This is a genomic window from Paenibacillus sp. NN59 (assembly GCF_057597225.1).
Window position 1 is genome coordinate 1153428 of record NZ_CP199678.1, and the last position, 461373, is coordinate 1614800.

The 461373-nt window shown below is 45.8% G+C and carries 415 protein-coding genes, 1 tRNA gene, 1 pseudogene and 1 other annotated feature (2 of these 418 running past the window's edge); of the genes and pseudogenes, 316 read left to right on the forward strand and 101 right to left on the reverse strand.

Annotated elements, in window-relative coordinates; translation table 11 throughout:
• From ACT89M_RS04930 to ACT89M_RS04945, 4 genes are all read left to right on the forward strand, one after another.
• Nucleotides 1–235: the 3' portion of an HpcH/HpaI aldolase family protein gene (locus ACT89M_RS04930; protein WP_487345009.1), read on the forward strand. 542 nt of this gene lie to the left of the window's left edge; 235 of the gene's 777 nt are visible here — the last part of the coding sequence; the start codon falls outside the window, past its left edge; it ends in the stop codon at nt 233–235.
• On the forward strand, nt 232–1494 hold the full coding sequence (locus tag ACT89M_RS04935) for a type III PLP-dependent enzyme (RefSeq protein ID WP_487345010.1): 1263 nt from the start codon (nt 232–234) through the stop codon (nt 1492–1494). Before ACT89M_RS04930 ends, ACT89M_RS04935 begins: the two co-directional genes overlap by 4 nt.
• Complete coding sequence (locus tag ACT89M_RS04940; protein WP_487345011.1) at nt 1454–3445, forward strand: IucA/IucC family protein; 1992 nt, start codon at nt 1454–1456, stop codon at nt 3443–3445. Before ACT89M_RS04935 ends, ACT89M_RS04940 begins: the two co-directional genes overlap by 41 nt.
• A 655-nt stretch (nt 3446–4100) precedes the next feature.
• On the forward strand, nt 4101–7730 hold the full coding sequence (locus ACT89M_RS04945) for a glycoside hydrolase family 2 TIM barrel-domain containing protein (RefSeq protein WP_487345012.1): 3630 nt from the start codon (nt 4101–4103) through the stop codon (nt 7728–7730).
• A 238-nt stretch (nt 7731–7968) separates the two neighbouring features.
• On the opposite strand, the gene ACT89M_RS04950 is transcribed toward ACT89M_RS04945, so the two are convergent.
• On the reverse strand, nt 7969–9588 hold the full coding sequence (locus ACT89M_RS04950; RefSeq protein ID WP_487345013.1) for a stalk domain-containing protein: 1620 nt from the start codon (nt 9586–9588) through the stop codon (nt 7969–7971).
• Between the two features lie 196 nt (nt 9589–9784).
• On the opposite strand from ACT89M_RS04950, the gene ACT89M_RS04955 reads away from it, so the two are divergent.
• From ACT89M_RS04955 to ACT89M_RS04985, 7 genes are all read left to right on the forward strand, one after another.
• A complete protein-coding gene (locus ACT89M_RS04955; RefSeq protein WP_487345014.1) occupies nt 9785–10279 on the forward strand; it encodes a DUF4362 domain-containing protein in 495 nt (164 codons plus the stop codon).
• A 174-nt stretch (nt 10280–10453) separates the two neighbouring features.
• The gene (locus ACT89M_RS04960; RefSeq protein ID WP_487345015.1) at nt 10454–11908 is read left to right on the forward strand and encodes a DUF2207 family protein; all 1455 of its coding nucleotides are present in this window, start codon (nt 10454–10456) and stop codon (nt 11906–11908) included.
• Nucleotides 11909–12131: 223 nt separating this feature from the next.
• Nucleotides 12132–13322 carry a WXG100 family type VII secretion target gene (locus ACT89M_RS04965; protein WP_487345016.1) on the forward strand — a complete coding sequence of 397 codons (1191 nt, stop codon included), beginning with the start codon at nt 12132–12134 and terminating at the stop codon, nt 13320–13322.
• Between the two features lie 18 nt (nt 13323–13340).
• Nucleotides 13341–13811: a hypothetical protein gene (locus ACT89M_RS04970; RefSeq protein ID WP_308722316.1), complete on the forward strand. Its 471-nt coding sequence runs from the start codon at nt 13341–13343 to the stop codon at nt 13809–13811.
• A gap of 511 nt (nt 13812–14322) precedes the next feature.
• On the forward strand, nt 14323–14871 hold the full coding sequence (locus tag ACT89M_RS04975; protein WP_487345017.1) for a hypothetical protein: 549 nt from the start codon (nt 14323–14325) through the stop codon (nt 14869–14871).
• A 400-nt stretch (nt 14872–15271) separates the two neighbouring features.
• Complete coding sequence (locus tag ACT89M_RS04980; RefSeq protein ID WP_487345018.1) at nt 15272–16084, forward strand: DUF4183 domain-containing protein; 813 nt, start codon at nt 15272–15274, stop codon at nt 16082–16084.
• A gap of 82 nt (nt 16085–16166) precedes the next feature.
• Nucleotides 16167–16451, forward strand: a complete 285-nt coding sequence (locus ACT89M_RS04985) for a DUF4183 domain-containing protein (protein ID WP_487345019.1) — start codon at nt 16167–16169, stop codon at nt 16449–16451.
• Nucleotides 16452–16591: 140 nt separating this feature from the next.
• Here the strand turns inward: ACT89M_RS04985 and ACT89M_RS04990 are convergent, their stop codons facing one another.
• The gene (locus ACT89M_RS04990; RefSeq protein WP_487345020.1) at nt 16592–16972 is read right to left on the reverse strand and encodes a hypothetical protein; all 381 of its coding nucleotides are present in this window, start codon (nt 16970–16972) and stop codon (nt 16592–16594) included.
• 239 nt (nt 16973–17211) lie between these two features.
• Between ACT89M_RS04990 and ACT89M_RS04995 the strand changes: the two genes are divergently transcribed.
• From ACT89M_RS04995 to ACT89M_RS05005, 3 genes are read left to right on the forward strand one after another with little or no spacing between them, the layout of a single operon-like run.
• Nucleotides 17212–20349 (forward strand): DEAD/DEAH box helicase, encoded by a 3138-nt coding sequence (locus ACT89M_RS04995; RefSeq protein ID WP_487345021.1) that lies wholly within the window; start codon nt 17212–17214, stop codon nt 20347–20349.
• Between the two features lie 30 nt (nt 20350–20379).
• The gene (locus ACT89M_RS05000) at nt 20380–21348 is read left to right on the forward strand and encodes a hypothetical protein (RefSeq protein ID WP_487345022.1); all 969 of its coding nucleotides are present in this window, start codon (nt 20380–20382) and stop codon (nt 21346–21348) included.
• A 14-nt stretch (nt 21349–21362) separates the two neighbouring features.
• Complete coding sequence (locus tag ACT89M_RS05005) at nt 21363–23222, forward strand: DUF2075 domain-containing protein (protein WP_487345023.1); 1860 nt, start codon at nt 21363–21365, stop codon at nt 23220–23222.
• A gap of 58 nt (nt 23223–23280) precedes the next feature.
• Here the strand turns inward: ACT89M_RS05005 and ACT89M_RS05010 are convergent, their stop codons facing one another.
• Nucleotides 23281–23622 (reverse strand): helix-turn-helix domain-containing protein, encoded by a 342-nt coding sequence (locus tag ACT89M_RS05010; protein WP_154959738.1) that lies wholly within the window; start codon nt 23620–23622, stop codon nt 23281–23283.
• Nucleotides 23623–23763: 141 nt separating this feature from the next.
• On the opposite strand from ACT89M_RS05010, the gene ACT89M_RS05015 reads away from it, so the two are divergent.
• From ACT89M_RS05015 to ACT89M_RS05050, 8 genes are all read left to right on the forward strand, one after another.
• On the forward strand, nt 23764–24282 hold the full coding sequence (locus tag ACT89M_RS05015) for a hypothetical protein (protein WP_251507744.1): 519 nt from the start codon (nt 23764–23766) through the stop codon (nt 24280–24282).
• 167 nt (nt 24283–24449) lie between these two features.
• Complete coding sequence (locus ACT89M_RS05020; protein ID WP_487345024.1) at nt 24450–25682, forward strand: WXG100 family type VII secretion target; 1233 nt, start codon at nt 24450–24452, stop codon at nt 25680–25682.
• Nucleotides 25682–26167 carry a hypothetical protein gene (locus tag ACT89M_RS05025; RefSeq protein ID WP_251507748.1) on the forward strand — a complete coding sequence of 162 codons (486 nt, stop codon included), beginning with the start codon at nt 25682–25684 and terminating at the stop codon, nt 26165–26167. Before ACT89M_RS05020 ends, ACT89M_RS05025 begins: the two co-directional genes overlap by 1 nt.
• 192 nt (nt 26168–26359) lie before the next feature.
• Nucleotides 26360–26686, forward strand: a complete 327-nt coding sequence (locus ACT89M_RS05030) for a nucleoside triphosphate pyrophosphohydrolase (protein WP_339835879.1) — start codon at nt 26360–26362, stop codon at nt 26684–26686.
• Nucleotides 26670–29126 carry a DEAD/DEAH box helicase family protein gene (locus ACT89M_RS05035; RefSeq protein ID WP_487345025.1) on the forward strand — a complete coding sequence of 819 codons (2457 nt, stop codon included), beginning with the start codon at nt 26670–26672 and terminating at the stop codon, nt 29124–29126. Before ACT89M_RS05030 ends, ACT89M_RS05035 begins: the two co-directional genes overlap by 17 nt.
• Before the next feature lie 387 nt (nt 29127–29513).
• Nucleotides 29514–30113: a hypothetical protein gene (locus ACT89M_RS05040; RefSeq protein WP_487345026.1), complete on the forward strand. Its 600-nt coding sequence runs from the start codon at nt 29514–29516 to the stop codon at nt 30111–30113.
• Nucleotides 30114–30887: 774 nt separating this feature from the next.
• Nucleotides 30888–31316, forward strand: coding sequence for a hypothetical protein (locus ACT89M_RS05045; protein ID WP_487345027.1), 429 nt, complete (start codon nt 30888–30890; stop codon nt 31314–31316).
• Nucleotides 31317–31429: 113 nt separating this feature from the next.
• Entirely contained in the window at nt 31430–31591 is a 162-nt protein-coding gene (locus ACT89M_RS05050) for a hypothetical protein (protein WP_487345028.1), read from the forward strand.
• A 128-nt stretch (nt 31592–31719) separates the two neighbouring features.
• On the opposite strand, the gene ACT89M_RS05055 is transcribed toward ACT89M_RS05050, so the two are convergent.
• Nucleotides 31720–32163: a hypothetical protein gene (locus ACT89M_RS05055; protein ID WP_221789214.1), complete on the reverse strand. Its 444-nt coding sequence runs from the start codon at nt 32161–32163 to the stop codon at nt 31720–31722.
• 269 nt (nt 32164–32432) lie between these two features.
• On the opposite strand from ACT89M_RS05055, the gene ACT89M_RS05060 reads away from it, so the two are divergent.
• The 3 genes from ACT89M_RS05060 to ACT89M_RS05070 all read left to right on the forward strand — a co-directional run bounded on the left by ACT89M_RS05060 (nt 32433) and on the right by ACT89M_RS05070 (nt 36843).
• Nucleotides 32433–34355 (forward strand): 3'-5' exonuclease, encoded by a 1923-nt coding sequence (locus ACT89M_RS05060; protein ID WP_487345029.1) that lies wholly within the window; start codon nt 32433–32435, stop codon nt 34353–34355.
• A 216-nt stretch (nt 34356–34571) separates the two neighbouring features.
• A complete protein-coding gene (locus ACT89M_RS05065; protein ID WP_253496901.1) occupies nt 34572–35060 on the forward strand; it encodes a copper amine oxidase N-terminal domain-containing protein in 489 nt (162 codons plus the stop codon).
• A gap of 493 nt (nt 35061–35553) precedes the next feature.
• Nucleotides 35554–36843, forward strand: coding sequence for a galactokinase (locus ACT89M_RS05070; protein ID WP_487345030.1), 1290 nt, complete (start codon nt 35554–35556; stop codon nt 36841–36843).
• 193 nt (nt 36844–37036) lie between these two features.
• Here ACT89M_RS05070 and ACT89M_RS05075 read toward each other — a convergent pair whose 3' ends face one another.
• Nucleotides 37037–38290 carry an MFS transporter gene (locus ACT89M_RS05075; protein ID WP_253496895.1) on the reverse strand — a complete coding sequence of 418 codons (1254 nt, stop codon included), beginning with the start codon at nt 38288–38290 and terminating at the stop codon, nt 37037–37039.
• A gap of 437 nt (nt 38291–38727) precedes the next feature.
• Between ACT89M_RS05075 and ACT89M_RS05080 the strand changes: the two genes are divergently transcribed.
• From ACT89M_RS05080 to ACT89M_RS05150, 15 genes are all read left to right on the forward strand, one after another.
• Nucleotides 38728–39174: a tellurite resistance TerB family protein gene (locus tag ACT89M_RS05080; RefSeq protein WP_336121017.1), complete on the forward strand. Its 447-nt coding sequence runs from the start codon at nt 38728–38730 to the stop codon at nt 39172–39174.
• Nucleotides 39175–39213: 39 nt separating this feature from the next.
• The gene (locus ACT89M_RS05085) at nt 39214–39807 is read left to right on the forward strand and encodes a TerD family protein (RefSeq protein ID WP_154891224.1); all 594 of its coding nucleotides are present in this window, start codon (nt 39214–39216) and stop codon (nt 39805–39807) included.
• 63 nt (nt 39808–39870) lie between these two features.
• Nucleotides 39871–40446 (forward strand): TerD family protein, encoded by a 576-nt coding sequence (locus ACT89M_RS05090; RefSeq protein ID WP_154891225.1) that lies wholly within the window; start codon nt 39871–39873, stop codon nt 40444–40446.
• A 120-nt stretch (nt 40447–40566) separates the two neighbouring features.
• Nucleotides 40567–41148, forward strand: coding sequence for a TerD family protein (locus tag ACT89M_RS05095; protein WP_154891226.1), 582 nt, complete (start codon nt 40567–40569; stop codon nt 41146–41148).
• A gap of 22 nt (nt 41149–41170) precedes the next feature.
• A complete protein-coding gene (locus tag ACT89M_RS05100; protein WP_154891227.1) occupies nt 41171–42415 on the forward strand; it encodes a TerD family protein in 1245 nt (414 codons plus the stop codon).
• 29 nt (nt 42416–42444) lie between these two features.
• On the forward strand, nt 42445–43179 hold the full coding sequence (locus tag ACT89M_RS05105; protein ID WP_090917599.1) for a TerC family protein: 735 nt from the start codon (nt 42445–42447) through the stop codon (nt 43177–43179).
• Between the two features lie 145 nt (nt 43180–43324).
• On the forward strand, nt 43325–44521 hold the full coding sequence (locus tag ACT89M_RS05110; protein ID WP_487345031.1) for an HpcH/HpaI aldolase/citrate lyase family protein: 1197 nt from the start codon (nt 43325–43327) through the stop codon (nt 44519–44521).
• Complete coding sequence (locus ACT89M_RS05115; RefSeq protein WP_336121016.1) at nt 44457–45857, forward strand: phosphoribosyltransferase family protein; 1401 nt, start codon at nt 44457–44459, stop codon at nt 45855–45857. The genes ACT89M_RS05110 and ACT89M_RS05115 overlap by 65 nt, the downstream gene beginning before the upstream one ends.
• A gap of 11 nt (nt 45858–45868) precedes the next feature.
• Complete coding sequence (locus ACT89M_RS05120; protein WP_487345032.1) at nt 45869–47020, forward strand: cysteine protease StiP family protein; 1152 nt, start codon at nt 45869–45871, stop codon at nt 47018–47020.
• Nucleotides 47017–47844, forward strand: coding sequence for an HAD family hydrolase (locus ACT89M_RS05125; protein ID WP_487345033.1), 828 nt, complete (start codon nt 47017–47019; stop codon nt 47842–47844). Before ACT89M_RS05120 ends, ACT89M_RS05125 begins: the two co-directional genes overlap by 4 nt.
• A complete protein-coding gene (locus ACT89M_RS05130) occupies nt 47841–48881 on the forward strand; it encodes an ATP-grasp domain-containing protein (RefSeq protein WP_154891232.1) in 1041 nt (346 codons plus the stop codon). Before ACT89M_RS05125 ends, ACT89M_RS05130 begins: the two co-directional genes overlap by 4 nt.
• A gap of 154 nt (nt 48882–49035) precedes the next feature.
• The gene (locus ACT89M_RS05135; RefSeq protein ID WP_154891233.1) at nt 49036–49773 is read left to right on the forward strand and encodes a hypothetical protein; all 738 of its coding nucleotides are present in this window, start codon (nt 49036–49038) and stop codon (nt 49771–49773) included.
• A 13-nt stretch (nt 49774–49786) separates the two neighbouring features.
• Nucleotides 49787–50890: a toxic anion resistance protein gene (locus ACT89M_RS05140; RefSeq protein WP_090917612.1), complete on the forward strand. Its 1104-nt coding sequence runs from the start codon at nt 49787–49789 to the stop codon at nt 50888–50890.
• Between the two features lie 594 nt (nt 50891–51484).
• Entirely contained in the window at nt 51485–52051 is a 567-nt protein-coding gene (locus ACT89M_RS05145) for a hypothetical protein (RefSeq protein WP_154891234.1), read from the forward strand.
• A 205-nt stretch (nt 52052–52256) separates the two neighbouring features.
• Nucleotides 52257–52544, forward strand: a complete 288-nt coding sequence (locus tag ACT89M_RS05150; protein WP_154891235.1) for a hypothetical protein — start codon at nt 52257–52259, stop codon at nt 52542–52544.
• A 301-nt stretch (nt 52545–52845) separates the two neighbouring features.
• Here ACT89M_RS05150 and ACT89M_RS05155 read toward each other — a convergent pair whose 3' ends face one another.
• Complete coding sequence (locus ACT89M_RS05155) at nt 52846–53094, reverse strand: DUF1433 domain-containing protein (protein ID WP_154891236.1); 249 nt, start codon at nt 53092–53094, stop codon at nt 52846–52848.
• Nucleotides 53095–53269: 175 nt separating this feature from the next.
• On the opposite strand from ACT89M_RS05155, the gene ACT89M_RS05160 reads away from it, so the two are divergent.
• Nucleotides 53270–54610: a lipase family protein gene (locus tag ACT89M_RS05160; RefSeq protein WP_154959762.1), complete on the forward strand. Its 1341-nt coding sequence runs from the start codon at nt 53270–53272 to the stop codon at nt 54608–54610.
• A gap of 39 nt (nt 54611–54649) precedes the next feature.
• Nucleotides 54650–54946 (forward strand): WXG100 family type VII secretion target, encoded by a 297-nt coding sequence (locus tag ACT89M_RS05165; protein ID WP_336121011.1) that lies wholly within the window; start codon nt 54650–54652, stop codon nt 54944–54946.
• Between the two features lie 108 nt (nt 54947–55054).
• Here ACT89M_RS05165 and ACT89M_RS05170 read toward each other — a convergent pair whose 3' ends face one another.
• Entirely contained in the window at nt 55055–55582 is a 528-nt protein-coding gene (locus tag ACT89M_RS05170) for a hypothetical protein (protein WP_308722339.1), read from the reverse strand.
• Nucleotides 55583–55740: 158 nt separating this feature from the next.
• On the opposite strand from ACT89M_RS05170, the gene ACT89M_RS05175 reads away from it, so the two are divergent.
• Entirely contained in the window at nt 55741–56103 is a 363-nt protein-coding gene (locus tag ACT89M_RS05175) for a hypothetical protein (RefSeq protein WP_154959764.1), read from the forward strand.
• A gap of 26 nt (nt 56104–56129) precedes the next feature.
• The gene (locus ACT89M_RS05180; RefSeq protein WP_154959765.1) at nt 56130–56633 is read left to right on the forward strand and encodes a hypothetical protein; all 504 of its coding nucleotides are present in this window, start codon (nt 56130–56132) and stop codon (nt 56631–56633) included.
• 86 nt (nt 56634–56719) lie between these two features.
• Here ACT89M_RS05180 and ACT89M_RS05185 read toward each other — a convergent pair whose 3' ends face one another.
• Genes ACT89M_RS05185 through ACT89M_RS05195 form a run of 3 tightly spaced genes read right to left on the reverse strand, consistent with a single transcriptional unit; the run spans nt 56720 to nt 60490 of the window.
• Nucleotides 56720–57895, reverse strand: a complete 1176-nt coding sequence (locus ACT89M_RS05185) for a Ger(x)C family spore germination protein (protein ID WP_487345034.1) — start codon at nt 57893–57895, stop codon at nt 56720–56722.
• Entirely contained in the window at nt 57892–59397 is a 1506-nt protein-coding gene (locus ACT89M_RS05190; RefSeq protein WP_308722341.1) for a spore germination protein, read from the reverse strand. Before ACT89M_RS05190 ends, ACT89M_RS05185 begins: the two co-directional genes overlap by 4 nt.
• A complete protein-coding gene (locus ACT89M_RS05195; RefSeq protein WP_186809784.1) occupies nt 59354–60490 on the reverse strand; it encodes an endospore germination permease in 1137 nt (378 codons plus the stop codon). The genes ACT89M_RS05190 and ACT89M_RS05195 overlap by 44 nt, the downstream gene beginning before the upstream one ends.
• Nucleotides 60491–61058: 568 nt before the next feature.
• Here ACT89M_RS05195 and ACT89M_RS05200 point away from each other — a divergent pair.
• Entirely contained in the window at nt 61059–61985 is a 927-nt protein-coding gene (locus tag ACT89M_RS05200; RefSeq protein WP_487345035.1) for an NAD(P)-dependent oxidoreductase, read from the forward strand.
• A gap of 359 nt (nt 61986–62344) precedes the next feature.
• Complete coding sequence (locus ACT89M_RS05205) at nt 62345–63085, forward strand: nuclease-related domain-containing protein (RefSeq protein ID WP_487345036.1); 741 nt, start codon at nt 62345–62347, stop codon at nt 63083–63085.
• Between the two features lie 140 nt (nt 63086–63225).
• Here ACT89M_RS05205 and ACT89M_RS05210 read toward each other — a convergent pair whose 3' ends face one another.
• The 4 genes from ACT89M_RS05210 to ACT89M_RS05225 are packed head-to-tail and all read right to left on the reverse strand — an operon-like array spanning nt 63226 to nt 66266.
• The gene (locus ACT89M_RS05210) at nt 63226–63894 is read right to left on the reverse strand and encodes a DUF2642 domain-containing protein (protein ID WP_336121006.1); all 669 of its coding nucleotides are present in this window, start codon (nt 63892–63894) and stop codon (nt 63226–63228) included.
• Nucleotides 63895–63907: 13 nt separating this feature from the next.
• Nucleotides 63908–65269 carry an arsenic transporter gene (locus ACT89M_RS05215; RefSeq protein ID WP_336121005.1) on the reverse strand — a complete coding sequence of 454 codons (1362 nt, stop codon included), beginning with the start codon at nt 65267–65269 and terminating at the stop codon, nt 63908–63910.
• Nucleotides 65270–65407, reverse strand: coding sequence for a hypothetical protein (locus ACT89M_RS05220; RefSeq protein ID WP_167375667.1), 138 nt, complete (start codon nt 65405–65407; stop codon nt 65270–65272).
• 52 nt (nt 65408–65459) lie between these two features.
• Nucleotides 65460–66266: a DUF6897 domain-containing protein gene (locus tag ACT89M_RS05225; RefSeq protein ID WP_487345037.1), complete on the reverse strand. Its 807-nt coding sequence runs from the start codon at nt 66264–66266 to the stop codon at nt 65460–65462.
• Between the two features lie 269 nt (nt 66267–66535).
• Between ACT89M_RS05225 and ACT89M_RS05230 the strand changes: the two genes are divergently transcribed.
• From ACT89M_RS05230 to ACT89M_RS05255, 6 genes are all read left to right on the forward strand, one after another.
• Complete coding sequence (locus ACT89M_RS05230) at nt 66536–67561, forward strand: CotH kinase family protein (protein WP_487345038.1); 1026 nt, start codon at nt 66536–66538, stop codon at nt 67559–67561.
• 260 nt (nt 67562–67821) lie between these two features.
• Nucleotides 67822–69642 carry an ABC transporter ATP-binding protein gene (locus tag ACT89M_RS05235; protein ID WP_341181942.1) on the forward strand — a complete coding sequence of 607 codons (1821 nt, stop codon included), beginning with the start codon at nt 67822–67824 and terminating at the stop codon, nt 69640–69642.
• Nucleotides 69623–71464, forward strand: a complete 1842-nt coding sequence (locus ACT89M_RS05240; protein ID WP_487345039.1) for an ABC transporter ATP-binding protein — start codon at nt 69623–69625, stop codon at nt 71462–71464. The genes ACT89M_RS05235 and ACT89M_RS05240 overlap by 20 nt, the downstream gene beginning before the upstream one ends.
• Nucleotides 71465–71805: 341 nt before the next feature.
• A complete protein-coding gene (locus ACT89M_RS05245; protein WP_308722348.1) occupies nt 71806–72228 on the forward strand; it encodes a MarR family winged helix-turn-helix transcriptional regulator in 423 nt (140 codons plus the stop codon).
• Nucleotides 72229–72486: 258 nt separating this feature from the next.
• Nucleotides 72487–73848, forward strand: coding sequence for an MATE family efflux transporter (locus tag ACT89M_RS05250; RefSeq protein WP_154890676.1), 1362 nt, complete (start codon nt 72487–72489; stop codon nt 73846–73848).
• A 119-nt stretch (nt 73849–73967) separates the two neighbouring features.
• Nucleotides 73968–74282, forward strand: a complete 315-nt coding sequence (locus ACT89M_RS05255) for a hypothetical protein (protein WP_154890677.1) — start codon at nt 73968–73970, stop codon at nt 74280–74282.
• Between the two features lie 149 nt (nt 74283–74431).
• Here ACT89M_RS05255 and ACT89M_RS05260 read toward each other — a convergent pair whose 3' ends face one another.
• Nucleotides 74432–76054 carry a bifunctional metallophosphatase/5'-nucleotidase gene (locus tag ACT89M_RS05260; protein ID WP_154890678.1) on the reverse strand — a complete coding sequence of 541 codons (1623 nt, stop codon included), beginning with the start codon at nt 76052–76054 and terminating at the stop codon, nt 74432–74434.
• A gap of 276 nt (nt 76055–76330) precedes the next feature.
• Between ACT89M_RS05260 and ACT89M_RS05265 the strand changes: the two genes are divergently transcribed.
• From ACT89M_RS05265 to ACT89M_RS05290, 6 genes are all read left to right on the forward strand, one after another.
• Nucleotides 76331–77317, forward strand: coding sequence for a phosphate/phosphite/phosphonate ABC transporter substrate-binding protein (locus ACT89M_RS05265; RefSeq protein ID WP_154890679.1), 987 nt, complete (start codon nt 76331–76333; stop codon nt 77315–77317).
• Nucleotides 77318–77663: 346 nt separating this feature from the next.
• A complete protein-coding gene (gene phnC, locus ACT89M_RS05270; RefSeq protein ID WP_090917664.1) occupies nt 77664–78461 on the forward strand; it encodes a phosphonate ABC transporter ATP-binding protein in 798 nt (265 codons plus the stop codon).
• Nucleotides 78458–79315 carry a phosphonate ABC transporter, permease protein PhnE gene (phnE, locus tag ACT89M_RS05275; protein ID WP_487345040.1) on the forward strand — a complete coding sequence of 286 codons (858 nt, stop codon included), beginning with the start codon at nt 78458–78460 and terminating at the stop codon, nt 79313–79315. Before phnC ends, phnE (ACT89M_RS05275) begins: the two co-directional genes overlap by 4 nt.
• Nucleotides 79312–80124 carry a phosphonate ABC transporter, permease protein PhnE gene (gene phnE / locus ACT89M_RS05280; protein WP_154890680.1) on the forward strand — a complete coding sequence of 271 codons (813 nt, stop codon included), beginning with the start codon at nt 79312–79314 and terminating at the stop codon, nt 80122–80124. The genes phnE (ACT89M_RS05275) and phnE (ACT89M_RS05280) overlap by 4 nt, the downstream gene beginning before the upstream one ends.
• A 233-nt stretch (nt 80125–80357) precedes the next feature.
• Nucleotides 80358–80978 carry a hypothetical protein gene (locus ACT89M_RS05285; protein ID WP_487345041.1) on the forward strand — a complete coding sequence of 207 codons (621 nt, stop codon included), beginning with the start codon at nt 80358–80360 and terminating at the stop codon, nt 80976–80978.
• A gap of 460 nt (nt 80979–81438) precedes the next feature.
• Entirely contained in the window at nt 81439–81699 is a 261-nt protein-coding gene (locus tag ACT89M_RS05290) for a hypothetical protein (RefSeq protein ID WP_251507805.1), read from the forward strand.
• Between the two features lie 790 nt (nt 81700–82489).
• Here the strand turns inward: ACT89M_RS05290 and ACT89M_RS05295 are convergent.
• On the reverse strand, nt 82490–85288 hold the full coding sequence (locus ACT89M_RS05295; RefSeq protein WP_221789343.1) for a chitinase N-terminal domain-containing protein: 2799 nt from the start codon (nt 85286–85288) through the stop codon (nt 82490–82492).
• Between the two features lie 229 nt (nt 85289–85517).
• Nucleotides 85518–85994, reverse strand: a complete 477-nt coding sequence (locus ACT89M_RS05300; RefSeq protein WP_090917672.1) for an RNA polymerase sigma factor — start codon at nt 85992–85994, stop codon at nt 85518–85520.
• Between the two features lie 211 nt (nt 85995–86205).
• Here ACT89M_RS05300 and ACT89M_RS05305 point away from each other — a divergent pair, with 211 nt between their 5' ends.
• From ACT89M_RS05305 to ACT89M_RS05340, 8 genes are all read left to right on the forward strand, one after another.
• Nucleotides 86206–86919 (forward strand): response regulator transcription factor, encoded by a 714-nt coding sequence (locus tag ACT89M_RS05305; protein ID WP_145333083.1) that lies wholly within the window; start codon nt 86206–86208, stop codon nt 86917–86919.
• Nucleotides 86916–88382 carry a sensor histidine kinase gene (locus ACT89M_RS05310; RefSeq protein ID WP_154890683.1) on the forward strand — a complete coding sequence of 489 codons (1467 nt, stop codon included), beginning with the start codon at nt 86916–86918 and terminating at the stop codon, nt 88380–88382. The genes ACT89M_RS05305 and ACT89M_RS05310 overlap by 4 nt, the downstream gene beginning before the upstream one ends.
• A complete protein-coding gene (locus ACT89M_RS05315; protein ID WP_154890684.1) occupies nt 88379–89536 on the forward strand; it encodes a hypothetical protein in 1158 nt (385 codons plus the stop codon). Before ACT89M_RS05310 ends, ACT89M_RS05315 begins: the two co-directional genes overlap by 4 nt.
• A gap of 257 nt (nt 89537–89793) precedes the next feature.
• Nucleotides 89794–90489, forward strand: a complete 696-nt coding sequence (locus ACT89M_RS05320; RefSeq protein WP_090917679.1) for an ABC transporter ATP-binding protein — start codon at nt 89794–89796, stop codon at nt 90487–90489.
• Between the two features lie 25 nt (nt 90490–90514).
• Nucleotides 90515–91885 (forward strand): ABC transporter permease, encoded by a 1371-nt coding sequence (locus tag ACT89M_RS05325; protein WP_253496810.1) that lies wholly within the window; start codon nt 90515–90517, stop codon nt 91883–91885.
• 91 nt (nt 91886–91976) lie between these two features.
• A complete protein-coding gene (locus ACT89M_RS05330) occupies nt 91977–93053 on the forward strand; it encodes an efflux RND transporter periplasmic adaptor subunit (protein WP_186809737.1) in 1077 nt (358 codons plus the stop codon).
• A 519-nt stretch (nt 93054–93572) separates the two neighbouring features.
• Entirely contained in the window at nt 93573–96014 is a 2442-nt protein-coding gene (locus tag ACT89M_RS05335) for a glycoside hydrolase family 6 protein (protein WP_186809738.1), read from the forward strand.
• 590 nt (nt 96015–96604) lie between these two features.
• A complete protein-coding gene (locus tag ACT89M_RS05340) occupies nt 96605–99040 on the forward strand; it encodes a rhamnogalacturonan lyase (RefSeq protein ID WP_487345042.1) in 2436 nt (811 codons plus the stop codon).
• A gap of 115 nt (nt 99041–99155) precedes the next feature.
• Here ACT89M_RS05340 and ACT89M_RS05345 read toward each other — a convergent pair whose 3' ends face one another.
• Nucleotides 99156–99779 (reverse strand): histidine phosphatase family protein, encoded by a 624-nt coding sequence (locus ACT89M_RS05345; protein WP_090917686.1) that lies wholly within the window; start codon nt 99777–99779, stop codon nt 99156–99158.
• 116 nt (nt 99780–99895) lie between these two features.
• Here ACT89M_RS05345 and ACT89M_RS05350 point away from each other — a divergent pair, with 116 nt between their 5' ends.
• The 13 genes from ACT89M_RS05350 (at nt 99896) to ACT89M_RS05410 (ending at nt 112885) form a co-directional block, all read left to right on the forward strand.
• Nucleotides 99896–100510: a Type 1 glutamine amidotransferase-like domain-containing protein gene (locus ACT89M_RS05350; RefSeq protein WP_154890687.1), complete on the forward strand. Its 615-nt coding sequence runs from the start codon at nt 99896–99898 to the stop codon at nt 100508–100510.
• A gap of 80 nt (nt 100511–100590) precedes the next feature.
• The gene (locus ACT89M_RS05355; protein ID WP_308722354.1) at nt 100591–101676 is read left to right on the forward strand and encodes an AraC family transcriptional regulator; all 1086 of its coding nucleotides are present in this window, start codon (nt 100591–100593) and stop codon (nt 101674–101676) included.
• Nucleotides 101677–101965: 289 nt separating this feature from the next.
• Nucleotides 101966–102817, forward strand: a complete 852-nt coding sequence (gene licT / locus ACT89M_RS05360; RefSeq protein ID WP_308722355.1) for a BglG family transcription antiterminator LicT — start codon at nt 101966–101968, stop codon at nt 102815–102817.
• Nucleotides 102818–103013: 196 nt separating this feature from the next.
• Nucleotides 103014–104930, forward strand: a complete 1917-nt coding sequence (locus ACT89M_RS05365; protein ID WP_308722356.1) for a beta-glucoside-specific PTS transporter subunit IIABC — start codon at nt 103014–103016, stop codon at nt 104928–104930.
• Between the two features lie 26 nt (nt 104931–104956).
• Nucleotides 104957–105727, forward strand: a complete 771-nt coding sequence (locus ACT89M_RS05370; RefSeq protein WP_154890691.1) for a carbohydrate deacetylase — start codon at nt 104957–104959, stop codon at nt 105725–105727.
• Between the two features lie 182 nt (nt 105728–105909).
• Complete coding sequence (melA, locus tag ACT89M_RS05375; RefSeq protein WP_154890692.1) at nt 105910–107415, forward strand: alpha-galactosidase; 1506 nt, start codon at nt 105910–105912, stop codon at nt 107413–107415.
• A 262-nt stretch (nt 107416–107677) separates the two neighbouring features.
• Nucleotides 107678–108031 (forward strand): PadR family transcriptional regulator, encoded by a 354-nt coding sequence (locus ACT89M_RS05380; protein WP_154890693.1) that lies wholly within the window; start codon nt 107678–107680, stop codon nt 108029–108031.
• 2 nt (nt 108032–108033) lie between these two features.
• Entirely contained in the window at nt 108034–108735 is a 702-nt protein-coding gene (locus ACT89M_RS05385) for a permease prefix domain 1-containing protein (RefSeq protein ID WP_221789182.1), read from the forward strand.
• The gene (locus ACT89M_RS05390) at nt 108732–109292 is read left to right on the forward strand and encodes a DUF4825 domain-containing protein (RefSeq protein ID WP_154890695.1); all 561 of its coding nucleotides are present in this window, start codon (nt 108732–108734) and stop codon (nt 109290–109292) included. The genes ACT89M_RS05385 and ACT89M_RS05390 overlap by 4 nt, the downstream gene beginning before the upstream one ends.
• A gap of 128 nt (nt 109293–109420) precedes the next feature.
• Complete coding sequence (locus tag ACT89M_RS05395) at nt 109421–110191, forward strand: amino acid ABC transporter substrate-binding protein (RefSeq protein WP_090917704.1); 771 nt, start codon at nt 109421–109423, stop codon at nt 110189–110191.
• A gap of 186 nt (nt 110192–110377) precedes the next feature.
• A complete protein-coding gene (locus ACT89M_RS05400; protein ID WP_090917706.1) occupies nt 110378–111037 on the forward strand; it encodes an amino acid ABC transporter permease in 660 nt (219 codons plus the stop codon).
• A 33-nt stretch (nt 111038–111070) separates the two neighbouring features.
• Nucleotides 111071–111826 carry an amino acid ABC transporter ATP-binding protein gene (locus ACT89M_RS05405; protein WP_154890696.1) on the forward strand — a complete coding sequence of 252 codons (756 nt, stop codon included), beginning with the start codon at nt 111071–111073 and terminating at the stop codon, nt 111824–111826.
• Between the two features lie 687 nt (nt 111827–112513).
• Nucleotides 112514–112885, forward strand: coding sequence for a hypothetical protein (locus tag ACT89M_RS05410; protein WP_154890697.1), 372 nt, complete (start codon nt 112514–112516; stop codon nt 112883–112885).
• Between the two features lie 219 nt (nt 112886–113104).
• On the opposite strand, the gene ACT89M_RS05415 is transcribed toward ACT89M_RS05410, so the two are convergent.
• Nucleotides 113105–115291, reverse strand: coding sequence for a YhgE/Pip family protein (locus tag ACT89M_RS05415; RefSeq protein WP_308722358.1), 2187 nt, complete (start codon nt 115289–115291; stop codon nt 113105–113107).
• 76 nt (nt 115292–115367) lie between these two features.
• Nucleotides 115368–115946 (reverse strand): TetR/AcrR family transcriptional regulator, encoded by a 579-nt coding sequence (locus ACT89M_RS05420; RefSeq protein ID WP_154890699.1) that lies wholly within the window; start codon nt 115944–115946, stop codon nt 115368–115370.
• A 530-nt stretch (nt 115947–116476) separates the two neighbouring features.
• Here ACT89M_RS05420 and ACT89M_RS05425 point away from each other — a divergent pair.
• From ACT89M_RS05425 to ACT89M_RS05435, 3 genes are all read left to right on the forward strand, one after another.
• Nucleotides 116477–118057: a hypothetical protein gene (locus ACT89M_RS05425; protein ID WP_487345043.1), complete on the forward strand. Its 1581-nt coding sequence runs from the start codon at nt 116477–116479 to the stop codon at nt 118055–118057.
• 183 nt (nt 118058–118240) lie between these two features.
• Entirely contained in the window at nt 118241–118324 is an 84-nt protein-coding gene (locus ACT89M_RS05430) for a putative holin-like toxin (RefSeq protein ID WP_353056751.1), read from the forward strand.
• Between the two features lie 249 nt (nt 118325–118573).
• Complete coding sequence (locus tag ACT89M_RS05435; protein ID WP_487345044.1) at nt 118574–119146, forward strand: hypothetical protein; 573 nt, start codon at nt 118574–118576, stop codon at nt 119144–119146.
• A 433-nt stretch (nt 119147–119579) separates the two neighbouring features.
• Here the strand turns inward: ACT89M_RS05435 and ACT89M_RS05440 are convergent, their stop codons facing one another.
• A complete protein-coding gene (locus ACT89M_RS05440) occupies nt 119580–121349 on the reverse strand; it encodes a methyl-accepting chemotaxis protein (protein ID WP_487345045.1) in 1770 nt (589 codons plus the stop codon).
• Between the two features lie 555 nt (nt 121350–121904).
• Here ACT89M_RS05440 and ACT89M_RS05445 point away from each other — a divergent pair.
• The 4 genes from ACT89M_RS05445 to ACT89M_RS05460 all read left to right on the forward strand — a co-directional run bounded on the left by ACT89M_RS05445 (nt 121905) and on the right by ACT89M_RS05460 (nt 126258).
• A complete protein-coding gene (locus ACT89M_RS05445; RefSeq protein ID WP_487345046.1) occupies nt 121905–123584 on the forward strand; it encodes a methyl-accepting chemotaxis protein in 1680 nt (559 codons plus the stop codon).
• Between the two features lie 174 nt (nt 123585–123758).
• Nucleotides 123759–124205: a hypothetical protein gene (locus ACT89M_RS05450; protein WP_339836046.1), complete on the forward strand. Its 447-nt coding sequence runs from the start codon at nt 123759–123761 to the stop codon at nt 124203–124205.
• 92 nt (nt 124206–124297) lie between these two features.
• The gene (locus ACT89M_RS05455; protein ID WP_253496746.1) at nt 124298–125542 is read left to right on the forward strand and encodes a sensor histidine kinase; all 1245 of its coding nucleotides are present in this window, start codon (nt 124298–124300) and stop codon (nt 125540–125542) included.
• The gene (locus ACT89M_RS05460) at nt 125539–126258 is read left to right on the forward strand and encodes a response regulator (RefSeq protein ID WP_487345047.1); all 720 of its coding nucleotides are present in this window, start codon (nt 125539–125541) and stop codon (nt 126256–126258) included. The genes ACT89M_RS05455 and ACT89M_RS05460 overlap by 4 nt, the downstream gene beginning before the upstream one ends.
• A 380-nt stretch (nt 126259–126638) precedes the next feature.
• Here the strand turns inward: ACT89M_RS05460 and ACT89M_RS05465 are convergent, their stop codons facing one another.
• On the reverse strand, nt 126639–126839 hold the full coding sequence (locus ACT89M_RS05465; protein WP_090917732.1) for a cold-shock protein: 201 nt from the start codon (nt 126837–126839) through the stop codon (nt 126639–126641).
• A 369-nt stretch (nt 126840–127208) separates the two neighbouring features.
• Here ACT89M_RS05465 and ACT89M_RS05470 point away from each other — a divergent pair, with 369 nt between their 5' ends.
• The 7 genes from ACT89M_RS05470 (at nt 127209) to ACT89M_RS05500 (ending at nt 137799) form a co-directional block, all read left to right on the forward strand.
• Nucleotides 127209–128819 (forward strand): response regulator, encoded by a 1611-nt coding sequence (locus tag ACT89M_RS05470; RefSeq protein WP_154890707.1) that lies wholly within the window; start codon nt 127209–127211, stop codon nt 128817–128819.
• Nucleotides 128816–130639, forward strand: a complete 1824-nt coding sequence (locus ACT89M_RS05475; protein WP_373323218.1) for a cache domain-containing sensor histidine kinase — start codon at nt 128816–128818, stop codon at nt 130637–130639. The genes ACT89M_RS05470 and ACT89M_RS05475 overlap by 4 nt, the downstream gene beginning before the upstream one ends.
• Nucleotides 130626–131831, forward strand: a complete 1206-nt coding sequence (locus ACT89M_RS05480; RefSeq protein ID WP_154890708.1) for a substrate-binding domain-containing protein — start codon at nt 130626–130628, stop codon at nt 131829–131831. The genes ACT89M_RS05475 and ACT89M_RS05480 overlap by 14 nt, the downstream gene beginning before the upstream one ends.
• A 388-nt stretch (nt 131832–132219) precedes the next feature.
• Nucleotides 132220–133296 (forward strand): galactose ABC transporter substrate-binding protein, encoded by a 1077-nt coding sequence (locus ACT89M_RS05485; protein WP_154890709.1) that lies wholly within the window; start codon nt 132220–132222, stop codon nt 133294–133296.
• A 75-nt stretch (nt 133297–133371) separates the two neighbouring features.
• Nucleotides 133372–134895, forward strand: coding sequence for a sugar ABC transporter ATP-binding protein (locus ACT89M_RS05490; RefSeq protein ID WP_154959806.1), 1524 nt, complete (start codon nt 133372–133374; stop codon nt 134893–134895).
• Complete coding sequence (mglC, locus tag ACT89M_RS05495) at nt 134892–135911, forward strand: galactose/methyl galactoside ABC transporter permease MglC (RefSeq protein WP_154890711.1); 1020 nt, start codon at nt 134892–134894, stop codon at nt 135909–135911. The genes ACT89M_RS05490 and mglC overlap by 4 nt, the downstream gene beginning before the upstream one ends.
• Nucleotides 135912–136236: 325 nt before the next feature.
• Nucleotides 136237–137799, forward strand: a complete 1563-nt coding sequence (locus ACT89M_RS05500) for an ATP-binding protein (RefSeq protein WP_253496730.1) — start codon at nt 136237–136239, stop codon at nt 137797–137799.
• A gap of 161 nt (nt 137800–137960) precedes the next feature.
• Here the strand turns inward: ACT89M_RS05500 and ACT89M_RS05505 are convergent, their stop codons facing one another.
• Complete coding sequence (locus tag ACT89M_RS05505; RefSeq protein ID WP_221790733.1) at nt 137961–139115, reverse strand: DUF418 domain-containing protein; 1155 nt, start codon at nt 139113–139115, stop codon at nt 137961–137963.
• Nucleotides 139116–139383: 268 nt separating this feature from the next.
• Between ACT89M_RS05505 and ACT89M_RS05510 the strand changes: the two genes are divergently transcribed.
• The 5 genes from ACT89M_RS05510 to ACT89M_RS05530 all read left to right on the forward strand — a co-directional run bounded on the left by ACT89M_RS05510 (nt 139384) and on the right by ACT89M_RS05530 (nt 143467).
• On the forward strand, nt 139384–140358 hold the full coding sequence (locus ACT89M_RS05510; protein ID WP_154890927.1) for a helveticin J family class III bacteriocin: 975 nt from the start codon (nt 139384–139386) through the stop codon (nt 140356–140358).
• 217 nt (nt 140359–140575) lie between these two features.
• Nucleotides 140576–141484: an NUDIX hydrolase gene (locus tag ACT89M_RS05515; RefSeq protein ID WP_154890713.1), complete on the forward strand. Its 909-nt coding sequence runs from the start codon at nt 140576–140578 to the stop codon at nt 141482–141484.
• Nucleotides 141485–141568: 84 nt separating this feature from the next.
• Nucleotides 141569–142054 (forward strand): riboflavin biosynthesis intermediates N-glycosidase, encoded by a 486-nt coding sequence (gene ybiA / locus ACT89M_RS05520; protein WP_154959808.1) that lies wholly within the window; start codon nt 141569–141571, stop codon nt 142052–142054.
• On the forward strand, nt 142047–142985 hold the full coding sequence (locus ACT89M_RS05525; protein WP_154890715.1) for a TIGR02452 family protein: 939 nt from the start codon (nt 142047–142049) through the stop codon (nt 142983–142985). The genes ybiA and ACT89M_RS05525 overlap by 8 nt, the downstream gene beginning before the upstream one ends.
• Nucleotides 142986–143044: 59 nt before the next feature.
• Nucleotides 143045–143467, forward strand: a complete 423-nt coding sequence (locus ACT89M_RS05530; protein WP_154890716.1) for a macro domain-containing protein — start codon at nt 143045–143047, stop codon at nt 143465–143467.
• A gap of 208 nt (nt 143468–143675) precedes the next feature.
• Here ACT89M_RS05530 and ACT89M_RS05535 read toward each other — a convergent pair whose 3' ends face one another.
• From ACT89M_RS05535 to ACT89M_RS05550, 4 genes are all read right to left on the reverse strand, one after another.
• Nucleotides 143676–144638 (reverse strand): iron-hydroxamate ABC transporter substrate-binding protein, encoded by a 963-nt coding sequence (locus tag ACT89M_RS05535; protein WP_154890928.1) that lies wholly within the window; start codon nt 144636–144638, stop codon nt 143676–143678.
• Nucleotides 144639–144700: 62 nt separating this feature from the next.
• A complete protein-coding gene (locus ACT89M_RS05540; RefSeq protein WP_154890929.1) occupies nt 144701–145744 on the reverse strand; it encodes a FecCD family ABC transporter permease in 1044 nt (347 codons plus the stop codon).
• Between the two features lie 14 nt (nt 145745–145758).
• Nucleotides 145759–146730 (reverse strand): FecCD family ABC transporter permease, encoded by a 972-nt coding sequence (locus ACT89M_RS05545; protein WP_253500309.1) that lies wholly within the window; start codon nt 146728–146730, stop codon nt 145759–145761.
• A 201-nt stretch (nt 146731–146931) separates the two neighbouring features.
• Nucleotides 146932–148686 (reverse strand): helix-turn-helix domain-containing protein, encoded by a 1755-nt coding sequence (locus tag ACT89M_RS05550; RefSeq protein ID WP_308722364.1) that lies wholly within the window; start codon nt 148684–148686, stop codon nt 146932–146934.
• Nucleotides 148687–148916: 230 nt separating this feature from the next.
• Between ACT89M_RS05550 and ACT89M_RS05555 the strand changes: the two genes are divergently transcribed.
• Nucleotides 148917–149918, forward strand: coding sequence for a Gfo/Idh/MocA family protein (locus tag ACT89M_RS05555; RefSeq protein WP_154890718.1), 1002 nt, complete (start codon nt 148917–148919; stop codon nt 149916–149918).
• Nucleotides 149919–150242: 324 nt separating this feature from the next.
• A complete protein-coding gene (locus ACT89M_RS05560; protein ID WP_253500307.1) occupies nt 150243–150875 on the forward strand; it encodes a pyroglutamyl-peptidase I in 633 nt (210 codons plus the stop codon).
• A 178-nt stretch (nt 150876–151053) separates the two neighbouring features.
• Here the strand turns inward: ACT89M_RS05560 and ACT89M_RS05565 are convergent, their stop codons facing one another.
• A complete protein-coding gene (locus ACT89M_RS05565; protein WP_154890719.1) occupies nt 151054–151896 on the reverse strand; it encodes a 1,4-dihydroxy-6-naphtoate synthase in 843 nt (280 codons plus the stop codon).
• Entirely contained in the window at nt 151893–152705 is an 813-nt protein-coding gene (locus ACT89M_RS05570; RefSeq protein ID WP_154890720.1) for a futalosine hydrolase, read from the reverse strand. Before ACT89M_RS05570 ends, ACT89M_RS05565 begins: the two co-directional genes overlap by 4 nt.
• 966 nt (nt 152706–153671) lie before the next feature.
• Between ACT89M_RS05570 and ACT89M_RS05575 the strand changes: the two genes are divergently transcribed.
• From ACT89M_RS05575 to ACT89M_RS05595, 5 genes are all read left to right on the forward strand, one after another.
• The gene (locus tag ACT89M_RS05575; protein ID WP_090917764.1) at nt 153672–154061 is read left to right on the forward strand and encodes a GntR family transcriptional regulator; all 390 of its coding nucleotides are present in this window, start codon (nt 153672–153674) and stop codon (nt 154059–154061) included.
• The gene (locus ACT89M_RS05580) at nt 154054–154956 is read left to right on the forward strand and encodes an ABC transporter ATP-binding protein (RefSeq protein ID WP_154890721.1); all 903 of its coding nucleotides are present in this window, start codon (nt 154054–154056) and stop codon (nt 154954–154956) included. Before ACT89M_RS05575 ends, ACT89M_RS05580 begins: the two co-directional genes overlap by 8 nt.
• Nucleotides 154910–156970 (forward strand): hypothetical protein, encoded by a 2061-nt coding sequence (locus ACT89M_RS05585; protein ID WP_487345048.1) that lies wholly within the window; start codon nt 154910–154912, stop codon nt 156968–156970. The genes ACT89M_RS05580 and ACT89M_RS05585 overlap by 47 nt, the downstream gene beginning before the upstream one ends.
• A 306-nt stretch (nt 156971–157276) precedes the next feature.
• Nucleotides 157277–158230, forward strand: a complete 954-nt coding sequence (locus ACT89M_RS05590; protein ID WP_487345049.1) for a hypothetical protein — start codon at nt 157277–157279, stop codon at nt 158228–158230.
• A gap of 131 nt (nt 158231–158361) precedes the next feature.
• On the forward strand, nt 158362–159351 hold the full coding sequence (locus ACT89M_RS05595) for an alpha/beta hydrolase (RefSeq protein ID WP_487345050.1): 990 nt from the start codon (nt 158362–158364) through the stop codon (nt 159349–159351).
• Between the two features lie 102 nt (nt 159352–159453).
• Here the strand turns inward: ACT89M_RS05595 and ACT89M_RS05600 are convergent, their stop codons facing one another.
• Entirely contained in the window at nt 159454–160632 is a 1179-nt protein-coding gene (locus tag ACT89M_RS05600; RefSeq protein WP_487345051.1) for a MalY/PatB family protein, read from the reverse strand.
• A gap of 318 nt (nt 160633–160950) precedes the next feature.
• On the opposite strand from ACT89M_RS05600, the gene ACT89M_RS05605 reads away from it, so the two are divergent.
• Nucleotides 160951–161640, forward strand: a complete 690-nt coding sequence (locus ACT89M_RS05605) for a stalk domain-containing protein (RefSeq protein ID WP_154959816.1) — start codon at nt 160951–160953, stop codon at nt 161638–161640.
• Between the two features lie 155 nt (nt 161641–161795).
• Here the strand turns inward: ACT89M_RS05605 and ACT89M_RS05610 are convergent, their stop codons facing one another.
• Entirely contained in the window at nt 161796–163817 is a 2022-nt protein-coding gene (locus ACT89M_RS05610) for a prolyl oligopeptidase family serine peptidase (RefSeq protein WP_487345052.1), read from the reverse strand.
• A 234-nt stretch (nt 163818–164051) separates the two neighbouring features.
• Here ACT89M_RS05610 and ACT89M_RS05615 point away from each other — a divergent pair, with 234 nt between their 5' ends.
• The 5 genes from ACT89M_RS05615 (at nt 164052) to ACT89M_RS05635 (ending at nt 167277) form a co-directional block, all read left to right on the forward strand.
• Nucleotides 164052–164609 carry an STM3941 family protein gene (locus ACT89M_RS05615; protein ID WP_339836114.1) on the forward strand — a complete coding sequence of 186 codons (558 nt, stop codon included), beginning with the start codon at nt 164052–164054 and terminating at the stop codon, nt 164607–164609.
• A 139-nt stretch (nt 164610–164748) separates the two neighbouring features.
• On the forward strand, nt 164749–165144 hold the full coding sequence (locus ACT89M_RS05620) for a GntR family transcriptional regulator (RefSeq protein ID WP_090917783.1): 396 nt from the start codon (nt 164749–164751) through the stop codon (nt 165142–165144).
• On the forward strand, nt 165137–165835 hold the full coding sequence (locus tag ACT89M_RS05625; RefSeq protein WP_487345053.1) for an ABC transporter ATP-binding protein: 699 nt from the start codon (nt 165137–165139) through the stop codon (nt 165833–165835). The genes ACT89M_RS05620 and ACT89M_RS05625 overlap by 8 nt, the downstream gene beginning before the upstream one ends.
• Complete coding sequence (locus ACT89M_RS05630; protein WP_090917787.1) at nt 165832–166572, forward strand: hypothetical protein; 741 nt, start codon at nt 165832–165834, stop codon at nt 166570–166572. Before ACT89M_RS05625 ends, ACT89M_RS05630 begins: the two co-directional genes overlap by 4 nt.
• A 207-nt stretch (nt 166573–166779) precedes the next feature.
• Nucleotides 166780–167277 carry an LURP-one-related/scramblase family protein gene (locus tag ACT89M_RS05635; RefSeq protein ID WP_154890729.1) on the forward strand — a complete coding sequence of 166 codons (498 nt, stop codon included), beginning with the start codon at nt 166780–166782 and terminating at the stop codon, nt 167275–167277.
• A 212-nt stretch (nt 167278–167489) separates the two neighbouring features.
• On the opposite strand, the gene ACT89M_RS05640 is transcribed toward ACT89M_RS05635, so the two are convergent.
• Complete coding sequence (locus ACT89M_RS05640; protein WP_341181680.1) at nt 167490–168314, reverse strand: WYL domain-containing protein; 825 nt, start codon at nt 168312–168314, stop codon at nt 167490–167492.
• Nucleotides 168280–169635 (reverse strand): helix-turn-helix transcriptional regulator, encoded by a 1356-nt coding sequence (locus ACT89M_RS05645; protein WP_487345054.1) that lies wholly within the window; start codon nt 169633–169635, stop codon nt 168280–168282. The genes ACT89M_RS05640 and ACT89M_RS05645 overlap by 35 nt, the downstream gene beginning before the upstream one ends.
• Nucleotides 169636–169861: 226 nt before the next feature.
• On the opposite strand from ACT89M_RS05645, the gene ACT89M_RS05650 reads away from it, so the two are divergent.
• From ACT89M_RS05650 to ACT89M_RS05690, 9 genes are all read left to right on the forward strand, one after another.
• Nucleotides 169862–169960, forward strand: a tRNA-Asn gene (locus ACT89M_RS05650).
• Between the two features lie 153 nt (nt 169961–170113).
• Nucleotides 170114–171607 carry a TROVE domain-containing protein gene (locus ACT89M_RS05655; RefSeq protein WP_154890732.1) on the forward strand — a complete coding sequence of 498 codons (1494 nt, stop codon included), beginning with the start codon at nt 170114–170116 and terminating at the stop codon, nt 171605–171607.
• Between the two features lie 31 nt (nt 171608–171638).
• Complete coding sequence (locus tag ACT89M_RS05660; RefSeq protein ID WP_090917797.1) at nt 171639–172433, forward strand: nucleotidyltransferase domain-containing protein; 795 nt, start codon at nt 171639–171641, stop codon at nt 172431–172433.
• Nucleotides 172434–172494: 61 nt separating this feature from the next.
• Nucleotides 172495–174003, forward strand: coding sequence for a methyltransferase domain-containing protein (locus tag ACT89M_RS05665; protein ID WP_154890733.1), 1509 nt, complete (start codon nt 172495–172497; stop codon nt 174001–174003).
• A 59-nt stretch (nt 174004–174062) separates the two neighbouring features.
• Nucleotides 174063–176696: a polynucleotide kinase-phosphatase gene (locus ACT89M_RS05670; RefSeq protein WP_487345301.1), complete on the forward strand. Its 2634-nt coding sequence runs from the start codon at nt 174063–174065 to the stop codon at nt 176694–176696.
• Nucleotides 176697–176926: 230 nt separating this feature from the next.
• Complete coding sequence (locus tag ACT89M_RS05675) at nt 176927–177481, forward strand: GNAT family N-acetyltransferase (RefSeq protein ID WP_090917803.1); 555 nt, start codon at nt 176927–176929, stop codon at nt 177479–177481.
• Between the two features lie 229 nt (nt 177482–177710).
• The gene (locus tag ACT89M_RS05680) at nt 177711–178466 is read left to right on the forward strand and encodes a pentapeptide repeat-containing protein (RefSeq protein WP_308722373.1); all 756 of its coding nucleotides are present in this window, start codon (nt 177711–177713) and stop codon (nt 178464–178466) included.
• 175 nt (nt 178467–178641) lie between these two features.
• Nucleotides 178642–178893, forward strand: coding sequence for an RNA-binding protein (locus ACT89M_RS05685; RefSeq protein WP_090917806.1), 252 nt, complete (start codon nt 178642–178644; stop codon nt 178891–178893).
• A 1181-nt stretch (nt 178894–180074) separates the two neighbouring features.
• Nucleotides 180075–180629 (forward strand): hypothetical protein, encoded by a 555-nt coding sequence (locus ACT89M_RS05690; RefSeq protein WP_154959822.1) that lies wholly within the window; start codon nt 180075–180077, stop codon nt 180627–180629.
• 582 nt (nt 180630–181211) lie between these two features.
• Here the strand turns inward: ACT89M_RS05690 and ACT89M_RS05695 are convergent.
• Complete coding sequence (locus tag ACT89M_RS05695; protein ID WP_221787721.1) at nt 181212–181397, reverse strand: hypothetical protein; 186 nt, start codon at nt 181395–181397, stop codon at nt 181212–181214.
• 202 nt (nt 181398–181599) lie between these two features.
• Nucleotides 181600–182520 (reverse strand): AEC family transporter, encoded by a 921-nt coding sequence (locus tag ACT89M_RS05700; RefSeq protein ID WP_308722426.1) that lies wholly within the window; start codon nt 182518–182520, stop codon nt 181600–181602.
• 120 nt (nt 182521–182640) lie between these two features.
• Between ACT89M_RS05700 and ACT89M_RS05705 the strand changes: the two genes are divergently transcribed.
• The 3 genes from ACT89M_RS05705 to ACT89M_RS05715 all read left to right on the forward strand — a co-directional run bounded on the left by ACT89M_RS05705 (nt 182641) and on the right by ACT89M_RS05715 (nt 185514).
• The gene (locus tag ACT89M_RS05705) at nt 182641–183156 is read left to right on the forward strand and encodes a mismatch-specific DNA-glycosylase (protein ID WP_253496644.1); all 516 of its coding nucleotides are present in this window, start codon (nt 182641–182643) and stop codon (nt 183154–183156) included.
• Nucleotides 183157–183326: 170 nt separating this feature from the next.
• Nucleotides 183327–183896: an RNA polymerase sigma factor gene (locus tag ACT89M_RS05710; protein WP_308722374.1), complete on the forward strand. Its 570-nt coding sequence runs from the start codon at nt 183327–183329 to the stop codon at nt 183894–183896.
• On the forward strand, nt 183877–185514 hold the full coding sequence (locus ACT89M_RS05715) for a hypothetical protein (RefSeq protein WP_308722375.1): 1638 nt from the start codon (nt 183877–183879) through the stop codon (nt 185512–185514). The genes ACT89M_RS05710 and ACT89M_RS05715 overlap by 20 nt, the downstream gene beginning before the upstream one ends.
• Nucleotides 185515–185595: 81 nt before the next feature.
• Here ACT89M_RS05715 and ACT89M_RS05720 read toward each other — a convergent pair whose 3' ends face one another.
• Entirely contained in the window at nt 185596–186657 is a 1062-nt protein-coding gene (locus ACT89M_RS05720) for a LacI family DNA-binding transcriptional regulator (protein WP_308722376.1), read from the reverse strand.
• Between the two features lie 267 nt (nt 186658–186924).
• Between ACT89M_RS05720 and ACT89M_RS05725 the strand changes: the two genes are divergently transcribed.
• Nucleotides 186925–188244, forward strand: a complete 1320-nt coding sequence (locus ACT89M_RS05725; RefSeq protein ID WP_308722377.1) for a glycoside hydrolase family 125 protein — start codon at nt 186925–186927, stop codon at nt 188242–188244.
• Between the two features lie 63 nt (nt 188245–188307).
• Here the strand turns inward: ACT89M_RS05725 and ACT89M_RS05730 are convergent, their stop codons facing one another.
• The 3 genes from ACT89M_RS05730 to ACT89M_RS05740 form a co-directional block, all read right to left on the reverse strand.
• Complete coding sequence (locus tag ACT89M_RS05730) at nt 188308–188853, reverse strand: GNAT family N-acetyltransferase (RefSeq protein ID WP_308722378.1); 546 nt, start codon at nt 188851–188853, stop codon at nt 188308–188310.
• Nucleotides 188854–188875: 22 nt separating this feature from the next.
• Complete coding sequence (locus ACT89M_RS05735) at nt 188876–189943, reverse strand: Gfo/Idh/MocA family protein (RefSeq protein ID WP_308722379.1); 1068 nt, start codon at nt 189941–189943, stop codon at nt 188876–188878.
• Nucleotides 189944–190094: 151 nt separating this feature from the next.
• Complete coding sequence (locus ACT89M_RS05740) at nt 190095–190982, reverse strand: sugar phosphate isomerase/epimerase family protein (RefSeq protein WP_154890742.1); 888 nt, start codon at nt 190980–190982, stop codon at nt 190095–190097.
• 130 nt (nt 190983–191112) lie between these two features.
• Here ACT89M_RS05740 and ACT89M_RS05745 point away from each other — a divergent pair, with 130 nt between their 5' ends.
• Nucleotides 191113–192009, forward strand: a complete 897-nt coding sequence (locus tag ACT89M_RS05745; RefSeq protein WP_154890743.1) for an AraC family transcriptional regulator — start codon at nt 191113–191115, stop codon at nt 192007–192009.
• A gap of 147 nt (nt 192010–192156) precedes the next feature.
• Here the strand turns inward: ACT89M_RS05745 and ACT89M_RS05750 are convergent, their stop codons facing one another.
• The gene (locus tag ACT89M_RS05750; RefSeq protein WP_154890744.1) at nt 192157–192840 is read right to left on the reverse strand and encodes a protein kinase family protein; all 684 of its coding nucleotides are present in this window, start codon (nt 192838–192840) and stop codon (nt 192157–192159) included.
• Nucleotides 192841–193441: 601 nt separating this feature from the next.
• On the opposite strand from ACT89M_RS05750, the gene ACT89M_RS05755 reads away from it, so the two are divergent.
• Nucleotides 193442–194359: a RecB family exonuclease gene (locus tag ACT89M_RS05755; protein ID WP_090917829.1), complete on the forward strand. Its 918-nt coding sequence runs from the start codon at nt 193442–193444 to the stop codon at nt 194357–194359.
• A gap of 157 nt (nt 194360–194516) precedes the next feature.
• On the opposite strand, the gene ald is transcribed toward ACT89M_RS05755, so the two are convergent.
• Nucleotides 194517–195650 (reverse strand): alanine dehydrogenase, encoded by a 1134-nt coding sequence (gene ald / locus ACT89M_RS05760; RefSeq protein ID WP_154960574.1) that lies wholly within the window; start codon nt 195648–195650, stop codon nt 194517–194519.
• A 189-nt stretch (nt 195651–195839) separates the two neighbouring features.
• Here ald and ACT89M_RS05765 point away from each other — a divergent pair, with 189 nt between their 5' ends.
• Entirely contained in the window at nt 195840–197510 is a 1671-nt protein-coding gene (locus tag ACT89M_RS05765; RefSeq protein ID WP_308722382.1) for a PucR family transcriptional regulator, read from the forward strand.
• A 56-nt stretch (nt 197511–197566) separates the two neighbouring features.
• Here ACT89M_RS05765 and ACT89M_RS05770 read toward each other — a convergent pair whose 3' ends face one another.
• Nucleotides 197567–197854: a hypothetical protein gene (locus ACT89M_RS05770; protein ID WP_221787737.1), complete on the reverse strand. Its 288-nt coding sequence runs from the start codon at nt 197852–197854 to the stop codon at nt 197567–197569.
• A 302-nt stretch (nt 197855–198156) separates the two neighbouring features.
• On the opposite strand from ACT89M_RS05770, the gene ACT89M_RS05775 reads away from it, so the two are divergent.
• Nucleotides 198157–200229, forward strand: a complete 2073-nt coding sequence (locus ACT89M_RS05775) for an nSTAND1 domain-containing NTPase (protein WP_308722383.1) — start codon at nt 198157–198159, stop codon at nt 200227–200229.
• A gap of 567 nt (nt 200230–200796) precedes the next feature.
• Here the strand turns inward: ACT89M_RS05775 and ACT89M_RS05780 are convergent.
• Both ACT89M_RS05780 and ACT89M_RS05785 read right to left on the reverse strand, forming a co-directional pair.
• Nucleotides 200797–202737, reverse strand: coding sequence for a sigma-54 interaction domain-containing protein (locus ACT89M_RS05780; protein ID WP_487345055.1), 1941 nt, complete (start codon nt 202735–202737; stop codon nt 200797–200799).
• A 511-nt stretch (nt 202738–203248) separates the two neighbouring features.
• A complete protein-coding gene (locus ACT89M_RS05785) occupies nt 203249–204172 on the reverse strand; it encodes a proline dehydrogenase family protein (RefSeq protein ID WP_154960569.1) in 924 nt (307 codons plus the stop codon).
• Between the two features lie 446 nt (nt 204173–204618).
• Between ACT89M_RS05785 and pruA the strand changes: the two genes are divergently transcribed.
• A complete protein-coding gene (gene pruA / locus ACT89M_RS05790) occupies nt 204619–206166 on the forward strand; it encodes an L-glutamate gamma-semialdehyde dehydrogenase (protein ID WP_154960568.1) in 1548 nt (515 codons plus the stop codon).
• A gap of 122 nt (nt 206167–206288) precedes the next feature.
• Nucleotides 206289–207593: an RNA polymerase factor sigma-54 gene (rpoN, locus tag ACT89M_RS05795; RefSeq protein ID WP_154960567.1), complete on the forward strand. Its 1305-nt coding sequence runs from the start codon at nt 206289–206291 to the stop codon at nt 207591–207593.
• A 155-nt stretch (nt 207594–207748) separates the two neighbouring features.
• Here rpoN and ACT89M_RS05800 read toward each other — a convergent pair whose 3' ends face one another.
• Complete coding sequence (locus ACT89M_RS05800; protein ID WP_154960566.1) at nt 207749–209182, reverse strand: aspartate ammonia-lyase; 1434 nt, start codon at nt 209180–209182, stop codon at nt 207749–207751.
• Nucleotides 209183–209516: 334 nt separating this feature from the next.
• Between ACT89M_RS05800 and ACT89M_RS05805 the strand changes: the two genes are divergently transcribed.
• The 3 genes from ACT89M_RS05805 (at nt 209517) to ACT89M_RS05815 (ending at nt 212814) form a co-directional block, all read left to right on the forward strand.
• Nucleotides 209517–210794, forward strand: coding sequence for a methyl-accepting chemotaxis protein (locus ACT89M_RS05805; RefSeq protein ID WP_090917850.1), 1278 nt, complete (start codon nt 209517–209519; stop codon nt 210792–210794).
• Between the two features lie 223 nt (nt 210795–211017).
• Entirely contained in the window at nt 211018–211863 is an 846-nt protein-coding gene (locus ACT89M_RS05810; protein WP_090917852.1) for a hypothetical protein, read from the forward strand.
• 243 nt (nt 211864–212106) lie between these two features.
• Nucleotides 212107–212814 (forward strand): stalk domain-containing protein, encoded by a 708-nt coding sequence (locus ACT89M_RS05815; RefSeq protein WP_154960564.1) that lies wholly within the window; start codon nt 212107–212109, stop codon nt 212812–212814.
• Nucleotides 212815–212962: 148 nt separating this feature from the next.
• Here the strand turns inward: ACT89M_RS05815 and ACT89M_RS05820 are convergent, their stop codons facing one another.
• A complete protein-coding gene (locus ACT89M_RS05820; protein WP_253496602.1) occupies nt 212963–213937 on the reverse strand; it encodes a ring-cleaving dioxygenase in 975 nt (324 codons plus the stop codon).
• A 309-nt stretch (nt 213938–214246) separates the two neighbouring features.
• Here ACT89M_RS05820 and ACT89M_RS05825 point away from each other — a divergent pair, with 309 nt between their 5' ends.
• Nucleotides 214247–215023, forward strand: coding sequence for a YwaF family protein (locus ACT89M_RS05825; RefSeq protein ID WP_487345056.1), 777 nt, complete (start codon nt 214247–214249; stop codon nt 215021–215023).
• A 111-nt stretch (nt 215024–215134) separates the two neighbouring features.
• Here ACT89M_RS05825 and ACT89M_RS05830 read toward each other — a convergent pair whose 3' ends face one another.
• The 3 genes from ACT89M_RS05830 to ACT89M_RS05840 all read right to left on the reverse strand — a co-directional run bounded on the left by ACT89M_RS05830 (nt 215135) and on the right by ACT89M_RS05840 (nt 217530).
• Complete coding sequence (locus tag ACT89M_RS05830; protein ID WP_487345057.1) at nt 215135–215929, reverse strand: SDR family oxidoreductase; 795 nt, start codon at nt 215927–215929, stop codon at nt 215135–215137.
• Nucleotides 215930–216166: 237 nt separating this feature from the next.
• Nucleotides 216167–216433, reverse strand: a complete 267-nt coding sequence (locus ACT89M_RS05835; RefSeq protein WP_090917861.1) for a YqkE family protein — start codon at nt 216431–216433, stop codon at nt 216167–216169.
• Between the two features lie 434 nt (nt 216434–216867).
• On the reverse strand, nt 216868–217530 hold the full coding sequence (locus tag ACT89M_RS05840; protein WP_154960560.1) for a peptidylprolyl isomerase: 663 nt from the start codon (nt 217528–217530) through the stop codon (nt 216868–216870).
• A 176-nt stretch (nt 217531–217706) separates the two neighbouring features.
• Between ACT89M_RS05840 and ACT89M_RS05845 the strand changes: the two genes are divergently transcribed.
• A complete protein-coding gene (locus ACT89M_RS05845) occupies nt 217707–218999 on the forward strand; it encodes an MFS transporter (protein ID WP_487345302.1) in 1293 nt (430 codons plus the stop codon).
• Nucleotides 219000–219256: 257 nt separating this feature from the next.
• Here the strand turns inward: ACT89M_RS05845 and ACT89M_RS05850 are convergent, their stop codons facing one another.
• The 3 genes from ACT89M_RS05850 to ACT89M_RS05860 form a co-directional block, all read right to left on the reverse strand.
• Nucleotides 219257–219433 (reverse strand): hypothetical protein, encoded by a 177-nt coding sequence (locus ACT89M_RS05850; protein ID WP_186809741.1) that lies wholly within the window; start codon nt 219431–219433, stop codon nt 219257–219259.
• A 43-nt stretch (nt 219434–219476) separates the two neighbouring features.
• Entirely contained in the window at nt 219477–219851 is a 375-nt protein-coding gene (locus ACT89M_RS05855; protein ID WP_154960558.1) for a hypothetical protein, read from the reverse strand.
• 131 nt (nt 219852–219982) lie between these two features.
• Nucleotides 219983–220147 (reverse strand): hypothetical protein, encoded by a 165-nt coding sequence (locus ACT89M_RS05860; protein ID WP_167433721.1) that lies wholly within the window; start codon nt 220145–220147, stop codon nt 219983–219985.
• A gap of 143 nt (nt 220148–220290) precedes the next feature.
• On the opposite strand from ACT89M_RS05860, the gene ACT89M_RS05865 reads away from it, so the two are divergent.
• Both ACT89M_RS05865 and ACT89M_RS05870 read left to right on the forward strand, forming a co-directional pair.
• Nucleotides 220291–220572: a hypothetical protein gene (locus tag ACT89M_RS05865; RefSeq protein WP_090917871.1), complete on the forward strand. Its 282-nt coding sequence runs from the start codon at nt 220291–220293 to the stop codon at nt 220570–220572.
• A 153-nt stretch (nt 220573–220725) separates the two neighbouring features.
• Nucleotides 220726–222627, forward strand: a complete 1902-nt coding sequence (locus ACT89M_RS05870; RefSeq protein ID WP_154890760.1) for a sensor histidine kinase — start codon at nt 220726–220728, stop codon at nt 222625–222627.
• A 60-nt stretch (nt 222628–222687) separates the two neighbouring features.
• Here the strand turns inward: ACT89M_RS05870 and ACT89M_RS05875 are convergent, their stop codons facing one another.
• Nucleotides 222688–222933 carry an NHLP leader peptide family RiPP precursor gene (locus ACT89M_RS05875; protein ID WP_123063138.1) on the reverse strand — a complete coding sequence of 82 codons (246 nt, stop codon included), beginning with the start codon at nt 222931–222933 and terminating at the stop codon, nt 222688–222690.
• Between the two features lie 25 nt (nt 222934–222958).
• Nucleotides 222959–223936, reverse strand: a complete 978-nt coding sequence (locus ACT89M_RS05880) for a hypothetical protein (RefSeq protein ID WP_487345058.1) — start codon at nt 223934–223936, stop codon at nt 222959–222961.
• Nucleotides 223937–224152: 216 nt separating this feature from the next.
• Between ACT89M_RS05880 and ACT89M_RS05885 the strand changes: the two genes are divergently transcribed.
• The gene (locus ACT89M_RS05885) at nt 224153–224887 is read left to right on the forward strand and encodes a hypothetical protein (RefSeq protein ID WP_487345059.1); all 735 of its coding nucleotides are present in this window, start codon (nt 224153–224155) and stop codon (nt 224885–224887) included.
• Nucleotides 224888–224980: 93 nt separating this feature from the next.
• On the opposite strand, the gene ACT89M_RS05890 is transcribed toward ACT89M_RS05885, so the two are convergent.
• Nucleotides 224981–226222: an acyltransferase gene (locus ACT89M_RS05890; RefSeq protein WP_487345060.1), complete on the reverse strand. Its 1242-nt coding sequence runs from the start codon at nt 226220–226222 to the stop codon at nt 224981–224983.
• 116 nt (nt 226223–226338) lie between these two features.
• On the reverse strand, nt 226339–227364 hold the full coding sequence (locus ACT89M_RS05895; RefSeq protein WP_487345061.1) for an LCP family protein: 1026 nt from the start codon (nt 227362–227364) through the stop codon (nt 226339–226341).
• A gap of 368 nt (nt 227365–227732) precedes the next feature.
• Here ACT89M_RS05895 and ACT89M_RS05900 point away from each other — a divergent pair, with 368 nt between their 5' ends.
• The 4 genes from ACT89M_RS05900 (at nt 227733) to ACT89M_RS05915 (ending at nt 237469) form a co-directional block, all read left to right on the forward strand.
• The gene (locus ACT89M_RS05900) at nt 227733–229469 is read left to right on the forward strand and encodes a methyl-accepting chemotaxis protein (protein ID WP_308722398.1); all 1737 of its coding nucleotides are present in this window, start codon (nt 227733–227735) and stop codon (nt 229467–229469) included.
• Between the two features lie 336 nt (nt 229470–229805).
• Nucleotides 229806–232727 carry a glycoside hydrolase family 9 protein gene (locus tag ACT89M_RS05905; protein WP_308722399.1) on the forward strand — a complete coding sequence of 974 codons (2922 nt, stop codon included), beginning with the start codon at nt 229806–229808 and terminating at the stop codon, nt 232725–232727.
• Nucleotides 232728–232823: 96 nt separating this feature from the next.
• Nucleotides 232824–236099, forward strand: coding sequence for a glycoside hydrolase family 48 protein (locus ACT89M_RS05910; RefSeq protein WP_308722400.1), 3276 nt, complete (start codon nt 232824–232826; stop codon nt 236097–236099).
• 542 nt (nt 236100–236641) lie between these two features.
• Nucleotides 236642–237469 carry a C40 family peptidase gene (locus ACT89M_RS05915; protein ID WP_251508087.1) on the forward strand — a complete coding sequence of 276 codons (828 nt, stop codon included), beginning with the start codon at nt 236642–236644 and terminating at the stop codon, nt 237467–237469.
• Nucleotides 237470–237546: 77 nt separating this feature from the next.
• On the opposite strand, the gene ACT89M_RS05920 is transcribed toward ACT89M_RS05915, so the two are convergent.
• The gene (locus ACT89M_RS05920; protein ID WP_373323223.1) at nt 237547–238467 is read right to left on the reverse strand and encodes an ArsR/SmtB family transcription factor; all 921 of its coding nucleotides are present in this window, start codon (nt 238465–238467) and stop codon (nt 237547–237549) included.
• 181 nt (nt 238468–238648) lie between these two features.
• Here ACT89M_RS05920 and arfA point away from each other — a divergent pair, with 181 nt between their 5' ends.
• Nucleotides 238649–240154, forward strand: a complete 1506-nt coding sequence (gene arfA / locus ACT89M_RS05925; RefSeq protein WP_487345062.1) for an arabinosylfuranosidase ArfA — start codon at nt 238649–238651, stop codon at nt 240152–240154.
• Between the two features lie 544 nt (nt 240155–240698).
• Here arfA and ACT89M_RS05930 read toward each other — a convergent pair.
• On the reverse strand, nt 240699–241451 hold the full coding sequence (locus ACT89M_RS05930) for an MBL fold metallo-hydrolase (RefSeq protein ID WP_487345063.1): 753 nt from the start codon (nt 241449–241451) through the stop codon (nt 240699–240701).
• Between the two features lie 131 nt (nt 241452–241582).
• On the opposite strand from ACT89M_RS05930, the gene ACT89M_RS05935 reads away from it, so the two are divergent.
• A complete protein-coding gene (locus ACT89M_RS05935) occupies nt 241583–242017 on the forward strand; it encodes an Lrp/AsnC family transcriptional regulator (RefSeq protein WP_154890770.1) in 435 nt (144 codons plus the stop codon).
• Nucleotides 242018–242037: 20 nt separating this feature from the next.
• Here the strand turns inward: ACT89M_RS05935 and ACT89M_RS05940 are convergent, their stop codons facing one another.
• The 3 genes from ACT89M_RS05940 to ACT89M_RS05950 all read right to left on the reverse strand — a co-directional run bounded on the left by ACT89M_RS05940 (nt 242038) and on the right by ACT89M_RS05950 (nt 246309).
• The gene (locus ACT89M_RS05940; protein ID WP_487345064.1) at nt 242038–242547 is read right to left on the reverse strand and encodes a hypothetical protein; all 510 of its coding nucleotides are present in this window, start codon (nt 242545–242547) and stop codon (nt 242038–242040) included.
• A 170-nt stretch (nt 242548–242717) separates the two neighbouring features.
• On the reverse strand, nt 242718–244574 hold the full coding sequence (locus ACT89M_RS05945; protein ID WP_487345065.1) for an ABC transporter ATP-binding protein: 1857 nt from the start codon (nt 244572–244574) through the stop codon (nt 242718–242720).
• Complete coding sequence (locus tag ACT89M_RS05950) at nt 244567–246309, reverse strand: ABC transporter ATP-binding protein (protein WP_154890772.1); 1743 nt, start codon at nt 246307–246309, stop codon at nt 244567–244569. The genes ACT89M_RS05945 and ACT89M_RS05950 overlap by 8 nt, the downstream gene beginning before the upstream one ends.
• A gap of 329 nt (nt 246310–246638) precedes the next feature.
• Between ACT89M_RS05950 and ACT89M_RS05955 the strand changes: the two genes are divergently transcribed.
• Together ACT89M_RS05955 and ACT89M_RS05960 are read left to right on the forward strand one after the other, a co-directional pair.
• Nucleotides 246639–247562, forward strand: a complete 924-nt coding sequence (locus ACT89M_RS05955; RefSeq protein ID WP_308722404.1) for an S-layer homology domain-containing protein — start codon at nt 246639–246641, stop codon at nt 247560–247562.
• Between the two features lie 450 nt (nt 247563–248012).
• Nucleotides 248013–248183, forward strand: a complete 171-nt coding sequence (locus ACT89M_RS05960; RefSeq protein ID WP_186809743.1) for a hypothetical protein — start codon at nt 248013–248015, stop codon at nt 248181–248183.
• On the opposite strand, the gene ACT89M_RS05965 is transcribed toward ACT89M_RS05960, so the two are convergent.
• The 4 genes from ACT89M_RS05965 to ACT89M_RS05980 all read right to left on the reverse strand — a co-directional run bounded on the left by ACT89M_RS05965 (nt 248180) and on the right by ACT89M_RS05980 (nt 251433).
• Nucleotides 248180–248758 (reverse strand): YdeI/OmpD-associated family protein, encoded by a 579-nt coding sequence (locus tag ACT89M_RS05965; RefSeq protein ID WP_487345303.1) that lies wholly within the window; start codon nt 248756–248758, stop codon nt 248180–248182. The two genes, ACT89M_RS05960 and ACT89M_RS05965, sit on opposite strands and share 4 nt — an antisense overlap.
• Before the next feature lie 52 nt (nt 248759–248810).
• Entirely contained in the window at nt 248811–249323 is a 513-nt protein-coding gene (locus ACT89M_RS05970) for a DinB family protein (RefSeq protein WP_154890774.1), read from the reverse strand.
• 141 nt (nt 249324–249464) lie between these two features.
• Nucleotides 249465–250388 carry a helix-turn-helix transcriptional regulator gene (locus ACT89M_RS05975; RefSeq protein ID WP_154890938.1) on the reverse strand — a complete coding sequence of 308 codons (924 nt, stop codon included), beginning with the start codon at nt 250386–250388 and terminating at the stop codon, nt 249465–249467.
• A 127-nt stretch (nt 250389–250515) separates the two neighbouring features.
• Nucleotides 250516–251433: an ArsR/SmtB family transcription factor gene (locus tag ACT89M_RS05980; protein ID WP_090918400.1), complete on the reverse strand. Its 918-nt coding sequence runs from the start codon at nt 251431–251433 to the stop codon at nt 250516–250518.
• A gap of 513 nt (nt 251434–251946) precedes the next feature.
• On the opposite strand from ACT89M_RS05980, the gene abnA reads away from it, so the two are divergent.
• From abnA to ACT89M_RS06020, 8 genes are all read left to right on the forward strand, one after another.
• Nucleotides 251947–252858 (forward strand): arabinan endo-1,5-alpha-L-arabinosidase AbnA, encoded by a 912-nt coding sequence (abnA, locus tag ACT89M_RS05985; protein WP_253500298.1) that lies wholly within the window; start codon nt 251947–251949, stop codon nt 252856–252858.
• A 139-nt stretch (nt 252859–252997) separates the two neighbouring features.
• Nucleotides 252998–254344, forward strand: a complete 1347-nt coding sequence (locus ACT89M_RS05990; RefSeq protein WP_090918398.1) for an ABC transporter substrate-binding protein — start codon at nt 252998–253000, stop codon at nt 254342–254344.
• Between the two features lie 243 nt (nt 254345–254587).
• Nucleotides 254588–255478, forward strand: coding sequence for a carbohydrate ABC transporter permease (locus tag ACT89M_RS05995; RefSeq protein ID WP_090918396.1), 891 nt, complete (start codon nt 254588–254590; stop codon nt 255476–255478).
• A 27-nt stretch (nt 255479–255505) separates the two neighbouring features.
• On the forward strand, nt 255506–256348 hold the full coding sequence (locus ACT89M_RS06000) for a carbohydrate ABC transporter permease (protein ID WP_090918394.1): 843 nt from the start codon (nt 255506–255508) through the stop codon (nt 256346–256348).
• A gap of 107 nt (nt 256349–256455) precedes the next feature.
• Nucleotides 256456–257871 (forward strand): family 43 glycosylhydrolase, encoded by a 1416-nt coding sequence (locus ACT89M_RS06005; RefSeq protein ID WP_487345304.1) that lies wholly within the window; start codon nt 256456–256458, stop codon nt 257869–257871.
• Between the two features lie 410 nt (nt 257872–258281).
• Nucleotides 258282–258437: a hypothetical protein gene (locus ACT89M_RS06010; protein ID WP_487345066.1), complete on the forward strand. Its 156-nt coding sequence runs from the start codon at nt 258282–258284 to the stop codon at nt 258435–258437.
• Between the two features lie 262 nt (nt 258438–258699).
• Nucleotides 258700–259680 (forward strand): glycoside hydrolase family 43 protein, encoded by a 981-nt coding sequence (locus ACT89M_RS06015; protein ID WP_487345067.1) that lies wholly within the window; start codon nt 258700–258702, stop codon nt 259678–259680.
• A gap of 638 nt (nt 259681–260318) precedes the next feature.
• On the forward strand, nt 260319–261167 hold the full coding sequence (locus tag ACT89M_RS06020) for an EcsC family protein (protein ID WP_154890776.1): 849 nt from the start codon (nt 260319–260321) through the stop codon (nt 261165–261167).
• 217 nt (nt 261168–261384) lie between these two features.
• On the opposite strand, the gene ACT89M_RS06025 is transcribed toward ACT89M_RS06020, so the two are convergent.
• The 8 genes from ACT89M_RS06025 to ACT89M_RS06060 form a co-directional block, all read right to left on the reverse strand.
• Nucleotides 261385–262659, reverse strand: a complete 1275-nt coding sequence (locus ACT89M_RS06025) for an MFS transporter (protein ID WP_090918386.1) — start codon at nt 262657–262659, stop codon at nt 261385–261387.
• 303 nt (nt 262660–262962) lie between these two features.
• Nucleotides 262963–263079 (reverse strand): putative holin-like toxin, encoded by a 117-nt coding sequence (locus tag ACT89M_RS06030; RefSeq protein ID WP_221787759.1) that lies wholly within the window; start codon nt 263077–263079, stop codon nt 262963–262965.
• Between the two features lie 129 nt (nt 263080–263208).
• On the reverse strand, nt 263209–263700 hold the full coding sequence (gene queF / locus ACT89M_RS06035; protein ID WP_110897191.1) for a preQ(1) synthase: 492 nt from the start codon (nt 263698–263700) through the stop codon (nt 263209–263211).
• 61 nt (nt 263701–263761) lie between these two features.
• Nucleotides 263762–264499, reverse strand: a complete 738-nt coding sequence (gene queE / locus ACT89M_RS06040; RefSeq protein WP_308722408.1) for a 7-carboxy-7-deazaguanine synthase QueE — start codon at nt 264497–264499, stop codon at nt 263762–263764.
• On the reverse strand, nt 264492–264983 hold the full coding sequence (gene queD, locus ACT89M_RS06045) for a 6-carboxytetrahydropterin synthase QueD (RefSeq protein ID WP_090918382.1): 492 nt from the start codon (nt 264981–264983) through the stop codon (nt 264492–264494). The genes queE and queD overlap by 8 nt, the downstream gene beginning before the upstream one ends.
• Nucleotides 264980–265672, reverse strand: coding sequence for a 7-cyano-7-deazaguanine synthase QueC (gene queC / locus ACT89M_RS06050; RefSeq protein WP_154890941.1), 693 nt, complete (start codon nt 265670–265672; stop codon nt 264980–264982). Before queC ends, queD begins: the two co-directional genes overlap by 4 nt.
• A gap of 397 nt (nt 265673–266069) precedes the next feature.
• Nucleotides 266070–266774 carry an AIM24 family protein gene (locus ACT89M_RS06055; protein WP_090918381.1) on the reverse strand — a complete coding sequence of 235 codons (705 nt, stop codon included), beginning with the start codon at nt 266772–266774 and terminating at the stop codon, nt 266070–266072.
• Between the two features lie 18 nt (nt 266775–266792).
• Nucleotides 266793–267248, reverse strand: coding sequence for a hypothetical protein (locus tag ACT89M_RS06060; protein WP_090918378.1), 456 nt, complete (start codon nt 267246–267248; stop codon nt 266793–266795).
• 330 nt (nt 267249–267578) lie between these two features.
• Between ACT89M_RS06060 and ACT89M_RS06065 the strand changes: the two genes are divergently transcribed.
• The 3 genes from ACT89M_RS06065 (at nt 267579) to ACT89M_RS06075 (ending at nt 269786) form a co-directional block, all read left to right on the forward strand.
• Nucleotides 267579–267746, forward strand: coding sequence for a hypothetical protein (locus ACT89M_RS06065; protein WP_167375691.1), 168 nt, complete (start codon nt 267579–267581; stop codon nt 267744–267746).
• A gap of 207 nt (nt 267747–267953) precedes the next feature.
• Nucleotides 267954–268649 (forward strand): hypothetical protein, encoded by a 696-nt coding sequence (locus tag ACT89M_RS06070; protein WP_154890781.1) that lies wholly within the window; start codon nt 267954–267956, stop codon nt 268647–268649.
• 165 nt (nt 268650–268814) lie between these two features.
• A complete protein-coding gene (locus tag ACT89M_RS06075; RefSeq protein ID WP_154890782.1) occupies nt 268815–269786 on the forward strand; it encodes a helix-turn-helix transcriptional regulator in 972 nt (323 codons plus the stop codon).
• A 35-nt stretch (nt 269787–269821) separates the two neighbouring features.
• Here ACT89M_RS06075 and ACT89M_RS06080 read toward each other — a convergent pair whose 3' ends face one another.
• The gene (locus ACT89M_RS06080) at nt 269822–270496 is read right to left on the reverse strand and encodes a 3'-5' exonuclease (protein ID WP_154890783.1); all 675 of its coding nucleotides are present in this window, start codon (nt 270494–270496) and stop codon (nt 269822–269824) included.
• Nucleotides 270497–271047: 551 nt separating this feature from the next.
• Here ACT89M_RS06080 and ACT89M_RS06085 point away from each other — a divergent pair.
• Nucleotides 271048–272784, forward strand: coding sequence for a proline--tRNA ligase (locus ACT89M_RS06085; protein ID WP_154890784.1), 1737 nt, complete (start codon nt 271048–271050; stop codon nt 272782–272784).
• Between the two features lie 499 nt (nt 272785–273283).
• On the opposite strand, the gene ACT89M_RS06090 is transcribed toward ACT89M_RS06085, so the two are convergent.
• The 3 genes from ACT89M_RS06090 to ACT89M_RS06100 all read right to left on the reverse strand — a co-directional run bounded on the left by ACT89M_RS06090 (nt 273284) and on the right by ACT89M_RS06100 (nt 276163).
• Nucleotides 273284–275107: a 5'-nucleotidase C-terminal domain-containing protein gene (locus ACT89M_RS06090; RefSeq protein WP_308722410.1), complete on the reverse strand. Its 1824-nt coding sequence runs from the start codon at nt 275105–275107 to the stop codon at nt 273284–273286.
• A gap of 176 nt (nt 275108–275283) precedes the next feature.
• Complete coding sequence (locus ACT89M_RS06095) at nt 275284–275700, reverse strand: ImmA/IrrE family metallo-endopeptidase (RefSeq protein WP_090918365.1); 417 nt, start codon at nt 275698–275700, stop codon at nt 275284–275286.
• 46 nt (nt 275701–275746) lie between these two features.
• Nucleotides 275747–276163 (reverse strand): helix-turn-helix domain-containing protein, encoded by a 417-nt coding sequence (locus tag ACT89M_RS06100; protein WP_090918477.1) that lies wholly within the window; start codon nt 276161–276163, stop codon nt 275747–275749.
• Between the two features lie 714 nt (nt 276164–276877).
• Between ACT89M_RS06100 and ACT89M_RS06105 the strand changes: the two genes are divergently transcribed.
• The 8 genes from ACT89M_RS06105 (at nt 276878) to ACT89M_RS06140 (ending at nt 285175) form a co-directional block, all read left to right on the forward strand.
• Nucleotides 276878–277360 (forward strand): ArpU family phage packaging/lysis transcriptional regulator, encoded by a 483-nt coding sequence (locus ACT89M_RS06105; protein ID WP_090918475.1) that lies wholly within the window; start codon nt 276878–276880, stop codon nt 277358–277360.
• Between the two features lie 95 nt (nt 277361–277455).
• Nucleotides 277456–279129: a GAF domain-containing sensor histidine kinase gene (locus tag ACT89M_RS06110; protein WP_308722412.1), complete on the forward strand. Its 1674-nt coding sequence runs from the start codon at nt 277456–277458 to the stop codon at nt 279127–279129.
• A 19-nt stretch (nt 279130–279148) separates the two neighbouring features.
• Complete coding sequence (locus tag ACT89M_RS06115; RefSeq protein WP_308722413.1) at nt 279149–279985, forward strand: response regulator transcription factor; 837 nt, start codon at nt 279149–279151, stop codon at nt 279983–279985.
• A gap of 211 nt (nt 279986–280196) precedes the next feature.
• A complete protein-coding gene (locus ACT89M_RS06120; RefSeq protein ID WP_308722414.1) occupies nt 280197–280763 on the forward strand; it encodes an NADPH-dependent FMN reductase in 567 nt (188 codons plus the stop codon).
• 38 nt (nt 280764–280801) lie between these two features.
• The gene (locus ACT89M_RS06125; protein ID WP_154890789.1) at nt 280802–281260 is read left to right on the forward strand and encodes a VOC family protein; all 459 of its coding nucleotides are present in this window, start codon (nt 280802–280804) and stop codon (nt 281258–281260) included.
• Nucleotides 281257–281967: a VOC family protein gene (locus ACT89M_RS06130; RefSeq protein WP_154890790.1), complete on the forward strand. Its 711-nt coding sequence runs from the start codon at nt 281257–281259 to the stop codon at nt 281965–281967. The genes ACT89M_RS06125 and ACT89M_RS06130 overlap by 4 nt, the downstream gene beginning before the upstream one ends.
• A 144-nt stretch (nt 281968–282111) precedes the next feature.
• Nucleotides 282112–283062: a hypothetical protein gene (locus ACT89M_RS06135; RefSeq protein ID WP_308722415.1), complete on the forward strand. Its 951-nt coding sequence runs from the start codon at nt 282112–282114 to the stop codon at nt 283060–283062.
• 409 nt (nt 283063–283471) lie between these two features.
• Nucleotides 283472–285175 (forward strand): DUF4127 family protein, encoded by a 1704-nt coding sequence (locus ACT89M_RS06140; protein WP_154890792.1) that lies wholly within the window; start codon nt 283472–283474, stop codon nt 285173–285175.
• A gap of 95 nt (nt 285176–285270) precedes the next feature.
• On the opposite strand, the gene ACT89M_RS06145 is transcribed toward ACT89M_RS06140, so the two are convergent.
• Nucleotides 285271–285747 (reverse strand): hypothetical protein, encoded by a 477-nt coding sequence (locus ACT89M_RS06145; RefSeq protein ID WP_308722416.1) that lies wholly within the window; start codon nt 285745–285747, stop codon nt 285271–285273.
• Nucleotides 285748–286152: 405 nt separating this feature from the next.
• Between ACT89M_RS06145 and ACT89M_RS06150 the strand changes: the two genes are divergently transcribed.
• From ACT89M_RS06150 to ACT89M_RS06225, 16 genes and pseudogenes are all read left to right on the forward strand, one after another.
• Entirely contained in the window at nt 286153–287061 is a 909-nt protein-coding gene (locus ACT89M_RS06150; protein WP_308722417.1) for a hypothetical protein, read from the forward strand.
• A gap of 183 nt (nt 287062–287244) precedes the next feature.
• The gene (locus ACT89M_RS06155; protein ID WP_154958572.1) at nt 287245–287445 is read left to right on the forward strand and encodes a YqzN/YkzM domain-containing protein; all 201 of its coding nucleotides are present in this window, start codon (nt 287245–287247) and stop codon (nt 287443–287445) included.
• Nucleotides 287445–288908: a phage tail sheath subtilisin-like domain-containing protein gene (locus ACT89M_RS06160; protein WP_487345068.1), complete on the forward strand. Its 1464-nt coding sequence runs from the start codon at nt 287445–287447 to the stop codon at nt 288906–288908. Before ACT89M_RS06155 ends, ACT89M_RS06160 begins: the two co-directional genes overlap by 1 nt.
• A 198-nt stretch (nt 288909–289106) precedes the next feature.
• Complete coding sequence (locus tag ACT89M_RS06165; protein WP_123063182.1) at nt 289107–289514, forward strand: phage tail tube protein; 408 nt, start codon at nt 289107–289109, stop codon at nt 289512–289514.
• A 155-nt stretch (nt 289515–289669) separates the two neighbouring features.
• Entirely contained in the window at nt 289670–290104 is a 435-nt protein-coding gene (locus ACT89M_RS06170) for a phage tail assembly chaperone (protein ID WP_090918338.1), read from the forward strand.
• 14 nt (nt 290105–290118) lie between these two features.
• Nucleotides 290119–290262: a hypothetical protein gene (locus tag ACT89M_RS06175; RefSeq protein ID WP_186811683.1), complete on the forward strand. Its 144-nt coding sequence runs from the start codon at nt 290119–290121 to the stop codon at nt 290260–290262.
• A 25-nt stretch (nt 290263–290287) separates the two neighbouring features.
• Entirely contained in the window at nt 290288–292036 is a 1749-nt protein-coding gene (locus tag ACT89M_RS06180; RefSeq protein ID WP_487345069.1) for a hypothetical protein, read from the forward strand.
• Nucleotides 292037–292092: 56 nt separating this feature from the next.
• Nucleotides 292093–292722, forward strand: coding sequence for a LysM peptidoglycan-binding domain-containing protein (locus ACT89M_RS06185; protein WP_154890943.1), 630 nt, complete (start codon nt 292093–292095; stop codon nt 292720–292722).
• Complete coding sequence (locus ACT89M_RS06190; RefSeq protein WP_308722429.1) at nt 292719–293708, forward strand: XkdQ/YqbQ family protein; 990 nt, start codon at nt 292719–292721, stop codon at nt 293706–293708. Before ACT89M_RS06185 ends, ACT89M_RS06190 begins: the two co-directional genes overlap by 4 nt.
• Nucleotides 293701–294111: a hypothetical protein gene (locus ACT89M_RS06195; RefSeq protein ID WP_308722430.1), complete on the forward strand. Its 411-nt coding sequence runs from the start codon at nt 293701–293703 to the stop codon at nt 294109–294111. The genes ACT89M_RS06190 and ACT89M_RS06195 overlap by 8 nt, the downstream gene beginning before the upstream one ends.
• Nucleotides 294104–294559 carry a DUF2634 domain-containing protein gene (locus tag ACT89M_RS06200; RefSeq protein WP_308722431.1) on the forward strand — a complete coding sequence of 152 codons (456 nt, stop codon included), beginning with the start codon at nt 294104–294106 and terminating at the stop codon, nt 294557–294559. The genes ACT89M_RS06195 and ACT89M_RS06200 overlap by 8 nt, the downstream gene beginning before the upstream one ends.
• Nucleotides 294560–294563: 4 nt before the next feature.
• The gene (locus ACT89M_RS06205) at nt 294564–295703 is read left to right on the forward strand and encodes a baseplate J/gp47 family protein (RefSeq protein ID WP_308722432.1); all 1140 of its coding nucleotides are present in this window, start codon (nt 294564–294566) and stop codon (nt 295701–295703) included.
• Complete coding sequence (locus ACT89M_RS06210; RefSeq protein ID WP_154958566.1) at nt 295696–296301, forward strand: YmfQ family protein; 606 nt, start codon at nt 295696–295698, stop codon at nt 296299–296301. The genes ACT89M_RS06205 and ACT89M_RS06210 overlap by 8 nt, the downstream gene beginning before the upstream one ends.
• Entirely contained in the window at nt 296301–298070 is a 1770-nt protein-coding gene (locus ACT89M_RS06215; RefSeq protein ID WP_261771609.1) for a phage tail protein, read from the forward strand. Before ACT89M_RS06210 ends, ACT89M_RS06215 begins: the two co-directional genes overlap by 1 nt.
• Nucleotides 298071–298447: 377 nt before the next feature.
• A pseudogene (locus ACT89M_RS06220) lies at nt 298448–298849 on the forward strand (phage holin family protein); the annotation flags it as partial.
• A gap of 447 nt (nt 298850–299296) precedes the next feature.
• Nucleotides 299297–300313 (forward strand): glycoside hydrolase family 25 protein, encoded by a 1017-nt coding sequence (locus ACT89M_RS06225; RefSeq protein WP_487345305.1) that lies wholly within the window; start codon nt 299297–299299, stop codon nt 300311–300313.
• A gap of 143 nt (nt 300314–300456) precedes the next feature.
• Here ACT89M_RS06225 and ACT89M_RS06230 read toward each other — a convergent pair whose 3' ends face one another.
• Together ACT89M_RS06230 and ACT89M_RS06235 are read right to left on the reverse strand one after the other, a co-directional pair.
• Nucleotides 300457–300936: a YbaK/EbsC family protein gene (locus tag ACT89M_RS06230; protein WP_308722434.1), complete on the reverse strand. Its 480-nt coding sequence runs from the start codon at nt 300934–300936 to the stop codon at nt 300457–300459.
• 30 nt (nt 300937–300966) lie between these two features.
• Nucleotides 300967–301524: a helix-turn-helix domain-containing protein gene (locus ACT89M_RS06235; RefSeq protein ID WP_261771607.1), complete on the reverse strand. Its 558-nt coding sequence runs from the start codon at nt 301522–301524 to the stop codon at nt 300967–300969.
• Between the two features lie 1067 nt (nt 301525–302591).
• Between ACT89M_RS06235 and ACT89M_RS06240 the strand changes: the two genes are divergently transcribed.
• The 9 genes from ACT89M_RS06240 (at nt 302592) to ACT89M_RS06280 (ending at nt 314622) form a co-directional block, all read left to right on the forward strand.
• Nucleotides 302592–304241, forward strand: a complete 1650-nt coding sequence (locus ACT89M_RS06240) for an ABC transporter substrate-binding protein (protein WP_308722554.1) — start codon at nt 302592–302594, stop codon at nt 304239–304241.
• Between the two features lie 64 nt (nt 304242–304305).
• Nucleotides 304306–304434 (forward strand): hypothetical protein, encoded by a 129-nt coding sequence (locus ACT89M_RS06245; RefSeq protein ID WP_261769367.1) that lies wholly within the window; start codon nt 304306–304308, stop codon nt 304432–304434.
• Nucleotides 304431–305435: an ABC transporter permease gene (locus tag ACT89M_RS06250; protein WP_308722435.1), complete on the forward strand. Its 1005-nt coding sequence runs from the start codon at nt 304431–304433 to the stop codon at nt 305433–305435. Before ACT89M_RS06245 ends, ACT89M_RS06250 begins: the two co-directional genes overlap by 4 nt.
• Nucleotides 305436–305562: 127 nt before the next feature.
• Nucleotides 305563–306462, forward strand: coding sequence for a nickel transporter permease (gene nikC / locus ACT89M_RS06255; RefSeq protein ID WP_154982713.1), 900 nt, complete (start codon nt 305563–305565; stop codon nt 306460–306462).
• Between the two features lie 339 nt (nt 306463–306801).
• Nucleotides 306802–308685, forward strand: coding sequence for a molecular chaperone HtpG (gene htpG, locus ACT89M_RS06260; RefSeq protein WP_154890806.1), 1884 nt, complete (start codon nt 306802–306804; stop codon nt 308683–308685).
• Nucleotides 308686–308971: 286 nt separating this feature from the next.
• Nucleotides 308972–310387, forward strand: coding sequence for a deoxyguanosinetriphosphate triphosphohydrolase family protein (locus tag ACT89M_RS06265; RefSeq protein ID WP_154982714.1), 1416 nt, complete (start codon nt 308972–308974; stop codon nt 310385–310387).
• A gap of 44 nt (nt 310388–310431) precedes the next feature.
• Entirely contained in the window at nt 310432–311490 is a 1059-nt protein-coding gene (locus ACT89M_RS06270; RefSeq protein ID WP_154982715.1) for an MsnO8 family LLM class oxidoreductase, read from the forward strand.
• Between the two features lie 290 nt (nt 311491–311780).
• Nucleotides 311781–313493 carry a HAMP domain-containing methyl-accepting chemotaxis protein gene (locus ACT89M_RS06275; RefSeq protein ID WP_154982716.1) on the forward strand — a complete coding sequence of 571 codons (1713 nt, stop codon included), beginning with the start codon at nt 311781–311783 and terminating at the stop codon, nt 313491–313493.
• A gap of 178 nt (nt 313494–313671) precedes the next feature.
• Nucleotides 313672–314622: a TRM11 family SAM-dependent methyltransferase gene (locus ACT89M_RS06280; protein ID WP_253496449.1), complete on the forward strand. Its 951-nt coding sequence runs from the start codon at nt 313672–313674 to the stop codon at nt 314620–314622.
• A 150-nt stretch (nt 314623–314772) separates the two neighbouring features.
• Here the strand turns inward: ACT89M_RS06280 and ACT89M_RS06285 are convergent, their stop codons facing one another.
• On the reverse strand, nt 314773–315729 hold the full coding sequence (locus ACT89M_RS06285) for a D-2-hydroxyacid dehydrogenase (protein WP_154890811.1): 957 nt from the start codon (nt 315727–315729) through the stop codon (nt 314773–314775).
• Between the two features lie 199 nt (nt 315730–315928).
• Between ACT89M_RS06285 and thpR the strand changes: the two genes are divergently transcribed.
• Entirely contained in the window at nt 315929–316531 is a 603-nt protein-coding gene (gene thpR, locus ACT89M_RS06290; protein WP_154890812.1) for an RNA 2',3'-cyclic phosphodiesterase, read from the forward strand.
• A gap of 130 nt (nt 316532–316661) precedes the next feature.
• Entirely contained in the window at nt 316662–317519 is an 858-nt protein-coding gene (locus ACT89M_RS06295) for a cell wall hydrolase (RefSeq protein WP_090918302.1), read from the forward strand.
• A gap of 289 nt (nt 317520–317808) precedes the next feature.
• Here ACT89M_RS06295 and ACT89M_RS06300 read toward each other — a convergent pair whose 3' ends face one another.
• Nucleotides 317809–319026 (reverse strand): MGDG synthase family glycosyltransferase, encoded by a 1218-nt coding sequence (locus tag ACT89M_RS06300; protein ID WP_154890813.1) that lies wholly within the window; start codon nt 319024–319026, stop codon nt 317809–317811.
• 409 nt (nt 319027–319435) lie between these two features.
• On the opposite strand from ACT89M_RS06300, the gene ACT89M_RS06305 reads away from it, so the two are divergent.
• From ACT89M_RS06305 to ACT89M_RS06320, 4 genes are all read left to right on the forward strand, one after another.
• The gene (locus tag ACT89M_RS06305; RefSeq protein WP_090918298.1) at nt 319436–320026 is read left to right on the forward strand and encodes a TetR/AcrR family transcriptional regulator; all 591 of its coding nucleotides are present in this window, start codon (nt 319436–319438) and stop codon (nt 320024–320026) included.
• Between the two features lie 158 nt (nt 320027–320184).
• On the forward strand, nt 320185–322467 hold the full coding sequence (locus ACT89M_RS06310) for a YhgE/Pip family protein (protein WP_308722437.1): 2283 nt from the start codon (nt 320185–320187) through the stop codon (nt 322465–322467).
• Nucleotides 322468–323146: 679 nt separating this feature from the next.
• Nucleotides 323147–327745, forward strand: coding sequence for a glutamate synthase large subunit (gltB, locus tag ACT89M_RS06315; RefSeq protein WP_154890815.1), 4599 nt, complete (start codon nt 323147–323149; stop codon nt 327743–327745).
• Nucleotides 327746–327972: 227 nt separating this feature from the next.
• Complete coding sequence (locus tag ACT89M_RS06320; protein ID WP_487345070.1) at nt 327973–328119, forward strand: hypothetical protein; 147 nt, start codon at nt 327973–327975, stop codon at nt 328117–328119.
• Nucleotides 328120–328225: 106 nt separating this feature from the next.
• Here ACT89M_RS06320 and ACT89M_RS06325 read toward each other — a convergent pair whose 3' ends face one another.
• A complete protein-coding gene (locus tag ACT89M_RS06325) occupies nt 328226–328594 on the reverse strand; it encodes a helix-turn-helix domain-containing protein (protein WP_090918292.1) in 369 nt (122 codons plus the stop codon).
• 338 nt (nt 328595–328932) lie between these two features.
• Between ACT89M_RS06325 and ACT89M_RS06330 the strand changes: the two genes are divergently transcribed.
• From ACT89M_RS06330 to ACT89M_RS06440, 23 genes are all read left to right on the forward strand, one after another.
• Nucleotides 328933–329370 (forward strand): hypothetical protein, encoded by a 438-nt coding sequence (locus ACT89M_RS06330; protein WP_154890816.1) that lies wholly within the window; start codon nt 328933–328935, stop codon nt 329368–329370.
• Nucleotides 329371–329524: 154 nt separating this feature from the next.
• Nucleotides 329525–330283 (forward strand): tyrosine-protein phosphatase, encoded by a 759-nt coding sequence (locus tag ACT89M_RS06335; protein WP_154958551.1) that lies wholly within the window; start codon nt 329525–329527, stop codon nt 330281–330283.
• 65 nt (nt 330284–330348) lie between these two features.
• Nucleotides 330349–331101, forward strand: coding sequence for a YveK family protein (locus ACT89M_RS06340; protein ID WP_090918286.1), 753 nt, complete (start codon nt 330349–330351; stop codon nt 331099–331101).
• Nucleotides 331082–331762, forward strand: a complete 681-nt coding sequence (locus tag ACT89M_RS06345) for a CpsD/CapB family tyrosine-protein kinase (protein ID WP_090918284.1) — start codon at nt 331082–331084, stop codon at nt 331760–331762. Before ACT89M_RS06340 ends, ACT89M_RS06345 begins: the two co-directional genes overlap by 20 nt.
• A gap of 224 nt (nt 331763–331986) precedes the next feature.
• Nucleotides 331987–332895 (forward strand): UTP--glucose-1-phosphate uridylyltransferase GalU, encoded by a 909-nt coding sequence (gene galU / locus ACT89M_RS06350; protein WP_090918282.1) that lies wholly within the window; start codon nt 331987–331989, stop codon nt 332893–332895.
• On the forward strand, nt 332892–333560 hold the full coding sequence (locus tag ACT89M_RS06355; protein WP_208606761.1) for a sugar transferase: 669 nt from the start codon (nt 332892–332894) through the stop codon (nt 333558–333560). Before galU ends, ACT89M_RS06355 begins: the two co-directional genes overlap by 4 nt.
• 32 nt (nt 333561–333592) lie before the next feature.
• Entirely contained in the window at nt 333593–334558 is a 966-nt protein-coding gene (locus tag ACT89M_RS06360; protein WP_221787823.1) for a UDP-glucuronic acid decarboxylase family protein, read from the forward strand.
• A gap of 19 nt (nt 334559–334577) precedes the next feature.
• A complete protein-coding gene (locus tag ACT89M_RS06365; RefSeq protein WP_487345071.1) occupies nt 334578–335801 on the forward strand; it encodes a glycosyltransferase in 1224 nt (407 codons plus the stop codon).
• 1 nt (nt 335802) lies between these two features.
• Nucleotides 335803–337116, forward strand: coding sequence for an O-antigen ligase family protein (locus ACT89M_RS06370; protein WP_487345072.1), 1314 nt, complete (start codon nt 335803–335805; stop codon nt 337114–337116).
• Entirely contained in the window at nt 337113–338291 is a 1179-nt protein-coding gene (locus ACT89M_RS06375) for a glycosyltransferase (protein ID WP_487345073.1), read from the forward strand. The genes ACT89M_RS06370 and ACT89M_RS06375 overlap by 4 nt, the downstream gene beginning before the upstream one ends.
• Nucleotide 338292: 1 nt before the next feature.
• On the forward strand, nt 338293–339375 hold the full coding sequence (locus ACT89M_RS06380; RefSeq protein WP_167375686.1) for a glycosyltransferase family 4 protein: 1083 nt from the start codon (nt 338293–338295) through the stop codon (nt 339373–339375).
• 36 nt (nt 339376–339411) lie between these two features.
• Nucleotides 339412–340557: a glycosyltransferase family 4 protein gene (locus ACT89M_RS06385; RefSeq protein WP_186811681.1), complete on the forward strand. Its 1146-nt coding sequence runs from the start codon at nt 339412–339414 to the stop codon at nt 340555–340557.
• A gap of 25 nt (nt 340558–340582) precedes the next feature.
• A complete protein-coding gene (locus tag ACT89M_RS06390) occupies nt 340583–341479 on the forward strand; it encodes a glycosyltransferase (protein WP_154890823.1) in 897 nt (298 codons plus the stop codon).
• Between the two features lie 5 nt (nt 341480–341484).
• Nucleotides 341485–342864, forward strand: a complete 1380-nt coding sequence (locus ACT89M_RS06395; RefSeq protein WP_487345074.1) for a lipopolysaccharide biosynthesis protein — start codon at nt 341485–341487, stop codon at nt 342862–342864.
• The gene (locus ACT89M_RS06400; protein WP_339836393.1) at nt 342830–343831 is read left to right on the forward strand and encodes a polysaccharide pyruvyl transferase family protein; all 1002 of its coding nucleotides are present in this window, start codon (nt 342830–342832) and stop codon (nt 343829–343831) included. Before ACT89M_RS06395 ends, ACT89M_RS06400 begins: the two co-directional genes overlap by 35 nt.
• 55 nt (nt 343832–343886) lie before the next feature.
• Nucleotides 343887–345275, forward strand: coding sequence for a sugar phosphate nucleotidyltransferase (locus ACT89M_RS06405; protein WP_154890826.1), 1389 nt, complete (start codon nt 343887–343889; stop codon nt 345273–345275).
• Nucleotides 345272–346603, forward strand: coding sequence for a UDP-glucose dehydrogenase family protein (locus tag ACT89M_RS06410; RefSeq protein WP_154958544.1), 1332 nt, complete (start codon nt 345272–345274; stop codon nt 346601–346603). Before ACT89M_RS06405 ends, ACT89M_RS06410 begins: the two co-directional genes overlap by 4 nt.
• 41 nt (nt 346604–346644) lie before the next feature.
• Nucleotides 346645–347562: an LCP family glycopolymer transferase gene (locus ACT89M_RS06415; protein WP_154958543.1), complete on the forward strand. Its 918-nt coding sequence runs from the start codon at nt 346645–346647 to the stop codon at nt 347560–347562.
• A gap of 28 nt (nt 347563–347590) precedes the next feature.
• Complete coding sequence (locus ACT89M_RS06420) at nt 347591–348148, forward strand: VanZ family protein (protein WP_487345075.1); 558 nt, start codon at nt 347591–347593, stop codon at nt 348146–348148.
• Nucleotides 348149–348239: 91 nt separating this feature from the next.
• Nucleotides 348240–348755 carry a hypothetical protein gene (locus ACT89M_RS06425; RefSeq protein WP_154958542.1) on the forward strand — a complete coding sequence of 172 codons (516 nt, stop codon included), beginning with the start codon at nt 348240–348242 and terminating at the stop codon, nt 348753–348755.
• A gap of 574 nt (nt 348756–349329) precedes the next feature.
• Nucleotides 349330–350241, forward strand: a complete 912-nt coding sequence (locus ACT89M_RS06430; protein ID WP_154890831.1) for an ABC transporter ATP-binding protein — start codon at nt 349330–349332, stop codon at nt 350239–350241.
• Nucleotides 350225–351025 carry an ABC transporter permease gene (locus ACT89M_RS06435; RefSeq protein ID WP_373323226.1) on the forward strand — a complete coding sequence of 267 codons (801 nt, stop codon included), beginning with the start codon at nt 350225–350227 and terminating at the stop codon, nt 351023–351025. The genes ACT89M_RS06430 and ACT89M_RS06435 overlap by 17 nt, the downstream gene beginning before the upstream one ends.
• A 128-nt stretch (nt 351026–351153) precedes the next feature.
• A complete protein-coding gene (locus ACT89M_RS06440) occupies nt 351154–352230 on the forward strand; it encodes an AI-2E family transporter (protein WP_154958541.1) in 1077 nt (358 codons plus the stop codon).
• 80 nt (nt 352231–352310) lie between these two features.
• Here the strand turns inward: ACT89M_RS06440 and ACT89M_RS06445 are convergent, their stop codons facing one another.
• Entirely contained in the window at nt 352311–353663 is a 1353-nt protein-coding gene (locus tag ACT89M_RS06445; protein ID WP_090918245.1) for a hemolysin family protein, read from the reverse strand.
• Between the two features lie 321 nt (nt 353664–353984).
• Between ACT89M_RS06445 and cls the strand changes: the two genes are divergently transcribed.
• Together cls and ACT89M_RS06455 are read left to right on the forward strand one after the other, a co-directional pair.
• Entirely contained in the window at nt 353985–355424 is a 1440-nt protein-coding gene (cls, locus tag ACT89M_RS06450) for a cardiolipin synthase (protein ID WP_308722443.1), read from the forward strand.
• A 355-nt stretch (nt 355425–355779) separates the two neighbouring features.
• Nucleotides 355780–356691 carry a YitT family protein gene (locus ACT89M_RS06455; RefSeq protein WP_145333276.1) on the forward strand — a complete coding sequence of 304 codons (912 nt, stop codon included), beginning with the start codon at nt 355780–355782 and terminating at the stop codon, nt 356689–356691.
• A 66-nt stretch (nt 356692–356757) separates the two neighbouring features.
• Here the strand turns inward: ACT89M_RS06455 and ligD are convergent, their stop codons facing one another.
• From ligD to ku, 5 genes are all read right to left on the reverse strand, one after another.
• Nucleotides 356758–357648, reverse strand: coding sequence for a non-homologous end-joining DNA ligase (ligD, locus tag ACT89M_RS06460; RefSeq protein ID WP_308722444.1), 891 nt, complete (start codon nt 357646–357648; stop codon nt 356758–356760).
• A 14-nt stretch (nt 357649–357662) separates the two neighbouring features.
• Nucleotides 357663–358622 (reverse strand): ATP-dependent DNA ligase, encoded by a 960-nt coding sequence (locus ACT89M_RS06465; protein WP_154890837.1) that lies wholly within the window; start codon nt 358620–358622, stop codon nt 357663–357665.
• A 64-nt stretch (nt 358623–358686) separates the two neighbouring features.
• Nucleotides 358687–359784, reverse strand: a complete 1098-nt coding sequence (locus ACT89M_RS06470; protein WP_487345076.1) for a GerAB/ArcD/ProY family transporter — start codon at nt 359782–359784, stop codon at nt 358687–358689.
• A gap of 235 nt (nt 359785–360019) precedes the next feature.
• Nucleotides 360020–360889, reverse strand: a complete 870-nt coding sequence (locus ACT89M_RS06475) for a VOC family protein (protein ID WP_154890839.1) — start codon at nt 360887–360889, stop codon at nt 360020–360022.
• Between the two features lie 414 nt (nt 360890–361303).
• On the reverse strand, nt 361304–362218 hold the full coding sequence (ku, locus tag ACT89M_RS06480) for a non-homologous end joining protein Ku (protein ID WP_154890840.1): 915 nt from the start codon (nt 362216–362218) through the stop codon (nt 361304–361306).
• Between the two features lie 176 nt (nt 362219–362394).
• Between ku and ACT89M_RS06485 the strand changes: the two genes are divergently transcribed.
• The 7 genes from ACT89M_RS06485 (at nt 362395) to ACT89M_RS06515 (ending at nt 368768) form a co-directional block, all read left to right on the forward strand.
• Nucleotides 362395–362694, forward strand: coding sequence for a hypothetical protein (locus tag ACT89M_RS06485; RefSeq protein WP_154890841.1), 300 nt, complete (start codon nt 362395–362397; stop codon nt 362692–362694).
• A 4-nt stretch (nt 362695–362698) separates the two neighbouring features.
• A complete protein-coding gene (locus ACT89M_RS06490; RefSeq protein ID WP_090918464.1) occupies nt 362699–362875 on the forward strand; it encodes an H-type small acid-soluble spore protein in 177 nt (58 codons plus the stop codon).
• 244 nt (nt 362876–363119) lie between these two features.
• Nucleotides 363120–363605, forward strand: coding sequence for a tRNA (adenosine(37)-N6)-threonylcarbamoyltransferase complex ATPase subunit type 1 TsaE (tsaE, locus tag ACT89M_RS06495; RefSeq protein WP_154890842.1), 486 nt, complete (start codon nt 363120–363122; stop codon nt 363603–363605).
• On the forward strand, nt 363602–364531 hold the full coding sequence (gene tsaB / locus ACT89M_RS06500; RefSeq protein ID WP_260510768.1) for a tRNA (adenosine(37)-N6)-threonylcarbamoyltransferase complex dimerization subunit type 1 TsaB: 930 nt from the start codon (nt 363602–363604) through the stop codon (nt 364529–364531). The genes tsaE and tsaB overlap by 4 nt, the downstream gene beginning before the upstream one ends.
• Nucleotides 364532–364548: 17 nt before the next feature.
• Nucleotides 364549–365070, forward strand: a complete 522-nt coding sequence (rimI, locus tag ACT89M_RS06505; protein WP_090918224.1) for a ribosomal protein S18-alanine N-acetyltransferase — start codon at nt 364549–364551, stop codon at nt 365068–365070.
• On the forward strand, nt 365067–366125 hold the full coding sequence (gene tsaD / locus ACT89M_RS06510; protein WP_154890843.1) for a tRNA (adenosine(37)-N6)-threonylcarbamoyltransferase complex transferase subunit TsaD: 1059 nt from the start codon (nt 365067–365069) through the stop codon (nt 366123–366125). Before rimI ends, tsaD begins: the two co-directional genes overlap by 4 nt.
• Before the next feature lie 521 nt (nt 366126–366646).
• Nucleotides 366647–366993: a binding site (T-box leader), on the forward strand.
• 215 nt (nt 366994–367208) lie between these two features.
• Entirely contained in the window at nt 367209–368768 is a 1560-nt protein-coding gene (locus ACT89M_RS06515) for a 2-isopropylmalate synthase (protein WP_308722445.1), read from the forward strand.
• Nucleotides 368769–369434: 666 nt separating this feature from the next.
• Here ACT89M_RS06515 and ACT89M_RS06520 read toward each other — a convergent pair.
• Nucleotides 369435–371396, reverse strand: a complete 1962-nt coding sequence (locus ACT89M_RS06520; RefSeq protein ID WP_253496403.1) for an ABC-F family ATP-binding cassette domain-containing protein — start codon at nt 371394–371396, stop codon at nt 369435–369437.
• Between the two features lie 279 nt (nt 371397–371675).
• Between ACT89M_RS06520 and ACT89M_RS06525 the strand changes: the two genes are divergently transcribed.
• The 7 genes from ACT89M_RS06525 (at nt 371676) to groL (ending at nt 377099) form a co-directional block, all read left to right on the forward strand.
• The gene (locus ACT89M_RS06525) at nt 371676–372314 is read left to right on the forward strand and encodes a 5-formyltetrahydrofolate cyclo-ligase (protein ID WP_154890846.1); all 639 of its coding nucleotides are present in this window, start codon (nt 371676–371678) and stop codon (nt 372312–372314) included.
• 15 nt (nt 372315–372329) lie between these two features.
• Nucleotides 372330–372833: a cyclic pyranopterin monophosphate synthase MoaC gene (gene moaC / locus ACT89M_RS06530; RefSeq protein WP_276539741.1), complete on the forward strand. Its 504-nt coding sequence runs from the start codon at nt 372330–372332 to the stop codon at nt 372831–372833.
• A 37-nt stretch (nt 372834–372870) separates the two neighbouring features.
• Nucleotides 372871–373356, forward strand: coding sequence for a MogA/MoaB family molybdenum cofactor biosynthesis protein (locus ACT89M_RS06535; RefSeq protein WP_017690080.1), 486 nt, complete (start codon nt 372871–372873; stop codon nt 373354–373356).
• Between the two features lie 151 nt (nt 373357–373507).
• Entirely contained in the window at nt 373508–373756 is a 249-nt protein-coding gene (gene tatA, locus ACT89M_RS06540) for a twin-arginine translocase TatA/TatE family subunit (protein ID WP_308722446.1), read from the forward strand.
• A 78-nt stretch (nt 373757–373834) separates the two neighbouring features.
• Nucleotides 373835–374617: a twin-arginine translocase subunit TatC gene (gene tatC / locus ACT89M_RS06545; RefSeq protein ID WP_253496395.1), complete on the forward strand. Its 783-nt coding sequence runs from the start codon at nt 373835–373837 to the stop codon at nt 374615–374617.
• Between the two features lie 494 nt (nt 374618–375111).
• Nucleotides 375112–375393 carry a co-chaperone GroES gene (groES, locus tag ACT89M_RS06550; protein WP_090918205.1) on the forward strand — a complete coding sequence of 94 codons (282 nt, stop codon included), beginning with the start codon at nt 375112–375114 and terminating at the stop codon, nt 375391–375393.
• A gap of 74 nt (nt 375394–375467) precedes the next feature.
• Complete coding sequence (gene groL, locus ACT89M_RS06555) at nt 375468–377099, forward strand: chaperonin GroEL (protein WP_090918203.1); 1632 nt, start codon at nt 375468–375470, stop codon at nt 377097–377099.
• A gap of 80 nt (nt 377100–377179) precedes the next feature.
• Here groL and ACT89M_RS06560 read toward each other — a convergent pair whose 3' ends face one another.
• The 4 genes from ACT89M_RS06560 to ACT89M_RS06575 all read right to left on the reverse strand — a co-directional run bounded on the left by ACT89M_RS06560 (nt 377180) and on the right by ACT89M_RS06575 (nt 380268).
• Nucleotides 377180–378415 (reverse strand): tyrosine-type recombinase/integrase, encoded by a 1236-nt coding sequence (locus tag ACT89M_RS06560; RefSeq protein ID WP_487345077.1) that lies wholly within the window; start codon nt 378413–378415, stop codon nt 377180–377182.
• Between the two features lie 14 nt (nt 378416–378429).
• Nucleotides 378430–379050 (reverse strand): ImmA/IrrE family metallo-endopeptidase, encoded by a 621-nt coding sequence (locus ACT89M_RS06565; RefSeq protein ID WP_487345078.1) that lies wholly within the window; start codon nt 379048–379050, stop codon nt 378430–378432.
• Nucleotides 379051–379118: 68 nt separating this feature from the next.
• On the reverse strand, nt 379119–379853 hold the full coding sequence (locus tag ACT89M_RS06570) for a hypothetical protein (RefSeq protein WP_487345079.1): 735 nt from the start codon (nt 379851–379853) through the stop codon (nt 379119–379121).
• A gap of 58 nt (nt 379854–379911) precedes the next feature.
• A complete protein-coding gene (locus ACT89M_RS06575; protein WP_487345306.1) occupies nt 379912–380268 on the reverse strand; it encodes a helix-turn-helix domain-containing protein in 357 nt (118 codons plus the stop codon).
• 161 nt (nt 380269–380429) lie between these two features.
• Here ACT89M_RS06575 and ACT89M_RS06580 point away from each other — a divergent pair, with 161 nt between their 5' ends.
• The 22 genes from ACT89M_RS06580 (at nt 380430) to ACT89M_RS06685 (ending at nt 391724) form a co-directional block, all read left to right on the forward strand.
• Complete coding sequence (locus tag ACT89M_RS06580; protein ID WP_487345080.1) at nt 380430–380672, forward strand: helix-turn-helix transcriptional regulator; 243 nt, start codon at nt 380430–380432, stop codon at nt 380670–380672.
• 42 nt (nt 380673–380714) lie between these two features.
• Nucleotides 380715–381032, forward strand: a complete 318-nt coding sequence (locus ACT89M_RS06585) for a DNA-binding protein (protein ID WP_487345081.1) — start codon at nt 380715–380717, stop codon at nt 381030–381032.
• Nucleotides 381025–381279, forward strand: a complete 255-nt coding sequence (locus ACT89M_RS06590; protein ID WP_487345082.1) for a hypothetical protein — start codon at nt 381025–381027, stop codon at nt 381277–381279. The genes ACT89M_RS06585 and ACT89M_RS06590 overlap by 8 nt, the downstream gene beginning before the upstream one ends.
• A 107-nt stretch (nt 381280–381386) precedes the next feature.
• A complete protein-coding gene (locus tag ACT89M_RS06595) occupies nt 381387–381626 on the forward strand; it encodes a helix-turn-helix domain-containing protein (RefSeq protein ID WP_487345307.1) in 240 nt (79 codons plus the stop codon).
• A gap of 4 nt (nt 381627–381630) precedes the next feature.
• Nucleotides 381631–381894 carry a hypothetical protein gene (locus tag ACT89M_RS06600; protein ID WP_487345083.1) on the forward strand — a complete coding sequence of 88 codons (264 nt, stop codon included), beginning with the start codon at nt 381631–381633 and terminating at the stop codon, nt 381892–381894.
• A gap of 5 nt (nt 381895–381899) precedes the next feature.
• Complete coding sequence (locus tag ACT89M_RS06605; protein ID WP_487345084.1) at nt 381900–382130, forward strand: hypothetical protein; 231 nt, start codon at nt 381900–381902, stop codon at nt 382128–382130.
• Between the two features lie 78 nt (nt 382131–382208).
• Nucleotides 382209–382469, forward strand: coding sequence for a hypothetical protein (locus ACT89M_RS06610; protein WP_308722453.1), 261 nt, complete (start codon nt 382209–382211; stop codon nt 382467–382469).
• A 92-nt stretch (nt 382470–382561) separates the two neighbouring features.
• Nucleotides 382562–382765, forward strand: a complete 204-nt coding sequence (locus ACT89M_RS06615; protein WP_487345085.1) for a hypothetical protein — start codon at nt 382562–382564, stop codon at nt 382763–382765.
• Entirely contained in the window at nt 382762–384753 is a 1992-nt protein-coding gene (locus ACT89M_RS06620) for an ATP-binding protein (protein WP_487345086.1), read from the forward strand. The genes ACT89M_RS06615 and ACT89M_RS06620 overlap by 4 nt, the downstream gene beginning before the upstream one ends.
• On the forward strand, nt 384754–385791 hold the full coding sequence (locus ACT89M_RS06625) for a recombinase family protein (protein ID WP_487345087.1): 1038 nt from the start codon (nt 384754–384756) through the stop codon (nt 385789–385791).
• On the forward strand, nt 385791–386498 hold the full coding sequence (locus tag ACT89M_RS06630; protein ID WP_487345088.1) for an MBL fold metallo-hydrolase: 708 nt from the start codon (nt 385791–385793) through the stop codon (nt 386496–386498). The genes ACT89M_RS06625 and ACT89M_RS06630 overlap by 1 nt, the downstream gene beginning before the upstream one ends.
• Before the next feature lie 4 nt (nt 386499–386502).
• A complete protein-coding gene (locus ACT89M_RS06635) occupies nt 386503–386697 on the forward strand; it encodes a hypothetical protein (RefSeq protein ID WP_487345089.1) in 195 nt (64 codons plus the stop codon).
• Nucleotides 386694–386909, forward strand: coding sequence for a hypothetical protein (locus ACT89M_RS06640; protein ID WP_487345090.1), 216 nt, complete (start codon nt 386694–386696; stop codon nt 386907–386909). Before ACT89M_RS06635 ends, ACT89M_RS06640 begins: the two co-directional genes overlap by 4 nt.
• Nucleotides 386906–387190, forward strand: coding sequence for a hypothetical protein (locus ACT89M_RS06645; protein ID WP_487345091.1), 285 nt, complete (start codon nt 386906–386908; stop codon nt 387188–387190). The genes ACT89M_RS06640 and ACT89M_RS06645 overlap by 4 nt, the downstream gene beginning before the upstream one ends.
• Nucleotides 387191–387203: 13 nt before the next feature.
• Nucleotides 387204–388160, forward strand: a complete 957-nt coding sequence (locus ACT89M_RS06650) for a hypothetical protein (protein ID WP_487345092.1) — start codon at nt 387204–387206, stop codon at nt 388158–388160.
• The gene (locus tag ACT89M_RS06655; RefSeq protein ID WP_487345093.1) at nt 388147–388482 is read left to right on the forward strand and encodes a replicative helicase loader/inhibitor; all 336 of its coding nucleotides are present in this window, start codon (nt 388147–388149) and stop codon (nt 388480–388482) included. The genes ACT89M_RS06650 and ACT89M_RS06655 overlap by 14 nt, the downstream gene beginning before the upstream one ends.
• A 13-nt stretch (nt 388483–388495) precedes the next feature.
• A complete protein-coding gene (gene dnaB / locus ACT89M_RS06660; RefSeq protein ID WP_487345094.1) occupies nt 388496–389881 on the forward strand; it encodes a replicative DNA helicase in 1386 nt (461 codons plus the stop codon).
• Between the two features lie 12 nt (nt 389882–389893).
• On the forward strand, nt 389894–390052 hold the full coding sequence (locus ACT89M_RS06665; RefSeq protein ID WP_487345095.1) for a DUF6906 family protein: 159 nt from the start codon (nt 389894–389896) through the stop codon (nt 390050–390052).
• 53 nt (nt 390053–390105) lie between these two features.
• Nucleotides 390106–390246 (forward strand): hypothetical protein, encoded by a 141-nt coding sequence (locus tag ACT89M_RS06670; RefSeq protein ID WP_487345096.1) that lies wholly within the window; start codon nt 390106–390108, stop codon nt 390244–390246.
• Nucleotides 390230–390376, forward strand: a complete 147-nt coding sequence (locus ACT89M_RS06675; RefSeq protein ID WP_487345097.1) for a hypothetical protein — start codon at nt 390230–390232, stop codon at nt 390374–390376. Before ACT89M_RS06670 ends, ACT89M_RS06675 begins: the two co-directional genes overlap by 17 nt.
• Complete coding sequence (locus ACT89M_RS06680) at nt 390373–390906, forward strand: crossover junction endodeoxyribonuclease RuvC (RefSeq protein WP_487345098.1); 534 nt, start codon at nt 390373–390375, stop codon at nt 390904–390906. The genes ACT89M_RS06675 and ACT89M_RS06680 overlap by 4 nt, the downstream gene beginning before the upstream one ends.
• Nucleotides 390907–390908: 2 nt before the next feature.
• Nucleotides 390909–391724, forward strand: a complete 816-nt coding sequence (locus ACT89M_RS06685; protein WP_487345099.1) for a hypothetical protein — start codon at nt 390909–390911, stop codon at nt 391722–391724.
• Between the two features lie 122 nt (nt 391725–391846).
• Here ACT89M_RS06685 and ACT89M_RS06690 read toward each other — a convergent pair whose 3' ends face one another.
• Nucleotides 391847–391990: a glycine zipper domain-containing protein gene (locus ACT89M_RS06690; RefSeq protein ID WP_487345100.1), complete on the reverse strand. Its 144-nt coding sequence runs from the start codon at nt 391988–391990 to the stop codon at nt 391847–391849.
• Nucleotides 391991–392200: 210 nt separating this feature from the next.
• Between ACT89M_RS06690 and ACT89M_RS06695 the strand changes: the two genes are divergently transcribed.
• Both ACT89M_RS06695 and ACT89M_RS06700 read left to right on the forward strand, forming a co-directional pair.
• Complete coding sequence (locus ACT89M_RS06695) at nt 392201–394240, forward strand: DNA cytosine methyltransferase (protein ID WP_487345101.1); 2040 nt, start codon at nt 392201–392203, stop codon at nt 394238–394240.
• 128 nt (nt 394241–394368) lie between these two features.
• Complete coding sequence (locus ACT89M_RS06700) at nt 394369–394653, forward strand: hypothetical protein (RefSeq protein WP_487345102.1); 285 nt, start codon at nt 394369–394371, stop codon at nt 394651–394653.
• Between the two features lie 51 nt (nt 394654–394704).
• Here the strand turns inward: ACT89M_RS06700 and ACT89M_RS06705 are convergent, their stop codons facing one another.
• A complete protein-coding gene (locus tag ACT89M_RS06705) occupies nt 394705–395034 on the reverse strand; it encodes a hypothetical protein (RefSeq protein WP_308722474.1) in 330 nt (109 codons plus the stop codon).
• Nucleotides 395035–395440: 406 nt separating this feature from the next.
• Between ACT89M_RS06705 and ACT89M_RS06710 the strand changes: the two genes are divergently transcribed.
• Nucleotides 395441–395932 carry a hypothetical protein gene (locus tag ACT89M_RS06710; RefSeq protein ID WP_487345103.1) on the forward strand — a complete coding sequence of 164 codons (492 nt, stop codon included), beginning with the start codon at nt 395441–395443 and terminating at the stop codon, nt 395930–395932.
• 44 nt (nt 395933–395976) lie between these two features.
• Here ACT89M_RS06710 and ACT89M_RS06715 read toward each other — a convergent pair whose 3' ends face one another.
• The gene (locus tag ACT89M_RS06715) at nt 395977–397686 is read right to left on the reverse strand and encodes an ATP-dependent nuclease (RefSeq protein ID WP_487345104.1); all 1710 of its coding nucleotides are present in this window, start codon (nt 397684–397686) and stop codon (nt 395977–395979) included.
• A gap of 314 nt (nt 397687–398000) precedes the next feature.
• Between ACT89M_RS06715 and ACT89M_RS06720 the strand changes: the two genes are divergently transcribed.
• From ACT89M_RS06720 to ACT89M_RS06745, 6 genes are all read left to right on the forward strand, one after another.
• The gene (locus ACT89M_RS06720) at nt 398001–398612 is read left to right on the forward strand and encodes a restriction endonuclease (RefSeq protein WP_487345105.1); all 612 of its coding nucleotides are present in this window, start codon (nt 398001–398003) and stop codon (nt 398610–398612) included.
• 461 nt (nt 398613–399073) lie between these two features.
• The gene (locus ACT89M_RS06725) at nt 399074–399325 is read left to right on the forward strand and encodes a hypothetical protein (protein WP_487345106.1); all 252 of its coding nucleotides are present in this window, start codon (nt 399074–399076) and stop codon (nt 399323–399325) included.
• Between the two features lie 241 nt (nt 399326–399566).
• On the forward strand, nt 399567–399785 hold the full coding sequence (locus ACT89M_RS06730) for a hypothetical protein (RefSeq protein ID WP_487345107.1): 219 nt from the start codon (nt 399567–399569) through the stop codon (nt 399783–399785).
• A gap of 75 nt (nt 399786–399860) precedes the next feature.
• Nucleotides 399861–400376, forward strand: a complete 516-nt coding sequence (locus ACT89M_RS06735) for a ParB N-terminal domain-containing protein (RefSeq protein WP_487345108.1) — start codon at nt 399861–399863, stop codon at nt 400374–400376.
• Nucleotides 400369–400977, forward strand: a complete 609-nt coding sequence (locus ACT89M_RS06740) for a Mom family adenine methylcarbamoylation protein (RefSeq protein ID WP_487345109.1) — start codon at nt 400369–400371, stop codon at nt 400975–400977. Before ACT89M_RS06735 ends, ACT89M_RS06740 begins: the two co-directional genes overlap by 8 nt.
• Nucleotides 400978–401110: 133 nt before the next feature.
• Nucleotides 401111–401317 (forward strand): hypothetical protein, encoded by a 207-nt coding sequence (locus ACT89M_RS06745; protein WP_487345110.1) that lies wholly within the window; start codon nt 401111–401113, stop codon nt 401315–401317.
• A gap of 26 nt (nt 401318–401343) precedes the next feature.
• Here the strand turns inward: ACT89M_RS06745 and ACT89M_RS06750 are convergent, their stop codons facing one another.
• Nucleotides 401344–401874, reverse strand: a complete 531-nt coding sequence (locus tag ACT89M_RS06750; RefSeq protein WP_487345111.1) for a hypothetical protein — start codon at nt 401872–401874, stop codon at nt 401344–401346.
• Between the two features lie 81 nt (nt 401875–401955).
• Between ACT89M_RS06750 and ACT89M_RS06755 the strand changes: the two genes are divergently transcribed.
• The 27 genes from ACT89M_RS06755 (at nt 401956) to ACT89M_RS06885 (ending at nt 424747) form a co-directional block, all read left to right on the forward strand.
• Nucleotides 401956–402225, forward strand: a complete 270-nt coding sequence (locus ACT89M_RS06755; RefSeq protein ID WP_487345112.1) for a hypothetical protein — start codon at nt 401956–401958, stop codon at nt 402223–402225.
• A 57-nt stretch (nt 402226–402282) separates the two neighbouring features.
• The gene (locus ACT89M_RS06760; RefSeq protein WP_487345113.1) at nt 402283–403170 is read left to right on the forward strand and encodes a phage terminase small subunit-related protein; all 888 of its coding nucleotides are present in this window, start codon (nt 402283–402285) and stop codon (nt 403168–403170) included.
• Complete coding sequence (locus tag ACT89M_RS06765) at nt 403151–404485, forward strand: PBSX family phage terminase large subunit (protein WP_487345114.1); 1335 nt, start codon at nt 403151–403153, stop codon at nt 404483–404485. The genes ACT89M_RS06760 and ACT89M_RS06765 overlap by 20 nt, the downstream gene beginning before the upstream one ends.
• Before the next feature lie 12 nt (nt 404486–404497).
• Nucleotides 404498–405997, forward strand: a complete 1500-nt coding sequence (locus tag ACT89M_RS06770) for a phage portal protein (protein WP_487345115.1) — start codon at nt 404498–404500, stop codon at nt 405995–405997.
• Nucleotides 405984–406880, forward strand: a complete 897-nt coding sequence (locus tag ACT89M_RS06775; RefSeq protein ID WP_487345116.1) for a phage minor head protein — start codon at nt 405984–405986, stop codon at nt 406878–406880. Before ACT89M_RS06770 ends, ACT89M_RS06775 begins: the two co-directional genes overlap by 14 nt.
• A gap of 136 nt (nt 406881–407016) precedes the next feature.
• Nucleotides 407017–408249 carry an XkdF-like putative serine protease domain-containing protein gene (locus ACT89M_RS06780; RefSeq protein ID WP_487345117.1) on the forward strand — a complete coding sequence of 411 codons (1233 nt, stop codon included), beginning with the start codon at nt 407017–407019 and terminating at the stop codon, nt 408247–408249.
• 42 nt (nt 408250–408291) lie between these two features.
• A complete protein-coding gene (locus ACT89M_RS06785) occupies nt 408292–409233 on the forward strand; it encodes a phage major capsid protein (RefSeq protein WP_487345118.1) in 942 nt (313 codons plus the stop codon).
• Between the two features lie 40 nt (nt 409234–409273).
• The gene (locus ACT89M_RS06790; protein ID WP_487345119.1) at nt 409274–409579 is read left to right on the forward strand and encodes a hypothetical protein; all 306 of its coding nucleotides are present in this window, start codon (nt 409274–409276) and stop codon (nt 409577–409579) included.
• A gap of 3 nt (nt 409580–409582) precedes the next feature.
• Nucleotides 409583–409969 (forward strand): protein YqbG, encoded by a 387-nt coding sequence (yqbG, locus tag ACT89M_RS06795; protein WP_487345120.1) that lies wholly within the window; start codon nt 409583–409585, stop codon nt 409967–409969.
• The gene (locus ACT89M_RS06800; protein WP_487345121.1) at nt 409966–410310 is read left to right on the forward strand and encodes a DUF3599 family protein; all 345 of its coding nucleotides are present in this window, start codon (nt 409966–409968) and stop codon (nt 410308–410310) included. The genes yqbG and ACT89M_RS06800 overlap by 4 nt, the downstream gene beginning before the upstream one ends.
• Nucleotides 410307–410855, forward strand: coding sequence for an HK97 gp10 family phage protein (locus ACT89M_RS06805; protein WP_487345122.1), 549 nt, complete (start codon nt 410307–410309; stop codon nt 410853–410855). The genes ACT89M_RS06800 and ACT89M_RS06805 overlap by 4 nt, the downstream gene beginning before the upstream one ends.
• Nucleotides 410852–411295 carry a phage tail terminator family protein gene (locus tag ACT89M_RS06810; RefSeq protein WP_487345123.1) on the forward strand — a complete coding sequence of 148 codons (444 nt, stop codon included), beginning with the start codon at nt 410852–410854 and terminating at the stop codon, nt 411293–411295. Before ACT89M_RS06805 ends, ACT89M_RS06810 begins: the two co-directional genes overlap by 4 nt.
• A gap of 4 nt (nt 411296–411299) precedes the next feature.
• The gene (locus tag ACT89M_RS06815; protein ID WP_487345124.1) at nt 411300–411509 is read left to right on the forward strand and encodes a hypothetical protein; all 210 of its coding nucleotides are present in this window, start codon (nt 411300–411302) and stop codon (nt 411507–411509) included.
• Between the two features lie 2 nt (nt 411510–411511).
• Nucleotides 411512–412837, forward strand: a complete 1326-nt coding sequence (locus ACT89M_RS06820; protein ID WP_487345125.1) for a phage tail sheath family protein — start codon at nt 411512–411514, stop codon at nt 412835–412837.
• A gap of 3 nt (nt 412838–412840) precedes the next feature.
• Complete coding sequence (locus ACT89M_RS06825) at nt 412841–413308, forward strand: phage tail tube protein (RefSeq protein WP_487345126.1); 468 nt, start codon at nt 412841–412843, stop codon at nt 413306–413308.
• A gap of 33 nt (nt 413309–413341) precedes the next feature.
• Entirely contained in the window at nt 413342–413770 is a 429-nt protein-coding gene (locus ACT89M_RS06830; RefSeq protein WP_487345127.1) for a phage tail assembly chaperone, read from the forward strand.
• Between the two features lie 211 nt (nt 413771–413981).
• Nucleotides 413982–417041, forward strand: a complete 3060-nt coding sequence (locus ACT89M_RS06835; protein WP_487345128.1) for a phage tail tape measure protein — start codon at nt 413982–413984, stop codon at nt 417039–417041.
• Entirely contained in the window at nt 417038–417685 is a 648-nt protein-coding gene (locus tag ACT89M_RS06840) for a LysM peptidoglycan-binding domain-containing protein (protein ID WP_487345129.1), read from the forward strand. Before ACT89M_RS06835 ends, ACT89M_RS06840 begins: the two co-directional genes overlap by 4 nt.
• Entirely contained in the window at nt 417682–418845 is a 1164-nt protein-coding gene (locus tag ACT89M_RS06845; RefSeq protein ID WP_487345130.1) for an XkdQ/YqbQ family protein, read from the forward strand. The genes ACT89M_RS06840 and ACT89M_RS06845 overlap by 4 nt, the downstream gene beginning before the upstream one ends.
• A gap of 6 nt (nt 418846–418851) precedes the next feature.
• Complete coding sequence (locus ACT89M_RS06850) at nt 418852–419250, forward strand: DUF2577 family protein (protein WP_487345131.1); 399 nt, start codon at nt 418852–418854, stop codon at nt 419248–419250.
• Nucleotides 419234–419650, forward strand: a complete 417-nt coding sequence (locus ACT89M_RS06855) for a DUF2634 domain-containing protein (RefSeq protein ID WP_487345132.1) — start codon at nt 419234–419236, stop codon at nt 419648–419650. The genes ACT89M_RS06850 and ACT89M_RS06855 overlap by 17 nt, the downstream gene beginning before the upstream one ends.
• Entirely contained in the window at nt 419643–420728 is a 1086-nt protein-coding gene (locus ACT89M_RS06860; RefSeq protein WP_487345133.1) for a baseplate J/gp47 family protein, read from the forward strand. The genes ACT89M_RS06855 and ACT89M_RS06860 overlap by 8 nt, the downstream gene beginning before the upstream one ends.
• Complete coding sequence (locus ACT89M_RS06865) at nt 420721–421302, forward strand: putative phage tail protein (protein WP_487345134.1); 582 nt, start codon at nt 420721–420723, stop codon at nt 421300–421302. The genes ACT89M_RS06860 and ACT89M_RS06865 overlap by 8 nt, the downstream gene beginning before the upstream one ends.
• Nucleotides 421302–421583: a ketopantoate hydroxymethyltransferase gene (locus tag ACT89M_RS06870; protein WP_487345135.1), complete on the forward strand. Its 282-nt coding sequence runs from the start codon at nt 421302–421304 to the stop codon at nt 421581–421583. Before ACT89M_RS06865 ends, ACT89M_RS06870 begins: the two co-directional genes overlap by 1 nt.
• Complete coding sequence (locus ACT89M_RS06875) at nt 421583–423400, forward strand: pyocin knob domain-containing protein (protein ID WP_487345136.1); 1818 nt, start codon at nt 421583–421585, stop codon at nt 423398–423400. Before ACT89M_RS06870 ends, ACT89M_RS06875 begins: the two co-directional genes overlap by 1 nt.
• 236 nt (nt 423401–423636) lie before the next feature.
• The gene (locus tag ACT89M_RS06880; protein ID WP_487345308.1) at nt 423637–424023 is read left to right on the forward strand and encodes a phage holin family protein; all 387 of its coding nucleotides are present in this window, start codon (nt 423637–423639) and stop codon (nt 424021–424023) included.
• The gene (locus ACT89M_RS06885; protein ID WP_487345137.1) at nt 424010–424747 is read left to right on the forward strand and encodes an N-acetylmuramoyl-L-alanine amidase; all 738 of its coding nucleotides are present in this window, start codon (nt 424010–424012) and stop codon (nt 424745–424747) included. Before ACT89M_RS06880 ends, ACT89M_RS06885 begins: the two co-directional genes overlap by 14 nt.
• A gap of 305 nt (nt 424748–425052) precedes the next feature.
• Here ACT89M_RS06885 and ACT89M_RS06890 read toward each other — a convergent pair whose 3' ends face one another.
• Nucleotides 425053–426093, reverse strand: a complete 1041-nt coding sequence (locus ACT89M_RS06890) for a hypothetical protein (protein WP_308722520.1) — start codon at nt 426091–426093, stop codon at nt 425053–425055.
• Nucleotides 426094–426401: 308 nt separating this feature from the next.
• Between ACT89M_RS06890 and ACT89M_RS06895 the strand changes: the two genes are divergently transcribed.
• A complete protein-coding gene (locus tag ACT89M_RS06895; RefSeq protein ID WP_308722521.1) occupies nt 426402–427073 on the forward strand; it encodes a DUF3800 domain-containing protein in 672 nt (223 codons plus the stop codon).
• A gap of 719 nt (nt 427074–427792) precedes the next feature.
• Here ACT89M_RS06895 and ACT89M_RS06900 read toward each other — a convergent pair.
• Nucleotides 427793–427930: a hypothetical protein gene (locus ACT89M_RS06900; RefSeq protein ID WP_487345138.1), complete on the reverse strand. Its 138-nt coding sequence runs from the start codon at nt 427928–427930 to the stop codon at nt 427793–427795.
• Nucleotides 427931–428042: 112 nt separating this feature from the next.
• On the opposite strand from ACT89M_RS06900, the gene ACT89M_RS06905 reads away from it, so the two are divergent.
• From ACT89M_RS06905 to ACT89M_RS06955, 11 genes are all read left to right on the forward strand, one after another.
• Nucleotides 428043–428258, forward strand: coding sequence for a helix-turn-helix domain-containing protein (locus tag ACT89M_RS06905; RefSeq protein WP_487345139.1), 216 nt, complete (start codon nt 428043–428045; stop codon nt 428256–428258).
• A 146-nt stretch (nt 428259–428404) separates the two neighbouring features.
• Complete coding sequence (locus ACT89M_RS06910; RefSeq protein WP_487345140.1) at nt 428405–429073, forward strand: hypothetical protein; 669 nt, start codon at nt 428405–428407, stop codon at nt 429071–429073.
• Between the two features lie 30 nt (nt 429074–429103).
• Nucleotides 429104–429370 carry a hypothetical protein gene (locus ACT89M_RS06915; RefSeq protein ID WP_487345141.1) on the forward strand — a complete coding sequence of 89 codons (267 nt, stop codon included), beginning with the start codon at nt 429104–429106 and terminating at the stop codon, nt 429368–429370.
• 112 nt (nt 429371–429482) lie between these two features.
• The gene (locus ACT89M_RS06920; protein ID WP_429351733.1) at nt 429483–429683 is read left to right on the forward strand and encodes a hypothetical protein; all 201 of its coding nucleotides are present in this window, start codon (nt 429483–429485) and stop codon (nt 429681–429683) included.
• Between the two features lie 5 nt (nt 429684–429688).
• Complete coding sequence (locus ACT89M_RS06925) at nt 429689–429979, forward strand: hypothetical protein (protein ID WP_487345142.1); 291 nt, start codon at nt 429689–429691, stop codon at nt 429977–429979.
• Nucleotides 429980–429992: 13 nt separating this feature from the next.
• Nucleotides 429993–430328, forward strand: a complete 336-nt coding sequence (locus ACT89M_RS06930; protein ID WP_487345143.1) for a YolD-like family protein — start codon at nt 429993–429995, stop codon at nt 430326–430328.
• 639 nt (nt 430329–430967) lie between these two features.
• Entirely contained in the window at nt 430968–432713 is a 1746-nt protein-coding gene (locus tag ACT89M_RS06935; RefSeq protein ID WP_308722528.1) for a clostripain-related cysteine peptidase, read from the forward strand.
• Nucleotides 432714–433053: 340 nt separating this feature from the next.
• Entirely contained in the window at nt 433054–439872 is a 6819-nt protein-coding gene (locus ACT89M_RS06940) for a hypothetical protein (protein WP_308722529.1), read from the forward strand.
• A gap of 3 nt (nt 439873–439875) precedes the next feature.
• Entirely contained in the window at nt 439876–445566 is a 5691-nt protein-coding gene (locus ACT89M_RS06945) for a dockerin type I repeat-containing protein (protein ID WP_154890852.1), read from the forward strand.
• A complete protein-coding gene (locus ACT89M_RS06950; protein WP_154890853.1) occupies nt 445563–447209 on the forward strand; it encodes an S-layer homology domain-containing protein in 1647 nt (548 codons plus the stop codon). The genes ACT89M_RS06945 and ACT89M_RS06950 overlap by 4 nt, the downstream gene beginning before the upstream one ends.
• 360 nt (nt 447210–447569) lie before the next feature.
• Complete coding sequence (locus ACT89M_RS06955; protein WP_090918193.1) at nt 447570–447806, forward strand: hypothetical protein; 237 nt, start codon at nt 447570–447572, stop codon at nt 447804–447806.
• Between the two features lie 222 nt (nt 447807–448028).
• On the opposite strand, the gene lacZ is transcribed toward ACT89M_RS06955, so the two are convergent.
• On the reverse strand, nt 448029–451169 hold the full coding sequence (gene lacZ / locus ACT89M_RS06960; protein WP_154890854.1) for a beta-galactosidase, LacZ type: 3141 nt from the start codon (nt 451167–451169) through the stop codon (nt 448029–448031).
• A gap of 95 nt (nt 451170–451264) precedes the next feature.
• Between lacZ and ACT89M_RS06965 the strand changes: the two genes are divergently transcribed.
• From ACT89M_RS06965 to ACT89M_RS07010, 10 genes are all read left to right on the forward strand, one after another.
• Complete coding sequence (locus tag ACT89M_RS06965; RefSeq protein ID WP_253496378.1) at nt 451265–452134, forward strand: AraC family transcriptional regulator; 870 nt, start codon at nt 451265–451267, stop codon at nt 452132–452134.
• A 348-nt stretch (nt 452135–452482) separates the two neighbouring features.
• Nucleotides 452483–453445 carry a helix-turn-helix domain-containing protein gene (locus ACT89M_RS06970; RefSeq protein WP_154890855.1) on the forward strand — a complete coding sequence of 321 codons (963 nt, stop codon included), beginning with the start codon at nt 452483–452485 and terminating at the stop codon, nt 453443–453445.
• A 32-nt stretch (nt 453446–453477) separates the two neighbouring features.
• Nucleotides 453478–453966 carry a DinB family protein gene (locus ACT89M_RS06975; RefSeq protein ID WP_154890856.1) on the forward strand — a complete coding sequence of 163 codons (489 nt, stop codon included), beginning with the start codon at nt 453478–453480 and terminating at the stop codon, nt 453964–453966.
• A gap of 197 nt (nt 453967–454163) precedes the next feature.
• A complete protein-coding gene (locus tag ACT89M_RS06980; RefSeq protein ID WP_090918184.1) occupies nt 454164–454445 on the forward strand; it encodes a hypothetical protein in 282 nt (93 codons plus the stop codon).
• A 211-nt stretch (nt 454446–454656) separates the two neighbouring features.
• A complete protein-coding gene (locus tag ACT89M_RS06985) occupies nt 454657–455196 on the forward strand; it encodes a GNAT family N-acetyltransferase (RefSeq protein WP_154890857.1) in 540 nt (179 codons plus the stop codon).
• A 333-nt stretch (nt 455197–455529) separates the two neighbouring features.
• A complete protein-coding gene (gene rhaD, locus ACT89M_RS06990) occupies nt 455530–456399 on the forward strand; it encodes a rhamnulose-1-phosphate aldolase (RefSeq protein ID WP_154958524.1) in 870 nt (289 codons plus the stop codon).
• Between the two features lie 238 nt (nt 456400–456637).
• Complete coding sequence (locus ACT89M_RS06995) at nt 456638–457639, forward strand: hypothetical protein (RefSeq protein ID WP_487345144.1); 1002 nt, start codon at nt 456638–456640, stop codon at nt 457637–457639.
• A 356-nt stretch (nt 457640–457995) separates the two neighbouring features.
• Complete coding sequence (locus tag ACT89M_RS07000; protein ID WP_090918178.1) at nt 457996–459813, forward strand: APC family permease; 1818 nt, start codon at nt 457996–457998, stop codon at nt 459811–459813.
• Nucleotides 459814–460256: 443 nt separating this feature from the next.
• Complete coding sequence (locus tag ACT89M_RS07005; protein WP_090918458.1) at nt 460257–461123, forward strand: carbohydrate ABC transporter permease; 867 nt, start codon at nt 460257–460259, stop codon at nt 461121–461123.
• Nucleotides 461120–461373 carry the beginning of a carbohydrate ABC transporter permease gene (locus tag ACT89M_RS07010; protein ID WP_341181734.1) on the forward strand. The gene runs 568 nt beyond the window's last position, so only the first 254 of its 822 coding nucleotides appear in the window; its start codon is at nt 461120–461122; the stop codon falls past the right edge of the window. Before ACT89M_RS07005 ends, ACT89M_RS07010 begins: the two co-directional genes overlap by 4 nt.

Sequence of the window (461373 nt, forward strand, 5' to 3'; positions counted from 1 at the left end):
TGGTGTGCCTTGGCAGACCAACCACCCGGATGTGAGAGAAGCATTAGGCGTATTGTACGAGAACGCGCAACAATTCGGCGTACCTTATGCAACAGTCACAAGAAGCATCGAAGATATGGCGGTATGGCGTGAGCGTGGTGTGCACATCTATGTGCTTGGAGATGATCGGAATACGGCATTTCGGGCCTACGCCCAAAAGCGGAATGACTATGGAAGTGCAGGTGGACAGTTATGAAAACCAGTGTACAGCAAGCCTTAGATGCGATTCAACGCGAAAAGAATGAGCCGATCTGTGCGTACATTTACGATCTGGCAGGTATTCAGGAGCAGGTACGCGGTATGTTGCAAACGATGCCATGGAATACGAAGTTATTTTATGCTATCAAAGCCAATCCCGATCCACGCATTATTGAAGCGCTACTTCCATTGATGAAGGGTTTCGAGGTGGCATCTATTGGCGAGCTGCTCAAGGTTCGGGCGGTGAGCCAGGAAGTTCCAATCCTGTTTGGCGGCCCGGGTAAGAAGGAGAGCGAGCTGAAGCTGGCGATCGAGCATAACGTGAGTTATATCCATGTAGAGAGCCTGCTGGAGTTGCGCCGTATCATTGCGATTGCCAAAGAGAGGGGGCAACAGAAGCCCGAGGTGCGTGTGTTGCTCCGCATCAACTTGCGAAGTAACACCTTGCCACAGACCAAAATTGTCATGGGCGGTGGCCCTAGTCCTTTTGGTATTGATGAAGATTCGGTGGACGAAGCGATTGAACTGATTCGTGTGGAAGGCGCGGGTTCAGTTCGGTTATGCGGATTCCATTTCCACTCCCTGTCGAACAATATGGACGCCAGACTGCATGCCGAGATGATCGAGCTATATTTGCAAAAGGTGGAGCGTTGGCAACAGCAATATAACTTGCAGGTGGACGTGGTCAATGCAGGCGGAGGCTTTGGTGTGACATATGACGGGAGTCCGGGCTTTGACTGGTCGTTGTTTACCACGCTTTTGCAGCAGAGTGAAGCTAGAAATCGTCTGGCTACCCGAGGTGGAGAGTTGTTTTTTGAATCAGGTCGCTTGTTAGTGGCAGATCACGGTTATTATGCAACCGAGGTAACGGATATTAAACGTTCGCACGGACAGATGTTTGTCATTTTAAGGGGAGGTACACATCATCATCGGCTGCCTGCGTCATGGGGACATAATCATCCCTTCCACATTGTATATACGGATCGATGGAAGCATGAGTTTACAAGACCCGAGGTGCGGAGAGAGCGAGCCCATATTGTAGGTGAATTATGTACGCCGAAGGATCGGATGCACTCCGATGCAGAGATTGACTGTTTAAGAGTCGGCGATGTGATTGTGTTCGAAAAATCCGGTGCGTACGCCTGGACGATCTCGCATCATGATTTTCTGGGGCATCCGCACCCGGCATTCCACTATTTGATGGAGGGTGATGAACATGTCAACGTTAATGCAACGTTCCAGTCGGCAAACTGCTGAACAGCAGGTGATGTCCGATCTGATGAATAGCCTGCTCGCTGAGCAGTTACTTCCACTGCAAGGTCACCGTTTTGTTGATTTTGCTACTGCACCTGCACAGCTTCGACAGTTATATCAGCGGTTTGCTCAATGGGAAAAGGGTAGCGCGAAGAAACATGTACATGGTCACATTGTCGATGAGCAGAACAAGAGTGGGTATAACTCCAATGAGTATAACTTTACGCTGGATAATTTCAGTGAGAGTAACTCTACTGAGGATCACGCTAGTGCTCAGGATATGTCCGTTGTTACGCCGCCTTTCAGTCTGGGTTTGCATACCGCAGGAGTACTTTGTCTGGTTGAAAACGGAGTAAGGCAAGGCATTCAGTGGGTTCAGGGAACACCGATCTATCAGCAACATTCGGATGGAAGCTGGACGATGCTGGGTACTCCGGCGGCCGTGGGGCGTGCGGTGTTGAAACGGGCGTTATCCGAAGATGAATTTAAGCAGCCGGGTGTGGCAGATTTTCTGGCAAGTTTGGACCTAGCTGTAGAACAGTACGAACTTGGCTGGGATCAGGTTCAGACGTTGTCTGCTTACCGTCCGAAGTCTGCATATGAATGGTTTGTGAAAAGTGAGCGCATTGCTGCGCTCCGGGATCGCCCGTTCCATCCGACTTCCAAAGCAAAGATTGGATTCAGCGCCGAGGATGTTAAGACATACGCAGCTGAGTTCGGGAAAGTAATCCGGCTGCGCTGGGTAGCGATCAAGCGGGATGCTGTGCAACAGGGTTGTGAAGACGGCTTGTCGATTCTGGATATGTTGTATGATGCTCAGCGAGAGGAAGTGCAGGCTGAATGCTCTCGCAGAGGTTTGTCGCTGGATGAGTACTTGCCTATGCCCGTGCATCCTTGGCAGCTGGAACACATCATTTTGCCGCGATTTACGAAAGAAATCGTAGAAGGCAGCATTGTGGTGCTGGATGTGCAGATCGGAGATGTATTTGCTACGTCATCTCTGCGGTCTATGGCTCAAACGGCTGAGTCTGCACTTATGCTCAAGTTGCCCGTTAGTGTGCTGTCGCTCGGTGCCGCGCGATATCTTCCGGTTGTTAAGCTGCTGAATGGACTTGTGGGAGAGAAGATGTTAAGGCAGGCAGTGGCTTGTGACGAGACATTGAAAGAGAAAGTGTACATGTGTGAGGAACAGAACTGGTGGGGTTTCATGCCGGAGTCCATGGGATTGTTCGACGATCACCCGCGGCATCTGGCAGCACAGATTCGTGTCTATCCCGCCGAACTGCTGGATGATGCCTACAAAATTGTGCCGATGGCTGCACTCGGCGTAAATCTGGATGGGCACCATCTGCTCACCGAAATCATGGGCAGGAATCTGAGTGTAGAAGATGTTCTGGAGTTCTACAATCGAATTGCGACTACATTCTATGATATCGTGATGCGTTTGTTCAAGGTGGGGGTTGTACCGGAGATTCATGGTCAGAACTGCTGTCTGGTGTTAGAGCATAATCAGGTGAAGGGACTATTATTCCGGGATCATGACTCTGTGCGTTTGCATCAACTGTATCTGGACAAGCACGGAATTGCCGATCCGGGATATCATATTCGTCCGGGTTATTCGAACAGTCTCTATAATGAGACGATCCAGAAGCTGGTTTTTTATGTGCAGTCCCTTGGGACGCAGGTGAATCTGGCTGCGATCATGGAGGCGATGAGCGAAGTGTACAACATCCCGGAAACGAAGTTTTGGGAGATCACGGAGCAAGCCTGGCGGGAAGCGTTGCACGAGGTGCAGCTTCCCGAGACGGATCGGTCCACGCTGGAGCGCGTGATCTTCGAGAGCGAGGCGTGGCCTGTGAAGTTAGTTGTCCGTCCGCTGCTTGAGGCGGACGGTGTGCCAGGTGCGATGCCATCGGGCAAAGGCCAAGGGTGGAACCCTTTTTACAAGGCATAGGATGGGGTGGGGAGTGTTTCTCCGATACCTTAACAACGCTAACGATCTCAGATGAGCTTATTGGAGTGATATAGGGTCCTCTGGAATTCTAACGATCACCAGGGAGCTTATTTCGCAAAAAACATAGGTTTATCGCCTGTTTTCGCTTCCTTTTCTCAAAATAGGGTTCCCTGTGATCGTTAGAAAATAAAACGGTGTGATTCTGCCCAAATAGCGTCTCTGGTGATCGTTAGAAAAAGGGACAGGTGGTAAGGGGATTGATTTAAGTTAGTGAGGCTTAATTAGAGAGATAATACGGGGAGTGTAAAACAGAATTTTAACTGATATCAGCCATTTAGAGGTGGCCCGTGCGCGGGTTGCCTTCTTTTTTTGCCTTTTTTTGATGTTGTTTTCGTCGTAGATCGTGAGATTATATTAGGGTAGCATGCGATAAAAGATCGACGTAAAGAATGAAGGCGAGTTATGAAAACGTTCACTTTTTGTTTGATTATTTAGATTAAATTACGTTACAAAGATGAGAGAAATGGTATAATTGTTGCATTGTTAACTAGCAAAAAGTATTTTTTATCATTTCACGAAAAGGTTTTCGATTATAAAGCGGAATTAGGCTGTTTAACGTAATAAACTATTCAACCAGAAGAGAGTGAGAGATGGCATGAATGCGAAGAGACTTTTTAATAACGGATGGCAATTTGCCAAAAGTGATTTAAGCGTTACAAAGCGGACGGAGTCTAATACAGATACTGATCTTACTAAAGATGCGGATTCTACTGAGCAAACTAATCTCAATGAGCCAACGGATCGGTTTGACCCTATTGATCTGACTGAGCTTTCCTTCGAGGCGGTTGAGCTCCCTCACGATTGGCTGATCTACAATACGCTGGATTTATATGAGAACAGTATTGGGTGGTATCGCAAGACGTTTGAATATACGAAGGATGAGCAACAGGTGATTCTGTGTTTCGACGGGGTATACATGGATTCATCCATATATGTGAATGGGCAGTTTGTTGGGGAGTGGAAGTATGGTTACTCTGCGTTTGAGCACGAAATTACGAATGCGTTGTTGGACGGGGTTAACGAAATTTTGGTCAAAGTTGTGCATCAGAGTCCGAACAGCAGATGGTATTCCGGGGCGGGTATCTATCGTAATGTGTGGCTGAAAACGAGGAGTCGCAATCACATCGTAACGGACGGCATCTATGTTTCCATAGAGCAGCAACCCGATGGCTGGAAGGTGGAGGTAGATACAGAGCTGTGTCTGGAACAGAATCAGCGTGCGCAGTTGGTGCATACGATTCTGTACAACGGTGAAGTCATTGCATCCTCTCAGGCGGAGATGGTGGCGAGCGCTATAGATGAAGGTGTTGAAGCACATGAACATCCAATTCAGTTTACAAACAGCCAGCAGCTTAACGTCCTTAATCCCAACTTATGGAGCCCGGATAAACCCCATTTATATGATCTCGTAACAGAACTACGTCTGATCTCGGGAGAGCAACATGAGGAGCTTATCGAGTCTGTTCCACAGCGGATCGGGTTCAAACAGGTCAGACTGGATGCCAGCGAAGGATTCTATCTCAACGCTGTCAAAATGAAATTGAACGGTGTCTGCGAACACCATGATCTCGGTGCATTAGGGTCTGCGTTTAATGTGACAGCGCTGAGAAGAAGGTTTGTTTTGCTGAAAAAGATGGGAGTCAACGCGATTCGAACCGCGCATAACATGCCGGCGAAAGAGTTCATGGAACTGGCTGATGAGATGGGCATGCTGGTGGTGTCCGAAGCATTTGATATGTGGGAACGGGCGAAGACGCCGTATGACTATGCCAGGTTTTTCAAGGAGTGGGCACATGGCGACGTAAGAAGTTGGGTGAGACGTGATCGGAATCACGTCAGTCTGATCATGTGGAGCATCGGGAACGAAATCTATGATACCCATGCGGATGAGCGTGGGCAGGAAGTGACGCGCATGCTGATGGAGTATGTGCAGGAATTTGATCCGAAAGGAAACGCACGGGTGACGATTGGTTCGAACTACATGCCTTGGGAAAATGCCCAGAAATGTGCGGATATCGTGAAGCTCGCTGGCTATAACTATGCGGAAAAATATTATGACCAGCATCATGCCGAACATCCGGACTGGATTATCTATGGTAGTGAGACCTCTTCAGTTGTGCAAAGTCGGGGCATTTATCACTTCCCATATGAACAACCTGTTCTGGACGATGATGACGAGCAGTGCTCGGCACTTGGAAACAGCACGACCAGCTGGGGAGCGAAATCGCCGGAGTATTGCATCATCGCTGAGCGCGATCATCCGTTTTCCTTGGGGCAATTCCTTTGGACAGGATTCGATTACATTGGCGAACCGACGCCGTATCATACGAAAAATTCGTATTTTGGACAGCTGGACACAGCCACGTTCCGGAAAGACTCGTATTACATCTATCAAGCTGCCTGGACGGATTATAAAAAAAGTCCAATGGTGCATATCTTCCCTTACTGGGATTTTAGCCCTGGTCAGATCATTGATGTACGTGTATGCAGCAACGCACCCAAAATTGAGCTGCAGCTCAACGGTGAAACCATCGGCACGTATGATATCGACCATGCTCATGGAACCCAGTTGTCCGGCTGGTGGAAAGTGCCGTTTGAAGAAGGTGAGCTGAAAGCTATCGCATACGATGAGCATGGTACGGTGATTGCTACCGATGTACAGCGTTCTTTTACCGATGCGAAGAAAGTGTGCCTGTCGACAGATCGACAGGAGTTGCAGGCTAACGGAAAAGACCTCGTTTATGTAGAGATTACAGTGGAAGACGAATCAGGCCATCCGGTGCACAATGCCAATAATCGTGTGCAGGTGAAGGTGTCCGGTGCGGGACGTTTGCTCGGTCTGGATAACGGGGATAGCACGGACTATGACCCGTATAAAGGTATTAGTAGAAGACTTTTCAGTGGTAAGCTGATGGCGATTATTGGATCGACGAATGAGGCAGGAACAATCCAGGTCGAAGTGTCTTCGGAAGGATTAGAAGGAGCAACAACTACAATCGAATCTATAGTAGCGGATGAGGGGCGAGAACCCATAACAGCGGATGCGAAACCTGTCTTCATGAAAAATGAAGAGCATCCTGTACTGACGGGCAACGCTCAGGAGATCCCTTTGCGGAAAATTGAAATCATCAGTGAATCAGGACAGATCCTTGATGCCTCTAACCCGGAAGTGATGGTTACAGCCAAACTGTACCCGGAGAATACTTCCTATCGGGGTGTGCAATGGTCTGTTGTAAACGATGCTGGCATCGTGTCCAATATTGCCAAGGTGGAAGTGATTACTTCTGGAATGGGCGACGAGCCAGGTTCACAGAGTATAGACGTAGACGAGAAAAGGCACAGGGTCAGAGTATCAGCTATGGGCGACGGGGCGTTCCGCCTGCGTGCAACCAGCAACAATGGTACAGACAAACCCAAGCTCATCTCCCAACTGGAGTTCAAGGCAGAAGGTTTGGGTACAGCCTACAAAGATCCGTATGGATTTATCTCAGGTGGCCTGTATGACTGTACCAAAGGTGATGTGGGCAACGGTAATGAACGTGGCGTAGCTACCAGCAGGGACAGCGAAACTCATGTGGGCTTCCGCAATATCGACTTCGGCCCATACGGCTCGGATACGATCACCATTCCCATTTTTGCGCTGTCGAGTGAAACGTATTTCCTTCAAATCTGGGAAGGCATGCCGGGTGAAGAGGGCAGTGTGATGATTGCCGATGTCGTGTACGACAAGGAATCGATATGGAATGTATACCAGGAGGAGACGTACCGTCTATCCAAACGGCTCAGCGGTATTACGTCGATCTGCTTTGTGCTGAAACAGAAGATTCATATTAAGGGCTTCTCGTTTGAACGCCAAAGCAGGGCTTTTGAAACCAATGCAGCTGCGTCTTGCGATCATCTGTACGGAGATACGTTCACGATTGAGGACGACCGTGTGGCAGGCATCGGGAATAACGTTTCGCTGGAGTTTGATCAGATGAATTTCACAACTGAAGGTACGTCAAAACTAGTGATCTATGGCGCTTCAGCGATAGATAAAAATACGATTCATATTCGCTTCTCGGGTGCAGACGGGCAGAATAACCAACTGGTGGAGTTTACTCAATCCAAAGGGTACGAGGAACGGACATTTGAATTAGAACCGGTATACGGGGAGCAAAAGGTAACTTTTATTTTTCTGCCCGGAAGTCAATTTGACTTTGGCTGGTTCCGGTTCGAGAAGTAAATAAGGAAGAGCAAACATACACCTAAGTACACATGCACAAGGAAACGTAAGAAAAATAAAAGTATATAACAGAAACCGTCTCTTGCATAAATAGTTACAAAAATCCTCCTGAAATCTTAGATACTGCTTCCTAACAGCCACTGATTTCAGGAGGATTTTTTCAGTTTGTGTATGCGTAGCTTTCTAAGCGTTTTACAAGTGTTAACTTATGTGCCCAATGAGCAGGAATTCCCCTATCCTATTTCACTTCATCAATCGTTACTTTGGCGGTGTTGCTATCCCAGGTTACGTTCAGCCCAAGCCCCTGCAACATGTCATAAGGTGCTGTGGTAGCTCCAGAGTAGTTACCAATGGGTTCACGTAGCGATATAACCTGTTCTTCCTGCGGGTCAAGCTTACTTAAGGTGGATACCGTGTATTGCAGTTCATTGGGTTTAATCGTAATGATCCGATCGTTATATTTTAATGTATAGTGACTTATTAATCCTTCTGCGGTATGCACCTCAAATGTTGCTCCAAGTGTTAACGCAATCGTTTTGATCGGAAGTTGAAGTGTTTCGCTTGTTTCTACTGCAGGATATACGGATTGTAGTAACTTGCCGTTCACATAGATATCTGTACCTAACTTAGCTTGAACAGGGATGTACACCATGCCTCCCGAAGATGTGGCCGGCGCACCTGCCTCCTGATATTTGTCACCACCCCATCCCCAGACGTTTCCATCGGAGGAAAGTGCAAGACTATGGTAGTACCCGGCAGACACACCTTTGATATCTGATAACTGCTTTATTTTCCCTTGTTTGCCCGTTACGGTGTTTCCGAAGCTGTATACCTCGCCTTTTGTAGTCACCAGAAGTACATAATTGGAGCTTGCATCCAACGTTTTCACTTTAAGTTCGTGGTGGTATGGAATCCGTTTTCCTTGCACATCCATTCTCCAGACTCTACCTTTCGAATCGAGCGCCATCAGTTGCCCGCCTTTACTCGTGATGAACGTGATATTGGTGAGGCCTTTGACTGGCTTTGCTTTGGAAGGGGGACTGCCCGCTTTATCCGCTTCTTTCCATGTCCAGACAGAACCGTCTTTTTTTAGCGCATATCCATCGTAACCAGATAGCGTGGTTTGCACGACATTTTTCAAACCGCTGATTCGGTGCAGGGTAGGCTTCTTCCCAGCCTCCTCGTTCATCGTGTTAGGAAGCTTCTGAGGTGGGGTCTGCCAGGATTGAACGGTACCATCCCGAAGGAGGGCTACACTCATGAAAGATCCTGCGGTAACATGTCTAGCATCGGTGATGCCAGGAACTTGACTGGGGGGTCTGCCATCTCCCCACTGCCACACGGTTCCGTCTGCTTGAACAGCTAAACTGTATCCCCCACCGGAGTTAGAGATTGCGGTGACAGTGGATAACTGCGGAATACGGACAGGGCTGAATGTATGGCGATACCTCACCGTGTCGCTGATTCCCAGCTCTCCTAACAGGTTTCGTCCCCATGTCCAGACAGAACCGTCACTTCTTAACGCCACCGTGTAATAGTACCCCCCTGCTACTTGAGTGTAGTGGAGCTCCTGAGCTGTATTGGAAGTTACAGAGGATTCGGGAGAGGAGCCTGAAGAGAAGGCCGAGACTGCTCGATCCGGAGCGCTCCCTGTGAAAGCCTGCTGGTCATTGGCTGCGTACGTAGTAGACACCGAAGGCAACGTAGCTATGAGCAAAGTAGAGACAACACCAGCTGAAACCAGAATTTTACCGAAGTGGCGAAGGGATGTACTTTGTTGCTTGCGGGCCGGATTGGCCAGCGAGGAAGAGGATGCTTTTTCTGTTGTTACATGATTAGCTTGATTATCGGAATACATAGGATCGCCTCTTTTGGAAGGATAATGGTAAAAATGGAAGTGCTGTTAAATAGACGTAAGAACTAGCATGAAGGTTACACGAATTGAAGAGATTTCACTAAAAAAGTTGCAGGGGATGTTGCAGAGTTTGGACACTCATTTTCAAAAAATGTAACCTATCCAGTCTTGGTCACGTTGTACATATGAGGTGATTGCAATGGGAAAATATTTTATTATGTTATGTTTGGCAGCTGTACTCGCAACAGGATGTAGTCCGGATGATCCGCAGCAGACTGTCGATCCGGTAGAGAAGAGAAGTCCTTTTCCTGCCATCGTCGAGCCGCATAACGGGGAGCAAGCAGAAGAAAGTGGAGATGTTGTCATTCTTTCGGGGGAGATGCGAAACCGAGATAAGTGGGAGTCTTTTATGCAAAATGTGAAAAAGAATCAACCGGATCATGTCCGGGTCACCATGTATACGATTGAAGGCGATCCCATCATCCATGAGCTAATCTATGACGGTACGCTGTTTCAATCCACCTATGATGCCACAAGAGATAAGTATGGCTCCAGAGAAGAGATCATGACGAATACTTGCAAGGGATTGGAACTGACCAAAATTGAGCGTGGAGAATCAGTGTACGTTTTAACCGATTGTGAGAAGCAAAATGCTTTCTACCTTCCAAACATGCAGGAGGAAGAGAAGAGTTAAGAATTATGAAACATGAAGCATGAAGCATGAATGATGAATGTTTAAGAATGAACACTGAAAGGCGCAGCAATGAAAAAAGGGTGCTCTGGTGGGATTCTTTTGGGATATGAACAGGTTTATATAGAGTAGGGTAGATCGTCAAACTTTTATTTTTCCTATGAAAGGGGTCATCACATGAGAGATGTACTAACAGATTGGCAAGCTTCGTCTCAGTTCTATCATTCGGTTCTTGTCCAGAGACAGCTGGCCCCGATCTTGCAGGAGGTATGGTTGAAGCAGCTTATGGAAGGGATCATGTGGGTGCTTCTGGGTATCATTGTTGTTCAGTTACTGCTCTGGGTGAGGGCGCGCCTTAGCAAGGGATCTTTCACAGACGAAGAAGTGGAGCAAGCAGACCCACTGTTTCTGGCCTATTTGCGGAGCAAGGGGCAACTGAAGTTGAAGGACACGCAGGCGACCATGTTCCAGTTAATTCGTAAAGGCATATTGTCGATGCGAGTTGTGAAGACCAAAGGACGATATCGGAATGACCCGGGGGAAAGCAATCCTCAACTTAGACCCACAACAACATTGGAGTACAGTGTGGAATCCTCGGTTGCTAACAGTTCGCCGGATGAACAGGGTCTGCTGCAATGGCTATTCTCTACCTATGGTTTCGGTAAACAACGGCTGAGACTCGATGCTTTGGCTGGACCAAGCGAAGGGGAAAGTAAGCGGAGAGAAGCCATGAAGTACTACCAGCTTAAAGAAAAGGCGCTGAGCGAAGGCGTTCAGTCGTGGAAGAAACAAGTCGTAGAGACGAGAGACTGGGGACAGCTGATTCGAACACCGTTGCTTTTGCGATTGCTTGTCTATGTCATGTTTCCTATTCTGATGCTTCTGACAGGTATCGTGTGTTTTGTAGAGCGTGTGTCTGTGCCGGGCGTGATAGGTCTGGCAGTTACAATGGTGATCTGGTTCTTGGTTATTCGGAAAATTCATGTGCGTTTGCTCTATCAAGCGGCTTGTGTAGGATTAATGATCACCCTCACTGTGGCGATCAACGGCAATTCAGCGTTTACTTCATCGCTGTACAGTATGATTTTTCTGTCTATTTTTGTTCGTCTGTTCTTGCCTGCTAGAGAAGTGGCTCCGTCTGCGAGAGATTGGGAGGCCTCTATGCGTCACTGGCGTAAACGATACAGAAAGGGCATTCCAGTCGAGCGCCTGAGTGAGTCGCCAGAAGTGTTGGAACAGATCATTCAGACCGCTCTGGTGCTGGGCATTGGATCACGATGTGTACGCAAAACAGATTGGTCTGTGTTACAGCAACACCATGATCCGGAGCTCAGACGCCTTGCGGATCGTGAACCTGCATCAGATAACAGTGTACCTGGATCAACAACATTAAAACATACACCTCTATTGGTGCTAGCTTTGCATCTGCGAGGCATATTCAGGGCGATGTTTGCGGCAGAATTTCCGTTTGATCGCACCAATTATGTCTTCGCCACGATATTCCCTGATTCGGGTGGAAGCAGCGATCACACTTCGGTCAATACGGATAGCTACAGCGGGGGAGGTCATCATCACGGATCAGACAGCGGAGATTCTGGCGGAGGCGGGGACTCGGGCGGTGGTGGAGATTAATTATCATGGATTGAAATGATGATTGGAATGATTCCTCCGCTGGGGGCCTGATCTTCACGTGGATGAACCGGAATAATACAATAAATTAGATAGGATATACGTATATGCGCAAACTTGGCTGTGTAGAGCAGTTACCTAATTACTGAATCTTTCAGGGAGAGAATGATCCTTCTGTTCAATTCCAAAGAGAATTTACATTTGTTAAAATTTAGGTGTAAATACTATGAACAGGTTTGGTGGTGATAACGGCATGTTGCGGATTCAGGTACACCCCGATGAATTGGATGCCAAGGCACGTTATGTTCAGCAATGTAAATTGGATTTGGACCGAATGGTTCGTGAACTGGATAAATCGCTTAATATGCTACAATCCGAATGGTCCGGGGTTACACAAGAAAAGTTCTTCTGGGATTTCATGGAGGTCAAGCATGTTTTCCCGTCAACACTCGGCATGCTGGATAATATTCAGAAGGAGTTTACCTTCATTGCGAATAATTTCAGGACGACAGACGGCACAGGTGAGGTGGCTCTGTACATCCCCAATGAGTTGAAACCAAGTTTTTTCACTGGAGCAGTGGACAAAGCCATTGGTGACACCGTTACAGGTCTGGGCGAGACAGCCGAAGCACTCATCTATAATCCGTTAAGCACATTAGGCAGTTTGGCTTATGCGATGACTCTAGGTAAGGTAGTTGACGCTGGACGTGGACTCGCCTTTGCTTGGGATGCGGCCTGGGGCAACGGAACGGCAAGGTCTGATATCGAGCAGTTTGTCGATGAAAAGAAGAAGCAACTCGACGAAGACGAGTCAGGTTATGTTAAAGGTGCGATGGTCGGCCAGGCCCTCTCTTATTTTATCTTCGGTAAGGCTTTACACCCGAAGGAACGCCATGAATCGGGTGGAGGTGGGGGAGGTAAGAAGGAGACGGGAAATGAAAAAAACAATGCAAAATCTGATGTGATTAAGCCAAGTGGACTACCTAATCCGGAAGCTGTGCCAAATGGAACCAGAACAAGAATCCCCAATAATGCTGATAAGGCAACTAAACAGTCCTTAGAACTTGAAAATGATGCTGCTGATGTATTAGCGAGAAATGGTTATCAAATTGAACAAAACCCAAAAGTTCGCGAAAGCGATGGTATTGATATTAATAGAGACCCAGATTTTCGAATTGAAGATCGTATATTTGATTGCTACTCACCAACTGAGAATAAAGGTATCCGAGGTATTTGGAGTGAAGTAGAAGAAAAAGTCGTAGCCAAAAAACAAACTAAGAATGTGGTAATTAACTTGTCAAAGTGGGCTGGAGATGACGCTTCTTTGCTGAAACAATTCCGAGATTGGAAAATTGAAGGTTTAGAAGAAGTTATTGCAATAAAAAAGGACGGTAAGATAATTTCTGTATATCCATAAAGTAGGGGAGACAAGTCTATGGAGTATTCACTTAAACTAAACGGAAAACAGGATGCCTTACGGATGAAGAATCTATTAATAAGTAAAAATCTTAAGGTGAGTTATAAAAAAAATGAAAACAATGATGAGTTTGATCTGGGCAACGGTTTGAAAATAACTTTATATAATAATCATTTTCCGCCAAATCATCCAGCCGCTTCTTATGAAACGATGTTCCAAGAAGAGGATTTTATATATGAACAGACTATATCTTACGAATTAAAAAACAATCAACATTATGAAGTCTGTTATAAAATGATGTACGAAATCTCATTTGCAATTCTAGAATCGCTCCATGTAAGTGGAATATTCTACCACACATCCGGAGAGGAAATATTTTCTTATGCAGAAGGAACATATACGTTCAACATAACTTACCTTGAAATGCTTCAGACGAATTATGGAGAGCTTCTTGAGCATATTAAATATGAGAACTTTATGGAACGTTAAAGTTAGATTTAAAGGCACTTCTGCCATGTAAATGTAAGAGGGACTTCTTGTGTTGAATGCCTATACGTTGTATTTATAGAAGAAGCGCTAATAAAGAAATTATTTTAAAGCGATAGTTTCTGACGATTTCGATGGTAACGAGGATTTATTATTTCAATTCCTATTTGCTCTTTTACACGAGTATTTTGATGCAAAAGTATGGATTGAGGAAGATTGGTTCTACACTTTACCTGATCTTGAAAGGATAAAGGATTCATATAATAACAGTTGGTGTTACATTGATCCGATAATCATCTAGATAAAATTTCACAACTAAAACGATGAGAGACTTAAGGCACTTCTACCACATAAACGTAGAGGTGCTTCTTACTATAAAATCCAAGGAGAATATCTCGCTATGATCCTTAAAAAACGGATTTTCAAGATCGGTTGCTGCCTTGCGTTTGTGATCTTGCTTGTTCTAACCTACAGTTTCTACAGAGAAAAAAGAATGTATGAACAGTACCTGACTATGAATATCCGCCAAGATATCGTTGACATGAAAAGTGCGATCATCACGAATGATCTTATTTTTAACCGCATACTGGAGGATGGCAAAATCATAAACGAGATGGTTGAGGACGGAGAGCAGGCAAGGCAAGTCTATTACGGTCTAATAGATATAATGCAGATCATCGATAAATATAACTTCATGAATCTCACTTTAAGTCAGGAAGCGAATTGGCTGGCTCAACCTGTGCCGTTATTTATCAATCATATAGAAGTAGGAGACATATGGCCGCAGGCACTTCGCCGGATGCAGATGACATTCGAAAGGCTGGATATCAGCAATTATCTTGTATCCGCTGAATTAAAAGCCAGAATACAGCAGTACCAAGAGTTAAATCAGCGGTGGTTGAATATCGTCGGAGATTTTGAAACGACAGTGATCGAAGAGAAGGACTGGCCTCAAATCTTAAATGATCTGGAGCAAGAGACACGATCTTATTTTAAGGAGAAAAATGTTGATTTCGTGGAAGATGACGTTTGGAGAGATGCGTTGAATCCCAGGTACGATTAAGAAAATAATGGTGTAACAGGTAAGAGGGAGGACTATAGCAGAAGCTGTAGTTCTTTTTTATTGGGCTGTGGTCATAGTTATTCGCACACTCTCCGCATGTGCAGAAGACATAGTATAGGGCATATATACTGTGTTTACTGGCCTAAGGAGGGTGGCGAATTTGAAGCATACGAACAAGGTGAAAACGACTCTTCACTCAGTAAGAAAGAGACATCCTTCAACGAAACGCTGTAACAAGATTCCGAGAAAACGTAAGAAACGGTATGTGATACGTAAAGCTGTGGGAAGAAAAAGATGTGCTTGCAAGCAACGCGTGAGACAAAAGAAAGTATCCCGCAGATACAGAAATAGCATATTCTCTGGAAGAAGAAATATTCCTCTCGCCTGTCCTGAGCCCACTTTGGATTTTACCCCCGCTAAAATGGAGGAAATAAAAACAGTCAGTTTTCCTGAAACGCAGGGACTGATCGCACAACAAGGTTCCCAAGGCTTGGCAGGCCCAAGGGGTGAGCAGGGTGAAGCAGGCAGTTCAGGAGTGCAAGGTGTCGCTGGACCTCGCGGCGAACCGGGAAGTTCGGGAGCCCAAGGTCCGATTGGCCCTCCGGGTGTAGCAGGTGAGCAGGGACCTCCCGGAGTGCAGGGACCTGCTGGTTCTCGTGGTGAACAAGGCGAATGGGGAAGTCCGGGAGCGCAAGGTCTGGTTGGTCCACAAGGTGTAGCAGGTGAGCAGGGCCCCCCTGGAGTGCAGGGACTTGCTGGTCCTCGCGGCGAACAAGGCGAACCGGGAAGTCCGGGAGCGCAAGGTCCAGTTGGTCCTCAAGGTGTCGCAGGTGAGCAGGGGCCTCCCGGAGTGCAAGGAGCAACGGGTCCTCCGGGTGAGCAAGGCCCGCCGGGCAGTGTCCCTGGAATTCAGATCATTCCTACATCAGATCGCTACTTTTATTTCCCTGACACAGATTTGGATTTGTCGAACTCGGTTACGGTTGCTGCTGGTGAATTTGTTAATGATGAGGGAGGCAGTATATCTCAATTTGCAGGGATCGGCATGACGAGTTACTACAATCTTTATATTAATGGGATCGTACAACCGGGCAATTCGTATGTGTTAACTGCAGATGATTTATTTATTCCATCGCAAAGCGGTGTCCTGTTTGCTGAAACACCAGTTATCATTGAGATCGTTCAATTAACAGCGGTAATCCTAAATAATTGAAAATGGTTATATCATCTCATCCCTCTGCCTGCACTACTCTCAAATCTACTACATATACTATGTCAGGTAGGAGGTGAGAAACATGCCACTTGTTACACCATTTCAGAACAGTTTAAGATTCGCTGCGACTATAGGGGATGGGACAGGAACCGGAGCAACGTTTGCAATCGCTGCGACAACTTTTACCGACGATGCAGGTACAGCCGCAACAGCTTTTCCAGGCTCATTCAATTACTACAATCTCTACATTAATGGCCTTATGCAAACAGCAGACACATCCTCGGTTACCACCACTACACTTACCATCCCCGGTGGAGATGCATTAAATGATGGTACTCCAATTGTCGTACAATTTGTAGTGTCATAAGGATTGCTTGAAGTGATTTAACAAAGCATTGTACGGCTTCTATCTGTGATAGGAGCCGTTTTTTATACTGTACGAATTCAACGTGCAATTGTGCATACTTCATTGCATGATCAAAGGTCCACAAATCCAACAAATTTGGACTAACCTTCAGGAACAGACTGATACATTGTATATCCGTTTTTTTTACTGGAATATACATACTCAGGATGTTCTATTGAACGATACAATTTTGTGCCTGGAGGCAACACAGAAGCCATACCGGATTGAAACTTTTTATTTTTTTTATAGTTCATAGATATTTGACCGTATGGAGTAGTGTTTACAGATTTAAATTCTGTTTCGTTAACGGTTTTGACCTTTTTATAGAGAATCGACTCGATTAAAAATAGATCACTATTTTTGTCCTCTTTCATTAAAGTTTGAGCCATTTCTTGAGTTGCGCTAGTTTCTGTTGTACAGCCAACTATGCTAAACAATATGACAGTAGATAATATAAATGAATAAATAACTTTGGTTACCATTTCAATCCTCCTTGTATCGTTTTTCCGTGATGCTTGGTTTAACTTCTGAATAAATAGTAATATACATATGTTACCATACCACAAGTAGAGGTGCTGTTTGCTATTCCATCCAAAATACTAATGAAATTTCTCACGTGCTGGACGATAATAGAGTAGAGACCATATTTACCAATACCAAGCAATATCAATGGAACACAACTACATATCCACAACCATTCTAACCTTCGCGAGGTACATTCATGAAACAAGGTATATATGAACAGCTTATCAACACAATCACCAGACAGGAGATTTCGGCGCTCGACCCGGATGTGTATCACATTGGGACTGAGAAATTGGATGCAGAGGAAGCTCGTAAATTGCTGTCCACGTATCTGGCGGCGGTGACACGGCGAGCGCTTAAGATTGTACGGGAACAGACGGAAGACAAGATGGCCGTATTAGAGCAGATTCGAACCTGCAATGAGATTATTGCAACCCTGAAAGGCACGTTGGGGGAAGAGGAGTATAACGACTTGCAACTGGATGAGCAGGGGGAAGTGCTGACCCATGTGTATTCCAAGCTGAACAGCATCCGTGCCATTCGGGATAGCAAGATCATTCGCCCGGATACGCCGATCGCCCAAAGCTCGTTATTCACAGGTGCCAAGTCTGAACCAAGTATGCTGCTGGAGTTGCAAAAAGAGATCGTGACCGCCGACCGGATCGATTGGCTGGTGTCTTTTATCAAATTCAGTGGGCTTCGCCTGCTGCTGGAACAGCTCCAGCAATTCACATCAGGTGGAGGCAAACTTCGGATCATTACAACCACTTATATGGAGGCAACCGACCTCAAGGCGATTACCGAGCTCAGCAAATTACCGAACACTGAAATCCAGATTTCGTATGATACCAAAGTCACGCGGATGCACGCCAAAACATATATCTTCCATCGCGATACGGGATTCACGACTGCTTATGTCGGCTCTTCGAATTTGTCCAACCCCGCCCTGACCAGTGGCATGGAGTGGAATCTCAAGGTGACCGAGAAGGATTCCCTGGATGTGCTGCGTAAGATCGAAGCGACATTCGAGAGTTACTGGAATGATCGCGAATTTACGAGATACATACCTGAGGATCAGGAGCATGAGGCACAATTGAGAGCGGCTCTGAACCGCAAAAAAGACCAAACCGGACACTTCCACCTCGACATCCAGCCCTACGATTATCAAAAGGAAGTGCTCGAACAGCTGAGCGCCGAGCGCACGCTGTATGGAAGAAACCGTAACCTGATCGTCGCCGCCACAGGCGTTGGCAAAACGGTCATATCTGCCTTCGATTACAAGCGATTCCGCGCAAACCACGCGGGAGCGAAGCTTCTTTTTGTCGCCCATCGGGAAGAGATTCTGAAGCAAAGCCGCGACACGTTCCGGTATATCCTGAAGGATATGAACTTTGGCGAGCTACATGTCGGGAGTCACCGCGCGGAGGCCTTGGAGCATTTGTTTGTCAGCATACAGAGCCTGAATTCAATGAAGTTAACGGATATCACCAGTCCAGATTATTACGACTATATCATTGTGGATGAATTTCACCATGCTGCCGCACCTTCCTACCAGAAACTGCTGTCTCACTACGAGCCACAGATTTTGCTAGGACTCACAGCAACACCTGAACGGATGGATGGCAAAGACATAACCGCGTACTTCGATCATACGATTGCCGCCGAGATCCGTCTGACGGATGCTATCGACCGGAAGCTGCTTAGCCCATTTCAATATTTCGGTGTCACCGATACCGTTGATCTGTCTCAGGTGAAGTGGTCACGTAAAGGCTATGACCTGAACGAACTGGAGAAGCTCTACACCCATAACAAAATCCGTGCCAATCAGATCATGCAAAGTCTGAACCGATACGTCACCGATCTGGATGATGTGAAGGGACTTGGTTTCTGCGTAGGGGTAGATCATGCGCTGTATATGGCTAAAGTTTTCAACGAAGCCGGCATTCCATCTATTGCGCTGCATGGTGGATCAAGTGAACAGGAGCGTCATTCTGCAAAAGGAAAACTGGTGAACGGGGAACTGCGCCTGATCTTTGTTGTCGATCTGTACAATGAGGGTGTGGATATCCCTGAGGTGAATACGATTTTGTTCCTGCGTCCGACCGAAAGTTTAACCGTATTCCTGCAACAACTCGGTCGTGGACTACGGATGGCAGAAGGCAAAGAGTGCCTGACCGTGCTCGACTTCATCGGGCAAGCGCATCAGGAATACAGGTACCAGGATAAATTCCGCGCCCTGATCGGTGCGACCAAACATTCCATCTCGTATTATGTCGAGAACGGCTTTTCGAACCTGCCTCGTGGCACGTTTATTCAGTTGGAAAAACAGGCCAAGGATTACGTTATGCGTAATCTGAAGCAGATGAGCCGCAATCGCAGAGCGCTGATCCAGAAACTGCAAACGTTCCAGCAGGACACTGGACTGCCGCTGACGCTGGCTCATTTTGTAGAGCATCATGGAATAACACTATATGAATTGTATGGTGGACGTACAGGTAAAAGATATTTCCGCGGTCTGTTGGCCGAAGCGGGACTAACCGAGCCAGTAGAGGATGAGCAAGTGGAATATATCCGTAGATTGCCGTCGGTGCTGACGATTAATTCCCGAAGCTGGTTGAAGTTCCTGATCGACTATATTGAAAATGGTAAAGAGCCTACCACTGCCGATGAACAGCGCATGTTGATCATGTTCTACTACACCTTCCACCGGGCTGCACCGGAGAAGTTGGGGCTAAGCAGCATTCAAGAAGGGATTACACGTGTTCTGTCTTGCGCAGCATTCCGGGCCGAGCTTGTGGATATTTTCAAATATAACCTCACTCATCTGCGATTTGTGGATAAAAGCAACGCGTTCCCGTACACTTGTCCACTGGATATCCACTGTATGTACTCCATCGACCAAGTGCTCGCCGCTTTCGGCTACTGGAATGCCGAGCAATCGCCAACCTTCCGCGAAGGGGTGAAATATTTTTCCGATGAACAGACGGATATCTTCTTCATTACACTGAACAAATCGGATAAAGACTTTTCGCCCTCCACGCTGTATGAGGATTATGCGATCAACGAGCGCTTGTTCCACTGGCAGACTCAAAGCAGGGTGTCGGAGCATACCGCAACTGCACAGCGTTATATTCATCATCGGGAGACGGGGAATCGGATCGCACTTTTCGTGCGGGAGTATAAGGAGGAGCATGGTTATACGTCTCCATTTGTCTTCCTGGGTGAAGCGGATTACGTGAGTCATGAAGGGAACAAACCCATGAGCTTTGTATGGCGACTGCGGGAAGAGATGCCAGCGAAGATGGTGGCGGTGGCGAATAAGTGTATTGTTTGAGGAATTAAATAAATAAGGGGATATAATAAAATGAAAAGTAGTAATATAACTTATTTTATAATGTTATATATTCCACATATATTTAATTTTCTGATATTTTTGTTTTCAAAAGACATAAATATGAAAGTCATAGTTATTTGGTCAACAATCATACTATTAGCTTTTCAATTTCACAAGAAGATTAAAAAATCTTGGATTGCATATTGTTTCTTAGGGGCAATTTCATTAGTGCTTATCCATTTATGGACCGTAGAATTCTTTTTTGTTTTGAGCACGGTGACGATACTATTTATACCTGTTTATATTCTTGTTGTGTTACATCATGTTATAAATGATAAATTGAAATTAGGCATTTATATTTCCGTTGTTATTATGCTTATGTTAAGTTTAGTTATGTTTTTGGTTCTATTTTTTGTTTATTATGCTTTCCTTATAAAAGTATTTGAACAATATTCGAGCAATAATATGTTAGTTTATATAGCAGGATACCTAACATGGGATATGTTGAAAACCCTTCTGGTAGCATTGTTTACATTAATAATTGCTTTCTATATTTTCGAATCTCTTTTTAAGCTTGTAAAGACTAAAGTATTGAACAATAAATCTCGATATCAAATCATATTTATATTTCTATTTTCTTTGTTTGCCTTAATATTTCCTGATATGGTATTTTCATATCTCTACCTATCTTTCGCTGAGACAAGTGAGTCATTAGAGTTTCTTAATTATGCAGATAACTTTGATATAGGAAGTATGATTGTTTTTTATAGCAAAGCTTTTTATTACACTTTTTGCTTACATTTTGCTGTTCCTATGCCTACAACTGAATTTTATTTTAATATGCAAAATTCAATTATGAGTAACTCTTATATGAAAATAATTCAATTCCTTCATTACATACAAAACAAATTGTTGGAATTACACTTATTTGCAGCGGGGATAGCTACCCTTATGTCGAATGCTTTAGGATTACAGAAAAAAGAAGTTAAAGAAAATTAATTCAGGGGTGCATCATGATTATCTACAGCAGTAACGCATTAGCTTTCCGGGAATCAGTTGATAATAATCAGATTACACTTCAAATTGAGGAAGCCTATATTAAAGGTATGGGGAAGAGACCAAACAAAGGTGAGGTAAGAGCTTGGAATAATTCGATGCAGTTTATGGAGAAAATTATTCGCAATTCTAAGGTTGCAGATGACTGCGGTATATTGATTGAATATAATATTCCTTCTACAAGTAAGCGAATAGATTTTATCATTGCAGGTCAGGATGAACAGAAAAATGACAACTTTGTGATTGTGGAGTTAAAACAGTGGGATGCAGTCGAGGCTATGGATCGTGAAGATATTGTGAGGGCATTTATTGGAGGAAGAACAAGGGAGACACCACACCCTTCGTATCAGGCTTGGTCATATAAACAATATTTAAGTGATATGAATGAGGCTGTTTATTCCAAGGATATTAATGGATACTCATGTGCATATCTACATAATTACAGAACGGTTCATCCTGATCCCCTCCAATATGATCAATATCAAGATATTATACGAGAAGCTCCCTTGTTTTTAGCTGATGATACATCTAAACTTCAAAATTTCCTAAAACGGCACGTAGGTCAAGGGCAGGGTGTTAACTTACTTTATTTAATTGAAAATGGTAGGATTCGTCCCTCTAGAAAGCTAATTGATCATATTGATGGATTATTTCAGGGAAACTCTGATTTTGTATTGCTTGATGAGCAGAAGGTTGCATATGAAGCTATAATGAGTCTCGCCAAGCAAACAGATGTTAAACGAACCATTATTGTGGAAGGTGGTCCTGGAACAGGCAAATCCGTAATATCCATGAATGCTCTTGGTGGATTACTCCGAAACAAGTTAAATGTTAAATTTATTGCCCCCAATTCATCATTTCGAACAGTTATGGTAGAAACTTTGACAAAACGACAGGCTAAAAACAAGACACGGACAAAGATGTTATTTTCGGGATCGAGTCAATTATACAAAGAACCAGCTAACATGTATGACGTGCTTGTTGTGGATGAAGCACACCGATTGAAGGGCAAAGGAGCATATCAATACTTTGGGGAGAATCAGATCGAGGATATCATTAAAGCTTCTAAAGTGAATGTATTTTTCATAGATGATTTTCAACGCATTCGACCTGAAGATATAGGTTCCATTGCAGAGATTAAACGTTTAGCAAAAGTTTATAATTCGGAAGTGCATGAATACTCACTAGCAGCACAGTTTCGTTGCTCCGGAGCAGAGGGTTTTCTAAATTGGGTTGATAATGCATTGCAAATTCGCCCTACTGCTAATTTCGATGGGTGGGATCAAGATTCTTTTGAGTATAAATTAATGGACTCACCAAATGAATTATACGATCTTATCAAAAGTAAAAACGATCAGGGGTATAAAGCAAGAATGCTAGCGGGATTTGCTTGGAATTGGACTGCTGATAAGGACGGTAATCGCAATGGAGAAATTCCTGATGTGAACATTGAAGAACATCAATTTGCTATGCCTTGGAATGCTCGTTCCATATCAAGCACTTGGGCTATAGATGAGAGTGGTATAGATCAAATTGGATGTGTTCATACGTCTCAGGGTCTTGAATTTGATTATGTGGGCGTAATTATAGGAAATGATCTAAAGTTTGATTCAGAAAAAATGAAGCTTTATTCAGAATATGATGAGTACAAGGATAGAATGGGGAAAAAAGGGCTTAAGTTTAAAAACGAGGAGTTAACTAAGCTGGTGAAAAACATTTATAAAATTTTGATGTCTCGGGGGATGAAAGGTTGTTATGTTTACTGCCGGGATAAAGAATTGATGAGTTACTTACAAAGTAGAACTAAAATACAATGAATTATTGATTGCACGTAATGAATAAACCCTATCATTCTGATAAGATGGTAGGGTTTATTTACATTAGTATTCCTTTTACAACATTTTTAGCTGTGCGTATATGTTCTGAATTAGAGTCTCTTAACAGTTGTACAATTTCCTTGATTTGTTTCTCATCTTCGGTTACTTCAAATTCTTCCTCCACATACGCAAATAATTGAATTAAGTTCACTTCAAGGGACTCAGCTATCTTTGCTAAGTTCACCAAAGAAACGTTCTTTTCACCACGTTCAATCTGACCTATGTATGAAAAATGAAATCCGCCTTTTTCTCCGAGGGATTCTTGTGAATACCCTCTTTCTTTGCGTAGTGCACGAATTCTGGCTCCGACCAATTTTAAAACTTCTCTATCCTCATTCATGGTATTCACCTCTCTATGTTCAAAAGTGTAGTCAAGTTTCCTAAAGGTAAACACCAAACGAAGAATACAAAATATAAATTTGATTACTATGAGTATCATTTTGTTGTATAATATTGGTATTAACTCATTGGAGGGATGACAATGGCAAGAAATTGGTCCATTACCGAAGCACATTGTAATCACCAAGAAGATTCTACTCCACGTTTTCAAGGATCTTATGACTCTATAGAATCTGTGTCCAGACGTAGTCCAGATGACTATATAGTGCGTAATACCATAATGGACTATCACCAGCATACAAAATATCACATCAAACTTGCCAACATCATGCATAGTCACAATCAGTTCCAGGCTTGTCTGATCCTCTGCGATTGTGCGCTAGCTTCTATGGTCAAGGCGTTATATATCCAAAAGTATCATGTAGTACATCCATCGAAGGAGCTTACCATGAATGAGATTTTGAATATAGTGCATACGGATACTGTGCCCGGACTGGATATCGCTTTGTTTATCGGTACGATTCAACATATGTCTTCCATAGAAGAGTTTAACCAGGATCGGACGCTAAAACCAAACAACATCAAGAAGCTGCTTCAACGAACAGAAGAAATACTAGAGGAGTTAGAGAACCGACTGATAAATGATATAGAATTGAAATAAACTATTAATTGAATGTAGTGGTCAGCTTTATTAAAAATAGGACTTCAAGAGTACAGGTACTTAGCGAAAGTTTTTTATAATAAGGAAAAATCAGGATATTGGACGGATGTATGTGTCTTATACTTCTGCTAACATAGTTAAATCATATTTATTTCGGAGAGAACCTTATGAGTACAATTAAAGTAACACCAGAGCAACTACTACATGTATCTAAACAGATTGAGCAGGGAAGACGGCAGCTGGAATCAATACGAAGTGACCTGAGCGCACGGATCGGTTTCATCGAGTCACAGTGGGAGGGTGCCACACAGGAACGGTTTTTCTATGATTTTCAGCAATCTCGTCCTGTACTGGATCGTGCACTGGAGAGTATGGTGAAGTCCTCTCAAGATCTCAAGGCTATTGCTGTGAGATTCCAACAAGCGGATCAGGAACAGGTTAGCGTGGGGGCAGTTGCTGGTTCGATCGCATTGCAGAAATTGGTGTCTGATTCAAACCACAATTCGGATAAAACAGAGTACACGATGGTATATAATACTCAATTCCGTAAAATGATGCCAACGGATAAAGACGGTAATGTAACACCAGAAACACTTCGTGCGTATGAAAGAGATACCGGGTCACTGGACATGAAATCTGCACCTGATGTTGGGCCTGAGGGTGAGGATATCATGCAGTATCAGGTCGATGAATTGAAGAACGGGGTATACCCATTCTCAGGAGAACCCGTTTCCGAGAATAGGGCTAGACTGCTAATAACCAGTCTGCAAGCCAGTAATATGTTGATGGCTTTTGCGGGAATGTATAATAGGGGGTACAAGGTTCCGAAAAGTGGGTTAAAGCTATCAAAAGATATAGCAGCGAAGCCCGGTCACGTTCCCAACAAAACATTGCATGATAATCCGATACTCAGCAAAACGAACAAAGGATTAGAAGTACAATATACTAACCATGCTGGCAACAGAATTGTATGGATCGAGCAAAATCCTAAAAATATACCTCATGCTATAGATGCTGCAAAAAATAGCCGTGATACAGGTAAAGTTGTTGAGGGGAAAGTCGGTGAATTTGTAGAAAGTCATGTTGGGGTAACTGGATTTGGAGTGGAAGTTAAAAATGTGGACAATAAATTAAGAGTTACGGATCTGGATGTTGTTACAAACTCGCAAATTATTGAAGTGAAAAAATCAGCGGGAGCAGTGAAAATAGACCAAATCGATAGACTCGTGGATATAAATCATAAAGAGTTTTTTAATCATAATAAGAAGGAAGTTGTTTTATATATTGACGCACCGCTGGAAAATACGGGTCCAATTGCATCTGGGAAAATCGATTATGCAAAAAGTAAGGGCGTAAAAGTAGTTAACTCGTTGGATGAATTAAGGGAGGTACTGAAGTAATGGCATCGGCTTTTGTATTGGTAGAAGAGAACAGTAATATATCCATAGATCGTTTGGTGAGAGATATACGACAAGTTTGTCTGGAATCAAACCTACATTTAACTGATGGAATTCAAGATGTAGATTCAGAGCAGAACATGAAACATTGTGCCTTGGGTATTTCATGTCCAAACCAAGAAGAGTCAGACCATGGCAAGGTAAATAATACGATCAGAGTCGATGTGTACGATGAACCTGCTCTACATCAATACAGAGAGCTGGAATGGAGAGAGGATGGGCAGGTATACTTTAACACACTTATTATTGATGAGGTTTATCAAAATGAAGAGGTCACGCTGACCTTTCTGTATAATTTTCTTACGAGACACCCACAGATGATAGTTTGGATAGAGGAAGATTGGGTGTATACATTGTCTGATCTGGATAAAGCTTTGAAAACTTCTAATCTCTCTGATTGGTGTTATGTGAACCCGAATTCCTTATAGGTAACACGAATTTCGAAGTAGGCCCATCTCAACTCCTAAACGAGTAGTTATGGGCTTTTTTTTACCTCTTATTTGCTCCCGCCACTTTACAAAATCAACCGTTCACCATTCATGGCAAATGGTATAATGGCAAAAAGGGAGATTCTGGCGCGGTGCTGGAAAGCTGCCACAGTAGAGAGGATGATATACCACATGCCTACATACAACAAATTGGTGCGAGACAAGATTCCGCATATTATTACATCCAGCGGTAAGGAGTGTCGGACGCGCATTCTGGACCCGGAGGAATATAAGCAAGAATTGAGAACAAAGCTGAGTGAAGAGTCGGAAGAATACATGAGCGCTGGAAGTGATCAGGAAGCGCTGGAGGAACTGGCGGATATGCTCGAAGTGATCCGGGCGCTGGCAGAGGTGCATGGAGCCAACGTCGCGCAACTGGACAAGCTGCGTGCGGATAAAGCCGAGGCGCGCGGAGGATTTCAGGAGAGAGTGTATCTGATCGATGTCGACGAAGCTTAATGTAAAACTGATTACCGACAATCTGGCCGATGAACTTATTACCCGGATGCAGCATGCGTCCGGGATTTATATTATGACGTCCTTTATGATGCAATCTGGAGTGAAGCTGCTTGCTCCACATCTCAAGCGGGCGGCAGAACGCGGAGCAGAAGTGCGGATGCTCGCGGGAGATTATTTATACATCACACAGCCAGAAGGGTTACGGGCGCTATGTGAAGTTGATTCACGAATCGAAGCAAGACTTTGGCGAAGCATGGGGACTTCTTTTCACCCGAAAGCGTATCTGTTTGATCATGAACATGGAGAAGGCATGTTGATTGTCGGCTCATCGAACTTTTCATTCACGGCACTCAAGACGGGGTATGAATGGAATCTGGCCATGAATGCGGAGGCAGAGCCGTATACGTTTCAGTCGGCTTTGGAGAAGTTCATGCAGAGTTTCTATCACGAGACAACCTTGCCAGTGAACCCGGATTCCATCGCACAATATGAAGAAGAGTACCAGCAGTATCACCAGAAGAACCCGGAGATGATCCAGCGGATCATGGAGATGGAGGAAGCGGAGTTCGGTACAAGGCTGCCAGATGAGGAGACCGAACAAGAGCCTGCTGTTTTGTCTCTTTTGCCTATTCAGCCGCGATTTGCCCAGTTAGATGCGCTCGAAGCATTGAACGCCACCATGGAGGAGCAGTATGAAAGAGCTATGGTGGTGATGGCTACTGGACTTGGTAAAACTTATCTGGCGGGTTTTTTCGCCCAAAGGTTTAATCGGGTTTTGTTCATAGCGCACCGGGAAGAGATTTTGAATCAGGCGAAAAAATCGTTCCATCAGATCATGCCAGAACGTAGTCATGGGATATTTAATGGCAAGCATAAGGATGGAGAGGCAGACTGTGTGTACGCTTCAATCTATACACTGAGTTTGCAACGACATCGGGATGTGTTTGCGGCTGATGCCTTTGATCTGATCGTGGTGGATGAGTTCCATCATGCGGCGGCGAAGACGTATATGAAGGTCATTGAATATTTCCGTCCACAGTTTCTACTCGGCATTACGGCAACCCCGGATCGACTGGATGGTAAGGATGTATATGCGCTGTGTGACGGGAATGTCGCGTACCAGATGCATTTTATCGAAGCGATTCGGCGTGGATGGCTTGCGCCATTTCAGTATTACGGTGTATTCGACGATACGGATTATTCGCAGATTCGCTGGATCGGCACCAAGTATGATGAGGAACAGCTTATGTCCGTTCAGCTGCAAGAGGAGCATGTGGAAACGATCTATGCGGCATGGATGCGGCACAAGCAGACAAGAACCATCGGATTCTGCTCATCTATTCGTCAAGCGGACTACTTGGCTGCGTATTTCCGCAGTCAGGGGGTAAAGGTGCTTAGTTTGCATTCGCGTACATCGGAGATGTCGCGAGAGGAAGCCATCCGGCGACTGGATATGGGTGAACTCGAAGTTGTGCTGACCGTCGATTTGTTTAATGAAGGAACGGATATTCCAAGCGTAGATACACTACTTTTCGTTCGTCCAACCGAGTCACTTACCGTATTTACTCAGCAGGTAGGTCGCGGGTTGAGATTAGCGGAAGGGAAGTCACACTGTGTTATCATCGACCTGATCGGGAATTACCGCAATGCGGATGTGAAGCTTAGCCTGTTTGATGTACGAGGAGAAGAGGAACGCGGTGGAAAAGCGCTGAACGTAGCTATACCGGAGATTCCGGATAACTGCGGCATTCATTTGGAGACTCGAGTAGTGAATCTGCTTCAGGAGCTAAGCCGCAAACGGATGCCACGCCGCGAGAAATTGCATCAGGATTTTCTGAATGTAAAACGAGAGCTTGGTCGCATCCCGACTTATCTGGAGCTCCATCTTATGGGTCAGTCTAAAAGCATCGGATACCGGAGCGAATTTGGATCATATGTTGGTTTCCTGTACTTGGCGGAATTATTATCCCCGACTGAGGGGGAAATCTATGTTCGGCACGAGGCATGGCTGCGAGATGTAGAGAAGACGCTCATGAACAAAAGCTACAAAATGGTCGTGCTGCTCTATATGCTGGAGCGAGGTGAGATGCACTGGATGGAACCGATCACACCGGGTGAAATGGCTGAATTTTTCTATACGTATCTGACAGAAAAGGAGTATCGGAAAAGAAAGGACTTTTCGGACGAAGGTAAGGCTTCACTCGTGGAATGGAATGAGAAGACGGCAAGGGGGGTTGAGAAGCTAATCATTGACATGCCCATGTCTAAGTGGAGCGGAGCAAAGGGAAGCATGACTCGGTTCGAAAATGGCGTGTTTTCGCTGAATGTAGAAGTGCAGGATGCCGAAGAAAAGGAAGTATTATATCGCTGGACACGGGAAATATGTCTGTATCGGTTGCATGAGTATTTTGAACGAGGGAGAAAAATCAGAGGAACTTAAAGGTACAAGGTATTTTATATAGATATACTTGCTTTTAGAACTTATCCATCAATAACCCTTTCAAGGTGAACAAGGGTATTGATGGATTTTTAATTAACATACTATGTTGAAGTTATAAGAATGAATAAAACATATATTCACAATTGTTTTGTAGGAAAATAAAATTATAAAGAGGATTAAATGGATAATTATATAATATATAGTATTATATGGGAGGAGGTTTATTTGTAGGAGGTGATAAATTTAAGACTTTTTCTTACTATAATAAATTATTCCGAAGATTAATACTCCTAAACCTATAGGACCAAGAATGAAGAATATTATATTGCTCCAAACAATATCCATGTCTAAACCCCTTTCATAAAATAAATCTCAGGAGGAAGTGCAATGAAGAAGATTAGTATATTCTTAATTATACTTTTTGTTTCTACATCTATTTCTACTATTTTTACAAATTCAGCATATGCAAGTGTCGGAGAAGAAGATATTACATCTAAAATACAAAATATTTTGGACAAGTATGATATAAACGAACCTTTCTCTGAGGAGGACACACAATTTTTAATAAAGTATTCATCTTTAAACAATAATATAACATATAAACAAAATAAAGGTGGAGTTTCAATTTTATCTACATCAAAGAAATATTTCACAGGAAGTGATAGAACATTAGCTTTGACGGGATATGTGGAGTATGATACAAGCTTCGGTAAAAATAGTTGGAAACTATACATGGATGCATGGGACACTAGTGCAATAAAAAGAAATATTCGAGCAGAAATCAAGATTGATTGTGTAGGTATTGTCAACTTTGAAAATGGTTCAATGGGGAAAATTTATAATAATACAGTGAGCCAGGCTTCATCTGGTAAGGTAAGTTATCTGACGTTGAATAAGACTGATTCATTCACTGGGTTACCTATTCTTGTGTTTTACTATCCTAAAGCTACATTCGATGGAGTTGATTTAGCTGGTGAGTTCAGATAACTACTAAAATTAGAGCGTGTAGTTATGGGGAAATCACTGAAGTATTTGTTTAATGTACAGCTAATTTTGTTTTTTGAGAGATTCATATTTTTTAATTACAATAAAATGTAGATATAATTGGACTGATTAAAATAGGCCTTTAAGAAAGCTTATCTGTGCTTCATCATTAACGAAGCAGATAAGCTTTTTTTGCAATAGGGCTATGACACATAATTATGAGCTACAAGGCTTGTAATTAGACTGGGGATCATAACGTATGCTGTGAAACAAAACAGCTACGACTCACGTCTGAAACATAAATCCCAAACCGAGGATAAGCGAGAAAGGAGCACCCATTTGTGAAAAAATGGATACTGTTGCTGCACTATATGCTTCAGCCACCAAAGTCAGCGCAGCAGCGTCCACACCAGCCCTGTAATCGGCATGTATATATCCGCAGTTTTTCAACTAAAATTATGTTTAAGGTATTGAGGTATTGTTTGTGAATTCATGGATTCGTTATAACAGTTGTTCATTGTATATACAAATTGTGCACATATATAACATGGAATATAAGTTTATTTTTACATATAATTCGGTGTATCTTGATCGTAGTACTGTATCCATACCCCATATAAGTCTTAAAAGAGATCACATATGGAGACTAACTACATATCTACAACCATCTTATCCTTCGCGAGGTAAATTCATGAAACAAGGCATATATGAACAGCTTATCAACACAATCACCAGACAGGAGATTTATAACATTGGTTTGTAGTGGGAGGATTTTTTATGAGAAGGGCTTTGGTATTCATTCTGACTTCCATGTTGTTACTTGTGGCATGCTCAAACTCAGGGCATAATGAACTTCAAAGTTGGGCATTTGATGTCGTAACTTGGGAAAAGGGAGTTTACAAGGTGACAACTGACACAGTTCCTACAACCGATGTGGAAATCGAAATTGGAACAATTAAAAAACACTCTACAAATGAGAGCGATAAATTACCCAATCTGTTCTCCAACAAGTATAAAAAAGGGACGAAATTATTTAAAGTAAAAAATGTAGAGACAAATGATTATATTGCAGTGGAAGATAATGAGATTTACTATAGAGCAGTAAAGATGGATGGAATGAATACAGCGGCTAATCTCCAGCATAGTAAGAAGCATAAGCAGTTCCAAGCCACTGACAAGCTTGTGAATTTTTTTATACGTACCTGACGGCAAAGGAGTATCGGAAACGAAAGGACTTTTCGGATAAAGGTAAGGTCGCGCTCACGGAATGGAATGAGAAAACGGAAAGTGAGATCAAGAATCTGATTATCGATATGCCCATGTCCAAGTGGAGCGGGGCAAAGGGAAGTATGACGCGGTTCGAAGATGGCGTGTTCTCACTGAATGTAGAAGTGCAGAACTCAGAGGAACGAGCAGTGTTATATCGCTGGACACGGGAAATATGTCTGTATCGGTTGCATGCGTATTTTGAGCGGGGATAGTTTCTATTCACTTCGAAATCATAGTATGGCTTTATCTTCAGATGGGATTAAAATCACCAATAGAAACTACAATAGACCATTTAAATAAAAACCAGACCACACACCGTTTAGTGTATGTAGTCTGGTTTCTATTTTTCATATCTTGTTTTCCATAACCGATAAATATAAAGGGCGACGAGTATGAAGACAGGTACAATTATAGGTTGGATTAAATTACCAATAGGCATAGAGCTCATAAGTGAAATGACATAACTAACGACTGCAATTCCAACAAACAGTGCTGCATTCCCAATGAAAAATTGGTTTGTGGGCTTCTTTTGATAGCGAAGCATGACAACAATCATTGCGATCACAAATATTACGAGGAACATCGATTCTGAGAGCGTTGTCCATCTTCCAAGCTGGCTAATGGAGTCAACACCGTTTTGTGTAATGTTCGTCTCAGAAAGCCACTGTTGAGCATGGCTTAACCGTGTATTCTCCCAAATAACATACATACTGTAACTGATAAGTAATAGAACCATGTATATAAGTAAAAAGAGTGAGGGGAGCCTTTCATTTTTGGTTTGCATGTAGTAGTGTCACCTCTTACTTTCATAGTGCTTCTATCTGTCTAAGGCTGTGATCTGATGGATGGATTGGTAAACCTTAACATAAATATAGTTATTAAGAAACCTAATAAGCGATTATGAGATACATTACTACAAAAGATTCAGGAAAAAAGAATGAATTTAATCTGTACCTTTGCACAACTGCGAATTTTAAATGTGGAAAATTGTGGTCGACTAGTAGATAATGAAATTATAGCAAGTTTAGATCATTAGAATTAGGAGCGATTGGCATGGCGAATACAGTACCAGAAGTAATTCCGAAGAAGGCGACAGCAGGAGAACGACTATTATTTGAGACGTTAAAGAAACATCTGCCTGAAGAATATATCATTTATTATGAACCTGAAATTCGTGGGAGAAGACCGGATTTTGTCATTATCGGACCTGATTTAGGATTGCTGGTACTGGAAGTGAAGGATTATACCAAAGGCACGTTGCATCAAGTGAATCGGGATGAATGGACACTTCGTAATACAGCAGGTGAGTTGGTCACTGCCCGAAGCCCTTTGAAGCAAGCGAGGGATTATGCTTTTTCGATTGCAGACCAGTTGAAGAAGGATAAGAATCTGATCAAAGAGGGAACACCAGGATATTTAAAATTCAATTACGGCTACGGTGTGGTATTCAGTCGTTTGAAGCAGCAAGATTTTCTACACATGGACCTATACAGTGTAATCGATCCCTTGTTTGTACTGACTAGAGAAGAAATGGACCCAGATGATGAAGATTTCTCGGCAGAGATATTGATTGAGAAATTACTACATATGTTCACGGTTCCTACTCGGAATCATTATAGCTTGACACATGAAGATATACAGGCGATCCGCTACCATCTGTTTCCTGAAGTGCGAATCAGTGCGGAGCGCAAAGAAGTTGTGCCTCATCAGGATCAGCTCCTGTTATCCTTGCATAATATTAAGACGATGGACCTACATCAGGAGAAGATGTCGAAGCAGGTTGGGGATAAGCATCGTTTGATTCGCGGTGTTGCCGGTAGTGGTAAAACGCTCGTTCTTGTCAGTCGTGCAAGCATGCTCGCTAAGGAGCATCCAGACTGGAATATCCTTGTACTTTGCTATGGTTCAACCTTGTCACAGTATCTAAAACAGGCCATTGTACAGAAGTTGGCGGAGCCTGAGGATTTATTTGATTTTGCAGCACAGACTACGTCTTCCGAGCTCCAATCTAATATTCAGGTGAAAACGTTCCACTCGTGGCTTGGACAGCAGTTTCGAATCATAGACAGGAAACTGCCCGATTTGCTGGAAAAGGTGGAACAGGGGCAACAAGAATTACCGAAGTATGATGCCATTCTGATTGATGAGGGACAGGACTTTGATGCAGATTGGCTGAGGCTGGTGAGCTTATGCCTTAATGATGAGACGCAGTCGTTGTTACTCGTAGAGGACCGGGCACAAACCATCTTCAAACGTAAAAATAGCCTGGCGCAGGATACAGGATTAGACTTCCGTGGCCGTTCCAAGATTTTAACGATTAATTACCGGAATACGGCACAGATTGTGCAGTTTGCCTGGGATTTCTATAAAGATCAGTCCAAGTTACAGCAGAAAGTTATTCATACCGGTGCTGATGCGATTGAGATTATTCCTCCTCAGTTCACGAAACGCAGAGGTCCTGAACCTCTGATCTATCGAAGTAAGAGTACAAAACTTGAAATGGAGTTTGTTTCTAAATCCATAGACTATTTACGTCGTGAAAAATCATTTGCTCTGAAGGATATTGCCATTTTGTACAGGGTACAGGAATCCAATCAAGTAAATATTATTGAAGAATTGGGAAAAACTCTGGACGATAACAGTCTGACGTATAATTGGGTAACGCGGGATGATCAGTCCAAGAAGAATTTTAATCGCGAAGAGGACAGTATCAAAGTATTAACGATTGACAGTGCAAAGGGACTGGATTTCAGAGCCGTGTTTATCATCTCGATTGAGACAATGCCTCGCAAAGCGGGGAAAGAAGATGAAGTCGATGAACGTGAAGTGTCTCGTTTCTATATCGGAATGACACGAGCGTTGGAATGGTTATTTCTAAGCTACTCTGGAGAATCCCGATTCACCCAATATCTTGATGAGGTTAAACGGCAGAAAGCGAATAATCCTACATCTGGTTCTGCATCCCTTGTGAAATAGGTGGTAAAGCTAAAATAAACAAAGAAAAGCTTATCATTACTTCATCTTATTGAAGCGGATAAGCTTTTCTTGCGATATGGATCTTGAATCTGATGAGTAGTCCAGTATCCTGGCTGTTCTGGATCATTAGATATTTTTCTATGAAACTAAACCTGTTTTGATCACGTTTACCACGATAGACAGGTTATCAATTGAAACAGAAGGGATGAGATTGCTATGAAAAAATGGATACTGTTTGCTACCGCACTATGCGTTGTCACCGTAGCCGGTGCGCTGTATGCTTCAGCTACCAAAGCTAGTGCAGCGGCATCCGCACCGGCCTACACCTTAACCGTGAACGGCAAAGAGATACAGACCAGTAAGCCCGAACTGATGCCTTTCGAGCAAAAGGGGACGGTTTTGGTGCCTTTGCGCGCTACGGCAGAGTCTTTGGGATACAAGGTTAGCTGGATCGCAGCGGATAAAGCGACTCGTGTAGAAGACAGCATTCAATCCGTTATCGTGAAGGAAGGTAACACGCTAGCCAAGTTTACAGGGAAGTTGAAAGTCATCAATCTGACTCACGATGTAGAATTGCCTGTACCCGTTCAATCCAGAAAAGGCATAACGTACGTGCCTGCTTCATTCTTTGAACCTTTTTTCAACGAGGTTATTGTAAAAGAGGGGAACGTGTCCATCTCAGCGCAAATGTCGAGCATCCAATAGCTTCATGTCCACAACGATGTTTGCAGACTGTTCATGGAAGGAAGTCCGATCCATCCGAACCTTACCTTTAAAGACATGCTCCCACAACGGAGCATAGTCTTAAAGGTTTTTTCTTATTTCAGGCGGGCGAACAAATCAACAAAACAAAATAAGATCAGACCAGATATGCAACCCAAAAGACTAAAGCACATCAGTATGTATATTACTCAAATAAATTCCTGTAGTCAGTACGTATATTACCACTCCTTTTCAACAAAAATATGGAAGAAAATACACCATCAAGATTCATATTCCATAATCTCGTTCAAGTTGGGGATTACGCATTTTTACAAATGGACACATGTTTCAAAAAACGCTTCCAAAATTTCAATTCTGCCCTACCTTTTCGGCTCAGAAGCTGAGATAATGGGGATGGCTAATCCGATGAAGGATTTTAGACGACACAAGGGATAGCGGTTACATACCGCTTGCATATGAAATGGGAGGAATAGAGATGACCACACAGGTAACAGAACTCATTCAATCAGCACAGGGACAGGCTTTGCTTGCGCAAATGTACGGACCACAGCATGTAGAGGAGCAGGGTGCCCGTTACGAGAAGCTGGATGCTTCGTTCCGCGAGCATTTCGGTGAGCAGGAGAAAATGCATCTATTCAGTTCCCCGGGCCGCAGTGAGATCGGCGGTAACCATACGGACCATAACCATGGTAAAGTGCTCGCGGGAAGCATTACGCTGGACACGATTGCCGTGGCTGTACCGACAGGGGACAACGTAATTACGTTCTACTCCGAGGGATACGACAAAAAGTATGTCATCAACCTTGCGGACTTGAAACCTAACGCAGAAGATGATGGTACTACCGGATTGATTCGTGGTATGGCGGCTGGCTTTGTAGAGCTTGGATTCAACATTGGTGGATTCAAAGCGGATATCTCCAGTAACGTATTTGCGGCTTCGGGTGTCAGTTCTTCTGCATCCTTCGAAATGTTGATCTGTACGATCCTGAACCATTTCTATAACGATGGCAAGCTGGATGTCGTGACACTGGCAAAAATCGGACAATATGCGGAAAATCATTACTGGAACAAACCGTCCGGCCTACTGGATCAGATGGCCTGTGCATATGGCGGTTTGATCTCGATTGATTTTGCTAATCCGGCTGAACCTGTGATTGAGCCTGTGGAGTGGAATTTCCAAGAGAACGGATATTCCCTGGTCATCGTGAATACAGGTGGCAACCATGCTGACCTGACAGAAGATTATGCATCTGTACCTAACGAGATGAAAGCCGTTGCGAAAGCACTTGGCGCTGAATACGTGCGTGAAATTTCAGAAGAAGATATTTATGCCAAATTGCCTGCAATTCGTGAAGCAGCCGGAGACCGTGCGGTGTTACGTGCATTGCACTTCCTGGCTGAGAACAAACGTGTGGATGGACAGGTATCCGCATTGCGTGAAGGACGTTTTGCTGACTTCTTGTCACTGATCACTGCATCGGGTAACTCTTCATGGAAATGGTTGCAGAACGTGTATCAAGGCGGGGCTTCCCGTGAACAAGAGATCTCTGTGGCACTCGCCTTGACCGAGAACTACCTGAGCAACCTTGGCGATGGCGCATGTCGTGTGCATGGTGGTGGATTCGCAGGTGTTATTCTGGCGATTGTTCCAAACGAGAAGGCAGAAGAGTATATGAACTGGATGCGCGGTATGCTGGATACACCAGTCATTGTCGTTAACGTGCGTCAGCATGGTTCGATCTGCTTGAATGCAGAACTGAATTAATCCGGCTTGATTATAGCTATATAAAGACAGAATGAATTCAAAAGCGGACTCGGGTAGGATATTCCTTCCAAGTCCGCTTTTTTGTTTTAAAATGGAGATCCACCGATAGCCTCATGCTGAAACGATAGTTAAGATTGTCACTGTTTTTAAAGCAGACGAATCAACGATATGTGTATATTGACGATTGCTACTGTCACTGTTCAGCTACATTTCGCATTTTGGAAGCAAACAGGAAGCAGGCCAGGATGTAAACTACGCTAAGTAACAGATAAGGCAATTGCAATGAGAACAGACGGTCGAAAAAGGTTTCGCTCACGCGAACGAGCAATCCGCCCAGCAAGGTGCCGATGGCGCTTATGCCAAACGACAGAAAACGGAACACACTGCCTACACGTCCGAGCAGTTCATTTGGAACGGAGCGTTGCAGGATCGACGAACGGACCACGTTGTAGACAACAATGAAGAAGGCTGCGCAGAAGTATAGACCACCGACCACATATGCATTGGACGTTAGACCAACAGCTCCATAGAGTAGCCCCATCGACAGGATGGAGAGCAGAATGAGTTGTTTGGAACTCCAGCGTTTCCGCATATAAGCCACAGCCTGACTCCCCAGAATACTGCCGATGGTTGCAATAGAGATCAGAATACCGAAGGCATACGCTTCCAGCTGTAATACTTCACGTACAAAGAAAATCTGAGTGACCAGAATCATCGAGAACATTAGCGTAATCGTTACCGACAAGATGGCCAGGCCGCGAAGAAAGCGGTCTTGAAACACATACTGAATGCCGGACCACATCTCGCGTTTCCAATTTTTCATCGGGCGAGTTTCCTTCTCCGCCTGTTCCTGAACTTGGGATTCTTTTGATTTCGCGGGATGAAAGCTGCCGCGCAGACCACTAATAAGTAACAACGAGAGTATAGCCGTCACGGTGTCAATGGCAAAAGGGTAGACGATATGCATCGTAATAATGAATCCGCCAAGCGCTACGCCCAGAATATCACTGGTGATCAGTTGCCCGGCAGTAAATTGGCCGTTGGCTTTTTCCAGTTTTTTCTCCTCTACAACCTGAGGAATGATCGTCTGCACGGTGCTGTCAAAGACAACGCGGCTTAGACCAATCCCGAACATAAACAAGGCAAGCAGAGGTATGCTGATCCAGCCTCCCCAGATACAGATCGTCAGGAACAATAGAAATATCATCCGGGTAAAGCTGGCTCCAACCAGCATATGTTTGCGTGAATATCGGTCGATTAATACGCCAACCGGCAGGCTAAAAATCAGCCAAGGTAATCGCAGGGCAGTCATCGTAATGGATGCATATAACGTGTCCGTTGTTAGAGTGGAGACAAGCCAGGGGACGGCAGCGAGCGTTAATCCATCTCCTAGAAACGTAAGGGAAAAGGCACCGAACAGCTTGGAGTAGTTTGATTTTGATTTCATATATTCCTCCGTTCGTAGATATGGGACTGGTATGTAGCGTGTAGATCGGATTCTCATGTAATAGATTAAATTAAAGATTTTCTCTAGTACTAATTTATGTTATTTGGTAGAAATCCGCAAATTTTGGAGATTATATGATTCCTGTTTTCTTCAAAAGATATTGTTCATATGCGCATTTATTGTCGAATTATGATGTCGAATATTGTAATAAATTGTAGATAAAATGAATAAATTACGAATTATATTAGAAAAAAGTATGAAGTGGTATAAAAGATTGGTTTTTGTTTTTTATTGTAGAAAATTGGCACAGAAAAGAGTATAGTTGAGGAAGAATTTAACTGTTCATTTCTGACATTTAGGTTGTAAACAATATACTGGATTTTACAGTATATTGACCAAAATAAATACATTAATTATGAATTTAACGGAGGGTACATATGAGTTCTTTCAAGAATTGGCTCAATTCAACCAAGCAAGGTTTAGAGGATCAAGTCAAGCGATTCAAGAACAAAGATTTCATGGATGCTGTAGTAGCTGGTTGTGCCCTGGTTGCTTTTGCAGATGGGTCCGTCGATGCTTCAGAGAAGAACAAGATGGCAGGTTATATTAACCTGAGTCAGGAATTGAAGGTTTTTGATATGACAACCGTGATTGAAAGATTCAATCATTATGTGAATAATTTCGAATTTTCCCCTGAGATCGGGAAGCAGGAAGCTTTGAAGGCGATTGCCAAGTTCAAGTCCAAACCTGAAGTAGGGCGTGTCATTGTAGGTGTATGCAGTGCTATTGGTGCTGCTGATGGTAACTTTGATGATCAAGAGCGCAGAGTAGTGGCGGAAATTTGTACAGTTCTGGGCCTGAATCCAGGTGAGTTTAGTCTCTAGAGTCTATTAGATAGAGAAGTTGAAAGGAGGTGAATATTAGTGGCCGGTATTAACTTGGTAAAGGGACAGAAAATTGATTTAACCAAAGGTAAAGCTGGATTAACCCAGGTGATCGCCGGTTTGGGTTGGGACCCTGTAGCCTCGAAAGGGTTTTTCGGGAGAAAAAAACAAGCCAATATCGATTGTGATGCCTCAGCTTTGCTATTAGGTGAAAATGGAAAGTTAACCAAAGAAACAAATCTGGTTTGTTTTCATAACAAAACGAGTTTATGTAGATCTGTCGTTCACTCCGGAGATAATTTGACGGGCGAAGGTGAAGGGGACGATGAGCAAATCAAAATTAACCTCTCCGTCGTACCTGCTGATGTTCATAAAATTCTGATCGTCGTGAACATATATGATTGTGTTAATCGTAAACAGGATTTTGGAATGATTGAACGTGCTTATATTCGTATCCTGGATGGTAGCAATTCGCAAGAATTGGTTCGTTTTAACCTGTCGGATAGCTATGCGGGTATGACAGCCCTCATCTGTGGAGAACTGTACCGACATGGTGGCGAATGGAAATTCTCAGCTATTGGTGAAGGTGCTCATGCTGTACATATCGATGAGCTTGCTCGTCGTTATACGTAAAAATGAGGATTACCTGAAATGAATTCAGTAACTAAAATTATAGTGAGCGGAGATGAATCTTGAATGGCTATTAATCTGTCTAAAGGTCAAAAGATTGACTTAACAAAAACAAACCCGGGATTGGCTAAAATCACTGTAGGTTTGGGTTGGGATACGAACAAATATGACGGCGGTAAAGATTTTGACCTCGATGTCTCCGTATTCTGCGCTAACGCTGACGGTAAAGTGAACGGGGAGAAAAACTTTATTTTCTTCAATAATCCTCAAAATGAGAACGGTTCTGTCGTGCATACAGGTGACAACCGCACTGGAGAAGGCGATGGCGATGATGAGCAAATTAAAATCGACCTGCCTAACGTTCCGGCTGACGTTGAGAAAATCGCGTTTACCATTACGATCTATGAAGCTCAGGAGCGTAGCCAGAACTTTGGACAAGTATCCCGCGCTTACGTGCGTATTGTAAATGAAGCGAATTCCGAAGAATTGATCCGTTTTGACTTGGGCGAAGATTTCTCTATTGAGACAGGTGTTGTCGTTGGAGAGTTGTACCGTCATAGCGGTGAGTGGAAATTCAGCGCAATCGGTAGCGGTTACCAAGACGGTCTGGTTGGACTGACTCGGGATTATGGCTTGCAATAGAATTGTTAATCAAGCTGTGCATGTATAGCAATACCGGAAAGCCGTCGATCTGACGGTTTTCCTTTTCATTACATTAAGATCTTTTAAAATCTTTTGCTGAAAAGAAGGGCGGACGAATAGATGACGATTAGCTTGGCTAAAGGACAGCGGATTGACCTTACGAAAACAAACCCTGGTCTGACTAAAGTTGTAGTGGGCCTGGGATGGGATACCAACAAATATAGTGGCGGAGTCGATTTCGACTTGGATGCTTCCGCTTTCCTGCTTCATGAGGATGGCAAAGCCAAAGGAACAGATGATTTTGTCTTTTACAACAATCCAACAGGCGGCGCAGGATCATTGACTCACACAGGAGATAACCGGACAGGTGAGGGAGAGGGCGATGATGAGCAGATCATCGTAGATTTCAGCAAAGTCCCTGCAAACATCACGAGAATCGGCATTACAGTAACGATCTACGATTATGAAGCACGCGCACAAAATTTTGGTCAGGTATCCAACGCTTTTGTTCGTGTTGTCGATGCTTCTAGTGACCGTGAAGTTTTACGTTATGACCTGGGCGAAGACTTCTCTACCGAGACGGCTGTTGTGTTCTGCGAATTTTATCGTTCCGGTGCAGACTGGAAGTTCCAGGCGATCGGCAGTGGTTTTGCAGGCGGGCTCGCCGCGTTATGCCAGAATTATGGACTAGACGCGAAATAAGAGAAGGATAGGTGAATCTGTTATGGCTGTAACAGTCGTCAAAGGGCAAAAAACGGACCTCACTAAAACGAATCCCGGGCTTACCCGGCTGACGGTGGGCATTGGCTGGGATTCTTCTCCTGCGCTTGAACTAGACACATCTGCTTTTCTTCTTGGTGCTAGCGGAAAGGTATCTGGTGATGAAGATTTTATCTTCTATAACCAGCCCACAGGCGGTTTTATTACCTACAAAGACACACCGCAGCAATCAGATAAAAAGCAGTTCGATATCGATCTGAGCCAAATTCCTGCCCGTATTGAAAAGATTGCGTTCAGTCTGACGATTTATGAAGGGGAGTCCAAAAACCAGAGTTTTAGCCAGGTTCAGAACACCTATATTCGTTTTGGTCATGCGAATAGCGGACAGGAAGCGTTGCGGTATGATTTAGCGAGTGGTTTTACCGTGGAAACGGCGATCGTTATTGGCGAGTTATACCGACATAACGGAGAATGGAAATTCAACGCTGTAGGGGCTGGTTTTTCCGGTGGACTGGATGCACTGTGCAGTAACTTTGGCGTGAGTGTGGAGAACGACACGACCTCCTCACAGCCCGTCCCTCCAGTGCCTCAGCCACCTGCGCCTAAACCTCCTGCTCCACCAGTTCCACCGCCTCAACCCAAGATTGAGTTGAACCTGAGCAAGATTGAGCTGAAGAAAAAGGGCGATACCATCAACCTGAAGAAAAATGCAGGTGGACTTGGTGAGATTCTAATTAATCTGAACTGGAATCAACAGACGAGCAAGGGATTGTTTGGGCGAAACAAGAGCGTGGATCTGGATCTGGGTTGCCTTTTCGAAATGAAGGATGGTAGCAAAGGAGTAATCCAGGCGTTAGGTGAATCGTTTGGTTCTTTGAATCGGTATCCTTATATTGCTTTGGATGGGGATGACCGGACAGGTTCAGTGAAAACGGGAGAGAATCTGCGTATTAATGGTGCACGTATTTCCGAAATCAAACGACTCCTCGTATTCACCTACATTTATGAAGGGGTTACGAATTGGTCGCAAGCGGACGGTGTCGTTACCATTAACCAGAAGGACGGCCCGGACATTATCGTGCGAATGAATGAATATGGAAGTTCCTTAGGAATGTGCGGAATCGCTATGTTCAGCAACGTGAATGATGAAACATTTAGTATTGAGAGGATCGTTCAGTTCTACAATGGACACCGCGCTCTGGATGAAGCCCATGGATGGGGTATGCGCTGGACTGCCGGCAGTAAATAACAATTTGAGTTAGCGGAGGCTCTCTGTTCATGTTTAGTGATTTCTTTAGAAGTATTAGTGAGAATTACGGTCATTTTTTCTCTTGGACCGAGATTGTGGCTACTCTCTCCGACCCCGTAAGTTGGGGAATCATCGGCAGTTTGATCTTGCTGGAAGGTCTTTTGTCCGCAGATAACGCTCTGGTGCTTGCCGTAATGGTTAAACACCTACCTAAGGAGCAACAGAAACGGGCATTGTTCTATGGTATTTTAGGTGCATATATTTTCAGGTTTATTGCTATTGGGCTTGGAACATTCCTTGTCAAGATTACCTTGATCAAGGTACTTGGAGCGTTATACCTCCTCTACATTGCTTACAAGGGACTATTCAAGTCTCAGGAAGAGGAGAATCAGGAAGGCAAGCAATACTCGTTCTGGAAAACCGTACTTATGGTCGAACTGATGGACATTGCTTTCAGTATCGATAGTGTTATTGCTGCATTTGGTATCAGTGAGCAGATTTGGGTGTTGTTCCTCGGAGGGATTATCGGGGTACTCATGATGCGTGGAGTTGCACAAGTGTTCCTCAAACTCATTGACAAATTTCCTGAATTGGAAAAAGCGGCATTTATTCTTATCGCGATCATTTCCGTAAAAATGATGTTGAGTGCTTTTGGCTTCCATATCCCTAACGTACTCTTCTTCTCGTTACTGATTGTTGTATTTGTTGGAGCTATGCTGATAAGTTCCGCAAGAAAGAAAAAAGAAAATCAAGGTCAGGCTTAGTTTTAAAAATCGCAACACCTACTACCAATCCCTCCGCATCTTGGAGGGATTGGTTTTTATACCCCGACAGCATTCATTTTATGATGCAGAACTGACTTCAAGTCAGAAGTGCAAGGAGGAGAATAACCTGAAATATTTTAGTTTTTTGAATGCAGAGGAAGAAGAAGCTTTATTTTTTTCTTCGCCCATATCGTTTAGTCATCGAACCTCCAAAGAAATGCTGGCATACGCTGTTGGGGCTGCTTTGTACATGCCAGCCACACGTCCGCATATAGCAGACGATATTCTACAACGTAAACATGAAGGACTTACAACCATCGTTATTGATCTGGAAGATGCGGTAGGCGACGAGCAAGTCGAATTTGCGGAACAATGTCTGTCTCAGCAACTTGGACTTATTACCGACTACATGGAGGCAGGAAAATTGCACACCAATGACATGCCTTTATTATTCGTCCGGATGAGATCCCCTGAACAGTTGGAACACCTTATAGAAATGTTGGGAGAACGAATCTCTTTATTAACAGGTGTTGTACTGCCGAAGTTTAGCTGTGAGAATGGACGTGCTTATCTGCAGCTTGTTCACCAGTATAATCAGCAGAAAGATCATTCACATCCACTCTTATATGCGATGCCCATTATGGAGACGGCGGAAGTTATTTACCGAGAGTCACGTTGGCAGACATTAATGGATCTGAAACAGATTGTGGATGAGTATGCACCATATGTATTGAATGTCCGAATCGGAGCCACAGATTTCTCAAGTCTGTTCGGTCTGCGGAGAAGCCCGGAGCTTACGATTTACGACATTGCAACGATACGTGATTGCATAGCTGATATTGTCAATTTATTCGGGCGTGCAGATCAGGGATATGTGATATCCGGGCCGGTCTGGGAGTATTTTAGCCAGCGTGAACGTGTATTCAAACCCCAATTAAGGCAGACGCCATTTGAGGAATCTCTGGGCAAGACAGGTCGGAACCTCAGAATGAAATATATTACGAACTCCATGGACGGGCTCATGCGTGAAGTGATGATGGATAAGGAGAACGGCATTGTAGGTAAAACGATCATCCATCCGACACAGATCAAACCTGTTCAGGCGATGTATGTGGTTACGCATGAGGAATTCATGGACGCACAGGGGATTATCGCTCGAAATGATGGGAGCCTGGGTGTTTTTAAAAGCACGTATACCAATAAAATGAACGAAATTAAACCGCATTTAAGCTGGGCTAAACGAATCTTGATCCGATCACAAATATATGGGGTGTTACATGAACAGCAGCATTTTGTCGGGCTCTTGCCCAAACACGAACAGACTTACGTTTCCTATTCTTGATCAGTTTGAAGTCACCGTCGAGGCTACACATAATCCGCTTGCAATCCCATTGGAGAATCTGTTCTCTATGGCGGCACGCCTGAATAAAAAGAGATCTTTTCTCTTTGTCAGCAAGCTGCTGGGCAAGCATATTGCCGTCAATCCATATACTTCACTCCTAAGCGGCGCTGCTCTGGCCGTTCTATTGTATGAGGATGTAACGCACGGAGAAGACAAGCGTACTATAGAGTGGAAGCAACAAATGGTCCGTGGACTAATCGATCCAGAACAGGCACGTGAGGCTTATGAATATCTAATGGGTGTGCAGATGAGTTTGCCTGAAGAGGTTCGCTTTGTTGGTTTTGCCGAGACGGCCACAGCTTTGGGACACAGCATGTACGAGCTATTTGCTAACCGTGCAACGTACATTCATTCTACGAGAGAATTCCTTCCCGAGATTGAGCCGGATATCCAGTTCGAGGAGGAGCATTCCCATGCGATGTCTCATCGCTGCTATGCAGTGGACTCTGCCTCCCTTGCTGAGGGTGGGCCGCTAGTCCTCGTGGATGATGAGATTACGACAGGCAACACCACGTTAAACATCATTCGGGATATCCAGCGTAATTATCCGCGTAAACATTATTATATTGCGTCATTACTGGATTGGCGTACGGATGCAGATGAGCAAAAATTTTCTTCATTAGAAGATGAACTTGGAATAACTATCACCCCTCTCTCTTTGTTAAAAGGAAAAATTCAGGTCACGGGTGAGCCAGCCATTGATATCTCGGGGGAAAAGAAAATCTCTGAATCCACATCTCTGTTAAGTGTTATATCTGTAGCAGGTGAACTGGAGCCTTGGGCTATAGTGTCCGCAGATTCAGAGGGGAATCGCTGTTCACTTCCCTACCTGAAATATTCAGGACGATTCGGAATTCATTCCGGCCTTAATTCAATGCTGAGTGCAGGCATTACAAGGATTGCATCCATCTTACGTGAAAAAAGAAAAGGACAACGAACCCTTGTCATGGGAACGGGTGAGTTTATGCATATCCCGATGCGGATTGCAGCTGAGATGGGCGACGGTGTTCTCTATCAGTCTACGACTCGAAGTCCGATCTATACGGTCAATCGCCCGGGATATGCTGTTGTTGCAGGTGAAGGATATGCTTCTCCAGAAGATCCGGCTGTCCGAAATTATATCTACAATATATTGCCTGGGCAATATGATGAGATCTTTGTTTTGATGGAAAGACATATGTCAGAGGAACGCATGCGGCCTATGCTTGATGTGTTGTTACAACTCGGATGTAAGCAAATACATGTGGTGTACTGCGGTGCTCCACAGGAAGGCTGAGAAGACAAGCGATGAACTTACCTGCTATGGAAAGCATAATCAAGAAACAGATTAAACCTCCTGAACCCATGGGGAGTTATGACCCGTCCGATGTTATATTTTTGTTGAAGGATCTAAGTAACATTTCATTAGAAAAAGAGACCGGAGAACGTGAACATGCAATTCAGTCGGGCGTGCATTATTCAGAGATGCTACCTGTCGAGTATCACCCTTCGGATGAATATATTGAGCTATTTCACGAGACTTTAGCACAAGCCGCTGAAAAAGTAGCCAGAGCCGCCGCAACGGTAGCGGAGATTATTGTACGCAAGCGGGGATTGAACACCGTTCTTGTCTCGCTGGCTCGTGCAGGAACGCCCATTGGCATTCTGGTGAAACGTTATATTTCCATGAAATATAACGTGGACTTGCCTCATTACAGCATTTCGATTATCCGTGGCAAAGGAATAGATGAGAATGCCATTTTATATATTTGGCAACAGCATGGGGTTGATATGCCAATCCAATTCATCGATGGCTGGACAGGCAAAGGAGCCATTCGCAAGGTGCTGGTCGATGCCTGCGACAGCCTGGATCAACGTTATGGTATTCGGTTGAATGATAATCTGGCCGTACTCGCTGACCCCGGTCATTGCTCAGATACCTATGGCACCCGAGAAGATTATTTGATTCCAAGTGCCTGTCTTAACTCGACCGTATCGGGCTTGATGAGTCGGACTGTGCTACGGGATGATCTTATTGGACCGAATGACTTCCATGGAGCCAAATGGTACAAGGAGTGGGCTTCTTCTGATCTGTCGACGATGTATGTAGACAAGATTTCAGAATATTTTACCAAAGTTGAAACGGAGGCCTCACTTCAAGCAGAGGATGCGCTAGCCGATCCTCCAGAAGTCACATGGCAGGGAATGAAGGATATTCAATCCATTCAACAGGCGTTTGATATCCAGGATGTAAATCTGATCAAGCCAGGGATTGGAGAGACGACGCGGGTACTGCTGCGCCGTGTGCCTTGGAAAATACTGATTGACCGTCCGAACAATCCTAACCTGAAACATATCATGCTACTTGCTCAAGATCGTGGAGTTCCCGTTGAGGTATTCCCTGGGCTAAGTTATTCATGTTGTGGCATTATTCGATCTGTAAAGGAGGGCGGCGAATGATCTATGCAAGTGATTTGGATCAGACACTGGTCTATTCTCGCCGTTCTATGGGCGTTGGTGAGGATGCGCCCGGGTTGGTTCCTGCAGAATGGATTCGTGGTGAGTTGTCTGCCTTTATGTCAGCCGAGACGTTGAATCAACTGATGACACTCCCCAAAGATATCCTGTTCATTCCAGTAACGACACGGACAGTGGCACAGTATCAGCGGATACAGATCTTTCAGCAAGAGGTTATTCCGTCCTATGCGATAACTAGCAATGGTGGCAACATTCTGATGAATGGCAAGGTCGATCCCTCTTGGAACGAACATGTTCGTTCCAAGCTTCAAGAGCATTCAGCAACGGCTGCCGAGGTGCGTCAGATCTTTGACGATGTACTGAACAAGGAATGGGTTGTAGGAGAGCGACTATGTGATGAGTTGTTTTTCGCTTTTGTCATCCATCGTGATCTCATGCCGGTAGAAGAAGTTACAGAGAAGATTAAGCGTGTGGAATCCCTGGGCTGGGAGGCTTCCATACAAGGCCGTAAGTTATATCTGGTTCCCTCAGCGGTGAATAAACGAGCTGCGGTAGAGCATATTCGCCATCAGATTGGCGATGTACCCGTTGTTGCGTCCGGTGATTCTTTACTGGATCGTTGTCTGCTCGATTTTGCAGATTATGCGATTGCTCCACGGCATGGAGAGTTATACCGCGAGAAACAGCGGAATCCTGAAACGGTTCACTACCAGTTCACCAAACAATCCGGTATTTTTGCCGCAGACGAGATATTGAAATATGTTCGCTCTATACACCACGCTGCGATAGGAGATGTTGTCTCATGACCAAGACTCGTATATATTTTAATCGCTGGTTTTCGGTGGCATATCACTATATGAATATGATTCGGAACAACGAAGATGGGATGCAGTTCGAAATCTATGGCACACATTCTGATCCGAACAACATGGCGCTTCAGGCATGTGATCATGCAGAACTGGAGCCGAAGGTGACAGGAAAAGAGTATATTGATTTCTGTGTTGATTTTTGCCGCAGACATCAGATTGATCTATTTATTCCACGTCTCCACATGCTGGATATCAGTCGGAATATACATCTCTTTGAAAAGGTAGGAACCAAGGTTTTGGTTTGCAGAGATACAGAATTGATGGAAAAGTTGATGGAGAAGCATCACTTCTACGAATCAGTTCGTGAACTTGGAATCATGAGCATTCCCGATTATTATACCGTCAGTAATGCCTCTCAATTCAAACATGCTTATGAAGCACTCACTAACGCAGGACATGAAGTATGCTTCAAGCCTTGCAACGGTGAGGGCGGAATGGGATTCAGGGTGATTGACAATAGTCGTAATCCGCTGGAAGAACTGTCTGGACATACGCAGAATCGTATATCATTTGAAGACGCATTTCGAGCCTTCTCCTCTGTAGAATCTTTTCCGAATCTTATGGTTATGGAGAGACTTCAGGGATATGAGTACAGTATCGATTGTCTGGCTGACAGTGAAGGGAATCTGCTGGCAGCTGTGCCTCGCCGCAAAGCAGGTGGACGATTAAGAAAACTTGAGGAAAATGCAGACCTGTTGAACATTGCGAGTGAGGTGGCTAGCGCGTATCGCATTCCATATAACTTTAATATTCAGATGAAGTATCAGAATGAAACGCCCAAACTGCTAGAGATTAATCCAAGGATGTCCGGAGGGTTACATGTGTCTTGTCTTTCAGGAATCAATTTTCCATATCTGGCTGTAAAACTGGCTTTGGGTCATGAGGTTGGACCGCTACACCCGCAGTATGGCATATTGGGTAGTCATGTGGAGCAGCCACTCATTATGGATGAGCAGAAGGTTAGGAATCATTAAAGAACCGTTGCCAAACATTGACACCTTCTGACTGATTTTTTTACAATACGATTATATAGATGATCTTGAGAAGTACACCGCAGCGAAGTGATCAAGTGTAGTCTTCATTTGTTCATTGTATACGGTAGTGTTGTTACAGGCAGGAGGAAAATAGATGTTACGCAAAACAAAAATTGGATTAGGTGCACTGATCGGGTATGGACTTGCCGCTGTAAGCAGCTTTTTTGTCCCTGAATTTGTAACCTGGGCTATCCCGGCTGTGGCTACAATGGTTGGTGCCTTGATTCCATCCAGGCCGCATGAGCCCGTAGTGAAGACATTGGATTCAAATCGGTACCCTGAACCTTCGGCGTTGAATAGTGCATCCGGTGAGCAGGGGACAGTTGAACGTGTTGAACGTTCGGCTAATCAGCGAATCCATCCAACAACTGGACAAGCAGAGATGACTAGCGCTTCCGAAGTCAGTTCAAAGCATAAACACACGGATATGGACCCTGTTTTTGGGCCGGTCATCGAGTATCTTGAAGTGCTGGAGGATATGGTGATCTCCGAAGGGCAAAAAAATGAACTGGACAATGAAATCGTGGAGAAGTCGTTAGCTCTGTTTGCCAGATTGCAGCGAGTGATCCCGGCGTTGAAAGAGTTAAACAATGGTGATATTAACCATACGATGCGAAGATTGATTTTGAAAGATCTCAATGGATTCATTAATCCCTTTCTTCGTTTGAGTGGAGAAGCAAAGCGCACAAATCGCCGGATGTTATTAAACGGTTTGAAGGATGTGGATTCCAAAGTTTCAGAGATTGTATCTACCATTGAGCACAAGGATTTAATGGAGCTTCAGAATAAAGCAGAGCTTATTCATCAAAGGTATAGTAGCTCTGAATTATAGGAGGAGGTTTACGATGGCCACGGAATATATTCAACTGAAGCAGGATGATCAGCAGCGAATTAACCAGGAAGCAAGCCAATTAATCCAGAAAGTATCGCAGACGGATGTTGTTCAGCTAGATCTGTTAATGGATGATATCGGCAAACTGGGTGTCAAAACGCAAGAAAAAGCGGGTCAAACGCTAAAAATGCTGGACCGACCTGTTAATGATCTGATGTCTGGTAATCGGGCAGAAGTGTCAACGATGATCTTGAAGCTACGTGATGAGTGCGAAAGCTTGCAACAGAGCAAAAATGTGAGTTTTGTAGGACGATTACTGCGCAAAAGTCCACTGAAAAACTATGTCTATCGCTACCAGTCTGTCAGAACAAACATTGATAGTATCATTAATGGGTTGAGAGATGGTAAGGACAATCTGGAAGAAAGCATTGTAAGCATGCGTCAATTAAAACGCTCTTCGATTCAGGAAATCTATAACTTGCAAACCAAAATTGCTTTTGGTAATCAGTTGAAGGAACTATTCGAGGCGGAGATTGCCAAGCCGGAAAATGAGAACCGCAAGGCTCACTTGGAGCGCGGATTGCGAAAGGTCGTTACGCGTACACAATCCATGACCGAGATGATTATGCTCTATAATCAGGCGATTGCGGCTACCGATATTATTAATGATAACAATGATAAACTGATTGATTCCGTAAACAATGCGATTGATAAAACGGCAAATCTGATCACGGTATCCGCCATGATTGCAATGGCATTGAATGATCAGGAGAAGGTTATCTCGGCTGTGGAAGCCACCAATAGAACGATTGAAGAACAGTTCAAGGAGAATGCAAGATTGCTGCGAACCACGACCGAAAAGACGAATGATCTGTTAGCCAAACCGGCGATGTCGATGGAATCGGTTAATCAGGCTATTGGAGATTTGATGTCAGCTCTGGATCTCTCGGAGCAGTCGAATCGCCGTATTATTGAAAGTTGCAATGATTATACAGCCAAGATGACTGCACTCAATGCTGGCATGAGTGAACGGTTAGGCCTGGAAGCTCCCAAAGCCGGCAGTATCCAGACTAAAAAGCAACCGGATGCGAATGCGTTAAGCTCTTATCTGGATTAGTTCGGTGCCTATATAAGTTGAACTAGAGAGTTTACACAGTCCACTCCGATGACAGAAGAACCTGGAGAGTAGCGGTTATCCCCAGATTTTTTGGATTTCCTTTCACAAAGGTAAAAATCCGGTGATAAAGGCGAGCGCTTCGCTTTTCCAGGTTTTTTCTGTCCTCTCCGTTAATGTATAAAAGAATAGTTCAATTTATATAGCTTCTAGTAAGTCAGTTCATATATTAATCATAATATAAGCAAAAAGAGAGGCGCCGTGGCGTCTCTTTTTGTTTTTCTGTAGTTGCATCGATGAGAAGAAACTCTCAAGTCCGAAATTGGCACAGGTTTATTCCAATCTCATGCGGACGATACTGGGCATACATTGAAGTTTGTTGGCATACACTGTGAACATGTACATCTTCATCGTGAAGGGGGCAGGGCATGTTATCTCTCATTATTGCCGGTATCGTGGGTGTTCTGATCGTCGTAGCTAGCAGTGAAAAAGCAGAGTCTATTGCGGAATTAAATGAACGTTAATATGCTGTATTTTCCGGGGAGTCTTTGATAAAATTAAGGCAAACCTTGGAAGTCGAAGAAGGAGCCGCCTAACATGCTGGAGTTTACTTTCGAAATCATTGATGAGGCCAAAATTAACATTCAATACAAGTATGGTAGTCAGTTTTTCAACTTTAATCTGTTCTGTTCCAATGGAGAATGGAAGCTGCATCCGTTTGATGGCATTCTGATTGAGAACCGGGAGATGTGTCGTCTGGTCGTTTCGGATCTGTTACAAAACAAGGATTTTCATGTGATGCTTGCCAAAGAAAAAATCGTATTATCGCGTCTGCGAACCACGGTTAATCTACAATCAGATGATTCGGAAGAGTTCGAGAGGGATCATCGGTGGGATGATCGGTCATCACAGAACGATGAGTTAATGGATTACATAGAGAATCATAGTTTTGAAGAGGTGCTTGAACTGGAGAAACAGCAACTGGGTGCAAGGGTGGACTTTTTTCAACAGATCATTCAGAGAATGTTTATGGAGGGAATCGGGCCTGAAGATCCTGACTTTCGCAAGGTTCAGTCTCTCATTAAAATTTATAAAGATACCATAGAAAGTCTGGGTGATATTAACGGTCATCAATCTGGAGATCATCCGCGTAAGAGATGGTAGAACCCGATGTTAATTAACTTGGATTCGCTAAAATTTCAATATGCCTGAAAAGAAGTTAACAAGCCCAGGAACACTTGGGCTTTTTTCTATTATTAAAATGTTGAACGTATTGTCATCGACTTGTCTTTTTTATGAAATGGACCAAACTTTAGGGTGGGTTCGTTTGTTGAGTAGGTATAGGGATCATGATATGGGAGGTTAGAAGATGAGTAATCCACATCTAGAAGAAACAAGTCTGGAAGAGGCGCATTTATATGAGGAGCTTCGTCGTGCACTGGAAGACGTGCCGCAAGGGAAAGAACGGGAGCAAGTGATGCAGCGAATGATTCGTCAGTTAAAGTCCGCCAACTGGCGCAATGGACGTTTGAATGGGGTCAAAAAGTATTGGAGAGACGCTAGACCGGTTAAGTTATGGATATGGATTGCTGCCGGAGCGCTGGCTCCCGTTGTATTTTTCTGCTTATTTATCTGGGCATCCCTTTGGGTGGAGTGAAGCGCAAGATGTGGTCGATGAAGAAGTGTTGATAGAGCACGTGTAAAGATGCAATATGATATTAATATTCTGGTAACAACGTCCTATGAATAAATCAAATAAACTAGGTTTAGATTAGGATGTGCATAATGACCTTTTACTCATTTATGAGCGATGTTATACACGATATGTATTAGATGATCTATAATGATTCTACTTCTTTGGAAAATGCAGGATAGATTCAATCCTATACGTTTATACCAAAAAAGAGCCTGATGGAGTATCAGGCTCTTACGCAGGGTCAAGCTGGTGACATTATATTCTATTTAGAGGATTTGATCGCATCAGGTACTGAACCGGTTTTTACCGTATACGTATCATAATCAACCATTGCAAAAATTTCCTGATCTTTGTGTCCTTGTACATACCCTGTCAGTGAAACCGTATGAGATAGATCCGCGGGGATGAACTTATGATCTGTAAACACAACGTCAATGCCGTAGGTTTCTTTGAAATAAGCCAAGCTTACTTCCTCGGCCTTTTGGATAATCTCCTTTTTTTCGCTGGACATACAACCTAATAAAGTAAGTGCAACCGTGCCTAGTATTAGAAAAAGAAATAATGACTTTTTCAATATTTCACCTCATATTCCTAATGTTGTCGTTAGATATTGTGCATTATACAACTTCTTCTAAATTGAGAAAAGGGTGATTTGATTGAATTCTTACAAGCCGGACGAATTATATATGAAAATATCAGAACTTGCTTATACGAATGTCCCTGCTGGAAGAAGTAATGTTTTAGATAAGGATGAATATAAAGATTGGACTACAGTCGAACCTGATGGTGCAGAATTGCATAGAAAGTATTCAGGATTTGATGCAGTTGTACTTGAGAATCCAAAAACGAATCAAGTAATTATAGGTTATCGTGGTACAGAACCAGGAGGTAATGTTACTGATATGGCTGCGGATTGGGAAACAGATGCCTTCGATGTTTTAGGTGGCAGAACTAGAAGACTCGAAGATGCAGTAACTGACCCGGAACGCCATAACATTTTTAAAAATAGTCCCTTCAAACTTCTTATGGATAAAATGTCTTGGGAGAACAATCAGTTTCACCAAGCTGAGGAACTATATGAGGTGGTACAGAAGACATATCCTGACTCAGATATTACGGTGACAGGTCATTCTCTTGGTGGTGGCTTAGCTCAATATGTTGCCGCTCGGAATGATGTATCCGGGATGACCTACAGTGCCCCAAGTGTGATGAATCTGCTGGATGATGCCAGCATTGCCAAGGTTAACGAAGGATACTTCGATAACAAAATACTTAATGTTGTTCATCCTAATGACTCTGTAGGTGCGGGCGGATTAGTCGAATATGACAGACATGTCGGTGTTACCGTATATAAAGGGCAAGATTTCGAGTCGGCCAATGCGATGTATCAGGATTGGAAATTTCAGTTACAGCTGAAAATCCCGTTTCAACCTCTGGGGGCGGGATCACCGATGCTGGTGCATGATTTAAAACTCGGTTTTGATCTGGATAAACTGCAAATGGGCAACATTGTCAGACTCATGGATTCCTTTTCCAAGGATGAGGGGAAAGGATATCACTCCATGAAACAATATAGTTTTGATGAACAAGGGAATTTGATTGGTCCATTAATTGATCGGAAAACAGGTGCTACCCTGGATATCTCTCCAAGATGGACTGCACACCAAGAGGCTCTTGCTGCCTTCTCTAAAATTACCTCAGGAGCAGTAGGCACACTGATAACAGCTATTGCTGGGAATCAAGGGGGACTAGGCGGAGGAAAGATACAATTAACACCGGAAGAGTTAGCACAGTCTGCTCGTGAAATGAGAATGAGTCTAACTGGGTTTTCCAGTGATGCGCAAGCTTCGATTCAGATGTTTCAGACGCATATTTCCACAAGCGAAAGTCAGTCTTTTACCCCAATTGCGTATAACGCGACAGCGACTCTGCAACGGATCAATCGTTGGTACCAGGAATCGATTAGTGAGATTGCAGATTACATTGAGCGTAAGCGAGAAGATTTTGTCATTGCAGACCAGCAGTAAAGCACAAGGCATCTTATTCAGACTAACAGGAGGAAGGACATGGGCAGAATTTCCGTATCCTTATCAGACTTAAGAAGAGCAGTTCAGCAATGTGAACAGTTACAACAACGGCTTATGCAACAGGAACAGAAAATGCGAACGATCCATGGAAGATTAAAGCAGGATTGGGTAGGGGTATCGGCAACCGAATTAACCTCCAAAATGCAGTCTTTTGTAGAAGGAGCCTCCACTAAACTTGCCGAACTTGAAGCCCATAAAGAGGAACTCAAACGATATATTCGTAAGATGGAGGAAGCAGATCGGGAAGATCGCAGAGCAAGACGAATGCCTCAATAACTATAGATATGACGATAACGAAGAAATAGTTAGAATCGGCAGATCAAAGGCTCCGAGTCTAACTATTTATAATATATGTGGCTGGCCTGAGATAAAGGAGGCTTGTTATTACTTATTCATCACCTTGACCTGACCTTGTACATATTCATGGTAGTCACGAAAACTGTTGATGTGTTGCAGGGCATCTGTCTTCGCAGACTGGATTTTAATTTTTCCGGACGGAGGATTGTTTTTCATTTCGGTGACTGCATTTTTGGAGCCCTCAATATCTCCTGACATTTCCTGAATTCGTTGTAACAAAGCAGGGTGGCCTTCATATTGGAGCATCTCGGCGAGTGGTCTCATCTCTTCAAGTTTTTGACTTGAACGCTCCAGCGTTGTCATGACCTGATCGCCATCCGTGTTGACGCTCAGAGAAACCATGCGATGGATATGATCTTTCTCCATTCTTTCCAGAGCTTCCAGGTGAGAAGCTTCTAACCGTTTGGGATCTCCCCAGCTTCGGGTTTGTTGTTCGTTCGTGTTCGTTTGCTCGGCAGTAGGCATGTTATTGCTGTTGTTGCCGTTACCGCATCCCCAAACTAGAGATGTACATGCCAGAATTGCTCCAATAGCAACGATGCGTTTTAAACTCATGTTGTCACTCCTTCAATATTTTCCTGAAGGTAGTATGAGCTATTTTTTCCAAAAACATGCCTGACTTTTAAGGATACATCCCTATTCGGAATGATTAGGACGTAACAATGCTAGGCATCGATTTTCAAGCACAGGTTAAACAAGGAGGAAGGTCAAATATGAGGATTTATAAAAATCCAATCTGGAGATGGACGACTATTCTTCTGTATCCCGCCATTATTTTCATTTTTCAGAGCTGGGGTCCTATCTTAAACTCATGGACGATTCCAATCTTATTTGCGGCTATATTTTGCTTTCTCTGGAGTGATGTGAAGGACATGCTGGCTTCGACAACATTAACATGGGTCGTGGCTATTCCAATATGGTGGTACTTTGTGGAGCGACCAAAGCCATCGTTTGGTGCTGAACATTTTGCCGCTCATCTGTGGTTAATTATTCTGGTGTATATTGTCTTTGTGTTTATCCCACAACTTATGATTCTTGTTACTCGATTACGAGTGATGGACTATTATTGGAAGTGAGCCGGGATAGGAGAGGAGAGGGTAAAATGAAGGTGATCAAACGCATTAACAAGCCGTATCTGATCTTCCTGATATGGAATGTGCTCATGGTTTTTGCCGTAGATGGAATGACGATCAAGCATGAAATGGGTAAAGGTGTATCTGGGAATGGCAATTTGGGCATTCTTGCTTTATTTCCATCCGTGCTTACTTTTCTGATCTTATGTTTCTGGACGGCATATGTCACGAAATGGTGGTTCTATGACCAACGCGAGTACTGGGGCAAATGGGGCAATGCGGCGGTCAGTATTGTTGCTGCAGCGTTGTGTGTATTATCTGTCTTCTGGGAAATCTACATCTTTGAAGACCTGCGTGTGCAGCTAAACGGTTATACACATGACCCAGAATCGGCAGTGTATCGTTTTGGCTGGCTGAACCAATATACGAATACGCTATACTACAACTTTCCGATTTTACTGTTTGGCGTATCCTTTGCAGTCATCATCGGTTGGGTGCTGGAGCTAGTGCAGCGTTTACGCTCGAAGTCTTGATGGCAACATTTTTTACGATGAAAAAAATGATGTCTAAAAGCCCTGCTGCTGAACATGTTTTGTTATCAGCAGCAGGGTTTCTTCCTTTACACTTTCCTCTTATATTTCCCGGTATACGGAATCGTCAGGTGGATATTTAAAGTTTCAATGGAATCCTCCGTGAGAATGAGGTTTTCCCCATCCCCGGATAACTTGTGCCACAGTTTCGGGTTTTTGCGATACAGTTTTTCTTGTAGTCCGTATACATCGACTCCCCGTTTTAATCCATTTCGATAGGTTTCCATGATCTGCTCTTTAAGCGTATCCACGCTTACTTGGGTCATTTCGTCATATGTCATGGGGACGAGATATTCATACAGTGCAGTCAGATATTTGGCATCAATCCGAAAGGTAACTTTCTCTTCTCGGATGATCGGTTCTATTTTTATTGTGGGCAGTCCAACACTGAGTGCCCCATAGATTACACCGTTTTTTTGAACCAATAGAGGAGCCCGGCGCATACCTTTAATCAACCAGTGATAGCCAGACAATTCGTCTCGCGACAAAAAATTGAACTTTTCACCCATCCTTTCAAAATAAGCTCCTTCAATTAGAAACAAGTCATGTTCCTTTTTATTTTGCAGCCATAAGTCCTTGTTTAAGGCAATGACAGGCAGATACGTCGTGGTTGCGGGATCATTGTGCTTGGCAATCAGTTCGAAGCTGAGTACAGGTGCAAACAGTGAATTTTCCATGTAGCTGGGCAACGGATTGTGCAGGATGCTGTCCAGTGGAGACAAGTTGTAGATTGAAGCGGTGCTCAGTATGTCCAGCAAAGGCTCTCGCGTACCGTATACCCATGTCGTATATCGTGCTTCCGGAAATCGTCCGAGCATGTCAAAAACGTCCTTGATGTGTTGGTTATTCAGCACGCTCTCTGCCATGACGATGGCTGTCACATGCCCCCAAGCAATGTGGAGCTGAGATGCACGCCATAACTCGTTCATGGCAAGACTCATCGTTTTCCCTTGAGCATGTCCGACCCAGATCGGAGGGGATTCGGATGATTTCCCTGAATTATCCGTTTTGGCTATACTTGAAAAATCAAGAGTTTGCACGTAGATATGATACATGCCGTCCTTATATTCAATGCCAATGGCCTTGGCATAATCCACCTGCTGAATCTCATATGCACTCCAACATCCGGTGGTCATGATGCAAAGCAAAAGACTCAACAAACTTAATAACCAGCGTTGTAACCAGCACGGTAGTAAGTTGCTCATCGACCTTTGCCATCCTTACGCGGTTTTTGTGTCTCCAGGTAGACAGGTCTACGTTTTCCCAAACCCGTCGGGACTTTGAACAGAGAGGCAATGGCTTGTTTGAAATTCAGCGGTGTTAAGGGTGTAAGATATGGGATTCCAAACGATTTTAAGTCCGTCAGATAGATTAGAAAAAGGATCATGGACAGAATGAACCCGTAAATTCCCAGTGTCGCTCCCAAGATAAAGCAAAGGAAGCGCAAAATGAGTATAGAACTGGTCATGACTTGATTGACAATGGTTGCTCCAGCTACAACGGTAACGGCGATGACGACAATCATGAGCGGAGAGACCATACCGGCCCGAATGGCTGCATCTCCGATAATCAGACCACCGACGACGGTTAGCGTCTGTCCAATGGCGCTGGGCAAACGGACGCCGGCTTCCCGGAACAGCTCCATAAGCAGCATAATGAGAAACATCTCAATGCCAGACTCCATAGGAAGCCCCATGCGACCGACAGATATCGTTGCGACGAGGGGAAACGGAATTTGATCCATATGGAAAGAAGTCAGCGCGATATAGAAACCGGGCAAAAATATAGTGACAAATAGACCGATGAATCGGAGCAAGCGCCCCATATTCACCGGAAGGAAGGGGAAGCTGGCATCCTCTGGTGATTTGAGCAACAGAAACAGGTTTACAGGCCCGATAATTACACTGGGATTACCGTCTACAATCAGAACGAAGCGGCCACTCATCAAGCATTCCGATGCAAAATCAGGTCGACCCGTGTAATGCGTTAAGGGAAACAAGGTGATCTTGGCAGGTGAGAGCAACTCTTCCAGATCATTCGCTGTCATAAGACGTTCGGTTTGAATGGTATGGAGACGATGTTTTATATCCTTGATCAACGCTGGATTGGCGATGTTTTTCATATACATCAGAGCCACTTTGGTTGCTGAACGTGATCCGATGAGTTCGATACTGCATGCAAGTTCGGCCGTACGCAACCGGCTGCGAATCAAGGATACATTTACAGCAAGTGGTTCAATAAAACCATCCCTTGCTCCGCGGATCGAGACTTCTGTCGTCGACTCTTCTGGTGTCCGTGTAGCCATATTGGAGATATCGATGCTCCACATGGTCTGCAGGGAGGGGAGGCCTAGGAGCAGATGCCCTTCAAAAACACGAAGGGAGATCAGTTCCGTTCCATACTGCGCATCATCAAGGTCAACGCTGTTCCATTGCAGGTTAATATTTTTTTCAATGTCAGACTTGCGTATGAAATGTGTGATCTCGTAGGTTCGCTTCATTTCCGGCAAGATGATGTCATGGATAATTTGTGTATCGACCATGCCGCTGCAATAAGCGACAATCAGCTTCATCTGTCCGTCACCAAGCCGGTGGCTGTCGATAATAACATCATCGGAGCCTGCAAAAAAAGTTTCCAGATGATGCTGATCGATACGGAACGGTTTAGTCCCTGGACGGGTTGGTTTCGTTCGCGGCGTTTGAGCCATGAGCAGGAGCCTCCTTGTCCTTTTTATGAATAAGAGCGGCCAGTGTCAAAAGAGTGGTGATGATTGCCACGTAAGAGAGCATGGCTGGAAATTGAATGTGATCGACATAATAATCAACGTAATCAATGCGCCACCACTGAATGGCCAAAGCGCACATGATCAGCGTGAGACAGAGGATGGTAATGTAGCGTTTCTTAGGTCTGCGGATATCCAGCAGATCAACAATCAGGTACATGGAGATGGCAACACGTGCAAATGAACCACTGAGCCATTGGTAGATCGAGAGAAAATCAACGTGCTGAAACAGTTTGCCGATATTGACGAGTTTCCATTGTTCGTATGGACTATTCCGCTGTTTCGCCGCTTCTTCTGGCCCGAATTCAACAATGGCTCCGAGTGTAGGCCCCAGCGCCATGCTGATCATGAAGAGGCCAAGCAACAACACATGCCACCAGCGTAGTTTGCCTTTAATGTCATGTTGAAAGAGCATCAACACCCAGATCTCCATGAGTCCCGCTAGAGAGTAGATCATTCCTCGGATGACGGGAGTCCAGCCATGTTCCATAATGGGGAAGAGCTGACTGTAATCTTTGTATTTCATATTGGCTGACATAACAAAGTAGCCAAGCAGAATGACCAGAGGTAATAAAATACTGGATGTCATTGCAATCGAACGAATGCCTTTGGCTGCTGACCAGGCAGCAACCAGAGCACCTCCACCAGCCAGCACATAGGTCGGTGTAAAAGGGAGATAGGTGGATACCGTCCAGTTGGTGGTTTCATATAAGGTGTGTGTCCCTAGCGAGAAGAGCAACAAGACCGCAGTAATGCGAAAGATCCAGGAGGGAACGACGCCAAACTCACGCGTGATCCAATCGGTCAAGCGCTGTCCGCGAATACGGCGGATAATGATGTACATCATACCCAGGAACAGCATGAACAATGGCGCTGCAGCGAGAACAGAGAGCCAGCCATCTCTTCCGGCCACATCCAGAATGGCGGGGACAGACAAGACGTGACAGACCAGCCCGGCACTGAGCAAAATAATGGAGATGGATAACCAGATGGTGATCTGCCCTTTTTCCTGATCCATGTCCATCCCCTCCCATTTCGATGTGTTTTCGTTAGATTGTACAGTCTATGAGAAAATGATTCGTTTTTCAGATTTTTTCACAGAAAAATCAGCCCGAGATGGACGGAGGGGAAAGAAAGCTATAACATATACGATATAAGGAATAGGTCAAGGTACGAGGTATAAGCTGTAAGAAGTGAGCTCTCGCTCACCACTTTAATATTCTAACGATCTCAGATGAGCTTATTTAAGCGAAATGGGGAGTTCTCGAATTCTAACGATCACCAGAAGCCTTATTTTGCTGAAAAGACAAGATTAACGCCCATTTTTGAACCAATTCTCCGAAATAAGGTCTCCTGAGATCGTTAGAATATAAAAAGGTGTGATATTGCTCAAATAGCGTTCCTGGTGATCGTTAGAGAATGATAGCATCAGTATCCACTTACTCACTCGCATCGGTGTCCCTGTCCGCATCCTCTTCAACAGAGTATGGACAAGCAATTGCATCACCCAAAATCGCTATGTAGCACTCATATGAACTATGAAGCACTCAATATCACTATCGATCAATCACTCAATCAAATTCACTATGGATCACTCAAGAACAGGGAGGAAACTTGCGATGACACAATCAACTAAATCACCTGAAGAGATTAAAGTAGGCTTTATTGGAACAGGCGTTATGGGAAAAAGCATGGCTGGTCACATTCAGCGTGCAGGCTATCCGCTTCATGTATACACGCGCACTGCCGCTAAGGCAGAAGCGCTCGTGAAGGAAGGAGCTGTTTGGCATGGAACGCCGGCAGAACTGGCTGCTGCTTGTGATGTAATCATCACCATGGTCGGTTATCCCAAGGATGTCGAGGAGATTTATCTCGGGGAAGGCGGGCTTGTTGCTCATGCCCAATCAGGTTCAACCCTGATTGACATGACCACTTCCAGCCCGCTGCTGGCTGCACGCATCGCCGAAGCTGCGGAGGCTAAAGGTTTGCATGCCCTGGACGCGCCTGTATCCGGCGGCGACATCGGCGCACGGGACGGCAGGCTGTCCATTATGGTGGGTGGTGACGCGCAAGCTTTCGAAGCGGTGCGTCCAATCTTTGAGCAGATGGGCACCAATATTGTGCTGCAAGGCAAGCCCGGCGCCGGACAGCATACCAAAATGTGCAACCAGATTGCCATCGCCTCTGGCATGCTCGGCGTATGCGAAGCACTCGCCTATGCCAAGACGTCGGGACTGGACGCGGAGAATGTGCTGAAGAGTATTGCGACCGGTGCAGCCGGAAGCTGGTCCCTCAGCAACCTGGGTCCGCGCATGATCGCAGGCGATTATGAGCCTGGATTCTATGTGAAACATTTTATCAAAGACATGGGTATTGCACTGGAGTCTGCTCAAGCGATGGGCATGAACACACCGGGACTGGCTCTGGCGGAATCGCTCTATCAGGAAATATCGAAGAATGGCTTGGATGAGAAAGGTACACAAGTGCTGTACACGTACTATCTCCAGGCGTAGAAGACGAACATGGGAAGACAGCAGCGGACTCTTTTGCTTAGGGAAAAGGGGATGCTGCTTTTTCTTTATATTTTGGAATTGAAGGGAACTTCATATGGATTTGAAATGAACTTGATAGGGATTTGATATGGACTATTGTGGATTTGATGTGCGTCTAAAGTCGCAGGTTTGGGTATATACTGTCGTGCGCATTTAACGAAACAATGAATTTGGCCAATGTCTCTTTATTTTTGTTCGACTTTATCCGACATAAGGTATAGAAGTTTTCATGTAAAAGGTACTAAGCATCTACATAAACCATAAACCATAATTCATAAGCCATATTTCATTAACCATTCCAAATAGAACGGAGCTTGCCCATGTTCAAGAAAATTTGGTCTCTGTTCAAGACGCAGCCAGAGCTTGTGAGCCCGCTTACCGATTCTGTTGCAGCTTCGGCTCTGCCGCCAGTTACAGCAATTCCTCCCCGTCTGGCTCGTAGTCGGCGCAAAAAGAAGAAGTCTGAACCCGATTGGATCAGTACACCGCAAGAACCAACAACCGCTGAATTACTGCTTGGTTTGCCCAGTGAATATAAAGTGTTGAACGATCTGCTGGTTACCAATCCAAAGTCACGTTCGGGATATTCCCAGATTGATCATGTCGTGATTGGCCCGCGGGCGATCTTTGTCATCGAAACCCGGAATCTGACAACTGGAGAGATTCGTGGGGGACGCCGCGAAGCGAATTGGTCCGTGAGCAGCAGCAGGGTCAAAATGTATAATCCGCTCATGCAACACCGCGCCCATGTTGAAGCGATTCAGGCACATCTCGGGGATTACAAGCGTGTTCGGCTGGTTTCCATGGTGACGTTCACGAATCGCTGTCGGATCAGTGTTGATCCAGCCGTAAGGTATGTCAATTCCGATGAAATGATTATTTATGATCATGAAATTGTGGAGACCATTCAGCGCAAAACAGAACGACTGGAGACAGAACTTCCGGAGACCTTGTATCAAGAACAGGACACTCAGGCGATCTGGAACATGCTGAACACAGTGAATTCAACGGATCATCAGATTCGGGCTGAGCACATGGCGAAGGCTAAAGGAATTAAATAAGCAATTATATAGACAATTAAATCGCCAGCACACAGATTAACGATTAACAAGTAAAGGTTCGCAAAAAAACATGAAACAGGGGTATTCCAGGCCATAGTGCCATTCTCCGGAATATCCCTGTTTGTGTTCTATTTTAACCATTAAGGTAAATGAAGCGTTTGAACATGGCTGGTGTGCATGAACCGCGCACTACCTTCAGCATCAATGAATTCAAGCAACTTGTCGTTGATACTTTTGAGCAATCCAGTCTGTTCGGGTTTGTAACCCAGATTTAAGATGACGAGTTCTCCGGCCATTTTTTGCAGCTGTTGATCGAGTGTGCGAGAGAGTGAGATGGATGATGGCTGTATGGGGAAATGTTGATGTTCCATCGCGAACGGTCTGCTATTGGAGGGAGACGGAATAATATATTTCAGATGATGGATGGAAACGTAGACCGAATGGTGCAAAGGAGAATAGAAGATGAAATAATCGTTCATGATGCTGGTGATATAACCATGCAGCGTTCGCCCACCAATGGAAATCTCACTAAATCTTCCGCGAGCATTCATTAGTACTTTTCGATAAGAGATGTTGTCATGGTCCATTTCGGGATCAGGTGCAGGTACGTTCAGGCTAGTTGAAGTTTCCTCTGATTTTGTAAAATGTAACGTTTGAATATGATGAAGCGGCACATAAATGTAGCGCTGATTCCCATAGACAACGATGATATCTTCTCCTGCATCAATGACCTCGCCCTGAATAGGCAACTTGCAGCCGGACAATTCAAACTCTATCGTTTTACCTAACCACGTTGTTGCAGATTTCACAGTATACCTCCTCTCAATACAGCATAGCCACCCAGATATATAAGGAAAATAGGCTGATAATTAAACTGATGGGTATCACAATGAAGGTTACTTTCATATACTGTTTCCATGAGACCCGAATATGGTGGGTCCGTAATATATACATCCAGATTAAGGTGGCAAGTGTGCCTATGGGTGTTAATAATGCTCCGATGTCACTGCCTAGTATATTAGCGAGATATGCTAGATGAAGTTGAGTATCGCTCAAATGAAGGTCTGTAACAGCGAATGTTCCAATCATGACCGAGGGCAAGTTGTTGAACAAATTAGACAGCACGGTTAATAGTAACCCGGATACAGCAATCAGACTGGCATTGCCTCTTTCGGCAATCGGGCCTGTGAATTCGGTAATCCATGTTGTCATTCCGGCTCGGTGAAGACTGTCCACAATAATATAAATGCTGAAGGCAAAGAGAAGAATATGCCACGGCGTCTGTGTGACGACATCTTTCAGTCCGGATCGTGTACGATACCACCTTACAGCGAGCATCAGGACCACACCGGTGATGGCGACGATCTCCATGTGTACACCGAATTGTTCAGCGAGAAAGTATCCTGCCCGGATCAATACAACAATCCCGATACAGACACGGAACAACCACCAGTCTACATTCGTTTTGGAGTTATCCGATTCGGATTCTGTTGTCTGCAGTGGGTGATAGCCTGATCCAGATGAACTTTGCATGGATACGGGGAACTGATGAATAACTTTGGGTATGCTTCTGCGAAAATAATAGAGTAACAGCAAAGTCATAGCAATAATTCCGAGCATGGATGGTACAAACATCATCTGAGTGTAGGTGTTCAGGTTTAATCCAACCATCTTTAAAGCAATCAGGTTAGCGAGATTACTGAGTCCGATCGGAGCGCTGGAAGCTGTGGCGATGAGTGCACCGGAGATGAGGTAGGGCAACTGCTGATGAATTTTGAGACGTAACATGGAACAGATTCGAATGATGATGGGGGTAGTGATCAGAATGCTACCGTCGTTGTTGAAGAAGATGGTCATGAGAAAACAAAGTAATAGAATCAGCCAGAACAATCGGAAGCCGGAACCTCGTGCCTTTTCAATCATGTTCACAGCGATCCAGCGAAAGAAGCCGATGCTATCCAGAATAATGGACATGACAATGGTGGAAAGAATCGTAATCGCTGCGCCAGATACAATTTCGAAAATGCCCAGGATATGCCCCAAACTGCTTACACCGGTCAGGATAAGAAGCAGCGCCCCAAGCGAAGTGGGAATAGATTCATTTAATCCGCCAGGCCGCCACATCAGGAAAATGACAGTGATGATAAATACCCCGAAGGTTAACCACAACTGGTAATCAGGCATTTACTGTGATTCACCTCCCAGGGGGAGAAGTCCTTGTGAAGACTGTTTCAGATGCTCATGAGTCGAAGTGGGCCTTCCCGGCATAACAATCCAATACAAAGGCACACCTGTCAAGACGATTGCGATAAAGATCAGCATGATCATTCCCCCCTTTAAACTGGTAGTAACTTAGCTCCTTGTTCTTCTCTAATTACCGTTTGCCACCAGACTTATTTCCGCGAGATTGATTTCCCCGTGATTTGTTACCACCAGACTTGTTACCACCCGATTTATTCCCGTGAGACTGATTGCCACGCGACTTGTTGTTGCCTGATTTATTTCCCTGTGATTTGTTTCCGCACGCTTGGTTGCCTGCACTGCGATTCCCTTGGGAACGATTGCCGCCAGACTGCGTATTTTGTGTTTTATTCCCTTGGCTTGTGTTTTTACCGTTGTTGCCGCTGTTATTGCTATTGTTGTTGTTGTTGCTACTTCCACGAACCAGGGAGACGGATTTCACATGTTGTAAAGGAATGCGGATGATCTCCTGATTTTTCATCGTCAGAATTAATTGACTCTGGTTGGCATCGGCCAGGATGCCTTCCACTTTTTCCGGGCCTCCGCGGTTGATCTGCACAGGACGGAAGCGAAGTGCCTGCATAACGCCAAGGAATGTGTTCGCCGGAATCGCATTCCCCATAGGTCCTCTGGCTCCGCCGGAACGACCTGTGTCTGTAATACTTTTGACATGAGCATCATTCACATACACCATACCTTCTTTGCAGCTAACAGCCATGTAGTCCCAGCGTACATCCATTAATGTGCCTTGGATTGAATCGGGTCCACCACGATTAATCTTGACTTCTCTTCCAACCAAACCTCTCATTCCCTGACCATTCATAGACATTGTATTTTGCCCCTTCCCAGATATAAGTTCAGATAGGCCGCTGACGGTTGTTCGTTGATGTTTGTTGAATCCCTGCCACTCGTCATTGGAGTCTGTCTGTAGTTTAATCATATGTGTACCTAGCATCTCAGGAACCAGCAGACAACCATTTGTATAGCAAATTGGCAGTAATCTATGAGAAAAATGGTAATTTATAGATTGGTGTGATATGTTTTCAGCAAATTTACATTGTGACTTCGCGGATGGTTCCATAAATGGGCTGTGCATTCGCCCTTACGGTCTGCTGTGCTTGTGCATAGGATGATGTAATAGCCTACGGGCTTAACTCACAGGTGACCGAAAGGCGGATGGAAATGACTCTACCTGTCTACCACATCCATGTGTCGACGAATGAATACCAGCGATTAACATCGAACATATGGTCAGAAACGTTTGTGAACGGCACGATGCAGATGGACGGCAAGCAGCTTCCCATTCGAATTCGGTACCGGGGTGGGCATACACGCGCTTATGAGAAAAAATCATTTGAGATTCGCACGGCAAGCCGTACGTTCCACTTCAATGCGGAATATGATGACCCTTCACTGTTACGGAACGCACTTTCATTTCAGTTCTTTGAGTCCATTCGAGTTCCGGCACCTGCTACGCGCCACTGTGTGCTGTATCTCAATGATCAACTCGCAGGGGTGTATGTAAGAATTGAAGGCGTGAAATCTTCTTATTTTCGCCAGCGGAGAATGCCTGTCCGGAGTATTTTCTATGCCGTCAACGACAACGCCAATTTTGCATTATCAACCGGATCAACTCATTCAGAAAACAGCCAGTTATCTGGATACAGCCTGATCCGCGGCAATACAGAGGACCGCCGAAGGCTACGCAGGTTTATTCAACAATTGAATATGAAGTCCAAGATGGATCTGTTTCGTTTTTTACAATCGCGGGTGGATATTGACAACTATTTGCGATGGTTGAGCGGGGCTGTGCTGACAGGCAACTTTGACGGATTCCATCAGAACTATACATGGTACGAAAAAGTGAAAAGTGGAAAATACGGTATCCTTCCTTGGGATTACGAAGGGACTTGGGGGAGAAATTGTTACGGCGCCAAGGTCAATCCGAATCTGGTTCGCATTCAGGGGTACAATAAACTTACGGGGCGTTTGCTCGCATTTCGCACGTTCCGTGAGCAGTATAAGAAGCTGATGAAACAGCATTTGGAGGTTGCTTTTACGGAGAAAAAAATCATGCCGTTAGTGTATCGATTACACGATGGAATTCGGGAAGATGTAGGGAACGACCCTTATATGAAGTGGCCCATGAATGTCTTTCTGAATGAACCGGAGAAGATTCGCACGTATGTGAGAGAGCGCCGTGATTACGTGGGTACCGCGTTAAAACAGCTGTAAAAGGATGCCCAGGCAACGGGCGACGCTGCCTCGGGTATTTTATTTTGATAAGCCACCATGTTTTTGAGCAGTCGATTGCAGCTTGAAATTTGAGGTTAATATTAAGAATGAGAAGAACATAACGGTGTGCAGATGGAAAATGCGATATAATAGTCGTATTGGTTACGTGAAATTTTACATAGCTTTAAAGAAAGAGAATAACGGAGCTGATGGTGTGATTGTAATGCGGTATCGCCAGTAACGTGCTCCGGGCCGGAGGAATGGGAATGCTCAAGCTGTTCGTTCACTTGAAAAAATACCGGGTCGCCGCCATTGCAGCGTTAGTTATGATGCTGATTGAATTAACGGTGGAGCTGGCTCAGCCTTATCTGATCTCGAAAATCATTGATAATGGCATCCAGCAGGGAGACCTGGCCGTCGTATGGATGTGGGGGGGCGTGCTGGTTGGCAGTGCGGTCATCGCATTTGCCGCCGGGATTGCAAGTTCATTTTTTGCCTCGCATGCGAGTCTTGGATTCGGGTATGATCTGCGAGAGAAGTTGTATGACAAGATGCAAACGTTTTCCTATGCCGTGTTCAACCGTTTTGCGACATCATCGCTCATCACACGATTAACCGGGGATGTGACCCAGGTTCAGGATACCATCTTTATGAGTCTTCGCTTCATGACCCGTGTTCCGCTTGTAGTGATTGGGAGCATGATTATGGCAGTGGTGGTCAGTCCGAGGCTGGGATTGTTGCTTGTTGTTATGGTGCCGGTGTTGCTTGTTGTTGTGATCTGGATGATTAAAAAGGCAGCGCTGCTGTTCCGCAATGTGCAGCGCAGACTGGATGCCGTGAACGGTGTCATCCAGGAGAATCTGACAGGCATCCGGCTGATCCGTGTTTTTGTACGGATGGGCCACGAGATTGAACGCTTTGCCAGCTTCAGCGGCAAGCTGATGAAAGGCACGATCTCCGCGCTTCGCCTGACGGAGACCACGATGCCATTCATGCTGCTGATGATGAACGGTTGTATTATCGCCGTGCTTTGGTTTGGACGGAAGGATATCGTATCAGGTTCGGCAACCGTGGGTGAAGTCGTTGCGGTTATTAACTATTTGCTACGTACCATTGGAGCGATGTCGGCACTGTCATGGATTTTGGTGACCTTTTCACGGGCGAGCGCTTCAGCACAGCGTCTGAATGAAGTGTTTGAAACCGAGGATACGTCAGAGACGGAGCGTACGGGTCAACGGGAACAGGCCGGACACACGGATACCCAAAGTTCATTGAATCATGTGCATAGCTATGGCTCCGATCAGCATAAGCAGGAGCAGCGAGCCGTACAAGGTGAAGTTGAGTTCCGCGGAGTTGGTTTCAGTTATCCCAATAGTGAGATTAAAGTGCTGGAAGATATTACGTTCTCTGCAAAAGCAGGTGAGCGGATTGCGATTATGGGAGCTACCGGATCAGGAAAATCCTCTCTGGTGCAACTCATTCCACGCTTGTATACGGAAGAACAAGGTAAGGTACGTATTGATGCTGTGGATGCATCCGAGCTGGATTTGCCTACCCTTCGTAAAGCCATTGGTTATGTTCCTCAGGAAGTCGTACTGTTCACGGGTTCTGTGCGTGAAAACATTGCTTGGGGACGAGAAGATGCCACGATGGATGAAATTGTGGAAGCGGCAAAGCGGGCTCAGATTCATGAGACCATCGAGCAGTTGCCGAACGGATATGATACGTTGCTCGGTCAAAGGGGTGTTAACCTTTCGGGTGGACAAAAGCAGCGCCTCTCCATTGCGAGAGCTTTGGTACGCCGTCCGAGCATACTTATTCTGGATGACAGCACAAGTGCACTCGATGTAGCTACTGAAGGCAGGCTTCTAGGTGCACTGGAAGACCTCTCCTGTACGACGTTTCTTATTACGCAGAAGATCAGTTCAACCACTTCGGCTGACCTGATTCTGCTCCTGGATGATGGACGCCTGATTGGACAGGGAAAACACGAAGACTTGATGAAGTCGTCGGAGTTATACCGCCGAATTCATGAATCACAATATGGGGAGGGCGCACAGTATGTTCAAAGCACTCATTGAGCCTTTCCGTCAGCCACAGCCTGTTCTGGATTCCGAGTCACTCCGTTCAGGGGGGCGGCGTAAACCAAAAGTGAGAGCCAAAAACTGGTCAGGCACGCTTGGTCGGATCTGGAGTTACCTCTCACGCCGTAAAGTCAAGCTTTCACTTGTGTTACTGATGGTATTTGCCAGCTCTGCGCTGGCTCTGCTTGGGCCTTATATGGTCGGTGTAGCAGTGGACCAATTTATCTCTCGAGAGGTGACCAGTTCAAGTTGGACTTGGTTTCTACTCGGACTGGTAGCGGTGTATGTGCTCTTTTCACTCACATCCTGGCTCCAGAATATTTGGATGATTGAAATTGCGCAGGAGACCGTATTCCGTATGCGTTATGATCTGTTTGCTCATCTGCATAAGCTGCCGATTCCGTTCTTTGGGAAGCGCCAGCAAGGTGAGATTATGAGCCGGGTCACCAACGATATTGAGAACGTCAGCAGTACGCTGAACAGCTCAGCGATTCAGATTTTTTCGAGTGTGTTAACGCTAATCGGCACATTAGGTGTGATGTTGTGGCTCAGCCCGTTGCTCACGTTACTCACATTTATTGTTGTACCTCTAATGGCTCTGGGGATGCGCTGGATAACGCGCAGAACGGGTCCGCTTTTCAAAGAGCGGCAGCGAAATCTGGGGGAACTCAACGGTTATATTGAGGAAACGTTATCCGGACAGCGGATCATCAAGGCCTTTTCTCAGGAAGAACGGGTCATTCGCGGCTTTGAGGAGCGTAATATGCGCATCCGTATTTCCGCATTCTGGGCACAGACGATTTCAGGTTTTATTCCCAAACTGATGAACGGACTCAACAACCTAAGCTTTGCAATCGTTGCGGGGATTGGCGGTATTTTGGCGATACAGGGTTCCGTTACGGTAGGGGTCATCATTATTTTTGTAGAGTACGCTCGTCAGTTTACACGTCCGTTGAATGATCTGGCGAATCAGTGGAACACGCTGTTGTCTGCGATCGCGGGGGCGGAGCGGGTATTCGAGGTGCTGGATGAGGATGAGGAATCCAAGGATGAAGGGGCTGCCATTGCCTTGGATAACATTCAGGGCAACGTTCGGTTCGATAAGGTGTCCTTTGGATATGATGAGGGTCGTGATATTCTGCGTGACATCAGTTTTGAAGCGAAGCCGGGCGAGATGATTGCGCTGGTTGGTCCAACAGGAGCAGGCAAAACAACGCTGATTCAACTTCTGTCCCGCTTTTATGATCCGACAAGTGGAACGATTACCGTCGATGGGCACAAGATGACAACCATTCGGCGGGAAAACCTGCGGTCGCACATGGCGTTTGTATTGCAGGATTCATTTTTATTCCAGGGAACGATTCGTGAAAATATCCGGTTCGGACGTCTGGATGCAACCGATGAAGAAGTGGAGATTGCCTCCAAGCTGGCGAATGCACATTCCTTTATTATGCGAATGAAGAACGGGTATGACCGGGTGCTTCAAGCGGATGGGAGCGGTATTAGCCAAGGACAAAAGCAATTGCTTGCTATTGCCCGGGCCATCCTGGCTGATCCGTCCATTCTGGTATTGGACGAGGCGACCAGCAGCATTGATACGGTGACTGAGATCAAAATTCAGGAGGGATTGGAACGTCTGATGCATGGCCGCACCAGCTTTGTCATTGCCCACAGGCTGAATACGATTCGTCAGGCCGACCGGATTCTGGTACTTAAGGACGGGAAACTACTAGAGCAGGGATCACATAATGAACTGCTGAAACAGGGTGGATTTTATAGTGAGCTGTATAACAGCCAATTGCGAAAGAAAGCACAATAGAGTGCGGATACCTTGAGGCAATCAGGAGAGTCGAAGGAAGCGAGGAGGGGGACTGTTCCTTCCGGTGTAAAGACAGTAATGCAGACTTTGGCTAGCCATGTAACAGCAGAAGGATTGGGGCCCGGAAGGGGGCTTCAATCCTTCTTTGATATGTTGGATATGTGCAGTAAAGAAAAAGATATTGATCCTTGACAGAGAGGAAGTCATAGTTGTATATTTAGTTCGCGAACAGTTAGATATCTAACATTTAGATTTTGAGTCTGAGCGAGTGATTGAGCAAGTGAGTATGAGAACAGTGGGGAAACAAATTAAAGAGGAAGCAGAACAGGAGGGGAAGAATCATGCGCGAAAATACGCCGTATTCGGATCTGTTTCAAACGATTGGAATCAAGATCAAACGCAAAGCCGATGAGCAGGTCAACGAACTGGGATTGAACGCTCAACAAGGAAGAGTTATTGGATATATCTACGAGCATCAGGACGAAGGATTAATTCAGAAAAATCTGGCTGACGCATTCAATCGCAGAGATGCAACGATTACAAGTATGTTAAAAGGACTGGAGAAGAACGGTTATATCGTTCGAAAAATTCCTGCTGACAATGAACGGCAAAAGAATCTGTATGTGCTGCCGAAGGGCGAGCAGGTGATTCAAGATATAGAGCAGATGTTTGCGACCGTGGAGAACGAGATCGTGAAAAGTTTGACGGATGAAGAGCAGGCAACATTGATGCGTTTGCTGACCAAGGTTAATCAGAATTTATAAGTTTGATTACGGTAACTGGGGATGTATAGAGCAGATGAACTGCTCTTGGGCGGAAACTTAGATTTTGAACTATTAGTGTTCTATTAATCAAGTTGTAAATGTAGCTGTCATTGTGACTGAAGCTGTAAATGTAATTATGAACGTAAATGCATCAAGCTGTATATTTCTTTTCAGAATATTATGAACTTCGATTCGTATTTTTTTAAACAAATACTTAGAACTCTAATTGTTAAAGGGTTAAGAAAGGTGGAAGTTACCATGAAAGAAAAACATTCAAACTCCTATTATCTGGACAAAGCGCCTGTCCACAAATCGATTATGCATCTGTCCATTCCGATGATGCTTGGTATGTCTGCGGGGACATTGTACAACCTCATCAACGCGTTTTTTATCGGTCTGGTTCATGATACGGGCATGTTTAGCGCCATTACGCTGGGACTGCCGATCTTTACGGTATTAATGGCTTTTGGCAATATGTTCGGGGTCGGAGGTGGCACATTCATTACACGTTTAGCGGCAACAGGGGAGCAGGAAAAAGCGAAACGAGTTGCAGGGTATTCCTTTTATTCCAGCTTGGGTATTGGTTTGCTCATTGCCCTGATTGCCTGGTTATTCACCTCACCCATTGTTCAGGGACTGGGAGCGGATCAGGCTGTATATGAATACACCAGTCAATATGCCATTACACTTTTGGCAGGCGGGGCTATCGTTATTCTCAATTTTACACTGGAACAGCTGGTTCGCTCGGAAGGCGCATCCAAAGAATCTATGATCGGTATGTTTATCAGTATTGCAGCCAGCATCGTTCTGGATGTGCTGTTGATTCTGATATTGAATTGGCATGTGATTGGAGCCGCCTTATCCATTGTATTAGCCAATGCATGTTCCGCGGCCTATTATGTTTGGTTTTTGTCCCGCCGCAGCGAGAATTTGAGAGGGTTTCTGGGACATTGGAAACTTCAGGTCAAAGACCAGATGGAAGTATTCAAAATCGGAGTTTCCGAGTTGCTACAGACCTCTTTTCTAATTGTATCTACACTACTACTGAACCATTATGCCATGATCTATGGAGAAAACGTAGTCGCGGGATTCGGTATTGCTTTACGGGTTGTACAGCTTCCCGAGTTTCTTGCAATGGGGATCTTTATGGGGATTATCCCACTGGTGGCACACAGTTTCGCGAGTAAGAAGTTTGGTCGTTTAAAAGCCACGTATAAACAGGCCTCGCTATATATCGTCGGTATTGGTGTTCTGTTTATAGGCGTTGTATATATGTTCAAGGAACCTGTCATTCGGTTGTTCTCTTCGGATGTAGCCGTACTGGAGGCGGGAAGTTCAATTCTGGTAGCGATGTTGATCTCTGCTCTGTTCACTGGATTAACAGGACTGTTTACAGGCATTTTCAAAGCGGCAGGAGAAGGCATACCAACCAATGTCATGGCGATATGCCAGGGTACACTGTTTATTCCGGTAATTATCGTATTCCATAAATTCTATGGCCTTACAGGTATCATCTGGTCTATGACAGTAACGGAGATCATTACAAGTGCGCTGGGACTCATCCTGTTTGCTTACCACTACAGACGCGTGAATAGAATGCACAAACAGGTTGCTGTTTGAAAGGAGATGTATATGGATATACACTAATACTTTTAATGGCAAAATATACCATGACGTGATAGAAACAGGTGGATATACTGAAATGAGTTCATTGTTCACAAGGAGGTTGTCCATCTGTTTTGAAAAATCCCAAACTTGCATATCGGCTTATATTCTTCAATATTATTTATGGATTAACGCTTGTAGCCTATCCGTATGCACTGATGATTAGTTTGTTTTTTTATGGCTATCGGGAGTCTGGTGACCACCCATTGTTAGATACGATAGCAGCAATCCTTATGGCTACGTATCCCATGGGTGTATTATTTTCCTTCGTATGCTGGGCGTTCTATCATTCGGGCAAAAGCAAGTGGGCTGTCGCAACTGCAAATTTGTTTCTGGTCTGGTTAGGGGCTTTTCTCATTGTACTGCTTCTCTCGGATTCATTGTTTTAATAGAACAATGTTGATCCTACCAGTGATTCCATAGTCTTCGTTCCATAAAAAGTAAAAAGGGCGAAACCGGATAAAGCCGGCTCCGTCCTTTTTCACGTACTCGTTTAATTCATGTACTTGTTCATTTTTCGTTTTCCACAATCCAAACTTCAGTTGGTGACCTTCCAGTTATGCACTTCCCGAACTTGTAATGGCTGATTCCTGCGAATGAAATCTTCTACTAGTGCAGCCATGTCCGTGGCGCCTTCGTGTAGCACCTTTTTGCCTGGATACATCGCATAATCTCCACCGCCTGCCGCGCGGTAACTGTTCATCACGACGGAGTATGTACCATCCATCTCCAGCTGTTTTCCATCACGTTCCAGTTTCACGACACGGCTGCCTACAGGCTTGGAGATGTTCAGTTCGTATTCGATGCCAGCCCACATGTCGTAATTGTAGTGTTGAGGTTTGGGCTGCATATACGCCGGATTTACGATGACTTCCCCCGATACGTTCAGTTCGAAGTAACGTGCAGTCTGCTCCAGAGCATCCCGAATATCCTTGCCGCTCAGTTCGAGCACAGTCAGGGTATTAGGGTAAATGAAGTTGGACAAGACATCACGCACTGTAATCTGGTGGCCGAATCCGCGGGCTTCTTCACTAAGCATTGCGGTATTGGAGAGCTGTGCCCCTGTCGCTTCCATCTGAACCTGGTGTACAAAATCAATAAAAGGATGCGCCTGAAGCCGCAACTGTGTGGCACTGGATATCGATAAATCCCCGTCCCCGTCTACTTCGCCAATCGGCTGATCGAGCCAAGTTTGTGCCGAAGCTTCCAGCTCATTAGTTAGCTTCATTACAGCAGGATCAGGCCTTAGATCAGGGTAATCCTCAAGCAACAGCAACTTCGCTTTTTTCTCCGTTACCACCCATTTGCCCGTGTCCGGCGATTGCTGAAGTTGCACAGACACTTGACCTAATCCACTGCCATTAAACCCTGGTTGAATTACAGTTACTCCATGGATTTCGCCGGTCAATTGGCGATGCTGATGACCCGTCAGTAGTATGTCAATGCCATCAATCTCTCGGCAGATGGCATATGCCTGATTTTCCCCCGTTAAGCGCTCCGCGGGTTCACCCGTCTCCAGATCACACTCGAATCCCCCATGATAACTGACCACCAGTACGTCGGGTTGTTCATGTTCCCGAATGTACTTCACCCAAGTACGAATCGTATCCATCGCATTCATGAAATGCAGCCCTTCAATATTTTTCGGATGCTCCCAGTTGGGGATGTAATGGGTGGTTGCACCGAGCAAGGCGATTTTTACACCAGTCGAGAGCGTCTTGATCAGATACGGTTCGCCAAAAGCCGGAATACCTGCTCCTTCAGGAGCAAGCGGCAGTTCTGCAATATTGGCAGACAGCCAAGGAAAGGAGGAACCTTCCACCGCACTGCGTAACAATTCCTGGCCATAGTTAAACTCATGGTTTCCCATCACTGCGGCATCGTATCCAAGCTCATTTAAGACGTGAATAAAAGGATGTGCCTGCGCTTTGGGTGCATGAGAAGCTGCATAAGAAGCCAGAGGGGAGCCTTGCAGCAAGTCTCCGTTATCGATTAACAGTAATTCAGGCGAACGTTCACGTTCCTGCCGAATCAGGGAAGCCAGCAAAGCAAGACCGGCATGACGATATGCGTTGGTATTGTAATGGACCGGGCGAATCGCCCCGTGAAGGTCACTTGTGAACAAGATATCGAAGTTTGTCGTAGGGGGAATGCGTGTCATTTTACAATCTCCTCTAATATATAAGTTTAGATATATGGCATAAACCGTAGAAAGAAGCAGAAAAACTAGCCTGAATAACGGATGTTAAGCCTTAATCCAAGCGTAATTTCTCCGAATTCATCGACGATAATGAGCCTATTTTAACAGAAGAATGTCACGTTGACAGCCTGCCAAGAAACTTTACAAAACTCCAAATTTCGTTTCACATCACGCAAATATTTGCCAATTATAGTAGACAAGTATTGAAAATCAGAAAAACTTTTGGAGGGTGTTCGATTGAAGAAGTCTGCTTTATTTTTACCATTGTTGATTTTGGTACTGTTCCTGAGTGCATGTGGGTCTAATGCTACATCCAATTCGTCAAATGGCGCTGAAGCCAATTCAAGCGCGTCCGGCACATCAACCGAAACAGCAGAGAAAGACAAAACCGCTGAAGGTTATGTACCTACGGAACTGACAGTGCAATTCGTTCCTTCACAGAATGCAGACACCCTTGAAGCAAAAGCAAAACCGCTGGAAAAACTGCTTGGCGACAAGCTGGGTATCCCGGTGAAAGTCAGCGTATCCACGGACTACAACACGATTATCGAAGCGATGGCTTCCAAAAAAGTAGATGTAGGTTTCCTGCCTCCGACGGCTTATGTACTTGCGAAAGAAAAAGGAGCAGCACAAGTCATTTTGCAAGCACAGCGTTTTGGTGTGAATGATGAGACTGGCGCTCCGACAGAGCAACTGGCAGATTCGTATAAATCGATGATTATTGTCAAAAAAGACTCTCCGATCCAATCGGTTGAGGATCTGAAAGGTAAGAAAATGGCTTATCAGAACGTAACGTCTTCCGCTGGTTATGTATGGCCTGCAGCCTTGTTGCTGGATCGCGGCATTGATCCGCTCAAAGATGTACAGCCTGTAACCGTTAAAGGCCATGACCAAGCTGTTCTTGCCGTATTGAACGGTGACGTAGATGCAGCAGCTATTTTCCAGGATGCCCGTAACACGGTTTCCAAAGACTACCCGAATGTGTTCAAAGATACACGAGTACTTGCTTTCACTGAGCCTATTCCTAACGATACGATCGCCGTTCGTACCGACATGAACGCAGATTGGACAGCGAAGATCAAACAAGCCTTCATCGATATCGGTAAAGATACAGAAGGCCACAAGATCATCAAAGAAATCTACACGCACGAAGGTTATGTGGAGTCCGATGACAGCAAGTTCGATATCGTTCGCCAGTATAACGAGAAAGTGAAAACCGAGTAGTTTTTCGTTCCAACAAGCCATTCGTGACTTTGCACAGTGAACAGGCCAGTTCAGCGTAATTGACGCTGTTCTGGCTTGTGCCGTTATTATAAGTTTCTGCTAGGGAACAGCGGAAACGATATATGTTGAACTTTTAATTTACACAACAACGGAGAGGGCAGAAAAAACCTGGAAAAGCGGAGCGTTCGCCTTTATCACCGGATTTTACCCTTTTAGAAAAGGGGATCAAAAAAATCTGGGGATAACAGCGATTGTAAGGTTATTCTGTCATCGAAGTGCCTGTGTAAATCATCCTTTAGTTCAACTTATATCGATAAATATTATGGATGAAAGAAGGATTAACGCGATGATTGAGCTTCACAACGTGACCAAAACGTATGCGAACGGCACGAAAGGCCTCAATAACATAAATTTGAAATTTAAGCAGGGAGAATTCATCGCGGTGGTCGGTTTGTCTGGTGCAGGCAAATCCACGTTGCTGCGGTCGATCAACCGGCTGCATGATATTAGTGAAGGTGAGATTTTGATTAACGGTAGCTCCATTACCAAGGCACAAGGCAAACGCCTGCGTCTGATCCGCCGGGATATCGGCATGATCTTCCAGAGCTTCAATCTGGTGAAACGATCCAGCGTGTTGCGCAATGTACTGGCTGGTCGGGTGGGGTACCATTCCACACTTCGTACCATTTTGGGTCGTTTTCCGAAAGAGGATGTAGAACTGGCCTTTGATGCATTGGATCGGGTGAATATCTCGGAGAAGGCTTACTCTCGTGCAGATCAGTTGTCTGGTGGACAACAGCAGCGTGTGGCGATTGCCCGTGTACTCGCTCAGGAAGCCAAAATTATTTTGGCCGATGAACCGGTGGCTTCACTCGATCCGTTGACAACGAAACAGGTCATGGATGACCTCAAACGGATTAATCAGGATCTCGGCATTACCACGATTGTTAATTTGCACTTTATTGATCTGGCGAGAGAATATGCGACACGTATTGTTGGTTTGCGGGCAGGAGAGGTTGTATTTGATGGTCCGGTGGAAGAAGCGACGGATGAGCGTTTTGCTGAAATTTACGGCAGACCGATTCTGGCGGATGAGTTGTTGGACAAGCAGGCTGTGCATGAGCAGGGAGAAGTGCTGGTATGAAAGGACAATCCAACGTTTCACTTGAACATGAAGGGCGCTCAGGTGCAGGCAAGGAACCTGGCTCAAGCCCGAAGCAGATCGTGAATCGCCCCAAACCACCGGGGAAGACCAAACATCTACTGACGCTAGTCATCATTGTGCTACTCTTGTGGGCGAGCGCAAAGCAGACGGATGCGAGCTTTGCAGAACTGTTCACGGGTGGCCCGGAGATGTGGAAGCTGCTGAAAGAGATGTTTCCGCCGCGCTGGAGTTATTTTGACAATATCGTACAGGGCATGCTGGAGACGATTCGTATGGCTTTGCTCGGGACAACCATCGGTGCAATCATTGCTATTCCTATTTCCATCATCTGTGCAGGTAATTTGGCGTCGAGCCGCTGGATCTATTATCCGGCACGTTTTCTATTAAATCTGATTCGAACCGTTCCGGACTTGTTGCTGGCGGCGTTGTTCGTTGCTGTATTCGGACTAGGGCCGGTTCCGGGTATTCTTGCACTGGCTGTATTCTCGGTAGGTCTGATCGCCAAGCTCACCTATGAAACGCTGGAGACGATTGACAAAGGACCGCTTGAAGCGATGACCGCTGTGGGCATGAACCGAATTCAGCTTATTGTCTATGGTGTCGTGCCGCAACTGGCAGCCCAGTTCACATCTTATGTGCTGTATGCCTTCGAAATTAACGTACGTGCCGCCGCCATCCTTGGACTCGTCGGAGCGGGTGGTATCGGACTTTATTACGAAGCTACACTTGGATTCCTGGAGTATGACAAGACCAATACCATTATTATTTTCACACTAGCCATCGTTCTGATTATCGACTATGTGAGCACTAAGCTACGGGAGAAATTGTTATGATGAAAAACGAAGCGAGCCGTATTCGGCCAAGACCCAAGCCACGGAAAAATCCGCTGCGCTGGCTTATCATTCTGCTGTTAATTCTGGTCTATGCGTGGGCGCTTGCGGGCGTACCTTTTACCGGGTTCAAAGAAACCGCCGGACAGATCATGAAGGCTATTATCGCGGGTATTTTCTCGCCCGACTGGAATTTCGTATATTTGCCGGAAGGCGAGGATTTGCTGCGCGGACTGCTGGATACGCTGGCGATTTCTGTGCTAGGTACGGTGATTTCCGCTGTGCTTTGTATCCCGTTTGCCTTCTGGTCTGCACGGAACATGAGTGGCCATCGGGCGATCTCTGGGGCGGGTAAAATGATGCTTAGTTTCATCCGTACATTTCCCGAGATTATTATGGCTTTGCTTTTTATCAAGGCTGTAGGTCCCGGATCATTCGCAGGAGTGTTAGCCCTCGGACTTCACTCGATCGGGATGCTGGGTAAACTGTACGCGGATGAGGTTGAAAATATTGACTACGGCCCGTCCGAAGCGTTACTGGCTTCCGGAGCGACCCGGATGCAACAGCTCTGGTTTGCCATCTTGCCGCAGGTTATCCCGGGGTTCCTGAACTATACATTGTATCGGTTCGAAATTAATGTCCGTTCTGCCACGATCCTCGGTGTGATCGGCGCAGGCGGGATCGGAACACCGCTGATCTTTGCACTCAGCACACGCAACTGGCCGCGTGTCGGCATTATCCTGCTCGGCATTATCGTGATGATCACGATCATTGACCTGATCTCGGGTTATATTCGGAAGAAACTGGTGTAGCTAACGGAATGAAGTGGTGGAGAGAAGGACTATCTTTTGCTGGATGATGCGGCATTAGGTAGTCTTTTTTGTTGGTTTAAAATAAACAGGCTCTAAATCTAGTGATATGTTGGTAGTTGCCTAATTTTTCACTTGAAATAATTTGTGAAAATAGTTGTACAATTTGCTTAATTATCTATTCAATAATTTGTAAGTTATTCCGATTTTAATATGAGAAGGAGGTGAATTTCATTTTGAGAATTATTTTACCTATTATTGCATCGATATTGAGTATTGGAGGAGGATGGCTTTTTGCCTATTTAATAGTGCTATTGATGTTATCCGGAGACGGAGGCCTCATTATCTTTGACGTTCCTCCAGCAAGTCATACTCTCTTGTATCTTGTGTTAACACTTCTCCCGTTTGTTGTCGCGGTGTATGTACTTAACAAGAAGGAGAAGTCAGGAATAATTGGAACCATTATCGTTTCTTTTATAGCATCTGTTGTAATGTATTTTATAGTAGTTCCAAACCAAAGCGCAATTCTCGACTTCTTTAGAACGCCTTCGAAACATGTCCAATCGGAGATTCAGAGTCAAGTGCAGCACATTATTGATGAACAACAGTTGCCTTATGTCATAGACCAGAAGGAGAGTGAGAGCCGGACCGATCACGAAGTCATACGAACCGTTGTTTATATGAGAAAGATACAAGAAGGAGATATAGAAAAAAACGAGGTAAAGCCATTTGTTAATACAACATTTGAGACGGATGTTAAGCTAACTTTTAGGGGCCGATCGGAAGATAATTATGTCACAGTTTTCATTGACAAGGGCAAAGAAGTCGATTGTACAAATGATTCCTATTGTAGGTAGCTGAATTTAAAAACAGAATTAACTATACATATTTTTTCTCGATCGCTGGAATTTATAGTTTATCCGTACAAGATACCGATGCTCTAATTAAAGGGGGCGTGGGTTATTATACGGATTATTTGTTGATTCTAACGGGCATTCTGAGTATTGCTGAAGAACTCGTCTTATACTGAACATGGCGCTAACCCTGTTCCCATTTGTTGTTGTGGTGTGTTTCCTTAAGCGAAAGAAGAATATGTGTTCATCAAAATTATTGTGTATCTGTTTATCACATCCTGGATACTTGGGTTTATGTGGTTTATTAATTCTTAGAAATTAGATATATTGGTAAAATTAGATTGTTGCCTGATGAATATAGCTGCTGGAAAAGTTGGAACGTACATAATGATGTTGAATATGTGGCTCGAAACGTTAACTTTTAACGTTAAAGTTGGCCTTTTTGCAAGGAGGTAACTATGCTATGGAAAAATTTTATTTGATATGGATCGTGTTTATGGTGCTTATATTGCTGTACCGAATGATCTTTCAGAAGTTTAAAAAGCATAACAGGGAAAATATCGGACTCAGTGCAATTCTTATTATTTTTATGGGTAGCGGCGCTTCATTTACGCAGATGAACCTTATTTTTGTCATTGGGTTCCTGGCCTTTGCGGCTTATTGTGCGGTGTGGAACAGTATTCTTTATGTAAGGGACGGTTATGAGAAACCTCGACTGAGATGAGCTGATTTACGTTATGTGTAGGGAAAGTGTAGAGATATGTGTACATGTAGGTGAGTTAACTCTTATGGATTGAGGGGGCAAGGTCCTGTTGAACCTAGCTTGAATCGCTAACGATCACCAGAAGCCTTATTTAGCCTAAAAAGTCTGCATTAAAATTCTAACGATCCGCACAGACGCTATTTGTTGCAAATTGCCCGATTTATCCCTCAAAATATTGAAAAATAGCCAAATAGCGTCGCTGGTGATCGTTAGAATTTTAAATGTGGAAAAAGGGGGCAAATAAGCTCTCTCAGGATCGTTAGCGCTGAGGGAGTAGAGGTTCAACGGTTTAATGGTACGCCAGAAATGAAAACACAATGCAACCATAATAAAACCACAATAGAACATTCCAAAAACTACAAAGATCTAAAAATGACCTAAAAAAGACTACAAAAGACTACAAAAAAACCGAAATCACCGCAGCTTCTTTCTTGGCCGTTGGGTTGGTTTCGGTTTTTCGTTATGGTTTACGTTGCTACTTTTGTGGCTGTTTCATCACTGCTCTCATTACTGCTTTCGTTACTACTTAGGCTCTGCTCTTCATTAATTTCCGTTTTTCATTTCTACTTACTACGGTATTACTTACTTCCGGTCCTGCATTCGTTTCTATCGGTGGTTACTATATTCGGTTTGATCTACGTTATGCCTAAGTTTCTGTTCACTTTCGGTGTGTTTATTTCTACTTATATTGCTACTTCGGTTCGGCACTTGCCTACTCTATTCCTACATCTAATCCTAATCTTAATTTAAACTAGCTCGCCAATGGCAAAGCAGCTTTGCTGACTTGTACCGTGACGGTTTCCGTGTTAGTTACGCCAGCGGCATTCACAAGCTCGGCACGATACGTGTATGTTCCGTTCGCACGACCGTTCAGGTCGGTTTTTGCCGTTTGAGTAGATGGTGTAGCAGCGTTCAATGCTTGCGTATCGATCAGTACGTCATTTTCATAGAGGCGATACTCGGTTGCGTTGGTTCCCCACCAGAGGTTCATCGTTACGGTGTAGTTGCCATCGCCGTCCCAGTTGTTTTGAGACAAAACGGCTTTACCTGGAGCCGCGTTCGCAATGAGAACCGTTAACTCGTCACTGCGAGTAGCACCTTTGTCGTTGATCAGCTCGGCAACATACGTATAGGTTCCGTTCGCTTTGTCTTTAATCGCCGTTTTAGCAAACTGTGAAGAAGGAGAAGTTGCTGTTAACTTTTGCGTATCCACAAGGACACCGTTCTCATACAGCTTGTACTCGGTGGCATTTTCACCCCACCACAGATTCATGCTAACGTTGAATGAACCATCAGACAGCCCGGTGGTATGTCCGTTATCGGAAGAAAGCACCGGTTTGCCCGGCGCTCCTTCGGCTGGAGTAGAAGGATTTTCGCCTCCACCTTGTTCTTCCGAAGCTACAATGTCATCCAAGCTTCTTGGTTTCAATTGATAGACATCTTTGAAAATGGCAGACACACCTGTGATATCAATCTTGTCACCAGCAACATAAGGGAAAGTCGTTTCGCTCACACCAGTACGTGTATCCACACGCACATGTGTGCTTGTCCCGTCCGCAGCTACCGCATCGAATTCAAATGAACCGGCAGGTGTAGCGCTGATGATGTTCTGAACTGTTACATTTTCCAATTGAACGAGTTGACCTTGATTCGCATCATTGATGGCTGTAACCAGCGCTGGAGCTGGAACAGAAGCGGTTCCAGTTTTCTCAATCGCAACCACATCGGTTAATTCGAACTCGCTGTTGTAGATCGTTGTGGGCGCAGTCACTTTCACTTTGTCACCTACATCGAATCCGCTCGTGTGCTGGAACACGTAGATTCCCGCTGTATCATCCTGAAGATAGAAGGCTTGTCCACCGAAAGAACCCGGTTTCGTTGTGACAACACCTTCAACGGTAACTGTAGTGCCAACCGCTTTGGTGCGTGCTTCGGCTACGCTAATGGTTGCTGGAATTGGACCTTGTTCTTCAGGCAGTGGCTCTGCAGGTACGTTAGCAATGCTTACCGCACTGGTAATCAGGTTGCTACCGTTCTGACGCAGACGTAAGCTGGCGTTACCATTCGTACCTGGCTTGATGCGTACATTCAGATCTTTGATCCCGCGTCCGTTGCTATCTGATGTTACACTAAACGCCGAGCTGTATCCGTATGAAGTTGGCCATGTTCCACTGTCATTCTGGATCATAGCTACCTGTGTTCCACCTGTCAGATAAATACCGGCACTGTAACCGGAAACGGTAGTGTTTGGAGCCATATTTTCTACAACCACACGAATCTGGAAGTCTTCGGCATTCGGCAATGTATCTTGCTTCACGAAGCTGTACGCTGCGTTAGCACTGGATGCAGGGCCACCATAAGAGCCTGGCTTGAACGTTGAACGATCATACCACTTGTATCCGGCCGCAGGCGCAGCCCAAGGTTCAGCTTGCGGTTCAGTGGAAGCCGCTGGCTCCTCGAATGGTAACAGCGCTGTAGCTGTATCCAATGTAAGGCCGTTTACTTCGGACAGCTTAGTATAGTTTTCTTGTGTCGCCAGCCAGTTTACCGTATTCACGAGTAATACAGCATCATCGACTTCTTTGAAGCCGTCATATGTTGTTTTGCGTGTGCCTGTTTCTTCGCGCAAATATTTCGGGGATGCATCTTCCACCGGGGAAGAGTCACCGATGAAGGCCGCTTTACCTGCACCCAGTTTGGATACAGCGACATAAGGACCTTCTTCGATCCCGCCACCGTTATATACACCTTGGTCAACGGCGTTATTCCATTTGGCATTGGTTTTTGGCAAGTACACAATACCTTTGGCTTTCTCCGGATCTGTGATCGCCAGCGTGGAGCCTGCGTGCATCGCTACCGCAGATACGCCTTCGGTAATGCCGAATGCTTGATTCGCAGGTACGATGATATTGGCGTTAATATCCCCGAGTGCGTTATACCGGAAACGTACGCCGAAGTTATCGGACAACCAGTCCGTGCTGGTTACATCTTGCATGGCTGCTGAATTGCGCTCATCTGTGCTCATGCCTTTGGTTGGGTCTTCATATGCACCGCGGCGATAGCCGTTAATGACTTCAGAGCCATCCCAGCGGTTTTTGTTACGGTCGGCATTGTAGTGATCTCCAATGAAGAAGATGCTGCCGCCGGATTCAACATATTGTTTCAATGCCGCCTGTTCAGACGTTTTGAAAGGAATTTGAGGTTCTGCAATGACAAATACGTTGTATTCTTTCAGATCATCATAGGTAAAAGGTGTCGTTTTGCGCAGTTCTTTCACATAATAACCGTCGTTCGCCAGAGCATTACCGAAATCCGAGAAGCCACCATCTATAACCCAATCGGCTGCTCCGGCAGTCTGACCGTGCGAATTGTCGAACAGCACTTTCTTACCAGCGTTCTGGTTAACGACCTTGGCTTGAATGAATGGTGCCGGGTCTGTCGGTCCTTCCGCATGAACCGAAGCATCTCCGTTCCATAATCCGATCTGAAGTGGCAAAGCCATGGATAATGCCAGGAGTGATTTTAACCAAACTCCCCGCAAACGTTTCATTTTACCCAACCAAATCCCTCCCAAATATTAGTTGATTCATGAGTTCGTCCATATTCTACCACATGAAAATCTCACATAGTCATAACAAATTGTAAAAATTAGATCGAACTTTGTAAAATTAGGCATTTTGGCATATGAATAGGTCGTTTGGATTATTGGTTGTTACAAGAATGGAAATAATAATGTGGTGGATAACGGAGTAGGGGAACACAACGTAAAAAAGCCATCTCTACGAGATGACTTTGGCACGAATACGATTGACGGCGTGGAAAACGGAAGATTTGATCATGCCTTCACTGCGGTTCACCATCTGGGCTGTTTCTTTAATGGAATACCCGTGGATCAGGCGCAGCTCCAAAATTTTGCGATGTTCGGTATTGTGGATATGGGAGACAATTTCGTTAACTCCTTCATTAATCTCCATCTGAGGAGTATCAACATGGTGAGCAGGGGTTTCCAGCCGGCTGTCTCGGCGTAAGGTCCGGGTACGTCTGCGAAAGCTGTCCATAGCCAGGTTACGGGCGATGCGTTTAAGATAATAGAGAATGCGGTCTTCAGGGATATGGACAGTGACGTTCATGAGACGGATAAAACAATCCTGCGCCAAGTCTTCCGCATCCTGCGGCTGTTTGACGATTTGGGATAGATACCTGGTGATTTCTGATTTATAGTTAATGTAAGCATCATTAATCTGTGTGTGGTTCATAAGATGTGAATCCCCCTTGGATATGGATCAAACCTTGGTTCCGGTCCGTTTGGCGTTCTATTAATGCCAGTATAGCGGGAGGTTGTTTCCAAAAGGTTCAGAGTTGTATCGGAGTTGTAACATTTCTTGATTTCCTCTGTTCAAGCAGTCGGCTTGGGATACAGAATATAGACAGATGAAATTCATAGAGCAGGGAGATTACGAATGTATTATGAGACCAAAAGAGATATTAATCATCGAAGATGAAGAGTCCATTCGCGATATATTGTCCTATTCGCTTCGCAAGGAAGGATTCGAGATCAAGGAGGCGGCTTCGGGCAGGGAAGGATTGAATTTGCTGCGGGAGTCGAAGCCCGATCTGATTCTACTGGATCTGATGTTGCCCGATATGAGCGGCTTCGATGTGTGCAGACAGTTGTCTGTGAATTCCAAAATCCCGGTAATCATGATTACGGCAAAGTCCGATATGCTGGACAAGGTGCTTGGCATGGAGCTAGGGGCTGACGATTACATTACAAAGCCTTTTGATATCCGCGAAGTGGTTGCCCGCATCCGGGCTATTTTCCGCCGGATCGATCTCATCAGCGAAACGCTGGAGAACCAGTCTTACGAAGTCGTTAGGTTAGGCAAACATATCGAGATCCGTAAGGATGAGCGCGAGGTGTGGAAGGATGGGGAACGAGCAGGGCTCACCAACAAGGAGTATGATCTGCTACTCTTCCTCGTGAACCACCACCGCAAAGTACATACACGTTCAGAGCTGCTGGACAAGGTGTGGGGATTTGATTTTGCAGGAGATACGCGTACCGTGGACATCCATGTGCAGCGCATTCGCAAAAAGCTGGACAGCGGTGATCAAGGCATATCGATGATTGAAACGGTATTTGGCGTAGGGTACAAGCTGAATATTCAGGTGCAGACATGAAATGGACGATTCAGTTCAAGATGGTTGTGCTGTTCTCGGTGATCGTTTTTATCGGTTTCTCGGCTCTGCTGATTCTGTCCAACAAGGTCGCTCAAGAGAATATGTATCGTGAAGTGCGAGAGGATATGGTGCAATCCAAAAAAAATCTGGATATCGCCTTGAATCAGTACTTTCTCATCCATAACAAACGGATCAGCAAAGATTCGCTGGAAGCAGGCAGCCGGGAATTAAAAGAGCAGATCGGATCTGCTGTGGGTGGAAGCATTACGCTCTATCGTCCCGATGCCTCCATGTATGGCTCCAGCACCAGTGAAGGGAAGCTGGTCAAACATACAGAGATAGAGGATTTGAGAGAAGCGATGCAATCTCGCATTGCCTATACGACAAAAGTGGATCAAGGACGAGTTGTCGCAAGCCTTTCTTTTCCGATTCAGAGTGACCAGCAACTTGTCGGCATTGTGCAACTCGAAAAGGATTATACGGATCTTTACCGGCGCAATATGCGCTTTCAGGATACAATTAAGCTGTTCGCAGCGACGATATTTGTGTTCGTTTTCATTGCTTCGATTTTTATTTCCCGGAAAATTACACAGCCGATTCGTGTGCTGACGAAGCGTTCTGCCGAAGTGGCCCAAGGTAGCCTGAATGCGGATATTCAAATTGCCACGAAGGATGAGATTGGGGAACTGGCGGCGAGCTTCACGGTCATGATTGACCGGGTAAGAGAGCAGATCGATGTGATTGAGCGAGAACGGGACGAAGTGAAACAAGTACAGGCACGAAGCAAAGTTTTTTTTGACAATGTGACACATGAATTAAAAACACCGCTGACGACTATTCTGGGCTATGCGCAGATTTTGCGGGATAATGGATTCACCGACCCGGATTTCTTCGACAAGGGCATGAATTATATCATCAAGGAAAGCCGTCGTCTGAATACGATGGTTGCGGATATTTTGGAAGTGTCCGTGTCTTCGGCAGTGATTGAGAACTACCGTTTTGCACGGGTTGACGTCTCGGAAGTTATCCGGGAAGCGTGTGAGGACATGTCGATCAAGGCAGGCAAGTACAATATCGGCATTCATTATGAACTTGAAGAAGAGCTATATGTACGGGGGGATCGGGACAAGCTGAAAGAGGTATTCCTGAACGTACTGGATAACTCCGTCAAGTATAGTGATGTGAATTCGATCATTGAAGTGCAGTCCTCGCGGGAAGAACAGTCTATTGCCATTATGATTCGAGATCAGGGTGAAGGCATTGGTGCAGAAGCCCTGAATCATGTGTTTGAACCCTTTTACCAGGATAAGGGCATGAACCGTGTCGAAAAAGGCAGCGCCGGCCTGGGGCTGTCGATTGTGAAAAACATTGTGGAGCGTCATGGAGGAACAGTGGAGATGAAAAGCATCATGCGGGAAGGGACGCAAGTCCATATCCGCCTGCCGGGGGATCGAAACACATGAAATATACCGGCTTTTGGCGTAAACATCGCGATAAGCTGATGCTGTCCGGGCTACTCATTGCCTTTGTCGGGGGGATATTCGGGATTGGCAGCCTGTTCAGCATGAGTCACCTTAAACCACGTACTGTGATATTGCCTGGTGAGCAATTCAACAGTCGTCTCGCGCCCCCATCGAGCAGTACAATCCAAATCGAGTCAGCGACTAAAATTCCGAATGATTTTGTTATTTACGATTTTGATATGGGGGATCGGAATACGATTGTTGTTAACAGTACCGAACGTTCGTATACAGGACTGCGGCTGCTCAAGTTGCATCTGGATGATAACCAGGTGAAAGAGATCAGTGGCAACACGGATTTTGGCGTTGTACTGAGCCCGGATCGAACCAAGCTGATGTATGCTCAGTATCGTTCGGGACAAGCCCAACGCACGGCTTTTATATACGATATGAAAAGTGGTGAACGAACCAAACTAGGCAAGGAACATTCCTATTTCAGGGAGTTTCTCAGTAACGACACATCCATCAGTCATGATGATCGTGGTTTCATTCAGACCGATCTGAGAACGGGCAAAGAAGAGATCCTGTTTTCCGATGAGGTCATGATGAAGAAAGTCGGAGTAGAGACACATGAGGATAAGTCGGGCAAGAATTACATCGTTATTGACAGTTTTGAGATTAGTCAGGATATGAAGCAGGCTTATGTTCTGGTCATGCACAAGGATGATTTTGCCGTCTATCGTGTGTCGCTGGAGAAAAATCCGGACGTGTCCTTATACCTGAGATCGAAGGATATCCAGCAATACCATCTGTTGAAAAATGGGGATATGATCTTTCAGGGTGAAGTGAATCAGGTGCAGGGACTATATCGATATCAGGCGGAAAAAAATAAGCTGAACTTGCTGGCCAAGGGCACATTCTGGAATTTTGATCTGAGCGCGGACGAATCCCGAATTGCTTATCTGAATACATTGGAAAATCAGAAAAATGAGCTTCATATTGCCTTCCTCAATGATCAGAACTTGTCCTCTGATACGGTGATCTACCGGAATATCAACAATTTTATCAAGCTGAAATGGTTTGAGGAAGAACTGTTCATGGCAAGCAGCACCGCCAGCAAGAGTGAGTTGTATCGTTTTAGCTTTAAGGCATGGTAGGTTTATGACAGGAGCACTACCCAGCGAGAGGTCGATTCATGTAGAGAATTTGCTGCCACAGCCTTAGTTTTATTCAGATATTAGAAAGAACATATATCCCTGCGGGCAAGCATTGTACGCTCTGCCGCAGGGCTTTTTGTGTTGACATGTTACAAGTTGGATACAACTGCGTCCTGCCCCGATACATCTGCGCACTATAATAAAGTGAGATACACAGAAATACATAATCAGGAAATGGAAAGGAAGACAAGCCACGAATGCTTCAAGTTGAACAGGTATCCCATGCCTTCCGCAATGCACAGGGCGATGTTCCCGTGCTGCAAGATATTAATCTGACGATTCAAGAGGGGCAGATGGTTGCGCTGCTGGGTAGTTCAGGTTCAGGGAAGTCCACACTGCTGAATCTGATGGCTGGTTTGATGAAGCCAACACAAGGCAAGATTTGGATCGCAGGACAGGATATTGTGCGTTTCAGTGAGAATCGTCTGGCGGAGTTTCGGCGTAGTCACATTGGATTTATATTTCAATCCTACGAGCTGTTGTCCAATCTGACGATCCGGGAAAATGTAGAGTTGCCTCTGGTATTTATGGGAATAAGACCATCCAAACGTAAAGAAAAGGCGCTTCGTCTACTAGAACAAGTGGGGCTCGGCGATAAGACGAATCTCTTTCCGTCGCAGTTATCAGGCGGTCAGCAGCAACGGGTCAGTATCGCCCGCTCGCTCATCACGGAGCCTTCGGTTATCTTCGCAGATGAACCGACGGGTAATCTGGATACAGAGACCGAGGAAGAGATTCTTTCCATTTTGCAGCAACTGAACAGAGAGATGAAAACAACCTTTGTCATTGTGACACACGAAGCCGAGGTGGCCGAACAGATGCAGGTTGTACTGACGTTACAGCAGGGGAGATTGGTCGAACAGCAACAGGTTGCCCAGTTGCAGCATGTATGAGAGTTCATGTAAAAGGAGAGGAACAGTGAGAATACGGGACGTAGTGCGCATGGCCTGGGGACAGATCATTCGGCGCAAAGTGGTCACATTACTCTGTATGACCGGTCTGTCAATCGGTTCGGCAGCGATGATTATTGCACTGAGTGTGGGGCAGTCGGTACAGACATACAGCGAGAAAACGTTGAATGATAACTACAAGATGGACGAGATTACGATCAGCCCGAACGAGGGAATCAAAACGGGAAATGGAAGCGGCGGAGGCACGAAGAGTAAGTTTGAACGCGGCGCGCTGACGATGGAGAAAATTCGGATTATTCAGCGCCTTCCTCACGTTGTCGCTGTGGCTCCTATGCTGAAACTGGATGCGCTCGATATGGTGCTTCCGGATGGGCGCAGCTCCTACGTGGAAGTGATTGGAACCGAGATGCAGACGTTGAGCGGGTTCGGATACAAATATGCACAGGGCAGCGGAACTGGCAATGGCCGAGTTGCAATTGTGAATTATGGAGCGACCTACGGCTTTATCGATTCCAAAGTGACTCAGAAGCTCTTTGAGCAGTTGAATTCCGATCCCTATAACAATGATCTTTTGCAACAGTACAATGAGATGATGATGAAGCAGGATCAACTGATGCAGCAACGTATACAATTTCGGTATGAGGATTTTACGAATGGCAGAAAGACCAAGATGAGTGGAACGATACGTGTATCGGGTGAACTAGCCAAACCGTCCAATATGGATGATATGAGCGCTCAGAATGACAAAAAAGTATATGTTCCGCTGGATACAGCACGTGCTCTGCAGGATGAGCTGGGATTGCAACAAACGGACAGCCCGGCACTCAAACGTCTCAATTCCGCATTGGTGAAGGTAGATAACAAGCGGCATGTAGCTCAGGTGGAAGAGCAGATCAAAAAGCTGACGTTAAACACGCAAAGTAATCTTTTTCAGGAAGAGGCCATGGCAGGACAGCTTGCGATGTACCAGAAAGCAGCCATCGGTATTGGCGGTTTTATTATGGTGCTGGCTTCACTGTCTATTATTGTGGCGATGATCATGTCCACGCATCAGCGGCGTAAGCAGATCGGGGTTATGAAGGTGCTTGGCGCCAACCTGTGGCAGATCCGTCAGATGTTTATTGCGGAGGCAGCCATGCTGGGGTTCATTGGTGGTGTGGCTGGGGTGGGGATTGCCTTTGCCGCGCTCGGCGGGGTGAACCAGCTACTTGCAAGTCAGATGGCGGATCAGGCGGGCGGACCGATGACAGTAATCATTCAGCAATCGGCATTGCCGCTGGGGATTGTTTTTGCCGTACTTGTCGGTGTGGTATCGGGTATCTATCCAGCCATCAGCGCATCGCGAACCAATGCGCTAAGTGTGATTAAATCGATGTGATGGATCTACGGAAAGGCTAACGTGCATGGCTGAACGTGGAACATTTGGAGATATGAACAGACTCAAACTTTTCAGTGGAAGGGAACTAAGCATGAAGAAATGGATCAGCATCATCACTACGATTGTACTTATGGCAGGTGCAGGGTATTGGGTATATGAGAAATACAAACCCCAGCCGGAAGCGCCCGTTGAGACTCCTCCGCCTATCACTTTTGATGTGACACAGGAGACGATGACACAGACCATCCAAGTGAAAGGGAAATCGGTCTATACCGAGCAGACGGACGTGTTTGCACCGTATGCTTCCAATATTAAACAGTGGCATGTCAAGAACGGGGAACAAGTGAAAAAAGGGGATGTTTTGTTCACGCTCGATACGTCGGCATTACAGACAGAAGTCAGTCAGATGCAGAGTGACCTGGACAAAGCACGGTTAGATGTGGAGATGAATCAGATCAGCATCGACCAGGCCGGCATGACTGAAACATTAGGTGTGACGGAAGAGGAACGTAAAAAAGCATTCGCGGACCGGGAGAGCAAACGTCTGGCGAACGAGCTTAGCCAAAAGGCTTTGGTTCTCAAAGAGCAGGAGATCCGCAAGAAGCAGGATGTTATGAGCAAGGCAGTGGTGCATGCTACGACCACAGGGATCTTTCAGTTGAATGAGCAGGATAACAAAACACGGGCCGTTACGGAAGGGCAGTTAATCGGCTCAATCACGAACACGGGCAAAATGAAATTCAATACTATTGTCGGTGAGGAAGAGATGTTCAAGCTGAAGGAGGGCATGCCGGTACAGGTGCGCATGAGTGCGCAGAAGGATCTGAAATTTACCGGAAAAGTAAGCAAGGTATCCAAATTTGCCCGGAAAAGTACGGATACCGATCTGAAGCAGGCCTCTCAGTTTGATGTTGTCATCGATCTGAAGCCAGATGCTCGCATGTATGGAGGTGTCAGTCTGGAAGGAGACATTGAAACGATGCGCAAGGACAAGGTGACTGCCGTATCGAGTCTCGCCATTATGCGTGATCAGCCCGAACCTTACGTGCTACTGGATAAAGGGAACGGACAGACGGAGCAGCAAGCGGTTAAGACAGGCATGGAATCCGGAGATAAAACCGAGGTTGTTAGTGGATTGAAGCCAGGGGATGTTGTTGTTATTCCATAGAAGGAGGTAAAAGCTTATTGCGGTTTTGTGCCGTAATGAGCTTTTTCTATTGCGACAGAGAGGAGCAAATTCCTTCTTTTTATGTGGAAAAAAATATAATTTAATTTATATAATTCAATTTACAGTAATATTTACATGTCGTATAATCACACTATAAGGAGGTGAACAAGCAGTCATACGCGAGATCACATTTTTTTTCAAGTTTTAATGGAAAGCGCTTACGCAAAGTTAGTTCGCATTCAACGTTCTCTTCACACTTCAATTCCAAGATGATGATTTAACTACTCCACCACGGTTTACTCTCAAGATTCAACCCCCACACAAGCTCACACACAGCAATTCTACTGAAAACACCCGACGTTTATTTTTATTTGCTCTTTGACTTCAGCCCTTTTAATGATGGAGGTGACCGAAACACCACACATTTTTTCATGCACTTTGTGCCATGCATCCTGCTTCTACACAGAGGAACAGCAGACATGAGTCGAGACCAATCTTATCTAAGGGAAAGGTGGAACTATGAAGAAAACATTGAAAACCAAATCAAGAGGCCAGAAGCTGCTGCGTAAAGGTGTAAAACAAATGATGGCAGCTGCGCTGCTTGCAGCAGGGATCTTCCCTGGCATGTCTCCAGGTGTGACACAGGCAGCGGAGGCGCATGTGAACAATCCGTTTGTGGGCGCCACGGCTTATCTCAATGAGGACTACTCTGCACTTGTGGACACCTCTATTGCAATTACCAGTGATGCTTCGCTGAAAGCGAAGATGGAAACGGTGAAATCTTACCCTACTGCGGTATGGATTGACCGTATTGCAGCCATCTATGGCGGGGCCGAGAATGCTGGTCGCAAGAGCGTGGAAGAGCATCTGGATGCGGTTCTCGCTCAGAAGAAGCCAGGCGTACCTATTACGGCTTCCTTTGTCATCTATAACTTGCCGGGTCGGGACTGCCATGCCCTCGCTTCTAACGGGGAGCTTCCTTTAACCCAGGCAGCATTGCAAACGTATAAAACGGATTACATTGACGTGATTGCAGATATTTTTGCTGATCCTAAATATCAAGACATCCGCATTATCGCTGTTATTGAGCCAGATAGTTTGCCTAACCTGGTAACCAATCTGAGCACACCGGCTTGTGGTCAAGCGGCTTCAACGGGGATTTATGAAGCTGGGATTAAATATACGCTCGACAAGCTCCATGCGATTCCAAACGTATACAACTATCTCGATATAGGTCACTCCGGCTGGCTCGGATGGGATAACAACCGTTCTGGAGCGGTCGCGCTCTATACCGATGTAGTCGGGGATACGCTGGGTGGACTGAGCAGTGCGGATGGATTCATTACGAATACTGCCAATACTACACCGCTGGCTGAACCAAACCTAACCAACCCGGATCTCAACATCGGTGGACAACCGATTCGTTCAGCGAAGTTCTATGAATGGAATCCGTACTTTGACGAAACCGATTTCACAGCGAAGTTGTATGCCGATTTCGTACAGGCAGGATGGCCAGCGAGCACGGGTTTCCTTATTGATACCAGCCGTAACGGATGGGGCGGTGTGAATCGTCCAGCTACAGCTACAGGCAGCAATATCAATGACTATGTAAATTCAGGTCGTGTGGATCGCCGTGAGCACCGGGGGAACTGGTGTAATGCAAGCGGAGCAGGTATCGGAGAAGCACCGAAGGCAGCTCCGGGACCAGCGCATCTGGATGCCTATGTATGGGTGAAACCTCCAGGTGAATCCGATGGCTCCAGTTCCGAAATTCCGAACAATGAGGGTAAAGGCTTCGACCGGATGTGTGATCCAACGTATACAACGAAAGATGGGGTGCTGACTGGTGCATTGCCTAACGCGCCGGTATCAGGTCACTGGTTCCATGATCAGTTCGTACAACTGGTGAAGAACTCCTTCCCTGTACTCTCTGAGAATGGTGGAGGCAACCCTCCAGGTGGAAACACAGCACCGGCAGCTCCTGCTACACTAACAGCTGCGGCCGGTAATGCTCAAGTGACGTTGACATGGGCGGCATCGACAGGTGCGACGAGTTATACGGTGAAACGTGCGCTGACGGCATCCGGTCCATTTGTAACGGTTGCTGCCAATGTCAGCGGAACAACTTACACCAACACGGGCTTGACGAATGGGACAACGTACTATTATGTCGTGACAGCAAGTAATGCAGCAGGTGAGAGTGTGAACTCTGCATCGGCCATGGCAACACCGGCAGCCGTTGCAACGGCTCCGGCGGCACCAACAGCGTTGACAGCAACAGCTGGCAATGCACAGGTGAGCCTGTCATGGACAGCTTCGGCAGGTGCGACAAGCTATAACGTAAAACGTGCCCTGACGGCATCGGGTCCATTCACGACGGTTGCATCGAATGTAACTGCAACGTCGTATATTAACACTTCGCTGACCAATGGCACAACCTACTATTATGTGGTGAGTGCGGTGAATGCAGCTGGGCAAAGTGCTAATTCTACTGTAGCCTCTGCGACACCAGCGGGTGTGGTTGTACCAACAAGTGATCTGGTGGTGCAATATCGTGCAGGGGATACCAATGCAACGGATAACCAGATCAGACCGTTGTTCAACATCAAAAACCTGGGCAGCACTGCAGTGGATCTGAGTGATTTGAAACTTCGTTATTATTTCACCAAAGAAGGTTCGGCGGCGATGGATTCTGCCATTGACTGGGCAGTGGTTGGCGCAGCCAACATCGACCGTACCTTTGGAGATGGATATGTTGAGCTGAGCTTTAAGTCCGGCGCAGGAAGCATTGCTGCGGGCGGACAATCCGGAGACATTCAGCTTCGTATGTTCAAAACGGACTGGTCCAACTTTGACGAGAGTGATGACTATTCCTATGACCCAACGAAAACATCCTATCAGGATTGGGATAAAGTCACACTCTATCAAGACGGTAGTCTTGTATGGGGAATTGAGCCTTAAAGGTCATACATTTGGTGATTTAGTGCTAATGTACGTGTGAGTGTACGCACAACTTATCAAAACAGAGCTGTTTTCTGGTCATTCATTGACCGGGGGCAGCTCTGTTTTTGTCTAACGATCTCAGGAGCTTGGGATGAATGAGCTTGGAGCGCTATCCGACGGTTTGGAAGAATGAGCTATAATGATAAGCCTTTGAAGATTGTTCATTTTTCATTATTCACCGTTGTACACTCTGACCGAGATACACTGAATATTGATCGTTTTGCACGGATATTTGCCTATGGTTAGGCGGTAAGGATGTCTATAATAGTACCCGATGGATGGTAACTCTTGCTACGAAGGAAGTAAAGAGAGTGGAAGGGGGATCGGAGGAACTGGAGAAGGAAGTACGTCAGGCCAACTAAATTCTTTCGTGAATTTCATTTCGCCTCACAATGTAAGCGCAACCATTTTTCCTTTGATGTATGAAAATGAACCTGACCTAACATGAGCATGAATCTGATCTTCGTATGAACACGAAACTGACCAGACCATTAACATGTTCAGGTAGAAGTATCATTACCCATTCTAACCAGGGAGAGTGAAGGTTGATGAACTTAAGATCAGTAGAAGATAATCGAATTAAACATAGTAACAGCACCGTCGATAGAACCCATGTCAGTACGTATGTCAGCCAAAAGAAGAGCGCTAGCACTCATAGGGCAAAACGATCGCGCATACCTCTCGGGGCCAAAGTGCTCTCATCTGCACTCAGCTTGGCTTTAATTCTTAGTGGAACTGTGGGGATCAGTGGAGCGGATGCTTCACAATCCCAACCCCAATCGCAGGGGAAAAGCATTCAACTAGAGAAGCTGGATCGCGGGCTGGTAGCGGCTTCGACGTCCGAAGGTGTTTTTCTAAGCTGGAGATTGCTTGGGGACGAGGCAACAGGGTACAGTGACAAGGGGCTGACCGGGACGGATTTCAACGTTTATCGGGATGGCAAAAGAATTGCAAAGGTCACAGACAGCACGAACTATGTAGACAGCACAGGTACGACATCTTCACGTTATGAAGTTGCCGCCGTGAATAACAAAGGTAAAGAAAGCAAACGAAGCGCATCCGTCAAACCTTGGGCGAACGGGTATATGGATATTCCTTTGCAAAAGCCGGCTGACGGTGTGACACCTGCGGGTGAAGCTTACACCTACAGTGCCAATGACATGAGTGTTGGTGATGTGGACGGGGATGGTCAGTACGAGTTTTTTGTGAAATGGGACCCATCCAATGCTAAGGACGTATCGCAAAAAGGATATACCGGTAATACCTACGTTGATTGTTATACGCTGGACGGTCAGCTGTTGTACCGGATCGATCTCGGGGTTAACATTCGTGCGGGAGCGCATTATACGCAGATGCTTGTCTATGATTTTGATGGAGATGGCAAGGCTGAACTGATGTTCAAGACCGCTCCGGGCACACAAATTATGAAGTACAACAAAAAGGGCAAACCAACCTCACAAAAGTACATCACACTGCCGAAGGAAGATCGCAAAGCCGGGGTGACACACGAGGACGATTATCGCCTCAGTGCGGAAGGGTACTATGACCATGTGGTCGATATGTTCCGGAACTGGCATAAACACGAAGAGGTTGTGAAAGGAAACTGGCCTGCGACACTGGAAGAGGCGTTTGGAATCGAGAAAAAATACAACTATCCGTTATCCCAGCAGGATGCGGAAAGTCTGGCTGACTATTTTATAGATGTATACGCACCGCAGCGGAGCGCCCGCAATGAATTGCGCAAGTTCGAAGGGTTTATTGTGGACGGGCCGGAGTATATTACCGTGTTTGAAGGCAAGTCGGGAAAAGAATTACAGACCGTCCCGTATGAACCCGAACGTCATGATGACGGCCTGATGTGGGGCGATTATGCGATGGCACGCATTGAACCGGCAAACCGGGTAGACCGTTTCCTGGCTGGGGTTGCGTACCTGGATGGCAAGAAACCGTCTGCGATTTTTGCACGCGGATATTATACTCGCTCCACCATGGCTGCCTACAACTGGGATGGCAAGAAACTGAAAAAAGAGTGGATGGTAGACAGTGGCTGGACACCGATGAAAAATCCGTTCAATGACGGGCCACATGGTGTAGATGGCACAGACCCGCAGTACGGTTCGATTACAACACAGGGAGCACACTATTTCAGTGTGGCGGATGTAGACGGTGACGGCAAACAGGAGATTATCTATGGTTCGGCTACGATTGACCACGATGGTAGTGTGTTATATAGTTCCACCGATGTGATGCCGCCCGAGAGTGCTGCACCGGGAACGATTGCCCGTCTAGGACACGGAGATGCACTGCATGTGGCAGATATCGACCCGGATCGCCCGGGACTGGAGATCTTTATGGTACATGAGGGCGGACCTTGGGCGCCGTACGGATATTCCCTGCGTGATGCGAAGACCGGAGAAGTCATTTATGGCGGATATACAGGCAAAGATACCGGACGCGGTATGGTCGGAGATGTCGATCCAACCCGGCGCGGGCTGGAGACATGGGCTGTCGGATTATGGACGGCACAGGGGGAAAAAATAAGTGATCAGGCGCCCGGAACCAATATGAGCATTCGCTGGGCCGCCGACATGACCACCCAAATCGTAGACGGTGCCATCGATGTCACTCCTACAATCAAAGACTGGACACGCGGCACAGTGCTGACCGCGACAGGAACCTTAACCAATAACCACACGAAAGGTACACCGTCGCTGGTTGCCGATGTATTCGGAGACTGGCGTGAGGAGATGCTGGTGCGTACAGCCGACAGTTCAGCGATCCGCATCTATTTGAGCACCGAGAAAACAGATCGCAAGCTCTATACGCTCATGCATGATGCGATGTATCGTGTAGGTATTGCTGGACAGAACAGCGGATATAACCAGCCTTCGTATCCTTCCTTCTACATGGCATCGGATATCGATTGGTCGAAGGTGACGTTGCCGAACTTCTATACTCCGGGGAAAGGCAAAGGGGATAAATAAGACTGTCCGCTCAGATTAGAAAGAGAAATGATGTAAGCTAACCGCAAATAGCTCTGGAATTCGCTTCTGTGTAATGATCACGCAGAGAGATTCCAGAGCTTTTTTGTACATCCAACTACTTCTCGATGTCTTCAGTCAAGTGTGTTGCGGAAGCAAAGGATTCCAGCGTATATTGACCGTCCTGAATCAGTAACTTGGTGATGGAACACTCGGGAACGAGACGTTTCTGCTCAACCAGGAAATTCGGATGCCATCTGTTCAGTTCTTGTTCGGAAAACGTTTGCACCAGGAAATCGGTAATCAGACCGCCATGGGTAGCCAATACAATATGACTGCCGGTTGGCGCCTGTGTTGCCAGTTCGCCGAGCAAAGAGGCCAGCCGTGTGCCTGCCTGTTTGGCAGAGTCACCAACATGTGGAATGAACTCCGGGTCTGCGGTACACTGGTCCCACAAAGCTACAAATTGTTCGAAAGTCTGCTCGGGATCATCACCCCAATTCGCTCGCTCACGCAAGCGTGCATCTTCCGAGACGTCAGACCCGGTAAGGGAAGCAATGGCTTCGGCGGTTTCTTGTGCTCTCCGGAGTGGACTCGCTACGATCCGGTGGATGGGATACGGAGCTTTCGAGAAATGCCGGGCGGTCAATTGAGCCTGACGGCTACCTTCGGCAGTAAGTGGCACGTCTCCAATATCACTTTTTTTGACACCATGTCTGACCAGATAAAAGGTTGTACTCATCGCATGAAATCTCCTTCAACATTGGATTTAGAAATGGCAGATCATGATATAATGATTTTATACTAAGCTTATAGGAACTGAACGTTTCGATCCATTACAATTTGGAGGATATTAATATGAAAAAATTGTTTTTGTCATCTTCTTTTGTTGACACAGCAAGCTTGTTGAACACACTGGAAGAAACGTTAACCGGAAGAACCGTTACCTTTATTCCGACAGCTGCGGTTCCTGAGCCATATGATGCATATGTACATGCGGGCAGGAAGGAGCTTGAGAAGTGGGGACTTATCGTACAAGAGTTGGAAGTATCCACGGCATCTTCTGAAGAAGTAGCAACCAAGTTGCAACAAAGTGACCTGATCTACGTGTCGGGTGGCAACACCTTTTTTCTATTACAGGAGCTTCGCAGAAGTGGAGCAGAGAAATACATACAGGCTCACATCCAAGAAGGGAAAATATACATCGGAGAGTCGGCGGGTTCCATCATTCTCGCCCCTGATATTGCCTATGTGAAAGCTATGGATGATTGCGCGGTAGCACCGGACTTGTCCAGTTACGAAGGGCTGAATGCGGTTGATTTTTATCCCGTGCCGCATGTGGGTTGTCCCCCATTTGTAGAGTCGGCAGCTCAGGTTATGGAAGAGTATCAGTCCGCACTGCCTCTCGTGCCGATAACGAACTCCCAGGTTATTATCATGGATGGGGAGCAGTACCGGATTAGTAGCATCTAACGTCAATTTTAACGATGTTTATTCAAAAATAGAGCGAATACATCTGTACGCCATATCGCGCTTGGAGGGAGGTTGTAGAGATGGGGACAGGATCAGTAACGAATCATACACCATCCTTTTCAGGCAGTCTTTTTCAGGAACGCCTTCGCACCGAAGATTGGGGTCCGCGTTTTTTCGCTTATTATTACAAACAATGGGATGATTATCAGATGTCCTACCACACTCATGACTCCACGGAAATTATGTACATCATTACGGGTATGTGCCGAGTGGATGTGAGGATGGCAGACGGAAGCTCGGAACAGGCGGTGTTGAAAAAAGGACAGTTCATCCTGCTGGATGCAGGGGTTCCCCATCGGCTGTTGGTGCAGGACGGCGTGCCGTGCCGAATGCTCAATGTAGAATTCGGTTTTGCGCGTACTGCATCTGGACAACTTACCATAAAGCAACTTGCGCAGGAAGAGGATACGGTTCATGCTTTTCTAACTCGATCTACTCCTTATCTTGTTTTGCCTGACCCGGAAGAGGTGTATTACACGATGAAAAGCCTGGTGCTTGAGCTGGATCAGCGTGGTCTGATGGAACAGAGGCTGAGACAAGAGCAGGCACCGGAACAATCGCAAGAGCAAACGAAGTCTGAACTTTCTCCAGTACACATGGGAGTGATTCCTGCCGAAGAGCGCACGCTTCATCGTGAAGCCCGAAACCTGACATCCCCGGAGCAGGGAACGTTGGTAAGAACTCTTTTTATCCAACTGCTCGTTCGGATTGCAAGACTGCGAGGCGAGATGGAACGAAGTGCACTGGATCAGACAGAGATATATATAAAACGTACGATTGAATTCATGCATCACAATATGGATCGCAGTATTCAGATGAAGGATATCGCGGCAGCAGTCAATTTACATCCAGGGTATTTGCACCGCATTTTCCGTAATTATATGCAATGGACTCCGACCGATTATTTGACGATGCTACGGATGGAGAAGGCCAAGATGTTGCTCCAGCAGACCAATATTCCGATCTCCGAAATTTCAGACTATGTGGGTGTGGGCAGTCGGCAGTATTTTCATATGCTTTTCAAAAAATATACAGGCATGACGCCTGTTCAATACCGGGATTCCATGGAGCGAATTCAGTGGAGTTACCCGGAGGAATTGGAGTAGAAGCAGGGCCGCCGTGCTGGAACAGGCGGGTAGAAACTAAATGTTGAACTGAAAGGGTATTCATGATATCCTTTGTTCAGAAGTAACCCATTGGTTGATAATGTAGTAGTAATTTAATATATTCAGGATTGTGACTGTTCGGCAGGCGATACCTAAATTGTTCGTAGTAAACATGAGTTGTGCATGTTACTGCTTCAATTTAGGTTTTTTTTATAGGAGATTTTGATTTTTCGAAGAATTTTATGGAATATTAACGGGACGAGCATGTGATGAGTTGGGGGTGATGCAGATGAAGATTAGGAAAATTTTTAATAACAATGTAATTTTACTGACGGATGATAACGGGCACGAAATGATCGTGATGGGAAAAGGGATCGGGTATAACAAACATAACAGTGATGTTATCGACTTTTCACAAGTAGAGAAAAAGTTCGTCGTTGAAAAAGCAACGTCTGACAAACTGATGGGGCTGATTGGTGAGATTCCAACCGAACATCTGGAGTTGTCGAATGAAATTATTGAATTTGCCGAACAACAGCTTGCCCTCAAATTCAGTGACAACATCTACATCACCCTAACGGATCATATCAGTTTTGCACTGAGAAGGTTTCCTGAGGGCATCATTGTAAAGAATGCTTTGCTGTGGGAGATCAAAAAATTCTATGCAGCCGAATATGAAGTTGCCTTTAAAGCGCTCCGCATTATTGAGCAGAAAACAGGCGTGAAGCTGCCAGAGGATGAGGCTGGTTCCATTGCTCTTCATTTTGTGAATGCACAGCAGCGTGGGCAGGATATGAAACAAACCTATCAGATGACGAAGATTGTTAACGATCTAGCGAACATTGTGAAATACCATTTTGGAATCAAACTGGACGAAAACTCGATTAATTACAGCCGTTTCCTCACACATTTGCGATATTTTGCGTACCGAATTCTTCATGATGAGTTGATTCCGGAGGATCGGGATTCTTTATACGATCATGTAAAGGACAAGTACCCCGAATCGTACGCGTGCGCGAAAAAGATTAGAAACTATCTGGAGATTAACTACGAGAAGAAAACAACGAATGAGGAAATGGTTTATTTCATGATCCACATTCACCGGGTCACGAACCGTGAGCATGATCTGGCGGAAGAATGAAGAAATACGTATACAAATTATACATTAGGGATTGTGACTGTTCGGCAGGCGAAACCTGAACTGAGGCTTGTGTATTGACTAAGGTCAGTAGACGAGCTTCAGTTCAGGTTTTTATTTTGTCATCGTAGTACGTCATCCGAAATGATGAAGTGAAGATCTGAATTGTAGGGATTATACAAAGTATGGGGGGAACAACATGGATTATCTCAAATTAGCTCAAAACATTGTTGACCGCGTTGGAGGAAGGGAGAACATTCAATCGCTGACTCACTGCGCTACCCGTTTGCGATTTGTCTTGAACGATAACCGGAAGGCCGATGCAGACACACTCGAAAACACAGCAGGCATCCTGAAGGTGGTTGAAAGCGGCGGACAATTTCAGGTTGTTGTAGGCAATGACGTGTCAGAGGTGTACAAACATATCGTTGCGGAAGGGGAATTCGATGGAGCAGGTTCCGGTGCAAGCTCTGAAAAAGAAAAGAAGAGCATTCGTTCAGCCATCTTTGGCTTGATATCGGGCAGTCTAACGCCATTAATCCCGGTATTTGCCGGAGCGGGCCTGGTCAAGGCGCTGTTAATCGTTCTTGAGAGAGCGGGATGGATTGCTGTGGATAGTGGAACGTATGCCATATTAGCTGCGGCAGGGAATTCTATCTTCTATTTCTTGCCGATTCTACTTGGGATTACGATTGCTAAAGTTCTGAACGTGAACTCCTATGTGGCAGCGGCGATCGGCGCCGCATTAATGGAGCCGAATTTTACGGCTTTGACAGCAGCGGGAACTACAACTCATTTTCTAGGCATTCCGGTATCGTTAATGAACTACGCTTCGTCGGTCTTTCCGATGTTTATCGCCGTTAGCATCTACGCGGTTCTGGAGAAGTTTTTGAAGAAAATCATGCACAAAAATGTGCAGTTGTTCGCAGTTCCGTTCTTCTCCCTTGTCATTATGGTACCGCTCACGGCCATGTTGATTGGTCCATTCGGGCAGTATGTAGGTCAATGGATCGGGGATATCGTTAATTTCCTGATTAACAGCAACTCGGTCATCGCCGGAATTATTCTGGGGGGAACGTGGTCCTTCCTTGTATTGCTTGGACTACACTGGGCAACGGTGCCTATTATTATGGGTAATCTGAGCGCTGGGGGCGATCTCATTGCACCTCTTGCGGCAACATCCGTTGCGGCTTCGATGGGGATTGGTCTCGGGGTATTCCTGAAAACAAAGGATAAAGATCTTAAGGCTTTGAGCGGTTCATCTTTCCTTTCTGCAATCCTGTCCGGGGTTACTGAACCGATTCTGTACGGTATCATTCTGCGTTATCGCAAAACACTTATTTATCTGGTAGCCGCTGGAGCCATTGCCGGTGGATTGATGGGATATCTCGGTGTGAAGTTGATTGTATTCAATTTCTTCCTTAATGTGTTCACACTGCCGGCCCAGAGTCCAATGTTGTATTACATTATTGGCGTGTTGACTGCGATTGCGGGCGGAGCCCTGTGTGTGGTGCTGTTTGGTTACGAGAGCAAGAAAAATAATCAGGTTGCTGAAGGTCCGAAGGTACAGAAAGACGAGAATAACCAGCACCCAACACCTGAATCGTCCACGGCGAAAATGGAACAAAACGCTGCCGGGATCGACGCGAACGTTGCGATGGAATGCTTGATTACAAGTCCACTCGAAGGAACGGTCATTCCGCTTCATGACGTGGAGGATGTCGTATTTTCCTCGGAGTCGATGGGGAAGGGCGTAGCCATCATTCCGTCCAAAGGTCAGCTCGTATCCCCGGTAGACGGCGTCGTGTCGGTCACGATGAAAAGTGCACATGCCATCGCAGTCACCTCGGACGAAGGTGTCGAAATTCTCATGCATATCGGCATAGATACGGTGAGATTAAAAGGGAAGTATTTTACTCAGAAGGTTCAGCAAGGGAACCGAATCCGTAAGGGAGGGGTACTGATTGAATTTGATATGGATCAGATTCGGAACGAAGGCTTTAAGCTGACCACGCCAATTGTGGTGACGAACTCCGATCAATTCCGCGATATTACGCCGTTGCTGTCAGAAGGAACGGTTGCTGTCACAGAGGAACTGTTATCTGTTCGATCCTAAATCAGATCAGAGAGGAGTAGAGCGAGATGAAGCTGATTGTTAATGCAGATGATTATGGCATCACGATGAGAGTGAGCGAAGGCATCATTCATGGAATGAAACAGGGTCTGATTACAGATACCTCGGCGTTGGTGAATTCGGTACATTTTGAAAAGAGTAGCATTATGGCCCTTGAAGCGGGCATTACGTCTATGGGGGTTCATCTGAACCTGACGTTCATGACCCCTGTGCTGGAAGCTTCGGCTGTTCAGAGTATCGTGGACGAGTCGGGCCGTTTCTATCGAAAACCTGGACTTATTCCTTCGACCTATGATCCTGGGGAAGTACGCGCGGAGTTGAAGGCACAGATCGAGAAGTTTCTCGCTTCCGGGTTAACGTTAAATCATCTGGATACCCATCATGGGGTGAGTGTGAAAGATGCACAAATGTTGGACTTGGTCATGGAACTGGCTCGGGAATATAACGTTCCTATGAGAAGAGATGATATCTTATCTCCGGAGTTGAACGGCAAGCTTGTGGATGCGGGGATTCGGTCTACGGATATATTGTGTGGTGATCCGGCTATGCCTACTCTGCAGGAATCATGGTTGCGCGGGGTACTGGATCAGTATAAGGATACGGATACGGAAAATATCGTTGAGATTGCTGGACATCCAGGTTATGCGGATGATGAACTGCGAAGTATCTCTTCTCTGGTAGAGGAGCGTGAGCATGATCTTGCGGTGTTGCTCAATCCGGCACTACGGGAATATGTGGAGGAACAAGGGATTCAACTCATTAGCTATAGTCAACTGTAGTTGAGGATATGAGAAGAATTGAGAATAATAAGAAAAGATAAGATAAGTTAGGATTTTTGACACTCTGCCTCCGAACAGGTCATGATTTTGATAACGCTCTCCGTCTTACTGTTGCTACAATGAACCCATGAAGCAAGTCATTAACCGAAGCCGGAAGGTTCGGATTACGGGAGGACATGTACATGTCGTTCAAAGTAGCGTTTATCGGGGCGGGTAGCATTGGTTTTACAAGAGGATTATTGCGTGATCTGCTCACCGTACCGGAATTTAATAACATCGAGATCGCATTCTGCGATATTAATCAGCACAATCTCGACATGGTCACCGAGCTGTGCCAGCGGGATATCCGAGAGAATGGATTGAATATTCAGATTCAGCCGACAACCAATCGGAGAGAAGCGTTGAAAGACGCCAAGTATGTTCTGTGTACGATTCGTGTAGGGGGACTGGAAGCTTTTGCAACCGATGTCGATATTCCGCTCAAATACGGGGTGGATCAATGTGTCGGGGATACGCTGTGTGCAGGCGGCATTATGTATGGACAGCGCGGGATTGCCGAGATGCTTGAGATCTGCAAAGATATTCGCGAACAGAGTGCGCCGGATGTGCTGCTCCTGAATTACTCCAATCCGATGGCGATGCTGACCTGGGCGTGCAACAAGTACGGTGGTGTGCGGACGATCGGACTATGTCACGGCGTTCAGCATGGACATCATCAGATTGCGGAAGTGTACGGGCTAGAAAAGAGTGAAGTGGATATTATCTGTGCAGGTATCAATCATCAGACATGGTATATTCAGGCGTCCCACAAAGGTAAGGATCTTACGGGGGAATTGCTGGAAGCTTTTGAGAAGCATCCCGAGTACAGTCGTACGGAGAAAGTTCGGATCGATATGTTACGCCGTTTTGGTTATTACAGTACTGAATCCAATGGTCACTTAAGTGAATATGTGCCATGGTATCGCAAACGTCCTGAAGAGATTAATGACTGGATTGACATGGGAAGCTGGATTAACGGTGAAACGGGTGGATATCTGCGCGTGTGTACCGAGGGGCGTAACTGGTTCGAAACGGATTTCCCAAACTGGATGAAGGATGATCCGATGCAGTATTTACCGGAGAAACGCGGCGAAGAGCACGGCTCCTATATCATAGAGAGCCTGGAGACGGGACGTGTGTATCGGGGTCATTTTAACACTGTGAACAACGGGGTGATCTCCAACTTGCCGGATGATGCCATCATTGAAGCACCGGGTTATGTGGATCGTAACGGCATCTCGATGCCGCATATCGGCGAACTGCCTCTGGGCCCAGCGGCGGTGTGCAATGTGAGTATTTCCGTGCAGCGCCTTGCGGTGGAGGCAGCAGTGCATGGGGACGATAAGCTGCTACGACAGGCATTTATGATGGACCCGCTGGTAGGCGCGGTTTGTAATCCGAAGGAAATCTGGCAGATGGTCGATGAGATGCTGGTTGCACAGGCGAAGTGGTTGCCACAGTACAGTGATGCGATTACAGCTGCAGAAGAGAGACTTGCTACGGGTGATCTTATTCCAACCAAGGCATACGAAGGCGCAGCACGTCTGAAGGTCAAAACGGTAGAAGAGATGCAACAAGATCGGGATGCCGCGAATAAAAATGCAGGTGAGTCCGATAAAGGCAAGGACCGCGAGAAGGTACAGAGGTAGAGAGTGCAGAAACAAAAGTCATTATAGCAGGATAACAATAACCAGCGCAAAAGCATAAAAACAGCATGATAATGAGGCATAGATAACAGCGTGAATGAAGCGGAAAAGAAGAGAAACGAGGACGGAGCAGCATTAGAACTGCTTCGTCTTTTTGTTGTGGGCACATAAAACCAATTACAATGCACAACATATTACCTTTACAGACATAGTAATATGTCTTATAGTATACTCAGAGTAAGAGGGAGAGCGGTGAGACGCACAGATGGATGTTCAAGTGATTAACAGTGACCTGATTCGGGGAAATATTGACCCCATTATTTTGAGTGTGCTTATTCCAGCAGACAACTACGGATATGGCATTATTAAGGAAATATATCGTAAAAGCGGGGAGCAGTTTGAACTTAAGGAGCCAACGCTGTATTCCAGTCTGAAACGGCTGGAGAAGAGTGGGTACGTGGAGTCTTATTGGGGTGAGGAGACGCAGGGTGGAAGGCGGAAATACTACCGGATTTCCAGCCAGGGACGTGAAGTTTATCAATTGCAGGTTCAAGCTTGGCATGCAGCCAAAACGTTAATCGATTGCATGATTGCCACCGGTGAAGAAGGAGATGAGTAAGGATGACGCTCGAAAGACGGATGAATCGGCATTTGGAGAGTTTATTTGCAGGTGCACAGGATACACTGGAGCATCGGGAGTTGAAAGAAGAAATTCGTAGCAACCTCGCCGCACGAATAGATGATTATCTGGCTGAAGGCATGAGCGAGGAGCAAGCTTTCCAGACAGCGATACAGCATATGGATGGTATGGAACAATTCATGAGTGATTACCGACATGTGAAACGTGTTCCTTATTGGACAGCGCTGTGGCAATCGACCCTTATCTACAGCCTGGTTGCCTGGATTATCACGATTCCTACACGAGTGATGTTAGGCGGTGCTGCTCTGAACAATCTGCTTTTGATCATTAGCCTGATTGTGGGAGCCGCTTATGTAGTTTACTCGATGAGCAACAGAGAGAATGGCAGTGGATCTTCCGATACAGAAAAGACCACACGGGTTCGTGTGTTAGTGTTGAAGCAGTGGCAACGTAGAGCATGGTGGCTGTGGGCAGCCGTTGTGCTTGTGCTTTGGGGTACGCAGGCAGCATTGCGATTTGGAAGCAATATTTGGTTTGACCGACCCATTCAGGTGAATGGACCCTACCAGCTCGCTGTCATTTTGTTTGCTTTTGCATTACCGCTACTTAGTATCCTCATTCCTCTGGTCGTTCACCGGGCATACCGGATCGTTAGCAAATACGAAGTGAGTGATAACATATGAACGGAAAGAATCGGTGGATTGTTTCCTTATTTATTATCGGGTTATTGGGTCTTGTCGTGGTGGAAGGGTTCGTTAATCCTAAAATTGCGGCAGATCAGAGTCGATATGAAGCCGAGCAGAATAGTCCGCTGACGCATGATTTTACGGCCTTGGCCAAATATCAAAATGCGTACATGGGGAATTTCTCGAATCTAAGTCATCTGAATCAGAATCTGCCGTTACATGAGCAATTGGATGGTTATCAGCTGTTTCCCGAGAAATTGACCGCTCAGATTAATTACAGTCTGAATACAGATGAGATGGATGCGGTGCAACTTGATCGAATCCTCGTGTATAACGCTCTTGCAAACTTTGTACTGATCGATAATCTGGAGCAGATTGTCTACCAGTTCAAAGACACACGGGTTGTGTTCGACCGCAAGCTCGCGCAGCAATGGGCTGGAACAGAGCTTAAAGCGCTACAAAAGCCGGAGCTCTGGGATTCTATCGTTCGCGAGAAGCTGGTGGAACCGGCTGACGTGCGGGCTTTATTTTCACAAATTGTTGACAATTCTTAGGGTTGAATTCGCTGGAAATGGGCAAGGTGCTCGACTCTTCTCTCATGCTATGTTATTATAAGTCTCTGATAACGTGGTAACGAACTAAAGCGTTTGAGCTTGGTCATAGACATGGAGGGGTACGAGAGATGAGAAAGAAAGCAATTCTACTATTATTTATTAGCATATGTATGATCATTATGGCGGGCTGTTCCAGCTCGGCAAGTAAAGACGAGAATACGATTATTGTAGGGATCGACGATAAGTTTGCTCCAATGGGATTCCGGGATGAGAAGAATGAAATTGTTGGATTTGACATTGATTATGCCCGTGCAGCTGCGGAGAAAATGGGTAAAAAGGTGACTTTCCAGCCGATTGATTGGTCTTCCAAAGAGTCGGAGCTGAACAGCGGCCGGATCGATATGATCTGGAACGGATATACAATTACAGACGAGCGCAAAGAGAAAGTGCTTTTCACCAAGCCTTATCTGGAGAACAGTCAGGTGGCGATTACTCTGGCAGACTCCCCGATTACGAAGCTGGACGAACTGGACGGCAAAAATGTAGGTTTGCAGGCATTGTCCTCAGCGGCAGATGCGCTGGCGGCAAGTCCTCTGAAGGATAAAGTCAAAGCTTCAGAATTCAAAGACAATGTACTGGCACTGACTGATCTGAAAACGAAACGTCTGGACGCAGTCATCATTGATGAAGTGGTCGCAAGATATTATATGTCGAAGGAAGAAGGCACTTTCAAATTGCTGGATGAATCACTTGCGCCAGAGCAATATGGCATCGGGATCAAAAAAGGCAATGAAGAACTTCTCAATCAGCTGCAAAATGCGCTGGATGAGCTGAACACGGACGGCCAAGCCGCTGAAATCTCTAAGAAATGGCTTGGTGAGGATAAGGTTCTGAAGTAAGAAGAATCATTTAGAATTGAATTTGCGAATTTGAAAGTAGCCAGGTGAAACACACCTGACAAATAATGATGTGAGCTTTTCCCAGTTGGGGAAACTGTACTCACGAAAACGATGACCCCGTATTCCATGATGGAGCGATATGCTTCCAAGGAGTGCGGGGTTAACAGATTAGAGGAGAACTAATTCATGAATTGGGACTATATTTCAACGATTATAAAACCGATGCTGGAAGGTGCACAAACGACGATTTTCTTATTTTTACTTGCGATTGTGCTATCGGTACCCCTAGGATTCGCGGTAACGTTGGCGATGCGGAGCCAGTTCAAACCGCTGGCGTGGATTGCACACACATACGTCTATGTGATGCGTGGGACACCGTTACTTTTGCAAGTATTATTTTTCTGTTTCGGCCTTCCATTACTTCCTGTCATCGGAGAGTATCTGGTCTTTGATCGTTTCATTGCAGCGGCTATCGCATTTATTCTGAACTACGCAGCTTACTTTGCAGAAATCTTTCGGGGCGGATTGTTGTCCATTGATAAAGGTCAGCATGAGGCGGCCAAAGTGCTTGGACTCACGAAGTGGCAGACCATGACGAAAGTTATCATTCCACAGATGGTTCGGGTGGTGCTTCCAGCCACAGCGAACGAGGCCATTACGCTGGTTAAAGATACGGCATTGCTCTACGCTGTAGCTGTACCCGAGTTGCTCTATTATGCGCAAGCCGCAGTGAATCGGGATTTGCAACTCATTCCATTTTTCGTAGCGGCGATTATGTATTTGCTTATGACTCTGGTGCTTACCTTGCTATTCAAGGTTCTGGAGAAGCGCTTTTCGTATGAATAAATCAAATCTGTTCAATCAAAGGACTGTCTGCATATGACCTATAGTATAGAAGTAAATCAGTTGAAAAAATCATTTGGCACACTGGATGTGCTGAAACAGGTATCTTTTAACGTGGCGCCAGGGGAAGTCATTGCGGTCATCGGGCCTTCGGGTTCGGGGAAGAGCACGATGCTGCGCAGCCTGATCCACTTGGAGGATATTACAGGCGGAACGATTCGAATTCAGAATCAGACACTGGCGGATGACGGAAGGTACGTAGGTGCTGCAGAGATTCGGAAGATTACCGATCGTATGGGCATGGTGTTTCAGCATTTTAACTTGTTCCCGCATCTGACTGTACAGGCTAACCTGGAACTCGCACCGAAGACGTTGAAAAAGGAAAGTACCAAAGTCATTCGTAGCCGCAGTGCGGAATTACTTGCCAAAGTCGGATTGTCGGACAAGGCCGATGCTTATCCGGCGAATCTGTCCGGTGGACAGAAGCAGCGCGTAGCGATTGCCCGTGCCCTGATGATGCAACCGGACATCCTGCTCTTTGATGAGCCAACCTCAGCACTCGACCCGGAACTGACGGGAGAAGTGCTTCGCGTCATCAAGCAATTGGCACAGGAAAACATGACGATGATGATTGTCACGCACGAGATGAGCTTTGCTCGTGATGTTGCGGATCGTGTCTTCTTCATGGACAATGGCGAAATTGCCGAGCAAGGCCCACCCGATCAACTGTTCGGTGCACCCAAGCTCGCACGTACCCAGACGTTTTTAAAGAGAGTAGATATGGAAGAGTAACGGTGGAGCGTGATTTAAAACAGGTGCGAATGCCAAGCTCCCATGAAATCCCTGGGGGATTCGCACCTGAGAATAGGCTGATTTGAACCCTTTTGGCATATTACCTTGAATATTTTAAGGGCTTTATATTAAGATGAAACTAATTAGTAGAAGAATTAAACGAGAACACGTAATAAAGTATACAATCTATGCTTTTATTACGTGTTTTTTCGCTGTCGCACTCCGTATGGAGTGCGTGGATTGAAATCTGATTTTCTCGGCTTCGCTTACAACCAACACGCTAACGATCACAGAGAAGCTTATTTTGTCGTTTCGGCGACCTTTGGAATTCTAACGATCACCACAAGCGTTATTTGGGCTGAAACCCTCAAAATGTAGCGTAGATCACTGTACATCAAGTAAATAAGCTTTCTTGTGATCGTTAGATTTTATAAATGCCTAAAATAGGCTGAATAGTGTCGCTGGTGATCGTTAGAATCTGGAAACCGGAGATCGCCCACACTAGTGTGCATTTAAAACGAAACTTTCCCCATAGATAATATAGGTGAGAGAAACCTCGAGTTCATACGATCTTTCCAAGAGACACGCACCACTATTTTTGATAAAACTATGCCAGTTGGTTGATGCAGTCTTTAGTGTTATAGTTTTGACTGCGGGTGTATTTTACATATTAGGAGTACGATCAATATGCTACTTATTACTAGAAAATTAATAAATCGACTAAGCGAACCTTACAAAGAAGCAGATATGCTGGCCTGTTATGTTACGTCACAAGCGATTTCCTCAACGACATCTCGAGCTATATTGCTGATCAATCATGACGTGCTTAAAATTTTGTTCCTCAATTTATTTTCTTCCAAAGTTGTTCAAATGGTTCGAATACCACTTTCAGATCTGGAGCAACAGCGACTCAAATCCGGGGTTTCGTTGGCGTCGATATGGTCATTTCAGTCTCATGGTATTCATTATCGGTTTAGCATCATCAAAAAAATGCTTACTCTCGGCTCCTTGCAAGCAGAGTTTCTAGCGTTTGTTGAAGAACATGTTGTGAGAGCCTGACGATAAGTATAGAATCTTTTTGCTTATAACATGAAGCCGGCAAAGGTTATTTTATTATAAAAACAAATTCAAAAAGGCATATCCATTGTCCCAACTCGCTGCATCACAGCTAGTCTGACATAAAGGATATGCCTTTTACATTTCTATAACCGTTTGTGTTGATATTTATATTAAATCCAACATGATAGCTAAGTTTTATACCAAAGCTGAATATCTTATCTAAGCTTGAAGCACAGCTTCACTACCAAGACTTTCGTTTTCTACCGTGCGATGTTTCAGGAAATACGTCAATGTACCGACCAGACCGAGAACAGCGAAGATGCACAGAATGCCGATCTGATCCCAGGCAACGCCGAATTGTCCGCTGGAGATGACCGCTTTGTATCCCGTTACGGAGTACGTCATTGGTAACCATGGGTTGAACACTTTCAGCCAGTTTGGAATGAGTTCCAGTGGGAACGTTCCCGCGCTGGTGGTGAGTTGGAAGATGAGCAGCAGGATGGCAATGAATCGTCCCGGATTTTCCAGCCAAGTGACCAATGCCTGAATGATGTACATAAAGCTCAGACTCGTCACAAAGCTGAACAGAAGGAATAACGGCACACTCTGTACCTTCAGGCCAAGCCCGTACAATACCAGTCCGGAAGCGAGCAAAGATTGAACGCCACTCATAATGGTGAAGGCAAGGGTTTTGCTGACAAATCGATTCCAGCCACTTGCGTCACTTACACTGCTGCCACGTGTTGGCACAACCAGCGTTGCAATCAACGCACCGACAAATAATCCGAGTGATAGAAAATAGGGCGAAAAACCTGTGCCGTAGTTGGGCACTTCGTTTAATTTGTGTTCATCGACATGAACAGGTTCGGCATACATCGTGACCAGTTCATCGGTCTTTTTGACACTGCTCGTTTGTTGCGCAGCGTCGTTTAATTTGGTGGCGAGTTCACCGGAACCGTCCGTTAATTTGATCGTGCCTTCTTGTAGCTTACCAGCACCATCAGCCAGCTTATGAGAACCGTCCGTAAGGGTGGAAACTCCGCCCTCCAGCTGGCTTACGCCAGACAACAGCTTACTTGCGCCAGTATTCAGTTGCTCTGATCCTGTTGCCAATTTGGCACTGCCAGCTGCGGCTTCGTTTAATTTGGCATTGAATTGGTTGAGTCCGGCACTGAGCTTTTCTTGTCCGCCGGATAACTGTGCAGCGCCTTGTACCAGCTGTTCTTCACCTTGAACCAACTGGCTACTGCCTTGATGCAATTGTTGCTGTGCAGCTTGCAGTTGCTGACTTCCGGCAACGAGTTGCTGTCCGCCTTGATATACCTGCTCACTGCCAGCGGCAACGGCCTGACTAGCCGCGAGTAACTGTTGAACAGCGGGGCTGGCTGCCAGTTCGGGACTGGCCTTTGCTAATTGAGCCAGACCTTGGGCGACCGCTTTTGCGCCTTCGCTGACTTTGCCGCTACCTTCCACGGAAGTTTGCAGTCCGGCGGTCAGCTTGGCACTGCCTTGTTCGGTAGCTGCGAGTCCGGCGTCCAGTTTGGACGCGCCTTCTTGCGCAGCTTGGATACCGGCATGCAGCTGTTTACTGCCAGCTGCAGCCTGCGTTGCGCCGTCACCCAGCTTGGTGCCGGCGGCAGCTAATTGTGCGAGACCACTGGATAATGTGCTCGCGCCGGAGTTAAGATCACCTGTGCCTTTGGCGAGGGTGGCTGTGCCTTCTTTTAACGAAACGGCGCCGGTTTGCAGCTTGCCTGCCCCGTCAGCCAGTTTCGCCAGGTTTTCTTTTAACGTAGCCGCCCCTTCGTCCAGTTTGCTTGCTCCATCATGGATTTTACCTGCGCCATCTCCGGCATCCGCCAAACCGTCCGAGATTTTCTCGACCTTATCCAGCAGGGTTTCGGTATATGATTCTGTGACTTTGGCAGAGACTTTGGAGCGAATCTGTTTCACCGCCGTACCACCGATCTGACCCGCAAGGAAGTTGTACCCTTCGTTGGGCTCGTAGATCAGCTCAGCCGGAGCCGGATGCTCATCCATCAGCGTGGTTGCTTTGGCAGAAAAATCTTCTGGAATGACAATGGTCATGTAATATTTGTTATCCTTCATGCCTTGTTCTGCCTGGTCGCGGGTGACGAACTGCCAGTTGAAATCATCGCTTTTTTTCAGCTCATCGACCAGATTCTGACCGACTTCAAGCGATTTGTCATTGTAAACTGCACCCCGATCCGTGTTGACCACGGCGACAGGTAATTCATTCATTTTGCCATATGGGTCCCAGAAGGCGTTCAGGAACAGTCCGCTATATAACACGGGAATGAACAGCACCACGAGAATTGGAATAAATACTTTTGGTTTCTTAAAGGCGGATTTCAGATCCTGCCCAAATACACGAAATGATTTCATGATGTTCTCTCCCTATCTTACGCTTATCCCTTGTTTCTCTATTTAGTATGGTATGTGTGCGTCTGCGGGCGTCTCTCTAGTTGGGGGATAATCCATTTTTGAGAAAAAGACCTACAAACGCTTTGATCTGATCCTTGTGCAAGGTAGGATGCGCTTTATTCCAATCGGATGTTAGGCTGACGTATAACTTCAGTAGCACAAACGAGACCAGCTTTGGATCGTCGCTCCGAATCTGCTGTAACTCCATGGCCCGACTAACCTGACGCTCGAGATATTCGAGAATGGCCTTCTCTACTTTTTGCAGACCCTCTCTCGCTTGGGGTGTTCCGAAATCGTTGACCTCTTGGAAAAGCTTGATCAGCAGCTCGTGCTCCTCCCGATATTCCAGCAACGAGTCCATACTCTGATGCACGTTATCCAGAAAAGAGTTTTCTTCCTTCACCGTCTGCTCCGTAATCCGTTTCATGTCTGCAATAATCGAGCGCAGGATCTCATCAAACAATTCTTCTTTGTTCTCGAAAAAGGTATAGATCGTTCCTTTGCCCACATTGGCCAGTCTCGCCACTTGCTCCATCGTTGTGGCTTTGTAGCCAAACAGGGCAAAGGATTTCTCGGCAGAGTCCATCACCTGTTGCCTTCGATCTATCGTTTTCACGGCTATGCACCTCCTTGGGGTCTGACGTGTGTAATCGGTGAAGCGGGTAAAACACAAATTACAATTGACCAGTTTACTGTTTTGGTCAGTTGGTCGTTATCTAATGTAGCACTTGTGTATGAGGTTGGATGTGATCTATGTCATAGTTTGGAAAGTGAACGTTGTGATGGTGGGGTGGGGAGAAGTTGGGAGAGTAGAGTAAGGTGCGAATGTGAAGCTCACATGAAAACCCCGGGGGATTCGCACCTTGAAAGTAGTGAAAATAGGGCATTTTGATGCCTTTTGGCAACAATATGCTGGAAAAAGATTGAATTCGCAGGCGGGAACACATAGAATAGTAGTGAAAAAACGTAGTTTTGTGATGTGTACGAACGTACTATACGTGTTTTTCGCTGTCTCACTCCGTATGGAGTGTGTGGATTGAAATCATAGGGGGGGAGTCGGTATCAAAATGAGCAATCGGCTACTCACTCGAGATTAGAAGTTTTGAAGATGTTATCCATATATCAACCGATGAGGAGTGTCAGGACATGTCCATACATCACATAGGTCAAAAGGTTACTTTTGCCGATATCAAAACGAGGTTACCTCACGAAAGCTGGATGTATACACAGAATGATGCACATGATGGTGAATTTGATGCCGAGGAAGTATGGCTGCATTCAGGTGATCTTCATATCAGTAAGCTGTTGCTGGATGAGGGGCCTTTTTTAATTATGGTGGAGGGAAATCTGATCGTTGATTGTTATATTGGAAACACCGAATCCGACGCGGCCTCTTCTAATCTGTTTGTGCTTGGTGATCTTACAACGCCTTATATGCTCGTGGGAGGGCAGGAAATATATATTACAGGTAATCTTTATGTGGAGGATATGTTCTGGGGAGATTACAACCATGGAGAATTGACGGTGAGAGGCAACGTAGAAGGTGGGCTGCTAGTAAGTACAGAGCAATATGGAATTCAGGTTCAAGGACAGCGGAAAGTGAAGCGTCAGCTTGAAGAGTGGGAGGATCTCGGACCATGGCAAGGCTTTGACATGCTGGAGTTATTTGTTCCTGAGTGTGTAATTGACGAAGATACAGAAGAGCCGTTTCCATGGCGAGAAGAGATGATAAAGAGGTTACAGCAGGGACAGCCTATCATTAAACGAGAGTATATTTATGCCGCAGAACTAGCGCCAGATGTACCGGATTGGTTCGAAAATCATAAGTTCACCGCTGAGAACATTGAGCGTCTTACTCACCCTTCATTATTACCTGTAAGAGAGCAGGGTGAGTTGCTGAACAGCTATGAGTTTTGGGTGGATGGACAGTTTTGCCGAGGTTCTGTCTACGGGGATGAGTATACGGAAGGCTATTTCCGGAGTCTGTATTTTCAAGACGACCAAGGCTGTGCATTGTTGCTCAAAATAGAGCCAGCAGGCCAAGCTTCAGGCTCTCTTAATGAACTTGCTGAGCAAGCGGGCACTCCTGTCTGGATGATCTCAGGCGCATATCGTTATGTGAACAGTGAGAACTCCGAATGGAGCGTATTTACGGAAGACTCACCTTCGGATATTCAGCAGTTAAGCAACCGTGGATGGGATACTTTGCTGCAGTCCGTATCGAATTACCAGTATGTCCGCACCTTGATTTCGCCGCAACGTATTCGTGAATTATTAGCGTTGCCTATCGCGGAGCCGTATGACGATTATTATGATGATGACCGGCATGGGTTGTGGATTGAAGACTTCTATTTTGCATTTCGACAAGCAGGTCAAATGTATAATGATGTTCCCCAGCCAGCTATGCTGCGTATTGGTAGAGAGTATACGGATACACAAGGGGAGACGAAGGTCGAGAAATACTTCTATACGCTACACCGGCATGCGGACGGCACGGAAATTGTGTTAATTGAATACTCGGCTCAGGAGCAAGAGGATGAGGAAGAGCCATTGTTGCTTGAACTTCATTATGTAGGTGGTCCTAAATTACTACATGCCGTTCAATTGCTGGAACGAGGACGCAAAGAGCTGATGCAAGCGAATCAGGATTTGCTGGATGGGGAATTGCCCTATGCTGTTGAATCCTTTGCGAAGCGATATTGGAAGTCCAAAGGATACCTGAAATAAAAGAGCTACACCATAAAACAAGGCGCCTAGACAGGATATTGCACCTGACCGAGCGTCTCTGTTTGGAGTTCGTCGATTGAAATATGTGAACTTAAGTAAGTTGTTAAAAAATAAAAAAAAGATGCTCGTCTGAGCACCTACACACTGGGATAATTTAAAATGTACAGCCAATTTGTGGTGTCTATGAATTTCTCTTTTTCAGATGTAATCATGTTCGCAACGTTAATTATTGCGCTCCTGACATACATTGATCGAAAAAAGAAATAACCCGCCATAGGTTGGAGGCCTAGCGGGTTATTTCTTCACCTTACGAAACACACTTGGAGGATTATCCATCGCAAATGCTGTACAGGAGTAGCCATTGGCCTGGCTACTCTTATTTTTCCTTACTTTCATTTTATTAAACATTCATGCGACATACAACCGATGTATACATATTTTTATTCTTTAACTTTAACAACGAAGCGCAATAGTACAATATTGATAGAGACTCGGAAAGGTGCTGACGAACAAACGATGAATAGCGAGCAAACCAAGTCACTTATCGGCGCGACCTCTTTGGAAGAGTATGTGCAAAAGGGAAAGTTGCCGCAGTGTTTACCAGCAGATGTTCAGATCACATTGGAGAAGGTTAGAGCACAGGCGGATGAAGTGTGGAGTGTGGAAGCGGAAAAACTCGAAGTAATTAGCTTTGATTACGAAGGATACACGGTGAATATGACATTCCAGATGGACGGGACGTACTTGTTTGATAGTGTGGATGTTTGGGCCGAAGTAGGGAACGGCGTAGGAGTAGCGACAGAAATAGATGTAGAGTCAGATTCAGGTTCAGTAGAGTCTACTTTAGTTACTTCTAAATTAGCTGCAATGGAGACAGTAGAACGTATTCAACAATTTGCGGCAAATTTGGGAATGCAGCTGGAATGGTTCGAAATGGGTGATGAGCGAGTATGCCTGATGCCAAGCGCGGTGACGTTACACTATTTGAAGCAGCAAAATAGATGGAAGCTGGTTAAAATTGCGGGAGCTTACCGAAGCGTGGACGAAGTTAGGGCCGGCCTGAGCCGCATAGCTGATGCGGTGAATTAGTCTCGGACGAGTGCTAACGATCACAGGAGAGCTTATTTGGTCAGTTTATGACCTTTTCCAATTCTAACGATCACCACAGATGTTATTTGGAAGAAATACAGCAGAAAACGTCGGAAAACAAGGTGTTTGGAACAAATAAGGTTTCTGGTGATCGTTAGAGTTCTATGAAGCAAAAAATCAGGCAAATAGCGTCTCCTGAGATCGTTAGAATTAACATCAATCAGAGCAAGCTAAAAAACCAAGGCATGAGTGCACAAACACTCATGCCTTGGTTGATGGTACTTCTATGGCGCATACCGCCTATGATCAGTATTTGGTGATTGCCTGCAATTCCTCACAATTTCTGCGGGTTCTTATGCAATACAATTCACAACGACCGCATAATCTGTACTTCTCTCCTCCGCGGTATGCCTGCCAAGCCAAACTTCTCAGCTTACGCTTCTTTTACCTTAAAGAACGAGATGAGTTCTTGCAATTGCTCGGATACTTCAGCTAATTCGTCGGATGCGCTGACGATGGCAGCCATGGAAGTTTCCTGTTCGGCGATGGAGTTCTCGATGAGTTTGCTGCTGCTTGCTGCTTTGCTGACACTTGCAGACAGTTCGTCTGCCGTTGCGGACATTTCTTGTGTGCTTGCCGAGATTTCCTCGGTGGAGCTGGAGATATCCTGAATCTGGTTCGCTACTTTGTTGGTAGCGGTCAAGATATCTTCGAAGAAAACTCCCGTTTTCCGTGTAACGTTGAGGCCTTTTTGTACTTCTTCCGAACCCCGTTCCATTGCGTCTGCCGATTGTCCGATATCTCGCTGAATCTCATCGATCAACGCACGAATCTGGGTTGCAGATTCTTGGGACTGCTCAGCCAGTTTACGTACTTCTCCAGCCACGACTGCGAAGCCTCGGCCTTCCTCCCCAACGCGTGCCGCTTCGATGGAAGCATTCAGGGCGAGCAGGTTGGTCTGTCCAGCGATATCCGTAATGATTCCGACAATGCTACTGATCTCATTGGAACGGTTCTCTAGAGATTGAATCGACGCATAAGTGTTCTGGACCGCACTTGAGATCAGGCCCATCTGGTCGATAACCTGTTGCATAATTTCATGTCCGTTGTTCGAGCGTTGCTCCATGCTGAGCGCTTCATCGGCAACTTCAGCCGAGCTTCCGGCAATGTTCTGCACTACGGTAGACATCTCGGTCATAGCGCGTGCACTTTCCACAGTTGCTTTGTCCTGAGAGACGAGACCTGTTGAGATTTCACGGATGTTGGTGCTGATCGATTGAATATTATCGTTGTTTTTCGCCGAAATATCCAGTAGTTCTTTCGACGAATTCGAGAGATGACGAGATGTATTTTTTACCTTGAACAGAGTCGTGTTGAAACGCTCGATCATCTCATTGAACTTGTCGTTAATGACTCCGAGATCATCTCGTCCTGTCCGAATCGTAACGTTTAGATTACCTGTGCTTACTTCCTCAATGCCTTTCATGAGGTCACGAATCGGGCGCATGGTTTTCTTCAGCATAATAAATTGCAGTACCATGAACAGAATCAGGAAACCGACCAGATACATCAAGCCGTACAACAGTAATTTATTCAGCCCATTAGGAACGGCACTTGCATCAACATCAAAGTACAGCGCTGCGTAGATGGAGCCATCTGCCTTTTTGATTGGATACATCAGTGTTGTCCATGTTCCGAAATCATCGGTATAAAAATCACTAAACGCAGGTGCGCCGGTTGCATTCATATCATCGAGACCATGCTCAATCTGAGGAGATAACGGATAGTTTGTACCGGGCAGATACTTATCTTTCTCAAACGGTTCAACCAGACTGGTTGGAATCGCATAAATCGGAGCACTCTTTTCTTGATCCAGCTGTGAACCGAAAATGTAAGCTTGCGCGATATTGGGATTAAAGGTGTGGATGGAATCTAGATATTCCTTAAGCTTACTCTGATATGTATCGGAATAACTCTTCTCGGATGTGGCCTGTTCAACCTGACTTGTGTCCAGATCCTGAGACCATTTCAAGGTCGTAATCTCGGCTTGATCTTGCAATTGCTTGATTAATATACTTTTTTGCAACTGATAAGCTGCGGTGATCAGAATAATTCCAATCAGAGCGATGCTCCCGAATGAAATGATCAGATTTTTGGCGAAAAATGGAATGGTGCTCCAGCGAAGCTTTTTAAACAAGGTCATTCACTCCTCCTGTAAAATTAAAAAGGACTTCACCTGGACGTCGTATACGCTAGTGTTGCATTGCTTTCATGATGGATAGACATCTCCAATTACGATGAGATTTTCAATGTCGTTACAGATAAGAAGACTATAGTTGCTAATTATATTGTGTTTGTTCTTCACGTATATGAACTCCAGGTAAGTTCTACTCCTCAGTTATATCGTTATTTCGACATATTAATGTTAGATTTTTCAAACAAAATAGGACTTATGGACTGGAACTTTTGGATTATCTTCGTATTTTACGTAAGAAGTGTCATATTGTTATGAGTGTTCTCTCCTGATTCGAATTACGAAAATGTTATTTTCTAAACAAAGAGTTATCTGCACTTTTAGGACATGTGGCATGGAATGGTTAATATTTCAGAAAAAATGTGATAAAGGTCACAGTCAGGTTATAAAAAATGTGTATGTCACCGCCGATAAGTCTATATGTGAAATCTCTAAGCAGAACCCAATCTGTCAGAGATCAAGACAATTTAATCGTGAAAAGGGTGGCTCACACACATGCGTAGCATGAGTATTGGTACTAAAATCAGTTTGATCGTGATTGGTATTTTCATTTTGTTTTCCTCGGCCGTAGCGGTCAGCGTTGTGATGGAGATGCGAAATGGCATTAAGACCTTCGCTACCGAAAAGGCGAAACGGGACCTCGAGATGGCGAATCACATTTTGTCATACAAATACCCGGGAGACTGGGCCATTAAAGATGGACAGTTGTACAAAGGCGGTGCATTGCTGGAAGAAAATTTTGATCTGGTGGACGAAATCGGCAATGCGTCAGGGGATACCGTGACCCTTTTTCGCGGAGATGAACGAATCGCTACGAATGTAATGGTTGACGGGAAACGCGCCATAGGTACGAAGGTGTCCGAACAGGTGGCACAGACTGTTTTGCAGAAGGGTGAAAAGTATTTCGGGGAAGCTGTTGTTGTCGGACAGAAGACTCAAACTGCTTATGAACCCATTAAAAACGCATCAGGAGAGATCATCGGTATTTTCTATGTGGGTGCTTCCCAATCATTAATTGATGTGATTATCTCTTCGTTTCTTCGAACCTTTCTGATCGTCGTTGGTATTGCGATGTTGATTGCCATTGTGTTGATCGTTTGGTACGTCCGCAGGGTGAGAGCCAGAATTAACCGGGTATCTCTTGCCATTAAACGTGCAGGAACGGGAGACTTCACACATCCAGTGGTCGATCATGTTAGAGATGAGATTGGCATGCTAAGTGCCGGTTACAATGAAATGAGAAGTAGCTTGCAGGGCATTATTCAAGGCGGTCTGGACGCAGCGGATAAAGCAGGTCATTCCACGGGATTGCTGCTACAGATTGCGGAGCAGACCGCAAGTGTGTCAGAACAGATTGCTGTCTCTGTGGAACAGGTCGCGCGAGGGGCCGTAAGTCAGACTGTAAGTACGGACGAGAATCTGCAAGCGATGGAAGAGGTGGCTATCGGCGTACAGCGTATAGCAGATAGAGCTTCCAGCATTGCAGATGCAGCAGTGTACTCACGGGAGCAAGCGGACACTGGAGGACAAGCGGTACAGCTAACGGTGGAACAGATGGCAGCCATTGAAGCTTCCGTCAGTGCGACGGATGAAGTGATTCGTATGCTGGAGGAGAAGTCTGCTCAGATCGGTCAGATGGTATCTGCTATTCATGACATTGCAGGCCAGACGAATCTGCTCGCGCTTAATGCTTCCATCGAGGCTGCAAGAGCGGGAGAGCAAGGTAGAGGTTTTGCCGTTGTATCTACCGAAGTGCGGAAGCTGGCTGAACAGGCTGGACAATCGTCGAGCCAGATTGAAGCGCTTGTCGGAGCGATGGAACAGGACATGTTGCATTCCTTGGCAGCGATGGCCAAAGTGAAGCAAGAAGTAAGCGAGGGTTTGCGACTTACAAAAGAAACCGAACAGAGCTTTACCCAGATTCGGGATACGAACCTGCGCATTGCAACAGAGATCGAAGATATGGCGGCGACCAGTGAAGAGATGTCGGCAGGTGTAGAGCAGATTGTGGCATCGGTGAACGAGATTGCACGTCATGCACAGACGGCCAGCACCAATTCTCAACATGCCGCCGGGTCTGCACAAGAACAACTCAAATCTGTGGAGCAGATCAAGGAGTCCGCAGCGATGCTGTCTGATGTTTCGGCAGAACTGCAAGCATCCCTGAAACCTTTTAAGATATAACATGTGGCCTAGGCTGCTTCTCTATAATCTTTCAACACGATCCACCTACAGATTGAAGTGAAATTGCATCAAGTCCACCTGCGGGTGGACTTTTATTTACTTTGGGCTGGTTATACTGTTCCTAGATGGAGCGGTAAGAAGAGACGTAATATGAAAGAAAGTGAGGAATGTTAGATGTTGAATATGGTGATTACAGGTTTGATTATTGTATTGTTATCGATGAGGGAAAAAGAGGTTAAGCTTGATCGCATGTGGATACTACCTGTGATTGTTGCGGTTGCCATCTTTTTCAATATATCTCAAGTACCTCTTACAGGGCTGACGTTGCTTTTTTATATTATGTTTCTGGTCATTGGTTGCGGTATAGGCTTGTGGCGTGCCTGGATGGAACGGTTGCGGGTGGATGCGTTGACTGGCAAAGTGATGTCTAAAGGTTCCATGGGCACAGCTATTGTACTTATCATCATTATGCTGGTTAAGCATTACATCAGTACACTGGATGTACATCACAGTGTGGTTGCTCTGAGCAGTGCATTGCTATTTATACCGCTCGGGAGTATTGCTGCTCGTCGGTTTATCATTTATTATCGGGTTCGTCACATGCAAGCTGTCAAGGTATAGTTTTCAACGTATAGTCGAAATTAAACTGGAATCCTTACGAGGAGTCATCTGATCAGGCTCGCTGGATTCAAGGTGATGCGAAAGGGAAACTTATGCAGAATCAAATGGTCACGTTGAATAACATACGAAAATTTATAGCTGATCACACAGGGGATATGATTCTCAGTCTGTTGCTACTGTATAATCTGGTCAGTCCAATGGAACCATTCACCTGGCCCGGTTTGTGTGCAGGTCTCGTTATCCGTTTACCTTACTTTGTACTGGTCTGGACACCGAACTGGCTAAAAAAAGATCGGATTCGTACGATCATGATTGGTTTAACCTGGGCGGCTACGCTTCTCTATGCGGCATTGTTCCATGCAGAGTATCGTATTTTTGAGCTTACCTTTTATCTCATCGGATATGCTGCGTTGAATCTGCCCGTATTCCGTTCCTGGTGGCTGGGGTTAATCATTCTCGTGGGTAACGGGCTATTATTGTATGCTGCCGGAGTGGAGTTACATCTGATTTGGTTATATACGATGGCTTATATTGTTACGTACATTTTCTGCTGGGGAGCACGGATCAAGCGGGAGAGCAGGCGAGAGAGCGAGCGTCATTATGCCGAATTACAGGCTGTACATGACGAATTGAGCCAGGCACATGATGAGCTTCAGCATACGCATGAAGAACTGGAGCGGGCAACCGTGCGTTTAATGCACTATGCGGTGATTGAAGAGCGGGGACGAATATCGATGGATTTGCACGATAGTATCGGGAATCGTCTGACATCGGCTATTGTGCAACTTCAAGCTATTCCATATATGATGAAGGTGGACGCTACTGAAGCGGATAAAGCCATTGGCACCGTGCTGGATGTGGTGCGGCAAAGCTTGCAGGAAGTGCGGACGGTTGCTCATCAGATGGGGAGCAGTGAAGCTGGGCTTGGACTGGTTGCGCTGAACAGTCTGGTCAGTGAAGTACAGAAGCTAACCGGTTGTTCCATTGAACTGCGCTATGCTGGTCAAAAGGAAGCATGGTCACAGGAGACGTCCGAACTACTGTACCGGATTCTACAGGAGGCGTTATCGAACATTATTCGTCATGCACAAGCTACCCAAGTAAGCGTACATATCAAGGAACAGGAAGAGGATCTGTTCATGCAGGTAGAGGATAACGGCGTATTCATCCAGCAACAACCGCTTGTACCTGGTTTTGGTTTATCCAGTATGAAAGCAAGGTGTGAGAGGGTTGGAGGATCCATGACCATCGAAGCGATCCATCCGCATGGGATGAAGCTGACTGTCTGCATTCCGCATGGTGGCATAAAATCGACTTCAGGAGGTGGTGAGCTATGACAGAGAAATCAACGATTCGTGTGCTTCTAGTGGATGACCAGCATCTGGTCAGGCATGGGTTGCGTTTTATTATTAATGCCCAGCAAGATATGGAAGTGGTTGGTGAGGCAGGGAGCGGACATGAGGCGGTGAGGCTTGCGGCAGAGTTAAACCCCCACGTCGTGTTTATGGATGTGCAGATGGAGGACGGGGACGGACTGGAAGCCACACAGGCTTTACTGGATTTGCAGCCCGAATGCAAGGTCGTCATATTAACGACGTTTGATCAAGAAGATTATGTATATCAGGGAATACGTGCCGGGGCCGTAGGTTATCTGTTGAAGGACGCCGCGCCGGAAGAACTGATTGATGCGGTCAGGGCGGCTTATCGCGGTGAAGCGATCTACAGAACCGCAGTTGCCGCGAAGGTGATCGGAATAGCAGTACGGTCGCCCGGAACATCAGCCCAGGATGAAAAAAAAGCCAAAGAAGCCGTGAATTCAACCTTCGGACAGGAAACGAGAGAGCTCGCATCGCTCGCAGATGCCTTCACGGGACGTGAACTTGAAGTGTTACAACAGATGGCTTACGGTCTAAGGAATGAAGAGATTGCCCGAAAGTTGTTCATTGGCGAGAGCACCGTAAAGACGCATGTGCATCGCATTTTGCAGAAAATTCAGGTGGAGGATCGCACGCAGGCAGTGGTTTTTGCCATTCGAAACGGTTATGTAAAATAAGCATACAGATGTAGGACTACAAATAAAATAGAAATAGGCCCTGTACCGTTCAAGCGGTTCAGGGCCTTCTGCTTTTGTCGGATAGGTTGCTGTCTTTTCGTGGTTAACGTTCGGCCTTGTAATTCGTGTGATCCGTATGTTTGGCTGGATCAGCCGCACGCGCAGGACGTGAGTGAGCTTCGGTACGTTCAGTGCTCGTTTGCTGAGGCGAGTAGAAGTTAATGATGTCGTCAACCGTGGAAAATACAACGTGTTCACTTGCTTTATAATGATCTGTTGGAATAAAAACCTCTTTTCTGTGATGGATATAGATAAAATAAAAACAAAGTAAGTGTCGGTGGGCATAAATAAAGGGCTGCCGGAGGCAGCCCTCGTATCAATTACAGTTTAGTAACGTTCTCCGCTTGTGGACCACGGTTACCTTGAGTTACTTCGAACTCTACACGTTGACCTTCGTCCAACGTTTTGTAACCATCACCTTGAATGGCGCTGAAGTGAACGAATACGTCTGTTCCTTCTTCAGTTTCGATGAAGCCAAATCCTTTGTCTGCGTTGAACCATTTTACTGTACCTGTTTGCATGTGATTCCTCCAAAAATAATAAGTTTTGTACGACCATTGGTATGAGCTGCATTCAATAATTAATGCTCATTCGGTGGTTAGACCGTAGACGTTCTGTCCACTAATGTATCGACCTATATCATCATAACACGCGTACCAATATAAGTCAATTTTTGAATGTATTTTCTAAAAAAAAGAGCGCCCATAGAAGCGAAATCCCTTGCCAGACGGGATAAAATGATTCATCGGTAGATCATATTTTCTCACCAAAAAGAAAGCGATTACATGAATTGAATTTTATTGTATATTATGTTGGAAACCTTGCGCTTTATGATATCGGTTAAAGACCGTGCATATTCGTTCGTTAGAGAAAAAGGGAGGAAGCATATCATGTACCGGGTTCTGCTCGTGGATGATGAGGAAGATGTTCGTGAAGGGTTGGTTGTCGAGGTGGATTGGGAGGCACTGGATCTACGCATTGTGGGTCTGGCCGAGAATGGCCGTGAGGCTCTGGAGATGGCAGAGAGGATAGAACCCGACATCGTGATTACTGACATCAGCATGCCGTTTATGGATGGATTGGAGCTGGCACGAAGATTAAGAGAGCGAAATCCACTAGTGAAGGTCGTTATTTTAACGGGATATGATGAATTTGATTACGCTCGGCAGGCGGTATCGCTTAGTGTGGATGAATATTTGTTGAAGCCCTTCTCGGCTGGACATCTTACCGAACTGCTCACCAGATTGCGCGCCCAGATGGAGGCAGAGATTGCGGAACGTGAAGACGTACAGCAGCTACGAGAACACTATCGCACCAGTTTGCCTTTATTACAGGCAGATTTGATTGCAACGTTGTTACATCGCCAGAAATCATCAGCATATATATTAAGTCGGGCAAGCCAGTGCGGACTGGAACTGGGAGGTAAACGTTATGGCGTATCGATCCTTACATTGCATCCGACCGAAGATCCAGAATTGAAGCTGTTTGCAGCGCTGAATATTGCGGCAGAGGTGTGGGCAGATCACAAGGCAGGCTATGCCTTTATGCACCAAGAGACGGTTGTATTGCTCTACGTGGAACCGCTGGACGGAATAGAAGGGAAGGCGGGAAACCCGCAACAGCATGCACTGGAAAATGTAGTACGAAGCATCCGTCACTATTTGCGTATGCCTGTAACGATTGGATCGAGCAGGCTTGTGAACACCCTTCCCGATGTGAAACATGCCTATGAGGATGCCTTGCTGGCGCTGGATTACCGACTTGTGCCAGGGACGGATTCCTTGATCTACATTGGGGACGTGGAGCGGCAGGCCGCAGGCAAGCTACGTTTTGATGAATTGAAACAACAGACATTGACCCGCTGTTTGAAGGCGGGAACGCAGGCAGAGCTGGAGCAAGGGCTACAGCTCATTTTCCGGGAAATTACGGTGGACCACGGGCGCAGTGATATTCAGTTGTATTTGATCGAAGTATTAACTACCGTTTGGAAGGCCGCACAGGCTTCGGGTGAAGAGATGGAGGATATATTCGGTGCCGGATTCCAGCTGTATACGGATCTGTTCCGACTTCCGGGTCTGTCCGAGGCACAGCATAAGGTGAGTGAAGTCTGTCTGCTTGTACAACAGCGGATATCCAGCGGGCGTCAGCATGTATACAAAGATATTGTGGAGCAGGCGCTCACGTTTACGAAGAAACATTATGCCGATCCGGATCTGTCCATTCAGAAGGTATGCGCACATCTACATATCAGCTCCGGTTATTTTTGCAGCATTTTCAAAAAAGAAGTACAGCTTACCTTCCTGCAATATCTGATGCAGATTCGAATGGATGAAGCCAGGGAACTGCTTCGCTCTACGGAGCTGAAGTCGTTTCAGATTGCCGAGAAGGTGGGCTTTGCCGAGCCGAATTATTTCAGCTTTTGTTTTAAAAAGCATACTGGCGTCTCGCCCAAAGAGTATCGGAAACAGGCCATTACGACCCCAGAAGGTTCCCTTCAATGAACTGGAGCGCGTTAACCGCACGAATCGAGTCTATTGTGATGAAGCTCCGCTTGGTCGTTCGTTCGTCCAAGGTCAGCAGCATTCGTTCCATTATTACGTGGTCTTTCTCCATCTTCATTGTGCTGGTACTCACCATTATGGCGATATTACTGCATGACAAATTCACCCAGGCTGCGGAGCGCAGTGCAGAACTGTCGACCAGACAGATTGTGGATCAGGTCAGTTATAACCTGGAGGATTACGTGCGCAGCATGTCCCATCTGTATCGTGCCATTGAGGAACATATGCTACGGGACGGTACATGGGAAGGGGAACAGGTGGACAAACAGCTGGATACATTGCTCAGCAGCCGGGAAGATATCATTTCCATTACACTGCTCGATGCCGACGGACAGTTGCTCAAGAACAGGCCGGCTGCCGAACTGAAGCGCAGTGCTCACGTCACTCAACAAGGATGGTTTCAATCGGCCCTACGTGTACCTAATCATCTAAGCTTTTCCTTGCCTCATATTCAAAATATGTATGCCGGACCCTATCAATGGGTCGTTTCCATGAGTAAGGGCATTACCATCCAACAACAGGGTCAGAAGAAGCAAGTCATCCTGCTGGTCGATATCAATTTCAAACAAATGGACGAACTGAGCAGCCGGGTCAGCCTGGGGCAACGGGGTTACGTCTATATTATTGATGAGAGTGCTGGCAATATTGTGTATCATCCACAGCAGCAACTCATGTATATGGGACTGAAAAAAGAAAACATTGAGCAGGCTCTCGTGGCTACGGGGAGTTACGAAGATGAGGCGGATGGGCAGAAAAGGCTGAATACCGTCAAATCGGTGGCCAATATCGGTTGGAAAATTGTCGGTGTGGCGTATCTGGATGAAATCATGACAACACGTCAGGAAGTGAACGGATACCTGATTCGTGTGCTGGTTGTTGTGCTGGTGCTTGTCATTGTGGTATCCCTGTTTCTCTCTTCGAGTCTGACACGTCCAATCCGGCGGATGGAACGGAAGATGAAGGCGGTGGAACGAGGGGATTTCAACGTGGAGCTGCCCATAACGGGACCGCTTGAGGTCGAGCGCCTGGCGCGTAGGTTCAACCTGATGGTGAACAAAATCCGTAACCTCATGGATGAGATCATTCATGAACAGGAGCAGAAACGCCGTCTGGAGCTGGAGGCGCTGCAAGCTCAGATTAATCCGCATTTTCTGTATAATACGCTGAATTCGGTTGTACGCATGGTGGGCATGAGCCGTAATGATGAAGTAATCACGATGATTACGTCACTCTCCCGATTATTTCGCATCAGTCTCAGCCAAGGTAAAACGATCATTACCGTCCGCGAAGAATTGGAGCACGCCCGTCATTACCTGACCATTCAGCAGATGCGTTTCAAACACAAGTTTACTTTCAATATTCATGCGGATGAGCAGGTGCTGGACTGCCTGACACTGAAGCTCATTCTACAGCCGCTCATTGAAAACGCCATCGTGCACGGTATCGAGTATCACATGGACGAGGGAAGTATCGAGGTGCATGTGCAACGTGAAGAGCAGATTCTGGTATTTCGCATTACAGATAACGGTGTAGGCATGTCGGAGGAACAGATGGCGGGATTGCTCAACGGCCGTCCGGTAGTGAAGAGCGGAGCGGGTTCCGGTGTCGCTGTACGCAATGTGCATGATCGCATCAGGCACTACTATGGTGAGGGATATGGTCTGGAATTTGCAAGTGAGCTGGAGGAAGGCACTACGGTATGGATTCGGATTCCTGTTCAGGAGGAACAGAAGGAGGACGGGATGAATGATGGACGATAGCCTAATCAGTAGCAAAACCACTGGTGAAACCAGCAGCAAAATGAATAACCAGAACAAGAGCACATGCCGTGTATTGGCCAAAAAAAGCCAGGCCACTCTTCCCGGTTCCCCGGGATTGTGGCTATTCAAAGCCTTGTGCCAGGCAGCTGCAGCCTGCTGCCTGTTCATCTGTGCCGCCTGCGGCATGGCAGGAGCGGATCAACCGGCGTCGCCACAGCGCATAGCGCTGATTACGCCTGCGGGCACGGGGGAGCTCGCCGAAGCGATCCGCCTGGGAGCTGAGGCAGCCGCCAAAGAGCGCGGCGCACAGCTCATCACCGTTGAAGCGTATCCCGTGGACTCCGCTTCACACACCTCAACTAATGCGGACTATGCAATAAGTCCGCCACCTGTGGCAACACCAGCCACGGCAAATCGGGATTATACCCGCAGTGAGCGTGAACAAGCCCAGGTCCAGGCAGCTGAACTCGCATTGAAACAAGGGGCAACCGCACTGCTGGTTGATCCGTTAAGTAAAGATGTTCTTGGCGAAATCATTCGGGAGGCAGAGACGGTGAGAACAGATGGAGGTATCGTACCTGTTATTGTGTTGAACGATGAGTTCCCCGTCAAAGGCATCACCAGTGTCATCTCCATGGATAATCTTGAGGCAGGACGTCAAGCCGGGCAGGCCATGGCCGAATTACTGGAAGGCCATGGCCTTATTGCTTTAGTAGGCCCGGACCCGCTAAGCGCAGGCCTGGTTCTGAGGGAACAAGGGATTGAGGAAGCGTTGCAGCAATACCCGGGCATCGACCTCATTCCCAAATCAGTATGCAACAACAGGGATGCGTGCTGGCAAACAGTCAAGCAACTACTGGATCAGCATGAGCTGACCGGAATCATTGCCCTGCAAGAGCCGGCATCGCTCGGGGCGGCAGATGAATTGCATCGTCGCAAGGATGGAAGGCAGATCAGCATTGTTGGGTTCGGTAGCGAACAACAGCAGTTAGAGCAGTTGCAGGAAGGCGTTTTTCAACGATTGATTGTGCAGAATGGGTACAGTGCTGGTTACCTGGGGCTTAATCAGGCACTTGCCAAACTGAAGCGGGAGCATGTTCAGACAAGGGTCATCCTGGAAACCAAGGTCGTTAGCACAGACAATATGTTCTGGATGGATAATCAAAAGCTCTTATTTCCGTTTGTTCAATGAATATAATTCTCCTGATTCATGTGAATTTGCTATATAAGTTGAACTGTTTATTTTACACATTAACGGAGAGGACAGAAAAAAACTGGAAAAGCGAAGCGCTCGCCTAAAAGCTTTCTGAAAGAAAGCTACATCGGAAGCATATGCTTATCACCTGATTTTTCCCTATGAAAAAGGGAATCGAAAAAATCTGGGGATAACCGCTACTCTCCAGTTTATTCTGTCATCGGAGTGGACCGTGTAAAAAACTTTTAGTTCAACTTATATAGAATAGATGAACTGATGAGGATTTCGATAGAACAGATGAAGATATTGTATTCGAAAACAATGTAAACCCTTTCATAATAAAGACATCGGTAAAGCCGAATGAACTTGGGGGAGGTCATGAAGAATGAAAAAGAAAACGTGGATGACATTATTGCTTACGGTGTGCATGGCTGTGGCGGCAGGGTGCAGCAACGGAGGAGACAGCGCTGGTGGGAACGGAAGCGCGGGAACAGACAGTGGCACGAAGGCGGAAGCCGGAACGCAAACGGAAAACCCGAAAATTGGCGTTGCCATCTATAAGTTTGACGATACGTTTATGACAGGAGTAAGGAACGCAATGACTGCAGCGGCGGAGGGCGTAGCTACCCTTGATATTGTAGACAGTCAGAATGCGCAGCCGACACAGAACGAGAAGGTCGACCTGTTTGTATCCAAGAAATACAATGCCATGGCGGTGAATCCGGTAGACCGGACCGCAGCAGGTGTCATTATCGACAAGGCGAAAGCGGCTAATATTCCGGTAGTATTCCTGAACCGTGAGCCTGTAGCAGAGGACATGAACAAGTGGGATAAAGTGTATTATGTCGGTGCGAAAGCGGAAGAGTCCGGTACAATTTCTGGTCAGTTGATCGTGGATTACTGGAAAGCACATCCGGAAGCTGATAAAAACGGCGATGGCAAGCTGCAATATGTCATGCTAAAAGGTGAACCGGGTCATCAGGATGCCGAGCTACGCACCAAATATTCGGTTCAAGCCATACAGGATGCGGGCATTGAAGTTGAAGCACTGGCCGAAGATACGGCGATGTGGGATCGGGTAAAAGGCCAAGAGAAAATGCAGGCATTCCTTGCTTCGCATGGCGACAAAATCGAAGCGGTACTGGCGAACAATGATGACATGGCACTTGGTGCGATTGAAGCATTGAAAGCAGCGGGTTACTTCAAGGATGGCAAAACGATGCCTGTCGTAGGTGTGGATGCTACAGCTCCAGCAATTCAGGCGTTGCAGGATGGTACCATGCTGGGCACCGTGCTGAATGATGCCAAAAATCAGGGAGCGGCAACGGTTGCGCTGGCGGCTGTTCTTGCCAAAGGCGAGACACCAACCAAAGAAAATACCAAATTTGATATTACAGACGGGAAATATGTCTGGATTGCTTACAAAAAAATTACGAAAGACAACATTGCCGACGCCCAATAATAGTAGCAGAGAGGGACGTATGTCATCTTGGCAGCGTCCTTTTTTTGCCGGTCAGATGAAAGGGGAAGATAGAAGATGCAGTCACCTTATCTGCTGGAGATGAACGGGATTTCCAAAGCATTCCCCGGCGTGCAGGCGCTCAGTGAAGTCACACTGAAGGTGAAGCCGGGAACCGTTCATGCGTTGATGGGCGAGAACGGGGCGGGAAAGTCAACCTTGATGAAATGTTTGTTTGGGATGTATCGTCCCGATGCAGGCACAGTGCGCATCGAAGGCAAGGATGTAGAAATACCGAATTCGAAGGCCGCATTACAGCAGGGTATATCCATGATTCATCAGGAGTTGAATCCGGTTCCGCACCGTCCGGTGATGGAAAATATATGGTTGGGACGTTTCCCGATGAAGGGGCTTCTGGTGGATGAGAAACGGATGTATGCCGATACGCTGGCACTGTTTCAGGATTTGAATCTGGATATTGATCCGAAGGCACTTGCTGGAACGTTGTCTGTGTCCAAAATTCAATCCATGGAAATTGCCAAAGCGGTATCGTTTCACTCCAAAGTGATTGTGATGGATGAACCGACCTCATCCCTTACGGGTAAAGAAGTGGAGCAATTGTTTACGATCATCAATAAGTTGCGAAGCCGCGGCGTGTCCATCATCTACATCTCACACAAGATGGAGGAAATTTTAACGATCTCGGATGAAGTGACTATTATGCGAGATGGAGTTGTTGTAGGCACTTGGGATGCTGCGGATCTGACGACAGACCTGATCATTACACGTATGGTTGGACGTGATTTAAGTGAACGATTCCCGGAAAGGCTTAATGTCCCTGGTGAAGTCATTCTTCAAGCAGAGGGTCTGACGTCGAATCAGCCGAATTCGTTCCGGGATGTTTCGTTTCATCTGCGCAAAGGCGAGGTACTTGGCATTGGCGGTTTGGTAGGTGCGCAGCGGACGGAACTGATGGAATCCTTATTTGGACTGCGAGGACTGGCTTCCGGTACGATTACCATTCATGGTCGCAAGGTGAAGATTAACTCGCCCGCTGCCGCCAAGCGTCATAACATAGCACTATTAACCGAAGAGCGACGAGTGACCGGGATATTCCCCGTGTTATCCGTTTATGAGAATACGATTATCGCAAGCCTTGGTCGTTACCGAAATCGTCTGGGTTTGCTGGACGAGAAGAAGGGACGGGAAGAGGCACGGGAACAGACGCAAAAGTTCAGAACTAAAACGCCTTCAGTTAACACGCTCATTCGGAACTTGTCTGGAGGCAATCAGCAGAAGGTACTGCTGGCTCGCTGGCTCTTGACTGACCCTGAGATTCTGTTGCTGGATGAGCCCACACGCGGAATTGATGTTGGAGCCAAGTTCGAAATCTATACGATCATTACGGAACTGGCTCGGCAAGGCAAAAGCATTATCATGATCAGCTCCGAGATGCCTGAATTGTTAGGGATGTCAGATCGCATTATGGTCATGAGCGAAGGACGCCTCACCGGTATTGTGGACGGAGCCGAGGCGACAGAACAGCACATTATGAGGCTGGCCGCGCAGCAGCGGATGGCTGGTCAGGAGGAACACAAATGAATACAACCCTTGTTCATCAAGTGAAGCAATATGTGGCTCAGCGTGCGATTTTTATTGTACTGATCCTGCTTGTTATCGGTATCGCCATTGCCGATCCGAACTTTCTCGCATTTTCCACCCTGCGAGATATTTTACAACAATCTTCCACTCGCGCGATTATCGCACTGGGTGCGGCGTTCATCCTGGTGACGGGAGGCGTCGATCTGTCGGCTGGACGCGTAGTTGGTCTGACAGCAGTGGTATCGGCATCGATGTTACAGATTGATACGTATGCCAATCGCTTTTTCCCGGATCTGCCGCAATTATGGGTGGGCTTGCCGATCGTAATCGGCATCATAGCAGGGTTGCTCGTTGGTTTAGTAAATGGCCTTATCGTTGCCAAGCTACATGTCCCCCCTTTTATTGCCACATTGGGTACGATGGTCGCTGTCTATGGTCTGAACTCGATCTATTTCGATACAGAACCAAACCAGTCGCAACCCATCGGAGGGCTTAGACCGGATTTCACGACAATAGGATCAGGTTATATTGATCTGGGTGGAGGCTATTCGATCCCCTACATCGTGCTCATCGCCATTGGAGTAGCACTGATCTGCTGGGTTGTTTTCAACAAAACCCGTCTGGGTAAAAATATGTATGCCATCGGCGGAAACATTCAGGCCGCTCACGTATCCGGTATTCACGTCGCACGAAACCTGATTGCGTTGTACGCGATTGCTGGGGCGCTTTATGGACTGGGCGGAGTACTGGAAGCGGCTCGTACCGGCGGAGCAACGAACAACTACGGTAATATGTACGAACTGGATGCCATTGCTGCATGTGTTGTTGGCGGGGTGTCTACGGCTGGAGGAATCGGAACTGTACCCGGTGTGATGGCAGGCGTGCTGATCTTTGGCGTCATTAACTACGGTCTCACCTTCATCGGGGTAAGTCCTTACTGGCAACTGATTATTAAAGGGTTGATTATTGTTGCAGCTGTAGCGTTTGATATTCGAAAATATATGGCTAAAAAATAATAGGAGATCCGCTTATTCTTCCAGAACAAGTTACCTAATATGGAAAAACAACAAAGAAGCCAGCCCTCATCCCTCGAGAGCTGGCTTTGAATAGTTTATGATGAATTTTGCGTTGCGAGATACGTACGGAAATATTAATGTGCACATTTTTACATTTCAATGCATTCATATGTCCTGTTCTTTGTGAAAATTATATATTCTTGCGAATTTTAACATCTTCCAATAATCGACAACATCGGCTAATCATAATCGATATAATATTTGTGTATATGTTTGAAAGTGTGACTTTTGTCTAAGGGGGCGAGGCTATTTGCTAAGTTACACAATGAAGATGGTAATTTTCCCAATAGGTTGTCTGCTTGTCATGGTATCCTCTACTGTACTGGGACAAGCATCGCATCCAACCTTGATGATCGTCACAGGCATTCTGCTAATTATCAGCATATGGGCGGAACGGCGTTATCCATTTTTAACATGGATTCAATGGTTAATCCTTGGTGCATTTCATTATTTCAGTCAATTAAACTGGTGTAATCTGCTCTATTATATGCTCATCATTTCAATGATTCAGGACAAGCAGAGAATGGTACAGACCTTGCCGATTTCGCTGCTGCTTATGCTCCAGTATACGATCATCAGGTTGTCATATGTTCCGATAGAACCATACAGTTTGCTGGTGTCATTATTTGATTTGCTGACCGCGGTAGTGGTTATTTGGCTATATCATACTTTAATGAACAGTGAGTCTGAACAACGGAAACTTCGGGAAAAAAATCGGTTTCTTACCCTTCATGATCCGCTTACGGGATTGTTAAATTATGAAGGATACATGCAGGTGCTTCATAAGACGTTGGAGGAAGAACGATCCTTCCTCTTGATTCTTTTGAATGTCAATAATTTCAGCGGTTACAAAAAAGGATCAGATGATCCCTGGTGTGCAGTCATTACGGGTATCGGAAAAAAGATCACGAACCAGTTCCCCGAAGCTTATGGCATATCGAGGTATGCTGGTGACAGGTTTGCCATTGTGTTGCCGCAAATACCTTATATCGAAGAACGGATATCTTCCTTGTTGTCTAATCAGCTACAGGGATTGCAAGTAAGTTATAGCATATCGCGTTATCCGAGGTTATCACAGACCTTGCAACAATTCATGACCATTGCGGAAGATCAACTGATCGAGCAACAGCGTAGTCAATGGATTAAAAATGAAGAGGAAGTGTTCCGTTCCGAAAGACTGCGTGCTGTAGGTGAGCTTGCTGCAGGGATGGCCCATGAGATCCGTAATCCACTCACCGCCATCCGAGGATTTTTGCAACTGTCACGTGGGCAATCCTTTAATATCGCACCGTGGTATGAAGTTATTATGAGTGAGGTCACCAGAGTCACCGATTTAACGGGAGAATTTTTACAATTTTCCAAACCTCAAGCCCATCATATGAAACCGGAGAAGCTGGCACATTGTCTGGAGCGTGTTATGTCTTTGACCGAATCGGATGCGGCTTCCAGAGGACATCGGATTACCCTTCATGTGCGGGATGAGTCGGTTTGTGTGAACATGGATCGGGATAAAATTGTACAAGTTCTAATCAATCTGATTCGTAATGCTTTTGAAGCGATGTCAGACCCCGGAGAGGTACATATCGATATGATACAGGAAGGGGATAACGTGTTGATCTCCATAGCGGATACGGGGAGCGGGATTCCCGAGCGTTCGTTAACCGCGATTTTCAACCCGTTTTTCACAACAAAAGAGGAGGGAACGGGATTGGGGCTAGCACTTTGCCAAAAAATTGTTCAGGACCATAACGGTAGTATTACCGTTTCCAGTGAAATGGGGGAAGGTTCCACGTTCACCTTGTGTTTGCCTGTGGAATCGGGCGAATAGTTAGTGTTGTGTGTCAGACCAGCGCAAAAAGGGGGGATAAGGCGTGCTGGGTTGTTTAGCAGTATGGAATAAACAAGGGCTATCCTACGAACTCCATCGGTCATTGATTACGATCAATCATCGATGGAGTTCCGGGATGCCCTTATTTGCGCGAAACGCATTTATACAGATGTGTCTTGAGACGTACTTCCGGGTTTGGGAGAAGGGGAGATCGACAACCTGCGCCACAACCATTCGATTGGACCTAGTGGATATTTGCGTAGCCAGAGGTGTGAGAATAGCATTAATAACACACAAATGCCAAGCCATATCAGCAAAATAAATAGAGAAGATGGGCGTCCGCCCAGACCGAGTCCCCATCCATAGAAGAGCACAGAGGCGATGATATTCTGTACGATATAACAACTCAGCGCCATCTTGCCAATTTCACCGAAACGCTCGAACAGCTTGGGGAAAAGACCTTTTTCCAATCCATAAGCAATAATTCCGAGATAACCGAGGGTCAGTACTGGCGCGCTGATATAGCGTACCCAAACATCCATAATTCCACCGGGAACAAGCAACAGCAGATTTAGAGGAATACCTGCCGCAAGCCCGATCATCATCAGTTTACGGCGCTTACGGCGTCCGGACTCGTCGTTAGAAAATACTCCCGTTCTCATAAGCAGTGCTCCTAGTAGAAAGAGAAAAACATTCAGTGGGATAATAGCTATCGATTCTGCACGGAAAAAACCAAAGTTATGCAACCGGAACAGCACTTGTTCCCACCACGTTCCAGAAGCGTACAGTTGTGTAAGAGTATCCATACCGTTGAAGGATGAACCGGATTCAAATGCCAGCAAGGCTGTAATTCCCGTAACGCCGATCACATGTATGCCTCCTGCAATCACCATCATCGTTAGCATAAAGCGCCTGGAGCGGTGAATAATCAGCGAAACAATCATGCCAGTAATGGCATAACTCATCAATACGTCATATTCCATTACCAAAATATAGTGCAATAGTCCGTCCAGCAGCAGAAGTGCACATGACCAGATATAGACACCGGGCCATGCGTAGCCTTCACGAGCTGCTTTTTGGCGTTTCAATTCCATGCCGGCTCCGAATAGCAAAGTGAGCATACCAAGAAATTTTCCATTCACCAAGATGAGCATGATCGTCTGCATCAGGCGATCTCCTGAACTCCACCACGGCTCAAGCACGTTACCGAATACCAGGTTCAGATCACCAAGGTAAGCAAAAATCCAGATGTTGGTTCCCAAGGTGCCAATAATTGCAAAACCCCTAAGAATATCGAGTAGGGCAATTCGTTTCATGAAGTCCTCCTTTTTTTGGTACATATGAATTAAAAACAATATAACACAAATGTACTAAAAAGAATTATTCAATTTTAAAGGAAATTAGGTTCTTGGAGAAGTAGTAGTTTCGTGATGTGCAATTTATGATTCGTAATTTGGAAAATATGGTACTATCTATTGAATGCGGTATCGTCTCAGAGACCACCTAACATATCCGATGTATTCCATACTTAATGAAAAAGGAGGCACCTGTGTGATTAAAAAACAATCTCTCAACCTTGCAACAATGAAGTGGAAAACGATCGTAGCCGCTTTTCTGGCAGTAATGCTATTTATGATGTCTGTGGTCCCGGCTATTGCAGCTTCTCCAGGAAAAACCGTAAATGCTTCAGCAAAACTGGCTTATAACCTCAAAGGACTCAAATTTAACCGGGTGGTGCAGAAGGCTTATATAGCAGACAAATACGTATACGTAACGCAGCGGGTGAATACGACATGTCAACTATCCAGACTACTAATCAAAGGCAATAATGCCGAATACGTGGATCATATGACGATTACGAACAGCGGGCATTGCCAGACGCTGGATATGTATACGTACAACGGAGCGAACTATTTTTATTTTAGCTCCAAAGCGGATTCATCATCTGATAACGTCTGGTCACTTCAAGTAGCTAGACTTCAATATGCTGCTGGCAAAACTGTAGATTATACCGACCTTCATCGGTTTACTTATATGAACTATGCGAATAAAAAGGGTACGAAACAGGGAACGACATACCGAGTGGATGGCGGTGGCAACAGCAACTACACCGTGTTCAGAATTCAAACGAGGGAAGGCGGAAAGTCCAACACGGATAAGGTAGTCTGGTCTGTGTATGATACGGCTGCATTAAACAGGTTGCTTGATCAAAACAAGCAGGTTCGCATGGACAGCCCTGCGGCAATTAAGGCGGCTGTTTCCAGTTTCACGCAGTCGGGCAGCGGAATAATTCGGCCAAATGGGTCATTCCAAGGAGTAGACTTGCTCGGTAAGACTCAAATATTTACATCCGGCGGGGCCGAAGGAGATACACCTCAGATTGCTAAAATTTCCAGTTCAGGCGTGTATCAGTCTCTTGTAAAAATAACGAATGTCGGAAAACACGAAATCGAGGGTGTACAAAACAAGAACGGGAACGTCTACTTTCTGATTGTTGCCGATCCAGGAAATAAATCCAGTGGGCAGAAAATATACTACGTTCCGGATAGCGTGTTTTAAGAAAGATTAGGTGGGTCTCTGAGACTGCACCGCGTTATAAATTCTATGGAATATTAAACGGGTGTGTTAACCGCCACCTTTGCTATGAAAGTGTAGAGCAAAGGTGGCGGCTTTTTGGCTTTATGGAAGATTTGACCTGCTCCCTACGAGTATGCTACATTGTTATTAACGAATTGTTAATAACATATTGTTAATAACAGGATGAGGTGTATGAACCATGTCTCATGGAGACAAAGCGTTTGATCCAGTCAACATTAGCGAGGAAGAGTTTTTAAAAACCTATGATGCCGGAGAATACGAACGTCCCTCGGTTACTGTGGATATGCTCGTATTTACGATTCGAAGCGGAGAACAGGAAAATTACCGTAAGCTGGCGGAACCGGAGCTTGGTTTACTGCTGATTCGCAGGGGAGGTCACCCCTACCTGGGGCAATGGGCACTGCCAGGGGGATTTGTCTCCATGGATGAATCACTGGAGGATGCTGCCCGTCGGGAATTGCATACGGAGACAGGACTGGACGGTATCTATCTGGAACAGCTGTATACATGGGGAGATGTAGGCCGCGATCCGCGCACACGGGTCATTAGTTGCTCTTATATGGCTCTGGTGGACAGCAGTGAACTGGAGCTTCAGGCGGGTGATGATGCCAGCGACGCAAGCTGGTTCCGGGTAGAGCAGAAACTCATTGAAGAGAAACGTCATATTCATGAACGCGGCCGGGTAACAGGGCGCAGATTGCAGCTTATTTTGAGCAATGAAACAGAACAGTTGTCAGCCACTGTGGAGACCACAGAGCAGGTAGAAGGGCGAGTGCGGAACAGCAAGTTGAGTTTGGTGGATGTTCAAGGGATCGCATTCGACCATGCCCAAATTATTCATTACGCGCTGGAGCGGCTACGTTCCAAGATTGAATATACGGATATCGCGTTTAATCTGATGCCGGAGAAATTCACGTTAACGGCGTTGCAGAAAGTGTATGAGATTATTAGCGGCAGAAAACTGTTGGCAGCTGCATTTCGGCGCAAAATGGCAGACTGGGTGATTGAAACGGGGGAATATACAAGCAGTGCGGGTCATCGGCCATCCCGGCTGTACCGATTAAATCCGGAGAGAGAAGTACTGTAGTTGGAGTTAGTCATGAGTAGAAATAGTTCAATCCGAAGGATGTAAGCAATCGTTTGGAATGGAACGAAGTAAGAGGTGATATGTATGGAAAAGTTTACGTTTTTCTGGCAGACAGCATCGCCGTTCTCCCAGTGGTTTAAGGCTGATTTTACGGTGGACGGGGTTCAGTATACAAGTGCAGAGCAATATATGATGCATCAGAAAGCACTGCTCTTTGGCGATCAACAGATTGCGGATAAAATCATGAAGACCCGTTCGGCTTCGGTACAAAAAAAGCTGGGGCGCCAGGTCACAGGTTTCGACCAGACCATATGGGAAAGCGAGTGCCAGCGCATTGTCTATGAAGGCAATCAGGCAAAATTTACACAGAACGAGGATTTACTGGCGGCTTTGCTCGCCACCCAAGGCACAACACTTGTAGAGGCAAGCCCGGATGATCGGATCTGGGGTGTGGGGCTGGCGGAGGAAGATCCGCGTATTCGTAACCGAAAAACATGGCGAGGAACGAACTGGCTAGGTGAGATTCTTACTCGTCTGAGAGAAGAGATAGGAAGGGATCGACATGAGTAACTTCGATAAACAAAACAAACACAGCAACATCAGTAATTCAAATAATACGACCACCGGGTCTCGTAATTCTAACGCATCAACAGATAAGACTGGCGTTAGCTCTCGTTCCGGACGCTCACGTATAGCACATCAGACGCTGGAGATTCTGGAGGAAGGCGTGTATGTAAACGGTTATGATCGTGCTGTTCATATCAAGAAAGACATGGAGCAAGCCATTCAAAATTCAGTTCTCTATAGGCCCTCGGAGCTTTCTCAACTAGGGGAGAAATTGCGCAAAGGAGGAAACCCGGCCCGGATGGAAGTAACCGGTGAAACGACGCTGGCAGCAGCAGCGCGTCTAACCTTAGAGGAAGGCAGAACGGATGTAGTTTGTCTGAATTTTGCATCGGCCAAAAATCCGGGTGGTGGTTTCCTTGGTGGAAGTCAGGCTCAGGAGGAAAGCTTGGCACGGGCAACAGGGCTATATCCATGTATTGCCCAGATGACAGAGATGTATGAGTACAATCGCAAGCAACGTACGTGCCTCTATTCAGACCATATGATCTATTCTCCAGATGTTCCCGTGATCCGTGACGACTACGACCGATTGCTGGATCAATATTACACAACGGCCTTTATCACCGCTCCAGCGGTAAATACAGGTGTAGTCAAAGAGCGGAAGGAAGCAACAGATGCAGAGATCAAGTCGGTCATGAAGCAACGCATTCGATATATATTGGAGGTTGCCGCTGTACAAGGTCATAGAACTATCGTACTTGGGGCCTTTGGCTGTGGTGTGTTCCGGAATGAACCGGCACAGGTGGCATCGTATATTGCCGAGGTTTTGGATGAAGAAGGATACAGGGACTACTTTGATCACATCGTATTTGCCATATATGACCGGAGTGCAGGACAGCGAACGTTGGAGACCTTCAAGCGTCTGCTAGCATGAGTGTGAGCAGGTGAAGTAGGAGAAAGCACGGACGTCATGTCATAGAAAGGGGAACTAACATGCAATTTCATGAACGACAGCAGGATTTGTTTGAACTAGAGCATCACTATGCGCTGGCACACTGCATATCCGCCGATGCGAGAATGGGTAAAGGAATCGCGGTGCAATTCAGAGAGCGGTTTGATCTACGGACTCTTCAGGAGCAAGCGAAGCTGGAGCCGCTGGAGATTGGGCGATGTTATCCGGTTGGAAGGACGCTGAATCTTGTGACCAAAGCCAAATTTTCGAATAAACCTACGTATGCATCATTAACCCAGGCGGTTGAGTCTATGCGGGATGTCTGCTTAGAACAGGGAATTACTGGGCTGGCTATGCCTCGAATCGGTTGCGGGTTGGACAGATTGAAGTGGGAGAAGGTCAGCGTAATTATTCAGAATACGTTTGCGGAGATGGATATTGAGATCGTTGTATGCACAGTATGATCGAGTACAATCGGTATGTTGTATCTAAAAGAAAAAACCTCAGCTGGGTAAGGAAGCGTGCGAGGTACAGGGAGTAAGACTATTACGAAGTCTGATCCCTGTATTCATTAAGCTCGGAGCATGAATCATATGCCCTGTGCTCTCGCAATCGCACTTCCGTTACTGAAGCGAGGTTTTTTGTTGTTTTTATGAATAGGCGAAGCTTGGTTTATTTTTTGGAAAACATCTCTTTTGCTTCATCCATAGCCATTTTGTTCCCGATGGAAGAGTAATCAAGCCAAGGCTGTGCCCCGATCGGGTACACGTGGCCTGCTTTGACCGCTTTCAGCCCTTGCCAGATTGGATTGCTTTGCAGCTCTTTGAACATCGTTTGGGCTTCATCATCTGAGTTAACCACGACAAAGATCGCATCGGCATCATAGTCTGGCAACACTTCACGGGATACGACCTGATATGGCTTGGAGGTATCCATGTCTTTGATGCCTTTGGCTGGAGTCAGTCCGAGATCATCGTACAAAATAGGGCCCATAGGACGGCGTGTGCTGAATACGCGTAATTCCTTGGCTGTGACACGAATAGCCATGACAGTGCCGTCACCGATCTGATCATGAATCAGTGATTGGACTTCTTTTGTTTCTGTCTCATAGTCCTGAATATACTGCTCCGCTTCTTTCTCGCGATTTACCAGTTTGCCAATCTCTTTCAGGTGATCCCGCCATGTGCCGTTGTCCAGATTGAACACATGTACAGGTGCAATTTTTTCGAATTTGGCCACATCGTCACCGGAGAATTCCTCATCCAGATAGATGACATCCGGTTTAAGTGCAAGCAGTGCTTCCATATCAGGGTCCTTGACCGGGCCAAGTGGCGTTGTATCTTTCAGGCGATCAGCCACATGGGACAGGAAACCTTTCGCTTCCCCGCCGATGACAGAACCGACAGGCGTGATCCCGAGGGACAGCAAATCATTGGTCAGGTGGATGGACATGGAAGCGATACGTGGTGCACCTGAAGCAGCAGTGCTATTTGAATCGTCTGCGGAGGTGTTTGTGTTAGCATTGGTGTTTGAATCGTTCGCGCCCGATGTGGACGTTTTGGCCGTTCCGCAGGCTGCAAGTACCAGCACCAAACTGATCGTTAGCATAAGCATAAGCATAAGATTTTTCTTCAACATAAACATAATTCGCGTTCTCCTTAAACATCTCATGGATGAAATTCATATTTTGGATAGCTTTATTTCGTTCGTACCAGCAGGTATAAAAAATAGGGCGCGCCAATCGCGGCTACAACAACACCCGCTGGTATGGCATTTGGTGCAAATATTGTCCGGCCGACCGTATCGGCCGTTACCAGAATCACCATGCCGATCAGTCCTGCGGCGGGAATCAAGTGCCGGTGCAGTGGCCCGACCAGTCTGCGGGCCAGATGCGGGGCGGCGAGTCCAATGAAGCCAATACCTCCAGCGACAGATACGCTGACCGCAGATAAGGCAACGGCACAGAGCAGAAGCAGGATGCGCCGCGAGCGCACAGGTGTGCCGATGCTGGTCGCAGCGGCATCGCCTAGATGGAAGGCGTCCAACGTTTTGGAACGGCTCCAGATATAGGCGATGCAGATTACGGTCCAAGGTAACAAAGCCTGGACATGAATCCAGTCTCGACCCCATACACTGCCTGCAAGCCAGCGTGCAGCGAAGGAATACGTGTCCTCGTCGAGACGTAGCGACAGATAGAGCGTAAGCGCATGAAATCCAGCAGCAACAGCAATGCCGACCAGAATCAGTTTAATTGGTGATACGCCGCTGTTTCGATCATAGGACAGTAGCATAATAATCAGCGCTGCAGCTACACTGCCGGCAAAAGCAAAGAGTGGGATCAACAGTGCTACTGAGGTATCCATGCTGAACGACAGGCTGACAAAAATCATTAGCCCAAAAGCCGCCCCGGCATGCAAGCCCAGAATCCCCGGATCGGCAAGTGCATTACGTGTAATGCCTTGCAGCGCAGCACCTGCAATACCCAATCCAGCTCCGGCAAGAACGGTAACCAGAATGCGGGGCAATCGGTAGTCAAACAGGATGATCTGATCCTGTTCGCTCCCTTGTCCCAGCAAGGTCTGCACCACGGCCAGTGGGGATACGCGAACTGTGCCTGTATTCAGACTGATGAGAATCACCAATGTTGCGAGACACAGCAGAACAGAGCTGATAAGTACGGCTCTTTTGCCCCGAGAGGTCTGATTAAACTTCTCTAAAGGGGATCTGAAGAGGAGTTTCATTCCCTGTTTCTTCACTACAAAGCCCTCCTTTCTTTACGGGCTAGATAGAGGAAGAACGGTACACCGACAAAAGCGACCATAATACCTACCGCCAGTTCCTGAGGCGGATTCACGATGCGTGCCCCGAGATCAGCGAGCACAAGTAGAATCGCCCCGAGCAGGGAAGACATCGGAATGATGAGCCTATAGTCTACGCCAACCAGTTTACGGGAGATATGAGGGATAACCAACCCTACAAATCCAATCGAACCTACAGCGGAGACGGACACCCCTGCGAGCACAACGACAGCGGCAAGAGCAAGAAAGCGAGTCCAGCGCAGGTTCATCCCGAGATTAATGGCGACCTCTTCCCCCAGAGACATCAGCGAAACACGACGTGCGATCGGCATGGTTAATAGTAGTGTGAGCAGCAACACCGGAAGAATCAGTTTCAGATGGCGCCATTCAATACCTCCAAAACCTCCCGCATACCAGAAGGCCAGATCCTGGCTCAGATCAAAATAAATGGCTACTCCTGTGCTCAGAGAACCGAGCATTGCGGCAATCACTGCACCAGCCACCGTGAGCCTAATGGAGCTCAAGCCCCCTGGGGCAGCCATGCCCAGCAGAAAGATGAGCAATGTACCGAGCACGGCTCCTATAAACGATAAAAGCATAATCCATCCATAAGATAATCCCGGCCAGAACGCAAAGCTTAATGCGACGACAAACGTTGCTCCAGCGTTAATGCCAAGGATGCCGGTGTCGGCCAGTGGATTACGGGTAATGCCTTGCATCAAGGCTCCGGCTACAGCAAAAGCTGCTCCAATCACAGCGGCAGCAAGCACGCGTGGCAGTCTCAATTCATGAATGATCTGATGCGGTGTCAGAGCCGGGTTGTACTGGAAAATGGCTGTCCACACGGTTTCCAGTGTTAAGCCTTTGGCTCCTAATGAGATGGCAACAAACATGCTGATCAGCAGGATCGCGATGGCAGACAGAAACATCAGCCCAACGGTGACTGCAGATCGTTGAGTCATGGACGGGCGATGAGGCAGTCCCGGATGTTGGATACGGGTCACTCCTTTATAACAAATAACATCTTTCGTTGTTATTGATTATCATTATCAATTAGTGAATATTATAAAATCTTAATCCAGGCCCGTACATGGCATAAATTAAGATTTGGGAAATGGACATTTTTTAGATTACAAAAGTGCGGGCCTGTTCGTCAACATCGAGAGCGCTTCCTCAAGCTGGATGTTAATGGAATATGGAGCGTACACAACCCAAGCGTTCCAATCTACAAGATGCACACGGCCGCTGCGAACGGCGGGATGGCTGTTCCATAGCGGATCATTCTTTAATTTTTGCAATAATGTTGCCGGGTGATGCAGGTTGTCTGTCGCAAGTACAAGCACATCGGCTTCCAGACCGTCCCATTCTCCCGGTGTGAAAGGCATCCAGTTGAAGCCGATTCCGGGAGCCTTGCCGTTCAGTTCCGTCTGAATACGCTGAGGTGCATTGAGTTGTAGCGTTCGGTAAAACACATGACCGAAGTTACGGTGGCTGTACATCCGCGGCCCTTTGGAAGTTAATGTACCTACAGCTACAGTGAGGCTGCCAGCCTTTTCTTTGATCTTCTTGCGCGCACGCTCTGCTTTGCGCTCATGCTTGTCCAGCCATTCTTTGGCCGCCTGAGTCCGGTCTACAATCGAAGCGATCTGTTCCAAATGGCCGAACATGTCGGTCTGGTTCCATGGAATGGTTATGATGGGTGCAACATCACCAATATGTTCCATCGCTTTAGCCGTAGCGTTATCTTTGGTCAGAATCAGGTCGGGATTCGCATCGAGAAATGCCTGCCGTCCTTGTTCCCACGGTTCATAGGCATGAAAAGGCATGGTAAGCGAACGGGGCAGATGTGGCAGAAGGCCTTGAATCTGTGCTGCACAGGGTGTGATGCCAAGTGTCATCAGATGATCGGTATAGGGATAAGAGAGTGACACTATGTTGCGATGAACTTGCTTGGCATAAGCCGTTGGAGCATAACCGGCATAGTTACGAAACCGTCTGCTGAAATAAAACTCGTCACGGTAACCGACCTCACGGGCGACATCACGAATACGCAGATCGGAGGTCAGTAACATTTCCTTCGCCCGGTTCATACGCAAATGAGTAATGTATTCGATCGGATTTTTGTGCATTCGGCTTTTGAACAGTTGAGAATAATACGACGGATGCATGCCGGCCAGTTCGGCTAAGGTATCCAGCTTAATCTCATGCATATAATGCTGCTGTATATATTGCAATGTGGATTTTAACCAGGACTCCGGATCATCCTGCTCCGATTCATCCGTAGGGCTTGCATGTTCTTCAGGCCAGAGTAGATAGAGTAGCTCGGCTAATAGTAATTGTGCTTTGATTTCACGGGATGCTGTTTCGTTATCGGGATGTGTAAGTTCGATCAGTTGGGTAGCGATCCGTTGAATGCCGTAAAAGGGACCTCGAATCCATCCGGCAACAGGTGAATGAAGTTCACGTTCATAGATGCGCTTCGCTTCTGTTTTCTCCGTCACTCGAAACAGGTCAAATTCAAGAATATACAGCTCGGCATCTTGATCGACATCCGACACAAGTTCCAAACGGGTTCCGGGTGGGTACAAACAGGCCGCTTTGCGAACAACACGGGATGGCTCTGCATCCACAATCTGTGTTCCCGTGAAGCGATGTATATAGATGAAGGTATGATTCGGGAGTTCGTCCGTCTGCCACCGGAAACGTTGCTGTGTGTTAACATGCTCTGCCCGGCGAAGTTCAACCAAGGCATGATCCAGGAACTGGTGAAGTTCATTGCGAGCCGTTGCACGTGTATTTATATGATTTAAATTGCCGCTAGGGCGTACAGTCAGTTCGTCATCTGAAGGTATGCGGTTATGGCCTTGATTTGGCTCAGAGATCATAGCGTACCTTCCTTTCATTGGGATCATTGTGTTCTTCAACAGGGTACATGTGCTCATTATGTGTCTCCAAGTTATCTTAGCAAATCTGTTGCGGAATTGAAATGTGATAAAGGGAAGCAAGCTTTTCTGACGAAAACGTTTCTTTTTGGTAAAATAAGAGAGATACCATGTTGGCTGGTCTGAATCATGAACCTTGTAATACGCAAATTGGTAGTAGGGAGGATGTACGTATGACACAGACAGCGGGACAGGATAAGGTACGATGGGGCATTATGGGCACGGGATGGATTGCATCCCAGTTTGCCAAGGATTTGGCACATGCGGGAAATGCGGTGAAAGCAGCGGTTGGTTCACGAACTGCAGGTAGTGCGGAGAAATTTGCAACCGAATACGGTTTTGAACGCGCTTACGCTTCATATGATGAATTGCTGCGAGACCCTGAGGTGGATATCATCTATGTGGCAACGCCGCATCCGGTACATAAGGAAAATGTGATGGCCTGCCTCGAAGCGGGCAAAGCGGTACTTTGTGAGAAACCGTTTACGATGAACTCACGTCAACTGGAGCCGCTCGTGGAAACGGCGCGAGAACGGAAACTTTTCCTGATGGAGGGCATGTGGACACGCTTCCTGCCGCCGATTGTACAGGCACGGGCATGGATTGCGGAAGGTCGTATTGGTGAAGTACGGATGGTGCAGGCAGACTTTGGATTCCGCATCGGCTGGGAGCCGGAGGGGCGGCTGCTTAATCCCGATCTGGGCGGTGGTGCGCTACTGGATGCCGGAGTTTACCCGATCTCTTTCGCGTCGATGATCTTCGGTGAACAACCTCAACATGTATGGAGCACAGCACACATTGGGGAAACGGGTGTGGACGAGCAATTCTCTATATTGTTGTCTTATTCCGAGGGGCGTTCGGCGTCACTAAGCGGTGCCATTCGTTTGAATCTGAACAATGAGGCCGTCATTTATGGTACGGAGGGCCGAATTCGTCTGCCTTTTTTCCTCGCAGGCAAAGAAGCTTATTTACATGTGAACGGACAGGACGAGCCAGAGAAGTTTGTGGATGATCGGACTTGTCTCGGGTACGCATTTGAAGCAGAAGAGGCGGGACGTTGCATTCTGCAAGGTCGAACAGAGAGTCATACCATGAAACTGGACGAATCCCTGGAGATCATGAAGCTGATGGACACGGTTCGGCGGCAGTGGGGATTGCGCTACAGATCGGAGTAAGTGTCGCTGGCTAGTGATGGGAAAGGCCTTATTTATAGTGACTTAGATACACGCAAGCTGGATGGAACGCTGGAAATGCCGGGCGTGTGAGAAGTCCCACGCTTATGGCGAGTGTTTTCTTTAAGTGATGTAGTCCAGTTAGTTTATTGTGATGGCATCTGTTGTTATATCCGCAGAAATAAACAAAGGGTTGGCGGGTTGATTAAAAAGGGGCGCTGGAGTTGTACAAGCCTTGCAGTTGTATAACGGAAGAGTAGCGTTACTAATTAGGCGAAGCAGGTTGTAGCATTTGGATTAGTCCATCAGGAGGGAGTGCAGCAGTTGATGAAGTTTCTGATTTCGGGGTTTGAACCTTTTGGCGGTGATGCTGTCAATCCGACGGGAGCGTTAATGGAAGCATTAGCGCATGATGTGATCGAGGGAGCAGTATTAAAAACCGTGTTGCTACCTGTGAATTTTGATGAGTGTGCAGACATGCTGATTGCAGAGATGCAGGCCTTTCAGCCGGATGTTGTTGTTGCCTGCGGGTTGGCAAAAGGTAGAACGGCAATTACGCCAGAGCGCATCGCCATTAATGTGAAGGACATTCCGCCCGGATCTTATGCGGACAATCAGGGGCAGCGCCCTGTGGATGAGCCGATTGCAGCCGGAAGTCCCGATGGTTTATTTTCCACCTTGCCTATCCGGGCGATGGTCAATGATATGTCAGCTATAGGCATACCAGCAACAGTCTCCAATACGGCAGGAACGTATATATGTAATAACACGATGTACCGGATACTCGATTACATTCGGTTGCAACAGTTGTCTGTGCGAGCAGGCTTTGTTCATTTTCCGGCTTCGACAGAAATGGCTGTTCAGGCACCTTCTGTCCCATCTCTGCCACTCCCAGTGATGCTGGATGCACTGCGATCGATGATTCGCACGGTTATGTCGGAGACGGAAACAAGTAATTAAACTGCTGATATATTGATAACCAGGCAAGCAACAACTAGCCAATCGAAAACCAATCCAACGAATATAAAGGGCAACTCCAATACGTCACAAAGGTGGCGAGAGGCGTTGCCCTATTCATATGTGTGGTTATTTTAATTGTACATATATCTCCCAATACAGAGAGAGCGTAACGTGAAGGTTAGATTTTTAGCAAGTTCAAGTCAAACTCGGGAACCAGTTTTTCTTGCATGGCACGACCAAGCAGGGCCGTAATCGCAGCATAGCCGTCTTGACCCAAGTTAGCACTGAATTCGTTAACGTACAGGTCGATATGTTGAGCGGCTACTTTGGGATCCATCTCTTGTGCATGCTCCATGACATATGTCTGCGATTCTTCAGGATGAGCCCAAGCGTACTCCACAGAGGCACGTGCCCAGCCCGCCAATGCGTGAGCATCCAGATCGCGGCGGGCAATAATTGCACCGAGCGGAATCGGCAAGCCTGTGTCATTTTCCCACCAGTTACCGAGGTCAGTCATCAGCTGCAAGTTATAGTTTTGGTACGTAAAACGTGCTTCATGAATAACCAGCCCGGCATCGATTTGACCATCACGGACAGCAGGCATAATTTTATCAAAAGGCATGACAACAATTTCACCTACACCGCCGGGAACATTTTGCGCGGCCCATAGACGGAATAACAGATAGGCTGTCGAGCGCTCGCTTGGTACGGCAACACGTCGTCCAGACAGGTATGACGGGTCAGTTGTTCCATCAGCTGTTAAAACCAAAGGGCCGCAGCCTCTGCCCAGAGCACCGCCAGCAGGTAATAAAGCATAGTTTTCCAATACATAAGGTAGCGCCGCATAAGAGATTTTCATCACTTCCGGAATGTCTGGTCCAATTGGACTTGCAGCAAGACCGTTCGTTATATCGATATCCGCATAGCGAACGTCAAGCTCAGGTGCACCAGGAATCAGACCGTGTACCCAAGCGTGAAAGATAAAAGTATCGTTAGGACAAGGGGAAAAAGCAATATTCATGATGTGATAACCTCCCGTAAAATAGAACTTGCTGCCTGGAGCGCATCCAGGGCATCCTTGATGCGCCAAGCGTCGCGGTCGCGTGGACCGACCGCGTTAGAAATACCGCGCAGTTCGAGCACCGGCAGGCCGAACTGCTGCGCAGCTGTTGCTACGCCGAAGCCTTCCATGCCTTCGGCGGCAGCATCCGGCACGCGGCGCAACAGCTCCGCGGCCGTCTGCGCGGTTCCGGTCGCCGTGGACACGGTGACCGCAGTGCCTCCGCTGACAGCGAGCCCTGCCAGCTGCAGCTCATGGCGCAGGCGCGCGGCAAGCACCGCGTCCGCAGCCACACGGGACGAGCCGAATCCGAGCTCGTCCACAGAGAGGAAGCCGTCTGGCGTCTGCGAGCCCAGATCGGCTGCAACCATGGCGTCGGCTACCACGAGGGAGCCGACGTCTGCCCGGCCGGGGAACCCGCCGCCGATGCCGGCACTGATCACCAGCCCATAGGCTGATGATCTGGCGCCGGTCCCGGCAACGGGCCCCGGCCCTGAAGATGCGGCTGTGCCTTGCGCAGCATCAAGTTCCTCTGGCGCGGCCGTGCCGTGCGCCAGTTCACGTGCCGCTGCTGAAGCAAAAGCTAGGGCAGCGGCAGTTCCGGCAGCGGCCGAGGCAGGGCCAACGCCCGCTGCAATAACATCAAACTGTGTTGCGGCATCATCACCCAAGCCGCGAAGGATGGCGTCTTTTTCCGCGTCCACAGCCGTTACAATCAGTATGCGTGAAGAAGCGGCCTTATTTGAAAATGCACCTTTTGTTGTGTTCATGGTTATTTACCTCGATTTTAATTGTAGTCGTTGAGAGATTTCTGTATATATAAATGTCCACTGTATGGAAACAAATCCATTCTTTTTGTCTTTCAAAGAGTGGACAGTACTCTCCAAAAGACCATATATAGATGGGAAAATCAAAATTGTTATTTTTGATCTATATGTAGGTTGGTAGGTGAAGTGTGTTCTTTTAAGAAAAGTGTCCACCTTTTGATAAACAAAATCCTCAAATGTACACGACAAGTGGACAAGGTATAAACACGATCATGTCCTATCCAAAAGCCGGAACAGCGAATAGCGAATAGCAAAATGAAAATTTTCCACCATACTGTTACTCACACTCACTCATCACACTCACACTCACACTGACTCTAACTCATCCCATCTTAGCTCTTCCCACCTCACACTAACCCACCCTGACTCATCCTAACTCATTCTATCATTTTAACTCATCGCATCTCTAACTCATAACTACCTCTCTATCTCACCCTCACTGATCTTACTCATATCTCGTCATACCTTGTTATACCTCATCTTAATTCATCCTAACTCATACTAAGCCGTTGTAACTCATCATAACGAAGGAGCAGGTGCAAAACAATCTTTCGAGCTTATTCGCACCAAGTCCAGTTTCGAGCATATTCGCACCAGCTCAATAAGGAGGAACGATATTTATAGAAGTGATCAGATGCTCCCTCGCTAAACTATATTCGAAAGGAATATCCCTCTGATCTTTTAGAAAATAACATGATCGTTTTCTTGTTTCCTTTTTATATGTCAACTATACCATATGGATTGGTTTTATATACATTTTACTGTTCCCTAATTCAGGCATGGAGTTAAAGTTAAAGATTGACAAACTGTATTAACTGTATTATTAATAGTAGTACAGATGGTACACCGAGAGTGCACTATCAGCAAAACAAGCAAGGCGACATACTAAGTTAAGAAAGGAGGTGCGGGATGTTCGAATTGGATGTACGTAGCCGGAAGGCGATCTATGAGCAACTGGTGGATAAAGTCAAAGAAATGATCGTATACGGTATTCTGAAACCCGATGAGCAGCTTCCTTCCGTTCGGTCATTATCAACACAGCTCACCGTGAACCCGAATACAATTCAGAAGGCATACCGTGAGCTTGAGCGAGAAGGTTATATATATTCCGTGCAGGGTAAAGGAAGTTTCGTATCACCATCTGTGGAACATCCGAAGGAGGCTATGAAAGACGAGATCAGAGAATCCTTGGTGAAACTGATTGCCGAAGCTTCGTTTTCCGGTTTATCCAAGGCGGAGATGACTCTTTTATTCGAAGAAGCGATGGCCCGTATAGAGAAGGAGGTGCCCCATGATTGAGCTGAATCAAGTCGTCAAAGCTTTTGAACAGGAAAAGGCTGTCGATGGCGTAACTATGTACATAAATAAGGGGTCGATCTATGGTTTGCTCGGTTCCAACGGGGCAGGCAAAACATCGTTGCTCAAAATCATTGCCGGTATTTATCGTCAAGACCGTGGAACAGTGCGCATTAACGGAGCCGAGGTATACGAAAATTTAGACCTGAAAGGCCGCACTATTTTCATGGCAGATTCACCAAACTTTTTCCCGCAATCTTCGATTACGCATATGGCTGCATTCTACCGCTCAATCTATCCAAGCTGGAGTGAGGAACGTTTCAACCAACTCGGGGCTGTCTTCAAATTAGATGTAAAACGCAAGCTTCATCGCATGTCCAAAGGCATGCGCCGTCAGGCTGCGGTATGGCTGGGACTCAGCTGTATGCCTGAGGTGTTGCTTATGGATGAACCGATTGATGGACTCGACCCTGTCATGCGCCAGCAGATCAAAAACCTCTTGTTCCAGGAAGCGGCGGAGCGTCAGGTGACGATTATCATCTCCTCCCACAATTTGCGGGAGATTGAAGATCTCTGTGATCATGTAGCCATTATGCACAAAGGCCAAATTATCGTGCAGAAGGATCTGGATGACCTTAAGGCTGATACACACAAGATTCAGGTTGCCTTCCGCCACCCGGATCATGCTGATTTATTGAAAGAACAGGTTCATATTATGCATGAAGAAAAAAGAGGAAGTGTCTCTTTGTATATTGTTAAAGGTCATCGTGAAGATGTTACGGCGCAATTTCGTTTGCATGATCCGTATCTGCTGGATGTGTTGCCGCTGACACTGGAGGAGATTTTTATCTATGAAATGGAGGGTGCCGGGTATGACATTCAACCGATTATACTTTAACCGCGGTATCCTGTACCAAAATTTCAGGCAGCACGGATGGCTTGGTATTGTTTATCTCTTGTTATTATTAACGCTTCCGCTATTTATCGGCACAGAGTATCGAGATTATACGGAGGACATTAGTACTCTATTTAAAGTAAACGGGGAGTTTCATTGGTTTCTTGCAATTACGGTGCCGGTTGTGATGGCTTTGTTCCTGTTCCGTTACATTCAAGCAGGGGGGCCTGCGGATGTATATCACAGCCTGCCGCTGAAGCGTAGACATTTGCTCACGATGAACCTGATGACCGGATATGTAATGATTCTGGTCCCCATCTGGATTACGGCTGGAGTTACCAAGTGGGTGTCCGTAGCTCTGAATGAACCCGCTTATGTTTTTAACGACAGTGCAATCTGGATGTGGGGAGTAACCATAAGCATTGTCTCTCTCTTCATGTTTACGCTGACAGTTGCGGTAGGGATGTGTATCGGGCAATCTATTCTACAGGGTCTGACTGTATATGGCATCAGCCTGATTCCTTTGATTTTCTGGGGAGTCTTTGGACTGCATCTGAAGCATTATCTGTTTGGTTATCCGGAAAACATTTTCCGATTCAAAATCGAGACGATTTCTCCAATTTCCCGCGTCAGCAGCCTCAGTTATGCGATTCCTGGATGGGGCGAACTGAGTATTTACGCTGGGATGACTGTACTTATGATCGTTCTATCGTATCTCTTTTACCGTAAGCGCCATGTAGAATCGGCAACCCAAGCCATTGCATTTCGCATTGTCAAACCAATCTTCCGTTTTGGATTTATGTTCACGGTTGTGTTGCTTAGTGGTGCATATTTCTCAATGATTTCCCCGGGCGATTCCGGGATATGGGGCGTTGCAGGGTATATTATCGGAGGCGTTGCGGGCTATATTGGAGCTGAGATGATCATTCGCAAAACCTGGCTGATCTGGAACAGTAGCTTATTACCACAGTTTGCTGTATATGGAATTGCAACTGCACTTATTCTTTACGTGCCTGTGGCAGACTGGAATGGTTATGCGACAAATGTGCCATCGAAAGACAACGTCGAGAAGGTTCGAATTGGCGGGGACCATACGATCTATGTAGATAATCAGATTGTAAAGCTGGATGATGAACAATTCTACTCTAATGACATGGGATATATTGATGCTGTTCTTGTACTTCATCAGAAAATTGTAGATTCCCGTCAGACGTTGAATGAGAAGGGACAAAGCCGGATTATACCTGACCAAGAGAGCGTCAGGGTTGACTACAAATTGAAGAATGGAAAGACAATATCGCGGCAATATACCGTTCAAGAGAGCCGTTTTCAACAAGAGTTTGAGCATATGAAAAACTTCGAAGATTATAAAGCAGTCAGTTATGGAACCTATGCACTCGACGATGACGTTCGCAGCGTTGGGATCCGGTCAAGATTGACTAGTGATCGCGCTGTATACATCAGTAACCCGCAGCTCATTCGTGAATTCAAGGCACTCTTGAAAGCAGAAATTTTAGATCAAACGTATGAAGATCAAAAATCTCATTGGGAGTCGTATGCATCAGCTGAGGTTTATCAAGATTACCGGGATGGATTATCGTCCAAGCAGATTTTGGATCAACCTAATCTTAGCTCCACATATGAGATTAAACCAACCTACACCCGTTTAATTGCATGGCTCAAAGAGAACAAATTGTATGATCAGTTGCAGGTCTCTGTAGATGAAGTTGCTTCTGCCCAGTTTATTAAACAAGAGATTAACAGCACGGGTAAAGCTATATATGTCTATCCTGACCCGCAATTCATAGATGAAAATCTAAAAGGAAACAAGAAGGTAGCCACCAAGAACAAAGAAATTATCAGCCAGTTGCTCCAGCGGCAAAGATCAGGTTACTACACCGATCAGGGTATCTTCTATCAGATCAAGCTTAATTTTAATAAAGGCCAGAACGTCTATATGATGTTAGAAGAGGATGATCTTACCGAGGATATGAGAGCCATTCTAATCGATCTTTAAATTTTTCTTTACTTCAGCTTGACCAAATGAAATATATGGAATATATTTGAAAAAGTGAAGATCCAAGCGATTCGTTGAATCACTGAATCTAATATGGAACGGCTCAAGAGGGAAGCACCCGTAAGAGCAGGCATAGGCCTGACTTGCGGGTGCTTTTTTGTCGTTCGCCGAACGATCGCTGACGTTGAATCTCGAACTGCAAGGGAACTTTACTCTGGACGCTGAACGGAACGATTATTGGATATATACAGGGTGAACAGTGTCGCGGACTTCCATACTAATTTTGAGAAAAAGGGGTGCAGAAGGATGATGTATTTAAGACCGGAGAAGAAACGATTGATAGAGCAATTTACGTTGCCTCGACAACCAATGGAAACGTGGAAGAGGCAGTCAATGTGGGTGCAGTTTTTTCATTTTTGGTTAAAGCTACTGGTCGGCCATTCGGTTTTAAGAAGAATGTTTGTTGCAACGTACGGCATTGGAATGATATGTAGTGCAACAACAGTTCACGGTGAAGGGATTGAGCTGAATGTTACTGCGCAGAAAGCCTGGAATACAGTAGTGAATAAGGCAGATGCGCAAACGGAACGTTCCTTACTACAGACATACGAAAGTGCCGGGAAATGGATTTCCCAAAAAGAGATGTGGGAACAAAAGATCAAGCAATTACATACAGCGAACGCTACTGAGTTGGTGCAGCTTCGAAAGGCAATCAGTAATACCGATGCAGCGAAGCTGGCTGCTCTTCAGAAGTCAGTGGAACTTACGCAGGCACGTTATGAACCTTTATTCAAACTTTATAGCTCACTGAACAAACAATTGTCTGCTTCCAAGGCTCTCCAGAGCAAAGAGTGGAGTTCGGCCATTCGTACACAGGCTGACACGCTAAAACCCTTGGTGCAATTGGCACGTGAGGATATTCGTGCGAAGAAATTGAGCCTTGCTGAAGCACGGAAGCGGAAAAATAAGGAGGTGAAGCGGCTACGAGCGATGTTAAATGGCACAAATGCTGTAAAAAAGCAGATACAAACGGCCAAGAAACAAGTCAGTTTGTCCAGAGAACGGTATTCGGATGCGCTTCGTAACTTTAAACAAACCCTAAAAAAAGGTGAGCCTTCACGTGTGCTGAGTAGCCTGAATTCCCTGGTTTCTTCTGCTGAGAGATGGACGGTTGCGAGCCAACATATTCACACGTTAGAGCAAAAGGTGTCTACGATCTACGTTACAGTAAGCCAAGAAATCCACAACAGATCCAAATGAATGAGCCTGATCCTGCAAGAAAATTGCATGGGAGAAACTAGATTTTTTCTGGTGCGTACACCTCTATAACAGAACCATTCATTGAACATGGAGCGAGGTGCAGGCTGGTGCATATAGAGAGCAGAACGGGTTTGAAACGAAAGCGTTACTGGATTCCCATCAGTTTATTGCTCCTGATTATCGGTGTTGTAGGAGTAGGCTCACATTTCACACCCAGAATAACAGTACTTTTGCTAAAGACAGGGATTGCATTGTTTAATACAAATGAAAGCAACAAGGCATCGTTTATTTCGGAAGGGATAACCCGTGTTACCGATGTGGCCTATGCAGATGGAGGTCGTAACAACAGTACGCTGGACATTTATTATCCTTCCGCAGCAACTAAACCCTTGCCAGTCATATTGTGGGTTCATGGCGGCGGCTGGGTTATGGGTGATAAAAAAGACATAGCCGATTATGCGGTGCAGTTAAGCAAACGTGGTCATGTGGTGGTCAGCATGAATTATGCACTTGCGCCGAATACGACATACCCTGTGCCCGTAATGCAAACCAATCAGGCTTTAACATATATCAGAGATCATGTGAGTGAATATCAAGGTGATCCGAGCAACCTGTTTCTTGCCGGTAATTCGGCTGGTGCCCAGATTGCAAGTCAGACTGCGGCGCTGCTTACCAATCCCAATCTGGCAAAACAAATGAATATAACGCCATCAGTGAAGCCTGAACAGTTAAGAGGTACACTTTTGTTCTGTGGGCCATATCAATTGCGTACTGTCGAGAGTACAGGCTTTCCGTTTATGCGAACGTTTCTCTGGTCATATACGGGAAGCAAGGCATACGAGAATGATCCACATCTGGACGAAATGTCAACGGTCCTTCAGGCCACAGCCGCCTTTCCACCATCATTTATTACTTCTGGTAATGATGATCCTTTGACCGTACAATCGATTGAACTTGCAGAAGTGTTAGAGCGTCAAGGTGTCACGACAGAAACGTTATTTTTTCAATCATCTTCGGAGAAGCTGGGACATGATTACCAGTTCGATCTGGGGAGTGAAGCAGCGCAGCAGGCGCTACAGGCATCCGTGCAATTTATTCAGGCTCATAAAAAAGAAAACTAAAGATACAAAGAATTCAAGTTAAATCGCCATTTTAAAAAAGGGTGTCACAGCGGTTCACCATGAAAAAAACATGACATGACGACCGGGACACCCTTTATTTATTTATTTATTGGCCAGAACTAATAATCTGCGCATAGCTTCTTCAACTGTTGCACGTGGACAGGCTACGTTGATGCGCATGAATCCGGCATATTCTTTGCCGAATACAACCCCGTTATTGAATGCGAGTCCTGCTTCATGAAGAAGTTTCTTGCTTAATTGCGCATGAGTCAATCCTAATTCCCGGAAATCGACCCATAACAAATAGGTGGCTTCAGGAAGGTACAGACGGATACCAGGCAGATGCTCCGCAATAAATTGCTGCACGTATTCCATATTGTCCCGAATGTAGGCAAGACACTGATCAAGCCAGTCTTCGCCACCGTTATAAGCCGCCTCGGTTGCTACGGCTCCTAGTGTGCTGATACTGGACAAACCCATGGTACGCACGCCTTTGGCGAACTGTTCCCGCAATTGGGCATTAGGAATGATAATGTTTGATGAACTTAATCCGGGGATATTAAACGTTTTGCTTGGTGCTGTGCAGATGATGCTGCGAGCTGCGATCGCTTCCGAGATCAGACTTAGCGGTGTATGTGTTCCACGTTCATACACCAGATCAGCATGGATTTCATCCGATACGATGAGCACATTATATTTCAGACACAGTGATGCAAGAGCCTCCAGTTCCTCACGGCTCCATACTCGTCCAACCGGATTGTGAGGACTGCACAGGATCAGCATTTTGACCTTTCCATTCTGGAAACTTCTCTCCAGATGATTCAGATCCATGCTGTATTTCCCATGTTCTTCGATCAGTGGATTCGTAATGAGTTCCCGTCCCTGATCTCTCACGACATCATAGAACGGAGGATATACGGGTGTCTGGATGACTACAGCATCCCCTGGTGAAGTAAATTGTTGTACCGCTATACTGAGCGCAGGTACGATCCCTGGCGTGAATACGATCCAGTCCGCATGGATTTTCCAGTTGTGGCGGCGTTGCATCCAGTCTGTGACGGCTGCATGGTAGGCCTCGGTTCGCAGAGTGTAACCAAAGATGCCGTGTCCCATCCGGGCCTGTAAAGCTTCAATAACAGATGGAGGAGCAGCAAAATCCATATCGGCTACCCACATAGGAAGTGCATCTGCTACACCGAATAATGCCTCAAGCCCGTCCCATTTCTCGGAAGCGGTAGATATTCGGTCAATCGGTGTATCAAACAAATATTGATCTATCATAACAAAGAAGTCCTCCTTGGTTCATTGATTCGTTGTTACGTCCTACAAACAAGACATCATTATCTAATACATCTTGTATTTTCGCAACTTCTAAACCATTTTTATATGACCCAAGTCCTGATTTAGCGAGATATCGTTTACAACCTGCCATCAAGTACTTATGATATGGCTAACATGAGGTGGGAGTTGAAGGATTATCGATACAGTTCATTGTTATATGAACTAAATTCATCTGCACTATACCTTTCATAACCTCATGATTCGATTCAATATGTAATATTCATCTTTTATTATACTGAACTTTGGAGGCGAAGGAACATGAAAAACAAAAAGTGGTTGATTGCAGCAGGCGTATTTGGGATGGTGTTAACGGGATCAGCAGGTGTCTATGCAGGTACGCAACTGGAAACGATCAAAGCCTATCTGAATCACGGACTTGCCATTGAAGTAAACGGACAAAAATTCACACCGACAGGTGATCAGGGCAAAAAACTTGCGCCTATTACGTATCAAGGCAGTACATACCTTCCGGCTCGCTCCATTGCTGAAGCTTTAAATACAGAAGTGAAATATGACGCCAAAAATAATAAGGTAAGCATCGGTGCTTCAAGCTCATCAGGCGGGTCTGCATCCACTGGAGGCGGTCAATCCACATCTCCATCGACAGGTACGAACACACAAGCTCCAGGCGTAAAATCCAAGTACTTGCCAGCAGATTTCCCATTGCCTAAGGATGCAAAAGCGACCAGCTTGATTGAGAATGTTGTAGATGGAAACAAAAAAGTAGTGCTGATCTATACATCCAAGGAGAGTCTGAGCACTCTCGCTTCATCTTACAAAAACTATTATCAGAATAAAAACCTGACTCAAAACAGTGAGGATATTCAAGCTGACGAATTCAGCATTTTAGGTCGTGAGGAAGGCAAGTACGCTGTAACGATTACAGGTAACGCATCTTCAAGCGATAAGGATTTGAATGAAGTTACGGTCATCTGGGGAGAAGAATAAGCAAGTTCATATGTTGTCTAATTCTTAAAATAAAGCAAGCCGATATGCCTGTAATGATTCGTGATTACAGGCATAACGGCTTTTTGCGTTCAAAGTGCAGGGTATCCATGTAACAGTCTTTGGGTCAATCTTTTCGTTCATCTTCCATGGGAGGTTTACAGATATTCGTTAAACCACCCGACAATATGCTCTAAACGTCGCACCCTCAGATGTGGATTGCCGGAGCGAGATAGTTCATGGTTGGCTCCAGGGAAACGAACGAGTCGGGTCGTTTGCTTGCGGCGTTTCAGTGCAACATACAATTGCTCGGCTTGCTCAATGGGACAGCGGAGATCCTGTTCGCCATGAAGGATAAGCAGTGGTGTCTGCATATTGCCCACATAAGCCAGCGGAGAATGTTTCCACAGTTTTTCCGTGTCATCCCATGCATTACCGCCAATCTGATCTTCCGTAAAGAAATATCCAATATCACTGACGCCATAGAATGACAACCAGTTGCAGATGGAACGCTGGGTAACAGCGGCTTTGAAGCGGTTCGTATGTCCCACGATCCAGTTCGTCATGAACCCGCCATAGCTACCGCCGGTTACGCCCAGTCTGGATGGGTCAATGAAGGCATAGTGGGACAAAGCATAGTCCACAGACTCCATCAGGTCTCGGTAATCGCCTCCGCCGTAATCTTCACGACAGGCATTCACGAATTGTTGCCCATATCCTAGCCCTCCACGCGGATTGATATATACCACAGCATAGCCCTGAGCAACAAGGAGCTGGAACTCATGCATAAAAGTAAAACCATACATCATATGCGGGCCGCCATGAATCTCAAGAATGGTCGGAACTTTGACACCTTCAACGATGCCATGAGGTTTCATGATCCACCCTTGAAGCTGTAGCCCATCCGACGAGTCAAACCAGAAGGTTTCTGGCGTACTAAGCCAAATGTCCTGTTCTAACTGCGGGTTACTGTTCGTGAGACGGACAGATTTGATTTCGGGGTTCCACGGTTGTTCATACAGATACAATTCACCGGGATGTTGTGTATTCGCAACAGCCACGACGATCTGGCCCTGTGCCAGCTCTGCAAACTGATAGATCTCGCATTCATCTGGCAAAATGTAATCGGCACCACTTCCATCTAATGCAAATCTAGCGATACGCACGCTGCCATGTATCGTAGCAAGACACAGAATGGAAGATCCATCCCGGGAATATAGCGGACCTGTCGTGACGAGGTGAGAGCGCATATCACCAACAAGGCTATGGTTCATCTGTACATCCCAATCTGCACTTAGGCATTCAGGTGTTCCACCCGATATCGGGAGTGTATACAACTTCGCCAAGGTAGCATTGCCATAAGAGCGGTCACTGGCGAGAAGGGCCAGGGATTGCGCGTCAGGTGCATAACTAAGCCGATAGAAGGTATATCCTTCCGGGGTTAGTTGCTGTAGATCTGATCCATCAGGTCTGGATGTATACACATGATTGGTCAATTTAAAGTCGCTATGATCCGCGCCCTCTTCAGGCATTTCAGTAATCCAGGCGATGCGTTTTCCATCCGGAGACCAAGCATAGTCCCCGATATCATAGTGACCCGTCGTAACAGGAATAGCCTCTGCGCTGATTGGCGCGATAACAAAGAGATGGGAACGTCGTCCATTCCATAACCCTCCGCTGTCGGATTTCATGCGAATTCGGTCCACGATGATTTCTTGAGGCAGTGAGTTTCCCTTATGATCTGTGTTGTAGCCTTCCGCGGACATTGAATCTGGTTTTTTATCTATCATTTCCACAGAAGACTTTACAAGCAGAGTCCCGCCATCTGGCGCCCATAAGAAGGAACTGACGCCATGCTGCAGGTGACTGATCTGCTGAGCTTCTCCGCCATCTGAAGCCATGAGCCATACCTGGGATTTTCCCTGCACTTCGCGTATAAAAGCAAGCTGTGCCCCATCCGGCGACCAAGCTGGGGAATGATCATTTTCTCCAGAAGTGAAAGGTCTGTCCTTTTGACTATCCAGATGAAGTAGTCTCAGGTGTGAGCGATAACCATCGTGTTTTTCATTTACTTGCCGGCTAACATACACCAGATGTCCGCCTTGAGGAGAAGGGACCGGATCATTAACCCATGTAAGCTGGTACAAATCTTCCGATGTCATGCCACGTTGCTCGTTCATCGCTTGTCCTCCCACTAGTATTCAGATTGGATAATTTCCTAAGCTTTCCATTTATATTAACGGAAAGACAAGTACAGGACAACAACTTGCCGAATGGAATGACGTTAAGTTTTTTTTACAAGGAAGGAATAGACGCACAGGAAATGTTTAGGCCTAGCCCGAATGGTTTAATGTACAATGCAATTCCTGTTTTGAACTGCACATGATTTAGTCACAAGAAGGAGGAAGTTATGCTTGAATACATCTTATGAACAGCATGTGGAATATCCGAGCAGGAAACGAATGGCTTTGATTACGGCAGGGGCAGCGCTTTTTGTGAGTGCCGGATTCTTTCTGATGTTTGACCGATCTTCAGGTGCAGGTACTTCCATCATATCCAGTGTTCTTGGTCTGTTGTCTGTCCTCTTTTTTGGCACATGTTTCTTCTACAGCCTGGTAAAGATGATCCGAAAAGAACCTTCCTTTGTCATTAATGAACAGGGGTTTGTTGATTCTTCCTCTTATACCTCAGGCGGGGCAGTGGCCTGGAGGGAAATTGAACATATGTTTATGTATGAGCTGATGGGGCAAAAAATGATTGGGGTTAAACTGCAGGATGAGAAAGCATTTATGGAGCGTCATAACGGGATGAAGCGCAAGCTGATGGCGGCGAATAGCCATATGGTGGATGCAACCATCAGTATTGCGCAAAGTAGTATCACTTTGCCAATCGACGAACTGTATCTTATGATGATGAATCATTGGCAGCATGGTAAAGGCGGCAGGATTTACGTTTTGAACGGGAGGAAATAATACATATGGCTTAGAACGGCAGGTCTTTGAGACCTGTTTTTTTGTGTGCTCAAATAACAACTGAAAATAGGCTTTACAATACTAACTACCTAGTGTACTATGTAACTAACACACCAATACAGAAAGGAGCGAGAACATCGTGCCTATCGAATTTGATAACAATTTACCGATCTATCTGCAGATCATGCAATATATCAAACGACAGATTGTAACCGGCGCCCTCAAGGCAGGAGATAAAATTCCTTCGGTTCGTGAACTGGCTGCCGAACTGCAGATTAATCCAAATACAGTACAGCGTACGTTCCAGGAGCTGGAGCGTGAAGAAGTGGTTGAGACGAAGCGGGGTTTGGGCAGATATGTGACAAGTGAGGAGAGGAAAATCATGATGATCAAGAAAGAAATGGCCGGCGAATTGCTGGATCGTTTCCTGACCGGAATGCAAGAGCTTGGAATCGAAGAACAGGATATTGTGTCCATCGTGACGGATGCTTTGGCAGAAGGTAGTCAGGGGAAAGGAGAGAAGACACATGAGTAACATTCTTGAACTTAATCAGGTCAACAAGACATATGGACGTAAACAGGCGTTACACAATGTCTCCCTGAATATTGCTCCAGGACGAATTGTAGGTCTCCTAGGTAGCAATGGAAGTGGAAAGAGTACACTAATGAAACTGGTCGCAGGTTTGCTACATCCCGCTAGCGGTAGCATTCAGGTTACAGGTAAGGCGATTGGACTGGAGACGAAGTCACTCGTTTCATTCATGCCGGATCGTCCGTTAACCGAGAAGTGGATGAAGGTTCGTGATGCGATCGCGTACTACCGTGATTTTTATGCCGATTTTGATGAAGAAAAGGCACGGGAGATGTTGGAGTTTATGAATCTTTCAGCGGATGAGCGTGTTAGTCATTTGTCCAAAGGCATGAATGAACGACTGCAGTTAACACTGGCATTGTCTCGTAAGGCGCGGCTCTATTTGCTGGATGAGCCGATCGGCGGCGTGGACCCGGTAGCCAGAGGTAAGATTCTGGACGCGATCGTTAAATTTTACGATGAAGACAGCAGCCTGATCATTTCCACACATCTGGTGAATGATATTGAACGCATTTTCGATGAAGTGGTCTTTATTCGGGAAGGCAAGGTAGTTATGCATGAGGAAGTCGAGACAATCAGGCTGAAGCATGGAAAAAGTGTGGATGAGATGTTCAAGGAGGTCTATGCAGAATGATGACATTGTTGAAGTATGATTTTAGAAGAAGCTGGAACACCCTGCTGGCAGGGCTAGTCATCCTCATTATTGTTCAACTGGGACTGATGATATTTGTGTCGTCAGGTGTCACTGCAAATGTGCTTGGTATCATGGCATACGTCGGGGCAGGAGTAGCCATCTATGTGAAGACGATAAAAACCTACGCTGCGAATATCCGCTCCTATAATCGTCGTCTGATCCCGGTCACGGGTCTATCTCATGTGTTATCACCTATCATTTTTGGTACAATTTGCGGACTGGGCTTGCTGCTGATAGGTTTCCTCCACGCTTACCTCTACATTACGATGAAACTGGGGCTTGATCTGTCTGCTTATATTGGTGTCAACATAAGTGTAGCTGAGATATGGAGTACTTTGTTTTTTGCAGGTTGGATTGTTCTGTTTATGACGATCATGATCTTTTTCTCCATTAGTGTAGCGGGAACGTTCCGCTGGAAAACAGGCCCATGGATCGGGATTGTCACGTTCATTGTTCTGATTAACCTGCTTAGCTGGTTGGAAAATGTTATTTTTTCAGGAAAGTTCAGTCCGAATGATCTGTTTCAGTTCACCGAAGAAAGCACGGGCATCTCATTTTCAGCCAACGGTGTTATATGGGCGGATGGACGGTGGGGGACCACGGTGTTTGAAATGGCACTTGCCGCGCTTCTCGTATGGGGTATTATTTATATGAACACCAAAAAAGTGGAAGTCTGATCCCTGCTTTAGCAAAAGAATACAGAATGGATACAACGGGTGGCAGAGCTGCTCGTTTTTTCTTTTGGCAGAAATGAACGGATATATGCACCCTATTCCAGTTTGAATACGTAAATATATGTATAATAACCGCGAATAGGGTAATTAAAGATGGATTCGCATGATGAGCATCATTAGACATTACAACATCGGGAAGGGGAGAGGGATATGCAATTGTACTTCAGAGATAACTTTTTCAACGCCGGATATACCGAAATTTTGAATGCCGACCAGGAACGGGCAGGGCACCTGGATTTGAAAAGTGTATTTGGATCATCACTCGATGTATCGGATGAAAATGGCCTTGTCTGTAGCGGCAAATTCCGTATGTTGACGAATCGCTGGGACGTGACCGCAGCAGATGGCACACATCTGGGGGTACTAAGAGCGAGATTCAGCTTTTTTAGCAAAAAGTATGAGTACGATGCGGGCTCACGTGGCATATATGATGTATCTGCTCCGGCATTTTCGCAGGAATATGATGTGACTGATAGATCGGGCCGTGTTGTAGTAAGCTTCCGTCGTACCAGCGGTTGGTTTAGTTCAGGGGCGTTTGTGCTGGATAATCAATCCGAATACTTAGACACTTATGAATTGGTTGCTGTGGTCATGGGCGTGCACGCGATTAACAAAAGACGGAACGCAGCCAGTAGCAGTAGTTCGTAGACCTGGAATGTATAGGGATGTATCTCTCAAAATTACGTTCATCTACAAGGACGAAGTTGAGGCGATTGATCTGTTCTAGGCCGATGGAGTAGCGGTCAGGTCAGATGCACGCCTGCATCATTTTGTCCTTTTTTACTGTGTATCGTGCATCCAACAGAGAAGATGAGATCGAGGAGTTTGCTAAGTGATAGCTCTTAAAGCGCTGGTTTGTGCTAATCCCCTTGCGCAGCCGTTTCACCACCCGGCTGTATGGACTCGGATTCCGCATATCGTGCCAGCACCTTGGCAGCAGTCTCGGACATACGCTCCTGCAGAGCCGAATGATCGATGATGCGAACACGTTTACCGAGAAAACGCATCTTGGACAACACGTAATCGACCTCGTTTCGCGGAACCGTCAGCAGAATCCGGTATATATGACTCGCTTCGTTATATGTAACCTCTCTCTCAAAGCAGGAGAAGGCATACAGTATTCGGGACAACTCCGCATTGAACTCAGGCAATACCTCGATGGTGATCGACGTTTTACGTTTTTCCGTGATCAGGGCGATGCTAGCTTTGTATCGTGATGCGGCCTCCGGTTTAATGGATCTGGCCTCAAGCTTGGTGATGCTATGCAGCTTGGTAGACATTAATCTGGCAAAGTGCGGGGCATACCAGAGCACATACCATTCCTTTTTGACCATGGAATATTCCAGCTTATACGGGAACCCGAACTGCTCCTGGCTTGTGCGTCCGCTACGGATACGACCTGTCATTTGAAACCCTTCGCCGTTTAGGATCATCTGCCGTAACGGCCTCAGCAGGGGATGAGAGACACTGCTTTCTTCACTTTTGGCTTTTTCCGTCAGGTAATCTTGCAGATTCAAGTGCTTTTCCCCGTCCAGCATGTTGTTTAGTTTGGTCAAGGTTGCGGGGGTTAAGGCTTCTTGTGCAGCCGGATGCTCCATCATCATACGGAGCCAGGCTCGCTCCTGCGAAGTCCAGGTGAACAGTCCGGTTTCATTCAGTCTCGTCATGATCTGGTAGTTGAACATCTTCTCGAACAGGTTCATAATACGCCGCAATCTCCTTCCATTCTTCGATCATTTCCTCACGCAGCTTACGCGGAGCCAGAATCTCACAGCTTGAGCCAAAACTGCGTAGCCAAGGTTTAATCTCTGTTGTACCGTTTACTTGAATTTCATACAAAAAGCTATGATCCGTTTCGGGTGTAATGATTCCCCATTGTCCTTGCAGCCGGACGCGATCCAGAATAAAGTTACGCTGACCATCTCCCGGGTGGAAAAAGCGTGCTTGCACCGTCACGGTGCGGCCTGTATCGACAAGCCAGCTGTACCGGCTGATGTCAGCCCATTCTTTTTTCAATGCAAGCATATGCTCTTCTTCAATAGGCTGAAGCTCCTCCAGCTGGGTGATGCCCTCCATCCGAAACTTCACGAATCTCCGCCGACTCTGATAACCGATGACATACCAGCGCCCATACTGGTGATCATAAACGACTTCAATCGGGATGATCCGATTGGAGCTTCCGCCAGCCTCGCGTTCAAACTTTGGATTCGTATTTTGCGAGCTATAGCTGGATGGTTTCTTCGGTGAAAAATACTGAAACTGCACACGTCTTCGCTGACGGATCGCTCCAAGCAGGGTGTACAGATGGGCTTCGTCCAGAATGCGTGAGTAATAATGATACTTATAAATATATGGCTCCGTCGCTTCTTCTTGCGGATAACTGGCTTTAATTACTTTTTTCATACTATCCCGCAATAGATATCCTTGCACCGATGGAACCTGTGTGTTCGCCATCATATCAACGAAGTCGTATAACTCCAGCTGTTCTTCCGGGGTAAGCCGTGTCAGTACATCCTGCTGTAACGAATAACGATAAGGACGTCCGCCCGGCTCTTTACGAATAACACCGACTTCCTCCAGATACTTGAGATCCGAACGGATCGTTTTCTCATCCGGCAAGGCCAGTTCTTCCGGCAAATCGGCACAGCAGGCATCCAGTAATTCCATCGCGGTCAGCGCGGAGTCTTGAAGGGTATGTAAAATGACGGACAAGCGCTCCACTTCGGTTTCTTTCATGGATTTGGCACGGAAAAGAAATAGTAGCAGAGGCTCGGCAGACTCGCCGTACTGGAAACGAACAAGGTCGGTCATCTCTGAGCCCAACTCACTGTCTGTGCGTTGATTGGTCAAGCTCTGACGAATATCTCGCAGCTTGCGCTGTGTTTTATCAAAGGTATTTACAGAGATGCCAAGCCGTTTGGCATACTGCTGACGGTTATATGCGCCGCTGGTCAGAGACAGCATACGCAGGAACTGAATTTCTTTATCAAAGCTTTCTTTAGCCATGTGTCTCACTCCCGATTGGACTATGTATTTTTCATTGTATCAAGATAAACGCCTGTTTTCATGGCAAAGTTGCTAGACCTCGGTTAAATTCATGTCATTTGAATTCAACTTACTGCAATTCACTTCACGCCAAGTTACTGCAACTCACTCTAATTCACGCCAAGTCGCCATACTTTCACCATGTTCGTGGTTGATGGTTTCCATGCATAATAAGGATGTGAAGCGGGGCAGTGAATTAGCTCGGCTGATCTGTTTCCGAGGCGCCTGGGAGGGTTACTTCGACTGTTAATCGACCAGGTCGTTGGTTCGAATCCAATCGCCGCCGGTTATGGCGGTGTAGCTCAGCGGTAGAGCAGGTAAAACCTTCCCCCTTTTTCCTCGGAAACCTTTTATTAGAAACGAAGAAACGTTAAACAACAACTTTAGATGTTCCACATAGATGAAGCACAGCATTTTACGCGTAGGGAGGTTATGTGCGATGAGTAGAGCCAAATCATTATTTAATACACCTCAATCTGTAGTACATAATCATGATGGATATGCAACTTATGAGCGATTGGTCGAGGAACAATATGTACAGATGTTGACGACGAATACGCTTAACAATACGTTTTATGCGGATGAACAACAGCTGATGCAAGAAGCGTGGAGCAGCCATCAGGAGATGGCGGAACTGGATGCAAACTTCATGGCGAAGGCTTTGGTATATGCTCGAAATGAAGGTTTCATGCGGCTTCAGCCTTTGTATGGGCTCGCCGTATTGTCCAAGATTAATCCGGAGCAGTTCGCAAAAGTGTTTGCTCATGTCGTGAAGACGCCAGCGGATCTGGCCGATTTTCTGACCATCCTCAGAGGAAGCGGGCGGGGAGAGGGAGGGCGTGCAGTGAAGCGTCAAGTCAATCGGTTTCTGAACGAAATCAGCGAATACTGGGCCATAAAATACAATGGACGTGGGCGTGGGTACAGTCTGGGAGATATGATCGTCACTGCACATCCCAAGCCGAAGGATGAGAAGCAACAAGCCTTATTCCGTTATTTGCGGGGGCATGAGACCAGTCTGGTGGACCTTCCGCAACTTCAGGCACTGGAGAAACTGAAAACGACACGTAACCCTGCCAGTCAGCTTCATCAGATTGAAAAAGGGAAACTACCTTATTCGGTCGTGACCTCGATCCTTCAGCCGACGCGTCCGATTTGGGAAGCTTTGATGCTCCAGATGCCGATGTTTGCGCTCCTGCGTCATTTAAATACGATGGATCGTGCCGGAGTTTTTGCCAAAAAGAAAAATATCGCTTACGTCACACGTCGTCTGACGGATGCCGAGGCATTGCGTCAATCGCGGATATTACCTTTTCGCTTCGTCAAAGCTTATGAGATGGTTGAGCGGTCAGAACTCCGGGAAGCGTTGCAACAGGCCGTGGAGCTATCCGTGCACAATCTGCCACGGTTGCCGGGAAGAACGGCTATTTTCCTCGATCGCTCAGGCTCCATGCAGGGAGACTACTTACGTATCGGTTCCGTGCTCGCACTGGCGCTATACAAACAAACTCAGGGCAACTCCTTGTTCTGGTTGTTCGATCAACAGGTCGAAGATGCCCGCCCGAAGCTGGACGAGGGTATTCTGGCGCAGGCATATCGAATTCGTGCACAAGGCGGAACCGATACAGGAAGACCTGTACGAGAGCTAAGAGAGTCTCAAGAGACGGTGGATCGCATCATTATGATTACGGATGAGCAACAGAATGAGGGGAGTCCAATGTATGCCGAGTTAGAACGATACCGACGCGCCATGAATCCGGGGCTGCAGGCATTCATTGTAGATATTACCCCTTACCGGCAGGCTATGGTTCCGCCGCGGGATGGTCAGACTTTTTACATCTATGGCTGGAGCGAAGCCGTACTGACATATATTGCAGAGACAGCAACAGGGTATGAGACGATTGCCGAGCGTGTACGGAAAAGTCAATTTTAAATGAAGGAAGAGAAGGAGGAGGGGGACAGATATGAGTGAGGTGGAACAAACAATGAGAGACATCATCGCGAAGCAGCTTGCACAGATTGAGCAGGAGGAGCAAGTTCGCATTATTTATGCCTGTGAGTCAGGCAGCAGGGCGTGGGGGTTTCCTTCCCAAGACAGTGACTACGATGTGCGTTTTATTTATGTCAGACCGTTAGAGTGGTATCTGTCGATTGAAGAGCAACGGGATGTGATTGAACGTCCGATCAGCGACCAGTTGGATATTAACGGATGGGATATACGCAAAGCGTTGAAGCTGTTCCGCAAGTCCAACCCGCCGCTGCTGGAGTGGTTACAGTCCCCGATTCAATACGATGAGCAATATAGCGTAGCAGGGCAGATTCGGAGTCTGTCGCCGCTAACGTTTTCACCGAAATCATGCTTGTACCATTACCTGAACATGGCTAAGGGAAACTTCCGTGATTACTTGCAGGGCGAGCAGGTGAAGATCAAAAAATACTTTTATGTGTTGCGCCCTTTGCTGGCCTGTGGCTGGATTGAACGTTATGAAACCATGCCGCCGATGGCTTTTGACAAACTCGTTGAGACCTTGGTTCCAGCGGGCACACCTCTGTATACGGAAATTCATGATCTGTTACGCCGGAAAAAAGCCGGAGACGAACTGGATATGGAGCCGCAGCTTCCGGCCATTCAAGCGTATATTACGGCTCAAATTGCACATGTAGAGCAACTGGCTACCGAGATTCAAGGACAAGCGACTGTGGAGATTGAGGTCTTAAATCGGATATTTCAATCAGCTGTACAAGAAGTTTGGGCATAAATGAATGGATGGAATTAGAACTCACAAAATGGGTTGAAGATCAACGAAAGGAGGAGAAGGTATGCATTTGATTGTAAAAGCATGTGGAGTGAACGCAGGGGTTGTATCCCACCTGCTCGCCAAAAATCCGAATAATGTGTATGACCGGACAGATAAAGGTGTGCGTGTTCGGATGGTCTACACCAAAGCGAGTGAGCAAGAGACGGAGGTGTTGATTCATGCCGAGCCTGATCCGGTCGATCTCGTTAGAGGCACACCGGATGGATATGATATCACACAATACATCAATGACCGTGAGTTTGTGACCAGCAGTTTATTCTGCTCTTACATACGGAATGCGCTGGGCACAGCTCTGAATGGCAAACCGAAGGAAGACTATGTGCGATGGGTGGATCATGCCTTTGAACTGGAGCTGAAGTTTGGCCCGGTTGCCTCTGATCTGCCTGACCGTGTGGTGGAGGAGTTGTTCTCCTGTTTGGGATATGACATTACTGTGGAACGGGGAGAGTCGGCGTATTCGTTTGACCTGAAAAATCGAAGTACAGTTCGTCACATCACCCTGCGAGGTAAACAAACGATACAACAGGCTTTACGTCAGCTATTTCTGCTCATTCCGGTGCTGGATAACTACAAGCATTATTTCATCAGTGAGGATGAGATTGATAAAATCAACCGTTACGGTGAGGGTTGGTTAGATACCCATCCGCTTAAGGGACTTATCGTTAGGCGTACGCTTCATCTTGCCGAACTGATTCGGACGTATGAACGTCTGCATGGCGCGTTGGATGATGGGCCTTCACGATTAGAACAACAAGCTGAGGAAGCAGAAGGTGATCTGAAAAAAACATTAAAATCGGAGTCGGCAATATCCAGGCATGAGGATAAGAATCCGAATGCAGACACAGTTCAGGCCACAAGTGCAGATCGAGCTGATGACTCGTCCGAAATACCTGTACGATTAAATGATCTACGTTACCGCGCGATCACGGACATTGTGGATTCTTTGCCTGAAAAACGCCGTATTGTGGACATGGGGGCAGGTGAGGGGAAGCTGTCTGCACGTCTCGCTTATATTCCGGGAGTGGAATCAATCCTTGCTGTTGAGCCATCGGGTCAATCACGTTTGCGGGCGATGGAACGTTTCGCCAAGATGCAGGATCGGGCAGGGGTTCAAGCTATGCCGGAACCGACGCTTGGTTCTCTGTTTTATTTTGACGAGCAATTACAGCATCAGGATGTCATGATCTTGTGTGAAGTGATTGAGCATATTGAGGCATATCGTCTGAATGGCATTATGGAAACGATTCTGAAGGAGTATCGGCCGCAAGTGCTACTGGTTACTACTCCGAATAAGGAATATAACGAAGTGTATGCGATGGAGCAAGAACAGTTCCGTCACCATGATCACCGCTTCGAATGGACACGGGAGGAATTCAATGGCCGATGTGCGGAGTGGGCAGAGAAAGGCAATTATGCTTACGAGATCAGGGGTATTGGTGAGGAAAAGGAAGGCTACGGGCAGCCGACACAATTGGCGATGTTCACACGGGGAAAGGAGGAGCATGTATGAGAAACGAAAGGCAGACAGGCGCGGGTGATCACAATCGTTCGCACAACGGAACAGATGGAATGCAGCGACAAATCGCAAGCCATACGCAGGATAGACAGCGAGAGATCCAACTGCCGCATGCAGGCATCGTAGTGCTGATTGGTCCATCGAACAGTGGAAAGAGTACACTGCTTGCAGAACTTGTGGAAAAGGATGTCATCCGCGCTACCGAGGTCGTCTCGTCCGATCAGTTCCGCATGTTGGTAGGCGACGACGAGTATGTGGAATGGAGGCAACGGCCTCGTAGTGAAGCGGATGTGCTGTATGCAGATTACCAGCAAGTATCTGCCAAAGCATTTGAAGCAATGGAAGCCATACTCGCCACACGTTGTCGTCTGAACAAGCTGACCTGGGTGGATGCGACTCATCTGTATCCCGAGGATCGCGGACGGTTAATCGAGCTGGCACGCAAATCCCATGTCCCCGTTATCGCGGTAGTACTGGATGTACCGGAGCATGTATTACTTGAACGTGATGATCAGCGTAAACATCCGCGTGGCCGTCAACGCGTAAAACAACAGGCACAGCAATTCAAGCGTACGCTGCGTGCGATCCGTGATGAAGGATTCGATGCCAGTTATGTGCTGAAACATCCATATCCTGTGACCTTTGTACGCACAACGAATCCGTTCATGTTAGACATGGGAGCGGGGATGGATATCATTGGCGATATCCACGGTTGTTATGATGAAATGATAGAAGTCATGCAACGTCTGGGATACGTCGCTGAACAGGAAGATGGCCTGATGCGCCATCCCGAAGGGCGGAAACTCGTTTCTGTCGGGGATGTAAGCAGTCGCGGGCCGGAATCGTTAAAATGTTTGCTTTTCTGGCAACAACACTGTGCCGCTGGTCTTGCTTATATGGTTGACAGTAACCATGGATGGAAAATTGCACGTTATCTGGACGGCCGTGATGTCACCTTAAGTCATGGGGATGAACGGGTGAAAGCTGAATTGCTCCAGCTTGAACAGAAGCAAGGCAGTGAAGAGGCGAAAAGGGTACGGGATTCGTTGAAGCATTTTCTGCTGAATGCACCTGCTCATTTGGTGTTTACGCGGAATGGGGTAAGACAAGTGGTTGTCGCCCATGCCGGGATACGGGACCATTTTATCGGCAAACAGTCCAAACGCATTCAGGATTACTGTCGATATGGCGATGTGGAAGGAACGGATGATAAGGGGCGGCCCGTACGTAAAGACTGGTACGTGGATCATACGTCCGGTGAATGCATTGTCTGGGGACATGATCCAAGGCCATACCCTACGATTGTGAATGATACGGTGAATATCGATCAGGGTGTTGTGTTTGGCGGTATGCTCACGGCGTGGAGAATGCCGGAACGGGAGAGTGTTAGTGTACCGGCGAAGCAAGACTATGCCCAAGATCCAGACAGTCCGTTGAAACGCTGGAATCAGCAACGGTTTGCACCGCCCAACATCCGCAAGTTCAAGGACGGTTTTACCGTTCAGACGGGTTCGCGGTTGAATGTCGCTGTGCAGGGAGAAGTGGCGCAGACGGCACTGGATATCTTTTCTCATTTTACGGTGCCACTGGAGGAACTCGTCTATATCCCGCCAACGATGAGTCCACCGCCGGGTGAATGTTCGGTAGAAGGTTTTATGGAGCATCCGCGAGATGCATTCCGTTATTATCGTTCTCAGGGCGTGACCCGTATGGTAGCAGAGAAAAAACATATGGGTAGCCGAGCGATACTGCTTCTGTTCCGCGACGAACAGGTTGCATCGCAGCGAGTAGGCAGACCGATGTTGGGGAGCATCGTGACACGTACAGGCCGATCCTTTTTTGATCCCGATAGAGAACAGAAGGTGCTCACCAGATTACATGCAGACTTGACCGTAAGTGGTTATTTTGAACGGTATTCCACCGAATTTGTATTGCTGGATGCAGAGATTGTACCTTGGAACCTGAAAGCGCGGGAGCTTATTGCATCTCAATATGCGCATGTCGCTGAGGCAGCGCAGATGGATCGCAGCATTGTGATGGACAAAATTCGCGAGGCTATGAGCGCGGGCCGCCACGTTGCGGACTGGTTACAGGAAACAGAGGTTAAACTGGCGAATGCGCAGACATTCCGGGATGTGTTCCAATATTATTGCTGGGATGTGCAGGATATTGCTGACATTCGCATTGCACCGTTTCATACGCTGGCTCACAGTACGGGAACCTTCTGGGAGCGTACACATGAGTGGCACATGCTACAAAACCGTGAGCTGGCTCGGTTGTCGTCGCTGATGATGGAGACGGAATACCGGATTATTGCGGATGAAACGGATGAGGAAGAGGTCATTCGCTGGTGGGAGGAAATGACGGCTGAGGGACATGAGGGGATCGTCATCAAACCGGAGACATTCCGCAGCTGGAATGGTAACAAAATGATGCAGCCTGCGCTCAAAGTTAGAGGACGTGCCTATTTGCATCTCATCTACGGCATGGATTATTTGGCTCCTGAGCATGTGTCCCGTCTTCGCAAACGTAAAACGTCCAAAAAGGAGCGACATGCTCTACTTGAAAGTGCTTTGGGCATGGAAGGGATCGAACGTTTTGTGCGAGGAGAGTCCGTAGAACGAATTCATGAATGTGTGCTCGCCACATTATCGCTGGAATCGGAACGCGTAGATCCACGTTTATAGGTCGTGGTTCATGAACGAACTTGAAAAGGAATGTAATTGGATGATTTTCCATCCAGTTCCATTCCTTTTTTGCGTTGTACAGTTTTATCGGTATATACCGTTTGTACTTCGCTTTCTTTCTTTGTTTGGTGAAGCCTGGTGTTGGTGTTTTTGTATACATAGCAACTTTACATGCACCGATAGTAATGGTGAGTTTTCCAATAAAAGGACTCAGAAAGGAAGCGAAGACCATGTTTAAACGGGTAGAAAATGAATTGGAGTTTGCCATGTTCAATGGGATATGGACAACGGTATGGAATGAGAAAGGATTTGAGTTTGAGTTCTCAGAGGTGTTTCTGGAAAGATATGTGGTGGTTACGGAGGAAGGCCATTATGTAGGTTCGATTGAAATCAAACCTTACGCCGAAGATAGTTCCATGAACGAAATCGGTCCCTTTCTGGAGCATCCATTGATTCAGGCAGAGATGGGGCATATTGCAGAAATCGATAAACTTGCTATTTTATCTACCTTTCGGGGGCGATATGTTACTGATTTATTATCTGCGATCGTTCATTATGCAGAGAAGCACCAGATTAGTTATTATGCCATGTTACTTGAACCGGTGCTGATGAGAGCTTTGCGCATCTCTTACCATGTGCCGATTCAGAAAGTCGGGGGAAGAGTATTCTATAAGGGGGAGGATGTGATCCCATCTATTGTGAATGCTCGGGAAGTATATATGAATAAGGAACGGTTTACATGGCTCATTGATCCCAGACATAATGTGATAAAAAAATACAAATAAATTCATATAACAACATTAATTCGACATTATTTTTGTTGTGTTTAGTGTATATTTTCATTAAAGTCGCTATTTCAGCGACTTTTTTTCGTTCCCAGACAACAGTGCTTATCTCAATATATAAATTGCTTTATGGTATAATAACGAGTTAAGAACAGGAATTTTTTGGTCAAGACGTTTTTTTTCTAAAAGTGACGGGTTAAACTCTGGATGAAATGATAGGGTGATCGGGATGAGAAGACTTGAGTCTGGTATGTCAGTGGACAACGAATGTTTTTCTGATATTTTAAGGTATGAAAACGAAACGATAAGCGGAACGACCGTAACAAACTCGAATGTTGGTTCGCCTATATTCTGGAACTGCACGCTGCATCAGCTTGTATTTGATACCTGTGATCTTACGAATGCGAGATTTTTTGAAGGTAGCACAGTGGATCAATGTACATTTATTCGGTCCGACTTGCGCTCTGTTGGCATTGGCAAGAACGAAGCCGTGTTCACCAATTGTGAATTTACCTCCTGTGATCTGAGGGGCATGACATTGGAGAATGCTACGTTTATCGACTGTACCTTTGTTAAATGTAGATTCAATGATCGGATTTTACAAGTAGCAAATATCGTCAATTGTTCCTTTACCGGCAAGTTAGTGGATATTACGTTTGAGGGAAATGGCAAACAGAAGTTAATCGTCAATTTAGAAAACTGCATCCTTGACGGTGTTCGTTTTGTAGGCTGTGACCTGACGCAATGTATTCCGCCGAAGTCCAAAAACCATCTGTATATGGAACAGGTATCTGCACGTGTGAAAAATGCTTTAATGAAGATTGATGATGACCTTGATCTATCTGATGATGATCGGAAAATACTGGTACGCAGTCTGCGCAAGCTTGACGGTATGGAACAATATATTTTTAACACGGCACATATGAAGAAAAAATATGGTGATGTTTTTGTTGAGCGATTTTTCAGTAGTCTGGAATCAAATTAGTTGCATGGTATGATGAAAATGGAGGCCTAAGGGCCTCTTTTTTTGTAGCAAAGATGGGATTATGGAATCAGTCTAATAAACCAAAGCCCTATATCTAATCTTTCTATTCTAGGTAATAATTATAAGAGGATTGAATAGCATTGGAATCTCACTACGTAACGAGGGGGTAACCTGTATGGCGTCATTGATTTTGCTGGTGAAACAGACGGAGGACGATGAAAAGGTTATTTATCGATTCGGACCGAATGAGCGGAAGATGGGACTCATTGAGATGAACAAGATCAAGGAAAGTGTGAAGGAACTAGAGCCTGTGCAAGTGGATGGAATCAGTCCCAGCTTTTTTTTCAATAAGGCAGCTCAGTGGCTGGTAAGATGTTTGTTCAGAGAAGGCGGCAAGTTTCCAGACCGAACCACGGTTGAATCATAGTCTTTCGTAAGTCTTCTCATAAGAAGGCCGACAGACCATTGGGATAGTATCAGGCGATAACTGAATTGGCGTATCATAGAAGAAGTTCAAGTGCAACGACTCATCGCTGCGCTTGGACTTCTTTGTATTAGATATACTTTAATGATGAGAGACAGGGGATGCAAAGCGATCGATCCAAGTCCGCAATTTATGACGAAAGGATGGTTTGGAAATGCTTTAAATTGTTTAAAGAAATGAGGCAATCAGCTAAAGATGATGATCTTGATAGATTCACCGGATGGAAGCTCGTGGCTGATCGGATTACCGAAAAGGCATATTTGGAAGAGATGAACATTAGGAATGGATCCTATCACGGGTGGCTCACCAGTGATTTATGGTAAATGGAACGAGAGTGTGTACCGAAGAATCACTAACGTTATGTGAGTTTTTTGCTGTAAGAACTTACTTTGGGAAGTAATTGGAGATAGTGTATACATAAAATTGGAGGGGATAATTTGTTGAAAAGAAAGTCAATTAAATCATTTTTTCGTATTAAAGCTCTAACCATGGGTCTGGAAATTATCAGAGAAGATGATTCTATAACAACTGACATGAGTGCTAACCCAACCAAACTATATTTTACATTTATATAATAATATATAATATTATATAAATTATAAATTTGATTATTTAAATAAGAGCAGCTAATCCTATTGATCAGCTGCCTTTATATTTCTTGTCGAGCTAACTTTCCCGTTAGCTCAATAGGGCCACGAAAGAGTTATTTTTATATTGAACTTTTTTGTTGTGATTGGTGAAACTCTTGTTTATCTGGAACATTTTTGTATGGACAGACTAAAAACTACTTTTGGAAATTGCGGGATTTTTTCTCCCTTATGCTTAAGAACAGTTGAGTAAGCACCAGTAAAACACCAATAATCAATAGAGTTACAGGGAAAAGGGTGTATTTAAAGGCGAAATAATTTAAACTTTCTTCTCCACCAGCCCCCAAAATACCAATAGGATAAATATTAGAGAGTAACCTCAATATAAAAAACATAGAGACAGAAAAAGAAATACATACAAATCCAGAAATAAGAAACAAATTATCAATTCCTTTCTTTTACACTATTGTAATTATTAAGGAGCAATGTTATGGTTATATATGTATAATGACATATAATAATGTGAGGAGCAAGCAAATGAAGAAAAAAATGACTGTAATTGCTTTAACAGCTGTATTCTCTCTCTCATTAGGAACTTCTGTTTTTGCTCAAGAGGTACCTAGTCAAGATGCAACGTCAGAATCAATTAATTTACAAAACATTCCTACGAGAGAGGGAGGAGAGATTACAACTCTCGCTCTTTGGAATGTCGTGACCAATCAAGGATACCAAGGTTTATCATATGGTGCATGGGTTGATGGAGTTTCCGGCCCCGGACCAGGAACATTAACACTCTCAAAAACTGTCTCAGTGAGCAATACTTACTCCGGAACACTGACTGCAAAAGTTGATGATATTACTGCTGCAGTAGGTTTTAGTATCTCAGCAACCAATAGCACAACGGCTTCTTACTCTATTAAAGTACCTAATGGTAAAAAGTATAAAATTAGATATCGACCAGTATATCAGATGTACAAAGCTACTCAATATACTTACAGCACTGATGTCGGAAGCTCAGTATTACTCAGTACGGACGTTATTTACCCTAAGAAGTATGCTTATTTAGAATATGATTATGTTGAAATTAAATAATCTATAAAATAATGAAAATGAGAGTAGGGCTATCGAGCAAAAAACGCTAGCCTTACTCTCACTTATTTTTTCAAATATTACATATGTTTAATAGTGTAAAATGTTCAGAAAAAGTGATGAAAATTGTGTTGAATGTGATATGCTTCGTATTTGACTATCCTTGTAAAAAAATAGACTGTTATTAATGGGACAGAATAGTTTAAATTGTTTTTCTAAGATATTTGTTCTGTCTACTCTTCACATACTTAGAGTATACATAAAATCATAAGAATCAATGACACGTTGGTATAAGGTAGGCCATTTACCTCGAAACTCATATACTAACGATTACTCAATAACGAATACTTCTGTTGTCATCAGTCAGATTAGATATTAAAATCTGATGATTACCTCCCTTATTTTCACTCATTTTTATATATGGATAACCTTTATGAACTTGAAACTGTTCAAATCCATTGATCTACAGTTCCTTTCCATAAATTCCAATAAGTTTCATTTCTTTGTATCTGAAAGTAACCTCCTGAATCATAAATGGTATACTGACAACCTCTTTCACCCAATCCTGCGATGAAAACCTAATATTCAATTTAACCTATAACCCATCAATCTTTTGGCCATTTCTTTAGGTGGGAGATCCGGAAGTTCTTCAACGTACTGCAGCAAAGCTTTTTTCCTGCTTAATCGATTTAATTCATCCAACATTAAGTAATCTCTACAGCTCACTTTGTCCTGTTTATCCTTGCCAGTTTCAGTTAGAGGGTTATTCATATCAATAGTTCCTCCCCAAAGAAAAAAATCAGAGGTGAAACGGGATTTCACAACGAATAGTAACCTTTTGACGCGCGAAACAGTTCTAAGGTTGGATCAGAAATGATATGGCCTTAAGACTTTATGTCTATAACCGGGACGAATGAAGCTAAATGAAAAAAGCCCACTAACTCTAATAAGGATGTGAGCTTAGGTTAATTATTTAGAACGTTTTGGCATACGAAATCAGTGCCGTAATCGTAATAATATTAAGTAGAGTGGAGATCAGCACCGTCTGGGCAGCAAAATCAGGCTCGTTGTCATATTCCTCGGCAAGAATGGAAGAGTTCACTCCGGTAGGCATGCCCGATGCGATAATGAGTGCCTGAGCCGCTATGCCTTCCAGTCCGAGTAGCAGCACAATGCTGATGCCGATTGCCGGACCAATCAGCAGGCGCAAAAATGTGCTAATATACACATCAAGACGATATAAACGAATCGGGTATTTCACGATTTGTGCCCCGAGAGTCAGTAGTGCAACGGAAACCATACTTTGCTGTGCATAGGTGAGTGGCATGGACAGAAATGTAGGTAAAGGCAGCTTCCACGCCTGAAACAAAATGCCTAATAGTAGCGCATAAGGTACTGGCATTTTCAGAAAGCCGATAATTACCGCACGGTAGTTGCCCTTTAGCTTCGCGCCTTGGATCGACAAAACACCATAAGTGAAGGTGAGCAGAGCCTGCAAGGACATGACCAGTGCCTGAATGGAAGAGGCGAGCGGGTCACCCCGGAATACCAGTGCGTTAATCGGTAGACCATAGTTGCCTGCGTTATCCAGCATGATACTATTGTTGAAGGCGGCTTTCATGCCTTTGTTCATACGGAACGAGCGGGATACCACAGAGCCTATAATATAGAGAATGAGTACATAGATCGCGTAAAAAAGCGTAACCGTGCCAAGCAGCTCACCGGACATATTTGAGTGATACATGCTCATAAAGACGGCTGCGGGGGTAATACAATAGAAATTGATTTTGGCGAGGGTGTACAAGTCCAGCTTGAACACCTTTTGCATCCAGGACCCGACAGCAATCAGGAGAAAGACGGGCAGGACGACTTCTAACATGATGTCTGCAATCATTGGTTCAACTTCCTTTTTCATGAAAATTTCAGTTCTTTACGGAAAACACTTCGATCATTATATCATTTTATACAAAGCTGCAATGGCATTTGGTCAAAAAAGTTCAGGAGGTGTTTCCTTATGATCCCGGATCATCTGGATACTGGCTTATCGATTTTGTTTATTGGATTCAATCCCAGCATTACCTCGGGAGAGACTGGCCATCATTATGCGTATAAAGGCAATCGTTTCTGGCGCATTCTGGAGCGTTCCGGGTTAACCCCGCGTTTATATGATGCAACAGAGGATGGTGAACTATTGAAGCTGGGATATGGTTTCACCAATATCGTAGCCCGTCCAACGAAAGGCATTGAGGATATTACGAAGGAAGAGTATGCGGAAGGGCGCGAGATTTTGCGGAAAAAGCTGGAAACATACCGGCCGGATATCGCTTGTTTTGTCGGCAAAGGTGTATACACCCAGTACAGCAAACGCTCCAAAGTAGAATGGGGATTCCAGGATGACCCGGTTGTGAAAGAGATTCAGGAGTTTGTTGCGCCTTCCTCCAGTGGACTTGTACGCATGTCGATGGACGAAATTGTGGCAATCTATGCCCAGCTTGCGGATTTTGTGGCGGGGAAGAACGGTGGAGAATAGGAAAAATCGGCGTACTTCACGATATCATTCGTAGATTTGAGTTCACCCCGTTCGGCGATGGCCGGAGAGGGTGGATTCTTTTTTTTGACGATAAAGTGAGAGATTTAGGGAACAGCTTCCGTCTATATAGTACAGAACCATGCATGGACGCTGTAGAGAAGGGGGATTACATGACACATCTGATACCAGAGGAGGAACTGATTCAGCGCATTATAGATGGGGATAAACAGCTGTTCAGCGTGCTCGTGGATCGATATAAAAATAAAGTCTACGGCATCATACGCGGAATGGGCGCAAGTCACCCGGATGCGCAGGATCTCGCACAGGACACATTTATTCGGATCTATCGATATATGCCGACCCGTAGAGAAGGCAGCAGTTTCTCGGCTTGGGTGTATACCATAGCAGTGAACATCATGAGGGATCATATGCGGAAAAAGAAACCGATGATGACCGCCGATCAGGAGATCGAATCCGTCAGTGAAGACACACCAGAGAAAAGCTTGCTACACAAGGAGATGAAGCGGGAAATCCATCTTCAGCTTGAACAGTTGCCGGAAACGTACAAGCTTGTACTGCTCTTGAAATACACCAATGAGTTGACCTATGAAGAGATCGCCACAATTACAGATATGAGTGACGCACAAGTGCGTAATGCACTCTATCGAGGGAAGAAAATGCTGAGAAAGCAGATGGAACGTAAAGGAGGTTTATCGACCTATGAAGCCTATTTCAAGTGAGCAGGACAAGAAGCAGGATCGCAAGTGGGAAGAGGAGCTGTTTCGCGAGGGGCCGGATGTAGATTTTACATTACAAGTGATGCAGAAGCTGGATCATGTGTCTATGGAAGAACCTGATGTGCAGGTACCATGGGAAACCAAAAAGTCGCATAAGAGGAAATGGATTTATCGAACGGGAATCGCCGCCGCGGTTGCGGTACTGATTGCAGGAGGAGCTTGGGCTGCTTGGGATCAAACAACGGAAAAGCCAGTTCAGCCGCCTGTAAACGCCGTAAATATTCCTCCTTTGCCCAACATTCCCGTCCCGAAAGTTCTGAGATATGCCAACTTGTCAGACGACTACAAACGGCTTCAACCGCTTGGGCTTGTCGTGAACCCGAACATTGATATCGATGATCAGGGGTACCAACTCAAGATTGAAGATGTGCTTGTAGACGGTTCCCAACTTATACTTATGTTACAGCAAACGGCACCTGATGGCACAGGAATGTATCTGCTGGGCTCGAAAGTAGAGGATATCCACATTACAGATGAAAAGGGGAATAATGTTGCTGAGCTTGCGCGTGATACAAGGCAAGGGAATGGTTCTTTGAATAAACTGGTGTTTCAGTTAGATCGAGACATCCCTGATGAAATCACGGTTCGTGGAGATTTCGGGCATTTAGATGTAGGAGATGGCTATGGCTATGATGTGAATACCAAAACCTATACGGACAAAAAGGTCTCCGTAGACTGGAGCTTTCAGTTCAAACTGGATATGACCCAAGCAAAAGTGATGTCCAAAGAAACCCCGATGAATGCGTCCTATACAACACCGGAAGGGCTGGAACTGGCTATGACGCAATTGGTGCAGACGCCAAACGGAACCCGGCTTGATCTGGAAGTGAATCTGAACGACGAGCTTCGCGCTAAAGCAGGAGAAGATTGGGCAAGGGACATGGATATTCTGTATCATATTGAAGTGAAGGACACGGGGGAGTATCGTATTTTCAACGGGGGCAGACCCAATGCGCGACAGGCCAAATTCCGTTATCGAGATTTAAGTCAAGTGAGTTCAGGAGGCCCACTTAAGATATCGGAGACGTGGGACCCGTCTTTGGTGACACTGAATGCAGACAATATTCGCTTTGTCCTGGACGGTTACACGATACCTGTGAAAGAGGGACAGACGATGGACGTTGATCTGGATAAGGCCAAGAAAGACGTCAACTTCCATACGTTTGCTTCATTTAATCACCTTGGGGATCAAATCGAATTGTACCGGTTTAATTATCAGCGTGGACTGTCATCGAATGGCCAAACAACGGGTGGATCGGGGAATGAAACTTCTCTTGTGCTGGAAGGAAGCGCTTTGTTCCAAAATGAGTTTTATGGTGATGAGTGGGTCGCAACGGACTCAACAGGGAAGGAGTATCCCGTTGAGATCATGGGGACTAGAAACCCAGCCAATCTGAATGAACAGTATGTTATCGATGAAGTGAAGCTGATTGTTATTGGTTTTAACAAGGATAAGGGGACGAAATTGACGTTGAAACGAACCGTGGTGCATCGTGATTTCGGGGATGTGGACTGGAAAGTAAAACTTGCGAGTGATTCAAGTATGCCTTGGGATCAATAAACATCTTCAATTATGAATTATAAAGAAAAGAGCCTTGCATCATTAATAATGCGAGGCTCTTTTTTTGACGTAGATAGAAAATTAAGCCGAATCCCTTGGAATCAATGTGGTTGATAACATAACCGTCTCTTTCGGTGTACCTAGGCGTTCGATTCGACGCTTCAAAGCCTCGACGGCTCGTTGCCCAAGTTCCTCTTTGCACAAATGTACCGTAGTCAGCGGGGGAGATGAGGTGGCAGCGGTGTACACATTGTCAATTCCGATGACCAAGCAATCCTTAGGCGTGGATAATCCCATATGCTGAAGTTTGTGCATCCATTGTAAGGCGATATCGTCATTCGCGCCAATCCACGCATCGGGGCGTTCTTCAGCAGGAAGTCGCTCGATGGTGTCAGCGAGCTTGTTCACCCATTCTCCGTTTTCATAGGCTACATTCCAAGCTTGAAAGTCCACTTCTTCCCTTGCCTCGGTATAAAAATGATTCAAAGCCAGCTCGATTCCAATCTTACGCTGTGCAAAACTTGCGGCACGTCCGTCATCGGTAATCAGACCGATGCGTCTGCATTGCTTCGACAGGAGATATCTGGCCGCAGTAATGCCAGCTTCCAGATTATCATGACTGATCGTATCACAGTTCAGCAAAGGCTCCTGATGATCGACCAAAATCATGGGGTGGCCTGTCTGTACCAGCGTTTGCAGCACGGTATGCGGAAAAGCGCCCATAACGATAATTCCGGCACAACGTGTCCAGTCGAGATGAGGTGCGATGGCTTTTTCAGGTGAAATCTCCTTGCCCGGTAAGTCCAGTGAAGGTGACACAATGACGTGATGCCAGCCTTGCTCGTTACAGCCAGAGATGATGCCTGACAGCACACGCTGCCAATAGTGCGGCTCACCCCGGTTAAGCTGATTCATACATATTAGGACAAATGGAGGTTCGATTGCATGAGCCTTATTGGTATTGGCAGTATGGCTCGCCGAGCCGGGTATATTCTGGCGATACCCGAGTGCACGGGCAAGTTCCAGAACCCGTGCACGCGTAGATTCGCTGACACCGGTTTTACCGCTGAGTGCGCGGGACACGGCATATTTGGATAACCCCAGCTGGTCAGCTAGCGTCTGGATCGATACTTTTCGAGACATATGATTACTCCTTTTATGTACAGATGGATAAACCTGATTTTATCAGTAGGTAAATGACTTGTGTCATATGGGTAGCCGATTGAATAGGAAACTGATTAATTGTGAATTGACGTGCTTACATGGAACAGGTAAACTTACAGGATAATAACGTTATTATAAATTATAATAACAAAAATAACAATAGTCCTATTGAAAGGTTATTCTGTCATTGGAGTGCAGATGTAAACTCTTTAGTTGGGCTAACTTATAAAAAAGGAGAGGACTCCCATGGATCAGTTCAGATTACCTAAAATTCCGATGCCCGAGTTGGAATTACCCCAAGCTGTTCGTGATGTTTTGGCTGAAGCGAATGAGCATTTGAAGCACAGACCGAAGCTGCTGGCTCAGTTCCATAATTGTTTTCCGAATACGCTCGAAACGACCACTAAGCTGTTAGATGACGGTACAACCTTTGTTATTACGGGAGATATCCCCGCCATGTGGCTCCGGGATTCGGTGGAGCAAGTGACCCATTACGTTCCGCTGGCGAAGCATGACGCGCAGTTGCAACGGATTATCGGAGGGCTGATTAAACGGCATACGTTCTATGCAGATATAGACATCTATGCGAACGCTTTTAACGAAACGGCCAATGGCTGGCACTGGGACGCGAATGATGAGACAGAAATGTCACCTTGGGTATGGGAACGGAAGTTTGAACTGGATTCGTTGTGTTTCTCCATGAAGCTGGCCTATACATACTGGCGTGAGACTGAACTTACAGACATCTTTGATGAACGTTTTAAAAAGGTCATGGAGCAGATCGTGCACCTGTGGGAGACGGAACAGCGTCATGTAGAGCAATCTCCGTATCGTTTCATGCGGCGTAACTGCCCGGCGCACGATACACTGCGTAACGAGGGAATGGGGATGCCAGTAAACTATACGGGCATGATCTGGTCGGGCTTTCGCCCAAGCGACGATGCCTGTGATTTTCACTACAATATTCCGTCCAATATGTTCGCCGCGGTGACGCTGAGCCAGATGGGGGAGATTGCAAAATGGGTGTTCCGTGACGAACAGCTGGTGAGCCGTATGGCGCGCCTGGAGGAGGAGATCCGGCACGGCATTGCCCTGTATGGTACCTACCGTCATCCGGTGTATGGTCAGATTTACGCTTATGAAACGGACGGATATGGCAACGTCTGTCTAATGGATGATGCGGGCACACCAGGACTGATGTCGATTCCGTATATCGGATATGTTTCCGTGGATGATGTGGTGTATCAGAATACACGGCGTTTTATTTTGAGTAAAGAAAATCCGTATTACTATGAAGGAACAGCGGCCAAGGGCATCGGTAGCCCGCACACGCCTCCAGGGTATATCTGGCATATGGCATTATCCATGCAAGGACTAACGGCAGACAATGACGCGGAGATGCTCGCCATGATTGATTTGCTGGAGAACACCGACGCGGGAACGGGGTATATGCACGAAGGTTTTCATGTCGATGATCCGGATACGTATACGCGTCCATGGTTCGCATGGTCCAACAGTTTGTTTGCGCAATTGGTGTACAAAGCGATGAAGAAGCGTATTTTGTAGGTGAATAAAAACAGCCGTTCCAATGTTGGAACGGCTGTTTTCCTTATGCTGCTGGAGCCTTCGTTACTTGAATAACTTATACCAGTATAAAGTGGTATCGATATTAGGGGTATAGGACTGTTTGAGTGTGTCGGCTCCACCTAGTACGAAGCCCTGTTTTACATAAAATCGGCATGCACCCAGATTGTCATCTTGTGCTTCGAGGGACATTCCAATAAGATTTTTTTGTTTTGCCCATTCTTCTGCTTTATGGAGGAGCAGCCTTCCAACTCCGCTACCTCTATACTCTTTTTTGGTCGCAATGTTCTCAATATAACAGAAGCGATTCCAATCCTTAATGATTCTAATCTGTCCTATACAAACCTGATTCATATACGCTAAAAACAACATTTTATCGTCCTGGTTGATATATTCGTCCCAATCCAGGTTGTCATCCGGAAAACGCGTTTCTTTCGGTTCATCAAAAAGAACTTCTTCATAGGACCATTGTCCAGATTGTAAACTGGGGATGATTTTACCGAATAACGTAAAATCCTCGTTTGTCGTATGGATATCATCTACTAAGTCCGCATTTAATGGAGAAATAATAATTTCACTTTCGCTATCCAATAAGTCTCACTTCCTTTCTCATTCAAGATGGCTCACCTGTTGTTTTCAATAAATCTGCAATCCGTACCTTTTGTCCGGTACGTGCGCTTTCAAGGGAGGCGAGCACCATAGCCATGCTGAACTGGTTGTCACTGCAGTCCGTTTCGGGCAGTCGATTTTCTTCAAGTGCAGCAAACATCTCTTCAAGACAGCCGTGGTGTCCGGTTTTGTCCATTACAGGCAGCTCCGCTTCGATTCGTTCAGCGCGCTGGAGGAAAGATGGCTTGCCATCAGCCTCCAGTGCGAGTGTGTTGACCACTTCAGCATAGATGTTGTCATGACCATCCCAGATGGCGGTTCCTTTTTCACCTGTCACGCGCCAGTTTGCTTCCCAGGATGTAGGCACGCCCTCGGTACACCAAGACCCCCGATAATCGAAGACAGATCCGTCGGACATCTCGAAAATACATATTGCCATCGCATTGCCCTTATACCAGGAACCTGGAGGGTTGAATTCATGACAGTACACCGACACCGGATCTGCACCAAGGATATAACGAGCCTGATCAAAGGTATGTATCGCCATATCCAGCAAAAGCGGGCTGTCCATGAGGTCGCGGAAACCACCAAAGTGTGCCCCGATAAAGAAGTCCGCTCCTGCATATCCCGGCTGTCCAATCGTTCCGCTGGAAATGAGCTGCCGATAGGCACGGATGCGAGGATCGAACCTGCGGTTCTGCATCACCGCTTGAATACGTCCTGTACTGCGGGCGGTTTGCACAATGTCCGTACAGTCCGAGAAGGATTCTGCCAGCGGTTTTTCGCCAAAGACGTGACAACCTGCCTGTAGCGCGGTCATCGCAATATGATAATGGCTGGAAGGGATGGTCACATCAAATACGATGTTGGCATCGACAGCTTCAAGGGCATCACCAATATTAGTAAAGGTTGGACAGGATAAATTGTGTCGCTTGGCAAAAGATGATGAAGCTTCCTCGTAGAGATCAACGAGTCCCACGATTTCCGTATCTGGTCGTTCTTTGGCATAGTCCGCCCAAGTGTTTGCCATTGCCCCGCAACCTGCGATGATAACCCGATAAGGGTAGGTCATGTGCTCAACTCCCTCATATAGATGCATAGATGTTATTGATCCATGTTATAAGTTATTGTTCCATGCGAGAAGTGCATGTGATTGTGACGAGCATTTGTATTTTATGGGCACATGAGTAACTGAGTCTTTCAGTCTTCATGCCGTTATGTCTTTACACCGGATTGGGCACAAAGCTGCCCCCGCGGCAATGTTTTAAGTAATTCAATGCATGCACTTGCCCGGTCATCTCAAGTTCGTCCCGATACACCGGATCATGCCAGCCTTCAATATCGATCGTGCCCTGGTAGCCGTTCTGGCGTAAAATGGTGATGATATCTGCCCAATTGCTGTCCCCAAAGCCGGGGGTGCGATGCCAGACAAATTCATGCGGTCCATGCACACCATGTTCTTTGACAATATCCCAGGCGATGGTTGCGTCTTTGCCATGGACATGGAACACTTTCGGAGCCCATTTGCGAAGCTGTGGAATCGGGTCAATCAAGCTGACCATCTGGTGACAGGGTTCCCATTCCAGCCCCACATTTTCATCAGGAACGGCATTAAACATCATTTCCCAAGCGGTCGGGTTGTGAGCGATATTCCAGTCGCCGGTCTGCCACGTTCCACCCATATCACAATTTTCAAAAGCAATGCGTACACCTCGGTCTGCCGCCCGTCGTGCCAGTTCACCGAACACTTCCTTGAACCGTGGAATCGATTCGTCAATCGGTTGATTGGTCAGACGTCCGGTAAAGCCGGAGACGATATCTGCCCCAAAAAGCTGTGCGTGGTCAATGACTCGCTCCCAGCTTGCCAAGGTGTCAGCGTTATCCCCTGTGCCGGTGAGCGGATTACCAAATACACTTACAGCTGAAATGGTGATGCCTTGTTCGTCAACGATATCGCGTACACGCTTGGCGGTTTCTGCCAGGTCCAGGTTGCCCGTACTTTGCCAGAACGTCAGGTTAAAGGATTCGAAGCCGTGTTGCATAATCTGCGGAATGACCCGAACGGCATCATGGCCGCCTACAAGGGTTCCGATACGAATGGATGGATTCATGGTTGTAATTCACTCCAATATTGGCTTATAGTACTTCGTGACACACTCATTATAGCCTTGGATCTATGGGAAGGCTCTAAACAATTTTGTGCTTTATTAGTCGGATTTTGTGGTGAGGGGGAAGAAAGCCATGCTAGACTTGAAAGCGCTTCATGAAGACACGCGAATTGATCATAAATCCCATCCGTTTCAGTTGTTCCAAAATCGGTGTTCTGCGAAAAAAACGGAAGAATGTATATTATATCTGCACTGGCATGAGCACTTTGAGTGGATCATCATGCGTAAGGGTAGAGCCGTATTTCATATCGATAGCCGCCCTTATGAAATTGAAGCAGGAGAGGTAATTATCATTCCGGGTGGCGCTCTGCATGTTGGATACGCATTGGATGAGGGAGATGTGCATTATGACTCGGTTGTGGTCAATCGAGCATTGTTTCACGATTTTGCGAGCGATCCAGTGCATGAGCAGTATGTTGCGCCTTATCTGGAAGGCAGTGTGCGGTTTCCGGTCAAACCAGCCGCAGAGAATGCGGCCTGTGCCGGGTATTATTCTTTATTAAATGAAGCGGTGGAAGAGATGGCGACGCAACCTCCGGCGTATCAGCTTGTAGTGAAGTCCAAGCTGCACGCGTTGTTTACGCTGATGGCCCGGACGTTTATGCCGCATCAGTTGCGGGATCGAGCGAATGCAGTGTATTTTCCTAACCGCGAGCGGTTCAAACAGTTGATTGCACAGATTGAGGCTGATCCCCAGGAGAAATTGTCGGTTGGTGAAGCGGCAAGCCAAGTGGGGGTGAACGTATATCATTTCTGCAAAATGTTCAAAAAGCTGACCGGACGTACGCTCGTAGAATACGTAAACGGATGCAGAATGAGTGAGGCTGAGCGCCTACTGCAAGGTAGCAACCTCACAGTTACGGAAATAGCCGCTCAGGTGGGATGTGACAATGCGAACTATTTTACAAAATTATTCAAGCAGTACAAAGGCATGACGCCTTCGCAGGCACGGGGAATGAAGGAAGGGTGAGTGGGAAGGGGAGGAAGATACTGTTGAAAGGGGAGAAGGCTTGAAGAAAAGGAATGTGAAGTCAAAAACCACCCTGATCTAGCCCATTATCGGCTAAATCCGGGTGGTTGGGGGAAGGGTTGGATTCATCGCTCGCTGCAGTGCGGTCTATTTCAGAAACCTGGAGAACAGTCGATTAGCTTTCTTTGAGAGATCTTCCATTTTGAGATTGGCCTGATCGAGCTGGTTATAAGCCCATTTGATCGTTTGCAGCATCCGTGGGGAGATGGGCGTACCTTTAATACGTGGATAGATGTTGTGATAGGCCCATACGAGATGCTCCCAGCGATGATCGTCTCCCTCTTGAATATACTCCGATACGTCGAGCACTTTGCCGCGTCCATTCTGGAGAAGCACATTTTTGAGATGGATGTCGCGTGGATTCAGTCCAAGGCGACGAACCGCTTCTCGCGCTGCGTCTACATCGAGCATGACCTGCTCGGGGACGGGGATTCCTTTTTCCAAACATTCAAGTAAAGTGTCTCCAGGTTCGTAACTGATGACCAGTATATTTCGGCCGCTGCCATAATACGTTGGGAAGTAAGATAGGCCCTGAAGCTGGGCGTAGACCTGTTTTTCATTATTTAATTTATTTAAAGCATGATCCGAATACACTTTGAAGGCATACTGTGGCAGCTGGTCATACGTAAATACAGCCGCATCCGTACCAATACCAATGCAGTTCACTCCTGCTGCCTCGCCGATGATATTCACCAGCTCATTCCGATCGCTTCCGATGACTTGAATTTGTTGTAATGCTACTTCTGCTTGGAACCAATCCGGCTGCTTCATGGGTGGCGCCTCCTTTTGGATATGCCCGTACATATTTTCCGTAGTTATTTACGTAATAGGTTAATACCGTTCGTGCTCAAATTCAACTTTTTCTAACGATCACGAGAAAGCTTATTTCGCCCCAAACAGCCACGTTCAAATTCTAACGATCCGTAGGAACGCTATTTTGCGAAATTCGTCTGTTTTAACCCGTTTTCAGGTGAAATTCATGTAAATAGCGCCGCTGGAGATCGTTAGATTTTTAAAAGCCGTCAAAATGGGCAAATAAGGTCTGTGGTGATCGTTAGCCTCGGATGGAGAACGTGCAGATGATAAGTGAAATGGACTTCTCTTCATCCTGATGTAACTATATAAACGATACGTATCGTTCCTCAAACGGTTGCGTACACAAGAAAATAACGGAAGCCGGGTTGCGGCATGACGGCCAGGGCTTTATACTGTGAGCAATAAAAGGATTGTTCAGCCAGATGTATGCTAAAGGTAGATATATAGAGTGAGTTCGGATGTTATGTTTTACAGATCAGTCCTACGATACGTCCCTACAGTACGGCACGCAGCATTGGTATGAGTAGATCCGATATACAGAAAGGCAGATTATCATATGGCACAATACCCGCAGTGGTCTTATTCGCAGTCGCGGGCGAGTATGTTCGATGAGTGCCTGCGCAAATATTATTATCATTATTATGGTGCCCACAACGGCTGGAAAACAGAATCAGCGGATGAGATGCAGGTACGCTTGTATCGTCTGAAGCAACTGAGTAATCTTTATCTGGTATTTGGTGATCTTGCACACCGGATGTGTGAGTCGGCAGTACGAAGCAGAGAAGAGGGAAAACCGAAGCCACGTGAAGTTTTTTTGGAGAAGACGATACGTGATCTGCTGAATCAGGCATACAAAGAGTCGATGAATCCGGAGCAATGGCGACTCAATCCGAAAAATCATACGATGTTGTCGGAAATTTATTATGGCGATGATACACTGAACGACCGGGTCGCAACGATAAAAGAACGCGCAGGAGCCTGTGTAGGCAACTTGTATCAGACGCTGACGTGGGAAGATTTGTCCCGTGCAAGTACAACGATTCTGGAGATTGAGAAATGGGATACGATGCAGCTACATGATACGCGTGTGTATGTGAAAATGGACTTATTATATCGACGCAGCAACGGCAATATTGTCATTGTGGACTGGAAGACGGGCAAGGAGGATGACTTCTCCGATCAGTTAATTTTATACGCTTCCTATGTAAGAGAGCATTACCAGGTTCCACTGGAGCAGATTGAGATTCGGGTGGAGTATCTGTTGACTGGCAAACACAAAGAGTTTGCTGCAACCGAAGAGGACATTCGCAAAGTAGAGGAGAACGTCGGGCGTTACATCGAGGAGATGCGCTCCTGTGTGGCCGATGAGTATTACAACCGTCCAAAGGACATGTCCTATTTCACCCCAATGCCTTCGCACCGTGCATGCCGGGATTGCAACTTTCGTGAGGTATGTAGTGAACGAGTGGTTTAATGAACTCGGCGCGTAACCTGTACTATAATCCATCCTAATATGCGTCCTATATGTCAAAAAAAGAAGCGCAGTGCCCGGAGGAATCCTCCATGGGCACTGCGCTTGTGTGCGTTCCACAGGCTGGACAATTTGCTTCCAGGTGGAACGGCCAGAAGATTTATTGGACAGCGGCGGCATCTTCCAGCGCCTGTCCTGCAGGTACGTAGGCGTGCCCGAGGTCACGGGCAACCGCCTCATACGTGATATGTCCATTCAGCGCATTCACCGCGCTGCGAATGGACGAACTACCGCGAATCGCGGTGGCTGCACCATGGTTCGCCAGTTGCAGCGCATAAGGCATGGTGGCATTGGTCAGCGCCACCGTGGACGTGCGCGGTACGGCGCCAGGCATGTTCGCCACCGCATAATGCACGACACCATGTTTCACATAGGTGGGTTCATCGTGGGTGGTGATATGATCAATGGTCTCGACGATCCCGCCTTGATCAATCGCCACATCCACAATGACCGACCCGGGTGCCATAGTCTTCACAACCTGCTCGCTGACAAGTGTTGGCGCTTTGGCGCCCGGAATCAGCACCGCACAGATCAGCAGGTCCGCCCCGGTGACGGCGGACGCAATATTGGAAGGGCTGGATACCAGCGTCTGGATCTGATTGCCAAAAATATCGTCCAGCTGGCGCAACCGATTCAGATTCAGATCCAGAATCGTGACATCCGCCCCCAGACCAAGTGCAATTTTGGCCGCATTGGTACCTACCGTACCGCCGCCAATAATGACAACCTTGCCGCGGCTTACGCCAGGCACGCCGGATAACAGAATGCCTTTGCCGCCTTCTGTTTTCTCCAGAAGCTGCGCACCGATCTGCGCAGCCATCCGACCTGCCACCTCACTCATAGGTGTGAGCAGCGGGAGAGAGCCGCCGACTTCCAAGGTTTCATACGCAAGGGCAGTCACCTGTTTTTCGACCAGTGCTTTGGCGAGAGCCGGCTCTGCGGCGAGGTGCAGGTAGGTGAACAAAATCAGCCCGGGGCGAAAATAACCATATTCACTGGCAAGAGGTTCTTTCACTTTAAGGATGAGCTCGGCATCCTGCCATACCTGAGCGGCTTCTTCAACAATCAGGGCGCCAGCTTTAACATACTCTTTATCCGTAAACCCACTGCCAAGTCCCGCACCTTGTTCGATAAAGACCTGATGCCCGGCTGTCACAAAATCAGCTGTCCCGGCAGGAGTCATCGCTACACGATTTTCATTGTTTTTGATTTCTTTGGGAATCCCGATTCTCATAGCCATGCACCTCGTCCATTTTTTGGTTGTTAGCTTATACTACAAGTTTATGACTCCATGCGTCGTTTTGCACCTTACACAATGTCTAATTTTTAGGATCAAGACTCAACAATTCGTCGAAATAGACTGTTCAGGACACATGTCTTTGGATTATAATGTAAGAAAAAATAACACTAAGAGGGATCGACTTTGCGAAATGACCGTGTGTTTACTGTCAGAGATATCCTGCAACGTCCGGTATTTAGTCAAGCACGGCTCGCGGCAGGGAGAGAAGGGTTGGAACGTCAGGTAGGCTGGGTTCATGTGCTGGAAATTACCAATGTGTCCCCTTTTGTAAGCCCACATGATCTTATTTTATCCACGGGTCTATGGCTTCAGTCTGAAGAAGGGCGTGAAGCTTATCTGATGCAGCTGATCAACCGTGATGCAGCTGGATTATGTGTCGAGTTTGGCACCAGCATACATGCGATACCAGAGTCATTGATCGAACTGGCAAACCAGTATCAGTTTCCACTCATCGTATTTGAACAACCCGTGCGTTTTGTTGAGATTACGCAAGATATCCATTCTCTACTTATTAACCACCAACACCAGCTATTAAAGAGCCTGGAGACGTATTCCCGTGAGCTTCAGCAACGCACATTGCAGCGTACAGATATGTCGGCGGTTCTCGACCTGCTACATGCCTATGCGGCAAAACCTGTGGTATACATCTCGTCGATGGAGGCCGGGAGTTTTGTGCCAGAACTCGCTCCAGACATGGAGCAGGCCATCTATAGCTGGTACAGCCAGGAAGTGGAACGGCTAAATCTGAACGACTCCGATACGGAGCTGTGGTTTCATATGGATGAGGAGAGGGCTTTGCTCTGTTATCCCGTGGTTTGTTTTGGCCAAGTATTTTCAGCCATAGGTATGATTGTGCACCCGTCGGCAACGGTAGAATATCTCAAGCTGTTGCTTGATTACACAGCCAAAGCTGCAGCTACGCTTACGCTTCGTTCACAATTTCTTGAAGAGAAGATGGTACGCAACCAGAATGAATTGATTCAGGATTTGATGAATGGCCACATTCAGCAGGAGGAACAGGCCAGAACACGTATGGGGCTTCGCTTGTTAGTGAAGGGACAATATTGGTTCGCGGGAGGTCTATTGCAGATTGAACATCGCATGAAGGGGACGGGCCGGGAGCGAATGGAGGCGAATCATCAGGACATTCTCGTATTGCTTCGCTCACTTCTGAAGAAAAATCATCTAACCAGCCTCATCATGCTGAAAAATAATCAAATCTACCTCTGTTGTGCCAAGGAAGAAACACAAACTGTCTCTGAACAGCCACTGATCCAAATGTTAGAGAGCATCACTCAGGATATGAAACGGTTCGCTCGCTCGAATCTGAAACAAGTCGAAATTCATGCGGGCTTCGGCAAACTTCGAAATCAACTAACTCTTCTGAAGGATAGCCTTCAGGAAGCGGTCCAGGTTATTGAAGTGGCGAGGTCTGTCAAATTAATGAAACATGTTCACTTTTACGATCGTATGGGTATATATCAAATGTTAAAAGCCATGCCGCTTTCTTTCCTGCAATCCTTTGCGAGCGATCATCTGGGTGTGCTTATAGAGCATGATCGAAGCCATCAGTTGCGTTTGGTCGAAACATTGGATGCCTATCTGGCGAATTTCGGGTGCAAAAGGGATGCGGCCGCCCAGCTGTTCGTTCATCGGCAGACTTTGTATAACCGACTGGAGAAACTGGAAGAACTGCTGGGACCAGGTTATATGCAACAGGGAAAACGTGTGTGCTTGGAGATGGCATTGTTAGCTAATGCCATGATTGAAGGTGGAGATGGACAATTGTCATGACAGCAACGTTTTTGGATATGGGCACTGCTTGAATAGAAGGTGTTTTTTTTGCTCATTTACAGCTTGTTGATCCGTCGTATACCTCGTAAGGCACGAGACCGGCGACGGGACCCTGTATTGGAGAAACGGCTCCGATAGCGTTCGAATGCACGGGAAGAGGTAGCCTGAAGTGGTGAGGTAGGTGTTACAAGGCGATATGGAAATGTCATACGCTCAGACCTTCGTTCCCGTCTGTCTTGTGGATCTGCAACAGTTAAACCGGTAAGGTTTAACCATGCCTGAAGCTTACTGGAATGGATGCCAAGTTGTCCGCTCAAATGAGAAATGTCGAGATGTTTTTTCACACAAATCCGCCTTTCCTGAATTATCGGGCTGGAGTAGGATACGAAAGGAAAGCATGAAACCAAGTCGGTAAAATCGTGTGTGCAGGCTTGCTCAGGGTGATTGGCGGAGTGTTGCGTTTTGTGATATCCATAAACGGCGTGGTTCGATAAATGTAGAAGAGGCACAGATTTGCCTTTTTCTATAAATTGGCTTTTATCAAGATTCTAACATTTCGGAAGCGATTGCGCGTCTCAATATAGTCTCATTTTTATATAAAAGTAAGCTACAGTAAAAGTACCAGTATCTAGTACGGAGGATATATATGGGGAACGGAAGTGAATCTCGAAAGCAGAAGGTTGTCAGGGACGAAAAGCGTTTCGTTGGTCGAGCCAGAGAGCTGATGATCCTGGAGCAGTGGTTTGAAAATGATGAAGCGCCTATGACTATATTTTCAGTTACGGGTATGGGGGGTATTGGGAAGTCTTCGTTACTTTCAGAAATGCTGTCCATCGCTAGAGAGCAGGAAGCAACCGCTATATGGATGGATGGACGGGCATGTGGCACAACGCCCTCCGTGTTTATGGATTATTTTAGTTCAACCCTGGGACTGGAACTTGGGCTGTTGAATAGCCAGGGCAACATTCTGCTATCGTTGTTGAAAAGCATGCCCAGAGAGAAACGGCTCGTTATTGCAGTAGATAACTACGAGGAACTTGCATTGCTCGAGAGCTGGTTTATGGAAGTTTTCATAGCGAAACTTCATCTAAGTGGGATACTTATCATACTTGCATCTCGTTCAGAGCTTTCAGCAACATGGCGAACGCATCCCCGGCTGTATCAGCATCTGGTTCAATTGCAGCTGCAACATTTTACCGCGGATGAGATTACGGAGTATATTGCAACCGCAGGTTCATTAAAGCCGAGTATGGCTGGAGTCATTACGAGAATGACGGATGGACATCCGCTGGGACTTGCTCTTGCAGTGGAAGCGGCTGATCAGGAGCGGAATCTTCCTCATGCCGAGTGGGCTGAACTGTCACATATGATCAGTGCCCGGCTGTTACTTGAACTCACCACGCCACGTCTGCATCCGATGGTGGAGGTGTTAACCTTGCTGGAGACAGCAAACCAGGAACTCTTATCTAAGGTACTGAATGTACCCGTTAAACAAGAAGAATATCACATGCTGAGACGGATGTCTTTCATTCGTTCCGCGCCGGACGGTCTGGCCTTGCACGATATGGCCCGGGTACATTTGATGCGGGATTTCCGGCAACGCGAGCCGCATCGTATGCAGTCCATGCGGATTCGGATTGCAGAGTTGCTGAAACCACTCCATGAACAGGCATGTGCACTTGGGAAGCGTCAAATTGCGAGAAAGATGCTGTTACTCTGTCAGGAATCTATGCTCCAGTTTCGCAAGTATGCTGACGTCTCACGCGATTCTTTGTTCTCGCCGCTTGAACCAATGAAGCAGGCTGACCTACCCTCTCTTCACAAGTTGCTCGAGCAATGGTGTGAATACAGTATTGAGCCCTGGCAGGCCGTGAACTATGGCCCCTTCCTGGATGAACTGGCTCTCCGATATCCTGAAGGTATTGTAATAAAGCGGGATATGAAAGGCGAAACGATTGCGATGTTTATTACCGTGCTGGTGCATCGGGAGATCAGTGATTTACTTTTGAAATATTTTCCGAATGAGATGAAAGAGTGCTTTACGCCAGAGGAATTACAGAATGATCCGGATGAGAGTGATACACACTTCGCATTGCTGGCTGCGGCGAGAGATGATGTGCCTGGATATACACGTGAGGAACTTGTCGGATATATGACACTGGATCGTTTGTCGCTCCTGGGAGATGGGGCGAGAGCCATTCTTGTTGCGACCAATCCACATCTGAAGTTGTTTCTGCGGAGTATCGGCTTTCAGATGCGGAGAACGTCCACACGTGCGTGTGATCGATATGCAGATCAGGCGGATGTGCTGGAACTTGATCTGCGTAGCGGACAATTCGGTGCCTGGGTGATGTCCCTTTTGCATCCAGACCCCCCGGCTAATGCAATAAAGCCCCAGATAACGGGATCCAATAACAGGGTTTGGTCTGAACAGGAAGTTCGTAAAATGCTCGGACACCTTCGCTCACCGGGAGAGTTACAAGAGTACGCAGACAGAATTACAGGTGTGAGGGACGGCATTCAGTTACAATTATATGTTCTGGATCTGTTGGAAGGCAGAATACATGGAGTGTCTCCCCAGGATCAGAAACTGTTACATGCGGCTTACTGGACCCATGCTGGCAATCCGACTGCCGCAGCGCAGGTGTGTTCGATGAGCAGGGCTACTTTTTATCGTCATATTAGGACTGCACTGATTCGTTTATCGAGAATATTGTAAAGGGTGAAGAAAGATGGTCGCACAGAAATAGCAGAAGCCATCGGTTGAAATAACAAGAACAAGGCAAAAATGAAAACCAAAACAAAAATGAAAAGCAACAACCAATAAACCCGCAGTAAAACGGGAAAGATCCGTAACTGCGGGTTTTTCTAGCTGATTCATCTAGCTGTTCATAAGTAGCATCCCCGCAAACTCTAACGATCCGGAGAAATCTTATTTTGCCCAAAGTCGCCATGTTGAAATTCTAACGATCCGTACGGACGCTATTTCGAGCAATTTGCCCATTTCATCCCATTTTCAGCAGGACATTAGCTGAATAGCGTCACTGGAGATCGTTAGATTTTGAAACCACGCCTAAATGGGCAAATAAGGCTTGTGGTGATCGTTAGAGTCGCCAGAAACCTTATTTGCTGGTTTCTGCTCTCGGCGCTGAGCTTTCTCTGATTTTTCCTCAAATTCTCTGTATTCTATCGCCTGCAACGGCAAGGGTGGAATGTTCTTCGTTTGCTAGCCGTGCATTTTGGTTAACTGTAAAAAGCAAGCGGTAATCACCGCGGGAGTTACGGGTTATATACCAAGCCGATTCATACGGTTGTAGAGTGTAGCTCTGGAGATGCCAAGTTGTTTGGCGAGTGTTCGTTTGTTGCCGCCTGCGGCCTTCAGGTATTGAAGCAAAAGCCGAGCCTCATACGCATCCATCTGTTGCTGATAAGAGGAGCCCGAACTTTGTTCGGGGAATGTAACACTTGGGTTAGCCGCTTCCCGAGCAACCCCTGCAAGATGGTCAGGTCTGTGACCCTCTTGTTGGGAGTCTGTCACATTGGGGTCATGCGCTACTTCTTTTTCCGCAGACTTGAGGTTGGCTACTGTCTGTTCCGGCTCAGAAGGTACGTTTACTTTCGCTGATGTCAGCGAATCAGGCAAGTATTCCGGCTTGATCTCACCATCCATCGTTAGAATGGTCAGGCGCTCAATCACGTTGCGCAGTTCCCGGACATTCCCCGGCCAATCGTACTCGAATAAACGTTTGAACAATTCTGGAGGAATCACTTCAATATGACGATTGTAGAGTAGCGAGAATTCTTGCAGAAAAGTCTGGGTGAGCTCATAGATATCTTCTTTACGCAGCCGGAGTGGCGGAATAATCAGATTGATGACATTCAGTCGATAGTAGAGATCCTCCCGGAATTGATTACGCGTAATCATGGCAGGAAGGTCTTGATTGGTTGCAGCAATGATTCGGCAGTTAGCTTGTTTGGTGCGGGTACCCCCAACCGGAAAATAACTTCGTTCCTGCAACACACGAAGCAGCTTGACTTGCAGTTCAAAAGGCATCTCCCCAATCTCATCCAGAAAAAGAGTGCCACCCTCAGCCAGCTCGATTTTCCCCTTTTTCCCCTTAGGGTCTGCCCCGGAGAAAGCGCCTTTCTCGTAGCCAAACAACTCGCTCTCAAACAATGAAGCGGGAATGGCCCCGCAGTTAATCGCGATAAAAGGAGCAGTCTCTGGTTCACGAAGATCATGGATGGCTTTTGCGAAGAGTTCCTTGCCCGTGCCACTTTCCCCCATAATGAGTACCGTAGCAGGAGTGGTGCTGATCTTGCGAATAGTCTCCAGACATTGCCGGATAATTGGACTGCTACCTTTGATACGCGCAAAAGGATCGGTCTCGGGATGAAGCCGGGCAACGGCTTTTTCCAAATGCTGAATTTTGGAGGACATATGCAATAATTCCTGGTGCAGACGAATTTCAGTTGTGATATCGACCTCCGCAGCGACTGCACCAACAATACGACCATCCAACCTGACAGGGCGGGCATTGATTAGAGCGAACAGATCAGACCTGGGTTGATGCTGTTTGCGGTAGACCGATTCACCGGTATACAACGTTTTGAGTGATTGAAGTCTTTCGGGTGGGAAAAAGTTGGCGGCAGGCTGACCGATAATATCGGTTTTGCGAATAGAAAATATATTCTCCGCACCGGATGTCCAGTACGCCACCTTGGCTTCTTCATCGATTAAAGATAGTGCGGAACCGGCTGTCTCAAGCGTAGTTTCCAGATATGCTTCCATCAGTCGGTAGGATTGATGAAGTGAGTTCATGACATCAGATGCCGTGATATAGCCGGTCCATTCGTCACGATCATTTATGATGATGAGAATAGAGCTCTTGGCAAACAAAGGAATCACTTGTGCCAGTTCCATAGAAAGTGAGATCAAAGGGACAGGGACAAAGAACGATGGGGTAACCGGAAAAGGGTCGGGTTCTGTTGATTTAGCAGAAGATGTGGAAGGCAGGCCTTTCTCATCAGGCAAGTTTGGTTGATCCAGGAAGGAGCAATAGAGATAAGCGCTCCCTGTACCAGAACGTACAAAAACAGGTCGAGTTACGTTGATATCTGAATCCGTATACGGGCGTGGAAGAAGCTTTTCCTGAACGGAGGATTCATCGTAAATGTGCATGTCTGTTCGTATCAGTTCTTTTAGAGTAGGTAGTAAATGTCTCATCAGGATCACCTCGATTACAACATACGGATTAAAGTGATTGGAATTAGTACTATTATATCGCTCCAACAGAGTTGTGTATATATTTTTTGACATCTCTTGTTCGATTGTTTTGTTTTAATAACGCTCACCCGTTTTGTGGTTTTTATGTATACGTTTTCTTTAATTGAAGATATGAAAAAATGTTGATTTAGCTACAGTTTTTAACTTATTTCAGGTTTTTTTATTTATTTTTGTGTCAATTTATATCACGCTCATTATTTGTCAAAATGTATAAGTATAAGAAAATATGTAAAGATGGAGATCGATATGAGGGTAAGATACAAGATTATTAGTGTAGAATTTGTCTAAAATTTTGTACATTAAATTTTGTGTATTCTTATTTTTTAGACATATATTCTTGTTTAGAGTGAACGTTTAAGTTTGGCAGTGCTGCATCATTGGAAAAAGGAAAAACCATGCACTCCAGAATGACTGGGTTGCATGGCGTGAAGGGCTATCTCTTACATCAATTCTAGCGAAACATGTTCTTCACAACCATCCAGAGATTCGCAGGTTTCTCTGCCAGACGGCGGGTATAGTACGGGTACCACATCGTGCCATAAGGGACATAACAACGGATGCGATAACCTTCTTGTGCCAGACGCTCCTGTTCACTCATACGCAGACCGTATAACATCTGGAATTCAAAGGCTTCAGGAGAGATATTCCGATCCTTCGCGTATTGTTTCGTCCAGTTAATGATGTGATCATCATGGGAGGCCACAGCGGTATAAACACCTTGATCCAGATGATGACGAATCATCGTTTTGAACTGGTGAATGACCTCGGACGTATTTTGATATGCGACGCTTGCAGGTTCTTTATACGCTCCTTTGACCAAACGCAGCCGAATACCTTCCCGAATCATATCGCGGGTATCCTCTTCCGTTCGATGCAGATAAGCCTGCAATACGGTACCTGAGTTATCCAGCCCTTCCGCATGCAGTCTACGTACGATATCAATGGTTGCTTGGGTGAACGGACTGTCCTCCATATCAATCCGGACGAACAATTCATGTTCCTTCGCTCGGGCGGCGACCGCACGAATATTCTGGTACCCTTCTTCCGGATCAAGTGCCAGCCCCATCTGGGTCGGTTTCAGTGAAACATTGGAGTCCACACCGCTATGCGCTATACCTTCAACTAACCTCACGTATTCATCCCTGTAAAGTGCCGCCTCGCGCAGATGGGTGATGCCCTCTCCCAGATGATCCAGTGTTGCCATAATGCCTTTGCTATTTAAAACGCGAATTTCTTCCAGCGCCTCTTCCAGCGTATTACCAGCTATGAACTTGCCAGCCAGCTTTTTGCCGTATTTGAGAGACAGGTTCTCTACGGCTTTATTGCCAGCTACGGTTAACAACGTTTTGCGATATAGTTCCGTTCCGACACTCATCGTGGTTCCTCCCTAAACATTCATGATTGTATATTTACATATCTAGCAAAAATCGTGCCAAAATCTGTTGAATGCGATTGCTGATACCCTAATTATTTTTATGAACATTTTTATCTCCGTGAAACAAAAAAATATTTCATTCTCAAGCGGAGTTGGCACGCTTCTTGCTTCATATATTTGAATGAGACGTAAGTGCTGCGTGAATCCGAGCAGCGATCGATATAAGTTGAACATTTTTTTACACAAATAACGGAGAGGACAGAAAAAACCTGGAAAAGCGAAGCGGTCGCATTTATCACCGGATTTTTCCCTTAGGAGAAGGGAATCCAAAAAATCTGGAGATAACAGCGAATGGAAGGTTATTCTGTCCTCGGAGTGCTCGTGTAAATTATCTTTGTGAGACTTATAAAGTGAGTAGAAACCACATCCTGAAGGAGGAATCATTGATGAATATCCCTTTTGTTAACGAACCATTTACAGCTTTTACGGTGCAAGCGAACCGGGAAGCCTTTGAGGAAGCGCTCCATAAGGTGAAATCCGAACTGGGACAGGAATATCCGATGATTATCGGTGGAAAAAAAATAACCGGCAACCGCACGTTAACCTCCGTGAACCCGGCTGCTAAGGACCAGGTGATTGGAACGATTCATCAAGCGGATCGGGAGCTGGCCGAGAAGGCCATCCAAACGGCTGCGGAAACGTTCCATACCTGGAAACATACGGACCCGAATGAACGGGCCCGTTATCTCTACAAAGCAGCGGCAATCATGCGCCGCCGCAAGCATGAGTTCTCCGCCTGGATGGTCTATGAGGCGGGCAAAACCTGGCCTGAAGCAGATGCAGATACGGCTGAAGCGATTGATTTTATGGAGTTCTATGCAAGGGAAATGCAGCGTCTTAGTGAGCCGCAGCCACTTGTACGGATTGCTGGTGAAGATAATGAACTGACTTACATTCCGCTTGGTGTTGGTGTGGTGATTCCGCCGTGGAATTTCCCGCTGGCGATTATGGCAGGCATGACCTCGGCTGCGCTAGTTTCAGGCAACACGGTGGTGCTAAAACCGGCAAGCACTACACCGGTCATCGCTGCAAAGTTCGTGGAACTGCTGGAAGAAGTGGGTCTGCCAGATGGAGTAGTCAACTTCTTGCCAGGGCCAGGCAGTGAGGTGGGTGATTATCTTGTCGATCATGCACTGACACGTTTTATCAGTTTCACAGGTTCCCGCGATGTCGGTCTGCGGATCAATGAACGTGCTGCACGCACCGCTCCGGGTCAGAAGTGGATCAAACGTGTGATCGCCGAGATGGGTGGCAAGGATTCCATTGTGGTTGACAGTGACAGTGATCTGGAACTGGCAGCCGAGTCGATCACAGCTTCGGCTTTTGGTTTCTCGGGACAAAAATGTTCAGCGTGTTCCCGTGCCATTATCCATAAGGATGTATATGATGAAGTATTACAAAAGGTGCTGGAGCGTACGAAGAAGCTGACGGTGGGCAGTCCGCTTGAAGTGGGAAATTATATGGGCCCTGTCATTGACGATAAGGCTTATGCAAAGATCACCGAATATATCGAGATTGGCAAAGGGGAAGGACGTCTGGTTCATGGGGGAGGTACCGGAGATCCGGCAGGATTCTTCATCGAGCCGACCATTATTGCGGATGTGGAACCGCATGCCCGGATTTCGCAAGAGGAGATTTTTGGCCCGGTGCTGGCTTTCATCAAAGCCGATTCATTCCAGGATGCGCTGGAGATTGCCAACAATACAGATTATGGTCTGACAGGTGCGGTTATCTCGCGCAATCGGGCACATCTGGAGCAGGCAAGACATGAGTATTTTGCAGGTAATCTGTATTTCAACCGCAAGTGTACGGGAGCTTTGGTAGGGACACATCCATTTGGTGGATTTAATATGTCGGGTACCGATTCCAAAGCAGGAGGCAGGGATTATCTGTTGCTGTTTACCCAAGCGAAGCTGGTGTCTGAAAAATATTAAATGACGTTTGAGACCGCATGTATGTATTGACATGCTGACAAGGGCTGAACTGTATGGTATTATTCCTGCAAATCCCAGTGTTGCAATGAATAGTATCCAGCTTGACATAAGGAGGGCATCGGATGTTAGGTGTTCAGTTGGTGCAGGAACAGCGCTTCCGGCTGTCCATCACGCCGGAAATGAAGCAGTCCTTTCATTTGCTGACCTTGTCCGGTCAGGAACTGATTCGTTATTTGCAGGATGTCGCAGCGGATAATCCGCTTCTTGAACTGGAAGAGCAGTCCGTTTATTCTTTTAAGCCATCAAGAAGAAACAATCAGCAGGTGTATCCTTCCTATGACCCTCTGCTTCAAGCCAAAGGAACAGCGCCTACGCTGGAACAAATCCTTGCTTCGCAAATTCGCACGATGAAAATTCCGCATAGGCTGGAGAAAGTGGCGGTCTATTTGGCTGGATGTGTGAATGCTGATGGTTACTTGAAGGTTGAGCTATCTGAAGTACAGGTTGAGCTCGGATTGTCCATGAGCGAACTGAACGCAGGAATTGATTTGTTGCAGTCCCTGGACCCTCCGGGTGTAGGGGCGCGAAATCTGCAAGAATGTTTGCTGTTGCAGATTCAGCGTGACCCAGCAGCGATTCCTTATGCCGAGCGTATTGTGCGGGCAGGGCTGGAGGCGTTGGTTCCTTTTCATCCCGGGCGGACAGCAGGCAAGTATGGTATAACTTCGCGGGAAGCACAAGCAGCATACGAGTATATTACTCGTCTTGACCCTAAGCCTTGTCGATCGATAGGCTGTAATGAACGTGCACATTATATCGTCCCCGATGCTACTGTGGATATGGTTCATGGGGAAATGGTGCTCAAGCTGCTTGCAACAGGCAATCCGCGCGTAACCGTAAATGAAGCTTGCAACAACTGGATACAGGAGTCGTCTCCCGGTGAGATCTGGGTGACTCGGGCAGCTGAGGCGAGAGCCGTTATACGCGGTGTGCAACAGCGGCGCAGGACATTGTTACGTGTGATGACGGCCATTATGGAAGAGCAAAAGCGCTTTTTAAGTGAGGGCCCCGCTGCACTGGTGCCGCTTAATCTGGTTGCGATTGCTGAGAAAGTACAGATGCATGAATCAACAGTTAGTCGGGCCGTGAACGGAAAATATATATACACTCCGTATGGGGTTTACGAGGTTAAGGCTTTTTTCGATTCCGGTATTACGACCGTGTCTGGAGAGCAGACGTCTGCATCGGCTGTCAAACGGCGGCTGAAGGAAATCATTCGAACCGAGCAACTAAACAAGCCGTACTCAGATAGCCAATTATCTGCTCTCCTTGAAGGCGAGGGCATCATCATTTCTCGAAGAACCGTTGCGAAATACAGGGAGGAGCTTCGAATTCTGTCATCCCTGGAACGAAAACGCTGGGCTTGAAGTGTATACGTCTTATCACGTTAAGTCTGAACGACTCTTTATAAGTCTGAAATTTATCGCATCGAATTATACTTCAAATAGCCCCGTTATCCGTTGACTAACGGATAACGGGGCTTCTTTAGAATTTTCAATCTGAACTCATAAGATGAGTGTGTTTACATGCGCTCCATGTTACGCAGGAAATGTTCTCCGGCAATCCCCGGCGTGGTCATCTGTTCTGGATGTAGAATCTCTTCCAATTCTTCTGGAGTCAGCAAACCTCGCTCCAAGATGATTTCCTGCAGGGTCATGCCAGTTTTCAATGCTTCTTTTACAATTGAAGCCGCTACGTTATAACCAAGATGCGGGTTCAGAGCAGTCACGACACTGAAGCTTTGTTTCATAATCAACTCGCAGCGCTCACGATTGGCCTCCATCTCTTCCACAGCATACCGTGTGAAGACATCAATACCATTATTCATGATTTTCAGTGATTGTAACAGGTTGAATGCAATAACCGGTCCCATCACATTCAGCTCGAATTGTCCGGCTTCACAAGCCATGCAAATCGTGTGATCATTTCCCATGACCTGGAAGGAAACCTGATTGATTACCTCTGCCATGACCGGATTGACTTTCCCTGGCATAATGGAAGATCCAGGCTGACGTGGCGGCAGAAGCAGTTCATTAAGTCCGGCACGCGGGCCTGAAGCCATCATGCGGATGTCATTACAGATTTTGGACAGGCTGACAGCGCATACTTTCAGTGCAGCTGAGAGTTCCAGGTACGCGTCTGTATTCTGTGTCGCGTCAACCAAATCATCTGCGGTCTGTAGCGGCAGGCCAGTCACCTCAGACAGATACTCGGTAACCTTGACGATATATTCCGGTTTGGCATTGAGTCCTGTACCTACAGCTGTTGCACCCATGTTGATCATAAGCATACGTTTATTGGCGAATTGAAGACGTTCAATATCCCGTCCAATCACGCGCGCATAAGCACCGAACTCTTGTCCAAGTCGGATAGGCACGGCGTCCTGTAGATGTGTACGTCCTACTTTGACAACATCGTTGAACTCAATCTCTTTTTTGTGAAAGGCTTCCTGTAGTTTTTTCATCGTGCCTAGCAGGGTCTCGGAGAGCTGATAAGCCGCAATGCGTAAGGCTGTTGGCACAACGTCATTGGTAGACTGAGACATGTTTACGTGGTTGTTCGGATTACAGTGGAAGTAGTCTCCCTTGTTTTTCGTTAACAGTTCAAGTCCGCGATTGGCCAAAATTTCGTTGATATTCATATTCATGGAGGTGCCTGCACCACCCTGAATGGAGTCTACAATAAAATGATCGAGATGATGGCCTTTCATCATTTCATCCGCTGCCATGATGATGACTTCCCCAATCTTGTTTGGGAGCATTTTCAGTTCCATGTTCGCCATCGCTGCCGCTTTTTTAACAGCAGCCAGTGCTGTAATCAGTTCGCGGTGAACCGGAACACCGGTAATCGGGAAGTTCTCTACAGCCCGCACCGTCTGAATTCCATAATACGCATAAGCTGGAATTTCTTTTTCGCCGATAAAATCTTTCTCCGTCCGTGTGGACATAGTAGACATCTCGTTCGCCTCCAGTGGCATCATAAAAATAGTTCGGCTCCAGCGTTGCTGAAGCGCACTCAGTATATCATTTAAGCAAAATAGATGCCAAGCTAAATGATTCTTTCATTGAAACCGATAATAATTTTAATTGGGGAATTTAAAATTTCATATCATGAATTACAGCTACAAGGGAGGGGTACCTAAGCTTGTCTTATTCATTATGAGCTTTATGGTATGAAAGTCATGCATGAACGATATGCAAAAGGTGAATAGAGCGTTTTCAGTGATATATGTCACATGAAATTTGGTACAAGATTGGTAAAATAGGAAAAAAGAACTACGGGGTGCGAACATGAAATGGACTTTAGGGGCGAAGACTGTCGCAGGACTGGTACTAATTTCAATTATTACGTACGGAACTAGCGGCTTTTTTATTTTCTTTGTAAAAGATTGGATTTCACTTGATATGCCAAACTGGCTGTACATATCTATCATTTTGCTTATGGGAGTATGTTGGAACGGGATTCTCGGCTGGATTGCTTCCCGTTATCTGACTCGTCCGATTGTTCAGCTGTCTCGTGCAGCGCAGCAGGTATCTTCCGGTGATCTCACCACGGAGATTCCGCAGCGCCGTACACAAGATGAGCTTACCGTATTATATGATGCGTTCAACGTAATGGTTTCTAATCTGAGAAGTATCGTGAACGATATTGCGGATAGTACACGGACAACCTCTCAGAACGCACAGTCATTGAGTGAAGCCATTACGCAGGCTGCAGAACAGATCGAGATGATGTCTGAGGCCGTGGATCATATTGCGGTTGGCGTAGAGGATCAGAAAGTGACTTCCCAGCATTCCCTAATTACCGCCGATGAGATGTTGAATGATTTTCAGAAAATGCAACATCAGTCTTTAGGTATGACCGAATTGTCTGGTAAGATGGAACGTTCGGTGGATCATACCAAAGAAACCTTCTCATCTTTGATGAAAGGCATGGATGAACTGGCCGAGTCTCATAATCGTTCCCGTGATATTATGTTGCTCTTGGAGAAGGAAGCTTCCGATATTGAAGCGATTACGCAATCGGTCAAAAATATTGCTGAAGAAACAGGGTTACTCGCATTGAATGCTTCTATTGAAGCGGCGCGTGCAGGAGAAGAGGGCGCAGGATTTGCCGTTGTAGCGCAGCAGATTCGCAAACTTGCTGATGAGAGTAAAGATTCCGTTCATCGCATTAATGAACTGATCAGTCGTGTACAACAACGAATTCGGGAAACCGTGGAGCTGAGCCATGAACAGCATGGACTTGTTGTGAACGAATCAGAACGAACGGTTTCCGTTGATCAGACGTTGCTTGAATTGACAGGTACGGTTGAAGTGTTTATGCAAGGCGCTCATGATATTGGTTCCAAAATTGCTGAGCAGACAGGGCGTGTGGAGCAAACGCATGGTCATGTGAAGAAGATCCAGGGGAAAGCAGGATCCTTCTCTGATGAAGCGAAGCGCATCATGGATGCCGCGCATGAGGAGACCGCAATCATGGAGGAGATATCCTCTTCTGCAGAAGAGTTGAGACAGTTAACAGATCGATTACTCGATAAAACTAAAGCATTCCGGATGCAGCCTTGAGCTGCTTCCGGAATGTTTTTTATTTTCCGGGAAATTGGGGCGTATCTTGAAAGCTAATCAGTTTTTCAGACATGCCCTAGCTTATTATGGTAAAAGACGAACGTTTTTTCGTGTGATTGAAGATTTGTAAAGAATTTTTAAGAAAGATTAACAAAATTGCAACGCGCGGGCGATAAATGAAGATATAATAGGATTATCACAACAGAAGAAGGAGCCCAGTATATTGAAAACTTGGACAGGTATCCTGCTGATGATTATTTTGGCGGTGGCCACACTTTCAGTAACTTCAACTGCCAAAACGACAAATGAGTCGCAACAACAGCTTAATATAGATGAATCATCCAGCCAGGCCACAGCGGTCGAGGCTTCCCATATAGATCGAATGAATGATGCACTGAACAGCAACAAAGATATGATGCCGGTGAAAGCAGATGATGTTTCCGTGGCTCCAGAGAATAATGATGTTCGAGTGTACCCAATGAGTATTGGGGGCTCGGGATATATATATAATGGCCTTGTGGTTGAGGCAAACGGCAAAAAACGTGAATTTAGTGATTGGAGAGCAGAGGGGGGATCGTACAAACCTGAAGTACATGAACTGGATTTAAACGGTGATGGTAAAAAAGAGATTGTGGTGTTGTATTCAGAGGGACACGGCACCGGAATTTATCTGGGTCAGGCACACATTCTTGATCCGGTTTCACTGGATGTAATGAAGATGCAGACTCTGGATGAGATTGTGAAAGAACATGTGGATTCCAAAGTTACGGTAACCTCCGACCAGATCGAGATTGGGGTGACTTTAAATGGGGTTCCAGCCGAGCCCTCCAATGTGGAGAAGGGAGCAGGAGATGTTCTGTATCATGAAAAGTTACAATTTGGTCGTGTAACTTATTATAGCGTGGAGGATAACAAGCTTGTTGTCTCTACATCGGGTGCATATGGCGAAGGGGTTTATGCGGGCGATTTAACGTTTTCTTATGTGTTTCAGAATGGGGAATGGAAGGCGAACGACTTGAAATATAGTATGGAAGTGTATGAAGAGGAATACTACGAATCATTTGATTGAGCAAAGGGTGATCTTGTGCTGCAGCACGAGGTCTTAGATGTAAATACCTAATTAAATATAGGACATGCCATGGCAAGCGTGACCATTGGATGGGGCTGAAAAAAAAGGAGTGACTACAGCCTCATTTTGTGCTGTCTGGAAATAAAAAAAGTTGCGGAAAAATGCTGAAAACAATTGACATTCACGCTTTAGTCGTTTAAATGTATAAAGGACAACTCATTTAAACGTCTGGGAGGGAATTTGATGAAGAAAAAGGTCGTACTTGGTTTGATGGTGGGCACATTGACACTCGGTATTGGTACAGGTGCACTGGCAGCTACAGGTTTGGAGCAAATCAAAGCATATCTCAACAGCAAAATCACCCTGAAATTAAATGGTGAGACAGTGACAGCCAAGGATGCCAATGGCAAGACGGTACTTCCGATCACATATAACGGAACCACATATCTGCCGGTTCGTGCAGTAGGTACGTTGCTTGGAACAGAGATCAATTATGACGGTGCAACTTCATCCGTCCTCATCGGTGGAACGAATGGATCTGCGCCCGTAACCAACGGAAAAGTAACGCTGAGTGCACTTGGAACATCCGTACTGGGTTCTACCGCTTGGCACACCAAAGATCCTAAGGATACCACATACAAAGGCAAGGATTACAAGGATGTCTATCTGCATAATGACCCTGCGAAGCAGGGAAAAGATATCCAGATCAATACGGGTAAAAAGTATTCTTCTCTGCACTTGGAACTTGCCGCGCTCAAAGGAAATCAGGAGATTCATATTTATGATCAGGATCTCGCAACGCTTAAAAAATTTAACATCACTCCGGAAAGCGGTATGATGAGTCTTGATGTGGATGTTAAAGGCACAGACGCTGTATATGTCGAGATTGTATCCGAAGATCCAGGTTCAGCCTTGTTTGTACCACTTACAACATCGTATCTGACCAAATAAGACAGACTACGTTAAACTGGCTAATAAAAAACGATGATTCACCAGGCATCCTCTGACTCAAGTTTTGAATACAGAGTTGTGTGGTGATCATCGTTTTATTTTCATTTCATTGAAAATTCAATGCTGACTTACCCGATAGTCACGAATATTAGCGGATCATGGTATCCAGCGGTTTCAGGTTTGCTTCGATCTCAGCACGGCGTCCTTCCAGGAATGGAGGTAACGCCAGTGATTCTCCAAGTGTGGCGAAGTCCTCGTCCGTATCAAATCCCGGGCCATCTGTCGCAAGCTCAAACAGAATGCCGTTAGCTTCACGGAAGTACAGGGAACGGAAGTAGAAGCGATCTACAAAACCGGAGCTTGGGAATCGGAACTGATGTACTCGGTCAACCCATTGTCTTAATTCTTCCTCATTGTCTACACGGAAGGCCACGTGGTGAACACTGCCGCGTCCTGGCCGTTCTTGCTCCAGATCATTGCGTTCCTCCAAATGAACTTCTGAACCGCTACCACCTTCACCAGATTCAAACACAAGTACATCAGGTTGACCTGGAGTAAACGCGGGGTAGCTGCCTTTTGCTCTAAACCCAAGCAATTCGGTGAGAACAGGTGTAGTGAGTGACGCATCCCGCACAGTCAGATGAATTGGGCCGAGTCCAATGATGCCATACTCCGCTGGCACAGGGCTTCGATCCCAAGGTTTACCCCCGGCGACACCCGAGTTATGTTCATCAGAAACGAGAATCAGCCGCATACCTTCAAAGTCTGTAAATGCCAGTGTTGCACGGCCTCCACGTTGCACAATCTCGCCGTGAGTTACTTCATATTCATCGAAGCGCTGTGCCCAATACGCAAGAGCTGCATCACTTGGCACACGAAGTGAGGTGGCAGAGATGCTGTTTACACCTTCACGTGTGCGTCCAGCCATTGGAATTTCGAAGAAGGTGAGCTCTGTGCCGGGATTTCCTTTCTCATCTCCATAGAACAGGTGATAGACCGAAACGTCATCCTGATTGACCGTTTTTTTGATCAGACGAAGGCCCATGATGTCCGTATAGAAACGGTAGTTTTGATCGGCATGCGCGGTAAGCGCGGATACGTGGTGAAGTCCTTTGATTAACATAATATGTTCCTCCTAGATAGAGATAAAGTTGAAGTCTTATGAACGTTCCTTAAATGTACTAGATCGCTAATGTTTTAAATAACAAGTCAGGGTAAGGAGTTAAGTTCGACTAGTATCAATTCAATATTAAAGTTACTAACTTTTTGTATGTTTATTTCTTGGTTTTATCTTAACATAAAGATATTTAAAATACAATACTTATTTGAATGAAGCTGGACAGGTATAGTGATCAGTGGCAGAATGAAAAAAGTTACCAATCGCGTTATAAGAAGTTACCTCTGTTAACCGGAAAAGGAGAGAAGAAAAGGCATGGCCTATCCACCTTGGCTTGACCCGTATGATGCAGAGCCTTTTGCGGCATTCTCGACTTCACATATTGCATCGATGATCATTATTTTTGTACTTGTTATTCTGTTATTTCTTTTTAGGCATCGTCTTCGTTTCATGTCTGAACGTTCAGGCATGACCGTACGCATCGGTTTGGCAGGATTCATGGTAAGTTGTGAGATTGTACTGCAAATCTGGTATGTGTATGGAGGAATTTGGAGTCTGCAGACATCGCTACCGCTGGAGCTGTGCAGTCTGTCGTTATTATTATCAGCGTTGTTATTACTGACACGCCAAAAATGGTTATTTTCTGCCTTGCTTTTTTCAGGTATTGCAGGTGCTCTGATGGCTATAATTACGCCGAATCTTGGTTATGCTTTTGCTCATTTCCGCTTCATTCAATTCTTTGTTGCACATGCGATGATCATTCTTGCTCTTCTCTATATGACTTGGGTGGAACAACTTCGTCCTGGATGGAGATCTGTTGCAGGCTCCATGATATTTGTAAACATTGCTGCGCTCATGGTATACGGTTTGGATGTGTTGCTCGATGCGAATTATATGTTCCTGAGACATAAACCGGGCACACCGTCTGTGTTAGATATGCTTGGGCCTTATCCGGTCTACATTCTCGGAGAAGAGATTCTGGCTCTGGTGTTATTCTCCTTGTTGTACCTTATGCTCTTTGCGATTCCTGAGTGGCTGAAACGTATCAGTGGCAAAAAGGAAAAGCAGCCGCAGACGTATTCCAAAAACTAAGTTTCCTGAATCCGAGTTTTAATTAAGATAACCCGCAAACATTCTGATCATCCAGAAAATTTGCGGGTTTGTTATATTTCTGTCATCGGAGTGGGCGTGTAAATAAATAGCTCATCCACGCAGAAGGGATTCGGCACCATCCACGTAGATTCGTGTGCCTGTTACATGTGAGGCTTCATCTGAAGCGAGGAACAGTACCAGATTGGCGACTTGCTCCGATGTTCCTGGTTCGCCTTTGAGTGGGTGCTCATGCCCCTCAGGAAACTCCACTGGAATCTGAACATCTTTCAGATCATCTGATGTATACGTATTGTCATCAATATTGGTATCAATCGCTCCTGGACAAACGGCGTTGACACGAATCTTGTAACGAGCTAGCTCCAGTGCCGCCATTTTGGTGAAAGCCGTTTGACCTGCTTTGCTGGAAGCGTATGCAGAAAATCCGATGCCGGAGAATACCCGGTTGCCATTAATGGAACTCGTAATGATAATACTGCCGCCGCGCTCTTTCAGATGAGGGATGGCATACTTCACGGTTGCAAACGTGCCACGCATGTTAATCTCCATCGTCTGATCCCAATCTTCGATTTTCATCGTTTCAATTGGAGCCATGGCGCCATTAATTCCTGCATTAGCAAAAACGATATCCAGCTTGCCTGCTTCGGTTGCCGCCTGGTTGATGGCTTTCTCTACATGTTCCGGCTTGGAGATATCACATTCAATCACATAAACTTCGCCACCGGCTTTTTCGATGATCTGTTTCGTTTCCTCTGCGTTCTCGGGTGTACGATCTAACATGTATACTTTGGCCCCTTGCTCGGCGAATCGAATGGCAGAGGCCTGACCAATACCGGAGCCGCCTCCAGTAACAATTGCTACTTTACCTTCCAAACGTTGTTCAGCCATTCATTGATCCCTCCATGTATGAATTGTCCTTGAACACTCTACTTCTAAATACCCGACATGGGGGAGGTGAATCATATGTGCTCATATTAAAAACAGGGCCCCATCTGGGCCCTGCTTTGTTCAGAAATTATAGTATGAAAATAATCTCATGAAGTAAGATTAGCTTCATACGTTTCATTCGTATAACTTGTATCATAGGATGTATGGACAGCTTGGTGTGACCACTTCATCTCTTGGTTACTTATGTTTCTTCCAGTCCATGGAGCTATTGTTCAGCAGATACTCAAAGTCATTGTCCCGGCGCTTCTGTTCCGCCTTACGAGCTTCCTCTGCCTGTAAACGCTCCTGCTCTTTGCGCTGTGCTTCAGCAGCTTTGGCTTCGTCAGCTTGCGCTTTCAGTTTCTCGAGCACATCACTGCTCAGTAAATCTTTCAGCGTGGTCGGTTGGTCCTGATTTTGATTCTGAGCCTTGGGTGCTGGAGTACGTCTTTTAGATTTAGCCACTTGGAAAATCTCCTTTCAAAAACATGAATCATCATCCATATCATTATTGTAGTCATAGTATATCAGGTTCGTGTTGCGCATTCCATGAAGTTGCAGAGCACATGCAGGAAAAAGGGCAGGTCACGGCGAATGAAGACAGGTATAAAACCATATAATGGTACCGATACTACGACTATTCCCTGAAGAAAGGAGTCGTTGTTCATGGAGGCAAACCGTAGTTTGTTGAAAGGGCTTGCATGGGGGATGGCTTTTAGTTTCCCACTGTGGATTGCGGTTATCGGGTGGCTGAATTTATTGGGATGGATACATTGAGTTGTTATCCGAGACCGAAAAAGAGTTTTTGATCCAGTTACTTATGTAAACGTTATCATTAAATAAGCTCTGCTCTGCGCCAAATGCACAGAACAGAGCTTTTGTTTGTTCTTAGAAGAGGGTTACTTCTTCTCCTCTGTAATCTTCACAGGTTCTGGATATTCCAGTCCGTGTGTATCAACGGTTACTTTCTTCATGACTTGGTCCGTAACCGGCTTGTCACCTTCGCCAATTTGCTGTGCTGCAATTCCATCAACTACGTCCATTCCTTCGGTCACTTTACCAAAAGTCGCATAAGAGTTATCCAAATAATCAGCATCAGCCAGCATAATGAAGAACTGAGATCCGGCAGAATCGAGATTGTCAGATTTGCGTGCCATGGAGAGTATCCCACGGGTATGCTTCAGATGGTTTTTATGACCGTTAGAGGTGAATTCACCTTTGATCGCATAACCTGGTCCGCCTGAACCATTGCCGTTCGGATCACCGCCTTGAATCATAAAGCCCGGAATAACCCGATGGAAGATCAGGCCATCATAAAAGCCTTTGTTCGCCAGGGAGATGAAATTGTACACCGTATTGGGGGCAATCTCAGGATACAACTCAATGACGATCTTCTGTCCGTTCTGCATCTCAATCGTGGCTACAGGATTAGCACCCTCTGGTGGTGCTGGAACCGGAGTTTGCGTAGCATTGCTTGCCGGGCGTACGCATCCGCTCATAACGATCAACAGCATCGCAAACACAAGCGAGACTGCGGTTGTTTTTTTCCACCGTAAAGACATGAATATGTTCCTCCTTGGTTCGTTGTTATAACGAGTTTCATCCAATATAGTTTGGTGAATTCTTCAACTATCATACCGTTTCTTGGCTCAGAATGGCAATGCAAGCCATGTTAATTCGGTGAACTGGGGATGGTCATCATGAGAGCATGGGTGTAAAATAAGGAAAATGCTTCCGCATCAGGGGGACGTACGGGTCTGATCCGTCCGCTCCAAACACGGCAGTCCCGGCGTCAGTTACGGAAAGGACGGGCGGGTATATGAACTTCTCGTGGAAGCGTAATCTGATCATTTTATGGATCGGTGTCTTTTTTTGCAGTACGGCGTATTCCATTTCGATTCCGTTTCTTCCCTTATTTCTAAGCAGTGATCTGGGTGTTCGCAATCATCTGGAATTCTGGTCAGGACTTTCTTTTGGTATTACTTTTCTTGCAAGCGCTCTTGTATCACCCTTCTGGGGATCATTAGCCGATAAATATGGGCGCAAGCCGATGTTAATTCGTTCAGGGTACAGCTTGGCTGTCCTGTATCTGATTAATTTTTTTGTACAAGATCCGTATTCACTGATTGTGGTTCGACTGCTCCAAGGATTGCTTGCCGGATTTGTTCCTGCGGCGATTGCTCTTGTGGGCACGAACACACCTGAAGAGAAGACTGGATATGCTTTGGGGATTATGTCCACTGCTGGAGCTACAGGGGGGATTATCGGTCCACTGATCGGCGGGTTTGTCAGCCACTATTATGGCAACCGCAGTGCGTTTCTATTTTCGGCGATAGTCGTGCTGGTGTCCGCAATCATTGCAACCTTCTGGGTCAAGGAAGAGAATTTTAATCGTAACAAGGCACGTTCGCATGTTATGGATGATATCCGTGAAGCGAGAGCGAATCGTGTGTTTGTCACCGTGCTTGGTATGATGGGCATCTGTACTTTTTCTGTCATGATTCTGGAGCCGCTATTAACGGTATATGTCATGGAGATGGGAGTTCAGCCTGATCGGGCTTCCTTAAGCTCAGGGATTATTTTCTCGGCGGTAGGGGTTGCGACGGTCATTATGGCTCCGCGCTGGGGCAAGCTTGGATCAAGGATCGGTTTTGGAAAAGTGCTGGTAATCGGACTCATTGGCGGCGCGGTGGGCAATCTGTTGCAGTTTTTTACAACAGGTTACGTTGCATTTGGCATCTTGAGATTTGTCTACGGACTCTTTTTTGCGGCCGTGTTTCCTGCGATCAATGCGATGATTGTACAGGTGACTGAACCGGCATTTCGGGGACGTGCATTTAGTCTGAACCAGTCCGCAGCCCAGATCGGAACGATGGCAGGGCCGATTATCGGCGGTGTCCTTGGCGGTTGGCTGCCGATTCGCTGGATATTTATCATTAATGGCCTTGCGCTTCTGGCTACTGCTATTGTGGTCAAGTGGTCCAGATTGGAGCACAAGCTCCCCGGAGTGGCTAAGCCAGTGGAGAAGTGACCCTTGCAATGGCAATGGTGAACTGGAGAGAACTGCGTTTAGCTATAGATTTTGGATTCAGGTTTTTGAAGGAAACGTTATAAATATGGGAAGAAGATGACGCTGGAAATGCAATTGTCATCTTCTTTTCTGTGTAAGCTAGAGCAAGCTTTGAAGAGAAAATAAAAGAAACCCCTTGTTGAGGGGGTTTCCAGCATCACTTTATTACATTCAGCGCAACGTTTACGCATGCCGATCTGCAAATCAGTTCATGAGGTTTACTCGGAGGTCTGTTCGTCGGGAATGGCATGTTTGACCGCATCGCGCTGATCTTCATCTTCCAGTGCATCAGGGAAAGAATCTTCTGTAAAGAGGCCAAAATCAGGATCGATATCCCGCTCGGTAACAAGGTTCTTATTTTCTTTAACCTGTTCTTCCTCATTGTTTTTGGTCATGTCAGCACCTCCTATTATCAGAATAAGCAAAATAAGACATCTACTAACGCGGAGGCAAGATATTCTGCTGTGGTTTAGCGTCAGCTCCAGCTCCGTTTAACAGATCTGTACCATGCAGGGCATCGGGGTCGGGTGCGGCAGGATCAACCGGGCTGCCCGGTTGCACCAGATCTGCATCGGGTACGGATTCCAGTGGAGTTTCCGCCAAGCGGGATTCCAAACCTTCTTCGTCTACAGCAGATGCAGGTGGAAGCTCCGAATCTTCCATCTCTATTTCAATGCGGCGTCCAGAAACTTCATCAAAGGTATCCATGTCGCCTTCGGGTACTTCGGTTTCAGGCGGAATATCACGGGACCTCTGGTAACGGTCATAATAGCGTTCACTTTCCACGTTGCTAATGGGTTTATCAGACATCATCAGCACTTCCTTTCATAACTTTTTTATAGTACAACGAATTCAAACAAAGTAATGCCATCATTTCAGCATTTTATCGTCATTCCAAGCATGATATTGTCCCCGTAAACAGACCAGATTATGTCAGGAATTCATTAAAATTTCGGGAATACATATTTCACAAGGAAGTAGAGAAATCCGAAAAAGATAATGATATATGCGGCATATTTAATAAATGTAGAGGCGACCATACTTGAATCCGATTTGTGTTGTACATCCTTATGTTCAACTTCTACCGTGCGATGAGGCTCATTCATCATAATCATCTCCTTGTTTAAGTGAGTTTTGCTTTGAAAAACCATTACACATGATCCACTGGATTGAATCGTGCCAGCCGTTTTTCCAGCATTTCTTGTTTTTCCTATGTTATGATGAAGCATGACTACTCAAGGAGGGGTGCAACGTGGACTGGTACACATTAGGCAATATGATCACACGTATTCGGATCGGACAGAAAGCGTCCACACCCGGATTTTCTCGTACAGTCATTCGTCGTCCGGATGGATTGTTCTGGGTTGGCGGTATATGGTCTGGACAGGTTGTTCAGTTACGTGATTTTTTGTTCTCTGATATATGGACCATTTACGATGATGAAGAAACGGAGCAGTGGTTGGAGTTTCGTACGAAAGTGGAACAGAAGGAACGTGAAATGATCGAAAACCAGTTTGAGGACTTGCGAAATTAACGGCTTTTATAACAATAAAATGGAAAAAAGACTATAAATCTACTTATATGTGAATTTTAAATTTGTGTAAGAAGGTGACATGATAAACGGTGGCGAATTGATAGGGTGAGGGAGAAATGAAGAAGCGAAAATAAAAACTTTGAGGTGCTGTGAATGAGAAATGTGCCCAAAGCTATTATCATCTTGTGGATGACGATATGCACGATTCTGTGTATGCCGCATGGACTCGTGCTTGCCGCACCAGAAGAGATTCGGCAGCCTGTAGCCATTACAGGATGGGAAGTGAAATGGGGGAACGCTGGAGATCAGGGCTTCATTAGTGAGGTTATGGGCCAGGATGAAATATGGGAGAAACGTAGTGTTGAGCGAATTGTAGACAGTACGAAAGAACCATCAGGTTCTTTGTGGACACGTTTGACAATTCCCCGTTTGCATGACGGAAGTTCAGCGATTCGTTTCGAAAATATTAAAGGCACTCATATTGTGATCTATCTTGAAGATCGGAAAGTATATGAGAATTACCATTATAATTACGACAATAATGCCGTTTTTTTACCGCTATCTGCAGAAAATTCGGGTAATACACTCTATGTTTGGGCGCAAAATGAGAGAGGATGGTTGGGCATTCAAGGTGATGTCCAGGTCGGGCCATATGCCATGTTGCAGGAGAAGTATCTCCATAATGGGTTAATGGATATCATTTTGGGTTCAACTTTTGTATTTACCTCGCTTATTATGCTGAGTTGCACATTTTTTCTGGGTCAGTTTCATAAAGGACTATGGATATCACTGTGTGTCGTGATGGGTTCCATCGGGACAATGGTGATCACTTATTCTCAATTCTTGTACACTTTCTATCAAGTGTATGGGGACCTGTATTCTATTCTGTTTGATTTGGCCATGTTACTCGGCATGCCAGCACTTTGTTATTTCTTTGAACAAGTTATTGGCCCCGGTGTACACGGGATATTCACCAAATTAAGGAAGGCTCAATGGGCCTATTCCATCGTTTCTGTGTTTTCATTGTTTGTATATGTAGTATCGGGTGGGCAATGGGATCTATTGTACAGTCTTCTTGTACAGCATGTGGTGGGCTTTATACTGGTTATTGTGCTGACCATCCTGCTGGTTGGTACGATAGCCCGGGCGCTACAACGTAACCGTGAAGCGATCCTGTTAGCAGTTGGTTTCGGCACCTTTTCGTTGATTAGTGTCATGGAACTTCTTTGGTACTATCAGCGAAGCGGGGCATATCACCTGCTCTGGTGGAAGTGGTCGATGGTTGCATTTGTCATCTCATTGATTGCTATTCTTGGTAGCCGGTTTGCTGAAAAACATAACAAAGTGTTAGAGTACTCCAAGGAACTGGAACTATTCAACAACGAGTTGCAGCGATCTGAAAAAATGGAAATAATTAGCGAACTTGCCGCTTCAGTTGCTCACGAGGTGCGTAACCCGCTTCAGGTGACGAGAGGGTTTCTTCAACTTATGACAGAGCAGGAAGATAACAAGAACAAAGGATATGTACGTATTGCATTGGAAGAACTCGACCGGGCTTCCGGTATTATTACGGATTTTCTGACTTTTGCAAAACCGGAATTTGATCACATTATTTCATTGAATATTTCAGATGAATTTGATCATATCGAAGGTATACTGGTACCGATGGCCAATCTGGAAGGTGGAAAAATTACAACGGATATCCCGCCTAATATTTATATTCGTGGAAATTCTTCGAAGTTCAAGCAGGCCTTTATCAACATTATTAAAAATAGTATTGAGGCGTTTCAGGGAGGACAAGGTCAGATTGATATCTGGGCATACTCACAGGATGGCAAAGTTAAAGTGCATGTCAGAGATAATGGTGAAGGGATGAGTGAGGAAGCCTTGTCCCGACTGGGAGAACCGTATTTCTCTAATAAAATCAAAGGCACTGGGCTAGGTATGATGGTTACCTTCCGCATCGTGGAAGCGATGAATGGACAGATCAGTTTTACAAGTACAAAAGGGGTAGGAACAGAAGCTGTTGTATCTTTTCCCGAGTTCGTTAAATGATGGACTCGGGGAGGATATCCAGTTTAATGTTCTACCCCTGATTTTTTTATTTAGCTAAGATTAAAACGATCTCCACGGTCCGCAATTGACGTCATAATTGACTTTGGAAGGGTTAGGTGGAATGACCAGAACATAATCATTTTGTTGCTCCTCGACTGTGCGAATCTTGATATGATCAGGAATCGTAATACCAAACGCCTCGCGAAGTGCCTGCTTAGGATTAGAATGGAGTTGTTGTCTGAAGTGTTCATCTGTCCAAGCTTTCTCAATAATATCCTCATGCAACGTTTTTTCTGACACCATCATCGTCAACATTCCCTTCATATTTAAATTAAACTGAATCGGCTTGTCCCGTATTAGAAGGCCCGGATTGTGGTTCGCTGATCCAGTAGTGAAACCCACCTCGGTAAAGTCTTTTTTTACGTTGTTCTATTTCCTGAATTGCTTGTACCAATGAGTTGCACAGATAAGAATTCAGGGCAATGAATTGTGGAAACTCCAAGTTAGAAGATGTAATGATGTCATTGAAGTGTTGAGCTACGTCTGCATAACTGTTCATCAGTTGTGAGTTATAGACATTGTGGTGTATAGATTCGTTAAGTACATGACTCGTCGGATATTCCTGTTGGAGAGCTGTGGATAGGTGAGAGAGGTAGCTATTGTAGTTGCCGTTTACAGCATCCATTTTCGTGTCTGTAAAGTCATCTGTCATCTGTAGAGTCATGAGAACGATATTCAGTGCACCGCAGACCGAAGAGATTCGAGCCGGTTGCTCTAGTAAAATCAAGGAACCAATGACTCCTAATTGCGTTGGTGAAGCTTTCTGGGCGATGAGAAGTGGGTTATGCTGAAAATAATCCACACGTAATTCACCATTTACGCTTACTGCCCAGTCCTGAATAACGTGTCTGAAATGGTTCCAGAAGACAGAAGAGGGTTCAAATAATGCGTTATAGACTTGAAGGGCATCCACATAGCAAAGATTCCCCAGAGATAACTTCAGCACCGCATCCTCAGTTGGCTCATCCATGACATCATCCAGATTAAGAAAATACATCATGTGTAACAGGCAAGCTGTGCTAAGCTGATGAGCTTGATCGGAGGGGAGTCCCTCTGTGTACTGCATCCATAGCGGAGTGATGTAACCGATGCAACTGTGTCCCGGATCTCCCCTGAAGGGGTTGAGCAAACGGAGTTGTTCAAGCGCATGCCCTGCCAGTGAATCAGGGTATTGCCGAAGACGCTCTTTAACGGAATCAAACACGGCCTTCACGTCAAGCATATACGGATCTAGCCATTCTCGATGCATGATATGAAAACGTCCCTCCTGCATTAAATGTTGGAATATGCAGTAAGATCAAGAAGTTAAATACAGTATAGCTTAAGTTAGTTGAAAAAAATAGGATTTTTTGTGATCATTTGTGAGAAATTTGAAGACATTTTGGATTTTATAGCATAAAAAGTTGCAATTTGGGTTCAGACTAAGAAGGCAGAGGATATCGAGACAAAGAAAGGTGGATAAAGAATGAAGATAAATTGGAAATCATGGCTGGCTGCCAGCGCGGCTGTTATCATTTTTGCTGTTGCACCAGGCCAGATGGCTTTAGCTGATCCCGCTTCTCCTGCGGAGCAGCAAGATGAAAACCTGGCTGAATCTGCCGGTGGAAACCAAAAGCCTTGTATGCAGGCAGGCCATGGTCTGTTTATGATCGGAGAAACAGCCGATTTACTCGGAATTGGACTCCGTGATTTGAAGCAGCAGATGCAACTTGGCAAGACCTTAACCCAGATCGCGAAGGAACGCAAAGGATTCAGTGAGGAACAGTTACTGCAAAAATTAAAGCCCACGCTGTCAGAGCGCTTGGATTTGGCCGTGAAAGAAGGTTGTCTCACCAAGGAACAAGCTGCAGCAGCGAAAGCAAATATGGATGTGAAGTTAAAAAAAGTAGTGAATACCCCGCTTGCCGAATTACGACGTGAATTTACGCACCATGGAAAACATACGATGGTAGATAAAGGGGCAATAGCGAAATATATCGGGATTACACCTGAACAATTGCAAGAACAACTGCATGCGGGTAAGTCTTTGGTTGAAATTGCGCAAGCGAAGGGCATCAGTGAAACACAGCTGGTGAATCAGTTAAAAGAACAATTAACAGGTGATCTGCAAAGGTTCGTTCATCAAAAACGGCACAGTCATTCCATTCCAGTTCATCCGGGACACGTGCCTGGCCGATCCACCTCAACCGAAGTGAAATGATCAACTTCATAGAACAAGATGACTGATCTACTGAGCAAGATGAGGAAAAAATTCAAGAGCGTCCTCCGCAGGAGAGCACGCTCTTTGTTTGTTTTACACGTCTGAGGGCCTAAGGGGCGAATTTTGATTCGGGGTGCGTCTTCCAGAACCCGCTAATGGATCACTAAAAGCAGAAGCTTGCCGAGCCTTGCTACGTGTCAATCCAACCATGAATCGAGAGCCTGGCAATTTAGACAGTGTCCAGCTAATGCCAAGAGCGGTCACAACGGTGACTATGAATGAGATTATCGTTACAGGCAGATGCCACCCGCTAAGGTGTAATGGTCTGGTAACATATGCGATGGCATAAATCACCAAGGCATGGACTAGATAACCGCCGAAGGAGTAGCGTCCAATCCAAGTGAGAAGACGCTGAAACCATAGGTTTTTACCATGTAGCAGAACAAGGAAACCGTAGAGCATTAACATCTGAGCCATAATACTGATGAACGTACTAGGTTTTAGGTACGTAGAGATATTGAGGTTCATCGTATCTTCTGACCCGCGCAGTACAGCGTACCCCATCCAGATATACATCGCGACAAAGACCGCAATCATGCAAGGGAGCATTCTCATCGTCCAATTCCTCCAGCTTTCCACCGTCCAGGCGCATACCGCGCCAAGGAAAAAGTAGAACCAATACATGAGCCATGAATATGAACGATATTCCAGCATGCTAGACCAGGGCTCTGGCCACCATTGTGTCCAGTCAGCCATATCATAATAAGACCATTTCATAAGCCAGAGATAAAATAGTGCTGCAACGAGTATGATGGTTAACGTCACCTGTTTCGGCGTAAAACGCTTGAGGTTATCGAGCCTTTTACGAACAGCATGAGCCCCCGCGAGAAATAAAGGAAACAGGATATAAAATTGGAACACCATCAGCACAAACCACAGGTGATATCCTGTCTGCGGTATAAATAACTCATGTACAAAACTTCCCGGATCCGGCATACCGGAAGTCCAGAACGTAGGAGTAAACACACGTACAGCTAACCAGTAAATGAGCGTCCATATGAAGAAAGGCATATAAATATCACCAAATCGCTTCCCGATGAAGCGGGGATAATCCGGCTTCGTATGGCGATGGTGATAGAACAACAACACACCCGACAGAAATACAAAAGTAGGTGTGCCAAACCTTGTCAAATGATAAATCATAGTCAGCATCACGGAATCAGGTTGCTCAATATCTGGCCGATAGATGTATTCAGCAATGTTATGCTGCATGACGATAGCCAGAAAAGCTAATCCGCGAAGTTCGGTCCATTCAGCTATTTTCGGCTTTTTCATTTCCATTCCTCCCTTATGTAGCCAGGGTCATCATATAAGACTACCCTCCAAACATTAAGGCTGCATTAAATGGCGAAAAAAGGAATCAAAAAAAGACGGCCTAAGCCGTCCTTTTACTAGTTATGATGTGTTAGTTCCTCATTTGATTCTCCAGTTACTGAGCTATCAGAGGAAGACTGGTTATCTTCTTCAAATAACTTCTGAATGTAAGCTTGAAGCTTGGGCACATTCACACCTAATACCTGAGCAGATCCAGCCCGCTCATTTGTAAGCAACTTGTTCGGTGGAATCTGCTGCTGGTCGATCTCGTTCACACGAATATCAAAGCCGAGTGAAGCGAGCTTCAGCATTTGGGTCGGGCTCAGATCTGTTTTGATATAAGGAGCAATGGCTTCCAGCATCTCAGGGATTTTAAAGAGCGAAGTGGTGCTCTGCATCTTCTTGGCAAGTTCGGTCATAAAGATGCGCTGCCGCTCTGTACGTGTGAAATCGGAGGTTGCATCATGCCGGAAACGGACATACTGGAGGGCTGTCTTGCCATCCATATGTTGCAGCCCTTTTTTCAAATCAATATCATACATGTGTTTATCCGCTTTGCTTGTGTAATACATATCTTTTTCCACATCAATATCAATCCCATCCAGCGCATCAACGAGAGCCATGAAGCCTGTGAAGTCTGTGTAGACATAATGCTGAATCGGTATACCGAGCAGATTGCTAACCGTCTGTTTGGTTAATTCGGCTCCTCCATAGGAGAAGGCAGCGTTAAGACGGCTTTTCCCATGGCCTGGAATCGCAACATAAGTGTCACGAAGCACAGAGAATAAGTGAGCTTTCTTCGAAACCGGGTCAATTGAAGCGACCATCACCGAGTCCGAACGCCCTGCGTCATCCCCTCTCGAGTCACCGCCAATTAATAAGATATTTACTCTCTCTTTGCCGTCCCACTTCGGAATGACCACTTTGGGTGTATCGGAGCTTTCCGTACTGTTCGAGGCATTACTAGAATTAGGCGAATCGCTAGATGCGGCAGTCGAAATGCTATTGGCAAAATGAACGATTGAATATCCGTAGTAGACAATGACTCCTGTTACAACAAGTGCCAAGGTCAGGGCTGTACTCCATAACCATTTTTTAAACATAATCTCACCTTTCTTATGTAGAACTGATAGATCCCCCAAACTAGTTTAACAAAAAGAAAGTAAATTGTCCTACTTGATTCCGAAAATATATTAAATTTCGATATTGTTTTACGAATAGTTCGTTTGTTGAGGTTGGAACACTCATTAAGAAGTTTCGCCAGTTTTTTTGAAAAATTTACGACCTTACACAGGCAATGGATATCGACTTCCATCAACTAATTGAAATTATGGTTTGTTAAATATACTTATTTCATTGTTAAGAGAAATTTCCTTAAAACTAAGATTTCATATATTCACTCGAAGAATATCTATGTCGATATATTATATAGATGTACTAGTTTATTGGGGGAAGTTGGAGGAGTGGGAACATGGGAAAAATGCGAAGGAACGCATCGGGGAAAGTGAAATTTTCAATTCGTGGCAAATTATTAACCGGTTTCTTGATTGTTTTGGCTTTGCTTATCTTTGTTAGCGTGTACACGCTAACGCAAGTGTTTACGATGGCTGACAAATCAAGACAGATTGATAAGACTTGGATGCCAAGTGTAACCTTGCTTGGAATTATGAACGGTGATATATCCGATGTCGAAAGACTGGGACTAGCCATCATTGTAGAACAGAACCCAAGTGAAACGGAGAAACTGAATGAAGCTTTAAAAGTACTGCTTGCTAAAATGGAAGATGAGCGCAAACAATTGCTTACTTTAATAAAGGGTAATCCTGAAGCAGAGCAACTGTACGAACAGTTTTCTACGAATTATGATTCTTATTTGCAAAAAATGCCTGAATTCATCGAATATGGTCTCAAAAATGATTATGAAACGTCTAGCAAGCTACATACGGCAGCCTATCCATTGTGGTATACAGCTAACGATAATATTATGAAATTAATTGACCTTGGCAATGTGGGGGCGAAAGAAATTTCTGCGGGATCTGTTAAACTTGCTGAGAACGCATTTACAATCATTTTAGTTGTAGCGATTGTTGCAACATTGTTATCCTTATTCATTGCACTTTTCATCGCAAGTATGATCTCTCGTCCGGTTAAAAAGATGAGTGAAGCTGCCGCAGCGATTGCTGAAGGTGACCTGACAGGTGAGGCAATTACATTGAAGAACCGGGATGAGCTAGGTGTTCTGGCAGAATCCTTCAATACAATGAGTCAAAATCTGCGTTCGATGATTCAATCCGTATCGGAAACATCGGAGCAAGTTGCGGCTTCATCCGAAGAACTTCTCGCGAGTGCAGAGCAAAACGCAAAAGCTTCGGAGCAAATTACTGAAACGGTGGAAGAATTGTCTGTAGGAACATCGAATCAGGTGGATATCGTGAAGCGTTCTTCGCAGGCAATGAATGAGATGGCATTGGGTTCAGAACAGATTGCCGAACTGGCTCAAAGTGTATCCGTATCCGCTGTGGATGCGGCGAATCAATCATCGGAAGGAAACAAAATCATTCAGCAAGCGGTTGAACAGATGGGATCGGTTCGTAACTCCATCGCTTCCTTGAGAGAACTGGTTACAGGACTCGGCGAACGTTCTGCCGAGATTGGCACGATCACTGAAGTGATCAATAACATCGCCCGTCAAACCAATTTGCTCGCTTTGAATGCAGCGATTGAAGCCGCAAGAGCAGGGGAGCACGGTAGAGGCTTTGCTGTCGTTGCAGGAGAGGTGCGCAAGCTGGCGGAAGAATCCTCCGCTTCTGCACAGCAGATCACACAGATTGTACAACTGATTCAGCAAGATACGGATCATGCGGTACAAGCTGTAAAAGTAAACAGTAATGAAACAGAAACCGGCATTGAACTGGTTGCTGCAGCGGGTCAAGCCTTCGAACAGATTTCGGACGCTGCCAACAAGGTTGCTGGTGAGATTCAAGAAGTATCTGCCGGTTCTGAGGAGATGTCAGCTAGCACCAATGAGGTTGTAAGTTACGTGGGTCAAATCTCCAATATTGCTTCGGAAGCTGCGGGTTCTGTACACAACGTATCTGCTGCAACCGAGGAGCAATTAGCTTCCATGGAAGAGATTGCTTCCTCGGCCGGATTGTTATCCAAAATGGCGGAGGAATTGCAGGGACAAGTGAACAAATTCAAAGTATAGATGCAAAAGCAGATCGTCAAAAAGGCTGTTTCTTCCCGGCATGTCCGGTGTAGAAACAGCTTTTTTGTCATATCACGCTGATCAAGTCACAACAATGTTATTTCAGAAGTCACCAATGTTGATATTTCAAGTCAAACAAACGACTATAATGGTAATTAATGGTGGAAATTACATCGAGTTACCACCATGGAGAGGAGCGAGGTCACTCAGAATATTGGGAAGCATTCATCTGGAACTTTCGAGAAAAGGAGATGAACATGATTTATGAAAGGGCGCTGGTGGAGACGCGTTGCTATGGTAACGTTATCGGCAGGACTTCTCGCAGGGAGCTTTTCTATGAATACAGGATTACGTCAGGCGGATGCGGCCGCCGGAGATCATAACTATGCCGAAGCACTACAGAAGGCTATTTATTTCTATGAAGCGCAACGCTCAGGCCCGTTGCCTGCCAATAATCGGGTTGAATGGCGGGGCGACTCGGGACTGCAGGATGGCGCCGATGTCGGTGTCGATCTGACCGGCGGCTGGTATGATGCTGGAGATCATGTGAAATTTGGATTTCCAATGGCTGCTTCGGCAACCATGCTAGCCTGGTCTGTCGTTGAGTATGCCGACGGCTATGAGCAAGCCGGACAACTGGAGGAAATCAAAGATAATATCCGGTGGGCAACCGACTATTTTATGAAAGCGCATACTAAGCCAAATGAATTATGGGGACAAGTCGGAGGTGGCAATATCGATCATGCTTGGTGGGGACCTGCAGAGGTGATGCAGATGAACCGGCCTTCGTTCAAGATCGATGCTTCCTGTCCGGGAAGTGATCTGGCGGCAGAAACGGCTGCTGCACTGGCGGCGGCATCCATCGTGTTTGCAGATGATGATCCAACCTACTCGGCGAAGATGCTTCAGCATGCGAAAGAACTGTACAACTTTGCAGATACATATCGGGGAAAATACACCGATTGTATTACTGACGCTGCTGCATTTTATAATTCGTGGACGGGATATGAAGATGAGCTCGCGTGGGGCGGAGCATGGCTTTATTTAGCTACCAATGATAACGCTTACTTGTCCAAGGCGATGGCAGCTGCAGATCGGTGGTCTACAAGTGGAGGTTCCGCGAACTGGCCCTATACCTGGACACAGGGCTGGGATAGTAAACATTACGGCGCCCAGATTCTGCTTGCCCGAATCACCTCCAGTTTGAATATGCCGGAGGCAACAAAGTTCATCCAATCAACCGAGCGCAATCTCGATTACTGGACGGTTGGCACGAATGGAGGGCGTGTGACTTACACCCCGGGCGGATTGGCGTGGCTGGATCAGTGGGGTTCACTCCGATATACAGCCAATGCAGCATTCATTGCATTCGTGTACTCCGATTGGGTTAGTGACCCTGTGAAAAAATCCAGATATCAAAATTTTGCGACTTCACAGATGAATTACATTTTAGGTGATAATCCTCGTCAGAGCAGTTATGTTGTGGGGTACGGAAAAAATCCGCCACAGCATCCGCATCATCGTACCGCTCATAGTTCATGGATGAACAACGAAGATATTCCGGCAAATCATCGTCATATTTTATACGGCGCCATGGTGGGAGGACCAAATGCGTCAGATCAATATACGGACGATATCTCGGACTATGTGAGCAATGAGGTGGCGACGGATTATAATGCGGGCTTCACGGGTGCACTCGCCAAGATGAATCTGCTCTATGGACAGAATCATCAGCCTCTGGCGAATTTCCCTGCTCCTGAAGTCAAAGGTGACGAGTACTTTGTAGAAGCTGCCGTGCGGTCATCAGGTTCCAATTATACGGAAATCCGTGCATTGCTTAACAACCGCTCAGGCTGGCCTGCACGGATGGGAGATAAGCTTTCCTTCAAATATTTCCTCGATTTGAGTGAAGTGTATGCTGCGGGACGCACCGTATCCGATGTTCAAGTCACAGTATCCTCTGCTGAAGGTGCAACCGTTTCTCAACCTGTCGTCGTGGATGCCGCCAAGCGGATCTATGCCGTTACAGCAGACTTCAGTAATACCAAAATTTATCCAGGCGGAGAGGGGAATTATCGCAAGGAAGTTCAGTTCCGGATTACCGGACCGCAAGGGGCATGGAATCCAGCGAATGATCCTTCCTACCAGAACCTGACGACAGGAACTCCGGTAAAAAGTGCACACATTCCTGTATATGATGCTGGAGTGAAGGTATATGGACAGGAGCCGGGTGTTACACCCGTGACCGTGCCAGTCGCTCCTACTGGAGTGCAAGCTTCGCCTGGCAACAATCAGGTGACGCTGAGCTGGACTGCCTCCGCTGGGGCTGTATCATACACGGTGAAGCGTGCCGAGGTTAGTGGTGGCCCGTACACAACCGTTGCGACAGGTGTGAATGGATTGACTTACACCAACACAGGATTGACGAATGGCAAGGCGTATTATTACGTGGTGACCGCTGTAAACGCAGCCGGCGAATCGCCAGCTTCTGTTCAAGTGCTCGGGACGCCGCAGGCCGGTTCAACTGTGCCAGGAGCTCTTACTTTAAGTGGAACAGCTGGCAACAATCAAACGGTGTTGTCATGGACAGCAGCATCTGGAGCTGCCAGCTATAAGGTACAACGTGCCGCTGCCAATGGTACGTTTGCGGATGTAGCGACCGGGCTGACTGTGTTGACCTACACGGACACGACAGCGCTTAATGGAACTTCGTATAATTACCGGGTTGTTGCCGTAAACGCAAGTGGGCAATCGTTATCTAACGTGGTTGTACTGACACCTTCGGGACCGCCTGTGTCAACGGGTACGCTGGAAGTGCAGTATCGAAGCGGAGGGTCCGGGAATTCCAGCAATGCGGTAACCCCCCAGTTTAATGTGAAGAACACAGGCACACAGCCTATTGATTTGAGCACGGTGAAAATCCGGTACTACTTTACCAAAGATGGCACAGAGGATCTGACCTTCTGGTGTGATTACGCCGTGGTGGGTACAGCCAATGTGCAAGGAAAGTTTGTGAACGTGAATCCGGCAAAAGGAACGGCGGATACGTACCTGGAGATCAGTTTTACCTCTGGAGCGGGAAGTTTGACAGCCGGAGCAGAAACGGGCGTGATTCAGGGACGTTTTTCAAAAAATAACTGGAGTAACTTCGATCAGAGCAATGATTACTCCTATGATGGTTCCAAGACTGCTTTTGCTGCATGGAACAAAGTGACCGCGTATCAAGGCAGTACCCAAGTATGGGGGCTAGAGCCGTAAATCAAAGAACTTTGACAAGCAAGAGGCCAAAGAACAGCATGGGCAGACCAGCAGCATCGATATTAAATTTCCACTATTCCAGGGAGGTATATATTCATGTTGAAAACAGCTGCAAAAAAGAGTTTAACTGCCATGCTGGCAGGAACCGTCATGCTGACGGGATACACGGGACTCTGGGCTGGTCCTGAAACGGCACATGCTGCCGATCAGGCGATTGAAATTCAGGCCGATGGAGTGAATGAAGCTCGCTTTTTGCAATTATACGGTCAATTAAAAGACCCGGCGAACGGATACTTTTCTCCAGAAGGGATTCCTTATCACTCCATTGAAACGTTGCTGAGTGAGGCACCGGATTATGGACATATGTCTACGTCGGAGGCGTACAGTTATTGGTTGTGGCTAGAAACGATGTATGGTCACTACACGGGCGATTGGAGCAAACTGGAAGCAGCCTGGGATAACATGGAGAAGTATATTATTCCGGTGAATGAAGGGGACGGCAAGGAAGAGCAACCAACGATGAGTTTCTATAATCCAAACAGTCCTGCAACATATGCAGCGGAAAAACCATTCCCTGACCAGTATCCTTCCAATCTGAATGGTCAGTATGCAGCAGGTAAGGACCCACTCGATGCCGAACTCAAGGCAACCTATGGTAATAATCAGACGTATCTGATGCACTGGCTGATCGACGTGGATGACTGGTATGGATACGGAAATCTGCTGAATCCTTCTCATACAACAACGTATGTGAATACGTTCCAGCGTGGGGAGCAGGAGTCCGTGTGGGAGGCAGTTCCTCATCCATCCCAGGATGATAAATCATTTGGTAAAGCAGGCGAAGGGTTCATGAGTCTGTTTACGAAGGAAAATCAGGCTCCATCGGCACAGTGGCGTTATACCAATGCAACGGATGCGGATGCGCGTGCAGTACAGGTACTGTACTGGGCGAAAGAGATGGGCTATAACAATACGGAGTATCTTGATAAAGCCAAAAAGATGGGTGACTATCTGCGGTACGGGATGTACGACAAGTATTTCCAGAAGGTTGGAAGTGCGAAGAACGGTACACCAACCCCAGGTACAGGTAAAGACTCCAACATGTATCTCATGGCTTGGTATACGTCATGGGGCGGTGGATTGGGTCAAGGCGGGGATTGGGCATGGCGTATTGGGGCAAGTCACACGCACCAAGCCTATCAAAACCCGGTTGCAGCATATGCCCTGTCTGATCCGGCAGGCGGCTTGATTCCAGAGTCACCTACAGCCAAAGCGGACTGGAATGCGACGTTAAAACGTCAGCTCGAATTCTACACTTGGTTGCAATCCCATGAAGGTGCAGTTGGCGGCGGGGCAACCAACAGCATTGGTGGTTCCTACGCATCTTACCCGGCAGGTGTGAGCACGTTCTATGATATGGCTTATCAGGAAGCACCAGTATATCGCGACCCGGATTCCAACACGTGGTTCGGATTCCAGGCATGGCCGCTGGAGCGTGTGGCGGAGATGTATTACATCCTGGCAGAGAGCGGTGACTTGACCTCTGAGAACTTCAAAATGGCTAAACAGGTCATTACAAAATGGGTGGACTGGACCAAAGATTATGTGTTTGCTGGTGAGCGCCCTGTAACGGATGCTCAAGGCTACTATTTGAATGCTGCAGGACAGCGTATTCTCGGTGGAAAAAATGTTCAGGTAGCAACAACTCCGGCTCCAGGCGAGTTCTGGATTCCAGGTGGTCAGGAATGGCAAGGACAGCCGGATAAATGGAATGGATTCAGCACCTATACGAATAATCCAAACTTCCATGCCATTACTAAAGATCCAGTACAGGATACAGGGGTACTGGGAAGTTATATCAAAGCATTGACGTTCTTCGCAGCTGGAACTGAGGCAGAGAACGGTACGCTCAGTGTGAAAGGTCAGGAAGCCAAAGACTTGGCTCAGACGTTGCTCGATACAGCTTGGGATTACAATGATGGTGTAGGTATTGTTACAGAGGAAGAGCGTAAAGATTACTTCCGTTACTTCGCGAAAGAGATCTATCTCCCGGCGAACTGGACGGGTACGTTCGGTCAAGGTAATACGATTCCAGGCACCGCAGGTGTACCTTCCGATCCGGCAAAAGGCGGGAATGGCGTGTACATCGGATACTCCGATCTGCGTCCTGCAATCAAGCAAGATCCGGCTTGGGCTTATCTGGAGAACAAGTACAAAACATCTTACAACCCGACCACGAAGCAGTGGGAAAATGGTGCACCGACCTTTACGTATCACCGTTTCTGGTCACAGGTTGATATGGCTACCGCTTATGGAGAGTTCGACCGTCTCCTTGGTGACAGCGAAACACCAGGCGTGGAAGCACCTGCCGCTCCTGCAGGCGTAACTGCTGCAGGCGGTGACAAACAAGTGGTCTTGAACTGGAATGCTGCGGCGAGAGCAACTTCCTATACCGTAAAACGTGCCGAAGTGAACGGTGGCCCGTATACTTCTGTAGCAACTGGCGTTAGCGGTTCTACGTTTACAGACACCGGACTGACGAATGGAAAAGCATACTATTATGTCATTGCCGCTGTAAATAGTGCTGGTGAGTCCGCGCCATCTGCGCAGGTTACGGCAACACCGCAGGCCGGAGTAGCTATACCAGGAGCCTTTACCCTGAGTGGAACAGCAGGGGATGCAAAAGCTGTGCTGAACTGGACGGCTTCAACCGGAGCGGCAACCTATAACGTGCAGCGTTCGACAGGTACAGGTGCTTATGCCATTCTTGCGACAGGGCTGACGGCACTGACGTATACCGATGCAACAGCAGTGAATGGTACGGCCTATAACTACAGAGTGGTTGCCATCAATGCCGATGGACAGACGAACTCGAATGTGGTTGTGTTGACACCAATGGCTGCTCCGATTTCAACAGGAACACTTGAAGTGCAGTATCGCAATGGAGGCTCGGGTGCTTCAGGCAACTCTCTTACACCACAATTCAATGTGAAGAATACAGGTACAACGGCCGTCGATCTGAGCAAAGTGAAACTTCGTTATTACTTTACGAAAGATAGTGCCGCTGATCTGAGCTTCTGGTGTGACTATGCACAGGTTGGCAGTGCCAATGTGCAGGGCAAATTTGTAGCTGTGGAGCCGGCAAAAGGTACGGCAGATACGTATCTGGAGATCAGCTTCACTGCCGGAGCAGGTAGTCTGGCTGCTGGTGCTGAGACAGGAATCATTCAAACACGCTCGTCCAAAAACAACTGGACGAATTTTGATCAAGCGAATGATTACTCTTTCGACGCTACACAAACCGCATTTGGTGCATGGACAAAAGTAACAGCATACCAGGATGGCGTGAAGGTATGGGGAATGGAGCCATAATTGAATCAGCAAGCGGAGCATGGAATGAAGGGAAAGGGTTAGTTTCAGGAATTGGGGCCGGGAACGGAAAGTCTGATCTTTTATTCCAATCTGCTGGTGAGTATACTTCCGATGAAAGGCCGGGGAGAAATCCCCGGTTTTTTCTCGTGTTCAACGATTTAAATCCATTTATTTTCATTTGTGAAAGAGGGATTCCAGATTGAAGCGAAATGAAACGTAGTAATGTTTTCCAGTTAGATGAGGAGAAATATTAAAATCTAGTGCATAGGTTGCATGCGCGTGCAGCAAAGGTCTGCCTGACCAAAACGTGGAAATCTAAGGTGTATCAATTAGTTACAAAAAATTAACCGTTCATTCCGTGTAGGGTATGCTCTATTTTTCCAGTCGAAGAACGTTTTCCCTGATCCTTAGTGCTCACACTTGTCTAAACCCTTGCAGGACTTTGGGCTGATGAACGTTAGAGAATGCCCGTTTACAATAAGGCGAGCCGGGAAGATGGCTTCTTGGTTAAAATTTTGTAATATCCGGAGGGACACGACATCATGAACTGGAAGAATACCATTGTTACGGCAAGTGTAACAGCAGCAATGCTGATGGGAAGTCTAACAACGGCAGCGCTCACAGGACAGGTATCCGCAGCAGCGGCAGATCAATCGAAAGTAGAAGTCATCTGGGGTGTAAACCTTCGAACCTCACCAGCGTCATCTGGTAAAGTCATTCGTATGGTTTCCAAAGGAGAAACATTAACTGTGCTTGAGCAATCCGGATCGGATTGGTATAAAATCAAAGATGCTTCTAATCGGACAGGTTATATCTCGTCTTCATCCAAATACACACAAGCGATAAGCGGTGGATCAACAACAGGCAATACGGGCACGACTAGCGGTTCAAGTGGCTCGGGTTCTAGTCAGGGCTCAACAAGTCAGGGAAGTGTTGCAGTAGAGAAGGTTATTGCGGCCGGAATGAAATACATGGGGACACCCTATAAATATGCATCGGATCGCGACAGTACGGCAACGTTTGACTGTTCCAGCTTTGTAAGGCGAGCTTTTATTGACGGACTTGGCATTACACTTCCGGCAGACTCACGCCAACAAGGAGATTATGTGAAGAAGAAAGGTACGGTCACAACGAATTGGAAGAACCTGAAACGTGGTGATCTCATGTACTTTATGTCTTACAAAGGCACTTCTGCATCAGCCTACAGTGGCGTGAACAAATCTCGGGCGACGATTACACATACGGGTATTTATTTGGGGAATGGTAAAATATTGCATACATACTCCAACGCTGGCGGCGGTGTGACAGTAAGTGATATTGCCGGCAAGCACTGGGAATCCCGCTTCCTGTTCGGAGGCAGTGCGTTGTAGGACAGTGACATAAAATTAAAACACCTTTCATTTGACCGTTATTTTGGCAAATGAAAGGTGTTTTTTTGTGCTTTAGTTTACAAAGGTGCTATTCCATCGTGATAGAACAATCGGAACAAAATGTCTTGATTGTAGTTACCAAATCCTTCACCATACAGGGTCATCCCGCCTACATGCCGAGCATCTTCCTCTACAGAGAGACGTAGCGTCCACTGATTGCGTTCCACTGGAATGTCAGCGAGTGTGATACTCGACAGATGCTGTCCATCGATGAACGTGCCTTCATGGGTTATACGTAGCACTTTGAGCATGCCATATTGATTGACGATATCACTCCACCAGTCAGGTGTAAATATGCCGCGACCATTGCCGGAGTCACCCGGGCTGGTCCATTCCCCTAAACGAATGCCGTTTAGTGTGAACGTAATATCTGAAGGCCAGTTTGGATTAACGGAAGGGGCTTCTGATCCGATCTCCAGTGACAGCTCAATGGCGTCAATCTGCTGCCCGGTTAACACGTAGTTTGGAATTTTATACTCGACAAATCCGCGTCCCATCCACAAGATATGAGCATGCATCCGGTCCGGGTCCAAAAAATAACGAGGATCATCATATTGTCCAATGACATGGTCAGATGTCGCTAAACCGCAGGTAGGATATACGTCAAAATGCGTGTAGTGCCCGACAGGGATGGAAACCTCGTGAAACTTGCGGGATGTTCCGGTTTCTTGAGGCATGGAGATGCCAATCCAATCGACAGCCAGGCTGTTCATTTTATGTGTGCCGCCATCCTTGCGTACCATTTTGGACTGAATAATGCCGACATCTTGAAGTTTGCGGACATGCATGGTAACAATTGCGCTACTCAGTCCGAGGGATGCCGCTATATCTTTCACATTCATTGGTGTCTCAGCCACAAGGCGGATAATCTGTAGCCGAACTTCACTGGCAAGTGCTTCATATAAAGGGAGCCATTCGGCATCGGTATTTGCTCTGATCACAGATGTTCCTCCAATTTCGTTTATAGAATTAAGTTAAACATAAATTCAATGAAAAGAATAATATTTTTCGAATTTCGGGTTGAAATATGTCTTGTTATCGATTTTAATATAAATATGAACGTTGATCCATAGAATATCAATTAATTTTTATATTAATCTTAGGGAGATGAGATCATTCATGGAAAAAGCGAAAATGACGGTGGATAAAGATTTTACAATTGGTGAAGTGGATAAACGTTTGTATGGCTCATTCATTGAGCATCTGGGACGTGCTGTATATGGCGGAATTTATGAGCCAGGGCATGCTTCAGCCAATGAGAAGGGTTTCCGTACAGATGTACTGGAAATGGTGAAGGAGCTTCATGTGCCGATTGTACGTTATCCAGGTGGTAATTTTGTATCCGGTTACAATTGGGAGGATAGTGTTGGGCCTGTATCTGAGCGGAAGCGCAGGCTGGATCTGGCATGGAGAACGATTGAAACCAATGAATTTGGTTTTAACGAATTTGTGGATTGGGCTAAACAGGCTAACTCCGAAGTGATGATGGCGGTTAACCTTGGAACACGCGGTGCGGATGCAGCCCGTAATATCGTGGAGTACAGCAACCATCCGGAAGGTTCGTATTACAGCGATCTTCGGATTCAACATGGATACAAGCAGCCTCACGGGATCAAAACATGGTGTCTGGGCAACGAAATGGACGGACCTTGGCAGATTGGGCATAAGACTGCTGAAGAATATGGACGTACTGCCGTGGAGGCAGCCAAAGTTATGAAGTGGACGGACCCAACGATTGAACTCGTCGCTTGTGGAAGCTCGAACCTGGGCATGCCTTCTTTCCCAGACTGGGAAGCAACAGTACTGGATCATACGTATGATCATGTAGAGTATCTGTCTCTGCACCAGTATTATGGTAATCCGGAGGATGATACGCCAACCTTCCTTGCACGCTCGTTGGAGATGGATCGGTTCATTGATACGGTGAAAGCGACATGTGATTATATCAAAGCGAAGAAACGTAGCAAAAAGACGATGTATCTGTCCTTTGACGAGTGGAACGTCTGGTATCACTCCCATGAGAATGATTCCAAAATGGATGCATGGCAGATAGCTCCGCCGCAGCTGGAGGATATTTATAATCACGAGGATGCACTCTTGGTGGGTTGTATGCTGATCAGTATGCTTAAACATGCGGATCGGGTTAAAATGGCGTGTCTGGCTCAACTCGTTAACGTAATTGCTCCGATTATGACCGAAACGGGCGGAGCATCATGGAGACAGACCATCTTCTATCCGTTCATGCATGCATCTGTATATGGCCGTGGCACAGCGCTTGTGCCTCTGATTCAATCACCGAAATACGATACGAAAGAAATTACAGATGTTCCTTATCTGGAAGGCATTGCGGTGCATAACGAAGAGCAGGGAGAAGTAACTGTGTTTGCGGTCAATCGTCACTTGAAAGAGTCTCTGCCGCTTGAAGTGGACCTGCGCAGTTTTGGCAAATGCACTCTGATCGAGCACATCGTTCTGGAAGCAGATGACCTCAAAGCGGTCAATACCGCTACACAGCCTAACAATGTTGTTCCACACAATCGCGGAGGAGCAGTAGTATCCGATACGCTCATCACCGCGAGTCTGGCGAAAGCATCCTGGAACGTGATTCGTTTAAAGGTGCAATAAGAGGCTTGCGGTGGCTTTGAGAGGCCATAGAAACCACTGTAGCGCTTCGAGATCGTAAGATATTGGTGAGATAAGGTTGGAGTAACACGAGCGTTTAAGTAGGCTCAACCTGAAATAGGGTGAGTTTAAAGTTGGTAAGTAAGGCCGATGTTTAATAAAAAACGGTATGCGACTACTCGCATACCGTTTTTTTGTGCCCCAGTAGAGCGCCCCAGTAAAGTGTTTTTTCGCTGTCCAATTGCGCTAACGATCACAAGAAACCTTATTTAGGCATTTAACGCCACATTTTAATTCTAACGGTCATGAGAGACGTTATTTCGGTGAAAATGGGTAGAATTCCAGGGAAAAGTGGGTATTTCGCTTAAATAGGCTCCGCTGTGATCGTTAGAATTTCAAAGTGGCAAAATCAGCCCAAATAGCGTCTGCTGTGATCGTTAGAAAAACTCACGAGCAATCTACATCATACGAATGATGATTGCAGGGGACATGGTCTAAATTAACCATCCTACATACGCAACTATGCCCCTTCGCTTACCCCCGTAATTTAAAACTCGAAGCTTTCCCCGTCCATTGGAATGAGCACTTGGCCTTCCAACTGCTCTTTTGCCAGGTAAGCGGCTAGGTCAGCGCGTGTTGTCATGCAGTGATTGATCGCATCCATGTGAACGGCGATGAGGTGAGCGGAAGGTGCGGCGCGTTTTACGGCAGCAACGTCGGGTCCGTCCATCGTGATGGGATCACCTTGTAAGAAGCGTGCACCCCCGGCGTTGACTACAATGACGTCTGGTTTATATTGTTTGATTGCTGTCGCAGGCTCATCACACCAGATCGTATCTCCGGCAATGTAGGTGACCGGTTCTTCATCCGCTTCAAGCACAAAACCGGAGACCTTACCCATACGTTTGCCAATCTCCCCTGTACCGTGCTGACCGGATGTACGCGAGAATCGGACCGAATGATGCATATGCTCTACGTCGACAGGGGTTACATCCGTAAATCCTGCTTTTATGAAAGTAGGCTCGTCCCCCGGCTGGCACAACAATGGGATATCCTTCTGCAGTTGATTTGCGGCTGCTTCATCCCAATGATCGGCATGGGTATGCGTTACAATCAGCAGATCAGGCTTGAGATAATCTGTTTCGGTTTCAGGGAGATTGACTCTAGGATTCCGCAACTCATTTGGTGTATTTTGAAAAGCGGGCATGCTCTCGGCATCCATTAGCATGGGATCAACCAGAATTTTCAGACCGCCGTATTCCAGCCACAGGGTGGCATGTCGAATTAATTGGATTTTCATTTGATTTGCACTCCTTCGGGTTCTCTCTTAGTATTATCCTATATGTTATACAACCCGATTCACGTCGTACATAACCTGCTGAATGCATATCGGTCCGACTATTTTCAAGGTGAAAGGAATGCTAAATACCTATGAACGAAACGATAGACGCCACGGATGTACGCATTTTACAGATTTTGATCCGGGATGCGAAGCGTTCGAACAAGGAGATCGGAGAGGAAGTGCATCTGACAGGACAAGCGGTTGGGGCGAGAGTGCGCAAGTTGCAGGACCTGGGGGTTATTGAAGGGTATACGGTAAAATGGAACCCGGACCGCCTCGGCCTTGGCTTGAAGGCATTTGTCACGGTATTTCTGAACTCTGGCGATAAGCATGCTGCCTTCCGTGCGTTTGTGGCAGGACGCGAGGACATTATTGAAGTCCACCGTGTCAGTGGAGAAGGTTGTTACCTGATGCAGGTGCAGACCGGAACAACAGAGCAGCTCGGTGAACTGCTGGAAGCGCTGCTACCGCTAGGTAATTATAGGGTGAGTTTATCCATTGGAGTGGAGAAATCATCATCCTAAATGTCCTGACCTGGACAAGTTCAATCCAGGTCAGGACATGGATGTTCCCTTAACGTCTTTTGGAGAGTAGACAAGGAGGACTGTAGCTCTTTTTTTCCAAACAAATGGTCCGTATGAATATGAACTCGAGTGCCGTCCTTTAGATACAAGGCGTACATGGGGGAGGCGGATAATTGCCATTTGCTTCGGGCAGGGGTAGCAAGCTCGATCTTGCGAATCTGGTTCCATGGAATATGGCGCTGACCCGCATGGAGAGATTGTTCATCCCATGAGACGAGGATCGCCACGCGCTGAATGGAACGGGTCCAAAACATAAAGAAAAACGGTCCCACCATCCACATGCCGAGTATCGCAGCCATAGGGTAATAGATTTTTTCCACACTCTCGGTCTGCCCGGCAACGATAACCCATAAGAGCAGTATACATAAGGCGAGAAACAGGAAACAAAGGCTCCCTTTCCAGATCGCTGTGATGCGACGATAGCGAATTTCCCCCTGATGGTGTTCCTCAGAAGTTGCAGGCAACATCATCGTCACCTCCTTTCATTGCAGATTCATATGTAAAAAATGCCGCCTGCACGAGCAGAGCGGCCTGTTTGACCTGTGCATCCTATATCAAGTTTACGAGTTCTTGCGGCATTTAGGTAGGGCCGTATGTCCTGTTGAGAGGAATGTTGTAATTCAAACTAACGCTAAAAATATTACCCCGACTTGCTAGGTTGTTGTCCTGCTTCCCGTGCGTGCTGGTACAAATCCGCATACACGCCTTGGCTCGCAACCAACTCCTGATGTGATCCTTCCTCGACGATAGACCCTTGTTCCATGACCAGAATTCGGTCAGCATGCATGACTGTAGACAGGCGATGTGCAATCACAATCGTGGTTCTGCCTTGGGATACGGACTCCAGTGCATGTTGTACAAGTTGTTCGGTGTGTGAATCCAGATTAGCCGTAGCTTCATCCAGAATAAGAATCCGCGGCTGGAATACAACGATTCGTGCAAACGAGATCAGCTGTCGTTCCCCAGCGGATAACCCGCTTCCGCGCTCGGACAGACGGGTGTCATAGCCTTGCGGCAAACGACTTATCATCGCATCTGCCCCAACAAATCGGCATGCTTCCATCGCTTGCTCGCGTGTAATATCCTCCCTGAACATTCTCACGTTATCAATAATGGTGCCTGAGAACAGGAAAGGCTCCTGTTGGATCAGCCCCACAATCCGGTGGAGCGCGGCTTGCGGAATGTGTCGAATGTCGGTGCCATCGATTTGAATGCTGCCTTGATTGACATCGTAGAAACGATTGAGCAGGGAGATCAGTGTGCTTTTGCCCGCTCCGGTTGTACCCACAATACCGACCATCTCCCCAGGGTACAGGTGCAGATTCATATGTTGAATAATAGGGCGATCTGCCTTGTAACCGAAGGATACATTATTGAAATCAATCTGACCCATCACATGTTGCGGTTCCAGCGGCGAAGCCTGATCCGGGGACGGGTCATGTACTTCAGGCCTCGTGTTCAAAATGTTCCAGATCCGATCCATCGAAACAGTGGTCGATTGAAAGGTATTCCACTGCATTGTAATCTGGTTGATCGGTTGAAAAAACTGACGAATGTAGCTGATAAACGCATACAGCACTCCGACTTGCAAAGACTCACCCAGCACGGCGCGACCACCCAGCCACACCATCATCACCAGCGCCGCGTTACCCAGAATGTCAAACGTCCGGTTAAAAATAACATTGGAACGTGCCTGTGTAATGTTTGCCTCCAGATGAAGGGCGTTCTGTTCTTTGAATCGTTTCTTCTGCTCTTCTTCTTGGTGGAACGCCTGAATCAGGAACATACCCGACAGGTTTTCCGCCGTAAACGCGATCAGACGGGAAAGGCGTGTGCGTGCATTCTGATAGGCGCTCCGCAGTCTGCGGCGGAACAGGGCAGCCACGACAGCGATGACCGGAAGTACGATGAGTGAATAACCGGCGAGCATAGGATCGAGCTGAAACATGAAAAAGATAATGAGCACCAGCATCATGCCATCCCGAATCAGACTGAGCAGTACCTGGGTGAAGAAACTGCTGATCGTCTCCGTATCGCTGGACACATTGGTCACCAGACTGCCGATATGAAAGCGGTCGAAGAAAGACATGGACATTTTGGAAATATGTCTAAACAAATCCTTGCGAATGCGAGCGACGATGCTCTGTCCGACATGTTGCAATAGATTATTTTGTATATAGGTAAAAATAAAACTGATTACAGCCAGCCCCAGAAAAACGGCGGCGAGTTTAACGAGAAACAAGGTGCTGGTTTGACCTACAGCCAGATGGTCATCGATAGCGATCTTGACCAGATAAGGCTGCAACAAATCGGCGGATATGCCGAGCAGGGAGCAGAAAAATATGCCGGCAAAGGCCCAGCGATGTGGTTTGGCGTAGCCCATCATTTCTTTAAATGAAGCACGTTTACTGTGATGATCGTTGGTGGAGGCCTCCGATTGATCGGTACGTTTAGAATTATGGTTGGTGTGTTTAGGATTCGCATCCGCATCAGACATGATGTAACCCCTCCTCCTGCAAACGATAGGTCGCTGCATACAGCCCTTTGGCAGCCATCAACTCCGCATGCGTCCCTTGTTCAACAATCTGTCCTTCATCCAACACGAGGATGACATCCGCATGACGGACGGCACTGATACGGTGAGAGATGATTAAGGTGGTTTTGCCTTTGCCGATCTTACGCAGACTGCGGAGAATGCCTGTTTCGGTAACGGCATCTACGGCACTCATACTGTCATCCAAAATTAGGATCTGAGCCTGCTTGATCAATCCGCGAGCAAGACTGGTACGTTGCCGCTGTCCACCAGACAGCGTAAGTCCACGTTCACCCAGCAGGGTATCGAAACGATCAGGGAAACGCACAATATTTTCATAGATCATCGCTTGTTTGGCGCTGTCTTCTACGTCACCCATAGGCGCTTCACGGTCGCTGAATGCAATGTTGTCCCGTATGGTGGTGCTGAATAAAAAGCCGTCCTGAGGCACATAAGCGATTTGAGACCTGAGACTGTCCAGTGACAGTTCCCGAATGTCTGTGCCATTGATGAAAATGCTGCCTTCCGGCGGTTCGTATGTACGGAGCAGCAGCTTGACCAGTGTGCTTTTGCCTGAACCTGTTTTACCGACAATGCCAACCGTACGCCCCGCATGAATCTGGAGCTGGATATGTTTTAGCGCAGGCGATGAGCTACCTGGATAATGGAACGTCAAATCGTTGATCTTAATTTCCTGCATGTTCTGCAGTGTCTCTGCTTCAGGGATCTCCTGTACATCGGGTTCTTCACTGAGGAGATCATTCACTCTTTCGAGCGAGGCTCCTGAACGTTGCATCGTATTAATCACGTTACCAATCTGCTGAAGTGGACCCATAATGATTCGCAGATACAAGGTCAGAGCGACAAAGCTACCTAGCGTAATGGAGTTTTGCATCGTTAGAATGCCTCCAACCAGCAGCGAAATTACGAGAGACGTTGCACCGAGCAACGGAAGTGTAGCCTGAAAAAGGGAAGATAGACGAACTAACCGTAGCTGTTTATTTTTGATATCCTCCACGGTTGCGCCAAAACGAGAACGAGCGTTATCCTCGATGGCAAATGTTTTGATGACGCGAATACCGCCAAGCTGCTCCTCCGCAGATTCCGTCATTGTGGCGAGCGCCTCTTGCACATCACGGGAGCGCTTTCGAATCCGTGGGCCGAAGAACACAACCAGGAATGGAATAGCCAGAAGAGGTACAATGCTGATCAGGATCAGTGTCAGCGGAATGCCGCTAAGCAACATCATCACTACACAGGACAATAATAGAAAGGCAGCATTGGTCATCATCGTAACCCCGTTTGATATGGCTTCCCGGACGGAGGTGACATCATTCATAAAATAGCTGAGCAGCTTGCCGTTGCCCTGTTTGGAAAAATAGTGCTCGCTAAGCTCGGAAAACTTGCGGAATATCCGCTCGCGCGTTATAAATTCAAATCGCCGACCCAGTTTCATAATCATGAACTGGCCGGTACCAAACAGCAGGTTGTATGCAATTGCAATTGCAAGTAGAGATAAGCTATAACGGATCACCGTCTGCATCTGGAGTGTGTTTTGCAAGAGTTGATCCGTAAAGTTGCCCAGAATACGGGGCAGGGAGGCCTGACCGACATTGGACGCAATGATCAAAAGGACAGCCAGGAGATAGATCGACCAGTTGGATAACACGTAATCGCGCAGCAAACCTTTTTTGGACATAGGTGTGGGTTCTCCTTTGTTACGAAGTCAAGAAAAGGGCAGACACCTTATCGTAGCGTGTCATGCCCTCTTACTTTATGCGAACTTGTTTATTATTTATCCGTCAACCGATGAATCTTTCTATTTATATTTTCGCGCTAATATAAGTCGTTGTCAACGTACTAGTACAGCTTGAAATAGACTACCGATACACCGCAAATCATATGCCTTGTTATGAAATTGTATTCACCAAATGCGAAAAGAACTGAAACATTTTACGAAGATGTCCCGTCTGTAGGGATGAAAAGATGAAAAACAGGTTTTACTAATCATAATGGAGGTGCCAGGAAATGAAACATAAAAAAGGATTGGCTGCAACACTTGCGCTATGCGTTTCTTTGACAGCAGGAGGTGCTTCTGTATTTGCATTTTCCGACATTAAGGATGAGGGCCAGAAGGCGGTTGTGGATACTTTGAAATCGAAGGGAATTGTGAATGGAGTAACGGCGGATCTGTTCAGGCCGGATGTTGCTCTGTCCGAACCGCAGGGAATTCAGTTAATTGTTAAAGCATTTGGTTTGAAAAATGCATATGCGGAAGCTTCCGCTCAGAATAAAATCAGTCCGGATACCTGGTATGCAGATGCTGTGCAAGCGGCAACTCAGAATGGCCTTTCCGTTCCTGTAGAAGTGAATCCGCAAGGCAAGATGACGCGTGAACAATTTGTTATTTTGCTGCATGAGGGAATTAACACGACCGGTAATTATCCGGTAATTATGAAGTATAATGAAGTGAAGGATGAAAAAAAATTAAGTAAGGACGCCATATCTGCGGTCCAGAACTTGCTGAACATGAACATCATTGAACTGGACAAGGACGGAAACTTCCGCCCGGATCAGTCGCTTACTCGTATGGAGGCAGCCAGTATGATTTTCAATGCGCTTGAGTTTGTGGATCAGCATAGTGATGACGGTTCAACTGAACCGGCTCCAACGAATCCCGGTGAAGGTCAGCAAGCCATCGTACCTGCGGTAACGATCAGCAAAGTGGATGACAAAACAAGTAAAGTAACCCTGACGGCTGAAATGCCGCACCCGGGTTACGGATTGAAAATTGATGAGGTAAAGCTGGAGAAGGATAAACGTGCTATTGTCAAATACTCCATCGTGCAACCTGATCCGGATATGATGTATCCAATGGTGATTACCAAAGTAACGGCAGAAGCCGAAATTCCAACGGGCTACACCGCTGAAGCACAGCCTTCTGGCAAGTAAAGCATATGTAAGGTTGCTCACATTACCAGTTGCCTCCAGAAAACTAGAAAACCGTCTAACTGATCGTATGCTCTATGAAAGGGTGCCAGCCAGTTGCCAGTCAAGTGATCTGATTAGCATCCAACTATGGGAAAGTTCGGTCAGATGGTTTTCGTGTGATCAGGTTAGCCAGTCATTACTGGCTGGCCTTTTTTTTGCGTGGAGAGCCAGAGTGATGAGTAAGCTTGAAGCACTAACGATCACCACAGAGCTTATTTTGGTCAAAATAGGGTGTTTTAAAATCTAACGATCCTCAGAGACGCTATTTCAGCCAATTAGGCTGATTTCGCCTGAAAAATAGCTAACAATTGGAGAATAAGGTGTCTGGTGATCGTTAGAATTCCAGTCAGGCGAAAAACGGCTAAATAGCGTATCCTGTGATCGTTAGAAATTCGGCATCAGGGTGAATAAATGAACAAAAGCAAGGCGTTGGAAGTTATTCAAACAGCAGTTAGCCCGGTGTTATGCAAGCAGCAGAGTGCGTGGTATGATTCAAGCTCTATTTTGAACCAAAATCAACCAGTTGGGTTCTGGGTCGACATTCAACCGGCTGATCCGCGAACCAATACACACATGCTTTAATCCTGCAGCAATCTTCCATTATCATGCCACTGTCCATACAGTTGATTTGCCTTCGTATGTTGGATGAACTTATCAAGTCGGCTTTGGAAGAGAGCAGGCTGCCGTTTAACGCTCTGGATCGTGTCGATACGTACCCGTTGATAGAGGAGAGGAAAAGCTACGAAATGATCATGTACTTGTCTGTCCGCAGTTAACCTCTCTTCAATCTCGGCATCCACAACAAAAGCTTCAGGATTCATGTCCGGCAGAACCTTTCTACCCGCATCTTGCATTAGACCTAGCCTTTCTAATCGGCGCACACGCTCCTTATTGAGCTCTGTCCATGAGCTTTTGCGACTACGTGGAGATAAGCGTTGTAATAACAGGCCATCGGAAGTTTTCTTTTTGACGCCATCAATCCAGCCAAAGCATAATGCTTCTTCAACAGCATCCAGATATAAAAGGGTATCGGGGCGTGGTTTCAAACTCACAGGAACCCAGCAGCAGGACTCTGTAGTTCCGTGCTTCTGTAACCATTTTTTTAACTCTTCCCTGAAGGTAAAGGTGAGTATTCGTTCAAGTGGAACAGACGGCATCATATTCAAGACCTTTCATGTTGCATTGTATCTAAGATTTAGCATTAGAGAATTACTCTGAAGTATTGGAGTTTTCGTACCAGAATCTGGAATAGTCATTCATGACAGAAGCATGGCCGAGCTGACGCAACATGGTGGATATATTACCCCGGTGATAGGTCCCGTGATTCACCAGATGTAAGATGATTTCCGCGAAACGGGTTTGACGCACGCCTGCAAAGGGATTGTCAAGCAGAAGCACCTGCTCCAAATCCGTCTGCTGACTGAACCAAGTCAGGTATTGATTGGATAGTTCGGCATAACGCTCGAAATATTCTTCTATGGTGGCAAACGTTTCCCCGTTACGCGGCATGCAGATTTGTAAAGCTTCAGGCATGCTGGTTCCGGTTAGCACCAAGTACCACATCTGATCCACAGCATTCATATGACTGAGCGCATGGGCGAGGGTGGGAAAGGAACTGTTCACTTCCTGATGCAGCACAGAAGCCGGCAACTCCTGAATGCGTTGCATAATGATCTGCGAAGCCCAAACATGATAATGAACCATTTCTTCTAGGTGATTCATGAAATATCGTCTCCTTTATTTTAGCGAATGATAGGATGGTCTTAGTGCCTGCCTTGTTACTGAAATGAGTATAAAAAAAGAAGTATGACAACAGCGTGTCATACTTCTTCTTTCACTTCACAAGACTCCCATTATCGGGCTTCAATGATTGTGTTTGTCGTAACGTCTCAGTGCATTTCGTAGTTGCGTCTCTAATACATCCCTCAGAGCTAGAGGTTCCAAAACCTCTGCGCCACTTCCCAAACTCAGCAAAAAAGACCATAACCACGGGGCTTGAAGCGGTTTGTGAACCTGAACGCGCATTGTCATACTGCCGTCCTCATGAAATTGTTTGTCTGCCTGCTGAAAATGATCGAGCGCCTCCGCGAGTGCATCCGGATATACGCGAAATACCACATCTGTCATGATCTCCTGGGTGACAGGGGGAGCGGTAGATGGCTCTTCCATGGGGAGAACATGCGCTTCAAAATGACGGTTGGTCAGATGTACGTTTAACATGCGTGACAGCCGGAATTCCCGATAATCCTGCCGGCTTCGGCAATATCCATACACATACCAGCTACGGTATTTAAACTGCAATCGAACAGGTTCAATTTCTCGGCTTGTGCGCTCATTTTTGGAATTAATGTAATCAAACTGAACGACATGATGTTGCATGATTCCTGCACGAAGATGCGAAAGCGAGTCAGGCTCAGTTCGATATGTATTCAGGTCTACAGTTAAGTTTGGTCTCTCATGTTGTTCTCCAATGGTCTGCAAACGTTCGATTGTACCCTGTGCACGCACATCGTTAAATACGGTGGAGAGGCTGGTGAGCACTGTAATCAAAGCATCCACATCATAGGAGCCGAGCAGGCTTTTATCCATTTTATACCCATCCATAATGCCATACCCGCCATTCATTCCCTGATGCGAAACAACCGGAAATCCGGCTGCGCAGATCACATCAATATCCCGATAGATCGTTCTGGGCGATACTTGATATTCCTCGGCAAGGGTAGAGGCAGACAACACCTCGTTATTAAGTAACTTGTATATGATCGAGACTAACCGTTCCAGTTTCAATAGAACCCCACCCGTCATCACTTCTTGTTCAATACAGGTCATAAGTATATCACTAAAAAAAGAGTGCAGATTCGCACTCTTCTAAAATTAGGAGCATCTTCAACCAAACTTTCCAGCCAGATCCTGTCTAGTCCTCCTGCACGTTATAAAGCACCCGTGCGAGCAAACCTTGGCCGTAATTACCGAAGTTTTTGCCGAAAATCGTCAGGCCGCGTTTGTTGACTGGGCCGTCTGTGACAGCGATGCGGAAGTGAATATCGCTTTTGTAATCGAGCCCGATATCATCCAGGGTAACGTCCGAGATTTTGCATCCGTCGATATAACTGCCTTCCTTCGTAATGCGAATCAGCTTCAGCATACCGTACTGATTCAGGTGAGGAGGCCACCAGTCCGGATTAAACGTACCGCGTGTATCGCCGAAATCTCCTGGACTCGTCCAGAGTCCGATCTTTTTGCCATTGATGTAGAAGTAAATATCTGACGGGTAGTTGTCACAGAATCCAGGGGCTTCTGAACCGAGCTCCATGGAGAGTTGAATCTCGCTAAACGTCTGGTTGGGCTTCAGGTAGTTGGGAATTCGGTATTCCAGATATCCTTCCGCTAGCCAAATCATCTCGGCATCGATCCGAAGCGGGTCGGCAAAGTAACGGGGGTCATCAAACTCCCCGATAATGCTGTCTTTCGTAGCAATGCCGCATGTGGGTGCTGCCTGATAATCACTGTAATGCCCAACCTGGATTTCTACCTCGTACCGGTTGTGGATCTCCTGTGAACGCAGGTCAACCATCAACTTTTCCTCGTTAAGATAACAGATCTTCTGAATGCCGTGTTTGCCGACCGCTGTGTTAATCTCAATTAATCCGCTTTCCTCCAGCTTTTTGATATGCATTGTGATCGCGCCGTTACTAAGTCCAAGCTTGGTTGCGAGGTCATTGAGATTAAGACTTTGGTTTCTGGCCAGCAACTCAATAATCTGAATGCGAATTTCGGAGCTGAGTGCTTTGAAAATGTTCACACCTGACATCAGATCTTTAATATAAATCATAGGTGGATGTCCTTTCCCCGTTCTGAACAAAGCCTATTTACACAGACTCTTGCACATTTGACTGTTTTATTTCAGATAATTATAAATCATTACATGCTCGAAAGAAAGAGCGGAGAAAAGTGAGATATACCCTATATAAACAATGAAATTTTTAAAGCCTATATGAGATTTTATCCCCACATACTTAAAATAAAAACTTAAATTAATTCATGTATATTTGAAATATACCATTGAATTGTAATGTAACCGCTTTTATAATCCTATTATACTTAAATTGATTTAATACTTCATGAACCAAAGCAACCATTTAATCAGGAGAGGCGGCGTTCCGGTATGGAAAAGTTCAGTTCATGGAAGAAGTTGAGGAGTTTAGAGTGGAAGACATGGAAGGATTCTAAAACGGTGAAAATGGCATCAGGCTCAGGCGAATTAAGGGATTCTGATCATTCGCATGGAATGAACAGCTCGAAGTTCTCCTCCAAAAGGCGTTGGTTTTTACCTGCATTGTTGGTGATGGTGTTAGTGCTTGCAGGACAGTCTCGGGCTTTAGCCGCGTTTTGGAATCTATCGGGAGACATTGCCGTTCATGATCCGACGATCATCAAAGAGGGCAATTCCTGGTACACCTTTTCCACAGGTCCGGGTATTCAGGTGCTGAAATCCGATAACGGAACGTCGTGGTATCGTGTGCCGCAGATTTTTCTAAGTGAACCGTCCTGGTGGAATTCGGCTGTCCCTGCACAGAAAGACCTGGATGTATGGGCACCGGACGTACAACGGTATAACGGCAAGGTTTGGCTCTATTATTCCATCTCGACCTTTGGTTCCAACAGGTCTGCGATTGGGTTAGCGTCCGCAAACAGCGTTGGCGCGGGGCAATGGAAAGATGAAGGGCTTGTACTGCAATCCAATACATCGAATAACTACAACGCTATTGATCCGGAACTGGTTATTGATGCTTCGGGTAATCCATGGCTGGCCTTTGGTTCGTTCTGGAGCGGTCTGAAAATTGTAAAACTGGACAAAAACACGATGAAACCGACAGGTAACATCTCCTCGATTGCAGCACGTCCGAATAACGGTGGCGCAATTGAAGCGCCAAGTATCACGTATCGCAACGGATATTATTATTTGTTTGCTTCGATCGACTCTTGCTGTAAAGGTGTGAACAGTACTTACAAAATGGTCTACGGTCGATCCACCAGCATCACAGGTCCTTACGTCGACAAAAACGGAGTGAGTATGATGAACGGTGGCGGCACGATTTTGGACTCAGGTAATGTGAGATGGAAAGGCCCGGGTGGGCAGGACGTGGTCAACGGCAATCTAATCGTACGGCATGCTTATGATGCAACGGATAATGGCAATCCGAAATTGCTGATTAACGATTTGTTATGGGACGGAAACGGCTGGCCGACGTATTAGTATGATTTTTATTTTACAAAAATATAAAATGTTTTAATAAAGTATTGACTAAAAGGATCTGGATTTGATAAATTTAACAACAGAAATGTTGATTCATGGTATTGAATACGTTTACAAGTCCAGATCAGGAGGGGTTCATATGGTCAAGAGAAAGAGTTGGGTCACGTTTATGTTGCTAATGCTGGTCAGTGCACTGGTGCTTGCAGGTTGTGGAGGGGGAAGCGGAAGTTCGAGCGGAGATAAAGAACTGACGTTTATGTTCCGCGGCGGCACGGATGAGCAGAAGGCGTATCAGGCTGTCGTGAAAAAGTTCGAAGAAGAACATCCCGGCGTCAAAGTTAAAATCATCGTTACCGCAGCGGATCAATATGCGACAAAGCTTCGCGCGGCGATTACAGGCAATAGCTTGCCAGACGTATTTTATTTCACACCGGGTGATATGAAGGCCTATGTGAACAGCAATGTGCTCATGAATCTGACACCGTATATCGAGAAAAACAAAGATATCAATCTGGATAATATCTGGAAGTATGGCGTGGACTTGTATCGTTATGATGGCAAGATGGCAGGGCAAGGTGATCTCTACGGTATGCCTAAGGATGTCGGGCCATTTGCACTGGGTTATAACAAGACCCTTTTTGAAAAAGAAGGCATTCCGCTCCCTGACAAGGACAAGCCTTATACGTGGGAAGAGTTTATCAAGGTAAATCAGCAAGCAACGAAAGATACGAATGGAGACGGTAAACCGGACGTATTTGGTACAGGTTTTAACGTACAATGGGCACTGCAATCTTTTGTATGGAGCAACGGGGCTGACTGGCTGGACGAGAGCAAAACGAAAGTCACGATTGATGATCCAAAATTTGCCGAAGCGCTACAATTCTTCGCGGATATGCAGAACAAGTACAAGATCACTCCTTCCATTGAGGAAGCACAAACGCTTGATACGTATCAACGCTGGATGAAGGGTGAGATGGCGTTCTTCCCTGTAGGTCCGTGGGATATGAGTACATTTGAAAAGCTTCCATTCGATTATGATCTGTTGCCTTTCCCGGCAGGATCAACAGGCAAATCAGCGACATGGATCGGCTCCCTCGGAATCGGTGTATCTGCCAAAACCAAACATCCGGAAGAAGCTGCTGCACTGGTAAACTACCTTACTGCGTCGAAAGATGGCATGAAACAACTAGTAGACGCGAAGGTGCAAATTCCGAACTTGCTTGATATGGCTGATGAGTGGGCGAAGGATACTTCGACCAAACCGGAAAACAAACAGGAATTCATCGATATCGTAAAAGACTACGGACGAGCGTTGCCAGGTAATTACACGTACAACGCGGAGTGGTACGACATGTTCTTCACCGACATTCAGCCGGTACTCGATGGCAAGATGACCGCCGCTGACTATGTGAAGCAACAACAACCGAAGATGCAGAAACTGCTGGATAAAGCGGTGGAGCAGGAGAAGAAATCACAGAATAAATAGATAGACAAGGGATGCCAGCAGCCTGAACCGATGCTGCTGGCATCATTTGCTCTTTAGAAGATACAGATTGAACTATTTTTTACATGTTGTAACGGAGTGAACGATATAAACGTTTAGTTTAATTTTATCGCCAGATTCCATACGAGCATGTGGCATGTATTGACCGGAACAGAGCAGAAGCCATGATTCAAAAAGGCCAATCGATGTATGCCACATGCTGATCTTAGAAACAGGGGTGAACACGTGAATACGAAATCGAGTTTGTATCGCAAAGAGATGATGTATGGATACTTGTTTATTTTGCCCCCCGTTTTGGGGCTTGTGATCTTTGTATTGTTCCCGTTCCTCTATTCCCTCTATGGTTCGTTTACCGATTGGGACGGCCTGGGGCAGATGAATTTTATCGGGCTTGCCAATTTCAAAGATTTGTTGACCGATGATCTTTTTTACAAGGCCATGTTTAATACGTTTTACCTGATGCTCGGTATTCCGATTGGTCTGTTGTTGGCACTACTGCTGGCAATGGGGCTGAATCGTAAAATTCCAGGTACAACTACATTTCGTGTGATCTATTACATACCGGTTATTTCTTCCTTGGCGGCGGTATCCATCATGTGGAACTGGGCGTACAACGGAGACTATGGTCTGGTGAACCAGTTCCTCGATCTGTTTGGTATCAAAGGCCCGAACTGGCTGGCTAACAAAGATACGGTAAAACCCGCACTGATCATCATGACCGTCTGGAAAGGCCTGGGGTATACCATGCTGTTATATTTGGCGGCACTGCAAAGTGTATCCCGTACCTATTACGAAGCCGCCGAGCTGGACGGAGCGAATGGATTTCAGATTTTCCGCAATATCACCTGGCCGATGGTGAAACCCGTAACTTTTTTCCTCGTGGTGACAAATATCATCGGTGGTTCTCAAATTTTTACCGAGATGAATATCATGACACCGACAGGTGGGCCGGAATATGCATCCGCTTCAATCGTCTTTTATATCTGGCAGAAGGCCTTTAGCAACCTGCAGATGGGTTACGCTTCTGCGATGGCCATGATTCTGGGTATCTTCATCTTTGTGATTACGCTTATACAATTCAAACTTAACGAAAGATCAGCCTACGACGGGGATTAATGGGCGAGGAAAGGAGTGGAACGGAAGATGTCTTATAGTCAAAGAAGGAAAGTAACCAATTCCATTATATTTATCGTTCTGTCCATCGGTGCGATTGCGATGATTGCGCCTTTGCTCTGGATGCTGTCCACCTCGCTCAAGGAGAAACAGGATGTATTCGCGCTTCCGCCGGTCTGGATTCCGGAAGTGTTTCGATTTGATAAATATAAAGAGATCTGGGAAGCAGGACCGCTGCTCAGCGGGATTAAAAACAGTCTCATTGTAGCTCTTAGTGTGACGGTAGTTGGGACATTTACGTCGAGTCTTGCGGCATTTGCTTTTGCCAAGTTAAGATTTCCACATAAGAACAAACTATTTCTCGCCTTGCTGGCTTCGATGATGATTCCGTATCCAACGGTCATGATCCCGCAATTTATCATGTTCTCCAAGCTGGGCTGGGTGGACACCTTGCTGCCGCTGATTGTACCGGGACTATTCGGAAATGTGATTATGATCTTTTTCCTGCGGCAGTATCTGCTCAGTGTGCCAGATGCGATTATTGAAGCGGCGAAGATCGACGGAAGCTCTTATTTCCGGTTGTATTCCAGTATTACGTTTCCGCTGATCAAACCTGCGGTCGCTGCACAGCTGATTCTCTGGTTTATGGGGATCTGGAACGATTATCTGGCACCGATTATTTATCTGAATTCACCTGAAAAACAAACCTTGCAACTTGTCATTGCGAACTTTAACGCGACCTATGCGATTCAAACGGATTATCCGCTCATTATGGCGGCGTCGATTGTGGCATTGCTTCCGGTTCTGATCATCTTCCTGATCTTCCAGAAGCAGATTATCGAGTCGGTTGCGATTTCAGGGGTCAAAGGGTGATGGGAATGAAAAGTTGGAGAGTAAGGAAGGAACGAAAAGAGCGGAAATATGATAAATATTGGACAGGACTTAAGGAGTGGCATAGGGCGAGGAAAGGAGTTGCGATGTTGATGTTACTGATGCTTCTAGGTACGGTAGGCTGTGCAGATGGCGGCGACACGGCGAAACCTCCGGTTTTTCCGGAAGCTCCGCAGGAACCAAAAATGTATGATCTTTCGATTTTGGATGATGAATCCAAGTGGACGGTTAACAATGCACATGATCCTGCGATTATCAAAACGGATCAAGGCTACTATGTCTATTCCACAGACGTTCGAGTAGCAGGGGAACCGAAACCAGGCGTAATGGTGCGAAAATCCGATGATTTAATCAACTGGAAATGGGTGGGGCAGGCTTTGCCGGGTATCCCGAAGGAAGCGCTCGATTGGACAGGAGCGACGAACCTGTGGGCACCGGATATTATTAAAGCCGGGGATACGTACCGCTTGTATTATTCGGCTTCGAGCTTTGGTAGTACACAGTCAGCGATCGGATTGCAAACCTCCAAGTCTCCCGAGGGACCGTGGAAGGATGAAGGACTGGTTGTGAAGACGGCTGGTCAGGAAAAGGACGGCCTGAATGCCATTGATGCCAATCCGGTGCTTGATGCCTTAGGCAACCCGTGGATGGTATATGGTTCATTTTTCGACGGGATCTACATTGCACCGCTTGATCCGGATACGGGCAAGTTCAAGGAAGAGGGGTATGGCACACGTATCGCAGCAAGAGATCGTGCAACCGAAGAAGGTGCAGTCGAGGGGCCATACATTGTGTATAATCCAGAGTTTCAAAAATATTACCTGTTCGTGTCTTATGATTCTCTGTTCGAAGACTATAATGTGCGGGTAGCTCGTGCCGACTCCATCACAGGGCCTTATACGGATATGAGCGGCAATAAAATGTTGGATACGGAGCATCTGCCGCAATATGAGATTGGCACCAAAATTCTGGGCGGATACCGCTTCACGGAAGGTGAAGGCTGGGTTGCTCCTGGGCATAATTCCGTGCTGAAGGAAGGCGACGATTATTACATCGTGCATCATGCGCGGGGCGAGACGGATAAAAACTGGCCGTATCTGCATGTGCGTAAAATGCTGTGGACGAAGGATGGCTGGCCTGTCGTGTCGCCTGAACGTTATGCCGGAGAGACCGCACAGGATATTCCGAAACCGATGATTGCCGGAACGTGGGAAGGCATGGCGCTTGATCCGTCTGTAAATGGACAGGTGCAGGCTGTGCCATATACGCTGACGAGTAAAGGAAAAATTGAAAGCGACAACGGTTCGGGAAACTGGACGTTTGATGGCAAACAAACGTTAACGCTGACGTGGAAGGAAAGCCCGTGGGGCGGTGCTTCCACGGAAGAGCTAAAGCTGCTCCCATCCTGGGATTGGGAGCGAAGCCAGCCTGCGCTGGTAGTAACTGGCCTGAACGACCGCGGCATCGCGGTCTGGGGCAAACAAATCAGCGCAGCTGAGAAGTAGACCGCTGACCCCGTAGGGTGGTTCAGTGAGGTATGCCGGCGAGCGAATGGATCGCGAGCGTTCCACGCGTGGGCACAAGCAGAGAGAGGGAGGAAGGAGCCGCGAGTGCGAGTTTGCCATCCGATTTCCACCGTCGGGAGCGGTGAATGGAAGAAATCGGAGGGAAAGGAGAGCCCCAAGGCCCTGCCGCCCGCGAACGTCCGCAGTGCCTGAGCACGGCTACGGGGAGAGTTGACCCAGCCAAGCGGTCAACGCCACAAGTTATCGAGCCAACTAAAGGCTCGAAGCCCGATGTGTACTAGCGAGCGAAAATATCGCGAGCAACCAGTACAGAGGGCACCAGCAGTGAGAGGGAGGAAGGAGCCGTGCGTGCGAGTTTGCCATCCGATTTCCACCGCCGGGAGCGGTGAATGGAAGAAATCGGAGGTCAAGGAGAGCACCAAGGCCCTGCCGCCCGCGAACGTCCGCAGTGCCTGAGCACGGCTACGGGGAGAGTTGACCCAGCCAAGCGGTCAACGCCACAAGTTATCGAGCCAACTAAAGGCTCGAAGCCCGATGTGTACTAGCGAGCGAAAATATCGCGAGCAACCAGTACAGAGGGCACCAGCAGTGAGAGGGAGGAAGGAGCCGTGCGTGCGAGTTTGCCATCCGATTTCCACCGCCGGGAGCGGTGAATGGAAGAAATCGGAGGTCAAGGAGAGCACCAAGGCCCTACCGCCCGCGAACGCCCGCTGTGCCCTCCCAACTCTGCTCTCCATATTTTTGCAAGCACACTGAGCACATCATAGATTCAAGCCATACACACACATATGAAAGGGGTTCATTCCCATGACTAATTCCATTACATTCACCAATCCCATGCTGGAGCAGCGCGCTGACCCTTGGGTGTACCGTCATACAGACGGGTACTATTATTTTTCTGCTTCCGTACCAGCCTTTGACCGAATTGAAATTCGGCGTGCAACGACACTGGAGAGCTTGAGAGATGCCGAACCAGTGACCGCTTGGACGAAGCGTGAGACTGGGCCAATGAGTGCAAACATCTGGGCACCAGAGATTCATTATATTGATGGCAAATGGTACATATACTATGCGGCCGCACATACAAGTGAAACCAACGAAGGTTTGTTTGATCACCGCATGTATGTACTTGAGAACGATTCCGCTAATCCGCTTGAAGGAACGTGGGAGGAGAAAGGGCAAATTCGAACCAAATGGGAGAGTTTTGCGCTAGATGCCACGACCTTTGAACACAGAGGCATTCGTTATCTGGTCTGGGCCCAGAAAGATCCGAGCATTGACGGCAATTCAAACCTCTATATTTGTGAAATGGAAAATCCTTGGACGTTGCGCGGAGAACAGGTCATGATCACGACACCTGAATATGACTGGGAGATTATCGGCTTTAAAGTAAACGAAGGTGCAGCCGTGCTGCATCGAAATGGTCGTCTGTTTATCAGCTACTCAGCTAGTGCAACCAATCATCATTACTGCATGGGGTTACTTACAGCCGATGAAGATGCCGATTTGCTTGATCCGGCAAGCTGGGTGAAATCACCGAAACCGGTATTCCAGACTTGTGAAGAGAATGGACAATATGGACCGGGACATAACAGCTTTACCGTTTCACCAGACGGCCAAACCGATATTCTGATCTATCATGCGCGCAACTACAAAGAGATTGAGGGAGATCCGCTGTACGATCCGAACCGTCACGCCCGCGCTCAGGTCATTCATTGGAATGAAGATGGAACGCCGAACTTTGGTATTCCGGTTCCCGATGGCCAGTCCGTGGCAGAGGTGAAGTAGTATTTTTTTGGATAAAGTATAAGAGATAAGAGTCTTTGGTGAGCAGATCATGCTGACAAAAGGCTCTTTTTGATATGTATGATCTAGGACAAAGTTATCTAAACAGTGTGAGTTAGAAGTCTGGATTAAGAAAGTTTAGATCGTGAAAGCAACCGAAGAGAGGCAGAAGCGTATACCATTACATCGAAAAAAATGAATTAACAAAATATAAACGGAATTGCTTATTACTTTTTGTTTTAAAGCCTTGGACGTGGTGTGCAGATTTCTAACGATCACAGGAGACGCTATTTAGCCGTTTTTGTACTGATTGAAATTCTAACGATCTCAGGAGAGCTTATTTGGTAGATTTGATGTGAAAAAGGGCATTTACCTTGCGTTTTCAGCGAAATAAGGTTTGTGGTGATCGTTAGAATTGGAGAAAGCTCGATATTGATCAAATAAGCTCATCTGAGATCGTTAGACTAAATAGAGTGTGTGCGAAACGCTTAAAACCCAAAGCCAAGACCAAAGCCAAAGCCCCTCAGTTTAACCTGTTTCCTACATATTCTCGGTGTTTTGTTATGATGTGTTAAGCTGAGAATGAGCTGTGTCATATTCAGAATTTTGGGAGTACACTACAACCCTAAGGAGGATTACATATGGAATCACGCGAGATATTAGACGGGGAGCTTGAGCAGATTTTAAAGTGGGAGAAGGAACAGAAGGACTTGTTCATATGGGACAAGATTGGGCGGCTGCCATTTGCAATGCTGGATAAAGTGATGCCGAAGGCGATCAAACAGAAGATTGGCGACTCCCTGAACGAAGTGGGCCAATATTTGCAAACGGGTGGTAAGTTTCTTGTTCAGAAAAAGAAAGTGGCCAAGCTTCTGCAAGAAGAAGCCGAGCGTTCGGGTTACCCTATGACATCTGATGACATCTACCGATTAGAGCAGGATACGAACACAGAGAACACGGCCAAAATTCATAGTGTGGAAAAAATACCACTTGAGGTGTTGGACCGTGTGGCGGATAATATCACCGAAAGTCGAAGCAAATTTGCTGCGGCACAAGGAGCTGCGACAGGATTTGGAGGCATCGTCACCATTGCTGCGGACATTCCGCTCGTGATGGGACTTTCACTGAAAGTATTGCAAGAGATGGCGCTATGTTACGGGTATAATCCCGATGATCCACTGGAGCGTGTCTTCATCGTGAAATGTCTGCAATTCTCTTCCGCCGATATTGTAGGCAAGAAAGCCATCATTGAAGAGCTCGCCGACTATGACAATCCGGAGAAACAAGTTGAAGTGATCTCTCAAATGCAGGGATGGCGTGAAGTGTTCAACTCATACAGTGAGTCTTTTGGCTGGAAAAAGCTGTTCCAGTTGGTGCCCATTGCAGGCATGATCTTTGGTTCGGTCAGCAATAAAAATACCATTCAGGACGTCGCTGAAGCAGGCAAAATGCTGTACAAAAAAAGGCTGATTATGAAGCGTTTGAAATAGATAAATCCGCCTAAGACAGTTGGTTATAGGTTAATATTACTCTAGATGACTAGGGAAGCGTGTTCTAAGATAGGATTATATGATGAAAAAAAGGCTCCTGCCGATCTGCATGAATTCAGATACGGGCGGAAGCCTTTTTGTACGTGTTTTATAAGTATACTGGAAGCAGATTTTTTAAAATCTAACGATCTCCAGAGCAGGATATAGCCAAAAGAACTTACTCCTCGCTCCCGTTTTCTTTTGCCCAGCGATGAAGCAACTTGTCAGATGGTAGCAGGAACGTAAAGATACCGATCAGTGGCAAGAAGCTGCATATCTGCATGACGGGTGAAACGCCGAAGGCGTCGATCCAGTTGCCGAGCACGAGAGCCCCAAGGCCTCCCATACCAAAGGCAAGACCAGTAATCAGACCAGAAACCGTTCCGATTTTGCCCGGAATGAGCATTTGAGCGTATACCACAGTAACGGAGAAGCTGGATAACATGATAAAGCCAATAATCGTCAGCAATACGCCAGTCCAGAACAAGTTGGCATAAGGTAACAGCAACGCCAGCGGTGCGGCCCCGGCCATGGAGAGAAAGATCATGTTACGTTTGCCGAATCGGTCTGCGAGCGGGCCACCAAAGAATGTGCCTAGTGCACCGGCAGCCAGGAAGAGGAAAATATAAATTTGCGCATCTTCCGTGGATAAACCAAACGTATCCTTCAGATTAAAGGCATAAAAGCTTCCGATTGAAGCCACGTACCACGAACGGACAAATACGAGCAGAATCAGAATCGTAATTGCGGCAGCAATTTTTTGACGTAACGCTGGATTGGGAGCGCGACGAGCCGCCGCTTGTTTACGCAGATATGCGCCGGATTGCAACATCTGCCCATACCAACGTGCGACATAGAGTTGTACAGCAATTCCCATCGCGGCAATACCCGTAAAGCCGATGGCACCAAACAACCCAAACGGGATGAAAATCCAGCGTGTCAGGAGCGGTGCAAGGGATTGTCCAGCATTACCGCCCACTTGAAAAATAGACTGTGCCAGTCCGCGGCGCTGGCCCGCAGCCATATGGGATACCCGGGAGCCTTCCGGATGAAAAGCAGCGGAGCCGAGCCCGACAAAAATGACAGAGATGAGCACCATCATATAACTGTCGGCAAAAGCGAGCAACAACATGCCCGTGAACGTGAAACCCATGCCTATGGGCAGGATCGACGGAGTAGGTTTTTTATCAGCAAACCAGCCTACAACAGGCTGCATAATCGATGCGGTAAAGTTGATCGCAAAAGCGATCCAGCCGATCTGAGTGTACGTTAGATGCATGGAGTCTTTTAAGATAGGAAATATTGCCGGAATGACAGACTGAATGGAATCGTTGAACAGATGCACCAGACTGATGGCAATTAGTATCCGGTATACGGTGCCTTGGGCATCCAATCCGGGTGGGGCTTTCGAACGCGCTGCGGCGTCCTTGGCTAATGTGGTTTGTGTAGACATGTCCAGTTCTCCTTTGGTCGCGGTCACGAGGGATCAGCGCCTATGTTAGATTCTATGCAATTAAGCATATTGTTACATAATAGGATAGATCGGATCGACCGACAAGGGGAACAGAGGGGGAAATGAAAACAACTTTTGTACATGTGGAGTTTTGGGAAATGTTGTGATAAACTGTAGGCAACAAGGATAAAATAAAAAAGAGTAAGGATGCGTCAACATCCTCACTCTTTTACAACAGCCGCTTTCAAGGGCGGTGGCTGTGGACAGGTAATCGAAATAGGCTGCTACCTTACCGAGGGCGGCCTATTTCTTTTTGTTTTGATTATTCAATGCAATGACGATGGTTACAATCAGTCCAATCAAGGTTACTGTAAACCCCGCAAAACTGATCATCAACGTCAGTACATCTTTTATCTCCACAGGCATCACCTCCTTACTCAGGAGACTAGCCGACCGCCCATTCAAGCCATTCTGTTGTTGTAACAAATTATACCATATAATCCAAATCGCGGACATCTACTTAAAGCAAGCAGTATCTACAGACTCAAATTAACGATTATCAATCGTCTCCGGGTTCATGTCGTGGTTCATCATACGGTGCTCGGCCATTTGCTCATATTTGGTTCCCGGTTTGCCATAGTTGGTATACGGATCAATAGAGATGCCGCCGCGCGGGGTGAATTTGCCCCAGACTTCAATGAAGCGTGGGTCCATCAGTTTGATCAGGTCGTTCATGATGATGTTCACACAGTCCTCGTGGAAATCACCATGGTTGCGGAAGCTGAACAGGTATAGTTTTAGTGATTTGCTCTCAACCATTTTGATATCGGGAATATAGCTGATGTAGATCGTAGCAAAGTCAGGTTGACCCGTAATCGGGCACAGACTAGTGAACTCCGGGCAGTTGAATTTTACAAAATAATCACGGTACGGATGCTTGTTATCAAAGCTCTCCAGAATACCAGGATCATACTCAAATGTATATTTCACATTCTGGTTGCCCAGCAATGTTACATCTTGCATCTCGTCAGGTTGTCTCATTCCAATAAACTCCTCGTATTCAATTGAAGCCGTAGGCCTCTTATTTATATCTCGTATATATTTAAACCCCGCGTTTATTACCCCATACCAGCGTATGAAGCTGCGGAAGCACACGCACGTTGTTCAGATCGTCCGAGGCACTTACCTGATCAATCAGCCACTCGTAACGCTCCAGCAGGGAAGCCGCCAGATCCGGCGTATCCGCCGAAGAAATATCCGGGTTCCCCGTTTGTAAAAATAAAGCCGTGCCCGGATACCGTGCATGCACACGGCGGGCATAGTTCAGATCTGTCTGATCGAAGATCACGATCTTCAGACTATGGTTTCGATCCGCGGTGCCAGCAGCCAGACGGCTGATCACATCGTCCAGAACAGCCCAGTCAGTGTCCATGCCTGAGCTGGGTGGCTTGGGCGAGACCGTGACTTCGTCAACGTCTGCCAGCCATGACTGCCAGCGCGAGCCCTGCGTCTCAACCGCTGTGCGGACGCCGTTCTCCCGCAGCAGGGCAACCAGCCCGCCCAGCGAAGCCAGCAGGGCGGGGTTACCGCCGGAGAGGGTCACATGGGAGAAACGCGTGCCGCCCAGGCGGCGCAGTTCATCCCATACCGCCTCCGGGGCCAGCATGCGAATCTGGTCCTTGCCGCTGCCGTCCCAGGTAAAGGCCGAGTCGCACCAGGAGCAGCGATAATCGCAGCCCGCGGTGCGCACAAACATCGTTTTTTGCCCGATGACCATGCCTTCGCCTTGAACCGTCGGACCAAAAACCTCCATGACGGGGATGCGTGCTTCCTTACTCATCGATCATCCACTCCCGTCTTGCTTCAGCATAACTGGTCGGAGTCTCGAAGAGTCGCACGAATTCCGTGCGTGCGCCATCTGTAAGTCCGGCATAAGGCTCCGTTTGTAGAGCATGTTCCATCTGCTCGAACAACCAGACCACCATATTTTCAGCCGTCGTATTCATCAGAGGCAGTGTTTCATTCAAATATTGATGATCCAGATAACCTTCAATCCGGCTTTTCCAGATGTCCTTAATATGTCCAAAATCAACCGTCAGCCCGGTTTCACCCGGATAACCGCTGATGCCAAAAACCACTTTATACGTATGCCCGTGCAGATTTTTGCACTTGCCTTCATAACAGTGCAGATGATGTGCCGCATCAAAAGTGAATTCTTTGCTGACTAGCACACGTTTGCGATGATATCTCAACTGCGTGGGCAAAATATCCTGGTCAATCCGTTGCAACCGCTCAACGATGCGAAACGTTCCGGGTTCTCTCATCGTGCATCCACTCCAGTGGAAGGAGTAGCTGTAAGAGCAACGGCACGTTCCTCTACATAACGATCGAGTCCCGCTTTGCGTAGCTTGCAAGCGGGGCATTCGCCGCACCCGTCACCGATGATGCCGTTATAACAAGTCAGAGTACGTTCACGCACGTAATCGAAAGCGCCCAGTTCATCGGCCATTTTCCACGTTGCTGCTTTGTCCAGCCACATCAACGGCGTATGAATGACAAATGGGTAGTCCATCGACAGATTAAGAGTTACATTCATCGACTTCACAAACGAATCCCGGCAATCGGGATACCCGCTAAAGTCAGTCTCGCAGACACCTGTGACCAAGTGGCGAGCGCCTTTTTGTTTTGCCATAATGGCCGCGAAGCTGAGGAAGAGCAAGTTCCGTCCATCCACAAATGTGCTGGGCAGCTCCCCTTCTTCGTGGGTGATTTCTACATCATCTCGTGTGAGCGCATTCGGTGCGAGCTGGTTCAGCAAGCTCATATCCAGAACCGTTTGTTGCACGCCCAAATCCTTGGCAATCGCTGCCGCACATTCAATCTCCAGCTTATGACGTTGCCCGTAATCAAACGTAACCACTTCAACTTCGGCAAATTGTTGTTTTGCCCAGAACAGACACGTTGTGCTATCCTGGCCGCCGCTGAATACAACGACCGCTTTTTCTTTGTTCAACATAAAAAAACCTCTCCATCTTCTTGAGATCACCCCAGCATAGTAGCAAGGAATGTCGGAAGAACAGAGAAGTTCATGAACTGGCATCCATCAAAAAACACACCTTCTTAATAACCGCTTCAAAAAAGCTGCTATAAGCAAGTGTCCTTAGTTTTTTACGTACATCGTGACAACGTTATTACGTCAGCCCATATCCTTTTACAACTTAAACCTTTATAAGATACGTGTAATCACGGAAAGCAGTACGCAAGACTGTAGCGACCTTACATAGGTCAAGTCTTGTAGAGGGAGTTCGCGAACCTCTCCCATGCCATAAGCATGGATTTTCTTCTTTAATTGTCCGGGTACAGTATACCATATCATTTACCGGATCGGCACATTTTTTAAAATCCCAAAATTACTTAATAATGACGTTGCCGAAGGGGATGACTTCTTTTAATATACGTTTGAATAAACCTTCATCATTGACGTCCTGTTGCAGTCTGTAGTTTTCGCGTCCAGCTTGAAAAAGCACCGGGCCGTGTCCTGTCATTTTCCAATGATAGTTCATATGCTGACTGGCCAGGTTGTTTCCATATACGGTTAGTTCCAGATGGGCATTTTCAGGGTAAGCAATGACGCTTCCAGCATCTACATAGAGTGGGGCGGTGGGGTGAAGTTCTTGTTGGCATACCTGACCCTGTGTGAGCAAACCAATGGTTCCTTTGCCCGAGAATTTCATTTTCACCGCATCCCGGGTAATCAGCATGTTTTTGATCTTCTGAATTTTGGTCTGCATCGTGACACCTTCGGAATAGAAGAACAAGTGGCGAAAATCATAAAGCAAATCACTGTTCTCCGTAAGCTGCACTTCTTTCATGGTGAATCCCGGTGGAAGGGCGGCTACAAATTGGCATGGTCCAGTAATTTCTGATTTAATCAGCTTTTTTTTGCGATACATACCCGAGATATTCATGAATTTATCTTGTCTGTTGCTGCTGGCACCGCGAAAAGCAACGATTTGCTGCGGATGCAGAATATGAAGACGGTCATCCTGAATCAGTGAAAATGTAACCACTTGTCCGACTCCGCCAGCTTCAGCATGGTTCAGATGTATATGCATGCAGTAACTCCTGTTCTTTTATAGTCGGCCAGATCGCCGGCGCATTCCCCAGCGCATCACGCGAATCAGAAGGAAGTAACCTAATATGAGAGCAACAATGGTGATCACCATCGTTTGAATTCGCTGTGCGGTGGCTGTTCTGGCATCCTGTTCAGTTTGAAGTTTGCTGACCATTTCGGTCAGTTTCTGGTTCTGAGCCAGGAGTTGATCATTTTGTGCTTTGAATGCTTCGACATTCGCCTGGGCTTGTCCGAGCTGGGCGGAGGTTTGATTCAGTTGCTCCAGGGTTTGCTTGTAACTCTCCTGTAATGCGTTCACTTCCCCAGGTAGTTCCGACACACGCTCCCAACCATTATAGATATCCGAGAATATATTCGCACTCGCTGCATTTGCAGTAGAACCGAGTATGACTGTAAATAGAATACATGTGGAGATAAACACCCGAATGAAATATCCCTGAATGGATTTTGGCATGAATAACACCTCTCTTCGGTAGAATCGATTCAGAGCTGAATTCGTCGTCATTTGTTGAATTCTCGCTCTTTCATTATACGTCAAAAACCCGGAGTTGGGTTCAAGAGGATTACGTTTTATTACCCGAATGTTTCGTGAAGATTGATGTTAACAAATGTTTTATTTTAAAAATCAGCGGGTAATACAAGAATAGCAGTACCCCGGACAGAGCAAACACATAGATTTACTTCCGCTCCGGGTATATCCTGTTCACAAATATGCAATATAATGCTTAAAATTAATATATTTCGATTTTGAATAAGATCGTTAATAATGAAGGAGTAGAATAATATGTACGTATCAAACCAGAGCGCGTCAACGAAAACAATCATGATTACTTTAAATGGCGAGCCAGTCGGACGCAAACTGATTATTGACAGTGTAACTTATGCACCGGTTAATCAAACGGACAGTGCACAGTACATGCACAAAATGGAGCATAATCATCCAGCTGTTTAAGTTGGGACTTGTCATAGAGAAGGGTGTGAAAAGCTTGGCTAATAGCCAAGCTTTTTCGTCGTTTATTGTCGCTTCTAGGCGGATCAAGGGGAATAAAACTAATATAATGGAAAAAAGTAATGAGAACATATGTTCCGTGACAATATAGTGTCCATTCACCCTGCTAACTTAGAAGATAATACACATAAATCGGGGGAGAGACTACCAGTGAACTCAGTCTTTGAAGTATCTTATTCGTGGAATAAAGAGGCCATACCGACAGGGGGAGCCGATCCCGTATATATGATGGTAGAGTGGCGTTACGGAGCCCCTGCCAAAAGACTTAGGAAAATAGCACCCAAAATTATGTCGAGAGATTTAGAGCTTTTGCTCAAACCTGAATATGGCGTTCAGCTTAAAGGCATTTATGGATGCCGATCTAAAGAAACAGATATTGGTTGGGTACTGCGACTTGGTGATGTACTCAAGGGAGAAAGTAAACAGATTTTGCTGGAATTTGCCGTAGGACCGCATCTATCAGGAAAAGCAGCAATATGTTCTGCCTATTGGAGTACCCGCAAGTTAAAGCAAAGTCAGCGTGTGCTTCTTCGTCGGGAACAACTCTATATTCAGTATACAAGTCACCTGGGCATGCTAAGACAGCCAGAAGACCCGAAAGTAGAGAAAACGATTAAATTGAACGAAACCGTACCCTTGCTTAAACAGGCTCTACGTGCTTATGAACGAGGCCGTACCCAGGAAGGTAGCGACATGTTGCGCCGTCATGCCGATGCACTGTTAATCGAAGCTGCACGCAAACAGGATCTGGATTATTTAACAGAAGCGGAGATTGTGGAGAAGCTTCGTTATCATTATGGTATTACGTTTACTGCCAATCGCCAAAATGTGAAAGAACATTGTTAGATCAATGAAAACGTAGTCAAGTGATAACCGTACAGAGAGAACCAGTTTACATAAGTTTTGAAGGTGAAGTTAAACAATAAGTCGAATGTATATATCCATACTATATCAGTCGAGGATGGAGCTGTATCATACTATTTGAAACAACATCATGGAGGGCCTGGCCAAATGACAGACCGACTAATCCGATTAATGCGCATTATTACGCTGGTACAAGCCAAGCCGGGCATTCTGGCTCGGGAGCTTGCGGAGAGGTGCGAGACAACGGAAAGGACGATATACCGTGACATGGAGGCCCTCAGCGCAATGCATATTCCGATCGCCAATATGGGACACGGAAGAGGGTACATGTTTATCAGCCATTTTGCCATGTATCCGCTAAATTGGTCTGACGAGGAAGCCCAAGCTTTCATACAGCTTGCAGACGTTATGGAAGATATTCGTCCGCTATTAAAGCCTGCATTTGAGAGTGCCTACGAGAAAGTAGTAGCTTCAAGCCAGAAGAACAGAACCGAGCGAGTGGAATGGGCTGAGCAGGTCAGAGGAATGTTTAAAGAAGGAGGAATCGTCTGTCAAAATATGGACGGTGATGAATCGAGTGATTCGCTCCTTTTGTTGCTTCAAGCAGGAATTTCACAAAACAGCATGGAAGGGAAATATCAGTCTCAGGGAGAAATGGAGATGATTCGCTTTGATCCATATTGCCTGATTCCTCGGGAATATCAATTTGATCTGTTAGCTTATTGCCATCTCTCCGAGAGAATGAGAACGTTTCAGGTAAACCGGCTATACGATTTACGAATTATTCCACGTACCTTCCGCAAAAATGATTATTTAATCCAGTCTTATTTCCGTACTGCCTGGATCACGAGAGGAAGTACAGAAGAGACCGTGGTTAAAATTCGATTTTCTTCCCAAGTTGTGGACCGCGTGATGCAGGAACGCTTTTTTGTGCGCCCCGTTCTGACCAGAGAGCCTGAAGGTACCCTATTGTTTGAAACTGTAGTGAGTGATGCTGAGGGATTTTTCGTGTGGATATCCAGATACGGGCCAGAGGCTGAGATCCTGGAACCGGAACATTGTCGTAACCTGATGCAAGAACATTTGGAGCGCTGGCGGCAAGTGTACAATCCAAAATGAACTTCAGATTACAGGTTTAACGTCTGGATACCGTCTTACTCCTTGGCTTTAAAAAGATTGGCAAGATTGCCAAACGGTGATTCCTTTTCCTCATCATCCATAGCACTGGAGTAAACCACTTTGGAAGCAATGCCTTCATCATCCGCTGCGCAATTATTTTCTAATTTGAACTTGTCGAACTGGTGCATAAACACTTTAGCTGTATTAATGGCATCATCCAAAGCGCGGTGTTGTGTACCGTCAAATTCAATTCCACAGAGTTCAAGAGCCTGGGCAAGTCCGAGTTGCCGAAACTTTCCTTCTTTGTGCATGGCCCGCGACCATTGTTGCTGTAAATCATTATGATTGGTAATCCAGGCCACATCCAAATGATGTGTTCTGCAATGGGAGATGAATTTGTTGCGGTCATCTGGTCCCCAGGAGCACATATAATAAGGCTCATTGCCCATCCAATCGATGAATTGACGCAGTGCTGCCGGGAAAAGAGGGGCTGCATCGATGTCTTTCTGTGTGATTCCTGTGAACTGAACGGTGTCGGTAGACAGGACGGATTTGTTAGATGGACGAACATACGTATGAAAGGTGTCCGTGACTGTAAGGCCTGTATCCGGGTTCTCACTCACTTTGACGGCACCGATATCGATAATTTCAGAGGAGTAGCGTGTATTGCGACTCACTGTAAATTCAAGATCATATATAATATAGGACATAAGATAAACTCCTTTATGAAAGATACAAATTTCCATTCAGGGACCCGTACGTTAGATCCGTAAAATGTTAATCTCTATTCTACAGTGAACCTGGGGCTGTGTCAGCCATTGTTATGGATTTCGCCTGAATTAGCTTGGTATAAGGGTTTCGAGTGACCCCTTCATTTAATTGTATTGATTGACAAGTTCGTCTAAATGTTCTAATGTGATCAAAAATGAAAAATAGCGTTTACCGAGGACATAATCACGTAAGCTTGCTTCAACAGAGAGGGAATGGATTGCTGTAACATTCCTGTTGCTGCTGCGCAATTCCTACCTCGTTAGCTGCCAAGGGGAATGTCTGTTTCATAACAGGTTGCAACCTTCGCCGGAAGGGTCCGTTATGCCCCAAAGGACTGTATGTTAGCGCGCGAGCTATGAAACGACTGTATGCAGTTAAATAAGGGTGGTACCACGACGCATTCGTCCCTTGACGAATGTGTCTTTTTGCTGTTCAAGATTTCATGTGCGTAGTGCCTACCTATCTGATCAATAAAAGGAGTGTATTCAAGATGCGTCAAAGTGAAATGCTTGTTCCAACGTTACGTGAAGCACCAGCTGAGGCTGATGCAACGGGACACCGCTTGCTACTGCGCTCGGGTATGATTCGTCAAGTGGCCGCGGGAATATACTGTTATTTACCACTCGGGCGACGTGTGCTTCTGAACGTCGAGCGAATCGTTCGGGAAGAGATGGATCGTGCCGGGTGCCAGGAAGTATTGTTACCCATTATGCAACCAGCAGAGCTGTGGGAGGATTCCGGCAGATACACGCAATATGGTCCAGAGTTGATGCGTCTGAAGGACCGGCACATGAGAGAGTTTGCGCTTGGACCAACCCATGAGGAGGTCGTTACGGCATTAGCTCGTGACGAGGTCAACTCTTACCGTAAGCTTCCCTTTACCTTGTATCAGATCGGAACCAAATTCCGGGATGAGCGCCGTCCACGTTTTGGTTTGTTACGTGGCCGAGAATTTATCATGAAGGATGCCTATTCATTTGCTTCGGATTGGGAGGAACTGGATCGAACCTATCAGGCAATGAATACAGCATATTGCCGCATTCTGGAACGCTGTGGCCTGGACTTTCTTCGAGTTGAGGCAGATGCGGGAACCATTGGTGGACAAGGTGAGACACATGAGTTCATGGCTCTGGCTGATATAGGAGAGGATACCATTGTGACGTGTAAAACATGTGGTTATGCTGCGAATCTGGAGAAGGCGGCGTTTCAATCCGTAGAACCTGCTATCCTTACGAATGAACCAAAAGCTAATGAGCACACGGAAGTGTTACGGATTGAGACACCAGGTGTTCAAACCATCGCAGAATTATGCTCTTTCCTTGATCAGAAGGCCGAAGATATGATCAAAACATTGCTTTATCTGGCGGATGGTCAGCTTGTTGCTGCTCTTGTCCGTGGGGATCATGAACTGAACGATATTGCCTTGAAACAGGTGCTTGGCGCAGAGGAATTGGAGCTGGCTGACGATGCAACTATCGCCGCGCATTCCAATCTCACCGTCGGTTATCTTGGACCAGTGGGGCTTGGGTTACGTATGGTGGTAGACGCTGATGTGGCCACCATGAAACATGCAGTGACCGGAGCGAATGAGGCTGGCATGCATCTATCAGGTGTTCGTCCAGGCATGGATTTTGCGCTGGATCAAGTCGAGCGTATCCGTTTTGCCACTGCAGGGGATTGTTGCGTATCATGTGGTGAACCACTTGTGTTCACCAAAGGTATTGAAGTAGGGCACATATTCAAGCTGGGTACAAAGTACAGCGATGCCATGGGAGCTTCTTTCCTGGATCGCAATGGCCGTCAGTGTGCACCTGTAATGGGATGTTACGGTATCGGGGTATCTCGTTTGATGGCAGCTATTGCTGAACAGTATGCGACGGAAGAGGGCATTCAGTGGCCTGTATCTGTAGCGCCTTATGATGTGCATCTTATCCCGGTAAGCTGGAAAGACGAGCATCAACAGAAGCTAGCTCTTGAGTTGGAGCAACATCTAATGGATTGTGGATTCCGTGTGCTCGTGGATGATCGGGATGAACGGCCGGGTGTGAAATTCAAGGATGCCGAGTTAATCGGGCTACCTGTACACATTGTTGTAGGCAGAGGAGCGGCCGAAGCACAGGTAGAACTGGGCTCTCATATGCTTGCTGATTCAGGCGAGACGAAGCGAATCAGTATAACGGCACAGGAAGCTGTGAATTACGTGAAAGAGCAAATGCGCCGAGATTAAGCAGGACTTAGCATATGTAGCGATGAAAATACATGTCATATGTGATAGATAACATTTGCCTATATAATAGGACTGAATATTGTGTCGATCTTTATTTTTAGCTGAATAAGCTAGAGGTTCCTTGGAAAACGGGACTCTAGAAGTAGAAAGAATGTCTAATCACAGAAAATAATCGTACCAAGTGACTATATCTGGAAAATAAAATTCAGGTTAATTGTGCTTTTGCTCATAAAGACACGTTAGGCTTGGCTATTCGAAGTGATACCGGTATAAGTATGCAAAACTAGCGGAAGCGTGGTTGTGCATCATCCGCGCCGTAAATCGCATAAATACGGATATTACAGGCATATATGTTCTAGTTCAGCAGGGGGTAGACATCAACTTTGAAGCCGAAAGCGGCATGCAAGAGATTTATTTTTGAAATAGAAAACGAAAGGGAGTCCTTAGCCAGTGATCTGGGTAAGGACTCCCTTTCGTCGTTTATTCGGAATGGTGCAGATTAAGAAGCAGCAGGCAACTTCAATGTTTGACCTGGATAAATCCAGTGTGGGTTTTTGATTTTGTTGATCTGTTGAAGTGTCTGCCATGTTGTACCATATTGTTTGGAGATCGAATACAGAGACTCGCCTGATTTTACGATATGCAATTTAGCAGGGGCTGGAGCTGGTTTCCCCGGTGCTGGTTTGACCGGTTTCTCCGGCTTTGGTTTTTCTGGTTGAGGCTTGGTTGGTGTTGGTGCTGGAACAGGGGCCGGAGCCTCAGTACCCGGTGCTTCTGGTTCTACAGCGGCTTTCTTGCCTTCACTTATGCGGCCGTCGGTTTTAATATCGACTGCGCCGAGTTTTTGCATGTAGTTGATCAATGCCTCATCCAGTGCACCGTACATACCGGTTGTTGGATACTTGGCGAACATCGTGTACTCATCACCGCCGACAGCTGTGAAGTCATTGGTTGCAAGGGTGTAGGTCGCGGCTGGATCAAGAGCTTTATCACCGACCATTACTGTATGAACACGGCTACCTTTTGCAGCAGCGGCGTCAATTTTGAATGTAATTCCGGATACTTGCGGGAATCCACCACTTGGTTCCGGGTAGGAACCTACACCGTTCTCCAGGGCTGCGAGTACATCAGAGCCTTTTACATCAAGGGTAACGACTTGGTTGCCAAAGGGAAGAACGGTAATGACATCACCTTTAGTTACGATGCCCTTTTCAATAGAAGAACGAATACCTCCGCCGTTAGTCAAAGCGATATCGGCTTTGCTGACATCACGGATTGCATCAGCCAGCAAGTCTCCTAGATTGGTCTCGCCAGCACGTACTTGTTCACGTTTGCCGTCGAGTAGAACAGCGGTATTTGCTACTTCTTCTTTCAGGATCGGTTCTTGTTTTTTCTGAATGGAACTTACGAGTGCTGCAACATTCCCATTGGGTTTAATGTCTTTGGCCCCGGTTTCATCCACTAATGTTGCTGTTTTCTTCGAAACTTTGCCGCCGTCTACCCACAGGTCAATGACACCTACATAATTGGTATATTCACCTGCACTTGCAATCAAAGTTCCATGATCAGATACAAGTCCGTTTTTCAATACGGTATGGCTATGTCCATCGATGAACACATCAATGCCCGGCACCTCTTTAACGACTTTGAAGCTTGTATCCGTACTGGAAACATCTTGTCCAAGGTGTCCGAGAACAACGACAACATCGACTTTGCTACGAATTTCATTCACAAGAACTTTAGCTTCTGCAGAAGGATCTGTAATTTGCAGACCTTCTACGTTTTTCGGGTTCGTTTTGTACATGGTTTCTGGTGTAGTCAAGGCAATAATCCCGATCTTCACACCATCCACTTCTTTAATAAGGTAGGGTTCGAAGATACGAGTTCCATCTTTTTTCTTCACGTTTGCACTGAGCATAGGGAATTTCATCATCTTCGCCAGCTCTATGAGACGTTCCGAGCCATAGTTGAATTCATGGTTACCAGGTACCATCGCCTGATAGCCTATTTCGTTCATGACCTGCACAATGCTCTCGCCTCTAACAAGAGTTGCAAATGTGGTACCGTGTACCGCATCGCCTGCATCCAGCAAGAGGGTGTTTGGATTTTCGCTGCGATATTTATCAACGATGCCTGCGACTTTGGCAAAACCCATAGCAGGTGATTGTTCCACTGCTCGAGCATGCATGTCATTGGTATGTAGGATAGTGATGTGTTTACCTGTTCCTGGAGCAGATTCCGTTGCTGCTGCCGCAATGCCTACACTGCCGAACAGTAAACAAACCGTTAGCAGAAGTGAAACAACGTTTTTCCAGTTTTTCATGAATCCGAAACCTCCCAAAATAGTAATCTATTAGAGCGTTTATACAGCTCATGTAGTATTTTAACAGACTATGTTGAGGAAATCTCGTGATTTGCGTAAAAATAAGTAACCTGAAAGTGACATCTGATTCTGCCTGGAAAACGGGTTCAACACTACATGATAAAGAACGTATGTTCTTAATTACTGTAAAAAAAATGCTGCGCATCACGCGGCAGTCCGGTACGTAAGCAAAATTTCTCAAGAGATTCTTCCGGTTCCGGTGTGACTCCGGCCGTCAATAGTTGAATGGCAAAAAGATTGGCTTGTCTCTCCAATTTGCCTGGAGCGAAGTAGGAATGCTCCTCAAGGAAGAAACGGTTAATTCCTTTGTGCAGTCTGTCATGCCCCAGTTCATGTGCACATACAAATCGCTGCCATTCAGGGGGCAAGTCATTGTGAATCACAATAAATCTGCGACGAAGTTTACGGAAATACAGCCCTTTCGTAGACTTGCCCAGATTCGTAAAACGAATCTGTATTCCTACAGCACGGGCAATGCTGAACGGACAGTTGGTTCGGTGTTTGCGAATCAGCTTGGTTACGATGTCATCCATATGATCTCACCTGCAGTTTCAATAAGTTTGAACTCGCGTCCTGGTCTCATGGGCGTTGATCCGATTCGCCTGGCTTTTTCCGTTTATTCATCTGTTTGGCTTCCCAGAACAAACCAGTCAGCACGTCTTTGATCCGTTTCTTGTCCTCTTCATCCAATGGAATTCCGTCGAACATCAGATCGTCGTCATCCTCCAGCATTTTTTTAAAATCCCGGCGATCCTTGTACGTCGCCCATTCCGGTACTTCCTGAGGGTTCGCCTCAAGGCCTGTCTCCATATAACCTGCCTGTTTCATCATGTCTGAGTAAGGTACGGCGAGTGCGTCGGCAATTTTTCGGATCGTTGCTGGTTTAGGCACCCCGCGCACACCATTTTCAATCCGTGAAATCTGTGAATTGCTTATTCCAGCCGCTTCGGCGAGCTGGTTGATGCTGAATCCCTGCTGCTCTCGCAGTTGTTTCATATAAGGACCAAAAGCGTGCTCCACAACTCATGCATCTCCTTCGACTCGTCATAAGTGCTTGTGATTATAAAGAAGTTCGTTCTGCTCATGTGACGTTCTGCATACTTGCCCGTTCCGGATGCGGATCATTCTTTTGATCGCTGTTATCCCCGGATTTCCTATCATTTCTCCTTAAAGGGAGAAATCCGGTGATAAAGGCGAGCGCTCCGCTTCTCCAGAATTGATTCCGCCTCCTGCACTTCGTCTGTGCTCCTGCCAACGTGGAATCATTCCCAGAGCCATGGACTTCTTTATAAAAAAACAAATGACTTATACGAGTTCAGTAATTATCTGTACTATATCGTATATATACCATTAGGTAAAGAGATATGAAACAATTATGCCAAAAGGTATAGGAAATGAGAGCGAAGGTTTTATTTTATCGTCTAAATGACCCAAAATGAAGGTTTACTCTTTTCTCCAGAAAGTGGTATCCTCTAATAGAAATACGAACAAAGTACGAACATAATGTAAACAGGGAGCCATTTCCAAAAGGCAACGGAAGAAAAAAATAAAAAACGTTATGTTTTGAAAAATCGGAACAATTCTATGTGGGAGACAGTCTTCGCTAGAAGATGGGGATGAGCAGAAATATCAGTATGAGTCGTCAAAATGGAATGAAATATAGAGTGAATTAACATTAGGAGGAGAATGACTATGGCAACGATGACAAATATGGAATTGATATTACCGGAATTGGATCGTCGGAAAACGCAGGCAGCTGTCGAGGCTGTATTGGAGAAGTATCGGATTTATAAAACGATTGCTTTTGAAGAACGTGAGGTGCAGGTGACTGCAAGTTATACGGAACGTTTTCATGGGGCTACCAATGTCACAGGAGATTCTACCGCGAAAACAGCAATCTTTAATGTGGATGTCCAGCGTGCGCGTCAGGCTTACTGCGATACCATTGATCATATCGTATCTCGGCTCAGTGAGAAAGAACGGGTATTAGTAAACGAGCGCTATATGAAGGACGATGATGTCTTTGACTATAAAATATACAACCATGTTTTTGATCCGCCTGTGAGCAAGGATACCTATACCAAGATTCGTACCCGTGCTTTTTACAAATTGGCGCTGGCTTTGTCTGACCGTGGGCTGATGAATATGGAACCTCTGTCATGCACAAGAAAAGAACGGAAGAAGCTTGGCTGAGCATTAGGCAAAAAGTTGAAGCTTTCATATCCCCGAAGGATTGGTTACAATGGTTTGGACAAAATCACAGACGGAGCATCTGAGGGGGAGTGCCAATGCCGGAAGAGGCTGGAATGCAGGAAATGGTGACACTGAAAACCATTGCGGAAACGTTAAACACCTCCAATGACCTTAGTCTGATGCTGGATACGGTGGTTGGCAAATTACTTGAGCTAACCGGACTCACGGCGGGATGGCTTTTTCTCATCGATGAACGCGGAGAGTATGCCTGTGTATCAGACTATAACCTGCCGCCAGCTTTAATTCGAAACGATAAAGAGCCCATGAGAACGGGAACGTGCTGGTGTATCAATCGTTTCAGGGATGGAAGGCTGCAGCATGCGGTTAATATCATTAACTGCAAACGTCTTGAAGATGCTGTGGAGTTTAAGTGGGGAGACACACAGGATATTACACACCACGCTACAGTCCCACTGCGCTCGGGTGAACGAATGTTGGGACTGCTCAATGTGGCAGCGCCAGGTAAAGAGGTTTTCAGCGATAGCGAACTCGCGCTTTTGCAGGCGGTAGCCTATCAGATTGGCAGTGCAATGGAGCGAATGCGATTGTATCGTGCGGAGCAACGACGGGCAGAACTTTATGCCCGGCTCGGAGATTTCGGTACAGCATTAAGTCTTGCGATCAATGAGTGTACCGAGTCGAATGCATTGCCTGACACCGTAGTAAGGTTACTTGGCAAGCATTTTGATTGGCCGTTCGCTGCGCTTGTACAACAAACGAATAGCACATTTCATATACATGCAATGTATGCTCATGGTGAGGTATGGACGGACACGCCAGATCCCCTTTCCTTGGAAGGGACACGCCTTATGGATCGGATCGTGGATCACTATCGTGCCGCCATCCTATCCGCAGATGAACTTGCTGAAATATTTGGCCAATTCAGGCTTGAATTTCAATGGGGTGAATTTGCTTCAGGGGTTGGTGTACCTCTTCCATATCATGCACCAGAGGAACCAGGAGTGCTGATCGTTGGTACTGAGTCACGATCTCTTGATCTGATCCGGGCAGACAAGGAAGTCCTTGAGGCTCTGGCAGAACATATCATTGCTTCACGTGAGAGCTTGAAGCTGGCAGATCATCGGCGCGAACTGGCGAGGCTTGAAGAGCGGAATCGGCTCGCTCGGGATTTGCATGATTCGGTGAATCAGATTTTATTCTCCCTATCGCTGACGGCGAAAGGTGCAGAGAGTATGCTCTCCGGTTCGGAACCGGTGCATCCGGCAGCGGAAGTGATGAGAGATATACGAGCCTTGTCTCAGGAAGCCCTTAAGGAGATGCGAGCGTTGATTATGCAGCTTCGTCCATCAGGTTTGGAGGCCGGATTGGTAAGCGCGTTACAGGAGTACGGTGCGAAACAAGGACTTCAAGTTATCGCTGACCGTAAGGGGATGCGCTCCATACCACGTTTCATTGAAGAAGGTTTGTGGCGTATTGGTCAGGAGGCGCTGAACAATATTCGAAAGCACGCAGGGGTATCCTCGGCATGCATACAGCTTGAATTCAGTGAACGTGAAGCGAAGCTCACGATCTCGGATCGGGGTAAGGGCGGCGCCAAGCGGCGGAAGCCATCATCGGAAAGTTCACTCGGATTGTCGATTATGAGGGAGCGTGCGCAATCACTCGGAGGCAAGCTCAATATATGGAGTTCTTCGCGTAAAGGAACAACCGTGACGGCAGTTATACCACTTCCGCATGAATCGGAATAGAGTCAGGAGGCAGGCAAAGATGCCGATTACAATATTACTTGCCGACGATCATGTCATGGTCAGACGGGGACTACATGTTTTTCTGAAAACGCAGGAGGATATGAAGGTTATCGGTGAAGCATCGAACGGGCAAGAAGCCTTGGAGCAAGCGCAGGACCTGGAGCCGGATGTTATTCTGATGGATCTTCATATGCCTGTCATGGACGGTATTGAAACAGCCAGGCGTTTGCGTAATCTGCTGCCACATACACGGATCATCGTGCTAACTTCGTTCTCGGATCAGGATCATGTCGTTCCTGCCGTTCGTGCAGGCGTAAAGGGCTATCTGCTCAAAGATATCGAGCCTGAGGATTTAGCCGTTGCGATCCGTAATGTGCATTCCGGTCAGGTCGAATTACATCCGGCGGCTGCAAGTCAATTGATGCACGTCATGGCGTCGATGGATATGCTGTCAGAAGCAAGTCGAGTGGAGGGCAGCTCGCAAGTGGAAAAGCCTTTCCAAGGTTCGAACCAGACTGTACACCAAACGAGTGGACCAAGTGAACGGAGCAATCCGAGTAAGTTAGATGAACCAGGTTATTCAAGTCGTTCAAATCATTCAAGTCATTCAAGTCATTCATGGAACTCTAATCCATCGAGTCCTCCGTCCGATGAAGGTCTAAATGCACTCACTCGCCGTGAACGCGAAGTGCTGGGGCTGATCGCTCAAGGGCTGAGCAATAAAGAGATTGCGGTTCGGCTTGTGATTACCGAGAAAACAGTCAAAACACATGTCAGTCATCTACTGGATAAACTGGGGCTTGCAGACCGTACTCAGGCAGCGCTTCATGCTGTTCGGAATGGCTGGGAACTGTAATGAGTTGCAGGCTATCATTGTAGTCGCCAAATTCAGACAAAATTCAGACTAAAGTCGTATGAACTCAACCGAAAGGTTGAGTTTTTTTGTGCTGAAGTTAAGTCCATTAGCTGACGAATGCCGACCTACATCAAGGTAAAATAAGGATAACCAAAGTCGAGAAGCAAGAGCATGGATGACGATAATAACAGCGATCAGGAGAGTGATTGTAATGAATATTGTGATATTGGCAGGCAGCAACCGAAGAAATGCAACGAGCACACGTCTGGGTGAATATGCCGTAGAGATCATTCAAGGACAAGGACACGAAGCGAGCTTGTTTAATCTGTATGAAAAACCACTGCCATTCTATGCTCCGGATGAAAAGCAAGAGACTGACGAGAACCTGGCAGCATTGAATACCTTGATGCTTGCGGCGGATGCCATCATTCTTTCTACACCGGAGTACCACGGTAGCATAAGCGGTGTGCTTAAAAATGCGCTGGATCATCTAAGTCAGGCTCATTTCAGCGGCAAACCCGTTCTGTCGATCAGCTCCGCGGGAGGAGCGGTTGGGGTAAGCTCACTTACCCAAATGCAAACCATGGTACGTAATCTGCACGGGATTAATGCTCCAGAATGGATCTCCATTGGTGGTGCACAGCGCAGACGATTTGAAGCGACATTTGACGGATATGAGGAATACGAAGGTAGTCAGGATATTGAGGAACGGGTGCAGCGCGTACTCGGATCTTTTCTGAATCTGGCTCAGACGTTAACGGCGGCAAGGAAAGCATAAATTCATCATCGTAATGAAATAGAAGGAGGGAATACAGCATGATTAAAGGTTTATATGAAACCCATCTGAATGTGACAGATCTTCAAAGATCACATCATTTTTACGAGAAGGTACTTGGATTACCTCTTGCTAGTGAAAACCCGGAACGCGGATACTTATTTTACTGGATTGGCGGCGAACGCCATGCCATGCTAGGGCTGTGGGAGAAAGACCCCGCGCAGGTGCAACGTCAGCACTTTGCTTTTCAAGTATCCCTGGAAGATATGAAACATGCCGTTGAATACCTTGAAAACAAGGGCATCGCCACTCGTAATTTTCTGGATGATGACATTGGAGAGCTATATGTATTTGGCTGGATGCCAGCGGTTTCTGTTTACTTTGCCGATCCGGATGGTCACTCGTTAGAATTCATTGCCGTGCTGCCGGACGAAGCGAAGCCAGAGCTTGGTTTGGTGCCGTGGAGTGAATGGGAGAAAATGCATGGGAGAAGCATATGATCATAGAGGAAGTACTGTTTTATAGCGTAAAGCTGGAGGAACTGCATCATTTCTATGGAGTTACGCTGGGCATGAGGGTATCCGAGATTAATCCTGTGGAGGAAGCCTTCACTTTGCAGGCCGGATACACCAAAATGATATTCAAACATTGGAACACTGCATCCCAAGTAGAGGGAAAGGGCCGAGCGCCGTTCTATCATTTTGCCTGGATGATCCCGACGAATCAGTTTCAGGAAGCCAAGCAGTGGGCGGCGTCACGAGTGAGGCTAAGCACAGATGGAGAGCGGGATGAAACTTACTCTAACAACTGGGACTCCCACTCACTATATTTTGAAGATCCGGCTGGGAACATTGTGGAGCTGATTGCTCATCACAGGAAAAACAACGAGCAAGAGCGCGCATTTTCGGTGGAAGATATTTTGAAGGTGTGTGAGATCGGGCTGGTTTCGGAGGATGTGCCAGCCACAGTGCACGAATTGGAGAAAGCAGGATTATCCCGCTGGGGCGAAGGAAGTGATACGTTTTCTCCTGTAGGTGATCGAAACGGTTTGTTTATTGTGGTGAGGAAGGAACGAGTATGGTTTTTCTCTAATCAAAAGGCACAGATTTTCCCGTTAGAAGCTACGATCCATCAAGTGGGCAAGCTTCAATTCAATGGAGATGGCAGCGACTCTTCAGGATATTCCGCCACTGGAGTGTCCGTATAAAATATCTTTAGATCAGATACAGCGCAAAAGGGGAATAAGTATCTGAACTCCATCATGTTATAGAAGTAAACGCTTTATTTTATTGAGATCAGGAGTAGTCCGGCTTGTAGCGAGGCTTCCATAACTTGAAGGGGGATGGCACACTTGGATCGACGTTTGTTGGAAGAGGGACTAGCGACAATTGCCTCCAGTCGGGAACACACCGGTGATCTATGGCATGCCCATTATGGGGCAGGGGCAATTGCGGCTTACTTTTGGGTGAGGGAAAATCGTCTCACGGCCCTTGCCGCTGGCAGTGTTACCGCGGAAGCGAAAGCGATGCTTCGCCAGCATGGGACACATATCAGTCATACGGCTTCACCAAGTGAACGCATGCCGTTAGAAGAAGCCGAAGCGCGTATTGCAGACGCGCTGGAGCACACGATTGGCGAGTTGCACTGGGTAGGACACCAAGTGATCTATGGAGCGATTAGTCTCAAAGCCATTCGTGAACTTGATGGATGGGGCACCGTAGAAGAGATTGAGCAGATTGCTCAATTAATTGAGTCGTTTGAACGTACGATTCCAGGCAGATCCTGGGTGAATACAACGGTAAAAGAGATTCGCCATATGCAGCTGGACGAGAATGACAATTTTCCTGAGATACTGCATCCGATTCAGTTGTCTCAGTTTATTCTGGAGGAACTTGGTGCGTTTCGTACGATTTATCAAGCGGAAGCCCATCATGATCTGATTGGACATATGCTTACCTACGGTCATGCGCTGAACATGCTTTATGAGCTGGGATATCAGGCCCTGTTTTATAAAGGCATTCCGCCTTTTCTCAAAATGGTCAAGGCCTTGCGCCTGAGCCGTGATATCGATCTGACGCCGGAGGCAGCCACGCTGCAATCCCCTGTGGACATGTTACCACTAGCACAAGCTGAGCGTTCACGCGCTCTGCCACATGAATTGGAATACTGGTTGAAGGATCGGCGCTGCCGTGACTGGTATGGCGGGCATATTTTCAAATTTCCGTTCAGCTTCTATCACCATGCCAAACATGAGGAACCTATGCCTGAAATTTGGGAGAACTTCCGTTATATTATTGCGTAGGAAGTATAACGAACAAATCACATTCTATACAATCTATATGTATCGAGTAAACCTTAGAAAGATCCATTACTCAAAATTAACGTTCATTAAATCAAGCACTTGTCTAAGCGGCAGGTGCTTTTTCGTCATTTCCATTTTCTCGCAGAAAACCAACGAGAAATCGGCGTAATTCATCCGCAATACCGTCTGCATGAGGGAGAAAAGAAGGTAAGATGATATTATCGGATCAGAAGCAAGGGGAGCAACGTGTAGCGTACAGTGTACAAAGTCTAAACGATGTGCAAGAGACAGAAAAGTAGATCCCGCACAAAAGTCAGGCCAGCAAATGCTGGTTTTTTTTCATTTCGGTGATTGCGCCCTTGCCCTGATCGGGTATTGAAGAATATCAAAAAACAGGAGGCTACATGATATGAAAACAGTATTGTATGTACCACTCGATGATCGTCCGGCGAATCTGGATGACGTAATTGTACAAGGGAAAGCAGCCGGTCTTCACATCGTTACACCCAACCTGAAGGATATCAAGAACCGTTTGGATACGAAGAAGACGACCGACGGCACAACGCTGCTGGGCACTTCGACGCCCATTTACGGGAATCCGTCCAACATCTATGATTTCATTGTCAAACATGCAGCGAAGGCAGACGGTTTCATTATTTCAACGGATATGCTCGCTTACGGTGGATTGATCGGCAGCCGTCAGCTTCGCGAAAACGGCGGCGGAACGTATCCGTCATATGACGAGCATACGACTCATTTGCTGGATGTCATTCGAATCATTAAAACGAAGTATCCGCGCAAACCGCTGTTTGTGATGGATACGATTATGCGACTGGCAACGACTTCGTTTGCAGATGGATTGGCACTGGATGCGTATAATGAATCTCGCTCTCTGATGCAACAACCACGCCAGACTTATACGGAATTTGAAGATATTATTCAAGGATATAACGTTTCTACAGATGGAGTAGAGTACGGGGGAACCACATATTTCGATAAACAGAAATACTACAATACAAGACAGCACAAGTTTAAAACGAACCGTTACATTCTGGATCAACTGGCTCGTACAGGATACATTGATTTCCTTGCCGTTGGTGTGGATGATGCGAATACACAAGGGGTTCAGATCAACGAGATCAAGTATGTCGAAGCGCGGATTAACGAATGGCTTGGCGGTACGGATGGACAGAACCCGGATCGTGCGATTATTTTGCCGGATGCCGATGGATTGGGACATGCTTTGGTCGCACGGATGGCGAATCAGCTGTTCAGAGGTGGGGCTAAAACAAAATATGGTGTGAAGTATTACGGGCCACACGGTTCGACGATCATCAATACCTATGAATATATGGATGTACACCAAAACGTGGTCCACCACGTCGATATCGTCGGCGGTGTTATGATTGAGGATGGGGCAGATTCCGCAGTGGATATGGAGATCATCGCCATTACAGCACTTGATCAGGTGCAGGAGGCGGTGGAGCGTTTGGCAACGAATGGGGAGCAGGGGTTGCCTTCGATCCTGATTGATTTTGTGGGCAAAGGGCCTGCGAACGTCGATGTGGCTGAAGTATTGCTCAATAGTCCATATACCGGACGTGTACTTGGATACAGTGCCTGGAATACACCGGGAAACAAAATTGGTCTTGCGGTTGGCATGGCACAATCCAGATTTGCGCTAATCACTACGGAAAAGCATAAACATAAGTTGCGGGATGCCATGAATGCACACGGCTCACTATTGTTCAAACGTTTCCTGAAGGACTACAGCTACAAAGCGGTAGCCATTGCCGATGTTCGCACCTATTCGCGTGCGCATGCCCTGTATACCAATGTGGCAACACTGGCGGATCAGAATATGGTGCTGTTTAACTCGGAAGAGGACTACGCTCATCTGCAAAGCTTGTTACGCGATCTCATGCAGACACACACCGCTGAACTGGCGAGCAAACCGGCTTTCGGGCAAGGTAATCCGGCCATCCGCCAAATCTGTGACGGGCAACTGACGTACGCCACGTATAACGGTGCACTTCTGGAATACAATAACCCTGATTTCATCTGGGGACGCGCGTTCGAAATTACGCTGAGCCCGCAGGTGAGGATGAATTAAAATCATGTTTTAGAATGACAGGAGAAATGGGCTGTAGTTTAAGTTGAGAACGAATAAAGCGAGCTACTCATGAACGGTAGCTCGCTTTCCTATTCTCAATTCCAAGCAACTATGATGACGAACATCATAGCTACGACAAAAGAAAGTATGAGAAATGATTTATTATTGTGACGCTTATGTGCGATCCATAACCCATAAGAAGACATGAGAGATGAGATAAAGAAAAATAGGTAGAACAACATTCCTTCTGGAGAAAATAGAAAAGCACTGCTTGTAAAGTTCCAAAATCCAGGAAGAATAGTGATAGAATATACGGGGACAATGGCTGCAAGTGTGAATAACAGCGTTTGTGTCCAAAGAAAGTACTTATTCATCAATTTCAATAGAAGAATGGATAAGAGAAATAATAGCAAGGTTACTGTGAAAAAAGAGGGGGCTGTCCACATGAGAAGTTGTCCCCAATCACTCATTTTTTCATCATAAAGTAGAAATAAACTCAAAGTATAAGCAACTACACCTGCCAAATAACTTGAGATGAACACCCAGATGTAAAATAGATCAGATTTCTTCATTTAATCGCCTCCATTCTAATAGAACACGATCACTTTATTAAGGGTATGTTTTTATCATGTAAATGTCTATCTTTATGAGAAAAAAATCACATAAAAAGTGTCGTCTTTTTACCTCCCAAGCTCCGCCCTTATTCGCGCACAAGTCAACCCAATCACCATCCGCGGTAGGGGAAAAAGGCTGTAAGATAGTATTATCGGATCAATTGCCGAGGGACACACCGAAAGCACATACGCTAATGTACAGACCAGCCAATACGGCTGGTCTTTTTGATGCGGTGAGATTGTCCCTGCATTTTGATCCGGTTTCTACATGGAGTATGGAAAAAGGGGGAGTCCCGAACTGCCACATGGTTGCTGTAACATGCGGCAGTATTCACTTTTACGGCGGAAGGGGGCGAAATGAATGTGTCTATTAGCACACGTATTAAAAAGACGTTAAAGCAGAAGCTTGCGGCTCTTATACCTGCTTGGGAAGGGCGCGTGCAGGATATTCCCGCTTCGGGTGAAGTGTTGTCAGGTCCATGCGCAGTTGTTGCTTTTGCCGAAGAAGTACCGAAGTCAGCTTGGGCAGGATACAGGCGAATCATCAAGATTTCACCGTATGCCCGATCGGAAGACGGGGGTGCAGAGCTGGTGGAGGTCTGGTCAGCATCGTTAATCGCGGGCTTGCATCAGGTGCGGCTGGAGGATGAGGAAGGTGGAGCTTTTACTTGCCTCTATCTGGGTTCTACGGACAGCGACCGTGCAGATGTTGCCTCAGGTTTGATCACACGTAGTTTGCGCTTTGGTGTGTACGTTCCTGAACCGCAAGGCGCCGCCGGGAATAGCCCTGTCATGGGTGATCCTTGGCTTGTTGCACTGCAGCTTTGGACAGCGAACATGCTAGGATCGAACTGGTCTGTGTATGCCAATAGTTGGCCAGGTGGGTATAGGATGCCGTCTGTACTGTGGCGATTAAACGGGAACAGTACCGCAGTGGCGGGAACATCGGCGCTTGAAGTACGCAAACAGTGGATCGGGCATGTTCTTACCGATGATACAATTCTGACGGATCACGCGGCAAGTTATCTGGTCAAGCAATTGGCACTTCAATCGCGGATTCCAATGACTCCATTGGATAGTGAGGAAGCTGGAGCTAACGCGATCGGCGAGAGTCATACACGTTATGTGACAGTAGATGAGGTAACAGCGGATTTGCAAGCCGATGCGTATCTGAATGGACAGATTCGTCTGACATTAACACAGCGAATCCGTCGTCCGGTTACAAGTGCACCTCTTATGCGTGAGATCCACCATAACAAAGGAATCGAGTAAAAGTAAGCCCCAGAGAAGCTATCACTAAGGGATAGTTTCAGATCGTTTTATACCTTAGCTTATGTAGACTCATAGCTTTAGTAAGACTGCTTCTTCGTAGAAATTTTATAGATTACAGGATCAAAAATTCATAGGTGAGACGAGATCATTTGAACTTTGTTAAACCAACGAGGTGAGAGATACATGGCAAGCTTTTTGAAAAAAAAGTTACCGGTTCTCCCGCAGTATACGCGGGCTGAACTGATGAATCATTCGGAAGCCCTCTTTGCCGTGAAGGCAGAGGTGCTGGCTGGTGCGCTGTTCGAAGCGGCGCACGAGACGTTTTCCATTGAAGAAGCACAGGCAAGAATCAACCAATTTTTGAAAGCGAAGGTGAATGAATAATGGCAGGTGGAACTTGGGAACAAACAAATCGTCCGGTCCTTCCGGGATTGTATATGAATTTTCAGGCGGCGGCGTCTTCGGCTATTCAGGCGGGCAGTCGTGGAACGGTCGTTGTGCCGGTCAAGGCTAACTGGGGTCCGGTGGACACGTTTGTGGAAGTAAACAGTGAAACGGCAATTGAACGTACATTTGCGGCAAATGCACTGGATAACGGTACGGCTTATGCGTCTTTGAAACTGGCTTTGCTCGGCGGACCGAAGAAACTGCTCGCTTATCGGGTGGCAAGTTCGGCAGCGAAAGCAGCTACGCTGACGTTGAAAGACGGTGGTGGTGCGGATGTGCTCCAACTCGATGCAAAGTATCCAGGCGACCGTGCGAATGGCTTCTATGTAACGATTCAGCCAGGTGTGATCGACAATACGAAGTTTGAAGTGCGTTTGTTTGAAGGCAATCGGATGTTATATGCGCTCTTGACGTCAGATGTTACTTCAGCAACTCTTGCGAAAGAGATCAATGCCGATGAGCAAAACCTCTGGATCACGGCTCAGGCGATTGGAGAAGGGACTGGGGAGGTTGCGAACGTATCGGGTGCGGCTTTCAAAGGTGGTGTAAGTGGCAATGATGCACTGACGAATGCAGAGTACATTGTTTTGCAGGGGGCGCTGGAAGGCGAACAGTTTGATGTGCTTGCCCTGGATCATGCGGCGGATGCAGCGTTGCTTGCGAGCTTTGCGGCGTGGGTCAAACGGGTTCGCAGTGAAGGCAAGCCAGTCATGGCTGTATTCGGTGGCTCCACAGCAGATGATACGTCCGCTTCGGCAGCTCAGAAGGCTGCAACGCGCTCCCTTACGCTGAACCATGAAGGTGTGATTAATGTGGGCACGGGTGTGCGTTTGGGCGATGCGTTCTATAGCTCCGCACAGACCTCGGCTTATGTTGCAGGTCTTATCGCCGGACAACGTCTGAACGAATGCACGACATATGCGGCAACACCTTTTGATGATGTTACACGCCGCTGGACACGCGCCGAACAGGAGCAGGCTGTACAGAATGGCGTATTTATTTTCTTCCACGATGGACGCCGGGTTAAAGCTCTCCGTGGCGTGAATACGCTGGTTACCCCTGCTGCCGGACAAAATAATGCGTGGAAAAAAATCCGGTCGATCCGGGTCATGGATGCGATTAATACAGATTTGCAGCGTTCCGCTGAAGACACGTATATCGGTAAAGTGAATAATACCGAAGAAGGTCGTCAGGCACTGATTGGTGCGATGAAGGCTTATTTGGCGTTGCTCGCACAGAGTAATGTTATCGAAGCCGAAGGGTATGATGTTGTTCTCGACCCGGCCTATTATGGCGCATCCCCTGTGCTGAAACCGGAGGCCGATCAGGTATTCCTGCAATGGAATGTGAAGCTGACAGACGTGATGGAGCAACTGTTTGGTACGTTTTACGTGCAATAAGGTAAAAGGCTTGAAAGCAGGCTAACAGGCTAGTAGATCGTTTTGTAAAAAAAGAAGAAGGACATGTTGAGTGGTTGGTTTACACAAATAACGGAGAGGACAGCGAAATTCCAGGGATACAGCAATTAGAAGCATGTCGATCACGTCGTTATGATATGTGAACAATAACCACTCAACCATAATAAGGAGGAAATAAACATGTTGGATGCATCAAGAGTGATTCTCGGTACCCACGGTCAGCTGCATATGGATGGTGTGTGGCAGACTAATATTAACAAGTTGGAGGCCAGCGTAGAGATTGAGAAACGTGAGCTGAATCTTGTCGGCAACGAATGGAAGGTTCACAAAAACGGTGCCAAAAAAGGTACAGGTACGATGACAGGTTACAAGGTTACGTCCGATATGATCAAGCGCGGCTTTACCAAATTTCAGATTATCTCCAAGCTGGACGATCCCGAGTCGTACGGACATGAAAGTGTGCTGCTGAAAGGATGCATGGTAGATAAAATTCAGCTGGCGAACTGGACGGCAGGCGAGGAAGTGCCGGAAGAAACGGGCTTTACCTTTGAGGGATTCGAATTGCTGAATCCGATTGTAGCGAACTGATTTTTATGAAACGTTACTGGATTTGTTCACAATAGGCAAGGGCACTGAAGCAGACCGGGAACCTCTCGGTCTTTTTGGTGTCTTAAGATGATTATGAGATACACGGAAGCACATCGAATTCAGAGAATACATGAGAAAAAGGAGATTTTTAACCGATGAGTATGAATGAAAATTTGTCCGAAGAGCAGATTTTGGATCAGTTGTTTGAGGCGGCAGAACGTCTGCCAGAAGAAAATGTTCGTATCCAGCGTCTGGATCTGCTGCTCACCTTGCGTGGATTGACGTCTTCCAAAGTGGATCAGATTCGCGAGCGCTGTACGATTCGTAAAACGACAAAGGGGCGCACCGAAGAAAAAGTGGATACCGAAACGTTTAATGCCCTGCTGATCTCCGAGGCTACGGTGAAAATGAGTGTACGCGGACTGGAACTGTCCGGCTGGGGAGACAACCGCATCACCGGACGTATGAAGTTGTCAGGTGGAGAGCAGGCGGTGCGCCGTATGTTGCTGGCTGGTGAACTGGATGCGGTTGGTGACAAAGTGCTCGAACTATCCGGCTTCGGCGTGGAGATTGAAGACCTAAAAAACTGATTCACTCCGGCGGGATGACCACGTTCCTGTATCACATGTGGGTGCGTCATCATCTCCGTCCCGGAGAGTTCTGGTCTTTGCCACGGGGGGAGCGCTCGCTTTTGCTTGCGTTCTCGGAAGAAGAGATGGCGGCCATATCCGCTCAAATGAATCGTTAAGCCAAACAGGCAGGAGGTGAAACAAATGGCAGAAATGATTATCGGGTTATCCCAATCCAACACACAAATGAAGACGACCCTTCGTTATCTGGATCAGATTCAACGTTCCACAGATCGCTTGAACCGGGTTCGTTATCAAGGGTTGATCAAAGTGAATGATGAGCTGAGAACCACCGGACGCAGACTGGAAAGCATCTATAGTACCGCTGTCCGTTTGAGCCGCTTGCGGATCACACCGAGAATTGGATTGGACGATCAGCTAAGTCCGGCTTTGGATCGTGCGCTGATCAAACTGAATAGCTTCCGCAATCAGTTAGTAAAGGCTTCTGGAACGGTGTCGGTCGAGGTGAAGCAAAAGGTTGAAGTGGCGATGGGGAAAATGACGCCAGCAAGTGGGCCTTCGTTGGCGCTGAACATTGGCAGTAATAATAATACAGTCAATAATCCAGCCAAGGAAGAAGAGCCTAAGAGTTGGTTGGATACATATGTCTTTGACCCTGCTGAAAAGGTGAACAGTTTGTTTGATGTATTTAATAATGTTAAAGGAATTTTTGAAAAATTCAAAAAGAAAAAAGAAGAACCTCCTGCTTCAGATCCAACCACAAGTCCTGCAGCTAAATGTTGCTGTTGTACAGGTGGAAAGATAAGTAAAAACCGCAGAGTCCGTTCTTCGAATACGGATGGTGGTAGTTCAGATCGGGGTAGGCGAAATTACCGAAGTGGAAGAAGATCAAGTAGTCGTACGAACCAGGGCCCATCACCAATACCAAGTCCAGTACCTGATACCCCAACTCCTCCGGCCGATCGCAATCGTAATAGAGGAGGGAGAAGAAGAATCCGCGGGGGCGGTCGTTTAGGTTTTATGGATAGTTCATTGGGGTCTTTAACTGACATGTTATCTGGTAACGGGTTGATGGATAATTTAAGTGGTGGCTTTGCCAAAGGTGCAAAGAAATTGCTTGGTCCAATCAGTATGCTGGCAGATGTGGCTAATATCGCCAATGCACCTGCTGAGGAAAGAGGCCGTGCTGTGGGGAACATGATTGGCGGAACGGCGGGTACTGCGATTGGTAGCGCCATTGGTAGTTTTATTTTGCCAGGAATCGGTACTTACATTGGTGGTGCTGTTGGTGGTTGGGCTGGTGGTGAAGTGGGAGGCTGGATTGGAGATAAGGCGAAGGATATCGGTAGCTTTGTATCCAATGCATCGGAAGGTTTAGGCAACGCGTTATCTGGTGCTGCTGACTTCGTCTCTGAGAAAGCAAAGAGTCTCACTGAGGGATTTTCTAATTTTTTCGGTTTTGGATCGAAAAAAGAAGAACAGACTACTCCGCCTGCAACCGTTGCTTCAACCCCTTCCGTACCTGCAGCGCCGCAAATGCCGCCAGCGTACAGGCCAGAATTTTTATCGATCACCGGACCCGAAGCTTATATGAACAATCGATTGGGCTCACCGACAGCTACGGGTTTGATTGGAACAAGTATGATGCAATCTCAAGCGATGGCGTTAAATCAAACGGGACAGCAGAGCGGTAAAGCATCGCCACTCACAGTAAGTATCTCCGAAGAACAGATGAGCAGTCTGGCAAGTTACCTTAAGGATTTCAAAACGGAAACGACCAACCAGATCTCGGTGAATGTAGCGCCGGGAACGGTACAGGTGACGGTCCGCGAGAACGCAATTGATTACGATGCTGTGACTCAACAGGTAGGGCAACGGATCTCGAACGAGCTCCGCCGGGCGATGCAAAATCGCAAAACGATTATGGCCTAAGCAGAAAGGAGGCCGCAGATATGTCTACACTTAAAGATGAAGTTGGTACTAACGAAATGTCGTTCACGTTGAAGGATGGCAGTACTTCGTTTGTATTCCCGGTGAATCCGGAAGAAGTCAACATTTCCAGATCAAAAGGATACGAGACGATTAATATGCTGGAGCATGGCGAGTTTGACTTTGCACAAGGGGAGAAGGTGAAGGAGATCACCTTCTCTTCTTTTTTTCCAAAAGAGTATGATAAATCCTATTGTACGGTGACGGACATTCCTGATCCACGCGTGGCGATGAATGTGTTGAACACTTTCCTCATCTCCAAGAAACCACTGCGTTTCATCATCTCCGGAACCGGAGTGAATGTACCCGTGTTTCTGATTTCACTCAACTCGAGTTTTCGCGGCGGGGAGCCTGGAGATATATATTTCGATTTGACGCTGCGAACGTGGCGGGATTCGAAAGTGGAGAAGGTGGGTTCGGGTGCTGCTGGTAGCAAGTCTGGTTCACGTACCGATCTGAAAAAAAATAGCAAGACGTATACCGTCAAAGCCGGGGATTCCCTGTCTAAAATAGCCAAGCTTGAGCTCGGAAATAGTTCCAAATGGAACGAGATTTACAAGCTCAACACCAAGATTATCGGCAGTGATCCGAACCGGATCAAGCCGGGGCAAAAGCTGGTGATGCCATGACCTACAAGGTCATTGTCGATGACAAGTACGATATCACCAAGCTTGTCGAAACGATTACGCTGAAGGACTCGCTTGATCAGATTGCCTATCAGGCGAACATCCGGCTGGCCGTGTCGGCATCTTCAGGTCTTCCTGCGATTTCACCGGGCATGGCGGTACGGATTAGCGGGGTTCCTTTTGGCGAAAAATCAATGGTCTATCTTCTCCATCCAGCGGTCATTTGGGAAGCGGAAAGCTCCAATAGCGGTACCAAGCGTTTGTCCCTCACGGTCTACGACCGAATGATTTATCTCGAAAAATCGGAGGATGAATTCCTGTTTCCCAAGGATCAGACGGCAGTACAACGGCTCAAAGCTTACGCTAAGGAATGGAAAATTCCTCTGGCTACGTTGCCAGAGATCAAGACCAAGCTGGGTAAGGCGGTGTATCGGTCACAGACGATTTTTTCGATGATATTTGCCGATCTGAAAGAAACAGCCAAGTCCGGGGGAGACATGTACCACCCACGGATGATGCCTGGCGGGTTGCAGTTGTTTAAGGTAGGTAGCAACACGAAGGTGCACGCGCTGGATCGGCTAATCGATCTGACGCAGATGCGGACGCTGGAGGGTGCGGTTACGAAAGTAAAAGTCATGGCAGCGTCTGAGTCTGGCGGTAGCGGTAAAGAGGTGCCTTCCAAAGTGCTGGCGATTGAGCAGAGTGATACAGAGCAACTGGGTACACTGCAAAAACTGATCGAGGACGATCAGGTAAAAACAGTCGCCGCCGCAAAAAAACTGGCGAAAAGCAAGCTGACAGGCATACAGGAGACGTTTACGATCTCGGCCCCGGATATTAATACGATTCGCGCTGGAGACGCGGTCACGCTGAAAGGTTTGAAGCTGATCGTCATGTCTGTCAGCCGGGATCTGTCAGCCGGGCCGGGCACGATGACGCTGGAACTGGGCACGGCGGAGCTGGTGAAAAGGAGGTTTTATCTTGAATAAAGAAGATCCGTACGGGGAGTTTGCCGATGTGATGCGGGGAGCGATGAGCACACATTCCCGTCAGGCGGTGAGAGGTCTGGGCGCGGTGCTTGGTACGATCACGGCGTCTGGTGTGAAGCTGGACGATTTCAAGCACGAAGTGCAGGACTATCTCGTGGCTGAGCTACCGGGCACGCTGGGGTTGCCGGAGCGCGAGATAGCTGGCGCGATTTCCGGGATATCTGACGTGGCTGGCGGCGGTACGACGGGCACGGGACGCTTTCTTTTGCAAAAAGAGGAAGTGGAAGAAGCAGTCTGGTCTTTGGGCAAAGGTTTGAAAGCCGGGGATCGCGTGCTGGCGATGCGGGTGAATGGCGGGAACGATATTGTGGTGCTGTGTAAGGTGGTGAGTGCGAATGCCTAGTTTGTTTCCGGAAACGGGTATGGTCTGGGGAGATGAAGAGGACCTGTCGGGTGCGGCTTCGGAAGAAGTGCGTTTTGGAAGAAGCTGGCGCTATGACTATGACGCCGGTGATTTTGTGCTGACTCCAAGTGGCAAGGTGGCTACAGCAGACGCGCATGAAGCGTGGGTGCAATGGTGTATCAAGGCGGTGAAAACTCCGCGGTACAGACATGTGATCTACTCTCGGGACTACGGTTCGGAGCTGGAGGATCTGATCGGTCAGGGGGATAGCCGCGGTGTGATGGAAAGTGAGATTGCCCGGATGGTGACGGAAACGCTGCTCGCTGATCCGCGTACGGACGCGGTGGACCAGTTTACATTCGATTGGGACCGGGAGCAGTGCGGGTTTACGTGCCGGGTGATGAGTGTGCAGGATGAGATGTTTATTCTGGAAAGTGAGGTGATCTGACGGGATGGCTGAGATTCCGCGTTATTTGGAGGGCCAGACGGAGGAACAGATTATGCAGCGCATGCTGGATCGTCTGCCCGCGGATCTGGACAAGTCGGAAGGTTCGTTTTTGTGGGATGCGGAAGCTCCGGTAGCTTTTATGCTGTCCGAGGCGGCGCTTTGGGCGCAGGAGCTACTGCGGCGTGGATTTGCCAGTACAGCGGCGAGCCATGATCCGAATTTTCGTTCGGAGGAGCTGGATTTGCGGGCGGGGGAACATGGCATTACACGCCGGGCGGCGGTGGCGGCACAGGGCACCGTGAAATTTACGGGTGAGCCGGGGAAAGTCGTGCCAGCAGGTACGGTTGTAGCTACGCTCGCAGATGAGGTGTCCGGTGAAGCGTCGCTGGAATATGAAACGGTGGGCCGTGTGGAACTGGATGAAGATGGTGTGGGGAGTGTAGGGGTACGTGCGCTTGTTGCTGGAAAAGAGAGCAATGTACCCGCAGGCACGTTAACCGTGCTGTCTACACCGGTAAGCGGCGTGACGTCCGTGGTGAACACGGACGTCATTAAGGGCGGTGCGGACATCGAGGCAGATACCGCGCTGCTGGAGCGCTTTTATGCCAAAGTCCGCAATCAGGGTACAAGCGGCAACAAAGCACAGTATGTGCAATGGGCCAGTGAAGTGCCGGGTGTCGGGGCCACGCGGGTGATCCCGCTATGGCAGGGGCCGGGTAGCGTTGGGCTGTATCTGCTCGATACGGACAAGCGCGCTGCCGGATCTGATCTGGTGGCTGCGGTGCAAAAGTATGTTGACCCCACGCAAGATGGACAAGGCGAGGGCGTTGCCCCGGCTGGACCTGTGGTGACGGTGATGCCGGCAGAGGAAGTGCCGATGAACATTCAGGTGAAGCTGACGCTGGCAAGTGATGCCACGCTGGCGGATGTCCGGGCATTAATCGAGCGCGGGGTTACCGCGTATTTGAAGCAGCTTGCTTTTGCCGATCCACTCGTACGTTACACTCGTATTGCTGCGATTCTGCTGGACATCCCGCCGATTATCGATTATTCGGAGCTAACCGTGAACGGCGTAAGCGACCAGAATATCGAGATGACCGCCAACCAGGTGGCTGTGCTGGGGGCGGTGGATGTGCATGAGTAGTGTGGGAATTGAGGTTAGGAATGCTGTAGATGTTGGACTTACGAGTGAGAAAGGGCAGGAGCTGTTCTCGTATTTGCCTCAGTATTATGAGACTTCGCGCGTCATGCGGGCCGATATGCAGGCTAAAGGCAGTGAGATGGATCTGCTTTATCAGGCTCTGGACGAGACGCTGGAGCAGTTTTTTGTCCGCACGGCAACGTGGGGGCTGGATTTTTGGGAGGAGGAGCTTGGCATTGAAACAGATCGTCTCAAACCTGTGGAGCAACGGCGTGCTGTGGTGGAGTCGAAGCTGCGCGGGGCAGGTAAGTTTTCGGGTAGGCAGGTCGCGAATGTAGCCGAAGCCTATGCCGGGGGCAAGGTGGATGTCACTTTTCAGCCAGAAGCGTGGAGTTTTACGGTGAGTTTTGTAGATACGATGGGCATTCCGCCCAATATCGATGATCTGAAACGAGCTATTGATGAACTAAAACCGGCCCACATGGCCGTGGAATATAAATACCGTTATCTGGTCTGGGACGACCTGGACAAGAAGCAGAAAACTTGGGATGAACTTGATGCCGCGTCCCTGACGTGGAATGAACTGGAGGTGTGGGCGTAATGCCACAGGAAACCGATCGTTTGAAATTACCTCTTCCGCTAGGAAATGAAACTGTGAGTCGGGAGAGCATTAATGCAGTTTTTGAAAAGATTGACGCAGGCGTTGCGACGCAAGCCGATTTGGATACACTTCGTGAAGCAGTGAGCAAGATGGACATTCCTGATGCGTCTTTGACGCAGAAAGGGAAGGTGCAGTTAAGCAACGCTACGGAGAGCACAAGCCAAACTCTCGCGGCGACATCCAAGGCGGTTAATGATGCAAGACAGGCAGCGGAGAATAACGCCAAAGGCGCAAGTCTACCGCGTACGGGTGGAGCGTTGACAGGTAGGTTGACAATGCAATCATGGGGGGCTTTATCCGCGAATACGAATGGTAGCACCCTTTATGGTAATAACTGCTACTTACACCCAACAGATGGGACGTTCCGGTTCGAGAACACTCATTCTTTTGTTGGTGCTCGTGGCGTCTATCTGCGGTTTTTTGGATCGTCCAAAGAAATGGAAGTTTACATGTTCGACACTGGTTCAGTAGCGACAACAGCTGGTGAGATTTTTACCCCAACTCTTAAACGCATAATCAATGCGGATGACGTGATCTTGCCGAATGACAACCCTACAACCAACTTTTTATCTAATTCGACTGGATTGTTTGGTTTGGATGGCTGGACTAGCGGGGGGTCAGTCCCGTTCAATACCTCCGTTAGTGGCGATGTAACTGGAATGTTTTATGTAGATGGTGCTGTCCCGTCTGGTCAGTACGCCATACTGGATAGCGTTGCAATGACTGTGTATGCTGGCATTAAATATGATCTGCAAGCTATGTTTTTTAGTAGTGGCTCATACACAAATAGTTATATACTGATTGAGGTTAAAAACGTGTCTAATGGCGAAACTTTGTTCACGTTAAATGCAGACCCCCAAAAGTGGTGGCATCGCAAAAAGATGACGCTTACGATGCCTACTGGAGTAAGTCAGATTAAATTAAGGCTTGTTGTTAGTAACGCGCCCGCTGGAGTAGCAAAGGCGTTTTCGCGTATAAGATTTAATTTACACAACTTGGAAAAAGACATGCCTTACGATTTCACAGGAGACTTAGCTTATATCGGAAGTGAGCTGAAAGCGGTAAAGCGATCTGGCGTTGACGCGAAGCAGGGCGTGGTTAACGCCATCAACGCCAAGGGTGGCAGTGCTTCGACCAATGACACATGGGCTCAACTAGCGGCAAAGATTAACGCAATTCAGCAGGGGGCGTACTCGGCATCCGAACCCGTTATAAGCTACGTTAGTACCAACATTTCAGCGGGTCAACTAGGTTGGGTGCGTGATTTTGCAGTAGTTCCAGCGAACGCAAAAACAATATCTATATCAAACTATTCTACTGGCTTCGGTTTATGGGGTATAAGGATAGCGAGTTCTACTACGTCACTTGCATTTGGGCTTAGAGATGCAAACGGACTTATATGGCGTCTTTCAGAACAGGCTTATGGTAATAACCCGGCAGTATACGCTTTAAGTCTTTATACTCTGCAAGCAGACCTAAACGCAGGCGTAGCGGCTAGTTTGTATCTGCTATCGGGGAGTAACTACGGTCTTCATGACGTTACTCCACAGTCTAATGTCGGGTCTGTCAGACTATACGCTTCTCCTCCAAAGCCTGCTGGATTTGACAGTACTCGTGATATGACTATAGGGGTCTACATTAATGGTTCTGGCAGTTTTGCTACTAGTTTTACCAGTTCCGCATACGGACTAAGGCTACAAACGACATAATCAAAAAGGGGTGTGGCGTTGTGAGCCGTGAAAACTTTTACCGCATACTCATATTCGTCATGCTGGCATTGACTTTCTTCGCAAGCCTCATGGCGTATGTGTATGGTGGTGACCCCTACAACGACAACGCCAATAACATCAACATAAATATAGGACATCAAGCAGGTAATCTGGGCATAACAGGGGTTGGCAGGTTGTTCTGTACTTGGTGTACTTGGCGTGAACGTTCTCTATTTGAGCCACTCTAGTAGGGAAATTACAGGTAGAGAGCATCTTTTCATTTTATGATATTTTAATATAGATATTAATGAAAATGATTTGAATTGTAAATTTATTACTTATGTTTTTTTTATCATGAGTTTAAAGGAGGTGAAGCCATGGAACGATGGGACACCCTATGGAAATGGGGAATTGCGCTGATGAGCAGCTCGGCAAACTACTTCTTTGGTGGTTGGTCAGGAGTGCTCGGCGTACTGCTAGTCTTCGTTATTCTCGATTACCTAACAGGGATCGTGGCGGCGGGCATGACGGGCAAACTTGAAAGTAATGTTGGACTGTTTGGCATCGCACGAAAGGTTTTTATATTTGCAATGGTGTCGGTGGCTCATCTGGTGGACGGTGTTCTGGGAGACGGACATTTGTTCAGGGATGCGGTCGCCTTTTTTTATATCGCGAATGAGTTGCTGTCCATTATTGAAAATGGTGGCAAGCTGGGCGCCCCGATTCCGCCAGTTATTCGGCAAGCTATTCAAGTGCTCAAAGGAAAGGCGGGGGAGGAACCATTACCAATCCCATTGTCACATACTCCTCCGTCGTGGGATAATACCAAAAGTGAAAGTAATCATTCTCCAGAGTATGAACAGTCCAAAGAAAAAGCCGCGGATCAAGACAACAATTCAGATTCTAAGAGAAGCAGTTAAAGTATTTAGCTAGAAGTATCTGAATTAGTTCGATTTAATATAGAACAGTTAGTTTTTTACTCAAACATGATGTGAAGAACGAACAGGGACGAAATAACTAAGCAGTGCAACAATGAAAAAGGCACCCGTTACGGGTGCTTTCCTTACGTTGAGTCATCCCTTCTATTCATTACTGTTGTTTATCTTTTATTCTTTGTTACTCTATGATCTCATAGCATTTTCATTACAACAATGGACACGCACACAGGCAGCATTTAACCCGTCCGCATTAACTATATACAAATGGCAACTAGCCGCATAAAGGGTGTGAGAAATTTGCAAAATAGAACCCCGGGCAACACGCAGGGCATTGATGTCTCCAGGTATCAGGGCAATATCGACTGGGCGAAGGTGAAGGCAAGCGGCATGACCTTTGTGTTTATCAAAGCAACCGAAGGGCGGACCTATATTGATCCGAATTTTCAGAAAAATGTAAACGGTGCGCTGGCGGCGGGCATGATGGTGGGAACCTATCATTTCTTCCGCGGAACGTCTGTCGAGATTGCAAAGGCTGAAGCAGCGCATTATGCCAATACGCTGAACCAGATCGGGGGAGCCAAAGCCCTACAGTTGCCACCGGTTATGGATTACGAGAATAACCCCGGCAATCTGAGCAAAGCCCAGATGAATACGGTAGCCAAAGCTTTTTTAACAGAAATCCAACGTCTCACAGGTGTAAAACCGATCATATACACAGGAAATTCATTTGCTAGCAATTTCGATACTTCTTTGAGTTCCTACGATCTGTGGATTGCGCGATACAGCACGTCACGGGTGCCTGATGCTCAGCCGGCATGGAAGCGTTGGACGTTCTGGCAGTATACGGATTCGGGCAAGGTAAATGGCATCAGCGGTAACGTGGACATGAACGAATTCGAGGGAACAGCGGCACAGCTTAGAGCGAGATATACAGTAGCTACGCCAAGCCCGAATCCTACGAATCCAACGAACCCGACAGAGCCAACCAATCCGAATAATCCCGGCAACCCGTCGAACCCCACCACACCTTCGAATCCATCCAATCCGAATCCACCAACTGTACCACCGAAGGGGGGAGAACCGATGACAGCCGAAGAAAAAGCCGCGTTTGATGCGTTGAAGGCACAGGTCGATCGTTTACAGGCACGTCAGCAGATGGAAGTTCCTGTCTGGGCAAAGGCCGCAGTAGATGCAGCACTGGCCTATGATACCAAAAATCCGTTGTTTAGTATCGATAACGGAGCAAGCTACGACTTTTATCGTTTTATTACCGTGATGCACCGTAGAGGTTTTTTTAAAAAGTAAATGATATGAGTGAGACTTAACCCATAAGTTTGCCTTTTGGCAAACTTATGCTTCCAATTTACCCATCTACAAACTCACATTCCTATTTCGTTTTGAAAATGTATCGTTTCCCGTTAGCGAAATAACAGAAAGTTAACACTAATTTATTTTACAGAGATGACTTGTCCTTTTGTCATTTGCACTAATTCTTCGGGTGTTAATTGAAACACTGCTCTTGGATGTCCAGCAGCCGCCCATATCTCTTTAAATTGTAACAAGTCTTCATCAATAAGAGTGATGATTGACTCTATATGTCCTAAAGGTGGCACGCCTCCAATAACAAATCCTGTGTGTTCGCGTACAAAATCAGCGTCAGCTTTTCCTATACTGTCATTCAGATGGGTGTTAATTTGATTTTCATCAATTCGGTTTACTCCACTGGCTATAACCAATAAGGGTTTATCGTTATTTTTGAGTCGAAAGATAATTGACTTAGCTATATGTGCAACCTCGCAACCGATCGTATCGGCAGCTTCCTGTGCAGTTCGTGTACTGTCAGGCAGTTCTATGACTTTACTTGCATATCCCAACTCTATTAGTTTGTTTTGAACCTGTTGTGCACTGTCTTTAAGTTGACTTGTCAACGTGTATCCCTCCTTAATGATTACATGCGACTAAGATTCCGCATAATACATAACAACCTGTATCGTTACATCTTCGTCCGATTTATTGATATAACGGTGTTCAACATTGCCTGCAAATCTTATAGCCTGTCCTTCTGGTAAGGCGTACACTTCATCCTTAATCTGTAGATTAAACACTCCTGAGGTAACCGTGATGTACTCTTGAACCCCATCATTGTGTGGGAGTGAAACATAGTTACAAGTAGGACTAAGAATAATCGTAAACATTTCAATACGTGTTTGGGGGTCAAACGGAAACAGTAAGTATACTCTACAATTTCCATTGTCTTCTGTTAAATCTGGAATTTCTTTTCGAGCTGCAATGGATACTACTGCCTCATCCTCTTTAAGTAGAGATGAAAACGAAATATTGAGTCCCGTAGCAATTTTCCACACGGTTGTTACTGTGGGCTGCGTTTCTCCTCGCTCAATTTGATGAAGCATACCTTTACTAACCTTTGTTAAATCAGCAAGCTTATCTAAGCTTAACTGCCTATGTTTTCTAATACGTTGCAGGTTGTTTCCTATCCTGATGTGTATAGCATTCAAGAAGTAACCTCCTCTATTTTTGTTCATTATACTATACAAATATATCATTATATAGAACGTTTCACAAACATTGTATTGTACTTAACTACCCGTTATTTTAAACATTTTCTGACATACTTATAGGTAAATATTTGATCCGTCTATGGTTAAGTCTCAATGAGTCAGCTTTACAAATAGAACAGATCTGAATCTGGAGAAAAACAGGAAGGAACACGGGCGATTATTGTCGAGCTGTGTTCCTTTTTTGTACATAATGTCACTAATTCTGACGCGTGTAATATTGTTAAAAACGTATCTCTGTAAAGTTCTTGTCTAATTGGTAAATGTGATGTAAAGTAAGTTACACGAAAATGTTTTTCACCACGATTTAATACACAAACCTCCTCATCATGACAAAACCATAACATGAAAAGTTATTGTAGTGTCGATCTGTTCTATCCTTTTTTCTACCCGTATATGGATCAAATTGATCTTACACCTCATGAAGACAAACTCACGGAACGAACGTCCCAAAGCTAATGTTGCGATCTATTCTTTTCCCTATTCTAGGGTAAGTTTGTTGATCCGAATTGACCTTGGTTCAAATACATGAATTGCACGCTGGTGATCCGTTGATCCAGGCTTTTCAATGCTTCTACATCTATGGTATCCTCTCGCTCTGTTAATTTAACTCGTTTCCAAATTCTCAACACTTCAACACAGGTATCGCAGGCATATAAAGCCTTTAATTGATGATACAAAAATTACAACTAGGGATTATCTGATGACTAGCTATTTGTTGAACGATTCATTTACACAAAAACGGAGAGGACAGAAAAAACTGGAAAAGTGAAGCGCTCGCCTTTATCACCGGATTTTATCTGAGGACAAAGAGGATCAAAAAAATCTGGGGATAACAGCGATTGAAAGTTGTTCTGTCATCGGAGTGCCTGTGTAAATCAATTTTAGTTCAAATTAAATAGCATCGCATCGCCACCACATCATCGCACGCACGGCCAGAGGTACCGTTTTTCGGTCGCAATCATCACACACATTATGAGACAGGGAAGGGTGTTGTACGTATGCGAATGAGAAAAAAATGGATGTCCGGTTTACTGACTTTGGCACTGAGTACCGTACTTGTGTTATCTGGTTGCTCCAGCAGCAAAGATGGCGGGGAAGGAACGCCGGCACCTGCTGAAGGTAATGAACCTCCAACAGAAGCAGCCGCCCAGGATACGATGATTATGGGACGCGGCGGAGATTCGGTTGCGCTTGACCCTTCGATCGTAACGGATGGGGAATCCCTCAAGATCGGGCATCAGGTGTTTGATTCGCTCCTCGATTACAAAGAGGGCGGAACCGAAGTGGTTCCGGCGCTGGCTGAGAGCTGGGAAATTTCCGCGGACGGGCTAAAGTATGTATTTAAGCTGAAATCCGGGGTGAAGTTCCATGATGGAACTGACTTTAACGCGGATGCCGTAGTGTTTAATTTTAATCGCTGGAGCGATCCGGCAAGTGAATATAAATTCGAAGGTGATTCCTTCGACTATTATGATTCCATGTTTGGGCCAGATGGCGCGCGTGTGATCAAAGAAGTGAAGGCACTCGATGAATCGACAGTGGAGTTTACCCTGAACCAGCCACAAGCTCCTTTCCTGCAAAATATTGCGATGACTCCGTTTGGCATTGGCAGTCCGGCTGCCATCCAGGAGAAGAAAGAAAACTTCAAGAGTGAGCCTGTCGGCACCGGCCCATTTGTATTCAAAGAGTGGAAACGGAACGACTCCATCACGCTGGAGAAAAATGCAGACTACTGGAGGGAAGGATTTCCGAAGCTGAACAAGGTAATTGTGCGCTCCATTCCGGATAACACGGCTCGTTTCAATGCATTGCAAAATGGCGAGATCGATATTATGGAAGACCTGAATCCGGATGATCTGAGCATTCTGGAAGGCAATAGCGAGCTACAGAAGATTGAACGTCCGCCGTTCAACGTGGCATATATCGGGTTTAATTTTAAGAAAAAACCGTTTGATAACGTGAAAGTCAGACAAGCCCTGAACCATGCCGTGAACAAACAGGCCATTATTGACGCGTTCTTTGCTGGACAGGCAGAGCCTGCGGTTAACCCGATGCCACCTACTCTATGGGGTTACAATGATGAGATCGAAGATTACGCGTATGATCTGGAAAAAGCAAAAGCGTTGCTGGCCGAAGCCGGCTTCCCTGACGGATTGCCAGATCCGGTAACATTTTATGCCATGCCTGTATCCCGTCCGTACATGCCAGATGGCAAGAAGGTAGCTGAAGCAATTCAGGCGGATTTTGAGAAAATTGGTGTCAAAACAACCATCGAATCTCCGGAGTGGGCAACCTATCTGGAAGATTCCAAAGCCGGGGAGAAGGATGATCTCTATATGCTCGGCTGGACAGGGGATAACGGTGACCCAGATAACTTCCTGTATACACTTTTGGACAAAGACGCCATTCCAGGCAACAACCGTAGCTACTATGTAAATGAAGAGTTGCATTCCTTACTCACCAAAGCACAAACGGAGACGGATCAGGATAAACGTGCCGAGCTTTACAAACAGGCTCAGGTCATCATCAAGGAAGACGCTCCTTGGATTCCACTTGTGCATACCACACCGATTCTTGCCGGGAAAGCCAGCCTGAAGGGTTTTGTAACCTCTCCGCTGGGAACGGAATCGTATGTGGGGGCTTATTTTGAATAAAACTTTCGAGTGAAAATAAATGAAACGCAAGTGTTAAACCAAGTTATGCGCTGGCGGACATGCAATGCTTATTAGATTCTACATCCGGGTCGTGACGAGCCAAAGCATACGTGTTCGCCAGCGCTATTTCTTTGATTTTGCCAAAGTTGAAATCATGCAGATGAACCCTTTAGGGCAGGTGATCTGGAAGTGAACAGCTATATTGTCAAACGTGTGCTGGTACTGCTGCCCGTTTTGCTGGGCATGACGTTGATCGTTTTTTCCATCATCCATGCAATACCCGGTGATCCGGCCGAGACGATTCTGGGGCAAAAAGCAACGGAACAATCCAAGCAGGCTCTCCGGGATCAGCTCGGACTGGACAAACCCTGGTTCCAGCAATATTTCGCCTATCTAGGCGACTTGCTGAAAGGGGATCTGGGCACATCTATTCGCACCAAGGTGCCTATTGCCCAGGAAATCGTGCCTTATCTGACAGCGACACTCGAACTTACGATGGCAAGTATGTTGTTTGCTGTCATTATTGGTGTGAATGCAGGGATTGTCAGTGCTTGGAAGCACAACTCCTGGTTTGATTACTGTTGCATGGTGATTGCGCTTGTAGGGGTATCCATGCCGATTTTTTGGCTCGGGTTGATGGAGCAATGGCTGTTTGCTAACAAACTGCAATGGCTACCGTCCATTGGACGAATGAATGCACGTGATCCGGTGGATGCGATTACAGGTTTGTATGTGCTGGACACGATGCTTGCAGGACGCTGGGACCAGCTGTGGACGGTGACCAAACATCTGATTCTGCCAAGTGTAGCACTGGGGACCATTCCGATGGCTGTGATTGCGCGCATGACACGTTCCAGCATGCTGGAAGTGATGAGTTCCGATTATATTCGTACCGCCAAGGCGAAAGGATTGGGGCCGTTTTTTGTCGTATACGGGCACGCGCTGAAGAATGCATTTATCCCCGTGCTGACTGTTATCGGCATTCAAACGGGGTCTCTGCTGGGGGGAGCTGTGCTGACGGAAACGATTTTTGCCTGGCCGGGTGTAGGGCGTTACATATATGAAGCGATTAGTTCACGGGACTATCCTGTGATTCAGAGCGGAATCCTGATCGTAGCTTTCTTTTTTGTATTGATTAATCTGATCGTAGATTTGCTCTATGCGGTGTTTGACCCAAGAATCAGTTACAAGTAGGAGGGACAGGATAGCAGAGCAAAGCATCCTACGATACAACGATAAAGTCCCGATGGCTGGTTTATTCTTCTGTGTAAACAAACCGTTTATCTCTTCCATTATCTAAGTTCAGCAAAGGAGAACCTGTATGGCCAAATTGTCGACCAATACCGGACAAACCGTTGACGCAGTCAGCGCGAGTAGATCGGGTCCCTGGCGTGAGGCGTGGAGGACGTTTCGGCGGAATCGGCTTGCGTTGGCAGGGGTGATCATTATTCTTTTTTTCATCGTATTAGCCTTCCTTGCCCCCTATATTGCGCCCTATGATTACAAAGAGCAGGTGCTACAGGACAGGCTTCAAGCTCCGTCGGCTGAGCACTGGTTCGGGACGGATGACCTGGGACGGGATGTGTTTTCCCGTGTAATTCATGGTGCAAGAATATCGCTGTGGGTTGGATTTTTCTCCGTCATTGGGTCTATTGTTGCTGGAGCACTTCTTGGACTGGTTGCGGGGTTCTATGGAAAATGGGCGGACATGCTGATCTCGCGTCTGTTTGATATTTTGCTGGCATTTCCGGGCATCTTGCTGGCGATCGCGATTGTCGCGATTCTGGGCCCTTCTTTGCAGAATGCGTTGCTCGCCATTGCGATCGTGAATATTCCAACGTATGGACGGTTGGTGAGATCGCGTGTACTTAGCTTGCGGCAGGAAGAGTTTATTACATCGGCACGGACATTGGGAGCGGGGAACGGCCGAATCTTGTTTCGACACATTTTACCAAACAGTCTTACGCCCCTTATTGTGCAAGGTACCCTCGGAATCGGTACAGCGATTATCGAGGCAGCGGCGCTCGGATTTCTAGGTATGGGTGCGCAACCACCGGACCCGGAGTGGGGCAAGATGCTTTCGGATTCACGTCAGTACATCCAAAAGGCTCCGTGGACGCTCATCTTTCCCGGTCTTTCCATTATGCTGACGGTACTTGGTTTCAATCTGATGGGCGATGGCCTGCGTGACACTCTTGACCCAAAGATGGCGAAGAAATAACCGATATCACCCAACCGTCCCGAATTTCAATTCGTGGCGGTTTTTGTATTGCTGGAGCAAGTGCGTTACACTGGGAAGAGTGGTTGTCAGTATAGAAGTTTAATCGGTTTTTTACAGAATGAAATCCATGATTTTGTTAAAATAACCGTTTTCGTATTGACACCCAATTTTCCCATATGTTATATAAAAAGAAGGGTTTAGCACTCTGAGTCTTTGAGTGCTAACAAATGAAGCTAATCACACCACTACATATGGAATGGTTCAGTCGTATATGGCTCAGCTTGCCTCTGTACTCAACTGAATCATTTGATACCTAAATTCGAAAGGAGCACTTCATTCATGGCGGTTAAAAAAGAATTTCAGGCAGAATCCAAACGTTTGCTGGATATGATGATCAACTCCATTTACACACAGAAAGAAATTTTCCTCAGAGAACTGATCTCCAACTCCAGTGATGCCATCGACAAAATATATTACAGAGCATTGACGGACGACACGCTCGTTTTCAACAAAGAGGACTATTATATCAAGCTTACCATTGACAAGGAAAATCGCACACTTACCCTTACCGATACAGGGATTGGTATGACACAGGAAGAGCTGGAGAACAACCTCGGAGTCATTGCGAAGAGTGGTTCCCTGGCATTCAAAAAAGAAAACGAAGCCAAAGACGGCCATAACATTATCGGTCAATTCGGGGTAGGTTTCTACTCGGCGTTCATGGTGGCGGACAAGCTGACGGTAACGAGTAAAACGCTGGGCAGCAACGAAGCTTGGAAATGGGAATCCGAAGGTGCTGACGGGTACACGATTACACCTGCGGAAAAAGATACCGTGGGTACAGAAATCGTTCTAACGATTAAACAAAATACCGAAGAAGACTCGTATGACGAGTTTTTGGAAGAGTACCGCCTGAGATCCATCATCAAGAAATACTCTGACTTCATTCGTTATCCAATCAAAATGGATGTAACCAATCACCGTCCGAAGGAAGGTACGGAGAACGAGTTCGAGGATTACAAGGAAGAACAAACGGTCAACAGCATGGTGCCGATCTGGCGTAAAAATAAAAGCGAACTGACCGAAGAAGACTATACCAACTTCTATATGGAGAAACGGTACGGTTTTGACAAACCGCTGAAACATCTGCACATTAGCGCGGACGGCGCGGTGGTGTATAATGCGATCCTGTTTATTCCGGAGAATACACCGTTTGACTACTACACCAAAGAGTATGAAAAAGGTCTGGAGTTATACTCCAACGGCGTATTGATCATGGATAAGTGCGGCGACCTGTTGCCAGATTACTTTGGTTTTGTCAAAGGGATGGTGGATTCCGAGGATCTGTCTCTGAACATCTCACGTGAGATGCTTCAACACGACCGCCAGCTTAGCCTGATTGCGAAGAATATCAAAAACAAAATCAAAGGCCAACTGCAAAGCCTGCTCAAAGACGAGCGCGAGAACTACGAGAAGTTCTATCAAGCGTTCGGTCGTCAGCTGAAGTACGGCGTATACAGCGATTATGGCGCAAACAAAGATACATTGCAGGATCTGTTGCTGTTCACGTCTTCTAAAGAGAGCAAGCTTGTGAGCCTGGACGAATACGTCTCCAGAATGCCGGAAGATCAGAAGTATATCTATTATGCTGCGGGTGAGTCCATCAGCCGAATCGAGAAACTGCCACAGATCGAGGGCGTATTGGAAAAAGGGTACGAAGTGCTCTACTTCACCGACGATATCGATGAATTCGCGATCAAAATGATTACGAATTACAAGGAGAAAGAGTTCAAATCCATCTCCAGTGGTGATCTTGGTATTGAAGACAGTGCGGAAAAAGAAGAGACTGAAGCGCAGGACAATGACAACAAAGAATTGTTCGAAGCGATGCAGGCACAGCTGGAGGGCAAAGTTAAAGCGGTGAAAGCGTCCAAACGTCTTCGCAGCCACCCGGTATGTTTGTCCACCGAGGGTGATTTGACGATTGAGATGGAGAAAGTGCTGAAAGCTATGCCAAACAGCGGAGATGTTCAAGCGGATAAAGTGCTGGAGATCAACGTGAACCATGATGTGTTCAAATCGTTGAAAGATGCTTTTGCACAGGATAAAGAGAAGCTCAGCCTGTATACCAGCCTCTTGTATCACCAAGCATTACTGATTGAAGGATTGCCGATTCAAGACCCGGTAGAGTTTACGAATGATATCTGCAAAGTGATGGTATAGATCTGCTAGATTTAAAACTTCATTTAAAGTTTAACCCGACAAGACGTCATTCGTCTGTCGGGTTTTCTTTTATATCGAGGTAACACTCACCGGCTCAACTATCCACGTACAGTTCTTCATTCTATGCACAGACAGTAGTCTTGCAGGGTATAATATACATAGAGAGGACTGTGCATCATATGTTGATGTAAGAAGAGATGACATGACAGACGGATTTTGCTTTTCGAAACCGCAGATGTTGTGTATAATCACTCAAAATAGAGACAGTCGGCTAGGAGTGATCTACATGCAATGGCATGATCTGAGAGAACATAGACAATACCCTGAACTTACCAAGCTGGTGGGCTCTCGTGCAGCGTATGAGCGAGACTATTCCCGATTGATTCATTCCCCAACGTTCCGGAGACTGCAGGGCAAATCGCAAGTGTTTGGCGCAGGTACGGGTGATTATTACCGGACACGTCTGACCCATTCCCTTGAGGTGGCACAGATTGCGCGAGAAGCGGCGAGAAGCCTGTTGCGTCATTACCCGGAGGTAGATTGGGGCCGGGCAGAGAACCCCGGTCTGATTATCGATTCGGAAGTTGTAGAATGTGCGGCGATCGCACATGACTTTGGTCATCCACCTTTTGGACATAAAGGGGAAGAAGTGCTCGATGGCATTTTGGATGATCTGATCAACAGTGAGACGAAGAAGATTATGAAAAAAAGTCGTGCCGCGAAAGCCCCTAAGGCTGAGTCTGACGTACGAGCGGAGCTCAAACGGAAATATGAGCATTTTGAAGGCAACGCACATAACTTCCGCCTGATCATGTATTTGGAGAAACGTGAAGATATCGACGGACTGAACTTGTCTGATGCTGTGCTGCTAGGGATTAACAAGTATCCGTACCCTGGAACAGAGAGCAAGAAAGGCATGTATCACCACGAGTGGCAGTACATTCGTGAGATTCGGGAGCGCTGGAACATCCCGGCGGGCAAGAAAACGCTCGAAGCACAACTGATGGATCTATGCGATGATATTGCCTATTCTGCACATGATCTGGAGGATGGCATCAAGGCAGGAAAAATTGAAGTACACGAGCATTTCCTGCAAGACCAGCATATCAACCGGCTCATCGTAGACAAAGTTACAACATTGGAGGATCTGTTCTGGAAGGGCTGGACAAGAGAGGCGATCGCGGAAAAAGTGGAAGAAGTTCTTGCATCGTTCCTGCGCATCTGGAATGAGAAAATGCCTTTCTGCGAGCATGATTACTCGCGTACTCGTCGTGAGGTAAAGGCCTATTGGGTCAGTCTTTTTGTCGGCAGTCTAGGAGTCATTGATGACGGGGATTGGAAAAAGGTAACCTTTGTCCGCGAAGGCGTAGAAAACCTCGACATGTTACGCACCGTGAGTGTACTCAAGAGCTTCGCCTGGGTGACGATGATTCGGGATCTGCGCGTGCAACGCCTGCAGAAGCGCAGTGAGTGGATGATTAAACGGCTCTGGGATGCCTTTCTCGATCCGGAAACGTCAAAATCCATCATTCCTTCCGATTGGTTGCAACGATATGAGAAGGATCAAGCTAAAGCGCAGCCGATCTGGACTTGGGAGCATATGGTGATTGATTATATTGCAGGCATGACCGATGCATTCGCCGAGAAAATTTATAATGAACTTTACGGCCTGAAGGTCGGTTCGATCTACGATCTGGACTAGGTGCAAAATCAAAGAGAGGCAAGAGATCAAAGGAGTTGTACAGTGTGGTTGCAAATTTAAGTGAAACCTTTACTGAGAGCTTAGGTGCCAGCACACAAGATTGCTCTGGAGAAAAATTCAGTCTCGGCGTGCTGGATCTCGTTCCTAGACTGAATGGTGCATCCGCTGAGCATGCTCTTCAGCAAGCAGTGCTTTTGGCTCAACAAGCTGAAGCATGGGGTTACACACGATATTGGACGTCTGAGCATCATGATATGCCTGAACTTGCTTCGGCTTCTCCTGAGGTGTTGCTATCTCATATTGGTGCAAAGACAGATACCATTCTGCTTGGGTCGGGAGCTGTTCTGCTTCCGCATTATAGTCCACTCAAGGTTGCAGAGTCGTTCCGTCTGCTGGCTTCACTCTATCCGGGACGGATCGAGCTCGGGTTAGGACGGGCTCCTGGCGGAGGACCTCATGCAACGATGGCCCTCAGTGGCAATTATTTGCAACATGTCTCGAACCTTCCCGCCAAACTGGCTTCGCTTACCGAATTGCTGGAAGACCGTTTTACGTATGAGGATGTTCCGGTTACAGCGCGTCCAGTTCCAGAAATTCCATTATCCTTATGGATGCTAGGGACCAATGTCAAAAGCGCAGTATATGCTGCGAAATTTGGTATGGGTTATGTTTTTGGACAGTTCATGAGTGATTCGGATGGAACTCAGGCTGTACGCCGCTATCGTGAGGAATTCGTGCCTAGTGCTGGGCTGAAGGAACCAGAAGTGATGGTGGCGCTCAGTGCAATGTGTGCGGCAACGGAGAACGATGCTTTAAGGTGGAGTCGTGAGATTGAGAACCAGCGCCAGGAAAGTCGTGAAGAGCACACAAATGAGCGAGATACCAACGTGGGTAGCGTCAAGGATAACCCTCAGAGTATTTCTGTCCATAAAGAGGACAACGAGGTGAAGCGGCATGTTGCTGGCACACCCGAACAAGTATGGCAGTACATTCGGCAAGTAGGGCAGAGGCTGGATACCAACCGGATCCTCGTGGTAACGGGTGGTCCTGATTATGAATGCAGGCTGGAGTCCTACCGCTTGTTAAAATCTAGAATGAGTTAAGGGACAAAGTGAATCTAAAATTGCCTAATCAAGTGTTAGGTGATGTTAAGATGGTGATGAGCTGCAGATCTGAATCATACAGATGTTGCAGCTCATTTTTAATTCGATAAAGTTCAACAAAATTTCATAGATTACAGCGTTTACCGACAAAAGAATGCTATAATACTTTATCGCTATAATGCAGATAAATATAGAAGAGTGTAATTTGCAAGGGGCCAATAGATGGGTTTATTTGCGAGAAAAGCACTAAATTGTAAATGTGGCGAAAGTTGTCATGAGGGGGAAATCATATGTTTAGCCGATTTAAAATCAAGAGCATCGGTCTGCGTATCAGCATCGCATTTTATCTGTTAATCCTCTGTTTAATTATTCTGAGTGTTACCATCATTGGCCGGATGAATTCAATTGAGACTAACACAAATGACATTACAGGTAATTGGATGCCTTCGATCCAGAAGATCAACCAATTAAATTATTCAACCGAACATGTTTTATCACTGAGTTATCGTTACTTTGACGCTGAGGAAGCGGACAAGTCCAAACTTAACGAAGAGCGCACCAAGTATATTCGTGAAACGGCTCAGACGATTGCAATTTATGATAAACAGGCAAAGTCTGAGGAAGAGAATGAGCACTGGACAGCGTTTAAGAGTAAATGGGAAGACTATCTTAAAATGAATGCACAAGCCATTCGGGTTAGTGACGAAGGACAGACTCAGCTTGCCAAAGAAGTAGCTGACAAAGGATCTGCTTCGTTTGATTTGATGCAGGTTGATCTGGATTATCTCGTCAATTACAACCAGCAGCAATCCGATATTTCGGCAGCTCAAACCATTCGTTCTGTTCAAGATGGCAGGTTGTCTGTGCTCATAGGTGTGCTTGCGATGATTATCATTACCGCCATATTTGTTCCAATCATCCGCACACAGGTGGTTAAACCGTTGCTTCGTGTCATCAGTGCTGTTAAATTGATCGCGGAAGGTCAATTAAACGTGCAGGATGTACATACCAAACATGAAGATGAAGTGGGCGCCCTGGCGAAAGCAGTCAATGAGATGAAAGGTAACCTGACCTCGATGGTGATCAATGTAAGGCGTGTAGCTGAATCGGTGAATCGTCAGAGTAGCGAACTGGCCATTGCTTCGGAAGAAGTGAAGATCGGCAGTCAGCAAATTGCGATCACAATGGAGGAATCGGCTAAGGCGGCTGAGAGTCAGGCTCAGACCGCTGTGGAGTCGGCTCGCACAGTGGAAGATTTGAATAATCATATTCAGCAGCATGCGGAACAGGGAAATCAGCTTCGTATGATGTCCAATCAAGTGTTGGAGCAGGGACAGAGCGGCCGCAAATCCATGGAAGAATCCGTGCAACAGATGCAACAGATTGCCAGCTCGGTATCGTCCTCAATGAGCAAGATGGAGGAGCTAAACCGTAAAAATGAAGACATTTCCAAGCTGGTTTTGGTGATTCACGACATTGCTCGCCAAACCAACTTACTCGCGTTGAATGCATCGATTGAAGCTGCACGGGCTGGAGAGAGTGGACGCGGTTTTGCTGTTGTAGCATCGGAGGTCCGGAAATTGTCAGAAGCTGTCCAAGCTTCCGTTGAAGAAATTACGACCATCACTCAGGATATCCAGCAAGATTCACAGGGTGTAGTAAATGAGCTACGTGTTGGCGTTCAAGAAACGGAATTAGGGCAGGAGCGTATGCTTACGTCAGGTAAGTTGTTCAGAACCATCAACACATCCGTAGAAGGCATGGTAGAGGTAATTGGCACGATGTCGGAAGGGCTTTCAGGTATGGAACAGAGCAGTGGCCTGATGAATGACTTCAGTCAGCAGATTTCTGCAGTGTCTCAACAATCGGCGGCCAGTGTGGAGGAAGTCTCTGCTTCGGCTGAGGAACAAGTCGGTTCTATGGAGACCATCAGCAGTAATATTCAAACGTTGAAGGAACTGTCTGACGATCTGCTCACATCCATTGAAAAATTAAAAGTATAAGCCGTTCTTTATAATAGAAGAAACAGGGTAAAACGATTGTTTGAAAAGGTGGATGTGTGGTCGGATTTCGAGTTTAAGACCAGGTCCTAAAATTAAAGTTGAAAGGGATATCCAGCAATGGAATCCCTTATTTTTTTGATTTAAACTTGAAAAGTAGAACCAAGAAATGAGGATGATTATGATGGCAGCTACATATATATACATCTTTGCCTGTCATGAAAATGAACGTGAGTTATGCCATCTTGAATTGAGTACATTGCTTAAGTTGGATTCAGAAATACGCATTACCAGTGGTTCTTATATTAGGTCTGAGCGGTGTATCCCGCCGGGAAGAAGTCCATTTATGCATGGACGGCTGAATGTATTGGGTGAAGGAGACTCGATTACGGAGCTGCTCCCTATAGCTCGAAACATTCGTTTGCAGCAGGATGAGACATTTAAGGTAGTTTGTCTAAAAGCAGGAGATACGCCACCTGACTATGCTCAGGCACGGAAGTTTGAAAAAGAAGTCGGGATGTGCATCCATGGAAAAGCGCAGATGAAACAACCTAAAGTGACTTTCGGACTAATTAAAATAGGTCTAAAATGGATCTTGGGTCAGTGGACAGAAGCGGAAAAATCGTGGCAAAACCATCAGCAGAAGCCGCAAAACTACTCCACAGGCTTCGGTGTAACCTTAGCAAGGGCGCTCGTAAACGTTGCTGTTCCAGAGGCGGAAAATCATCGTTTGCTGGATCCGTGTTGCGGAATGGGAACGGTGGTCATTGAAGCTTTATCCATGGGAATTGATGCAGTAGGCAATGATCTTAATGCACTTGCTGTGCGCGGAGCAAAAGTTAATCTACCTCATTTCGGGTATGACGCCAATCGAATTACTTTGGGAGACATGAGGGATCTGGAAGGTGAGTATGATTCGGCAATTTTCGACATGCCCTATAATCTTTGTTCGGTTCTTCCCGATCAAGAACAGCGAGAGATGCTCCAGAAATTACGCAAGTTATGCAAACGAGCTATCGTCGTTTCCACAGAGTGGGTACAGGCTCACTTGCTGGAATCCGGATGGACGATAGAAAAGTACATAACGGTGCGTAAAGGCACATTTGTACGTCATGTCTGGGTGTGTATGTGATGATCTGGATGTGCATGTAATTATACGTTTGAGTGCATAATAAACACTCCACGAAGGAAGAAAGAATCCTTCGTGGAGTGTTTTTGTTCTGAATTCATCCAGAATGATCAAACATCATTTTGACAAGTTGCATGGGAACGGGTGTTTGTGTTAATATTTATGACTATAATCGACAAGATTGAGCGGAAGAGTTTTACCTGCAACGTAGGCTTCCAGATTTTTGATGAAAATATCGAGAGCGCGCTGCGTATATTGTTCTGTGCTTCCTGCAATGTGAGGTGTAATTAACACATTATCCATGCCCCATAGCGGGTGGTTTGCTGGAAGGGGTTCCTCTTCGAATACATCCAGAGCAGCGAAGGCAATTTTGTCGCTTTGCAAGGCGGCCAGCAATGCCTCCGTGTTTACGCTAGGGCCACGACCTACATTGACAAAACACGCATCAGTCTTGAAATGGTTAAAGGTATTCTGATCGTAAATATGCCGGGTTTCATCAGTCAATGGCAGAATGTTAATCACATAGTCACCTTGGCTTAGAGCTTCATGCAGTCCAGACATATCATACATACGGTCAACATGGGGCACGTCTTTTCCTGAGCGTCGTACTCCAATTGTACGCATGCCTAGTGCTTTTAATACACGGGCTGTTTCGGTCCCGATCTCGCCGACTCCGACGATAACAGCTGTCTTACCATGTAACTCCGGCAGTGCTTTGCCGGGATTCTTCCATTCAGCCTGCTGCTGATACAGCATAGCTTGTCTTAGCCAGCGACTGTGGGATAACATCATGCCCAGAATGATTTCTGTAATGGGAATGGCATGAACGCCGTTGGCACTGGTCACCTGAATATTTTTTTGTTGTAGCTCCGCGAATGGGAGATTATCTACACCGGCTGACCAGACCTGAATCCATTTCAAAGGGCTGTCCTGATGCAGAGCATGTTCAGTTACAAGAGGAGACCAGCCCAGTATAATTTCGGCTTCTTTTAATTCGCTCGGATCCAGATCCTTGGCTTTACCCACTTTGATCGTGTATCCTGGCGCAGCCTGCTGGATCTGTTGCTGTTGTTCTTCGGATAGAGATGGAAAACATACGATTTTACTCATAATGTGTGTGCCTCCTGAGATCGATGAATTAGTCTTGTCAAGTGTATCAGATTCAGTGTATCCTGTGCATGTAAATGGAAAATTCAGGAACGGAGTCTGATATGCAAAATCTATATTGTGTGTCACTCTATGTTTACCCAGCTTGAAATGATATGCATAGTTATGGAATAATAGAGCGAACTTTAGAGAGGTGTATGCAATGAATGCCCCAAAACTTCAAGAACATGCATCCAGACGGGAACGTCTGTTTATTGCTGTGCGTCTGCCTGAATCTGTTCAGCAGTTTCTTCATATGCAGGCCAAGTTAATACGGAACAAGCTTGATTTTCGTAAGTGGACTGACCAAAGAGACTATCATATTACCTTGCAATTCCTGGGGGATACGTTGATGAGTGATGTCGGTCATCTTAGAGTAGCTTTGCACAACGTAGCCGCTGATTTTCATACGTTTGACCTGCAGCTATCGGAATGGGGAACGTTTGGTCTGGAGAAAACACCGAAAGTTCTCTGGAGAGGTGTTAACGGAGATGTAGAGCGATTACATCACTTACAGCAAAAAATTGTAGAGGCTACAAAAGGTCTGGGTTTTGAAGCCGAGTTAAGACCTTACCGTCCACATGTTACTGTAGCCAGAAAATATCTTGGATCGCTTCCTGGTATGGATCATTCTGGAGTTTCCGAAATCGTTACAGAACATGCTTCTCATGGAAATTCATGGTCAGTAGACGGTTTTGTACTTTATGTGACAAGGCTTGGACAAACGCCAATGTATGAGACAGTGGATACGTTTTCATTTTCCTGAAAAACTTTTTAATACCATAAACTCACATTGACATTGTGTTTATCCCTATGTAATATTAGCCATCGTTATTCAAATTCTTTTTTTTTGGTTACTAAGATTAGGGAATTGTTTCGATAGGAGGAATCTTCGAATGGAAATTATAAGCAAGAATCGTTGGGTAGCACCGATGTTATCAGTGCTGCTTGTATGTATAGTGGGGGTAAATGTCGTTCAGGCGACGGGGAAATGGAATGAAGCGAGTGATAGTAAACAGATGACGGAGCTTGCGTCTTCGGCGCATAACAGCCCATCATTGCCGCAAGACCAGAGGCGAATGATGGAAGATGGGACAAGTCTATCTTCTGACACGTCTGGACAATCCGTAACATGGACTAATGCTTTGCCAGCAAAAAACTGGCTTTTGACTGCTCAGGAAGAGCGCGAGCAACAGGAAGCTGCGGCTAAACAAAAAGCCCAAGCTATCGCTACAGCCAAAGCCAAAAAAGAAGCTGCTCTGAAATTGGCTAAAATGGAACATGCCAAAGCGGCGGCTGCGATGTCAACTCCCCCCCAACAACTTTACTTTACGCGGACCAAACTTTTGAATCAGGAAGATGCGAAACAAGCAACCTGGTCTTACAGTGTGTCCGATAAAGAGCTGCATCTGCTACAAAAAATTGTCATGGCAGAAGCGGAAGGCGAACCGTACAAAGGCAAAGTGGCAGTTGCCAACGTTGTCTTAAACCGGCTGCGGTCAGCCAATTTTCCCGATACCATTTACAAGGTCATCCATCAAAAATCACAGTTCAGCCCTGTGGCGAATGGACGACTAAAACGGGTAACCCCGAATGAAGATAGCATCAAAGCTGTGAATGCTGCGCTGAACGGCCAGAAGGAAGTGTCTGATGATACGTATTATTTTTTATCTTTGACGCTTGCTGATGATCTGACAGTGGCTCGTACGAAGAAGGAAGTAAAAACGATTGGGCATCATACTTTTTACAAGTAAAGCACCTTAAAATTCTGCAAACAGGCAGGGTAGTTAACAATGTGAGTGTCACATAAGCCCTGAATCTTGTAAAAATGCAGTTTTATTTCGTCGTTTTTTTTAGTATCTTTGATTGTAATTTACCCATTTTTTTGGTAGATCATACGATGAAATGCAATAGAAATAAAAAAGGTTCCCTTTCATTTTCTGAAGGGGAACCTTTTTTGCTTTTTCGTATTCGTTTAAGCACTTGATTGATCGTGTATTGAATATTGCGTCCTCAGACCGATCCTAAGGCCCCTTAGAGGGATTATAAAGGAAGTCTGGTACCAGACAAAGGTCTGGTTGTAATGCCCGCTGAGAAACGCTCTAGAGACGTAGTTGTAACTTCTGTTGTTGCAGGGAAGAGTAAGTCGTGAACAGCTTGAGCACAACAGGTTGGATCATAAGCTGGTGAATGTCCTGTTATATACCTTTTGTTCTTCTTAGGTAGACTGCCTTGCTTGTGCTGATTTTCAGACAACTCCCGGAATCGATTCGTTATGACATCCTTAGAGTGAATGATCTCTCCATATCCGGCTTGTACAAAATATTCGCAGTTCTCCTCTTCCTGTCCTGGCAGTGGAGGGATAAACAGCATCGGAAGGCCTTTAGCCATCGCTTCCGTACATGTCATGCCTCCTGGCTTGGTGATCAGGACGTCTGAAACATCCATGAGTCTGCTGACTTCCTTCGTGTATCCCAGAATACGGATGTTGGGATGCTGGAAGCAAGGGATTTCTTTCATTTTGTCGATCATCTTTTGGTTGCTTCCGAGGCAGAAGATTAATTGGACCCGGTCTGCCCAGGATGCGAGAGTTTTCATATGTTCCTCGTCAAAAGAAAGCCCCCAACCGCCCCCCATAAGCAGAGCTGTTGGCATATTCTGCAGTCCCATCTCTTCTCTGAGCTTGACCTTATCCCCGGACTCCCAAAAATCAGGATGTACAGGAATGCCTGTAATCTGGATCTGTGAGGAAGGAACCCCCCGAATCTCTAACAGGGCTTTAACTTGCGGAGTGGATACGAGATATTTGTTTACCTCAGGGTTAATCCACGTTCCATGTACGTCATAATCAGTGATCAACGTGTAAAGCGGAATATTCAGTCCTTGACGTTTAAGTCTGGAAATAACCGCATTAGGAAACGGATGGGTACAGATTACAATATCCGGCTTCAACTGGGATACGACCTGCGCCGTCTGGGTATAGAAGATACGGTGCAACGCCAGTTTGGTTAAGCCGTTTAAAGATTTGTTGTACTGTGTGCGGTACAACAGGCTGACAAGTTTGGGTTGAACCGATAGTGTCTTTCGATATGCAGAAAAGATCAGTGGAGCGACGGTAGGATTCAAAAATTTCCCAAGTTCAATAACACGACTGTGAACATGAGGACTTACTTTTTTGATGCCATGTGCCAGAGCATGAGCCGCCTGTGTATGACCAGTACCGAATCCTTCTGATAATAAGAGCACTCTTGGTTTTCGCATGAGTTCACCTTTATTCATAAGTTTGAGTTAAAATTAAAATTTGAATGAGAACAGTTTCGTACGTTTTAAGTAGGGACAGTTATGCTAGGTTTGTTACTAATGAATATACAGCAAAACACGGAATCATGTTTCATCCAAAAATATTTACACCGTATAACCTGATTTGAGACAGCAAACTTCAGTTATATGCGGATTGTTTGAGTCATCTTACACTATAGACGACGACGCTGACAGTTTCCACTGCATTTCGGTTAAAAAATATTAATACATTTTTTTATTGTTAGGCTTGCATTCTTATTTTCAAGGTGATATTGTAGTTTTTGACCAAATGACCAATTTGTATTTTTGGTCATTTTATAGAGAGCGATGGAATTAACCGTCACATTAGATGAAGCAAGGAGGGGATAAAATGGCTCCGATCGACAGGAGACAGCAGGTGATTCATGCAGCCGCCCAGTCGTTTGCCATGTTTGGATACAAAGCGACTACGATGGATCAAGTAGCCAAGATCGCCAATGTAGGCAAAGGCACGATCTACACCTTTTTCACCAATAAAGAACAGCTGTTTGATCAAATCCTGGTGGAAGTCATTCAGGAGATGAAAAACATTGCGCAACGTGAAGTGCATCAGGAAAGTGCTTTTTTTGATAATCTGTTTCGTGTGCTCGATGCGCTGTTGGAATTCCGCCGTGATCACGAGTTGCTCGTGAAGTTGTCACAGGAGTTGAAGGATTTTGGAACGTTACAGGCCAAAGAAGGTCTGGAAAAAGTCGAGAAGGTCATTTCCGATTTTCTGTCCCGTGAACTGGAGAAAGCCAGAGCTGGGGGAGAAATACGCGATTGCGATCCGCAAGTTGTTGCTTTTATGATGATTCGATTGTATATTGCATTAACTTCGGACTGGAGTAAACATCATGATCCGCTTAGCAAAGAGGAAATCAAGAACTACTTTCGTCTTTTCTTAATGGAAGGCATAGCTGCGATCAGTTCTGTTGATTGAAACTTGCTTGTCGAAAGACAAGTTTGTTTTTTGCTCTCAACTGACCGTTTGAGGGATTTGGTCATCACGTATTTCGGTAAAAATACCAGAGTTTTTCATTCTGTTTTCATATTGGTTATTCCTGCTGTCTAGCAGAGAGATTAAGGGGAGAAAATGACATGAAATCATTAAACGTGTTTTTCAAGGATTTGGGATCAGCCGTGAGAAACCCGAAGGTGTTGATCCCTGTAATTGCGATATTATTTATACCGATCCTGTACAGCGGCATTTATTTGGCGGCTTACTGGGACCCATACGGTCGTGTTGATAAACTCCCGGTAGCGGTAGTTAACCTTGATAAAGGAGCCGAACTGGAAGGGAAGTCACTTCATGTAGGTAAAGACCTTATTGACGAACTGAAGAAAAATAAAGATTTTCAATGGGACTTTGTGGGTGCTGCTCAGGCAAAGGACGGCATGCAAAACGACAAGTATTACATGCAGATTACGATTCCAGAGAACTTCTCGTCCCAAGCCACAACATTGCTGGATGATAAGCCTGCACCAGCGGACTTGATCTATGAGCCGAACGGTAATTACAACTTTGTAGGTGCGCAAATCGGTAAAACGGCAATTAAAGATCTGAAGGCTAAAGTTTCGGCCAAAGTTACAGAGTCTTATGCAGAGACGCTGTTAGATAAGTTCTCCGAAGTGTCGGATGGCTTGGCTGAAGCAGGCGACGGTGCCGGAGATTTGAAGACAGGTGCTGGAAAACTCGACGACGGTGCTGTGAAACTTAAAGATAATCTGGCTAAGCTTGCATCCGGCACGTTGAAACTTCAGGATGGACTAGCTCCGTTAAGTGACGGAGTTACTGCGCTGCATAATGGAGCTTCCAAACTTGAAAATGGAACGACAAGTCTAGTTTCAGGTTTACAGCAACTTCATGAAGCAGCTACTGGGCAGCTTCAAAGTGGTGCTGACCAGTTGAAAGAAGGAAGCGACAAGCTGGCCTCCGGCCTGCAATCTTCATTGGATGGCACAAACAAGCTACAAGCAGGTCTGCAATCATCCGAACAAGGCAGTGCGAAGCTGTCTGACGGTCTGCAATCGGCAGTTCAGGGCAGTGGAACATTGGCAACCGGTCTGCAATCCGCTGTGGATGGTAGCAGTAAAGTTGCCGATGGCGCACAGGGAGTAGCAGCCGGATTGAAACAATTGGCCGCAAGCAACCCGGAACTGGCAGCAAGCGCCGATGTTCAAAAGTTGATAGCAGCGAGTCAGGCTGTTGCTGATGGCAGTACACAGCTACATGAGAGCGAGCAGAAGCTGGCACAAGGCGCGGATCAACTCCACCAAGGTAATCAGCAGCTGGCTGCTGGCGCAACTGAACTGCATGGAGGCCAACAACAACTGCTTGCAGGTGCAAGTCAACTGGTTGATGGACAGAAGCAACTGCTTGCAGGTGCTGGACAGCTTAGTCAGGGCGGAGCCAAACTCTCAGGCGGCTTGCAACAATTCAGTAGCAAATTAGGTGAAGCAGCTACAGGCGGTACACAACTGGCAACTGGTGCGAAACAGCTAGGTACAGGTACAGCAGCATTGCAGACAGGTGTTGGTAAACTTAGCGGCGGTGTTTCATCTCTGGCTGATGGTTCTAAGCAACTGGGTGACGGAGCCGGTAAACTGGCTAATGGTCTTACAGAACTGAAAGACGGTTCTGGTGAACTGGCAACGAAGCTTAAGGATGCTGCTCAGAAAACATCCAAAGTGAAGAAAACAGATGAAGTTGTCAATATGTTTGCAGAACCGGTTAGCTCTTCCGAGAACAAGGCAGAGAACGTAAGTAATTACGGAACAGGCATGACACCATTTTTCCTGTCCATCGGTCTGTTTGTAGGATCACTGATCTCTACCATCGTTCTGAAAATGCGTGAAACGTCTGTACCTGGAGCAACAGGCTGGAACCGTTTCGTAAGCCGCACACTGATATTTGGTTCGGTGAGCATCTTCCAGTCGGTTATTGTAGCAAGCTTTATGCTATACGGTCTCGGACTAGAGACACATAGTACAGGACTGTTTTATCTGTTTACGATTATAACGGGTCTAACCTTCATGCTGATCGTTCAGGCGCTGGTTACTTGGCTAGATCTGCCTGGACGTTATGTAATCATCTTGTTATTGGTCTTCCAGCTTGCAGGAAGTGCGGGTACATTCCCGGTAGAACTGATTCCTTCATGGCTGCAATCCATCAGTCAGTGGCTACCAATGACACACAGCATTATGGGTCTCAGAGCCGTTGTCTCCAGCGGTAACTTCAATGTGATGTGGCATCAGGCTGAAATATTGAGCGTCTATGCAGCTATATCTGTGTTGCTTACGCTAACGTACTTCCTCCTGAACGGCCGACGTACTAAAAGAGAAGCTGAAGTTGCCGAAGGCGGTCAGCCTTTGACTGTATAATATTGAATGAAGCAAGACGACAATTCGCACAACTTTCTGCAAAAAAAAGTTAAAGCATATGTATCGAAATTATGCAATATAGTAGTCAAATAGTACAAATGGCCTGCGGCGCGAAATTAAGCTGCAGGCCATTTTGTATTCAATAGTATGAAAATAGAAAGTTATATTGGAAGTTGAAGCATGAAAATTGCGAAAATATGGTCAAACGTAGGCTGGATATGGAACGATTTTCTTTTATCAGCAATTAAAATCAGTTGTGCTCTGCTATAAAATGTGTATAATTATTCGAAAAAGAGATGTTTTTAAACGTCAATACACTAAAGCTGTACTGCAAAGCAATTCTTATCAGAGGTATTAAAAAGTTTAAATTGCGCTGATGTTAGGTCGGTGTTAAAATAATAGAACTATATCAAAAAACGTCGCTCCATCTTGAGTAGTCGTGCCAGCGGCTACATATTGTTGTATATATGCTGTTACCGGATCACCGGATTCAGTCCTTCGCAATAATCGCGGTCTTTACCGCAATACCAGGCTTACAACAGATGGCTCAAGCTATCACCTCTCCATCTCAGCAGGCAGGCTTATCGCAAGCGAAATGCCAGCTCCTCCCGTTTCAATGTTGCCTGTTGTTATGTTCTTGATCTTTCCGAAATACTTCATTATAGAAAGGTTGCGTTCCATGAGACACATCGGATTACCTCCAAAACAAGGTCTGTATGACCCACAATTCGAAAAAGATGCATGTGGTATGGGTTTTGTTGCCAACATCAAAGGAGTACCTTCACACGATATCGTTAGTCAAGCACTGACCATGCTCAGTAATATGGAGCACCGTGGGGGTCAGGGAAGTGAACCGAATTCCGGTGACGGAGCAGGCATCCTGATTCAGATTCCACATCGTTATTTTGCAAAGGAAGCAGATCGACTCGGTTTTGCATTGCCTGAACAGGGATTCTATGGCGTGGGCATGTTGTTCCTGTCTCATGATCCGGCAGTCCGTACTGCACATGAAGAGAGCCTGAAGAAGATTATTGAAGAAGAAGGACAGACCTTCCTGGGCTTCCGGGATGTACCTACGTATGATGAGATGCTGGGCCGTTCTGCATTGGCAGCGAAGCCTTATGTACGTCAGGTATTTATCGGAAGATCGGATGAAGTGAAGGATGAGCTTGCATTTGAACGCAAATTGTATGTCATTCGCAGACGTGCTGAACTGGCCATTCGTTATTCAGCAGACGAGGCGGAAGGAGAGTCATTCTACTTGCCGAGTTTGTCATGCCGTAAAGTGGTCTACAAAGGCATGTTGACAACCGAGCAGGTCGGCAAGTTCTATCTGGATTTGCAGGAAGAACTGGTTGAGTCAGCGATTGCACTCGTACACTCCCGTTTCAGTACGAACACCTTCCCGAGCTGGGAGCGTGCTCACCCGTATCGTTTCATGATCCACAACGGTGAGATCAACACGATGCGAGGTAATGTGAACTGGATGCATGCACGTCAGTCCTTGTTCGAAAGCGAACTGTTCGGCGACGATATTGCGAAAGTAAAACCGGTTATTAATCCGGACGGTTCAGATACAGCGATGTTTGACAACACGCTGGAATTCCTGTACCTAAGCGGACGCTCCCTGCCACACGTGGCGATGATGATGGTTCCTGAGCCATGGAGCACTGATGAAGGGATGGACCCTGCGAAAAAGGCATTCTATGAATACCACAGCACGATGATGGAGCCATGGGATGGCCCTGCGGCTATGGCATTTACAGACGGTTTACAGATCGGTGCTACGCTTGACCGTAACGGTTTGCGACCTGCTCGTTATTATGTAACGAAGGATGACCGAATCATTCTTTCTTCCGAAGTCGGTGTTCTGGATATCGCACCGGAAGACATTCTGTACAAAGATCGTCTGCGTCCAGGACGGATGTTGCTCGTAGATACTCAAGAGGGCCGTATTATCTCTGATGAAGAAGTCAAAGCACTCATTGCTGCAGAGAATCCTTATGAGGATTGGCTTGAAGAGCACTTGATGGATCTGAACGAATTGCCGGAAGCACCGGAGCTTCCAGACCCTAAACATGACAATGTTACGCAACTTCAACTGGCTTACGGATATACATTTGAAGAACTGCGCAAAGTGCTGGAGCCAATGGCATCCACAGGAATGGAAGCCACAGGTTCCATGGGTTATGATGCACCTCTGGCTGTTCTGTCAGATCGTCCGCAACGCCTGTATAACTACTTTAAACAGATGTTTGCACAGGTAACCAATCCGCCGATTGACGCGATTCGTGAAGAGATCGTTACCTCTACAGCGACAACGATTGGTCCGGAGCGTAACCTGCTTAACCCTGAACCGGAGAGCTGTCGCCAGATTCGTCTGGATACACCGGTATTGTCTAATGAAGACTTTGCGAAGATCCGCCACGTTCGTCGTCCGGGCTTCCGTTCCATGACAATCCCGATCTTCTTCACCGCTGCAGAGGGAGCGGAAGGGTTGCGTAAAGCAATGGACTTGCTCTTTGAAGCGGCAGACCGTGTCATCGACAAAGGACATAATATTCTGATCTTGTCTGACCGCGGTGTGGATGCCGAGAATGCAGCAATCCCGGCATTGCTGGCTGTAGCAGGTCTGCATCACCATCTGATTCGTCAGGGTACAAGAACGAAAGTCAGCATTTTGCTCGAATCGGGAGAACCACGTGACATTCACCACTACGCATTGCTTTTGGGTTATGGCGTAAGTGCGGTTAACCCTTATCTGGCATTTGAAACACTGGATGATATGATTCAGCAAGGTTTGCTGCGCGGTATTTCCCATGAGAAAGCCGTTAAAAACTACATTAAAGCCGCAACAAAAGGCGTTATTAAAATATTGTCCAAAATGGGAATATCCACGATCCAATCGTATCGCGGTGCTCAAATTTTTGAAGCCGTTGGTCTGAAATCAGATTTCGTTGACCGTTACTTCACTTGGACACCTTCACGAATCGGTGGTATCGGTCTGGAGGAAGTAGCAGCAGAGGCGCTGACACATCACAACCGTGCCTTCACGGATAAAGACGGCAATGATAAAGTGCTGGATTCCGGCGGTGAATACCAATGGCGTAATGACGGGGAAGAGCATTTGTTCAACCCGCAAACGATTCATACGTTGCAACACGCTGTACGTACGGGCGACTACAAGCTGTACAAAAAGTATTCCAAACTCGTACAGGGTGAGAATGATCAATTGCTTACGATTCGCTCTATGCTTAAGCTGAAACCGGTCGGAGCATCCATTCCGCTCGAAGAAGTGGAATCGGTGGAAAACATCATGCGTCGTTTCAAAACGGGTGCAATGTCCTTCGGTTCGATCAGTAAAGAAGCTCACGAAGATTTGGCAATCGCCATGAACCGTGTAGGCGGTAAATCCAACACAGGTGAAGGCGGAGAAGATCCAGCTCGTTTCGTGAAAGACAGCAATGGGGATTCCCGTCGCAGTGCGATCAAACAAGTTGCATCCGGACGTTTTGGTGTAACTTCCAACTATCTGGTCAATGCTGACGAGATTCAGATCAAAATGGCACAAGGGGCTAAACCAGGTGAAGGCGGACAGCTGCCAGGTCGTAAGGTATATCCTTGGGTAGCAGAAGTTCGTGGTTCTACACCAGGTGTAGGTCTGATCTCACCGCCGCCGCATCACGATATCTATTCGATTGAGGACTTGGCTGAGTTGATCTATGACTTGAAAAATGCTAATCCGCGTGCCGAAATTAACGTGAAGCTGGTATCTGAAGTGGGTGTCGGAACGATTGCTGCAGGTGTAGCTAAAGGTCGTGCGGACATTATCCTGGTCAGCGGTTACGACGGCGGTACAGGGGCATCTCCTCAAGGTTCCATCCGTCATGCCGGTATGCCGTGGGAGCTTGGACTTGCAGAGACACATCAAACGTTGATGCTGAACAATCTGCGTGATCGTGTTGTTCTTGAAACGGATGGTAAAATGCTGAACGGGCGTGACCTGGCGATTGCAGCGTTGCTTGGAGCGGAAGAATATGGTTTCTCTACTGCACCACTCGTTGCACTGGGCTGTATCATGATGCGTGTCTGCCAAATGGATACTTGTCCAGTTGGTGTGGCAACACAAAATCCGGAACTGCGTAAAAACTACATGGGAGACCCTGAACATGTCGTAAACTTTATGCGTTTCGTTGCTGAAGACATGCGTGAGATTATGGCTGATCTTGGATTCCGTACCATTCAGGAAATGGTTGGACGTACAGATTGCCTCGAAACGGTAGAAGCTGTGGATCACTGGAAGAAAAAAGGTGTGGATCTGTCAGTATTGCTACATGTGCCTGAACTGCCAGAAGGCGCTGCACGTTACCGTACACAGCATCAGAATCACCAACTGGAAGAAACGCTGGATATGCAACAACTCGTGCCACTCGCACAGCCAGCTATTGAATCCGGTCAACCTGTAGAAGCGGTTCTGCCAATCACCAACGTGAACCGTGCAGTGGGTACCATCCTGGGTAGTGAGATTACACGTAAGTATGGTCTTGCTGGTTTGCCTGAGGATACGGTTAAATTTAAATTTGTCGGCTCCGCTGGACAAAGCTTTGGTGCTTTTGTACCAAAAGGTATGACACTCACGGTTGAAGGAGACTCCAACGACTACGTGGGTAAAGGATTGTCGGGAGGCAAGCTGATCGTTATGCCTTCACCAAAAGCGACATTTGAAGCGGAGAATAACATCATTATCGGAAACACTGCTTTATATGGGGCGACTAGTGGGGAAGCGTATATCCGCGGTATTGCTGGTGAACGTTTCGCTGTACGTAACTCCGGAGCTAAAGTTGTTGTTGAAGGTGTAGGCGATCATGGCTGTGAATACATGACAGGCGGGCGTGTCGTAGTACTCGGCGATACAGGTCGTAACTTTGCAGCAGGGATGTCCGGAGGTATTGCTTACGTGTATGATCCAAAAGGCACATTCCTGCAACGCTGCAATCTGGAAATGGTTCTTTTGGAGCGTGTAGAAGATACTGCCGAAAGTGCAGATCTACGTGGCATGATTCAACGGCACGTAGCACTCACTGGAAGTGATGCAGGTCAGCGTATCCTGGATACATGGCAGGATTCCCTGAATCAATTTGTTCGTGTCATTCCGAAGGACTTCAAACGTATGACGGAACAGATCGAGCGTGTACAGGCAACAGGTCTGACAGGTGAAGCCGCTTTGCTGGCCGCATTTGAGGCAAATATGCGTGAGCTTGCGCGCACCGGAGGGTAATGTTTCGTTTATTTTCCTAATAAAAGAAAAGATTTAAAACAAAAGGAGTCTTATAGCCGCCAGAACGGCGTTATAAGGCTCCTTTTTGCTTTCGACAAAATTAGAACCCGCTCAAAAAACGTTATCGCCATGAGACGACAACATCAAGGAACGTTCTAAAGTATAATTAGGTTTAGTTTTTGGCGTGCAGAGAAAGTATAAAGATAAGAGAGGTTAGCGGAATGAAGATGAAGCATCCAAACATGGGCGATTCTAAGCCGACAAGTAACAAAGTCGAAGCAACCCGAGTGGACATCATGAAAGTTTTACTGCAATGTGGAATCGACCCGGAGCGTTTGAAACATTTCGTATCCTCCGAGAGCAAGTGTACATGAGCCGTTGCACACCAAGGAATGGAGGGAAATCATGATGCACAAAAAGGCCCAGAAACCGGAGCAGGAAGTACTCGGAAACTGGGTTTTCTTTTCGGGTGTAGCATAATTAATCCATACTGCGTTCCATTCGTACAAAAGCGATAAAACGACGAGCTTCTTCCTCTGTTAAAGGTTTACCATCAATCATCAGATCAAAGCGCTCTAACACTTCCTTATCTGACAATTCAAGCGCATCCACGAATTCACGCACGTCTTCATCCATAACCACATCACTTTGCTTCGTACGTCCAATCAAATAATCAATGGACACATCGAAAATGTCAGCAAGCCGCGTTAACACCTCGAAATCCGGTTTGCGCCGGTTTTTCTCGTAGTGGGAAAGAGCTGCTCTCGTAATATGAATGGAGTTCGCAAGTTCTTCTTGAGTAAGTCCCCGCTGTTCTCGTAATTCAGCAATGCGATTTCCGTAGCTCATAAGCTATTTCCCCCTGAACACCATCATATATATTGAAACAATCCTGAGCCAAGTTTTTGATCAGGGTAAACTTTCCTGCAAATGTACTACGCCTCATTCGTCTCATATACCACTTATTAAATAGGTCTGTCTAAGGACAGCTCATATTGTCGTAAATCAAAAGAACCATGTCCAAATACCGCTTGACATGATACGTATTGTATCGTAAATTGAACGTATGGAGTTACAAAATGTATCATAGTTAGTAGTTTAAGTATTTCCTCATGGTTTGAGCGTTATACCTGTCAAAAGTAACGTTCTCGTCCATGCTGGCCAATCCATTCTAAAGGAATGAAATCATGAATTCAAAAATTCTTCAGGAATGGGCCGATCTGAAACCAAATGTCCATATGTACATTCAGGAATTTCATGGGAAAATGGTAGACCGCAAAAGACGACCTGTCCTGTTACTTGGTATGGATACACAAGCAATCACTTTCCTGAGCGACCTGAACTTACCCGTAATATCAGAAATGGTACTAGGTTTAGATGTAGAAGACAGCCGTATATGCGTCAGGCTTCATGCCAAGCTGCAATGGAAACAGCCTTTTGGAGAACTGATATTGTATCATTCAAACTTGCATATTCAGAAAGACCAAACACTATATATAACTGGACAGTTAAACAGAATGCTTACCGAAGTTGAATTTGAGGCGGTTCCCCGTTCTACATATGGGAATGCAACAGATCCATCTCCTCAGCTGAAGCCTTATCGTTACATTGATTTTATCATATAGGATGAGGTGGACTCTGAACAATTTCTGAACAAGCATGTACTTAACGCCATTTTACTATATTTCGTAGCGTTATGCATTAGTTCTTTAACACCAAAAGCATTTGCGCAATGAATAAAGGGGCAAGGGGGAGCATACTATTTCAGGAAGTTTGGATATGGTTGAAATGCACTGCCACATTCTATTCGGTCTGGATGATGGTCCTGTTCAAATGGAGCAGTCCGTTGCGATGGCTGAGAAGGCAGTAGCTTCAGGAATTACCTCCATTATTGCAACTCCGCATCACCTGAACGGACATTACAACAATGAACCAAAGGTAGTCAATCAGGCTGTTCATATGTTTCGTGCCGAGCTTGCCAAACGAAATATTCGTTTGCAGATTGATCCCGGTCAGGAGATCAGAGTGCATGATAGGCTGATTGAAGACTTGTATGCAGGAAAGTGCTGCACACTTGCCGGTAGTCGTTATATGTTGCTGGAGTTGCCCTTTGGTCATATTCCCTCACAGTTCCCCGGAATATTGCACGAACTGCGAATCGCGGGAATTACCCCTATTATCGCTCATCCGGAACGCAACCTTGTCATTTTGAAAAAGCCATTGCTGTTGTCCGACTACTTGTTTCAAGGTGGACTATGCCAGCTTACGGCGGAATCATTCACTGGGCTTTTCGGGCGAAAAGTTCAGAAGTGGTGTTTTCATTTTTGCAAAGAAAACGGGTTTCATTTCATTTCATCAGATGCACACGATACGAAACATCGAACATTTAAATTGGATGTCGTATATCCGTTGCTCGAAAGACGTTTGGGACGTTGCTGCATTCAACATTTTCAAGATAATGCACAATCCATATGGAATAATCAACGTATTTCAGCTGTATTACCAGCCAAGAAAAAGCGCAGCTTTTTATTCTGGTGAGCAGCTACTGATGTACCAAATACATAGTCACTTAATATGGCTGACTTAAATGGGAGGAAAATCGAATGGAACTCAAAGAGTATTTACACATTTTACGTAAACGCATCTGGATTATTGTTGCCTTCGTAGCTGTGGCTTGTATTGGTGCAGGTGTCAAAAACTACTTTTTTACTGTACCGATCTATGAAGCAGGCGCCAAATTAATCGTCAACCAGGCATATAATGCCCAAGGTGTTCCAAGTTTGGATATTGGAACTATTCAGACAAACATCAAAGTGATCAACTCTTATATGGAGATTATTAAATCTTCTGCAATCCTCGATAAAGTGGCATCTACATACCCCGATCTTGGTATGACTGGTAATCAAATAGGGCAGAACATCCGAGTTTCCACCGCCAATGAGTCCCAGGTTATGAGTCTAACGGCTACGGGATTATCATCCGAAAAAGCCGCAAAAACCGTAAACGCAGTTGCGAAAGTGTTTAAATCTCAAATCCCCGTAATTATGAAAGTAGACAATGTCACGATCCTAAGTGAAGCGAAACCTACGGATTCCTCCAATCCTATTAACGTCAACCCCATCATCAATATTTTGATCAGCTTTATTGTTGGCCTACTACTGGCAGTAGGGTTTATATTCCTGCTGGAATATTTGGATGACACCTTGAAAACGGAAGATGAATTGGAGAAAGAATTAAATCTCCCTGCACTTGCTGTCATCTCCAAGATAAGAAAAGAAGAGAGCCGTATGTCAAAACAGTCATCCATATCTCAAAAACAGGTAGGTGATGGACAGTATGTCACGATTAACCAATGAACGAGTAGGCCTGGTAACGATGGCTAATCCCAGATCCACTTCATCAGAAGCTTATCGAAAGCTACGAACCAATATTCAGTTTTCATCCATAGACAGTCAGATTCAAACGATCATGATTGCCTCGGCATCCTCAGGGGAAGGGAAAACTACGACGATTGGCAATCTGGCAGTCACCTATGCGCAGGAAGGGAAAAAGGTTCTGGTAATGGATACGGATCTCCGTAAACCGGCAGTACATCTGATGTTTAATGTGCCCAACCATGTAGGCCTAACCAGTGTGTTATCGAGTCAATACAAAGTGACGGAAGTGCTTCGGGAAACGGGGGTGGAAGGTCTTCATGTCTTATCTTCCGGGCCGATTCCCCCTAATCCTTCGGAGATGATCGGATCACGTAAGATGACAGCACTCCTTGAAGGCTTGAAGGAAGAGTATGACGTTATTCTCTTCGATACACCGCCGGTTCTAACCGTGACAGATGCATTGATTATCAGTTCATTGTGTGATGGTGTCATTCTTGTGGTGAATGCAGGCAAGGTGAAAAAGGATCTGGTCAAAAAGGCGAAGGCTCATCTTGAACATGTGAATGCACGTATTCTGGGCGCTGTGCTGAACAATGTGCAGGTTCCGAAAAGCCGCAATAACAGTTACGGGGAAAAATAACAGGCAAGACAATGGAGTTTCATTTTCAAATCATTTTCAAAGGTCATGTCTACTATACCTCTATCAAGGTAGGCACTCGGTCACACTGTGGGTAGTGTACCTTAGACGTGTATCGTCAGGGGTGTGATGTGAGGAGGGGTTCAATGCCCTATTTATGAATGATATGTTTCATGTTTTCATGGTTTTGAGTTAAATAAAAAAACTAAATGGATAGGGTGATATCTATGACAAAGGTGAGAAAAGCAATTATCCCTGCTGCTGGATTGGGAACCCGTTTTTTACCTGCTACAAAGGCAATGCCTAAAGAAATGCTCCCTATTGTGGATAAACCGACTATCCAGTACATCGTTGAAGAGGCGGTTGCTTCCGGGATCGAAGATATTATCATCGTGACGGGAAAAGGAAAACGTGCGATTGAAGATCATTTTGACAGTGCGTTTGAACTGGAGCATAACCTCCTTGAGAAAGGGAAACTCAGTTTACTGGAAGAAGTCCGGAAGTCCTCCAACGTGGATATCCATTACATAAGACAGAAGGAAGCCCTTGGACTTGGGCATGCGGTCTGGTGCGCCCGGAATTTCATAGGCAATGAACCCTTTGCCGTGTTGCTTGGCGATGATATCGTCGTGTCGGAAGTGCCGTGCCTGAAACAGCTCATCCAGCAGTATGAAAAGGTAGAGCAGTCGGTGCTTGGCGTGAAAACGGTAAGTCCGAGTGAAACATCCCGCTATGGGATTATTGATCCGTTGCACACAGAAGGACGTTTATCTTCTGTTAAGAGTATGGTTGAAAAGCCTCCACTAGGTTCGGCTCCGTCTAACCTGGCCATCATGGGACGATACATTTTGACTCCGAAAATTTTTGAGTATCTGGAAGAGCAAAATGTCGGTGCAGGAGGGGAAATTCAGCTTACAGATGCGTTGCAAAAGTTGAATGATGATGAAGGAATTAGCGCCTATGACTTTGAAGGCTCCCGGTTTGATGTAGGGGAGAAGCTGGGCTATATTCTCACGACACTCGATTTTGCACTCAAAAATAAAGAGTTGCGTGCACCGGTGCTGATGGCGATTGAAGAGATTCTAATGAAGGAACAGATGAATCAAATCCTTGTAGCTGGAGGGGATAGTCTGTGAAGCTATCAGGACCGGAATACTTTGGGAGTGGGGAAACCTTGGTTAAAGAGGGGAATGCCGCTGTACTTGAGCAGCCATACTCACAACGTGTTGGCGGGTATACGGATGTGATGAAGCCATTGGCCGATTTTGTTATCGCTATTCTGTTACTGCTCATCACATTACCGGTCATGCTGCTTTCGGCTATTTTGATTAAACTGGATTCCAAAGGGCCTGTGATCTTCAAGCAGGAGCGGTACGGGAAGAATGGAGTCAAATTTAACATTTATAAATTCAGAACGATGCGTACAGACGCACCGAAATATGGCCTTTCGCCAACGACCAGCCATGATCCGAGGATTACACGACTAGGCAGAATTCTGCGCAAGACGAGTCTCGATGAACTGCCGCAGCTGCTCAATATTATCAAAGGCGATATGAGTTTTATCGGCCCAAGACCTGAGATGAAACGTATTGTGGAGGAATGTTATACCGATCTGGAACGCAGGCGTTTTCTGGTGAAACCGGGAATTACGGGATTGTGGCAGGTGAGCGAGGCTCGGAAGGAGCCTATTCACCATAATCTCCAGTATGACTTCCACTATATCTCGAATGTATCCATGAAAATGGACATTACGATCATTTTTAAAACTATCGGTGTAATGATTAAAAGCAACACCTTTTGACCATTTTGGATCATGATTTGGAGTGTGATGTAATGAAACATATTGTAGTGACAGGTGCTGCCGGATTTCTGGGCTCTCATCTCGTGCAATCTTTGATCGGCCAGGGCCATCGGGTTACAGGGATCGATAATCTTTCAACAGGTGTGATTCGCAATCTGGCAGGGGTTATGGAGAACCCTAACTTTGTATTCCATGAAGCAGATGTTACACGTCCCGATACAATGGATATTTTCGTTGATCAGCAGGTGCACGAAGTCTATCATCTGGCTTCGCCTGCTTCACCTAAATTCTATCAAGCAGATGCGATTGGCACGATCTGGGTGAACACGCGAGGAACCTATCATATGCTGGAACTGGCTCGGGTCAAAGGAGCCAAGTTTCTGTATTCCAGTACAAGTGAAGCCTATGGCGATCCCGAGATTCATCCGCAGCCGGAGAGTTATCGAGGCAATGTAAATACGTGGGGGCCACGAGCTTGCTATGATGAAGCCAAACGGTTAGGCGAAGTTTTTTGTTATGAATACTACACAAAACAACGAGTTTCCGTGAAAGTTGCGCGTATTTTCAACACGTATTCTTCCGGGCTTCGCAATGATGACGGCAGGGTGATATCTAATTTTGTAACGCAGGCACTGACGGGTCAAGATATTACAGTGTATGGAGATGGTTCACAGACCCGATCCTTCTGTTATGTGGATGATAACATTCGGGGATTACAAGCTTTCATGGCGGAAGATCGGGCTGATGGAGAGATTATCAATATCGGAAACCCTACGGAATACACGATTCTTGAGGTCGCTCATTTGGTGAAACAGCTCACACAATCGGACAGTAAGGTTGTATTCTTGCCTTTACCTGAAGATGATCCGAAGGTTAGACGTCCAGTGATTGATAAAGCTCGCGAAATATTAAACTGGGAGCCGGAGATTGGTCTGGAAGAGGGATTGAAACGCACGATAGAGCACTATCGATCGATGCTGCAGGTACAGGAAACTTGATCACACTGAACTGATAACAATGAAGCTGAATAAAAGCGAGTTGAGAACCATGCAAACTATATTGATTGCTCACAGTTTATATCCACCCCATATTATTGGGGGAGCCGAGATATCGACACAGATTTTGGCCCAGACGCTGGAGTCCAGTTATGACGTTAAAGTCATTACAGTTGGTGGACACAAGGAGGGCGGGGTGCAGACGGATACAGTGAACGGGATTGAAATCTCGCGGCTACCATTTAATAATCGGTACTGGATCGGTGATACAGCAAGGCAGGCCAGCACTTCTGACAAAGTGTTATGGCGTATCCAGGATATTTTTAATGTGAAGCAGTACCAGCATATTAAACAATATCTGATGATGAAACGTCCTGCTCTGATCCACACTCAGAATATACCGGGACTAAGCCTTGCGATCTGGAAAGCGGCGTTTGAACTGAACATCCCGGTTGTGCATACCCTGCGCGATTTTTCGTTAATTGAACCCATCGCGATCTCGGCATATTCCAGGTTCTACAGACAGATTTCCAAACACTACAGCCGCAGAGTTTCTTCCGTTATTGGCATATCCGAACATGTGCTTAACAAGCATACCGAACTGGGGTTTTTCGCGCACGCGTCCAAACATGTCATTCATAACATTGTTGAGCGTGATAATCAGGTTCAGCATGTTAATGCGGGGAAAACGGTTCGTCATGAGCAACCCCTGCACGTTGGATATTTTGGACAACTAACCGAGGTCAAAGGAGTTCAGTATCTGATTGAAGCAGTGCAAAAGCTCGATCAGCAGATTGTGGGGAAGCTGTTCATCCATGGGGATGGCCCTCTGCTTCAGACATTACAAGAACTTGCAGGGGCTGATCCCCAGATCGTGTTCGTGGGCAAAATCGATAAAAAGGAGATCACTTCCCAGATGAAAAAGATGGATCTCACGATTGTACCGTCCACCTGGGATGAACCTTTTGGCAGAGTGGTCATCGAATCGTATCAAGCAGGTACGCCAGTTTACGCTTCCAAGGTTGGGGGCATGCCCGAGATTTTGCTGGATGCGGATACCTTCTCTTTCACCGCCCATCGTGCGGATGCGATCCGTGACGCAATCCTCCATTATTACGCCTTATCTGAAGCGGAGAAAAATGAATTAATGCTACAATGCTGCGAACACAGCTTATCCTTTAATGAAGATTATCTTCTCACCAGACATGCGATCATCTACGAGAAGTTAATTGGAGGTGAAGGCTAAGATGTACATGACTTCTCTGAACGTCAAATCGCCATCATTAGTTCAAGCGAGGTCTGATGCGCCTTCCTCAGTCATCATGATGTTGATTCATTTCTTACTGCTCTATCTGTCCATTTATGGTCTGATTTCGATCTATGTCGATAATATTGTGATTCGTTCGTTAAAGGACGCAGGCATGTTGCTACTTGCGGTATACACACTTGCTCGGGTATATCGCCAGCAGATTCATTTTCTGAATCTATTCCTGTTTATACTGGCCTCCCTCATCGTGCTCGGATCGTTAAATGTACTTGTTGGTTCCAGCGTGGTCACGTTAGTCTATGGAATCAAAATTACGCTTTTACCACTGGTGATGCTATTTGCAGGCATGTTTATGGCCGAGCAGGGTGGAATGTACGCATTTGCCAGAACCAATCTGGTTATTTTTATTATGCTCATTGCAGGATGGTGCGCCCAATATGCGCTGGGTATAGAAAAGTTAATCACTATGGGATTCGTATACGGCGTAAACATCAAAAACTATCTTGAGGGTGTGCCGCGTTTATCCTCCATTACGTACTCGCCGGATGGTTATGCGTATGCACTGTTAATGACAGGCATCATTGCAGAACAAACCAAGCTGGCAGTGAAGCACCGTAGCTTTCGCCTGATGATCCAGTTGCTGACGATCGGCTTTTTGCTTTTATCTACGATTCGATCGGCTTTATTGCTCTGGTTTGTATATCAGGTGGTTCTTTTTTTAATTCAGATTCGCAAGTACAGCAAAAAGAATATGTTAGTTCTGGCGGTTGTTTTTCTGACACTGCCTGCAATTGTGTTTTTCGGAGGCAGGTTCCTGCAGTCCAAAAATCTGCTCTCCAGTTCATCCCTGCTTGATCGATTACAGATATGGGGAAGCAGCCTAACCTCGCCATTCACCATGAATGGCATGATCGGCAACGGAATTGGTTCGGTTGGTGCTGCCAGCCGGCGCACACATATGATGGGTCTGAACTCCAGTAATTTTGCAGTGGATAACCAGTACTTTTCCTTGTACGAACAGACAGGTTGGATCGGTCTTGCCTATTTATTGATGTTATTCATGTGGTTGTTGATCACACTGGTTAGACGAATGAATGCCTCACCTTACTCGGCAGGTTCCAGACTTCCTCAGGTGGCTATAGCCCTCGGCGCAGGAGTGGCTGCGGCAAGTATGACGACCAACGTTCTTGAGTTGTTTCCTGCGAACGTTTTTTTCTGGATGTTCATAGGCATAGCTCTGTATCAGCATCGTAATGCAGGTGATATACCATATAAAGCGGGTGAGCGAAAATGAAGGTTTTGCACATCGGAGAATATGTGGTGGGCGGTATTGCCACGTATTTAAACGAGCTGGTGTCCTACCAGCGTAACCGGTTTGAGGTTTATGTATTGATGAGTGATTATAACTCGGCAAAGGATTTTGATCTGGAGCCAGAGCATATCTTTCGTTACAGTTACAAACGCCACCCGAAACACTTTTTCTCAGCAATGAGACAGATTCACCAAGCTATTCGGCGGATCGAGCCGGATATTATTCATGTACACAGCTCATTTGCGGGTATGCTCGCAAGGGGCTTATTTTTTTTTACACCACGCAAAGCGAGTATCTTTTACTGCTCACATGGCTGGTCTTTTTTGATGGATACCAAACCCCTGCATAAAAAGGCTTATTTCATGATCGAGAAAATACTTGAATTCAAAACAGACTATATCGTGAACATTTCAAAATATGAGATGCAGCAATCGATTCGCATGGGCATGTCTCCAGCCAAATCCCGATTCGTTTATAGTGGCCTGCGTGACCGCAAGTCTCACAAGCCTCAAAATCATGAAGAGCAGCCGCAAGTAATTGTGCAAAAAGATCAGGAGCAAGAGGATGACAGCATGATTCGGCTCTTGTTTGTGGGCAGATACGATCGGCAGAAAGGACTGGATCTGCTGCTGGATGCATTCAGGCAGTATCCCGAGCTGCAGCAGCGTATTCAGTTATACATCATTGGAGACAGCGTATTGGAAAAAAATGAATGGACCTTTACCGACAATATGATCCGGTTAGGGTGGGTCAATAATGCAGAGATTGATCACTATTACGAGCAGTGTGATGCGATCATTATGCCTTCCAGGTGGGAAGGGTTACCCTTGGTCGCGCTGGAAGCAATGAAAAATCACAAACCCGTCATCGCTAGCAATCGGGCCTCGTTGCCAGAGCTGGTGACGCATGGGGAGAATGGCTACATCTTTGAACTTGAACGACTCGAAGGGTTGAGAGAGATTCTAATGCAACTTGATAAAGAAACGTTGGCAACTATGGGTGAAGCGGGACATCAGGTGTATAAAGAGAAGTTTAGCTCGGATCGAATGAATGAGGAGTTCGTGAGTCTCTATTATGAAGCGAGAAATGTAGAAGTTAGCTTCCAAACCGCCGGGCAGGCTTCCCGTTTGGAAATTTCAAAGAGAAATGGAGATTAACATGAATACAATCTATATCAATGCCCGTTTCCTTACACAGACCGTTACCGGGGTTCAGCGATATGCCATTGAACTCGTGAAGGAAATCGATAATTTGATTGACGCTGGAGAAGTAGACGGTACGAAAGTAGAGTTTTGCCTGCTCTCACCCGCGAATGTGGTTACTCATCTTGAACTGAAACATATTCGGCACCGGATTGTTGGCAGACTGAAGGGACATGTGTGGGAACAGCTGGAGTTACCATTTTACGCGAAAAAGGGATTGCTGATTAACCTGTGTAACACAGGCCCGGCATTCAAACGCAATCAGGTCGTGACGATCCATGACGCTTCTGTATTCAGTTATCCGAAGGCATTTTCCTTCGCGTTTCGGTCATGGTATCAGTTTTTAACGGTTCGCTTAGGCAAGATTTCGAAAAAGGTCATTACCGTGTCTAACTTTTCCAAAGGTGAACTTATTCAACACTGCAAAATTGCCGCTCAGAAGGTATCCGTTACACACCTGGGCATCGATCATATTCATCACAGGCAGGCGGCTCAAGGCACACTTGAGAAATATGGGATTAACTCCCCGTATGTACTGGCTGTCAGCACGATGAACCCTTACAAAAACTTTAAGCTGATCTTGGAGATTTTACCTCAGGTGAAAGCACAGAATTTGAGTGTTGTCATCGTGGGCTCCAAGAACAGTAAGGTGTTCAGCAATCATGCTGTGAATGATTCGGAAGGTGTGAATTGGGTAGGGTATGTGACGGATGAGGAGTTAAAAGCGCTCTACGAACATGCCACCGGTTTTATTTTCCCATCCTTGTACGAAGGGTTTGGCTTACCGCCACTGGAGGCGATGGCGCTTGGTTGTCCGGTTATCGTGTCTTCCCGTGGTTCGATCCCGGAAGTATGCGGAGAGGCAGGACTGTACTTTGACCCTCATCATCCGCAGGAAGCAGCTTCACGTCTGGTAGAGATGATGTCTGATCCGGAGCTTGGACAGCGAATGTCCATTCAGGGCAAAGAGCACTCGGCCTTCTTCTCCTGGAACAAATGTGCCAAGGATACGGTCAACATTATTATGAGCACGGTGTAAGCATGCCAAATGTATTGTTGTGAGGGAGATAAAGCTATGAACAAAGTGTTTGTTGCGATTGATTTCCCACCTGAAAAGGGAGGGATTCATGATTATGCCTACGGGCTGATATCACAGATTCCAGCAGAAGAGACAACGGTGCTGACCAATAAAATAAATAATACCGCAGAGTCCGAGCAGTTTGACCGGAAGAGTGATTTTGAAATCATTCGGAAACGTATTTTTTCGGATTCTAATAAATGGCTGTTGATTCTCTCGCAGCTTGTTCTGGTCATGCAACTGATTTTGTTGAAATGGCGCAAAAAAACAGATGAGATTCATTTTGTGAATATATTCCCGGTTGGCTTAGCCGGTCCATTCATGAAATTCCTTTTTCGAGTAAAATACTTTCCTTATGTTCACGGCCTGGATGTGATGGGGATGGTTAATAGCCGATTATTCCCACTGCTGTTGTTCATTCTGAAGCGTGCGGACAAGGTGATTTCCAATAGCCAATATACGAAGTCGAAGCTGGTTGAACTGGGGATTTCGGAGTCTCAGATTGTCATTATTCCACCGGGACTTAACGTGAACAAGCTTAACGCGGATACAGGGAGCCAGGGGGATTTACGGGATAAGTATGGTCTGCATGGCAAAAAAGTGATGATCACCGTCTCGCGACTTGTGGAACGCAAAGGTCATGATGTCACACTGAAAGCCGTGAGTCAGGTTGTTACGCATATTCCTGATCTGAAGTATGTTATCTGCGGAGATGGGCCGTATAAGGGAGAACTCGAACGACTGGTAACTCAGTACGGACTCGAATCTGTTGTTGTATTTACAGGACGTACTACAGACCATGAGCTTCAGCAATTATATGAATGTGCGGATCTCTTCATTATGCCAAGCCGGGATATCAAGGAGAAGGGTGACGTGGAAGGGTTCGGAATTGTATTCCTGGAAGCCAACTATTATCGATTACCTGTCATTGCAGGCAACAGTGGCGGTATTCCCGACGCCGTGAAGGACAATATCACCGGTTATCTCGTAGACCCGGTTAATGATCAGGAGATTGCTGCGCGTATCGAACAATTAATGACCGACGATGGGCTAGCCAGAGCGATGGGGGATAACGGATACGACTGGGTAGTCAACTATTGTTTGTGGTCGCATCGTGGAAAGTTGTTGAAGCAATTGGCCTAAATATCAATGTGATTGGGGTGAGAGCATGAGGGCTTCTGTAGCCATTTGTACACACAACAGAGCGTTAGACACTATGCAGGCTGTTGAGAGTGTATTGAAGGGAGATACCGATCCTGCCGATTACGAAATTTTGGTCATAGATAATCATTCGACAGATCATACTAGGGATTTATTTGATTCGTCTCACATGCCGGAGCATGTACGGTATATTTTTGAACCACAATTAGGCCTTTCTTATGCAAGAAACCGGGCAATCAAGGAAGCAAAAGGTGAGTTTATTTTATTTCTGGATGATGATGCATTGGCATGTCCTACTTGGATCAACGAAGTCATTAAGATATTTGATATGGATTCCCGGATTGGTTGTGTGGGTGGGAAAATCGTTCCTATATGGGAGGGCGGAAGGCCCGAATGGATACCACAAGATATTGTGAGCTTGTACACTCTAATGGATTTTTCTGAAAAAGTTGTTGAGATGCCTGCGCCTTCTATTCCTTTTGGGGCGAATGTAGCATTCAGAGTGAGTATTTTCGAAAAGTTAGAGCCATTTAGAGAAGATTTGGGGCGGGTTGGTACAAATCTAATGTCAAGTGAAGAGAGTGAGCTAATCAGTCGAGTCCGCCAAGAACATAAAGTTTTCTACAGTCCATATGCAGTTGTTGAACACAAAATAGCAAAAAGCAGATTAACCAAACGTTGGCTATTACGCCGAGTGTATTGGCAAGGTATAAGTGATGCCACACGGTATAAGAAAAGTGCATGGGGCGTATTCAAACACACGATAAGAATTGTGCAAGCAGCTCTACTAATCGTCATCTCTTTCAATAATGTGCAGAAAGTCATGAGTGAGATGGCTAAAATATCTTATCGGAACGGCACGATTGTGGGATCTTTCCGAAATGGCAGAGGGCTGAACACCTGATGAACATGGCGATTGCCCGAAAACCAAGGCAGCGAAGCATTATTCAGACCATTGTCATGACAAGTATGGCTAATATTCTCATTATGGCTGTGACTACGCTAACTTCCATTATTACAGCTCGCATGTTCGGAGCGACGGGGAAGGGAGAGCTTGCGGCTGTTTTATTCTGGCCTGCATTCATTTCGGGTCTGGCCGCATTTGGTCTGCCCACCTCGTTAATTTACAATGTCAAAAAAAACAGCCAGCAACTCCCTGTTTATATCAGCATGAGCTTTGCCGTTCAGATTCCGATCAGTATCATTGCCGGGGTGATCAGTTGGTTTGGTATCCCTATCTGGCTATCAGCATATTCGGAATCTGTTATTGCGATTGCAAGGTGGTATACCGTATCCATGGTTCCAGTGATGCTGTTCATGGGTGTGCTTGCGGCAGCCGCACAAGGTACCGACAAGTTCCATATTTATAATCTGTCGCGTTTGCTGGCTCCCTTATTGAATCTTGCAGGCTTGGTACTACTGTGGGTAGCGCAGGTATTAACCGTGGAACGAGCCATAATTATCAGTTTTGCCAGCACTATACTGGTGTTGACCTGTTATATGATTGCCATGCGTCAGCAAATATTCAGTTCCGTCAGCAAGCTGGTGGCTCAGATTCGAACGGGGATTCATCTATTCAGCTATGGCCTTCGTGTATATGGGGTAGAGTTGCTAGGCACGTTGTATAGCCAGTTTGACAAAATTATTATTTTGGCTCTGCTGACACCCAAAGATTTCGGGTTATATTCGGTTGTGTTTGCCCTATCGCGTATGTTTAATGTTGTGCAGACGGCCATCACCAATGTCATATTTCCAAAGGTAGCCGGCATGGAGCAGCAACAGGTGTTGTCTCTTGTTGGCAGAGCTTTCCGCATTAGTATGGTACTTATGACGATCATCATCATACCGAGTATGCTGATTGGTCGTTTTTTTATTGACTTGTTGTTTGGCCCGGAATTTCTGGAGGCCAGCGGTGTATTCTATCTGTTGTCTCTGGAGTGTATCGTTGGCGGAGGATCTTGGATTCTGGCTTCGGCTTTTAATGCGCTCGGTAGACCAGGCGTTATCGTGCTTCGGCAGGTTATCGCACTTGCTGTGACGATTACGTTGTTCTTTGTGCTTACGCCCATGTTCGGGTTATACGGTTTAGGGCTGGCGTTGTTACTTGGTTCCTTCGTCCGTATGTTGATGTCATTAATATCCGTTTCGATTATTTTCAAAATGCCGATGCACAAGATGTTATATAACAAGGAAGATATGGTCTTCCTCAAGCAAAAATGGAGAGAAAAAAATCTATTTAAAGGAGCCAGAAGAGATGTCAAACGTGCAAAAGATTCATCCCATGGATGAGTTGAAAAAACGGCTTGAATCGATCCTTGAAGTTGTGCCCCCTCATTCGAAGATCTATTACATTGATTATCCCGTTCACAGCAATTGTGGTGATCTGCTTATTATGAAAGGAACAGAGGCTTTTTTCAAAGACCATCATATTTATGTGTCTCAACGATACAGCGTCCATGACTTTCATGACCAAGTTGAAATTCCCCAGGATCATATTATTGTTCTTCATGGTGGTGGGAATTTCGGTGATTTATACGAAGCTCATCAATCATTAAGAGAACGTATCGTTCAGCATTACCCGCATCATCGAATCGTGATTCTTCCTCAGACGATATTTTATAAGGATCAAGCTATTCTTCAAAGAACTGCATCTGTTTTTGCTCAGCATACAGATCTGCATATCTATGTTCGCGATGAGATATCGTTTCAAATTGCCTCGGATCATTTCTCCAACTCTAAGGTGAACTTAGTTCCCGATATGGCGCACCAATTATGGCCGATGGAGATCCAACGTAACTCTCGTAAAGAGAGATTGAATTTCTTTAGAACAGATATCGAACAGACAGCAGCTCAACAATCTCTGAATTCCGCAGAGCAGCAAGGAGATTACCTGGATTGGCCCACCTTGTACAACAAATATGAGCGAAAGCTAATCTACTATATCAGTAAAGGGTTGAAGAAACCTGCTTCGCGAGCCCTCTCCCAATTCATATGGATGAAATATAGTGACTACCTTGTGAATAAGGCGGTACGCTGCTTCGCGGATTATCGCATGATTCACACATCCAGATTACATGGTCACATCCTGTCTTGTCTGATGGCGAAGCCTAACCTATTGATTGATAACTCTTATGGGAAGAATTCGGGATATTACCGGATATGGACACATGAAGTGAACACAGCCAATATGGACTCCTCTTCCAAGGCGAGTGCTCCACCCGTGACCAAGTATATGGAATCAACGGCAACCGTATAACGAACGAAAAGCTGTCCCGTATCATCTTAAAAATATATAGAGTGGAGTGGTTGCATTGAGAATCGTACTTCTCTCCGGTGGATCAGGTAAACGGTTATGGCCTTTGTCCAACGACACGAGATCCAAGCAATTCCTGAAGGTGCTTGAAGGCGAGGACGGACAGACGGAATCGATGGTACAGCGCGTATGGAGGCAATTGCAGCACACGGGGTTAAGTGGCCAAGCAACGATAGCAACGAGCAAACCGCAGGTGGAGATTTTGCGAAGTCAGTTGGGTTATGAAGTGGATCTGGTCGTTGAGCCTGAACGAAGAGATACCTTCCCCGCAATCGCCTTGGCGGCCGTATATTTGTACTCCGTGCAGGGAGCCAGCTTAAATGAAACGGTAGCCATGCTTCCGGTTGATCCCTATGTGGAGGAGTCCTTCTTTTATAAAGTAACAGAGCTGGAGGACGTGCTGGATGACTCCGGTGCAGAGCTTGCGTTAATTGGCGTGAAACCCACGTATCCTTCGGAAAAGTATGGTTACATCATTCCAGAGCGGTCTGAAACTAAAGAAGAACAACGTTACGCCAAAGTATCCCGTTTTCAAGAGAAACCCCGTGAAGCTGAAGCGGCAGAGATGATCGAACAATCTGCCCTTTGGAATTGCGGGGTTTTTGCATTCAAACTCAATTATTTGATTAATCTGCTCATCTCGCTTGAACTGCCTATCCAGTATGAAGAAATGTTGAAACAGTACGGGAGACTGCAGAAAATCAGCTTTGATTATCAAGTGGTGGAGAAGGCTCAGCATATTGTGGTTACACCTTACGAGGGGTACTGGAAAGACCTTGGTACATGGAACACGCTGACAGATGAGATGAGTACCAATATTGTGGGCAAAGGTGTCATGACGAACAGTACGGTGAACACACATCTGATTAATGAATTAAACATTCCGGTCTGCGTACTGGGAGTATCCAACTTGATCGTGGCAACAAGTCCTGATGGCATTCTGGTCAGTGAAAAAGAGGCGAGTCCTCAGATCAAGGAAGTGTTAAAAGATAGCGCTGAGCGCCCCATGTATGAAGAACGTCGTTGGGGCTGTTACAGAGTGCTTGATTACACACGCAATAAAAAAGGCGAAGAAGTATTAACCAAACGCATCATCATCGAGCCCCATAAAAACTTTTCGTACCAGTACCATCTCAAACGAAATGAAGTATGGACCGTTGTCTCGGGACAAGGTGAATTCATTATGGACGGCGAGCTCAGACCGCTTCATCAAGGAGATGTCATTGTGATTCCGGCAGGAGGGAAGCACAGTGTCAAAGCGTTGACCGAACTCGAAATTATTGAGGTGCAGATGGGCAGTGAACTGGTGGAAGAGGACATCGTTCGCGTTGAGATGGAATGGGAAGATATTATCCAAAATTGCGTGAATTGGGGGAAAACAAGATGAATATTGCGGTGATTGGAACAGGCTACGTAGGTCTGGTATCAGGGGTTTGTTTTTCGGAGATTGGCAACCAGGTGATCTGTGTAGACAACAATGAGGAAAAAGTACAAATGCTGAATGAGGGCGTCGTTCCAATCTACGAACCTGGTCTTAAAGAGTTGATGATTTCCAATACGCAAGCAGGTAAACTGTCGTTTACCTCAAACATTGGTGAGGCGATACACCAGTCAGATATTGTCTTTATAGCCGTAGGTACACCTTCTCTACCAAACGGTGAGGCGAATCTGAGTTATGTAGAGCAAGTGGCTATGGAGATCGGCACCCATCTCGAAAGCTACAAAATCATCGTGACTAAAAGCACGGTTCCTGTAGGTACTAATGACCGTATCCGCGATCTGATTCGCAGCATATCCTCCCAGCCCTTTGACGTGGCCTCTGTTCCCGAGTTTTTGCGAGAAGGCTCCGCTATCAAGGATACGCTTAACCCCGACCGGATTGTCATCGGCACGAGCAGTGATCGGGCCATCCAGACGTTAAAGAAACTTCATCGGCCATTAACAAGTAATCTGATTATTACAGATATCCGCTCAGCGGAGATGATTAAATACGCATCCAATGCATTTCTGGCAACCAAAATATCATTTATTAATGAAATTTCGAATATTTGTGAGAAAGTTGGGGCGGATGTTACACGTGTTGCAGAAGGCATGGGGTACGATAAACGCATCGGGTCTGCTTTTTTGAAGGCAGGGATCGGTTATGGCGGCTCTTGTTTTCCTAAAGATACACAGGCGCTGATCCAGATTGCAGGTATGGTGGATTATGATTTCAGACTGTTGAAATCTGTAGTGCAAGTCAATCAGGACCAACGTATGCAAGTGATCTACAAGCTGGAGGAAGCGCTGGGGTCACTCGCAGGCAAAACAATTGCTATCTGGGGACTGGCGTTTAAACCGGATACCGATGATGTGCGAGACGCACCAGCCATTGATATTGTTCAACATCTTATTGATGCTGGAGCATCGGTCAGGGCCTACGATCCGATTGCAACGGCTAACTTCCGTAAAGAGATCGACATTGCCTCGATTTCGTGGGAGGATAGCCCGCTTCATGCTGCTCAAGACGCGGATGCGCTATGTGTACTGACAGAATGGAAGGAATTTGCCCAGGTTGATCTGACAACCTTAGCCCAAACGATGAAGGAGCCTGTGATGATTGATGGTCGTAATGTGTATAGTGCGGAGCAGATTCAAGCATCTGCCTTCCACTATTATTCTGTCGGACGTCCAGGTCTCGTGAAGGTGGAAGGGAAAGCAACAGCAATTATCTAATCTGTCAGTGAATATCAACAATATGAGTGAGGAAGATCCCCATGAAAAAGTGGATGAAATGGACGGCTTGGATCGTTTCCCTTTTAATCATCGTTGTATTTGGTTATGCGATCTATCTCTATCAATCGGTTAAATCAACCGCTGATCAGATTTATGAGCCTCGTAATCCCGTAAAGCCTGTTTCGGTAACCGATGCGAAGGGCGGACTCCAGGTTGAACTCAATCGCAAAGAGCCCTTTAATGCCTTGATCCTGGGGGTAGATGAACGCCAGAATGATCGAGGACGTTCAGATACGATGATTGTTCTAAGTGTGAATCCGGGGAAAAAGAAAGTGCTGATGTTTAATATTCCGCGAGATACACGAACGGAAATTGTAGGACGCAACACCGAAGACAAAATCAATCATGCTTACGCCTTTGGGGGCGTGGATATGTCTCTTGCAACAGTCGAACAATTTTTGGGAATTCCCATTCACTATTATATGAAAGTAGATATGGAGGGGTTCTCCAAAATCATTGATCTTGTTGGTGGTGTGGATGTAAACAACCCGTTTGCCTTTGACTATGAGGGTAAACGTTATGAGCAGGGCAATATTCATCTGGATGGTGTCGCTGCTCTCGGGTTCTCCAGAATGCGTTATGATGATCCGAAGGGCGACTTGGGAAGGAATGATCGTCAGCGAGAGGTCCTGAAGCAGATGCTCAAAAATACGATGCAATTCTCCAGTGTGCTTCACCTTCAGAATATGTTAGATGAGCTGGGTACACATGTCAGAACAGATCTGACATTTGATGAGATGAAAGAACTGCTTCTGGATTATCGTAGCGACCTGGAAGAAATCGATACAGTTGAGATCAAGGGAAAAGGCGAGAAGATCAACGGTATTTATTATTTTATTGTAGGTCAAGAGGAAAAGGAGCGCATTCACGGATTACTGACGCAGCACCTAGAACAGTAAGGGCAACGTCCGTGAAACAGCAAGGAAAGTGGTGAAAACATTGCTGAATGCGGAGGGAAGAGAAACAAGAAAACAGAAATATCAACGGAAGAATCGTTCGTATAAAATGTTGTTTTGGCTAATGCTAGCAGGGGTCTGGATTGCGATAATCTGGCTGATGTCTTCCCAATCCTATCAACAGCAAAATATTCAGCCATGGCTTCAACGTTTGACCAAACAGGTGCACATCGGGGTGACATTGCCCGATGTGCACCTGTTTTATAATGGGCACGAGTATTCACTAAGAGAAAGGCCTTATGCTTTTGTAGAATTCCTCTTTCGCAAGACTGCGCATCTATTAATCTACGCTGTACTCGCAGTATTAATCTATGGCAGTCTGCGTTACAAACGGGTGAGAGTCATAACTTGTATTACGGTGGCGCTGATGTTCGTTGCAGTGATTGCCTCCATTGACGAGTATATCCAACAGTTCAGCCCCAATCGTACGAGTTCAATCTGGGATGTCGGTGTAGACTTGATTGGCGGAAGTTGTGGCATCGCGGTTTATACAGGAATTCGAGCTTTGCTGGGTAGGAGACATCATTGATTTCCCAGGAAATGCAGTGTGTAGTCCAGGCATAGCTTCTACTTGTTTGCAAACCATCATACATATGGGGTAGGCAGGACAAGGGGGCTGAATGATGATAAGAAGAAGAAACCGCAATGCACTGTTCAAAAAAAGTGGACTTATTTTATTTGTAGTGCTTTTGCTGTGGCTGATTATTAGGAGTGTACCTGCACTGTTTCGTGCAGATGCGCCTACAGAGGCTGCTGCTGTAGCAGAAGAGTTTTACAAATACGAGCAAACGGGTGACTTCGGAAGCTCCTGGGAGCTTTTTCATCCTTTAATGAAAGAGCGGTTTCCGAAGAGTGCCTATGTGCAGAATAGAGCTCACATTTTTATGCAGCATTTTGGTGTGCAGACGTTTGAACTGGAGATGGAACCGCCAGAGCGGGAATTTGATGTGGAGATCATTCAGGGCGTGCAGCCCTTTCCCGAAGCATACAAAATCAAAGTTACACAAACGTATTCCGGAACCTTTGGGAAGTTTGATCTTGTGCAGATCTGTTACCTTGTGCAGGATGGTAAGCAGTGGACGCTGTTATGGTATTATCCAGATGAGAGGAAACACAACACTGAAACTTCATCGTGATGCATGATAGGGTGCAATATCAGGATGAGGAGTAAATGTTACATAGGTTGTAATGTAAATGGAGGTTGAATATACCGTTTTGTATCATTAGTCCTTGATCAAGCGCTATAAATGCGAGACTTTTGTCGCATTTATAGCGTTTTTTTGAATTTTCAACCTAAATCCATGCTTAAAAAGCTTGACAATAGTCCCGGTGTCAAGTAAATTACGAATTAGGATACAAAATGTATCAATTTTCAGCGTCTAACGACAAATAACAGGGACTAGAGACTCCCTGTGAGGGGAAGGTATTCCATTGAATGAAACGGGCCGCTTTTACTGTGTCAGTTGTGGGATGATTGTGTCGGTCGCTAGAGACGCCGCCCAGAAGCCAGAGGGCAATGGAGGCAATCACGTGTTTCGTACTGGATTTTACCGGAGTGAAATGCCACTTGGATGCTGTGAGGCGTGTGTAGTTGAGTCAAAACGAGAAGGTAAGTCCCAGTTTGCAGGACAATATACTAAAGATTATGATACACTATGCTCATATGAGAAACGGGCATGAAATAAGCCCGTCCATGAAGGAGAGGATTGAATGCAGCAGGAGCCGGTCGTCCGACTTCAAGGCGTCAGTAAAATCATTTCCTCCCGATCATTGGTCAGTGACCTGACCCTGGATATTTCTCCGGGGCAGGTTTTTGGTTTTTTAGGACCAAATGGCGCGGGGAAAACAACAACGATTCGAATGATGGTAGGTCTGATGTCCATTAGTAAAGGAGATATTTTCATCTCCGGACACAGTGTAAAGAATGAGTTTGAAGAGGCGATAGCCCAAGTGGGGGCGATTGTGGAAAATCCGGAGATGTACAAGTTTCTGACCGGATATCAGAATCTGGTGCATTTTGCCCGTATGTCACCTGGCGTTACCAAGGAACGTATTGCAGAGACCATTGAGCGTGTGGGCCTAACAGCGCGGATTCATGACAAGGTAAAAACCTATTCTTTGGGTATGCGTCAGCGCCTTGGTGTCGCACAGGCTATATTACATAGACCTAAGCTGTTAGTTCTGGATGAGCCAACGAACGGTCTCGACCCACAGGGCATAAGGGAGTTGAGAGATTATCTGCGGCTCCTCACCCACGAAGAGGGGATCACCGTGTTTGTATCAAGCCATCTGTTGTCCGAGATGGAATTGATGTGTGACACCGTAGCTATTATTCAGAACGGTAAACTGATTGATGTTCGAAATCTGCGGGATGAGCAAGGTTCAGATGCTTTAATTGAAGTTGCGTTTGAAGTCGATGACGCTGAACGTGCTGTTGAACTCATGGAGGGTGAGGCAGTTATTCAGGGTAAGGTTATCGTGTTGTCTCTCTCTCGAGAACAGATTCCTGCGGTCAATGCCAAACTGGTACGTGAAGGCGTGCAGGTTTATGCCATTCGTAGTGTGACTCGTACGCTGGAAGATCAATTTTTGCAAGTGACTGGAGGTGGCGGCATTGGGTAGTTTCGGCAATCTGCTACTGAATGAAAATATGAAGGTGTTCCGTCGTGTACGTACCTGGATTATGTTAGCTATTCTTGTTCTGATCTCGTTACTCATGCCTGTCTTAATGAGAGAAGGCATGGGGTCAAGTGATACCTTGTTTTGGCAGCCTGCGGCTACAACAGTTCAGATTGCATTTTTTCTGAACACCATCTTCTGTGTAGTCATTGCAGCAGAAACGGTGGCGGGTGAATTTACATGGGGAACCATTAAACTGTTACTTATCCGACCATGGTCACGCAGTAAAATTTTGGCTTCCAAATATCTCACTGTAGTAGGTTTTAGTATATTAAGCACACTACTGGTGATTGGTATGGCCATGCTTAGCTCGTATATTCTCTTCTCCCATGAGGTTTCGGTAGACAGCAGTATAATCGCAGCTGATGCGTTTACGAGATGGGGATATCTGTATATCGACTTGTTTATTACACTTGCGATTGCCTTTATGGTCTCCTCGGTATTTCGTTCAGGTGCACTTGCGATTGGTTTGTCCTTGTTTATTATGTTTACACAAAATATATTCTCGCTGATCTTTAATCCGGATCGTTATGAATGGGCTAAATATGTTCTGTTCAATAATATGAACTTGAGCAAATATATGAACTCTTCATCGGATATGGGCTTGATGAATGGAGCAAGTGAGGGCATGACTCTCGGGTTCTCCTTGGCAGTTCTCGCTGCATATTATGTCATCTTTATGGTGATTTCCTGGGTTGTGTTCAACAAAAGAGATGTGGCAGGTTAACTCCTGCCTCTTTTTTGTTTTCATGTGGCATAGCTGTCTATTCAGGGTACATACTGGTATTGTAATGTTAGAATCATATTATCGTCGCAGTCACTTTGGCATGGCAGCGCATGGAGGGATCATTTTTCTTGATTAACAACAAATTTTACCGCATATGCACAGCAATTATTTTACTGTTGCTGATCGTGTATTTGGGGGATAAAGTCAACTTTATTTTCCGCCCTCTCACTTCGCTGATTCATATCATTATTATCCCGCTCTTGATCGCAGGATTTTTCTACTATCTGTTGCGTCCGCTCGTGGACTTCATGGAGCGGCACAAAATCAAAAGGGCACTGTCTGTCCTGATTATTTATGTGGCTGTTGGACTCCTCATCGCAGGATTCAGCGTTCTCGTGTGGCCTTCCCTGCGGGAGCAGTTATGGAATTTTATCGAAAATACACCTAAGCTTGTGTCATCTCTTGTAGAGCAGATTAAAGCACTGGAAAACAATCGTTTTCTTGCCCGTTACCTGCCTGAGAATTCGGACTTGTTTACCAGATTGTCCAAGTATTTAAGTCAGGGGATTACGCAGGTTACGGATTATGTCTCTGGTCTATTTTCCGTCGTGTCCAACTTGGTCATTATTTTGGCAACATTTCCGATTATGCTCTATTACATGCTCAAGGAAGGCAGCAAATTTGGAACCAACTTGACGCTGTTATTGCCGAGACATTACCGAAAAGACGGGGAAGAGACGGTGCATGAAATTGATGAGGCTCTGAGCAATTATATTGTAGGCCGGGTTATCGTTAATGTGGCGCTGGGCATTCTCATGTTTATCGGTTTTCTTCTTATCGGGTTGCCTTATGCGCTATTGTTAACGGTTGTGTCCATTATTCTGAACTTTATCCCTTATGTAGGGGCGCTACTGGCGGCGATTCCTGTTGTGATTGTTGCTTTTATCGACTCGCCTTCCATGGCTCTCTGGTCTCTGATCATTATCGTCATTGCACAGCAAATACAGGATAATCTCATCTCTCCTTATGTGTATGGCAAACAGCTCGATATTCATCCGCTGACTACGGTGATCCTGTTGCTCGTTGGAGCCGATCTTGGCAACATTCTAGGTATGATTATTATTATTCCGCTCTACATGATCCTCAAGATTATATTTAAGAAAATCCAGAACCGGATTGTTGAAGATCGAGCAGATGCCAAATAAGAAGTAGGTAAGATATTTCATCCCTCAGCATAAAGAAAAGGTCTGTCCACGTCGGAAATGACGTGGACAGACCTTTTAAATCAAACGTTTGTTTCTTTCTCGTCTTCATCGGTGTAGTCTGACATATTCAGTGGTTCTTTCGGGACGATAGCCACCTTGTAGAAGCGATTTTTATCTTTTTCCAGCAGGACAAAGGTCAGGTTTTCGTATTCGTACTCTTCCTGTTCGTTCATCTCCGGACGGTGACTGTACAGCCATCCACCAATCGTATCCCACTCGTCCGCATCAAGCGAAGACATGAACATATCGTTGACCTTGGACAGCGAAACCTTACCATCCATGATGATATAATGCTCATTCACAATCTGAATTTCTTCTTCTTCGTCTGCGTCGAACTCATCGCGAATCTCACCAACAATCTGCTCCAATACGTCTTCAATCGTTACAATCCCCGACGTGCCTCCATACTCGTCGACGAGAACAGCAATATGCACGCCATCCTTCTGCATTTTTTTAAGCAGATCCTTGACTGGAGTTGTCTCATGAACAGCCGAAACGGGCTGAATGAGGGAAGACAGGTCGACGGGTTCATCATTACCATACAGTTCTAAGAAAAATTGTTTCGTATTAATGATACCGATAATATCGTCTTTGCTCTCATTAACGACTGGAAAGCGAGTGTATTGCTCTTCACGAATGATCTCTAGATTTTCCTCGTTCGTTTTATTTAGATAAAGGCAGACCATGTCGGTCCGGGGAACCATGATCTCTTTGGCCAGCATCTCATCAAATGCAAAAATTCGGCTAACATACCCAAATTCCGCCTGATTGATTTTACCACTCTCAAAGCTCTCGTTAATAATGATCTGGAGCTCTTCTTCAGAGTGTGCGTCTTCATGTTCCGAAGCAGGCTTGATGCCAAACAATTTGACCAGTTGGTTCGCAGAGCCGTTTAACAGCCAGATAAAAGGATACATCACTCGGTTAAACAAGATGATAGGACCGGACGTCAACAGTGCGACAGTCTCGGCTTTGCGGATCGCTATCGTTTTGGGTGCAAGCTCACCCACAACAACGTGTAAATACGTGATCGCTACAAAGGCAATGACAAAGGACAAAAATGAAGCGAGTGCATCTGGGATGCTCATGCTTTCGAACACCGGGTGGAGGATTTTCTCTACCGTGGGTTCACCGAGCCAGCCCAGTCCGAGAGACGTAATCGTAATCCCAAGCTGACAAGCAGACAGATATCCGTCTAGGTTAGCGACGGCCTGCTTCACAGCGAGCGCCCGTTTGTTCCCTTCTGCAATCATTTGGTCGATCCGACTCGGACGAACCCGTACCAGAGCGAACTCCACTGCCACGAAAAATGCCGATAACCCTATCAAAAATGCAACCAAAACCAAATTTAACGCATACCTCTCACTGTCCATTCACTACTCTTCTCCTTTTATGTAATAAGTTTTAACGAGTATTATATCTAATTTTACGTAAGAAGACCACCTTTACCGGAAGAAAAGAGGAAGAGTCTGGAAAGGGAGTTATGCAAAACAGTGTTGAAGTTAGGTTATGTAAAGTTTTATCTAAGTATTCGTTACGAATGAGGTCTACATTGGGTATCTATGATTAGCTGGGAACAATATCGTCAAAGCTGTTTAGAATGAGAGCGAAGAAAAGGATGGAGATCCAGATTACGGAATATTACAAAACAGACAATTAAAATATTATAGCGTATGTACTAAGGGGGAGGCCACATGTTCTGGCTGGTCATTATTTTACTTGTTTTTATTTTTCAAGCGGCTACGATTCTTGTGCTGGAGTTCCGCAATCCAGCCAAAGCAGTGGCTTGGCTGTTCATCTTATTTTGTGTGCCCTTAGTCGGATTTGTTGTGTATTATTTCGTGGCTCAGGACTACAGTAAACGCAAAAAGCTGCGAAAGGGCGGGTCCCGCATCTTCAGAGAAATGCGGGAAACGATCTGGAAACAGGCGCACATTATAGAAGAGATTGCCCAAATGCCAGGGGATAGGTATAACCACCAGCAACGTTTATTCAACCTGTTATCCCACTTGTCCGAAAGCCCGATTACGGGATGTAACCGGAGTAAAGTGCTTACCAATGGGGAAGAGGCATTTGCCGCTATGCTTAGAGAGATGGAGAAGGCGAAGCACCATCTACATGTCGAGTTCTATATTTTCAGAGATGATGTGATCGGTACTCGCTTTCAACAGGTCATGATCCGTAAAGCGCAGGAAGGAGTTAAAGTCAGGTTCATCTGTGACGGGCTTGGCAGTCATAAACTGAGCTGGAGTTTTATCCGCAAGCTTCAGGATGCGGGTGTTGAGTTTCATTTTTTCCTGCCACCGCTCATTGCGACGATTGATCGCAGAGTTAATTACCGAAACCACCGTAAAATTGTAGTTGTGGACGGGAAGGTTGGTTTTGTTGGCGGTATTAACGTCGGAGATGACTATCTGGGTCAATACCCGGAGGTTGGATTTTGGAGAGATACCCATGTGCAGATTGAAGGAGATGCTGTCTATTTCCTGCAAAGCACGTTTCTTAACGACTGGAAGCTGGCCTCGGGAAAACGGATTATGGAGCCGCAGCTCGGAGAGTTGTTTCCACCTCATATTTGCAGCGGCGGAGAACGAATTCAGATTTTAGGTAGTGGACCTGATCAAGATTGGGACGCCATTCAGGAGATGTGTTTTGGGGCGATTTCAGTAGCCTGTGAACGGATATATATTACAACACCGTATTTCATTCCTGATCCAGCTCTTTACGAGGCTCTCAAGACCGCTGCGGTCAGTGGAGTGGATGTGCGAATTATTATTCCGTATCAATCCGATTCACGGTTAGTGCATCTGGCATCTCTTTCTTATGTTGAAGAGTTGCTACGTGCCGGTGTGAAATTTTATCAATACCGCAAAGGTTTTGTGCATGCCAAAGTGATGATTGTCGATGAATTACTGGCGACAGTAGGGACGGCCAACATGGATATGCGCAGTTTCTTTTATAATTTTGAATTGACGGCTGTATTGTTTGAAAGCTCTGCGATTCATCGTCTGATGCATGATTTTGAACGTGACCTAGAGGAGTGTAGCCAAATAGATACTTTCGCTTTCCAACATCGCTCACGTCTGCAAAAAGGGGCTGAAATGCTTTCTCGCATGCTTTCTCCGCTTCTTTAGCCGATTTAGGGCAGATTTCTGAAGATAAATTCACTTTTTTTGAATTTATCTTCTTTTTGCTAAGTATTTTGCTCCAATTTGATCTTTTATGATATAATAGTTACATAAATCATGTCGTGATGAAGGAGGGGGAGTCTGGGGAAACAGGCTCCCTTTTGCTCTCTTTTGGAAGTGTGATCCGGCAAGCAGTACATCTTGAATCTATTTTATATCGCCTTTAGATGCCCGTTTTGATGGTGGGTTAAAGTACATGAAGAATACAGTTTGGCTCGTTTTCTACATGCAGCTTCCCCGTGGAGTGATTTAATGGATATATAAAATGGATTCACATTCTGATTTTACGGGGGGGGATACCATGTCCAATGTAACGGTGAAAGAATTAACGGCCAAGCAAGCCGACCGCGGCGTCAAAAGCTCGGTGTTTACGCTGAAATTTCTGCAACGTATTGTAATGATCCTGATCGGTGCTGTGCTTATGGCTGTATCGCTTGAAGTATTCCTCGTGCCAAACGGCGTCATCGACGGCGGTATCACGGGGATCTCGATTATGGTTTCAGAGCTTACACATCTGCCGCTGGGGATTTTTCTGACTTTGCTCAATATGCCTTTTCTAATCCTTGGTTACAAGCAGATTGGTAAGACCTTTGCATTATCTACTTTGCTGGGGATCGTCGTGATGTCAATTGGAACATCGCTACTGCACAAAGTTCCAGCACTCACGCCGGGTGAACCGCTTCTCGGTGCCGTATTCGGCGGATTAATTCTGGGTGTGGGAGTAGGTCTCGTCATTCGTTCAGGTGGTTCACTGGACGGTACAGAGATCGTTGCTATTTTGTTTAGTGAGAAATCACCGCTGTCTGTGGGACAGATCGTATTGATTATTAACGTATTTATTTTCGCGGGTGCTGGATTCGTATTCGGCTGGCCGAACGCTCTGTACTCGATGATTGCTTATTATATTGCCATGAAGATGATTGATATCGTGAATGAAGGGCTGGATCAGTCCAAGTCGGTCTGGATTATCAGTGAGAAGTATCGTGATATCGGTTCCGCGTTGACAGATCGTCTCGGACGTGGTGTAACGTATCTGGACGGAGAAGGCGGATTCAGCGGGGATGAGAAAAAGATCATTTTTGTGGTCATCACTCGTCTGGAAGAAGCCAAGCTGAAGTCCATTGTTGAGGACTGGGACCCGCAGGCCTTTGTAGCTATCGGTAACATTCACGATGTGAAGGGCGGACGCTTCAAGAAAAAAGGCATCCATTAGCGAAGCTTTCTGCTCGATATGACTCTACTATACCAATAGCCGATATCCTGTGATTCAGGATATCGGCTATTTTTTCTTGAGATGTTTCAGAATCAGTTCCATAGGTTGCGGTGGCACTGCTGCAATCAGGTCGCCCACGGTTGTCAGACGTTCAATAATATTCATGAGGTGATAATCCTGAATAGAGACATCACGGCGCACTTCATCCCAAGTCAGGGGAGTGGAGACGGTTCCCCGTGGCTTTGCGCGAGGGGTATAGGGAGCAGCTAATGTTTTGCCGCCATAATGCTGGAGATAATCAAAGTAAATTCGATCGCCCCGATCTTTTTTGAGCCGTTCCAGCGTAAACAAATCAGGATGTTTTTGCGTGACATATTTACCTACAAAATGACCAATATCCCGTAACTCATCAAATGTTACACCCGGAGTAATTGGTACAATGATTTGAACACCTGTGGCGCCAGAGGTTTTGGGAACGGATTGCAACCCGAGGGAGGACAATGTTTCACCTACAATCAAGGCGGCCTGCATGATCCGCGGCTCGTGCTCCATCGAAGGGTCAAGATCAATCATCCATTCACAGGGTAGCGTACTGTTAATCGCATGAAGCGAAGGATGGAATTCAAGTGCGGCCAGATTTCCTAACCAGAGAAGTTCAAGTAGCCCGTTCATGACAATATACCGTATACCTTCATGATCCTGTGTATGAACGAAATCAGGCACAGGCTCCGGTGCATTTTTCTGATAAAAGAACGTGTCACCAGCGCCATGAGGGTAGCGAATGGTTGTCAGTAAACGGTTGTGAGTGTAGGTTAGCAGATAAGGAGCCAGTGCGGCCAACTTTTGCAGATAGATGGCTTTGGTAATCCCTGCCTCTGGCCATAACAGCTTGTCTGGATTCGTAACCGTGAGTTCTACACCCTCGATCTTGATGGAGCCTTTGACTTTGTGTGGCACCACTTCACCTCCTTTTACTGGAATTCATGTTGTAACTGGCTCGCCAGGCAGTCCTCCCGTTTTACTTCTGCAAAGGTTTGGATGCTAGGATGTCTCAGTGTGCGATGATGCGTCAGTTCCATATACTGCACCTTAAGTCCAATCTGGGGTTGTATCCAAGTTGTCTCTGCGCTACGCTCAGGAATGTTATGGAACGGCCTATCCTTTATGATAAGTGGTTGCACCTGTGAAGTGAGTTCCCGCCAGCGATTAATGTTCAACTTCCCTGTTCCTACATGACCAATATAGATAAAATGAGGTCCGTCATATACGCCAATCGCAACGGCGTTAACGATTCCATCGCGATACGTAACACCCCCGATCATGGCGTACAGATCATGCATGATCTTCACCTTCTGCCAGCGTGAGTCCTTGCTACCGATTCCGTAGGTGCTGGTGAGATCCTTGCAGACGATGCCTTCCATCTGATGTTGCCTCATAACGCTTAGCAAAGTAGATGCATCCGTTGAGTTGGTTACTTCCTGAACATGAGTGCTGGTATGTAGCACTTGGTGAAGCAGCTGCTGACGAGCGGATAGTGTCAGATCTGTGACCCACTGTCCATCGTAATATAGAATGTCAAAAACCATATATGTTATCGGTATCTGCTGTTTGGCTTGAGCAATGTTATCCGGCTTGCTCATGCGATCCCGGCGAAGTACGTGATAAAAGGAAGGGCGTCCCGTATCCGGATCGAGAGCGATGATCTCACCGTCCAAAATGTAAGAGTTGCCCTCGCATAGATTGCGCGGTCCCACTAGTTCTGGATACTGGGTCGTCCGGTCGTGTAACCTGCGATTGACCAGCCGTAACTCTTGCCCGTTCTCATAGGCGAGCATGCGTACACCATCCCACTTGATCTGGGCAATCCACTGGGAGCCTGTCGGTAAAGTGTCTCGGGATACAGGTTCAAACGGACTAACAGGTTTGATCATGTGTTACTCATTTCCTTCCTTAAGCCAGCCACGTGTGAGGATTAAATCAAATGCGTGGAGGGCATTAATGTTTTTGCAACTTATGTTTCAAATGATGAATCAGGATCAACAGCAGCGGCAGAAAAATGCCACAGGTTAAATCCCAGTCAATCCAGTAGGGAATGATCACTTTCAGATAGAAGGTTTCATTCGGAGCGATCAGGATGGAACATGTTAAAATAAGAAATGCCGCTGGGAAGATGAGATTCCGATAGCTGGACAAGCCAAACAGATGAGCGAGCCCAAGCACAAAGCTGTAGAAGAAGAGCACACTTTTGAAAAATACAGCGATACCCCAGACGGAAGCCATAATAGCCTCAATGCGTTCTAGAAAGTTACCAATGTTAATCAGACGGGACAGATTAAATGAAGTAAACCAGTAATGCTGTGTCATGAATGGTCCCATAATAAGCAGACATATACTTATGGTTAGCGTTAACATTAATCCGCCGATCATACCCATGAGCAAAAAATCTCTTTTCAGATGAGGGCGTTGCTCTGTGTAAGGCAATAACATCATGAAAATACATAATTCACAGTACGGATATGTAAGTACAGCGATAAAGCCTTTGAACGGATCAAGGAATCCCCGACCAAGAATGGGTTTTATATTGTCGAGCTCTGCCTTGGGGAGTAGGCATAGGGTGAGAATAATCAAGAACAGGACAACGATAGGCAACAGGATTTCGGCAGTCCTTCCCATGTTAGGGAGTCCCGATCGCAATCCCCAAGTCAGGGCGCAGATGAATGTCAGGTGCAACACCCATAATGGCGAATTTCTCAGAATGTTTGTCGTCATAAAGTCTCCCATTTCACGGATAAACGTCGATGCACCAATCAGAAAATAAAAAATATAGAATGCGCTGATCACAGCACCGACCCAAGGCCCCAGCACCCGGAGTACATGTTCAATTAAATTCAGACGCGGATCCAAGCGATATACAGCGAGCATGATCAGAAGCACACCTATTCCGCCTCCTACGCCAAGCAATGAAGAGATCCAGGCATCCTGCTGGGCATAAGATGTGATCATCGAGGGGAAAAAGAGGATCTGCTCACCGATTGTGCAAAGGAACATCAGCGAAGCAAGTTGCCTGACGGTCAAACGTCCCTTTTCAATCATTCAATAAATCTCCTTCGTCTGACAATGTTTAAGTCTGAGTTAGGATGTACCAATATTTACGGTTTTATCAGAAGTATAAAAAAAGCCCGACCCTTTACCTCCTAAGGAAGCTTTGGAGGAACGAGGTCAGGCTTTTTTTGCAGTAACAAATTTGATCAAGAGAAGGAATGCAGAATGAAATCGGCAGAGTGAATGGATGGTAACAGTTTGTGTTCAAAGTAACACGAATTGAGCTTTAGGCCTCTGCAATCAGGCGGATTCCGATGTTTTGCGGGTCTGCTGCATACCATGCAACACCATCGGGACGTACTTCAACGCCAGACTCGCGCAGACGTTCAACGGCCTGCTCAACTTCATGGTTATGGGCATACACAATGGTGAAATAGTTGATTCCCGTAGCATTGGCAGGATTGATTGGAGCGTTAACTCCGGCCCAAATATTAAGTCCCAGATGGTGATGGTAGCCTCCGGCAGACACAAACAGTGCTGACATATTCGCGAAGTTGCCTACAACATCAAATCCGAGAATACCGGAGTAGAAGCTGCGGGCTTCCTCCAGACTGCGAACGTGAAAGTGAACATGACCGATAACGGTGCCAGCTGGCAAACCATCCCAAGTTTCACTTGCCGACAGATCAAACAAGCTTTGCACATCCACTGGATCGCTTGCCATGACGTAATTATTGTCAGCATCCCGTTTCCAAGTATCACGAGGGCGATCGGCATAGATTTCAATCCCGTTCAAATCGGGATCAGAGATATAAAAGGCTTCACTCACCAGGTGATCTCCCTGACCAATATCGATCCCGGATGCGACAAGATTACGAACGGCAAGTCCAAGCGACTTGCGGTCAGGTAGCAGAATGGCAAAGTGGTACAGTCCGGCATGGGAGCGCTCGGGCAAAGTGATGCTGTTGCTCACTTCTTCAAGGCGAAGAAGGACGTTCTTTCCGTCCGCTGTCATTGTGGCAATATGATCTTGGCGTGTCAGTAGTTTAAGGCCAACAACGTCCGTATAAAACTGGATGGACCGATCCAGATTGTTAATTTTGAGACTGACTTCACCTAGATGGGTTGTGGCTGGGATTTGATAAGTCGTACTCATGGTTATTTCCTCCTTATAATGACTTCTCATCGTGAACAAATCACAAATTAGAATGTGTGAATATTAAAATATTGGAACGAAGTGCATATCGATGTAAAAGTGAGCCTTGAAACATGTTATTTTTTGAAAATGAAGATCATCACTTTATAAATATAAATAAGTTACTTTTCATAAGTTAATATAAAATATTTACTTTGTTTAGTCAATAACTTAGTCGATATTGTTTCATCAAAAGTTTCTGAGATGTTTGTTTAATTGGGGATGGTCATAGTGGCGAGTCGAGGGTGGTGACAGATAAATGAACCACCACTTGCTAACGAACCGATAGGGCAGTTTTGGGATCATGGTGACCCAATTACGTCCGGTCCGTTAGATACAAGCGGGGCCCCCAACCCTCCTACTCCAACAGCACGCTTAAGCTTTGGGTTTAGCAGGGGCTTTTTTGCGTTTCGGAGTTGCAGGTGTAGCATCGGTTTCTCCTCCAGCAACAGCCTGGGCGGTTGTTTTGCGCGGAGCGCGTTTTTTAGGTTTAGCCGTGGTTGTTCCAGGGTCTGAAGGAATGGGCTTTACTGCTTCAATACTTGCTTGAAGTGCAGCCATAAGATCCATCACATTAGCTTCCGGTTTGGCTGGAGCGATCTTGATCTCCTCCCCAGCAACCTTGTGTTGAATGAGGTCAAGCAACTTTGCCCGATAATCATCTGTATATTTACCAGGTTCAAACGGAGTTGAAAGTTGGTCGATTAGCAGTTTGGCCATCGAGAGTTCTTTTTCGTTTACATTTTGAACTTCAGGAAGGTTAGGAACCTGAGACACGGGACGGATCTCATCCGGGTAAAAAATAGTTTCCATCGACAAGCAGTCTTCCAGAACGCGGATGGCGGCGAGACTACTTTTGGAGCGGATGGAGATTTTAGCAATGCCTATTTTTCCCGTATCCCGCATGGCGTTCATGAGAAGCTGATAGGCATTACCACCAGCCTGATCAGGAGAGAGATAATAGGTTTTTTGAAAATAGATCGGGTCAATTTCAGTCAAATCCACAAAATCCAGAATGGTAATGGTTTTGCTACTGGACTCGTTTAAGGCCTCAAGTTCTTCTTTTTCGAAAAGAACAAATTTGCCCTTTTCATATTCATAGCCTTTGGTGATCTCTTCCCATTTGACTTCGACCTCACAGGAGGGGCACTGGCGTACATAAGCGAGCGGACTTCCGCAAACGTTATGAATGTAACGCATGGAGATATCTTTGTCCTCCGTAGCCGAGAACATTTTGACAGGGACATGCACGAGACCAAAACTGATTGCACCTTTCCAGACCGTATGCATAAAGGCGACTCCTTTCAAATTTCTTATTTGTTAATAGTATGGGCAGCTGTTGTAAGGGATAGTCGTAAACCCTTGATTGTATGGTGGTTAGGGATATCTAGATGGGGGTCTTCAGCATTTTGTATGGTTCAGCAAGAGTCGGGGATGATAACAGAAACATGATGGGGAGGTGCCAGATGAAGAACAGGCGAGATGAGGAAGAGGCGCACAAGCACGCGTTTACGCCCTACCCTCTGGAGGATGCCGAGAGTGCAGAAGAGTTTTATACGCCGGCAGCAGATGTCAATTGGGAAGCGGTAACTTCAGAGAAACTGCCGCTCGATCGGGAATCCTTTATGCTGGATATCGATCGTATGGTGAATGAGGGTTTGGGCGGCGGTCAGGTTACAGAGGATAATGGTTATATTGGGGATAGTACGACAGATACGATTGTGCAAGAGGATCACAATGATGACCCGGAAGGAGATTACGAATAGTATGATGGATGCAAAACGGGCAAAAGCTATTTATAATTCCAAAGATACAATCGCGGTGACGCTTGAAGGTGAGCCTGTCTGGATTGAAAATGTGGATGAGGCAAACGGCATGGCAACGGTACAGGTGGGCAGCAGACCAGGGAACACCCAAACGGTGCGAGTGGATCGTCTGGAAGAGTAGCAGTCATGTGACAAGTACAGCGGAAACTAGAGGTTATTGTCATTCTGGAATTCAATGAAAGTGCGGCCGATACCGGGAGGTATCGGTTTTTTAGGTTCAGATCCTTTCTGTGATTACGCAAAGAGATGGTTATAAAGTCTAACCTTTCCAGCATGTTCCTTCGATGTTGCGGGCAAGGAAAGGGACCGATATAATAAGGTTCAAAGTGAACTCAGACGGAAGACCGTCAAAGGTGGGGCGTATATTGAATCAGACGCACGAGCAGTGGGTGTATCACTCCCACAGCATTGTAGATACAGAAACGCTTGCGGCTGCACTTGCAGCGCAGGCACAGGCTGGCATGGTTATTGCACTGGACGGCGATTTGGGTGCGGGTAAAACCGCTTTTTCTCAGAAGTTTGCCTGGCATTTGGGCGTGAGAGATGTTGTAAGCAGTCCAACTTTCACGCTGATCAAGGAATACGAGGGTCGATTGCCGCTATATCACATGGATGTGTATCGCATATCGTTGGAAGAAGCGGATGAGCTGGGTCTTGAAGAATATTTTTATGGTACGGGAGTCAGTCTGGTGGAATGGTCCAGCATCATTCCTGAGTTGTTACCCGAAGAGCATCTTCATGTGCAGATTGAGACGACAGGTCTGGAAGATCGAACGATAACGCTGGATGGGTATGGTGAGGGATATGCCGCGCTATGTCGACAGTTCAGACAGAATGGAGTTATAGGATGATACAAGGTTTTGGAAATGAAGGGACGAACGAAGGTTTAGGGAAAGAAGAAACGTTAGAAGCATTAAGGAATGATGGGACGATCGAGGAGCAAAAAAAGCCGCGTCAGCGGTTTTTGGTGTTGGATACATCTACCGCGGTGATGGCTGCAGCGGTGATGGAGGAGCGGTCGCTACTGGAAGAGCGCAATGAGCGAGCAGAGCGTAATCACTCGGTGCACGTCGTGCCTGTGATGGAGCAGTTGCTCGCTGCCAGCGGTACGAAGCCAGGCCAACTGGACGGGATTGCCGTTGGCATTGGACCGGGCTCGTACACGGGCATCCGCATTGCGGTGACCGCGGCAAAGACGCTGGCCTGGGCGTGGGACATCCCCGTTGCCGGGGTGTCCAGCCTGCAGGCCCTCGCCTGGGGCGGCTGGCACAGCGGCCTCGCCGCCAAGGCGCAAGCTGCGGCAGATGATGCCGCAGCCGGGGCTGGCGGAACGCCATCCGCGGACCAGGGTGGCACGAGTGCCGCCCCTGTCCACTGGATCGTTCCGCTCGTGGATGCGCGGCGCGGTCAAGCCTATACCGCGCTGTTCGCCTCAGCCGGCGGCGATACACCCCGCCGGCTGGCGCCGGATGCCATCCGTCAAGTGAACGGATGGCTGGAAGAGCTCGCCGCCCGCTTGGCGGAGGCGGCGCCGGAAGAGCGGCCCGCTGCCGTCTGGATCGTCGGCGAGACGGGCCAACATGCGGCGGCAGCGGCAGAGCTTCGCTGCCCCGCAGGAACGGCGCTCCAGCTCGTACCGTATGAGCTGGAAGGCCGCTGGATTGGGCGCCTCGGCGCCGAAGCGCTGCTTGCAGGTCAGCGCGATGACGTACATGCCCTGGTGCCGAACTACACCCAGCTGTCCGAAGCCGAAGCCAACCTGCTGCGCAAAGGCTGAAGGGAGAGGGAGAGCGGATGGACAACGTAGCGAATGAAGGACAGGAGACCATGTTTCAGTTCAGACTCATGACCGTGGCAGATATTCCTGACGTGATGGAGATTGAGCATGAAGCATTTACCCTCCCTTGGACGGAAGAGGCATTTCACAATGAATTGAAGCATAATCATTTTGCTAAATATATGGTCATGGAGCTGGACGGGACTGCTATTGGATATGCGGGAATGTGGACGATTATGGACGAAGCGCATATTACCAATATAGCGGTGAGAAAAGCCTACCAGGGCCGCAAACTGGGCGAGAAATTGCTGGACGAGTTAATGAAGACGGCAGCCTACCTCGGTATGGAGCGAATGACACTGGAAGTTCGGGTGTCGAATGTCGTGGCTCAGAATTTGTATCAGAAAAAAGGGTTTGAATCGGCAGGTCTGCGCAAAGGGTATTACTCCGATAACGGAGAGGATGCAATGATCATGTGGGCGGTACTTCCGCCTGCGGGCCGGAGCGGCGAAGAGGAAGGAAGCGTAATGGATTCATGAATGATCTTATAGATAATCAAGGCGGAACTCCATCCTATATTCTGGCGGTAGAGACAAGCTGTGACGAAACATCGGTAGCCGTGGTCAAAGATGGACGTGAAGTATTGTCCAATCTCATCTCTAGTCAGATCGAGACACATAAAGCGTTTGGCGGAGTTGTACCCGAGGTGGCTTCACGCAAACACGTTGAGGTGATTACGCTAATGCTGGAGCAAGCGATTGAGCAGTCTGGCATTCGTCCGCGTGATCTGAGCGCGATTGCGGTTACGCAGGGACCAGGATTGGTCGGCGCATTGCTGGTGGGTATCGTAGCAGCGAAGACACTCGCGATGGCTCTGGGCAAACCGCTGATCGGCACCCATCATATTGCGGGTCATATTTATGCGAATCGTCTTGTGCGTGAGTTGCAATATCCAGCGATGGCACTAGTCGTATCCGGGGGACATACAGAGCTTGTACATCTGGAGTCCGAGGGCAAGTTCAAGCTGATTGGACGCACTCGGGACGATGCTGTCGGTGAAGCATATGACAAAGTCGCTCGTGCGCTCGGCTGTCCATATCCGGGAGGGCCGCATGTAGACCGCATGGCATCTGAAGCTGAAGATGTTGTTCCTTTGCCACGAGTGTGGCTTGAAGCAGGGTCCTATGATTTCAGTCTAAGTGGGTTGAAATCGGCTGTACTCAACGCACTGAATCAGGCCAAGATGCGTGGTGAAACACTGGAACCGTCTGCGGTGGCACGTGGTTTTCAAGAAGCAGTCGTTGAAGTGCTCGTGGAAAAAGCGGTACGTGCTGTTCGTGAATATGACTCACGTCAGTTACTTCTGTGCGGTGGGGTTGCTGCCAATCGCGGTTTGCGGACTGCTCTGCAGGAACGCTGTGCGAAGGAAGGACTTGAACTCGTCATCCCGCCAATGGAATATTGTACGGATAATGCAGCCATGATCGGCGCGGCAGCACATCTGAAATGGATTCGCGGCGAGGGGACTAATTTTGACGCGAAGGCGGACCCGGGACTTTCTCTGGAAGCTTGGTCGGTTCAGACCGAGGCGTAAAGTTCTCTCTTTTTTGAAATGAATGGTTGACAGCGGTTTGTGAAGAATGTATATTAGTTACAAATTTAAACAGGAATAATCTCCTGAACTGAAAAACGCGATGAACAGGAACAGTAAGGTCACTCCGGGTCATTAGAGAGCTGCGGGATGGTGCAACGTAGCCGAAGGAAACCTGAAACTCACCTGGAAGCGGAACGATGGAACACGGCTAGCAAGAAACGGGCCGAAGGCTGAAGCCAGCCGACAGTATATCGTTACGGGTTGCCTCCGTGAATGGGCCATTGTGCTCGGGTCGAAGCATATTAGAACGAAACGGAGACAACTTCCGTTACGCTAATTACGAAGTGTAGAGATCGATGCACAATACTAAGGGGACTTTCAAGCTGTTATTCGAACAGGCTTGAGGTCAACAAGAGTGGTACCGCGAAGGTGAACAGCCTGTCGTCTCTTGCATTATGCAGGAGAAGGCAGGCTTTTTTGATTTTATTTTTTGATCAATATTAACAATAAATATCATATCAACAAACGTAATGAACGGGAGCAGTAGAACGGCAAAAGCGCTCAGAGAGCTGCGGGGTGGTGCGACGCAGTGGCTGGAATCGTTTGAATCTCGCCCGGGAACAGAGCTTTGGAAACATGAGAAGAGGTTGAGTGTGCTCGTCACTAAACGAGACGGTGTCAACTCATGTGTACTTAGCAACGGTTGACCCCCGTTACAGGGTGTTTCTCTGAAATGTTACGGTTTCGCCGTAGTTAGGATGAAGTCTAATGAACTTTTTGGAGAACACGAGGTGGATGGTGTCAGTGCAGGCTGAGCCATCAAGCGAGAGTGGTACCGCGGAGGGGAGAATAACCCGCCGTCTCTTTGATGAGATGGCGGGTTATTTGTTTTGCTGCCGGCAGCAGGGTGGGCGAAAGGGAACAGCCATATGGATGCAAGTCTGATCAGGAAATCTGGAACAACAGTTGTTCAGGGTGTAAGTCGACGTACACTTTGAACCATCACACATCACATTGAACATAACTTTTCACAAACCAAACATATATGAACCGATATCCCAAAATTAATGGAGGTTAATGAATATGACAACCAATCCGAACAAACGCATGATTGACATTTTTGATACAACGCTGCGAGATGGAGAGCAAGCACCCGGAGCTAGCCTGCATCCTGAGCAAAAAATAGAGCTGGCTCAACAGCTGGCAGCGCTTGGCATTGACGTCATTGAGCCTGGATTCCCCATCTCCAGTCCAGGGGAGTTTGAGGCGGTTCAGGCGATCTCAAGACAATTGCAACAGGTGGAAATCTGCGGATTTGCACGTGCAGTCAAAGGCGATATCGATGCTGCAGTGAAGGCTACAGCAGATGCGGCCCGGCGACGAATCCACCTGTTTATATCCTCGTCTGATATTCATATTGAGCATCAGCTACGCCGTCCACGCAGTGAAGTGGTGGCAACGGCTCGGGAGATGGTCTCCTATGCACGCCAGTTTACGGATACCGTGGAGTTCACAGCGATGGACGCTGCGCGTACCAAGATGGATGATCTGATTGAAATGATTGAAGTGGCCATTGAGGCAGGGGCGAGTATTATTAATCTGCCGGATACCGTTGGTTATGCGCTGCCGCATGAGTATGGAGAGATGTTCCGACGCGTACGCGAAGGGGCGCGGGGCGGCGATAAAGTTCGCTATAGTGCCCACTGCCATAACGATCTGGGGCTTGCCGTGGCAAACAGTCTGGCTGCCATTGCGAATGGTGCTTCCCAGATTGAAGTGACGATTAACGGGATTGGGGAACGGACAGGAAATTGCGCGTTAGAGGAACTGATTATGGCGCTGGAAACACGCGGAGACGTGATCGGAGCCACGACCAACATCAAGCTGAATCAGCTATATGAGACATCTCGCCAGATTAGCAGAGCCATGCATTTCCCGATTGCTTACAACAAACCGGTTGTTGGACGTAACGCATTCCAGCATGAGTCGGGCATCCATCAGGACGGTTTGCTGAAAAACCGCAATACGTATGAGATTATGGACCCGGAAGCACTGGGCATTCCGCGCAGTATGATTATTTTGGGGAAACACTCGGGTCGTCATGCTCTGAAGGATCGGGTGCGCAAATACGGATTTGAACCGGATGAGCAACAAATGGAACAGCTGTACGAAGTGTTCAAAGTTACCGCAGATCAGCAAAAAGTGGTAAGTGATGACCAGTTGTTGCAAATGGTAAGCCAAACGATGAATATTCCGGCACAGGACTATGAATTGGTTGAGCTGCAAGTGACGGCAGGTAGCATGACAGACCGCATGGCTGCGGTCCGTATTCGTACGAGTGCAGGGGAACAGTCCTACTCTGCCGTAGGCAAAGGTCCTGTAGATGCGACGATCCAGGCTATCGGGCAGTGTATCTCAGATGACATTACGTTTGTTGATATGGAGATGCATGCCTTGAGTGGGGGAGAAGGAGCCAGCGCGGAAGCCGTGATCACCGTAGAACGTGCCGGACGAGAGTTCAGGGGTACAGCAACACATCATGATATTGTCATGGCTGCAGGTTTGGCTTACGTTGCGGCATGTAATGCAGCTGGACTGAAAGCGGAATCTGTTGCGGATAGTGAAGAGGTGTCTGTACATTAAGGTGCCTTAGATATGTGATTATGATATAGCAAAAAAAAAGCTAAAAAGGGTTCCTTCCCGCCATGATTTGGGCGGAATGGAACCCTTTTTCTGTTTTTAATGATAGGAGCAGAGTAGGAACACGCTCGCTTGCCCATTTAAAATATGAAAGAATGGAATAAACGAAAAACCATATAGCAATAATCAAATCTGTCAAGGTGTGACTATAGTTATCCACATATCCAGTATAATTTGTGGGTAACTAAGGTGAAGTACTGCAACATGTGTTTTCGAAACATGAGGTTCTCAGGGGATAGAATGCATCTGAGTTACCAACATTGCTGTGGATAATGTGGATAAAACGGTGGATAAATATGGTTTTTTCATACAAAGCTTATTCTACCAACGTTTGATTACATGAAAAGGGTTGTGAAATGTTACTCATTGTTGTGGATAATAAAAGGGGATGCCTTCCAAAATTAATTTTACGTAATCCATGGATATTTGACAAATGTGAAAATATGATTTTTGATCTCTACCAAGCTGAGAGTGTTGAAGTTATTTTATCAGCGAAACCCGCGTCTTCTAAATCGCTGGTTTCCTACACAATACAAGAGGCTCCACGTTACCTTCGTAACACGGAGCCTTACCGGAATCATAGACAGAATCATCACGCGGAATCACAGCTTAGCCCATCGCTAGGCTTTCCCACTCTTCATAAGCTTTTGCAAGCTGACTTTTGTGCTCCTCCGATGACTGCTGTAGTTCCTGTAATTTCATATAATCCTGATACACTTCTGGCAAAGTCATCTGTTCTTCGAGCGAAGTGATTTCGGACTCCAATTCGGCAATCTGTTGCTCCAGAGCTTCCTGTCTGCGCTGTCTGTTTCGTTCTTCGCGTTTGGCTTGTTTATCTGCCTCGAAGGAAGCGGCACCGGATTTTTCAGTTGTTGCTGAACCGGCACTTGCTGTTGAAGAAGCGGATTTGGAAGCGGCCTGGCGAGCCTCGGCGGCCTCACGTGCAATGTCCTCCAATTCCTGCTTTTTCTCCACGTAATCGTCATAGTTACCGAGGTATTGCTCAGTGCCGCCCGGATGAAGCTCAACGATCCGTTCCGCCATTTTGTTCAGGAAGTACCGGTCATGTGAAATAAAGAGCAGCGTTCCTTCGTAATCCATTAAGGCGGCTTCCAGCACTTCTTTGGCGAAGAGGTCGAGATGGTTCGTCGGCTCATCGAGAATAAGCACATTGGCTTCCTTCAGCATGAGCTTGGACAGAGACACACGAGCCTTCTCTCCACCGCTGAGCGAGGATATTTTTTTGAGCACATCGTCACCGCTGAACAAAAAGTTACCCAGTACGGTCCGAATGCGCGCTTCTTCCATGCCTGGATAAGCACTCCACAGTTCTTCGAGCACCGTGTTGGACGGATTCAGTCCAGTCTGCTCCTGGTCATAATAACCGATCTGTACTTTGGTGCCCCACTGAATATCACCCTGCACAGGACGAAGACTGCCGGTAAGACATTTCAGCATCGTTGATTTTCCGATCCCGTTAGGCCCAATCAGGGCCACGGTTTCACCACGTCGTAACTCGAAGGACACATTGCGGAACAGAGGTGACCCCTCATCGTATGCAACGGATAACTGATCGACACGCAGGACTTCCTTGCCAGACATAACAGCGGTCTCAAATGAAAAATGGGCCTTTTTGAGATCGCCAAGTGGTTTATCCAGACGATCCATTTTCTCCAGTGCTTTGCGACGACTTTGGGCACGCTTCGTCGTTGAAGCGCGTACGATGTTCTTTTGCACAAAGTCCTCCATCTTGGAGATTTCATCCTGTTGTTTCTCGTATTGTTTCATCTGAATCTCATACTCTGCTGCCTTCAGCTCCATATAGCGACTGTAATTACCCGTATATTTTTTGGAGCGGTGACGTTCGATTTCAACGATTGTCGTCACAAGTCTGTCGAGGAAGTACCGGTCATGGGATACAACTAACAGTGCGCCAGAGTATCCTCTCAAATAATCTTCGAGCCATGTCAAGGTTGCGATGTCCAGATAGTTGGTAGGCTCGTCCAGCATAAGCAGATCGGGAGCTTGCAACAGAATGCGGGCTAATGCGAGTCTGGTCTTCTGACCGCCGCTGAGTGTGCTGATGGGGGTGTCTGGGGAGAATTCACCAAAACCCATACCATGCAGTACGCTGCGAATGCGCGTTTCCATCTCGTAACCGCCATGATCCTTGAACCAGTCCGAGCGTCTTGCATAGCGTTCCAGCAGATCAGCGTATTGCTTTTCATCTCCCATTCGTGCGGGATCGGCAATATCATGCTCCATCTGTCTCAGTTCAGCTTCGGTCTGGGTCAGATGAGCGAAGACATGCATCATTTCTTCCCAGATACTGCGGTTAGACTGCAGGCCGCTATTCTGCGCGAGGTAACCAAGCGTTGTTTCTTTGGATTTGAAGATTTGTCCGCCGTCATGGGACATTTCTCCAGCGATGATTTTGAGTAAAGTGGATTTTCCTGCACCGTTAACGCCAACCAGTCCGATGCGCTCACGTTCTAATATTTGTAAGTTCACGCCGTCCAGGATTGGATCGACACCAAAACGTTTAATAATTCCGGATACTTGCAGCAACATAGAATTAAGTTCCTCCATAGGTCGAGTTCTGAAATAGACACTTACTTCTCAGTTTACATGAAATACAGAGCAAATGCACCGGTTGGGAACGGCTCCGGCTTGTAGTCTTTTTGGTCAATCAGTGATAAACTGAAAGAAGGCATGTTATACCATGACGATTTTGCAGAAAATGAATCATTTGAACCTGATCATCCAGATGACATCTTGTCTTAACATATAAGTGCAATGGCTTGAATTTATTTTTTTACCTTCCACATCAACAGGAGGTTCGTCAGCATTATGCAGGATCATGCGGAACAGAAGAAGCAGCTTCGCTCCCGGCTTAGACAGCTACGCGATCGTTTGGACGAGCAGATGCGTCAGCAAGCCAGCATGCGAATGAATGACGGACTGAAGCGTGAACTGGATCGTCTGCGGCTAAGCAAGAACAGGCAAAAGCGTGAGGCTCTGGTTATTTTCAGCTACCTGTCTTATGGCAGTGAGGCTTCCACCGATTTTCTTTTTGAAGAGGGGTGGAAACAAGGGGATGTGTTGCTAGCGCCCAAAGTGCTCGCTGATTCGCCACGAATGGAACTGCGGCGAGTGACGAGCCGGGAGGATATCGAACCAGGCGTTTGGGGCATACCTGAACCTAAGGCGTCTTGTGAAGTGTTGCAACCCGAAGATTGGCCGGCTTTGGATCTGGTGCTGGTACCCGGACTGGGTTACGACCTTCAAGGAGGACGTATCGGATACGGTGGTGGGTATTACGACCGGTTTGCAGCGAGTCTTGAGAACCATTGTGCTAAGCAAGGTAAAAGACCTCTCATGGCTGCTTTGGTATTACCTGGCCAGTTGGAGCCTGACATTCCCATGGACCCGCTAGATCTGCGGCTGGATCTGTTGATAACACCCGAAGGTATATTACATATCGAATAAAGGGTTGTGATGTGATTGAACTCAGAAGTAAACCAAGGTCAATCTTCCAGTGGGAAGCTGACTCATTTTAATGAACAGGGACGAGCCCGGATGGTGGATATTTCGGGTAAGGATGTAACGGTACGTACCGCTGTTGCTGTAACGAAAGTCACGATGAACCCGGAGACACTGGAAGCCATTCGCCAAGGCCGTATTGGAAAAGGCGATGTGCTCGCGGTTGCTCAGATTGCTGGTATCCAAGGGGCGAAAAAAACGTCTGATTGGATTCCGATGTGTCATCCGCTTGCACTGAATGGTGTGGATATTCGTTTTCATGATAACAGCGTGGACGAACTCCATATCGAAGCAACCGTCAAGACAGAAGGTAAAACAGGTGTCGAGATGGAGGCACTCACGGCTGCCTCGGCTGCGGCACTTACGGTCTATGACATGTGCAAGGCGATGCAAAAAGATATGATCATCGGCCCGACAATGTTGCAGTCCAAGAGCGGCGGTAAAAACGGTGATTTCAACCGATAACGGATAATTATTTTCATAGAGGAGAAGGGTGATCTTTATGGTGTGGAGAACAGCAATCCTGACAGCCAGTGACAAAGGGGCCCGTGGAGAACGTGAGGATACAAGTGCGCAGGTGATACGGGAACTTGTAGAAGAAGAACTGGGTGGTCAGATCGTGGAGTATCGGATCGTTCCGGATGAGCCTGATGAGATTATTGCGGCATTAATCGAGATGACCGATTATTTTCACGCTGATCTCGTACTAACAACGGGTGGAACGGAGCTGGCCATTCGGGATATTACGCCTGAAGCGACCAGACGAGTGATTGAACGTGAAGTTCCCGGCATGGCGGAAGCGATGAGATATAGTGTGATGAGCAAAAATCGCTCTGCGATGTTGTTCCGCGGGGTATGCGGGATTCGCGGACGCACATTGATTGTGAATCTGCCGGGTACGCCGAAGGGTGTGCACGAACATCTGGCAGCTATTATGGACCAGCTTCCGGAAGCGCTCCTGATGGTAACAGGCCAATTCAAGCAATAAGGAAAATAAAGCACAGTTATAACATTTTGCGGGTTATGTAAGTGGTTACATCTGTGGTATGATGGGCATAAATCCAAATGCAGTTCAGACATCTGATGAACAGGGCTTCGGATATGCGCATGTTGAACGCTTGAAACAAGGAGGAAGATCTATGTTAAGTTCGATTGGACCAACAGGATTTATTTTGCTGGCCGTGATTGCATTGCTGTTGTTTGGGCCTAACAAGTTGCCGGAATTGGGACGGGCTGTCGGGCGTACGTTCCGCGAGTTCAAGGAAGGCGCACGTGATATTATTTCGGACGATGATGCTTCCAGCCGGAAAGAGCAGGAAAAAGCGAAACCGGTAGCAGCTGATATAACGGCCGCTGAGAAACCTCTGGATAAACGCCTGCCGGAATAAGTTTCATGGCTAAGAGAGAGACCCCTTCCTGCCGGAAGGGTTTTGTATTTTAAAGCTGAAATTCCAGGGGAGGCAGGCATGACGCGGCAAAATGAAGAAATGACGCTTACCGAACATCTGAGTGAGCTGCGCAAGCGGCTGATCTATGTATTGAGCATTTTTATTTTGGGACTGATTGCAGGTTTTTTCGTGGCAGACCCGGTTTATCAGTATTTGACGAAGGCAGAGACGGCCAAGGGTTTCGTACTGCATGCGTTCTCGTTCTGGGACGGTATCGGGATTTATATGAAGATTGCCGGGCTCTTTTCCATTATTATCACGTTGCCTTTTACGGTGTACCAGCTCTGGAAGTTTGTGAGTCCTGGTCTGCGGCCACAAGAACGTAAGGCATCTCTGAAGTATGTGCCTTATGTATTTCTACTTTTTCTGGTGGGAGTCGCTTTTTCGTATTATGTTGTTTTTCCAATGGCTCTTGCGTTCACAACAACGATTACGGAGAAAATGGGACTTGTCGAGACATATGGAATGAAGCAGTACTTCAGTTTCCTGTTTGGCATTGTGTTGCCAGTGTCACTGCTGTTTGAGTTGCCACTGCTGATTATGTTCCTGACAGGGCTACGAATTCTGAATCCGATTCGTCTGCGTAAAATGCGCAAAATTTCTTATTTCGTGCTGATTTTTATTGCAGTGGTCATTACGCCTCCAGACTTAATATCTGATCTGCTTGTCATGATTCCGTTGTTGCTCTTGTATGAGATCAGTGTGTTTCTATCCGCCATTGTGTATCGCAAGCAACTTGCAGCCGATCAGGAGATTGAAGCTCGTTATATGCGGTCCGAGGACAATCAGCATACAGGGTAGAGAACTCCATAATTTATGTGTTTAGAGTGAGAATGCTGCCTGCATCAAAAATGAAGTGCGGGTAGAGGGCAAATCTACTCGCCAGAAGACCCGGAGAAGACGATTTGTTCTGATCCGGGTCTTCTGGTTCTATTGGAAGATGAGAAGAGATCTGGACATGCAGGCATATTATACGGAACGATGGATACAATGGAAAAGGGATACGGGGTGAAGTTTGCATCTAAGGCAACGAATCTCGTAAAATAGAAGGCATGAATGTAACATTCATCCAGCTGTACCAGGCGTGATTTGGCTTATTGGATATAAGTGGTCAAGCCGTATGGATGTAAATTCAACGTAAATTCTCGCAAGAATTCATCAAAAAGACTTGAAATCATGCTTCAAGTTGAGTATCATAAAGTTGGTTGTTAGCACTGAACACTGTCGAGTGCTAATACATATGGCTGCAACCTACAAATGCAAGGCTATATAATTTTAAAAGGAGGCTATTTTTCATGATCAGACCTTTAGGTGAACGCGTATTGGTAGAACCACTGGAGCAAGAACAAACGACTTCTTTCGGGATCGTACTTCCGGACTCCGCCAAAGAAAAACCGCAAGAGGGTAAAATCATTGCAGTTGGTGCGGGTGCATTGAAAGACGGCGTACGTGTAGCTCTGGAAGTGAAAGAAGGAGACCGCGTTATTTTCTCCAAATATGCCGGTACAGAAATCAAATTCGAAGGTAAAGAATATTTGATTATGAAAGAGAGCGACATTCACGCGATTCTCGACTAATTTCAAATTTTAATCGGTTAACCGAACCATATAGCAGTACCATTTTACACAATATACTAGGGAGGTTTTCTTAAATGGCTAAAGACATTAAATTCAGTGAAGACGCTCGTCGCTCCATGCTTCGTGGTGTGGATGCATTGGCTAACGCAGTGAAAGTAACGCTCGGACCAAAAGGCCGTAACGTGGTTCTGGAGAAAAAATTCGGAAGCCCGCTCATCACAAATGACGGTGTAACCATTGCAAAAGAAATCGAACTGGAAGATGCATTCGAAAACATGGGTGCACAACTGGTTAAAGAAGTTGCAACGAAAACAAACGATGTTGCCGGTGACGGTACAACAACTGCGACAGTGCTTGCTCAAGCCCTGATCACAGAAGGTTTGAAAAACGTAACTGCAGGCGCTAGCCCAATCGGTATCCGTAAAGGGATCGACAAAGCGGTTAAAGCTGCGGTTGCTGAACTGCAATCCATCTCCAAACCGGTTGAGACTAAACAATCCATCGCACAAGTAGCGGCAATCTCTGCAGCTGACGAAGAAGTAGGCGAACTGATCGCTGAAGCTATGGAAAAAGTGGGTAAAGACGGTGTAATCACTGTTGAAGAATCCCGTGGATTCGCAACGGAGCTTGAAGTGGTAGAAGGTATGCAATTCGACCGCGGATACATCTCTCCATATATGATCACAGATACGGACAAAATGGAAGCAGTTCTCGACAACCCGTACATCTTGATCACAGACAAAAAAATCTCCAGCACGCAAGACATCCTGCCATTGCTTGAGAAAATCGTTCAACAAGGCAAACCGCTCGTACTGATCGCTGAAGATATCGAAGGCGAAGCACTGGCGATGCTGGTTGTGAACAAACTGCGTGGTACATTCAATGCTGTAGCGGTTAAAGCTCCAGGCTTCGGTGACCGTCGTAAAGCAATGTTGCAAGATATCGCTGCCCTGACTGGTGGCCAAGTAATTACGGAAGAACTCGGTCTGGACCTGAAATCCGCAGTTGTGGAACAATTGGGTACAGCTCGTCAGATCCGTGTTACGAAAGAAAACACAATCATCGTTGACGGTGCTGGTAACAAATCCGATATCGATGCTCGTGTTAGCCAAATCCGTACACAATTGGAAGAAACAACTTCCGAGTTCGACAAAGAGAAACTGCAAGAGCGTCTGGCTAAACTGTCCGGCGGTGTAGCAGTAATCAAAGTCGGTGCGGCAACTGAAACTGAATTGAAAGAACGCAAACTGCGTATCGAAGATGCCCTGAACGCAACTCGCGCTGCGGTTGAAGAAGGTATCGTATCCGGTGGTGGTACTGCGCTTCTGAACGTATATCATGCTGTTGCTGGTGTAGCATTGTCCGGCGACGAGCAAACAGGTGTGAACATCGTACTGAAAGCTCTGGAAGCGCCAATCCGCACAATCGCGGCTAACGCTGGTGAAGAAGGTTCCGTAATCGTGGAACGTCTGAAAAAAGAGCAAGTTGGCGTAGGTTTCAACGCTGCAACTGGCGAGTGGGTTAACATGATCGAAGCAGGTATCGTTGACCCTGCGAAAGTAACACGTTATGCACTGCAAAACGCGGCTTCCGTAGCAGCCATGTTCCTGACTACTGAAGCGGTTATCGCTGACAAGCCAGAACCTGCAGGCGCTGCTGGCGCTCCTGACATGGGCGGCATGGGTGGAATGGGCGGCATGATGTAAGTTAGGCTACAAAAAGCCTGTAATACCGCTATTTTAAAGGCTCCCGAGAGGGAGCCTTTTGTTATTAAATCACGAAAAAATCACATTTCCTGCAAAGCAGGTTCTTTATTGAAATTGAAATCTAAAATATCCGCAAAATGAATTCTTATTTTCTCATTGGCATCTTTCTTCATTTTATCAGTTACATGAGTATAAATCTTTAAAGTGGTTTCTGGGTCATCGTGTCCAACTCGTTTCATGATCGTTTTTAAATCAACCCCTGCTTCTGATAGCATGCTGATATGAGTATGGCGGAAGATGTGCGGGGTAGCTTCTTTAGTGATTGATGTGTGTTTAAGTATTCTGTTCATTCTGTTAAGCACGTTTTTTTGTATAAAAGGGTATCCGTTTGCTCTGCAGAATATGAAATTTCCGTCATGATAACCAGGCATCATTTTCTTGAATTCAATAATCGCTTGTTTTTGCTTCTGGTAATGTTTTTTTAGTAAATCCATTACCATTTCATCTATTTCAAATGTTCGTATCGACCCTTCAGTTTTTGGAGGAGTAAGTTTGTACATCTTCATGTTATTATTTTCGTTATACAAAGTTTTGGTAACCCGGATCTCGTTTGTCTCAAAGTTTGCGTCTGTCCACTTCAAAGCGCAAAGTTCCCCAGATCTCAGCCCAGAAAAAGCCAACAAATAGAAGCGTTCAATGTCCATGTCCATACCGTGCAAAAACACAGCATGTAGGAACTCCGTAAGCTCATTCTTCTCCAGATACCCATCTTCTATTGATGTATTTTCAATTTCTTCCACAGTTAATTTTTTTGTTGGAATGATAGCCCCAGTACAAGGATTGTCCAATCGCATTTTATGTTTAATTGCATACTTCATAATCATATTAGCCGTAACGTGAACACCTTCAATAGTTGTTCTAGCGTAATTCTCGTCATCCAAGTCATTAAGAATGTTTTGATACTGCTTGTGAGATATTTTATCAATATTGATTTTACGTATATATCTTTCAAGGATTTTAACTTCTTTACTCCGAATTCTAACAGTACTTTCTTTTACTTCACCTTTTGAATATGTTTTAAGCCAGTCAGCTGCAACCTCTTCAAACGGCAGTTTTTTATTTTTTTTAGAGTCTATCCCGTGATGTGTAAGATCATCCAAGACTTTTTGAGCACGAGCAAGTGCTTCTTTCTGTGAATCCCCTCGCCGTGGTATTTGCTTTCTCTTACCTGTAACAGGATCAGGAGGCCCCTCCAATGTACAAATCCACTTATAGCCTTGCTTATTATTGGCTTTGATTTTCGTGTAAGATGCCATGTGCTATCAGCTCCTTAAAATGCATTAATCTGTTTTTTAAGTTGTTGAAGAAGACGGAGTGTTTCTTTGGAAGGGCTCTTCGGTTGAGAAGAACGGAATAAAGAGACAGCAATTTGAATTTTATCTTTAGTAAGTTCAATATCCTCACGGTGTCTGTGATACTCTTCATGAAGCCTGGAGGCGATGTGTTCTGCACGATCCGCAGCTACCTCAATTGGTACTCTGAACTCTTCTGAAAGGAGCCCGATATACTCACTCCATGTCATATCTAATGGCGTAGGAAGAAGATAATAAGGCATAGAAGCGATTAAGCAGAAGTTCGAGGCTTGTATCTCTTGCAGATCTACAAAGAGCTCTGGGAGTTCATCCTGATTGCCCTCATGGCGCACAATGTGAGCCAGTTCATGAAAAAAGTCTGATCTTCGTTGTTTCAGTGAAGAGTTCTTGTTTAAAAAAATAACACTGCCCCAATCTTCCCAGTGTGACTTCGGTTTTCCATTGTAATAAATGATATCAGCCCCCCAAATGGAGGCAATCAGGTCAATATCCAGTTCGTACGGATGATTAATGCCAAACGCTTGATACAAATCGCAGATCAACAGCTCTGTTTCTGTTGGTTCATAATATGGAAGCATTGTGCCATTTCCCCTTGTTAATAAGTACATATGTTCGGTTTTTGTTTGAAAAGAAAAGCCCGGAAGGGCTAAAATTTTAAATCAAGCTTTTTAGTATCGGATAATGTAGTAATACCTTTGTCTTCAGCATCGTAAACGGGTCCAAAAATCAGACGAATTGAGCTTATTTCATCAGAATTCCCATCATACAATAAAGCTAGAGTTTCTTTTTGTATTACTGGTCCATAGAATACAGAATCACCGAAAGTTGATTTAATAAAACTATTTGTTCTTTCAATTTGTTGACCATTACTGAGAACAATTTTATCCATTCCAAAAAACTCTACGTCATGATCGTTGGTATTTTTCATCTCGTAGAAAATTTGAACGTAGTTAATTGTAGAACCAACTTTAATTCCTGCTCTTTGGCTGAATGAAGCATGGTATTCATCGGATAGTCCCGTTACTTCAAAGAGCTTTATACTTTGGATGGTAATGTTGAGTGGGCCACTCTTGATTGTCTTCTTTGGTTCAATTATTTTTTTTAATTCTAAGGTACCTCCATATTCAAAAGGGGTAGTTTGTCCAGCGACAGTTAAAACACCGTCAATCACAGGTGGCAACTTTCCTTGATCCTTTGCCTGCATGCCAAAGGCAGGTTCAATTTTCTCTTTCTCTTCGTCGCTCACAGTTGATTTCTCATTTGAAGAATCTTCACTGAGTGTCTTTGTTGCTTTTGACTCAACTGTTTCTTGCGTCTGAGTCTTATTAGAACACCCTGTAACAGCAAATACCACAATTAAAGCTAAAATTATCTTTTTCAAATTTCGTTCGTCCTTTTGATAACCCATCGGCTGGGAAAGTTGCTATAAAACTATGTGATTAATTATCGTTCGACTCCATTTGTTTCTTCTTCATTTCTCTCCACGCTTGTATAGCTGCATTAGCCACTTCTTTTTCTTCTTCCGTCCATCCTTTACCGCCATCAATGTAGGCACTACCACCTGAAGGCTGACGAGAAACTGAACGTCCTTGCAAGTAATCTAAAGAAACTTCAAAAAGATCAGCGATCTTGTTCAATGTATCCAATGGGGGTTCTTTTGTTCCATTTTCATAGGCTGTGTAGGTAGGACGTGCTACTCCGATTATATCGGCCACATATCCTTGGGTCCATTTAGATTCAGAAGCCTTCTTCCGTTCTCTTTCAGACTTTAGTCTTTTAGAGAATACCTTTTCCATATTAGACACCAACTTTATTGAGGATACATTTATTATAATGTTCCTTTAAGAAACTTTAAACAAATGTTCCTAAAAGTATAACTTTGTATTGACTTGTTCCTTTTAGTAACATATAATTCGGATATAAAGTTACTTAAAGGAACATTCGTGGAGGTGATTATATGAGACTATGGCTCAAAGAGTTCCGTGAAATTGCTAACAAAACACAAGTTGTAGTTGCTGATGAGGCTGAAATTTCACGCAGTTATTACACTAACATTGAGAATGGGAATAAAACACCATCTGTAAATACAGCTAAATCAATAGCAAAAGTATTATGTTTTCAATGGGAACTTTTTTTTGAAGAGAAATGTTCCTTTAAAGAACAAAAAAGTGAGGTTAACACTGATAAAGAAGTTGTTTGATGTTACGAACAACCAAAACCATAAAAGAAAGGAGTCCTCAATATGTTCAAAATTGAAGTCAATCCGAGTGAACTGGAACAAATGATCATGTCGGCTGTTCAGAAGGCGATCGAGCAATCACCCTTTGCTTCTTCTCAAACTCATCCAATCTTAATGGATAAGAAGGAATTGATGGAGTTCTTGAAAATCGGTGCTACAAAAGCAACTGAACTTTTAAACAGAGAAGACTTCCCAGTGATTCGTGAGTTTGGGCATCCAAGAGTCCCCTTTCACTCACTAATGATTTGGATTGATGAGCATACCGACTGGGTGAAAGACAACGCCAAAGGATACTGGGAACAGCGAGGAGGCGTTGCTTGATGACGTTACATTGGTATCGGAAGACCTCCCAAGCTGCATGTGTGTAGCTGGTGCTGCAATAAGAGTGTTACTCAAAGGTATGGAGCCTGATGAAGCTCTTCAGCAAACGTTGTACTCCCGGCGTCACACTGATAACCCGGAAGAGATCACGATTGATGAATTACTGATCTTAAAAGAGACAACCCAAGCTCGCCTAGATGAAATAAGAAAATCCGCCGAAGCTGTACCGGCTACTGGCGGACGATGAAGGGATCACAAAGCTGGGGAAGCTCCTACGGATATAATACTCCCCTTGATAATAGCACTGCCATTCCGATTTGGAATATTCCTGAGAGGGGGTGAACTTGGTTGGAAATGAAGTTTGGGGCAATAATGCGGGCTTGTCGTGAAAAAGCTGGTCTTACCCAAGAACAGTTGGCGGACAAGCTCAATAGAACACAAGCCTGCGTTTCAAAATTTGAGAAGGATCACAAGGTACCAGATATGAACACGATGATGAACTGGGCTGAAGTTACAGGAGCCAGGGAAGTCATAGTCACATTTTTGTACGGGATGGATGGGGTTGGCATGATTCAAAGATTGATAGGGGGATAAATGAATGACTCGTGAAAAACTGGCAGCCGAAGCGCTGCAGGCAGGAAAACATTCTCTACATAACTTACGACTGATACAAAACGAACCTGAAAGAATGTTGCCTGGAAGATTGGAAAATGCAGAGGAATATCTTAACCGGATGATCCGGTTTGCGGAAGCAGAAATGAAAAACGTCCGGCTGGCGGGCCGAACGCTTGGTTTGAGAACTCGGTTAAAGTCTCTTGTGTTGCTCATTTTATCGTCTCCCGAGCAAAAGCGCAAGGGGTAATCAGTATGAACGAACAACTGGCACAGATGATTATCGACAACTATGTTGCTTCCACCTTGGCTTTGAGGGCGAGTAGTTCAGTTCTAGCAACAGAAGCAGCTTCCAGTATTGAGAACTACCGTAGTGAGCGAATGAATGTTTTCTTAAGCTGGCAGAATGCTGCTACTAGTCTGAGAGAGTTGCCGACGGAGTACATGGTCCGTGCAGTGATAGCCATAGAACAAATTACCGCCTGATGAGTCCGCTGCGGTAGCGGACGAAACGCCGTGAGGCGTCGCGGGTAACCGCAAATACATATGAAGGGAGGACAACCCGTGCAAATTATTCATCGGCTGACTGTTGTCAGCAACCCGACTCGCGTGTTTGAAGTCGGTACCGAAATTGAAGGCCGCGAGGTCATTGAGATCAAGCAGGTGGGGGAAGAGTTTCCGGATCGCGTTCATTCCGAGTTTTATGTACTGGATGAGAATGGTCAATTGATAGCCAGCATTGAGAATGCACCAGTGATAGTTGACTGGAAGACAATCGCAGAAGATGGGGAAGCGCCCCGCAGTATCTTTACAAAAGAAAAATAGCCCGTTGCAGCGGGCTATCTCAGAACATTGAAAATTGAATAGTATACACGGTCATCTTACCATGGGTGGCCGTGTCAAACAAGGAGGACGTTATGAGTAAAACGACTGCTATCACTGTCGATTTATCCGCTCAGACCATTGATGCTGCTGTTAAGCCAGCGATGCATTACACACCTGCTATCCTTTCTGTTTCCGGTTCATTTGGTTCAGTCGAACTATTGGCCGATGACGATCAGCTTGCGGCTGTTGCTGATGCAATTAGCCAGCATTTCAAAGCAAAGGAGCAGAGCGCATGAAACAGATCACACTGATATCCCTAACCCTCCGCAACTTTAAAGGGTTACGGGATTTTGTATTGGATGCTGACGGAAAGAACATATCCGCTTACGGTGATAACGCTACAGGCAAGACAACTTTATTTGATGGATTCGTATGGACACTGTTCGGAAAAGACAGCCAGAACCGGACAGACTTCGAAATCAAAGGCCTGGATGAGAACGGGAAAGTTGTTGAACACGGCTTGCAACATGAAGTCGAAGCTATCTTGATGGTTGATCGTCGTCGTCGTTCTTTCAAAAAGGTGTTCGCTGAGAAGTGGACACGTAAACGGGGACAAGCAGCGGCTGAATTTGGGGGACATACAACGGATTATTACGTGGATGGTGTTCCAGTCAAACAAGGTCAATACAAAGCTGAGATTGATGCACTGATCAGTGAAGATATCTTCAAGTTGTTGACCAATCCTGCTTACTTTAACGAGATTCTTAAACCAGATGCACGGCGTAAGGTTTTGCTTGATGTGTGTGGGGATATGACGGACAGCGAGATTATTGCAGGTAATAAGCAACTTGCACCGCTGGCGGACATCCTGGGCGACCGTAGTCTTGAGGATCACCGCAAAGTGATCGCAGCTCGTCGATCAGAGATCAATAAAGAGTTGGAGAAAATCCCTGTCCGCATTGACGAAGCCCGCCGCAGCATGCCAGATGTTTCTGACTTGGACGCTGAATTGTTGCAAGAGGACATCGATACGATGCGCGGCAGGGTTGACGCCAAAACCGCTGAGCTTCAACGGATACAGTCAGGAGGCGAATTGTCAGCCAAGGAGATCCGCTTGCGTGAGATAAACACCGAACTGTCGGAGTTTAAGCAACGTGTTCAGGCTGATGGTTTGAAGGCAGTCCACGAGCAACAAACAAGACTATCGCAATTGCGCGGTGAAGCTTCTGAATTGCAATCTCGGCTCTCAGCTGGGCAACGTGAAGCAGATCGTTATAAAAGCCAGATTGCGCGTGCTGATAGCCAAGTTAAAAGGTTGCGTGAAGAATGGACGTCCCTTGATAGCCTTCAGTATCCAGTTCATGAGCATCAGCATGATGCCAACTGCCCAACATGTGGACAAGCCCTTCCTGAAGATCAGTTGCAATCAGCACAGGACAAAGCGCTTGAAGCCTTCAATTTGGACAAGTCCAAGCGACTTGAAGCAATTAGTGCCGATGGCAAGCTTGCGGCAGCTGAAAAGCGCAATCTCGAAGAAGAATTGCAAAAACTCAATAGAGAAATGGCCCAGCTGCAGGAGGAAATCGCATCGAAAGCAGCGGAAATTTTGGCTGCCGAAGCTACCCTGCAAAGCTTACAAACCAACATTGCTGATCCTGCTGACAATACCAAGTATCAATCAAAACAACGTGAAGCTGAGATAGTACGTGCAGAGATCGAGCAACTTCGTTCTTCTTCCTCGGATGCTATCGGTAAGGTGCAAGCAGAGATTAGGCTGATTCGTGCCCAAGTGGACGATCTGGAAGCAGATAAAGCGAAATTGGCGGCGGTCGCGGCTACTGAGAAACGCATCGCTGAGCTGAGCGAGGAAGAGCGGAAGCTTGCGGGAGAGTTTGAGAAGTTGGAACACGAGTTGTTCCTTACAGAAGAGTTCACCCGGACGAAGGTCAGCATGTTGGAATCCAAGATCAACAGCAAATTTAAACATGCGCGGTTCCGTTTGTTCGAAGAACAGATCAATGGCGGTTTGAAAGATGTCTGCAAGACGCTTTATAACGGCGTGCCATATGAAGGTGGTCTGAACAATGCCGCCCGTATCAATGTAGGCTTGGACATCATCAACACGCTGGGACAGCATTACGGGTTCTCAGCACCGATATTTGTCGACAATGCCGAAGCCGTGACGCAGCTCATCGATACAGATGCCCAAGTGATCCGCTTGGTAGTTTCAGAGGACGACAAAAAGCTTCGCTTAGAACATAACGACATCCAGGAGGCGATTTAATTGTCTAAACAAGATCAACAAGCTCCCCAAACAGGGGAGCAAGCTATTGCTAAAACAGAGCCAACACAATCTGAACGTTTTATGGCCAAAGTCATTTCTGAATTTGGTTCAAGCGTCGGCGAGGTTGCTCTTACTAACTTCCAGAAACGTCTTGCACAGAATTACTTCATTGCTTTAGATGGAGTGCTGAAGACTGCAGAAGAAAAGCGTCTGAAGAAATCTGATCAGTATCGTGATCCTGTTCCTATGACTTGGGCGAATGTGAACATGGATAAGTTGTCACGCGATGTAGTTGCTTATGCACGGATCGGATTTGACCCAGCTCAAGCAAATCACATCAATCTGATCCCTTTTAAAAACAACAATACAGGTAAGTACGATATCGGCTTTATCGAAGGGTACCGGGGCATTGAACTCAAATCAGTAAAATACGGCTTGGAAGTTCCGGACCATGTAACTGTTGAGCTGGTTTACTCAAATGATTACTTTGCACCTATTAAGAAAGATGCAAATCACCCACATGAAAGTTATGAATTTGAGATAAAAAACCCTTTTGACCGTGGAACCATCCTTGGTGGATTTTATTTTCACTCTTTTATCAAAACCCCTGAGAAAAACAAGTTGGTCATGATGACGCTCAAGGAGATTGAGAAAAGAAAACCAGAAAAAGCTAGTGCTGAGTTCTGGGGAGGCGAGAAAGACAAATGGGAGAAAGGGAAAAAGGTAGGTACGGAAAAGGTGGAAGGATGGTACGACAAAATGGTCTGGAAAACCGTTTATCGTGCGGCGCACAACGATATTACCATTGACTCACAGAAGATTGATGATGATTATCTGCGCCTGAAACAGATCGAGAGCGACTTGTCAGATGCTGAGGTTTCAGAAGAGATCAGAGCGAATGCAAATCGTGACGTAATCGATGTTACCCCACAACACCTGGATGATGTTCCTAACGATAATCAACCTTCAGGAGATGGACAGCCTGAAATGACTTTCGGTGATGAGGGTTCGTCTGATGGCAATGGACCTGGTTTCTGATGATTGATATTACATCCCTGGGATCCAGTAGCGCAGGAAATGCCTACCGGATTACAGACGGGAAAACCCCGCTCCTGTTGGATGCAGGGCTTCGTTACAGAGATATTCAACGTGGCCTTGCCTTCCAAGTATCATCGTTGGCCGGATGCCTAGTGACCCACGAACACGGTGACCATAGCGGCGCTGTCAAGGATCTGATCAAGGCCGGAGTGGACATATACACCAGTGCCGGTACTGCTGATGCTTTAGGGATAGATAGTCATCGTGTGCGACGTGTATCGGCGCTTGAGCCATTCACCATAGGTACATGGTCGATTCTGCCTTTTGATACACAGCATGATGCCGCGGAGCCCTTGGGCTTCCTTCTGGCTAATACGGCGGGAGACAAGCTTCTGTTCGCAACTGATACCTATTACATCAAGCATCGGTTTACTGGACTCACTCACATCATGGTGGAGTGCAATTATTCCATTCAAATTCTTAATCAAAATATTGCCGCTGGCCGTGTGCCGGTGGTTCTCAAAAATCGTCTGCTCCGTTCTCACTTTAGCCTGGAGAACGTGAAGGACTTCATACGGGCGAATGACATGCGTCGTGTAAAAGAAATTCACTTGCTCCATTTGTCGGACAACAACAGTGACGAAGCGCTGTTCAAGCGTGAAATTGCAGCACTGACAGGCAAGCAAGTGTATGTAGCGGGTAGGTGATCACATGGATGATCTCACTGGCAAGCCTCTGTTAAAGAGCATGATGGGTAAGCGGATCTGGCTACTGTTTGATACTGACAAGGCAGCATTTCAACGGGAAACACGGGCGTACTTTGAACGCGGGTACCCGGATTGGGAGGTCAAACGAGTCAAGTACCCGCATGTATTCCTGCAAGACAAAAGGAGGCGTGATCAATGAGTGGCAAACCTATTCAACTCGATTTGTTCTCATCCATTCAGACGCAACCAAATTCACCAACACCGCGAGTTTTAAACGGGATGTACTATGAACGGTCATCAGGCCTTTTCGTTTCCTATGTGCAGGGCAGACGTCATTTTGAAGTGACACCCGCTCGTTGCCTGGGGGACAAGGCTTGGAAAGAAAAAACGATGAGGGAGCGTGCGATATGACCACAAAGCAGCAAAGGAAGGCAGTATTTAATCAGCTTCAAGATATGTTCGAAGAAGCCGTTGTCGAAGGGCCGGAAGCTATCCAGTCGCATTTGCGAGATGTTGCTTTCTCGCTGGGAGCACAAGCTGCTATTATCACCGAACCGGACCAAATGCCGCAAGCCATTAACGATTTAGTTTCACATTTCGGACGTGGTATCCAGACGGTCATTGAAGAAGTAACAGGTACGGAAAGCAAGTTTGATGTCGCCGTTTACGCTGTAACAAGTTCAAAGCATTAAGGGGATGAGCGTTATGCCCGAAGGCAGTTACCCGTTTCCGATCTATTCCGGCATCTTGGAGCCAGACCACTACAAGAACATAGGCAACGCGATATGGCTATTCCTCTGGTGCATCAGTTCAACTACGAAGGAGATTGAAGAGGAAGGGACTGTCTGGGGCGTTGTCCTCGGCGGTAAGCCAATGAAGCTGTCCGAGATAGCTGAGTATTTTGGGATCAACGACAAGACAGTTAGTCGCTGGTTAAATGACCTTGAAACCAACAAGTACATTGAAGTGACCAGGGCACCAAGAGGATTGATTTTGAAGGTTCGAAATTCGAAGAAGCGATCAGACAAGACTGTCCGATCACTCGAGGCAGAATCTCCAAAATCACCAAATTCCGAAGTCGGTGATCAGACAGAAATGTCCGATCACAACCAAAGTGATAAGACAAAATTGTCCGATCAGTCAGCAAGTGATCAGACAAAACTGTCCGATCTAAAAGATATTAAAGATCTTATTACTACTACTGCTATTATTTCTGCAGAGTCTTCGGATTCATGGGATGACATTTTGAATCCTGTTCCTTCGGGGGATGGGATGATTGAAATATTGGATGCCTATTGCAAGATGCACAACAAACTGGATTTTAATGTTTCTCAGAAAGAGCGTTTAGCCATGGGTAAGATGGTCGCCGGAGGTACGCCTAACCCTTTTACCATCCGAACTATGGCAAGCCTACTGGAGGCAAAACGTCAACGCGAGGGAAACACGTTCAAGCTTCCTAAGAGTTTTTTGTACTACGTGGAAGGGATCGAGGAGGCTTGGAAAATTCATCAAGCACCGGAACAGCAGCATGCTAGACCTTACCTTGTTCCAAGTTCGGCAACGCCAGCGGCTACGCAACCACGCAGGCTGAGCCGCCAACAACAAAAGAGAGCGAATTTACAGCAAAGGTTGAGAGAGGAGGAGGCTCGTGGAAAGAGCTGATGTGTTGAGGTTATTCGTTTTGATAACCGATGAATATCCAAACTTTGATGACAGTGACGAAAACGTGGATCGCCATCTCAGGGCACTGAAAGATTTCCCTTTTGAAACAGCTGTACAAAACGTTCAACGGCACATTGAAACAAACAGTTTTTATCCCAAGATTTCTGAAATACGAGGATTCGCCGCTGATCAGTCTGCAAGAGAACGGGAACTGGAAGCAACCAGGGCTTACCTAAATCAAAGAGAAGTAACCCGGAAGTTGGCCACGCTACCGCCGCCCGGATGGAAGGATGATTTACTTGCAAAGCTTCGGAGGAATTGAGTTACCGTACAGCATGGAGTTTGAACAAGCAGCTTTGGGTGCGATGATCCTTGAATCCAGTGAGGTTATGGAACATGCGGACGGACTGACTCCAGATGTGTTTTATAACAAGTCTCATTCCTTGATATATGGGGCCATTTCTGAACTGTATGAAGGGCAACAACCAATTGACCTTATGACGATAGTGGGGCGCTTAAAAGACAATGGTGAGTTGGAAGATATCGGGGGCGTCCCTTATTTGTCCGAACTTGCAGAAAGCGTACCAACAGTGGCAAACGCGTCTTACTACTTTGAGCAGTTGAAAGACCTATCTATCCGCCGAGAGTTCATGCAAACCAGTTTCTTGCAGATACAACAGGCTGCTAGTGGAACAGAAGTATCACAGCTGCTGGCGAGTGCCCAGCGATCCCAAACCAAGATTGTTGACCGAGCTGCACCAAAGCAGGATTTCAAGCCTATTAAAGAAGTGCTCATGCGGTTCGTGGATGACGTAGAGACGCGGGTATACAACGTAAAGAACGGAATCGTCAACGGGCTACACACTGGATTTAAAGACTTGGACAGCATCACAGGTGGATTGCAACGCAGTGACCTTATTATCGTCGCGGCACGGCCATCCGTAGGTAAGACGGCTTTTGCACTGAACATCACGCAAAATGTCGCTAAGAATACGAACGATGCAGTGGCACTTTTCAGTTTGGAGATGTCTGACGGACAGTTCGCCCAGCGACTTGTCAGTTCAGAAGGGAATGTCGATGCTAGTTCGATTCGGATGGGTGACATTCAAGATGAAGACTGGATCAAGATGACCAAAGCTATCGGAACCTTGGCCGAAACAAACATTTACGTCGACGATTCGGCAGGGATCACTATTCAGGACATCTGTTCCAAGTGTCGCAGGCTCAAGAAGGAAAAGGGTTTGGCAATGATCGTGATCGATTACCTGCAGCTTATCGAAGTCGCTGGAGTACGCGGTAAAGCTAGCGAAAACCGGCAGCAGGAAGTTTCCATGATCAGCCGGACATTGAAGCACTTGGCGCGCGAACTTGATGTTCCAGTAATCGCATTATCCCAGCTCAGCCGGGCAGTCGAACAACGGCAGGACAAGCGTCCGATGATGTCCGACCTTCGGGAATCCGGTTCTATCGAGCAAGATGCCGACATCGTAGCCTTCCTGTACCGGGACGACTACTACAACCAAGAGTCGGAAAAACGCAATATCATCGAAATTATCATCGGCAAGCAGCGGAATGGTCCGGTCGGAACGGTGGAGCTGGTCTTCCTGAAGCAATTTAATAAATTTGTCAACTACGAACGCACTCATAACGATGCTTTTGGACCAACACCACCGCAGCAGTCACAACAGCCAAAGGACATGAATAAACGCCAATGGGCATAAGGAGGAACGGACATGAAACAGGGGAAACGGCCGACAAAACGGCAGAAAATTGAGATTAAAGCCAATGGCTTGAGCGCAGAGAACTGGTTGGTCGAAAGAGATTTACCGGACCAAATGGTCATCGTTCATCGGTATTCAGGTAAACCGAGAACTATTCGGCGGGGAGCATGATGGACGGCACTTTAAACAGATGGTCAGTGTACGAGTACATGAGGCATCGTTTCATGAACACGGGACAAGTTCCCGATCAGGACGAGCTGCAGACGGAATTTACGGGAATTGATCAAACTGAGCTCCATGAAGGGATCGCTGAGTTTGATGCAATTGTCGGTACCGGAGGTGTACAGCATGCGGAAGCCGATTGACGCTATCTTTCAAAACAAGATCAAGTATGACGTGATCGGCCAACATGGTCAGTTAATCGGAGAAGTGTTCTTGCTCAGTCGGGACATGCTTCCAAAACCGGAACGGAAGGAGCTGAACGCGAAACGATGAAAATTATGGGCATCGATCACGGTACCAATTATGCAGGATGGGCAACTATGACGAAGGGGAAACCAATTGAGTTCGGGCTAAGAGATTATTCAGATATCAAAATGCCGAAAGTTTTGAACGCTATCTACCAGGACAACTACGACATGATTCAGAATCACAGGCCGGATGTGGTTGTTCTGGAACGCCCCGTACATTTCAAGAATGCCAATAGCGTTATCGCTTTGGTTGGTGCTTATTCTATGGTTACACTCGCTACACTCCATAATCGGGTTCCAATTGCAGAAATACGACCATCAGAACTGAAGATGTTCACAGGCAAGGGCAACGCAGATAAAGAGACAGTGGCAACGGAAATGCAAATGTTGTTTGACCTTGATTACGACAAGATTGCTGTTCCTGTCCTCTACAAACGGGACGATCCGAAAGGCAAATATAACAAAGGTGATATACAGCAACGGCTGTTTGACCCCTCAGACGCTTTGGCACTGTGCTGGGCGTACTATCAAAAACATATCAAAGGAGTTGCATAATCATGACAATTGAATTCGCGAAATTTACAGCAGAGGTAGCAAAGGGAATCAAAATCGGAACTGACGTTGAGGTGAAGCTACTCATTCCTTTGAAATCTGCTGTTCCCTTCTTGGAGTTTTTGAGCAACTGTCAGGGGGAAGACGTTTTGGTTCATCTCGGCGATCCGCAGGCTTCGTTCGATTTTGATGAAGGTGACCCGATGTACAACACTTGGAACGGTGGGCGCCGTGTGACAACTGATTCTTCCGGAGTGGTTACCAAGATTGAAGGCCAGGGTGAAGAGAAGGACGAGAACCAGGCGGAACTGTTCAACAGTGAAGATGAATCACAAAACCCGAACGGAGACGGTACTGAGCAGACGGGAAAAGATTCCGGAGTGCCGCAAGAGGGCGAAGGGGATCGTATCAGCGAAGAGGGCTCAGGCGAACCGCCAACCGTTGAAACACCTGATTGGCTGAATGAAGAAGGTGGGGATGGTTCTAGAGAAATGGAATTTAACTCTGATGATTCAGAAGGTGATAAGCAGCCGCCTGCAGATTCACAAGGGGTTGAGGGAGAGAAAACAAACGCTCCAGTTGAGATCGACAAGGAAGCTCTCGAAATCTTTATTCTCAACAAACGTCCGATTTTCGATGATATCAAACTCGCTGATGCTCCTGCTGACTTCCCAAGTCTGTTGGAACGGCGGAAGGTTAATGGCAAGACTTGGCTGGAGATTTCGAAGGAGATCAATATCCCAAGTGCACAAATCAGTTCCAAATACAATGCTTACAAGAAACGTGTCACTAAAATGATGCAGGATGGCGTAGCAGTCTAATCCTTCAAATAGTACCATCCCCGGTCGAAAGTTGGCCGGGGTGACCAGCTGCATGCAGTAAACAGAACTTATGATCTTTGCATTGCTATGGTAAATGACAATTTATTTATCGTTAGGAGCCTTCATGGTTTTGGAGCAAGATAGAATACAACTCCAAAGAGAATTCCAAAACTAATACCCAAGGGAACACTATCTAGCGCCGTCCAAAAAATAATGCCAAAGAGCAATCCTAAAGATGTGCCGGTTGTAAGAGATTTCTGATTCATAATCGATACCCCCAATTCACTTTTTTTATATACTACGAACTTAAATTATATAGGTTTCAGTGGAATACCCAGGGGGAGTAAACAAGAAGTGCGGCAGTTCGGTTACCGATTTGTATTAGAGCATCCCCCGGTCAAAAGTCGGCCGGGGTGATCACTTACACCCATTAAACAGAACGTATGATCTCAAATTGAGCAAGAAAGGGCGATTTTATGGAAGCCTTGAAAGACAACGTTGAATACAAAACATCTGCTTTCCTCTTTGCTGGAGTTGGCGGGGCAACGGCGGGCGCAATGCGTAGTCAAGTGGAATATGGCGGCAAACTGTACAAGTTCAAAGTTCTGTGCGCGATCGATAGCGATCCGGTGGCGTGCCGTAATCATGATCTAATTACAGGCGAAGAGACATCGGTTTGCATGGATCTATTTGAGCGCTGGCAATACGAAGCCTGGCACGGTCACGAGCCGCCAGAGGATTGGGAAGAAGTAACAGCATGGGACGTATGGCAGGCATTTAAAGAGCAAGTCCCGTTCTTCTTATTTCTCAGTCCTCCATGTAAAGGCCTGAGCGGATTGCTACCTGCAGGCAAGGCGGCATCTGACAAATACCAAGCCCTTAACTATTTGACTGTGCACGGATTGGAGCTGACGCTTCGTGCATGTCTTGAATACGGTGGATCGGTACCGGCTGTCATTCAACTGGAGAACGTGCCCCGGATAACCAGCAGGGGAAAACATTTGCTGGCCAAGATTAAGAAGTTGCTTAAAAAACATGGGTATGCGGTAAGCATCCGTGCTGATCACAACCTTGGAGAGATCGGAGGGCTTGGCCAAAACCGTGTGCGGTTCCTGATCTTGGCTAGACATGAAGCGCAGCTGCCGAACGTGATTTACTACCCTGAGAAAAAGCCGCTACGCTCAATCGGTGATGTGCTTTCCGATCTGCCGGAACCGGGCGACATCATAGCTGGAGGGCCGCTCCATAAGCTACCACGTCTCCAATGGAAAACGTGGATGCGGTTGGCCTTGATACCTGCAGGTGGCGACTGGCGGGATCTGAATAAAATTGATTGGGAAAACCTTCGGGTTGTGCATGAACCACGCCCCGGTGCTTACGAGGTTGCAGACTGGGACAAGCCAAGCCGAGCGGTTACAAGCACGGCAGGACCTGGTCGGAGCAATGGCGTGGCGGCCATATCGGACCCGCGCCTACAGATCAATGGGGATGGAAAAACGAATCTGTTCCGAATACAGCATACTGATGATCCAGCAACATGCATCACCGGCGCTGCTGGACCAAATCAGGGAGCAACCAACTTATCTGATCCCAACCTTATAACTCGCGAAGGGCGACACCCGGGAGTGTACCGGATTGTGCCACCTGATGAACCAGCCCCATGCGTAACGGGTACACGGTTTGGTTCAGGGGCGATTGCTGTATCTGATCCGCGGGTTAACACCAAGCTTCATCCGGACAGCTATGGCGTTCAAGATTGGGACGCAACAGCAAAGACAGTCCGCTCAGCCAATCGTATTATGCAAGCTGCTGGCAGCGTGTCTGACCCCCGGGTACCCGATAGACCGGGGCGTTACACTGATCAGTTCCGAATGCAGTCTACGGATGGCCCTGCGGCCACAGTAACGGGATCAACAGACGTACAGAATGGTGCGCAGCTCATTGCTGATCCGAATGTGTTGGGTCAATACCATGACGGTGCATATAGGGTATCTGATTGGGCTAACACATCTCCAACAGTAACTACAGGCGGTGTGTCTGCTGGACAAGGCAAAGTCATTGCAGATCCTCGAATTAAAAGTAACCCTCGTGCAGATACGATGGGAGTTCTTGATTGGGATCAGCCTTCCAAAACGGTTATCGGTAGCGCGGACGTACATGCGGCGGCTGTAGCAGTACCAGATCCGCGTATCCCTAAAGATAACGAGCAACGCGTCTGGACGATTATCTCATTAGATGGCACATGGCACCGACCGCTTACGACATACGAATTGGCTATGATTCAGAGCTTCCCGACGCACCTTCCTGACGGCCGACCGTTCCAACTAGAAAGGTGCAGTGATGCCAAAGCGCGGGAGTACATCGGCAATGCGGTTCCTCCAGACGCCCAAGAGGAAATGGGGAACGTTCTTCTGTTAGCAGCAGCCGAAGCCGAGGCGGGCATATCATTCGAACTGAGTTGGAACCCGGTGTGGGTTGCACCGGTTGCAGACGAAATTCCAGCAATCATTCATTAATGAGGACCACCTGTGCGTGATGCAACAAGACATCCACCTTCAATTCAAAGTCTTTTCTTTAGCTAGGTACAGGTCCATAGCTCACATGGGCTAACGCATCACTGGCAATGATAAAAGGAGTTGATTACATGGCTATCTCACCAAAGGTAATTCAGCTAATAGATTACAAGCTTGCCCCGCTGATCAATGATGGTTGTCGCATCGATCAGATCAAAATGGTATGTGCTGCAGGAACTGAAATGGCCGTGATCGGATTTGTGGAAACGGGTTTTGGTAAGTTGCGGATTGAACCAAGTAATTTCATGCCTAAAGGCAAGTCATATCTGATCGAGGATCGGTACCGATGGTTCACATGGGTACGAAGTTCAAAAGACAAGAAGGCGAAGGGTGAAATTTTTTTCTTTATTGAATAAAAGAAAAGTTTAGAGAGGTAATCCTCTCTAAACTTGAGATTTAAATGACTGTTATTGGCACTTCACGTAAATCTCACATTTTGCTTCTCCGTGGTAGTCCCAATGACACTCATTACCTAAAATTCCACCACAACCTTGGCTACCACCTGTTTGCTTAATTTCAGTAACATTTACATGATCAAGGTTTACCTTAGGATTATTGAAAAGATTATAACTTTGTATGAGTTTATTTGCCTCTGCAGTGCAAATATCTTTTGCCGCTCCGTCAATTTTATCTCGCCCATCACTTGGATAACGAAGATATATTGTACCTTTAGCCATTACAGGAACATTGTCGGCATCAGTTAGAAGCTGTGCTGTGTGATCGGTATTACATTGCATTTGACATCCACCTCTCGTTATTTTTTATTACGAACATAGCTTGTTAACATAAGAGTTAATTTATCCGAGGGATTAAAAGGAATGGTTATATCTAGGAAGATAATTTTCATGAATTACATGAATAAATTGAATACTTGTCCTACTATTAGAAACTAAAAATATGGAGATGAATATTAAATTGGAACGAGATCATAAAGCGTTACTTTTGGAGTACGGATATCCGCAGGAATTGGTAAACGGATGGAGTGCAGAGGATTGCGCAACTGAATGGGATGAATTTTGTAGTGAAGTGATTCCGGAATAAATAAATATCCCCCGCAAGCTTGGCGGCCAGGCGGGGGCAGGGTAGTAAATATTATCTCATTCCTCTTATTAGTATATCACAGGATGAAGGGGAATGAGGGGTATGGCGATGGCATGGGGACAAGGGGAACTCTTTGCAAAAGCATCTAAACAGGAAATCCAGCGAACAAAGTTCCTGCTCGACAAATATACAGATATGGTTACTTTAATGAGAGACTTTGAGCAATTCGAGCAGGATTTGCAACAAGTAGGAATTGACGGTGAAACAGCCCGCCGCATCGATCAAACAGATCTGCATGCGGACAAGACGCTTAACGCCACGATTCTTATTGAGAAGCAACGATGGGTGTACAAACAATATGACTTCTATACACATCAGTTGGAAAGGGCACAACGTTTAATCAGAGACGAGGAAGCCCGTAAAGCAGTTGAATACAGATACATTTTAGGTTATTCACGTAAGGAAACGGTACTCTTTTTCCGTCGTGCACTAAGTGACAGCACGATCAAGCGCAAAATTGATGAGGGATTAGAGAGTATTGCAAATACATTAAAGCTTATAGGCTTTTTTGAGCAAGATGATGCGAAATTCTAAAAGAGAAGCTGACGATTAATCGTCAGCTTCTCTTTATTGTACTATTATCCTTTGATAAAACTTTGCAGTTCGTTCTTAAAGAATTCCAGTTTTTCTGGAGTGTTGTTCAGCACTAATTGAGTAAGTTCCATTCCATGGACAATTTTATTGTAGTGTAAAGAGTAACCTTCAAATAGACGTTCTAACAATTCACTTCCAACAACATCTTTTAATAAATTTGTAGAACCTTTAGGAAATAATTTAAAGTCATCGGTTGCTAATAATAATTGTTCGATATCGCCCTTTATTCGATTTGGGTCTGTAACAACTATTGATGAATTTTGGTTAATAATTTCAGAAAGCTCTTGATAGCATTCCAAAAAAAAGTTCTCGTACTCTCGTCGATCCAAAATGATTATATTATCTCCATAACTTTCTCTTAATTCATTAATCTTTTCCTTAGTCTTATTATCAGCATCAATAATTATCCTATAAGGTATAGGGCTTTGAGATACTCTCCCCAGGACTAAGTCGAGCTTTTCTTTATTGTCATGCATAGCAGTTTTCTTGATAAAGTCCTTACCTGTTCCCTTCATATTCAATATTCTGTAGTTGTAACCTATTTGTTTTAATCCGAAATGAGATAAAATCATCGGAATTACAAGTTCTTCAGTCTGCCCTTCTACAAATATTACTTTATCAGACAAAGCATAGTCGCTGTTACTTATTCCAATATCAAACAATATATCTTGAATTTTTTCGAGTGGTGTGAAGGTACTAATTCCATTTGATTTACTAACATGGACTAAGTGTTTCTCTGTTGGATAATTAATTAAAATAGGTGAGTGAGTAGTAAATATATACTGGTGCTCACTGTTTTCACTTACTAAATCGTAAATTGCCTTTTCTGCAGAGGGATGCAAAAAAACTTGTGGTTCGTCAAAAAGAACTATGCTATCTACTTTTATATATAGGACACATAACAGTAATAAAACATGAGTATATCCACTCCCACACTCTGATAAAGGAATAGGAGTTTTCATGTCTTCAAAGTTTATGCTGATGTAAGTCTGATCATTTTCATTTATAGGAGTACTAATAAATGCAACATCATTAAATATTTGTCTAAACGTTTTATTTATTTTTTTGAAGATAACAGGATCATTATTATTTAATGTATAGAGTATGGTATTGAGATTTGTTCCTTCAATTTGTAAAGAGTTTTGTAAGTGTATTCTTTCTTTTGCTTGAACATACCTGGATCCATTAATATATATAATTTTATCTTTGCACAATTTATGAATATTTTTAAGAAGAACAGGGAACTCAGAAATTCGAATCCTATTATAAAGTTTATTAACAAGAGTATAATAGTTATTTGTCTCCATCTTAGAGGGATAATAAAATCGCTGATATGTATCATCAAGAAATCTTTCTACTGATTCTAAAAATGATCTGTTTTGATTAATATCATATAGATAAGTCAATTTTAAAAGATTTGAGTCAATTATTTTAGAATCTTCATCTATATCTTCATATAATAGTGAAATTTCTTCTTCTGTGAAGGTAATTTCCATGACTAAAGTGATTGTATCAATATCTCTATTGAGATATTCAGTTAACTCACCATGAGTAACCTTGTATATCGCTTCAATAAAAGCTGATTTACCTGTGTTGTTTTTACCTGCAAAACCATTAACTTTCCTATGTAAATCAAGAGAGTTTGAGTTTTGAATGCTTTTGTAATTTTCAATACTTACACTAAGTATTTTCATTCTGCACGCCTCTATTCTTTTTGGATTAAATGCAACAACATTATTATAGTCTATCTTATCATGTATAAGATAAGGAATTATTGACCCCAAAGTGAACCAAGGTTGACCTCATCTTGAGACCACGTTGAACCCCACATGACTATTATTTCGTGATACATTAGGAGCATAGAAAAAGGCGAGAATGAAACGCACAGCTGCACATGCGGCATTTGACTGGGGCGTTCCTCTTCTCGCCTTTTTCAACTCATAGCAGGAAATTAGTCCCAAGTGTCGAAAAGTGTTTTAGTACAATTTACACGCTCGGAGGCAGAGTTATGGCGAGAAGGAAAAGTAAGGCGAAACAGGAAGAAGAATTATTCCAAGGATTAGCCGGCATGGCAATGTTGGGAGGTATTGTCGGAACCTATTCTTTAACAAAATCTTGGCAAGCTTCACTTGTCGTTGGATTTCTTGGTGTTGTTGGGATTATTGTTTTAATGGTCATCATTCAACAAAAGCGTGCTGAACGGCTGAAGAGATCAGGAATTGCCGAGATCGACAAAATGGATGGAGTGCAGTTTGAGTACTATCTTGGACATCTATTTCGTTCACAAGGGTTTAAGGCGGAAGTGACAAAAGCTGCAGGTGATTATGGCGCCGATCTCGTTATATCCAAAGATGGAAAAAGAATCGTTGTTCAAGCTAAACGTTATAAAAAAAATGTTGGATTAAAAGCTGTTCAAGAGGTTCAAGGAGCTAAGGCACATTATAGAGCAAATGGGGCATGGGTTGTCACAAACAGCAATTATACTGAGCAGGCATATCAGCTCGCTAAATCAAATGGGGTAAGGCTGATTGCTCGGGATGAACTGGTTGAGATGTTGCTTACAATGAAAGAGAAGTTGTCTGCTTCAAAGAAAACTGGAAATGTAAAGACGAACGCATAAGTGAATTAGCGAGGAATCGAGAGCGCAGCAATTGTTTCTTATAGATATTGAGAGAATCAGGCTACTAGAAACGTTGACTCTATTTTTGGCGCTCCAGTAAAATGGTCTTGTTCTTCCTCTATAGTTACAAAGCTCGTATGCTTTTAAAGCAAAGAGCGCAGCGTTTTTGCAGCGACCGTTTCGGGCGCATGCTTTTAGGACGTAACACAAGCATTATACATATCACAACCAAAGTCGTTCCTTCGGGATCGGCTTTTTTATTGGAGGAATTGAAGTGATCAGCAGAAGACGTAAGAAGATACGCATTCGTCCCAACAAGCAGCCGAAGAAATGCAAAGGTTGTGTATGGGGAAGATGGGATGGAGTTAAGCAGTTTTGTCCTAAACCTCCTGATTGTTGTGTGAAGAAGGGAAATTCCTCTTAGCTGTCGAATGATTATGGTGTAAACAAGGGGGATGTCTATGGCATATTTCGAGTACAATAAAGATGATATAGGTGAAAAATTCGTTTTTGTAAGGAATGGGAAATATACTTCAGAACCTTATGAAAATGGTGATCTAAAATATGAAGAACGAACCTATAAAGATGGTCATTGGGTTTGTGTTGTCAAAAAAGATCATGAAATCGTGAGAGTCGATAGCAATCAAGAGCTAGTCAAAGTCAGACACCAGAGTGGATTAATGCAATTGACGATTGAAAAGGAGGCACCTTAATAGGTGCTTTTTCTTTTGTCTTCATATGACAGAATATGAGCCGTTCTGAGCTTCTTAACATGGGAACGTCCGTTTGCAGGGATCATTCCATTAAAGGGCGGAGAACAGGCGCTGAGTGAGCGTACGCACGAATATGAAGCTCGTCCATACGTTGAAACCAACTCAACACAATTCACCCTCAAAATTGCCTTTGGTATAACTCCTAGAATTTGAGTATGATAGTTCTGAGAGGAGGGATAACATGAAAGACACTTGGGAATTGGATCATGGAGACTTCGAAGAGATTGAAAGAATTAAATCACAGAACCCTGGTTCTGACTATTTAAGTGCTTTGAAGACAAGGAGCCTTGTAACAGGTGTTAATATGGAGAGAATTAAACATCTCAAAACTAATGATACACTTCGAGAACGCCACGGTAGACTATTTCGAATCTTGGAAGATGCGTTAAAAAATCAGTAAGTAATAGATTGTATGAGGACATTGCCTAAGGGTGTGTCCTTTTTTTGTTGCCATAAATTCATGGAGGTAATTGATATGAACATCAGAATCGTGCCAATCGATCAGATTAATGCAGCAGCCTATAACCCCCGCGTTGACCTGCAACCAGGCGATCCAGAATACGAGAAGCTTCGCCGTAGCATTGAACAGTTTGGATATGTCGAGCCCATCGTTTGGAATGAGCGCACAGGGCATATGGTCGGCGGCCATCAACGGTATAAGATCATGGTCAACGAGCTTGGCCACACTGAACTGCAGGTTTCGGTTGTGGATCTCGGTGATCAGCAGGAACGGCTCCTGAATATCGCTTTGAACAAGGTATCTGGTGATTGGGACGATGATGCACTCACTCAGTTGCTTGTTGATCTGCAACAGGCAGGGGCTGACATATCCTTATCGGGGTTTGATGATGTTGACCTGAAACAGATGCTTGGTGACATTGATATTCCAAACTTTGATGCCGGGACTCCTGAGGATCAGGGCGACCTTGGTGTATTGAGCTCAAAGCTGGTGAAATGCCCGCATTGTGGAGAGGAATTCGAACATGATTGATTTAAAGGTGGATTGGGCCACGCATGCAGCAGCGAAGTTCGCTTGCGAGAACTTTCACTATAGCCGCAGCTTGCCTGCAGGAAAGTCGGTGAAGGTGGGGGCTTGGGAAGATGGCCAGTTTATCGGTGTGGTTATCTTCAGCCGTGGGGCGACTCAGAATATCGGTTCTCCTTATGGCCTGACACAGCGTGAATGCTGCGAGTTGACACGTGTTGCTTTAACCAAGCATCAATCATTTGTATCGGAGATCCTTGCCAAAGCACTCCGATTCTTAAAGGAACAATCTCCGAATGTGGAGCTGGTCGTCAGTTATGCCGACGTTGAGCAAAAGCATCACGGCGGTATTTATCAGGCTACAAATTGGATTTACGAGGGAAAGACTGATGGTGAGCATTATTTCATCATCAAAGGGAAGAAGGTTCATCCCAAATCAATTCATTCCAAGTACGGTACCGGCAGTCAACGGATCGAGTGGATCAGGAACAACTTGGATGCACACGCTGAGTTGTATCGTACAGAAGGTAAACATAAGTACTTGATGCCGTTAAACAAGAAGATGCGGCGCAAGATCATGCCCCTGCACAAACCTTATCCAAAATAAAAGGGGAGACACGGTAACGTCTCCCCATTCGTCCAGGGTATCCCCCGGCTGAGATAGCGGCCCGCCGCGCGCGGCATTTATGCAGACATCCGCTATCTCGCATTCCATCATACAGGAAAGCCGAGGGGTACGCATGAGAACACCAGATGAAATTTTGTTGCAGCATGAACTCGAAGTCGCGGAAGGTATCCTCGAATCCAAAGAGCAATACCGGAAAATCGTTAAGGCTGCCATTGCCCAGTGGGTCCGAGACCTGCAGGCTGGACATATTAAGATGCAGACCGTTCAGGATCTGGAACGTCTCATCGAATTGGATATCAAGCTTCAGCAGGACGATTGACTTAAACAATGTGAACCAACATTACGTTACGGAGTATAAATAATTCTTTCTTGCGGATGTTTTTCAACATCTTCAGCGACAATGAGGTGTTTGTTGATAATCAAAGTTGCTCTGCTATAAGAATATATATAAAGGCGTGAGATGATAGTGAAGAAAACAACTGCAAGGAATAGCCAAGCAGCTAAATCTATAATTGCTCCATAAAAAGACGAAAGTGCATGAAGAGAATTCTTAAATACCATTGTAGTTAGTGAGATTACAATTGCTACAATGGGTACCAAGGAAGTTACCATTTTGAAAAAATCTTCAAACAAGCTTTCCTTTGCATACTCTTCTTTCTTAATTCTTAGATGTAGTAAACTAGCTCTAAATAATTCTCTGTTCTGATTGTAAATGTCATTGTAGGAATATAACAAACCGGATGTGGTTTTTATATTACGTTTTGAGTGAGGCTTTTCAATTTCTTTTTTTAGCTTCCGATAGCGTAATAATTCAACTGGAATTATCAGCAATGTTAGTAGTATTAGTACAGAAATCATCCATAGCATAGAATTCATTTTAAATCCCCCTGTTAAATCGTTTATCTTTTTATCGGAAAGAAGGTAGAAGATTTAAAATAAATCTATGGAGGTTATATCATGTCCGTTAAAAGCTATCAGAAAATCATTCCGGTTACGGCCATAAAGTTTGAAGGTAACAATACGTCGCATACGGATGAAGTGTTTTCGTTTGTTGAGGTTCCGATTTCAATCAACTTGACGGGTAATGTGGTAGAGCTTCGTGTGATCGTTGACCCGTTGAAACCCTTGGTGGTGTTTGTCGGGGATTACATTGTTAAGGACGCATCCGGGACACTGAAACACATGAAGCAGGCTGAATTTGAATCTGAATACTCTGTAGTGAAATAGGAGCTGTGACGGTTGACTGTCGCGGCTCTTCTTTGTTGGGGGTGGTGATGAATGTAGATGGCCAGAGAGAGAAGTCCTGAACGGGACAAGGCAAAACTGATGTGGCTGGAGAGCGGCGGGGCGATGAAGTTAAAAAACATCGCTGCCGCTCTTTCTATTGGAGAAACGCAGATTAGAAAATGGAAGTCTCAGGACGGTTGGGCGGCTGAATTGAATAGTAACGTTACCATTGAAACCATTAGTAACGTTACTAAACGTGGAGCGCCTAAAGGGAACAAAAATGCTGTCGGGAATCGCGGGGGAGCACCGCCAGGGAATAAACGTGCTGTTGGCAATAAAGGCGGCAACGGTGGGCCTTACGGTAACAAGAAAGCCGTAACGACAGGTGAGTATGAAAGCATTTGGCTTGATGCCTTGGAAGATGACGAGCTGGATCTCATTGATCGGATTGATACTGATCCGATTCTCCAGGCTGATGAAGCCATTATGAAGTTTGAAATCCGTGAACGTAGGATGTTGTTGAGGATTAAAAGATTAACCGATGGACTGACTGAAAAAGAACGTCGTGTTCTTTATGAGCTCAAATCAATCAAAGAAGCCATGACGGTTCATGATGAGATAACAGGGAAAACGAAAACTGTCCCTATCACCCGTACTGAACTGGTCGAGTCCGAGATTGAGGAAAAGACGTTCCGTGTTATTGATGACATCATTTCCCTCGAGGAAGCATTGACCCGCGTCCAGGACAAGAAGCTGAAAGCCATTGAGCTAAAGGCTCGTTTGCTGGATGAAGAGAAACGTGTTCGGATAGAGATGTTGAAACATGAGCTGATGATCAAACGCGGTGGATCTGAGCCTGATGAAGTTGAGGATGATGGATTCATGGCTGCTCTAAGGGGACGCGCTGCGGAGGTGTGGGCTAAAGATGGCAGTTCTGAAGCTTAAACCAGCACCCTTCAAGTGGAAGCCTTTCTCTGAAAAGCAAGTCCAGGTTCTCACATGGTGGATGCCCGAAAGCCCACATCATGATATGGAAGCCATCATTTGTGATGGATCGGTTCGTGCTGGCAAGACGGTAGCTATGGCCTTTTCGTACATTGTTTGGGCAACGGAAACATTCCGCAGTGAACAGTTCGGCATGGCAGGTAAGACGATCGGTGCTCTTCGACGTAATGTCGTGGGTCCACTTAAGCGTATGCTTGCAAGTCGTGGGTACCAGGTGCATGACAATAAGACAGATAACGTCCTCACAGTCTCCCGCGGACTCGTAAGAAACCAGTTTTTCTTGTTTGGTGGTAAGGATGAACGTTCTCAGGAATTGATTCAAGGTATCACTTTGGCTGGGATGTTTTTCGACGAGGTAGCTCTGATGCCCAAGTCATTTGTGGACCAAGCGACAGCCCGCTGTTCCGTTGAAGATGCAAAGGTGTGGTTTAACTGCAACCCAGCAGGGCCTTATCACTGGTTTAAAGTGGAATGGCTGGACAACCTGGTTGTTAAACGTGCCATTCATCTGCACTTTACTATGGAGGACAATCTATCTCTGTCTGAGAAGGTCCGTGATCGGTACCGCCGTATGTATACAGGGATTTTCTATCAACGGTTTATTCTCGGGCTGTGGGTTATGGCCGAAGGCGTGATCTTCACCAAGTTCAATGACAAAATCCACAAGAAACCTCGGGATTGGTTCCCAGCGGCGTTTGACCGCAAGTTCATATGTATTGACTACGGGGCCAATAACCCGACCACGTTCCTGAAATACGGTGTCCTGGGTGATGTTTATTACGAGTTGGATGAGTATTACCACGACATCAAGGAAAAGGGTGAGAAGACAAATAGCGAATACGCCGATGACCTGCAGGCGTTTGCTGACGGCGACGAATACGCGATTTTCATCGACCCATCTGCGAAAGCTTTCATCATTGAGTTGAAACGACGGGCATTCAATCATATACGCGCTGCTGTCAATGCTGTGTTGGATGGTATTCAAACAGTATCCAATCGGTTTCAACACAATGAACTTTATATCTGCGCCGAAAACACCAATTCCCTGAAGGAGTTGGTTTCTTACATTTGGGACAATAAAGCAGCCCAGCGCGGTGAAGATAAGCCCATCAAACAAAACGACCATACTTGTGATGCTCGGCGGTATGGTATCCATACCGATTATCTGATGCAACGTGCTAAACAACGGAAGAAAGATCGAGAGAATAAACCGTCTGAGCGGCCACAACGCGAACGTCCGACCCGAGGACGGTAGAAAGGAGACAACATGCGAAGAGTCAACGCACGAGTGATTAAATCAACGTCTGTCAGCAAGAGCAGTACATCAACGGCGATGAAGAACGAAGGCAATTCGTTTGAAGATCTGATAACTCCACCATACAACCCGAAAGACCTGATTGAAATGAGTAAGGAAAGCACCGTACTCCCTCAGTGCATCGATGCGTATAAGCAAAACATCGCTGGTTTCGGGTTTGGTCTACAGTACAAAGAAGATGACACCAGCATTGAAGAAAATGCTGAAATGAAAGCGGAGTGGGAACGTGTCAAGGATATCCTACAGTTCTTCAATTTTGACAAACCGTTCAAGGATGTTTGGGCTGAAGCAATAGAACATCGTGAACAAACAGGGAACGGGTACATTGAAATTATCCGAGACGGAACCGGGATGCCTGCAGAAGCCGAAAACATGGAGCCTGAGTACATTAAAGTGTCCAAGCTTGGCGATCCAACAGAAGTGATAGTGTGGCGTAATGGTAAACAATTCAAACGGCGTAAGAAGTTCCGCAGATACCTGCAGGAGATCAATGGTTCGAAGGTTTGGTTCAAAGCTTTTGGCGATCCGCGTAAGATGAGCTGGAAAACAGGTCAGTACGGGGGAGATATAGCGCCAGGGGATGAAGCAAACGAAATATTGCATCTCAAAATTGGTAGTGGGGCATACGGCGAACCTCGTTGGATTAGCCAGTCGCCTCATATGTCGGGCAGTCGTAAGGCGGAAATACTGAACCTTAATTATTTCGATCAAGGTCGCCACATTCCTATGGCTGTACTGGTCAAAAACGGCATGCTTACAACTGATAGTGTAAAACAACTTGAAGAGTATGCGAACAGCGTTAACGGAGTTGACCATGCACACAAATGGCTGATTCTTGAAGTAGAAGGATTGGACGAAGGGATCACTGAAGATGAAAAGACCAAAGTCGATATCGAAATGAAATCGTTGGCCGACATCCTTCAAGGTGATGCGTTGTTCCAGACTTACGACGACAACTCACGTATGAAACAGCAATCTGCATTCAGGCTGCCGGATATCTTTGTTGGCCGCAGTCGCGACTTTAACAGGGCCACCGCAGATAAGGCGCGGGAAATTACGGAGGAACAAGTCTTTGTTCCTGAACGGGAGAGTCTCGCTTTCATCATTAACAATGTTTTGTTGGAGCCTTACAACCTTAAGCATGTCGAAGTCTTCTTCGAAGGGCCGGACATCTCCGACAGTGAAGACAAGGCCAAGCTGCTGACCGTATACAACGCAATTGGCGGCGTAGCTCCCAATGACGTTCGGGATGATGTAGGCAAGATACTCGGCAAAACTGTTGAAAACTTCGAAGACGAAGCGGCCAATATACCTTTGACGCTCAGACAGCAACCGACAAACGGATCGTTCCCGATTGCACTATCGAAGTCGTCAGCGTCTCAATCAGAAATCGTCAGCGTGCTGAAGGACTTGCGGGACGTACTGGAGGGATTGCAGAGTGGAACCAATTGACCGTTTACTCACATCGATCGCATCCATTGTCAAAGCTGAGGAAGGGGATCTGACCGAAGATGTTCCTGATTTCCCCGGATTGCAAAAGGTTCCTGATTATGTGGAAGACTTTGAAACAGCTGTTGCCAAACTATTACGGGGCCAGCGGAAGCATTTTGTGAACGGTATTAACGGCTTCGTCGCTAAGGATGAAACACTGGATAACATCATCAACTTTGTTACACAGGATTTATTTGCATCGGATGAGTTCGCGGCTTTGCTCAGCGCAGAGGCAGTGCTGTTCCTGACTGCGACAATAACTGATCTAGCGGCGGATATGATGAAGGCGATTGATAAAGATGTCGCGTTTTCTACGTTGTCCGGACGTACCACCAAGTGGATTAAAGATTGGGGTAAGGATCTGGGCAAGATTATGGTTCTCACTTCGCACAATGCAATTGAAGAAGCCTTGATTACAGCAGTTGAAGAAGGTGAATCCGTTCAAGTAGCTGTTCAACGCATCAAGGATTTACCGCAGTTTGATCGTGAACGTGCACGAATCACGGCACAAACTGAAATTTTAGCGGCATCCAGTCGTAGCCAGTGGGAAGCGTACAAGCAGAGCCCGGCAGTTGTTGCCAAACGCTGGAGGCATAGCGGATCGAAAAACAACAATCCCCGCGAAGCTCATGTAAAGATGGATGGCGATGAAGTGGCGGTGGATGATCCTTTTGACGTAAATGGTCATAGCGGAGATTACCCTCGCGATCCTCAGCTCCCACCGGGAGAACGTATCGGTTGCAAGTGTGTCATGTCCCCTGTGACGGATAAAAAAATATTAGGCCTGAGTCCGGAAGAGAAAGAAGCGATCCGACAGCAGGTATTGAGTGAAATGGAGGACTGACCTTGAAGATTATTGATTGTCCATCATGCTTATGGAATCATGAAAACGTCGATGTATCGTCGGTATCTGGCGGTTTTCAATACACCTGTCCGATGACTACAAAAATAGTAATCCTGAGAGGGGGTGAACAAAGAAAATGCCAAGAGAACTAACAAACGTGGATATCACGCACATCAGTTACGTAGATAAGGGAGCAAATCAAAAACGATTCTTCTTGACCAAGAGCGACAAAAAGCCTGATTTCCAAAAGCAGGTTCGCTTGATCGCAAAGGCAGATGACGAGAAAAAGCTGGTGTATGGTGTTGTTTATGAGCCAGATGCCGAAGATACCCACGGCGATATCATGACTGCAGCTGAGATTGAAAAAGCTGTTCACGGCTTCATGAGTAATCTTGCGATCGCCAAGGGCGCGGTCATGGATACGCAGCATGATTTTGACCCCGGTGTTGGAGATGTTGTCGAATGTTACATTGCACCTGTAGATTTTGAACTTGGTGACCAGACGATCCTTAAAGGGTCGTGGGTACTTGTCACAAAAGCAAGCGAAGAGATTTGGGAGCAAATCCAGAGCGGTGATATTACTGGTTATTCCATGGCCGGGACCGCAGAAGCAATTGAAAAGCAAGATCAGGAGCCTTCGGCCCATCAAAGTGATGAGGTCAAAGGCTTTTTTCATGCGATGAAATCATTTTTCACGGGTAACAGCGAGAAGATTGCCAAAGGCGAAGTGGCCGAAAAGTACGAAAGTGATCGTCGTCGGCGCGAATTTTGGGCTGCACAAGATGCCCTGAACAATGTCATTTTCAACTGGGACGCTGGATGGAATGCTCAATTGGAAAGCGATCCTGAAACGATCCGCGAAGCCCTTCAAGACTTTGTGGCAATCGCTCAGGAAGTTTTGACCGTGAAAGACATTGCAAAAGAGCTAGGGAAACCGCCCGAGCAGATCGCTAAGGCTGGTAAAAAGATATCCGCGGGCAATCTCAAGCATGTTGATGATGCCATTGCTGCATTAACCGAACTTAAAAATAAAACAGCTCCTGCAGATGAGCAGGACGAAGGGGAGGAAGACGAATTGAAGAAAGAAGACATTGCGCAAATTGTGAAGGAAGCAATTGCTCCTGTCTCAGATAGACTGGACAAATTGGAAAAGGGTGAAGGTGAAAATCCTGAGGGGACTACCCCAACACCAGAGCCAGAAGGCGGTATTGCTGATCAGCTGAAGGATGTCCTCAAGGAAGCATTGGCCCCGATTGAATCTCGTCTGGAGACTGTCGAAAAGGCACGAGGACTATCCCGACAAGGTGAAGCAGATTCCATTCATAAGGCTGCTCATGATGAAAATGACCCGTATAAAGGCTTGTTCTAGTCATAACTAAACTTTTAAACAATAAAGGAGACTGATTTTATTATGCCAAGCAACAGAGCAATCATTGAAAAAGCAACTATGACCCTTGCGGATCTCGCGTCAGGCGGTCGCATGAATGAACAACAATTCAACACTTTTTTCCGTCGAATGATCGCGGCACCGACAATTCTTAATTCAGCTCGTACTGTTCCGATGACCTCTGATAGTCAAAAAATCGAAAAAATTGGTTTTGGTCAACGTATTTTGCGTCCAGGTGTTGAAGGTACTGCGCTCACCGAGGGACAACGTACCAAACCGACCACAGGTACTATTAAGTTGAACACGGAGGAAGTTATTGCCGAGATCAACATTTCTTACGACACCATTGAGAACAACATCGAAGGCGATAATATTCGGACGACTATTATGAACCTGTTGGCCGACCGTGCAGCGCTCGATTTGGAGGAACTGATCATCAACGGAGATACCGATTCAGCCGATGAGTATCTTGCTTTGATTGATGGTGTGCGTAAGAAAGTGACTTCTCATATCGTCGACGCTGAAGGGGACGCAATTGTTAAAGAAATCTTCAAACGAGGAATCAAAGCAGTTCCTAACCAGTACCTGCGTAATCCTGCGGAATGGAGGTACTACACAAACACCGGAGTTGAACTTGATTGGAGGGACAGTGTCGCTTCTCGTCAAACATCCGGTGGTGATCAAAGTTTGGATGGGGGTCGCCTGGTAAACGCGTATGGTGTTCCTGTTAACGGAATTGCTATGTTGCAACCGTACAATGTCACTTCACCAGTTGCTTATTCCGATGTGACCGATGCAATTCTTACACATCCCAAAAATATTGTTGTGGGTATGAACCGTAAACTCCAGATTGAAGTAGACAAGGACATTACTCGTCGTGTATTCATCATCGTTCTAACGGCTAAAATCGATGTTCAGTTGGAAGAAGAAGACGCAACAGTTAAGATCATTCACATCAAAGCTTAGTTTGAAGTTCAACTTAAATCTGAAAGGATGGCAATCAATCATGGCAGGAGCTAAAAACAATACAGTGAAAGATACTGAGGATCAGAATAGTCAAGGAACTTCCGCCGAACAAGCGTCCCTTGAACTTGAAGGTCAGGCTGAAAAAAACGAAAATAAAACATCTGATAAAACAGCAGGCGATTCTGTAACCACGAAGAACGACTCTCAATATTTTGCGACTCTTGTTCGGGGAAAGACATTTGATGTGGGTGGTGTCGTCTTCAAGGTGGATGAGGAAAAAGCGGTAACGGAGAGTTTGTATTCACGTCTTGCCAATAATGCGTTGTTCTCTGTCCGCAAGGAATAGCCTATGGCATTGATTACACCGCAGGAAATCATTGATTACACGGTGTTCAAGAAGGTCAAGGCACGGGCGTCGCATTTGCTTGAGATGGACATCCTGCAGGCAGAAACGGAAGTGTTTGAAGAGGTCGGTCACAATTTCAGTGATCCGATCCTTTACCCCGTTCTGCCGCCAGAAGCCCGGCTTGCTCTTGTCCAGTTGGGGCAGTATTACGCCTTGATTAATGGGGATGAGTCGATTGCTAAGGGAATTAAGTCTGAGAGCATCGGCGGTTACTCTTACACTTTGGACAACGGCCAGATAATCAGTAAGGCGTCCATCCTGGCTATGCTGCGTAAATTCAAGACGCAGCCGGTGCAGGGTAACGTCAAAATGAGGATGAGGCTGCTATGAGTTATGAAGATATGCTGAGGGATCGATGTGACATTTACCATATGCAGTCAAGCGCAGGACCTGGACGTTTCGGTGTACCGGTCGCAGCTGAACTTAAATATGGATCGGTACCGGACGCAGCTGACGTGCCATGTTGGTTCGTTGAGAAGGGACAAACCATCAATCAGGCTGAGCCGAACAACGAGATCCTGCATTCCTTCCTTGTTCACTTTCTCCCGGATGTTGACGTCCGGGTAAATGACAAAGTGGTATGGAATGGTGTGGAGCTGACGTTGCAGGTTCCCCGCAATCTCCAGGGCCACCACTGGGAAGTCACGGCAACAAGGAGGGGCAATCTATGAGCAGTAACCGTGCGGAGATCCGTGGGCTGGATGAATTAATCCGAGGTTTAGACCAAGCGGCAAACGGTGGTCTACAGCGAGAATATGCCCTTTGGCTGGAAGCGATGGGGTTTGAGTTTCTGGAGCTTATCCAGGATGAGATTATCCGGACGAAGACGGTCGACACGCGACGTTTGCTGAACAGCTTTGATAGGGGCGATGGCGATAACGTCTGGTCTACGTCTGCAGGCGGCCTACGTCTCGAAGTCGGTACCAATCTGGAGTATGCACAATTCGTTAATGACGGCCATTGGACAACCAAGGAAGGCGTTGAACAACGTTGGGTACCGGGACGTTGGCGTGGTGACAAGTTTGAATATGATTCTGGAGCAAGTACAGGCATGATGCTTAGACGTCAATGGGTAGACGGTACTCGCTATTGGGATACGGCCTTGATGATCTTTGAGCGCTTGTTTGAGCAATCTCTTGAACGTCGTCTGCAAGAATGGCTTGATACTTTACCGAGAGGTCGGCGCGCCATCAGGCGGGGAGGTAGACCGCGGTGAACAGTGACGTTGGATCGATCATGTCAGCATGTTATAAGATTCATCCCGTCCAGATCTATACGGATCGCATGCCGCAGGATTTTGTTCTTCCATCTATGTATTTCCCTCAACCCATTATGGCGGACGCTCCCAGCTCCATCAGTTCGTACAGGGTGGATTACTCACTCGCTGTTAAAGTGTTTACCAAGAAGGACGAACAAGCGGCTGACGCTGCTGAACAAATTGCCCAGACCATAAGACATTCCCGTATGGTCATCCCTGTTATTGACGAGGATGGCCGCGATACGGGGAAATACATGCGAATCCGTAAAATGGATTCTCGCATTATAGATGAAGGCGTTGCACAGCTCACTTTTACGTGGACATCCCGGTATCGGTACAACCGGGTGGATTACGACAAGATGGGCTCTTTGTATTTAAATCAAGGAATCAGGCGGTGATATTGTGAGCGAAGCAAAAGAAGAACGTATTACAAAAGCGGCCAAGGTTACACCTGAAGAACCGCGTTTTGGGAAAGAGCAGTTCCTGCAGTCCGCTCGTTTCACAAATGCGGAAAAGGATGTGCTTGTCGCAGTGCTACAGGATGGCCAGACGTACACGCACGATGAAGTACAACGACAAATGAATGCATTTAAATCAAGGGAGGTGCGCTAATCATGGCCGGAGGAATTTGGACAAGACAAAACAAGGTGCGCCCAGGCGTATATATGAATTTTGAATCCCAGGGCACAGCAACAACTACTCTTGGCGAGCGGGGTACTGTTACTATGGCAATGCCGCTCAGTTGGGGACCAACAAAACAATTGATTACAGTTGAAGCCGGGGCTGATCCGTTTGATGTGCTGGGTTATGACATCACAGCGGTTGAGATGTTACCCGTGCGAGAAGCGCTGAAACGTGCGCAGAAGTTGTTGCTGTATCGTTTGAATACGGGCGTTAAAGCAACAGCAACAAGCGGCAATCTGGTTATTACGGCCAAGCATGGCGGGGTGCGAGGTAACGACATCACTATTGTCATTACAACCAATATCGACGATGTAACCAAATTTGACGTACACACATTGGTTGCAGGAACTGAGCAGGACAAACAAACAGTTTCTAACATCGATGCACTTGCTAATAATGATTGGGTTGTCTTTGGTTCTACTGGCACGGATAAGACACTTGCCGCTTCTGCAGGTGTGCCGCTTACGAGCGGTACTGATGGTGCAGTAACAAACGCTGACCATACCGCTTATTTGGAATTGCTGGAGGTCACAGAGTTTAACACGGTCGGTCTGATGGCCGATGATACGACTCTCAAAGCATTGTATACCGCATTTATCAAACGCCAGCGTGAAGATGAGGGCAAGAAGATCCAGGCGGTCATGTCCAACTATCCGACAGCGGATTATGAAGGAGTGATCAGCGTCAAAAACGGTGTTATCCTGTCTGATCAAACTGTTGTTGATCGTATTAAGGCGGTCGCATGGGTTGCCGGTGCAACCGCAGGTGCGTCTGTTAGTCAGTCTCTGACTTATACAGCGTATGATGATGCTGTGGACGTGGACGTCAAGTACACCAATTCACAGATTGAGGCAGCTTTGCTAGCTGGTGAATTTTTGTTCACGGCAAGCCGGGGACGTGCCATTGTGGAACAGGATATTAACACGTTCCGAACGTACACCCTGACCAAAGGTGCTGAACGATCCAAGAACCGGGTTATCCGGGTACTGGATGGTTTGGCGAATGACTGTAAGGATACTTTTGAACAGTATCATATTGGAAAAACGGATAATTCCACTGATGGTCGCAACTTGTTCCGGTCTGCCCTGACCAACATCGCAAATAGCTATCAGGGATTCGGGGCAATCCAAAACTTTAACAGCCAAACTGATGTGTCTGTCGTAGCTGGTGAGGCTAGGGAATCAATATTCGTGGAAATGAGTATCCAGCCTGTCGATTCCATTGAGAAAATTTACATGAGAGTGAAGGTGAAGTAACCAATGCCAGGATACTTGAAGGCGCAAGACGCCATTTCCGGTCAAGAAGGCCGCGCATTCGCAACCATTAACGGGGTAGCTGAAGAGATGTTTTATGTAAAGACTCTCGAAGCTTCTGTTGAGAAACAGAAAGCAGAGATTAAAACTTTGGGACGCCGCGGTGTACAACATAAAGCAACTGGTTGGTCCGGTTCGGGGACAATGACGATTTATTACACAACATCCCGTTTCCGTGAACTGATGCTGCAATACATTAAAGATGGTGTCGATACGTACTTTGATATTCAGATCACAAATGAAGATCCAACTTCCAGCATCGGTGAGCAAACAGTTGTGCTCAAAGGGGTTAACCTGGACAGCGTTGTTATTGCCAAATTGGATACCGAGGCCGATGCGTTGGACGAAGAGGTCAGCTTTACGTTTGACGATGTGGACATGCCTAATACATTTAGCGCCCCGACATTGGGGTAAAAAAATTAATTTAGAAGCGGAGCGATTATTGATATGAGTAAAAACATGGCGTTTTTCATGAAGGGTAAGGCTGCAGAGGTCAAAGAAGAAGAGGTGATTATCACTCGGCGATACAAAGATGAAAAGGGAGAACCAATTCCTTTCGTCATGAAACCTTTGTCCACCAAACGCATTGATGAACTTGAAGCAGAATGCACCAAGCCAGAGATCAAAAAAGGTAAGAAGGTCGGTGAAAAGCTGGATAGTAAACGGTTCTCCCTCCGGATCGCCATCGAATCTACGATGTATCCTGACTTTAGAGATGCCGAATTGCTCAAATCTTATGGTCTGACTGATCCAGTAGATGTTGCTCGATCAGTCTTGTCCGTAGGTGGCGAGTATATGGAATGGCTGCAGGCCGCCAACCGGATTAACGGGTTTGACGAATCGGAAGACGACCTAATCGATGAAGTAAAAAACTAATCAAGTCCGGTGACCGAGATGCTGTTTATGCCCATTATGCTTTGCACAAGCTACACATTTTGCCGCAGGACTTGTGGGCAATGGACTCGTACCATCGGGCTTATATCTATGGATCTATCGAACAGTTTCTTACTGATGAAGAAAAAGCACGCAAGAATAACAAGTGAGGAGCCAAGCGGCTCCTTTTTTTGCGTAGGAAGGAGGGCGTGCCATGGCAACTTTAACTGCACTGTTTGATATAAGAGATCGTTTGAGTAATCGCATCAATCGTATAGGCGGGAATATGAGCCGGTTAAGGAACACTATTAACCAGGTACAACAACGTATAGAGTCATTGTCACGTACCAGGGCGATTATCACAGCACGGCTACGCGATACAGCTTCAAGGGGACTACATCGCATCAGAGGTCTACAAAACTACTTGAATCAGCGTGCCACAGTTATCCGAACAGCAATCAAGGATCATGCGAGTAAAGCTTTGCAACGTCTCAGACGATTAGCTGAAGATGTAGCTCGTAGGCCTGTGACCGTAACTGCCCGTGTGAGAGATTGGGCAAGTAAGGCACTCAATAAATTGGCCGAACGAATACCCCAGATTAGCCACAAGGTCGCGGTAGTTCGGACTGTTATCAGAGACAGTGCTTCAGCCAGCCTTGTGCGAATCCGGGCAACTTTGGCCTATCTCCAAGGTAAAACGGCTACTGTGCGAACGAAGCTTAAAGATATGGCTACACGAGGTTTGAGCCGATTGTCAACGCTAGTACCAAAAATCGGCCACTTGGTTGCAGTTGTGCGGACAAAGTTGCGTGACGGAGCAACCGCAAGTTTGATACGCATCAGAGCTAATATGGCCTACCTCCGTGGTCGGATTGCTGTTGTAAGAACGCACTTGAGGGATATGACGACTCGTGGTTTGATGCGTATCAAACGATTGGGCGATGCTATTAAATCCAGTGCCATAATTGTTCGTACCAAATTGCGTGACTTGGCGACACGCGGGTTAACTCGTATCCGATCTCTTGCAACAGCACTCGGATCATATACGGCAACCCTTCGTACACGTTTACGTGATGCAGCAACACGCGGTCTTACCCGTTTACGAGCACTTGGCATAAGACTCAATAGCATGAGAATTACAATGCAAACGCGAGTCCGTGATTTGGCTCTGCGTGGACTTACAAAGTTACGAGCATTAGCTTTACGTGTAGGGGCGATAACTGCAACGATTGTTGTCAAAGTCAAAGACTTAGCGACTCGTGCTATTGCTCGGATCGAGAGTGCGGCAGGTGGTATCCAAAATCGGATGCTAAGTTTGGGTGCTGCAGTCGGTGGTACGGCGATACTTGCACAAGGGGCATCGGCGTTCGAAACGGATGCTAGAGCATCGGCTATCAGCGGTATCAGCCAACCGCAAGTTACAAGCATGACCGATCAGATTTATTACGGTGAAAACATCGGCACTGAACGTTCGGGAGTTGCTCAATCTCTTGTAGATTTTGCACAGCAAACAAGCCTGCAGGGCAAGGCGCTCCAGGAGGCTGCCCGTACTTCAGCCATGTTTGCACAGTTGTATGGTAAGGACATACCTGAGGTTGACCGTGCTTTTGCATCGGCGTATAAAAATCAACTCGGCAGCATGAGTGAGATTGGCGATGTGTCTGCTTATGTCATCAAAAACGCTGGCGATCAGTACGATGATTACCTGGATACGATTAATGAGTACAGTTCAACCTTCAAGGACTTGAAACTCAATATGGGACAAGTGGGATCTGCATTTGTTGCCGCTGTCCAGGCGGGTGGTCGGAACTTCGATGAACCCGCTGATATGTTCCGTGAATTTAACATTCGCCGCAACGAACTGACCGACAACCAGATTACGGCCATGGCTAAGGTACTAGGAAAATCTCGTACCAAGGAACTCTATAAAGCAATGGATGCCGGCACGTTGTCCGGAGAAAAAGTAATGTTTGAGTTTGCCACAGCTTTGTCCAAAATCCCGAGTGAAGCCCAACGTGCCCTTTACGCAACTGAGTTGCTTGGTACCAAATACGAGGACATTAAGGAGCCAGTCCTTGCCGCAGCTCGTGCAATCAATGACCCTATCGAAGCAACGAAGGAACTGGAGAAACAATTCAACTCCATGCGGGAAAACAATCCCATGACCCCGATCAATAATGCAAGTCGCACCTTGGGCAAAACGCTCAAGACGATAGGGCAGGCAGTGATTACCGCAGTTACTCCGGCATTCATTGAATTGAACAAATGGGCTTCCTCACCAGAAGGCCAGAAATCTATAGCCAGTTTTACCAAGAGTGTGTCCAAATTATCAGGAGAACTTGCTAATGGATTATCTAAGGGCATTCAATGGGTGATTGAGAATTGGGATACCTTATTACCCATCTTAAAAGGGGTAGGAATTGCATTTTTGTTTGTCTATGGTGCAGCTAAAGGATTCAAAGTTATCCAAGCGGGCATACCCTTTTTCAAAGGATTTTGGAAAGTGCTCAAAGTCTTATGGAGTGTTTTGAAATGGGTAGGAAGCGCCTTACTATGGCTTGGCAAGGGATTCATCAAGGTTCTCAAATGGGCTAAGCCATTTATACCTTGGATTGGTCGAGTAATCGGTGTGTTTGTTCGGTTTTTGCCTGTGATTGGATGGGTGGTAACTGCGCTTGGTGTCCTGTGGGAAGCATGGAAGAACTGGGACGTAATTAAAAAAATACTTGTTGATGTTTGGGATGGAGCAAAAGATATTGTTGCAAATGGAGTGAATTGGATCTTAAAGAGGGTTAACTGGATGATTGAGCAACTTAATAAAATCAGTATACCTATCCCTGATATTCCAGGTGTATTGGAGGGTGGAGACTATGGGTTCAAGATAAAGGAAATAGGACTTATCGAAACCCAAGAAATGCGTAATAACAACAAGAAAGTCGCACAAGTTGCACGAGATGCAGGTTTACCTAATATTGCAGAAAACTATTTTACGAGTCATTCAAATGGGATCTCAAACATCCCTTACGATAACTACAAAGCAAATCTTCACAAGGGTGAAACCGTCCTGCCACGAGAAGAAGCGGAACTGATCCGAGGGATGGCGGCATCTGGAGGATCAGCAACATCGGCTCCTGTATCAGCTCCAATCAACATTAATGTCACAGGTGACAACCACTACTCCAATGACATGGATGCCAAAAAAGTTGTACGTGTCATCAAAAAGGCCTTACAGGAGGAACTTAATCTTGGAGCACAGGGGGTGCAATTCGTTTGAGTCGTGAAATCTGGCTATCTTGGAACAACAATGCTGAGCGGTTGCGCCTCCCAGTCAACCCTCCAGATATCACCATCGGTAATGGCAGTCAAACGACGACGTTGGATGTGTCGGGGATCGGTGAGGTGGCAATAATTAATGATCCGGTTCTCAAGACGTTTGAGTTTAGCAGTTTATTTCCTGCGACATGGGGGCCGTATTGCGAATATGAGGACATTCCTAATCCTAAACAAGCAGTGGCCATGATCGAAAAGTGGAAGGCATCAGACAAACCAATTCGCTTTCTCGTGAGCGGAACCCCTTGGAATTTCGCTGCAACGGTTGAGGACTTTGTATACCGGGAAGAGGGCGGCGACGTTGAAACATTTTACTATGATTTGTCGCTCCGCGAATACAAGTTTGTCACAATTCGTAAACTGGACACGACCAAGACGTCTAGTAATGGAAGTAAGAAATTCACAACCAGTAGCACTGCTACTCGTCCCAGCACAAAGACGACTCCGGCCAGCTATAAGGTAAAAACCGGGGATAGCTTGTGGAAGATCGCGAAGGCCAATAATACAACTTGGCAGAAGCTTGCTGAACTTAACAAGATCAAGGCGCCATATGCTTTGAAGGCTGGGCAGGTGATCAAACTGAAATGATGGATTTATACGTGGTTCGAAGCGATGGGACATATGAACTGCCGGTGCAAGATGTGCAATGGTCTGGCCAAAAACTCAGAGCTCCCCGGACTCTTGTTGCTACTGTATTATCAACAACCAGGGGAATGCATCGTAAGCAACCGGTGGATGTGGGTGACCAACTCCTGTTCAAGTGGAAAGGCGAAGAGTTGTTCAGGGGGACGGTGTTTACGAAGGAACGCACCAAAAACGGAAGTCTATCCCTCACGGCATATGACGATTTGGTGTACCTTACTAAGTCCGAAGACAAATATGTTTTCACAGGGAAAACGCTGGGCGAGATCGTCCGGCGTATTTGTGCTGATTTCGGTATCCCGATAGGCAAGATTGCAGACACACCCCATAAGCTTACCCGCATCTTGCAGGGCACCCTTTTTGATATGATCCTGACGGCCATATCGCTGACGTACAAGCATACCCGGGTCAGATACTATCTGTATTCTGACAAGGGGAAACTGCACCTGACTAAGCGTGTGGATCTCGCACGTAAATGGGTGATCGAAGACGGGGTGAATTTGGTGGACTATTCATTTTCTCAGTCGATCGAAGATATGTATACTCAGGTTAAATTAACAGGTACATCCACGGCAGAGATCACCACGAAAGTTAAAAAGGGAAAGAAGGAAGTTACGGCCAAGAAAAAGGTCATTACAACACATACCGTTAAGGTAGATAGCCCGACTACCAAAAAACGTTATGGCACGATCCAGTATTACGAAGAGGTTTCGGACAACTTGAACAAAGCACAGCTGATGCAAAGAGCTACCGCCATGATGATGGAGAAAGGAAAGATAGGCGAGACCTTTAGTATCGATGCGCTCGGTATTGCCCCTGTGATCTCTGGATCTGCAGTATATGTGATAGCAAAAGAGCTCGGCGTAAGCCGGGCTTTTTATGTTGATGAGGACAGCCATTCCTTTAGTGGAAACGAACATATGATGTCGCTGACGTTGACCAAAACAGATGATCTGCCTGATATTGATGCGACAGTCCAACCCGAGGAAAGCGATGCCGATAAGGATAAGTCGAAAAAGAAAGATGGCAAGAAAAAGTCGAAAAAGTCGAAAAAGGACGAGGACAAGGAGTTTGCGGAACAACTCCGCAAAGAAATATTGGGGTGATGAGTTATGTTGGATGTTATCAAACAGGCTGCTGTAGCTGCTATAGAAGCGGCAGGGCCGGTGAAGCTGCTTAACGCTGTCGTTCTGACCCCTCCACCTGCATTAAGCATTCAAATTGGATTGGACACGAAAAATCCGATACCTGCAGAAATGTTGTCTGTCTCAGAACGTCTCACATCTTACACTCGTGACGTAGAAATCGAAGGTGATTTTGAAATTGATGGCACGATTCAAACCGACGAGTATTCAGGGAACGGCAAGTTAAAAGGTTCCGGTATTTGTTCAGGCACAGTCATGTTCCTGGACGAACTGAAGGCTGGAGATAGGGTATTAGTCATGAGCTATCAGGGCGGCCAGTCCTTTTACATCGCGGAAAGGTTGGTGAAATATGGCGCTGACTCCTGATTTAAATATCCAAGTACCTGACCTGTTTACGTCTGAGATCCAGCCGACTAGGACGTATTCGTTCGATCCAGCAACTGGAGAGATTGGGAGGCCTATAGATGGCTTGACGACCATGAAGCAATTTGTAATTAAGGCAATCCGGACGATACGCTTTGAACACGTCATTTATCCGGACAGTTATGGGGCAGAGTCGGATACGGTGGTTGGATTGGGATCGAGCACAGCCTTTGTTGCATCCGAACTACCACGAGTTATCACCGAAGCATTGATCTACGACGAACGGATCAGTGAGGTGCGGGACTTCGATATCGAGCAACAGGGTGACAGTGCGACGGTTTCATTCACGGTTGTAACGATTGAGGGAGATCTGCGCATGACGGAGGTGGTGGGTAGTGTATAACACAGAGGAATACGAATATGAAGCCATCCTTCAACGAATGTTGGACCGGGTACCGGATGACATTGATAAACGACCAGGCAGTATTATATATGATGCTTTAGCGCCTGCAGCTGCCGAATTAACTCAAGCTTATATCGATTTATCTGCAGGTGATGACTTATACAATGTAGATACAGCCACAGATGAATACCTTACCCGGGGCACAGCTCAATGGGGTGTAAATCGAAAGCAAGCAACGTTCTCAGTTCGAAAAGGCACGTTCCTTGATTCCAATGGAGCAGGAATCGATGTGGCTATCGGAAGCCGTTTTTTTATTGAGGATTTGAATTATTCAGTCACTGAGAGAGTTTCACAAGGCGTGTACAAAATGGCTTCTGAAACTGCAGGAGTCTTGGGGAATGCCCCATTCGGTGCACTGCTTCCTATGGAATACATCAACGATTTGGCAACAGCAATGTTAAGCGACATCCTGGTACCTGGAGAAGATGAAGAAACGGACGATCAGCTCCGGGAACGGTTTTTTGTTGAAATAAATGAACAGCCATTTGGGGGGAACGTTGCTGACTACCGGCAAATGATTCGAGCGTTGGATGGTGTCGGAGCCGTGCGGATCACTCCGGTTTGGCAAGGTGGCGGCTCAGTAAAAGCTACCATTATGGCAACGGGGCATGTACCGCCTTCAGCCGCACTGATTGAGCAGTTACAGGAGCAGGTTGACCCTGTGCCTTTTGCAGGGCAGGGACTTGGGTTAGCACCAATCGGTCACACCGTAACTATCACTGGTTTGAGTTGGGTGACTATTAACATCAGTTCTACACTAACACTGTCCGCTGACACAACCGTTGGACAAGTACAGCAAGATATCGAAGATTCAATCAGTTCCTATTTACTTGCGTTGCGTCAGAGTTGGGAAAATGATGCACCTTTGACGGTGCGTATAGCCCCACTGGAAGCACGCATACTTGGCGTCCCAGGCGTGTTGGACGTGATGAATACACGACTCAATGGATCTGCAACAAACATCACTCTGACAGTCGATCAAGTGCCGCAACTAGGGACGGTGACGCTCAGTGAGTAGATTGCAAGAGTATTTGCCGCCGTATTATGTCGACAGCAAGCAGATGACAGCTCTACTGATGGCACAAGAAATAGAGTTGGACAACATTGCTGCAGGAATCTTGCGCCAGCGTGACGACATGTTCATCATGACGGCCAGCGCACAAGCAATCAGACGCCGTGAAAAAATGCTCCGTATCCAGGCTGATCCTGCGAAAGAGTCCCTGGACTTTCGGCGTAAACGGATCATTAACAGGCAGTCTACTAAGCCACCTTTTACACAACGTTGGCTGCAGGCGCAGCTTGATCGACTTATCGGCCCCGGGATGGCCGTTGTCTCAGTTAATCCAGCCGAATTTTTACTGATAGTCACTACAAATATTGAGAATGCCAATCTATTTAAAGAGGTACAACACACTATCCAAACGGTTAAGCCTGCCAATATGGCCTACCAGCAAAATACATCCCTGCGGCACAGGATCGGCATCAAGCATACGACTGTCAAAAGGGACGTGTCCTGGAATTATAAGCTAGACGGAAGCTGGAAGCTTGGCGAAAAGCCGTTCGCGGATTTAGGGCCGGAGGTGACACTGTAATGGATCAAGAGATTTTGAACGATTTGGCTGTTTATCTGAATTCACGAATAACCAAGGTTGTGCTGAATGGGGTTTATGAAATAACCAATTTTATAGTAAAAGAAGTGACTAGTTCGACAGTAGCTCTCAATTTTTTGATCCCAGCGGCTGACGTGTCTCTGGTAACGCTGATCGAGGTCAAAGGAGACAATATTCGAATAAGTTCCAAACCTGTCAACGTGCCGATTACGTCAGATAACTTGATGCTTGAAACTTTTGAAATAACAGAGGTGACGGATTAATGGCCAAAACTGATTGGACTATGGAAGACTTTTTTAAAGCACCTGATTTGAACGAGATCGGCGAAGAAATTAATTCGCTGAAAGATGAACTTATTAAGAAGTCAATTGTTATCCCTGCAGGAGCAGATCTTAATACCTACATGACAGAGGGGGGATATTATTGTCCCGCCAATGCTACTGTAGAAACATTGCTTAATTCTCCGACAGAAGAGGCATTCCATCTGACAGTTGAGCCGCATGCGGGAGTTTCGCAAACCTTGACTACGTTCCAGCCGAATAACATGGAAGTGTACCAAAGAAACTATTATTTTGGATGGGGACCGTGGAAGAAAGTACCGACAAGTGCGGAAGTATCTCAAGCCGAGTCAAACGCCAAAAACTCAAGTTTATCGCGTAATGGCGGCGCATTGAAAGGAAGAGTTGATTATCAAACGTGGGGTTCGTTTTCTGCTGACGCCGGGGGCGGGGTTCTGTACGGTAGTAATTGTTACTTAGACCCGAGCGGGTCGCCCCGAACTTTTAGATACACCAACACTCACGTAAACTTTGGAGCGAGAGGGATTCTCCTGCTCTATACAAGTGGATCAACGAACGTCGAGATTTATGAATTTGACACAGGCGCAGTGACATCTACTGCTGACGTGGCTTTCACACCAACCCTCAAACGTATAATCAATGCTGATGATGTTATCCTCCCCAACGACAACCCCACAACAAACCTGCTGTGGAACTCGACCGGGTTATTTGGTTTGGATGGTTGGACTAATGTCGGCGGATATCCATTTTTAGCTAACACAAGCGCTGATGTAACTGGAATGTTCTATATTAATGATGCCGTGCCATCGGGACAATACGCCGTGCTTGATACCACCGGAGTATTTAACGTATATTCGGGCACTCAGTATGATTTGCAGGCTATGTTTTACAGTTCAGGGTCATCGTCAAGCACGATTATTCAGATTGAGGTTAAAAACGAATCTACTGGCGCTACTTTATTTACTTTGGCGGCAGACCCGCAAAAATGGTGGCATCGTAAACGGACGACTATCACAATCCCTCCTTTAGTCAGCCAAGTTAGATTGAGGCTCGTTGTATCTAACGCGCCAGCAGGGACAACAAAAGGTATTGCTCGCATTAGATTCAACTTGCGTAACGTAAGCAACAAGGATGTTCCTTATGACTTCACTGGCGATTTGTCACAACTGGCAAACGATATGAAGACGGTAAAGCAATCTGGCGTTGACGCGAAGCAGGGCGTGGTGAACGCCATCAACGCCAAGGGTGGCAGTGCTTCGATAAACGACACTTGGGCGCAACTGGCGGCAAAGATCAACGCAATACAGCAGGGTGTTTACCGGAGGATTGATACTGTTTATACCAGCGGATTTATGAACATCCCCGCAGGTGTAGGGGTTTTTGGTCCAGTCATTTTCACGGTTCCAGCTAACACTAGCGTATTGTCCATACAGACTAGTACGGAAAGTCCCTTAGTAATTACCGCTACAACAGGGGGGTGGCGTAAGGTTGCTCTCGTTTTAGTTGATATTGAAGGTCGCATGTGGCCTATCGCTGAGGCGTTTGTGGGAACTGACGATAGGTCAGCCAGGTTGCATTCTGCTCAGGTGGACATTAGATCGGGCATAGCTAAATCGCAACGTATGTCTTCCAGTTTAACGTACACAAACTATCAGTCTTCGAAGCCGTCAGGATTCAGGACTGACGCTGTTATGGAATTTCGTGGGGGGGTACTGGATATGGAAGGAGGCGCTCAGTCGCATACTTACAACTATTATCCGGTAACGGTATTGTCAATGTAGATTTTTATTAAAAAGGGGTGTGGCGTTGTGAGCCGTGAAAGCTTTTACCGCATACTCATATTCGTCATGCTGGCATTGAAAGGGGTGATAAGAATCGTGGAATAGTTTTTGATTAACACGACCACAACGGGGATCGTGTTTTTTTGTGTTTCAGAAGGACAAAGTCAATATATTAAATAGATCGGGGATATGACGTGGAGAATGTGGGGAAATGGGCTTTGGCCGTGGGCAGCTGGATGCTGTCCTATTTGTTTGGAGGTTGGTCCGGAGTGCTGGGAGTATTGCTTGTATTTGTAATTTTGGATTATTTAACTGGAGTGGTGGCTGCCGGATCTACCGGGGGATTGAAAAGCAAAATTGGCCTTATCGGGATCGCCCGTAAGGTCTTTATTTTTGCCATGGTGGCGGTGGGACACTTGGTGGATGGCATTCTTGGTGATGGCCATTTGTTCAGGGATACGGTAGCCTTTTTTTATATCGCAAATGAGCTGCTATCCATTACTGAAAATGGCGGAAAGATGGGTGCACCTATCCCGGCAGTGATCCGCCAAGCGGTGGAAGTGTTGAAGGGTAAAGGTGGTAATGATAACGATAAAGGAGCTGGTACAAATGGTGCAGCGTAAAGTTTGGATCGATGCAGGACACGGTGGTAAAGATCCTGGAGCAGTGGGCAATGGACTCAAGGAGAAGGATATTGCGCTGAAGGTGTCACTTGGCATCAAGGCAAGATTGGAGGCGACCTATGAGGATGTGCAGGTGCTGCTCTCCAGATCAACAGATGTATTTTTGGAGCTTAGGGAGCGGACGGCTAAAGCAAACGCTGCAGGTGCTGATATCCTAGTTTCTATCCATTGTAACGCTGGCGGTGGCAAGGGTGGGTTCGAGTCATACCGTTACACGTCTGCGTCCCAAAGTAGCATCAAGCTGCAGGAAGCTTTGCACAAGGCAACAATGGCTAAGCTGGGCGGCATCGACCGGGGGATGAAAGCCAAAAACCTGCACATGCTCAGAGAATCCAAAATGCCGGCAGTTCTGACCGAGAATTTGTTTATCGATGTTTTGTCCGACGCTGATCGCTTGAAACAGGCCAGTGTGATCGATGCGATCATTGACGGTCATATCCAGGGTATTGTTGCATACCTAGGGTTGCAAAGTAAATTTGTGAAGGAGGACAAACTTACTGATAAGGTGACCGTCACTGTAAATGGAAAGAGGATCAAAGATGGTGTGTTGATCAAAGGGGAAACGTTTGTACCTTTGTGTGCAATCGGGGAGTCAATCGGTGCCGATATTAAGTGGGATAACAAGAGCAAAACGGCTACACTATATATAAATGATCTGGGATAAAATGAAAATTTTTGTATTGTATAATGTTCCCTAGAAGTGCATAATGTAAGTATTATAAGAAAAGGAGGTACCTAATCGTGAGTGTTGATAGAAATGAAATACTTCATATTATCTCTAAATTAGGTACCTTCATGTTACTATTTGGAATCATATATGCACTTCAAGATGTGACTCTGGGACAGTTGGAAATACTTAATCACCTTATATTAGAAGGTCTACCTATCAAATTTGTATTTTTCTCAGTCATAAGTGTATTTATCATCTTGAGGTTTATTAAAATAGGTTCCCCATATAAAAAAACTCGATCATGACTGATCGAGTTTTTCTGTTAATTCTTTTGGTAATTCTGCTTTAAGTTTATCTTTGTAGATAGTGTGTTGTTGTTTTATCTCTTTAAGTTTGTGTTCATCTTTATGCTTGATGTATTTGAAAACCTTCTCGATAATACCTTCGCTTTGTAATTCGACTTCATTTGTACTTTCTTTTTTCCCGTTTGTATTTTTAAACTTAAATGATCCACCAACGAGACCTACTACAACCATTCCCAGAATCATCATTACATAAGGGGAATGGGATATAAACTCCATCATTCCTGGTGACTGTACATTTAATTTTAAATCTACATCTTCTTTTTGAAACGTTGTCTCTGGATTTTCGGGATTTTCGATCAAAGGTACGATATCTAGTAATGTACTTACATAAGTTATCATGTCAACGGCTGGTATTTGTTTTTCCTGTTTTACGTCCACAACAAAGTGGGCTTTATCACCTTTGAGATAGAAAGAATGTAGTGTCCGGTCAATATAGTTCGCGTAATCGTTTGCATTGCTTATAGCTTGATGAGCCTGCATCATTCGGTATAGATACGGGTCAAGCTTATCTCTTTGGACCGTTTTGATCCAGTTCACTTTTCGTCGCTTAATAAAAGGACATAGTCCCATATCCAATCCCGTTTCGCTGACTTCTTCAATATAAGTGTCAGACTCAATAATGCCAAAGCTAATATGTGAGGAGTTGCCTGAAGGGATCATAACGATATCGTTAATGTTTAATTCAAATAAAAATCTATGGATTTGTCCATATATTCTCCCAGGCTGGGGTGGTTTTTCTGCTTCATCTTCTGGTTTATATGTAATGCTGATCAGACCGGTCATCTCATCTTTTTCTGTGTTTAAAAATTTATCAATATCTGAAAACTCATTCCAGCCTATTCCAATAAACCCATCATGAAAAAATTCGTCGTAGAATTCTCCACTTTGAGTTCTTACCAGCCAATACTTTCTATCTTCAGGGATTATTACAATGGGAATTTCATTTTCTTCTATAAAATGCGTCAACTTCTCCAAAAGGATACCCCCTAAAATATCTATAATTAGAGTTTATATGAATTACGAGAAACACTCAACAATGTTTCACAAAGAATTGATAGTTTAGGTATATCGTGGTAATATACATCTAAATCCGAAAGAATCGGTAAAAGCACCTCACTGGCTTCAAGCTGGTGAGGTGCTTTTTTTGATTTATAAACACGAATTTGTGTTCTTATTTTATGTTTAATGTTTGAAAATCATGGCTTTGTTGGTATACTGTTTTCTATAGTTTATGTAATTAAATATTTGGAGATAGATAGTATAAAAAAATCAGAATGTTGTGGGTGATAAAAGTGATTCTTAACTTTGATGAATCAGGAAATTTAGGTACTCAGGGAAGATATTTCACTATAGCTTGTGTTGCTGGTAGTAATCTTAGGCCGCTGGAAAATGTGATGAATAGATCGATTGTCAATGTAAAGAAACAATTTGAACGATTCTCAGAAAGTAGAGAGATTAAAGCATCTGACTCAAACCAAATTATTAAAGACTATATCCTACGCAAAATTGCCTCCAAAGACATCGAGATTAAATATATAGTTGCAGATCTTCAATATGTAAAGCCCGAACTCCTTAAAGATGAAAACTTACTTTATAATTTTATGTTGAAATTCCTCATTGTCCCTATGTGTAAAAGAAAAAACCTCAAAGAACTTACCATCAATTTAGACAAAAGAAGTATCAAAGTTGGATCAGAAAATTCATTCGAGGATTATATAAAGATTAAAGTGAATTATGAGTGCGGATTCCCAGTTAAAATAAAAGTTAACTATATTGAGTCTCAAAATTCTGTTCTTATACAAGCTGCAGATTTTGTAGCAAATGCAATAAATACAAATTATGAATATGGATATGACTATTACTACAACTTAATTAAGCCAAGGATAGAACATGCTGTGCGCTTTCCTTACCAGCATTTTGGCACCGATAAAGTGCTTAAAATTAGTCAATTTTAATCCCGTGTTCGCCTTTACAAAGTTCAATTGGAACGTTAATATAAAGATGTGGATAGCGAGTAAGCCCATTGACATCGTGTCACTCTTATAGCACATAAACTGCCTGTATGGTAGTCGATACTTTGGCATTGCGTCCACATCACCCACACATAAACTTGATTTAATCTAAATCTTTTTGGATATATTTATTATTATGACAGTGTAAACCCTTATTGTTGGTGTGCAAACATTAAGCACATAAGCGACCTATTAGGTAGCCCTATGTAAGGTAGCTGTCATTCAAAAAATCCGATAGCATCGGTAAAAAGACACTGCTGGCATTACGCTGGCAGTGTCTTTTTTTGTTTACATATATAGTTTGATCACACAAAGTGTTCGGCTTTTGTTTGTCCGCAGCTCAGCTGCAGCTTTGCGGCCCAGTAATCGTTTGACGATCCGAACCGCTTGCTAATACTTATCTGCCCCAGTCACATAAATGTATGTGATGTCTCCTGCAGCATTGTATCTCCATGGTAATTGCATTCCCCAATCCAACCTTTCTGCTATTTTCTGAAATTTCTAACCGACAGTATTAAAGCAATGACCGAGATGACTAGCCCACCTAAAGCAATGGTCCATATAGCGATGTTCATCCTAAGCCCTCCTAGTGGAAATTTAATTGCCGTTTATGATAAGATTGGGGTGAGCAGGCGCTGTATAAGCCGCCTACTCGGGAACTTTTAACGTTTGCGTGGTGCGCGTCGTTTGGTTCCTTTTTTGTTTCCCTTGCTCTTAGCAGTTGTACTTAGCATATTGACGATGGCCGTCGTCATGTTTGCGATAGCTGTTAGGAGCAAGACCCAATCCAATGTTTTCATTGCTGTTGTTCACCCCCTTATGTATATGATACAACGAAATTCGTTGAATTTCAACGGTAATCGTTGAATTAATGTATGTTTATGTGTATGATGTATTTGAGGTGAAGACGAAATGATTAGATTAAAGTTGAATGAACTTATGGATGAAAGAGGGCTTAACCCTCGACAAATCAGCAGTATGACAGGAATCAGATGGAACACTGTATCTGATATGGCAGAGAATAAGTCTAAAGCCTGGTCGCGGGAAAATCTAAATAAAATTATGATGGCATTGGAACTTACCGATATCTCGCAATTGATTGAATACCAAAAGGAACAACAGGAGTAATTCCTATTGTTCCTTTTTTTATATTAGGTTAACAAAATATATAATTAACAAAATATTCACATATAATAGAAAATAATGGTTGATAGATTAATATAATTGCTTTAATATACAATATGTAACATAATTTAATACTAGGAGGAATAAAATTGAACAAAAAGGTAAAAATGTTGTCTGCTGTATTGTGTAGTGCGTTGGCTATCTCATCTTTGGCTCCAGTTGCATTTGCATCTTCAGCAACTTCAGCAACCACATCTCCGACGATCGAACTACCTAAAGGTGAGTCTAGTATTAACAAAAAGATGCTAGTTATAGGTAAAGATGAGTTTTCAGCAAAAATCATGAATTCTATTGAAGCCATGGCACCATACATAACCAAAGGTTCAGACAATTTATATCACATTGATCCTGCTGCTCAAGAGGTTGTTGAACAAGATGTTTACAATCATTTCGCTCAGGGTGTTCAAAATTTGAATAGTGCACTGAACAATCAAGTTTCTTCCCATGGAAGTCAAGTAGTAACCCCGTTCGTATTTAGCAATACTTACTGGTGGGGAGTTGCAATTACTTTTGATAATGCAGAAACAAAAAGTATGATTTATTCACTTCAGCAAACATCGCAAGTAGCAGCAATGCTCGCAGCGGTATCTGCATTTATTCCGGGTGGTCAAATAGGGAGTGTTGTCGCTGCAATTGAAGGTGCTGGTGCTACTATGATTGCTAATTCGATGGCACATAATAATGCTGGCAAAGGAGTTACCTTGAATCTTCATTGGTTACCAATAACTTACTTTGAAGTGACAACAAATAAAGGATAAAGTAGAATATTAAAAGAGAGGAGGGATATCTTGGGCGCTGCATACGCAACTATACTACTCTTTCTTTTAATTCCTGCTGTTGTACTGGTCACTATCGTAGGTTTGATATTTAAAAGAGACAAGATCAGAAAAGAGTATGTTTTAACAGGAATCATGGCTGTAGCAATTATAATGTTGGCAATGAATGTATTTGTAACAAATTCTTTTAATACAAGTAGTATTAATATCGTTCTTTTATTGACTGTAATAATGATATTATCAATACGAATTAACAAAAAACGAAGAAGAACTAATTAAGTTTAAACCCACTAGCGTTAGATTGCTGGTGGGTTTTTTTGCTATTGAATAACGAACGTATATTCGCATATAATAACAAACAACATATGTTCTTACTATTGGAGGGATGAACATGCCAGTAAAATACTTGGGTTGGTTAGTTGAGATCATATATGAGGATCAAAGTGGGAAGATCACGAAGCGCCGAATCCAGATCAAGAGTATCCGGTCCGGAATGATCAAAGCTGATGATTTGTTGTCTGGTCAGCCACGAACATTTAAGGAATCGGGTTTACTGGCATGGCAACCCATTAAAACAGGGGAAGGGGCATAATCGTATTGACTGATTACCAGCGCAAAGTGCTTCGGATTTTGTATAACTTTAAGAGCGGCCGCCGCCGTTTTCCCACTGTGCATGAGCTGACAGTCAAGACGGGTAAAAATAAAGCCGATGTCATGGCTGCTTTGGACTTTCTCGTGTCTTCAAATTACATACAATGGGATGACAAGTCTGATACGGCCAACATTGTGATTCTGGAAGGTTGGGAGCGGGAATCTGAGAAGCCACAGCTTCCTGCCTCACCACAGACGATTAAGCCCGCTAATACGGACTACTGGACACAATATTGAGGGGGAATGAACTGTGGCAAGCAAATTGACAGGGAACGGAGTTTTCGAAGGATCACGCATAATTCTACCGGAACATCGTGATGCATATCTTCGGGAAATGAGTCTGCAGGAAAGAAGAGGCAAGCCAGTCCTGGACGAACAAGAAATGCAACTTATCGAGGAAGCAATCTTTGAATCCTTTCAGGAACGTCACTCTGTTACGCTTACGGTGTTTAATCCTTTTGATGATGAAGTTATGCGTGGGGTAGTCACTACAATTGACAGGCAGAGCAGGAGAGTCAAGCTTGTACGTGGTGATGAGGACTACAGTTGGATTCAGATAGAAGAGATTATAAAAGCAAGCGTGTAATAAAGTGTCTTGGCTCTTTATGGCCGAGGCACTTTTTGTTACAATGTTTATGAGTAAACGACCACAAGTTGCCAGGATAACTACTCAAAACACAACCATAAAAAATCACACAAAAATAACGATCTCTGCGAACGACAGGGAATATAGGTGAATATTAAAACACGTTTTATCTTTATAAATCAAATAAAAAGGCACTACACAAATATAGACGAAGGCAGATGAATGTGATTACAAAACGGGCGGCATGATGTAATAAAGGTGTAAAAACCTTTAAAGCATTAAACAAATTATAATAATACAAGGACCACTTCTTAATATCTATTAAGAGTGGTCCTTTGTTTTGTATGATGATAAGCGATACTACGGGTTATGCTCGCAAGGGATGACTGGAATAATGAATGTGCAGTTGGGTGCTGATACAAATAAACTTAAGAATATTAAGTGATGTGTAGTTCATCAGGCGTCTGGTTAAGCTTCTGTGATTCCACTTAATTGAATAGGATTTCTGATATGGGTAAGAGTCTGTTCTTCTAGAGATCAGGCTCTTTCGCTGATTGCAGAAGTGAGTTGCAAGTACGAACTTAAAGATTTCTTTAACTTTCACACGGGGCTAATCCTCCATGATAGGCTAAAGTAGCTATGCAAAAGCAACGAACAGAACAATGTTTTCTAGGTTTTATCAAGCCGCGTATTTATCTTTCATATTTTAAGAAGGAAATTTTCAGATTGAAAGGTCGAAATGTGATGAGAAATATCCGAAGTTTAATCATTTTATTATTTTTATTTCTTGCAACAACTTCATCAGCATCGGCACAAGATACAAGCCATGCAGATGCGCTTAACCACTTGGGATTATTCAATGGAACGGAGAATGGCTATGAACTCTCGAGGGTGCCTACCAGAGCAGAAGCGCTGGTGATGATGCTTCGTCTGTGGGGGAAGGAAGAAGACGTTCAGAAAAACACCAACAAAAATCCATTTAAGGATACGGGTTGGGAAAGTTCCTATGTGTCGTTTGCCTACGCCAATGGCATTGTTAATGGAATCAATGAGCATCATTTCGGAGGTAACCAACCAAGTTCTCTAAAGCAATATAGTGCAATGGTTTTAAGAGTTTTGGGATATTCAGAAACAAAGGGTGACTTTACATATGAAACTGCGGTTTCTTTCGCTTCAATCGTTTTAGGAATAGACCTTACAAAAGAAGTCGAATTCAATCGGGGAACTCTTGCCAAAATAAGTAGCTATGTGTTAAACACCAGACCCAAAAACCAAATTGCAACACATGGTCAGATCCTTCGAGAGAAAAATGTGTTTACAACGCAAAGTTTAAACGAGGCAAGATTGATCTTGGAGAAGGATAAAAAACTGAATTCAACGACGGTTCTAATATATGCAATTGGTTCTGATCTTGAATCACAACAAGGCCAACTAACCAATGACTTGGAAGAAATATATCGTGGTCAGCCAAACCAAAATACGAACATCCTGATTCAAACAGGTGGAACGCTCAAATATCACAACAAATATATGACGGATGGAGCATCCGAACGCTTTGAAGTTAGCGATGGACGACTTAAAAAGCATCCAAGCCGCATCCAAACCGCCGCATCAGACCCTAAAACACTAAGGGATTTTCTTGTTTGGGGCAAAGCCGTGGCACCAAGTGATCGTTATATACTTGTTTTATGGGATCACGGGTACGGTACAATGGGTGGCTTTGGTGCAGACGAGCTAAACGGACGAAAAACGATGAAGGTTTCGGAGCTTTCGAAGGCGATTGATGCATCAGATATGTATTTCGACTTAATCGTCTTTGATGCATGTCTTATGGGCACAGTTGAAACGGCCTATTCGCTTAGAAACTATGGCAAGTATCTCATCGCTTCTGAAGATTCAATCCCCGCTGCAGGATTGTACTATACCACATGGATCGGTGCGATGGAGCGAAACCCACAAATTAGCTCGGAAAGATTAGGACGTTTAATTTTAGATTCCTTTACCCTTCATTCCGGGATTGAATCTAGCATGCAGACAACAATGTCAATGATGAAGCTTTCTCAGGCTGAATCATTGGTTCATGCAATAGAAAATGCAGCATTTGATTTCTCGCTTACAGACCTTGCAAAAAACTCTGATCTATTAGGCAAAAACGACGGGGTATTTGATCAATATGATCTTATAGATCTAATGGGTAAATCATCAGAAGTTACTGCTGCTGCTCAAGCACTTGCCTTTGAAGTGAAAAATTCAGCAGGTTTTAAAAATCGTAATGGTGTGGGTATGTACGTTCCTAACAAAAAAATGGAACATGCAAATGAAATGAAAGAAGAACTAAAAGCCATCGGTCTTAGTTCAAAGTATCTAGAATCTATTTTTAACTAAAATGAGCCTTAAAGCTCAAATGAATCAAAACGGTTCCTAGATTCTTCATTAAGAGGTTCGCATAGGTTAACCAAATTTTTGCGGTCTCTTTTTTTGCAATTATGTTCATCTATGAAACTTAAAGTTTTCTTTATATAACACCGTTCCTGTAATCAATGATGATATGATACGAAAAGAACTGTCACAATTTGTCGAACATGATGTATAACTGCTAATGCGTACACTGCCGATGCAGCAGGCGATAGCCGCCAAAATAGCAGATTTGAAAATGAAAATGTAACAAATGGAGTGTAAGATGTTAGGTCAAAATGGCAAGCACGATAAAACGAGGAGGCATTACATGAAGAAGATTTTAAGTTTGATGCTAGTTATTTCACTTCTGGCATCAGTAGCACCTGTTTATGCGAATGTGCCAACAGAGTACACCTATGTGTTCGGTGTGAAAACAGGAGGAAACGACAATGGAGGAACAGATGATGATGTTCATATGGGTGTCAGTACCTATGATGCTGGGATAGCCTCTGATCATTACAGAGCACTTGGCGCCGCTGCGGCTTGGTCTGATGTGCAACATACATTCAAATTGCAGAATATTCCACCATGGAGAATGAATGAATTGGTCTTTTGGCTGGTTGGCAGTGATGACTGGTACGGGGATTCTGTGGTTCTATGGCTTCCTACTATTAATGGGGGCATAAATCCAACACAGGCGAAGACCATTAAATTAAACACATGGACAAAAGATCAGGGCAGACTTTATCGTGATATTTCAGATGTAACAAAACGGAAATTCACAGCTATGGGTAATGTTGATGTTGGTGGAGGAGAGTTCTACCTTGATACTAATTCATCAGGCTCTGAACGTGTAGAGTGGGACAAAAAGGTTAGAGATCAATATGGTGAATACGACATTATGCAATATGAAGATACTCCAGTGATCAACTATACCGTTTCGGACGATGCTGTAGGTAGAGATTGGTTAACATTTGAAGAGCCAACCAAAACGAATAATTTCAAGTTAGATATTGACCGCAAAAAGCTTCACGATGCAATGGTTGCGCAGAATAAAGCGGAGATATCACTAACCTATAGGGTGGGTCTCCTTGCCCAGTCTACCAACGCTGAAAGCCTTGGAGGGACTTTTGCCCATACAACTTCAGGAAATCCCGAAGTTAAAACCTATTTAACAACAAAAATCGGGCAAGCGGATTACTATTATAAAGATGTTACATATACGTTCTATCGCAGCATCTATGACTTAGGCAATGAAAATATTTCGGAAACAGCTACGTTCTCCCATGCAACTGACAATCGCTATCTAAATCGAAAATTAACAGATGTGAATATTACTGTTGATGCACTTTCAATTCATAGAAAAACGATGATAAAAGAAATGAAAGAAGAATTGATTACTAATTTTCAAGCAACACCAGTGTTATATCTTGGGAATAGTACTGCAACACCACTTACTACTCTGACCATGACCAAATTATTGGGAGAGGATGGTAAACCTAATGGTACACTTCAGTTTACGGGGAAAGTACCCATGGATGTTAGCGAAGTGGAGAGTGAGGGCATAAGGCTACAGCTTAATGATGTATCTACCTTTTTAACGAAAAATGGTGTAAAACAGCCATATTATTTGGAGAGACCCACACCAGAATCGAATTCAGCACAAAGTTTTTATTTTTCTACTCATAAAGTGGACACAAAAACACCAACGATCAGAATTACCGATGCAAATGGACAGGATCTAACAGGTCAAAATTCCATTCAAAATAATGTGAAAAAAGTGCATCAATTTTATATGGTGGCTAGCGAAACACTCTACCCTGAGGGGAATGTCGCTCACACCATTGATAATCAAAACTATTTGGCATACGAGCTATACAAGAAAAATGGGGATGTCTATGAACCGACAACGACAAGAATAACCAACTTTGACGGTTTAGGTAGCGCAACGAAAGTTACAGCACCTATTAGTACGGAGGTATTAAAAGGCGTTAGTACAAACTTAAGTCCAATTGATCCTACAGAGGGCGAATTCAAGCTTCGTTTGTATGGATGGGATAAAGCTGACAATTCACTTGGTGGAGATGCTGGATACACAGAGATTGAACATATTAAATTAGATAACCAGGCTCCGCGTGTAACGGTTCACGAAAGTGTAAAGCCGCAAGATGCACAGTCTCGTAAAAGAAATGACTATAGATTTGAAATGGAAGATTATCAACAAAGTAATGGTGGTTGGTCTAGAACGTATTATACGTTTATGAACGGTACGGATTCACCACCAAATACGCCTGTAGATGACATCAAACTTGGATCAGAAGAAATTTCTTCAGTTCAAGGCAAGTGGGCATTTGTAGATTCAAAAGGTGAAAGTTCAACGGCTGTATTATCTGTTCCCAAAGGTGATAGCTTTGACGGGACTCTATATTATTTCACAGTGGATTCATTAGGTAACGATTCAAGAAATGAGAAAGCGTCAAAGTATTATACAAAAACAGTCCAGATCTTTAATGGTTCTGTTGCTGACACCCTCATTACAAAGGATACAGGTTCACCAAATACACATTTTGATATCAAATTCGATGTAAGTAATTCCAATATTGAAACGAGCTATAGATGGGTCTCTCATCCTCGTAATGGAACAAGCTTCACACAAAACTTTACTGTCTATGATGCAAGCGATGATGTTGGTGCAGCTGAGAAACGTAGTAGCAGCGGAACTGAAGTTTTGATGGACGGTAAATATATACTTGAATATCGAGTTAAAGATAAACGCTCTGGCAATTCATTAGAATTTACTCGAGAGTTCACGTACGACAATAAAGCACCGGAAATTAGTTATATCGTTGGCAATCAGCATGATCATTTCAAGTCAACACATCAATTTAGAGTTAAAGTGACAGATGCAAGTGGTATTGCAAGTGCAAGTTATTATTTAGCTAAACCAGAAACAGAAACGAAGATTGAGAATACGCAAAATCATCCGCTAACACTGACAGCAAATAGTGAAGGTGTATTCGAAGTTGATCAAACATTAACAATGACAGGACTTCCTTCGGGTGCTTATAGCATTGTTGTTGTTGCGACGGATGTTCTTGGTAAGGAAAGTAAAAAGATTTCCCCGTACTTTGGGATGAGGTCGGGACCTGCGACAATTGAGTCGTTAGCACATGCTCAAGCCAAGACGCTAAACGGAATGGGTGCAACCAATGACGGAACATATAAGGTCGATGTTGTATTAAATGAACCCCATGCAGCTTGGACTTCTGAAAGTGCAACGAAATATCAAAATCCAGTCTATTATGCAACAATTGACGGGATGCCGACAGATCAGGGTGTGTTAGTTCCAACTTTTACAGAGAGCAATAACTCAGGTGGTAAGTTTGCATTTACACTAGATACACCGGTGGCACTCAAAGAAGGGATCAATACAATATATCTTCAATTTGGACTTTTAAATCACCCTGCTGACGAAAGGCCAGAGTTTTTAACAGAAACAAGACCTGTCAAAATCTTATATGATAGCCAGGCACCAACTTTTGAATTACCGGACTACAGCACCATTCAGCCAACCAACGCATCAGTAACGGCAAGAATAGTAGCTAATGATGTTGGGACAGGCATTTCAAAACTGACGGTTGAGCCAAAAGATCAGGACAAAATCACCGTTTCTCCATATACAAACGGTGCATTCACAGTAACTGTGAGCGAGAACGTTACAACAAACCTGGTACTGTCTGACGAGCTTGGCAATCAGGTTTTAGTACCGATTTCAGTTTCGAATATTGACAAGGCAGCTCCGAATGCAATAGCATCCAGCGAAATGGTAACCAATGGAGCAAGACAAGATGGCCGGATCACGGTCGATGTTTCAGACAAGAGTGACACAACTGTTTCATTCGCACTTATTAAAGATCCATCAGCCAGTCATATTCTTACTGAAGAAGATTATGAACTGTTTAATTCGAGTAAATCAGTAAAAATGCAAAGTAGTCAGCCCGTCGTTAATGGCGAAGGAAACAAACAGACAACATATACGATTGATTTGAAAGGGTTAAGTGGCAACTATGCAATTGGGATTAAAGCAGCGGATAACTCAGGCAATATTACTGAAAAAGTATTCGTTGACTCCAGTGTGAATTTGGTGGACGCGGAGGCATCCATTGTAAGTGTTAACGCAAACCCTCAAATCACAAAAACGACTTCAACGGTTAAGGTTACATTCAATGTTCCAGTAACAATCATGCCTAATGCACCAAATGAGGGTGATAAGGTGAATGAAATGGCAAGGTCGAACCAACTGTATACAGGGCTATTAACAACATCTGTTGAGTATGCGATAGACCATGATCTGGTTATTCAGAACAATAACGAAATTAGTCTATATGTTCAGGATGAGGCTGGAAGGGATCGTGTTCTAAAGTTCACACCTACTGTTGAATTCATTCAAGGATTCGAGATTACAGGAAATGTAGAGAAGAATGGAGTTCCTATTCAAAATGGAGGATTTATATCCTATAAGGAGAGCGATAAGCTCACCTATGTGATTGATCCTAATCCTAAGTATTCCGGACAATTTTTCTTTGTTGAAAATGCCGTATTGTCAGGCTTAGAACTAAATACGGAGCTAAGTGTAGTTGATCCTTCATTTACAGAGGTAGAAGGAAGAACGGCTTATTCCAAGCTTGTATTTGAAGCGCTAAGAGATGGGAAGACAACCAAGTCAGCTTACTTCGAGGTCTATACAACTGAAGGAGTTGAAGCTGATCGGATGGAAGATGAGTATGTTGCTATCTCAGTTGTTGATGAAACTGCAGCTGTTACTGATGTGGTGTATTCAACGACTGAGCCAACAAACCAAATTGTAAATGCAGTGCTTTCAATATCTGACCCGGAAAGCGGGATTATGAAACTGGAACGTTCATATGATGGGATAAACTTTGAGCAAATTGATTCCATTGCATCTCATACCGAAAGATTTGAACAGAATGCAACGGTATATTTCAAAGTAACAAACAAAGCGGGAATAGAAACAACCGTACCCGTTACCATTTCAAATATTGATACAACGCCAATTGCAGAAGACGTACACTACAGGGTGGAATACACCTACGAAAACTATCTAGGGAATTGGGTTCCAATTCAAGAAGGGAAGGCCTATAGAAGAGTAATGGCAACCGTTAAGCCGATCAGTGGTCAGAAAACTCTATCTATGACTAATAACAATGCTTCATTCTCAAGAATTCTAACTGAAGATGTTAATTCATTCACCTTTGAGTTTAGAGATCAGGCAGGAAACACAAATTCTCGTACGGTTAGCTATAAGCTTTTTGACAACACGATTGGTCAAACCTCTTATGTGTTATCCAACACAGCAAAGACGAATCAAAATATACATGCAACGATCACATTAACAGACGATTCAGGTGAAATATCATTTGCAGAGGTTAAGAAGGACGATGTCGTGTACCCATTCAAGGGTGAGCCGCTTGAGAATGAATATGTCGTTGAACTGGATAGCTCAGGTATCTATTATGTGACAGCGTATGACTACGCAGGAAACAAGTGGGTTACTCCAATAACTGTCTCAAATATTAACAAAGTAGCGCCAGTTGCAACTGCGAGAGCGTACAGCACGCTACCAACTGAAATTACTACACAAAGTGTCAATGTGGAGTTAACACAGTTTAGCAAAGATATCAAAACAATTCGGGTCACAGGTGTTGAGCCAGTTGGCAGCTTGACCTATAGGGACATCGTTCATATCCCTGGTACCAAAGCAGTTCGCCTTAGAAAAAATGGTACAGTTACGATGTCCTTTGTCGATGACTATGGTAACGAAGGTCATGATATTATTACCGTTTCCAATATTGTATCTTCACCACCACAAGTTACCGCAACCGCAACATTAGCCAAAGATAAGTTAAGCGTTGATGTGTCATTTGACCAAATTCGGGACAGTGATGGCGTTCCGCTCGACATCTTTAGAAATATGAAAGACCTTACCGTTTCTTATAAAGGATATGAATATGCACTTTCAACAGCGGTTGAAAATGAAGATGGGGATGAGGTGTCTTATAAAGATACGGTCATCAATGTTAAAACGAATGGGGAGCATGTCTTCCAAGTTAGAGACAAAACAGGATTAACGCAAAAAATACTGCTAACGATTGAAGGAATTGAAGTAGGAGCACCAAAGATTAAAGAAATTCATTGGTCTTATAAATATCTTGTGAAAAACGAAGCTGGTAAGTGGGTAGAACAGGATTATCAAAATAAGATTACGGTTGGCGTTGATACATCTGGAAAAGAAGAAGGATATGTTGTCGGAACGGATAAAAATCCAATAACAAACCAGGATGTCACGGTCACTGTAACCACGGATAAAGATACGAAATCCGTTGGAGGAAAAGACGTTTGGGAACTAGATAAGTCCATGAACTATAGCAACAATGGACTATATGTATTCAATCTTCAAGGAAGAACGGGAGAGCAGGCTTCGTATGGTGTTGACGTAGGTCTCATCGACAAAACAGCTCCGGAGTTAACACTTGAAAATGGCGAAGAGCTCATCTTCATTGAGGGAATGACTCCTCAAAAAGATGCTTCCATTGCCTATAATAAATCGAAGCTTCTTGACTTTAAAGCATGGGATATGGTTGCCAATAAAAAGGTTGATTTAACTGACAAGGTTACCATCAACTATGATGTTGGCGGGCGAGTATTTAACCCAGACAACATCTCGGCGAATGAATTTAATCGCTCTAATCCTTACTATATAGACTATACAGTAAGAGATGACGCAGGAAATCAAACGACTATTCGTCGTACAGTTCGTCTTGTAGGTCTTTATGACACCATAGCACTTGTGAACGGAGTCATGCCTGACAGTTCAAATGTTGCAACGGTGATTGGAAACAAAGTTGAGATTTTACTGAAAAACTTTGCTGGAGTATCGTATGCACGTTATGAAAAAGGCAGTTTAACACAAGGCCAAATGAAAACAAAAGGAACGGTCCTGCGGGAGAAAAACGGAGTGTATACCATTGATAATGTCTCAAATGGTTGGTATACCATCTATATTCAAACGGACAAGCGTGATTATTTCAATATTTCTGTATATGTTTCAAACAAAGGAGGGAAATAGGCAATGATGGTTGATCGTCGATTAAAACGCGGCATAGCTGTATCCCTTATTCTAGCGATGCTATTCACTCTTGTAAGTTTCCCATTGAGTGCAGATGCAAGCAGTGCGAATTATTCAATTGCAAACGACTTTATGAAATATTCAATCAATTCAAAAACGGGTGGATTTTCGATTGAAACCGTGGATGGTCATCCACAAAAAGCTTTTGACAACAATATTCCGCTTCTCTATAAGGAAGATACGGCAAGAAGCAATGGAACATCATTTACTACCGTTCGGATCGATGGAAAAGATTATATTTTCGGTCAGGAATATGGATGGTTCGGAATAGATACCAAGCTTCATGAACCTGTTGTCTCTGAGCAAAATAGACTTTTGACGATTGCATGGGATATCAAGGGTTACACAATCACACAAAAGGTTTCCATTTCTACTGACCCTAATAACTCGCGGGTTGGGAACGTTGGTATTTCATATGATGTGGTCAATAATAATAGCCAAGCGGGAACGGTAGGTATTCGTCTCCTTCTAGATAATGCGCTTGGTTCAAATATCGATGCACCCCATGTCCTTGTGAACCCAAAACAACCGACCATCGTGGAAACAGAATACAGTGGTGAAAACCTGCCACAACAAATCAGATATGTGGATTCTCTTTCAGCTTCAGACAAAATGGCCTACGCCCTTTTGTCTGGTTGGAGTGGGAACAAAGATGTAAATGTGGATAAAGTTATTGTTGGACATTGGGTTAATCTTGCAAATACAAGATACGATTATACACCGAATCCTAACGTTGACTTTACGAACTATTCAAACAAATATTTAGTACCTGATACGGCAACAGCATATTATTGGAATGAAAAACCCATTGAGGCAGGGGAAGTGAGAATTTCAGAATTGTTATATGGTGTTGGTAACTTTTCTGATCAAACACAAAAGAAAGAGGTAGCAATCGGGATCCAGACAGATAAAGTTCAAGTGAATGAAGGCAAAGATGGATATCTAAACGATGGTAAGTTTAAAGCAACAGTAACCATTGATAATAGTGTTACAGGAGCTAAAGAACTAATCGAACCGGTGGTTACCCTTACTCTCGATGAGGGACTTACTTTTGCAGCGACGAATACAAGAGAATATACGGTGAGAATTTCTGGTGGATTAAACATTGGTACTGTATTTGACATTCCCGATCTAGAAATCATCGCAGAGAAACAATCCATGATTACAGCAAAGCGATTAATAGTTTCGTTAAACGCAACGGCAATTATGGATTCAAGCACACATAAACTGGTTGAGTATAGTGCGAATTCAAACATTTTAATTCCCGCGATTAAAGGGGAACTTCCTGATGTCTCCATGAAACATATTTTCCCTTCTGCAGTTTTTCATGAAGGAGACAAAAATATAACCGTTTCTGGAGATATGAACGAATTGAAACAAGCGATTACAGGAATTGATGGATGGGATCTTTATCTTGTCTCTGCATCAAGCGGCGCAACTACGTTAATCGACAAAAGAAAAATAAGTTTTGTTGAAGATGGTCAAGCTCTTTCGTTCTCTACCAATGAAAATTTGCCTGTTGGAAAATATAACATTGAATTCAGATTTACAAATCAACAGTTAATTAGTGCGTTTAAAGAAAAGATTATTTCTACAACTGGGTTAGATGTAACAAATAATCTGGCGGATAAAAGTGCAAGCTACGGAATTGTTTCACTAGTTCGAATAACAAACTCTTCTAATAATAGACAGTTATATGATTATGTTAATTTTGAAAACGAAGATGTAATGAAAAAATTTATCGAGGGTAGCGTCACTAGAAATGGTATTGTTCATAACAATATAAAATATGTAGAAGATGAAACCGAAATTCTATTGACCGTTCGTGGGAAAGTCAGGTTAATGGGTACGGGTAAAGATCGATATTACTCTGCCAGTAAAGCCGATGGCGACATTACGATTAACAACATCTTGACGTATGATAGCAACACGCCACTTAAGATGACAGTTACGGACGCTGGCGCAAAATTAGAAGGCGATGGCACCATAAAAGTCATAAACTCTGTTAATGTATGGCATAATAAATGGTTTTATGAAGTTAAAAATGGAGTGAAATACAGCTTGGATGGTGAAGCTGTTTCCGAGGATGAGGCTAAAGCATTAGAACTGAAATTTGGAGATGCAGGTTCTATGCTACAAAATATTGCAGGATTTTTAATCAATATCAAGTACGGTGTCATGACTCAGGATAAGGAAGACTTCGGAATTAGCTTCGGCGGAAAGATTTCAATGCCTTTAAAAGCAGCAGATAAAAATAAAGGTGAAGAGCATTATGACTACAAGGGCTCCCTTACTGCCGAGATTAGTGATATCCGCTATGGTAGTAAAGATAAGAAAATCGGTTTTATTGGTGTCAATACGACACTAGCTGTAGCTCTGCCAGAAGATTTACTAGGTCCATTAGTAGGAAATAAAGTGGGTGCTATGGCAGAAGTAACAATAGATACGATTGATGGAATCTATAAACTAGATTACGGAGTTGCTCTTACCATGCTAGAAGTAGAAGGTTCGCTGGCATTTAAAGAGGTTCCTATAAATAATGTTCCAAGCATCATGCTTGATGAACTTACATTCTTCTTAGCAAGTAATACGACGAAAGTTCCGATCGTTACGCCATATGTATTTATGACAGGGCTTGGTGGAGGTTTCGGAAATCTTGCAGAGACTATTTCCGGAACATCAGACGGTAAACTTCCACCCATCACACTTCATCTTCGAACAAGGTTATTAATAAATCTGGTTATTGTAGGTGACTTCAAGCTGGAGGCAAAACTATCCGGTCTTAGTCTTGAAGGTACGGGTCGGTTGGCAAAAGACGATGAAGGAAGATTACTTAATCTTGAAGCGGGAATGAATGTTCAGTGGATATCACCATTTCAGCTAAATGCCTTTGGTAATATTAGTATTCATGCCGGGGCGGTTCGTGGTGGTATAACGATTAAAATTACTGAAGATTATTTCTATGGTTATGTATACGCAGGATTCTATATTCCAACTTCAGTCCCCATCATAGGAGGAAAGGAAATTGGAGGCGTTGAGGCAGCTGTTTCATCTGACTTTGTGGGTGCAAACATGAAAGTTATCGGCGTAAAATTTGGCTTTATCTATTATTGGGATGGCGATTTTAACTTTGGTAGTTCCATCAATCTCGCTTCTAGAGGAAAAGCTGTACACTATGTTCACTCGGAAGAACTGGATGCGAGCGGAAATCTTGTGCCTACCACTGCATTATATGGAACGAATATGAGAAGGCTCACGACAAAGGAAATAGCTAAAACTAGAGCCGGAGATGGCATTACAAAAGAAGTGATCCCGGCATCAAAAGATTCACTACTCTTTGAAATCCCACTTCGTGGCCATGTCAAACCTTCTGCATCTGAAATCATAGTCACTAATCCAGCGGGTAATAAATTGACAATGGTTGAAGACGATAATAAGGGAAATGGAAACTATCTTGTTCAATCGATGAATGGTAAAAATACGTTGTATATTTCAGTGATTGATCCAGCACTTATTGTTGGTGGTAACTGGTCCATTTCAGTGACAACACCAAATGTGTATATTGACAATTTTGAAGTAAACAGTGTTGAAAATATCCCGGAGCTTACAGGCATTAAAACTACGCATAGTAATAATACGAGCCGTGAGCTTGATGTGTCTTGGACAACGGACGGGCAAAGTGCATATTCAGGAGCAGTTAATGTCTATGTCACCAAAGATCCATCCATTATGCAAACCATTGAATCAGATAACATGCAAGACACATCATCATTAATTAGTATTGGTAATCTTGAGCTGGATGAAATTAAATCAGGTTCTCATGTCTTTACACTTCCGGAGTCTTTCCCTGAAGGGAAGTATTATGTGGTTGCAATGCTTGTTAACCATCTGGGTGGAATGAGTAAGCAGATCACTGCATCTCCAATCACTTTTACCAATCCATTACTTCCACAAGAACCTAAATCAGTATCAGCGGAATACAGTGGAGATGGATACGTGAAAGTTAACATCAATGGAAGTGACCAAACTGCAACCCATTATTTTGTGGCGATTGAAGATGAGAACGGGGTTGAGATTGAGAATTCCTTTGGTCAGTTCCCTGTAGGCAGTGAAATTAGGTTGAAACCATTAGAAGACCAAACCAACCTCCCTCTATTAAAGGAAGGCAAGAAGTATTTTATCAAAGTAAAATCCGTTAAAATTGTTGAGTCAGCACTTAATGCTACGGAATATTATAGCTCTACCAAGGTTGCATCATCGCAAAGCTTTGTTATGCCTGCCATGGGTAAACCTAAGCTTGTCAGTGTTGAAACCAATATCGACAAATCAAAAGAAAATTATTATTTAAGGACTGGACAATTAGAGGCAACGTACACGTTTGATCGACCGGTCAAAATGACATTGACCCTGAACAAGGAAAACAAGAACACGCCTGAAGAATTTAAGACGGTTTGGTCATTTGAAGAAAACCTTGAAGACGGTGAGAATTTGATTGACTTTACTGCAGTTAGTGAAAATCGAGACACCATTCAAGGTAGCAGATCATCAGGGGCAATAGGTGTTACTGTTGATACAAGTGCACCGATATTACTTTTAGGTGAAGAAGTAGAGCCAAGCCTTGATAAGGAGCCGGTTGATAATACAGTCAGCAATCAAGTTGTTTTTGTTAGTGCGGACTCAAGATATAGCTTCCATGGGCTAACAGAGGTATCTGCATCATTAACTTTAGATGGTAGTTCAGAAGGTATTGTGATCCATCCAGACGGGACATTTGTCGTTAATCGTAAGAGTTCAAGTCAAGAACCAAACGAAACTTTACAGCTTAAAGCAGTTGACAAGGCTGGAAACGAAACGGTTGTTCCCGTTTATCTTGTGAATCGTGAATTGTCAGAGTTTGAGAGTATTAAACTTATATCTGACCTTGAGAACTCGCAGAATCAACCTGATGTGATCGAACTTGGGATTGGCGGAAAAACAGTGCTTTCTGTTAAAGGTCTTCGTCAGGGTGGCGAATTGGATTTAAAAGAAGAAGATATTGTATGGGATGTTCTATATAATCAGAACATTATCAAGATTTCACAGGATGGTACCATTGAAGCTTTGGCTCCAGGCGAAACGGCAATCAAAGTTGGTTATAGACTTTCTGCTTTTGAAGATAAGAATGGAAAAATAGTCTATAAAGAACTGTCAGATGTAATCAACATTCGTGTGAAAGATCTTGGATATCGTTATGAAGTTCGGCAATCACAAGGATTCTCGTTGTTCACCCTATATACGGAGATCAATATGGGTAAAGCAACAGTTGTGATTGACGGCAAGAAACAAACGCTCTTGTATGACAATCTTAAAAAAGCATATATTGGTTCTTCAAGAGAACTTGTCACGGGTGAACAATTAACAGCCAATCTTGTTTTTGAACCAACATTGAAATCTCCTAATCTTCTTCGTGGAGATACGAATGGTAGTGGGGCTGTAGATCGAGCAGACGTTCTGGCGACGATAAAAGGGATATTAAATAATGTCTACAATGGCTTTAATTCTTCTGAAGACTGGATGAGATCTGATATAAACGGTGATGGTGTTGTTGATATTGTAGATGCACAACTCATACTAATGGAGGCACTGAGACGATGATGAAGCAATTGAAAGTGATATTGTGCATGCTACTTCTGGTAGCTACTCTACCATCATACGTCTACGGGGCAGACGATGCTGCTGACCTTAGTTATCGTGTGGACATCACAGTAACTGACAGCTCTGGTTCTCCAAAATCTTCATTTGATGTTGGAGAGAACATATTTGTGAAACTAAGTCTTGCATATACTGGTGCGGGTAAAGCGCCGGTATATGGTTTTCAAGGAAAGCTACACTTTGATTCTTATGTTGTAAAAAACACGAGTGTCAATATGCAAAAAGACATTTCAATGAATTATTCCGATGGTGACATCAATTATGTATATCTCGATATGACTGCCAACGGTAAAGATGATGAAATCATGAAAAATATTGGAACTGCCGTCTTCCAAGCTAGAAATAACGGAACGTTCGATTTTTCTTTAAGTAACTTTCTCATCACGAATAAAGATGCAAGTCTGAGGGGAATTGAACCGTTTGAAGATGTACAAATTGTGGTCGGTTCTGGTGTAAAGGAAATCTCTAAGTCTGCACTATATGAAGACATTGAGGCTGCAAAAGCTTATCTTGCTTCAGTTACGATTGCGGATAATCCCAAAGTCATATATTATCCAGACTTTTGGTATACAACAAAATCCGCTCAAAATCTAAGAAGTGCGATCTCTAAGGCTGAGGCTGTTTTTGAGAATGAAAACGCGTTGGATACGGAAATTTCAAAAGCTATAGAGTTGCTTGAGATTGCATTTTCTAATTTTGAAAATTCGAAAATTGTAGGCCCGAAACGTTGGGTTATCACGGACGAGGATTCTAATGCTTCTAACGGTGGTTCTAATGGTTCTAGTGGTTCTGGGGGCCCTAAACATCAGCTTAACTATACGGTTAACGCTTCTGTAAAAGGTGGGAATGGTAAAATTGCTGATGGCTTCGAAAATCAAACGATTCGTGCAACAACCTCTGCCACGATCAGAGTGATTCCTGATGAAGGGTTTGAAACAGAATATATCATTGTCAACGGCGAAAAATTCATAGGTCGTGACATTTATACCATTCCAGAGATTAGTCGTGACACAACTGTCGTTGTTACATTTGTAAGAAAGACTCCTTTTACAGATATAGCACATGACGATTGGTTCTATTTTTCTGCAAGATATGTTTATAATGCGGGGCTATTCACTGGAACTTCTGAAACAGAATTTTCACCCTCAAAGAACATGAGTCGTGCAATGCTTGCTACTGCACTATATCGTATGGAAAATCAACCTAATGTTAAATTTGCAGATGTGTTCTCAGACGTTCAAAGTGGTCGTTGGTATTCAGATCCTATTATTTGGGCAAACGAAAGCAAGATCGTTAACGGATATGGTAAGGGGATATTCGCTCCTAATGTTTCAATCACTCGTGAGCAAATTGCGGTGATGCTCTATCGATACGCAGAGAGTAGAGGATTGAGCCTGCAGAGCAAAATTTCAACCCTTAGTTTCAAAGATGCAGATAAAATTTCGGCCTTTGCCAAAGAGTCAATTCATTGGGCTGTGTCAAAGGGCATTATGAATGGTAATTCTGATCTGACTCTAAATCCTTCTGGTCTTGCAACCAGAGCAGAAGTTGCTACGATGATTCAAAGGTTCAAAGAATTAGAATAAATTGAACTAAAGATTATTTACACAGACACTCCGATCACAGAATAACCTTCCAATCGCTGTTATTCCCAGATTTTTTTGATTCCTTTGTATAAAGGGAAAATCGGGTGATAAGTGTATGCTTCTGATACAGCTTTCTTTCAGAAAAGCTGTCAGGCGACGTATAGGCTTCCGAAGTAGTTTTCTTGCAGAAAACTTGTAGCTTCGCATTTTCAGGTTCTTTCTGTCCTCTCCGGGATCGTGCCAATGATTAGTTCAATTTATATAGAAGAATTTTAAGTGCCTATAAACCAAACTGACATGGAGTTTTTCTTTGTCGGTTTGGTTTCTTCTGTTAATATGGATTTTGGAGGAGGGAATGAATTGAGAAAGGGTACAAAGTTCACATTATGGATTCTCGGCTTGATGCTGGCTGCTATTTTCATTAACTTCTATATGAATTTATATAGCTTTGCGTATGCATTAATTACTGTACTGTTGCTTGCCTTTACGGGATGGGGGTTTCTGGCCAAGTTAAAGAATGACGTTCGCCAGCATGAAGATCATCATAAACGAATGCATGATTCTGCGATGGATGATATGGATCGGTACACTAGGTAGGCTGAATCTTTGTCTTTTATTACTTCTATTAACGGTGACAGCATGTGGTGCAGATGATATCAAGCAATCCCAAGTGAGTGCAATTCACTCATAGCATCTGATTCCCCTTATATTCCAATCATTATAATGTTCCTGCGACAAACTTCCAACGTAGACTGTAAGACTCTAACCATGCAACCAAAAAAGCACTGCCGGCAGATCGCCAGCAGTGCTTGCTTGATGTTATACGGGTCTTACCGTGAACGTAAAATGATATGGACGATTGGCTTGCAGCGTATACTCTGGATGCGTACGTGCACTCCAGCTGTCGTCACCGCCAACACCCATCTGCATGTAGTTGATGCGAGCGATGGTATGTGAGCTTGCCGGCAATTTGTAGACGTGGTCGTTTGCTTCCAGTTCTTCAGGCGACCATGGCAGTGCATTGATTTCAAACGGCGAATTGGCTTCAAAATGCAACCCCATGCTGCCCTTTGCAGCATCTTCGCCTACAGCCGATGTAATCTCAGCGTAACGGACATCCGTTTTGTTACCACATTCCTGTGGTTTCAGGTAAGGAACAAACTGATCACGAACGGCTCCGGTGTAATAGCCAAGGCGTGCACTGGTCTGACGGTCGATATAGTTGTCATGCGGCCCTCTACCATACCATGAGATCGTATCCAGACTGTCTTTTAATTCAAACAGCATACCGAACTCAGGAAGTTCAGGCAGACCTGCACCGGAGACGAGGGTTTGACTGATTTCAAGCTCGCTATTCGGTTTGATGTGATAGGTGATGGACAGCGTACTTCCCGGGCTGGCATCCCACGTATAATCTGTTGTCACATGACAGTCCTGCGCATCCGTATGATGTTCAAAACGAATCAGCTTGTTGGTCGCATGAGCGTCACGCCAGAAAGCGGCACGTTCATTCAGTTTGTTACCCAGATCGTTATCGGTCATCGCACGCCAGAAGTTCGCACGAGCAGGTGCCAGTAATTGCTCCTGAGAGTTAATCTGATAGGAAGTAAGTGCGCCAGTAACCGAACTGAAGCTTATGGAGACTTCACCCGCATTCACTTTCAATCCGCCATCTTGCAGTTCCTCCACTTGAAGCGCGTCACTTGCTCCCGCAACAGGTTGCTGAATTGCACGCAGACGAGGAGATACGACGAATTGCTCCCAACCAATCTCATGTCCTGCTTCTGCCCACTTCGTAGCTTTCTTGGTTTCCAGAGAGACAGTAAGAACAGCTTCTGTGTACAGGTCGGAAGATGGTGTGTAAGGGATATGGACTTCAACGGATTCGCCAGGCTGTGCAGCAATGTCCAGATGCCCTTTTTCCACAGATACTCCGTTATGGGACAACGTCCAGGCGAGTGCATATTCGTTCAGGTCTGTGAACAGGAAATGATTCGCGATGCGAACCAGTCCGGTTTGCAGATTGAGCGCCTGCATGCGAACGTTCTGATAACATTTTTTCACTTCTTCCAGCTTCGGCGTAACCGTTTTATCTGCCAAAATCAGTCCATTACCGCAGAAGTTGCCGTCATGCGGAGACTCGCCAAAATCTCCACCGTAAGCGAGATATTCTATACCGTCTGCTGTCTTGGTACGAATGGATTGATCCACCCAATCCCAGATAAATGCCCCTTGTAAAATCTCATATTTATCAAACATTTCCCAGTACAGGTGCAGACCGCCACAGGAGTTGCCCATCGCATGGCTGTATTCACAGATGATATAAGGTTTTTTGTCCCCTTTCATCCGTGCATACTGTTCGATATCGTTCGGGCTGATATACATCGTGGATTCAATATCACTTGCCGAATCGGTAGGGCGGTAGTGATAAGTTCCTTCATAATGAACGAGTCTTGTTGGGTCGGCTTGTTTCAGATAGTCGTACATGGCGATAAAGTTATCGCCGCCAAACGATTCATTACCAAGCGACCAGATGATGATGGACGCATGGTTTTTGTCCCGCTGGAACATGGAGTTACAGCGATCGATGACGTTGTCGCGCCATTCCGGCTTGCTTGCCGGGATGTTGTCGTCGTTCATTTCTTTTTGCCCATAGTACCAAGTACCATGTGTCTCCAGATTCGTCTCGTCAATCACATACAGTCCGTATTCGTCACACAGCTCATACCAGAGCGTCTGGTTTGGATAGTGCGATGTGCGCACGGCATTAACGTTATAGGCTTTCATCAGCTCGATATCACGAATCATATCCTCACGGCCGATGGCCCGTCCTGAATCTGGCGAGAATTCGTGGCGATTGACACCCTTGAACACGATGCGTTTGCCGTTAATTTTCATCAAGCCGTCCTTGATCTCAAATCTGCGGAATCCGACACGGGTACGAACAGCCTCGACCGTTTCGCCCGAAGTATTCTGGATGGACAGCACCAATGTGTACAGGTTAGGCGTTTCGGCACTCCACAAGAGCGGGTTCGCAACTGGAGTAGAGAGGTGTAACGTTATTTCTTCTTCATTGGCAAAAGAAACCTCTGCAGCGAGCGGCTGATCCAAAACAAGCTTCTGCTCCGCATCATAGAGCTGTGCTTGAACCGTCAAGCCTTCCACTTGCTGTCCAGCATTATGATTGTACAGTTTCACATCCAATTGCAGTTCTGCATTCTGCAAAGCATCATCGAGTTCCGTCCGAACGAAGAAATCAGCGATCTGAACCGGCGAAGGCGAGTGCAGATATACGCCGCGGAAAATACCGCTAAGCCGCCAGAAATCTTGATTCTCCAGCCAGCTTGCATCACACCAGCGATAAACCTCAACTGCCAGCTTGTTCTCACCTTCTGTTAAATATGCCGTGATATCAAACTCCGCAGGTGTGAAGGTATCCTCACTGTACCCAACAAGTTCTCCATTCACCCATACATAAAAGGCAGATTCAACGCCTTCAAAGTGCAACAGGACCGGACGATCTTTCCAGTCCGCAGGAACTGTAAAAGTGTGAATATAGGAACCGACAGGGTTATAGGTTGCTGGTGCAAAGGGTGGTTTTAACTCAGGCTCGCGCTCCACCCAAGGATAAGTCATGTTCGTATAGTGGGGATAATCATAGCCTTGAAGCTGCCAGTTGGATGGGACAGCGATGTTATCCCAGTTGCTGGCATCATAGCTGGTTTCGTAAAAAGAAGTAATGCGCTGTTCTGGCGTTTCAGCAAAACTAAACTTCCATGAACCATTTAGCGTCTGGTACCAAGGGGACGAAGTGAATTCATTGGACAAGGCTTCTTCTATCGTTGGAAACGCTACCATATTGGCATGGGCTGGCAGACGATTCACCTGAAACGTCTCGGGATTGTTGTTCCATTCCGGATATCCGTTAGCCGGAGGGGTGTGCACAAGTTTCTTTCGCATATCAGCAGCTCCTTTGATCATGTTATAATATATTCACAGTATAGAATTGATCAGGTACTTAGAAAATAAAGAATATTGCCCATATATATCACAATATGAAACTAAAGCTGGAGAGCGTGGTGTACCGCATGAATACACGAATCTTTTTTGGTAAAACAGACGAAGCCGCACGTCTGCCAGTCTATATGACGACCGTTGGGTATTGGGAACATCAATTTGAAACGGAGCGCCCGGAAGGCTTTCCCGATTACCAGATTCATCAGGTCATTCAGGGACAAGGCAGGCTGATTATAGAGGATGAAGGAGAATATATCGTTGGCCCAGGGGAGGTGTTTATCACCTACCCCGATATTCCGCATGAGTATAGGCCTATTACGGATCACTGGGAACTGGCATGGGTATCCTTTCAGGGGCGGGAGGCAAGTCAGCTACTGGCCTATGCGGGAATCACCAGTTCAGGAGTATATAAGCTTAGAAAACCCGAACTGCTGAACGCTTTGGAATTGTTGCTTGTAAGGGAGGAAGGCACGGGGGATGCGATGAATGCTGCCGATGATCGGGACAGTTCCAAACACCTGTATGCCTTGCTACTGGATCTGAAGCCTTTGCTCATTGTGTCGGACAACGATAACGACGAGATGGAACGGTTGAAACCCGTGCTACGTTACATTACAGAGCACCTGGATCAGCCTTTGTCGCTGAAGGAACTGGCGGATGTGGCTGTTGTATCTCCTCAATATCTATGTCGGTTGTTTCAGAAAGCTTTACATGTGAGACCTGTGTTTTATGTCAACCAGGAACGAATCAATCGTAGCAAACAGCTGATGTTCAGTGAGCGGGAGCTCCGAATTTATGAAGTGGCTGACCGGGTAGGGTATGAAAATGCGAGTTACTTCTGTACGATATTTAAACGACATACGGGCATGAGTCCCGAGAAATTTCGCAAACTGCATGGTTTAGGCTGATAAGACGAGTAATAGTGCCTAACTTATTTTTCTTCTGTTCTTCATCTGTCCTTCGTTCATTTTTTGATCTGTTCTTCATCTGGATTTCAGTTTCTCTTAAGGTTGAGGGATTAATATAAATCTTGTAAACCCCTTCTCGTGTTAAATAGATGTGTGACTGGCCCTGTTCGGATTGTCCTCCGAGCAGGGCACTTTTTTTATGTTTAGCTGAGCGATCATACTCATGATATGATGAGAGAGAAGAATGAGCATAATTATATAATGTGAACCAAGAGATATTGAGAGATACCGGGAGATACCGATTAGATGAGGCTCTTTTTCGCATAAAAGGGAAAGGCAGGGAAATGCATGGACGCTCGTCTGCACGCATTGTATCGTCCGGTACAGATGAATGGGATGGACCCCCGTACATACTACATAGAGAATAGTCCTTCCCCTGTGCTTACACCTTATATAGCCTGTTATTGGGAGTCAGGAACTCGGGAACATATGGAAGATGGCAAGTATGGCATAGATGGAATGGACATGGACATCAAGGTCAATGACTTAAGGTTGAAATTTCCGGCCTCTGCCCGGGTATTACCAGATGGTTGCACTGACATCCTGATCGATTATAATCCAGAGCAAGAAAGGTATACGTATAGCTATTGCGGCAATTACATGCAGCCTTTTGCTTTTCCGTTATCGTTGACAGCGCCTACTACGGGAGCATATACGTTTGGGGTTCGCTTTTTTCCCGGGGGAGCTCCTTTTTTACACGGTCAGTCACTGAATTTGTTTACAGACCGACGTATACCCCTGGAAGAATGCTGGCCAGACCGATGGGACGAGCTGCAGTTGAAGATGGAGGAAACGAGGGATTTTGCCCAGCGTGTACAGGTGATGGAGTCCTACCTCCGCCGAGTGACCCTGCACAGTAGCCCGATTCATCATCATGCTGATCAGGATTTGCTTCGTAATGTGCTCTATCGGATCTTCAAGGATAATGGCCGCTTGAGTATACAAGACCTTGCCCAGGGAGAAGCTGTCAGTGAACGTCAGTTGCATCGCAAAATGACCGAACAAGTGGGCATCAGTCCCAAGCGTTTTAGTGAAATTGTTCGTTTCCATCAGGTGCTGCATGGCATTCGCAAAGGCTTGGCTACGGACGGAGCTGAACTGGCACAGACGTATGGATTTTACGATCAGGCGCATCTGATCAGGCAATTCCGCAAGTTTTACGGTGATACACCGCTAGTTGCTGTTCAGGAGCATCAACAGATGTTGTCCGAAAAGTACAATGATGCGGCCGTATCTTCCGTTATACTATGAATCATAGACTTATCACAAAGGAGTAATGAATCATGAATGGAACATTGCAAATTCGAGAGCATCTGTTAACGGAACTGGAAACAGGCGTACGCACAGGCGCTTCGTTAATTCGTCTAATTCGTCCGGAGGACTGGGCGTATCGTCCGCAGGACAATATGCGTTCCCTTGTGGAGCTGGTGCATCATTTTATTCAGATTACGGCTTCGGATCTTGTCATCATGCAAGAGAAAGGTGAGGCTGAAGTAGGTCAAGTGGAGAACCGTTTATCTGGAAACCAGGATATTGAGCAACTGGAAAAGACATTATGGAGCAATTTCGAGGCGTACAAAGCATATATTACAAGTCTCAGCGAAGAGGACTTTCTGAACCGCTCTACCAAAGCTTTCTATGCAGAGCATGGACACCTGCAGGTGCAGTGGCAGATCGAAACGCTCACACATGTGTTCCACCATCGCTCACAGCTCTATAATTACCTCAAACAACAAGGCCATGAATTGAACTTTTTTATGCTGTATGCCTAGTTTGTTCCTGGGTATGTTCTTGGACAAGCAGCTCTGCCGGATCATCCGGTGGGGCTTTTTTTGTTTTTCGCGGGATACGTTATCTATTAAACTTATATGTCAGCTATAAATGTACGTTCTACCAGGGTTAATTCACCGTGGCTTTACTAGATTTGAAACATAGAATACCGTATCAAAGCAAAAAGGAGGTGATTTTGATGGCCATCCTTTTACCATTACAGTTCTACAATCTGCCAGCGGGTGTGGGTAAATCCTACTATGAAAACCTGTCTGGCGGCACCAATGCAAGTGTTACGGTGAACAACAATGGACCGTTTCCGGTATCTCTCGTCATCACTCGTGTAAATGCTCCAGTTGTCACTTATATTGTTCCGGTGAACAGCAGTTTGAGCATTACCGCAAGTCAGGTGCTGGTCTTCGCTTTGCTGGCGAACCAGGGAGGTGCTGCTTCCGGTACGATTGAAGTTGCTTTGGCGTAATCTATCGGATGTTAGTAGAACGTATGAACCTCTGCCGACAGGGTCGGCAGGGGTCTTTTTTTATATTGAAGCCTTGTCGTAAACAGGGGAAGGCGTATCAAACTACATAAAATGTTGGGGCCCGAGAGTTTACTCTGAACCGTACACGATTAATGGAATAGTATAGACCGCACGTTGAGACTGTGCCTGGGATTCGGGAGGTTGATAGAATATGAACCGTAAGCAAACCAAAATATTGGAAACGCAGCGACTTGTATTTACGACATGGGACGAAGGTGATCGTGCCCTCGCGTTTGCGCTCTGGGGTGATCATGAGGTGACCCGGTGGGTTCGTGGCAACGAGGTTCTGAGCGAAGACGAAGTAGAGGCGAGGCTAACTCAGGAGATCGAGCGTGAGAAGCAGGAGGGGGTGCAGTACTGGCCCCTTTTTCAGAAAGATTCAGACGTGTTTATCGGCTGCTGTGGCCTCTGCACTTATGATCCGGAGGAGAACATCTATGAGCTTGGTTTCCTGCTGACTCGGGATCACTGGGGACAAGGCTATGCGCAAGAAGCGGCGCAGGCTGTTGTTCGTTATGCTTTTGACAAATTAGAGGTAGCGACGCTGGTGGCAAGTCATCATCCGGATAATGAAGCGGCATGTCACATTTTGAGCCAACTGGGATTTGAGCAAATGCACGAGCGACGGGATGAAGCAACAGGTGTGATGAAGCCTTTCTATAGATTACGGAAAAATAATACTGCCCGCTGATTAACGTTCTAGGGTATCTTATCTTGAGTCGTTTTCATGCATTTTTTATTTCGCGTTCAGCTTCTATTAAGGTGGGAAAGATATGATAACTCTTGTAAACCCCTTCTCGTGTTAAATAGATGTGTGACTGACCCTGCCGGACGACGGCGGGGTATTTTTTTGCTTGTTTTCGACGTTTTACAATAAAATAAAGATAAACAAAAATAAATAAAATAATAATCTGTGTTTATTATTGACTAACAAACAGAAACAAAGGTATAATGAATGTGAAAAAAGGAACTTAATTTGATCGTGACAGCCCCATTTTATACTTGAACATAGGAGAGGATAGACATGAACGTGACCCTTCAGACCGAAAGACAGCAACCTGCCGGATTCAATATTCCATTTGTACGCGAGATGGCAGAGATTACGCAGCATATGTGGAAAAATGGATGGGATGAGCGTAATGGCGGTAATGTCAGCTATCTACTGAAAGAGGAAGAGGTTGCACCTTACATTGACATTCATCATGTGATCCGCACCATTACACCTGCCTTTTCCGTGCAAGAACTGGCGGGACAGTATTTTATCGTTACGGCATCGGGCAAATATTTCAAAAACGTGCTGGCAGACCCGGAAGGCAATCTGGGTGTATTGCGTGTATCTGCGGATGGACAGGAGCTGGAGGTATTGTGGGGGCTGAACGGTGGCGCGAACCCGACAAGTGAACTGCCGACCCATTTTATGAGCCATATTGAACGTTTGAAAAGAGACCCGAACCACCGGGTTGTCATGCACAACCACGCGACACATGTACTTGCGATGACCTTTATCCATGAGCTGGATGAGGCCAAGTTTACCAAGACACTCTGGCAGATGTGTACCGAATGTGTGGTGGTATTTCCAGATGGCGTTGGGATCATCCCTTGGATGATGCCCGGTTCGAATGAAATCGGCCGCGCAACTGCGGAGAAAATGCAGGAGTATCATGCGGTCATCTGGCCGCAGCACGGCATTTTTGGAACAGGTACAACGATTGACGAAGCGTTTGGTCTGATTGAGACCATCGAGAAAGCAGCACAAGTGTACATGCTTGTTGCAGGTCACGATATCAGGCAGCGGATTACGGATGAGCAACTACTTGCTCTTACAGAACAATTTGGCGTAACCCCTCGTCCCGGAATCATTCAAAGTTATTTGGGCTCTTTTAGATCGAAGTAGGAGCATGGGCAAAAAGAACACATTCATTCATGTCTAATTTCCCAATGATTGAAAAGCGGTAAAGTCTAAGACAATATTATTTATTAATTATCCGATGAAACATCTATAAATTGTCAGGTTGTTATATGAACTAGGTTTGATTAGAATTTGTTTAACTGATTAATAATCAAAGTCGCAATTATATTTAAGTTTAATGTGGGTAACTTAATTAATAATTTCAAGGGGGTAAAAGGCACTAGTGATTGTTCTTCCTTTAGCAGATTCTCCCATTCGTTGCTATCAAATCCATGCATACCGCTTATCTATTATTTTAAACTATCCTGAATGTCTTCCCTGGTTTTACTCAAATTATATTCAGGTTGTTGGTAGAACCTCTCATCAAGAAGACTTGTTTAATTACTCTATTGATTTTCATTTAGCAACAGAAGAATTTCACACAGCAGTTCCTTGGCTGGATTTTTGTCCAATGTCGCCCAACATTTTTTTTGAAAAATTATCTTGTGATGTTCATGATGTTCTACGGTATTCAATTGATGAAGGACATTATTTGTATACAATTGTAGACGAATATTATATTCCATCACGTAAAGCCTATCAAATTGAACAAAAATATTATCATGACATATTAATTTATGGTTATGATTTAGCTAACAAATTATATTTGGTTAGTGGATTTGATCAGAATATGCAATATGAAAAAACAAGTGTTCCCTTTGAATTAATGGAGAAAGCTATTCACAGTGCAGGGGCACCAATTACTCAAATTTACAAAAAAAATATTAAATATGAGTTGAATATGAATCTTATCAAAGAGTTATTGGAGGACTATATGTACTCCAATAACTCTTCTAAACGTAATATGATGAATTCTAATCCGCTATCGGATAGTCATTACTATGGAATGAGCACTTATGATGGATTTATAGAGCATTTGAAAGGAATACAACATAACACTTCAAGCAAAGATATACGAATACCCCATTTATTATACGAGCACAAGGAATGTATGATGCTTAGGATTAAATACTTAACAGACCTAGATAGATTAAAAGAACCGAATGAAATTATTTCAAAGTACAAGATGGTGCGTGACCATTCTCTGATTTTGAGGAATTTATATTTAAAAATGATAATAACTAACAATATTGGTTTGGTTGAAAGTTTAAATTCAGCCGTTGTAAAATTAAAAGAGATAGACATTGACATTAGTGATAAGTTGCTTAACAACTTGGTGATTTAGTGGAATCTAAACAGATACTGTATTTCTTTGGTATAGAAATTTTAAAATATGAAGTTCCTCTGATGTAGTTATCTTGGCCTTGGGTTCTTTGAACCGAAGGTCTTTTTCTTTTATCAGGCAAACAATCGCCGTTTTGGGTCAAAAACGTTCATTTTGCTTAGCAAGAAAGGCTTTGTTATCGAATATTGAATCGTAGAATGCATTATCACGCGCTGGCGATTTTCGGGTGAAATGACGTATTGTCAATGGCTCTGCGATTTTGCATAATAACTATGCTTCATAGATAAGAACAGACATTGTTACCCAGATGAGAAGCAAAGAAGCTTATAGACAAGAGATGGAAGGAAGTTATGATCATGCTTGGCAAAATGAAGAGAATCTTAATCGGCAAGCCAATGAAGTCGGCTGAATTGGATGCAGAAAAATTGGGGAAATGGAAGGCGCTCGCCATCCTGTCTTCCGATGCTTTATCATCCGTGGCCTACGGTACGGAACAGATTTTGCTGGTGCTGGTTGCGGCGGGATTCGCCGCCTTGTGGTACTCGGTTCCGATTTCCATCGCCGTGCTGGGATTGCTCGTCATTTTAATTTTTTCGTATCGCCAGACCATATTTGCTTATCCTACAGGGGGCGGCGCGTATATCGTAGCCAAGGATAACCTGGGCACCACACCGAGCTTGATTGCCGGGGGTTCATTGCTAGTCGATTATATCCTGACCGTGGCTGTAAGTTCTTCCGCAGGTACGGATGCGATCACATCTGCTTTTCCTGTACTGCATGACTATAGTGTCATTATTGCGCTTATTATGATTGTGTTTCTGACCGTTATGAATCTACGAGGGGTTACGGAGTCAGCTTCGGTGCTGGCGATCCCTATTTACCTGTTTATCTTTTCGATTGCGATACTCATTATTTCGGGTGGATTCAAATTTCTGACTGGTGGTATGCATGCTGCGGCTCCGGAATTCGGAACAAGTCTGTCGCATGTCAGTATCTTCCTGCTGCTTAAAGCGTTCAGCTCTGGATGCTCGGCTTTGACCGGGGTTGAGGCGGTTAGTAACGCCATTCCGAACTTCAAGCAACCTGCGGAGAAAAATGCAGCCGGAACGTTGCTGCTGATGGGATGCATCCTTGGTGCCATGTTTATCGGTATTACGCTGTTAGCCTTTGGGTATGGGATCAAACCTGATCCCAAAGCAACGGTCATTTCCCAGATTGCCGAAGCTACGTTTGGCAGAGGATGGATGTATTTTATTATCCAGGGTGTTACAGCCCTGATCTTGTTCCTCGCGGCGAATACGGCATACTCTGCTTTCCCGCTGTTGTCCTTCATGATGGCGAAGGATAAATATATGCCGCATATGTTCATGGTGCGAGGAGACCGTCTGGGCTTCTCCAACGGGATTATTTTTCTCAGCGTCATGTCGGCACTTCTTGTCGTTGGATTTAAAGGGGATACTGGCAACCTGATCCCGCTCTATGCGGTCGGGGTGTTCATTCCTTTTACACTGTCGCAGCTCGGCATGATGATACGCTGGATTAAAATTAAACCGTCAGGGTGGAAGACAAAACTGCTGGTGAATACAATCGGTATGCTGACCACACTGTCGATTACACTCATTTTTATTTTCACCAAGTTCACGCAGACATGGGTTATCTTTATCTTCTTGCCACTGGTCGTTTATGTGTTCATGCGCATTCGCAGCCATTACTGCAACATCGCAGACGAACTACGTATCGATATTCAGGTGGATAAACCGGCCAAGAAAGGCAATACGATTGTTATTCCGGTGGCGGGCATTACTCGGGTGGTGATGAATACCATCAGTTACGCCCAGACGATGTCGGATCATGTGGTGGCACTGTACATCGGCTTTGATGATGAGGCTATACGGAAGATGGAGCAGAAGTGGGAAGAATGGAATCCAGGCGTCCGTCTGGTCGTAATCAAATCGAGGTACCGCAGCATTATGGGCCCGCTGAAGAAATTCATTGATACGGTGGAATGGAAAACAGCCGAAACCGATCATATCACCATCCTGATACCGCAATTTATTACGAAGCACTGGTGGCAAAATGTACTGCATAACCAGACCAGCTTCATGATTCGGGCTTATCTAATTAATTATAAAGATGTGATTGTGACGACGGTGCCGTATCATCTGAATCGGTAATGGAAAATGAATGTAAAGCAGGTTTTATCAATATAACGTTAATGTTTAATATAGTATTTACACATATTACCGCAGGGAAATCTCCAGATTGGAGGTTCCTTGCGGTTTTTTGCGCATTTGTGCAGTTTGGTAAATTCATCCTGTTCTATGTTGCGTTATGTAAAACGGTTGGGCAAGGATTAACTTGAATTTGATGCAAGTTCCATATTGCTGTGACATTGGAAAATTAAACTAGAGTTCGTGGTGCTGAGTTCAGATGAGTTATTCATCTCAGAGCTTGTACACCGAGAGCATAACCCAAGAGGTGTAATCCAAGAAGGGTGTTCAAGGAGGAAAAACTTCAGATGAGTGATCTTGACAACCAGTTCAGCCTGCCTGCCATAAAACGGCGTATAACCTCGAATTCCTACAATCGTCGGACAACTTCGCTGCGGTTGCAGCGGATGAGGGAGAACGTGCTGGCTTACGGTTTTCTAGCACCATCGCTGCTTTTGTTCGCTGTGTTTCTGTTTTATCCCATGTTCAAGTCAGTGTACTTGAGTCTGCATTCTACCGACCCGACGGGACAGATTGCGGCTTATGTAGGGCTGGATAACTTCAAAGCGGTATTCCAGTCAGGTCTGTTTATGCAAGGCATGAAAGTGACATTACTGTTTGTTCTGTTCACCGTACCGACAGGCATATTCGTAGCCCTTATACTGGCGGCTTTGACTCATAACCGCTTTAAGGGAATGCGTGTGTTCCAATTTGTCTTCTCGCTGCCTGTTGTGTTATCGGTAGGCTCGTCGGCCGTCATCTGGAAGTTTCTTTTCCATCCGACGCTGGGGATGCTTAATTATCTGCTTGGCAAAGCAGGCATTGATCCAATTCCTTGGTTAACGAGTCCCGATTGGGCATTGGTTTCAATCTCCATCATGACGATCTGGATGAACCTTGGTTTCAACTACATCATTCTATCCAGCGGATTACAGGGAATTCCGGATGAGATCTACGAAAGTGCCAAGATGGATGGGGCGAGCGCTTTGCTCACGTTTCGCAAAATTTCCATGCCGCTGTTGTCGCCAACGTTGTTCTTTGTGACGGTGGTATCCATCATTGGTGCGTTTCAATCGTTCGGTCAGATCAACATTCTCACGCGGGGCGGCCCGATGGATAGCACAAATGTATTTGTGTATTCCATCTATCAGGAAGCATTTGTGAACTTCCGCTTCGGGACAGGAAGTGCACAGGCTTTAATTCTGTTCGCGGTCATTATGCTACTGACCCTGCTTCAATTCAAATGGGTAGAGAGGAAAGTGCATTACCAATGAATGCAAAATGGAATCAGATGTTGCTCTATATGTTGCTGACGATCAGCGCTGCACTGGTATTGTATCCGGTGATGTACACCTTCTTCATGGCGGTGATGATGCCTGAGGATGCGAGTGCGTATCCACCGCATATCATCCCGACATCCATTGATTTATCCAACTTCGCAGAAGTGTTCGATATTGTGCCGATTGGACGATTCATCGGGAATACCTTTCTGGTGGCGGGGTTGACTACGATCGGGCAATTAAT

Bases quoted from the DNA above. Each gene is read 5' to 3' on its own strand.
- ACT89M_RS04935 (WP_487345010.1), top strand. From the start codon at position 232: ATGAAAACCAGTGTACAGCAAGCCTTAGATGCGATTCAACGCGAAAAG.
- ACT89M_RS04940 (WP_487345011.1), top strand. From the start codon at position 1,454: ATGTCAACGTTAATGCAACGTTCCAGTCGGCAAACTGCTGAACAGCAG.
- ACT89M_RS04945 (WP_487345012.1), top strand. From the start codon at position 4,101: ATGAATGCGAAGAGACTTTTTAATAACGGATGGCAATTTGCCAAAAGT.
- ACT89M_RS04950 (WP_487345013.1), bottom strand. From the start codon at position 9,588: ATGTATTCCGATAATCAAGCTAATCATGTAACAACAGAAAAAGCATCC.
- ACT89M_RS04955 (WP_487345014.1), top strand. From the start codon at position 9,785: ATGGGAAAATATTTTATTATGTTATGTTTGGCAGCTGTACTCGCAACA.
- ACT89M_RS04960 (WP_487345015.1), top strand. From the start codon at position 10,454: ATGAGAGATGTACTAACAGATTGGCAAGCTTCGTCTCAGTTCTATCAT.
- ACT89M_RS04965 (WP_487345016.1), top strand. From the start codon at position 12,132: ATGAACAGGTTTGGTGGTGATAACGGCATGTTGCGGATTCAGGTACAC.
- ACT89M_RS04970 (WP_308722316.1), top strand. From the start codon at position 13,341: ATGGAGTATTCACTTAAACTAAACGGAAAACAGGATGCCTTACGGATG.
- ACT89M_RS04975 (WP_487345017.1), top strand. From the start codon at position 14,323: ATGAATATCCGCCAAGATATCGTTGACATGAAAAGTGCGATCATCACG.
- ACT89M_RS04985 (WP_487345019.1), top strand. From the start codon at position 16,167: ATGCCACTTGTTACACCATTTCAGAACAGTTTAAGATTCGCTGCGACT.
- ACT89M_RS04990 (WP_487345020.1), bottom strand. From the start codon at position 16,972: ATGGTAACCAAAGTTATTTATTCATTTATATTATCTACTGTCATATTG.
- ACT89M_RS04995 (WP_487345021.1), top strand. From the start codon at position 17,212: ATGAAACAAGGTATATATGAACAGCTTATCAACACAATCACCAGACAG.
- ACT89M_RS05000 (WP_487345022.1), top strand. From the start codon at position 20,380: ATGAAAAGTAGTAATATAACTTATTTTATAATGTTATATATTCCACAT.
- ACT89M_RS05005 (WP_487345023.1), top strand. From the start codon at position 21,363: ATGATTATCTACAGCAGTAACGCATTAGCTTTCCGGGAATCAGTTGAT.
- ACT89M_RS05010 (WP_154959738.1), bottom strand. From the start codon at position 23,622: ATGAATGAGGATAGAGAAGTTTTAAAATTGGTCGGAGCCAGAATTCGT.
- ACT89M_RS05015 (WP_251507744.1), top strand. From the start codon at position 23,764: ATGGCAAGAAATTGGTCCATTACCGAAGCACATTGTAATCACCAAGAA.
- ACT89M_RS05020 (WP_487345024.1), top strand. From the start codon at position 24,450: ATGAGTACAATTAAAGTAACACCAGAGCAACTACTACATGTATCTAAA.
- ACT89M_RS05025 (WP_251507748.1), top strand. From the start codon at position 25,682: ATGGCATCGGCTTTTGTATTGGTAGAAGAGAACAGTAATATATCCATA.
- ACT89M_RS05030 (WP_339835879.1), top strand. From the start codon at position 26,360: ATGCCTACATACAACAAATTGGTGCGAGACAAGATTCCGCATATTATT.
- ACT89M_RS05035 (WP_487345025.1), top strand. From the start codon at position 26,670: ATGTCGACGAAGCTTAATGTAAAACTGATTACCGACAATCTGGCCGAT.
- ACT89M_RS05040 (WP_487345026.1), top strand. From the start codon at position 29,514: ATGAAGAAGATTAGTATATTCTTAATTATACTTTTTGTTTCTACATCT.
- ACT89M_RS05045 (WP_487345027.1), top strand. From the start codon at position 30,888: ATGAGAAGGGCTTTGGTATTCATTCTGACTTCCATGTTGTTACTTGTG.
- ACT89M_RS05050 (WP_487345028.1), top strand. From the start codon at position 31,430: ATGTCCAAGTGGAGCGGGGCAAAGGGAAGTATGACGCGGTTCGAAGAT.
- ACT89M_RS05055 (WP_221789214.1), bottom strand. From the start codon at position 32,163: ATGCAAACCAAAAATGAAAGGCTCCCCTCACTCTTTTTACTTATATAC.
- ACT89M_RS05060 (WP_487345029.1), top strand. From the start codon at position 32,433: ATGGCGAATACAGTACCAGAAGTAATTCCGAAGAAGGCGACAGCAGGA.
- ACT89M_RS05065 (WP_253496901.1), top strand. From the start codon at position 34,572: ATGAAAAAATGGATACTGTTTGCTACCGCACTATGCGTTGTCACCGTA.
- ACT89M_RS05070 (WP_487345030.1), top strand. From the start codon at position 35,554: ATGACCACACAGGTAACAGAACTCATTCAATCAGCACAGGGACAGGCT.
- ACT89M_RS05075 (WP_253496895.1), bottom strand. From the start codon at position 38,290: ATGAAATCAAAATCAAACTACTCCAAGCTGTTCGGTGCCTTTTCCCTT.
- ACT89M_RS05080 (WP_336121017.1), top strand. From the start codon at position 38,728: ATGAGTTCTTTCAAGAATTGGCTCAATTCAACCAAGCAAGGTTTAGAG.
- ACT89M_RS05090 (WP_154891225.1), top strand. From the start codon at position 39,871: ATGGCTATTAATCTGTCTAAAGGTCAAAAGATTGACTTAACAAAAACA.
- ACT89M_RS05095 (WP_154891226.1), top strand. From the start codon at position 40,567: ATGACGATTAGCTTGGCTAAAGGACAGCGGATTGACCTTACGAAAACA.
- ACT89M_RS05100 (WP_154891227.1), top strand. From the start codon at position 41,171: ATGGCTGTAACAGTCGTCAAAGGGCAAAAAACGGACCTCACTAAAACG.
- ACT89M_RS05105 (WP_090917599.1), top strand. From the start codon at position 42,445: ATGTTTAGTGATTTCTTTAGAAGTATTAGTGAGAATTACGGTCATTTT.
- ACT89M_RS05115 (WP_336121016.1), top strand. From the start codon at position 44,457: ATGAACAGCAGCATTTTGTCGGGCTCTTGCCCAAACACGAACAGACTT.
- ACT89M_RS05120 (WP_487345032.1), top strand. From the start codon at position 45,869: ATGAACTTACCTGCTATGGAAAGCATAATCAAGAAACAGATTAAACCT.
- ACT89M_RS05125 (WP_487345033.1), top strand. From the start codon at position 47,017: ATGATCTATGCAAGTGATTTGGATCAGACACTGGTCTATTCTCGCCGT.
- ACT89M_RS05130 (WP_154891232.1), top strand. From the start codon at position 47,841: ATGACCAAGACTCGTATATATTTTAATCGCTGGTTTTCGGTGGCATAT.
- ACT89M_RS05135 (WP_154891233.1), top strand. From the start codon at position 49,036: ATGTTACGCAAAACAAAAATTGGATTAGGTGCACTGATCGGGTATGGA.
- ACT89M_RS05140 (WP_090917612.1), top strand. From the start codon at position 49,787: ATGGCCACGGAATATATTCAACTGAAGCAGGATGATCAGCAGCGAATT.
- ACT89M_RS05145 (WP_154891234.1), top strand. From the start codon at position 51,485: ATGCTGGAGTTTACTTTCGAAATCATTGATGAGGCCAAAATTAACATT.
- ACT89M_RS05150 (WP_154891235.1), top strand. From the start codon at position 52,257: ATGAGTAATCCACATCTAGAAGAAACAAGTCTGGAAGAGGCGCATTTA.
- ACT89M_RS05155 (WP_154891236.1), bottom strand. From the start codon at position 53,094: ATGTCCAGCGAAAAAAAGGAGATTATCCAAAAGGCCGAGGAAGTAAGC.
- ACT89M_RS05160 (WP_154959762.1), top strand. From the start codon at position 53,270: ATGAAAATATCAGAACTTGCTTATACGAATGTCCCTGCTGGAAGAAGT.
- ACT89M_RS05165 (WP_336121011.1), top strand. From the start codon at position 54,650: ATGGGCAGAATTTCCGTATCCTTATCAGACTTAAGAAGAGCAGTTCAG.
- ACT89M_RS05170 (WP_308722339.1), bottom strand. From the start codon at position 55,582: ATGAGTTTAAAACGCATCGTTGCTATTGGAGCAATTCTGGCATGTACA.
- ACT89M_RS05175 (WP_154959764.1), top strand. From the start codon at position 55,741: ATGAGGATTTATAAAAATCCAATCTGGAGATGGACGACTATTCTTCTG.
- ACT89M_RS05180 (WP_154959765.1), top strand. From the start codon at position 56,130: ATGAAGGTGATCAAACGCATTAACAAGCCGTATCTGATCTTCCTGATA.
- ACT89M_RS05185 (WP_487345034.1), bottom strand. From the start codon at position 57,895: ATGAGCAACTTACTACCGTGCTGGTTACAACGCTGGTTATTAAGTTTG.
- ACT89M_RS05190 (WP_308722341.1), bottom strand. From the start codon at position 59,397: ATGGCTCAAACGCCGCGAACGAAACCAACCCGTCCAGGGACTAAACCG.
- ACT89M_RS05195 (WP_186809784.1), bottom strand. From the start codon at position 60,490: ATGGATCAGGAAAAAGGGCAGATCACCATCTGGTTATCCATCTCCATT.
- ACT89M_RS05200 (WP_487345035.1), top strand. From the start codon at position 61,059: ATGGATCACTCAAGAACAGGGAGGAAACTTGCGATGACACAATCAACT.
- ACT89M_RS05205 (WP_487345036.1), top strand. From the start codon at position 62,345: ATGTTCAAGAAAATTTGGTCTCTGTTCAAGACGCAGCCAGAGCTTGTG.
- ACT89M_RS05215 (WP_336121005.1), bottom strand. From the start codon at position 65,269: ATGCCTGATTACCAGTTGTGGTTAACCTTCGGGGTATTTATCATCACT.
- ACT89M_RS05220 (WP_167375667.1), bottom strand. From the start codon at position 65,407: ATGCTGATCTTTATCGCAATCGTCTTGACAGGTGTGCCTTTGTATTGG.
- ACT89M_RS05225 (WP_487345037.1), bottom strand. From the start codon at position 66,266: ATGATTAAACTACAGACAGACTCCAATGACGAGTGGCAGGGATTCAAC.
- ACT89M_RS05235 (WP_341181942.1), top strand. From the start codon at position 67,822: ATGGGAATGCTCAAGCTGTTCGTTCACTTGAAAAAATACCGGGTCGCC.
- ACT89M_RS05240 (WP_487345039.1), top strand. From the start codon at position 69,623: ATGTTCAAAGCACTCATTGAGCCTTTCCGTCAGCCACAGCCTGTTCTG.
- ACT89M_RS05245 (WP_308722348.1), top strand. From the start codon at position 71,806: ATGCGCGAAAATACGCCGTATTCGGATCTGTTTCAAACGATTGGAATC.
- ACT89M_RS05250 (WP_154890676.1), top strand. From the start codon at position 72,487: ATGAAAGAAAAACATTCAAACTCCTATTATCTGGACAAAGCGCCTGTC.
- ACT89M_RS05260 (WP_154890678.1), bottom strand. From the start codon at position 76,054: ATGACACGCATTCCCCCTACGACAAACTTCGATATCTTGTTCACAAGT.
- phnC (WP_090917664.1), top strand. From the start codon at position 77,664: ATGATTGAGCTTCACAACGTGACCAAAACGTATGCGAACGGCACGAAA.
- phnE (WP_487345040.1), top strand. From the start codon at position 78,458: ATGAAAGGACAATCCAACGTTTCACTTGAACATGAAGGGCGCTCAGGT.
- phnE (WP_154890680.1), top strand. From the start codon at position 79,312: ATGATGAAAAACGAAGCGAGCCGTATTCGGCCAAGACCCAAGCCACGG.
- ACT89M_RS05290 (WP_251507805.1), top strand. From the start codon at position 81,439: ATGGAAAAATTTTATTTGATATGGATCGTGTTTATGGTGCTTATATTG.
- ACT89M_RS05295 (WP_221789343.1), bottom strand. From the start codon at position 85,288: ATGAAACGTTTGCGGGGAGTTTGGTTAAAATCACTCCTGGCATTATCC.
- ACT89M_RS05300 (WP_090917672.1), bottom strand. From the start codon at position 85,994: ATGAACCACACACAGATTAATGATGCTTACATTAACTATAAATCAGAA.
- ACT89M_RS05305 (WP_145333083.1), top strand. From the start codon at position 86,206: ATGAGACCAAAAGAGATATTAATCATCGAAGATGAAGAGTCCATTCGC.
- ACT89M_RS05310 (WP_154890683.1), top strand. From the start codon at position 86,916: ATGAAATGGACGATTCAGTTCAAGATGGTTGTGCTGTTCTCGGTGATC.
- ACT89M_RS05315 (WP_154890684.1), top strand. From the start codon at position 88,379: ATGAAATATACCGGCTTTTGGCGTAAACATCGCGATAAGCTGATGCTG.
- ACT89M_RS05320 (WP_090917679.1), top strand. From the start codon at position 89,794: ATGCTTCAAGTTGAACAGGTATCCCATGCCTTCCGCAATGCACAGGGC.
- ACT89M_RS05330 (WP_186809737.1), top strand. From the start codon at position 91,977: ATGAAGAAATGGATCAGCATCATCACTACGATTGTACTTATGGCAGGT.
- ACT89M_RS05335 (WP_186809738.1), top strand. From the start codon at position 93,573: ATGAAGAAAACATTGAAAACCAAATCAAGAGGCCAGAAGCTGCTGCGT.
- ACT89M_RS05340 (WP_487345042.1), top strand. From the start codon at position 96,605: ATGAACTTAAGATCAGTAGAAGATAATCGAATTAAACATAGTAACAGC.
- ACT89M_RS05345 (WP_090917686.1), bottom strand. From the start codon at position 99,779: ATGAGTACAACCTTTTATCTGGTCAGACATGGTGTCAAAAAAAGTGAT.
- ACT89M_RS05350 (WP_154890687.1), top strand. From the start codon at position 99,896: ATGAAAAAATTGTTTTTGTCATCTTCTTTTGTTGACACAGCAAGCTTG.
- ACT89M_RS05355 (WP_308722354.1), top strand. From the start codon at position 100,591: ATGGGGACAGGATCAGTAACGAATCATACACCATCCTTTTCAGGCAGT.
- licT (WP_308722355.1), top strand. From the start codon at position 101,966: ATGAAGATTAGGAAAATTTTTAATAACAATGTAATTTTACTGACGGAT.
- ACT89M_RS05365 (WP_308722356.1), top strand. From the start codon at position 103,014: ATGGATTATCTCAAATTAGCTCAAAACATTGTTGACCGCGTTGGAGGA.
- ACT89M_RS05370 (WP_154890691.1), top strand. From the start codon at position 104,957: ATGAAGCTGATTGTTAATGCAGATGATTATGGCATCACGATGAGAGTG.
- melA (WP_154890692.1), top strand. From the start codon at position 105,910: ATGTCGTTCAAAGTAGCGTTTATCGGGGCGGGTAGCATTGGTTTTACA.
- ACT89M_RS05380 (WP_154890693.1), top strand. From the start codon at position 107,678: ATGGATGTTCAAGTGATTAACAGTGACCTGATTCGGGGAAATATTGAC.
- ACT89M_RS05385 (WP_221789182.1), top strand. From the start codon at position 108,034: ATGACGCTCGAAAGACGGATGAATCGGCATTTGGAGAGTTTATTTGCA.
- ACT89M_RS05390 (WP_154890695.1), top strand. From the start codon at position 108,732: ATGAACGGAAAGAATCGGTGGATTGTTTCCTTATTTATTATCGGGTTA.
- ACT89M_RS05395 (WP_090917704.1), top strand. From the start codon at position 109,421: ATGAGAAAGAAAGCAATTCTACTATTATTTATTAGCATATGTATGATC.
- ACT89M_RS05400 (WP_090917706.1), top strand. From the start codon at position 110,378: ATGAATTGGGACTATATTTCAACGATTATAAAACCGATGCTGGAAGGT.
- ACT89M_RS05405 (WP_154890696.1), top strand. From the start codon at position 111,071: ATGACCTATAGTATAGAAGTAAATCAGTTGAAAAAATCATTTGGCACA.
- ACT89M_RS05410 (WP_154890697.1), top strand. From the start codon at position 112,514: ATGCTACTTATTACTAGAAAATTAATAAATCGACTAAGCGAACCTTAC.
- ACT89M_RS05415 (WP_308722358.1), bottom strand. From the start codon at position 115,291: ATGAAATCATTTCGTGTATTTGGGCAGGATCTGAAATCCGCCTTTAAG.
- ACT89M_RS05425 (WP_487345043.1), top strand. From the start codon at position 116,477: ATGTCCATACATCACATAGGTCAAAAGGTTACTTTTGCCGATATCAAA.
- ACT89M_RS05430 (WP_353056751.1), top strand. From the start codon at position 118,241: ATGAATTTCTCTTTTTCAGATGTAATCATGTTCGCAACGTTAATTATT.
- ACT89M_RS05435 (WP_487345044.1), top strand. From the start codon at position 118,574: ATGAATAGCGAGCAAACCAAGTCACTTATCGGCGCGACCTCTTTGGAA.
- ACT89M_RS05440 (WP_487345045.1), bottom strand. From the start codon at position 121,349: ATGACCTTGTTTAAAAAGCTTCGCTGGAGCACCATTCCATTTTTCGCC.
- ACT89M_RS05445 (WP_487345046.1), top strand. From the start codon at position 121,905: ATGAGTATTGGTACTAAAATCAGTTTGATCGTGATTGGTATTTTCATT.
- ACT89M_RS05450 (WP_339836046.1), top strand. From the start codon at position 123,759: ATGTTGAATATGGTGATTACAGGTTTGATTATTGTATTGTTATCGATG.
- ACT89M_RS05455 (WP_253496746.1), top strand. From the start codon at position 124,298: ATGCAGAATCAAATGGTCACGTTGAATAACATACGAAAATTTATAGCT.
- ACT89M_RS05460 (WP_487345047.1), top strand. From the start codon at position 125,539: ATGACAGAGAAATCAACGATTCGTGTGCTTCTAGTGGATGACCAGCAT.
- ACT89M_RS05465 (WP_090917732.1), bottom strand. From the start codon at position 126,839: ATGCAAACAGGTACAGTAAAATGGTTCAACGCAGACAAAGGATTTGGC.
- ACT89M_RS05470 (WP_154890707.1), top strand. From the start codon at position 127,209: ATGTACCGGGTTCTGCTCGTGGATGATGAGGAAGATGTTCGTGAAGGG.
- ACT89M_RS05475 (WP_373323218.1), top strand. From the start codon at position 128,816: ATGAACTGGAGCGCGTTAACCGCACGAATCGAGTCTATTGTGATGAAG.
- ACT89M_RS05480 (WP_154890708.1), top strand. From the start codon at position 130,626: ATGATGGACGATAGCCTAATCAGTAGCAAAACCACTGGTGAAACCAGC.
- ACT89M_RS05485 (WP_154890709.1), top strand. From the start codon at position 132,220: ATGAAAAAGAAAACGTGGATGACATTATTGCTTACGGTGTGCATGGCT.
- ACT89M_RS05490 (WP_154959806.1), top strand. From the start codon at position 133,372: ATGCAGTCACCTTATCTGCTGGAGATGAACGGGATTTCCAAAGCATTC.
- mglC (WP_154890711.1), top strand. From the start codon at position 134,892: ATGAATACAACCCTTGTTCATCAAGTGAAGCAATATGTGGCTCAGCGT.
- ACT89M_RS05500 (WP_253496730.1), top strand. From the start codon at position 136,237: ATGAAGATGGTAATTTTCCCAATAGGTTGTCTGCTTGTCATGGTATCC.
- ACT89M_RS05505 (WP_221790733.1), bottom strand. From the start codon at position 139,115: ATGAAACGAATTGCCCTACTCGATATTCTTAGGGGTTTTGCAATTATT.
- ACT89M_RS05510 (WP_154890927.1), top strand. From the start codon at position 139,384: ATGAAGTGGAAAACGATCGTAGCCGCTTTTCTGGCAGTAATGCTATTT.
- ACT89M_RS05515 (WP_154890713.1), top strand. From the start codon at position 140,576: ATGTCTCATGGAGACAAAGCGTTTGATCCAGTCAACATTAGCGAGGAA.
- ybiA (WP_154959808.1), top strand. From the start codon at position 141,569: ATGGAAAAGTTTACGTTTTTCTGGCAGACAGCATCGCCGTTCTCCCAG.
- ACT89M_RS05525 (WP_154890715.1), top strand. From the start codon at position 142,047: ATGAGTAACTTCGATAAACAAAACAAACACAGCAACATCAGTAATTCA.
- ACT89M_RS05530 (WP_154890716.1), top strand. From the start codon at position 143,045: ATGCAATTTCATGAACGACAGCAGGATTTGTTTGAACTAGAGCATCAC.
- ACT89M_RS05540 (WP_154890929.1), bottom strand. From the start codon at position 145,744: ATGAAACTCCTCTTCAGATCCCCTTTAGAGAAGTTTAATCAGACCTCT.
- ACT89M_RS05545 (WP_253500309.1), bottom strand. From the start codon at position 146,730: ATGTTTCTGTCTGCCATCGCGATCCTGCTGATCAGCATGTTTGTTGCC.
- ACT89M_RS05550 (WP_308722364.1), bottom strand. From the start codon at position 148,686: ATGATCTCTGAGCCAAATCAAGGCCATAACCGCATACCTTCAGATGAC.
- ACT89M_RS05555 (WP_154890718.1), top strand. From the start codon at position 148,917: ATGACACAGACAGCGGGACAGGATAAGGTACGATGGGGCATTATGGGC.
- ACT89M_RS05560 (WP_253500307.1), top strand. From the start codon at position 150,243: ATGAAGTTTCTGATTTCGGGGTTTGAACCTTTTGGCGGTGATGCTGTC.
- ACT89M_RS05565 (WP_154890719.1), bottom strand. From the start codon at position 151,896: ATGAATATTGCTTTTTCCCCTTGTCCTAACGATACTTTTATCTTTCAC.
- ACT89M_RS05570 (WP_154890720.1), bottom strand. From the start codon at position 152,705: ATGAACACAACAAAAGGTGCATTTTCAAATAAGGCCGCTTCTTCACGC.
- ACT89M_RS05575 (WP_090917764.1), top strand. From the start codon at position 153,672: ATGTTCGAATTGGATGTACGTAGCCGGAAGGCGATCTATGAGCAACTG.
- ACT89M_RS05580 (WP_154890721.1), top strand. From the start codon at position 154,054: ATGATTGAGCTGAATCAAGTCGTCAAAGCTTTTGAACAGGAAAAGGCT.
- ACT89M_RS05585 (WP_487345048.1), top strand. From the start codon at position 154,910: ATGAAATGGAGGGTGCCGGGTATGACATTCAACCGATTATACTTTAAC.
- ACT89M_RS05590 (WP_487345049.1), top strand. From the start codon at position 157,277: ATGATGTATTTAAGACCGGAGAAGAAACGATTGATAGAGCAATTTACG.
- ACT89M_RS05600 (WP_487345051.1), bottom strand. From the start codon at position 160,632: ATGATAGATCAATATTTGTTTGATACACCGATTGACCGAATATCTACC.
- ACT89M_RS05605 (WP_154959816.1), top strand. From the start codon at position 160,951: ATGAAAAACAAAAAGTGGTTGATTGCAGCAGGCGTATTTGGGATGGTG.
- ACT89M_RS05610 (WP_487345052.1), bottom strand. From the start codon at position 163,817: ATGAACGAGCAACGTGGCATGACATCGGAAGATTTGTACCAGCTTACA.
- ACT89M_RS05625 (WP_487345053.1), top strand. From the start codon at position 165,137: ATGAGTAACATTCTTGAACTTAATCAGGTCAACAAGACATATGGACGT.
- ACT89M_RS05630 (WP_090917787.1), top strand. From the start codon at position 165,832: ATGATGACATTGTTGAAGTATGATTTTAGAAGAAGCTGGAACACCCTG.
- ACT89M_RS05635 (WP_154890729.1), top strand. From the start codon at position 166,780: ATGCAATTGTACTTCAGAGATAACTTTTTCAACGCCGGATATACCGAA.
- ACT89M_RS05640 (WP_341181680.1), bottom strand. From the start codon at position 168,314: ATGTTCAACTACCAGATCATGACGAGACTGAATGAAACCGGACTGTTC.
- ACT89M_RS05645 (WP_487345054.1), bottom strand. From the start codon at position 169,635: ATGGCTAAAGAAAGCTTTGATAAAGAAATTCAGTTCCTGCGTATGCTG.
- ACT89M_RS05655 (WP_154890732.1), top strand. From the start codon at position 170,114: ATGAGTAGAGCCAAATCATTATTTAATACACCTCAATCTGTAGTACAT.
- ACT89M_RS05660 (WP_090917797.1), top strand. From the start codon at position 171,639: ATGAGTGAGGTGGAACAAACAATGAGAGACATCATCGCGAAGCAGCTT.
- ACT89M_RS05665 (WP_154890733.1), top strand. From the start codon at position 172,495: ATGCATTTGATTGTAAAAGCATGTGGAGTGAACGCAGGGGTTGTATCC.
- ACT89M_RS05670 (WP_487345301.1), top strand. From the start codon at position 174,063: ATGCAGCGACAAATCGCAAGCCATACGCAGGATAGACAGCGAGAGATC.
- ACT89M_RS05675 (WP_090917803.1), top strand. From the start codon at position 176,927: ATGTTTAAACGGGTAGAAAATGAATTGGAGTTTGCCATGTTCAATGGG.
- ACT89M_RS05680 (WP_308722373.1), top strand. From the start codon at position 177,711: ATGAGAAGACTTGAGTCTGGTATGTCAGTGGACAACGAATGTTTTTCT.
- ACT89M_RS05685 (WP_090917806.1), top strand. From the start codon at position 178,642: ATGGCGTCATTGATTTTGCTGGTGAAACAGACGGAGGACGATGAAAAG.
- ACT89M_RS05690 (WP_154959822.1), top strand. From the start codon at position 180,075: ATGAAGAAAAAAATGACTGTAATTGCTTTAACAGCTGTATTCTCTCTC.
- ACT89M_RS05695 (WP_221787721.1), bottom strand. From the start codon at position 181,397: ATGAATAACCCTCTAACTGAAACTGGCAAGGATAAACAGGACAAAGTG.
- ACT89M_RS05700 (WP_308722426.1), bottom strand. From the start codon at position 182,520: ATGATTGCAGACATCATGTTAGAAGTCGTCCTGCCCGTCTTTCTCCTG.
- ACT89M_RS05705 (WP_253496644.1), top strand. From the start codon at position 182,641: ATGATCCCGGATCATCTGGATACTGGCTTATCGATTTTGTTTATTGGA.
- ACT89M_RS05710 (WP_308722374.1), top strand. From the start codon at position 183,327: ATGACACATCTGATACCAGAGGAGGAACTGATTCAGCGCATTATAGAT.
- ACT89M_RS05715 (WP_308722375.1), top strand. From the start codon at position 183,877: ATGAAGCCTATTTCAAGTGAGCAGGACAAGAAGCAGGATCGCAAGTGG.
- ACT89M_RS05720 (WP_308722376.1), bottom strand. From the start codon at position 186,657: ATGTCTCGAAAAGTATCGATCCAGACGCTAGCTGACCAGCTGGGGTTA.
- ACT89M_RS05725 (WP_308722377.1), top strand. From the start codon at position 186,925: ATGGATCAGTTCAGATTACCTAAAATTCCGATGCCCGAGTTGGAATTA.
- ACT89M_RS05735 (WP_308722379.1), bottom strand. From the start codon at position 189,943: ATGACCTACCCTTATCGGGTTATCATCGCAGGTTGCGGGGCAATGGCA.
- ACT89M_RS05740 (WP_154890742.1), bottom strand. From the start codon at position 190,982: ATGAATCCATCCATTCGTATCGGAACCCTTGTAGGCGGCCATGATGCC.
- ACT89M_RS05745 (WP_154890743.1), top strand. From the start codon at position 191,113: ATGCTAGACTTGAAAGCGCTTCATGAAGACACGCGAATTGATCATAAA.
- ACT89M_RS05750 (WP_154890744.1), bottom strand. From the start codon at position 192,840: ATGAAGCAGCCGGATTGGTTCCAAGCAGAAGTAGCATTACAACAAATT.
- ACT89M_RS05755 (WP_090917829.1), top strand. From the start codon at position 193,442: ATGGCACAATACCCGCAGTGGTCTTATTCGCAGTCGCGGGCGAGTATG.
- ald (WP_154960574.1), bottom strand. From the start codon at position 195,650: ATGAGAATCGGGATTCCCAAAGAAATCAAAAACAATGAAAATCGTGTA.
- ACT89M_RS05775 (WP_308722383.1), top strand. From the start codon at position 198,157: ATGGGGAACGGAAGTGAATCTCGAAAGCAGAAGGTTGTCAGGGACGAA.
- ACT89M_RS05780 (WP_487345055.1), bottom strand. From the start codon at position 202,737: ATGAGACATTTACTACCTACTCTAAAAGAACTGATACGAACAGACATG.
- ACT89M_RS05785 (WP_154960569.1), bottom strand. From the start codon at position 204,172: ATGAGTGTCGGAACGGAACTATATCGCAAAACGTTGTTAACCGTAGCT.
- pruA (WP_154960568.1), top strand. From the start codon at position 204,619: ATGAATATCCCTTTTGTTAACGAACCATTTACAGCTTTTACGGTGCAA.
- rpoN (WP_154960567.1), top strand. From the start codon at position 206,289: ATGTTAGGTGTTCAGTTGGTGCAGGAACAGCGCTTCCGGCTGTCCATC.
- ACT89M_RS05800 (WP_154960566.1), bottom strand. From the start codon at position 209,182: ATGTCTACTATGTCCACACGGACGGAGAAAGATTTTATCGGCGAAAAA.
- ACT89M_RS05805 (WP_090917850.1), top strand. From the start codon at position 209,517: ATGAAATGGACTTTAGGGGCGAAGACTGTCGCAGGACTGGTACTAATT.
- ACT89M_RS05815 (WP_154960564.1), top strand. From the start codon at position 212,107: ATGAAGAAAAAGGTCGTACTTGGTTTGATGGTGGGCACATTGACACTC.
- ACT89M_RS05820 (WP_253496602.1), bottom strand. From the start codon at position 213,937: ATGTTAATCAAAGGACTTCACCACGTATCCGCGCTTACCGCGCATGCC.
- ACT89M_RS05825 (WP_487345056.1), top strand. From the start codon at position 214,247: ATGGCCTATCCACCTTGGCTTGACCCGTATGATGCAGAGCCTTTTGCG.
- ACT89M_RS05830 (WP_487345057.1), bottom strand. From the start codon at position 215,929: ATGGCTGAACAACGTTTGGAAGGTAAAGTAGCAATTGTTACTGGAGGC.
- ACT89M_RS05840 (WP_154960560.1), bottom strand. From the start codon at position 217,530: ATGTCTTTACGGTGGAAAAAAACAACCGCAGTCTCGCTTGTGTTTGCG.
- ACT89M_RS05850 (WP_186809741.1), bottom strand. From the start codon at position 219,433: ATGACCAAAAACAATGAGGAAGAACAGGTTAAAGAAAATAAGAACCTT.
- ACT89M_RS05855 (WP_154960558.1), bottom strand. From the start codon at position 219,851: ATGATGTCTGATAAACCCATTAGCAACGTGGAAAGTGAACGCTATTAT.
- ACT89M_RS05860 (WP_167433721.1), bottom strand. From the start codon at position 220,147: ATGATGAATGAGCCTCATCGCACGGTAGAAGTTGAACATAAGGATGTA.
- ACT89M_RS05870 (WP_154890760.1), top strand. From the start codon at position 220,726: ATGAGAAATGTGCCCAAAGCTATTATCATCTTGTGGATGACGATATGC.
- ACT89M_RS05875 (WP_123063138.1), bottom strand. From the start codon at position 222,933: ATGATGGTGTCAGAAAAAACGTTGCATGAGGATATTATTGAGAAAGCT.
- ACT89M_RS05880 (WP_487345058.1), bottom strand. From the start codon at position 223,936: ATGCATCGAGAATGGCTAGATCCGTATATGCTTGACGTGAAGGCCGTG.
- ACT89M_RS05885 (WP_487345059.1), top strand. From the start codon at position 224,153: ATGAAGATAAATTGGAAATCATGGCTGGCTGCCAGCGCGGCTGTTATC.
- ACT89M_RS05890 (WP_487345060.1), bottom strand. From the start codon at position 226,222: ATGAAAAAGCCGAAAATAGCTGAATGGACCGAACTTCGCGGATTAGCT.
- ACT89M_RS05895 (WP_487345061.1), bottom strand. From the start codon at position 227,364: ATGTTTAAAAAATGGTTATGGAGTACAGCCCTGACCTTGGCACTTGTT.
- ACT89M_RS05900 (WP_308722398.1), top strand. From the start codon at position 227,733: ATGGGAAAAATGCGAAGGAACGCATCGGGGAAAGTGAAATTTTCAATT.
- ACT89M_RS05905 (WP_308722399.1), top strand. From the start codon at position 229,806: ATGAATACAGGATTACGTCAGGCGGATGCGGCCGCCGGAGATCATAAC.
- ACT89M_RS05910 (WP_308722400.1), top strand. From the start codon at position 232,824: ATGTTGAAAACAGCTGCAAAAAAGAGTTTAACTGCCATGCTGGCAGGA.
- ACT89M_RS05915 (WP_251508087.1), top strand. From the start codon at position 236,642: ATGAACTGGAAGAATACCATTGTTACGGCAAGTGTAACAGCAGCAATG.
- arfA (WP_487345062.1), top strand. From the start codon at position 238,649: ATGGAAAAAGCGAAAATGACGGTGGATAAAGATTTTACAATTGGTGAA.
- ACT89M_RS05930 (WP_487345063.1), bottom strand. From the start codon at position 241,451: ATGAAAATCCAATTAATTCGACATGCCACCCTGTGGCTGGAATACGGC.
- ACT89M_RS05935 (WP_154890770.1), top strand. From the start codon at position 241,583: ATGAACGAAACGATAGACGCCACGGATGTACGCATTTTACAGATTTTG.
- ACT89M_RS05940 (WP_487345064.1), bottom strand. From the start codon at position 242,547: ATGATGTTGCCTGCAACTTCTGAGGAACACCATCAGGGGGAAATTCGC.
- ACT89M_RS05945 (WP_487345065.1), bottom strand. From the start codon at position 244,574: ATGTCTGATGCGGATGCGAATCCTAAACACACCAACCATAATTCTAAA.
- ACT89M_RS05950 (WP_154890772.1), bottom strand. From the start codon at position 246,309: ATGTCCAAAAAAGGTTTGCTGCGCGATTACGTGTTATCCAACTGGTCG.
- ACT89M_RS05955 (WP_308722404.1), top strand. From the start codon at position 246,639: ATGAAACATAAAAAAGGATTGGCTGCAACACTTGCGCTATGCGTTTCT.
- ACT89M_RS05960 (WP_186809743.1), top strand. From the start codon at position 248,013: ATGAACAAAAGCAAGGCGTTGGAAGTTATTCAAACAGCAGTTAGCCCG.
- ACT89M_RS05965 (WP_487345303.1), bottom strand. From the start codon at position 248,758: ATGCCGTCTGTTCCACTTGAACGAATACTCACCTTTACCTTCAGGGAA.
- ACT89M_RS05970 (WP_154890774.1), bottom strand. From the start codon at position 249,323: ATGAATCACCTAGAAGAAATGGTTCATTATCATGTTTGGGCTTCGCAG.
- ACT89M_RS05980 (WP_090918400.1), bottom strand. From the start codon at position 251,433: ATGATTTATATTAAAGATCTGATGTCAGGTGTGAACATTTTCAAAGCA.
- abnA (WP_253500298.1), top strand. From the start codon at position 251,947: ATGGTGTTAGTGCTTGCAGGACAGTCTCGGGCTTTAGCCGCGTTTTGG.
- ACT89M_RS05990 (WP_090918398.1), top strand. From the start codon at position 252,998: ATGGTCAAGAGAAAGAGTTGGGTCACGTTTATGTTGCTAATGCTGGTC.
- ACT89M_RS06000 (WP_090918394.1), top strand. From the start codon at position 255,506: ATGTCTTATAGTCAAAGAAGGAAAGTAACCAATTCCATTATATTTATC.
- ACT89M_RS06010 (WP_487345066.1), top strand. From the start codon at position 258,282: ATGGAAGAAATCGGAGGTCAAGGAGAGCACCAAGGCCCTGCCGCCCGC.
- ACT89M_RS06015 (WP_487345067.1), top strand. From the start codon at position 258,700: ATGACTAATTCCATTACATTCACCAATCCCATGCTGGAGCAGCGCGCT.
- ACT89M_RS06020 (WP_154890776.1), top strand. From the start codon at position 260,319: ATGGAATCACGCGAGATATTAGACGGGGAGCTTGAGCAGATTTTAAAG.
- ACT89M_RS06025 (WP_090918386.1), bottom strand. From the start codon at position 262,659: ATGTCTACACAAACCACATTAGCCAAGGACGCCGCAGCGCGTTCGAAA.
- queF (WP_110897191.1), bottom strand. From the start codon at position 263,700: ATGAGACAACCTGACGAGATGCAAGATGTAACATTGCTGGGCAACCAG.
- queE (WP_308722408.1), bottom strand. From the start codon at position 264,499: ATGAGTAAGGAAGCACGCATCCCCGTCATGGAGGTTTTTGGTCCGACG.
- queD (WP_090918382.1), bottom strand. From the start codon at position 264,983: ATGAGAGAACCCGGAACGTTTCGCATCGTTGAGCGGTTGCAACGGATT.
- ACT89M_RS06055 (WP_090918381.1), bottom strand. From the start codon at position 266,774: ATGCATATACATCTGAACCATGCTGAAGCTGGCGGAGTCGGACAAGTG.
- ACT89M_RS06060 (WP_090918378.1), bottom strand. From the start codon at position 267,248: ATGCCAAAATCCATTCAGGGATATTTCATTCGGGTGTTTATCTCCACA.
- ACT89M_RS06065 (WP_167375691.1), top strand. From the start codon at position 267,579: ATGTACGTATCAAACCAGAGCGCGTCAACGAAAACAATCATGATTACT.
- ACT89M_RS06075 (WP_154890782.1), top strand. From the start codon at position 268,815: ATGACAGACCGACTAATCCGATTAATGCGCATTATTACGCTGGTACAA.
- ACT89M_RS06080 (WP_154890783.1), bottom strand. From the start codon at position 270,496: ATGTCCTATATTATATATGATCTTGAATTTACAGTGAGTCGCAATACA.
- ACT89M_RS06085 (WP_154890784.1), top strand. From the start codon at position 271,048: ATGCGTCAAAGTGAAATGCTTGTTCCAACGTTACGTGAAGCACCAGCT.
- ACT89M_RS06090 (WP_308722410.1), bottom strand. From the start codon at position 275,107: ATGAAAAACTGGAAAAACGTTGTTTCACTTCTGCTAACGGTTTGTTTA.
- ACT89M_RS06095 (WP_090918365.1), bottom strand. From the start codon at position 275,700: ATGGATGACATCGTAACCAAGCTGATTCGCAAACACCGAACCAACTGT.
- ACT89M_RS06100 (WP_090918477.1), bottom strand. From the start codon at position 276,163: ATGAAACAACTGCGAGAGCAGCAGGGATTCAGCATCAACCAGCTCGCC.
- ACT89M_RS06105 (WP_090918475.1), top strand. From the start codon at position 276,878: ATGGAATTGATATTACCGGAATTGGATCGTCGGAAAACGCAGGCAGCT.
- ACT89M_RS06110 (WP_308722412.1), top strand. From the start codon at position 277,456: ATGCCGGAAGAGGCTGGAATGCAGGAAATGGTGACACTGAAAACCATT.
- ACT89M_RS06115 (WP_308722413.1), top strand. From the start codon at position 279,149: ATGCCGATTACAATATTACTTGCCGACGATCATGTCATGGTCAGACGG.
- ACT89M_RS06120 (WP_308722414.1), top strand. From the start codon at position 280,197: ATGAATATTGTGATATTGGCAGGCAGCAACCGAAGAAATGCAACGAGC.
- ACT89M_RS06125 (WP_154890789.1), top strand. From the start codon at position 280,802: ATGATTAAAGGTTTATATGAAACCCATCTGAATGTGACAGATCTTCAA.
- ACT89M_RS06130 (WP_154890790.1), top strand. From the start codon at position 281,257: ATGATCATAGAGGAAGTACTGTTTTATAGCGTAAAGCTGGAGGAACTG.
- ACT89M_RS06140 (WP_154890792.1), top strand. From the start codon at position 283,472: ATGAAAACAGTATTGTATGTACCACTCGATGATCGTCCGGCGAATCTG.
- ACT89M_RS06145 (WP_308722416.1), bottom strand. From the start codon at position 285,747: ATGAAGAAATCTGATCTATTTTACATCTGGGTGTTCATCTCAAGTTAT.
- ACT89M_RS06155 (WP_154958572.1), top strand. From the start codon at position 287,245: ATGGCAAGCTTTTTGAAAAAAAAGTTACCGGTTCTCCCGCAGTATACG.
- ACT89M_RS06160 (WP_487345068.1), top strand. From the start codon at position 287,445: ATGGCAGGTGGAACTTGGGAACAAACAAATCGTCCGGTCCTTCCGGGA.
- ACT89M_RS06165 (WP_123063182.1), top strand. From the start codon at position 289,107: ATGTTGGATGCATCAAGAGTGATTCTCGGTACCCACGGTCAGCTGCAT.
- ACT89M_RS06170 (WP_090918338.1), top strand. From the start codon at position 289,670: ATGAGTATGAATGAAAATTTGTCCGAAGAGCAGATTTTGGATCAGTTG.
- ACT89M_RS06175 (WP_186811683.1), top strand. From the start codon at position 290,119: ATGACCACGTTCCTGTATCACATGTGGGTGCGTCATCATCTCCGTCCC.
- ACT89M_RS06180 (WP_487345069.1), top strand. From the start codon at position 290,288: ATGGCAGAAATGATTATCGGGTTATCCCAATCCAACACACAAATGAAG.
- ACT89M_RS06185 (WP_154890943.1), top strand. From the start codon at position 292,093: ATGTCGTTCACGTTGAAGGATGGCAGTACTTCGTTTGTATTCCCGGTG.
- ACT89M_RS06190 (WP_308722429.1), top strand. From the start codon at position 292,719: ATGACCTACAAGGTCATTGTCGATGACAAGTACGATATCACCAAGCTT.
- ACT89M_RS06200 (WP_308722431.1), top strand. From the start codon at position 294,104: ATGCCTAGTTTGTTTCCGGAAACGGGTATGGTCTGGGGAGATGAAGAG.
- ACT89M_RS06205 (WP_308722432.1), top strand. From the start codon at position 294,564: ATGGCTGAGATTCCGCGTTATTTGGAGGGCCAGACGGAGGAACAGATT.
- ACT89M_RS06210 (WP_154958566.1), top strand. From the start codon at position 295,696: ATGAGTAGTGTGGGAATTGAGGTTAGGAATGCTGTAGATGTTGGACTT.
- ACT89M_RS06215 (WP_261771609.1), top strand. From the start codon at position 296,301: ATGCCACAGGAAACCGATCGTTTGAAATTACCTCTTCCGCTAGGAAAT.
- ACT89M_RS06240 (WP_308722554.1), top strand. From the start codon at position 302,592: ATGAGAAAAAAATGGATGTCCGGTTTACTGACTTTGGCACTGAGTACC.
- ACT89M_RS06245 (WP_261769367.1), top strand. From the start codon at position 304,306: ATGCTTATTAGATTCTACATCCGGGTCGTGACGAGCCAAAGCATACGT.
- nikC (WP_154982713.1), top strand. From the start codon at position 305,563: ATGGCCAAATTGTCGACCAATACCGGACAAACCGTTGACGCAGTCAGC.
- htpG (WP_154890806.1), top strand. From the start codon at position 306,802: ATGGCGGTTAAAAAAGAATTTCAGGCAGAATCCAAACGTTTGCTGGAT.
- ACT89M_RS06265 (WP_154982714.1), top strand. From the start codon at position 308,972: ATGCAATGGCATGATCTGAGAGAACATAGACAATACCCTGAACTTACC.
- ACT89M_RS06275 (WP_154982716.1), top strand. From the start codon at position 311,781: ATGTTTAGCCGATTTAAAATCAAGAGCATCGGTCTGCGTATCAGCATC.
- ACT89M_RS06280 (WP_253496449.1), top strand. From the start codon at position 313,672: ATGATGGCAGCTACATATATATACATCTTTGCCTGTCATGAAAATGAA.
- ACT89M_RS06285 (WP_154890811.1), bottom strand. From the start codon at position 315,729: ATGAGTAAAATCGTATGTTTTCCATCTCTATCCGAAGAACAACAGCAA.
- thpR (WP_154890812.1), top strand. From the start codon at position 315,929: ATGAATGCCCCAAAACTTCAAGAACATGCATCCAGACGGGAACGTCTG.
- ACT89M_RS06295 (WP_090918302.1), top strand. From the start codon at position 316,662: ATGGAAATTATAAGCAAGAATCGTTGGGTAGCACCGATGTTATCAGTG.
- ACT89M_RS06300 (WP_154890813.1), bottom strand. From the start codon at position 319,026: ATGCGAAAACCAAGAGTGCTCTTATTATCAGAAGGATTCGGTACTGGT.
- ACT89M_RS06305 (WP_090918298.1), top strand. From the start codon at position 319,436: ATGGCTCCGATCGACAGGAGACAGCAGGTGATTCATGCAGCCGCCCAG.
- ACT89M_RS06310 (WP_308722437.1), top strand. From the start codon at position 320,185: ATGAAATCATTAAACGTGTTTTTCAAGGATTTGGGATCAGCCGTGAGA.
- gltB (WP_154890815.1), top strand. From the start codon at position 323,147: ATGAGACACATCGGATTACCTCCAAAACAAGGTCTGTATGACCCACAA.
- ACT89M_RS06320 (WP_487345070.1), top strand. From the start codon at position 327,973: ATGAAGCATCCAAACATGGGCGATTCTAAGCCGACAAGTAACAAAGTC.
- ACT89M_RS06325 (WP_090918292.1), bottom strand. From the start codon at position 328,594: ATGAGCTACGGAAATCGCATTGCTGAATTACGAGAACAGCGGGGACTT.
- ACT89M_RS06330 (WP_154890816.1), top strand. From the start codon at position 328,933: ATGAATTCAAAAATTCTTCAGGAATGGGCCGATCTGAAACCAAATGTC.
- ACT89M_RS06335 (WP_154958551.1), top strand. From the start codon at position 329,525: ATGGTTGAAATGCACTGCCACATTCTATTCGGTCTGGATGATGGTCCT.
- ACT89M_RS06340 (WP_090918286.1), top strand. From the start codon at position 330,349: ATGGAACTCAAAGAGTATTTACACATTTTACGTAAACGCATCTGGATT.
- ACT89M_RS06345 (WP_090918284.1), top strand. From the start codon at position 331,082: ATGTCACGATTAACCAATGAACGAGTAGGCCTGGTAACGATGGCTAAT.
- galU (WP_090918282.1), top strand. From the start codon at position 331,987: ATGACAAAGGTGAGAAAAGCAATTATCCCTGCTGCTGGATTGGGAACC.
- ACT89M_RS06360 (WP_221787823.1), top strand. From the start codon at position 333,593: ATGAAACATATTGTAGTGACAGGTGCTGCCGGATTTCTGGGCTCTCAT.
- ACT89M_RS06365 (WP_487345071.1), top strand. From the start codon at position 334,578: ATGAAGCTGAATAAAAGCGAGTTGAGAACCATGCAAACTATATTGATT.
- ACT89M_RS06370 (WP_487345072.1), top strand. From the start codon at position 335,803: ATGTACATGACTTCTCTGAACGTCAAATCGCCATCATTAGTTCAAGCG.
- ACT89M_RS06375 (WP_487345073.1), top strand. From the start codon at position 337,113: ATGAAGGTTTTGCACATCGGAGAATATGTGGTGGGCGGTATTGCCACG.
- ACT89M_RS06380 (WP_167375686.1), top strand. From the start codon at position 338,293: ATGAATACAATCTATATCAATGCCCGTTTCCTTACACAGACCGTTACC.
- ACT89M_RS06385 (WP_186811681.1), top strand. From the start codon at position 339,412: ATGAACAAAGTGTTTGTTGCGATTGATTTCCCACCTGAAAAGGGAGGG.
- ACT89M_RS06390 (WP_154890823.1), top strand. From the start codon at position 340,583: ATGAGGGCTTCTGTAGCCATTTGTACACACAACAGAGCGTTAGACACT.
- ACT89M_RS06395 (WP_487345074.1), top strand. From the start codon at position 341,485: ATGGCGATTGCCCGAAAACCAAGGCAGCGAAGCATTATTCAGACCATT.
- ACT89M_RS06400 (WP_339836393.1), top strand. From the start codon at position 342,830: ATGTCAAACGTGCAAAAGATTCATCCCATGGATGAGTTGAAAAAACGG.
- ACT89M_RS06410 (WP_154958544.1), top strand. From the start codon at position 345,272: ATGAATATTGCGGTGATTGGAACAGGCTACGTAGGTCTGGTATCAGGG.
- ACT89M_RS06415 (WP_154958543.1), top strand. From the start codon at position 346,645: ATGAAAAAGTGGATGAAATGGACGGCTTGGATCGTTTCCCTTTTAATC.
- ACT89M_RS06425 (WP_154958542.1), top strand. From the start codon at position 348,240: ATGATGATAAGAAGAAGAAACCGCAATGCACTGTTCAAAAAAAGTGGA.
- ACT89M_RS06430 (WP_154890831.1), top strand. From the start codon at position 349,330: ATGCAGCAGGAGCCGGTCGTCCGACTTCAAGGCGTCAGTAAAATCATT.
- ACT89M_RS06445 (WP_090918245.1), bottom strand. From the start codon at position 353,663: ATGGACAGTGAGAGGTATGCGTTAAATTTGGTTTTGGTTGCATTTTTG.
- cls (WP_308722443.1), top strand. From the start codon at position 353,985: ATGTTCTGGCTGGTCATTATTTTACTTGTTTTTATTTTTCAAGCGGCT.
- ACT89M_RS06455 (WP_145333276.1), top strand. From the start codon at position 355,780: ATGTCCAATGTAACGGTGAAAGAATTAACGGCCAAGCAAGCCGACCGC.
- ACT89M_RS06465 (WP_154890837.1), bottom strand. From the start codon at position 358,622: ATGATCAAACCTGTTAGTCCGTTTGAACCTGTATCCCGAGACACTTTA.
- ACT89M_RS06470 (WP_487345076.1), bottom strand. From the start codon at position 359,784: ATGATTGAAAAGGGACGTTTGACCGTCAGGCAACTTGCTTCGCTGATG.
- ACT89M_RS06475 (WP_154890839.1), bottom strand. From the start codon at position 360,889: ATGAGTACGACTTATCAAATCCCAGCCACAACCCATCTAGGTGAAGTC.
- ku (WP_154890840.1), bottom strand. From the start codon at position 362,218: ATGCATACGGTCTGGAAAGGTGCAATCAGTTTTGGTCTCGTGCATGTC.
- ACT89M_RS06485 (WP_154890841.1), top strand. From the start codon at position 362,395: ATGAAGAACAGGCGAGATGAGGAAGAGGCGCACAAGCACGCGTTTACG.
- ACT89M_RS06490 (WP_090918464.1), top strand. From the start codon at position 362,699: ATGGATGCAAAACGGGCAAAAGCTATTTATAATTCCAAAGATACAATC.
- tsaB (WP_260510768.1), top strand. From the start codon at position 363,602: ATGATACAAGGTTTTGGAAATGAAGGGACGAACGAAGGTTTAGGGAAA.
- rimI (WP_090918224.1), top strand. From the start codon at position 364,549: ATGGACAACGTAGCGAATGAAGGACAGGAGACCATGTTTCAGTTCAGA.
- tsaD (WP_154890843.1), top strand. From the start codon at position 365,067: ATGAATGATCTTATAGATAATCAAGGCGGAACTCCATCCTATATTCTG.
- ACT89M_RS06515 (WP_308722445.1), top strand. From the start codon at position 367,209: ATGACAACCAATCCGAACAAACGCATGATTGACATTTTTGATACAACG.
- ACT89M_RS06520 (WP_253496403.1), bottom strand. From the start codon at position 371,396: ATGTTGCTGCAAGTATCCGGAATTATTAAACGTTTTGGTGTCGATCCA.
- ACT89M_RS06525 (WP_154890846.1), top strand. From the start codon at position 371,676: ATGCAGGATCATGCGGAACAGAAGAAGCAGCTTCGCTCCCGGCTTAGA.
- ACT89M_RS06535 (WP_017690080.1), top strand. From the start codon at position 372,871: ATGGTGTGGAGAACAGCAATCCTGACAGCCAGTGACAAAGGGGCCCGT.
- tatA (WP_308722446.1), top strand. From the start codon at position 373,508: ATGTTAAGTTCGATTGGACCAACAGGATTTATTTTGCTGGCCGTGATT.
- tatC (WP_253496395.1), top strand. From the start codon at position 373,835: ATGACGCGGCAAAATGAAGAAATGACGCTTACCGAACATCTGAGTGAG.
- groES (WP_090918205.1), top strand. From the start codon at position 375,112: ATGATCAGACCTTTAGGTGAACGCGTATTGGTAGAACCACTGGAGCAA.
- groL (WP_090918203.1), top strand. From the start codon at position 375,468: ATGGCTAAAGACATTAAATTCAGTGAAGACGCTCGTCGCTCCATGCTT.
- ACT89M_RS06560 (WP_487345077.1), bottom strand. From the start codon at position 378,415: ATGGCATCTTACACGAAAATCAAAGCCAATAATAAGCAAGGCTATAAG.
- ACT89M_RS06565 (WP_487345078.1), bottom strand. From the start codon at position 379,050: ATGCTTCCATATTATGAACCAACAGAAACAGAGCTGTTGATCTGCGAT.
- ACT89M_RS06575 (WP_487345306.1), bottom strand. From the start codon at position 380,268: ATGGAAAAGGTATTCTCTAAAAGACTAAAGTCTGAAAGAGAACGGAAG.
- ACT89M_RS06580 (WP_487345080.1), top strand. From the start codon at position 380,430: ATGAGACTATGGCTCAAAGAGTTCCGTGAAATTGCTAACAAAACACAA.
- ACT89M_RS06585 (WP_487345081.1), top strand. From the start codon at position 380,715: ATGTTCAAAATTGAAGTCAATCCGAGTGAACTGGAACAAATGATCATG.
- ACT89M_RS06595 (WP_487345307.1), top strand. From the start codon at position 381,387: ATGAAGTTTGGGGCAATAATGCGGGCTTGTCGTGAAAAAGCTGGTCTT.
- ACT89M_RS06600 (WP_487345083.1), top strand. From the start codon at position 381,631: ATGACTCGTGAAAAACTGGCAGCCGAAGCGCTGCAGGCAGGAAAACAT.
- ACT89M_RS06605 (WP_487345084.1), top strand. From the start codon at position 381,900: ATGAACGAACAACTGGCACAGATGATTATCGACAACTATGTTGCTTCC.
- ACT89M_RS06615 (WP_487345085.1), top strand. From the start codon at position 382,562: ATGAGTAAAACGACTGCTATCACTGTCGATTTATCCGCTCAGACCATT.
- ACT89M_RS06620 (WP_487345086.1), top strand. From the start codon at position 382,762: ATGAAACAGATCACACTGATATCCCTAACCCTCCGCAACTTTAAAGGG.
- ACT89M_RS06630 (WP_487345088.1), top strand. From the start codon at position 385,791: ATGATTGATATTACATCCCTGGGATCCAGTAGCGCAGGAAATGCCTAC.
- ACT89M_RS06635 (WP_487345089.1), top strand. From the start codon at position 386,503: ATGGATGATCTCACTGGCAAGCCTCTGTTAAAGAGCATGATGGGTAAG.
- ACT89M_RS06640 (WP_487345090.1), top strand. From the start codon at position 386,694: ATGAGTGGCAAACCTATTCAACTCGATTTGTTCTCATCCATTCAGACG.
- ACT89M_RS06645 (WP_487345091.1), top strand. From the start codon at position 386,906: ATGACCACAAAGCAGCAAAGGAAGGCAGTATTTAATCAGCTTCAAGAT.
- ACT89M_RS06650 (WP_487345092.1), top strand. From the start codon at position 387,204: ATGCCCGAAGGCAGTTACCCGTTTCCGATCTATTCCGGCATCTTGGAG.
- dnaB (WP_487345094.1), top strand. From the start codon at position 388,496: ATGGAGTTTGAACAAGCAGCTTTGGGTGCGATGATCCTTGAATCCAGT.
- ACT89M_RS06665 (WP_487345095.1), top strand. From the start codon at position 389,894: ATGAAACAGGGGAAACGGCCGACAAAACGGCAGAAAATTGAGATTAAA.
- ACT89M_RS06670 (WP_487345096.1), top strand. From the start codon at position 390,106: ATGAACACGGGACAAGTTCCCGATCAGGACGAGCTGCAGACGGAATTT.
- ACT89M_RS06675 (WP_487345097.1), top strand. From the start codon at position 390,230: ATGCGGAAGCCGATTGACGCTATCTTTCAAAACAAGATCAAGTATGAC.
- ACT89M_RS06680 (WP_487345098.1), top strand. From the start codon at position 390,373: ATGAAAATTATGGGCATCGATCACGGTACCAATTATGCAGGATGGGCA.
- ACT89M_RS06685 (WP_487345099.1), top strand. From the start codon at position 390,909: ATGACAATTGAATTCGCGAAATTTACAGCAGAGGTAGCAAAGGGAATC.
- ACT89M_RS06690 (WP_487345100.1), bottom strand. From the start codon at position 391,990: ATGAATCAGAAATCTCTTACAACCGGCACATCTTTAGGATTGCTCTTT.
- ACT89M_RS06695 (WP_487345101.1), top strand. From the start codon at position 392,201: ATGGAAGCCTTGAAAGACAACGTTGAATACAAAACATCTGCTTTCCTC.
- ACT89M_RS06700 (WP_487345102.1), top strand. From the start codon at position 394,369: ATGGCTATCTCACCAAAGGTAATTCAGCTAATAGATTACAAGCTTGCC.
- ACT89M_RS06705 (WP_308722474.1), bottom strand. From the start codon at position 395,034: ATGCAATGTAATACCGATCACACAGCACAGCTTCTAACTGATGCCGAC.
- ACT89M_RS06710 (WP_487345103.1), top strand. From the start codon at position 395,441: ATGGCGATGGCATGGGGACAAGGGGAACTCTTTGCAAAAGCATCTAAA.
- ACT89M_RS06715 (WP_487345104.1), bottom strand. From the start codon at position 397,686: ATGAAAATACTTAGTGTAAGTATTGAAAATTACAAAAGCATTCAAAAC.
- ACT89M_RS06720 (WP_487345105.1), top strand. From the start codon at position 398,001: ATGGCGAGAAGGAAAAGTAAGGCGAAACAGGAAGAAGAATTATTCCAA.
- ACT89M_RS06725 (WP_487345106.1), top strand. From the start codon at position 399,074: ATGGCATATTTCGAGTACAATAAAGATGATATAGGTGAAAAATTCGTT.
- ACT89M_RS06730 (WP_487345107.1), top strand. From the start codon at position 399,567: ATGAAAGACACTTGGGAATTGGATCATGGAGACTTCGAAGAGATTGAA.
- ACT89M_RS06735 (WP_487345108.1), top strand. From the start codon at position 399,861: ATGAACATCAGAATCGTGCCAATCGATCAGATTAATGCAGCAGCCTAT.
- ACT89M_RS06740 (WP_487345109.1), top strand. From the start codon at position 400,369: ATGATTGATTTAAAGGTGGATTGGGCCACGCATGCAGCAGCGAAGTTC.
- ACT89M_RS06745 (WP_487345110.1), top strand. From the start codon at position 401,111: ATGAGAACACCAGATGAAATTTTGTTGCAGCATGAACTCGAAGTCGCG.
- ACT89M_RS06750 (WP_487345111.1), bottom strand. From the start codon at position 401,874: ATGAATTCTATGCTATGGATGATTTCTGTACTAATACTACTAACATTG.
- ACT89M_RS06755 (WP_487345112.1), top strand. From the start codon at position 401,956: ATGTCCGTTAAAAGCTATCAGAAAATCATTCCGGTTACGGCCATAAAG.
- ACT89M_RS06760 (WP_487345113.1), top strand. From the start codon at position 402,283: ATGGCCAGAGAGAGAAGTCCTGAACGGGACAAGGCAAAACTGATGTGG.
- ACT89M_RS06765 (WP_487345114.1), top strand. From the start codon at position 403,151: ATGGCAGTTCTGAAGCTTAAACCAGCACCCTTCAAGTGGAAGCCTTTC.
- ACT89M_RS06770 (WP_487345115.1), top strand. From the start codon at position 404,498: ATGCGAAGAGTCAACGCACGAGTGATTAAATCAACGTCTGTCAGCAAG.
- ACT89M_RS06780 (WP_487345117.1), top strand. From the start codon at position 407,017: ATGCCAAGAGAACTAACAAACGTGGATATCACGCACATCAGTTACGTA.
- ACT89M_RS06785 (WP_487345118.1), top strand. From the start codon at position 408,292: ATGCCAAGCAACAGAGCAATCATTGAAAAAGCAACTATGACCCTTGCG.
- ACT89M_RS06790 (WP_487345119.1), top strand. From the start codon at position 409,274: ATGGCAGGAGCTAAAAACAATACAGTGAAAGATACTGAGGATCAGAAT.
- yqbG (WP_487345120.1), top strand. From the start codon at position 409,583: ATGGCATTGATTACACCGCAGGAAATCATTGATTACACGGTGTTCAAG.
- ACT89M_RS06800 (WP_487345121.1), top strand. From the start codon at position 409,966: ATGAGTTATGAAGATATGCTGAGGGATCGATGTGACATTTACCATATG.
- ACT89M_RS06805 (WP_487345122.1), top strand. From the start codon at position 410,307: ATGAGCAGTAACCGTGCGGAGATCCGTGGGCTGGATGAATTAATCCGA.
- ACT89M_RS06820 (WP_487345125.1), top strand. From the start codon at position 411,512: ATGGCCGGAGGAATTTGGACAAGACAAAACAAGGTGCGCCCAGGCGTA.
- ACT89M_RS06825 (WP_487345126.1), top strand. From the start codon at position 412,841: ATGCCAGGATACTTGAAGGCGCAAGACGCCATTTCCGGTCAAGAAGGC.
- ACT89M_RS06830 (WP_487345127.1), top strand. From the start codon at position 413,342: ATGAGTAAAAACATGGCGTTTTTCATGAAGGGTAAGGCTGCAGAGGTC.
- ACT89M_RS06835 (WP_487345128.1), top strand. From the start codon at position 413,982: ATGGCAACTTTAACTGCACTGTTTGATATAAGAGATCGTTTGAGTAAT.
- ACT89M_RS06845 (WP_487345130.1), top strand. From the start codon at position 417,682: ATGATGGATTTATACGTGGTTCGAAGCGATGGGACATATGAACTGCCG.
- ACT89M_RS06850 (WP_487345131.1), top strand. From the start codon at position 418,852: ATGTTGGATGTTATCAAACAGGCTGCTGTAGCTGCTATAGAAGCGGCA.
- ACT89M_RS06855 (WP_487345132.1), top strand. From the start codon at position 419,234: ATGGCGCTGACTCCTGATTTAAATATCCAAGTACCTGACCTGTTTACG.
- ACT89M_RS06870 (WP_487345135.1), top strand. From the start codon at position 421,302: ATGGATCAAGAGATTTTGAACGATTTGGCTGTTTATCTGAATTCACGA.
- ACT89M_RS06875 (WP_487345136.1), top strand. From the start codon at position 421,583: ATGGCCAAAACTGATTGGACTATGGAAGACTTTTTTAAAGCACCTGAT.
- ACT89M_RS06880 (WP_487345308.1), top strand. From the start codon at position 423,637: ATGCTGTCCTATTTGTTTGGAGGTTGGTCCGGAGTGCTGGGAGTATTG.
- ACT89M_RS06885 (WP_487345137.1), top strand. From the start codon at position 424,010: ATGGTGCAGCGTAAAGTTTGGATCGATGCAGGACACGGTGGTAAAGAT.
- ACT89M_RS06900 (WP_487345138.1), bottom strand. From the start codon at position 427,930: ATGAAAACATTGGATTGGGTCTTGCTCCTAACAGCTATCGCAAACATG.
- ACT89M_RS06905 (WP_487345139.1), top strand. From the start codon at position 428,043: ATGATTAGATTAAAGTTGAATGAACTTATGGATGAAAGAGGGCTTAAC.
- ACT89M_RS06920 (WP_429351733.1), top strand. From the start codon at position 429,483: ATGCCAGTAAAATACTTGGGTTGGTTAGTTGAGATCATATATGAGGAT.
- ACT89M_RS06935 (WP_308722528.1), top strand. From the start codon at position 430,968: ATGCAAAAGCAACGAACAGAACAATGTTTTCTAGGTTTTATCAAGCCG.
- ACT89M_RS06940 (WP_308722529.1), top strand. From the start codon at position 433,054: ATGAAGAAGATTTTAAGTTTGATGCTAGTTATTTCACTTCTGGCATCA.
- ACT89M_RS06945 (WP_154890852.1), top strand. From the start codon at position 439,876: ATGATGGTTGATCGTCGATTAAAACGCGGCATAGCTGTATCCCTTATT.
- ACT89M_RS06950 (WP_154890853.1), top strand. From the start codon at position 445,563: ATGATGAAGCAATTGAAAGTGATATTGTGCATGCTACTTCTGGTAGCT.
- lacZ (WP_154890854.1), bottom strand. From the start codon at position 451,169: ATGCGAAAGAAACTTGTGCACACCCCTCCGGCTAACGGATATCCGGAA.
- ACT89M_RS06965 (WP_253496378.1), top strand. From the start codon at position 451,265: ATGAAACTAAAGCTGGAGAGCGTGGTGTACCGCATGAATACACGAATC.
- ACT89M_RS06970 (WP_154890855.1), top strand. From the start codon at position 452,483: ATGGACGCTCGTCTGCACGCATTGTATCGTCCGGTACAGATGAATGGG.
- ACT89M_RS06975 (WP_154890856.1), top strand. From the start codon at position 453,478: ATGAATGGAACATTGCAAATTCGAGAGCATCTGTTAACGGAACTGGAA.
- ACT89M_RS06980 (WP_090918184.1), top strand. From the start codon at position 454,164: ATGGCCATCCTTTTACCATTACAGTTCTACAATCTGCCAGCGGGTGTG.
- ACT89M_RS06985 (WP_154890857.1), top strand. From the start codon at position 454,657: ATGAACCGTAAGCAAACCAAAATATTGGAAACGCAGCGACTTGTATTT.
- rhaD (WP_154958524.1), top strand. From the start codon at position 455,530: ATGAACGTGACCCTTCAGACCGAAAGACAGCAACCTGCCGGATTCAAT.
- ACT89M_RS07000 (WP_090918178.1), top strand. From the start codon at position 457,996: ATGCTTGGCAAAATGAAGAGAATCTTAATCGGCAAGCCAATGAAGTCG.
- ACT89M_RS07005 (WP_090918458.1), top strand. From the start codon at position 460,257: ATGAGGGAGAACGTGCTGGCTTACGGTTTTCTAGCACCATCGCTGCTT.